General features: G+C 35.5%; 439 protein-coding genes, 1 other RNA gene, 24 pseudogenes and 1 riboswitch (2 of these 465 cut by a window edge). Of the genes and pseudogenes, 216 read left to right on the top strand and 248 right to left on the bottom strand.

Translation table 11 applies throughout. The features are described from left to right. The 4 genes in view from H5J24_RS10440 to leuB are tightly spaced (at most 31 nt apart) and all read left to right on the top strand, a layout consistent with a single transcriptional unit that may run on beyond the window. Positions 1–564, top strand: the final stretch of a protein-coding gene (locus H5J24_RS10440; RefSeq protein ID WP_082811209.1) for a 2-isopropylmalate synthase. It extends 600 nt beyond the left edge of the window; 564 of the gene's 1,164 nt are visible here — the last part of the coding sequence; its start codon lies beyond the left edge, outside the window; its stop codon occupies positions 562–564. Between the two features lie 31 nt (positions 565–595). Then, positions 596–1,984 carry a 3-isopropylmalate dehydratase large subunit gene (gene leuC / locus H5J24_RS10435; RefSeq protein WP_068943234.1) on the top strand — a complete coding sequence of 463 codons (1,389 nt, stop codon included), beginning with the start codon at positions 596–598 and terminating at the stop codon, positions 1,982–1,984. 9 nt (positions 1,985–1,993) lie between these two features. Further along, a complete protein-coding gene (gene leuD / locus H5J24_RS10430; RefSeq protein ID WP_068943235.1) occupies positions 1,994–2,602 on the top strand; it encodes a 3-isopropylmalate dehydratase small subunit in 609 nt (202 codons plus the stop codon). Then, positions 2,583–3,707 carry a 3-isopropylmalate dehydrogenase gene (gene leuB / locus H5J24_RS10425; RefSeq protein ID WP_068943236.1) on the top strand — a complete coding sequence of 375 codons (1,125 nt, stop codon included), beginning with the start codon at positions 2,583–2,585 and terminating at the stop codon, positions 3,705–3,707. Before leuD ends, leuB begins: the two co-directional genes overlap by 20 nt. Before the next feature lie 303 nt (positions 3,708–4,010). On the opposite strand, the gene H5J24_RS10420 is transcribed toward leuB, so the two are convergent. The 11 genes from H5J24_RS10420 to H5J24_RS10375 form a co-directional block, all read right to left on the bottom strand. Further along, on the bottom strand, positions 4,011–4,616 hold the full coding sequence (locus H5J24_RS10420) for a DUF4230 domain-containing protein (protein WP_068943237.1): 606 nt from the start codon (positions 4,614–4,616) through the stop codon (positions 4,011–4,013). 2 nt (positions 4,617–4,618) lie between these two features. Beyond that, a complete protein-coding gene (locus H5J24_RS25565; RefSeq protein ID WP_283250772.1) occupies positions 4,619–4,744 on the bottom strand; it encodes a hypothetical protein in 126 nt (41 codons plus the stop codon). Further along, positions 4,741–5,181 (bottom strand): thioredoxin, encoded by a 441-nt coding sequence (locus H5J24_RS10415; protein ID WP_232816286.1) that lies wholly within the window; start codon positions 5,179–5,181, stop codon positions 4,741–4,743. The genes H5J24_RS25565 and H5J24_RS10415 overlap by 4 nt, the downstream gene beginning before the upstream one ends. 3 nt (positions 5,182–5,184) lie before the next feature. After that, positions 5,185–5,652: a pyrophosphohydrolase domain-containing protein gene (locus tag H5J24_RS10410; protein WP_068943239.1), complete on the bottom strand. Its 468-nt coding sequence runs from the start codon at positions 5,650–5,652 to the stop codon at positions 5,185–5,187. Positions 5,653–5,899: 247 nt separating this feature from the next. Beyond that, the gene (locus tag H5J24_RS10405) at positions 5,900–6,319 is read right to left on the bottom strand and encodes a hypothetical protein (protein ID WP_068943240.1); all 420 of its coding nucleotides are present in this window, start codon (positions 6,317–6,319) and stop codon (positions 5,900–5,902) included. 11 nt (positions 6,320–6,330) lie between these two features. After that, positions 6,331–7,044, bottom strand: a complete 714-nt coding sequence (locus tag H5J24_RS10400) for a glycohydrolase toxin TNT-related protein (RefSeq protein WP_068943241.1) — start codon at positions 7,042–7,044, stop codon at positions 6,331–6,333. A gap of 442 nt (positions 7,045–7,486) precedes the next feature. Further along, complete coding sequence (locus tag H5J24_RS10395; RefSeq protein ID WP_068943242.1) at positions 7,487–9,718, bottom strand: reprolysin-like metallopeptidase; 2,232 nt, start codon at positions 9,716–9,718, stop codon at positions 7,487–7,489. Between the two features lie 176 nt (positions 9,719–9,894). After that, complete coding sequence (locus tag H5J24_RS10390; RefSeq protein WP_232816285.1) at positions 9,895–11,877, bottom strand: reprolysin-like metallopeptidase; 1,983 nt, start codon at positions 11,875–11,877, stop codon at positions 9,895–9,897. 443 nt (positions 11,878–12,320) lie between these two features. Further along, positions 12,321–15,254 carry a reprolysin-like metallopeptidase gene (locus tag H5J24_RS10385; protein WP_068943244.1) on the bottom strand — a complete coding sequence of 978 codons (2,934 nt, stop codon included), beginning with the start codon at positions 15,252–15,254 and terminating at the stop codon, positions 12,321–12,323. 205 nt (positions 15,255–15,459) lie between these two features. Then, a complete protein-coding gene (locus H5J24_RS10380) occupies positions 15,460–15,957 on the bottom strand; it encodes a DinB family protein (RefSeq protein WP_068943245.1) in 498 nt (165 codons plus the stop codon). A 17-nt stretch (positions 15,958–15,974) separates the two neighbouring features. Beyond that, the gene (locus H5J24_RS10375) at positions 15,975–17,114 is read right to left on the bottom strand and encodes an acyl-CoA dehydrogenase family protein (RefSeq protein ID WP_068943246.1); all 1,140 of its coding nucleotides are present in this window, start codon (positions 17,112–17,114) and stop codon (positions 15,975–15,977) included. Between the two features lie 192 nt (positions 17,115–17,306). Between H5J24_RS10375 and H5J24_RS10370 the strand changes: the two genes are divergently transcribed. The 6 genes from H5J24_RS10370 (at position 17,307) to H5J24_RS10345 (ending at position 24,473) form a co-directional block, all read left to right on the top strand. After that, on the top strand, positions 17,307–19,226 hold the full coding sequence (locus tag H5J24_RS10370) for an endonuclease (RefSeq protein WP_068943247.1): 1,920 nt from the start codon (positions 17,307–17,309) through the stop codon (positions 19,224–19,226). A 416-nt stretch (positions 19,227–19,642) separates the two neighbouring features. Further along, the gene (locus H5J24_RS10365) at positions 19,643–20,248 is read left to right on the top strand and encodes a SatD family protein (RefSeq protein WP_068943248.1); all 606 of its coding nucleotides are present in this window, start codon (positions 19,643–19,645) and stop codon (positions 20,246–20,248) included. A 2-nt stretch (positions 20,249–20,250) separates the two neighbouring features. Continuing rightward, positions 20,251–20,946, top strand: coding sequence for a DUF3307 domain-containing protein (locus H5J24_RS10360; protein ID WP_068943249.1), 696 nt, complete (start codon positions 20,251–20,253; stop codon positions 20,944–20,946). Between the two features lie 36 nt (positions 20,947–20,982). Next, a complete protein-coding gene (gene purC / locus H5J24_RS10355) occupies positions 20,983–21,705 on the top strand; it encodes a phosphoribosylaminoimidazolesuccinocarboxamide synthase (RefSeq protein ID WP_068943250.1) in 723 nt (240 codons plus the stop codon). 141 nt (positions 21,706–21,846) lie between these two features. Continuing rightward, entirely contained in the window at positions 21,847–23,346 is a 1,500-nt protein-coding gene (purF, locus tag H5J24_RS10350; RefSeq protein ID WP_068943251.1) for an amidophosphoribosyltransferase, read from the top strand. Positions 23,347–23,522: 176 nt separating this feature from the next. Further along, positions 23,523–24,473, top strand: coding sequence for a glycerophosphodiester phosphodiesterase family protein (locus H5J24_RS10345; protein ID WP_068943252.1), 951 nt, complete (start codon positions 23,523–23,525; stop codon positions 24,471–24,473). Between the two features lie 278 nt (positions 24,474–24,751). Here the strand turns inward: H5J24_RS10345 and H5J24_RS10340 are convergent, their stop codons facing one another. The 5 genes from H5J24_RS10340 to H5J24_RS10320 all read right to left on the bottom strand — a co-directional run bounded on the left by H5J24_RS10340 (position 24,752) and on the right by H5J24_RS10320 (position 29,231). Then, a complete protein-coding gene (locus H5J24_RS10340) occupies positions 24,752–25,453 on the bottom strand; it encodes a porin family protein (RefSeq protein WP_068943253.1) in 702 nt (233 codons plus the stop codon). A gap of 343 nt (positions 25,454–25,796) precedes the next feature. Next, positions 25,797–26,486 (bottom strand): porin family protein, encoded by a 690-nt coding sequence (locus H5J24_RS10335; protein WP_068943254.1) that lies wholly within the window; start codon positions 26,484–26,486, stop codon positions 25,797–25,799. A 393-nt stretch (positions 26,487–26,879) separates the two neighbouring features. Continuing rightward, positions 26,880–27,467 carry a porin family protein gene (locus tag H5J24_RS10330; RefSeq protein WP_068945090.1) on the bottom strand — a complete coding sequence of 196 codons (588 nt, stop codon included), beginning with the start codon at positions 27,465–27,467 and terminating at the stop codon, positions 26,880–26,882. 262 nt (positions 27,468–27,729) lie between these two features. Continuing rightward, positions 27,730–28,311: a porin family protein gene (locus tag H5J24_RS10325; RefSeq protein ID WP_232816372.1), complete on the bottom strand. Its 582-nt coding sequence runs from the start codon at positions 28,309–28,311 to the stop codon at positions 27,730–27,732. 290 nt (positions 28,312–28,601) lie between these two features. Further along, positions 28,602–29,231: a porin family protein gene (locus tag H5J24_RS10320; RefSeq protein ID WP_068943256.1), complete on the bottom strand. Its 630-nt coding sequence runs from the start codon at positions 29,229–29,231 to the stop codon at positions 28,602–28,604. A 481-nt stretch (positions 29,232–29,712) separates the two neighbouring features. Between H5J24_RS10320 and H5J24_RS10315 the strand changes: the two genes are divergently transcribed. Next, entirely contained in the window at positions 29,713–31,575 is a 1,863-nt protein-coding gene (locus H5J24_RS10315; protein ID WP_068943257.1) for a tail fiber domain-containing protein, read from the top strand. A 70-nt stretch (positions 31,576–31,645) separates the two neighbouring features. Here H5J24_RS10315 and aroB read toward each other — a convergent pair whose 3' ends face one another. Then, positions 31,646–32,692 carry a 3-dehydroquinate synthase gene (gene aroB / locus H5J24_RS10310; protein ID WP_068943258.1) on the bottom strand — a complete coding sequence of 349 codons (1,047 nt, stop codon included), beginning with the start codon at positions 32,690–32,692 and terminating at the stop codon, positions 31,646–31,648. A gap of 101 nt (positions 32,693–32,793) precedes the next feature. Between aroB and H5J24_RS10305 the strand changes: the two genes are divergently transcribed. The 3 genes from H5J24_RS10305 to H5J24_RS10295 all read left to right on the top strand — a co-directional run bounded on the left by H5J24_RS10305 (position 32,794) and on the right by H5J24_RS10295 (position 35,553). After that, positions 32,794–33,975 carry a pseudouridine synthase gene (locus H5J24_RS10305; RefSeq protein WP_096788298.1) on the top strand — a complete coding sequence of 394 codons (1,182 nt, stop codon included), beginning with the start codon at positions 32,794–32,796 and terminating at the stop codon, positions 33,973–33,975. Positions 33,976–34,138: 163 nt separating this feature from the next. Next, positions 34,139–34,708, top strand: coding sequence for a TetR/AcrR family transcriptional regulator (locus H5J24_RS10300; protein WP_068943259.1), 570 nt, complete (start codon positions 34,139–34,141; stop codon positions 34,706–34,708). Beyond that, positions 34,705–35,553, top strand: coding sequence for a sialate O-acetylesterase (locus tag H5J24_RS10295; protein WP_068943260.1), 849 nt, complete (start codon positions 34,705–34,707; stop codon positions 35,551–35,553). The genes H5J24_RS10300 and H5J24_RS10295 overlap by 4 nt, the downstream gene beginning before the upstream one ends. Positions 35,554–35,629: 76 nt before the next feature. Here H5J24_RS10295 and pncA read toward each other — a convergent pair whose 3' ends face one another. Next, positions 35,630–36,235 (bottom strand): bifunctional nicotinamidase/pyrazinamidase, encoded by a 606-nt coding sequence (gene pncA, locus H5J24_RS10290; RefSeq protein ID WP_068943261.1) that lies wholly within the window; start codon positions 36,233–36,235, stop codon positions 35,630–35,632. Between the two features lie 266 nt (positions 36,236–36,501). Between pncA and H5J24_RS10285 the strand changes: the two genes are divergently transcribed. The 5 genes from H5J24_RS10285 to H5J24_RS10265 all read left to right on the top strand — a co-directional run bounded on the left by H5J24_RS10285 (position 36,502) and on the right by H5J24_RS10265 (position 39,808). Then, positions 36,502–37,644 (top strand): DEAD/DEAH box helicase, encoded by a 1,143-nt coding sequence (locus H5J24_RS10285; RefSeq protein WP_068943262.1) that lies wholly within the window; start codon positions 36,502–36,504, stop codon positions 37,642–37,644. 200 nt (positions 37,645–37,844) lie between these two features. Then, positions 37,845–38,381: a YfiT family bacillithiol transferase gene (locus tag H5J24_RS10280; protein ID WP_068943263.1), complete on the top strand. Its 537-nt coding sequence runs from the start codon at positions 37,845–37,847 to the stop codon at positions 38,379–38,381. Positions 38,382–38,589: 208 nt separating this feature from the next. Continuing rightward, a complete protein-coding gene (locus H5J24_RS10275; protein WP_232816284.1) occupies positions 38,590–38,835 on the top strand; it encodes a DUF1569 domain-containing protein in 246 nt (81 codons plus the stop codon). Further along, the gene (gene ytxJ, locus H5J24_RS10270) at positions 38,832–39,212 is read left to right on the top strand and encodes a bacillithiol system redox-active protein YtxJ (protein WP_068943264.1); all 381 of its coding nucleotides are present in this window, start codon (positions 38,832–38,834) and stop codon (positions 39,210–39,212) included. The genes H5J24_RS10275 and ytxJ overlap by 4 nt, the downstream gene beginning before the upstream one ends. Beyond that, positions 39,212–39,808: a Crp/Fnr family transcriptional regulator gene (locus H5J24_RS10265; protein ID WP_066693650.1), complete on the top strand. Its 597-nt coding sequence runs from the start codon at positions 39,212–39,214 to the stop codon at positions 39,806–39,808. The genes ytxJ and H5J24_RS10265 overlap by 1 nt, the downstream gene beginning before the upstream one ends. Positions 39,809–39,962: 154 nt before the next feature. On the opposite strand, the pseudogene H5J24_RS10260 reads toward H5J24_RS10265, so the two are convergent. Further along, positions 39,963–41,377: pseudogene (locus H5J24_RS10260) on the bottom strand (aminotransferase-like domain-containing protein). Between the two features lie 94 nt (positions 41,378–41,471). Between H5J24_RS10260 and H5J24_RS10255 the strand changes: the two are divergent. The 3 genes from H5J24_RS10255 to H5J24_RS10245 all read left to right on the top strand — a co-directional run bounded on the left by H5J24_RS10255 (position 41,472) and on the right by H5J24_RS10245 (position 43,799). Continuing rightward, positions 41,472–42,356: a DMT family transporter gene (locus H5J24_RS10255; RefSeq protein WP_096788299.1), complete on the top strand. Its 885-nt coding sequence runs from the start codon at positions 41,472–41,474 to the stop codon at positions 42,354–42,356. A 425-nt stretch (positions 42,357–42,781) separates the two neighbouring features. Continuing rightward, entirely contained in the window at positions 42,782–42,937 is a 156-nt protein-coding gene (locus H5J24_RS10250) for a helix-turn-helix domain-containing protein (protein WP_082811210.1), read from the top strand. Between the two features lie 361 nt (positions 42,938–43,298). Further along, positions 43,299–43,799 carry a CinA family protein gene (locus H5J24_RS10245; protein ID WP_068943267.1) on the top strand — a complete coding sequence of 167 codons (501 nt, stop codon included), beginning with the start codon at positions 43,299–43,301 and terminating at the stop codon, positions 43,797–43,799. A 28-nt stretch (positions 43,800–43,827) separates the two neighbouring features. Here H5J24_RS10245 and H5J24_RS10240 read toward each other — a convergent pair whose 3' ends face one another. After that, complete coding sequence (locus tag H5J24_RS10240; protein ID WP_228407629.1) at positions 43,828–44,616, bottom strand: AraC family transcriptional regulator; 789 nt, start codon at positions 44,614–44,616, stop codon at positions 43,828–43,830. Between the two features lie 84 nt (positions 44,617–44,700). Here H5J24_RS10240 and H5J24_RS10235 point away from each other — a divergent pair, with 84 nt between their 5' ends. After that, positions 44,701–45,837, top strand: a complete 1,137-nt coding sequence (locus H5J24_RS10235; protein ID WP_068943269.1) for an NAD(P)H:quinone oxidoreductase — start codon at positions 44,701–44,703, stop codon at positions 45,835–45,837. 284 nt (positions 45,838–46,121) lie between these two features. Here H5J24_RS10235 and pdxR read toward each other — a convergent pair whose 3' ends face one another. Then, complete coding sequence (gene pdxR / locus H5J24_RS10230) at positions 46,122–47,552, bottom strand: MocR-like pyridoxine biosynthesis transcription factor PdxR (protein ID WP_068943270.1); 1,431 nt, start codon at positions 47,550–47,552, stop codon at positions 46,122–46,124. 101 nt (positions 47,553–47,653) lie between these two features. Here pdxR and H5J24_RS10225 point away from each other — a divergent pair, with 101 nt between their 5' ends. The 3 genes from H5J24_RS10225 to H5J24_RS10215 all read left to right on the top strand — a co-directional run bounded on the left by H5J24_RS10225 (position 47,654) and on the right by H5J24_RS10215 (position 49,394). Further along, positions 47,654–48,109 (top strand): cupin domain-containing protein, encoded by a 456-nt coding sequence (locus H5J24_RS10225; protein WP_047430598.1) that lies wholly within the window; start codon positions 47,654–47,656, stop codon positions 48,107–48,109. Positions 48,110–48,266: 157 nt separating this feature from the next. Next, on the top strand, positions 48,267–49,151 hold the full coding sequence (locus H5J24_RS10220) for a dihydrodipicolinate synthase family protein (RefSeq protein ID WP_068943271.1): 885 nt from the start codon (positions 48,267–48,269) through the stop codon (positions 49,149–49,151). 9 nt (positions 49,152–49,160) lie between these two features. Continuing rightward, positions 49,161–49,394, top strand: coding sequence for a thioredoxin (locus H5J24_RS10215; RefSeq protein ID WP_068943272.1), 234 nt, complete (start codon positions 49,161–49,163; stop codon positions 49,392–49,394). Between the two features lie 52 nt (positions 49,395–49,446). Here the strand turns inward: H5J24_RS10215 and H5J24_RS25560 are convergent. Together H5J24_RS25560 and H5J24_RS25555 are read right to left on the bottom strand one after the other, a co-directional pair. Further along, positions 49,447–49,593, bottom strand: a pseudogene (locus H5J24_RS25560) (pyridoxamine 5'-phosphate oxidase family protein); the annotation flags it as partial. A 22-nt stretch (positions 49,594–49,615) separates the two neighbouring features. Beyond that, positions 49,616–49,954, bottom strand: coding sequence for a pyridoxamine 5'-phosphate oxidase family protein (locus H5J24_RS25555; protein ID WP_283250771.1), 339 nt, complete (start codon positions 49,952–49,954; stop codon positions 49,616–49,618). Positions 49,955–50,449: 495 nt separating this feature from the next. On the opposite strand from H5J24_RS25555, the gene H5J24_RS26180 reads away from it, so the two are divergent. The 3 genes from H5J24_RS26180 to H5J24_RS10200 all read left to right on the top strand — a co-directional run bounded on the left by H5J24_RS26180 (position 50,450) and on the right by H5J24_RS10200 (position 52,265). Next, entirely contained in the window at positions 50,450–50,656 is a 207-nt protein-coding gene (locus H5J24_RS26180) for a DUF6597 domain-containing transcriptional factor (RefSeq protein ID WP_429832517.1), read from the top strand. A 124-nt stretch (positions 50,657–50,780) separates the two neighbouring features. Next, positions 50,781–51,248 (top strand): helix-turn-helix transcriptional regulator, encoded by a 468-nt coding sequence (locus tag H5J24_RS10205; RefSeq protein WP_232816283.1) that lies wholly within the window; start codon positions 50,781–50,783, stop codon positions 51,246–51,248. A gap of 63 nt (positions 51,249–51,311) precedes the next feature. Beyond that, a complete protein-coding gene (locus H5J24_RS10200) occupies positions 51,312–52,265 on the top strand; it encodes a nitrilase family protein (RefSeq protein ID WP_068943275.1) in 954 nt (317 codons plus the stop codon). 192 nt (positions 52,266–52,457) lie between these two features. On the opposite strand, the gene H5J24_RS10195 is transcribed toward H5J24_RS10200, so the two are convergent. The 6 genes and pseudogenes from H5J24_RS10195 to H5J24_RS10170 form a co-directional block, all read right to left on the bottom strand. Next, positions 52,458–52,676 (bottom strand): hypothetical protein, encoded by a 219-nt coding sequence (locus H5J24_RS10195; protein WP_068943276.1) that lies wholly within the window; start codon positions 52,674–52,676, stop codon positions 52,458–52,460. Between the two features lie 52 nt (positions 52,677–52,728). Continuing rightward, positions 52,729–53,331 (bottom strand): annotated as a pseudogene (gene pdeM / locus H5J24_RS10190) (ligase-associated DNA damage response endonuclease PdeM); the annotation flags it as partial. A 133-nt stretch (positions 53,332–53,464) separates the two neighbouring features. Then, positions 53,465–54,076 (bottom strand): 2,3-bisphosphoglycerate-dependent phosphoglycerate mutase, encoded by a 612-nt coding sequence (locus H5J24_RS10185; RefSeq protein ID WP_068943278.1) that lies wholly within the window; start codon positions 54,074–54,076, stop codon positions 53,465–53,467. 127 nt (positions 54,077–54,203) lie between these two features. Further along, on the bottom strand, positions 54,204–56,654 hold the full coding sequence (locus H5J24_RS10180) for a ligase-associated DNA damage response DEXH box helicase (protein ID WP_068943279.1): 2,451 nt from the start codon (positions 56,652–56,654) through the stop codon (positions 54,204–54,206). A 2-nt stretch (positions 56,655–56,656) separates the two neighbouring features. Further along, on the bottom strand, positions 56,657–58,237 hold the full coding sequence (locus tag H5J24_RS10175; RefSeq protein WP_068943280.1) for an ATP-dependent DNA ligase: 1,581 nt from the start codon (positions 58,235–58,237) through the stop codon (positions 56,657–56,659). Beyond that, positions 58,234–59,256, bottom strand: coding sequence for a ligase-associated DNA damage response exonuclease (locus H5J24_RS10170; RefSeq protein ID WP_068943281.1), 1,023 nt, complete (start codon positions 59,254–59,256; stop codon positions 58,234–58,236). Before H5J24_RS10170 ends, H5J24_RS10175 begins: the two co-directional genes overlap by 4 nt. A gap of 271 nt (positions 59,257–59,527) precedes the next feature. Between H5J24_RS10170 and H5J24_RS10165 the strand changes: the two genes are divergently transcribed. After that, the gene (locus tag H5J24_RS10165) at positions 59,528–61,339 is read left to right on the top strand and encodes a hypothetical protein (RefSeq protein ID WP_068943282.1); all 1,812 of its coding nucleotides are present in this window, start codon (positions 59,528–59,530) and stop codon (positions 61,337–61,339) included. 383 nt (positions 61,340–61,722) lie between these two features. After that, positions 61,723–62,667 carry an aldo/keto reductase gene (locus H5J24_RS10160; protein ID WP_068943283.1) on the top strand — a complete coding sequence of 315 codons (945 nt, stop codon included), beginning with the start codon at positions 61,723–61,725 and terminating at the stop codon, positions 62,665–62,667. A 238-nt stretch (positions 62,668–62,905) separates the two neighbouring features. Here the strand turns inward: H5J24_RS10160 and H5J24_RS10155 are convergent, their stop codons facing one another. The 6 genes and pseudogenes from H5J24_RS10155 to H5J24_RS25930 form a co-directional block, all read right to left on the bottom strand. Continuing rightward, positions 62,906–64,612 carry a chloride channel protein gene (locus tag H5J24_RS10155; protein WP_232816282.1) on the bottom strand — a complete coding sequence of 569 codons (1,707 nt, stop codon included), beginning with the start codon at positions 64,610–64,612 and terminating at the stop codon, positions 62,906–62,908. Positions 64,613–65,063: 451 nt separating this feature from the next. Then, a complete protein-coding gene (locus tag H5J24_RS10150; protein ID WP_068943285.1) occupies positions 65,064–65,387 on the bottom strand; it encodes a hypothetical protein in 324 nt (107 codons plus the stop codon). A gap of 299 nt (positions 65,388–65,686) precedes the next feature. Further along, positions 65,687–66,610, bottom strand: coding sequence for an alpha/beta hydrolase (locus H5J24_RS10145; protein WP_228407630.1), 924 nt, complete (start codon positions 66,608–66,610; stop codon positions 65,687–65,689). Positions 66,611–66,797: 187 nt separating this feature from the next. After that, positions 66,798–67,600: pseudogene (locus tag H5J24_RS10140) on the bottom strand (SDR family oxidoreductase). A 9-nt stretch (positions 67,601–67,609) separates the two neighbouring features. Next, positions 67,610–68,170: an FAD-binding protein gene (locus H5J24_RS25935; protein ID WP_346729972.1), complete on the bottom strand. Its 561-nt coding sequence runs from the start codon at positions 68,168–68,170 to the stop codon at positions 67,610–67,612. After that, complete coding sequence (locus tag H5J24_RS25930; RefSeq protein ID WP_346729971.1) at positions 68,167–69,288, bottom strand: FAD-binding dehydrogenase; 1,122 nt, start codon at positions 69,286–69,288, stop codon at positions 68,167–68,169. The genes H5J24_RS25935 and H5J24_RS25930 overlap by 4 nt, the downstream gene beginning before the upstream one ends. A gap of 160 nt (positions 69,289–69,448) precedes the next feature. Here H5J24_RS25930 and H5J24_RS10130 point away from each other — a divergent pair, with 160 nt between their 5' ends. The 12 genes from H5J24_RS10130 to H5J24_RS10075 all read left to right on the top strand — a co-directional run bounded on the left by H5J24_RS10130 (position 69,449) and on the right by H5J24_RS10075 (position 80,437). Then, positions 69,449–70,822 (top strand): aldehyde dehydrogenase family protein, encoded by a 1,374-nt coding sequence (locus H5J24_RS10130; RefSeq protein ID WP_082811211.1) that lies wholly within the window; start codon positions 69,449–69,451, stop codon positions 70,820–70,822. Positions 70,823–70,953: 131 nt separating this feature from the next. Then, positions 70,954–71,229, top strand: a complete 276-nt coding sequence (locus H5J24_RS10125) for a hypothetical protein (protein WP_068943288.1) — start codon at positions 70,954–70,956, stop codon at positions 71,227–71,229. An 83-nt stretch (positions 71,230–71,312) separates the two neighbouring features. After that, positions 71,313–71,741: a rhodanese-like domain-containing protein gene (locus tag H5J24_RS10120; protein ID WP_068943289.1), complete on the top strand. Its 429-nt coding sequence runs from the start codon at positions 71,313–71,315 to the stop codon at positions 71,739–71,741. A gap of 1 nt (position 71,742) precedes the next feature. Then, a complete protein-coding gene (locus H5J24_RS10115; protein ID WP_228407631.1) occupies positions 71,743–72,246 on the top strand; it encodes a TlpA family protein disulfide reductase in 504 nt (167 codons plus the stop codon). Between the two features lie 437 nt (positions 72,247–72,683). After that, positions 72,684–73,067 (top strand): DoxX family protein, encoded by a 384-nt coding sequence (locus H5J24_RS10110; protein WP_068943291.1) that lies wholly within the window; start codon positions 72,684–72,686, stop codon positions 73,065–73,067. A 209-nt stretch (positions 73,068–73,276) separates the two neighbouring features. Continuing rightward, positions 73,277–74,350 carry a sensor histidine kinase gene (locus H5J24_RS10105; RefSeq protein WP_068943292.1) on the top strand — a complete coding sequence of 358 codons (1,074 nt, stop codon included), beginning with the start codon at positions 73,277–73,279 and terminating at the stop codon, positions 74,348–74,350. Continuing rightward, entirely contained in the window at positions 74,331–74,609 is a 279-nt protein-coding gene (locus tag H5J24_RS10100) for a LytR/AlgR family response regulator transcription factor (protein ID WP_232816281.1), read from the top strand. The genes H5J24_RS10105 and H5J24_RS10100 overlap by 20 nt, the downstream gene beginning before the upstream one ends. A gap of 89 nt (positions 74,610–74,698) precedes the next feature. Next, positions 74,699–75,031 carry a LytR/AlgR family response regulator transcription factor gene (locus H5J24_RS10095; protein ID WP_232816280.1) on the top strand — a complete coding sequence of 111 codons (333 nt, stop codon included), beginning with the start codon at positions 74,699–74,701 and terminating at the stop codon, positions 75,029–75,031. 295 nt (positions 75,032–75,326) lie between these two features. Continuing rightward, entirely contained in the window at positions 75,327–77,960 is a 2,634-nt protein-coding gene (locus H5J24_RS10090; protein ID WP_232816279.1) for a SusC/RagA family TonB-linked outer membrane protein, read from the top strand. Positions 77,961–77,968: 8 nt separating this feature from the next. Then, complete coding sequence (locus H5J24_RS10085) at positions 77,969–78,325, top strand: hypothetical protein (RefSeq protein ID WP_232816278.1); 357 nt, start codon at positions 77,969–77,971, stop codon at positions 78,323–78,325. 11 nt (positions 78,326–78,336) lie between these two features. Further along, positions 78,337–79,773, top strand: coding sequence for a SusD/RagB family nutrient-binding outer membrane lipoprotein (locus H5J24_RS10080; protein WP_068943295.1), 1,437 nt, complete (start codon positions 78,337–78,339; stop codon positions 79,771–79,773). Between the two features lie 232 nt (positions 79,774–80,005). Further along, a complete protein-coding gene (locus H5J24_RS10075; RefSeq protein WP_068945095.1) occupies positions 80,006–80,437 on the top strand; it encodes a hypothetical protein in 432 nt (143 codons plus the stop codon). An 84-nt stretch (positions 80,438–80,521) separates the two neighbouring features. On the opposite strand, the gene H5J24_RS10070 is transcribed toward H5J24_RS10075, so the two are convergent. Next, on the bottom strand, positions 80,522–80,839 hold the full coding sequence (locus tag H5J24_RS10070) for a DMT family transporter (RefSeq protein WP_068943296.1): 318 nt from the start codon (positions 80,837–80,839) through the stop codon (positions 80,522–80,524). A gap of 259 nt (positions 80,840–81,098) precedes the next feature. Here H5J24_RS10070 and mug point away from each other — a divergent pair, with 259 nt between their 5' ends. Continuing rightward, the gene (gene mug / locus H5J24_RS10065; protein ID WP_082811213.1) at positions 81,099–81,599 is read left to right on the top strand and encodes a G/U mismatch-specific DNA glycosylase; all 501 of its coding nucleotides are present in this window, start codon (positions 81,099–81,101) and stop codon (positions 81,597–81,599) included. A 6-nt stretch (positions 81,600–81,605) separates the two neighbouring features. Here the strand turns inward: mug and H5J24_RS10060 are convergent, their stop codons facing one another. From H5J24_RS10060 to H5J24_RS10050, 3 genes and pseudogenes are all read right to left on the bottom strand, one after another. Next, the gene (locus H5J24_RS10060) at positions 81,606–82,211 is read right to left on the bottom strand and encodes a DNA-3-methyladenine glycosylase (RefSeq protein WP_068943297.1); all 606 of its coding nucleotides are present in this window, start codon (positions 82,209–82,211) and stop codon (positions 81,606–81,608) included. Between the two features lie 381 nt (positions 82,212–82,592). Then, the gene (locus H5J24_RS10055) at positions 82,593–84,764 is read right to left on the bottom strand and encodes a S9 family peptidase (protein ID WP_082811214.1); all 2,172 of its coding nucleotides are present in this window, start codon (positions 84,762–84,764) and stop codon (positions 82,593–82,595) included. Positions 84,765–84,778: 14 nt separating this feature from the next. After that, positions 84,779–86,174: pseudogene (locus H5J24_RS10050) on the bottom strand (aminopeptidase P family protein). 187 nt (positions 86,175–86,361) lie between these two features. Between H5J24_RS10050 and H5J24_RS10045 the strand changes: the two are divergent. The 9 genes from H5J24_RS10045 (at position 86,362) to H5J24_RS10005 (ending at position 95,069) form a co-directional block, all read left to right on the top strand. Further along, positions 86,362–86,994, top strand: coding sequence for a cupin domain-containing protein (locus H5J24_RS10045; RefSeq protein WP_232816277.1), 633 nt, complete (start codon positions 86,362–86,364; stop codon positions 86,992–86,994). Then, positions 86,991–87,245, top strand: a complete 255-nt coding sequence (locus H5J24_RS10040; RefSeq protein WP_232816276.1) for a helix-turn-helix domain-containing protein — start codon at positions 86,991–86,993, stop codon at positions 87,243–87,245. The genes H5J24_RS10045 and H5J24_RS10040 overlap by 4 nt, the downstream gene beginning before the upstream one ends. An 88-nt stretch (positions 87,246–87,333) precedes the next feature. Then, positions 87,334–88,239, top strand: coding sequence for a dihydrodipicolinate synthase family protein (locus H5J24_RS10035; protein ID WP_068943300.1), 906 nt, complete (start codon positions 87,334–87,336; stop codon positions 88,237–88,239). A 16-nt stretch (positions 88,240–88,255) separates the two neighbouring features. After that, positions 88,256–89,740 carry an aldehyde dehydrogenase (NADP(+)) gene (locus tag H5J24_RS10030; protein WP_068943301.1) on the top strand — a complete coding sequence of 495 codons (1,485 nt, stop codon included), beginning with the start codon at positions 88,256–88,258 and terminating at the stop codon, positions 89,738–89,740. Beyond that, entirely contained in the window at positions 89,737–90,735 is a 999-nt protein-coding gene (locus H5J24_RS10025) for a 4-hydroxyproline epimerase (protein WP_068943302.1), read from the top strand. The genes H5J24_RS10030 and H5J24_RS10025 overlap by 4 nt, the downstream gene beginning before the upstream one ends. A 15-nt stretch (positions 90,736–90,750) precedes the next feature. Further along, positions 90,751–92,016, top strand: coding sequence for an NAD(P)/FAD-dependent oxidoreductase (locus H5J24_RS10020; protein ID WP_068943303.1), 1,266 nt, complete (start codon positions 90,751–90,753; stop codon positions 92,014–92,016). A gap of 213 nt (positions 92,017–92,229) precedes the next feature. Then, positions 92,230–92,535 (top strand): hypothetical protein, encoded by a 306-nt coding sequence (locus H5J24_RS10015; RefSeq protein WP_232816275.1) that lies wholly within the window; start codon positions 92,230–92,232, stop codon positions 92,533–92,535. A gap of 1 nt (position 92,536) precedes the next feature. Next, positions 92,537–94,384, top strand: a complete 1,848-nt coding sequence (locus tag H5J24_RS10010) for a zinc-dependent metalloprotease (protein ID WP_232816274.1) — start codon at positions 92,537–92,539, stop codon at positions 94,382–94,384. A gap of 184 nt (positions 94,385–94,568) precedes the next feature. Then, positions 94,569–95,069 (top strand): GNAT family N-acetyltransferase, encoded by a 501-nt coding sequence (locus tag H5J24_RS10005; RefSeq protein ID WP_068943305.1) that lies wholly within the window; start codon positions 94,569–94,571, stop codon positions 95,067–95,069. Positions 95,070–95,129: 60 nt separating this feature from the next. Here the strand turns inward: H5J24_RS10005 and H5J24_RS10000 are convergent, their stop codons facing one another. From H5J24_RS10000 to H5J24_RS09990, 3 genes are read right to left on the bottom strand one after another with little or no spacing between them, the layout of a single operon-like run. Continuing rightward, positions 95,130–95,288: a hypothetical protein gene (locus H5J24_RS10000; RefSeq protein ID WP_232816273.1), complete on the bottom strand. Its 159-nt coding sequence runs from the start codon at positions 95,286–95,288 to the stop codon at positions 95,130–95,132. Next, complete coding sequence (locus H5J24_RS09995; protein WP_232816272.1) at positions 95,270–95,521, bottom strand: hypothetical protein; 252 nt, start codon at positions 95,519–95,521, stop codon at positions 95,270–95,272. The genes H5J24_RS10000 and H5J24_RS09995 overlap by 19 nt, the downstream gene beginning before the upstream one ends. Before the next feature lie 43 nt (positions 95,522–95,564). Then, positions 95,565–96,545, bottom strand: a complete 981-nt coding sequence (locus H5J24_RS09990; protein WP_068943307.1) for a polysaccharide deacetylase family protein — start codon at positions 96,543–96,545, stop codon at positions 95,565–95,567. A gap of 89 nt (positions 96,546–96,634) precedes the next feature. Between H5J24_RS09990 and H5J24_RS09985 the strand changes: the two genes are divergently transcribed. The 13 genes and pseudogenes from H5J24_RS09985 to H5J24_RS09930 all read left to right on the top strand — a co-directional run bounded on the left by H5J24_RS09985 (position 96,635) and on the right by H5J24_RS09930 (position 111,875). Then, the gene (locus H5J24_RS09985; protein WP_232816271.1) at positions 96,635–97,123 is read left to right on the top strand and encodes an AraC family ligand binding domain-containing protein; all 489 of its coding nucleotides are present in this window, start codon (positions 96,635–96,637) and stop codon (positions 97,121–97,123) included. Between the two features lie 171 nt (positions 97,124–97,294). After that, positions 97,295–97,498, top strand: a pseudogene (locus tag H5J24_RS26175) (helix-turn-helix domain-containing protein); the annotation flags it as partial. 109 nt (positions 97,499–97,607) lie between these two features. Next, complete coding sequence (locus H5J24_RS09980) at positions 97,608–98,024, top strand: RrF2 family transcriptional regulator (protein WP_068943309.1); 417 nt, start codon at positions 97,608–97,610, stop codon at positions 98,022–98,024. An 80-nt stretch (positions 98,025–98,104) separates the two neighbouring features. Further along, positions 98,105–98,818 carry a phosphoadenylyl-sulfate reductase gene (locus H5J24_RS09975; RefSeq protein ID WP_068945098.1) on the top strand — a complete coding sequence of 238 codons (714 nt, stop codon included), beginning with the start codon at positions 98,105–98,107 and terminating at the stop codon, positions 98,816–98,818. A 12-nt stretch (positions 98,819–98,830) separates the two neighbouring features. Next, positions 98,831–99,739: a sulfate adenylyltransferase subunit CysD gene (cysD, locus tag H5J24_RS09970; protein ID WP_068943310.1), complete on the top strand. Its 909-nt coding sequence runs from the start codon at positions 98,831–98,833 to the stop codon at positions 99,737–99,739. 95 nt (positions 99,740–99,834) lie between these two features. Next, complete coding sequence (locus H5J24_RS09965) at positions 99,835–101,073, top strand: sulfate adenylyltransferase subunit 1 (protein WP_068943311.1); 1,239 nt, start codon at positions 99,835–99,837, stop codon at positions 101,071–101,073. Positions 101,074–101,079: 6 nt separating this feature from the next. Then, positions 101,080–101,910, top strand: a complete 831-nt coding sequence (gene epsC, locus H5J24_RS09960; protein WP_082811215.1) for a serine O-acetyltransferase EpsC — start codon at positions 101,080–101,082, stop codon at positions 101,908–101,910. Between the two features lie 29 nt (positions 101,911–101,939). After that, entirely contained in the window at positions 101,940–102,851 is a 912-nt protein-coding gene (gene cysK, locus H5J24_RS09955) for a cysteine synthase A (RefSeq protein ID WP_068943312.1), read from the top strand. Positions 102,852–102,876: 25 nt separating this feature from the next. Beyond that, a pseudogene (gene cobA / locus H5J24_RS09950) lies at positions 102,877–103,723 on the top strand (uroporphyrinogen-III C-methyltransferase). Next, positions 103,713–105,422 (top strand): diflavin oxidoreductase, encoded by a 1,710-nt coding sequence (locus H5J24_RS09945; protein WP_068943314.1) that lies wholly within the window; start codon positions 103,713–103,715, stop codon positions 105,420–105,422. Before cobA ends, H5J24_RS09945 begins: the two are co-directional and overlap by 11 nt. Before the next feature lie 32 nt (positions 105,423–105,454). Then, the gene (locus H5J24_RS09940; RefSeq protein WP_068943315.1) at positions 105,455–107,128 is read left to right on the top strand and encodes an NADPH-dependent assimilatory sulfite reductase hemoprotein subunit; all 1,674 of its coding nucleotides are present in this window, start codon (positions 105,455–105,457) and stop codon (positions 107,126–107,128) included. A gap of 346 nt (positions 107,129–107,474) precedes the next feature. Next, positions 107,475–110,348, top strand: coding sequence for a TonB-dependent receptor (locus tag H5J24_RS09935; RefSeq protein WP_068943316.1), 2,874 nt, complete (start codon positions 107,475–107,477; stop codon positions 110,346–110,348). A gap of 5 nt (positions 110,349–110,353) precedes the next feature. Continuing rightward, positions 110,354–111,875: pseudogene (locus H5J24_RS09930) on the top strand (TSUP family transporter). Positions 111,876–112,077: 202 nt separating this feature from the next. Here H5J24_RS09930 and H5J24_RS09920 read toward each other — a convergent pair. Continuing rightward, positions 112,078–112,788, bottom strand: a complete 711-nt coding sequence (locus tag H5J24_RS09920; RefSeq protein ID WP_068943318.1) for a hypothetical protein — start codon at positions 112,786–112,788, stop codon at positions 112,078–112,080. 577 nt (positions 112,789–113,365) lie between these two features. Between H5J24_RS09920 and H5J24_RS09915 the strand changes: the two genes are divergently transcribed. After that, positions 113,366–113,593, top strand: coding sequence for a hypothetical protein (locus tag H5J24_RS09915; RefSeq protein WP_068943319.1), 228 nt, complete (start codon positions 113,366–113,368; stop codon positions 113,591–113,593). A gap of 367 nt (positions 113,594–113,960) precedes the next feature. Here the strand turns inward: H5J24_RS09915 and H5J24_RS09910 are convergent, their stop codons facing one another. Both H5J24_RS09910 and H5J24_RS09905 read right to left on the bottom strand, forming a co-directional pair. Continuing rightward, on the bottom strand, positions 113,961–114,464 hold the full coding sequence (locus H5J24_RS09910; RefSeq protein WP_068943320.1) for a hypothetical protein: 504 nt from the start codon (positions 114,462–114,464) through the stop codon (positions 113,961–113,963). Between the two features lie 16 nt (positions 114,465–114,480). After that, the gene (locus H5J24_RS09905; protein WP_167386997.1) at positions 114,481–114,633 is read right to left on the bottom strand and encodes a hypothetical protein; all 153 of its coding nucleotides are present in this window, start codon (positions 114,631–114,633) and stop codon (positions 114,481–114,483) included. Between H5J24_RS09905 and H5J24_RS09900 the strand changes: the two genes are divergently transcribed. After that, positions 114,618–115,121, top strand: coding sequence for a GNAT family N-acetyltransferase (locus H5J24_RS09900; protein WP_068943321.1), 504 nt, complete (start codon positions 114,618–114,620; stop codon positions 115,119–115,121). The two genes, H5J24_RS09905 and H5J24_RS09900, sit on opposite strands and share 16 nt — an antisense overlap. An 8-nt stretch (positions 115,122–115,129) precedes the next feature. Here H5J24_RS09900 and H5J24_RS09895 read toward each other — a convergent pair whose 3' ends face one another. Next, entirely contained in the window at positions 115,130–116,218 is a 1,089-nt protein-coding gene (locus H5J24_RS09895; RefSeq protein ID WP_068943322.1) for an alpha/beta fold hydrolase, read from the bottom strand. 527 nt (positions 116,219–116,745) lie between these two features. Here H5J24_RS09895 and H5J24_RS09890 point away from each other — a divergent pair. The 24 genes from H5J24_RS09890 (at position 116,746) to H5J24_RS09775 (ending at position 138,414) form a co-directional block, all read left to right on the top strand. Continuing rightward, the gene (locus H5J24_RS09890; RefSeq protein WP_232816269.1) at positions 116,746–117,675 is read left to right on the top strand and encodes a sigma-54-dependent transcriptional regulator; all 930 of its coding nucleotides are present in this window, start codon (positions 116,746–116,748) and stop codon (positions 117,673–117,675) included. Beyond that, complete coding sequence (locus H5J24_RS09885; RefSeq protein ID WP_488153962.1) at positions 117,657–118,091, top strand: AAA-type ATPase lid domain-containing protein; 435 nt, start codon at positions 117,657–117,659, stop codon at positions 118,089–118,091. Before H5J24_RS09890 ends, H5J24_RS09885 begins: the two co-directional genes overlap by 19 nt. A 42-nt stretch (positions 118,092–118,133) precedes the next feature. After that, positions 118,134–118,403: a hypothetical protein gene (locus tag H5J24_RS09880; RefSeq protein ID WP_232816267.1), complete on the top strand. Its 270-nt coding sequence runs from the start codon at positions 118,134–118,136 to the stop codon at positions 118,401–118,403. Next, positions 118,403–118,903: a GAF domain-containing protein gene (locus H5J24_RS09875; protein WP_232816266.1), complete on the top strand. Its 501-nt coding sequence runs from the start codon at positions 118,403–118,405 to the stop codon at positions 118,901–118,903. Before H5J24_RS09880 ends, H5J24_RS09875 begins: the two co-directional genes overlap by 1 nt. Next, the gene (locus H5J24_RS09870) at positions 118,873–120,870 is read left to right on the top strand and encodes a PAS domain S-box protein (RefSeq protein WP_346729994.1); all 1,998 of its coding nucleotides are present in this window, start codon (positions 118,873–118,875) and stop codon (positions 120,868–120,870) included. Before H5J24_RS09875 ends, H5J24_RS09870 begins: the two co-directional genes overlap by 31 nt. 11 nt (positions 120,871–120,881) lie before the next feature. Then, positions 120,882–121,601 carry a response regulator gene (locus H5J24_RS09865; RefSeq protein WP_232816264.1) on the top strand — a complete coding sequence of 240 codons (720 nt, stop codon included), beginning with the start codon at positions 120,882–120,884 and terminating at the stop codon, positions 121,599–121,601. 192 nt (positions 121,602–121,793) lie between these two features. Next, positions 121,794–122,231 (top strand): response regulator, encoded by a 438-nt coding sequence (locus H5J24_RS09860; protein WP_068943325.1) that lies wholly within the window; start codon positions 121,794–121,796, stop codon positions 122,229–122,231. A gap of 11 nt (positions 122,232–122,242) precedes the next feature. Beyond that, positions 122,243–122,977, top strand: coding sequence for a polysaccharide biosynthesis/export family protein (locus tag H5J24_RS09855; RefSeq protein ID WP_232816263.1), 735 nt, complete (start codon positions 122,243–122,245; stop codon positions 122,975–122,977). Positions 122,978–122,988: 11 nt separating this feature from the next. After that, on the top strand, positions 122,989–125,133 hold the full coding sequence (locus H5J24_RS09850) for a GumC family protein (protein ID WP_068943327.1): 2,145 nt from the start codon (positions 122,989–122,991) through the stop codon (positions 125,131–125,133). Further along, entirely contained in the window at positions 125,130–126,377 is a 1,248-nt protein-coding gene (locus H5J24_RS09845) for a lipopolysaccharide biosynthesis protein (RefSeq protein ID WP_068943328.1), read from the top strand. Before H5J24_RS09850 ends, H5J24_RS09845 begins: the two co-directional genes overlap by 4 nt. Then, positions 126,368–126,907: a glycosyltransferase family 4 protein gene (locus tag H5J24_RS09840; protein WP_232816262.1), complete on the top strand. Its 540-nt coding sequence runs from the start codon at positions 126,368–126,370 to the stop codon at positions 126,905–126,907. Before H5J24_RS09845 ends, H5J24_RS09840 begins: the two co-directional genes overlap by 10 nt. Further along, a complete protein-coding gene (locus H5J24_RS09835) occupies positions 126,808–127,335 on the top strand; it encodes a glycosyltransferase family 4 protein (RefSeq protein ID WP_346729993.1) in 528 nt (175 codons plus the stop codon). The genes H5J24_RS09840 and H5J24_RS09835 overlap by 100 nt, the downstream gene beginning before the upstream one ends. Positions 127,336–127,343: 8 nt before the next feature. Further along, positions 127,344–127,484: a hypothetical protein gene (locus tag H5J24_RS09830; protein WP_232816260.1), complete on the top strand. Its 141-nt coding sequence runs from the start codon at positions 127,344–127,346 to the stop codon at positions 127,482–127,484. Beyond that, on the top strand, positions 127,471–128,583 hold the full coding sequence (locus H5J24_RS09825; RefSeq protein WP_232816259.1) for an O-antigen ligase family protein: 1,113 nt from the start codon (positions 127,471–127,473) through the stop codon (positions 128,581–128,583). The genes H5J24_RS09830 and H5J24_RS09825 overlap by 14 nt, the downstream gene beginning before the upstream one ends. After that, positions 128,583–128,774 carry a hypothetical protein gene (locus H5J24_RS09820; protein WP_232816258.1) on the top strand — a complete coding sequence of 64 codons (192 nt, stop codon included), beginning with the start codon at positions 128,583–128,585 and terminating at the stop codon, positions 128,772–128,774. The genes H5J24_RS09825 and H5J24_RS09820 overlap by 1 nt, the downstream gene beginning before the upstream one ends. 121 nt (positions 128,775–128,895) lie before the next feature. Beyond that, the gene (locus H5J24_RS09815; RefSeq protein ID WP_068943331.1) at positions 128,896–131,244 is read left to right on the top strand and encodes a nucleoside/nucleotide kinase family protein; all 2,349 of its coding nucleotides are present in this window, start codon (positions 128,896–128,898) and stop codon (positions 131,242–131,244) included. Then, positions 131,241–131,981, top strand: coding sequence for an acyltransferase (locus tag H5J24_RS09810; protein ID WP_068943332.1), 741 nt, complete (start codon positions 131,241–131,243; stop codon positions 131,979–131,981). Before H5J24_RS09815 ends, H5J24_RS09810 begins: the two co-directional genes overlap by 4 nt. Continuing rightward, positions 131,932–132,456: a hypothetical protein gene (locus H5J24_RS09805; RefSeq protein ID WP_232816257.1), complete on the top strand. Its 525-nt coding sequence runs from the start codon at positions 131,932–131,934 to the stop codon at positions 132,454–132,456. Before H5J24_RS09810 ends, H5J24_RS09805 begins: the two co-directional genes overlap by 50 nt. Positions 132,457–132,464: 8 nt before the next feature. Next, entirely contained in the window at positions 132,465–133,160 is a 696-nt protein-coding gene (locus H5J24_RS09800; protein ID WP_232816256.1) for a glycosyltransferase family 4 protein, read from the top strand. Next, positions 133,157–134,233, top strand: a complete 1,077-nt coding sequence (locus H5J24_RS09795; protein WP_068943334.1) for a glycosyltransferase family 4 protein — start codon at positions 133,157–133,159, stop codon at positions 134,231–134,233. Before H5J24_RS09800 ends, H5J24_RS09795 begins: the two co-directional genes overlap by 4 nt. Before the next feature lie 110 nt (positions 134,234–134,343). Next, complete coding sequence (locus H5J24_RS09790) at positions 134,344–135,555, top strand: DUF1972 domain-containing protein (protein WP_068943335.1); 1,212 nt, start codon at positions 134,344–134,346, stop codon at positions 135,553–135,555. A gap of 4 nt (positions 135,556–135,559) precedes the next feature. Continuing rightward, entirely contained in the window at positions 135,560–136,627 is a 1,068-nt protein-coding gene (locus H5J24_RS09785; RefSeq protein ID WP_167386998.1) for a glycosyltransferase family 4 protein, read from the top strand. A gap of 65 nt (positions 136,628–136,692) precedes the next feature. Continuing rightward, positions 136,693–137,838: a hypothetical protein gene (locus H5J24_RS09780; protein ID WP_096788302.1), complete on the top strand. Its 1,146-nt coding sequence runs from the start codon at positions 136,693–136,695 to the stop codon at positions 137,836–137,838. A 93-nt stretch (positions 137,839–137,931) separates the two neighbouring features. Beyond that, the gene (locus H5J24_RS09775) at positions 137,932–138,414 is read left to right on the top strand and encodes a hypothetical protein (RefSeq protein WP_068943338.1); all 483 of its coding nucleotides are present in this window, start codon (positions 137,932–137,934) and stop codon (positions 138,412–138,414) included. 76 nt (positions 138,415–138,490) lie between these two features. Here the strand turns inward: H5J24_RS09775 and H5J24_RS09770 are convergent, their stop codons facing one another. Continuing rightward, complete coding sequence (locus tag H5J24_RS09770) at positions 138,491–139,759, bottom strand: M24 family metallopeptidase (RefSeq protein WP_068943339.1); 1,269 nt, start codon at positions 139,757–139,759, stop codon at positions 138,491–138,493. A gap of 146 nt (positions 139,760–139,905) precedes the next feature. On the opposite strand from H5J24_RS09770, the gene H5J24_RS09765 reads away from it, so the two are divergent. Beyond that, entirely contained in the window at positions 139,906–140,781 is an 876-nt protein-coding gene (locus H5J24_RS09765; protein ID WP_068943340.1) for a helix-turn-helix domain-containing protein, read from the top strand. 20 nt (positions 140,782–140,801) lie between these two features. Here the strand turns inward: H5J24_RS09765 and H5J24_RS09760 are convergent, their stop codons facing one another. Next, positions 140,802–141,194 (bottom strand): Fur family transcriptional regulator, encoded by a 393-nt coding sequence (locus tag H5J24_RS09760; protein WP_068943341.1) that lies wholly within the window; start codon positions 141,192–141,194, stop codon positions 140,802–140,804. A gap of 90 nt (positions 141,195–141,284) precedes the next feature. Between H5J24_RS09760 and H5J24_RS09755 the strand changes: the two genes are divergently transcribed. The 3 genes and pseudogenes from H5J24_RS09755 (at position 141,285) to H5J24_RS09745 (ending at position 144,300) form a co-directional block, all read left to right on the top strand. Beyond that, positions 141,285–141,623, top strand: coding sequence for a MerC domain-containing protein (locus H5J24_RS09755; protein ID WP_068943342.1), 339 nt, complete (start codon positions 141,285–141,287; stop codon positions 141,621–141,623). A gap of 6 nt (positions 141,624–141,629) precedes the next feature. Then, complete coding sequence (locus H5J24_RS09750) at positions 141,630–142,829, top strand: GTP-binding protein (RefSeq protein ID WP_068943343.1); 1,200 nt, start codon at positions 141,630–141,632, stop codon at positions 142,827–142,829. Positions 142,830–142,906: 77 nt separating this feature from the next. Continuing rightward, positions 142,907–144,300: pseudogene (locus H5J24_RS09745) on the top strand (alkaline phosphatase). A 105-nt stretch (positions 144,301–144,405) separates the two neighbouring features. Here the strand turns inward: H5J24_RS09745 and H5J24_RS09740 are convergent. Next, entirely contained in the window at positions 144,406–145,197 is a 792-nt protein-coding gene (locus tag H5J24_RS09740) for an XRE family transcriptional regulator (RefSeq protein ID WP_068943345.1), read from the bottom strand. 437 nt (positions 145,198–145,634) lie between these two features. On the opposite strand from H5J24_RS09740, the gene H5J24_RS09735 reads away from it, so the two are divergent. Further along, a complete protein-coding gene (locus H5J24_RS09735) occupies positions 145,635–145,919 on the top strand; it encodes a bacteriocin-like protein (RefSeq protein ID WP_068943346.1) in 285 nt (94 codons plus the stop codon). 125 nt (positions 145,920–146,044) lie between these two features. Here H5J24_RS09735 and H5J24_RS09730 read toward each other — a convergent pair whose 3' ends face one another. Beyond that, the gene (locus tag H5J24_RS09730) at positions 146,045–146,506 is read right to left on the bottom strand and encodes an Lrp/AsnC family transcriptional regulator (protein WP_068943347.1); all 462 of its coding nucleotides are present in this window, start codon (positions 146,504–146,506) and stop codon (positions 146,045–146,047) included. Positions 146,507–146,695: 189 nt separating this feature from the next. Then, a riboswitch (cobalamin riboswitch) is annotated at positions 146,696–146,881 on the top strand. Continuing rightward, positions 146,866–146,994 (bottom strand): hypothetical protein, encoded by a 129-nt coding sequence (locus H5J24_RS25550; protein ID WP_262495877.1) that lies wholly within the window; start codon positions 146,992–146,994, stop codon positions 146,866–146,868. (Overlaps the previous riboswitch by 16 nt.) Before the next feature lie 62 nt (positions 146,995–147,056). Between H5J24_RS25550 and metE the strand changes: the two genes are divergently transcribed. Next, the gene (metE, locus tag H5J24_RS09725) at positions 147,057–149,360 is read left to right on the top strand and encodes a 5-methyltetrahydropteroyltriglutamate--homocysteine S-methyltransferase (protein ID WP_068943348.1); all 2,304 of its coding nucleotides are present in this window, start codon (positions 147,057–147,059) and stop codon (positions 149,358–149,360) included. Between the two features lie 107 nt (positions 149,361–149,467). Here metE and H5J24_RS09720 read toward each other — a convergent pair whose 3' ends face one another. Together H5J24_RS09720 and H5J24_RS09715 are read right to left on the bottom strand one after the other, a co-directional pair. Then, complete coding sequence (locus H5J24_RS09720) at positions 149,468–150,292, bottom strand: anti-sigma factor (RefSeq protein WP_068943349.1); 825 nt, start codon at positions 150,290–150,292, stop codon at positions 149,468–149,470. Positions 150,293–150,298: 6 nt separating this feature from the next. Continuing rightward, positions 150,299–150,868 (bottom strand): RNA polymerase sigma factor, encoded by a 570-nt coding sequence (locus tag H5J24_RS09715; protein ID WP_228407632.1) that lies wholly within the window; start codon positions 150,866–150,868, stop codon positions 150,299–150,301. 90 nt (positions 150,869–150,958) lie between these two features. On the opposite strand from H5J24_RS09715, the gene msrB reads away from it, so the two are divergent. The 4 genes from msrB (at position 150,959) to H5J24_RS09695 (ending at position 153,802) form a co-directional block, all read left to right on the top strand. Further along, positions 150,959–151,474: a peptide-methionine (R)-S-oxide reductase MsrB gene (gene msrB / locus H5J24_RS09710; RefSeq protein WP_068943350.1), complete on the top strand. Its 516-nt coding sequence runs from the start codon at positions 150,959–150,961 to the stop codon at positions 151,472–151,474. Between the two features lie 120 nt (positions 151,475–151,594). Further along, positions 151,595–152,164 (top strand): fasciclin domain-containing protein, encoded by a 570-nt coding sequence (locus H5J24_RS09705; RefSeq protein WP_068943351.1) that lies wholly within the window; start codon positions 151,595–151,597, stop codon positions 152,162–152,164. An 82-nt stretch (positions 152,165–152,246) separates the two neighbouring features. After that, the gene (locus H5J24_RS09700) at positions 152,247–152,960 is read left to right on the top strand and encodes a ferritin-like domain-containing protein (RefSeq protein WP_068943352.1); all 714 of its coding nucleotides are present in this window, start codon (positions 152,247–152,249) and stop codon (positions 152,958–152,960) included. 26 nt (positions 152,961–152,986) lie between these two features. After that, positions 152,987–153,802, top strand: coding sequence for a ferritin-like domain-containing protein (locus H5J24_RS09695; protein ID WP_068943353.1), 816 nt, complete (start codon positions 152,987–152,989; stop codon positions 153,800–153,802). 75 nt (positions 153,803–153,877) lie between these two features. Here H5J24_RS09695 and H5J24_RS09690 read toward each other — a convergent pair whose 3' ends face one another. Both H5J24_RS09690 and H5J24_RS09685 read right to left on the bottom strand, forming a co-directional pair. Further along, a complete protein-coding gene (locus tag H5J24_RS09690) occupies positions 153,878–154,300 on the bottom strand; it encodes a GNAT family N-acetyltransferase (RefSeq protein ID WP_068943354.1) in 423 nt (140 codons plus the stop codon). 59 nt (positions 154,301–154,359) lie between these two features. Beyond that, positions 154,360–154,938 (bottom strand): Crp/Fnr family transcriptional regulator, encoded by a 579-nt coding sequence (locus H5J24_RS09685; protein ID WP_068943355.1) that lies wholly within the window; start codon positions 154,936–154,938, stop codon positions 154,360–154,362. A 403-nt stretch (positions 154,939–155,341) separates the two neighbouring features. Here H5J24_RS09685 and H5J24_RS09680 point away from each other — a divergent pair, with 403 nt between their 5' ends. From H5J24_RS09680 to H5J24_RS09655, 6 genes are all read left to right on the top strand, one after another. After that, complete coding sequence (locus H5J24_RS09680) at positions 155,342–156,835, top strand: BspA family leucine-rich repeat surface protein (protein ID WP_068943356.1); 1,494 nt, start codon at positions 155,342–155,344, stop codon at positions 156,833–156,835. A gap of 262 nt (positions 156,836–157,097) precedes the next feature. Continuing rightward, the gene (locus H5J24_RS09675) at positions 157,098–157,883 is read left to right on the top strand and encodes a hypothetical protein (protein ID WP_068943357.1); all 786 of its coding nucleotides are present in this window, start codon (positions 157,098–157,100) and stop codon (positions 157,881–157,883) included. A 105-nt stretch (positions 157,884–157,988) separates the two neighbouring features. Then, a complete protein-coding gene (locus H5J24_RS09670; RefSeq protein WP_068943358.1) occupies positions 157,989–158,390 on the top strand; it encodes a hypothetical protein in 402 nt (133 codons plus the stop codon). Between the two features lie 122 nt (positions 158,391–158,512). Continuing rightward, positions 158,513–159,265: a toxin-antitoxin system YwqK family antitoxin gene (locus H5J24_RS09665; protein WP_141395686.1), complete on the top strand. Its 753-nt coding sequence runs from the start codon at positions 158,513–158,515 to the stop codon at positions 159,263–159,265. A gap of 70 nt (positions 159,266–159,335) precedes the next feature. Beyond that, the gene (locus H5J24_RS09660; RefSeq protein ID WP_068943360.1) at positions 159,336–159,905 is read left to right on the top strand and encodes a 3'-5' exonuclease; all 570 of its coding nucleotides are present in this window, start codon (positions 159,336–159,338) and stop codon (positions 159,903–159,905) included. Between the two features lie 47 nt (positions 159,906–159,952). Further along, the gene (locus H5J24_RS09655; protein ID WP_068943361.1) at positions 159,953–160,249 is read left to right on the top strand and encodes a hypothetical protein; all 297 of its coding nucleotides are present in this window, start codon (positions 159,953–159,955) and stop codon (positions 160,247–160,249) included. 905 nt (positions 160,250–161,154) lie between these two features. Here the strand turns inward: H5J24_RS09655 and H5J24_RS09650 are convergent. Together H5J24_RS09650 and H5J24_RS09645 are read right to left on the bottom strand one after the other, a co-directional pair. Next, positions 161,155–161,748: a hypothetical protein gene (locus H5J24_RS09650; RefSeq protein WP_068943362.1), complete on the bottom strand. Its 594-nt coding sequence runs from the start codon at positions 161,746–161,748 to the stop codon at positions 161,155–161,157. Next, positions 161,748–162,290 (bottom strand): hypothetical protein, encoded by a 543-nt coding sequence (locus H5J24_RS09645; protein WP_068943363.1) that lies wholly within the window; start codon positions 162,288–162,290, stop codon positions 161,748–161,750. The genes H5J24_RS09650 and H5J24_RS09645 overlap by 1 nt, the downstream gene beginning before the upstream one ends. A gap of 280 nt (positions 162,291–162,570) precedes the next feature. Between H5J24_RS09645 and H5J24_RS09640 the strand changes: the two genes are divergently transcribed. Continuing rightward, positions 162,571–163,026: a VOC family protein gene (locus H5J24_RS09640; RefSeq protein WP_228407633.1), complete on the top strand. Its 456-nt coding sequence runs from the start codon at positions 162,571–162,573 to the stop codon at positions 163,024–163,026. 368 nt (positions 163,027–163,394) lie between these two features. On the opposite strand, the gene H5J24_RS09635 is transcribed toward H5J24_RS09640, so the two are convergent. Then, complete coding sequence (locus tag H5J24_RS09635) at positions 163,395–164,177, bottom strand: YdcF family protein (protein ID WP_068943364.1); 783 nt, start codon at positions 164,175–164,177, stop codon at positions 163,395–163,397. A gap of 149 nt (positions 164,178–164,326) precedes the next feature. Here H5J24_RS09635 and H5J24_RS09630 point away from each other — a divergent pair, with 149 nt between their 5' ends. After that, positions 164,327–165,139, top strand: a complete 813-nt coding sequence (locus H5J24_RS09630; RefSeq protein WP_068943365.1) for a helix-turn-helix domain-containing protein — start codon at positions 164,327–164,329, stop codon at positions 165,137–165,139. 66 nt (positions 165,140–165,205) lie between these two features. Beyond that, positions 165,206–165,679: a DUF6265 family protein gene (locus H5J24_RS09625; RefSeq protein WP_068943366.1), complete on the top strand. Its 474-nt coding sequence runs from the start codon at positions 165,206–165,208 to the stop codon at positions 165,677–165,679. Positions 165,680–166,429: 750 nt separating this feature from the next. Here H5J24_RS09625 and H5J24_RS09620 read toward each other — a convergent pair. Then, positions 166,430–166,660, bottom strand: coding sequence for a SymE family type I addiction module toxin (locus tag H5J24_RS09620; RefSeq protein WP_167387000.1), 231 nt, complete (start codon positions 166,658–166,660; stop codon positions 166,430–166,432). A 148-nt stretch (positions 166,661–166,808) separates the two neighbouring features. Between H5J24_RS09620 and H5J24_RS09615 the strand changes: the two genes are divergently transcribed. From H5J24_RS09615 to H5J24_RS09570, 10 genes are all read left to right on the top strand, one after another. After that, positions 166,809–167,222 (top strand): helix-turn-helix transcriptional regulator, encoded by a 414-nt coding sequence (locus tag H5J24_RS09615; RefSeq protein ID WP_068943368.1) that lies wholly within the window; start codon positions 166,809–166,811, stop codon positions 167,220–167,222. Between the two features lie 30 nt (positions 167,223–167,252). Beyond that, positions 167,253–167,720 carry a hypothetical protein gene (locus H5J24_RS09610; protein ID WP_068943369.1) on the top strand — a complete coding sequence of 156 codons (468 nt, stop codon included), beginning with the start codon at positions 167,253–167,255 and terminating at the stop codon, positions 167,718–167,720. A gap of 17 nt (positions 167,721–167,737) precedes the next feature. Next, complete coding sequence (locus tag H5J24_RS09605; protein WP_068943370.1) at positions 167,738–169,483, top strand: ATP-dependent nuclease; 1,746 nt, start codon at positions 167,738–167,740, stop codon at positions 169,481–169,483. A 1-nt stretch (position 169,484) separates the two neighbouring features. Then, a complete protein-coding gene (locus tag H5J24_RS09600; protein ID WP_232816255.1) occupies positions 169,485–170,387 on the top strand; it encodes a UvrD-helicase domain-containing protein in 903 nt (300 codons plus the stop codon). Then, a complete protein-coding gene (locus tag H5J24_RS09595; RefSeq protein ID WP_346729992.1) occupies positions 170,384–171,136 on the top strand; it encodes a 3'-5' exonuclease in 753 nt (250 codons plus the stop codon). Before H5J24_RS09600 ends, H5J24_RS09595 begins: the two co-directional genes overlap by 4 nt. 127 nt (positions 171,137–171,263) lie before the next feature. After that, on the top strand, positions 171,264–171,599 hold the full coding sequence (locus tag H5J24_RS09590) for an ArsR/SmtB family transcription factor (RefSeq protein WP_068943372.1): 336 nt from the start codon (positions 171,264–171,266) through the stop codon (positions 171,597–171,599). A gap of 206 nt (positions 171,600–171,805) precedes the next feature. Then, on the top strand, positions 171,806–172,270 hold the full coding sequence (locus H5J24_RS09585; protein ID WP_068943373.1) for an SRPBCC domain-containing protein: 465 nt from the start codon (positions 171,806–171,808) through the stop codon (positions 172,268–172,270). Positions 172,271–172,464: 194 nt separating this feature from the next. Next, positions 172,465–173,043 carry a YdeI/OmpD-associated family protein gene (locus tag H5J24_RS09580; protein ID WP_068943374.1) on the top strand — a complete coding sequence of 193 codons (579 nt, stop codon included), beginning with the start codon at positions 172,465–172,467 and terminating at the stop codon, positions 173,041–173,043. Positions 173,044–173,060: 17 nt separating this feature from the next. Continuing rightward, entirely contained in the window at positions 173,061–173,459 is a 399-nt protein-coding gene (locus H5J24_RS09575; RefSeq protein ID WP_068943375.1) for a DoxX family protein, read from the top strand. Between the two features lie 271 nt (positions 173,460–173,730). Then, entirely contained in the window at positions 173,731–174,288 is a 558-nt protein-coding gene (locus H5J24_RS09570; protein ID WP_068943376.1) for a DUF4256 domain-containing protein, read from the top strand. A gap of 896 nt (positions 174,289–175,184) precedes the next feature. Here the strand turns inward: H5J24_RS09570 and H5J24_RS09565 are convergent. The 10 genes and pseudogenes from H5J24_RS09565 to H5J24_RS09520 all read right to left on the bottom strand — a co-directional run bounded on the left by H5J24_RS09565 (position 175,185) and on the right by H5J24_RS09520 (position 186,642). Further along, positions 175,185–175,973, bottom strand: a complete 789-nt coding sequence (locus tag H5J24_RS09565; protein WP_068943377.1) for a hypothetical protein — start codon at positions 175,971–175,973, stop codon at positions 175,185–175,187. A 63-nt stretch (positions 175,974–176,036) separates the two neighbouring features. Then, a pseudogene (locus H5J24_RS09560) lies at positions 176,037–176,153 on the bottom strand (transposase); the annotation flags it as partial. 695 nt (positions 176,154–176,848) lie between these two features. Beyond that, positions 176,849–177,400 (bottom strand): annotated as a pseudogene (locus H5J24_RS09555) (transposase). Positions 177,401–177,554: 154 nt separating this feature from the next. Continuing rightward, positions 177,555–178,055 (bottom strand): hypothetical protein, encoded by a 501-nt coding sequence (locus tag H5J24_RS09550; protein ID WP_068943379.1) that lies wholly within the window; start codon positions 178,053–178,055, stop codon positions 177,555–177,557. A 98-nt stretch (positions 178,056–178,153) separates the two neighbouring features. Next, positions 178,154–178,705, bottom strand: a complete 552-nt coding sequence (locus H5J24_RS09545) for an REP-associated tyrosine transposase (RefSeq protein WP_068943380.1) — start codon at positions 178,703–178,705, stop codon at positions 178,154–178,156. A 400-nt stretch (positions 178,706–179,105) separates the two neighbouring features. After that, a complete protein-coding gene (locus H5J24_RS09540; RefSeq protein WP_068943381.1) occupies positions 179,106–180,257 on the bottom strand; it encodes an efflux RND transporter periplasmic adaptor subunit in 1,152 nt (383 codons plus the stop codon). Positions 180,258–180,264: 7 nt separating this feature from the next. After that, a pseudogene (locus H5J24_RS09535) lies at positions 180,265–184,601 on the bottom strand (CusA/CzcA family heavy metal efflux RND transporter). A 296-nt stretch (positions 184,602–184,897) separates the two neighbouring features. Next, positions 184,898–185,260 (bottom strand): hypothetical protein, encoded by a 363-nt coding sequence (locus H5J24_RS09530; protein ID WP_141395687.1) that lies wholly within the window; start codon positions 185,258–185,260, stop codon positions 184,898–184,900. Positions 185,261–185,366: 106 nt separating this feature from the next. Beyond that, entirely contained in the window at positions 185,367–185,936 is a 570-nt protein-coding gene (locus tag H5J24_RS09525) for a Crp/Fnr family transcriptional regulator (RefSeq protein WP_068943384.1), read from the bottom strand. 100 nt (positions 185,937–186,036) lie between these two features. Continuing rightward, positions 186,037–186,642, bottom strand: a complete 606-nt coding sequence (locus H5J24_RS09520) for a hypothetical protein (RefSeq protein WP_068943385.1) — start codon at positions 186,640–186,642, stop codon at positions 186,037–186,039. A 393-nt stretch (positions 186,643–187,035) separates the two neighbouring features. On the opposite strand from H5J24_RS09520, the pseudogene H5J24_RS09515 reads away from it, so the two are divergent. Beyond that, positions 187,036–188,386 (top strand): annotated as a pseudogene (locus H5J24_RS09515) (MATE family efflux transporter). Positions 188,387–188,660: 274 nt separating this feature from the next. On the opposite strand, the gene H5J24_RS09510 reads toward H5J24_RS09515, so the two are convergent. Then, the gene (locus H5J24_RS09510) at positions 188,661–189,083 is read right to left on the bottom strand and encodes a helix-turn-helix domain-containing protein (RefSeq protein ID WP_232816254.1); all 423 of its coding nucleotides are present in this window, start codon (positions 189,081–189,083) and stop codon (positions 188,661–188,663) included. Beyond that, positions 189,071–189,466, bottom strand: a complete 396-nt coding sequence (locus H5J24_RS09505) for an AraC family ligand binding domain-containing protein (RefSeq protein WP_232816253.1) — start codon at positions 189,464–189,466, stop codon at positions 189,071–189,073. Before H5J24_RS09505 ends, H5J24_RS09510 begins: the two co-directional genes overlap by 13 nt. 112 nt (positions 189,467–189,578) lie before the next feature. On the opposite strand from H5J24_RS09505, the gene H5J24_RS09500 reads away from it, so the two are divergent. Next, positions 189,579–190,742 carry a CynX/NimT family MFS transporter gene (locus H5J24_RS09500; protein WP_232816252.1) on the top strand — a complete coding sequence of 388 codons (1,164 nt, stop codon included), beginning with the start codon at positions 189,579–189,581 and terminating at the stop codon, positions 190,740–190,742. A gap of 169 nt (positions 190,743–190,911) precedes the next feature. On the opposite strand, the gene H5J24_RS09495 is transcribed toward H5J24_RS09500, so the two are convergent. Further along, positions 190,912–191,682, bottom strand: coding sequence for an MBL fold metallo-hydrolase (locus tag H5J24_RS09495; RefSeq protein WP_068943388.1), 771 nt, complete (start codon positions 191,680–191,682; stop codon positions 190,912–190,914). 222 nt (positions 191,683–191,904) lie between these two features. On the opposite strand from H5J24_RS09495, the gene H5J24_RS09490 reads away from it, so the two are divergent. Next, positions 191,905–192,090, top strand: coding sequence for a winged helix-turn-helix transcriptional regulator (locus H5J24_RS09490; protein ID WP_232816251.1), 186 nt, complete (start codon positions 191,905–191,907; stop codon positions 192,088–192,090). Positions 192,091–192,122: 32 nt separating this feature from the next. Here the strand turns inward: H5J24_RS09490 and bioA are convergent, their stop codons facing one another. The 5 genes from bioA to H5J24_RS09465 form a co-directional block, all read right to left on the bottom strand. Then, positions 192,123–193,412, bottom strand: a complete 1,290-nt coding sequence (gene bioA / locus H5J24_RS09485; protein WP_068943390.1) for an adenosylmethionine--8-amino-7-oxononanoate transaminase — start codon at positions 193,410–193,412, stop codon at positions 192,123–192,125. A gap of 517 nt (positions 193,413–193,929) precedes the next feature. After that, positions 193,930–194,919, bottom strand: coding sequence for a biotin synthase BioB (gene bioB, locus H5J24_RS09480; protein WP_429832473.1), 990 nt, complete (start codon positions 194,917–194,919; stop codon positions 193,930–193,932). A gap of 2 nt (positions 194,920–194,921) precedes the next feature. Next, positions 194,922–195,533 carry a dethiobiotin synthase gene (bioD, locus tag H5J24_RS09475; RefSeq protein WP_068943392.1) on the bottom strand — a complete coding sequence of 204 codons (612 nt, stop codon included), beginning with the start codon at positions 195,531–195,533 and terminating at the stop codon, positions 194,922–194,924. A gap of 34 nt (positions 195,534–195,567) precedes the next feature. Further along, a complete protein-coding gene (locus H5J24_RS09470) occupies positions 195,568–196,677 on the bottom strand; it encodes an aminotransferase class I/II-fold pyridoxal phosphate-dependent enzyme (RefSeq protein ID WP_068943393.1) in 1,110 nt (369 codons plus the stop codon). After that, entirely contained in the window at positions 196,670–197,293 is a 624-nt protein-coding gene (locus H5J24_RS09465; RefSeq protein ID WP_068943394.1) for a hypothetical protein, read from the bottom strand. Before H5J24_RS09465 ends, H5J24_RS09470 begins: the two co-directional genes overlap by 8 nt. Before the next feature lie 66 nt (positions 197,294–197,359). Between H5J24_RS09465 and H5J24_RS09460 the strand changes: the two genes are divergently transcribed. Next, positions 197,360–198,847: an aminotransferase-like domain-containing protein gene (locus tag H5J24_RS09460; protein ID WP_068943395.1), complete on the top strand. Its 1,488-nt coding sequence runs from the start codon at positions 197,360–197,362 to the stop codon at positions 198,845–198,847. 65 nt (positions 198,848–198,912) lie between these two features. On the opposite strand, the gene H5J24_RS09455 is transcribed toward H5J24_RS09460, so the two are convergent. The 9 genes from H5J24_RS09455 to H5J24_RS09415 all read right to left on the bottom strand — a co-directional run bounded on the left by H5J24_RS09455 (position 198,913) and on the right by H5J24_RS09415 (position 206,044). Beyond that, positions 198,913–199,722 (bottom strand): alpha/beta hydrolase, encoded by an 810-nt coding sequence (locus tag H5J24_RS09455; protein ID WP_068943396.1) that lies wholly within the window; start codon positions 199,720–199,722, stop codon positions 198,913–198,915. Positions 199,723–199,900: 178 nt separating this feature from the next. Next, complete coding sequence (locus H5J24_RS09450) at positions 199,901–200,875, bottom strand: 3-oxoacyl-[acyl-carrier-protein] synthase III C-terminal domain-containing protein (protein WP_068943397.1); 975 nt, start codon at positions 200,873–200,875, stop codon at positions 199,901–199,903. A 142-nt stretch (positions 200,876–201,017) separates the two neighbouring features. Further along, positions 201,018–201,602: a Crp/Fnr family transcriptional regulator gene (locus H5J24_RS09445; RefSeq protein WP_068943398.1), complete on the bottom strand. Its 585-nt coding sequence runs from the start codon at positions 201,600–201,602 to the stop codon at positions 201,018–201,020. 191 nt (positions 201,603–201,793) lie between these two features. After that, positions 201,794–202,312, bottom strand: coding sequence for a GNAT family N-acetyltransferase (locus H5J24_RS09440; RefSeq protein ID WP_068943399.1), 519 nt, complete (start codon positions 202,310–202,312; stop codon positions 201,794–201,796). Positions 202,313–202,325: 13 nt separating this feature from the next. Further along, positions 202,326–202,907 carry a 5'-methylthioadenosine/S-adenosylhomocysteine nucleosidase family protein gene (locus H5J24_RS09435; RefSeq protein WP_068943400.1) on the bottom strand — a complete coding sequence of 194 codons (582 nt, stop codon included), beginning with the start codon at positions 202,905–202,907 and terminating at the stop codon, positions 202,326–202,328. A gap of 252 nt (positions 202,908–203,159) precedes the next feature. Next, the gene (locus H5J24_RS09430; RefSeq protein WP_068943401.1) at positions 203,160–203,861 is read right to left on the bottom strand and encodes a DsbA family oxidoreductase; all 702 of its coding nucleotides are present in this window, start codon (positions 203,859–203,861) and stop codon (positions 203,160–203,162) included. Between the two features lie 78 nt (positions 203,862–203,939). Then, positions 203,940–204,476 carry an MFS transporter gene (locus H5J24_RS09425; RefSeq protein WP_232816249.1) on the bottom strand — a complete coding sequence of 179 codons (537 nt, stop codon included), beginning with the start codon at positions 204,474–204,476 and terminating at the stop codon, positions 203,940–203,942. Further along, entirely contained in the window at positions 204,473–205,105 is a 633-nt protein-coding gene (locus H5J24_RS09420) for an MFS transporter (protein ID WP_232816248.1), read from the bottom strand. The genes H5J24_RS09425 and H5J24_RS09420 overlap by 4 nt, the downstream gene beginning before the upstream one ends. An 18-nt stretch (positions 205,106–205,123) precedes the next feature. Beyond that, on the bottom strand, positions 205,124–206,044 hold the full coding sequence (locus tag H5J24_RS09415; RefSeq protein WP_068943403.1) for an alpha/beta hydrolase: 921 nt from the start codon (positions 206,042–206,044) through the stop codon (positions 205,124–205,126). Positions 206,045–206,190: 146 nt separating this feature from the next. Here H5J24_RS09415 and H5J24_RS09410 point away from each other — a divergent pair, with 146 nt between their 5' ends. Both H5J24_RS09410 and H5J24_RS26365 read left to right on the top strand, forming a co-directional pair. Beyond that, entirely contained in the window at positions 206,191–206,565 is a 375-nt protein-coding gene (locus tag H5J24_RS09410) for a winged helix-turn-helix transcriptional regulator (protein ID WP_068943404.1), read from the top strand. Beyond that, positions 206,562–206,663, top strand: a complete 102-nt coding sequence (locus H5J24_RS26365) for a zinc-finger domain-containing protein (RefSeq protein ID WP_488153961.1) — start codon at positions 206,562–206,564, stop codon at positions 206,661–206,663. Before H5J24_RS09410 ends, H5J24_RS26365 begins: the two co-directional genes overlap by 4 nt. A 130-nt stretch (positions 206,664–206,793) precedes the next feature. Here H5J24_RS26365 and H5J24_RS09405 read toward each other — a convergent pair whose 3' ends face one another. Then, a complete protein-coding gene (locus tag H5J24_RS09405; protein WP_228407635.1) occupies positions 206,794–208,065 on the bottom strand; it encodes an MFS transporter in 1,272 nt (423 codons plus the stop codon). Between the two features lie 135 nt (positions 208,066–208,200). Here H5J24_RS09405 and H5J24_RS09400 point away from each other — a divergent pair, with 135 nt between their 5' ends. Further along, on the top strand, positions 208,201–208,959 hold the full coding sequence (locus H5J24_RS09400; RefSeq protein WP_315093052.1) for an NUDIX hydrolase: 759 nt from the start codon (positions 208,201–208,203) through the stop codon (positions 208,957–208,959). Positions 208,960–209,039: 80 nt separating this feature from the next. After that, positions 209,040–209,771, top strand: coding sequence for an MBL fold metallo-hydrolase (locus H5J24_RS09395; protein WP_082811326.1), 732 nt, complete (start codon positions 209,040–209,042; stop codon positions 209,769–209,771). Positions 209,772–209,780: 9 nt separating this feature from the next. On the opposite strand, the gene H5J24_RS09390 is transcribed toward H5J24_RS09395, so the two are convergent. The 5 genes from H5J24_RS09390 to H5J24_RS09370 form a co-directional block, all read right to left on the bottom strand. Further along, entirely contained in the window at positions 209,781–210,122 is a 342-nt protein-coding gene (locus H5J24_RS09390; protein WP_068943405.1) for a helix-turn-helix transcriptional regulator, read from the bottom strand. Between the two features lie 620 nt (positions 210,123–210,742). Beyond that, entirely contained in the window at positions 210,743–212,887 is a 2,145-nt protein-coding gene (locus tag H5J24_RS09385) for a DEAD/DEAH box helicase (RefSeq protein WP_068943406.1), read from the bottom strand. Then, positions 212,884–214,200 carry an ATP-binding protein gene (locus H5J24_RS09380; RefSeq protein ID WP_068943407.1) on the bottom strand — a complete coding sequence of 439 codons (1,317 nt, stop codon included), beginning with the start codon at positions 214,198–214,200 and terminating at the stop codon, positions 212,884–212,886. Before H5J24_RS09380 ends, H5J24_RS09385 begins: the two co-directional genes overlap by 4 nt. Continuing rightward, complete coding sequence (locus tag H5J24_RS09375) at positions 214,193–215,635, bottom strand: tellurite resistance TerB C-terminal domain-containing protein (protein WP_068943408.1); 1,443 nt, start codon at positions 215,633–215,635, stop codon at positions 214,193–214,195. Before H5J24_RS09375 ends, H5J24_RS09380 begins: the two co-directional genes overlap by 8 nt. Before the next feature lie 158 nt (positions 215,636–215,793). Beyond that, positions 215,794–216,420 carry a chloramphenicol acetyltransferase gene (locus tag H5J24_RS09370; RefSeq protein ID WP_068943409.1) on the bottom strand — a complete coding sequence of 209 codons (627 nt, stop codon included), beginning with the start codon at positions 216,418–216,420 and terminating at the stop codon, positions 215,794–215,796. Between the two features lie 452 nt (positions 216,421–216,872). On the opposite strand from H5J24_RS09370, the gene H5J24_RS09365 reads away from it, so the two are divergent. Continuing rightward, positions 216,873–217,373, top strand: coding sequence for a hypothetical protein (locus H5J24_RS09365; protein ID WP_068943410.1), 501 nt, complete (start codon positions 216,873–216,875; stop codon positions 217,371–217,373). 159 nt (positions 217,374–217,532) lie between these two features. On the opposite strand, the gene H5J24_RS09360 is transcribed toward H5J24_RS09365, so the two are convergent. Then, positions 217,533–218,564, bottom strand: a complete 1,032-nt coding sequence (locus H5J24_RS09360) for a threonine aldolase family protein (RefSeq protein WP_232816247.1) — start codon at positions 218,562–218,564, stop codon at positions 217,533–217,535. An 85-nt stretch (positions 218,565–218,649) separates the two neighbouring features. On the opposite strand from H5J24_RS09360, the pseudogene H5J24_RS09355 reads away from it, so the two are divergent. Together H5J24_RS09355 and blaIND are read left to right on the top strand one after the other, a co-directional pair. Next, positions 218,650–219,302, top strand: a pseudogene (locus tag H5J24_RS09355) (metal-dependent transcriptional regulator). Between the two features lie 316 nt (positions 219,303–219,618). Further along, complete coding sequence (blaIND, locus tag H5J24_RS09350) at positions 219,619–220,338, top strand: IND family subclass B1 metallo-beta-lactamase (protein WP_068943413.1); 720 nt, start codon at positions 219,619–219,621, stop codon at positions 220,336–220,338. Between the two features lie 51 nt (positions 220,339–220,389). Here the strand turns inward: blaIND and H5J24_RS09345 are convergent. The 5 genes and pseudogenes from H5J24_RS09345 to H5J24_RS09325 all read right to left on the bottom strand — a co-directional run bounded on the left by H5J24_RS09345 (position 220,390) and on the right by H5J24_RS09325 (position 226,266). Then, positions 220,390–222,052: pseudogene (locus tag H5J24_RS09345) on the bottom strand (S41 family peptidase). Positions 222,053–222,081: 29 nt separating this feature from the next. Beyond that, positions 222,082–222,798, bottom strand: coding sequence for an outer membrane beta-barrel protein (locus H5J24_RS09340; protein WP_068943415.1), 717 nt, complete (start codon positions 222,796–222,798; stop codon positions 222,082–222,084). Between the two features lie 403 nt (positions 222,799–223,201). Then, positions 223,202–224,341, bottom strand: a complete 1,140-nt coding sequence (locus tag H5J24_RS09335) for a hypothetical protein (protein WP_068943416.1) — start codon at positions 224,339–224,341, stop codon at positions 223,202–223,204. 25 nt (positions 224,342–224,366) lie between these two features. Next, complete coding sequence (locus H5J24_RS09330) at positions 224,367–225,269, bottom strand: TssN family type VI secretion system protein (RefSeq protein ID WP_068943417.1); 903 nt, start codon at positions 225,267–225,269, stop codon at positions 224,367–224,369. Between the two features lie 55 nt (positions 225,270–225,324). Beyond that, positions 225,325–226,266 carry a type VI secretion system baseplate subunit TssG gene (locus H5J24_RS09325; RefSeq protein ID WP_068943418.1) on the bottom strand — a complete coding sequence of 314 codons (942 nt, stop codon included), beginning with the start codon at positions 226,264–226,266 and terminating at the stop codon, positions 225,325–225,327. 509 nt (positions 226,267–226,775) lie between these two features. On the opposite strand from H5J24_RS09325, the gene H5J24_RS09320 reads away from it, so the two are divergent. The 7 genes from H5J24_RS09320 to H5J24_RS09290 all read left to right on the top strand — a co-directional run bounded on the left by H5J24_RS09320 (position 226,776) and on the right by H5J24_RS09290 (position 233,038). Further along, positions 226,776–227,567, top strand: coding sequence for a S1/P1 nuclease (locus H5J24_RS09320; RefSeq protein WP_068943419.1), 792 nt, complete (start codon positions 226,776–226,778; stop codon positions 227,565–227,567). A 368-nt stretch (positions 227,568–227,935) separates the two neighbouring features. Then, the gene (locus H5J24_RS09315; RefSeq protein ID WP_002979276.1) at positions 227,936–228,802 is read left to right on the top strand and encodes a sigma-70 family RNA polymerase sigma factor; all 867 of its coding nucleotides are present in this window, start codon (positions 227,936–227,938) and stop codon (positions 228,800–228,802) included. A gap of 65 nt (positions 228,803–228,867) precedes the next feature. Further along, on the top strand, positions 228,868–229,308 hold the full coding sequence (locus tag H5J24_RS09310; protein ID WP_068943420.1) for a hypothetical protein: 441 nt from the start codon (positions 228,868–228,870) through the stop codon (positions 229,306–229,308). A 75-nt stretch (positions 229,309–229,383) separates the two neighbouring features. Continuing rightward, on the top strand, positions 229,384–229,983 hold the full coding sequence (locus H5J24_RS09305) for a hypothetical protein (RefSeq protein WP_068943421.1): 600 nt from the start codon (positions 229,384–229,386) through the stop codon (positions 229,981–229,983). Between the two features lie 9 nt (positions 229,984–229,992). Further along, complete coding sequence (locus H5J24_RS09300) at positions 229,993–230,493, top strand: GNAT family N-acetyltransferase (RefSeq protein WP_068943422.1); 501 nt, start codon at positions 229,993–229,995, stop codon at positions 230,491–230,493. A 512-nt stretch (positions 230,494–231,005) separates the two neighbouring features. Continuing rightward, positions 231,006–231,593 carry a TolB family protein gene (locus H5J24_RS09295; RefSeq protein WP_232816245.1) on the top strand — a complete coding sequence of 196 codons (588 nt, stop codon included), beginning with the start codon at positions 231,006–231,008 and terminating at the stop codon, positions 231,591–231,593. A gap of 134 nt (positions 231,594–231,727) precedes the next feature. Further along, complete coding sequence (locus tag H5J24_RS09290) at positions 231,728–233,038, top strand: alpha/beta hydrolase family protein (protein WP_232816244.1); 1,311 nt, start codon at positions 231,728–231,730, stop codon at positions 233,036–233,038. Positions 233,039–233,121: 83 nt separating this feature from the next. On the opposite strand, the gene H5J24_RS09285 is transcribed toward H5J24_RS09290, so the two are convergent. The 10 genes and pseudogenes from H5J24_RS09285 to H5J24_RS09240 all read right to left on the bottom strand — a co-directional run bounded on the left by H5J24_RS09285 (position 233,122) and on the right by H5J24_RS09240 (position 247,409). Next, a complete protein-coding gene (locus H5J24_RS09285) occupies positions 233,122–233,583 on the bottom strand; it encodes a heme-binding domain-containing protein (RefSeq protein ID WP_068943424.1) in 462 nt (153 codons plus the stop codon). A 4-nt stretch (positions 233,584–233,587) separates the two neighbouring features. Further along, a complete protein-coding gene (locus tag H5J24_RS09280; RefSeq protein WP_068943425.1) occupies positions 233,588–234,223 on the bottom strand; it encodes a DUF3347 domain-containing protein in 636 nt (211 codons plus the stop codon). Positions 234,224–234,258: 35 nt separating this feature from the next. Next, entirely contained in the window at positions 234,259–236,880 is a 2,622-nt protein-coding gene (locus H5J24_RS09275; protein WP_167387001.1) for a multicopper oxidase domain-containing protein, read from the bottom strand. 88 nt (positions 236,881–236,968) lie between these two features. After that, complete coding sequence (locus tag H5J24_RS09270) at positions 236,969–237,442, bottom strand: DUF3347 domain-containing protein (protein WP_068943426.1); 474 nt, start codon at positions 237,440–237,442, stop codon at positions 236,969–236,971. 117 nt (positions 237,443–237,559) lie between these two features. Continuing rightward, on the bottom strand, positions 237,560–237,940 hold the full coding sequence (locus tag H5J24_RS09265; protein WP_068943427.1) for an HYC_CC_PP family protein: 381 nt from the start codon (positions 237,938–237,940) through the stop codon (positions 237,560–237,562). A 154-nt stretch (positions 237,941–238,094) separates the two neighbouring features. Then, positions 238,095–240,248, bottom strand: a complete 2,154-nt coding sequence (locus tag H5J24_RS09260; RefSeq protein ID WP_232816243.1) for a TonB-dependent receptor plug domain-containing protein — start codon at positions 240,246–240,248, stop codon at positions 238,095–238,097. 129 nt (positions 240,249–240,377) lie between these two features. Continuing rightward, positions 240,378–241,187 carry a 3-deoxy-8-phosphooctulonate synthase gene (kdsA, locus tag H5J24_RS09255; RefSeq protein ID WP_068943429.1) on the bottom strand — a complete coding sequence of 270 codons (810 nt, stop codon included), beginning with the start codon at positions 241,185–241,187 and terminating at the stop codon, positions 240,378–240,380. A 533-nt stretch (positions 241,188–241,720) separates the two neighbouring features. Beyond that, positions 241,721–242,248: a DUF1697 domain-containing protein gene (locus H5J24_RS09250; RefSeq protein ID WP_068943430.1), complete on the bottom strand. Its 528-nt coding sequence runs from the start codon at positions 242,246–242,248 to the stop codon at positions 241,721–241,723. A gap of 98 nt (positions 242,249–242,346) precedes the next feature. Continuing rightward, positions 242,347–243,834 (bottom strand): hypothetical protein, encoded by a 1,488-nt coding sequence (locus tag H5J24_RS09245; protein ID WP_068943431.1) that lies wholly within the window; start codon positions 243,832–243,834, stop codon positions 242,347–242,349. Between the two features lie 90 nt (positions 243,835–243,924). Beyond that, positions 243,925–247,409, bottom strand: a pseudogene (locus tag H5J24_RS09240) (glycosyltransferase family 117 protein). Between the two features lie 222 nt (positions 247,410–247,631). On the opposite strand from H5J24_RS09240, the gene H5J24_RS09235 reads away from it, so the two are divergent. The 3 genes from H5J24_RS09235 (at position 247,632) to H5J24_RS09225 (ending at position 250,978) form a co-directional block, all read left to right on the top strand. Further along, positions 247,632–248,669, top strand: coding sequence for a PLP-dependent cysteine synthase family protein (locus H5J24_RS09235; RefSeq protein ID WP_068943433.1), 1,038 nt, complete (start codon positions 247,632–247,634; stop codon positions 248,667–248,669). Between the two features lie 82 nt (positions 248,670–248,751). Beyond that, complete coding sequence (locus H5J24_RS09230) at positions 248,752–250,023, top strand: aminotransferase class I/II-fold pyridoxal phosphate-dependent enzyme (RefSeq protein WP_185124672.1); 1,272 nt, start codon at positions 248,752–248,754, stop codon at positions 250,021–250,023. Between the two features lie 76 nt (positions 250,024–250,099). Continuing rightward, positions 250,100–250,978 carry a DMT family transporter gene (locus tag H5J24_RS09225; protein ID WP_068943435.1) on the top strand — a complete coding sequence of 293 codons (879 nt, stop codon included), beginning with the start codon at positions 250,100–250,102 and terminating at the stop codon, positions 250,976–250,978. Between the two features lie 84 nt (positions 250,979–251,062). Here the strand turns inward: H5J24_RS09225 and H5J24_RS09220 are convergent, their stop codons facing one another. The 8 genes from H5J24_RS09220 to H5J24_RS09185 all read right to left on the bottom strand — a co-directional run bounded on the left by H5J24_RS09220 (position 251,063) and on the right by H5J24_RS09185 (position 256,886). Beyond that, on the bottom strand, positions 251,063–251,557 hold the full coding sequence (locus H5J24_RS09220) for a YybH family protein (protein ID WP_082811218.1): 495 nt from the start codon (positions 251,555–251,557) through the stop codon (positions 251,063–251,065). A 10-nt stretch (positions 251,558–251,567) separates the two neighbouring features. After that, positions 251,568–251,828, bottom strand: a complete 261-nt coding sequence (locus H5J24_RS09215) for an NAD(P)-binding domain-containing protein (protein ID WP_232816242.1) — start codon at positions 251,826–251,828, stop codon at positions 251,568–251,570. After that, complete coding sequence (locus H5J24_RS09210) at positions 251,825–252,217, bottom strand: NADPH-dependent F420 reductase (protein ID WP_232816241.1); 393 nt, start codon at positions 252,215–252,217, stop codon at positions 251,825–251,827. The genes H5J24_RS09215 and H5J24_RS09210 overlap by 4 nt, the downstream gene beginning before the upstream one ends. 137 nt (positions 252,218–252,354) lie before the next feature. Beyond that, positions 252,355–252,555 carry a cyclic nucleotide-binding domain-containing protein gene (locus H5J24_RS09205; protein WP_232816240.1) on the bottom strand — a complete coding sequence of 67 codons (201 nt, stop codon included), beginning with the start codon at positions 252,553–252,555 and terminating at the stop codon, positions 252,355–252,357. Then, on the bottom strand, positions 252,552–252,941 hold the full coding sequence (locus H5J24_RS09200) for a Crp/Fnr family transcriptional regulator (RefSeq protein WP_232816239.1): 390 nt from the start codon (positions 252,939–252,941) through the stop codon (positions 252,552–252,554). The genes H5J24_RS09205 and H5J24_RS09200 overlap by 4 nt, the downstream gene beginning before the upstream one ends. Before the next feature lie 163 nt (positions 252,942–253,104). Further along, a complete protein-coding gene (locus H5J24_RS09195; RefSeq protein WP_068943438.1) occupies positions 253,105–254,793 on the bottom strand; it encodes a tetratricopeptide repeat protein in 1,689 nt (562 codons plus the stop codon). Positions 254,794–254,810: 17 nt separating this feature from the next. Continuing rightward, complete coding sequence (locus H5J24_RS09190) at positions 254,811–256,370, bottom strand: hypothetical protein (protein WP_228407636.1); 1,560 nt, start codon at positions 256,368–256,370, stop codon at positions 254,811–254,813. A gap of 54 nt (positions 256,371–256,424) precedes the next feature. After that, positions 256,425–256,886 carry a hypothetical protein gene (locus H5J24_RS09185; RefSeq protein ID WP_068943440.1) on the bottom strand — a complete coding sequence of 154 codons (462 nt, stop codon included), beginning with the start codon at positions 256,884–256,886 and terminating at the stop codon, positions 256,425–256,427. A gap of 378 nt (positions 256,887–257,264) precedes the next feature. Between H5J24_RS09185 and H5J24_RS09180 the strand changes: the two genes are divergently transcribed. The 5 genes from H5J24_RS09180 (at position 257,265) to H5J24_RS09160 (ending at position 263,685) form a co-directional block, all read left to right on the top strand. Next, complete coding sequence (locus H5J24_RS09180; RefSeq protein WP_228407637.1) at positions 257,265–259,109, top strand: sensor histidine kinase; 1,845 nt, start codon at positions 257,265–257,267, stop codon at positions 259,107–259,109. A gap of 3 nt (positions 259,110–259,112) precedes the next feature. Further along, complete coding sequence (locus H5J24_RS09175) at positions 259,113–259,850, top strand: LytR/AlgR family response regulator transcription factor (protein ID WP_068943442.1); 738 nt, start codon at positions 259,113–259,115, stop codon at positions 259,848–259,850. Positions 259,851–259,969: 119 nt separating this feature from the next. Continuing rightward, entirely contained in the window at positions 259,970–260,299 is a 330-nt protein-coding gene (locus tag H5J24_RS09170; RefSeq protein WP_068943443.1) for a DUF4870 domain-containing protein, read from the top strand. A gap of 72 nt (positions 260,300–260,371) precedes the next feature. Continuing rightward, positions 260,372–261,118 (top strand): hypothetical protein, encoded by a 747-nt coding sequence (locus H5J24_RS09165; RefSeq protein WP_068943444.1) that lies wholly within the window; start codon positions 260,372–260,374, stop codon positions 261,116–261,118. 371 nt (positions 261,119–261,489) lie between these two features. Then, entirely contained in the window at positions 261,490–263,685 is a 2,196-nt protein-coding gene (locus H5J24_RS09160; protein ID WP_068943445.1) for a B12-binding domain-containing radical SAM protein, read from the top strand. Between the two features lie 375 nt (positions 263,686–264,060). On the opposite strand, the gene H5J24_RS09155 is transcribed toward H5J24_RS09160, so the two are convergent. The 3 genes from H5J24_RS09155 to atpD form a co-directional block, all read right to left on the bottom strand. Further along, positions 264,061–264,879 carry a hypothetical protein gene (locus H5J24_RS09155; protein WP_068943446.1) on the bottom strand — a complete coding sequence of 273 codons (819 nt, stop codon included), beginning with the start codon at positions 264,877–264,879 and terminating at the stop codon, positions 264,061–264,063. A gap of 89 nt (positions 264,880–264,968) precedes the next feature. Then, positions 264,969–265,250: a FoF1 ATP synthase subunit delta/epsilon gene (locus H5J24_RS09150; RefSeq protein ID WP_068943447.1), complete on the bottom strand. Its 282-nt coding sequence runs from the start codon at positions 265,248–265,250 to the stop codon at positions 264,969–264,971. 87 nt (positions 265,251–265,337) lie between these two features. Further along, complete coding sequence (gene atpD / locus H5J24_RS09145; RefSeq protein ID WP_068945108.1) at positions 265,338–266,846, bottom strand: F0F1 ATP synthase subunit beta; 1,509 nt, start codon at positions 266,844–266,846, stop codon at positions 265,338–265,340. Between the two features lie 207 nt (positions 266,847–267,053). Between atpD and H5J24_RS09140 the strand changes: the two are divergent. Further along, positions 267,054–267,973: pseudogene (locus H5J24_RS09140) on the top strand (bifunctional riboflavin kinase/FAD synthetase). A gap of 97 nt (positions 267,974–268,070) precedes the next feature. Here the strand turns inward: H5J24_RS09140 and H5J24_RS09135 are convergent. Then, positions 268,071–268,451: a YbaY family lipoprotein gene (locus tag H5J24_RS09135; RefSeq protein ID WP_232816238.1), complete on the bottom strand. Its 381-nt coding sequence runs from the start codon at positions 268,449–268,451 to the stop codon at positions 268,071–268,073. A 524-nt stretch (positions 268,452–268,975) separates the two neighbouring features. Between H5J24_RS09135 and H5J24_RS09130 the strand changes: the two genes are divergently transcribed. Both H5J24_RS09130 and H5J24_RS09125 read left to right on the top strand, forming a co-directional pair. Beyond that, on the top strand, positions 268,976–270,025 hold the full coding sequence (locus H5J24_RS09130) for a DUF2931 family protein (RefSeq protein ID WP_232816237.1): 1,050 nt from the start codon (positions 268,976–268,978) through the stop codon (positions 270,023–270,025). Continuing rightward, positions 270,007–270,495 (top strand): hypothetical protein, encoded by a 489-nt coding sequence (locus H5J24_RS09125; protein WP_232816236.1) that lies wholly within the window; start codon positions 270,007–270,009, stop codon positions 270,493–270,495. Before H5J24_RS09130 ends, H5J24_RS09125 begins: the two co-directional genes overlap by 19 nt. Positions 270,496–270,623: 128 nt before the next feature. Here the strand turns inward: H5J24_RS09125 and H5J24_RS09120 are convergent, their stop codons facing one another. Then, positions 270,624–270,977, bottom strand: coding sequence for an MmcQ/YjbR family DNA-binding protein (locus H5J24_RS09120; RefSeq protein WP_068943449.1), 354 nt, complete (start codon positions 270,975–270,977; stop codon positions 270,624–270,626). A 253-nt stretch (positions 270,978–271,230) separates the two neighbouring features. On the opposite strand from H5J24_RS09120, the gene H5J24_RS09115 reads away from it, so the two are divergent. Then, positions 271,231–271,893 (top strand): NAD(P)H-binding protein, encoded by a 663-nt coding sequence (locus H5J24_RS09115; RefSeq protein ID WP_068945111.1) that lies wholly within the window; start codon positions 271,231–271,233, stop codon positions 271,891–271,893. 134 nt (positions 271,894–272,027) lie between these two features. On the opposite strand, the gene H5J24_RS25920 is transcribed toward H5J24_RS09115, so the two are convergent. The 23 genes from H5J24_RS25920 to H5J24_RS09010 all read right to left on the bottom strand — a co-directional run bounded on the left by H5J24_RS25920 (position 272,028) and on the right by H5J24_RS09010 (position 290,048). After that, positions 272,028–272,237 carry a VOC family protein gene (locus H5J24_RS25920; RefSeq protein ID WP_346729968.1) on the bottom strand — a complete coding sequence of 70 codons (210 nt, stop codon included), beginning with the start codon at positions 272,235–272,237 and terminating at the stop codon, positions 272,028–272,030. A 40-nt stretch (positions 272,238–272,277) separates the two neighbouring features. After that, on the bottom strand, positions 272,278–272,544 hold the full coding sequence (locus tag H5J24_RS25915) for a VOC family protein (RefSeq protein ID WP_346729967.1): 267 nt from the start codon (positions 272,542–272,544) through the stop codon (positions 272,278–272,280). A gap of 71 nt (positions 272,545–272,615) precedes the next feature. Continuing rightward, positions 272,616–273,191: a glutathione peroxidase gene (locus H5J24_RS09105; protein ID WP_068943450.1), complete on the bottom strand. Its 576-nt coding sequence runs from the start codon at positions 273,189–273,191 to the stop codon at positions 272,616–272,618. Positions 273,192–273,227: 36 nt separating this feature from the next. Beyond that, a complete protein-coding gene (locus tag H5J24_RS09100; RefSeq protein ID WP_068943451.1) occupies positions 273,228–273,893 on the bottom strand; it encodes a histidine kinase in 666 nt (221 codons plus the stop codon). Between the two features lie 232 nt (positions 273,894–274,125). Continuing rightward, positions 274,126–274,848 carry a 3-deoxy-manno-octulosonate cytidylyltransferase gene (gene kdsB / locus H5J24_RS09095; RefSeq protein WP_068943452.1) on the bottom strand — a complete coding sequence of 241 codons (723 nt, stop codon included), beginning with the start codon at positions 274,846–274,848 and terminating at the stop codon, positions 274,126–274,128. Positions 274,849–275,148: 300 nt separating this feature from the next. Next, a complete protein-coding gene (locus tag H5J24_RS09090; protein ID WP_068943453.1) occupies positions 275,149–276,135 on the bottom strand; it encodes a phosphatase PAP2 family protein in 987 nt (328 codons plus the stop codon). Positions 276,136–276,267: 132 nt separating this feature from the next. Next, positions 276,268–276,858 carry a hypothetical protein gene (locus H5J24_RS09085; RefSeq protein ID WP_068943454.1) on the bottom strand — a complete coding sequence of 197 codons (591 nt, stop codon included), beginning with the start codon at positions 276,856–276,858 and terminating at the stop codon, positions 276,268–276,270. A 104-nt stretch (positions 276,859–276,962) separates the two neighbouring features. After that, the gene (locus tag H5J24_RS09080) at positions 276,963–278,216 is read right to left on the bottom strand and encodes a pyridoxal phosphate-dependent aminotransferase (RefSeq protein WP_068943455.1); all 1,254 of its coding nucleotides are present in this window, start codon (positions 278,214–278,216) and stop codon (positions 276,963–276,965) included. A gap of 28 nt (positions 278,217–278,244) precedes the next feature. Beyond that, on the bottom strand, positions 278,245–278,889 hold the full coding sequence (locus tag H5J24_RS09075) for a hypothetical protein (protein ID WP_232816235.1): 645 nt from the start codon (positions 278,887–278,889) through the stop codon (positions 278,245–278,247). A gap of 271 nt (positions 278,890–279,160) precedes the next feature. After that, on the bottom strand, positions 279,161–280,876 hold the full coding sequence (locus H5J24_RS09070) for a phospho-sugar mutase (RefSeq protein WP_068943457.1): 1,716 nt from the start codon (positions 280,874–280,876) through the stop codon (positions 279,161–279,163). A gap of 250 nt (positions 280,877–281,126) precedes the next feature. Next, positions 281,127–281,483, bottom strand: a complete 357-nt coding sequence (locus H5J24_RS09065; RefSeq protein ID WP_068943458.1) for a four helix bundle protein — start codon at positions 281,481–281,483, stop codon at positions 281,127–281,129. Between the two features lie 167 nt (positions 281,484–281,650). Beyond that, positions 281,651–282,352: a GIN domain-containing protein gene (locus tag H5J24_RS09060; protein WP_068943459.1), complete on the bottom strand. Its 702-nt coding sequence runs from the start codon at positions 282,350–282,352 to the stop codon at positions 281,651–281,653. A 427-nt stretch (positions 282,353–282,779) separates the two neighbouring features. After that, entirely contained in the window at positions 282,780–283,685 is a 906-nt protein-coding gene (locus tag H5J24_RS09055; RefSeq protein ID WP_141395689.1) for a DUF2931 family protein, read from the bottom strand. A 3-nt stretch (positions 283,686–283,688) separates the two neighbouring features. Continuing rightward, the gene (locus tag H5J24_RS25545) at positions 283,689–283,811 is read right to left on the bottom strand and encodes a hypothetical protein (protein ID WP_262495881.1); all 123 of its coding nucleotides are present in this window, start codon (positions 283,809–283,811) and stop codon (positions 283,689–283,691) included. Positions 283,812–284,345: 534 nt separating this feature from the next. Beyond that, the gene (locus H5J24_RS09050; RefSeq protein WP_232816234.1) at positions 284,346–284,762 is read right to left on the bottom strand and encodes a hypothetical protein; all 417 of its coding nucleotides are present in this window, start codon (positions 284,760–284,762) and stop codon (positions 284,346–284,348) included. Between the two features lie 44 nt (positions 284,763–284,806). Then, positions 284,807–286,057: a phospholipase effector Tle1 domain-containing protein gene (locus tag H5J24_RS09045; RefSeq protein WP_232816233.1), complete on the bottom strand. Its 1,251-nt coding sequence runs from the start codon at positions 286,055–286,057 to the stop codon at positions 284,807–284,809. Then, the gene (locus H5J24_RS09040; protein WP_232816232.1) at positions 286,015–286,329 is read right to left on the bottom strand and encodes a hypothetical protein; all 315 of its coding nucleotides are present in this window, start codon (positions 286,327–286,329) and stop codon (positions 286,015–286,017) included. The genes H5J24_RS09045 and H5J24_RS09040 overlap by 43 nt, the downstream gene beginning before the upstream one ends. Positions 286,330–286,340: 11 nt before the next feature. Beyond that, positions 286,341–286,817 carry a DUF4280 domain-containing protein gene (locus H5J24_RS09035; RefSeq protein WP_068943464.1) on the bottom strand — a complete coding sequence of 159 codons (477 nt, stop codon included), beginning with the start codon at positions 286,815–286,817 and terminating at the stop codon, positions 286,341–286,343. Between the two features lie 180 nt (positions 286,818–286,997). After that, entirely contained in the window at positions 286,998–287,381 is a 384-nt protein-coding gene (locus H5J24_RS09030) for a hypothetical protein (protein ID WP_232816231.1), read from the bottom strand. Positions 287,382–287,422: 41 nt separating this feature from the next. Beyond that, positions 287,423–287,968 carry a hypothetical protein gene (locus H5J24_RS09025; protein ID WP_232816230.1) on the bottom strand — a complete coding sequence of 182 codons (546 nt, stop codon included), beginning with the start codon at positions 287,966–287,968 and terminating at the stop codon, positions 287,423–287,425. 108 nt (positions 287,969–288,076) lie between these two features. Continuing rightward, entirely contained in the window at positions 288,077–288,478 is a 402-nt protein-coding gene (locus H5J24_RS09020) for a rhomboid family intramembrane serine protease (protein WP_068943466.1), read from the bottom strand. Then, positions 288,478–289,428 (bottom strand): glycosyltransferase family 2 protein, encoded by a 951-nt coding sequence (locus H5J24_RS09015; protein ID WP_068943467.1) that lies wholly within the window; start codon positions 289,426–289,428, stop codon positions 288,478–288,480. The genes H5J24_RS09020 and H5J24_RS09015 overlap by 1 nt, the downstream gene beginning before the upstream one ends. A gap of 17 nt (positions 289,429–289,445) precedes the next feature. Next, on the bottom strand, positions 289,446–290,048 hold the full coding sequence (locus H5J24_RS09010) for a DUF4199 domain-containing protein (RefSeq protein ID WP_068945113.1): 603 nt from the start codon (positions 290,046–290,048) through the stop codon (positions 289,446–289,448). 131 nt (positions 290,049–290,179) lie between these two features. Between H5J24_RS09010 and ffs the strand changes: the two genes are divergently transcribed. Further along, an RNA gene (ffs, locus tag H5J24_RS09005) (signal recognition particle sRNA small type) lies at positions 290,180–290,277 on the top strand. A 116-nt stretch (positions 290,278–290,393) separates the two neighbouring features. Here ffs and H5J24_RS09000 read toward each other — a convergent pair. From H5J24_RS09000 to gyrA, 8 genes and pseudogenes are all read right to left on the bottom strand, one after another. Then, positions 290,394–291,080: a metal-dependent hydrolase gene (locus tag H5J24_RS09000; protein ID WP_068943468.1), complete on the bottom strand. Its 687-nt coding sequence runs from the start codon at positions 291,078–291,080 to the stop codon at positions 290,394–290,396. A gap of 70 nt (positions 291,081–291,150) precedes the next feature. After that, positions 291,151–291,438, bottom strand: a complete 288-nt coding sequence (locus H5J24_RS08995) for a hypothetical protein (protein ID WP_068943469.1) — start codon at positions 291,436–291,438, stop codon at positions 291,151–291,153. A 5-nt stretch (positions 291,439–291,443) separates the two neighbouring features. Then, entirely contained in the window at positions 291,444–291,710 is a 267-nt protein-coding gene (locus tag H5J24_RS08990; RefSeq protein ID WP_232816229.1) for an SRPBCC family protein, read from the bottom strand. Next, positions 291,673–291,891, bottom strand: coding sequence for an SRPBCC family protein (locus tag H5J24_RS08985; RefSeq protein ID WP_232816228.1), 219 nt, complete (start codon positions 291,889–291,891; stop codon positions 291,673–291,675). Before H5J24_RS08985 ends, H5J24_RS08990 begins: the two co-directional genes overlap by 38 nt. A gap of 17 nt (positions 291,892–291,908) precedes the next feature. After that, complete coding sequence (menA, locus tag H5J24_RS08980) at positions 291,909–292,838, bottom strand: 1,4-dihydroxy-2-naphthoate octaprenyltransferase (protein ID WP_068943471.1); 930 nt, start codon at positions 292,836–292,838, stop codon at positions 291,909–291,911. 74 nt (positions 292,839–292,912) lie between these two features. After that, entirely contained in the window at positions 292,913–293,749 is an 837-nt protein-coding gene (locus H5J24_RS08975; RefSeq protein ID WP_068943472.1) for a 1,4-dihydroxy-2-naphthoyl-CoA synthase, read from the bottom strand. A 174-nt stretch (positions 293,750–293,923) separates the two neighbouring features. Further along, on the bottom strand, positions 293,924–294,949 hold the full coding sequence (locus H5J24_RS08970; protein WP_068943473.1) for a tetratricopeptide repeat protein: 1,026 nt from the start codon (positions 294,947–294,949) through the stop codon (positions 293,924–293,926). Between the two features lie 27 nt (positions 294,950–294,976). Continuing rightward, a pseudogene (gyrA, locus tag H5J24_RS08965) lies at positions 294,977–297,585 on the bottom strand (DNA gyrase subunit A). A 147-nt stretch (positions 297,586–297,732) separates the two neighbouring features. On the opposite strand from gyrA, the gene H5J24_RS08960 reads away from it, so the two are divergent. Further along, complete coding sequence (locus H5J24_RS08960; RefSeq protein ID WP_068943475.1) at positions 297,733–298,047, top strand: DUF4286 family protein; 315 nt, start codon at positions 297,733–297,735, stop codon at positions 298,045–298,047. Positions 298,048–298,088: 41 nt separating this feature from the next. Here H5J24_RS08960 and H5J24_RS08955 read toward each other — a convergent pair whose 3' ends face one another. The 9 genes from H5J24_RS08955 to H5J24_RS08915 form a co-directional block, all read right to left on the bottom strand. Beyond that, positions 298,089–298,310, bottom strand: a complete 222-nt coding sequence (locus H5J24_RS08955; RefSeq protein WP_082811219.1) for a hypothetical protein — start codon at positions 298,308–298,310, stop codon at positions 298,089–298,091. A gap of 84 nt (positions 298,311–298,394) precedes the next feature. Next, complete coding sequence (locus H5J24_RS08950; RefSeq protein WP_082811333.1) at positions 298,395–298,577, bottom strand: quinol oxidase subunit 4; 183 nt, start codon at positions 298,575–298,577, stop codon at positions 298,395–298,397. Positions 298,578–298,727: 150 nt separating this feature from the next. Continuing rightward, positions 298,728–299,219, bottom strand: a complete 492-nt coding sequence (locus H5J24_RS08945; protein WP_068945115.1) for a GNAT family N-acetyltransferase — start codon at positions 299,217–299,219, stop codon at positions 298,728–298,730. 4 nt (positions 299,220–299,223) lie between these two features. Then, positions 299,224–299,736, bottom strand: coding sequence for a DUF421 domain-containing protein (locus H5J24_RS08940; protein WP_068945116.1), 513 nt, complete (start codon positions 299,734–299,736; stop codon positions 299,224–299,226). Between the two features lie 100 nt (positions 299,737–299,836). Then, complete coding sequence (locus tag H5J24_RS08935; protein WP_068943476.1) at positions 299,837–300,988, bottom strand: DUF2931 family protein; 1,152 nt, start codon at positions 300,986–300,988, stop codon at positions 299,837–299,839. Positions 300,989–300,998: 10 nt separating this feature from the next. Next, the gene (locus H5J24_RS08930; RefSeq protein WP_232816227.1) at positions 300,999–301,382 is read right to left on the bottom strand and encodes a hypothetical protein; all 384 of its coding nucleotides are present in this window, start codon (positions 301,380–301,382) and stop codon (positions 300,999–301,001) included. Between the two features lie 19 nt (positions 301,383–301,401). Continuing rightward, positions 301,402–301,986, bottom strand: a complete 585-nt coding sequence (locus H5J24_RS08925) for a hypothetical protein (protein ID WP_232816226.1) — start codon at positions 301,984–301,986, stop codon at positions 301,402–301,404. 16 nt (positions 301,987–302,002) lie between these two features. Beyond that, positions 302,003–302,917 (bottom strand): DUF2235 domain-containing protein, encoded by a 915-nt coding sequence (locus H5J24_RS08920; protein ID WP_232816225.1) that lies wholly within the window; start codon positions 302,915–302,917, stop codon positions 302,003–302,005. 10 nt (positions 302,918–302,927) lie between these two features. Next, positions 302,928–304,934, bottom strand: coding sequence for a type VI secretion system Vgr family protein (locus H5J24_RS08915; RefSeq protein ID WP_232816224.1), 2,007 nt, complete (start codon positions 304,932–304,934; stop codon positions 302,928–302,930). Positions 304,935–305,045: 111 nt separating this feature from the next. On the opposite strand from H5J24_RS08915, the gene H5J24_RS08910 reads away from it, so the two are divergent. Continuing rightward, entirely contained in the window at positions 305,046–305,591 is a 546-nt protein-coding gene (locus H5J24_RS08910; protein ID WP_068943479.1) for a hypothetical protein, read from the top strand. 30 nt (positions 305,592–305,621) lie between these two features. Here the strand turns inward: H5J24_RS08910 and H5J24_RS08905 are convergent, their stop codons facing one another. The 4 genes and pseudogenes from H5J24_RS08905 to uvrA all read right to left on the bottom strand — a co-directional run bounded on the left by H5J24_RS08905 (position 305,622) and on the right by uvrA (position 310,316). Continuing rightward, complete coding sequence (locus H5J24_RS08905) at positions 305,622–305,756, bottom strand: bacteriocin-like protein (RefSeq protein WP_082811220.1); 135 nt, start codon at positions 305,754–305,756, stop codon at positions 305,622–305,624. A 207-nt stretch (positions 305,757–305,963) separates the two neighbouring features. Next, complete coding sequence (locus H5J24_RS08900) at positions 305,964–306,857, bottom strand: hypothetical protein (protein ID WP_232816223.1); 894 nt, start codon at positions 306,855–306,857, stop codon at positions 305,964–305,966. A gap of 16 nt (positions 306,858–306,873) precedes the next feature. Continuing rightward, positions 306,874–307,473 carry a hypothetical protein gene (locus H5J24_RS08895; RefSeq protein WP_068943481.1) on the bottom strand — a complete coding sequence of 200 codons (600 nt, stop codon included), beginning with the start codon at positions 307,471–307,473 and terminating at the stop codon, positions 306,874–306,876. Positions 307,474–307,484: 11 nt separating this feature from the next. Then, positions 307,485–310,316, bottom strand: a pseudogene (uvrA, locus tag H5J24_RS08890) (excinuclease ABC subunit UvrA). Positions 310,317–310,485: 169 nt separating this feature from the next. Between uvrA and H5J24_RS25540 the strand changes: the two are divergent. Then, entirely contained in the window at positions 310,486–310,611 is a 126-nt protein-coding gene (locus H5J24_RS25540; RefSeq protein ID WP_262495882.1) for a hypothetical protein, read from the top strand. 146 nt (positions 310,612–310,757) lie between these two features. Here the strand turns inward: H5J24_RS25540 and bla are convergent, their stop codons facing one another. The 6 genes from bla to H5J24_RS08860 all read right to left on the bottom strand — a co-directional run bounded on the left by bla (position 310,758) and on the right by H5J24_RS08860 (position 316,654). Beyond that, complete coding sequence (gene bla / locus H5J24_RS08885) at positions 310,758–311,648, bottom strand: class A beta-lactamase, subclass A2 (protein WP_068943483.1); 891 nt, start codon at positions 311,646–311,648, stop codon at positions 310,758–310,760. A 119-nt stretch (positions 311,649–311,767) separates the two neighbouring features. Next, positions 311,768–312,697: a DUF3829 domain-containing protein gene (locus H5J24_RS08880; protein ID WP_068943484.1), complete on the bottom strand. Its 930-nt coding sequence runs from the start codon at positions 312,695–312,697 to the stop codon at positions 311,768–311,770. Positions 312,698–312,723: 26 nt separating this feature from the next. After that, positions 312,724–313,425 (bottom strand): hypothetical protein, encoded by a 702-nt coding sequence (locus tag H5J24_RS08875; protein ID WP_232816222.1) that lies wholly within the window; start codon positions 313,423–313,425, stop codon positions 312,724–312,726. A gap of 11 nt (positions 313,426–313,436) precedes the next feature. Further along, positions 313,437–314,606, bottom strand: a complete 1,170-nt coding sequence (locus tag H5J24_RS08870) for a type VI secretion system baseplate subunit TssF (protein ID WP_232816221.1) — start codon at positions 314,604–314,606, stop codon at positions 313,437–313,439. A gap of 23 nt (positions 314,607–314,629) precedes the next feature. Further along, entirely contained in the window at positions 314,630–315,070 is a 441-nt protein-coding gene (locus tag H5J24_RS08865; RefSeq protein WP_045497241.1) for a GPW/gp25 family protein, read from the bottom strand. A 174-nt stretch (positions 315,071–315,244) separates the two neighbouring features. Further along, complete coding sequence (locus H5J24_RS08860; protein ID WP_068943486.1) at positions 315,245–316,654, bottom strand: APC family permease; 1,410 nt, start codon at positions 316,652–316,654, stop codon at positions 315,245–315,247. A gap of 142 nt (positions 316,655–316,796) precedes the next feature. Here H5J24_RS08860 and H5J24_RS08855 point away from each other — a divergent pair, with 142 nt between their 5' ends. Beyond that, positions 316,797–317,312, top strand: coding sequence for a DUF4920 domain-containing protein (locus H5J24_RS08855; RefSeq protein ID WP_068943487.1), 516 nt, complete (start codon positions 316,797–316,799; stop codon positions 317,310–317,312). 204 nt (positions 317,313–317,516) lie between these two features. Here H5J24_RS08855 and H5J24_RS08850 read toward each other — a convergent pair. Continuing rightward, positions 317,517–318,625: pseudogene (locus H5J24_RS08850) on the bottom strand (M14 family zinc carboxypeptidase). 970 nt (positions 318,626–319,595) lie between these two features. Here H5J24_RS08850 and H5J24_RS08845 point away from each other — a divergent pair. Then, on the top strand, positions 319,596–320,132 hold the full coding sequence (locus tag H5J24_RS08845; protein ID WP_068943489.1) for a helix-turn-helix domain-containing protein: 537 nt from the start codon (positions 319,596–319,598) through the stop codon (positions 320,130–320,132). A gap of 864 nt (positions 320,133–320,996) precedes the next feature. Here the strand turns inward: H5J24_RS08845 and H5J24_RS08840 are convergent. The 29 genes and pseudogenes from H5J24_RS08840 to atpB all read right to left on the bottom strand — a co-directional run bounded on the left by H5J24_RS08840 (position 320,997) and on the right by atpB (position 349,878). After that, complete coding sequence (locus H5J24_RS08840) at positions 320,997–322,166, bottom strand: proline dehydrogenase family protein (protein WP_068943490.1); 1,170 nt, start codon at positions 322,164–322,166, stop codon at positions 320,997–320,999. A 64-nt stretch (positions 322,167–322,230) separates the two neighbouring features. Further along, complete coding sequence (locus tag H5J24_RS08835) at positions 322,231–323,160, bottom strand: UbiA family prenyltransferase (RefSeq protein ID WP_068943491.1); 930 nt, start codon at positions 323,158–323,160, stop codon at positions 322,231–322,233. Between the two features lie 11 nt (positions 323,161–323,171). Continuing rightward, a pseudogene (locus tag H5J24_RS08830) lies at positions 323,172–324,097 on the bottom strand (mevalonate kinase family protein). Positions 324,098–324,331: 234 nt separating this feature from the next. Then, positions 324,332–325,822, bottom strand: a complete 1,491-nt coding sequence (locus H5J24_RS08825; RefSeq protein ID WP_068943493.1) for an MFS transporter — start codon at positions 325,820–325,822, stop codon at positions 324,332–324,334. 106 nt (positions 325,823–325,928) lie between these two features. Then, positions 325,929–327,107: an acetyl-CoA C-acyltransferase gene (locus H5J24_RS08820; RefSeq protein WP_068943494.1), complete on the bottom strand. Its 1,179-nt coding sequence runs from the start codon at positions 327,105–327,107 to the stop codon at positions 325,929–325,931. A 58-nt stretch (positions 327,108–327,165) separates the two neighbouring features. Next, complete coding sequence (locus H5J24_RS08815; protein ID WP_141395690.1) at positions 327,166–327,576, bottom strand: hypothetical protein; 411 nt, start codon at positions 327,574–327,576, stop codon at positions 327,166–327,168. Position 327,577: 1 nt separating this feature from the next. Further along, positions 327,578–327,925, bottom strand: coding sequence for a hypothetical protein (locus tag H5J24_RS08810; protein WP_232816220.1), 348 nt, complete (start codon positions 327,923–327,925; stop codon positions 327,578–327,580). 356 nt (positions 327,926–328,281) lie between these two features. Next, on the bottom strand, positions 328,282–329,664 hold the full coding sequence (locus H5J24_RS08805) for a nucleoside permease (protein WP_068943497.1): 1,383 nt from the start codon (positions 329,662–329,664) through the stop codon (positions 328,282–328,284). Between the two features lie 20 nt (positions 329,665–329,684). Continuing rightward, positions 329,685–330,284, bottom strand: a complete 600-nt coding sequence (locus H5J24_RS08800) for a bifunctional nuclease family protein (protein ID WP_068943498.1) — start codon at positions 330,282–330,284, stop codon at positions 329,685–329,687. A gap of 182 nt (positions 330,285–330,466) precedes the next feature. Then, complete coding sequence (locus tag H5J24_RS08795) at positions 330,467–331,414, bottom strand: electron transfer flavoprotein subunit alpha/FixB family protein (protein WP_068943499.1); 948 nt, start codon at positions 331,412–331,414, stop codon at positions 330,467–330,469. A gap of 41 nt (positions 331,415–331,455) precedes the next feature. Then, on the bottom strand, positions 331,456–332,202 hold the full coding sequence (locus tag H5J24_RS08790; RefSeq protein WP_068943500.1) for an electron transfer flavoprotein subunit beta/FixA family protein: 747 nt from the start codon (positions 332,200–332,202) through the stop codon (positions 331,456–331,458). Positions 332,203–332,352: 150 nt separating this feature from the next. Beyond that, complete coding sequence (locus H5J24_RS08785) at positions 332,353–333,060, bottom strand: SDR family oxidoreductase (protein WP_068943501.1); 708 nt, start codon at positions 333,058–333,060, stop codon at positions 332,353–332,355. 79 nt (positions 333,061–333,139) lie between these two features. Then, entirely contained in the window at positions 333,140–334,036 is an 897-nt protein-coding gene (locus H5J24_RS08780; RefSeq protein WP_068943502.1) for a T9SS type A sorting domain-containing protein, read from the bottom strand. 379 nt (positions 334,037–334,415) lie between these two features. Next, positions 334,416–335,076: pseudogene (locus H5J24_RS08770) on the bottom strand (T9SS type A sorting domain-containing protein). 586 nt (positions 335,077–335,662) lie between these two features. After that, entirely contained in the window at positions 335,663–336,580 is a 918-nt protein-coding gene (locus H5J24_RS08765) for a T9SS type A sorting domain-containing protein (protein ID WP_068943504.1), read from the bottom strand. Positions 336,581–336,841: 261 nt separating this feature from the next. Further along, positions 336,842–338,221, bottom strand: coding sequence for a dipeptidase (locus tag H5J24_RS08760; RefSeq protein ID WP_068943505.1), 1,380 nt, complete (start codon positions 338,219–338,221; stop codon positions 336,842–336,844). A 169-nt stretch (positions 338,222–338,390) separates the two neighbouring features. Beyond that, entirely contained in the window at positions 338,391–338,663 is a 273-nt protein-coding gene (locus tag H5J24_RS08755; protein ID WP_068943506.1) for a hypothetical protein, read from the bottom strand. Positions 338,664–338,801: 138 nt separating this feature from the next. Further along, positions 338,802–339,947, bottom strand: a complete 1,146-nt coding sequence (locus H5J24_RS08750) for a class I SAM-dependent methyltransferase (RefSeq protein WP_068943507.1) — start codon at positions 339,945–339,947, stop codon at positions 338,802–338,804. A 149-nt stretch (positions 339,948–340,096) separates the two neighbouring features. Then, entirely contained in the window at positions 340,097–341,260 is a 1,164-nt protein-coding gene (locus H5J24_RS08745) for a methylmalonyl-CoA mutase family protein (RefSeq protein ID WP_068943508.1), read from the bottom strand. A gap of 110 nt (positions 341,261–341,370) precedes the next feature. Then, positions 341,371–341,727, bottom strand: a complete 357-nt coding sequence (locus H5J24_RS08740) for an FtsB family cell division protein (protein ID WP_068943509.1) — start codon at positions 341,725–341,727, stop codon at positions 341,371–341,373. Between the two features lie 5 nt (positions 341,728–341,732). Next, on the bottom strand, positions 341,733–342,347 hold the full coding sequence (udk, locus tag H5J24_RS08735; protein ID WP_045497309.1) for a uridine kinase: 615 nt from the start codon (positions 342,345–342,347) through the stop codon (positions 341,733–341,735). A 515-nt stretch (positions 342,348–342,862) separates the two neighbouring features. After that, positions 342,863–343,168: an ATP-dependent Clp protease adaptor ClpS gene (locus H5J24_RS08730; RefSeq protein WP_068943510.1), complete on the bottom strand. Its 306-nt coding sequence runs from the start codon at positions 343,166–343,168 to the stop codon at positions 342,863–342,865. Between the two features lie 11 nt (positions 343,169–343,179). Beyond that, positions 343,180–344,538, bottom strand: a complete 1,359-nt coding sequence (locus tag H5J24_RS08725) for a hemolysin family protein (RefSeq protein WP_068943511.1) — start codon at positions 344,536–344,538, stop codon at positions 343,180–343,182. A 269-nt stretch (positions 344,539–344,807) separates the two neighbouring features. Beyond that, complete coding sequence (gene atpG / locus H5J24_RS08720; protein WP_068943512.1) at positions 344,808–345,671, bottom strand: ATP synthase F1 subunit gamma; 864 nt, start codon at positions 345,669–345,671, stop codon at positions 344,808–344,810. A gap of 75 nt (positions 345,672–345,746) precedes the next feature. Continuing rightward, entirely contained in the window at positions 345,747–347,324 is a 1,578-nt protein-coding gene (atpA, locus tag H5J24_RS08715; protein WP_068943513.1) for a F0F1 ATP synthase subunit alpha, read from the bottom strand. Positions 347,325–347,340: 16 nt separating this feature from the next. Continuing rightward, positions 347,341–347,879, bottom strand: a pseudogene (gene atpH, locus H5J24_RS08710) (ATP synthase F1 subunit delta). A 2-nt stretch (positions 347,880–347,881) separates the two neighbouring features. Then, complete coding sequence (locus H5J24_RS08705) at positions 347,882–348,376, bottom strand: F0F1 ATP synthase subunit B (RefSeq protein ID WP_068943515.1); 495 nt, start codon at positions 348,374–348,376, stop codon at positions 347,882–347,884. A gap of 104 nt (positions 348,377–348,480) precedes the next feature. Next, on the bottom strand, positions 348,481–348,699 hold the full coding sequence (locus tag H5J24_RS08700; protein WP_007844726.1) for an ATP synthase F0 subunit C: 219 nt from the start codon (positions 348,697–348,699) through the stop codon (positions 348,481–348,483). Between the two features lie 51 nt (positions 348,700–348,750). Further along, positions 348,751–349,878 carry a F0F1 ATP synthase subunit A gene (gene atpB, locus H5J24_RS08695; RefSeq protein WP_045497331.1) on the bottom strand — a complete coding sequence of 376 codons (1,128 nt, stop codon included), beginning with the start codon at positions 349,876–349,878 and terminating at the stop codon, positions 348,751–348,753. A 1,041-nt stretch (positions 349,879–350,919) separates the two neighbouring features. On the opposite strand from atpB, the gene ffh reads away from it, so the two are divergent. Beyond that, the gene (gene ffh / locus H5J24_RS08690) at positions 350,920–352,281 is read left to right on the top strand and encodes a signal recognition particle protein (protein WP_068943517.1); all 1,362 of its coding nucleotides are present in this window, start codon (positions 350,920–350,922) and stop codon (positions 352,279–352,281) included. Between the two features lie 82 nt (positions 352,282–352,363). Here ffh and H5J24_RS08685 read toward each other — a convergent pair whose 3' ends face one another. The 6 genes from H5J24_RS08685 to H5J24_RS08660 all read right to left on the bottom strand — a co-directional run bounded on the left by H5J24_RS08685 (position 352,364) and on the right by H5J24_RS08660 (position 357,296). After that, the gene (locus H5J24_RS08685) at positions 352,364–353,020 is read right to left on the bottom strand and encodes an OmpW family outer membrane protein (protein ID WP_068943518.1); all 657 of its coding nucleotides are present in this window, start codon (positions 353,018–353,020) and stop codon (positions 352,364–352,366) included. Between the two features lie 15 nt (positions 353,021–353,035). Continuing rightward, positions 353,036–353,704, bottom strand: a complete 669-nt coding sequence (locus H5J24_RS08680; RefSeq protein WP_068943519.1) for a porin family protein — start codon at positions 353,702–353,704, stop codon at positions 353,036–353,038. Positions 353,705–353,786: 82 nt separating this feature from the next. Further along, positions 353,787–354,449 (bottom strand): outer membrane beta-barrel protein, encoded by a 663-nt coding sequence (locus H5J24_RS08675; RefSeq protein WP_068943520.1) that lies wholly within the window; start codon positions 354,447–354,449, stop codon positions 353,787–353,789. Positions 354,450–354,905: 456 nt separating this feature from the next. Then, on the bottom strand, positions 354,906–355,403 hold the full coding sequence (locus H5J24_RS08670; RefSeq protein WP_068943521.1) for a hypothetical protein: 498 nt from the start codon (positions 355,401–355,403) through the stop codon (positions 354,906–354,908). A gap of 138 nt (positions 355,404–355,541) precedes the next feature. Further along, on the bottom strand, positions 355,542–356,219 hold the full coding sequence (locus H5J24_RS08665) for a porin family protein (RefSeq protein WP_068943522.1): 678 nt from the start codon (positions 356,217–356,219) through the stop codon (positions 355,542–355,544). Positions 356,220–356,336: 117 nt separating this feature from the next. Then, complete coding sequence (locus H5J24_RS08660; protein WP_068943523.1) at positions 356,337–357,296, bottom strand: PhoH family protein; 960 nt, start codon at positions 357,294–357,296, stop codon at positions 356,337–356,339. Positions 357,297–357,428: 132 nt separating this feature from the next. On the opposite strand from H5J24_RS08660, the gene H5J24_RS08655 reads away from it, so the two are divergent. The 4 genes from H5J24_RS08655 to H5J24_RS08640 all read left to right on the top strand — a co-directional run bounded on the left by H5J24_RS08655 (position 357,429) and on the right by H5J24_RS08640 (position 362,760). Further along, a complete protein-coding gene (locus H5J24_RS08655; RefSeq protein ID WP_068943524.1) occupies positions 357,429–358,256 on the top strand; it encodes an SAM hydrolase/SAM-dependent halogenase family protein in 828 nt (275 codons plus the stop codon). A gap of 63 nt (positions 358,257–358,319) precedes the next feature. Then, positions 358,320–359,627: a dihydrolipoamide acetyltransferase family protein gene (locus H5J24_RS08650; RefSeq protein WP_068943525.1), complete on the top strand. Its 1,308-nt coding sequence runs from the start codon at positions 358,320–358,322 to the stop codon at positions 359,625–359,627. A 159-nt stretch (positions 359,628–359,786) separates the two neighbouring features. Beyond that, entirely contained in the window at positions 359,787–361,217 is a 1,431-nt protein-coding gene (locus H5J24_RS08645) for a serine hydrolase domain-containing protein (RefSeq protein ID WP_068943526.1), read from the top strand. A gap of 193 nt (positions 361,218–361,410) precedes the next feature. Beyond that, positions 361,411–362,760, top strand: a complete 1,350-nt coding sequence (locus H5J24_RS08640; RefSeq protein ID WP_068943527.1) for a chloride channel protein — start codon at positions 361,411–361,413, stop codon at positions 362,758–362,760. A gap of 24 nt (positions 362,761–362,784) precedes the next feature. On the opposite strand, the gene H5J24_RS08635 is transcribed toward H5J24_RS08640, so the two are convergent. Next, positions 362,785–363,387, bottom strand: coding sequence for a hypothetical protein (locus tag H5J24_RS08635; protein ID WP_068943528.1), 603 nt, complete (start codon positions 363,385–363,387; stop codon positions 362,785–362,787). Positions 363,388–363,540: 153 nt separating this feature from the next. Between H5J24_RS08635 and rpsF the strand changes: the two genes are divergently transcribed. From rpsF to rplI, 3 genes and pseudogenes are all read left to right on the top strand, one after another. Beyond that, positions 363,541–363,882, top strand: a complete 342-nt coding sequence (gene rpsF / locus H5J24_RS08630; protein WP_068943529.1) for a 30S ribosomal protein S6 — start codon at positions 363,541–363,543, stop codon at positions 363,880–363,882. A gap of 33 nt (positions 363,883–363,915) precedes the next feature. Beyond that, entirely contained in the window at positions 363,916–364,218 is a 303-nt protein-coding gene (rpsR, locus tag H5J24_RS08625) for a 30S ribosomal protein S18 (RefSeq protein ID WP_034706728.1), read from the top strand. 126 nt (positions 364,219–364,344) lie between these two features. Next, positions 364,345–364,833, top strand: a pseudogene (gene rplI / locus H5J24_RS08620) (50S ribosomal protein L9); the annotation flags it as partial. Between the two features lie 180 nt (positions 364,834–365,013). Here rplI and H5J24_RS08615 read toward each other — a convergent pair. Beyond that, entirely contained in the window at positions 365,014–365,895 is an 882-nt protein-coding gene (locus tag H5J24_RS08615; protein WP_228407640.1) for a helix-turn-helix domain-containing protein, read from the bottom strand. A gap of 136 nt (positions 365,896–366,031) precedes the next feature. Between H5J24_RS08615 and H5J24_RS08610 the strand changes: the two genes are divergently transcribed. The 4 genes from H5J24_RS08610 (at position 366,032) to H5J24_RS08595 (ending at position 372,023) form a co-directional block, all read left to right on the top strand. Further along, positions 366,032–367,288, top strand: coding sequence for a TolC family protein (locus tag H5J24_RS08610; RefSeq protein WP_068943530.1), 1,257 nt, complete (start codon positions 366,032–366,034; stop codon positions 367,286–367,288). 5 nt (positions 367,289–367,293) lie between these two features. Continuing rightward, complete coding sequence (locus tag H5J24_RS08605) at positions 367,294–368,340, top strand: HlyD family secretion protein (protein WP_068943531.1); 1,047 nt, start codon at positions 367,294–367,296, stop codon at positions 368,338–368,340. Between the two features lie 317 nt (positions 368,341–368,657). Continuing rightward, positions 368,658–370,220 (top strand): MFS transporter, encoded by a 1,563-nt coding sequence (locus tag H5J24_RS08600; protein ID WP_068943532.1) that lies wholly within the window; start codon positions 368,658–368,660, stop codon positions 370,218–370,220. A 441-nt stretch (positions 370,221–370,661) separates the two neighbouring features. Further along, positions 370,662–372,023: an aldehyde dehydrogenase gene (locus tag H5J24_RS08595; RefSeq protein WP_068943533.1), complete on the top strand. Its 1,362-nt coding sequence runs from the start codon at positions 370,662–370,664 to the stop codon at positions 372,021–372,023. A gap of 60 nt (positions 372,024–372,083) precedes the next feature. On the opposite strand, the gene H5J24_RS08590 is transcribed toward H5J24_RS08595, so the two are convergent. Then, a complete protein-coding gene (locus H5J24_RS08590) occupies positions 372,084–372,653 on the bottom strand; it encodes a thioredoxin family protein (RefSeq protein WP_068943534.1) in 570 nt (189 codons plus the stop codon). A gap of 80 nt (positions 372,654–372,733) precedes the next feature. On the opposite strand from H5J24_RS08590, the gene H5J24_RS08585 reads away from it, so the two are divergent. The 4 genes from H5J24_RS08585 to H5J24_RS08570 all read left to right on the top strand — a co-directional run bounded on the left by H5J24_RS08585 (position 372,734) and on the right by H5J24_RS08570 (position 376,006). Continuing rightward, positions 372,734–373,618 (top strand): lysophospholipid acyltransferase family protein, encoded by an 885-nt coding sequence (locus tag H5J24_RS08585; RefSeq protein WP_068943535.1) that lies wholly within the window; start codon positions 372,734–372,736, stop codon positions 373,616–373,618. 6 nt (positions 373,619–373,624) lie between these two features. Continuing rightward, entirely contained in the window at positions 373,625–374,608 is a 984-nt protein-coding gene (locus H5J24_RS08580) for a glycosyltransferase family 2 protein (protein ID WP_068945119.1), read from the top strand. Positions 374,609–374,715: 107 nt separating this feature from the next. Then, positions 374,716–375,273, top strand: coding sequence for a 3'-5' exonuclease (locus H5J24_RS08575; RefSeq protein ID WP_068943536.1), 558 nt, complete (start codon positions 374,716–374,718; stop codon positions 375,271–375,273). A gap of 16 nt (positions 375,274–375,289) precedes the next feature. Then, the gene (locus H5J24_RS08570) at positions 375,290–376,006 is read left to right on the top strand and encodes a T9SS type A sorting domain-containing protein (RefSeq protein ID WP_068943537.1); all 717 of its coding nucleotides are present in this window, start codon (positions 375,290–375,292) and stop codon (positions 376,004–376,006) included. Positions 376,007–376,011: 5 nt separating this feature from the next. Here the strand turns inward: H5J24_RS08570 and apaG are convergent, their stop codons facing one another. The 10 genes from apaG to glgB form a co-directional block, all read right to left on the bottom strand. Further along, positions 376,012–376,401, bottom strand: coding sequence for a Co2+/Mg2+ efflux protein ApaG (gene apaG / locus H5J24_RS08565; protein WP_068943538.1), 390 nt, complete (start codon positions 376,399–376,401; stop codon positions 376,012–376,014). 82 nt (positions 376,402–376,483) lie between these two features. Further along, positions 376,484–377,734: a 2-oxoglutarate dehydrogenase complex dihydrolipoyllysine-residue succinyltransferase gene (odhB, locus tag H5J24_RS08560; protein ID WP_068943539.1), complete on the bottom strand. Its 1,251-nt coding sequence runs from the start codon at positions 377,732–377,734 to the stop codon at positions 376,484–376,486. Positions 377,735–377,773: 39 nt separating this feature from the next. Beyond that, positions 377,774–380,587: a 2-oxoglutarate dehydrogenase E1 component gene (locus H5J24_RS08555; protein WP_068943540.1), complete on the bottom strand. Its 2,814-nt coding sequence runs from the start codon at positions 380,585–380,587 to the stop codon at positions 377,774–377,776. 125 nt (positions 380,588–380,712) lie between these two features. After that, complete coding sequence (locus H5J24_RS08550; RefSeq protein ID WP_232816217.1) at positions 380,713–381,552, bottom strand: polyketide cyclase; 840 nt, start codon at positions 381,550–381,552, stop codon at positions 380,713–380,715. Beyond that, positions 381,543–381,752 (bottom strand): SRPBCC family protein, encoded by a 210-nt coding sequence (locus H5J24_RS08545; RefSeq protein ID WP_232816216.1) that lies wholly within the window; start codon positions 381,750–381,752, stop codon positions 381,543–381,545. The genes H5J24_RS08550 and H5J24_RS08545 overlap by 10 nt, the downstream gene beginning before the upstream one ends. Before the next feature lie 235 nt (positions 381,753–381,987). Further along, entirely contained in the window at positions 381,988–382,563 is a 576-nt protein-coding gene (locus H5J24_RS08540; RefSeq protein ID WP_167387003.1) for an outer membrane beta-barrel protein, read from the bottom strand. 236 nt (positions 382,564–382,799) lie between these two features. After that, on the bottom strand, positions 382,800–384,068 hold the full coding sequence (locus tag H5J24_RS08535) for a glucose-1-phosphate adenylyltransferase (RefSeq protein WP_068943543.1): 1,269 nt from the start codon (positions 384,066–384,068) through the stop codon (positions 382,800–382,802). Between the two features lie 16 nt (positions 384,069–384,084). Beyond that, a complete protein-coding gene (locus H5J24_RS08530; RefSeq protein ID WP_232816215.1) occupies positions 384,085–384,621 on the bottom strand; it encodes an FEKKY domain-containing protein in 537 nt (178 codons plus the stop codon). A gap of 1 nt (position 384,622) precedes the next feature. Beyond that, complete coding sequence (locus tag H5J24_RS08525) at positions 384,623–386,029, bottom strand: glycogen synthase (protein ID WP_068943545.1); 1,407 nt, start codon at positions 386,027–386,029, stop codon at positions 384,623–384,625. Between the two features lie 3 nt (positions 386,030–386,032). Beyond that, the gene (gene glgB, locus H5J24_RS08520) at positions 386,033–387,979 is read right to left on the bottom strand and encodes a 1,4-alpha-glucan branching protein GlgB (RefSeq protein ID WP_068943546.1); all 1,947 of its coding nucleotides are present in this window, start codon (positions 387,977–387,979) and stop codon (positions 386,033–386,035) included. 197 nt (positions 387,980–388,176) lie between these two features. Here glgB and H5J24_RS08515 point away from each other — a divergent pair, with 197 nt between their 5' ends. From H5J24_RS08515 to H5J24_RS08470, 10 genes are all read left to right on the top strand, one after another. Further along, complete coding sequence (locus H5J24_RS08515) at positions 388,177–389,301, top strand: alpha/beta hydrolase-fold protein (RefSeq protein WP_228407641.1); 1,125 nt, start codon at positions 388,177–388,179, stop codon at positions 389,299–389,301. Positions 389,302–389,557: 256 nt separating this feature from the next. Further along, the gene (locus tag H5J24_RS08510; protein WP_232816214.1) at positions 389,558–390,721 is read left to right on the top strand and encodes a M17 family metallopeptidase; all 1,164 of its coding nucleotides are present in this window, start codon (positions 389,558–389,560) and stop codon (positions 390,719–390,721) included. 140 nt (positions 390,722–390,861) lie between these two features. Further along, the gene (locus H5J24_RS08505) at positions 390,862–392,076 is read left to right on the top strand and encodes an ATP-grasp domain-containing protein (protein ID WP_068943549.1); all 1,215 of its coding nucleotides are present in this window, start codon (positions 390,862–390,864) and stop codon (positions 392,074–392,076) included. A 4-nt stretch (positions 392,077–392,080) separates the two neighbouring features. Next, positions 392,081–392,359 (top strand): hypothetical protein, encoded by a 279-nt coding sequence (locus H5J24_RS08500; protein WP_068943550.1) that lies wholly within the window; start codon positions 392,081–392,083, stop codon positions 392,357–392,359. A gap of 28 nt (positions 392,360–392,387) precedes the next feature. Beyond that, positions 392,388–393,101: an alpha/beta hydrolase-fold protein gene (locus H5J24_RS08495; RefSeq protein WP_068943551.1), complete on the top strand. Its 714-nt coding sequence runs from the start codon at positions 392,388–392,390 to the stop codon at positions 393,099–393,101. A 181-nt stretch (positions 393,102–393,282) separates the two neighbouring features. Beyond that, positions 393,283–394,236, top strand: a complete 954-nt coding sequence (locus H5J24_RS08490) for an ATP-grasp domain-containing protein (RefSeq protein ID WP_068943552.1) — start codon at positions 393,283–393,285, stop codon at positions 394,234–394,236. A gap of 30 nt (positions 394,237–394,266) precedes the next feature. After that, the gene (locus H5J24_RS08485; protein ID WP_068943553.1) at positions 394,267–395,388 is read left to right on the top strand and encodes a carboxylate-amine ligase; all 1,122 of its coding nucleotides are present in this window, start codon (positions 394,267–394,269) and stop codon (positions 395,386–395,388) included. A gap of 33 nt (positions 395,389–395,421) precedes the next feature. Continuing rightward, positions 395,422–396,231 (top strand): type 1 glutamine amidotransferase, encoded by an 810-nt coding sequence (locus tag H5J24_RS08480; protein ID WP_232816213.1) that lies wholly within the window; start codon positions 395,422–395,424, stop codon positions 396,229–396,231. Between the two features lie 225 nt (positions 396,232–396,456). After that, positions 396,457–397,641, top strand: a complete 1,185-nt coding sequence (locus H5J24_RS08475) for a hypothetical protein (RefSeq protein WP_068943555.1) — start codon at positions 396,457–396,459, stop codon at positions 397,639–397,641. A gap of 124 nt (positions 397,642–397,765) precedes the next feature. Next, the gene (locus H5J24_RS08470) at positions 397,766–398,257 is read left to right on the top strand and encodes a MepB family protein (RefSeq protein WP_228407642.1); all 492 of its coding nucleotides are present in this window, start codon (positions 397,766–397,768) and stop codon (positions 398,255–398,257) included. A 228-nt stretch (positions 398,258–398,485) separates the two neighbouring features. Here H5J24_RS08470 and cphA read toward each other — a convergent pair whose 3' ends face one another. Further along, positions 398,486–401,116, bottom strand: a complete 2,631-nt coding sequence (cphA, locus tag H5J24_RS08465) for a cyanophycin synthetase (protein WP_068943557.1) — start codon at positions 401,114–401,116, stop codon at positions 398,486–398,488. A gap of 197 nt (positions 401,117–401,313) precedes the next feature. Here cphA and H5J24_RS08460 point away from each other — a divergent pair, with 197 nt between their 5' ends. From H5J24_RS08460 to H5J24_RS08445, 4 genes are all read left to right on the top strand, one after another. Beyond that, complete coding sequence (locus tag H5J24_RS08460) at positions 401,314–402,204, top strand: cyanophycinase (protein ID WP_068943558.1); 891 nt, start codon at positions 401,314–401,316, stop codon at positions 402,202–402,204. A 56-nt stretch (positions 402,205–402,260) separates the two neighbouring features. Beyond that, complete coding sequence (locus H5J24_RS08455; RefSeq protein ID WP_068943559.1) at positions 402,261–402,755, top strand: hypothetical protein; 495 nt, start codon at positions 402,261–402,263, stop codon at positions 402,753–402,755. A gap of 24 nt (positions 402,756–402,779) precedes the next feature. Then, a complete protein-coding gene (locus H5J24_RS08450; RefSeq protein ID WP_068943560.1) occupies positions 402,780–403,622 on the top strand; it encodes an isoaspartyl peptidase/L-asparaginase in 843 nt (280 codons plus the stop codon). A gap of 101 nt (positions 403,623–403,723) precedes the next feature. Next, on the top strand, positions 403,724–403,960 hold the full coding sequence (locus tag H5J24_RS08445; protein ID WP_068943561.1) for a YtxH domain-containing protein: 237 nt from the start codon (positions 403,724–403,726) through the stop codon (positions 403,958–403,960). A 92-nt stretch (positions 403,961–404,052) separates the two neighbouring features. Here the strand turns inward: H5J24_RS08445 and H5J24_RS08440 are convergent, their stop codons facing one another. The 6 genes from H5J24_RS08440 to H5J24_RS08415 form a co-directional block, all read right to left on the bottom strand. Further along, entirely contained in the window at positions 404,053–404,580 is a 528-nt protein-coding gene (locus H5J24_RS08440; protein ID WP_167387005.1) for a PH domain-containing protein, read from the bottom strand. A gap of 52 nt (positions 404,581–404,632) precedes the next feature. After that, positions 404,633–405,274, bottom strand: a complete 642-nt coding sequence (locus H5J24_RS08435; RefSeq protein WP_068943563.1) for a GNAT family N-acetyltransferase — start codon at positions 405,272–405,274, stop codon at positions 404,633–404,635. Between the two features lie 17 nt (positions 405,275–405,291). After that, positions 405,292–406,146 carry a PH domain-containing protein gene (locus H5J24_RS08430; RefSeq protein WP_082811221.1) on the bottom strand — a complete coding sequence of 285 codons (855 nt, stop codon included), beginning with the start codon at positions 406,144–406,146 and terminating at the stop codon, positions 405,292–405,294. Positions 406,147–406,156: 10 nt separating this feature from the next. Further along, positions 406,157–407,029 carry an SHOCT domain-containing protein gene (locus H5J24_RS08425; RefSeq protein WP_068943565.1) on the bottom strand — a complete coding sequence of 291 codons (873 nt, stop codon included), beginning with the start codon at positions 407,027–407,029 and terminating at the stop codon, positions 406,157–406,159. Between the two features lie 205 nt (positions 407,030–407,234). Then, positions 407,235–408,605 carry a histidine--tRNA ligase gene (gene hisS / locus H5J24_RS08420; protein WP_068943566.1) on the bottom strand — a complete coding sequence of 457 codons (1,371 nt, stop codon included), beginning with the start codon at positions 408,603–408,605 and terminating at the stop codon, positions 407,235–407,237. 203 nt (positions 408,606–408,808) lie between these two features. Further along, positions 408,809–409,147, bottom strand: coding sequence for a winged helix-turn-helix transcriptional regulator (locus H5J24_RS08415; protein WP_068943567.1), 339 nt, complete (start codon positions 409,145–409,147; stop codon positions 408,809–408,811). 112 nt (positions 409,148–409,259) lie between these two features. On the opposite strand from H5J24_RS08415, the gene H5J24_RS08410 reads away from it, so the two are divergent. Beyond that, the gene (locus H5J24_RS08410; RefSeq protein ID WP_068943568.1) at positions 409,260–409,988 is read left to right on the top strand and encodes an SDR family NAD(P)-dependent oxidoreductase; all 729 of its coding nucleotides are present in this window, start codon (positions 409,260–409,262) and stop codon (positions 409,986–409,988) included. Between the two features lie 107 nt (positions 409,989–410,095). Here H5J24_RS08410 and H5J24_RS08405 read toward each other — a convergent pair whose 3' ends face one another. Both H5J24_RS08405 and H5J24_RS08400 read right to left on the bottom strand, forming a co-directional pair. Continuing rightward, positions 410,096–410,551 (bottom strand): HRDC domain-containing protein, encoded by a 456-nt coding sequence (locus tag H5J24_RS08405; RefSeq protein ID WP_232816212.1) that lies wholly within the window; start codon positions 410,549–410,551, stop codon positions 410,096–410,098. 14 nt (positions 410,552–410,565) lie between these two features. Continuing rightward, positions 410,566–410,898, bottom strand: a complete 333-nt coding sequence (locus tag H5J24_RS08400) for a single-stranded DNA-binding protein (protein WP_068943569.1) — start codon at positions 410,896–410,898, stop codon at positions 410,566–410,568. Positions 410,899–411,256: 358 nt separating this feature from the next. On the opposite strand from H5J24_RS08400, the gene H5J24_RS08395 reads away from it, so the two are divergent. The 3 genes from H5J24_RS08395 (at position 411,257) to H5J24_RS25530 (ending at position 413,366) form a co-directional block, all read left to right on the top strand. After that, a complete protein-coding gene (locus H5J24_RS08395) occupies positions 411,257–412,132 on the top strand; it encodes an AraC family transcriptional regulator (RefSeq protein WP_068943571.1) in 876 nt (291 codons plus the stop codon). A 66-nt stretch (positions 412,133–412,198) separates the two neighbouring features. Beyond that, positions 412,199–412,774 (top strand): iron-containing alcohol dehydrogenase, encoded by a 576-nt coding sequence (locus H5J24_RS25535; protein WP_283250770.1) that lies wholly within the window; start codon positions 412,199–412,201, stop codon positions 412,772–412,774. 16 nt (positions 412,775–412,790) lie between these two features. Further along, positions 412,791–413,366 (top strand): dehydroquinate synthase/iron-containing alcohol dehydrogenase family protein, encoded by a 576-nt coding sequence (locus H5J24_RS25530; protein ID WP_283250769.1) that lies wholly within the window; start codon positions 412,791–412,793, stop codon positions 413,364–413,366. 82 nt (positions 413,367–413,448) lie between these two features. Here the strand turns inward: H5J24_RS25530 and H5J24_RS08385 are convergent, their stop codons facing one another. Beyond that, positions 413,449–414,474 (bottom strand): methyltransferase, encoded by a 1,026-nt coding sequence (locus H5J24_RS08385; RefSeq protein WP_082811223.1) that lies wholly within the window; start codon positions 414,472–414,474, stop codon positions 413,449–413,451. A 233-nt stretch (positions 414,475–414,707) separates the two neighbouring features. On the opposite strand from H5J24_RS08385, the gene H5J24_RS08380 reads away from it, so the two are divergent. The 10 genes from H5J24_RS08380 to H5J24_RS08335 all read left to right on the top strand — a co-directional run bounded on the left by H5J24_RS08380 (position 414,708) and on the right by H5J24_RS08335 (position 419,780). Further along, positions 414,708–415,310, top strand: a complete 603-nt coding sequence (locus H5J24_RS08380) for an HPP family protein (RefSeq protein ID WP_068943572.1) — start codon at positions 414,708–414,710, stop codon at positions 415,308–415,310. Between the two features lie 5 nt (positions 415,311–415,315). Then, entirely contained in the window at positions 415,316–415,660 is a 345-nt protein-coding gene (locus tag H5J24_RS08375) for a hypothetical protein (RefSeq protein ID WP_068943573.1), read from the top strand. Positions 415,661–415,685: 25 nt separating this feature from the next. Continuing rightward, positions 415,686–415,994, top strand: a complete 309-nt coding sequence (locus tag H5J24_RS08370; RefSeq protein ID WP_232816211.1) for an NAD-dependent epimerase/dehydratase family protein — start codon at positions 415,686–415,688, stop codon at positions 415,992–415,994. Then, entirely contained in the window at positions 415,960–416,604 is a 645-nt protein-coding gene (locus H5J24_RS08365; protein ID WP_232816210.1) for a TIGR01777 family oxidoreductase, read from the top strand. The genes H5J24_RS08370 and H5J24_RS08365 overlap by 35 nt, the downstream gene beginning before the upstream one ends. A 4-nt stretch (positions 416,605–416,608) precedes the next feature. Continuing rightward, a complete protein-coding gene (gene nudK / locus H5J24_RS08360) occupies positions 416,609–417,190 on the top strand; it encodes a GDP-mannose pyrophosphatase NudK (RefSeq protein WP_068943574.1) in 582 nt (193 codons plus the stop codon). A gap of 58 nt (positions 417,191–417,248) precedes the next feature. Further along, positions 417,249–417,638 carry a hypothetical protein gene (locus tag H5J24_RS08355; RefSeq protein ID WP_068943575.1) on the top strand — a complete coding sequence of 130 codons (390 nt, stop codon included), beginning with the start codon at positions 417,249–417,251 and terminating at the stop codon, positions 417,636–417,638. A 52-nt stretch (positions 417,639–417,690) separates the two neighbouring features. Beyond that, the gene (locus H5J24_RS08350) at positions 417,691–417,993 is read left to right on the top strand and encodes a DUF2750 domain-containing protein (protein ID WP_096788305.1); all 303 of its coding nucleotides are present in this window, start codon (positions 417,691–417,693) and stop codon (positions 417,991–417,993) included. A gap of 16 nt (positions 417,994–418,009) precedes the next feature. Then, positions 418,010–418,150: a hypothetical protein gene (locus H5J24_RS08345; RefSeq protein WP_167387006.1), complete on the top strand. Its 141-nt coding sequence runs from the start codon at positions 418,010–418,012 to the stop codon at positions 418,148–418,150. 4 nt (positions 418,151–418,154) lie between these two features. Continuing rightward, positions 418,155–418,799 carry a DUF2306 domain-containing protein gene (locus H5J24_RS08340; RefSeq protein WP_082811224.1) on the top strand — a complete coding sequence of 215 codons (645 nt, stop codon included), beginning with the start codon at positions 418,155–418,157 and terminating at the stop codon, positions 418,797–418,799. 600 nt (positions 418,800–419,399) lie between these two features. Beyond that, positions 419,400–419,780, top strand: a complete 381-nt coding sequence (locus tag H5J24_RS08335; protein ID WP_068943577.1) for a VOC family protein — start codon at positions 419,400–419,402, stop codon at positions 419,778–419,780. Positions 419,781–419,900: 120 nt separating this feature from the next. Here the strand turns inward: H5J24_RS08335 and H5J24_RS08330 are convergent, their stop codons facing one another. Both H5J24_RS08330 and H5J24_RS08325 read right to left on the bottom strand, forming a co-directional pair. Further along, positions 419,901–422,360 carry an SEL1-like repeat protein gene (locus tag H5J24_RS08330; RefSeq protein WP_232816209.1) on the bottom strand — a complete coding sequence of 820 codons (2,460 nt, stop codon included), beginning with the start codon at positions 422,358–422,360 and terminating at the stop codon, positions 419,901–419,903. 15 nt (positions 422,361–422,375) lie between these two features. Beyond that, the gene (locus H5J24_RS08325; protein WP_068943579.1) at positions 422,376–424,676 is read right to left on the bottom strand and encodes a tetratricopeptide repeat protein; all 2,301 of its coding nucleotides are present in this window, start codon (positions 424,674–424,676) and stop codon (positions 422,376–422,378) included. Between the two features lie 234 nt (positions 424,677–424,910). Here H5J24_RS08325 and H5J24_RS08320 point away from each other — a divergent pair, with 234 nt between their 5' ends. From H5J24_RS08320 to H5J24_RS08295, 6 genes are all read left to right on the top strand, one after another. Next, a complete protein-coding gene (locus H5J24_RS08320; RefSeq protein ID WP_232816208.1) occupies positions 424,911–425,693 on the top strand; it encodes a hypothetical protein in 783 nt (260 codons plus the stop codon). A gap of 135 nt (positions 425,694–425,828) precedes the next feature. Next, a complete protein-coding gene (locus tag H5J24_RS08315; protein ID WP_068943581.1) occupies positions 425,829–426,593 on the top strand; it encodes a hypothetical protein in 765 nt (254 codons plus the stop codon). A gap of 197 nt (positions 426,594–426,790) precedes the next feature. Next, a complete protein-coding gene (locus H5J24_RS08310) occupies positions 426,791–427,684 on the top strand; it encodes a retropepsin-like aspartic protease (RefSeq protein WP_068943582.1) in 894 nt (297 codons plus the stop codon). Positions 427,685–427,795: 111 nt separating this feature from the next. Then, positions 427,796–428,740 (top strand): WG repeat-containing protein, encoded by a 945-nt coding sequence (locus H5J24_RS08305; protein ID WP_068943583.1) that lies wholly within the window; start codon positions 427,796–427,798, stop codon positions 428,738–428,740. Positions 428,741–428,756: 16 nt separating this feature from the next. Continuing rightward, positions 428,757–429,083 carry a hypothetical protein gene (locus tag H5J24_RS08300; RefSeq protein ID WP_068943584.1) on the top strand — a complete coding sequence of 109 codons (327 nt, stop codon included), beginning with the start codon at positions 428,757–428,759 and terminating at the stop codon, positions 429,081–429,083. Between the two features lie 87 nt (positions 429,084–429,170). Next, the gene (locus H5J24_RS08295) at positions 429,171–429,617 is read left to right on the top strand and encodes a KTSC domain-containing protein (RefSeq protein ID WP_068943585.1); all 447 of its coding nucleotides are present in this window, start codon (positions 429,171–429,173) and stop codon (positions 429,615–429,617) included. 320 nt (positions 429,618–429,937) lie between these two features. Here the strand turns inward: H5J24_RS08295 and H5J24_RS08290 are convergent, their stop codons facing one another. The 5 genes from H5J24_RS08290 to H5J24_RS08270 form a co-directional block, all read right to left on the bottom strand. Continuing rightward, complete coding sequence (locus H5J24_RS08290) at positions 429,938–433,123, bottom strand: efflux RND transporter permease subunit (protein WP_068943586.1); 3,186 nt, start codon at positions 433,121–433,123, stop codon at positions 429,938–429,940. 7 nt (positions 433,124–433,130) lie between these two features. Beyond that, entirely contained in the window at positions 433,131–434,192 is a 1,062-nt protein-coding gene (locus H5J24_RS08285; RefSeq protein ID WP_068943587.1) for an efflux RND transporter periplasmic adaptor subunit, read from the bottom strand. 6 nt (positions 434,193–434,198) lie between these two features. Beyond that, positions 434,199–435,551: a TolC family protein gene (locus H5J24_RS08280; RefSeq protein ID WP_068943588.1), complete on the bottom strand. Its 1,353-nt coding sequence runs from the start codon at positions 435,549–435,551 to the stop codon at positions 434,199–434,201. A gap of 86 nt (positions 435,552–435,637) precedes the next feature. Further along, positions 435,638–436,231: a TetR/AcrR family transcriptional regulator gene (locus H5J24_RS08275; protein ID WP_068943589.1), complete on the bottom strand. Its 594-nt coding sequence runs from the start codon at positions 436,229–436,231 to the stop codon at positions 435,638–435,640. 222 nt (positions 436,232–436,453) lie between these two features. Beyond that, the gene (locus H5J24_RS08270) at positions 436,454–437,281 is read right to left on the bottom strand and encodes a CvfB family protein (RefSeq protein ID WP_068943590.1); all 828 of its coding nucleotides are present in this window, start codon (positions 437,279–437,281) and stop codon (positions 436,454–436,456) included. 129 nt (positions 437,282–437,410) lie between these two features. On the opposite strand from H5J24_RS08270, the gene H5J24_RS08265 reads away from it, so the two are divergent. Further along, positions 437,411–437,857: a hypothetical protein gene (locus H5J24_RS08265; RefSeq protein ID WP_068945125.1), complete on the top strand. Its 447-nt coding sequence runs from the start codon at positions 437,411–437,413 to the stop codon at positions 437,855–437,857. A 317-nt stretch (positions 437,858–438,174) separates the two neighbouring features. Here the strand turns inward: H5J24_RS08265 and H5J24_RS08260 are convergent, their stop codons facing one another. The 7 genes from H5J24_RS08260 to recQ form a co-directional block, all read right to left on the bottom strand. Further along, positions 438,175–439,008: a proline and serine-rich protein 1 family protein gene (locus tag H5J24_RS08260; protein WP_068945126.1), complete on the bottom strand. Its 834-nt coding sequence runs from the start codon at positions 439,006–439,008 to the stop codon at positions 438,175–438,177. 277 nt (positions 439,009–439,285) lie between these two features. Continuing rightward, a complete protein-coding gene (gene lpdA, locus H5J24_RS08255) occupies positions 439,286–440,689 on the bottom strand; it encodes a dihydrolipoyl dehydrogenase (protein WP_068943591.1) in 1,404 nt (467 codons plus the stop codon). 127 nt (positions 440,690–440,816) lie between these two features. After that, on the bottom strand, positions 440,817–441,158 hold the full coding sequence (locus tag H5J24_RS08250) for a hypothetical protein (protein ID WP_141395692.1): 342 nt from the start codon (positions 441,156–441,158) through the stop codon (positions 440,817–440,819). Positions 441,159–441,359: 201 nt separating this feature from the next. Then, positions 441,360–441,704 (bottom strand): hypothetical protein, encoded by a 345-nt coding sequence (locus H5J24_RS08245; RefSeq protein WP_068943593.1) that lies wholly within the window; start codon positions 441,702–441,704, stop codon positions 441,360–441,362. 71 nt (positions 441,705–441,775) lie between these two features. Next, on the bottom strand, positions 441,776–442,168 hold the full coding sequence (locus H5J24_RS08240; protein WP_068943594.1) for a cupin domain-containing protein: 393 nt from the start codon (positions 442,166–442,168) through the stop codon (positions 441,776–441,778). Between the two features lie 19 nt (positions 442,169–442,187). Then, positions 442,188–443,270 carry a glycosyltransferase gene (locus H5J24_RS08235; RefSeq protein WP_068943595.1) on the bottom strand — a complete coding sequence of 361 codons (1,083 nt, stop codon included), beginning with the start codon at positions 443,268–443,270 and terminating at the stop codon, positions 442,188–442,190. 396 nt (positions 443,271–443,666) lie between these two features. Next, on the bottom strand, positions 443,667–445,871 hold the full coding sequence (gene recQ, locus H5J24_RS08230; protein ID WP_068943596.1) for a DNA helicase RecQ: 2,205 nt from the start codon (positions 445,869–445,871) through the stop codon (positions 443,667–443,669). A 158-nt stretch (positions 445,872–446,029) separates the two neighbouring features. Between recQ and H5J24_RS08225 the strand changes: the two genes are divergently transcribed. The 7 genes from H5J24_RS08225 (at position 446,030) to H5J24_RS08195 (ending at position 456,432) form a co-directional block, all read left to right on the top strand. Further along, on the top strand, positions 446,030–446,989 hold the full coding sequence (locus H5J24_RS08225) for a KpsF/GutQ family sugar-phosphate isomerase (protein ID WP_068943597.1): 960 nt from the start codon (positions 446,030–446,032) through the stop codon (positions 446,987–446,989). 13 nt (positions 446,990–447,002) lie between these two features. After that, a complete protein-coding gene (locus H5J24_RS08220) occupies positions 447,003–447,563 on the top strand; it encodes a Crp/Fnr family transcriptional regulator (RefSeq protein WP_068943598.1) in 561 nt (186 codons plus the stop codon). Positions 447,564–447,663: 100 nt separating this feature from the next. Further along, the gene (locus H5J24_RS08215) at positions 447,664–448,356 is read left to right on the top strand and encodes a type 1 glutamine amidotransferase domain-containing protein (protein WP_232816207.1); all 693 of its coding nucleotides are present in this window, start codon (positions 447,664–447,666) and stop codon (positions 448,354–448,356) included. 200 nt (positions 448,357–448,556) lie between these two features. Continuing rightward, a complete protein-coding gene (tatC, locus tag H5J24_RS08210) occupies positions 448,557–449,384 on the top strand; it encodes a twin-arginine translocase subunit TatC (protein ID WP_068943600.1) in 828 nt (275 codons plus the stop codon). Positions 449,385–449,666: 282 nt separating this feature from the next. Next, a complete protein-coding gene (locus tag H5J24_RS08205; protein ID WP_068943601.1) occupies positions 449,667–452,666 on the top strand; it encodes a reprolysin-like metallopeptidase in 3,000 nt (999 codons plus the stop codon). A 144-nt stretch (positions 452,667–452,810) separates the two neighbouring features. Beyond that, positions 452,811–454,442 carry a M1 family metallopeptidase gene (locus H5J24_RS08200; RefSeq protein ID WP_068943602.1) on the top strand — a complete coding sequence of 544 codons (1,632 nt, stop codon included), beginning with the start codon at positions 452,811–452,813 and terminating at the stop codon, positions 454,440–454,442. Positions 454,443–454,575: 133 nt separating this feature from the next. Beyond that, a complete protein-coding gene (locus H5J24_RS08195; protein WP_068943603.1) occupies positions 454,576–456,432 on the top strand; it encodes a M61 family metallopeptidase in 1,857 nt (618 codons plus the stop codon). A gap of 89 nt (positions 456,433–456,521) precedes the next feature. Here the strand turns inward: H5J24_RS08195 and H5J24_RS08190 are convergent, their stop codons facing one another. The 4 genes from H5J24_RS08190 to pepE are packed head-to-tail and all read right to left on the bottom strand — an operon-like array spanning position 456,522 to position 460,675. Continuing rightward, a complete protein-coding gene (locus H5J24_RS08190; RefSeq protein ID WP_068943604.1) occupies positions 456,522–457,688 on the bottom strand; it encodes a sensor histidine kinase in 1,167 nt (388 codons plus the stop codon). A 6-nt stretch (positions 457,689–457,694) separates the two neighbouring features. Continuing rightward, the gene (dacB, locus tag H5J24_RS08185) at positions 457,695–459,068 is read right to left on the bottom strand and encodes a D-alanyl-D-alanine carboxypeptidase/D-alanyl-D-alanine endopeptidase (RefSeq protein ID WP_068943605.1); all 1,374 of its coding nucleotides are present in this window, start codon (positions 459,066–459,068) and stop codon (positions 457,695–457,697) included. 42 nt (positions 459,069–459,110) lie between these two features. Further along, positions 459,111–459,983, bottom strand: coding sequence for a hypothetical protein (locus tag H5J24_RS08180; protein WP_068943606.1), 873 nt, complete (start codon positions 459,981–459,983; stop codon positions 459,111–459,113). Continuing rightward, on the bottom strand, positions 459,983–460,675 hold the full coding sequence (pepE, locus tag H5J24_RS08175) for a dipeptidase PepE (RefSeq protein WP_068943607.1): 693 nt from the start codon (positions 460,673–460,675) through the stop codon (positions 459,983–459,985). The genes H5J24_RS08180 and pepE overlap by 1 nt, the downstream gene beginning before the upstream one ends. Positions 460,676–460,868: 193 nt before the next feature. Here pepE and H5J24_RS08170 point away from each other — a divergent pair, with 193 nt between their 5' ends. Beyond that, positions 460,869–461,373 carry the 5' portion of a tetratricopeptide repeat protein gene (locus H5J24_RS08170; protein ID WP_068943608.1) on the top strand. It continues 59 nt past the right edge of the window, so 505 of the gene's 564 nt are visible here — the first part of the coding sequence; the start codon lies at positions 460,869–460,871; its stop codon lies beyond the right edge, outside the window.

Genomic DNA, 461,373 nt, shown 5'->3' with positions numbered 1-461,373 from the left:
TCATGTCATTGTCATAATGATTTAGGTTTAGCTACAGCCAATTCCATTTCCGGTGCCATCAACGGAGCCCGACAAATTGAATGTACCATCAACGGATTGGGAGAAAGAGCAGGGAATACAGCGCTGGAAGAAGTCGTCATGATTCTGAAGCAGCATAAACATTTGAACCTGCATACCAACGTGAATTCAATAATGCTCAACGAAATGAGTACTATGGTTTCTGATCTGATGGGAATGGCAGTACAGCCGAATAAAGCAATTGTAGGAGCTAATGCTTTTGCTCACAGCTCAGGAATTCATCAGGATGGGGTCATCAAAAACAGAGAAACCTATGAGATCATTGATCCTGCTGAAGTGGGTGTAAATGCATCTTCCATCATTCTTACAGCCAGAAGCGGACGTTCAGCATTGGCTTACCGGTTCAAGCATATTGGACATGATGTAACCAAAGAAGAATTGGATTATTTGTATCAGGAATTCTTGAAAATAGCAGATCTTAAAAAAGAAATAGGCAATGATGACCTGGCTTTAATCATGGAGACCTGCAGCAGAAAAATAGGATAGGGTTTGATTTAATTCAAAGATAAAAGTAAAAATGAACAACGATAAAAAGACACTTTTTGATAAAGTTTGGGATGCTCACGTCGTAGATACGGTTCCTGACGGACCGCAAATCATCTATATTGATAAGCATCTGATCCATGAAGTAACCAGCCCGCAGGCATTTGCAGAACTTGAATCCAGAAATCTGGAAATCTTCAGACCGGAACAGATCGTAGCGACTGCTGATCATAATGTTCCAACCCTTCATCAGGAAGAACCAATCCGCGATGAATTATCAAGAAATCAGGTTCAGCAGCTGACTGAAAATTGTGAGAAAAATAATATTGAATTATTTGGATTAGGACATCAATATCAGGGAATTGTACACATTATTGCTCCTGAACTTGGGATTACACAGCCAGGAATGAGTATTGTATGCGGAGACAGTCATACTTCAACACATGGAGCATTTGGAAGTATTGCCTTTGGAATTGGAACCAGTCAGGTAGCTCAGGTTTTTGCCAGCCAGTGTCTGCTGCTTAACAAACCTAAATCGATGAGAATTACGGTGAATGGTAAGCTTAACGAAAATGTTCAGGCTAAAGATGTTATCCTTTATATTATTTCAAAAATAGGAACCGATGGTGGAACAGGGTATTTCTGTGAGTATGCCGGAAATATTTTTGAAGAAATGTCAATGGAAGGAAGAATGACGGTTTGTAATATGAGTATTGAAATGGGAGCCAGAGGAGGAATGATTGCTCCTGATGAAACCACTTTTGAATACGTAAAAGGAAGGAAATTTGCTCCGGCAGGAGAAGAATGGGAAGAAAAGCTAGCGTACTGGAATACTTTGAAAACGGATGAAGGAGCCGCTTTTGATAAAGAATTATTCTTCGATGCAGCAGATATTTATCCAATGATTACCTATGGAACCAATCCTGGTATGGGAATTTCTATTCGCGAAACCATTCCTGCTCCTCAAAATGAATCTGAGGCAAAAGCTTTACAGTATATGGGACTGGAAGCAGGGCAGAATCCATCCAGCATTACAATTAATTATGTGTTTATAGGAAGCTGCACGAATGCGCGAATTGAAGATTTCCGTTCGGCGGCCCAGTATATTAAAGGAAAAAGTAAATCTGAGGCTGTGAAAGCATTGATTGTACCTGGCTCTCAGCAGGTGGTAAAGCAGATCTACGAAGAGGGACTGGATAAAATCTTTAATGATGCAGGGTTTCAGATTCGTCAGCCTGGATGTTCGGCTTGTTTGGCGATGAATGATGATAAAATTCCTGAAGGAGAATATTGCGTTTCTACTTCGAACAGAAATTTTGAAGGAAGACAGGGACAGGGAGCAAGAACTATTCTGGCGAGCCCTCTTACAGCAGCAAAAGCAGCAATAGAAGGCAGAATTTCTGCTTTTGAAAGTTTAAATTAAAAACAACACATGCAAAAATTAGTTATCATAAAATCCACTGCAGTCCCATTGCCTGCAGAAAATATAGATACGGATCAGATTATTCCAGCAAGATTTTTAAAAAGTATAGACAGAAAAGGATTTGGAGAAAACCTGTTCAGAGACTGGAGATTTAATATTCACACTCATGAACCTAATCCTGATTTTGTATTGAATAATCCTAAATTCACTGGTGAAATCTTAGTGGCAGGAAATAATTTCGGATGTGGTAGCAGCCGTGAGCATGCTGCCTGGGCATTAACCGATTATGGTTTCAAGGTAATTGTTTCCAGCTATTTTGCTGATATTTTTAAAGGGAATGCTTTAAATAATGGTCTTCTTCCGGTAAAGGTTTCTGAAGAATTCTTAAAGGAGATTTTAGAAGGAATGAATGAAAACCCAGACAATGAAATTGCCATTGATGTAGAACTGCAATCTATTAGTTTTAAAGATACCACCGAAACATTTGAATTGGATTCTTATAAAAAAATATGCCTTCTGAACGGCTATGATGATATTGATTTTTTAATCAGCAAAAAACAGGCGATCACAGAATTTGAACTAAAAACACAGACAAAAAATGAACAACAATTATTTTAAAATCGCGGTTCTTCCCGGAGATGGGATAGGACCGGAAATTATCAGTGAAAGCATCAAAATTTTGGATGTAATTGCGGAAGTTTTTGAGTACAAATTTCAATTTGATTACGGATTGATAGGTGCTGAAGCTATTTTTAAAACAGGAGATCCGCTGCCTGAAGAAACATTAAAGATTTGTAAAGAATCGGACGCCGTGCTTTTCGGAGCAATAGGTGATCCTGCATTTGATAATAATCCTGAGGCCAAAGTAAGACCTGAACAGGGATTATTGAAACTTCGTAAGGAATTAGGGTTATTTGCCAACATTCGCCCTTTAAAAACGTATGCATCACTTATTGAAAAGAGCCCGCTTAAAAGAGAAATCATTGAAGGTGCGGATATCCAGATTTTCAGAGAATTGGTAAGCGGTATCTATTTTGGTGAGAAATTTACAGATCCTGAAGGAGCTTATGCCTATGATATATGCAAATACAGCAGAGAAGATATTCTCCCAATTGCTCACATGGCATTCCAGGAAGCACAGAAAAGAAATAAAAAATTAACACTTATTGATAAGGCAAACGTACTGGATACCTCCAGACTATGGAGAAAAATCTGCCAGGAAATTGCTTCTGAATATCCGGATGTACAACTGGATTATATGTTTGTGGATAATGCAGCGATGCAGCTGATCCTTAATCCAAAACAGTTTGATGTGATTGTAACGGAAAATATGTTCGGAGATATTATTTCTGATGAAGCCAGTGTAATCGGTGGATCTATCGGATTACTTCCTTCAGCATCAATAGGAGAGAATAATGCATTGTTTGAGCCTATTCATGGTTCATATCCCCAGGCAAAAGGAAAGGGAATTGCTAATCCTATAGCTTCCATTTTAAGTGTGGCAATGATGCTTGATCATCTTGGGTTACAGCCTGCTGCCAGTAAGCTGAGACAGTCTGTAGAACACGCTATTGAAAACAAATATGTAACAATAGATCTTAATACAAAACAATATTATTCAACCAGCGAGGTAGGAAGCTTTATTGCAGATCATATTAAATATTCTGAGAAGTCATATTATAATTTCGAGAATGTAAAAATCGGAAAATCAACCATTGTATAAGTATTTTTAGTTCACTTAGATAGATAGTTAGAAGAAAGGTTCGGTCTCAAAGAGACCGAACCTTTCGATTTTATTTTATGAAATTTTTAAACCTTTAATGGTTTATTTACTCTTTTGTATTATCCGTTTTTCCTGATTTATTTTTGGAAGATTTTTGAATATCTTCTTTATCAATGTCAGGAGGATTAACTTTTTCGATGAAGCAGGAATATTCTGGAAATCCTGATTTTGCTTTTTAGTTTCTGCTGTATTGGCAGATTCCTTTTTTTGTTATTTCCTTTTGAGTCCATTGCTGAATTATTTTTAGAGTCCAAGAATGCCGATCTTTCCGGTCTTATCTTCTATAGTATAATTCAAAGCCTTTGCCAAAACAAAAATATTGTCAAGGTTTTCCATTAATTGCTTGCGCCCTTCACTTCTCAACTGGTTTTGATCAATAGATTTAATCGCAGTTTCTTTAGCCTTTGTTGTTACGTTTTTTATATCCTTTTCAGAAATTCTATTAAAAAACGAATCATCCATAGACTGGATTTCAACACTGGGCGTAATCTTGATGTCTGCATCAGGAAGTTCCGTGATAACCAGCTTTTTATTAATAGAGTCTACTTCAATCTTCATTTTATTCAGGTCATAAGAAACCTGGGCATTGGTTTTCGTAAAAGTAATGATACTGTTACTTGAAACTTCTTTTCCCATGAATTCATACCCCATTTTGGTTTTCTGCATGGAGGAACTGTTTTGTTCTATCACCACCATCTTATTCATTTTGGAAATTTGGTTTGTCAGAATATAATATTCTGATTTTTCCGTTTTTCCACCAAGATTCAGACAGGATTTAAGTCCAAAAAACAGAAGAACCATAGCACCGGCACCGGCTACAAACGATAAAATTGTTTTATAATTTCTCAAATCTATTTAAAAATTTCTTTAATTACAGATGAGTCATTCTTTTTCAGAATTTCAGCTAAATCTCTTTCAATATATCCGCTGGTAGGCATTTCTACAATTCGGCCCAGTTCTTTTCCATATTGTTTCACAATAATGGTAGGAACTTTTTGGATATTAAAAGGGTTTCATCTCCACTGGGAGATTCTTTTTTACGGTTAACGGCAATAATCGTCATTTTTCCTTCCGGATAACCTGTTGCTTCCAATATCTTTGTGAGTCTTGGAAAATCTCTGTGACTGTCTTCACACCAGGTTCCTAAGAAAACAACAATATCATATGTTCCTATTTTTTTCTTTTTCAGTTCACTAATCGCTTTTTGATCCAGAGCATATTCGTCATGTTCCTTTACATACCAATCAGCATAAGGAGCTTTTAAAAACTGTTCTTTCAACTGATGTCCAAGAAGCATTTTGCCATCTTTTTCAGTAGTCACTTCGCGGTTAACCACTACTTTCTGAGCACTAAGCTGTTGAGTAGCTAAAAATAAACTTGAAGCGGCAACAATATTGGTAATAAATTTTTTCATATTTTATTTTTCAATAATTGATTTTAGATCAGCAGGAGAGTAGTATTTGTTTTTTAATACTTTATGATCTGCCTTTCTATACACATTGAACTTTTCACCAGATTTCTCATAAAAAGATTCTACGTCTTTTTCTTTGTAGAACTCAACGGTTTCATTAGCCTGTTCTTCATTATCACACGCCTTTGACATGTTGGAACGTTGAACTTCGTTGAATAGCTCTACAAATTTACTGCCAAGTCCGAATTCAAGTACAGCACCACTTAAAACATACTGTAAATCACAAAGAGCATCTGCAATTTCTACAATATTGTTGTCAGCTATGGCTTGTTTCAATTCATTAAGTTCTTCCTGTAGAAGTTCTACTCTAAGATTGCATCTTTCTGCAGAAGGAATTTGTGGGGTGTCTAGAATAGGGGCTTTGAAAGTAGTATGGAATTCTGCTACTTGGTTCAAACTATCAATTTTATCCATGAATTTTTTTATTTATGACAAAGATAGAAAACGATTTGCTAATTGTGAAATGTAGGAGGTAAAATAAGAATCATTAATTTTTTTAACCACACATGAATAAAGGTTTAACAGTTTTTTGTTTTAAAAAAATAGTCCATAAAGGATTTTGAAGCGTCATCATCCATATTAATCTATGGTTAAAAATAATAATACAAAAACCACAACGATGAATTGTGGTTTGGTTTTAAAATATGCTGATGATATTCAATTACTCAACTTCCTGATATTCCCATATTCCGGAGATATTTAATATTTCTAAACTTGGCTGTTTTTCTCCATAACTGAATATACAAATATAGGATGTGTTACAGGAAGTACAATTGGTTCCGAAGTATAAGGTAGGCAAATCGTTTACAGTGAGTTCTCCGTAATATTGCATTCTCTGAGAAGTCTCGGTAGTCATTTGATTCTTTAATAACTCAGATTTTGATAATACTTTATCTTCATTATAGATTTGAAAGATTGGAAACCCCGATTGATAGGGAGAAATCGTAACTGTGTTTTCCTGGCCGCATTCACAGCAGCTAAACTGGGTAACCGCAGCAGGAATAGCTTCGTCATTGATGAATCTTTCTTTTTGAATCAAAGCTTTTTTACCAATCTTTATCTTTTTTGATATTGAATACATCTGAATATGTTTTAGTTCTGAATAACGGTTCCTTCCAGACTAGGGTATTTCCCACTTGGACTTTTTTTAATAGTAATTTTTATATACCCTTCTTCTGCTAATTTATTCCAAGTTTTCGGAAATCCGGTATTAATATCGATAGGAATTTTCCACATGGTCTGTTTTCCGTTTCCAACTTGATTAAACCAAGGAATGATATCTGCTGTTTGAGATTTAAAAGGTAATGCATTCAGAACATCAATCTGGTAATAGAAATCGTATTTGTTTTCCGGCTGATTTAATGCTCTTTCAGCGAAAGTATACACATACCCGTTAATAATAGGACTGGTGAAGTTTCCACCCAGTGTTGGATTTCCGGTACCGTTATAACTTCCCACAGCACCGCTGTATCTGTCATATTTTTGTCCGGCTTGTATGGCAACATCGTCTATAATATTGTATCCGCCATTTGCTGGTGGCCAGCCGCCATTAAGTTCATTTGCCTGGAATAGTTTTTCAAGCTCTTTCCAGTTTCCTTGTTTGTACAAATCAAATGCCTGTACTCTGATGGTTTGACTTACTTTGTTCTCCGGATCATAAGTGGTGGCAAAGTCATCAGCGCTTTTGAAAAATACAATTTTTACCGGACTTGGCTTGATCACAACTTCTTCTGTGTCATCAGAACTACAAGCCACAGAAAAAGATACAATGGCTAGAAAAAAGAAATACTTAAATAAATGTTTCATATAAAAAATTTTAAATTATGTAAAATTTAAATCGGTATTATCAGGGATTCAGACCAATGACAATGCTTATATAGAATAGGTTATCTTTTATACCTGCAGGCGTGTTTCTTTATCAAAAAATATTTGATTTTAAATATAATGGCCTTTGTCTTCTCATATGAAGGAAATGGAACAAAAGAACAGAGGGATCCATCACAAGAAAAGCTATTGAAAGCCTCCCTTAAATACAAACGGATAACAGTACAATAAAAGAATAGTATTGAGTGATAAAATTAGCTAAAAATATAATTATATGTAAAATTATTTTTAATAAAACATTATTACTGAAAATAATTCAATGGTTATTAGTGATTTAAATGAAAAAATAATGAAAACGAATATGAGGTTCAAATAAAAAAGACCACTCGTAAGCAGTCTTTTCTATATATGTTTGGATGTTGTTTTACTTTTTAATGAACATCTTTGAGAATTTCTCAATCTGAATGACATAATTTCCTTTTATCAGGCTGTTTACGTTCACTGTTCCGTTCTGAAGAGCACCTTCCATGATCAGTTTCCCAGATAGATCATAGATTTTATATCTTTCTGAACTTGTATTGGAAAGGGTTAAGAGATCCTTCACCGGGTTTGGATACAGCTTAATTTCTATAGCGTCTTTCAATTGAGTTTCCGCTGTAGACAATTCATTGGTAGTTACCGAGATATTCGTATTGTTTACATCAAAGAAGATATGATTGGTTCCCTTCACCATAATTCTTCCTGAACGAGTGGCTGTATTAGGAATTACAACAGTCTCTGAACCATCATTAGGGGTTCCTGCCAATAAGGCAGTCCAGGTTTCTCCACCATCTGCAGACCAGAGAATATCCACATTGGCAGCATTAATATCATTGGCAGTTGTTCCTGCTACATCCCAGGTTACTGTTTGTAAACTTCCCCCAGGATAAGTTACCGTATTATTTTGAGAGGTAATCACGAATGGGCCTGCAAAAGCATTAACTGTGATTTTAACGTCATCAGAATTATTTCCAGCTCCTCCTAATCTATTATCCCTTACAGTAAATCTGAAATTCAGATCTCTTGAAACAGAAGATAGTGCTTCAACTCTTATTTCATCTCCGAGGGTTTCTGTATCTCCTTTTAGAATACTTTCCATTTGAGGAAAATATCTTACCGGTGAAGCTGTAGGTACCCATGATCTGAATGTAGGTCCTGCGGTTTTTGTAGGGGTAGCTACAGAATTACTTCCTGTTTGGGAGGGGGTTCCTATATCCATTTGTTCCCAGATGTAGGTAAGCGAATCTCCATCTGCATCTGTCCCAGAGCCTGTAAGTACAAATGGTGTGCTTTTAGGAATTGTATAATCTGCCCCAGCATTAGCTGTAGGAATTCTATTTCCTGTAGGGGTATTTACAGAACAGGTTGTTGCTTTAATGGTATTGGTTATTTGTTCAATACTTCGGGCATGAAAGAATGCATTTGAATTTCTTTGTACGTTATAAGGCGTAATTCCTGCATACCCCATAATGGTAGATCCGGAACCGGGTTCTACAGGCTGTAGCCCAACTTGTGTAGTATATGAAAACGTATGGTTTCCTCCAAACTGATGTCCCATTTCATGAGCTACAAAGTCAATGTCAAAAGTATCGCCAGAAGGAATGCCATTAGAAGGAGAGGTGAAGCCGCTTCCTTTATAGTTCTCAGGATAAACAGTTCCCTGATATGTATAAGTAGACATATCATCACTGCAAATACAGCCAATACAGCCAGCATTACCACCACCTCCGGTAGCGCCAAATAAATGACCTATATCAAAATTGGCATTACCAATAGTGGAACTTAAAGTATTCATAAGCTCAAGATTCCATTTGTTCATTTTATTGGAGGGTGAAAAAGGATCGGTATTGGCATCAGTATAAATGATGGAGTCGTTATTAGGAATCAGGACCATTCTTGCCGCAAAATCATTTTCAAAAATACCATTTACCCGGGTCAGTGTATTATTCATGGCTGCTAATGCATCAGCTTTGGTACCCCCGAAATAATTGGCATATTCCCCGGTACAAGACAATGCAAGCCTGTATGTTCTGAGGACAGCATCATCAGCGTTTTTGGCAGCTGTTGCGTTAGAAGTTCCTTTTTGAGCGGATTCCAGTACTTTGCATTCAAAATTATTCAGATCATTCTTTCTGTCAGAACGCTTATAAACAGCATAGGTAGAAAGGTCTTTGGTATAAGGTTCAATAAAGACAGCTGATTTATCCCCATAGATTTCCATAGAAGATAATCCCAAAGGAGAAATACTGAAATAAACGGTTGTTGTTTTATCTTCTAAACCCTGGCCGATATAAGATTTAATATCAGGATATTTAACAGCCAGTTCAGGATCAAAATTTGAATTTTCCGTTACGCTGAAACGTTCCATTTTCCCAGATGAATTGGGAAGGGAAATAATAACAGAGGATTTTTCTGTTGCCCTTTTAGGAGTTCTTGTTAATGCATTTTTCAAACCATTAATATCCAGATGAAAAATTCTTGGATCATTAATATTTTTCATATTTTCAAAAACAGAGGAAGTTCTTTCCTTATTTTTTTTTGTCCATAAGCGATCGGTTTGCGCAAAAGAAACGCCAGATAACACCAGCATCCCCATCATTAATAATTGTTTCTTCATGTTGCCGTGAATTTTTTTGAATAATTCAAAAATAATAAAAATATTCTTAAAAATTATTCTTTTTTAGAATAATTAAAAATAATAATCAATAAAAACATCCAACTTACTGAGTAAGAATAAATAAAAAAACTGCCCATTAAATGGACAGTTTCACATCGCTTAAATTATTATAGTAATTAGTTTTTAATAAATCTTTTAGAGGTTTCTCCAATTTGGATTAAATAAGTTCCATTCACTAGTTTGCTTACGTTTACCGTTCCTCTCTGAAGTGATCCTTCATGGACTAGTTTTCCAGACATATCGTAAATTCTATATTGTTCCGAATTGGCATTTGAAACAGTCAGAATGTCTTTTACTGGGTTAGGAGATAGGTTGATCTCTTTCACGGCTGTCGGTGCTATTTCTGATGTAGATTTTGCAACAGAAGATGTTACTGAGATATTAGCATTATTTACATCAAAGAAAATATGGTTGGTTCCTTTTACCATAATTCTTCCAGAAGAAGTGGACGTATTAGGAATGATGACAGCTTGTGATCCGTCATTAGGGGTTCCTGCTAATAAAGTTGTCCAGGTATTTCCATTGTCTGTTGACCAAAGGATATCTACATTGGCTGCGTTTATACCATTTGCTGTAGTTCCTGCAACATTCCATTTTACGGTTTGTGAGCTTCCTCCTGCATAAGATACGGCACTATTCTGTGTGGTGATTGTGAAAGGTCCTGCAGCAGAGCTAACAGTAATCTTTGCATCATCAGAACTATTTCCAGCACCACCAGGTCTGTTATCACGAACGGTAAATCTGAAATTTAAGGCTCTTGCAACTGAGGATAAAGCCTCTACATTAATCTCTAAACCAGCAGTAGTGGTAGCTCCTGCCAATATGGATGCCATTCTAGGGAAATATCGTATTGGAGAAGCTGTTGGTGTCCATGATCTGAAAGTAGGTCCTGCTGTTTTAGTCGCAGTAGCCGCTGAATTGGCTCCTGTCTGAGAAGATGTTCCCTGATCCATTTGTTCCCAGATATAGGTTAATGAGTCACCATTAGCATCGGTTCCAGATCCTGTTAACATAAAAGGAGTACTTTTAGGAATGGTATAATCTAGCCCGGCATTCGCTGTAGGAATTGAGTTTCCTGTAGGGGTATTTACAGAGCAGGTTTTAGCTTTAATATTATTAGTGATCTGTTCTATGCTAATCGCATGGAAAAAAGGATCTGAATTTCTCTGAACATCATAGTTTGTAATTCCTGCATACCCCATAATCGTAGATCCGGAACCTGGTTCAACCGGCTTCAAACCTGACTGTGTTGCATTAGACCAAGTGTGATTCCCTCCAAATTGGTGTCCCATTTCATGAGCTACATAATCTATATCAAAAGTATCTCCCGAGGGAACTCCATCGGCAGGGGAAGTATAACCGCTACCTTTATAATCGTTAGGGTATTTTATACCAGATTGTGTAGTATATGACATATCATTGCTGCAAATACATCCAATACATCCTGCATAACCACCTCCACCGTCTCTTCCAAATACATGGCCTATATCAAAATTTGCATTACCGATAGTTGTATCCAATGTCTGCATTAGCTCATAACTCCAATTATCTTTGCTTGATGATGGTGAATAAGGGTCTGTAGATGCATTGGTATAAATAACAGCATCATTATTAGGAATAAGCACCATTCTAGCGGAAAAATCATTTTCAAAAACACCATTGACACGCGTCATGGTATTGTTCATAGCTGCTAAAGCCTGGGCTTTGGTTCCTCCGAAATAAGAGGTGTATTCTCCAGTACAGGAAAGTGCTAATCTGAATGTTCTCAATGTGGAATCGTTAGCATTTTTAGCTGCTAGAGTAGAACTGCCTTTTTCTGCTACGTCAAGCACTTTGCATTCAAATTTATCTAAATTATCTTTTCTATCAGATTTCTTATAGACAATATAAGTAGACAAATCTTTAGTGTAAGGTTCAATAAAAATTGCCGATTTATCACCATAAATTTCCATAGAAGATAATCCCAAAGAGGAAATGCTGAAATAAACCGTTGAAGACTGATCTTCCAGTCCTTGTCCAACATAGGATTTAATATCAGGATATTTAGCGGCTAATTCGGGATCGAAATTGGAATTCTCTGTAACTCTGAAATTTTCCATTTTCCCCGTTGAGTTAGGAAAAGAAATGACAACTCCTGATTTCTCAGCTAATCTTTTAGGAGCTCTTGATAAGGTACTCCTTAATCCATCAATATCAAGATGATAAAGTCTGGGGTTTTCAATGTTTGACTTATTCTCAACAACTTCTGATAATTCTTTTTAGACTGTGAAGTCCATAAACGATCTGTCTGTGCGAAAGAGATGCCTGATATTGCAAGCATACTCATCATTAATAATTGTTTTTTCATGTAAGAAATATTTTTTATTTGTGTAATGCCAAAGCTAATAAAAAATATAATATGAAAAATACATTAATTTATAAATTTTAAAATAATATTCGCAATGAATTAAATAAAATATTGAAAATAATTAAATAAAAGTAACTAAAAAAATAAAACCACTCTATGAAGAGTGGTTTTTTCAATGGTTTAATATTAAGATTATTAATTTTTAATGAATCTTTTACTTATTTCTCCTATCTGCAACATATAGGCTCCTTTAATCAGGTTGCTTACATTTACAGATCCTCTCTGAAGTTTTCCTGAGTCAATCATTTTTCCGCCCATATCGAAGATTTTGTAATCTTCAGAAGTTGTATTGGAGATATACAGAATATCTTTTACCGGGTTAGGGTATAATTTAATATCTGTAATCAGATCCTTCGTATTAGAAAGTTCTCCTCTTCCTGAAGAAACAATGTTTAAAGTATAATCTTCAACCTGTCCATACGTATAAGCTTCACAAGATGAAGTAGGAATTGAGCTGTATTTCATCATCACTCTCATTCTTGTAGAACCTAGAGCTGCTGTTGAAGGGATAGTAATCGATCCTGTAACCGGACTTGTCGTAGAGCCGGCTTTTGACCATGCCAATTCGCCACTGTCCGTAAAGTCACCATCTCCGTTATAATCAATATAAACAGCATAAGCTTCACTATACTTCGTAGAAGTCCATACCGGAGTAATAGAAAGAGTATAAGCTGTTCCTCTTGTTACATTAGTAGAAATAGACGTAAAGTTTTCATATCCTGCCGTTCCTGTTGAAGTATTATTAATAGTTCCGAATTTTACATTACCAATTCTTTCGTCAGCGGTATTGGATGCTGAAGCTGAGCAGTAAGTAACAGGTCCTCCACCTGCAAGTGTTGTAACGTTTACGGTATTACTTGAAGATGACGCATTACCTGCAGCATCTTTTGCTTTTACAGAGAAGCTGTAAGTAGTGGAAGGAGTTAAACTAGTTACGGTAAGAGTAGTAGAAGCTGTAGAGCCAATTAATGAAGCTCCTTGATATACATCGTAACCAGTAACTCCCACATTGTCTGTAGCACCTGACCAGGAAAGATTTGTGCTTGTAGAAGTAGTTCCTGATGCAGCAAGGGTAGGTGCCGTAGGAGCAATCGTGTCAGGTGTTCCGGATCCTGCATTTACAGAAATATTAGCATTATTTACATCAAAGAAAATATGATTAGATCCTTTTACCATAAGTCTTCCTGTAGTAGTCGAAACATTAGGAATTGTTACAGCCTGTGAGCCATCATTAGGAGTTGCAGATAATAGAGTAGTCCAGGTATTTCCATTATCTGTGGACCATAGAATATCTACATTCGCTGTGTTTACACCATTTGCGGTAGTTCCTGCTACATCCCAGGTAACGGTTTGTGAACTTCCACCTGTGTAAGTAGTTGCAGAATTCTGAGAAGTAACGGCGAAAGGTCCTGCAGTGCTGTTTACTGTAATTACGGCATCGTCTGAATTATTCCCTGAACCTCCGGCCTTATTGTCACGAACGGTAAATCTGAAGTTTAATGTTCTGGCTACTGAAGAAAGGGCTTCTACTGTAATATCGGTGCCTGCAGTCGTTGTTGAACCTGCTAAAATAGAGGCCATTCTTGGGAAATATCTTGTAGGAACGGTAGTTGGAGTCCATGATCTGAAAGTAGGCCCTGAAGCTTTTGTTGCACTGGCTGCAGAGCTGGCTCCTGTTTGAGATGAGGACGCATTATCCATCTGTTCCCAGATATAAGTTAATGAATCTCCGTCTGCATCAGTTCCGCTTCCTGTCAGTACAAATGGCGTTCCTTTTGGAATGGTATAGTCTGAACCTGCGTTGGCTGTTGGGATAGAGTTTCCGGTGCTGGTATTTACTGAACAGGTTTTAGCTTTAATATTATTGGTAATTTGCTGGATACTTACCGCATGGAAAAATGAATCGGAATGAGGCTGGACGTCCTGGCTTGTAATTCCGGCATATCCCATGATGGTTGATCCTGAGCCTGGCTCCATATTCACGCCTGTGCCTTCATTTCCATGGGAAAAAGTATGATTTCCTCCAAATTGATGTCCCATTTCATGCGCTACATAATCGATGTCAAAATTATCTCCTGATGGAATTGCATCTGCGGGGGAAGTATAACCGCTTCCTTTTGAACCGTTGGTACAGATACATCCGATGCATCCCGCGTTTCCTCCGCCTCCGGAAGCACCAAACAAGTGTCCGATATCGTAATTAGCTTCTCCAATAACAGAAGTCAATGTACTTTGGAGTTGAGAATTCCAGCTGCTCATTCCTGATGCCGCAGAGTAAGGGTCTGTAGAAGCATTGGTATAAATTACAGCATCATTATTGGCGATAAGAACCATTCTTGCAGCAAAATCCTTTTCAAAAACACCGTTCACACGGGTCATTGTACTATTCATTGCTGCTAATGCCTGGGCTTTTGTGCCGCCAAAATAAGCTGTATACTCTCCAGTACATGATAATGCCAGTCTGAATGTTCTCAGTTTAGCATCGTCAGCATTTGGTCTTGCTGCAATATTGGCATTAGATACTCCTTTTTTAGCGACATCTATTACAGTACATTCAAATTTACTAAGATCATCATTTTTGTCAGATTTTTTGTAAACAACATACGTAGAAAGATCTTTAGAATAAGGTTCTATGAACACTGCTGATTTATCACCATAAATTTCCATAGATGATAATCCTAATGGGGAAACACTGAAATACACTGTTGAATTTGGATCTTCAAGTCCCTGGCCCACATAGGATTTGATGTCAGGATACTTTGCTGCTAATTCAGGGGTAAAGTTGGAGTTTTCTCTTACTTTGAAATTTTCCATTCTGCCATCAGAATTTGGAAAGGAAATAATGGTTTCGGATTTTTCGCCAGCTGCCAATCTCTTTGGAGTCTTTGCCAGAGCATTCTTTAATCCTTCGATATTCAAGCTGAATAATTTTGGATTCCGGATTCCTGTTTTGTTTTCAAAGGTTGGTGAAGATGTTCTTGAGAACTCTTGAGACCAAAGACGGTCAGTCTGTGCGAAGGAAGCTCCTGTAATTAGAAGCATCCCAAGCAGGGTTAATTGTCTTTTCATATTAAATATTTGTTTTTATTATGGTAAATCGAAATTAATAAAAAATATATTACGAAAAACAAAAATTTTTAAGAAAATTTTAGAGCATCCATTTAACGTATTATGTAATACATTGAATATCCTTAAAATGATAATGTCTCAAAATGAAAAAATGACATGCATAATTTATGCATGTCATTCATTATCAATTAAAATAATGTTAAAGTTATCTTACATCATCAGCAGTAGGACCATAAAGCCCTGGAACTTTGTTCCCGGTTGATCTTAAATACACAACCAATTCGCCTCTGTGATGGTACAAATGATTATAAAGAAAACCTCTTACTACCTGAATTCTTGGAGAAGCAGGAAAAATAGCGTTTCCGTTCATTTCCATCTTCCATTCATTGAAATAAGTGCTTTCATCAGAATTTTCCAGAACTTTCTGTGCATTAGCTACATTTTCTTCAAATTTCGCTACAATATTTTCGGCTTTGGAAATGTCACCTTTATCGTACTGATACTGGCCCATGTCAAAGACATCCTGATTAAAAGTAGGGTTGTACCAGTTATAAACTTCCGCAATATGAGAGGCCAGCTGACCGGTAGTCCAGTTTTTTTCAGATGGTTTCCAGTCTAAAGCACTGTCAGGGATTGCTTTTAAAATTTTTCTGGTGTTTTCCGCTTCATGCAGAAACTCACCTAAAAGGGCCTGTTTAATCATTTGTATGAGGGTTAAAATTATTTTGTAATATCTCTTCCGATCACCAGTCTCTGGATTTCAGAAGTTCCTTCTCCAATAGTACAAAGCTTAGAATCTCTGTAGAATTTTTCAGCAGGGAAGTCCTTTGTGTACCCATAACCTCCGAAGATCTGAACTGCGTTGTTAGCAATTCTTACACAAGCTTCAGAAGCATATAATTTTGCCATTGCTCCCTCTTTGGTCATCTTCTGCTTAGCATTTTTTAATGTTGCCGCTCTCTGAATTAGAAGCTCTGCAGCATCAATTTCTGTAGCCATATCAGCTAACATAAAATTGATCGCCTGGAATTCAGAAATTGATTTTCCAAACTGATGTCTTTCTTTAGCATATTTTAAAGCAGCTTTATAAGCTCCTCTTGCAGTTCCTAAACTTAATGCAGCGATAGAAATTCTACCTCCGTCAAGAATTTTCATTGCCTGCTTGAAACCTTCACCTACTTCTCCCAAACGGTGAGAATCCGGCACACGTACATTATCAAAAATTAATTCTGCGGTTTCAGAAGCACGCATTCCTAATTTATTTTCTTTTTTTCCTGAAGTAAAACCAGGCATTCCTTTTTCTAAAACAAAAGCGGTAGAGTTATTTTTAGCTCCCTTTTCTCCTGTTCTGGTCATTACTACTGCAATATCTCCTGAAATTGCGTGAGTAATAAAGTTTTTAGCCCCACTGATGATCCATTCATCACCATCTTTTACAGCGGTGGTAGACATACCTCCTGAATCTGAACCAGTGTTGTGCTCTGTTAGTCCCCAGGCTCCGATTACTTTTCCGGAAGCTAGTTGAGGAAGCCATTTATTTCTTTGTTCTTCATTTCCAAACTCATAAATATGATTGGTACAAAGAGAGTTGTGCGCAGCTACAGAAAGACCAATAGACGGGTCTACCTGAGAAATCTCATCCAGGATCGTAACATATTCGTGATAGCCTAAACCGGAACCTCCGTACTGCTCAGGAACTACGATTCCCATAAAGCCCATTTCTCCCAGCTGGTGGAATAAGTCTTTTGGGAAAGTCTGGCTTTCATCCCACTCCATAATGTTCGGTCGGATATTCTTCTCTGCAAATTCTCTAGCTGTCTCCGCTATCATTTTGATGTTGTCAATTGTCTCTGTATTCATATTGATAATAGTTAGTTCCCAAAGATAACCAAATTGACGGAATGCTAAAAAAAATTATCACATCCATAATATATATCATGTCAATATTTTAATTTCCAATTTTTTATGTTTTGAGAATTAATGTATTCTTAATAAAATATTCAATCTTTTACGTATTTTATTTTACTAATTTAGTCCCCCAATTTTTAAGGCATGAAAAAAATTCTACTTCCTATTATTTTGATTTCTTCTTATATTTTCGCGCAGGCTCCTGCCGGATATTATAACGGGACCGCCGGATTAAGCGGCTATGCCCTGAAATCTAAGGTACATGATATTATTTCGGAGAAAATGATAAACTGGCATTATGATGATCTTCCGAATCTTTATAACCAAACGGATCTTGATAAATATTATGATCACGATGCTTCCAATACAGAATATCTTTTGGATATCTATTCTGAAATTCCTTTGGGGACTGATGCATATGAATACAAGTCTAATCAAATGATTGCTGGTGCTGGAGCTGAAGGAATGGGCTATAACAGAGAACATATGATGCCTCAAAGTACATTTAGCACAAGCTCTAATATTAGTGATTATCCCATGTATTCAGATCTGAATTTCATTGTTCCTGTAGATGCATATATTAACCAGCGAAGAAATAATTATCCTTATGGTGTAGCAGGTACTACTAATTATTATACATTTACTAACAATTCGAAGATCTCAAAGGCTGCCATTCCTAATTATCCTTATACAGGAAGGGTGTATGAACCTATTGATGAGTTTAAAGGGGATGTTGCGAGAACATTACTTTATTTCGCTGTAAGATATGAAGGTAAATTAGGTTCGTTTAATACAGCATATAGTACATCTGCAACTATAACACCGGCTACAGATCAATGTCCGCTTGATGGGACGGAAGAAAGGGCTATTGATCTCCCTTATGTTGCTATGCTTAAGCAATGGAGTGCAATGGATCCTGTTTCACAAAGAGAAATAGATAGAAATAATGCAATATATGCCATCCAGAAAAACAGAAACCCATTTATTGATCATCCGGAATGGATTGATATGATTTGGTCTGAAAATCCAGATAGCATTGCTCCTTTAGCTCCGGGATCACTGGTTTCAACACAGCAGAATGCTTATTTTATTAATCTGAACTGGACCGCTTCTACTGATACAGATGTTTTAGGGTACAGAATTTATATGAATGGTTCTGAAACACCTGTCGCTGTTACAAAAGGAACTGCTATAACCATAGATCACTTAAGTCCGTCTACAACTTATACTTTTACAGTGAAAGCTTTTGATAAAGGATACCTGGAATCTCCATTCAGTAATACGGTTACAGTCTCAACTATTGCTTCAGATTCATTTGCTCCCGACCTTATGATCACAAAATATATATCAGGAACCAATAATACTGCAAATACTATTAAGAATAACGCTCTGGAAATCGTTAATAAAACGGGACATGAAGTCAATTTAAATAATTATAGAATTAACATCCAGCTTAAGAATAATGCTACAGGTGCTATTTATAATGCAGATACTTACGAACTGGAAGGAAAAATAGGGAATAATGAAACTTTTGTAATCCTGAATCCCAAAGCTAATTTAGCTTGCTATTCTAATGATCAGGCTAAATTTGTAACAGCATCAGATCCAATGACTTTTAAAGGAGAGAATTATGTAGAACTGGCTTATAATAAAACAATTACTGTAGACGCAATTGGTACAAAATACGTACTCAACAATAATGGTAATATTTCATTATACAGGAAAAATATAATCAACCAGCCTAATAGTACATTTACTATCGGAGAATGGGACTCTTATCCATCCAATTATTGTCAGAATCTTGGAACATTATCTACTACAGAACTTATTGCATCAAAAGATAAAAAGTTAGGAATATATCCCAATCCTGTATATGACCGCCTTTTTGTAAATGGAGAAATTGAAAAGATAAAAACAGCCCAAATCATTGATTTCTCAGGAAAAGTAATTTATACTGAGAAAGATCCGTTCAGAAACAAGAAAGATATTTCTGTTCAGGGAATTCCTACAGGAACATACATCTTAAGACTGGATGACCATACTCAACAGTTTATTAAAAAATAATAATTACTATTTTAATGATTCGCAACCTAACAGATTTCAAAAACCTGTTAGGTTTTATTTTTTAGAGATCGTAGTCTAACCTTGCCAGAGTTTCAAACTCTGGCAAGGTTAATTAGCCCTGATAGCAGCGGTAACCCCACAGCAAGCAGTGGAAAAAATAGGAGCGAGGAGTATGAGCGGATAGCAGGAAACAGCTCCACCAATAAAAAAATAATAAAAAGTTGAGTTAATATTCAACGGATTATGAACGTTTTCATATTATTTAATCTTTTTTACAATTTTTACATTTCATCTAAAGCTCTCAAAACCTTATGTTTACTATATAATCGATATAAGCAGATTTGCTAATAATCAATATCTATAAGTGTTTGTGCTTATATTTTTTATTTATAAGTAATTATGCTTATATTTGCAGTATGATAGCGGTCATTACCGGTGATATTATAAATTCACAGCATGCAGACACTGAAGTTTGGATTACCAAACTTAAAAATCTTCTCGAAACCTGGGGAAGCGCTCCCGGCACATGGGAAATCTACAGGGGAGATGAATTTCAGTTCAAGTGTAGTATTGACTCTGTTTTCTGGCATTTTCTAGCCATAAAATCACTTATTAAAAGCCAGGAGAATCTTGATGTAAGAATGGCCATAGGTATTGGTGAAGAAAGTTTTTCTTCTGAAAAGATCACCGAATCCAATGGTACCGCTTACGTAAATTCCGGACGGCTTCTGAATGACCTAAAGAATGACGGGCACACTGTTGCTATTAAAACGTCCAATGATACTGTAGACAGAGATCTTAATATCTTATTGAAATGGTCGTCTAAGGATTTTGATAACTGGACTATGGCCACTTCTGAAATCATTCACGAAATGATTATGAACCAGGATATTACCCAGGAAGATCTCGCTAAGAGATTTGCTATTTCACAGTCTTCTATCAGCCAGAGACTGAAACGAGCTAACTATGAGCTCATCGTGGAAACCAATCAGTATTTCAGAAAGAAAATCTCAGAACTATAAGCATGATCTTTATCAAACTCATATTGGCACATCTACTCGGAGATTTTATACTTCAGCCAAATGCATGGGTTGCTGATAAGGAGAACTATAAACTGAAAAGTAAATATTTATACTTTCATGTTCTGATTCACACTGTTTTAAGTTTTGTTTTTCTTTGGGATTTACAACTTTGGTGGGTAGCTGTTGCAGTGGGAATTACCCATCTCATTATTGATGCTGCTAAGCTTAGTTTCCAGACTATAAAAACGAAAAAAAGATGGTTTTTCATTGATCAGCTGCTGCATGTGTTAGTGATTGCAGGAGTATCTTTTTATTTCGGTGAATTTAATTTTGAATTTTTACAGAATCAGGAATTTTTAAAAATACTAATGGCCGCTTTGTTCCTGACAACGCCAGCTTCTATTTTTATCAAAATTCCTTTATCATCATGGACCCCAGCTCCGGATGGTGCCAACTCTATTCAAACCGAGTCTTTATCAAGTGCCGGAAAATATATCGGAATTTTAGAACGTCTGTTGGTATTTACCTTTATTATGGTAAATCACTGGGAAGGCGTAGGTTTCATGGTAGCAGCCAAATCTGTTTTCAGGTTCAGCGACCTTGCACAGGCAAAACAGAGAAAACTTACAGAATATGTATTGATTGGTACACTGCTAAGTTTTGGACTGGCTGTCTTAACAGGAATAATAATAAAATAAATCAATAAATCTAACTACAATTTAGAAAGTAAAATTATGAGTCAAAAGAAAGAAATGTTGTACGAGGGGAAAGCAAAACAAGTATTTGCAACCGATAATCCTGATGAAGTAGTAGTACGTTTCAAAGACGATGCTACAGCATTTAATGCTCAAAAGAAAGGGCAGGTTGACCTGAAAGGGGAAATGAACAACGCCATCACTACTCTTATTTTTGAATATTTAAATGAAAAAGGGATCAAAACTCATTTCATCAAACAATTGGACGAAAGAGAGCAGTTGGTAAGAAAAGTATCAATCATTCCTTTGGAAATGGTGGTAAGAAACTACTCTGCAGGAAGTATGGCACAAAGATTAGGAGTGGAAGAAGGAATTAAGTCTCCGGTAACCATTTTCGATATCTGCTATAAAAAAGACGAATTGGGAGATCCGCTTATCAATGATCACCACGCTGTTTTCTTAGGAGCTGCAACTTACGAAGAGCTTGATGAAATGTATGAATTAACTTCAGACATCAACGAGATCCTTATCGACCTGTTTGACAAAATCAATATCATCCTTGTAGATTTCAAAATCGAATTAGGAAAAACTTCAGACGGTGAAATCATTCTTGCAGACGAAATTTCTCCTGACACTTGCAGACTTTGGGATAAAGATACCATGAAGAAGCTTGACAAAGACAGATTCAGAAGAGACTTAGGAGAAGTAACTGAGGCATATGTTGAAATTTACAACCGTCTTAAAAATCTTTTAAAGAAATAAGATTTGAGATACTAGATTTCAGATATCAGATGTGGGTGCTGAAAATACTTTGTTAGTTAAAACAAAATTAAAATTTGAAGTTAGCTTTTAGTCTGAGATCTGAAATCTGACTTCTAAGATCTACAATTAGAAAAAATAGAAATGAAAAGTTTAGACATTCATAAAAGTGAATATTTAAAACAGTTTGAAAACCAGGTTTACGGAAGAAACCTTTTCAGAACTCAGGAGGAGGAAAGATTGGATGCTCCTAATGAGGAATGTGGAATCTTCGGACTGTATTCAGATGAAGATCTGGATACATTTTCTCTTTCGCAATTCGGGCTTTTTGCACTACAGCACAGAGGCCAGGAAGCTTGTGGTATTTCCGTTTTAAAGGACGGGAAAATCACCAACATGAAAGATGAGGGGCTGGTTTTAGACGTTTATAAAGACATTCAGGAACCTGAAACTTTTATGGGAAATTCTGCAATTGGGCATACCCGTTATACCACTGCAGGAGATAAAAAGAAATATAACTTCCAGCCATTTTTCGCGAAAAACGAATATGACCAAATTATACTTTCTATAGCACACAATGGTAACCTTACCAATGCGAAAGAATTAAAAGCTGAATTAGAAGCTGAAGGCGTGGTTTTCAGAGCAACTTCTGATTCTGAGGTGATCTTAAGGTTGATTCAGAAAAACCTTGATCTTGGACTTCGTGGAGCCATTAAAGCAACCATGGAGAAAATTGAAGGAGCATATTCCGTTGTAGGAATGACAAGAAATAAATTCTTTGCTTTCAGAGACTTCAACGGTATCCGTCCATTGGTTTTAGGAGCGATTAATGAAAATTCTTATGTAGTTGCTTCTGAATCTGTAGCATTAGATGCGGTAGGCGCTCAGTATGTACGTGACATTCTTCCTGGAGAAATCATTTATACTAACGAAAATGAGCCTGGAAAACTTCATTCTTATATGATGGATGAAGCCAAAGGAAAACAGAGAATCTGTTCTTTTGAATACATCTATTTTGCAAGACCTGACTCTACCTTAGAAAACATTAATGTTTATGAGATTAGAGAAAAATCCGGGGAAAAGATCTGGGATCAGGCTCCTGTAGAAGCAGACTTGGTTATCGGAGTTCCGGATTCCGGAGTTCCTGCTGCTATTGGATTCTCAAAAGCATCCGGAATACCTTTCCGTCCTGTTTTGATCAAAAACAGATACATCGGAAGAAGTTTCATTGTTCCTACGCAGGAAATGAGAGAAAGGGTAGTAAACCTGAAGCTTAACCCGATTATTTCTGAAATGAAAGACAAAAGGGTAGTAATCATTGATGATTCTATCGTTCGTGGAACAACCTCTAAAAGATTGGTTAAAATTCTGAAAGATGCAGGCGTAAAAGAAATTCACTTCAGAAGTGTTTCTCCGCCAATTATCGCTCCATGTTATCTGGGAATTGATACTCCCTCAAAAGATGATCTGATTTCAGCAAACATGACTACAGAGGAACTTAAAAACTATTTAGGAGTAGATTCCTTAGAATTCTTAAGCATAGACAACCTGAAAGATATTTTAGGGTCTTCCAATCACTGCTTTGGATGTTTTACAGAAGAATATCCAGTAGGAAAAGGAGAGGAAGTAGAATTATTTAATTAATATTTCTTACATAAACAGAGAGCCAGGCATTTATTGCCTGGTTTTTTTATGATATAAATGTCATTCCCTAGGAACCGAGGAATCTCAAAATATTATAAAACGTAGCACAATCTTAATATTCCAGTATTATACAGTACATAAGTAAATTTTAATTTTATAGAATTAAATATTGAAGAATGAAAAATGTACTTTTCACGGCCCTTTTTTTGGCATTTACCCAACTTTATACTGCTCAATCTTTCGATAACCAGGCGCATCGCGGTGGAAAATCTTTATATCCCGAGAACACAATCCCGGCTATGAAAAATGCCTTAAGAATGAATGTAACAACCCTTGAAATGGATCTGGCTATCACAAAAGATAAGAAAGTGATCTTATCTCATGATTCTTTCCTTTCACCAGAATTAGTAACAAAACCTAATGGAACCTATATCCCAAAAGACTCCGGCTTTTATTACAAGATTTATGAAATGCCTTACACAAAGATTCAGACATTTGATGTGGGTTTAAAAAAACTCGAAAACTATCCTGATCAAAAGAAAATGAAGGCTCAGAAACCTCTTTTTTCTGATGTAATAGATGCTGCTGAAAGCTATGCCCGTGAATTGAAAAGGCCTCTGCCTTATTATAATATAGAAACCAAAACACGCCCTTTCTCTGACAATATCTTTCATCCGGAACCTAAAGAATTTGTAGATTTAATGATGAAAATTATTCTTGAAAAAAGAATTCAGGATAGAGCTATTATTCAGTCTTTCGACCCCAGAACACTTGAAATTATTCATAAAGAATATCCTAAAATAATGACAGCCTTACTTGTAGAAAAAGTGGATGATCAAAAACTGGCACAACAACGAGCCCATTTCAAACACATTGCGGTTGAAAAATTTAAATTATATCCGGATCATCTGAATGGAGTAGCAGGAGATATGAAGTTTTTAAGCTTCACTCCAACTATTTATAGTCCGGATCATAGACTGGTTACTTCTCAACTCGTACAGGAATGCCACGCATTAGGCATGAAAGTGATCCCGTGGACCGTGAATACCAAAGAAAGATTACAGGAGTTAAAAAGCATGGGAATAGATGGGGTAATCAGTGATGACCCAAGAATATTTGAAAAGTGATTTGTTCTAAAGACTGAAGAAACGAAGCTATTATCACTAAAAATAATATTATTGAGATCTTTGTGCTTTGTCATTCCGACGAAGGAGGAATCTCAATCCATTTAGTAGATTCTTCATTTCACTCCGTTTCATCCAGAATGACAGCACACATATTAAAATGATACCTGAGATTACAACAGCAACCTGACCAAAATATAAATAGCCGGAAGAATTTCTTCCGGCTATTTTATGCGATACAGAAATCTGTATCTAAGTTAAAAAATTGGTTTATTTTTTTATTAGAACTTATAGTTCAGACCTAATTGGAAAACTCTGTTGTTGTTTTCAGCAGCTGGTCTGCTTTTTTCGATCTTTGTTAAGCTGTTTGTATATCTAGCACTAATTCCAATATTATTGGTAATATCATACCCTAGACCAAGACCTAAACCAAAGTTGAATCTGTTGATGTTATCCTTATTAATATCATCAGACTGAGATTGAGATGTTGTTGTTGTTACCCCTCCCGTAGTAGTAGCTATAGTAGCTTCTCCTTTAGTCTTTCCATTGATAAAATAGCTGAACTCAGGACCTGCTTCAATATAGAATTTATCCATAGGTCTCATTTGTACCATTAAAGGAACTGAAATATAGTTCATTGTTACTTTGCTTTCTCCTTTAGTTTTTACAGTAGTTGCTCCTGTAGTCGTTTCTGTTGAATAGGCTACATCTCTTGCTCCCATTTGGTTATATAAAACCTCTGGTTGTAAACTGAATTGTTTAGAGATAGGAATGTTAACAAAAGCTCCGGCATGGAAACCTAATTTCTGGCTGTTCATTCCGAATTGTTGTTCACTGAAATACGCTGAGTTTCCTCCGGCTTTAATACCAAATCTAACAGGTTGAACGTCTTTTTTAAGAGGTGATGTATTTACAGTTGTTGATTCCTGAGCAAAGGCTAATGTACCAGCAGTTAATGCCAGTCCTAAAAATAACTTCTTCATAATTTTTATTTTTTAATTTTTACTACTTGATGGTCTTTCAACCATTCGCGGTTTATTTTGCAAAATGCTTGCCAAACTCGAAAAACCTAGATTTAAAGCTGTTTTATAGGGGTTTTTCAATTAAAAAAAGAATTGTAATATTCTGATTTGTATAAAATATTTCAACATATATGGAATATTTTTGATAAATTTTATGTTAAAATCATCCTATATGGAAATATATCTTAATTAGTAATATTATATTTTTTCATCATGAGAAAATCCAATTGAAAGAACTTTATTCCTAAAAACAAAAAACCAGGTATTGAAAAATACCTGGCTTACATCGAAAAATAATAAATATCTATTTGAATTTATATGCTACACCCACCTGAAAGGCATTGTTTCTTATTTTGTAATCTGAATCACGGTTATCCAGAATATTGGTAATACCTGCTGTAAATCTTGCTGTCACCCCAAATTTTGGAGTAAAATAATATCCCGCACCAATACCAATACCCAATTGGAATCTGTTGTAAAGATCCATATCTAATTTTTCAGAAAAACTCTCATGAGTAGTTGATGTTGTATTTCCAAATCTTTGAGTAATGGTATCATCTCCCTTGAATTTTCCGCCTAGTAAAAACCCAAATTCAGGACCTGCTTCAACGTAAAGCTGTGGAAGAATGTTATACTGAACCATAACGGGTAGAACAAGGTAATTCAAATTTGCTGAATAGTCAGAATCTCTTCTGTAGTTACCATTGTTATATCTTTCTCTTTCTTCAATTTTAGAACCTAATTGACTGAAAAGAAGTTCCGGTTGAACACTGAATTTTTCCGCTACAGGAATATTAACGAAAACTCCTGCATGAAAACCTGCTTTCATTTTATTTTCATCGTCATAATAATCCCTATTGTTATTGTCAGAAAAATTAGAGAGGCTCAATCCTCCTTTAACTCCAAAAGTAACAGGAGAAGATGATTTGGTTTTTTCTTGTGCATTGATAAAAAGGCTACCTGCAAATGCCAATCCTATGAATAATTTTTTCATGATTATTAAAGTTTAAATTTCCCTCACACTGTAGCAAAAGTCCCGCCAAAAAGAGGAAAAATGATAAAAGTCACATAAAAGCGAAAAAGTCAGATTTAACAAGTAAACCTGACTTTTTCTATTGAAATCAAAATGTATTCTATGGAGCGTGGAAATACAGATCTGTATTTCCTTGATCTATTTTCAACTACACATCAATAGCAACAGTACTTTATTTATGATTCTAAAATCATAGCATAAAGCTGAAGCTTAAAGACGTTTTAAAAACAGATACAATTATTACTCTACACGCAAATTTCTTGCCAAAAAAATTAAATAAGGATTCTTACATAAAAAAACCGGATTATAATAAATAATCCGGCTATAAATTTGTTATGAAATTTATGTCTAGACTTAGAATTTATAAGCTAAACCAATTTGAAATACATCACTTTTTGTAGAGCTTGTGTATCCAGGTCTGTCTTTCCCAATATTAGTTAATCCAGCAACATATCTTACGTTGACTCCGATATTGGGAGTAAAGTAGTAGCCAGCTCCTAGACCAAGTCCGAAATCAAATGTTTTAAATATATCTTTACCATCTATTGAGCTAGATGGAAATTTAACCTTTGAGCTTACCAAGAAGTTAAATTGTGGGCCTGCTTCCAAATATAAATTAGGAAGAGCATTATATTGTAGCATTACCGGTATAGAGATATAATCTAAATTAACTTTGCTGTCTGTCGATAAATGTTTTGCTCCCATTCCACTATATAATACTTCAGGCTGTACGGAAAAATCCTTTGCTACTGGAATATTAGCAAATGCCCCTCCATAGAACCCGGTTTTTGAACTGAATTCAGAATCAGAAAGGCTAGAAATGTTAATACCTGCTTTTAGACCAAATCTAATAGGAGAAGAAGAGGCTGTATTAGTAGACGTTTTTTGTGCAAAAACAAATGTACCTGCTACAAGAGCCAGGCATGGAAAAATTTTTTTCATAAATGGATTTTTTATTTTTTTTAACATTTACTTCATATTCAAACAGCATGCCAAAAAAGATAAAATAAAAATATAATCATCTGGTAATCAGTGTTTAAGAAAAATTAAATTTCATTGTAATATAAAAAAATATTATTTATTTTTGCCATTATATTTTATTTGTGTTATATTTTTTAACAAAATTTAATATTCAATAAAAAAATCAGGTTAAATTTTTAACCTGATTTTTTTATGAACTGGAGTATGATTAATAAAACCGTTCTTAGAACTTATAAGATAAACCAACTTGGAATACTCCATTTTTGGTAGAATCTGTACCACCAGGTCTATCTTTATTAATGTCTGTTAATCCTGCAACATATCTCAAGTTAACTCCGATATTAGGAGTAAAGTAATAACCAGCTCCAAGACCTAGTCCGAAATCAAAAGTTTTCAATCCGTCTTTGATATCCATAGAGTTGGAATTATATTTTGCTTTTGCACTCATTAAGAAACTGAATTGAGGTCCTGCTTCTAAATATAGGTTAGGAAGTGCATTGTACTGAAACATTACTGGTACTGAGATATAATCTAGATTAGCTTTAAGATCACTATTTGCGCTAGATTTTGCTCCCATACCACTGTATAGTACTTCTGGCTGAACAGAGAAGTCTTGTGCTACTGGAATATTAGCAAATACTCCACCATAGAAACCAGCCTTTGATTTTGAATCACTATCAGTAAAACTAGAAACGTTAAGACCAGCTTTGATTCCAAATCTAACTGGAGAAGATGATGCTGTATTGCTTGAAGTTTTTTGTGCGAAAGAGAAAGTACCTGCTACTAATGCTAGGCCTAAAAAAATCTTTTTTCATAAGTATTTATTTAATAGTTTTTAAGTTTTGTTTAACATTTTTTATGTTATCAAATATTATGCCATAATAAAATTGTTCTTTATTGTTTTAATATTAAATAATCTTATTTTATAAAAAACATTTAATGACCTATAAAAATAATTAGTAACCATAAAATCATGTTTTTCCTTAATTTATAGATCTATTCACGTACCTTAAGATTTAAAATAAAAAAAGACCAGGCTAGAATTAACCTGATCTTTCTATTGAATATAAAATTTGTTACTGAATGTTAAGAAGCTTATCTAAATTTATAAGCTAATCCTACTTGGAATACATTGTTTCTGATCGCATCAGATCCGCTAGGTCTGTCTTTCGCAATATCCGTTAAACCTGCAACATATCTGGCAGTGATTCCAAAGTTTGGAGTAAAGTAATATCCTGCTCCTAAACCGATCCCAAAGTTGAATGTATTCAGATCATCTTTGAAATTTTCCGTTGTAGATGACTGTCCTGTAGATTCATTCTTAACTTTGTTCTTAGCGCTTACCATGAAACCGAACTCTGGTCCAGCTTCTAAATAAAGGTTAGGAAGTGCGTTATACTGGAACATTACCGGCACTGTTATATAATCTAGTTTGGTAGAGTTTGAGATGGTTGTATTTCCTAATTTATAATCAGACTTCTCTCCATACTGAGAATACAATACCTCTGGCTGAATGCTGAATGAAGAGGCTACCGGGATGTTGGCAAATACACCAGCATTGAATCCGATTTTAGATTTTTGATCATCCAGACTGTTATTTTTTGATAATGAAGAAACGTTCATTCCTCCTTTTACCCCAAATGATACCGGATTAGAAGAAGGTGTCTGTTGAGCGAATGCTAATGTTCCTGCAGTTACTGCTAATCCTAAAATTAACTTTTTCATAACTTTAAATTTTTAATTTTTACTCTTTCTTAATTTTAAATTTTACTACTTGTTCACATTTCTGTTGAACGCTGGAGATCTTTCAAATTGCTTGCCAAAAATATTTTTCATGATTAAAATCAATAATAAAAACGTAGATCTTAAATTTTAATACATTGATTTACAGTATTTTATTTTTTTAATTAAACGTTTGTTTATAAACTGTCTAAATTGACAATTTTGTTAAAAGCAACAAGAATTCAAGTTTAATTTTAATAAGATCAAGTAATATTTTTCCGTTTATTGTAAAAAAGAACAGTTTCAAAAGTTTTTTTGATGTTTAGCTGAACTTTATTATATAGCCTGATTTCTTTAAACAAGGCAACTAAACCCTGATTATCTCATTTTGCTTTATTAATTTTGTAGATCATTATAAAATGATAACCTGATACTCTTACAAAACAGATCTTTGAATTTGTAAGGATTCACTAATCTCTACCCTATGAAAAAGTGCACATTGCTGCTGTTATTTCTTTTCTTTGAAAATACTTTCCAGGCCCAGGTGGGTATTAATACCATAGACCCTAATCCTTCTTCTGTACTTGACGTTGTAGGTTCTGACAAAGGAATCCTAATCCCCCGAATCGCACTGACCGGAAGTTCAGATACCATGACAGTACCGTCTCCTGCCAATTCTCTAATGATTTACAACACCGCTTCCGTAAACGGAATCGTTCCGGGATATTATTATTGGAATACAACTGCCGGACGATGGATAAAAGTATTGGATGATTTAACACCTATTGTGATGACAGGATGGAGTCTTACCGGAAATTCCGGTATGGTAAACGGAGTTAATTATATAGGAACTTCTGATAATGTAGATGTTATTTTTAAAAGAAATAATATAGTATCCGGGGTATTAAATACAACGAACACAATATTTGGCGTAAATAGTCTGACAGCCAACACATCCGGCCTTAATAATACTGCAGTGGGCGTCAATAATTTAATTTCAAATACCATAGGAAGTATGAATACAGCCATAGGAGCGGAAGTGTTGAGCAGTAATAAATCCGGAATACAGAATACGGGTTACGGATACCGGGCTTTATATTCGAACCTGGATGGTAATAATAATGTGGCCAATGGTTATTTTTCACTTTTTTCTGCTAAAAGTACCATAAGTAATGTGGGTATTGGAGCCAGTTCGCTTAGGGAGCTGGTATCGGGTGATTACAATATAGGAATAGGAGGAGATGCTTTCCGAATGATTCCGGGAGGAAGAGGAAATACCGCAATTGGCGGATCTGCAGGATATAATTTAAATACAGCTAATAATTATAACACTTTTATTGGTTTCCGGGCTGGTGCAGGACTTGTTTCTGGAAAAGCAAATACCATTATAGGGGCCAATGTAAGCACATTGCCTGCTTCTCTTTCAAATAACGTGATCATTGCCGATGGGGATGGAAACAGAAGAATCAATATTGATCAGAACGGAAATATTGGTATTGGTACGAATGAACCGAAATTTCCGTTGGATATCCGGTTAAAGACCAGTTCATGGCCTTTGACAGTATCAAGTCTTACATATTATGGGATAAGCCCTGATTCGGGATCTCCTGACGGAATACTGACTACCTATCCGAATTATACCAATGATATTGGGGCTTTCAATACGAATACGTCTATTTATGCAGATGGAAATATTATATCGGTAGGAAAACTGAGTGTAGCACAAACCTCTCTTTTTTCAGATAAAAGAATTAAAAATATCATAGGAAAATCAGACACTGCAAAGGATTTAACGACCTTAAAAAAGTTAGTTGTTACCGATTATTTGATGAAAGATGAGGCTGTGTATGGGAGAAAAGAATTTAAAAAGGTAATTGCTCAAGAAGTGGAAGCAGTATATCCACAGGCAGTTAGTAAAAATAATGTAAAAACTTTTATTCCCAATATCTATCAGTCTGCTCAACAAAATGATGCGGTTTTTACCTTCGAGAAACCTATTGCTATTTCTAAAGAGGATAAATTTCTTAAAATTTTTGATGAAACCGGGGAAATTATATTGAGAATTAAAAATAGTACTCCTAAGAGTATTACAGTACATTTGGAAGGTAAAAAACTTAAAGGAAAGCTCTTTGTTTACGGAACTGAAGTAACAGATCTGAGAACAGTAGATTATGATGCTTTATCTATGCTGAATATTTCTGCAACTCAGGAGCTGGTAAAAAAGATAGAAGCGTTAGAAAATGAAAATAAGATGTTAAAAAAATCGAATATGGAAATGCAGCAAACACAAACCATCTTTGAAGAACGCTTAAAACGTCTGGAATCGTCATTTGCAAAACAGAGATAAATAGTAAGCCCTGCTTAAATAGCAGGGTTTACTATAATATGAGATTCAGATAATACTATATAAAAAATGTTTATGCATTATTTAGATTTCTGTAGAAAGATAGTGATTCAAGGATATTTTTTTGGCTGCACTGATGATCATAATTGCAAGCACCAATATTGGTAAGCAGAGAAAAATTAATCTTACTATCCACATTTTTTTTGTCATTTAAAAGCAAAGCCGTAATATCTTCATCCTTAAAATCACTGATATCTAAATAAGGATAATATCTCTGGATGTTTTCAATGATCACTTTTGAATCTTCTTCTGAAATAAGGTTTTCAAGATAGGCAAGATGTGCTTCACAAATCATTCCCATAGCCACAGCTTCTCCGTGCAGAATTGGATTTCCTTGTTGCAAACAAAGACTTTCCACTGCGTGTCCTATGGTATGTCCGAAATTCAGGGTTTTTCTGATATTGCTTTCATGGAAATCTTTTTCTACGACATCCTGTTTAATATCCATAGAATTTTGAATATAAGGTGTTACGGCTTCCACATCAAGCTTATGAATCTGAATCAGCTGATTCCAATGAGCTTTATCAGCAATGAGTCCGTGTTTCAGCATTTCAGCAAATCCACTTCTTAATTCTTTAAAAGGCAATGTTTCTAAAAATTTAGGATAAATAAAGATCTGCTCCGGGAAGGCGAATGTTCCCACCATATTTTTATAATGCATCAGATCAATTCCTGTTTTTCCACCAATAGAGGCATCACACATAGATAACAGGGTAGTAGGGATATTAATGAACTGAATTCCTCTTTTATAGGTAGATGCTACAAAACCTCCCATATCAGTAATCACACCACCGCCAAGGTTGATCACCAATGCTTTTCGGTCCGCCTGCATTTCTGTAAGAATTTCCCAAAGCTGATTAGCGGTCTGGATATTCTTCATTTCTTCTCCTGCTTCAATTTCCAGAATCTCAAACCCAAGATCTGTTTCCATGTTGCCTAAAAGAACCGGAAGGCAGTATTCATGTGTGTTTTCATCCACCAAAATAAAAATTTTACTGAATGTTTTCTCATGAAGAAAATCGTTGAGTTGAGAAAAATTATCGTTTAATATTGTTATCATCTTCGAAAATATGTAAGGTTAAAATGTAAACTATTCTGCAAAGTTATGATTCTTAATTTTTAACTCGTAACTAAATTACTATCTTTGCAAAAATTTTTAGAATGAGCAGAGATAATAATAATTCAGACAGATCAAAGAGACCAAGAATTTCAACCAAGAAAAGTTCTGATGATTCTCGTGCTTCCAGATCTGGAAATTCTTCAGGATCAAAACCTTTTAAAAAGCCTTTCTCTAAAGATGGAGCAAGAAAAGGTCCCGAACATTCAGGATCCAACTCAAGATTTGAAAAGAAACCATTCAAGAAAAATACCGGGAGTTTTAATAGCTCAAGTGATGATTCTGAATCAAAATCTGAAAGTAGAGCTTATATCACGAATAAAAGTGAAAGCTACGAAAGAAAATCTTTTGGAAAACCTAAAAGAGGAGGAAAAAGCTTCGATACTAGAGACAAGTATGAAAGAGGCAGCTTGAAATATGGTAGAAGACCATCTAATGGAGACGAAAAAGCTGATGATAAAACAAGATCTTTTGTACAGAAAAGAAGACTGAACAAGATTGACAAAGACATTCATAAAGACAGCATCCGTCTTAATAAGTATATTGCTAATTCCGGAATCTGCAGCAGGAGAGAGGCTGATGAGCTTATCACTCAAGGGCTTGTAGAGGTAAACGGAAAAGTAGTAACTGAAATGGGATATCAGGTACAGAAAACCGATAGAGTTGTTTTTGACGGACAAAGCATTACCCCGGAAAAACCGGTATATGTACTTCTAAACAAACCAAAAGGGTATATTTCTACTACTAAGGATGATAAAGCAAGAAAAACCGTAATGGATCTTGTTGCGAATGCTTCTCCTTATAGACTTTTCCCGGTTGGAAGATTAGATCGTTCTACTACAGGAGTTATCTTATTGACCAATGACGGACACATGACTAAAAAACTTACGCATCCATCTTTTGATGCTAAGAAGATATACCATGTAACGTTGGATAAGAAACTGACTGGTGAAGATTTACGTCTTATTGCAGAAGGAATTCGTCTTGATGAAGGAGTAGCGGTAGTAGATCAGATTTCTTACATTGAAGGTAAACCTAAGAATGAAATCGGAATTGAGATCCACATCGGATGGAACCGTGTTATCAGAAGAATTTTCCAAAGATTAGGGTACGAGGTGGAATCGTTAGATCGAGTAATGTTTGCCGGATTAACGAAGAAAAACATTAAGAGAGGACACTGGAGAATTCTTTCAGAACTGGAAGTGAACAATCTTAAAATGCTTTAATATAATTTTAAAGCATTGTACATAAAGAAGCGCGGAATTTATTTCTGCGCTTTTTTTGTGTTAATTAAATGAAATATTTCGCCTATTTAAAATTTGATCTTATTCAAAAATAAATGTCTCATATTTGAGACATTTGTCGTAATTTTGAGTCGGTAAAAAATATATGAATACTCAGCAAAAAATTATTGAAGCCGCAATATCAGTTTTAAATGATAATTTTTCAGCAACACTGGAGGATATTGCGATACACTGCGGGCTGAACAGAAGAACGCTTCACCGATATTTTAAAAGTCGAAATGAATTACTGGAAGCATGCAATAAGACTATGATGGAAGCTTGGGAGTTGGCAGCGATTAAAGCTTGTAACAGCTCAGAAGATCCCTTAGTACAACTTGAACAGCTGTTATATGCAGGAATTGACAGCGGAACAAAGTATGCTTTTCTTATTAAACTGAATGATACTAGAAAATCCTCTTCAATACTACATGAAAGTGAGCAAAGTGCAGTCTATTTTAAAACGAGAGATCAATTATTTGATGCTATTCAGAGATTACAAAAAGAACAGGTGATAGATAGCCAGTTTCCATTACCCTGGATAAGAATTCTTTTTACCAGCGTAATCACAGCAACAATTATGGCATTCAGATCCGGAGATATTGCTCAAAATGAAGTAAAGAAACTTGCCTGGACTTCATTTAGCAGAAGTATTGGTTTACAAATAAGCAAAAAATGATACATTCTTTTTTAATGATAGGGCAGTCAAATATGGCTGGACGCGGTTATGGTAAAGAAGTTCCGTCTATCTATGACGAACATATTAAAATGCAAAGAAACGGATTATGGCAAATCATGTCCGAGCCTATTAATTTTGACCGTCCTAGCGCTGGTGTAGGCCTTGCAGCTTCATTTGCTGCATCCTGGAGGCTTGATCATCAACATGAGGAAATAGGACTAATTCCATGTGCTGATGGAGGAACCAGCCTTGATGATTGGGCTGTAGGTGGTGCTTTATTTGAAAATGCTGTATCACAAGCCAGATTAGCACAACGAACCAGCCAGATTGCTGGTATTCTCTGGCACCAGGGTGAAAATGATTGCTCTCCGGAAAAAGCTGAAAAATATGGTGATAAATTCTCTGTCATAGTGGAGACATTACGCCAAGAATTAAATATACCTGAGGTTCCTCTTATTATAGGTGGTTTAGGAGATTTTTTATCCAAAGGCATTTTTGGGCAATATTTCACCGCATACCCTTTAGTTAATCAAGCATTGGAAGACTTTGCAAGGACTCATGCAAACTGTTATTTTGTTACATCAAAAGGACTTACAGCCAATGCTGACAGTATTCATTTCAATGCCTTGTCGCAAAGAATATTGGGTGTCAGATATTATAAAGTTTTTCGTACTTTAAAACCTCTTTTTGACCCACAGTATGATGAAGAAAATACATTGGCTAAAATCTATAGTCGCCCTTATACCCAATCAGAAAGGATCAAACAGGTGGAGCATGAATTTGCAATGGGAAATATTGAACCTACAGATTTTCTGTCAGAATTAGCTAAACTGAATGGAAAATAAGATGAATATTAAAAAACAGCATCCATAATGATGCTGTTTTCTTCTGATATAGCCTGGTTGGTATATTATTATTGTTTTATCCAAGTACGGTTACACCTTTTTCGATCATATCATAGATAGCATCCCTGCCATTCTCCGGCTTTACATTTACAGCTTTGGTTCCGTTGAAATGAAGACAGGTAATATACCCGTTGGCTACAGCATCCTGAGCAGTGAATTTCACACAATAATCCATAGCTAATCCTGCGATTTCTACTAACTGAATATCATGATATTTCAAGAAATCATCCAATCCTGTTTTCATGAAATGATTGTTGTCCTGGAAACCGCTATAACTATCAATTTCAATATTTTTCCCTTTTTGTACAATGTGAGTGACCTTGCTTTGGTTTAAGTCCTTATGAAACTCAGCCCCAAAGGTTCCCTGTACACAATGATCAGGCCACATGAATTGCGGAACGCCATTCAAAATAATGCTATCTCCAACATTTCTTCCATTGCTGCTTGCAAAACTTTTATGCCCTGCAGGGTGCCAGTCTTGGGTTAAGATGATTTGATCATATTCGTTTTCTTCCATCAAAAGGTTGATATATGGAATAATTTCGTTTGCTCCTGGTACTGCCAATGCTCCGCCTTCACAAAAATCGTTCTGTACATCGACTATTATTAATGCTTTTTTCATATTTAGATTTCTCGAATTTTTGATAAATTTACGAAACTAATCCGCAAAAACTTTTCCAAAACCAAATTATCGGACAAATCGGCAATAAAAAAATAAAAGATAGGAGGATGGAAGAAAGAAGAGGGAAGTTACTTTTAGTTTTATAACGACTCACTATCATTTTTAATAAGGAGTGTGTCATTATTTTTTAATGATTGTATGACTTCCTTGTTCGAGCACCTAGCTTCCAGCCTTTTAGTGTATCTTTGCAGCAAATAAATATTTTTATGTCATTTGAATCGTTAGGATTATCACACAATATTATTCGATCCGTTAAAAAACTGGGGTATCTGAAACCTTTTCCCATTCAGGAACAGGCCGTACCTGTTATCCTGCAAGGGAAAGACCTGATGGGGATTGCGCAGACTGGTTCCGGGAAAACGGCTTGTTTTGTAATGCCTATTTTAGAGAAGTTACAAAATGCAGAAGCTAAAAAAGGGCGTAATATTCAGGTATTGATATTGGTTCCTACCCGTGAATTAGCGATTCAGATTGACGAGGTTTTCAGAGCATTTACAGAAAATCTGAAGCGAGAAATCCGCACAATGGCCGTTTATGGAGGGGTGTCTATCAATCCACAGATGAAAGGAATGTTTGGAGTAGAAGTGCTTATCGCAACTCCAGGACGTTTATTGGATTTAATTGATCACAATGCATTAAGTATTTCGGAAATTCAGCATTTGGTTATTGATGAGGCAGATAAGATGTTTCAGTTAGGCTTTGGTGAAGAGATGAATAAGCTTTTTGCTTTAATGCCTGTAGTTAAACAAACCACTTTATTTTCCGCTACTTTGAATGATAAAGTTGCTGAGATGAAGGAACGCTTATCTATTCATCCAACGATTGTTGAAATTAAAAAAGAGGAAGTTGAAATTGATAATATCGAACAATTTGCTTACCATGTTTCTCCTGAAAATAAGGGTCCTTTTTTAAGATATTTAATTAAGGAGAAGAAAGTAGAAAAAGCTTTGATATTTGTTTCTTCCACACGATCTGCAGATAATCTAGTGGAGAAACTTAAAAAGAATAAAATTAAAGCAGTAGCCATCCACAGTCAGAAATCACAAGGCGCCAGAAGAAATAATTTAGAAGAGTTTAAATCTAATGGAGCCCAAATTTTGGTAGCTACAGATCTGATCGGCCGCGGAATCCATATTGATTACTTACCTTGTGTGATCAATTATGAGCTGCCAAGGTCACCTTTGGATTATATTCACCGTATTGGTAGAACAGGCCGTGCTCATGAAAAAGGAGTTGCGATCAATATTTTGACGGATGATGAATTGCAGCATTTCAGGGTTATCCAAAAGAAAATGGGAAAAAAAGTAACTTTAGAAAGAACAGAAGGGATTAACCTACATGGTTATTAGAATAAATTTAAATAAAAGGCTTCAATGATATGAAATTGGAGCCTTTTATTTTTTTATACCGTTAATCATCATCAATATAATTAACATTTTTTTCATATTTAATTTTCCTGAATTTTAATACATTTACAAAATCAGAGAAAAGTTTGTCCAAATTGAATTACCGGACAGACCGACAATAATTAAAAACAAAACCCCGAACAATGAGTAATCTTGAGAAAAAAAAATTCCCCATAGGATCATTTGAAGCACCGGAAAATATCTGCGATACAACTTTAGATACCTATATTAAAGCCATTAAAGATTTCCCGGGCAGACTTAAGAATCTTATTGAACATTTCTCAGACGAACAGCTCGATACCCCATACAGAGAAGGAGGATGGACTGTAAGGCAGCTTGTCAATCACATTGCTGACAGTCATGCCAACAGTTTTATCCGCTTTAAGCTGGCTCTTACTGAAGACAATCCCACCATAAAACCTTATGATGAAGCCAAATGGGCTGAACTTCAGGATAGTATTCACATGCCTATTAAACCGGCTATGAGAATGATAAAAGGAACTCATCAACGATGGACAATACTCCTTAAAAGTCTTACTAACAAACAGTTTGAAAGAACTTTTCATCATCCTGAACATAACAAAAATTATAACTTGCGAGACAATCTTGCTTTATATGTCTGGCATTGTAACCATCATTTTGCTCATATTGAAAATCTGAAGAAAGAAAAAGGTTGGTAAAAAAGTACCTTAATCATTCAATATATTATAAGGAGATTACAGACAGAATTTCCAGATTATCTGCAGACAGTCCGAAAAAATGGGGAAAAATGGACGTTTGTCAGATGTTAACGCATTGTGATCTAGTTCTTAAGGTTGCCTTGCGAAAAATTGAGCTCCCCACATCAATCCTCTTTTTAAAACCATAGGGATCGTTACAAAACTGGAAATGTATGTTTTCAATAACGGAATTCCCAGAAACATGCCTACTTTTCAAAAACTAATCGTTAATTTTGAGTGTGATTTTGATGAATCAAAGACCAATCTACTGAAAACGCTGGAGGAATTCCGGGAAGCCTGTAAAAACAGAAAACTGCCGGACCGCCACAGATTATTCGGAAACATGACTGAAAAAGACTGGGAATTTTTAGAATATAAACATCTAGATCATCACTTAAAACAATTTAATGTATGAGTTTTTTTGATAAAATATTCGGCGGAAATAATAATGAAACCTCTGATCAAAAATCTTTCTGGAAAAATATAAAGTCTGATGAAGACCTGGAAAAAGCCATTGAAAGTTCTTATCAGCATAAAATAGCCATTTTCAAGCATTCTACAAGCTGTTTTATCAGCAAGACTGTATTGAGGAATTTTGAAAAAGAAGTTGAAAATTCTGATCAAAAGGTTGAAATATATTACCTCGATCTATTAGCTCACCGATCTATTTCAAATAAAATTGCTGAGGATTTTGGGATAAGACATGAAAGTCCACAGCTGATTGTTATTGAAAACGGAAAGCCCTTTAACAGCGCTTCGCACCAGGACATTTCTTTAAGCCAGATCGTATAATGAAGAATATTAATAATTATTTAGCCAAAGTTTTAAATGTTCCCCTTCAAAGTGTGAACACCTGCAGCTTGCATTATGAAGTGAAAAAGATCCCTAAAAATCAGTTTCTTCTTCAGTATGGCGAAATATGCAGACACATATTCTTTGTGGAGAAAGGACTTTTAAAAATGTATTCCATTGATAAGAATGGAAAGGAACATATTATACAGTTTGCTCCTGAAAGCTGGCTGATTTCTGACCGAAGCAGCCTTTATTTCAATGAAAAATCCAATTATTATATAGAAGCGGTAGAAGATTCGGAAGTATTGTTTCTACATCCTGATTTCTTCAATAAGCTGGTAGAGCAATTCCCAAACAGCATTGAGCGTAGTGATTTTCTGCTTCAGAAACACATCAGAAGCCTTCAAAACAGAATTAATTCCTTGCTGGGAGAAACTGCAGAAGAAAGGTATATGAAATTCATTAAAATGTACCCGGATTTGCTTCTCAGGGTTCCCCAATGGATGATTGCCTCTTATCTTGGCATTACTCCTGAAAGCTTAAGCCGCGTAAGGAAAGAGCTGGCAAGAAAGAACTTCGTTCCGGATAATAAATAAAAGGTTGGAAGATGGGAGAGGGAAGCTGGAAGTTCTATTGAACTCAAAGGAATTTTCTCTGCTATTATTTAAATATATTTATCAATAAAAATTGATATAAGTTATTCTTAAAAACCACAATAACTTCCATCTTCCAGCCTCCCTCTTCCTTACTTTAAATAAATCCTTTTGGCAAGCTGCCCAACCTTTTGAGCTTTATTTGTGTATCTTCTGACCAAGGAAGCCCGATGCAAAGTCTCATACAGTTCTCAAACTGTTCCTGGAAAGTAAACATTCTCCCCGGAGCAATACTTATGTTTTCTTTGATAGAGAGATCATAAAGCTCTGTAGTGCGGATTTTCTTATCAAACTCTACCCATAAGGACAAACCGCCTTGCGGACGGCTGGTTTTAGTTCCTTCCGGGAAATATTCTGCAATGGTCTGTACATAGTTCTGATAATTACTCTGTAATGTTTTTCTAAGCTGCTGAAGATGCTTTTCATACCTTCCGGACTTCATAAAACTGGCAACAGCCTCATTCACAATGGAAATAGAGGATGTAGAATGCAAAAGTTTAAGCTTTAAGATCTTGTCTTTATATTTTCCCGGCGCAATCCAACCTACACGGTATCCCGGGGCCAATGTTTTTGAAATAGAACTGCAATACAGTACATTTCCATCCTTATCAAAAGATTTACAGCATTTTGGTCGGGTAGAGCCAAAATAAAGGTCCCCATACACATCATCCTCAATCAGAGGAATATTATTCTCTGAAAGGATCTTTACAATTTCTTTCTTATTTTCATCCGGCATACAGCTTCCCAGAGGGGAATTGAAATTAGGAATCAACAGACACAGATTAATCTTTGGGATCAGTTTTTTGAAAGCTTCAATTTCTATTCCGGTCGTAGGGTGAGTAGGTAACTCAAGAACTTTAAGTCCTAAACCGTTGGCTAATTGAAGGATTCCCGGATAGCAAGGGCTTTCAATAGCAATGGTATCTCCTGGCTTTCCTAAAGCCATCAAACAGAAAGATAATGCATTCATGCCTCCGTTTGTGGTAACCAGATCATTTTCATGCAGATTTCCGCTCCATTGTAAAGAGCGTACAGCAATCATTCTTCTCAGTTTCAGATTTCCCTGCAACTCTTCATATTCGGTTCCGCCTTCTTTTAATTCTCTTATGGCATGTACAATCTCTTTTTTCAGTTTAGCCTGAGGAAGAAGATCTCCGGATGGAATTCAATGGAAAAGAAAGTGATATCTTTTTTACCCATGTTTTCATACACCTTACTGATCAACTCATCAGGTTCATCATTATTGGCAATCAAAGAAGGGCGGCTCACTTCAGGTAATGGAAGCTTTACAGACATTAACTTGCTTACAAAATAACCCGATTGGGGCTTAGATTCAATAAGAGATAATGATTCCAGTTCAAGAAAAACACGTTTCGCAGTGTTCATACTTACCTGATGCTCACCACATAACATTCTTACTGACGGAAGCTTATCTCCAGCCTTTAATACTCCGCTTCTGATCTGAGAAGCAATACCATCTGCAATTTCTGTATATAAAAATTCTTTACTCATTGTATTAACTGTGCTCATACAAATATACAAAACTGATACTGTGTTTGTCAAAATATCCTTTTTAATTTTGCCTTACTAATTAAAACTTATCAAAATGATGACAGATACTATTTCAAAAGACCAGGCTGTAAGCGGTTGGATCAATGGTTTTATAGGCGTATTACTTTTTAGTGGTTCTATGCCGGCTACCAAACTTGCGGTGCTGGAAATGAGCCCTATATTTGCTACAATTGCCCGTGCAGTGATTGCCGGAATTCTTGCCCTTTCCGTTTTATTGATTTATAAAGAAAAACGCCCGGCAAAAAATCAGTTATTTTCTCTGGTTCTGGTTGCTATAGGTTGTGTCATAGGATTTCCTTTGCTTTCTTCATTGGCATTACAATATCTTACTTCAGCTCATTCCATTGTATTTTTAGGAATGCTGCCTCTAGCTACCGCTATTTTTGGAGTTTTCAGAGGTGGAGAAAAGCCACATCCTGTATTCTGGATCTTTTCTGTGATTGGAAGCCTTTTAGTGATTGGTTATGCTTTCTCTCAAGGAATTTCAGCTTCCCCAGTTGGCGATATTCTTATGCTTTTGGCGATCATCTTGTGTGGAATGGGATATGCAGAAGGAGCTAAACTTTCTAAAACATTAGGCGGATGGCAGGTAATTTCCTGGGCTCTTGTTATCTCTTTGCCGGTGATGCTTCCTTTATTTTTCATTTATTTCCCATCCAATATCGAAACGATAAGCTTTAAGGGTTGGTTTGGATTAGGCTATATATCGCTGTTCAGTATGTTTATTGGGTTTATATTCTGGTACAAAGGACTGGCACAGGGTGGAATTACTACGGTAGGCCAACTTCAGCTGTTACAACCATTTTTTGGGCTTGCTTTAGCGGCATATCTTCTTCATGAGCAGGTAAGTATAGGAATGTTGGGGATTACAGTTGGAGTTATTCTCTGCGTTGCCGGAACCAAGAAATTTGCGAAATAATCAAGAAATAGATTACAAAAGATAAACTCACCATTATAGATTTAAAGCCCTTTTTCATTATATATGAAGAAGGGTTTTATTTATATTAAAATATATCGATTTAATAAAAATAACAGCAATTAACACGTAAGTGATAATAAATAACACCTATTATTTAAAAATTATATAACATTTTTAACTTTATTTAACATTATAAAAAATAATTAAGGTTTTATTTTTGCATGTATTTATTTATCAATCCCTACTGAAGAATAAAAGAAAAAAACAACATTAAAAAGCTATTGTTATGGTTATTGACGAAAACATTCTATTCTCTGTAAATGAATACCTGCTTCTATCAACAGGTTTATTATAAGTTTGTGATGATGCAGAGCATGTCTTCTCAAAATCCAATATTGTGCTTAAAGGGGCTCTAAAAAGTTATTATGACGGAGACTGCTGCCATTGTTTTACAAATAGTATTTACAAGACAAGAGATTGCTAATCTTACGGGATTGCCTGTAGAAACGGTAATCCGTACTTTTAAAAAAGTAAAGAAAGAAGGAAATATCATATTCAAAGACCGGAAAATTTTATACTGATATTTTCAAATATGATTTAGGTCATAAAAAAGAGAATTATTCTGGCGTACATTTAATCTATTAATTTATAGAACAATCTTTTCGTCTTTTTTATTCAGATTGAAATCACAGACAGATTTCATGAATATGAAAGATCAATATTCTGGAGAATAATAAAGAATAATTTACTGCTTTTTTAATTTAATGGCCATAAGAACATCCTTCGCATCATATAATATCTCATTAATAAAGCAGTAATTTTTCTGTTCTTCCACGATAAAAAGACCTTTAATAAAGATAATAGGTAAGGATAGCCAATAGTATTTGATGCTATTCAAGTGTGTACAAATTATTAATTAATACTTTCCAAAATTAGAATGCTATGGAATTTCAAAAAACTCTTCTCGAATATATAAGTCATTGCCTGATGGCTGCTAATGAAACGATCTCTATTGCGGAAAGTGTAACATCTGGATGCCTGCAATTAGCTTTTTCTCAGATGCCCAACGCTTCTTTAACGTACAAAGGCGGAATAACAGCTTATACTTTACAGGAAAAAGTAAGATTATTAAAAGTGGACAAAAAAGAAGCAGAAGAATCTGATTGTGTATCGGAAAATGTTGCAAAAGAGATGGCGTTACAGGTTGCCGATCTTTTTGAGTCCGATTGGTCTATTTCTACAACAGGCTATTGCACCCCGATCCGTAATTCGTCTTATAAAATCTTTTCTTATTTCGCATTTTCATACAAAGGAGAGATTATTCTTACTAAAAAACTGGAGCTGCATCCCAAAACTCAGGCTCTGAATGCCCAACTTTACTATACAGAATTTATTTTGGGCTGCTTTAAAAGTGAACTCAACAGGCTTTTAATTTTAAAATAATATAAACTGGCCTTAATAAAGAAGTCTTTTAATGTTTATATACCTTGGGTTTTGCTTTCATCACGGCAAAATACGATGAGGTAAAGGCCGATAAACTTTGGTAACCTACTTTATAAGCTACTTCGCTTAGAGTATATTGTTTTGTATCAATCAGTTCAATACTTTTCAATATTCTGGTCAGTTGCAGGTATTTCTGTAAGGTAATTCCGGTTTCATTTTTAAAAATACGCTGAAGGCTTCGTACTGACATTTGTGCTTTGTCTGCCAGGGAATCAATATCCAGGTTATATTTAAAATTCGCATTGATGTCATTGCAGACAGGAATCAGTCTTGTATCTTTTGGAATAGGAATTTCCAAACCATTGCTTTCTTTGCAGAAGTTAGGAAGACTTTTTAAAATAGCTTTAAAAAAAATATCCTGTTCTTCGTTTTCATCCAGAGATTGATTCCATTTTGAAGCATACAGCAGCATTTCTTTCAAAACAGGAGGAACGGTAAAAACATGGACATTCTGATAAAAATCGTCTTCAAATACAGATTTAAATAAAAAGACCATCAGGTTAACTGTTTTTGCTTCAGAAGTGATTTTATGCCCTTTTCCGGAAGGAACCCAGATCACATGATGCTGTGGAACCAGATAAATTTTCTGGTCAATATGAAAATACTGATAACCATCTTCCACAAAAGTCAGTTGAGCACGGTTGTGAACATGCTCATAATCATCATGTTTCCAATCTTTTTCACACCAGACATAAGCTTCTTTTTCAATGGCATCTACAAACTGGCTTTGTGTTTTTTCAATCAATCCACATTTCATATTGTCGTTTTGTATATATTTTTTGGCAAATTTAATAAAAACGCCAATATTAATTTTGTACTATTAATTTATACCCTGTTCAGAATGAAAAAAATATGTTCTTTTTTTATTTTAATTTTACTATTTAACACCACACAAATTATGGCACAGAATAAAGCTAAAATATTGGTTCTTATCCATTCAGACAATGGCGGGACATATGAATTGGCCAAAGAAATAGCCAAAGGTATTGAGAGTGAAAACAATGCCACTTCTTATATCAAACTGGTAAAACCATCCCAGAATTCCAACCTTAAAAACATCCCTGTTGCAACGGTAGATGAACTTACCAGCTATGATGGAATTGCTTTCGGATCCCCGGTTTATTTCGGAAATATCAGTACCGGAATGAGCGAGTTTTTATCTAAAACCGTTCAGCTTTGGACTAATCATGCATTGGAAGGAGTTCCTGCAACTGTTTTTATGTCTGCAGGTAGCGGTGCAGGAAAAGAATTGGCTCTTCAGGCATTCTGGAACAGTCTTGCTGTACACGGAATGATTATGGTACCCAATGGAATTCGTGGTACTGAAGTGCTTAACAAAGCTATTCCACAAGGAAATTCAGTCCTGGGAATTACGACTATGGCTTCTCTAAAGGATGTTGAACGCCCTACAAAAGGAGAAAGAACACTGGCTGAACTTCAGGGCAGAAATTTTGCCAAAGTATCATTGGCTTTGAAAGATATCCGCCCCGAAAAAACGGTTTCCATCGTTGAAAACCACCAAAATTTTAATGAAGTTTTAAGGCAAAAAAATATCGTTCTTCCACAGGTTCCTAAACCGGCAGGAAATTATCAGCCATTTGTACGTTCTGGAAATCTTGTTTTCATCAATCAGGTTGCCTTGAAAGATGGAAAGATCTTTAATCCCGGAAAATTAGGTGTAGATGTTAATGAACAACAGGTAAAGGACGCCACCAAAGTTACGATGCTGAATGTTATTTCAGTTCTGAATGAAGCAGTTGGCGGAGATCTGGGCAGAGTAAAACAATGTGTACAGCTTACCGGAATTTTCAATACAAAAGATGATTATACCAAACATGCAGATCTGATGAACATAGCTTCCGATCTTACTGCTGAGGTTTTCGGGGAAAAAGGAAAACATGCAAGAGCTACATTTGGAGCATCTTCTATCCCTGTGAATTCTTCGGTTGAAATTCAGGCAGTTTTTGAAGTAGAGTAGTTATTTTCTGGCAGATAATTCTATACATATTGTTTTATCTGTGGGAATTTTTTTGGTCTCTCGCAGATCACACAGATTTCGCGGATGATTTTGAATAATAGCTTATAAAATGATAGCGCAAACCGATAAAGGTTTGCGCTATTTGTTTTTATGTCTCCCTGATCTTACTGGTTTTCTCCAAAAAGATTATTACGGATGAGAATACATAATGATGGGGAAATAATTATAGTTATACAGCAGGCAGAAAAATTGGCGTTATTTGCGGAATCTGCGAGAACTTTTTATTAAGAAAGCTGTTTAAAAACTTCTGCAATGATCTGTATACTTTGTTTCAATTGCTCCTCTGAAACGGAGCCATAACTTAGCCTGAAACCATTGACAGAGTTTCTACTATATTGTTTCGGGTGAATAATTTTAATGTTTTTCTCTAATAATGCAGAGGTTACCTTATCCCAATCCAATGCTGTTTTTGGAACAATCCAGAAAGCCAGTCCTCCTTCAGGTAAGGTAAAATGGGCAACCTCCTTCAGATACTTATTCAAAAGGTTATATACAAAATCCCTTTTGTGTTTATAATGGGCCGTTGCTTTTCTGATGTGCTTTTTTACCGCTCCTTCTTTGATTAACTGTAAAACAGCCTGCTCCATGATAACATCTCCATGCACATCAATAATCTTTCTTAAATTCCCGATCTTTTGTAATAAATCCTGGTTTTTAGTAGCCAGATATCCAATTCTTAATGCCGGAGCCACCACTTTACTTAATGTCCCGATATAAACATAATGATTAAGTTCAGGAAAACTGGAAATGGGTAGAATAGGGCGGTACCCAAAATGGAACTCATTATCATAATCATCTTCAATGATTGTAATATTATGTTGATTAGCGAGTTCTATTAATTTTAATCTTCGTGATAAACTTAATGTAACCATTGTTGGGTACTGCCGATGAGGGGTTACATATATTGCTTTGATATTTTTATGCTCTGCCAGAAGTTTTTCAATATGCTTTACATTGATTCCTTCTTCATCTACAGAAACAGGAAGAAGCTGAGCTCCTGCATATTCAAAAGCCTGCCAAGCTGGCTGGTAACCGGGGTCTTCTACAATAACATAATCTCCGGAAGTAAAAAGGCTTTGAGCTGTCAGAAACATAGCCATCTGACTGCCTCTTGTAATGGATATTTCCTGTTCATGAATCTGCATCCCGCGTTGATGGTTCAACATCTGAGAAATCATCCTTCGGAATTCGATATCCCCATGTTCATCTCCATATCCCATCATCTGCCATTTTGCTTTAATTCCGAAAATCTGCCGGTAGGCTCTTGCCAATTCAGTTACGGGAGCTATTTTACTGTCCGGATGACCATCATCGAAATTAATTATTATTCCCTGATTGGCCATGGGATAGATGGAAGAATCGGACTTCTTATCCATTCTTTTTTCGTGTAAGACAGACAATTGATCTGAAACAAAAATTCCTTTTCTTTCTTTAGAAATCACCCATTCTTCGTTAAGTAATACCTGATAGGCTTCAACCACTGTATTTCTGTTGATTTTCAACATCGCAGCCAGATTCCGGCTGCCGGGCAGTGCATCTCCGGCCTTTAATCTGCCTGAGCGGATATCTGCAATAAGGGTATCTGCTATTTGTAAATACACCGCTTTATCAAGCTTTTTATCAATTTCAAATTCTAATTTCCAAGGTCGAATCATCTGGACTATCTATTTATATAAAAACTGAATCAGTTAAACAGTCCAAATATAGAATAATTTTGTCATGCAATAAAGCACAAAACTTTAAAATTTAAAACATTATGGACAAGAAACAATTCAGTTCAAAAGACTTTCACGAAACATTTGCAAGACCAAAGTATGTAAAGCCAAGCCACTTAATTCATAAAAATGTAGAAAATGCAGGAGAACATAATCAGTTTTCAACAGAAAGGAAACACCCTGTTTTCTTTGTAGATCTTCCGAGTAAAAATGTAAGTATGACCATTGGAGGATTAACTCCCGGACAACAAACGAACAGACACCGTCATACTTATGAAACTGTATTATTTGTCATTGAAGGAAAAGGCTGGACAGAAGTAGAGGACGAAAGAGTATATTGGGAAGCTGGTGATGCCGTTTATATTCCATCATGGGCATGGCATAAGCACCAAAATCTGAGCGATACAGAATCAGCCAAATATATAGCCTGCGAAAATGCTCCTCAATTACAGAATCTGGGTGTAGCCCTGAGAGAAGAAGAAGGCAGGGATCTTTAATACCATGATTTAAACCATTAAGAGACCACTTCTACTGATTTTATTGATCATGGATATGATTTTCTTTTTCAAAGTGAAATTTTACTTCAAATTAAATATCTCTTAATGGTTAAAAATTTTTGCTAAAAATTATTCTAAATTTTTAAACCAACAAAACATGAAAAATGTACCATTTAAAGGGATTATATCCTATCCCATAACACCTTTTGATGAAAATGAAAAAGTAGACATCCCTCTTTTCAAGCACCTGGTAGAAAGGCTAATCACTTCTGGAAGTCATGGTATTGCTCCCTTGGGAAGTACAGGGGTAATGCCTTATCTGTCTGATGAAGAAAAGGAAGAAGTTACAGAAGCCACATTAAAACAAGTAAAGGGAAGAATCCCAACTCTTGTAGGGGTTTCCAATCTTACCACAGAGAAAACGATTCATCATGCTCAATTTGCAGAGAAAGCAGGAGCAGATGCCGTAATGATCATTCCGATGAGCTACTGGAAACTAACAGATGACGAAATTGTGTCGCATTATGATGCTGTAGCACGTAAAATTTCTATTCCAATTATGGCTTACAATAATCCGGCAACAAGTGGAGTAGATATGTCACCGTCTCTCTTAAAAAGGCTGCTTGAAATTCCTAATGTAACCATGATTAAAGAAAGTACAGGAGATATTCAGAGAATGCATTATCTGAGAAGAGAACTGGGAGAAGAAGTCGCTTTTTATAACGGCTCAAACCCTTTAGCTTTGGCTGCATTTTCTGCTGGGGCAAGAGGCTGGTGTACGGCTGCACCTAATCTTATTCCTGAACTTACTATCAGTCTTTACAATGCGGTTGAAAAAGGGAATTTAGAGAAAGCAAAAACTATTTTCTATCGACAGTTTGATCTTTTAAAATTCATTGTCAATAAAGGACTACCAAGAGCTGTGAAATCAGGGCTGAATATTCTGGGTGAAGATGGTGGAAATTTGAGAAGTCCTTTAAAACCATTGCATGAAAAAGAAACTGAAGAATTAAGAAATATTATTCAAACTCTTATTAATTAATACCATCTTATGAAAAAGTCCATTTTTTATCATGCAGGATGTCCTGTATGCATCAGTGCAGAACATGATATTATCGGCCTTATAGGGTTGCAAAATATTGAAATTATCCATCTGGGTAATGAAAAAAATAAAATTGAAGATGCTGAAAAGGCAGGGGTAAAGTCTGTACCTGCTTTAGTAACGCCTAGCGGGAATGTTCTTCATATTAACTTTGGAGCATCTATAGAGGATGTGAAAAATTAGTATTATTAATCTTGTATCAACGGCTCAATTTCTTGAGCCGTTTTTTACATTTTTAAATGATAGCATTGCCTTCAACACCGTCAGCATTATTCGTTTTATGGCCTGTTATTGCTGATGCAACAAAGCTAAAGAGACTGACTAGTTTTCCAGCTTTGGTGTCCCAATAATAAGTTTCTTTAGGCTCTACACGGATAATCGTAACATTGGGATCATCTTTTCCGTCAAACCAGGCTTTTGCAAGGGGAGACCATTTTTCTTCTTATAGTGGTCTTATCTTTATAAACAGAAGCTTTTCCATATACAGACAGATATTGAGAGTTATTATTATTCATGAAAAACAGCTGGACTCTCCGGTCTTCTTTTATTTCAAAATTTTTATTGCTGGTTCCACTGCTGATAAACCAAAGGTTTCCGCTGTCATCTGTCTCTTGTAAAGTCATAGGCCTCGAGTTGACAGGTACTGTTTCCAATTCTGTACAGAACATACATATTTTTGCATTTTCTGACAGTTCTTTGATCTTTTTGATCGCTTCGAGATGGGTAAGATTTTGTGTAGACATAATATTATATTTAAATGATTGGTTGAATCGTAATAATTCTACAGAAGCTAGAATTAATTTTATTGAAATATTCAAATACCTGACCAAATAGGTGGAAAACGTGGTACCTCGGTTTAAATTTTTATGTGATTTGTTGGAAAACGCAAGGACGCAAATGGGTTTTCCTATGATGATGCTTATTTAGGTGCAAGGATTTCATCTTCAATGAAATTGAATGCTGCTTATTTGAATCATTATGATTTTTTAAGAGAGAATAAGAATAATAAAAAACTACTGAAACTATTTATTAAAGTGTACACTTATTTTAATTACCACGAATGCACAAATAAAAAATAATTCGTGTATTCTAAGATATATGCAAATTATATTTTGTTAAATTTACAAAAGGTTGATCTCTTTTTATCACCGCAAATATTCTGTAAATAAGTTTACAGCAAACAGCATTAATTATGGAATTATGAGCTATCTGTGGGAAAAATTTATGTACATTTGACTATGCAGATTTCACCGCCAAAACATCTGGCACCCTTTATCCGGCATTATATCTTTTTGGAAAACAATGAAAAGGATATCAAGAACGTCAGATTATTTACTGATGGCAGTACCGGGTTAATTTTATCTGCTAATATGCGTTTATACTCTCATCTTTCCGGGGAGCAAATGCCTTTTTTTTTTTTTTTATGGAACTTTAAATACTTATAAAGATTTTTATTCAAAAGATACATTCTCATTTATTGCAGTTATTTTTCAGCCTTACTTTTTAAATATTCTTCTGAAGACCTCTGCAAAAGAGGCTAAAAATCAGATTGTTTCTGTTGAAGATGTATTGAAAGATGCGTTGCAGCCGTTTCATGAGAAGCTTTTTTATAAAACAGATCCTTTGGTAATCATGCATGATCTGAATCTATTTTTTACGAAATTTCTATCTGAAAAAATTGACACCGAGTACCAATTTATAGCAGCAGTTCAACAGTATATCCTTCAGAATAGAGGTACCGTACTCTCTAAGGATCTGGAAAAATTTACAGGATATTCTGAACGCCACCTGGAAAGGAAGTTTGAAAGCTATATGGGTATTTCTCCTAAAACATACAGCAATATTATCCGGCTTCATTATTTTTTAAGTCTTATGAAACAGGAGAATAAAGGTCAAAATATGACCTTGCTTTCCTATCATGCAGGTTATTCCGATCAATCTCACCTGATTCGGGAGTTCAGAAAGAATGTAGGACTTACTCCCAGACAATATGCCAACACGGAAAATAAAATGGCCGTTAACTTTATTGAGCTGTAATCCTCATGTCGGATTTATACAATTTTCCTTTAGCAGGCTGCCATAGATTTGCTGAAAAAAACAATGAATATTAAAATTTCAACGGCACAATTTGAAAATAAAAGCGGCGACAAGGAATACAATCTGGGTATTATAGAAAAACTGGCTCAAAAAGCTTCTATTGAAGGTTCTGATGTGATTGCTTTTCACGAATGTTCTATTACAGGATATACTTTTGCCAGAAACCTGTCCAAGGATCAGTTGCTGGATATTGCTGAACTTATTCCTGATGGAGAAAGCATTAAAAGACTGCAACAAATTGCTGAGCAATACAATATCGTTATTCTGGCAGGACTTTTTGAAAAGGATGAAAATAACAACCTCTTCAAAGCCTATGTATGTGTAGATCATACAGGATTGAAAGCCAAATACAGAAAATTGCATCCCTTCATCAATCCCCATCTTACTCCAGGTAATGAATATTGTGTATTTGAAATTCAAGGTTGGAAATGTGGTATTCTGATTTGCTACGACAATAATATTATTGAAAATGTAAGGGCGACCAAATTGCTTGGTGCAGATATTATTTTCATGCCTCATGTTACGATGTGTACACCTTCCACAAGACCTGGAGCAGGTTTTGTAGATCCTCAGCTTTGGGAAAACAGGCTAGAAGATCCTACTTCTTTACGACTTGAATTTAACGGAATGAAAGGAAGAGACTGGCTGATGAAATGGCTTCCTGCCAGGGCTTATGACAATGCAGCGTATATCATTTTCTCAAATCCTATTGGAATGGATGATGACCAGCTTAAAAATGGATGTTCTATGATTATAGACCCTTTTGGGGATGTTATTGCAGAATGCCAGTCATTTGAAGACAGCTTTACATCTGCTGTTATTATTTCTGAAAAGCTTACGCAGGCTGGTGGATACCGGTATTTAAAAGCAAGAAGGCCGGAACTTTACAGAGATATTATAGGGAAAGAACATTCTTCTGTACAAAAAGTGGTATGGCTGGATGAGAAAGACAATTAACCTATACTTATGCAGAGGTAATTTGTATAATAGAAGGATAATGAATGATCAAAAATATAAGGGCAGATTATGGGTCTGCCCTTGTATTTTTTAATTTGACGCAAGGTTTTATAATTATGCTGCTTTATTTTTAAGAAAGCAAAGAGAAAAAAATCAACAAGTTGATTTGACTAAGCTAATGATATGATTCTATTATCTAGGTCTGTCTGGTTTTGTTGGATCAATGGTTTCGTCTGGATTATCACCTTGGATGGGTGGCGTAATTTTAGAAGTAGATGATTCTATTTTTAGCCCTTGTTTACTGAAATTCGCATCGTTTTTTGGAGTAACATCTTCATCTCTTTCAGAAGTGCAGGAATTAAGTGTAAATACGATAGCAGCACTTGCCGCTAAAATAATTAGTTTTTTCATTGTAATTGTTTTGATTAAAGTGTAAAAATACTAATTAACAGGTGATATTCTACTATGTATTTGAGGTTTTTAATTCTAAAATAAAAACCTCAAACCTCATAAATTCCATCACTTGTAAACACAAAAACTTACTTTTCTTAGGAAGGTTTTTGGTGTCCAGACCTGTAAATTCACTAAAGGCGGGAAGTAACAACTGGTTTTCACTTAATGCAAAACAGGGAAGTCTTATGCTTTTCACCGCAGAATTTAAAACAATTCCGGGATGAATATGGCCGGTGATCTGAAAACCTGATTTCTCTTTATCAAAATCATGGATCAGCGTAAAGGCTCCCAGCTCCAATAAAAATGCTTTAAAATCAAGACAAAGCTTTTTCTCCAAAGGCTCTGAAATACGGTCGTGATTTCCCTCAATAAGATAAAACTTCAAATCAGGATATTGATTTCTCCATTGGCAAAACTCATCCACATCAGAATTGTCACCGGCATGAAGCAGATCCCCCACTACAATCAATTTTTCTGGCTGAAAATACTCAATTAATGCAGACAGCCTTTCAAGGTCACTTTTCATGATATGATTAGCGATTGCGATGCCATTTTTTCGGAAATGAGCAGTTTTTCCGATATGAAGATCAGAAAGTATTACAGCTTTTTCTTTTTCAGAAACAGTGCACGCTGGTTTGTCAGCGTAAAAACTTCATTTTGAATGGTAATTTCTTTAGTAATAATATACACAGTGAATTAGGTAAAGATTTTTGGGTAAAGTTTAAGTTTTCTTACAAAAGATTGTTTTAATAATAATTATTCTCTCTTCTGCTTACATGAAATTTTTCATCAAAAATATAAGTGACTGGAACTCCTGTTGCAATTTCTCTTTCCAGGATTTCTTCAGGAGATAAATGTTCCAGGTACATGATAAGGGCACGAAGGCTGTTTCCATGAGCCACAATCAATACATTTTCTCCTTTCTTCAACAAGGGAGTAATTTCTTTTTCAAAATACGGGATTACCCTGTTATAAGTATCTTTAAGGCTTTCTCCACCAGGTGGAACTACATCAAAAGATCTGCGCCAGGTATGAACCTGTTCTTCTCCATATTTCAGGGCAGTTTCTGCTTTATTAAGGCCTTCCAGGTTTCCATAAGAGCGCTCATTCAAGGCTTTATCCATGACAATAGGAATATTGGGTTTTCCAATTTCATCAAGAATGATGGTAAGGGTATGCTTAGCTCTTAGCAAAACTGAAGTAAAGGCAATGTCTATTTTTTCCTTTTTTAAGGCAATTCCCGCATTTTTTGCTTCTTCAATTCCTGTTTCTGTAATATCGATATCCTGCCATCCGGTAAATCTGTTTTCAAGATTCCAGAGGGACTGTCCGTGACGGACTAAAAACAATTTTGCCATTGTGTATTTTTTATTTTAGCTTCCTGGAAGCTATACTCTAAGGTACGGCGAATATTTAAACTTATCAAGAAAATTCTGTCAGAATATTAGGCTAACAATACGATTAAATTATGAGTAAATACTGATATCAAATATCTGCTACATTGGAAAGTTTCAGCATTCTTTTAATTCTTGCATCCAATCCTTCACTGGAAAGAGTCTGCCTCAAACTGTCTACCTTAATAGGAAAGCTTAAAGGCGTAAAAGACCGGGAATGTTTTAAAATAACCTTAGATTTTTCAATCCTTTTAAAAGCTTCGACGAGCCGTTGTTCCTGAAGCTGCATATTAAAGACTTCTGTATAGGCCTGTTTGATTAAAAAGTGGTGAGAATCATGATCTTCCAAAACTTTAAAAATGAGCCCGGCTGAACTTTGCAACGATTTATTGGAGCGTTGCTGACCGACATAATTTTGAATCACCATTCCGGAGATCACTGCAATATCCCTGAATTTCCGCCTTGCCATTTCTGCAGAATTGATGCTGGCAATCACATCATTCATCAGGTTATCCCGGGTTAATATCTGCTGTAAATTTTCTTCATTCAACGGAATCTCCTTATCGCTGAACAGCTCAAATCCATAGTCGTTCATTGCCATTGAAAAGGAAATAGGGGCCAGTTTTGATATCCGAAAGGCAATTAACGCGGCCATTACTTCATGTACCAGACGGCCTTCAAAAGGATACATAAATAAATGATAGCCTTCGCGGTTTTTGATCATTTCCACCAGAAATTCATTTTCCTGCGGAATGTGAGAATTCTCTTCTTGATTAATCAATAGCGGATGCAGAAATTTAAGTTCTTTTTCTGAAGCCTTTGGGCTTAAGGCATGCGAAAGTTTTTCTCTTAAAAAATGACCCAGATTGGAACTTAATGGCAATCTTCCACCAAGATAACTTGGAACCAGGGCTTTTCCCTTTGCAGCTCTTACATAGACGGTCATATCCTTAATCATAGCAACTTCCAACGTTCGACCAGCCAGAATAAATCTTTCTTCTTTTTTAAGTTTGGAAATAAAATATTCTTCAATCATTCCCACATAACCACCGGAAATAAATTTTACTTTGAGCATGGCATCGCTTACAATCACGCCCATATTCATTCGGTGAAGCATAGCAATTTTTCGGGAAGTTACTTTATACAAGCCATCTTCCATGATGACGATTTTATGAAATTCCTCATAGTTTTTTAAAACACTGCCGCCAATGGTCAAAAACTCAAGAATACTTTTCCATTCTTCATCCATGATTTCCTGAAAAGCATATACTTTTTTAATTCTTTCATAAGTTTCATCAGGATAAAAGCCATTTCCAACGGCCAGAGTCATGAGGAATTGAATCAAAACATCAAAACACAGTACTTGAGGCTCTCTTGGCTCCACTACTTTTTGCTTTACGGCTTCTTTTAAAGCAGAAACCTCTATTAATTCTAAAGAGTGGGTGGGAACACAATAAATCTTGGATGTTTCGAAAGGAGAGTGCCCACTACGGCCCGCTCTTTGAAGAAATCTAGCCACTCCTTTTGCAGAACCGATTTGAATCACTGTATCAACAGGTTTGAAATCTATTCCCAGGTCTAATGATGAAGTGGAAACAACAGCTTTTAATTTTCCGGAACTTAGATTTTCTTCAATCCAGATTCTCAGATGGGCATCAATAGAACTGTGGTGAATAGCAATTTGCCCTGCAAAATCAGGATAGGCATCTAAAAGCAGTTGATACCACATTTCACTCTGACTTCGGGTATTGGTAAAAACAATGGTAGATTTCGATTCAAGGATGATGGGAACTACTTTATCTGCAAGCTTATGGCCTAGATGGCCTGCCCAGGGTAGTATTTCCACTTCATCAGGAAATACGGGAATAATATCAATCTTTTTATGTTCTTTCGCTGTGATTTTTGTTTTCTTAATGTCATAAGGTATCAAAACATCCATGGCTTCATCCAGGTTTCCAATGGTGGCTGTAATTCCCCAAATCTGAAGTTTTGGAACGTATTTCCTAAGCTGTGATATTCCCAGTTCTACCATGACACCGCGTTTTGAACCTAACAATTCATGCCATTCATCTATCACAACACATTTCATATCCTTGAAGAAGATTTCATGATTTTTCTGAGCCAGTAAAAGATGTAAACTTTCAGGAGTTACCACCAAGATTTCAGGTATCTTTCTGACCTGTTGTTGTCTTATTTTAGGATCTGTGTCTCCGTTTCTTACCCCAACCACCCAATCAATGCCAATTTCATCCATGGCTTCCTGCATTGCCTTGGCAATATCTTTAGACAATGAACGGAGTGGGGTGACCCAGATCATTTTTAATCCTTTTTTATAGTTTTCAGGATGGTTTAAAAAGTCTGAGATCAATGCTAAAAAAACAGAAAAAGTTTTTCCGAATCCTGTAGGCGCTACTACCATACCACTATATCCGCTTCCAAATTTCTTCCATGTATCCATCTGAAATTTAAAAGGAGCAATGCCTTTATCCTTCATCCATTGCTGAATGATGGTAAATCCGTTGGTATGTTCAAAGGCTGCCATGTTTATTGTATTAATTTTTTAATTTCTTCCAGGGTATCAATCTCGTCTACTGTTTTATCTTTCCGCCATCTTACAATTCTTGGAAATCGAAGGGCAACCCCGCTTTTATGACGGTTACTGAACCCAATCCCTTCAAAGGCAATCTCAAAAACAAGCTCTGCTTTTACCGTTCGTACAGGGCCAAATTTTTCAATGGCATTTTTATTCACAAACTTGCTTACCTCCATGATTTCTTTATCTGTTAATCCTGAATAGGCTTTGGCAATGGTCACCAGCTTATCTTCATTTTTTACAGCAAATGTATAATCTGTATAGTAAGCACTTCGTCTGCCACTTCCTTTCTGAGCATAAATCAATACTGCATCAATGGTAAAAGGATTGATCTTCCATTTCCACCAGTCGCCTTTTTTTCTGCCGGAATGATAAGGGGAGTTTTGTTGTTTAAGCATCAATCCTTCGCTGTTTATAGCTCTTGAATTGTCCCGGATCTCGTTCAGTTCTTGCCATTTTTCAAAATGTATATTTTGAGAAATTTTAATGTTTTGAGGATTTTCATTTAATAATAATTCCTCCAGCATCGCTCTTCTGGCTGAAACCGGTTTTTCCCTCAAATCAGTATTCTCAAGTTCCAATAGATCATAGGCAAATACTTCTATCGGAATTTCTGTAAGCATTTTTTTAGTTAAAGTTTTTCTATTTAATCTTTTTTGTAATTCATTAAAATTTAAAACATTACCATCCTTTACCGCAAGTATTTCTCCATCTAAAACAAAATTCCCTTTCATGGCTTTTACTGCTTCTGTGATCTCAGGAAATTGTTCCGTAATGAGTTCTTCACCTCTTGACCAGATAAAAACTTCATCGTTTCTTCTGATAATCTGTCCTCGTATGCCATCCCACTTATATTCTACAAGCCATTCATCAGGCTGTCCCAATTCATCAAGATTTTTTTCCAGAGGATAGGCTAAACAGAAAGGATAGGGTTTAGAATTATCAGGATTTACATTCTCTGCAGAGATTAATTCTTCGAAGGAGACTTCATCAGGCATCCATTTCCCCATTAAACTGTGCATCAATGCACTTGCTTCCTGTCCGGAGAACTTGGTCAAGGCATTAATCAGCGTTTTAGCTGAAACTCCGATCCTAAAACTTCCGCCAATTAATTTATTGAAGATCAGTCGTTCCGTATAATCCAAACCATTCCAGGAATGGAGGACAAATGCTTTCTTTTCTGATTCTTTTTTATCTTTTAAATCAACAATATCGTTCATCCATTGGGAGAGGCTCTGTTCTATTTTCTCTTGTGGTGGCGGAAGAATTAATGACAATGTTTCGCCAAGATCTCCAACCGAAGAATAGCTTTCCTGAAAAAGCCAGTAGGGAAGTCCTGTAAGCTCCAGTGCCCATTCTTTCATCAAATTGGTATTGACATTTCGTTTAGGTCTTTTTCCTGTAAACAAAGCAATAAACCAGACTTTGTCATCATCCGGAGCACGCTCCAGATAATCCATAATAGCATCTATTTTAGCATTGGTCTTATTGGTTGTTTCCAAGGCATTGATAAGATCTGCAAAATGTCTCATGATTCCGGATTTTCGATGGTTTCTTTTTCTGATACTTCTTCATCCTCTCCAAACAGGGTTTCTATTACATCTGCCTTGATTCCGATTTCATTCAGATACTTTGAAAAGACTTCTGTCTGCCCATGAGTAACATGCACAAGTTCTGCTTCTGTTGCTTTTACAGTTTGCAATAACCCCTTCCAATCAGCATGATCGCTCATAGCAAATCCTGCATCTGCACTTCGCCATCGCCTTGCTCCCCGAACCTGCATCCATCCGGAGCATATTGCTGTGGCCGGATCAGGAATTTTTTTGATCACATTACTGTCGAGTAAAGCGGGGGGAACAATAACAATTTGATGTTCTGTCTCTTTCGGATGCTCCCTGAAATCAGCAATCGTATATTCCGGAAGATCAATTCCTACAGCTTCAAAAGCCTCATTAAGCTTTCCGATGGAGTAGTGAACATATATTTTGCTTAACCCCTCCACGGCCTTCATAATTCGCTGAGCTTTCCCAAGCGAATATCCGATAAACACAGAAGTTTTATTGTTTTCCTGATTCTTTAATACCCAATTCTGAAGTTTTTTATTAAGATCATCTACTTCCAGCCAATTATAAATGGGTAATCCAAAAGTACTTTCTGTAACAAATTCATTGCACCTTACCAATTCAAAAGGTGTACTGAGATGATCATCCTGCACTTTATAATCCCCTGAAATGACCGTTACAAATCCTTTATATTCTAATCGTATCTGGGCAGAACCAATGATATGTCCGGCAGGATGTAATGAAACCTGAACACCATTCATATTGATCTTTTCTCCATATTCTACACTCTGGCACTCAATATCCACTCCAATTCTTTGGTATAAAATAGGTTTTGTAAAATGATGACAAAGGTATTTTTTCATTCCCCAGCGGGCATGATCGGCATGTCCGTGTGTAATAATAGCCATATCCACAGGCCTCCAGGGATCAATATAGAATTTTCCCTGTGGACAATAAATTCCTTTTTTGGTAAATGTGATTAGCTTCAATGGTGTGATAGGTTTGTATAAAGTACTTCAAAAACTTAACCAATTTACAATAAACTATTAATTTTATTATAATTCAAGACTTGATTGTTGGATAATACAAAGGATCATGAATTTCTAAACCTGTTTTAATGCATCAGATGACTTTTAGCATATTTTCAATATTACAGATATTATTTAATGCATAATTAATTAAAAAAACAATACTTTTAGGCAGTGAATTAGTTGAAAGAATTTTTAGTTGCATTAAATAAAGAATTTTTATTGAAACATAATGACAACTAAACCGTTACACAATTTCCATATTCCTGTGATGGGATTGGCTTACACCATAGATAGCCCGATCCGCGTTGCACAATATGGAATTTCTTCTGTGATTTCCATCATTGATGATGAAATTCTGGAAAAAATGAAGAACTTTTATAACCAGAAGTTTAATCTGGATTATTTAAGAATTCCAACAAAGACAGAAGATTACAGAGCCAAAAGAATTACTGCTTATCTGGACATGGTAGATGATATCGTGAATGAAAAATTCGAATCTTTCAAACAGGAAATCAGTAAAAATAAAGAGGCTCTGAAAGATTTCATGGCCATATTACCCAACACTTCAGATCTGAAGAACAGTCTTCAAAACATAATCAGCCAAAAAGACAACTGGAGTGAGAGCGTCAAAAATTTTATTGAAGCCAATCTGATTCCGGGAAGTATTGATGTGAATATCATGACCAAAGTTGATAAAGACAACTATAAAAAGAATGAGCAGCTTCCTGTCATGTATAATGATGCTCACGCTTCACTCCGCGGATTTGCAAAGAGTAAGTTATCTTCTTCTATGGTTCTTTCTGCCGGAATGAATCCACGTCTATACAGTTATATGGAAGAATTTGATGACTTTTTTCCGGATGAAAACGGAACGTTGAAAAAGAAAATTATTCTTAAGGTAAGCGATTTCCGTTCTGCTATGATCCAGGGGAACTTTCTGGCTAAAAAAGGGTTGTGGGTTTCAGAATACAGAATAGAATCCGGATTGAATTGCGGCGGTCATGCGTTTGCTACAGAGGGAATGCTGCTCGGACCTATCATGGAAGAATTCAGACAGAAAAAGAATGACCTGATTCAGTCTGCTCATTCCTTAATGATAAATGCTTTAGAACAAAAAGGCAAACCGGTTGTTTCCCAGCCTTTAGAAATGAAAATTACGGTACAGGGTGGAGTAGGAACTTCTGAAGAGCATGAGTTTTTACTCTCCAATTATGATGTAGACAGTGTGGGATGGGGTTCTCCTTTTTTATTGGTTCCTGAAGCCACTTCTGTAGATACCGAAACCAGAAACCTTCTCTTACATGCCAGGGAAAAAGATTTTTACCTGAGTAGGATTTCCCCTCTTGGAGTGCCTTTCAATACCATAAAAGGAACTTCCAACGAGTTGTTAAAACTACAGAAAGAATCCAAAGGAAGATATGGAAGCTCATGTCCAAAGAAATTATTAGCATTAAGCAAAGAATATTCTCCTGAAGGAACCTGTACTGCTTCCAAAAAATATCAGGATATTAAACTTAGTGAACTTTATCTTCAAAAAGAGTTTCTCTCTGCAGAAGATTTTGATAAGAAAAAAGCTGAAATTACAGATAAAGCCTGTCTATGTGTTGGACTTGTGAATGCCGCCTATATGGAGAAGGGAATAGAGATTAAAGGAGAAAAACAGGGTGTTGTCATCTGCCCAGGCCCGAATATCGCATTTTTTGATAAGGAAGTCTCGCTTGCTGAAATGGTGAAACATATTTATGGAAATACTAATATTCTGCCTGATAATAACCGTCCCAATATGTTCATTAACGAGTTGAAAATGTATGTGGATTATCTGAAAAAGGAAATTGCAGACACTTCTGTACAAATTACCCAATCTCAAACCAAAAAATGGAATGCATTCAAAAAGAATATGCTGGAGGGAGTAGAATATTATCAAAACCTATTCAATACATCTGCATTCTTTAAACAAGGATTACAAACGATTAATCTTCAATTACAGGAATACAGACAAATTCTGATAGCACTTGAAATTCCTCAGATTGAAAAGCAATAGATTGTCTCGCCAATAGTTTGAAAAATACACCACAATGAATGGATTAATTATTTTATTTACTTGAATTAACTTGCATAACTCTATGTCTCTATTTGGTTTTAAAAATTTAACCACGTAGTCACATAGAATTAGTACGAAAAGAATACTGAAATTATCTTGTGTAAAAAAATACACAATACAGATAAAAATTGCGTCTTTACGTTCATAACAATTACAGCAGAAACAGTCTTTTATGAGACTGTTTTTATATTATTATATTCTGCAAAATAAATGAGCAATCATCGGCTTTTTCATTTATAATAACTATAGATCGTATGGCTATTTTGAATGGTTATACAGTATAATATTCGTTACCTTAGATCTCACTTAGTAAAATAATTTTTATGGAAAAAAGAAAGATCAAAAACACTGATTTAGAAGTAGCTCCTATTAATTTTGGAGGAAATGTTTTTGGGTGGACGCTGGACGAGAAACAATCCTTTGATATACTGGATCAATTTACAGAAGCTGGATTTAATTTTATAGATACAGCAGATACGTATTCATGGTGGGTAAACGGAAAAGGCGGACAGTCTGAAGAGATCATCGGAAAATGGATGAAAAACCGTAATAACCGTAAGGATATTGTTCTGGCGACCAAAGTAGGCTCTGAAACGAAAGAACATGGCTACGATATCAGTAAAAAGCATATCCTGAAATCAGTAGATGAATCGCTGCAAAGACTTCAAACGGATCATATTGATCTTTATTATACCCATTTTGACGATCAAACTACTCCGGTAGAAGAAACACTTTCTGCTTATGATGAAATCATTAAGGCTGGAAAAGTGCGTTATATCGCAGCATCTAATCTTTCCCCGGAACGTTTAAAAGCATCCTTTGAGGCTTCTGAAAAGAACAATCTGCCTAAATATGTTGCATTACAGCCTCATTATAATCTATTGGAAAGAGAAGGGTTTGAGAAAAACTATGCTCCCTTGGCAGAACAATTTGATCTGAGTGTATTTCCATATTGGTCGCTGGCAGCAGGTTTCCTCACCGGAAAATATCGTAATGAAGCAGACCTTGCCAAAAGTGCAAGAGGAGAAGGAGTAAGAAAATACTTAAACCCAAAAGGTTTGGAAGTTTTAAAAGCATTGGATCAGGTGAGTGAAAAGCATCATAGCAACCAGGGAACAGTAGCTTTAGCATGGCTGTTAGCCAATCCATTGATTACAGCACCTATTGTAAGTGCAACAAGTTCTTCGCAGCTTGAAACGTTATTCAATGCACCGAAGCTTGTGTTAGATCAGGAAGATATCGAATTGCTTACTAAAGTGAGCAACTAGTTTCTAAACTTCATTATTAGATTAAAAAATCCGTTCAGTATAATATTTGAACGGATTTTATTTTTAAACACAAAAGACACAAAAGTTTTTTAATACTTTAGTTATTTTAAGTTACTACTAACTGTTTGAAAAGTACATTTAAGATTTTGAAAAATTTTATTGAGTATCATAATTAAAGATGTGATATTTCCCTGAAGGGATGTCAAACCACAGATTTTACAGGGAGATTCAATTCTTATTAATCAGAATATTCTTTCAACAGTTGTCTATAGCTCATCAAAATAGAAGACTTGGAAATAAATCCAATAAAAACATTGTTTTCACTCACCACAGGCAGGTTCCAAACTCCAGTATCATCAAAGATCTGAAGTATTTGAAGAGGTTTATTTTCAGGACGAACTATCGCTGGTGGAGCCTTCATAATCTGATCAACTGTTTGGGCAGCATTAATTTCTTTATTAAAAAGATAAGGTCTGATATCATCCAGTGTTAAAACGCCTTTTAATGCCCTGGTTTCGTCTACGATAGCAAAAATATTTTTATCTCCATTCTTTACCAGCTCAAAAAGTTCTGTGATAGAGGCTGTTTCCTGAATCGTCTGAGAATATTTATCAATAAAATCATCCGTTCTTAAGGCAAAAAGAATGTTTTTATCATGCTTATTGGTAAATATCTTTCCTTCATCGGCAAGGGACTTCAATTCCGGAGAAATAGGAGAGAACCATTTGGCAATAAGATAAGACATAATGGCAACAATCATTAATGGAATGAAAAGATCATATCCAAAGCTGGATTCTGCAATCAGAAATATGGCCGTAAGGGGAGCATACATTACTCCGCTCATGGCTCCAGCCATTCCTACCAGTACAAGATTGGTAACCGGAACATCTGTAAACCCGATATGCTGACAAACCAATGCAAACAAATAACCCAATGTTCCGCCCGCAAAAAGAGAAGGGGCAAAATTACCTCCGTTTCCACCACTGAATATGGTAAAAGAGGTAGCAAATGCTTTTAATAATAATACCAGCACCAAAAACACAATAATCGTCCATTCACCAATTTCAAAATATCTGAAAAAGCTATTTTCGATGATTGAATGAGTATTTCCATTGGTAAATGCTTTTACGGTGTCATATCCTTCTCCAAATAAAGGAGGGAAAAGCACACAAAGTAAAGAAAGAACAGCTCCTCCAAACATTGCTTTTCGCATTTTTGAAAGCTGAAGCCCTTTTATAAAGTGTTCCACTTTTTGGGAAATGATGACAAAATATCTGGCGTATAATCCGGTTACAATACCTAAAATAAGATAATAGGGTAGATTTTTATAATTGAAAGCCTCTCTTGTATAAAACCTGAATAGCACGTCTTCCTGAAGTAAAATTCTTGATAAAAGGCTTCCGCAAACTGCAGCAACCACTAATGGAATAAAGTCTGTAAAAACCACTCCTGTCAACAGAATTTCAAAAGCAAACATGATTCCGGCAATAGGAGCATTGAATGCCGAAGCAATCCCGGCAGTGGCTCCTGCTGCCAGTAATAAAGTACGTTCTTTATAATTGAGTCTGTAGGTCTGGGCAAAATTGGATCCTATGGCCGCTCCGGTTACTGCAATGGGACTTTCCAGTCCTGCAGAACCTCCTAATCCAACAGTAACTGCACTCTGGATTACCTGGGAATACATTTTTACAGAAGCTACAATACTTGAATTTTGTGCAATTTCGTAGAGAATGGCTCCAATTCCTTTTCGGTCCTGACCTTTAAATAGTGTTAATACAATTAAAGTCGTCAGAACAATTCCTAAAAACGGAAAAACAATATAGAACAGGATCTGATATTCAAAATGAACTTTATTGGTAATGAAATAGTGGATGTTATGGACTAATGTTTTCAGGATTACTCCGGCCAATCCGGCTGTACATCCTACAAGGATTCCTGAAAGCACTAGGAACTGGTTCCGGCTCAGTCTGTTGTTCAGCCAATGCAGAATAAGCTCATAGCTGCGGGCTTTTTCCAGTCCATATTTCTGGAAATCTCTTTTAAATTTTAGAAAGCTTAGGTACTTTTTTTTTGTTGTGAATTTTCACCTGGGAAGAATTTTAATGCGGATCTCAATTTGAAACTGCTGTGTAAATTTATGAAATATCTTAGAGAAACTTACCCAAAACATGTTTTAAAAACTTCTCTAAGATCAGAAAAAGTTTCTTGTTTTCTACTCAGAATATCTTAAAATGCTCATTTAATCTATTAAAACCTGTTGTAATATTGATTTTTCACATCCCTTATTACAGCTAATTTGTATGGTATTACCGAGCTTCATTAATTTTTCTAGACATTCCTGAAAACAGAAATTTAACAGCTGCTATTCCTACAATTCCGGCGGCAATCCATATAAGTTATTTTTCAGAAATAGTGAACAGTGATTTTCCATCAATTCCCATATTTCCTTTTGATTTTTCACCTTTATTGGCCTTCTTCATTACCATTTGCATCGCTGCAGAAGAAACATACCGGACCACGCCGGGAAAGATTTTATAGATACTTTTAAAAGCCACTGGTGGCCAGTCCGGATAAGATGCTTCAGTAGGATTTTTTGCTGTTCTTACAATAGAAGCGGCCAGTTTTCTTGGGTCAAATGATAGAGGAGGAGTACTGAGTTTGATTCCTGAATAATTAGCAGCATGTTTTATTCCTGAAGATTTCTGGAAACCAAGATACAACGCACAAATATGGATCCGATACACTTCCCTCGTATGGGCTCACCGAAAGTGAAAGAAGATTATACTACAGATGCTGTAAAAAATCTATTGAAGAGAGTCTCTAAAGAACCGGATTGAGCCATATCAATATTGTTTACATCCCTCTTGGCTTTTGGTAGGAATTGAAAGCAGAAGGATTGATTTATGAAAAGGCAGAAGTTCCACATTAAATTGTAGAAATTCCACCTGTTTTTTCTAATGAGATACTATGTTCAATAATAAACACCGCCCGGGCGAACGGTGCTTTATTTTTTTGTTTATTACAAATTTTCTTTATAAAAAGGAATCAGTTTATCCAAGGCTATTTTTACAGGCTCCGGCTGGTCATACAATTCATAATGTGACCATCCTTCAGCAATCACAAGCTCTTTTTTCTCTGAACCTGCTCTTCTCATAATTTCCAGACCGTCTCTGTAGGCTCCAAAACCTCCGGGTTTATCTCCGATAACCACCATCAACGGCTGTGTCAACAGAACCTCTGCTAAGTGAAAAGCATCCCAACCTACCGCTGCACTGCTTCGGGAATACAGATAATTGGTTGCTCCATTAGGCTTTTCTCCTCGTGAAGTTTTGTAATACTCTGTGGCTTCCAGTACATCAATATCCTTGATACCTGCAGCTTTTCCAGCTTCTACAGAGGGAGGTAAGAATTGCCCAATAAGCCTTTCAGCACCTCTTACTTCTGCAGTACGCTGTTCTGCTATTTTCTCTAATGCTTCAACAGGCTTCCAGTTTCCAAATGCTTCTCTCCAAAGCCTTCCATAGTTAACTCCCGTAACGCTTCCTATAGCTTTAATGCGACGTTCTGTCATTGCTGCATTGATGGCATATCCGCCACCGCCACAGATTCCCAATACTCCAATACGTGTTTCGTTTACATAAGGAAGGGTTACCAGATAGTCGCAGGCACAACGGAAATCTTCTACTCTTAATGTAGGATCTTCAATGAAACGGATATCTCCGCCACTGGCTCCCTGGAATGAAGCATCGAATACCAATACTACAAATCCTTCATTAGCCAATGCCTGTCCATACACATTTCCTGAAGTCTGTTCTTTGCAGCTTCCTATCGGGTGGGCACTGATAACGGCTGCATATTTTTTATTCTCGTCAAAGTTAGGTGGGAAATATAAATCTGCCGCTACATCCCAGTTAAGGTTTTTAAATGTTACTGATTGAATCATAATACTTTTTTTAATGATTAATACTGTGGTTATTTTATGATACAAATGTACAGGCAGACATTTTCAAAACAGGTAGACATATTACTTTAAAACAGATACATTTTACTGATAGAGGATTGTTGGTTTTAGAATTTTAGAGTGAAAGGTAAATAAAGTCTTATTAGGGTAAATAATTTTCCTGGTTTTTCTACACTACTTTCGCCTTTCGGATTATTTTTGCAAGCAGGGCAGGGAAAAACCTTTTCAGGTAAACACCCAATACTTCTTTGCCGCCGATCGCTTTTTGATTTTTCTTTTTTCAATGGCATTCAGCATTTTTTTTGCAAAGACATCCACGGGCATGCCATTATTAGTGGCATCATCCATTGTTCCCTGTGTAGAGCCATCTCCGGTTACTGCATGAATGGAAATATTGGTCTGTATAAATCCCGGGCAGATAATAGTTATCGAAATATTTTGAGCATATAATTCTGCACGCAGGGCATCAAAGAAGCCGTGAAGAGCATGTTTTGCAGCAGCATAGCCACTACGCATCGGAGCTCCAAAAATTCCCATAAGACTTGAAACCACAGCAATTTGTCCACCTTTATTTTGAAGCATATAGGGAAGCACTGCCTTTGTTAAAGCTACTGTTCCTATAAAATCTACATCCATCAAGCGTTTATCTACTTCGATATCGGTTTCCATAGCCAGCGAACGTTGGGATAACCCTGCATTGTTAATCAGAATATCTATTTTTCCAAAGGCTGCAACGGCTTTGGCTGCGATTTCAGGCATTTCTTTATAGTTCTTAAGATCTAAAGGAATCACAGCATATTGATTCACAGTTAGTCCTGCACTTTCTGCCACTTCATAGAGCTGTTCTTCATTTCTGGAAGAAAGAATCACTTTTGCATTGCTATTCTCTACTATTTCTTTTACTAAAGCTTCACCAATTCCGGATGAGGCTCCTGTAATCCAGATTACTTTATTGTTATAATAATTATTCATTCTGTGTTTTTATCCATTTGAATTTTCCTGTTTCAATCCGGCAATATACTTTCCGGCTTTCATTCCTGAAAAAATGCATCCGCCAAGAAATGTTCCTTCCAAAGCCCTATAACCATGCATTCCGCCACCACCAAAACCTGCCACTTCACCTGCTGCATAAAGTCCTTCAATAATGCTGTCATCCTCTCTCAGCACCTGTCCGTTCAAATTGGTTTTTATGCCGCCCAATGTCTTTCTGGTCAAAATATTAAGCCGAACTGCAATCAAAGGGCCGTTTTCAGGAGATAGGATTTTATGTGGAGCAGCAACCCGCCCAAGTTTGTCTCCTAAATAGCTTCTGGTACTTCTGATATAATTAATCTGAGTATCTTTTGAAAACGTATTGTCCAGCTCTCTGTCTCTTGCTTCAATCTGGTATTTTATTTTTTCATAATTCAAAAGATGATTGCCTGCCAGCTGGTTCATTCTTTCTACCAAATCTTTCAAATTGTCTGATACAATGAAATCATTTCCATGTTCTTTGAAGGCTTCTACAGGTCCGGGAGCTTTTTTACCAAAAATTCTTTTCAAAAATAGCGCATAATCCTTATTGGTGATATCCGGATTTTGTTCTGAACCGGATAATGCAAATTCTTTTTGATAATTTTCTGTGTCAGAATAAACCAGGAATAAGAATATCCTGTGTCCTGAATGTATTTCAATGTTCCTAAAGTATCGAATCCCGGAAGGAAAGGTGCAGGAAGACGTTTCCCTTTAGCATCAAACCATAGGGAAGAAGGACCGGGAAGTATCCTGATTCCATGCTTTGGCCAGATGGGGTTCCAGTTTTGTAACCCTTCTGTATAATGCCACATCCTATCCCGGTTGATGATATTGGCTCCTGCATTTTCGGCAATGCCAATCATTTTACCGTCTACATAAGCCGGAACTCCACACACCATATTTTCCGGAGGTGTTCCCAGTCTTTCGGGCCAGTTTTTCCTTACCAGTTCATGATTAGCTCCTATACCGCCTGATGCAATAATAATATGAGGAGCAGCATATTCAAATTGAGAGATGATATTTCTATTGGTAGCAACGCCTCTTTCCTGGTCATCATTTTCCAGAATATCTCCCTTTAGACCGGTTATTCTTCCTTCTTTCACAATCAGTTCTGTAACTCTATGACGAAACTTCATCTGTAAGAGGCCTTTTTCTTTCGCTCTGTATGCTTTTTCTACGAAAGGCTTTACAACACCTGTTCCTGTTCCCCAACTTACATGAAAACGGGGGACAGAATTTCCGTGTCCGGTAGCTGATCCGTCACCACGTTCTGCCCAGCCTACCATGAACATCAACTTAATTCCCAGTTTAGAAATGTATTCATATTTTTCACCGGCAGCAAATTTCAGATAAGCTTCCGCCCATTTGCGGGGCCAATAATCTTCATCACGATCAAAACCTGCAGTGCCTTTCCAGTCCTGTAAAGCCAATTCATAGGAATCTTTAATTCCCATTCTTCGTTGCTGAGGTGAATTGATAAGGAAAAGCCCGCCAAATGACCAAAAAGCCTGGCCACCGATATTCTGTTCAGTTTCCTGATCCAGAAGCAGTACTTTTTTTCCGGCATTTGTGATTTCCATGGCAGCAGTAAGACCTGCCAATCCGGTTCCTATGATAATGACATCCGGCTGGAATGTTTCGTCCATGATAAGGTATTTTTTGATTCACAATACTTTATATAAATGTATAAAATATTTGTATTTAAACAGACAATCTATTGAATACTTCTGATAACTTCCGAAAAATACACCATACGCGGTAATGTATGCTTGTATAATTTTGTATCAACATCAAAAAACAAAAATTATGAACAAATATCAAAATCTTTTCGATACCCAACGAGAATTTTTCTTCAGTGATAATACTAAAAGCTATGAATGGCGTATGGATCAACTGAACAGAATGGAAAAATTTCTTACAGAAAATCAGGATGCATTTTGTAAAGCACTTGAAAAAGACTTTAGAAAACCTCCCTTCGAGCAATTATTTGAAATCACCGTACCGCTTGGAGTAATAAGGTACTATAAAGAAAACCTCAAACAGCTAATGACTCCGCAAACGATAGAAATCCCCAAAGGTCTGGAAGCTACAGGAAACAGTGGTGTCATCTATAAAGAGCCTTACGGAGTTACTTTGGTTATAGGGCCATTCAATGCTCCTGTATTGCTTTTGCTTGACCCAGCCATTGCTGCATTAGCTGCAGGGAATACCGTTATCTTAAAACCAGCCAATACAACACCTAGTGTCGCCCAATTATTTCAGGAGACTATTCCTCAATACTTTGAACCTGAAGCAGTAACTATTATTACCGGAGGAAGGGAAGAAATTACAGAGTTATTAAAACTTCCTTTTGATTTTATCTTCTTTACAGGAAGCTCCAATGTAGGAAAAGTAGTTATGCGTGCTGCCGCAGAAAATCTGACTCCGGTCATTCTTGAACTCGGAGGTCAAAACCCTACTTTGGTTGATGAAACGGCCAATCTTGATATTGCGGCAGACAGGATTGCCTGGGGGCATAATGCGATATCTGGACAATGGTGCATTGCTCCTGGATATGTCTATGTTCATGAAAGTATTGCTGATGTGTTTATTGAAAAACTGAAGGCATCTATCCGAAAGATGTATGGGGAAAATCCTCAGGAAAGTCCTGATCTGGCCAGAATGATCAGCGAGCATGATACAGAGCGTGTAGCTTCTTACATTATTCCTGAAAAGGTAGTTATTGGAGGGCGTTATGATGTTTCCCAAAGGTATGTGGAACCAACTGTTTTGTATCCCAGTACCTGGGACGATCCGGCATTACAGCAAGAGGTTTTTGGCCCCGTTTTACCGGTAATGGTTTATTCTGATTTGAAAGAGATCACGAATATCATTAAGCGAAAACCAAAATCTCTTGCAGCTTATATTTTTAGTAAAAATCAGAACCATATTGATTATTTTCTCAATTCTGTCTCATTTGGAGGCGGATGCGTCAACCAAACCAATTTGCATTGTTGGATAGATAGTCTGCCATTTGGAGGTGTTGGCTATTCAGGAATGGGAAAATATTATGGGAAGGCAGGGTTTGATGCATTAAGCAATACTAAGGCTATGCTCGTTGGAAATCCAGATCTGGAACTCGATGTTTTCCCTCCGTATGCAGGAAAAGATATTGCAAAAAATTTAAGTGTATTTAGCTAAACATTTTACAAATTTCTAATCCAGAATTGTGACTTTTTTACCTGAGCTTAAGTTTCTATCAAAAAATCATTATAATCTCAATACGTTATCGTGTTGGGATTTTTATATTTTTGTTTAAAAGAAATTACAAGATGAGTGAAATAAAACAATATCAAGCAGTTGCAGTTGCAAAAGACGGAACCCGCCACAGCATTGATGCCGCATTCATCATCATCCAGCTTGAGGAAGAGGAAATTGAAATATCACTAATCCCGCCACATCCTGCTTTTCAAGGAAAACTGACCTTAACAACCGGCTCTGCTATTCATGGCCGGGAGCAGGAGAGAGGTTCTGGAAGCCGGCTGATGATTGAAGCGGGAGCTGCCAATGTCATTCATATCACTCCGAAAAAGAATAAACCCCTCTGAAACACTAATGATTATAAGGAAACATCCTGCTGAAACCTTTTAAAAATCAACAAATCATTTATATATTTGTGAAAAATAGAAGCATGAAGTATTTGTTCATTATGATATGTTTTGTCTGCTCCATTTTTGGCCAGGCACAGCAAACACAAGATCCATGGAAAGAAAGTCAGCTAATGGATCCTGCATTATTAGCCTCCAGAATTGTAAAGCACAAGACCAAAGATTTATTAATCATTTCTGTAGGACCGGAAGCTATTATTAAAGGTTCTGTAGATATCGGTCCCACCCGTGAACCTGAAAATCTGGAAAAATTAAGAACTTATCTTAAAGATATTCCTAAAAACAAGGAAATTGTAATTTACTGTGGGTGCTGTCCTTTTGTAAAGTGTCCGAATATACGTCCTGCATTTAATGTATTGATGGAAATGGGCTTTAAAAATGCCCAACTTTTGAACCTTCCAAAAAATATTAAAACCGATTGGTTGGATAAAGATTATCCTACAAATGATTAATATGAAAACAAGTTGTACTCTCTTATTTTTAATCCTGTTCTCCGGATTTATATTGGCTCAAAGTAAAATTGAGGTAGGGAAGAAGGCTCCTGAAATAACAATGGCAAAACCAGATGGATCTTTATTTTCTCTTTCGAGCCAAAAAGGGAAAATAGTTCTTGTTGATTTTTGGGCCACCTGGTGTGCTCCGTGTGTAGAGGAACAACCTGAATTGAAAAAACTGTATGAAACCTATTCGGATCAGGTGAAGGGCAATAAGTTTGAAATCCTGGGAGTTTCATTGGATAAAAACAAAGAGAGCTGGAAGAAAGCAATAGACCGTTTTGGTATGAACTGGATACAGATCAGCGATTTAAAATTCTGGAAAAGCCCTGTAGCAAAAGCTTATGAAATAGATGAACTTCCTTTTAATGTAATTATCGACAGTGAAGGAACTATTATCGCCAAAAACCTTCATGAAAAAGAACTTGAAGAATTTTTAAAGAAACATTTAGTTCAAAATTAAAATCGAAAAAATAGCGATAAAAAAAGAGTGGTCATTTGCCACTCTTTCTTTGTTTTTGACAGTTACTTGTGTATTAGAATCTAGGCTGAATGTAGCTTTGGTGTCAATAAGAAAGTTATGGAGGGAAAATCATTTTTGATTGACACGTTTTTTAAGTCAGGTTTTATTTATTACTGCGTAAAAATAAGCATTAAATCAGTAAAAATCACAATAAAGGGAATAATTCAAATGTTAATTTTTGTTTTATTACAAGTAATAATTCGTTCATAAATGACTATCAACAAAGGAATATATATGTTAACAGTCAGACATAAAATAAGTTATATAGAATTAAAAATATTTATTTTTTCAAAAAACATCAAGAAATTCATAGGCTTTTAAAAGCCATTGATATACAATAAAACCAAATATTTATCCATGATCTCTATTTTCGTTTCATGAAAAAAAACTTCTACCTTAGATTTGCATTGTCAGTGATCTTACTTATGCATAGCGTTATTTCCATTTTTAGTGGTGATGTCAACAATTTTGGAAACATTTATCTGAATTCCTTAGGATATGCTCCTACAGGCCTGTATCTCGCCTGGCTCATAAAACTGATTCATCTTGTTTCAGTCCCGTTACTTTGGCTGGATAGGTACATAAAGCCAGTTGCGATCAGCAATATGATTATTTTCGTTTTTGGGATTTATTATATTCATTGGGAGAACGGATGGTTTGTAGTAGGGGGAGGAAGTAACGGAATTGAATTTAATATCCTGTTGATCTTTTGCTTCCTGAATCTCATGTATCCTGAAATTCGTTTAAAAAAGCATCTCTAAAAATATTGAATAAAATAAACCATTAAGAAAGTAAGATATCAAATAAAGTTCTCTTTACCTATGAAATATCTTTGACCTTCTTTTACTAATCTTAAAGGCTAAAAAAATTAGCTATAAGTCGTTTGTAGATAAAAGATCTGTTTTTATAGCTTTTATATTTTTATATTTGACTAAACAATGCTACTTTGTACTTTTAAATCATAGCAGGCTTGAAATCAATTAGAAACTCCAAAGTACAGATTCATTTGCTTTTTTGGATATTGTACTATCTACTGGAAGCTTATCTTGACTTTTACTGGTCCAGATATCAGTTTCCTGATTTCATGTGGCAGACAAGGCTTCAGAATACCCTTATTCTTGAATTAGGCTATTTTCTGGTTAAAATTCCTCTTGCTTATTCCTTGTTGTATGTCTATGAAAAGGTTCATATTAATAAGGTATTTAAATTTCTTCTTTATGTTCTGATTGTCATACTCGCAGTTTTAGGACATCGTTATTTCACTCATTATATTATTTATCCTTATATCTATGGGGTTACAGAGACTTTAGATGGTAAAGAACCATCGGGATTTATGAATGGATTTGTTGCTTTCAACTCCTTTATGGATCTTATTTTTATGGTTGGATTGGTTTTCGGGGTGGAAATTACAAGACAGAAAAACCTGTTGAAAGAACAGATTTCTCAATTGAAATCGGAAAAACTGGATCAGGAACTCACGATGCTAAAAGCCCAGATCAATCCTCATTTTCTGTTTAATACACTGAACAATATCTACGGAATGGCTCTTAAAAAAGCGGATGAAACCCCAGATGTGATCCTCCAGCTTTCGAAAATCATGCGGTATAATATCTATGAAGCGGCTGAAAAGAGGATTTCCATAGAAAAAGACATTGAAAATATTAAAGATTTTATCCAGATCCAAAAATTAAGACACCATCATCTTAGTGTACATTTACGAGAAAGTATTGATCATCCTTCTCAGGAAATCTCTCCGCTTATTCTGATTCAATTTGTTGAAAACGCCTTTAAACATGGTGTTTCTGAAAGCCTGGGAGATTCATTCATCAATATTGATATTGAACTGAAAGATGGAATTCTTACCTACAATATTCAAAACTCGAAGGAAGAAAGACCCCATCAGCATTCTACCAAAATAGGACTGAAAAACATCCGCCGGCAGCTTGAATTGCTTTACCCGCAACACAAGCTAATAGTAGTGGATAAAAGTGGCCAATATAGTGTACAACTTAAAATTGATTTCAATGATACCTCCAAACTCTAAAAAATACAATTGCCTGATTGTAGAAGATGAGCCGATTGGTGCTGAAATTCTGGAAACTTTTATTTCCCGGGATCCGGAACTTAATCTTATAGGTAAATGTTCTGATGCTGTTCATGCCAATACTCTTTTGAATATTCATGAGGTAGATCTGATGTTTTTAGATCTTCATCTTCCTGTAGTGAAAGGGTTTGATTTTTTAAAAAACTTAAACATCCACCGTTTGTCATCGTCACAACAGCTTATCATCAATATGCGATAGAAGGGTACGAGTTAGATATTACAGATTATCTGCTGAAACCTATTCCTTATGATCGGTTTGCCACAGCCATCGGAAAGTTTAAATATCTAGTGGAGGCAGAGGAGGCTCTACTGGAAATAGGTGAACGTGATCATATTTTTATCAGCAGTGGAAAGAAACAGGTTAAAATTATTCTACAGGATATTTTTTATATTGAAAGTTTAAGAGAATACATACATATTCACACCAAAACGGAGACTTTTACTTTTAAAATGCCAATCAGTAGAATAGAAGCAAGTTTAAATCCAAGCATGTTTGCCCGTATTCATAAATCCTATATTATTTCCAAACCGAAAATTGAGGTAAAATCAGCAACCGTTGTACAGGTTAAAGGGAAAAAGCTTCCTATTGGCAGAACTTATAAGCCGTTTATTGATTTATAGTGTTTTACCACCCCGTCAAAAATTCAAAGAATTTTTGACACCCCTCCATTGGAGGGGAATGTTCAGTCCTTCAATTCATTATTTGTGGAACCCGTAGATTTCTACCTATTTTTAAACAATTTAAAATCCATATTATAAGAAAGGATTTCCGCAACTCATTACTCATTACTCATATTTTAATAGACTCTATCCCGCCATTCATATATAGATTACATCATATTCTTCACCAATTATTGAATTTTGATCAAACAATAAGCAAAATCAATAATTATGAAATACAAATTAAAGCTTTTAAGTGCAGGGGGTCGCTTTTTTTATCGGAAGCGAAACCTATTTCAGCCAGAGGAAACAGGACACCCTTACTACCCAGAATATAGAAGGGATTGTAGTTACTGCGCTAGGAATTAAAAGAGAAAAAAAATCTTTGGGATATTCTACACAAGAGGTAAAAGGTGAGGATATTAATAAGAATCCTACGACCAATTTTTTGAATAATTTATCGGGAAAAGTAGCTGGGCTTGAGATCAGGCAGTCTACCAATTTCGGAGGTTCAATAGATGCTGTTTCTAGAGGATACAAGTCTATTTTAGGGGATAATCAGGCTCTTTTTGTAGTGGACGGTGTTCCTATTATCAACAGGAATATCAATTCCATAGTACAGCAGAACGGATTTGGAGGTTATGATTACGGAAGTCCGGTTTCGGATATCAATCCCAATGATATTGAAACTGTAAATGTATTAAAAGGAGCTGCAGCAACTGCTTTATACGGTTCCCGGGCTCAAAACGGTGCCATTATCATTACGACTAAAAAAGGAAAGAAAAATGCACAGGGTATCGGTCTGGAATACAGTGGCAGTATTTCTGTTTCTACCATTGACAAATCTACATTTCCGGAATATCAGACTCAATACGGGCAAGGGTATTTGGGGAATTTTTTCCCTGAATATCAGAATGGACCTATGGCAATTTTTTGGCATGACGCTTCTTATGGAGCTCCTTACGATCCTAACCTCATGGTATGGCAGTATGATGCTTTCATTCCTGGTTCTAAAAACTTTGGAAAGAAAACACCATGGGTAATGGCTAAAAACGGACCGATTACTTTCTTTGAAAAAGCTATCAATCAGACCAATAATATTGCTTTAAGCGGCGGGAATGAAAGGGCTATCTTCCGATTGAGTTATTCCAATACCAATGCTACTGATATTATGCCTAATTCTTCTTTAATGAAAAACAATTTTGGTGGAAATGCAACTTATAAGATCACAGATCAACTTACAGCAAGCCTTTTTGCCAATTATATCACACAAAGAACCAAAGGAAGGAATTCCACAGGATATACAGACAATATTATGACTGGATTCCGCCAGTGGTGGCCTACCAATATAGACCTCAAGTATCAGAAATATCTTTATGATACTTACCATAAAAATTATACATGGAATATAACAGGACCTGGCAATCTTTTTCCATCTTATTGGGACAATCCTTATTTTTCCCGGTATGAGAATTATCAGAATGACAGTAGAGACCGTTTTGCCGGAAACTTCAGTCTGAGCTATGATCTTTCAAAAAATATCAATATCCTGGGAAGGGTAGGTATCGACGGATATACGATGATGACCGAAGAAAGAAAAGCTGTAGGATCTATGCCGGTTTTTTTCAGTTTTAATCCTATAGAGCAGCCTTCAGGATATGCCGTTACCAATCTCCGTTTTACAGAAACCAATTATGACCTGATGGCCACCTATAAAAACAATATTACACAGGATTTAAATCTGCAGGCATTATTAGGGGGAAATGTGAATGTTCAGTCCAATTATTCTAATGCACAAACCACTACAGGAGGATTGTATATTCCGGGTCTGTATACTATCTCTAATTCGGTATCGACTCCAGCCAAACCTATTGTAATAGATAATACAAAATATATTTATGGTGCTTTTATACAAGCCTCTTTAGGTTATAAAAACACTTATTATCTGGAAGGAACTTTCAGGAGAGACCAGTCTACAGCATTACCTAAAACAAAACAGGTGTATTACTATCCATCCGTTTCTGCAAGTGTTGTATTTTCCAATCTGCTGAAACAGCAATGGTTAAATTTCGGAAAAATAAGAGCCGCCTATGCAGAAGTAGGCTCTGATACCAATGCAGATCAATTAAGAAACCGATACATTCCTCAGGCATCTATAGAGAATAATCCTGTATATTCATACAATACCTCTTTAAGGAATGCGGATCTTCTTCCACAGAAATTAAAAAACTTTGAAATAGGAACCAGTATGCAGTTTCTTAAGAATAGGATAGGTATAGACTTATCATGGTTTCACAATACTGCGTTTAACCAGATATTACCACTTCCTATTTCTTTGGCAACGGGTTCTCTGTCTAAAATTCAGAACACAGGAGAGCTTACTACAAAAGGAGTTGAGCTTACTTTAAATATTACACCTTTGAAATCTGAACATTTCACCTGGGATATGGCTATTAACTGGTCTAACCCCAAAACTAAAGTTACAGCCTTAAGGGAAGGTATAGAAAATATTACACTGGGGACATTGCAGGGTGGAGTCACTATCAACGCTCCTCTCAACGAAGAATATGGAAGCATTTGGGGTTCAGATTTTGTGTATGATCCCAATGGAAATAAAATTATAGGAAGTAATGGAGCTTATCTGCATACGGATGACAGCAATCATAATCTTGGAAGTTTTCAGTCTGATTTTGTTGCAGGGCTGAATAATTCCTTTACCTATAAAAATTTTAACCTAAGCTTTCAGATCGATTGGAAAAAAGGGGTAAAATATTTTCCCTGGATCAGTATTACGGGTATGGAACCGGACTTTATCCTGATTCTGTTGGCATTAATGATCTTGGAAATCCTATCAGAAATACACTTGAAAACGGAGGTGGTGTTATTTTAGCGGGAGTCATGCAGGATCCTAATAATCCGGGGCATTATATACCCAATACCATACGTCTTGACCGTTCAATGTCCAGCCAGACCTTGGAAACCGATCCTCCTGTAGCTGCATTTGTCTATGATGCCAGTTTTATCAAGCTGCGACAGGTATCTGTTTCTTACACTTTTAACAATCAATTCTTAAAAAAGGCAGGCATCCAGAACCTTACTCTTGGTTTGATTGGAAGTAACCTATGGATTATTCATAAGAACCTTCCCTATGCAGATCCGGAATCTGGACTTTCATCCGGAAGCATTCAGGGATATCAATCCGGAGTACTGCCTGCTACCAGAAACTTCGCCTTCAATCTGAAAGTTAATTTTTAAAAACGATTACTATGAAAAATATTATGATAAGCTCTCTTTTAGCATTGGTGCTCATGAACTGTACATCAGATGATGTGAATGATGATCCGAATGTAGCCTACAATATGGCTCCTGAGCCTCTCCTTACATACGCAGAAAAAGAACTGAGCGATTATATGACCACCCCAAGTGTTAATGAAAACAATTTCCGTCTTACGATGCAATACTGGCAGGAAGTGACTTATGTGAGTGAAAGTAATTATAATTTTACCGCAAGAAATGTCTCCAATAATGTATGGACAGACAATTACGTGAATGTCTTGAACAATCTGAATAAGGCTAAAGAGCTTATAGAGCAATATCAGCCCACCGCTTCAGAACAGATTGCATGGCCAGTAAAAAAGCAGAATCAATTAGCAATTATTGATATACTGTCAGTATATACCTTTCAAACCATTGTTGATACTTTCGGCGATATTCCTTACAGCCAGGCTCTTAATTATGAAAAATATCCTCTTCCCATCTATGATGATGATACGCAGATTTACGAAAAATTAATTACCCGTCTAAAAACAGATATTCATAACCTGGAAGAAGGAGAAGGCAGTTTCGGTTCGGGAGATATTATTTATAGAGGAGATATAGGAAAATGGAAAAAGTTTGGAAATTCATTGCTTTTAAAATTAGGAATTGCTCTATCAGATGTTAATCCATCATTGGCTCAATCTACTATTAATGAAGCTATTAATGGAGGTGTTATTACCAACGAAACAGATAATGCCAATTTCAGATATCAGGAAGAAACGCCGAACTTTAATCCATTGTTTGAAAATATTGCCAATAGCGGGCGGAATGATTTTTTTGGCGGAAAGCCTTTTATAGACTTCCTGAATACAACTTCCGATCCCAGAAGGCCTCAATATTTTAAGGATGTACATGGTGAATATATCGGGCAGGCAATTGGGGTACCTGGTGTTTTCTCAGATTTTTCCGCTCCGGGAATTTTTGCTTACATACCTATTACTCCTGGAAAAATAATGACCAGTACTGAAGTTGCTTTTTACCTTACAGAAGCTGCTGCAAGATTCGGAATTGGCGGAAGCCCTGATGCGCTTTACCAGAATGCTGTACAGGCTTCTTTTTTGGAATGGGGACTTTCTGCTCAGCAGGCACAGACTTATCTTTTAAATCATCCGTATGATGCTTCCAACTGGAAAAAATCTATCGGAGAACAGGCTTGGGTTGCCATGTATAACCACCCTGTAATATCCTGGAACTTCTATCGCAGATTAGATTATCCGATTTTACAGGCTCCGCCAACTGCTGTTGCCAATGCGGGCGGAAAAGTTCCTGTGAGACTTCAATATCCCACGTTAGAGGCTACTACCAATGGTACTAATTATGCTAAAGCTTCTGCGGCTATTGGTGGTGATAAGCTTACCACCAAAGTTTTTTGGGATGTTCAGTAGAAAGCTGGGAGAAGGAAGAGGGAAGCTGGAAGTTAGTGTTGAACACAGTATAAATTTTTCTATTTTTTCATATCAATTATTTTGTACACTCTTTAAGCCTGTATTTCTATGCAGGCTTTTTCTTTGATCCTTAAGAGCATTCATAGACAATAATTCTCCTTTTATAGATGTTTTTTTCTGGTTATCCTTCATTTCATCACCTTTGAAGAGTAAATAATAAATGATTAAAATTATGACGGTAAATGGAATTCAAAGACTGATAAGTGGTTGTATTGTAATGGTAATAATAGGAGGCTTATTTTTCAGTTGTAAGAGTAATGATGATAATGATGAACCTACACCAAGTTCCGGACAGAGTATAGATCCGGTAGTTGGAACTTTTAAAGGAACCATACGAATTGCTACTCAGGATTATTATAATGCCATTGTTGTGGTTTCAAAAGTGGATGCTTCCCATATCAAGGTTCAGCCCAAATCCGGCGAAGTGTATTCTGTAGCAACACCTAAAGTCTTAAGTGCTGTAAACCCTGTAGGCGTGGGAGTGGGAGGAAATGATCCTGAAGGAAGCGTTAACTATCTTATCTCGACAAAAGCTTTACAGATCAGTACGAAAAAAACAGCTGCCAGTGATGTGGAATTTTATTACGAAGGCACTAAACAATAATAATATAATGTGGTTGGTTTATTATTCGAATGTTGAATAATGTTTTGGCTTAATGATTAGTAATAATCTTAAGCCAATTTTCATTTAAAAAAGTTTCAGCCCAATGATTCCAACCACAATCAGTAATGCGGATAACAATCTCAAAATACTGGCAGAATCCTGGAAAAACAGAACTCCCACCAACAGAGTTCCTACCGCACCAATTCCTGTCCACACCGCATAAGCCGTTCCAATAGGAATACTTTTTTGAGCATACCAAAGAAACGCGCCGCTTACTGTCATACATGCTATTGAAAACATGATCCAGCTCCATTTATTACTTTCAGGCTGCTGAGATAATTTAAGACCCAATGGCCATCCGATTTCAAACATTCCTGCGATAATTAAGGCAATCCAGTTCATACTACTTTTTTAATGATTAGGAATGAAAATATTCTCTATTCGATATCTCACTCTTCTTATTACGACACAAAATTATCATACCCTTTTCATATTGAAATACATAAACTGAGTGATCCTGCAAAAAACACTGATAAAGTGTCCCATATTAGAAATGAACCGTTTTAAACATTTTATTATCAATAACAAAGTCTGAATATCTGAAATTTTGATACCTTTAAGCTATAAAAATAAGAATAGAAATATTTCATTTATTTCAAATATGTTAACAGATATCATTAAATCTAATCTCGATGTTATTTTTTGTGGAATTAATCCCGGTTTGAAATCATCCAATGATGGTCATCATTTTTCAGGAAGAAACAATCGCTTTTGGAAAGTCCTGCATCAATCCGGATTTACGCCTTACGAAATTGAGGCAGTGAATGATACTGTTATACTAGACTTCGGATGTGGCTTAACAACAGCTGTTGCCAGGGCAACGTCCCGTGCTGACGAACTTTCAAAAGATGAATTTGATGAAGCTCTTGAAGCTTTTACAATCAAAATAACGAAATTTCAACCTCAATATGTAGCTTTTCTGGGTAAAGCAGCCTATAAAGCATTTTCTAAAAAGAAGGAAATTCAATGGGGGCAGCAACCAGAGAAATTTTGTGGTGCTAAAATATGGGTTTTACCTAATACCAGCGGCTTGAATCGTCGATTTTCTCTGGATGATCTTGTTGGATATTATAAAGAATTTTATCAGGCTATTCATCCATAATAAGCTCTATATTTTATTCGGTTTACTTACGTATTTATTCCCATTCACAAAAAATCTCCAGGGTAACAGAGCATCTTCCTGTGCATAAGCAACACCTATACGAGGCCCTGCAGCAATAGTATCAGAAGGATACCGAATCCCATGATCTTCAATCCAGATTTCACTTCCATTCAGGTCTTTTTTATTGAAAGAACGATCAATCCCCAATGCTTTAGCAGCAGATCCGGGACCGGATGAAATGGCTGCTTTGGAAGCCGGCATATTTCTCCTGAGTTCCATAATTTCTTTTCCTATTAATGGCTCAACAGCTCTCACCAGCACAGCATGAGGGGCATTCTCTATAGAAGTCACCACATTGAAAAGGTGATGAATACCATAACATAAGTACACATAGGAAATCCCGCCCTGATTATATAAAGTCTCAGTTCTGTCTGTACGCCTGCCGCCATAAGCATGAGACGCTTTGTCTGATATTCCATTGTATGCTTCAGTCTCTACAATAATTCCGGCTGCTATTTCACCATTAATTTCTGTAAAAAGTACTTTCCCCAGAAGATCCTGAGCCAGAAAAAGAACATCTTGATTATAGTAATAGGAAAGAGGTAGTTTCAATTGGGTGGGTTTTAGTAGTTTATTACTCTAAATTAATAATAATTTGTTAAATAAAAGGCTGGAAGCTGGAAGAGGGAGGTTGGAAGTTATTATTTCGTTTATAACTTCTGAATGGCATTTTAAATTTCAGTAAGGCATTGTTGAAAAACAGTAAAGAAAGAGGGAAGCGGGGAGAGGGAGGTTGGAAGTTACTATTTCGTTGATAACTTCTGGATGATATTTTTAACTTCAGTAAAGTACTACTTAAAAACACTAAAAAAATAGAATTGCCTCCTGACTGCAAGTACTCCCATCTTCCAGCCCCCATCTTCCTTTCTCCTTTTCTTCCTTACTTCAACAAAAAAGCCCCACATTCCTGTGAGACTTTCATTAATTATGTATCTACCTTCCTCCCGGAGGACAGTGTTCTTTTAAATATTTTGTAAACATAGTGGCTAAGTGCAGCGATGTTCCTTCTCCTTCACTGATAGAGTGCGTTCTGTTAGGGTAAGACATCAGCTGAAACTGTTTATTATATTTTACAAGTTCATTAATATAAACTTCTGTATTCTGATAATGTACGTTATCATCACCTGTTCCGTGAACCAATAACAGATTTCCTTTCAGGTTTTTAGCATAAGCCAGTGGTGAACCATTAACAAAATCTTCTCTGTTTTCCTGTGGAAGTCCCATATAACGTTCCTGATAAATATTGTCGTAGAATAATTGATTGGTTACCGGTGCAATGGCAATTCCGGTCTGGTAAATATCAGGATACTGTCCTAAAAGGTTTAATGTGGAAGAACCACCACCGCTCCAGCCCCATACAGCCACTCTGGAAGTGTCCACATAAGACCATTTTGCAAATAAAGCTTTAGCGCCCATCGCCTGATCGCGAATATTAAGCTGCCCTATTTTACGGTAGATGGATTTTCTCCATTCACGGCCTTTAGGAGCTGGTGTTCCGCGGTTTTCAAGAGAAACATATAAATACCCATCTTGGGCCATATCTCCGATATATAACCCATTTTTCCCAGTATAGAAATTATCCGTTACCGTCTGTGAGCCTGGTTCGCCATAGACCATGAAAACAATGGGATATTTTTTGTTGGGATCGAAATCTTTAGGTTTTACCACCCATCCGTCTAATGTAACACCATCCTGTGTGGTGATCTGGAAAAATTCTGTTTTAGATCTTGCAGGATCAGCTTTTGACGTACTTTTGGCCGCCACAAGTTCTTTATGTTCCGGCAGTGATACCACAGCTCCGGCTGAACGTGCATTGACACTGCTGTTGTTAAACATGGCGATTTTCCCATTGGGAGAAATCATATATTGATTGGATCCTGTATAGGCTTCAGGTGTAAGTCTTTGAGCTTTTCCTCCCTGCATACTTACTTTATACAGATATTTCTGAGTGGCATTATCTGGCGAAGCTAAAAAATAAATCTGCTTATTCGGAATATCAAAAAACTCTGGCTTTATCACATCAAAGGCATCTTTGGTAAGCAAAGTTTCTTTACCGTTCATATCTATTTTATAAATATGTCTCCAGCCGTCTTTCTCAGAAAGCCATAAAAACTCTTTACCATTGTTGATCCAGTCCCAGCCGCTTGGATCATTGTCATTCCAACGGGATTTGATATCAATCCATGCTGCATCAGTCTCTGTATGGATCGTTTTGCTGCTTCCCAACTGGGCATCAGCCACCATAATTTTACTTTGATTCTGTTTCCTGTTCAGCTGCTGCAGAATAATAGATTTAGAATCCAGCACCCATTCCATTCGTGGAATATAATGCTGTACTTCATCACCTGCAATATCTGCTTTCTTAGAAGATTTTGAATCAAGATCATAGAACCAGATACTGCATCCTGAAGGGTTTTCACCCACTTTCGGGTATTCTACAGGAACCGTAAATGAGTACAAACTATCCGTATTATTAATCATCAGGAAGTTCTTGGTACCTCTTGCATCCAGCTTCCAGTAAGCAATTTTGCTTCCATCAGGAGACCATCTGAAACCATCTTGAGTACCGAATTCTTCTTCATAAGCCCAATCGAAAGTACCGTTAATCATCCGGTCTGTACCATCATTCGTAATCTTAGTAAGCTGATTATTGGAAAGGTCTTCAATATAGATGTTATGTTTAGAAACATAGGCTACCTTTTTACCATCAGGAGAGAACTTGGCAAACATTAATGATGAGGTTGGCAAGTCTTTTCCAAGCTGAGTAAGTTTTTTCGTATTTTTATCAAAGATCCAATAATCCCCACGGGTATTGTCCCGCCATACTTTTTGGGTATTAGTGAAAAGCAGCAAACTTTTGCTATCAGGAGAAACCTGAAAACTCTGTACTTCTAAAGCTGTAGAACTTCCGGAAGGAATCAATTCATTATTGCTTAAAAAAGCCTGATCTTTTCCGGGATTCAGCACATCTATAATTCCAACCCCATTTTGAGTAAACGAATAATAAGCATTCCCATCAGGAGTCCATTGTGTTTTTTGCGCAGCCAATGGCGACAGGCACAAAAAGTATAAGGCAATAGCCGTTATTTTTTTTATATTTTTCATAAATATGATCTCAATTAAGCTAAATATTCGGCTCTGTAGTTTTCAATTTCATCAACTGTAGTAATCAATCCGTTTCCAAGAAGTCTGTACCCGTCATCTGTAATCAGGAAATCATCTTCTACACGAACGCCGCCGAAGTTTCGGTATTCATTCACTTTATCATAATTAATGAATTCCGCGTTTTTATTTTCAGCCTGCCAGATATCAATCAACTCAGGAATCATATAAATACCCGGTTCTACTGTCACTACATATCCGGATTCCAAAGCTTTTCCTAAACGTAAAGATTTAAGACCGAATGTTTGGGTATCTTTTGGTTCTTCTTCTGTATAACCAATATATTGTTCTCCAAGATCCTCCATATCATGTACATCCAATCCCATCATATGCCCTAATCCGCACTGAAAAAACAGGGTATGGGCATTATTTTTTACCGCTTCTTCAGGGTTTCCTTTCATCAGTCCAAGATCTACAAGCCCTTCAACCAGATATTCGGAAGCTTTCAGATAAATGTCTTTGAATTTAACACCAGGTTTCAAAAGATGATGGGCATTATTAAATGAATTCAGAACAATTTCATACATTTCCTTTTGTTTCGTGCTGAAAGTTTTGCTTACAGGAAATGTTCTGGTTAAGTCACCTGCGTATCCCATCGCCGTTTCAGCACCGGAATCATTCAGGAAAAGATCACCTTCCTTCAGCGTATTAAGACGATAATGGTTATGAAGAATACCACCATTTATCGTCACAATTGGAGGATAAGACATCTGACATTCTTTATTAGCTGCAAGATATTGAATCGCATTGGCAATTTCATATTCTTTAACACCCGGTTTAGCCATTCTCATCGCCAGCAGATGCATTTCATTGGATACATTCACTGCTTCTTCAATCTGTACGATTTCCTGGGCTTCTTTTATAGAACGTTGCTTTACAACCGCTTTAATCATCTCTACAGAAGGTTGTAATTCTGCTATTTTAATCCCTAAAAGATCAGTCAGTAAAATTTTATTGGAAGGCTGATAAGGAGGAAGATAATGTACCTTTCTCCCGGAGGATTGTGCTTTCAGGAGATATTGGGAAAGCTCTGCATACGGTAACGTTTCGTGTACACCAGATTTCAGACTTTTTTTCTTTCAAAGTTTCCTGTCTTCCCATCCATACAATATCATCAATACTCAATTCATCTCCGAAAATAATGGTCTTATTTTCATCAATATCAATAATGGCTGCAATCTTTGGCTCCTGGATTCCGAAATAATAAAGGAAAGTACTGTCCTGACGGAAATAATAAGGATTATGCTCAAAATTTACAGGATTTTCTATATTTCCTAAAATTAATAGAATTCCATTCACCACATTGCCCTGCAATACGGCTCTTCTGTCTTGATAAGTTTGTGCTGAAAACATATATTTATGAATAGTTTTTATTTTAAAAAGTTAAAGTTACGATTTTGTACTATTTGAAGCCCTTTCTTCATTAAAATAATGAGTATGTAAAGTTTGGATTTTAATATGATAGGTTATGTTCATATTTTGTTTAAATTCGGCAATATTTTAACCTATCCATTCATTGGTCTTATAAAATATTGTTTGTATGAAGAGTCTCCAGTTTTCAGTCCCAGCCGACACTAATAAAAGCATCCGTATTCAGGAAGATATTATGCCTAATTTCTATCCTTATTTCCATCGGCATACTGAAACACAAATCATGTGGATCCTTAAAGGACATGGTACTCTTGCTATAGAACAGAACCTTTTCACTTTTGAACCCGGAGATATTTTCTATCTGGGAGCCAATCAATCACACGTTTTTAAAGGTGATTTTGCTGAAAATGAAAAACAAAAAGTTCACGCGATCTCTATTTTTTTCGATCCTGATAAAAAAATATCCGCTTTCTTTGATCTACCGGAATTTGAAGAACTTAAAAACTTCATCGAACACTCAAAAGTAGGATTTCAGGTTGCTTCAAAATTAAAATCAAGCGTAGGAGAAAGCATGTCAGCCTTGCAAAAGACGCAAGGGGTAGAACAGATCATAGATTTTATCAAGATCTTAAACCACCTGATGCAAAACAGGCATCTGCATATTCCATTATCTTCGGAAAAGAACCTCTCTAATCATATTTCCGACAATGACCAGCGAATTATAGATGCCCAATCCTATATTAAGAAGAATTTCACCCAGCATAAACTTACCCTTGATACCATTGCCAAAAAGCTTGTATGACGCCTCAGGCATTTTGCAGATCTTTTAAAAAACGGACAAGGATTACTTATATTCAATATCTTAATGAGTTACGGGTACAAAGAGCCTGCAGATTATTAACCTCCAGCAATATGTACAGCATCTCATCTGTTGCTTTTAACAGCGGATTTAATAGTTTGACCAATTTCAACCGGGTTTTTAAATCCATTATGAAATACTCTCCCAAAGAATACCTGAAGCATTATAAAGAAGCTACTTTTGACCACGAATAACTACATGTTAAAATACGGTTAGAATACATTAAAATATTAACATTTACCGTTTTAAAATTCACTTAGTTTTGAATAAATATTATTTGATATGAGTACAAAACTAAACTGGGAAGGTATTTATCCTGCTGTATTAACTCCTTTTACAAGAGAAGGAAAGATTGATTTTGAAATGTTTGCAGTCAATACAGAAGCCCAGATTAAAGCCGGAGTTCATGGGATTATTCTTGCCGGAACATTAGGAGAAGCCAGCGCGTTGGAAACTGAAGAAAAATTTGAACTTCTCCAATATGCTAAAAAGATTACACAGGGCAGAATTCCTGTTATTCTTAACCTTTCTGAAAATACAACCAAAAATGCCATAAACTTTGCTCAAAAAGCAAAAGAATCAGGAGCTGACGGATTAATGCTGCTTCCTCCAATGCGCTACAAAGCTGACAGCCGTGAAGTGGTAGAATATTTCAAAGCAGTTGCCACTGCTACAGACCTTCCCATCCTTATTTATAACAACCCTGTTGATTACGGAATCTATGTCACCCTGGAAATGTTTGGTGAACTTATAGAATATCCAACCATTCAAGCAGTTAAAGAATCCACAAGAGATCTGGCGAATGTAACCAGAATGATTAACCGTTTTGGAACCAGAATCAAAATTCTTGGCGGAGTAGATACCATCTGCCTTGAAACCCTAATGCTTGGAGCTGATGGATTGGTAGCAGGACTTGTAGATGCTTTCCCTAATGAAACAATGGCCATGTACAACTATGCTAAAACAGGTCAATATGATAAAGCCGTGTCTATTTACAGGTGGTTTATGCCATTATTAGAGTTAGATATTCATCCAAAGCTTATTCAGTATATCAAACTGGCTGCTACCGCTGAAGGAATCAGCAATCCATATGTAAGAGCACCACGCCTTGAACTTCAGGGGGAAGAAGCCCAAAAAGTCAATAAGATTATTGAAGAGGGCAGAGCGAATCGTCCAACATTAGACTAACACCAAAACAAAAGCTATGATTGAAGAAACATCAAAAGAAAACATTGAGGTAAGGATTCAGATGGCTTCCGAAGCATATCAATTCCTGAAAAATACAACCATAAAACAAAGGGCAGCATTCATGAATATTGTTGCCGATGAAATTGAAGCTTTAGGAGAAGAACTTTTAACTACTGCTCATGCTGAAACTTCATTACCTCTGGCAAGACTTACCGGTGAAAAAGCCAGAACAATAGGCCAATGGAGAAGTTATGCAAAAGCTGTAGCCTCAGGAATCTACATTGAGCCAAGGATTGATCTTGCCCAGCCTGAAAAACAGAAAGGAGATCTCAGAAAATATAATATAGGATTAGGACCTGTGGTGGTTTTCGGAGCCAGTAATTTTCCTTTTGCTTTTTCCACAGCCGGAGGTGATACAGCAAGTGCTATAGGAGCGGGCTGCCCCGTTATTGTAAAAGCGCATCCGGCACATCCTAAGACCTCTCAGATGATGGCTGATACTATAATAAATGCAGTAAAAAAAATTGGATGGCATGAAGGTATTTTCAGTCATATTACCGGAACTTCTTATGAAACAGGAGCTTATTTAACGCAACACAAAGATATACAGGCAGTAGCATTTACAGGTTCTTTCAGTGGTGGAAAAGCTTTGTTTGACATCGCCAATCGCCGTGAAAACCCTATTCCCGTATTTGCTGAAATGGGAAGCATTAATCCGGTATTTGCACTTAAAAACTTGATTGAAAATAAAGCAGAGGCTTTAGCTAAAGAATACATCGGCTCATTAACATTAGGAGTAGGACAGTTCTGTACCAATCCGGGAGTATTTATTGCTGTTAAAGGAGAATCCCTGAATCGTTTTATCACTGCAGTTAAAAAGGAAATTCAGGAAGTTACCCCTGCTAACATGCTGCACAATGGCATATATGAAAGCTTTGAAAAGCATAAAGCAAATGCAATAAAGCAGCCTGATATTGAAGTAATTGCTTCAAGAGGAACTGAAGAAGGAAAAGGAAGTGCAGTCATTATCAAAACCACTGCTCAAAATTTCCTCAATAATCCCGTGCTGAGCGAAGAAGTCTTCGGACCTTTTGGGATCATTGTCACTTGTGAAAACAAAGAAGAGCTTATACAGATTGCTCAAAACTTAAAAGGACAGTTAACCATTACTGTAGCAGCTACTTCTGATGATGTTCGTGAGAACTCTGAACTGATTCATCTTTTGAAAGATAAGTGTGGAAGACTGTTATTCAACGGAATGCCAACCGGAGTAGAAGTTGTGTATGCCATGCAGCATGGAGGGCCTTTTCCTTCAACTACAGATTCCCGCTTTACTTCCGTAGGACCAGATGCTGTTAAACGATTTGTTCGCCCTATTTCTTTTCAAAACTGGCCGGAAGAATTCTTACCGGAAGAATTAAAAAATGAAAATCCATTGCAGATCAGCAGAATCGTAGATGGAGAAGTGAATTCAGGATCATTACAATTAGAAACCGTATGAACAGAACATTTTTTTGCATAGACTCCCATACCTGTGGATGCCCTGTACGTCTTGTTGCAGGTGGTGGACCTATTTTGAATGGAAATTCTATGATGGAGCGCAGGCTTCACTTCATGAAAGAATATGACTGGATCCGAAAAGGATTAATGTTTGAACCCCGTGGCCATGATATGATGAGCGGAAGCATTCTTTATCCACCTATTGATGAAGCAAATGATATCGGAGTTTTATACATTGAAACCAGTGGCTGCCTTCCGATGTGTGGACACGGAACCATAGGAACAGTTACCATTGCCATAGAAGAAGGGCTGGTTGTTCCTAAAATTCCAGGAAAATTACGATTGGAAACACCAGCAGGACTTATTCTCATAGATTATATACAGGAAGGCAAAAAAGTAAAATCTGTAAAACTGACCAACGTAAAATCATTCCTTTATGCTGAAAACCTGGAGGTGGAATGCCCCGATCTTGGATTGATAAAGGCAGATGTGGCCTATGGAGGAAACTTCTACGCCATTATTGACCCTCAGGAAAATTTCAGAGATATTTCTGATTTCTCGGCAAGCCAGCTTATTCATTATGGGAAGATCATCAGAAAACTGCTTAATGAAAAATACCAATTCATCCACCCTGAAAATGAACATATTTCCGGATTAAGCCACATTCAATGGACGGGAAACCCTACAGATCCTAAAGCCAGTGGACGAAATGCTGTTTTAGTAGGAGAGAATGCATTAGATCGCTCTCCTTGTGGTACAGGAACTTCTGCAAGAATGGCTCAATGGTATGCAAAAGGAAAATTAAAAGAAGGGGAAGAATTCATCCATGAAAGCTATATCGGTTCCCAGTTTATTGGAAGAATTGAGGGAACAGCTACTATTGATGGTAAACCGGCTATTATTCCTTCAGTAGAAGGCTGGGCGAGAATTACCGGCTACAATCAGATTATTATTGATGATGAAGATCCTTACTGGCAAGGATTTCAGGTAATGTAAAATTTACAACGAGTTATGACACAAAATAAAGGCAAAGCACTGATTATAGGTGCCGGAATCGCAGGATTAAGCTCAGCCTATTATCTTTTACAGAAAGGCTGGCAGGTAGAAATTCTGGAACAAAATGACCTTAGTAACAATTGCTCTTATGGCAATGCAGGGATGATTGTACCCAGTCATTTTACCCCATTGGCTGCTCCTGGAGTTGTTGCACAGGGCATCCGATGGATGTTCGACAGTAAAAGTCCGTTTTATGTGAAGCCGTCGCTGAGTACTCAACTGGTATCATGGGGATTGAAATTTCTGAAACATTCCAATCAAAACCATGTAGACCGTTCTGCACAGGCAATCAGAGATCTTAATCTCGCAAGCAGCAGCCTTTACAATGAAATTGCTGGAAAAGAAGAATTTGATTTTGAATTGAATCAAAACGGAATTCTGATGCTCTATAAAACAGAAAAAGTAGCCGAGGAAGAAACAGAATTAGCCTATAAAGCCATCAATTTGGGACTCCCTGTTGATATCCTTGACAAAAAGGAAATTCAGGCACTAGAACCCAATGTTCAACTGGATGTTATAGGAGGAGTTAATTACAGATGTGATGGTCACATGAATCCCATGAAGCTGATGAAACAAATGATCTCTTACCTTAAAAATAATGGAGTCATTTTCCACACACAGCATAGGGTAACAAGCTATGAAATTGCAGGAAACACCATTAAAGCAGTAATCGCCAATGGTAAAAAGTTTTCAGCAGATCGTTTCATTATGACCGGAGGTTCATTTTTACCCGAATTGGCTCAAAAAGCAGGTATTAAAACTCAGCTGATGCCAGGGAAAGGCTATTCTTTCATGTATACCCTTGAAAATCCAGTCAACACATTGGAACATGCAGCATTATTACTGGAAGCAAGAGTAGCGGTAACCCCTATGAATGGACAGATCCGTTTTGGAGGCACTATGGAACTGGCTTCCCATCAGAATAAAATTAATATGAAGAGGGTAGAGGGAATCGTACAATCTATTCCCAAATATTTGCCGGATTTTCAGGTTAAATTACCCAAAGAATCGGAAATCTGGTTCGGCTACAGACCTTGTGCTCCGGATGGGCTTCCTTATCTGGGCCAGTCTTCCAAACTAAAAAACCTGATTATTGCTGGTGGAGGCGGAATGATGGGCTTAAGTCTCGGACCTATTTTCGGAAAAACAGTTTCAGAACTTGCCAATGACCAAAAGCCAACGGTTGAGATAAAGATATTCAACCCTGAAAGATTTAATTAGAAAACATCACATAACACACAAAATTATTATTTATGAAAACAGTAACTCTTGCAATACATTCTATTATGAAGATTGCATTTTTTAACGCGTTCTTATTTTGCTATTCCTGTGAAAGCAAAGAATTAGAACCCTTGGAGATGGTAAAGTTGTTGACAAAAGCATAGAAAAAATTGACTATTCAAATAATTTATTAACAAACAAATCCAAAAAATCATGAAAAAATTTAAATTACTACTACTTGTTTCCCTATTTCCAATAATAGGTTTTGCTCAAGAAAACAGACCTCATGAGTGTAAAGCTGATGAAATGATGAAAAAACATTTCGAACGGCACCCTGAATCTAAGGCTGAATATGAAAATTTTGAAAAATTCACCAAAGATTTTGTAAAAAAAATGGAATCAAACAAAACTCCATTGAATAAAAAGGCCAGCAATCCCACCTACATCATCCCTGTGGTTTTTCATGTGTATGGAGAATCTCAGAGTAATGTAAAAGTAAATTACCAAAAAAGTAGTTGACTTGCTGCAACAAATCAACTTAAACTTCAATGGAATTAATACCGATTCAAACACTATAGATTCTTACTTCCAGCCTATTAGAGGTACATTAAGCATTGAATTCCGCTTAGCTAAAATTGACCCAACCGGAAAAGCAACAAGCGGAGTGGTATTTCATCCTTTCAAAAGTGGATATGGCAACGGAGGCGGATATGATGCACAAATTGGCGCAGATGCATGGGATAATACAAAGTATATGAATGTGTATATACAAAATGACCTATATGCTGATAAAGATTTATATCAATCAGGAGTTGCCTGGTACCCGGATTCATACATGTCTTCAGTAAATACAGCAAGAGTTGTTTATAATGGCCGTTATATATATGATGCTGCAGGAACCGTGGCTTCAAACGAGTTTTCTGATACATTCACTCACGAATTTGGGCATTGGTTAAATCTTCAACACACGTTCAATGTTCTTTGCTCAACGGCGAATCCTGGTAATGATGGTGACGGAGTTGCCGACACCCCTGTAGAAAATAATTCTTCCGGATTAGGATGTACAACTGGAAACAATTGTCTTGGACAAAAAGTGAACGTTGAAAACTATATGGGATACAATGGTTCCGCTGGTTGTTATAAAATGTTTACCAATGGACAAGTTAACAGAATGTTAGCCGCATTAAATCACCCGTCAAGAATAAATTTATGGCAGCCTGCCAACTTAGCGGCAACAGGAGTTGCCAATACTCCGCCTAAATTAACCCTTAGCAACAGTACCTTTACAGAGAACTTAAACAATAATGGAGCGGTGTCATTAGATGGAACAGTAGCATCTGCTCCTAAATCAACCATTACGCTAAACGGAGCAACATTTGCCGTACCGAATGGAACAACTCTTATTGCAGGAACACATTTCACTTCTTCATTACCAGCAGGACTAACAGCAGCTATAGCAGTTACAAGCCCTACTACTGCTGCACTTACCATAAACGGTGCAGCAACCAGTCATCCTAAAAGTCAGGTCTTGAATTCAGCAATTACGTTCCTAAATCCTGCTATAACAGGAGGTGTAACTTCATTAGGTTCAACTACATCTTTGGCATTAACTTTTTCTTACAAAGATCCCTATAAAATAGTTACAGGAACTCCTCTGGAAAGTTATGCCAATCCAAACCCAACAACAGTAACCACCAATTCCGGAGCACCTTGGAAATACTTTATCATTAACCCGGAGCTTAGTGATGATGCAGGGTATGGCGCTTGGTACTATGGCGCCAATCAATTAAAATTGGAAACCTATTGGAAAGGATTAGTATGTGGAGTAGGGACAAGAAATATTAGTTTAATTCCATCTTGTACCACTATAAGTAATGCAAATAATATAGGTTATCCAACGGGTACTCCTGGACAACTTGACGTGTACACCCCTACATACACTACCTGGTCTGGCCAAACCGCTTATGTTGGTTTTAGAAACCAATTCGAAGGCTACAATATTAACGGCTATTTCAAACTGAATGTTGGGGCCAATGGTTCAGGTTATTCTGTAACTGAGTTTGCATATAATACACAACCATATGGCAGTATTACAACACCTTGTGCATTATCATCACCATTATCCACTTCAGACGTTGATACAACAAATTCAGAAACATCCATTTATCCGAATCCAGTTTCTGATGTATTGAATATTAAAACAAAAGGGGAAATTAAATCAATTTCTGTTTACGACATGTCTGGAAGAAAAATGAATGCTAAAGTTATTGGCGATAAGGTTGATGTTAAACACTTCCTAAGCGGAACTTATTTAATTGATATTGAGACTTCTTTAGGGAAATCTTCCCAGAAATTCATTAAAAAATAGGATAAAACATACATTTAATGAAATAATTTAGTATTGATATTTTAGTTATTCACTTGTTGAATAAAAGATGGACTTAATTTTTTAAGTCCATTTTTGTTTTATGACGAATATTATCAGGTTTTATCGGCAATTGTGAGTTTATTTACGTAATTTTATGTATCAATTTCAAACGTAAAATATTCTTATGTACTATAAAAACGATACTATCATCATCCGGGAATTCACTCCTCAGGAACTTCATTTATTTTTAGATCTATTTACAAGCGAAAATGTTACCCGTTATCTGCCTTATAAATCTCCCGAAGAATTTAAAGAAATGTTTGAAAAAGCATTATCAGATTATAAAGAAGGGCCGTTCAGCAGATGGGGAATATTTAATGCTCAGAATGATGATTTTGTAGGAATGTGTTTGGCAAGAACTTTTCATCATCATCCCGACAACACAGAAATCGGATATATCCTTGGAGAAAACTATTGGGGAAAAGGTATCGGAACCCAGATATGCCAGGCACTTGTGGACTATTGTCTATCAACAGACGAAAAAAGAGATATTGTTGCTGTAACGGATCTTGATAATATTGGTTCCCAAAAAGTACTTCTCAAATGTGGATTTAACCGAAATGAAAATCTGATAGAAGAAAACAGAGAACTGGCTTATTTTTTATATTCAAAAGAATCAGAATAGAGTAAGAAACAGAAAGAGAGAAAGTAAACTGAAAATATTGTTCAGTTTACTTTCTCTTTATTATTTACTATTTCTGTCCAGTGAGAGAGCATTATCATCCATTCTGGAAATCAGGATATAAAACAATCCTGCATAGATCATTTGAATTCCCATTGCTTCCCAATTTTCAACCGTACTGCTGCCAAAGAGCAGTAAAATAATCAGTGAAGTACCTGCCATCGCTGCAATTCTTGTTTTGAAACCAATGATAAGCATAAGCCCAATAATAAATTCCAAAAGGGTAGTGCAGTACTGAACATTTGCACAAATAACGAGGGAAGCCAGCTTTTTTCAAAGCTTTTGGTCATTCCATCAGCAAAATCCTGAAGTTTAGCTAATCTTACCAGGCCATGTCCTAAAAAATTGATTCCCATTGATAAACGAAGGAAAAAATAAGCTGTTTTTTGATTCATAAAAGTATATTTTAATGATTATTTACAATATGAGAGCAACCTGTTAGTTATTGAAGACTGCTTCACTGTTATCAACCGGAGTGTCCGGATCATTCATCACCATTTTAGCAATATCATCTTTTCTCATAAAGACCACACCTTGTTTTTCTTTTGTATATTTAATAAATTCTTCCATTGCATGTACCATTGCCGGAGTTCCGCCAATCCGGTCATGGAAACTGATGCTCATCATTCTTCTTTTTGTTCCTCCTTCCTCATAAAGCCTGTCAAATTCAAACTTCAATTGAGCAAGAAACTGATCCGGACTCCAGTGTTTCCCTTCAATATTGACAATATCATTATTACGAAGGGTGTAGGGAATTACCACAAAGTTTCTTCCTTTTACCCTGGTAATGAAAGGTTCATCGTGGCTGAGATCATCAATATGATAAAGGAAGCCCAATTCCTGCAATACTTTTAGGGTATTCGGACTCCTTCTCAGCCAGTTACAGTTGTAACCCACAGCTTTCTGTCCTGTAATTTTTGCTACGGCATCCACCCCCTGTTTTACAAACTGTAATTCTTCATCATAACTTTTATTCCACTGATTGTCCCAGGCAATTCCATGAGCTGCAATCTCATGACCACCATTAGCAATAGCTTTTGCAATTTCCGGATATTTCTCAGCAGCAGTTCCTACTACATGAGAGGTTACTTTGATATTATATTTTTTCCAAAGATCCAGCATCCGGTAAATCCCTTCATTTCCACCATAGCGATACCAGCTTTCTGCAGGAAGATCCGGATAACCTTTAGGAAGTGGAGTATTACTAAAAGGACTTTCCGCCCCTTCAGGCTGTCCACCTGTTTCAAACTGCATCGATACAGAAATGACCAATTGGGCACCATTAGGCCAATATCTTTTAGTTACAGGAAGTTTTTCTTCTTTTGGACTTCTTTTTCCAATACCATCATTAGCTTTAAATCCGGATACTAAAAACACTGTTGCAGCAAGCACCATTGCTGATTGTTTTATATATTTCATTTTACATGTATTTATACTGCAAAATTGGCTCATAAACCATTAGTTATTATTGTAAAAATTAATCTTAAATTTGTAAAAATCCATTATTCATGAAAAGAATTGTCAACTTCAATTCCTTTAACGTTTTCAGCATCGAAAAAGAGAGCTGGGACATAGAATATCACAATCATAACTTCTATGAACTGATTATCATTGAAAATGGAAAAGGTACCCATCATCTGAACGGCATTACATTTCCTTATCAAAAAGGAGATATATTTCTCCTCAGACCCAGTGATGCTCATGAATTTACCATTCAAAATAAAACCAGATTCATCTATATAAAATTTACAGAAGAATATCTCTGGGAAAACCTTTTGATGAATAAGACAAATGAACTTAAGAAAATTATTCAGCTATTGATGGAGGACCGATCTTTTGTATATGAATCAGTGATTAAAAATAAATCAGACAGAGCGCACCTTCTTCAGCTATCACGTATTCTTTTGCATGAATTCAGCCACAAAAATTTATACAATAAAGAAATTTCAATAGATCTTTTTCAACAATTTTTACCATTCTCACCAGAAATACCATGAATACTAAAAACCATCAAACATGGATTTCTAAAAATATCAATAGGATAGACCGGATATTATATTATATCAATGTCAATTTTCAAGATGCAGAGAAGATGAAAATCGAAAACATTGCCAAGGAATTTTTAATTTCACCCAATTACATCAGCATTTATGTAAAAAAAAGAGACCGGTTTTTCCATCCAGCAGCATATTATTCAGTATAAAATAAAGGCTGCTGAAAAGCTTCTGCTTCAAAGTAATTATAACATCAGTGAAATTGCAGACAGACTTGGTTTTAATGATGTTAGCCATTTCAATAAAATATTCAAAACCCATAGAAACAAATCTCCGTCTGTCTTTAAAAAAGAAAATAAAACAGCACAAAGACTGTAAAGCTCAATTGATAAATCATTCCATTACATATGTATTATTTTACAGCTGTGATTTTCATTCCGTAAAAACATTTCATTTATCAGATAAATTGTTATACCTTGCGTAAATTATGATGTCCAAACGTTGCAAATACGCGCTGAAAGCAATGGTCAGATTAGCAAGAAATTACAATCAAGGCTATCTGCCCACTTCTATTATTGCACAGGATGAGAACATTCCCAAAAAATTTCTGGAGCAAATCCTTCTTGAACTTAAAAGAGCTAAACTTGTAAACAGTAAGCAAGGGAAAATAGGAGGTTACTATCTGCTAAAATCTCCTGATGATGTATCTTTAGCGGATATCTACCGTATTTTTGACGGACCTATTGCATTGACGCCTTGCGTATCCTTAAACTTCTACGAAGCATGTGATGATTGTGTAGATGAAGCAGAATGTTACCTTAGAAATGAATTAATCATCGTTCGTGAAAAAACCAGAAATAGCATGCTGGAGGCCACTCTGACCAAGTTTATCAATAAAAAATAATTTTTTTTCATTTAAATCCTACTATTTTGATAGGAGTTATAGAATTTTATATATATTTGCATCAACAAATTGGAATGGAAATGGAAAACAGTCTGAAAAACGAGTTCGAAAAATTGAAAGAAGAAACCTCCGGGACGTCTTCTCAACAAGATATTTTACAATTATTGACAGAAAAATTTCCGGGTGGAGTAGTATTCTCAACAAGTTTCAGCTACGAAGATCAGGTGATCACTCATCTGATAAAAAATCTGAACGTAGACATTTTTACATTGGATACGGGAAGGCTTTTTGAACAGACTTATGAAACATGGGCTTCTACAAAAGCTTTCTTCAAAAAAGAAATCAAAGCCTATTACCCGGATACTGAAGAACTGAAAAAATTTGTATCAGAAAACGGACCCAATTCATTTTATCAATCCGTAGAACAAAGGAAAGCCTGCTGCACGATCAGAAAAGTGCATCCTTTGAAATCTGCTTTAAAAGGATATAAAATATGGATCACCGGTTTAAGGGCAGAACATTCCCCAAACAGGCAGAATATGCCGGCACTGGAATGGGACGAAGATAATCAGATCATTAAGTTTCACCCACTTCTTCACTGGAATACAGAGCAAGTGACAGATTACGTTAAAACCCATCAACTTCCTTACAACTATCTTCATAAAAAAGGATTTGTAAGCATTGGATGTGAGCCTTGTACAAGAGCCATCCAGGAAGGAGAAGATTTCAGAGCAGGCCGATGGTGGTGGGAAGATGCCAATAAAAAAGAATGCGGTCTCCATATTCATCAATAAAAAAGAAAAAATATGTCAACATATCATTTAGATTACCTGGATCAGTTGGAAGCTGAATCTATTTATATTTTAAGGGAAGTAGCAGGACAATTTGAACGTCCGGCACTTCTGTTCAGCGGTGGAAAGGATAGTATTGTGCTGGCTCATTTAGCCTCAAAAGCTTTCCGTTACGGAAAAATACCTTTCAAGTTTGTTCATGTAGATACAGGACACAACTTTCCTGAGGTTCTGAATTTTAGAGATCAACTTGTGAATAAATTAGAAGTTGATCTGGTAGTTCGTAAAGTAGAAGATACCATTAAAAAGAAAAGCTTAACAGAACCTAAAGGAAAATTTCCAAGCAGAAACTGGTTACAAACCTATACTTTGCTTGATACCATAGAAGAATTTGAATTTGATGCCTGCATCGGAGGAGCCCGAAGAGATGAAGAAAAAGCCCGGGCTAAAGAAAGAATCTTCTCAGTTCGTGATGAATTCGGGCAATGGGATCCTAAACTGCAACGTCCTGAATTATGGAGCATCTTCAACGGAAAAATCCATAAAGGAGAAAATGTAAGAGTTTTCCCAATCAGCAACTGGACAGAACTTGACATATGGAATTATATCCGAAGAGAAAAAATTGAACTCCCTTCCATTTACTTCTCGCATGACAGGGAAGTGGTAGACCTTAACGGACAATGGATTGCCAATTCTGACCATGCAACCTTGGAAACAGATGATGTAATTACCGTAAAAAAAATAAGATACAGAACAGTAGGAGACATGACCTGTACTGCAGCCGTAGAATCAAAAGCAACAACCATTGATGCTGTGATTGAAGAAATTGTTGCCACCAGAATTTCTGAACGCGGAGAAACCAGAATTGATGACCGTGTGACCGAAGCAGCGATGGAAGACCGTAAAAAAGGAGGCTATTTTTAGATTAGTAATCAGCAATGAGTAATAAGTAATTAGATTCACAGCTTATTACTTATGATATTCACCATTACTCATTGCCCATTTCATAAACCAAACAGATGGATATATTAAGATTTATAACAGCAGGAAGCGTAGATGACGGTAAAAGTACCCTTATCGGAAGACTGCTATACGATAGTAAAAGTATTTTACAGGACCAGTTAGAAGTACTGGAAAAACATTCTAAAAACAAAAATGATGACGGCGTAGACCTTGCTCTTCTTACAGACGGATTACGTGCTGAAAGAGAGCAGGGGATCACCATTGATGTTGCTTACAGGTATTTTTCAACCTCAAAAAGAAAATTTATCATTGCCGATGCACCCGGTCACGTACAATATACAAGAAACATGATTACCGGAGCTTCCAACTCTGATCTGATGGTCATTCTGATCGATGCTAGACAAGGCGTGATTGAACAAACAAGAAGGCATTCAATCATCGCTTCGTTATTAAAACTGAAGAAAGTAGCCGTAGCCATTAATAAAATGGACATGGTGAAATATTCACAGGAAGTATTTGAAACCATTAAAGCAGATTATGCTAAAATTGCAGAAAACCTTGGATTAAATGACGTAAGCTATTTCCCGATTTCAGCATTGAAAGGAGACAATATTGTATCCAAGTCAGCTCAAACAGATTGGTACCAGGGAACTTCACTTTTAGAATATCTGGAAAATGTTACCCTGAATGAAGAGTTAAATACCGGAAGTCGTTTTCAGGTTCAGTATGTTATTCGTCCTCAGACTGAGGAATTGCACGATTACAGAGGATATGCAGGACAGGTTTTAAGTGGAAAGTTTCAGAAAGGAGACCTAATCCACATCCTTCCGGCAGGAATTACCAGCGAAATTGCTAAAATCGAGATCAACGGAATTGAAAAAGAAGAAGCCTTTGAAGGACAACCTGTTGTGATTCATGTAACCAATGATATAGATATCAGCAGAGGAGATATTTTTGCCACCGAAGAACAGCTTCCTGTAGTTGAAAAAGATCTTGAAGTCCTGTTATGCTGGCTCGACCAAAAATCGTTGCAGCCTGGTAATAAATACCTTTTACAGCAAAACAGCAGACTGATAAGAACCGTAGTGAAAGAGATTGATTATAAGATTGATGTGAATACCCTTACCCAGGAAAAAGCAGAAGGCGATATTAAGCTGAACGAAGTGGTAAAAGTAACCCTACGAACGGCACAGCCTTTGGTCTATGATAGTTTTATCAATAACAAAAGAACAGGTTCTGCAATTTTGGTAGATGAAACATCCAATTCAACGGTTGCAGCCTGCATAATTCAGTAAAGAAAAATGTCAGTTTCAAACCAATTTATAGAAAGAATTCAACAGAGTAAAGAGCATAAAACCCATGGATTCTTCGACAGAGCAAGAGTAAAGGTTTTTGTAAAAGAATTGTATAAAGTATTGTTTCTTCCACAGCAAGTCAATACTCCCGATCAGCTGAAACAGGATTTTGCCCAACTGCAGGATCATCTTTCAATCCTGATTAACACAATAACAAGAGACCAAGATCTTACCGAAGTACAGGTGAATGCTTTTTTTGAGGCTTTGCCCCAGATCTACAGCCACCTCGTTCAGGATGCACAGTCCATCCTTGAATTTGATCCGGCAGCAGCCTCTCTAGAAGAAATATACCTTGCATACCCGGGATATTTTGCAACTTATGTTTACAGAATTTCCCATCAACTCTGGAACCAGGAAATACCGGTTTTACCTCGTGTCATTTCAGAATACGCACACAGCAAAACGGGAATTGATATTCATCCCGGAGCAGTGATTGGAGAATATTTCTTCATCGATCATGGAACCGGAATTGTCATTGGAGAAACTACTACTATTGGCGATCATGTCAAAATATACCAGGGAGTAACCCTTGGTGCCTTGAATGTCTCCAAAGAAAAAGCCAACCAGAAAAGGCATCCTAATATTGAGGACCATGTCATTATTTATTCGGGAGCAACCATTCTGGGTGGAAATACAACCATAGGCAGGGACAGTATTATTGGGGGAAATGTATGGATTACACAGGATGTACCACCCAATTCCTTGGTCTATAACAAAAGCGAAATAAGAATAAAGGATAACAATCCGTTACCGGAATCATTAACCTTTGTAATATAAAAACAGAAAAAACAAAAAATTGTATTGATATGAAATTTCAGAACGCACTAGAAACCATTGGAAATACACCAGTCGTAAAGATCAATAACTTATTCAATTCAGACCATGAAATCTGGATTAAATTGGAAAAAAGCAACCCAGGCGGAAGCATCAAGGACAGAATTGCCTTAGCCATGATTGAAGATGCGGAAGCTAAAGGATTATTAAATAAAGATAGTACCATCATTGAACCTACCAGTGGAAATACCGGAATAGGATTGGCATTGGTAGCTGCAGTAAAAGGATATAAGCTTATTCTGGTAATGCCGGAAAGCATGAGTATAGAACGTCGTAAAATCATGGAAGCCTATGGTGCTGAATTTGTGCTTACGCCAAGAGAAAAAGGAATGAAAGGAGCTATCGAAAAAGCTAATGAATTAGCAGAAGAAACTCCCAATTCATGGATTCCAAGACAGTTTGATAATCCTGCTAACGTAAAAATACACGTAGAAACTACAGCACAGGAAATTCTACAAGATTTCCCGGAAGGGTTGGATTATGTGATTACCGGAGTAGGAACCGGCGGACATATCACAGGAATTGCTAAAGCATTAAAGGAAAAATATCCTAACCTTAAAGTGATTGCAGTAGAGCCGGAATTATCTCCTGTATTAAGCGGCGGAAGTCCTGCACCACATCCATTGCAAGGTTTAGGAGCAGGTTTTGTTCCTTCCATATTAGACATTACTCTTTTAGATGGAGTGATTACAGTAGGGAAGGATGAAGCGTATGAATATGCCATCAACGCCGCTAAAAAAGAAGGGCTTTTTGTTGGAGTTTCCACAGGAGCCGCTTTAGCCGCTATCGCAAAGCATTTACCTGAAATACAGCCTGGAGCAAAAATTCTTACCATTAATTACGACACCGGAGAAAGGTATCTTTCTCTTGAGGGACTCTTCTAAAATCCTTTAACTAACACCGATTTCAATGAATCCAACTATAAAATCACCTAAGGTTTACCTTATCGGTGCAGGGCCCGGCAACCCTGATTTGATCACAGTAAAAGCCGTAAAAGCCATCGCCAAAGCAGATGTTGTTCTGGCAGACCGCCTCGTAAGTCCTGAGATTTTAGAAACTTACGTAAACAAAAACACAGAGCTTATTTATGTAGGCAAAGAATGCAGCAAAAATGCATCTACACCTCAGTCTCTTATCAATACTTTAATGGTTGATTATGCTTTGCAGAACAAAACCGTTGTAAGACTTAAAGGCGGAGATGTTTCTATTTTCTCTAATATTCTGGATGAATTACAGGCCTTGAAGGAACATCATATTCCTTTTGAGATTATTCCGGGAATTACAGCTGCTTTGGGAGCTGCTGCTTATGCGGGAATGCCTTTAACAGCCAGAGGATATTCAACATCTGTTCGTTTTCTTACGTATTATAAGTCTGAAATTCTTACCGAAGACTATTGGAAAGATCTTGCCAACACTCAGGATACCCTTGTATTCTATATGTCTAAAGGAAACCTGACTAGTCTTGTAGAAAAATTCATTGACCTGAATGTTTCAAACGAGAAAAAAAATCGCTGTGATTGAACAGGCTACCACACCTTACCAGAAAGTGTATACCTCATCTTTTGAGGATTTTACCAAAACACTGGGTGACAAATCCTTCGCCTCACCCTCATTGGTGGTGATCGGAAAAGTTGTGAATCTTCATGAAGAATTCTCTTGGCTTGAAAATGCCGAGCAGGAAGGTCTTTATTTTAAATCAGTTGAAAACGGAAGCTTAGTCCCTAAAACTCAAAATTTCTTCGAATATGCTGTCTGAAACTAAATTAAATATCCTTAAACAAATCTCCAGCGATTTTTCCAGAGACGAATCCATCTGGGCAAGCGGGTATCTTGCAGGATTGGCAGGAGCACCGCTTACCGCTGTTCAGCCACCTTTACAGGTAACTCTTCCGGAACAGAATACAGTGAAGAAAATCACCTTAGCTTATGGTACAGAAACCGGAAACAGTAAAAAATTAGCGACATCACTTGCTGGAATCATTAAGAAAAAAGGAATTCAGGTGAAATTAGCAGATCTTTCTCAGTATAAACCTAAAGATCTTTCAAAAGAAGAATTTTTCTTTGTGGTCATCAGTACTCAGGGAGAAGGAGATCCACCGGTATTGGCCAAGAAGTTCTATGATTATATTTATGAAAATGAAATCAATCTTAGCGCTTTAAAATTTGGAGTGCTTGCGTTAGGAGATACCAGTTATCCTTTATTCTGCAAAACAGGAGAAGACGTAGATTCCCGATTTGAAATTCTTGGAGCACAGCGTATCATTCCATTAAAAAAATGTGATATTGATTACGAACAGGATGCTCAAAACTGGATTGATCATGTTTTTGAAGCTGTCAATAAAACGTCTATTAGCAGTGTTAAAAATCCATCTGCTCAGAAAGCTTCAACAGGAAGAAAAAAATATCTGGGGAAAGTATCAGCCATTATTAATCTGAATGATATCACCTCTGAAAAAGAAACCTATCACATCGAAATAGAAACGGAGGAAGTTTTAAGCTATCAGCCGGGCGCTGCGCTGGGAATTATTCCTTTCAATTCAAAATCTGTAGTGGATGAAATTATTGCTGTAACAGGTATTGATCCTAAAAAACAGATCGAAACTGCAAAAATTACAGCCCCTGTAGAAGAGCTTTTACACAAACATCTTAATATTAGCTATTTACTAAAAACCGTAGTAACTCAATATGCTAAGATTACAGGACATTCTATTCCGGAAGTTCGTTTAAGCCTTTTGGATCTTTTAAGAATTTATCCTGTAAAAAATGCAGAAGAATTTGAAGAAGTAGTTCAAATATTAACCGCTCAGGCACCACGGCTGTATTCCATATCGTCTTCTCCGGAAGCCCATGGAGAAAATGAGATCCATATTACCGTTGCCAGATCGGAATTCTTTATTGACCACCAGAAACACAACGGTCTGTGCAGCGGTTACCTCAGCGAATTCTCTGAAGGCAGTGACGTTGAATTCTACATTCAGGATGCAGGACATTTCCGCTTACCGGAACCAGATAAAGATATTATCATGATTGGCCCCGGAACCGGGATTGCCCCTTTCAGGTCATTCCTTTGGGAACGTGATGCTGTTGGAGCAGAGGGAAAAAACTGGCTGTTCTTCGGAGACCGAAACTTTGTATCAGATTTCATTTACCAATCTGAGCTTCAGGATTTCCTTAAAACAGGAAGCTTAACTCATCTGGATCTTGCCTTTTCAAGAGATACTGCTGAAAAAGTATATGTACAGCACAAACTGGAGCAAAAAGCACAGGAAGTCTTTTACTGGCTTGAAAACGGAGCTTCAGTCTATGTATGTGGTACAAAAGATCCTATGAGCCGCGATGTAGAAAATACACTACTCAATATTATTCAACAACATGGAAAACGCAGCCAGGAAGAAGCCGTTCATTATCTGGAAGAGATGGAACTCAGCGGCCGATATGCTAAAGATGTTTATTAAAAAAGTACCCGCACCCTTAAAAGAAAACAATTATGAACCATAAAGATAATCTTTCCCCTGTTGAAAGAATTAAAACCCAAAGTAACGGACTCAGAGGAACCTTAAAGGAAAGTCTTGCCGATGATTTTACAGGAGCCATAAGAGAAGACGATCAGACCTTAATTAAGTTCCATGGAATGTACCAGCAGGATGATAGGGACAGAAGGGAAGAGCGTGTAGCTAAAAAATTAGAGTGGCTATATTCCTACATGATAAGACTAAGGCTTCCAGGGGGATTTTTGACTTCAGATCAATGGATCGGAGTGAATGATATTGCCAATGACCATTCCACAGGAACCATCAAAATAACAACCCGACAGACGCTTCAGCTGCATGGTATTTTAAAATCTCATTTAAGACCCACCATTCAAAGTTTCAATCTGAATCATTTGGATTCTATTGCAGCTTGTGGTGATGTAAACAGAAATGTGACCTGTACGGCAAACCCCTCAGAATCTCCACTACACCAACAGACTTATGAGCTGGCGGGTAAAATAAGTGAAATGTGTCTCCCAAAAACCAAATCTTATTACGATATCTGGATTGATGATGAATTGCTTGTAGACCGGAAAACTGAAGAAGATCTTTTATATCAGGACAGATATCTTCCCAGAAAACTGAAAATCGGAATTGCCGTTCCCCCCAATAATGATGTAGATGTATTCATTAATGATATTGCTTTGATCGCCATCATTGAAAATAATCAGATCGTAGGATATAATATTGCTGCCGGAGGCGGATTAGGAGCTACCCATGGTAATGAAGCTACGTATGCAAGATTAGCTTCTGTGCTTGGATTTGTAGATTCTGAAGAAAAAGCATTAAAAGCTGTGTATGAAATTATTACTGTACAGCGTGATTTCGGGAATAGAAGCGACAGAAAGCTTTCAAGATTAAAATATACCATTGATAAACTTGGCATCGATCAGTACAGAACCGAAGTAGAAAAAAGAACCGGATTCAGTTTTGAACCTGCCAGAGAATTTAAGTTTGAACAGAGAAAAGACCGCTATGGCTGGACTCAGAATCATGAAGGAAAATGGTTTTACACTGTATTTGTAGAACATGGAAGAGTCCTTGATATTGAAGGCTATCCGTTAAAATCCGGATTGTTAAAAATTGCTCAGAATGCACCTGTGAATTTCAGATTTACCTGTAACCAGAATCTGATTGTGGCGGATATCAATGAAGAAGATAAAGCTACAATAGAAAATCTTTTACACGAATATGGAATTTCAGAGGCTACTGAAAAAGCAAGTGCCCTACGTAAAAACTCTGTGGCCTGTGTTGCCCTGAATACTTGTTCACTGGCTTTAGCAGAAGCACAGCGCTATTTGCCGTCTTTGGTTACCAAAATAGAACCTATTCTTGAAAAATATGGTCTTTTAGAAGATGATATTACCATCAGAATGACTGGATGTCCCAATGGATGCGGAAGATCTCCCAATGCTGAAATCGGATTTGTAGGAACAGCCTATGGGAAATACAATCTTCACATTGGAGGAGACCGATTAGGAATGCGTCTGAATACGAAATACAGAGAAAACATTGGTGAAGAAGAAATTCTGACTACGCTGGATGAACTTTTCGGAGTTTATGTACAGCAAAAACATGCTGAAGAAACATTTGGAGACTTTTCATACCGTTACTTACAAACCTTAAACTGAAAATATGACCAGCCTTTTTGATAACCCGAAAAAACTAAAAAAACATCAACCATTTCTTCTAGGTGAACGAATGTGTATGTGCTGTTGATTTTCAATACGGACAACATATACAAGCTGTTTGAACTCTATTTAAACCACAAAAGTTTTAACACTTAAGTTATTCAAGTGACATACTTTGTGTATAAAAGCACACTAAAGTTTTGTAAAAACCTCTTGTTACAATTGAAGGACTTCATATTCCCCTCCGCTGGAGGGGTGGCAACAATTCAAAGAATTTTTGACGGGGTGGTTAAATAAAAACCCACATCAAACAGCTCCATTCTTACTCACCTAAAATAGAAGAACAATGAAAAACAAAAGACAGGGATATTTCTTGCCTAAAACAGGAGTTATATTATTTACATTTTTATTCTGTAATCTATCAGAAGCACAGCAGCTTATAGAATTAAGCGGAATCATTAAGAATACAGGAACCCAAAAAGGGCTTGATGCTGTAAAAGTTCAGATTGAAAATACACAGGATACCGCATCAACAGATCAACTTGGAAACTTTAAAATAAGAACAAGAGTTACCATTCCTTTCCGTCTGATTATCAATAAAGACGGCTTTTCAAGCCAAACAGTGGAAATCCTTTCGCTTTCCAACAAACTTACGATTGGACTTAATCCTCAAAATACCATTATTGATGATGTTGTTATTTCTGCTTCCCGTATTCCGGAAAAAATACTGAAATCTCCGATCGCTATTGAAAAGATTGATATTAAAACAATCCGCGAAAGCCCGGCAGCATCCTTTTATGAAACACTGGAGAATGTAAAAGGTCTCCAACTTTTAACGTCAAGTCTTACATTGAAAATCCCTAATTCCAGAGGGTTTAACTCGCCTAACAACTTCAGATTTATGCAGTTGGTAGATGGTGTAGATGTGCAGTCTGCCACCTTAGGAGTTCCCTTGGGAAATGCCATTGGTCCTACAGAATTGGATATTCAATCTATGGAAGTTACTCCGGGAGCCGCTTCCGCATTGTATGGAATGAATGCTATCAATGGTCTTGCAAGTTTACAGACCAAAGATCCGTTTACTTCTGAAGGAATAAGCGTCTATTTCCGTGGCGGCGTGAATCATGTAGATAATTACAATCATAAAATCAGTTCCTTAGGGGAAAGTGCCATCAGATTTGCCAAGGTATTCAATAAAAATTTCGCAGTTAAAGTGAACGCTTCCTATTTTACAGGAACAGACTGGATTTCAAATAATCAGACTGATCAGAATCCTAACTCATTAATCACTGCCAATCCTAATTTTTCTTTGGCCAATAATCCTGCAGAAGACCTTTGGAACAAATACGGCGATGAAAGAAACAACAGGGTAGCGGTAAAAGTAGATTATAACGGAAAACCAACCACATTTAATGTTTCCAGAACAGGGTATCTGGAAAAAGACCTGGTAAGCCCGGAAGTAAAGAATATAAAATTTGATGCCGGATTATACTACCGTTTCGGAGATCAATGGAAAGCTTCTTACGTCTATCGTTACGGATTACTTGACGGAACTTTTCAAAGAGGAAATAAAATCCGTTTACAAAATGCTACCGTACAAAATCATAAGGTTGAACTTACCAGCAAAGAACTTACTTTCAGAGCTTATGTTTCCATAGAAAATACAGGAGATTCCTATAACCTGAAGCCTTTGGCTGATAATCTTGATTTAACGAATCGTTCTAACAATAATTGGAAAAACATTTTCCAGACTACATTACAAAATACTCTCAATGCGGGCACCAATCTGAATGATGCTCTTATTCTTGCCCGTCGTGAAGCTGATAAAAATAGAGCAGTACCCGGAACAGCAGCCTTTGAACAGTTAAAAAACACCATTATCGGAATCAATAACTGGGATTCTGCCAATGCAGGAATTGCCGGAGCTCCCGCAACAGGAGGAGCAAAGCTGGAACAAAAATCCAGATTTTATCAGGGAGAACTTACTTATGACTTCAGTAGATTTGTAAAGGTTTTCAGTCTTTTGGCCGGAATAGATTATCGTTTGTACAGCATCACCCCGGATGGAAACAATTTTGTAGATTTTAACAGACCGGTTACTGAAAGAAATATACCTTTATCTGATGGTACTTTCGGTAAAGATGTTATTTATCAGAAATATGGAGCTTTTGCCCAGGTTACCAAGCTTTTCTTTGATGAAAAATTGAAGATTAATGCAGCACTCCGTATTGACAGAAACCCTGAGTTTGAAGCCAAGCTGAATCCAAGAATCAGCATTGTCTATTCTCCTGTGAAACAGCACAATTTCAGAGCCTCTTTTCAAAACGGATACCGTTTTCCCTCTTTATTTGAAGCCTTATCCTTTGTGAATAATGGGAATGTAAGAAGAGTAGGTGGATTGACAAAAGTGAATGACGGATTAGGCTATCTGGAAAACTCTTACACTTTAGCATCAATCGATAGGTTTACAGCAGCAGTAAATACTGATGTTGACGGTGGAAAAAGTCAGAACCAGGCTGCTCAGGACAATAAACAGCTTTTAGCCGTTGCCAATCTGCAAAAATTACAGCCGGAAAAGATCAATTCTTTTGAAATAGGCTATAAATCTGTGTTCTTTAATAATAAACTGGCCCTGGACTGGGACTTTTACTACAATATCTATGAAGGATTCTTAGGACAAGTGGAAGTAGCGGTTCCCAAAAACAGTCAGATAGGAAGCAATACAGCGGTTCTTGCTATGCTGGACAGAAGCAAACAGGATCGATACAGAGTGTATACCAATAGCAACAGTACTTACAAAAGCTATGGAACTTCCTTTGGAATCCGATATAATGTTGTTAAAAACTATAATGTCAACGCCAATGTATCTTATAACGATCTGGCTTCCAACAACACTTCAGATCTGTTTATTACGGCATTCAATACCCCAAAATGGATGGTGAATGTAAGTGTAGGAAACAGGGAAATTATTAAGAATATTGGATTTACAGTTGTAGCCAGATGGCAGAATGCTTTTGATTGGGAAAGTCCATTAGCTTCAGGAAAAATTCCTGCTTATTACACCATAGATGCCCAGGCAAGCTGGAAGATTCCTGAAATTCACGCGAATGTAAAAATTGGAGCCACCAACCTACTGAACAGACGTTACTTCCAGTATGCAGCAGGGCCTGAAATCGGAGGTTTATATTATCTCGCTTTTACGTATGACTTAAAACTGTAATCAAGATGAGCAATTCCTTATATCCCGTATTTTTAAAACTTGAAACATTATCGCTACTCATCATCGGAGGCGGAAAAATTGCCCTTGAAAAACTGGAATCAGTATTGGGTAATTCTCCTGAAACCTCTATAAGATTGGTAGCCAAGGAAATTAGTTCTGAAGTTAGAGCCTTACAGAGTCAGTATTCAAATATAAAATTATACGAAAGAGCCTATCATGATGATGATTTTAATGATACCGATGTGGCCATTATCGCTGTAAATGATATTGAATTAGCTGCACAGATTCGTGAAAACGCTCATCAGAAGAATGTATTGGTCAATATTGCAGACAAGCCCGAACTCTGTGATTTTTACTTAGGTTCCATTGTGAAAAAAGGAAGTCTTAAAATCGCCATTTCTACGAATGGAAAATCACCAACCATTGCCAAGAGACTCAGAGAAACCTTTACAGAAACCATTCCGGATGAAATGGACCTTGTGCTGGATAATATGCAGAGTATACGCAACCAGTTAAAAGGAGACTTCAATCATAAAGTAACCGAACTTAACAAGATTACAACTCAATATCTGTCTAATGGAAAAATAATTCCTGCAAAACAAGATTTGGAGATAGAAAAACTCATCAGTATTACTAAAATTGCTCAGAGAAAATCCAATATTTATCTTGCCATCATAGGAGTTCTGCTTCTTTTGGGAATTTTTGGACTTGTTGTTTATCAGTTTGACCTTTCTGATGATATTCAGACTTTTCTCAGTAAAGATGGTCATATTTTTTACTGGATGCTGTTTGCTGGATTTATGGCAGAAATTGTTGCAGGATCTATGGGAATGGGATATGGCGTTATCTGTACAACTATATTGCTGCTGTTAAACGTTCCGCCACCCGTTGTCAGTGCAAGTATTCACTCGGCAGAATCTTTTACAACCGCTGCCGGAGGATTTAGCCATTATAAACTGGGAAATGTCAATAAAAAAATGGTTTGGGTATTATTTCCGCTGGCTATCGTAGGATCTATCATTGGAACATTAACCCTGTCTCATTACGGAGAGCATTATGCACATATTGTAAAGCCCATCATTGCCTGTTATACTTTGTATTTAGGAGTAAATATTCTCAGAAATGCTTTTAAGGACAAAAACAAAAGCCGTATCAAAACAAAAAAAAAGAACCAATCTGAGAGTACTGGGACTTGTTGGCGGTTTTATAGATTCCTTTGCAGGAGGTGGATGGGGCCCATTAGTAACCGGAACGTTAATTAAAGAAGGAAGAATTCCCCGTTATGTTGTGGGAAGCTCCACCGTTGCCAAGTTTTTACTGACGGTAACGAGTGCCATCACTTTTATTTTCACCATTGGAATTCATCATTGGAATATTGTTCTGGGCCTTCTGTTGGGAGGTGTATTTACCGCTCCATTTTCTGCTATGCTTACCTCCAAACTTCCTACAAAGAAGATGTTTGTGGTGGTTGGGATAGTTGTTATTCTGATGAGCCTGGTAACGATTGGCAAATCTTTTCTAAAGTAAGGAAGCCTGAAGCTGGAAGAGGGAAGTTATTAAAGTCTGAAAAACACTTGATATAGGCAAAAAATAGATCGAAGTGTCTATAATCGACGCAAACGTAGAGATATTTATCTTCTGAAATTCAAATTGATTTGTTCAATTACGTACACATTGAATTGAACCCCCTAAGAGAATAAATCAAAAAGATTAAAATGCACAATGTTTTTTAGTAATAAAGATACCTATTATAAACAACCTGCTTAATGGCTCGCTCATCAACATTGTCATATATATAAACAATTGTAGGATTACTGTGTTCATCATAATTTTTTGAAACCTGTATCAGGTATCTCGTCAAGATTTCTCCATCTCTGTTTTCAGTAATCTTGCTTTTAATTTTTTGTATTTTATCGTTTTTGGAGGTGTATTCCAGCTCCTCGGTTACCTGCAATTTATCTTTATTTTTCAAAACACTTTTTATCAATAGATAATTTTTATCCAGCGTAATGCTAGTGGTGTAACCGCTGTTGTTCTGCGGTGTAATAGTACAATGGTAATTATCCGCCCAAACGTATTTATAGCTGCTTTCATCTGCGGGATTATTGTCACAAGTTAAAATATCTTTATAAGAGATACTTTTCCCTTTCCCTGAAAACAGGCCTCTATACTTGCACGACTGGATGCTTCCGCTCACGTCCATCCTAATTATTTTATTAGTCTCCAGAGCATTGCCAGCATTATCAAAAGTCTTGGTATATTTTACCATATAGCCGGTTGAATCTTTCGGAATTTTATCATCCTTTACATCGCAGAAATAGGATGTCATTTGTTTTACTTCGCCTTTCAGTCCGCATTCAGCTTTTGCAGAATAAGTTGCAGGTTTGCCACAAGAACATATTGTTTGCAAAATGATAAAGGTTACTAAAAGTTTTTTCATTGTATTTTATTTTGGTTCAATATTTTTAAAATCAATCGGATTTTCTGTACCGTTAACGTCTAATCAAATACATTTACAACGGAATCTCAAGTATAAAACTTATAACAGCAGTAAGACTTTACATACTATTGTCTAATAGCGTATTTTTATTGGAGTTGAAATACACCAAAATAAAATCCAAATGTCTCTTCGGACTTTTTAAATTCAGTTTGTGCAATAAAGATTGTATGATTAAAGAATAAATAAGAGTAAAGATAAATTTAATTTTCATAATCGTCTATTGAATTTTGTCTAATTGCTATATTATAAAACAAAAGTATTAAATACTATAAGTAAAATATATCCCCGATAACAGGGTTTTTAATCCGTGTTATTTACTTTAGATAATTTTATTTTTGCCTATTGATTTTATTCTTAATATATCATAGGTGAAAGCGTCAAAACCTTTAACACTTTCTGTAAGATTAAGTAAAACTACTGTATGGTCTTCATAAAAGGATAGTTATCTTTGATCTGTTCATACATTGAATAACATGTTTGATCCAAATTAAAACAATAACTTTTTAAAACAAAGACCATGAAAAAATTAAACAGAAATACGTTAAAGAATATTGCCGGAGAGATTGGTATTGAGATTAATTTACCTCTTCCTGTGGGAATCTGTATTGGAAATCTTATTGGTTTATGTCCACCCAATTCCCATTGCAGAGCGGATGAAAAATGTTATCCGGATATTGCAGGACCTTGTATCAATGGATTGTGCCCATTAGGATATCAATGCCATTCCGGAGAATGTGTAAGATAAAATTATTTAAATACAAAACCTTTATCCAGTATTGATAAAGGTTTTTGTATCAATTTCCATTGAATAAATGGGTACAATAATACATCCGCTTCATCCTATCGATTGAAAATCGATTACCTCTTTGCTCACTTAAAATTCAGCTACAATAAAAATAATCTTTGCGTTTAAAAAAAGATCTTATGTATTTTGAATTTGCCGCAAAGGTTTTATAAACTAAGACATTCATCTATGTATCCTTTAGTTTGTAAAAAGAAATTAAGTTTACAAACTAAAGGACACATAGCTTTTTATGTAAAAAATGGTGAAAAACCAAAACCTGGATAAGAATAACCGGATTTGTATATTGATGTTTTAAGTAATAGATAGGTTATTTTCTATCCTTTATCCCGATCAGCTTCAACGCGCTTGAAGTTAAAAAGATATCGTCAAAAACAGTCAAAGACTCCACATCATTGAAACCTGTAGGAATCAGATCATTTTTATTGAATGATAATTCTATGGAAGTATCGTAAGAAGCTACAATTCTTACTTTTGAATATCCGTTATAGTCTACTCTGAAACCTTCAAACATACACTTACGTTCTGCTTTCTGATATTCACCATATTCTTCAAAACCTGCCATATCTGTTCTTTCGTCATCACTGTCGTTATGCTCCAATGATTTCCATGAAGTATAATTTTTCGGTTCCTTTAATACATTTCCGTTGGGATCTACAGGAACAAACATTCCCAAAGTAAGGGATCGTTTTAAAAAATTAGCATAATTATTCATCAAACTCAAAGTTTGAAGATCGGCATATCCTTCGTGGGCATAATATTCAAGCACGAAGGTAGTCATCGGAATCAGCTTATGAGAAGCATCAGTCGGCATACTTGGTCTTTTCTTTTTAGCCGATAAAAATAGTATTTTTATTTACGTTTCCCAACGTTACCTGAGCAATCCAACGGTATTTATACCCATTCTGAATAACAATAAGGAAAGATTGCCATGCATTTTTCGTAACTTCGTCCCATAACGGGAATAATGATAGTGAATACATCTTTACAGGATATGGAGGCAGTCCTTGGTTTATACAAAATGGCTTCTGATTTTAAGAAAACCGTGTCTGGTATACAATGGCCGGAATTTGATCGAAATATGATTGAAACTGAAATCCGTGAAGGTCGTCATTTTAAAATTACAGTAGATGAGCAGGTGGCCTGCGTCTGGAGTATTACCTTCGATGACCATCAGGTTTGGGCAGAAAAAAATGAAGATCCTGCCATCTATATACACAGAATTGCTACCAATCCCAATTTCCGAGGACAGAAATTTGTTGAACAGATTGTAGAATGGACCAAACAATTTGCTCCACAGCACAACAAACAATATGTTAGAATGGATACTACAGCAGGAAATCAAAGATTAACAGATTACTACGTAAAATGTGGATTTACCTATCTTGGAGATAAGAAAATGACCGATACGGAAGGCCGTCCGGATCATTATCACAACGCTACCATGGGGCTTTTCCAACTGGAAGTATAATCATTCTGCTATTTACAGACCGGTTGAACATCATTCAGTAAAGTAACCAGCATTTTTCCCGGTTCTTCAAAAGGAATTAAATGGGCTGAGTTTTCAAACCATATTCCCTTTTTAAAAGGAGCTTTTACGTTTTTAAGCCATTCATCAGTAGGTGCTGATGGGGTGGTATAATCATGTCTTCCCATGAACATAAAAACCGGAATCGGGAATGTTTTCACATTTTTAAAATCTGTATCCAAAAACTCGGAAAGTACTTTTGAAAGAGTAAATAAACTTCCTTTTCCAATAGCTTCAGCATCATCATACGAATATTCCGGCGACAGCAGGGGAGCCTGAAAGAAATATCTGGAATTGTTTCTGTAAGCCGTCAAGCCACCATAATATTGAGGCCACTTCCTCGCAATAATGATTCTCTGCCGGGTAATCGGAGTATTTCCCGGATAAGGTGCTATGGAAGCTAACTCCTTTAAAGCAACATCATTTTTCAGACGGGTAGCTTCTTTTACTGCAAAATCAACACTTAACCGTTCATTATCCCTGGTATTGATAATCTGCCCGATTCCAACATAAGCATAGAACAGGTCCGGCCTCTTCAATGCAGCTTTCATAGAGATTATTGTTCCCCAGCTATGCCCTATAAGAAGGACTTTTTTCTTTTTATATTTTTCCTTAATCAATTCAGCTATTTCTATGGCATCATCTACATATTGATTGATATTAATGGTATTCTTTAAACTTAATGTATCATTGGCATTATAGGTTTTACCGGATGCTCTCTGGTCATAGTTTACCATTGTAAAATATTCTTCGATAGGCCTCTGAAACATCCACATCACCGGAGCAATAGGAGAGGCCGGACCGCCATGTACAAATAAAATCACAGGATTTTCTTTATTCTGCCCGCGAACATATACCCATTGTTTAGCACCACCAATAGTTGCTTTATACCTTTCCTGAATTCCATTAGGAGCAACTATAGAATCCAGATCTTTGATAATTTCCCGGGCTTCATGGTATTCATTACCGGGTTTTTGACCTTGTCCAAACACTATAAATGAAAATAATAAAGTAAGAACTGATATAATTGGATATCTCATAATCGTGTTATATTTTTTATTTTTAAATCATTTATATTCAAGTAATATTCACTTTAATATACAATATGTCAAACATATACACAAAAAAGTTACAATGGTCTATCATTAAACTTAAATATTAAAAGCTGTTCGTTTTCATCTTTTACTTTTATTATAATCTATTCATTTCCAGTTAATTTTAAAATATCAATCTTTACACTAACCGAACAAACAGTATTAATATATCAGTAACAACAGAAGAAACCAGAAAGGCTTAGATATCTTTATCTGAAAAGGCGCTTGTAGCCTATATCGTTCTTTCAGTAACAGAAAATATTTCAAAGATTAGAACCTTTTCAAAATATTTGACCATTTTCATAAAATCTCCATACGGAGAATTAAAAAACAAAACCAATCATCTAAAAATCAAAATACTAAAAATGATCAAAATCACTACCAGGAATAATAAAATGTATTTTTTAAAACAAAATACTATCTATAGCTAAAAAATGACATATTATTTGATAAATTTGTTTTAATAATTACTTATGAAACCAAATTACACAAAAATATTCATTGTGGAAGATGATATGTTTTTTAGTGAAATGTTAAAATATCATCTCTCCCTTAATCCTGATCATGAAATCATTGCATTTGATACAGCAAAAGATTGTTTGTCCGGCTTATATCTCAATCCGGATATTATCTGTATTGATTTTGGCCTGCCTGATATGAAAGGAGATGTTCTGTTTAAAAAACTCAAGGAAGCACAGCCCTCTGTCCCAATCATTATTATTAGCGGCCAGGACGATATTGAGACGGCAATCAATTTTCTAAAATCAGGTGCCCATGATTATATCGTGAAAAATGAACACACCAAAGAAATGTTATGGAACAGCATCCTCAAGGTGAAAGAAACGATTTCTCTGAAAAAAGAAGTAGAGGAACTGAAAGAAGAACTTGAAAAAAAATATTCTTTTGAAAAAAACATTATAGGCCAAAGTGATGCCATAAAGGAGGTTTTCAAAAAGATCAGTAAAGCTGTAAAAACCAATATCAATGTATCTATTACAGGTGAAACCGGTACTGGAAAAGAAGTAGTGGCCAAAACCATTCATTATAATTCTGACCGTAAAAATAAACCCTTTGTTGCCATCAATATGGCCGCAATTCCGAAGGAACTTATTGAGAGTGAATTTTTTGGACATGAAAAAGGAGCTTTTACAGGAGCTTTATCCAAAAGTTCCGGAAAATTTGAACAGGCAGATGGAGGGACTATTTTCCTCGATGAAATTGCAGAATTGGACATCAATCTCCAAAGCAAATTACTAAGAGCTTTACAGGAAAGAGAAGTTACAAGAATAGGCGGAACACAGAAAATAAAATTCGATGCCAGGCTTATTATTGCCACCCATAAAAACCTTGCAGAAGAAGTAAAAAAGGAAACTTTCGTGAGGATCTGTACTATAGAATCGTAGGCTTACCTATAGAATTACCTCCTCTCCGTGACAGAGATCAGGATGTTATTATTCTGGCCAGACATTTCATCAAATTATTTGCTAAAGAAAACGGAATGAATCCCTTTGCACTTAGTAGCGAAGCAATGAACAAGCTTACAAAATATCCGTTTCCCGGGAATGTCCGCGAGCTTAAATCTGTTATTGATCTGGCTTGTGTAATGGCAGATGACAATGAAATACAACCGGAAGACATTCATTTTAACCCCATAGGAAATAAAGAAGACCTTTTCATTTCTGCAGAAAAAACACTTAAACAATTTACTACAGAGATTATTCTTTATCACCTTAAGAAAAATAATAATGATGTTATGAAAACTGCACAGGTTTTAGATATTGGCAAATCAACTATTTATAATCTTTTACAGAACAAATAGATCATGATTTTCTAACAGTATAACCAATCCCCAAAAGACATCATGGAATTTCATCAATTACTTGAAAGTCAAATAAAAAAGTTTCTTACACAAGATCATCTTTCAGATCCGGATCTTACTCGGTTTATTCAGGCTGTTAATCTATCTTATCAATCTTTCGATAAGGCTAAAAAAGATATCCCGCAGGACTCTATTGAATATATTTATAAGGAAACAGAACATTTAGACAAGGAGATCAAAGCTATTACTTTACGTAACAGTTTTCAGCTTATCGATTATATTTCCCGCCAGATACAGACAAAAAAGAAATAATGGCAGCGCTGACTGAGCAGAATAAACTGAAAAAGCTGTTGATGGAGATTTCATCAGATTATATCAATATTTCTTTCGAAATGATAGATACTGCCATGAACAGGTCGCTCAAAGAAATGGCAGACTTTGTAAAAGCTGACAGAGCTTATATATTCAGTTATAATTTTGAAGCAGGAACATGTTCCAATACCTATGAATACTGTTCTTCCGGAACTATACCCCAGATGGATGATCTGCAGAATGTACCTCTTGAAGCAATTCCGGAATGGGTAGAAGCCAATAAGGCAGGGAAAAGCATTACAATACCCAGTGTAAAGAATTTAAATGATGGAAACCTTAAAGAACTTCTTTCTTCACAGGATATCAAAAGCCTTATGGTAATCCCCATGATGTCAAAAGAATCATGTACAGGATTTATTGGTTTTGACTGGGTAAGAAAACTTCATCATTTCAGTGATACCGAAACAGAATTACTTACTCTTTTTCAAAAGTTCTGGTAAATGCTCAGGAAAGGTTTATAATTAAAAGCAACCTTACCCAGACTCTGGAGCTTCTCAAAACCTTTATTTCTAATCTTCAGTATGGAATATTGATGGAAGATCCTCAGGGACGTATTCTTTTCACCAATGAGCTTTTCTGTGAAATTTTTAAAACCAATAGAATCCCTTCAGAAATTATAGGCAAAAAACTGTCTGAAATAAAAATAAATGACCACTTCAAAGAAGATGATCTTTTAGAAAAAATAATTGGAGAAAGCCAAGATCAGAAGGTCATGGGAAGACTTGCTGAAACATGGGACAGAAGGTTTTTAGAAATTGATCATTTTAATTTTGAGACTAGAAATAAACAGGATGGTCATATCTGGAAATTTGGAGATGTTACAGAAAAAATAACCAACCAAGGCCTTTTACAGCAGAGTGAACAAAGAAGCCAGCTGATTATGGATTCAGCCATTAATGCCATTATCACCATAAACTCTGTTGGTGAAATTATATTCTGGAATAAAAGCGCAGAAACCATATTTGGCTGGCAGAAAAATGAAGTCATAGGCAGAAATATCTTTGAAACCATTATTCCACAAAAAAAAGTAGAGAGCTATAAAAACTATGTAGCAGACGAAAAAAACTCGGTTCTTAACAGACAAATTCAGCTTCCGGCTATCAGAAAATCCGGCGAAGAATTTCCTATGGAAATATCCATCATTTCATTCCAACAACAAGAACAAGAGTTTTATTGTTCTTTTATTCAGGATATTTCAGAAAGAAAAAGAATAGAGCATACTATGAAACTACAGGAACAGAAATACCGGAATATGATTGCCAATATGAATCTGGGACTTCTTGAAGTAGATATGAATGAGGTTATACAATATGCCAATCAGAGCTTCTGTAATGTTTCCGGTTATGAAGTAGAGGAAATTCTGGGCAGAAACCCTGCTGATCTTTTTATACATCATGAAAAGGATGTAGAATTGGTAAAAAAACAAATCCAGCTGCGAAGAAGCGGAGTTTCCAGTGTATACCAGGTGCCCGTAAAAAATAAGGCTGGAGAACTGAGATGGTGGGCAATAAGCGGAGCTCCCAATTATGATGATAAAGGCAATCTTATAGGTTCCATAGGAATACACCTGGACATTACAGATCAGAAAAGGCTTGAAGAAGACCTCCAAAAGCAAAAAGATAAGGCTCAGGAAGCCTCAAAAGCCAAGGAAGTATTTCTTGCTACGATGAGCCATGAAATCAGAACGCCACTTAATGCCATTATCGGATTTTTACGTGAACTGGAAAGGCAAAAGTTATCTTCATCTCAGGCTGTCCTGGTAGAAAACAGTACCCAGGCTTCTAGACACCTTCTATCAATTATTAATAATATCCTGGATATTTCTAAAATTGAATCAGGTGAAATGTCCCTCGAGGTGAAAGATTTTTCTTTAAAAGACTCTATTAACAATATTATTAATATACTCAGTCCTAAAGCAAAACAAAAAAAATTAAAACTCTATTCACAATATTCACCGGATATGGCTTCTGCTTTCAAAGGAGATCCGTTAAGAATAGAACAAATCCTTTTCAACCTGGTCGGGAACTCGTTAAAGTTTACCCAGAAAGGTGAAATCAAAGTAGAATGCAGGGTATTGGAAGATCACCCGTCTACTCAGAAAATCAGTTTGATGGTTTCTGACACCGGAATTGGGATGAGCAAAGGCTTTGCCGACAAAATTTTCAAAAAATTCTATCAGGAAGATGAAAGTATTGCAAGAAGATTTGGTGGAACCGGTCTTGGAATGGCTATTACCCAGGAATTGGTAAAGCTAATGCATGGCAAGATTAACATTGAAAGTGAAAAAAATAAAGGTACGGTCATACAAATTACTTTATCTCTCTATAAAGGGTTTCTTGAGCAAAATACTGATAAAAAGAAAATTACCCTGCCACTTCTGTTGCCGGGATTAAAGTTCTGCTCGTAGAAGATAATGAGATGAACAGGGTAGTAGCCCAAAATACACTTCAGAATTTTGAATGTAATGTAACGGAAGCTGAAAACGGTAAGCAGGCAATACAGATCTTAAAGAAAGAAAAGTTTGATATTATTCTGATGGATATTCAGATGCCGGAACTTGATGGAATAGAAACTACTCAAATCCTTAGAAAAAAATACCTCTTAACCACACCCATTATTGCCCTTACAGCCAATGCGTTCAAAACAGAAATTGAAAAATGTAAATCAGCAGGCATGAATGACTATGTTACCAAACCGTTTTCGGAAGAAATACTCCTGGAAGTGCTTTATAAGTATACTAAGCTTTCAAAAGCATCGGGCTATAAAAATAAAACTACGGAAACTTCAGATTCTCATCTTTATGATCTTGGTGGCATTCGTACGTTAAGCAGAGGTGACGAGGAATTTGTAAAAAAAATGATTTCCATATTCATTAGTCAGACCGAAAGTGCCATTGTACAGATGCGTACCTGCTTTCAATCGCAAAATTATCATGAAATGGCTAAATTGATGCATAAAATAAGACCTGGTGTAGAAGCTATGGGCATTCATTCCATCGTTGAAGATATCAGAACACTCGAAATAAAAGCAAAAGAGGAGGAGCAAACCTCAGAATTACTTTTAGAAATACAACACCTTTCTGACACAATAGAAAAAACTCTTTATGAAGTAATAAAGCTCTTAAAAGCAAATGAATAATAGATTATTCCCCAAAACAGAAGCCTCGTGTAATGAAAACATGAGGCTTTTTTGTTGATTTTATTCTCCATATTTTTTTCCAAAAATCAGCTTATTTTCCATAAAATGGAAATGACAAAAGCACAAGTAATTGACAATCAAATAATTAAACCAAGGCATTGTATATGATTTTATTTTTAAAAAATATACACAATGAATCCTAATCAATTAAAATTCTTTATTGTAGACGATGATCTGTTCTGTGCAAATGCTTATGAGCAGTATCTCAAAAACCTTAATTATACTGACATTCTCTACTTCGGTACGGGAGACGAATGTCTGAATAGTCTTGATCTTAAGCCTGATATCATCTTTCTGGATCATAGTATGGATGACATGAACGGTTTTGAAACCCTTAAAAAAATTAAAAGATATAATCCTAATATTTATGTCATTATGGTTTCCGGACAAAAGGAAATCAATATTGCAGTAGACGCTTTGAAATACGGAGCTTTTGATTATCTGGTCAAAGATAACACTGTATGTCAGAAAATGCAGAGTACAATCAACAGAATTCTAAAGATACAGGAAGAAATTGATAAAGGCAACAGAAACAATGGCATCTTCCGTCTCTTTTCTATGTTTTTTTAAAAAAATAAACTATGAAAACCAGAATCAACATCCACCCGGTTATTTTACTTTTCCTGCTCTTATTGCTTTCTTCATGCAAGACACAAAACCTTTTTGAAGAAAAGAAACCTACTGAAAATAAAGCAGACTTTAAGTATCAGGATACTTACCAGTATCAGATCAGAAAAGATGATAAAATTACGCTTTCTGTCTGGGGTCAGGACGACCTGAGTGTAGGCTCTGTATATGGCATTTATAACTCCAATGAGGTATATGGAAAATGGCTTCTGGTAGATAAAAACGGAAATATAGAATTACCAAGATTAGGAACCACTTATGTTGTAGGAAAAACAATCCCTGAGCTGAAAGAGGAAATAAAGGATAAACTAAAAAGATGGCTGGTAACTCCTATTGTTGATATAAAGGTTGTGAACAAAGAAATTACAGTGCTGGGGGAGGTTAAAAGCCCTGCCGTAATACATGTAGATAAAGATCAGAACACCCTGATGGAAATTATATCTGAATCAGGCGGATTTGAATCTTATGCCAATCTGAAATCGGTAAAGATTCTCCGCCAGGAAGGAGAAAATGTAAGAGTTACCAATATAGATATGACCACTCCCGGAGACTTCAGTTATCAGAATACCCAGCTTCATCCCGGAGACTTTGTGATTGTACCTTCTAAGAAAAGTAAAGACTTTGATAAACGTATTTCTACGATTATTCCTTTTGCTACAGCCGCTACACTTCTGATAGGACTTCTTTAAAAACTAAAAAAATGAACGAGAACATTAGATTTATAAGACCACTGTATAGAGGGCTTCCCTTTATTATTCTGGCTATAGTACTGTCTATATTGGCAGCGAAAAAATATCTTGGATATGTTACTCCTATTTATGAGAGTACAGCCATGCTTAAACTTGCAGATACTCAGGAAGGAGTTCCAAGCGCCAATTTATTTAAAGATTTCGACGTTTTTGCGTCTGCCAATAAAATCAATACAGAAATTGAAGTTCTCAAATCCTCATCACTTATTGAGAAAACACTTTCAAAACTTCCGTTTTCCACAGAGATTTACAGAAAAGGAGATCTGCATTCAGCAGAATTGTTCAAAAACACTCCCTTTTTTGTAGAAGGTACCTTCAGTTCAGATAAAAATTATGATAAAAAATTCTCCCTGAAAATTCTTTCACATAACAGATTTCAACTTACTCTTCCTGGAAAAGAAACTGCTGTAGAAGGAAATTTTGGTGAACCTATTACTATTTCAGGAGGGAAATTACTCATTACTCTTAATAAAAACTTCATTCTTTCTAAACCGGGACTCAAGATGATTGATGAATATGAATTTGAATTTCTAAGTCATGAAAAACTTCTGGAGAAAACCAATAAAAATCTGGACATTGTTTCTGTAGATAAAGATGTACCGGTTATCAGAATCAATTTTAAAAGTAATGTACCTGAAAAAGCAGAATTATTTGTTAATACCCTTGCTGAAACCTACATTCAGGATTATATCGAGAGTAAATATAAAGCAGCAGATACTACCACGGTTTTCCTTAAAAATGAAATTAAAGAGGCAAGGGCTAAGCTTACCAGTACAGAAAACCAGATTCAGAATTACAGAGATCACAACAATATCATTAATATTCCTCAGGAAACAGAAACAGATCTCAGAAAAATTTCCCAGCTGAAAATTCAACAAAGCAATATAAAAATGAATCTGGATGCCGCTAATTATCTCAACAATTACATCTCTCAGGGGAAAAGTAATTATCTTGAACTGGCCCCAAACTTTGAAGCATTCAACGACTTACTTTCTACAGAAATGGTAAAGAATATGAAAAATTTACAGGCTGAGAAAAAAGAATTACTGCTTACCTATACTCCAGAACATGAAAAAGTAAAAATAATTGATGCCAAACTGAAAGATCTTACAGATTATCAGACCGAAAGCATCAAAAATACCGCTAAAAATTTACAGATCAAATATAGAGATATCAACAAAGATATCGGAGTTGCAGAACAGGCTTTTGTAGGACTGCCTGAGAAAGAAAGAATCCTCAATGTATTGAACAGGGAGTTTAATCTCTACGAAAAGAATTATAATTTCCTGAATGAGAAACGCATTGATGCGGAAATAGCAAAATCTGCAAAAATTTCCTTCCACAAAGTAATTACTCCCGGAGAAATTCCTAAAAGTCCTGTATCACCTGTACGGTCTATCATCATTATTGTAGCAGCTATTATAGGTATGATTACATCCATTGCAGCTATTTATTTGGTACATTATGCAAAAGCAAAGGTAAATGATGTGTATACCATAGAAAAAAACAGCAACATTCCTATAGCATTTACCACCCCTTACATCAAGAATGAAAGCGAAAATATTTCACGCCTTTTGCAAAATATTACTGAAATGGAGCTTAAAGGTATTCTTAAAGATCATAATACCATTACTGTGACTTCCTATGATAAAGAAAAAGATCACCTTTTTCTCATCGAAAACACGATGAAAGCTCTTGAAAAGCAACACCGAAAAGTGATTCTTATTGATATTGCAGGAAACTTTCCTTATCAGTCTGATAATATCATTGATCTTTCCGGAAATGAAATTCTTTTTCAGCCCAGAAAACAGCTTGAACACTTCATTCATGAAGCATCTCAAGGATACGAATTATGTATCATCAATAATGTTGCAGTTAAAAAAAACACACTCGCTCTTCTTTTGATGAGCCTGGCCAATCAAAATCTTTTTATTCTGGATAGCAGAAAAACTGCGGAAAAAAGAATATTGGAAGTTGAGATACTCAATGAAGAATATCAATTTCCAAAGCTATGGTTTGTACTGAATAAAGCAGGCTACACCCCAAGTATCATAAAATATCTGATAAAGTGTATCACTTCATTGAAAAACAAATGAAATCATTAGTCAACATAAGAAAATCCAGTGTCATGGTCTTTACAGATCAGGCCCTGTATAGCGGAAGCAATTTCCTGCTCACTTTTCTTCTGGCCAGAACTCTGAGTATACAGGAATTTGGAATATACTCTTATGTTTTAATAGGATCTTATTTTATTCTGAATATAGGGAACGCACTCATCATACAACCTTACCAAATCATGGTATCCAAAAGCCCGCACTGTGAATCATTAGGTTTTATCAGTAAAGTATCAGCCGGATTTTTATTGTTTCTTATTATTCTGCTGAGCCTGATTTATCTTTTCTTAAAATTTCCTCCAAAACCTTCGCTATCTATGGAAAATTTAGAATTCCTAGCAGTACATTATGGAGAAGCGGCTATTTTTATTCTTGGTTATTTTATTCAGGATTTTTTTAGAAAATCATTGCTGGCTATACAGGAACTGCCTGCCGTACTTTGTATTGATCTTCTCTTTTTATGTGTATTTCCTCTTATTATATGTACATCACTCACATTGGGAAAGGTATTATTAATTATTGGAGTGGGTAATCTATTATCTTCACTTCCAGGGATTTTGTACTTCTTAAAAAATGCAGTATTTCCTATTTCGGATAAGCCCTACCTGCAATACTATAAAAGCAATGGAAAATGGTTTTTGTATTCAGCTTTACTCCAATGGTTTTCGGGAAATTTCCTTGTACTGATTTCAGGTTTATATCTGGGGTTAGAGGCTTTAGCCGCCTTAAGACTGGCACAGTCTTTCTTTGGTATTTTTAATGTTATCCTACAGACTGTGGAAAATTTTTTCCTTCCCAAAACAGCCCGTCTTTATCATAAAGATACAAATGAAGCCAAAGAATTTTTATTCTCAATCAAACGTTATGGCTTTTTCATTTTAGGACCTGTTCTTCTTTTAATATTTATTTTTTCAGAGGAAATCATGATTCTTTTTGGGGGTACTCAATACCAGCATTTCGGATATGTAATTAAGCTAATGTCTCTGCTTTATCTGCTGATCTTTTGGGGATATCCGGTACGGATTGCTGTGAGAGTAACGGAACTCAATAAAATATTCTTCTACGGCTATATTTTTTCAACGGTATTTATTCTGACTATATTTCATTTTCTTTTAAAATATACCGCATTATACGGTGCTATTACAGGACTTATGATGAGTCAGATCATCCTCATCCTGTATTGGAAACTACAACTTCGTAAAAACAATTCTTCATTATGGAAATAATACACATCATATTGGGAAAGGCTAACCCTGAACGAATGAACGGAGTGAATAAAGTAGTATATCAGCTTGCCTCCAAACAGGCTGCTGCAGGTATAAAAGTATCCGTATGGGGTATTACAGACACCTTGGAAAGAAATTATCCTGAAAGAAATTTTGAAACATTACTCTTCAAAAAAAGCATGAATCCTTTTCACCTTAATGAGCAATTAAAAATAGAAATTCTGAAGAAAAACAGCCAAACTATCTTTCATCTTCATGGGGGCTGGCTTCCGTTGTATTCCTCATTAGGGAATTTTCTATCCGGCAACAAGAGAAAGTTTCTCATCACAGCTCATGGTGCCTACAACACAATTGCCATGCAAAAAAGCCATTATCTGAAAAAATATACTTCCATTTTTTTGAAAAAAAACTTCTTGAAAATGCAGGCAGAATTCACTGTATTGGAAACTCAGAAACTTATGGACTCCAGAATATGTATGAAAATAACAAAACGGTACTCATTCCTTACGGTTTTGATCCTGAAAACATAAATTCCCGCAAAAAAGATGATAATGCAAGAATAACATTCGGTTTTTTAGGAAGATTAGATATTTATACTAAAGGACTCGATCTGATGATCGACGCTTTTGATAATTTTCAGAAAGAAGTTCCCGATTCAGAACTCTGGATAGCTGGCAGCAGTAACCAGGCCAAACAGCTTGAAAAGACCATCAGAACTAAAAAGCTACAGAATAAAATACAACTATTAGGTCCCAAATTTGGTGCAGAAAAAAATGAAATTCTTCAGCAGATGGATATTTTCCTCCATCCCTCCCGCAACGAAGGACTTCCTGCTGCCGTACTGGAAGCAGCCAGCTTCGGAAAACCCTGTATTGTGAGTACCAATACCAATATTGGCGAACAAGTTGAAAAATATAATGCCGGAATTGTCTTTTCTCAAATGACCCCCAAAAACTAACCCTCGCCATGCATCAGATCTATAAAACATGGCTTGATAAACAACTCTTCCACGAAATGGAAAGTCAGGCCATTAAAATGGTAAAGTATGAATTTGACTGGGACATCATTTTAAACCGATTAAATACGGAACTCTATGAAAACATCTAACCTTTCTACAGAGAACAGACATCAGAAGTTTCTAAAAAACACCAACCTATTTCTTTTTATCATTCTTCTGCTGATGATTGCCGGATTCTTTACCTGGAGCGAAAATATTATCATTACCAGAATCATAAAAGTAGTAGGAAGAATGGGAGTTATGTTTTCATCGGTTTTCATTTACTACCGCATTATCAGATACGGTGCAGCATCCAGTCTTGGATATAAAAATATATTCTCTCCCGTTTTTTATCTCGGTTATCTTATATTGGGATTAGCTTCCTTTGCATGGAGTACCAATCCGGGATTTAGTGCACTGCAATGGCTGATGGTTTTTCAAAGCTTTGTCTTCGCTTATTTTTTTATCAAAAGCCTTACAACACTGGATATTTATTTTGAAGGGCATCCTATCCGGCTGTATAACCTTCTGGGAAATGTTGTATTTATTTTACAAACAGTATTTGTTGTGGGAATGTGGGTGGATCCCGAAACTTTTTTCAGACTTACCAACGGTGGTGAAGAAGCACGTCTAGGAGGAATCATTATGAATCCTAACGAATTGGGAATGCTGGCAGGAGTGGGTATTGCATGTCTGATCTTTGATTTGTACAGGAAAAAAAATAAGCTTTGGATCATCATAAAAATTGCTGTCATTTTTTATGCTCTGTTTATGACCGGCTCCCGTTCTTCGTTAATAGGTGTACTAATTATTATATTTTTTCATATCAATCAGACTAAAAGAAAAGGTCTCAAAGCCATCATTATTATGGCAGTGCTGGCAGTAGCTCCATTTGCGGTCTATCAGGTTATTTTAAAAGGTGGAGACAAAGACAGACTTGAGGAAATTATGAGCCTTACCGGAAGACTTCCTTTCTGGAAAGCTCTCATCACTGAGGGATTACCCAGAGAACCATTATTCGGATTTGGTTTTATGAGAATTGATTATGGAGAATTCTTTAAAAGCACCCACACTTATCCGGGAAAAATGACTCACAATACTTTTATGCAGGTATTAATGAATCTAGGTTTTGTAGGTCTTATGATTGTTATTGGCCAGGTATTCTTTACCATAAAGGCTATTATTGCACAAAAAAAAAACAAAAACTGATGCTGATCGGAATTCTTATCCCTGTTCTTATCAATTCTTTTACAGAATTTGGAATTTTTGGGGAAAGTAATTATGGAATTCTGTTCTTTCAAATCATTATTTTCTCTATAGCATTTGAAAACAGGAAATATCTTACCTCATTTCAAAGGATAAAACTCTACAGAAAACGGCCGGATTTATTCCAGAAATAAAATTCTTATTCCATAATCTGGAATAAAACCACAAGTAAAACGCAATTAAAATACTGAAAATCAACATATTGAAAATTAGGTTCAATTTTATCTTATACTTTGGTACAGACAACTTATTATCATGGAAAACGTATTTAAAAATTTAGGATATCAGGTTTCTCTACATCCAGATGAATACCAAAAAAAAATAACCGTATTGTCTATCAAAAATACAGATGGAACATTGCGATGGATTTGGAATGCTAAAAATGTAAATCCTGTATTCCTGAAATTTTACTCCACATCTTCTTTCTCTTCATTATTAACAGCAGCATTAATCAGACTAGTTTTCTTTATGAAATTACAGCATATTCTGTTCAAAAAAGCAAAGCTGTATTATGACGATCCTATCATTGCTCCCATTTGTAACCTTCAGGAAGAATGGGCTCTTTTTACAGGGACAGCCGGACCTAATAATAAGCTTATTTTATACTATCAAAAATATTTTTATAAAATAGCGAATTCAGAAACATCCCGTCAGCTTATTCAGCAGGAATGGGAGATATTAAAGACATTACCGGCAGGAAAGTTTTACGAGATTCCTATGGCCAGTCTTTTAAATGATAGAGTCTTAAGGACCAGTGATATCTGTAAAAAACAAAATCAGACTGCAGCTTTGGGAGTATTGCATATGAAAGCTCTTAAAGAACTGGATTCCTTTTTTTCAGGGAAAATAAAAATAGGAGAGTGGAAGCTGCTTAAGGATTTGAAAAAGCAGTTTTATGAAACTCAGGATAAAAGGTTTCCTCCGAATTTTTTCCAAAAAATCAAAGATATTTTAAATTCTTTACCTGAACAGGAAGAAATCAGCCTAAGATTCTCACACGGTGATTTTACAGCATGGAATACCAATATCGGAAATGAAAAACTTGGAATTTATGACTGGGAGCTGGCTGCTTTTAATCGCTCGCAAGGCTTTGATTATTTCCATTTTATCATTCAAAATAATATTCTGATTGGAAAGAAATGCTGGAAAGAAATCTACAGAGAAATAATGATCAAAAACAACTCTGTATTCAATTTTGAAATAGAAACCCTTCATAAATATTTAAAATTATACCTTCTCATCAACATCCTGCAACATATCAATATCTATTCGGAACAGGAAAAATGGCATCAACAGGTATACTGGCTGCTCTCCGTATGGAACGAATCTCTGAATACATTTCTGGAAGACCAATACAGCCACAGAAAGCTCATCATTTTAGACCTTTTCAGTAGAATTAATCATGAAGAGTATGCTGCATTGAAATTTCCTGATCGATCTCCTGAAAAACTTCCTGAATATTCGGATATCGATCTTATCTGCAGTAAATCTGTAGCACAGGATCTCTATTCCTACTTCAGCCATCATATATATACTCATAAAATTATTCTGGAAAAAAAATCATTCTTAACCCATATAAAAATTATTACCAAAGATTATGAAATTCTGTCTATTGACTGTATCCACCAGCTAAAATGGAAAAACATTCAGATACTTGATGCTAAAAAGCTCATTTCAAACAGCTATATCAACAACTTCGGAATCAAGAACGTTTCAGAAGAAGACACTGCCAAATACATCCTCCTGTTTTATAAACTAAACAAATCTGACGTCCCTAAAAAACACAATTCTATTATAAATATCAACTTCAATCAAACGTCAGAAAATAATGTAGACAAAGTATTGTTTGGCCCTTTATACAATGATGAAAAAGTAATAATAAAAGCTTTAAAAAAAGAAAAGTCCAATAAAGGATTAAGTTATTTCCTCAACACTATCCACTATTTTATGGATCTGTTTTCCGGAAAAGGATTTATTATTACACTAAGCGGGGTAGATGGTGCCGGGAAATCTACGGTCATCTCCGATTTATCCTTAATTATCGAGAAAAAATTGAGAAAGCCCTCGGTAATATTGCGTCATCGCCCCTCTTTTTTACCCATTCTCAGTGTATGGACAAAAGGAAAAGAAAAAGCACATAAAGAAGTTATAGAATCTTTACCCAGACAAGGAAAAAACAGAAGCTTTCTGTCTTCATTATTCAGATTTGGATATTATTATACAGATTATCTTCTGGGACAATTCATTATATATTTTAAATATATTCTGAGAGGGTATGTGGTGATCTATGATCGATATTATTTTGACTTTATTGTTGATGGCAAAAGAAGCAATATCATTCTTCCCGAAAAGCTTTTCAGAACAGGCTATTTTTTCCTTCTGAAACCCGATTATAATGTTTTCCTATATGAAGACTCTCAGGTCATTCTGCAAAGAAAAAAAGAACTTTCAAAGGATACCATAGAATTCCTCACTCAAGAATACAAAAACTTATTTGAAGGATTGGCAGAAAGAAAAAGAAAGAACATCTACACCTCATTGAAGAACAGCGATCTTCCTACCACACTCCAGACATTAACACACATGATTCTAACTACACAATGAAAAAGTTTATTTTACAAATTTTACAAAAGAGAAATCCCTCTTTCTCTTTTGATAAAGATCTAAGTTCCCGTATGATTCTGCAGTTTATTCTGATTCAGGGGATGAGCTTTTTACGGGGAATGAAAGTACTCTTCGCATTAAAAAAAAGCAAAGGATTGTTACTCGGAAGGCAGGTTCATTTTTTCTGCCTTTCAAGAATAACCTGGGGCCGGTTTCTCCGGTTGGGAGACAACGTTTATATTTCTGCAATGGGCAGAGACGGCGTTCATTTAGGTAACAATGTATCCATCGGAGCATTCAGTAGAATTATCATTTCTACCTCATTCAATCATATGGGAAAAGGGATAAAGATCGGGAATAATGTAGGTATTGGTGAATATGCCTACTTAGGAGGAGCCGGAGGACTGGAAATAGGAGATGACTGCATAACAGGTCAGTACCTGAGCTGCCATCCTGAAAATCATAATTATGAAGATCTCACTTCTCCCATAAGGCTTCAGGGTGTAAACAGAAAAGGGATAAGAATAGGAAAAAACTGTTGGATTGGCAGTAAAGTGACCATTCTGGATGGTGTTGAAATCGGCAATGGCTGCATCATTGCTGCCGGAAGTGTAGTCAACAGAAGCTTTCCTGAAAATTCTGTCATAGGAGGTGTTCCTGCAAAAATTATTAAAACAAGAGACGGCCATGAAAACAACAACCATTTTAGCAACCTGCTATGCCGTAAATCCGTATAAAGGATCGGAAGATGCTATGGGATGGAATTTTGTATGTCAGATTGCAAAGTTCCGAAAAGTAATTGCCATTACCAGAGAAAACAACCGTTCTTCCATTGAAAAATACATGAAGGAAAATCCTGATGAAATTTTTGAAAATATACAGTTTCTTTATTTTGATCTTCCTTATTGGGCAAGATTCTGGAAAAAAGGCAGCAGAGGAGCTATGGTTTATTTTTACCTGTGGCAGAGAAATATAATTGGTTTTATTAAAAGTAAACAACTTGATTTTGATATTGTCCATAATCTCAATTTCCATAACGACTGGACTCCCACATTTTTGTGGAAACTTCATAAACCTCTTGTTTGGGGTCCTGTAGGGCATCATCCTAAAATTCCTAGACAATATCTCAGATTTTATAGTTTCAGAACTCTTCTGAATGACAGGCTAAAATGGCTTGTTAAAAGATCTCCTGGAAGTTTTCGCCGGCCCTGAAAAATTCTGTGAAAAATGCAAACCATATCTGGTGCATGAATTCCAGTGTCTCAGAGTCTCTGCCATTAAACAAATCACATTATTCTATTTATCCCTCCGTAGCTACAGAAGATTTTTTCGAAGGTTTCAAACCTAAAAAGAGTTTTCAGATTCTTAGTGTGGGAAGATTTGTTCCATTAAAGGGCTTTGATCTCACGATCAATGCATTTGCTGATTTTTTAAAACATATCCCTGAGAAAAACCGTGCTTCCTGCAGATTAACACTTGTGGGAACCGGTCCGGAAAAAAAACTTTATCAACAATTGATCTCAAAGCATCACATTGAACCCTATGTGCAAATTATAGAATGGATTGACCGAAAAGAACTTATGAATACCTATAAAGAATCCTCTGCTTTTCTATTTCCCTCTCATGAAGGAGCAGGAATGGTAGTTGCAGAAGCTTTATCATTTGGACTTCCTGTAATAGCACTGAACAATGTAGGTCCTGGCGAATATATTCATTCAAAATTCGGATTTACGGTCAGTGAAAATTCTTACAATACAACTGTAGATAGCCTCTGCCATAATTTATTAAAACTATTTCTTGATCCTTCTCTGACAGAAAAAATGAGTAGAGAAGCCAGAAAATATTATGAAGAAAAGTTTTCATGGGATAAGAGAGGTGATTATCTGAATACTATTTATCAAAACTTTGAGCCATGAGAATAATAGCCGTACACTTATTAAACGATTACAGCGGAAGTCCAAAAGTACTTATGCAGCTGTTGAAAATATGGACAAAGAACGGAAAAGAAACCCATCTTTTTATCGGTGGAAAAAATAAAGGTTTTCTTTCCGATATTTCAGGTATACATTATCATGGATATGAATACCGTTTTTCCGGATATCCAATAATCAGACTTTTATTTTTTATCATCAGTCAGTTTGCATTAGCCATCCGGTTATTATTTTTTCTGAAAAAGCAGGATATTGTGTATATCAATACTGTATTGCCTTTTGGTGCTGCGGTTATTGCAAAATTAAAAGGCTGCCGGATAGTCTACCATGTGCATGAAACTTCCGTAAAACCTCAAATATTGAAAAAATTCTTATTTGGAATAGCCTCTGTAACGGCTTCTGAAGTAAAATATGTATCTCAATTTCTTGCTTTACAAGAACCAATCTGTAAAAAATCAGAAATTATTTATAATGTTCTGGAAGAAGACTTTATTGAGAAGGCAGTTCCCAAAAACCTGCAAGCCAATGAGCGTAAAATAGTTTTGATGTTATGTTCTTTAAAAAAATACAAGGGAGTAGATGAGTTTGTGACACTATCAGAGCAAAATCCTGAATTTACCTTTAAGCTTGTCCTGAATGCGTCAGTGTATGATATTCATTCCTATTTTGAAAAAAAACAGCTTCCTGAAAACCTATATATTTATCCTACCCAGCAAGACACACATCGGTTTTATAAAGAAGCGGATGTGATCCTGAATCTTTCTGATACAAAACTTTGGGTAGAAACATTTGGGCTTACCATTCTGGAAGGTATGGCTTATGGTCTGCCTGCCATTGTTCCACCGATAGGAGGTGTAACCGAATTAATAGATGATGGTAAAAACGGTTTCTGTATCAATTCTAAGGAAATTACTGTGATCTCACAGAAACTGAAATTATTACTTAATAATCCCAACCTTTACCAACAATTCAGTCTGTATGCTCAGCAAAAAAGTAAGCTTTTTTCTATCGACAACTTTGAAAAACAATCCCTTAAGATATTTTCCAAATTCCATTAATAATTCCATAATCTGGAAATAATAAAGTAAATAAAATCACATAAACAATTGAATATCAATGATTAAAAACAAAGGCACACCTGTGGATTTATCTTTAAAAAAGTAAAAAAATGAAAACAAAAATAGCCATTATCGGAACAGTAGGACTTCCTGCCAATTATGGAGGTTTTGAAACCTTAACTGAACATCTTGTAGAAGAATTATCGGATCAGTTTGATTTTACGGTATATTGCTCTTCAAAACGATATAAAAAAGAAGAAAGAAAGCCTCTTTATAAAAGAGCAAAACTGAAATACATTCCTCTAAATGCCAATGGAATACAAAGTATCCCTTATGATACGCTCAGTATTATCCATGCACTATTTTTTAGTAAAGTTTTAATTATATTGGGAGTTGCTGGATCATGGATCCTCCCTTTTGTAAGACTTTTTACCAACAGAAAAATTATCATTTCTATTGATGGAATTGAATGGAAAAGAGAAAAATGGAGCCTCCCTGCAAAACTGTATCTCTGGTGGGCTGAAAAAATTGCTGTCAAATTTTCTCATATTGATATTTCAGATAACGAAGCCATACAGGATTACACAGCATTACGATATGGAACACTGAGCAGGATTATCGAATATGGTGCTGATCATGCCACCCCGGATGGAACCATAACCCCCGAAGACCTCTATAAATATCCTTTTCTTACAAGCCCATATGCGGTAAAAGTTTGCCGAATAGAACCCGAAAATAATGTTCACAAAATATTGGAAGTGTTTCATACCGTTCAGCACAAAACTCTTGTGATTATAGGAAACTGGCAAAACAGCGAATACGGAAGAAACCTCAAGGCTCAGTATAAAGATTCCCCTAATATCTGTATTCTGGATCCTGTTTATCAACAAAGAGAAATTGATCTCATAAGAAGCAATGCCGAAATGTATATTCATGGCCATTCTGCCGGAGGAACAAACCCTTCATTAGTAGAAGCAATGTATCTGAAACTGCCTGTTTTTGCGTTTGATGTATCATATAATAGAGTCACGACAGAAAATGCCGCATTTTATTTCCGTGATACAGAGACCCTTACTTCTTTACTTCTTACTACAACTTCTTCAGAATTGAATACCTGTTCCTTGGCGCTCCGAAAAATTGCTGAAAGAAAATACATCTGGAAAAAGATTGCAGGCAGGTACAGAAACCTGATTCGGGAATCCTGTGAGGTAAATACCAAACAAGGGATATTTTCCCAGGCATCTGCACTTAAAGAAAAGGTTCTGTCAGAATATGAAGCAGTTCATCTTAAAAACAATCAGATTTTCCAATCAAAATACTAAAGCTATGAGAACCATTTTAGAATTTTTTATAGGCGGAGTACTGGCATATGTATTGTCTGTTATTGTAACTCCTTTGGTATCTAAACTTTCTGTTAAGTTACATCTGGTTGATTATCCTAATTACAGAAAGGTACATCGTAATCCTATCCCTTTAATTGGAGGAATTGTTATTGTATGCATTTCTATCCTTACAGGTTGTATCATGCAGGCTGTATTCAATAAAGAAATATTTATTATAATGACTGGAGCAGTTATCTTATTTATTCTGGGAGCTATTGATGATAAGAAAGATGTAAAAGCACAACACAAATTGTTTATCCAGCTTTGTATAAGCTTCGTAATGGCTCTGTACGGCATCAGAATCACTTCATTATTTGGTTTTTTAGGAATATATGAACTTCCGGTTTATGGGCAGTATGTGATTACTGTACTTTTAATTACCGGAGCTGTGAATTCATTTAACTTAATGGATGGAGTAGACGGGCTTGCCGGAATCATAGCATTATCAGGCTTTACTTTCTTACTACTCAGCAGCCTTTACAGTCACCATATAATGCTGGCTAAAATGAGCATCATCCTTATCGGCTGCCTTATCAGTTTTCTTAAATATAATTTTTCTGAACATCAGAAAATATTTCTGGGAGATTCCGGAAGTTTGTTCCTTGGATTTCTCCTTGTCAGTCTTGGAATTTACTGTCTCAGATACGATTTTGAGAAAGAGCAGAAAACACAACTTCTGTATTTTCTATTTGTTTTTATGCTTCCCGTTTTTGACTTTATACGGGTCTGTATCGGAAGAATGATCAAAAGAATATCACCTTTTACGGCTGACAGAACTCATCTTCATCACTATATGACAGAAATTGGATTAACCCCTAAAAAAATTGGATTTTCTATTCTTTTAATCCATCTCAGTCTTCTGGTTACAGCTTATTTATTAGTTTCCTTTAATATCAATTTAGTTTTCGTCATTTGTATTACTGCGGTTTTATCCTATTATAAGATTCTGCATATGATAAGAACTTTTAACATCTGGAAACACAAAATAAAAGAAATGGAAACTTCATTTTAACCCAGGTCTCCCAACCTGAATGAAATTGACATTCTAATCTCTCATTAACCATTAAAAATACGATCATGAAAAAAATTAGCTTACTTATCAGCATTATGTATGCTGCACTTTCATCAGCTCAAGTAGGGATAGGTACAACAACTCCTGATCTGAACTCTGATCTTACCTTAGGGTCTTCCAATAAAGGGTTGCTTTTGAACAAAGTAGCACTTACCTCCACCACAGCCAATGTATACAGTGAAGGAATGTTTCTTTATAATACTGCCACGGCCAATGATGTAACACCAGGCATCTATCTGAGTAATGGTACTTCATGGACTAAAGTAATTGATGCCCTCACTTTAAACTCAATACTATCTAGCAGTTGGAAAACAACTGGTAATAATCTTTCTGCTACAGACTTTATAGGAAGTACCAACGCACAGCCTTTCATTTTAAAAACCAATGATAATGAAAGAGTAAGAATAGATTCGGATGGAAAAGTTGGAATCGGAACCAATGCTCCACAAGGAATTGTTGATATCAATTCTGCAAATTCAACACTCATACTACCCAGAAATGCCAATCCGCCAGCCAATATAACCAATCCTGTAGCAGGCATGATTATATACGACTCTTCCAATAAAACATTACGTTATTATAACGGAACCCAATGGAGTACAATGATCTCCTCACAAACGCTTACAACAGCCAATGAAGGGGTTGTAAAAATGAACAGTGGAGCAGGAATAAAACCTTCATTTGCCTTTAGATCATCAGGAGGAGTTTCTTTAAACAATTATCAGAATATCATCTATCAGACTCCCGTTAATATTGTAACAGATTTCTCACCAACACCAGCCACAAGCTGGCCAGAGAACATTGTTTCTCCAACCGTAGCCAATATATATGACCAAAGTAATGGTAGATTTCTTGATAATTCAGTAGCAGGACAGGTTCACACCTGGAGAATCATTGCCAAATATGAAAACAAAAATAATGGTTCGGTAGCATTTGTAACGGTTAATATGTCTAATATGAATAATACATTTTCAATAGATCAGACGGCTGTTGCTCCTAACGGAGTTACTACAGGAAATCTTGTTTTCTATCTCACTACTGTAGCAGATTCCTCTTCCTTTACTAATGGATATACTATTAAAATCAAATCAGATACAGCAATGGACATCATTATTGATAATATCACAAGGGTTTCACAGGCAAAAGATTAAATAACAGATACTTCCGCAAGCACCTGATGCCTAGAAAATGTCGTTTGGATAAAAAAGACTATCTTTACAATAACCAAACAAAATATTCTTAATATGTCAGTAACAGCAGAAGGAGCCAGGAAGGCTCAGTTATCTTTATCCGAAAGGGCACCCGTTGCACACGCCGTTCTTTCAGGAGCAGAAAATATTTCAAAATACAGTAATGGGGTATGCCACGATGTGGTTGCTTATGCCCTTTACATGAGAGGAGCCAGCATCAGTCCTGATCAATTAGCAGGTTCAGCAGGTCAGAAATGGTTAGAAACCTTCAACTATACCGGAGGAAAAAAATGGGATGGATATTCTCCTATTGCTAAAGGAAAAGCTATTGGTTTCTACAGACCTATCGACAAAACATGGTTTCATTCAGCAATTACCACAGGAAACGGTAATGAAATCAGATCTGTTAACGGATTTGCCTTAGGCTCTGCATGGTCTGTTCCGGTAGATATGAAATGGGTCCTTGGGAAAATTAATTCCGATGGAACGTTCAACTATGATGGAACTAAAATAGAAGTGTATATCTCTCCTTTATAGCGGATATAAAAAAATAAAGCCTCCTTAAAACAACTTTAAGGAGGCTTTTTTATGGTCTACAAATATATTTCTATTATTAATATTCTGCCCTCATCAGATGAGTAGAGTTGGTATTGAGTTCAATCCCTCTGTCACTGCCAACAATTACAGTTCCGCCGATATTGGCAAGATGATTTCCAAAAGCACAATTGGGTTCAAAGGCAAAGCACATCCCTTCCTGTAGGACTAAATCTCTACCAGGGTTAGGCAGTCTACCAACATTTCCGTATCGGGCAGCTTGTGGCAATTTTTCAATTCCCGGAGCGGTTCCAAATCCAATTGGGCCATAAGGGTTTATACTATGTATCAAAGGATGTACATGCCATCCACCAGCTTCTAAAAGTGGTTTTTCCATGACATCAACAACTTCTCCAAATGTTTTTCCCGATTTCAAAACATCAACACCTGCTTCATAACACTCGCGGGCAACAAGAGCTGCACGTTCAAGATCCGGATGTATATTTCCAACTGCTACTGCGGCCTGATGCTGAGTTTCATACATTCCATACAGCGCAAAGATCTCAGACAAAACAATATCTCCTTCTTTAATGATTCTAGGAGGTTGTGACCGGTATTGCCAAGCCGGCGGCCCCCAGCCAATATATTCAGGTCCTGACCCCATTAATATTTCAGCCGTAAATCCGCCCATTGAAATACAGGTCGAAGTAATCACTGCAGCTACTTCAGCTTCACTTACTCCAGGCTTAATTGTCATTCGCATCGCTTCACTCATTGCTTCCCCGATGTGGGCCGCATGTCTGATTAAAGCCAGTTCTTCATCACTTTTGGGAGCAGTCAGTTTGAAAAAATCCATATATACAGGCTTTAATTCGGCGTTTGGAAAGGCTTCCATGATGCCTTTCCAAGTGCGATAGGGAAGTGCTCCGTCAAAATAGAAGGGTGGATAAGGCTCCAAACCGATGATCCCTATCCTGGGTGTATTTGAAAGTCCCATCTTTTTAAGGATATTTCCAATACCGGCTCCGGTTTTACCAACATAGATTTGCTCAGGCTCAATCCATTGCTGATCTCCACGATGGGAAGCCTGCATATGGTCGGCCACCATCATTGAAGCAAAAGTTACAACAATTGGCTTTTCTTCTTTGTGAAATATCACCACAGATCCAAGTCTGTCATTGGTAAAATAATGATCAATACAAAACGGAGCTGGTGCTGCAGATTCTCTGTCTCCATAGATAACAAGAGTGTCCAGTTCATTTTTTCTCATGATAGTGCGTGCAATATCCCAACGACGGTCACGCTCTTTTAACGATAGAGGTAATGGTATTTCCATCTTTGTTTTCATAACTCATTCTTTATTAATTATTAAAGCTGATGCAAAGTAAGCAGATCGGTGAGCGAAGGATATTATCCCAAAAGAATAATAAATGTGCAATACGTTTGTTTTGCTAAAAAATAAGTATCTTGTTTATCTTAAATTTAATTTACAGGATGAAAACCATGGAAGATGTTGAAAGTTACAGTATACCTTATGTATCTGAGAAGATAGGATTACAAAATGTAGAAGGAATTGTGGTAAACAGAGCAGAAGATTCTGTACGAAAGGGATTAACAAATTATCCACATACTGTTAATGGTTTTATCTGTGCCATCTGTATCAAAGGAAGAGCAGAACTGAAAATAAATTTTCAGAAAAGATTGTTGGAACCCCATACCCTGATGGTTGTACTTCCCGGTTCTATGATGGAGCCGATAGAAATATCAGAAGATCTGCATATAGATACTATTTTTTTCGATCCTGATTGTATTTCCAGCAATTCTCTTTCCAATAACTACATGCTTTTCCATGAAATAAGACAACTACCATGTATCAGGCTGAATAATACCGGTTTTGAAATCTTTAGCCAACATCATACAAATATTTCTATGCATTATCATAGAGAAGAAAGCAGGAGTAAGACAGATATACTTCAGTTCCTCTTATTAGCTCTTTTAGCAGAAATAAAAGATGTATATAATACGAATAATGAACAGGTTCAAAAACATACAAGGGCAGCAGAATTAACTACTATTTTTTTTGATTTATTATATCAGCATCATAAAGAAGAAAGAAGCGTTTCCTTTTATGCACAGAAAATGCATCTTACCAGTAAATATTTGACAACAATAATCCGTAAACAGACAGGGAAGTCTATCCTGATTTGGATCAATGAAGCAGTTATAGCACAATCTAAATCTTTATTGAAAACAACCAATCTTTCAGTCATGGAAATTACTGATGTACTAAATTTTGCTGAATCATCCCTCTTTTGTCGGTTTTTCAAACGATACACCGGTATGACGCCTTCTGCTTACAGAGGAAATTAAAAATGAATCTGGAAGCTTATTTATGCCTTTATCGTACATTTTGGGCACACTCCGCTAATAATAAAGTTATATTCTTCCGCAATAAAATGCTCCGGTAAGCTAATTTCAGGGATTGCATTCTCAATACATGTCACTGAATGGCATTTTTTACAGTTAAAATGCACATGATTATGAAAATGTTGTTCATGACTACATTTTCCACTGCATTTCGCAAAATTTACGACACCATCCACATTAACAATCCTGTGAATAGCTCCCTCATTTTCAAGACGTTCTAAAACCCTGTAAATCGTAACTCTATTACATAGCTCTCCTAATTTCTTCTGAATATCAGAATGACTCAATGCTACCTCAGAGCCATTAATAAGGTTTAAAATTTCAGTTTTGGCGTGGGTATTTCTAACCTGTTTCATATTTTTAATGCAACAAAGTTGCGTTATTTGATTTTTTATATATACATTTGCAACAAAGTTACAATAACAATTTTAAATCCTAATCTTTTTATGAAGTCAAAAATTCTTGATGCAGTAGGAATATCAGCCGTCGTTCTGTGCCTGGTTCATTGTATTATTTTCCCTTTGTTGCTTATTATTCCTTTAGGGATATCACATAATCCTTATATCGACCTTGCATTCCTTATTATCGGAACCTTTGTGGTATACAGGCAAACAAGACATATGACCAATAATTGGTTACGAATTTTATTCTGGGCTTCCATTGGATGCATTGCTATTTCAATATTGATTGACTTTCTGTTTGAAATTCATTTGCCCTTCATCTATGCAGGTGCAGCAGGACTGATTACAGCACATCTTATCAACTTTAAAAATCATAAACATTAAGAAGGTATGAAAAAGAAACTCCCTGTAACAGTACTCAGCGGTTTTTTAGGGGCTGGAAAAACAACTTTACTAAACCATATTCTGCATAATAAACAAGGCTTAAAAGTAGCAGTCATTGTTAATGATATGAGTGAAGTTAATATTGACGCCCGATTGGTTGAAAATCAGAATACCCTTTCAAGAACAGAAGAAAAGCTGGTTGAAATGAGCAATGGATGCATCTGCTGTACCTTAAGAGAAGATCTTATGATAGAAGTGGAACGCTTGGCGCATGAGGATCGTTTCGACTATCTTTTAATTGAAAGCACCGGCATCAGTGAACCTATTCCTGTAGCACAAACCTTCACGTATATAGATGAAGAAAGCGGAATAGACCTTTCCCGTTTCAGCTATGTAGATACTATGGTAACTGTAGTGGACAGTTTCAATTTCATGAAAGATTTCGCTTCGAATGAACGATTAATGGATCGCAGCCTTACTGATATTGACGGAGATTACCGTACCATTGTCAACCTTCTTACGGACCAGATTGAGTTTGCCAATGTCATTATTCTAAATAAAGCCGATCTGATTGATCCGGAAACGCTTGGATTTTTGAAATCTGCTATTAAAAAACTCAACCCGGAAGCCAGTATCCTGGAATCAGAATTCGGTAAAATTGATCCAAAACAGATCTTAAACACGAAACTTTTTGATTTTGATAAAGCCCAACATTCTGCAGGCTGGCAAAAAGAACTGCAATCCGAACATCATACCCCTGAAACAGAAGAATATGGAATAAGCTCTGTGGTATTCAGAAACAAACGTCCATTTCATCCGGAAAGGTTATGGGAGTATCTTAATCAGTATCCTGAAGGCATATTAAGAGCCAAAGGACTTTTCTGGCTAGCTTCCAGATCCAGCGATGCCCTTAACTTTTCTCAGGCAGGGGGTTCATTTCGTTTGGAGAAAGCAGGAGTCTGGTGGAGCAGTATGCCAATGAGCCATAGGGTACAATATCCTTCTTTTTTAGAAAATCAGGAATTTATTGAGAGCAGATGGGATAAAAACTGGGGTGACAGAATTAATGAATTGGTCTTTATCGGTCAACATCTCAACAAGGAGCAAATCTTACAGGACCTTACAGATTGCTTAATCAATGACTATGAAAAAGAATTATTCGATAGAAAAGCAAATTTTGAAGACCCTTTTCCTGAACATATCTAAAATTAACTTTCAATTAACGCAACTAAGTTTCATTAATTGAAAATATGTAATAATTTAGTGCTTTATTGATACAATATATGGATAGAAGAAAATTTTTAAAAGGTTCAGCATTGCTGTCAGGTTTATTATCCTTATCACCATCTGAAGTTTGGAGCTCCAGGAGGAATATTGAATCTCATGAAAACGGTAAAGCCAAAAACATTATATTCATGATCAGTGATGGAATGAGCCTGGGAACTCTTTCAATGGCCGATCTTTATTCAAGAAATATATTGGGGAAAGATAGCCATTGGCTCAGTTTATATCATCACAAAAAAGTTTCACGGGCATTAATGGATACAGCTTCTGCAAGCTCAATTGTTACAGACTCCGCAGCAGCCAGTTCAGCTTTTGGAGGCGGAATAAGAGTGCAGAACGGAGTATTAAATATGGGGGCTAATGGTGAAAGCCATGTTCCAATATGGCAGAAATATAAAAAAGCAGGAAAAAAGGTGGGCTGCGTTACAACTGTTACTGTTACCCACGCTACACCTGCGGGATTTTGTGTGAATTCCTCAAAAAGAAATGCTGAGCCCCAAATTGCTGAAATGTATGCAGAGCTGGGAATAGATGTTCTGATGGGAGGAGGAGATGAGTTTTTTAATCCATTAAAAAGAGAAGATCAAAAAGATCTCTATTCTGCCTATAGAAAAAGAATTATCAGATTCTTAAAGATCGATCAGATCTGAAAACAATTAAAAAGGGAGAGAAAGTTTTAGGAATCTTCACTACAGGAGCTTTGCCTTACAGTATTGACAGAGCCCATCTTCCTGAATTAAAGACTACCCCTACTTTAGCAGAGATGGCAGATGCTGCTATTGAACAGATGAAAGAACATCCGGAAGGTTTTGTTCTTCAGATAGAAGGCGGGAAAGTAGACTGGGCCGCTCATGCCAATGATATAGCCGCATTGCTTCATGATCAGCTGGCATTTGATGAAGCTGTAAAGACCGTAATGGACTTTGCTGAAAAAGATGGAAATACTTTAGTCATTATCACTACAGATCACGGAAATGCCAATCCAGGAACCATTTATGGAGCTGATGCCACTAAGAATTTCAATAGCATTTCAAACTATCAGTATACCAATGAATATATTCTGAATAAAATTCATAAAGATCATTCTGCTAAAGATATTAAAGACTGGATATTTGAAGCTAACAAGCTTGTTTTAAGTGATGATGAAGCCAAACATTTGCAAAGTTTTTACAATGGGCTTGAAAAAGAAGAAGGACTTTATAATTATAAAAAATTACCGTTCAAACTGTATTCAGAAATTCAAAAAAGTAGGAATGCTGTAGGCTGGATCAGTATGGATCACTCAGGAGATTATGCAGAAGTAGCTGCTTATGGACCTGGAAGCCAGTTGTTACAGCCTTACATTAAAAATACGGACCTGCATCACCTTATGCTGAATGCAGTTCCTTTATAAACAAAACGTGTTTTCATATCATATTTTTATTTGGTTTTAAAACAGGCTCTTCAAATCATTTGGAGAGCCTGTTTATTTTGTACCGCGAAATGTAATATCCCGTTTTTATTGTGAAGACTTTCTACGGCGTGTAGAAACCTTTTTATCCAATTCTTTGATATCCTGTCTCAACTCCCTGAACATTTCTTTGAAATTGTAACTTTCATAATCTCCCGGTTCAAAATCTTCCGGGAAAATACCTGAAGCATATTGCCAGATCTCTACAATATCCTCAAACGGAATATCATAAGGTTCATAGAAAGAATTATCCGCAGTTACACAAATCGCATTTCCTTTATTTTCTTTAAAACGCTTATAAGTAATCCCATCATTTTGGGTAATGAAAACATAAGTTTTTCCCGGTTTCAATTCATCAATTCCCTCTACATATTTTCCTACAATATAAGAACCGTTTCTGAATGGCGGCATTGAGTCTCCGTCTGCCGGAAATGCTCTGTATTTTCCATTATTCAAAAAGGGCAGGGCAATACGCTGGAGACTTTCAATATATCCAACATCACTATATCCTTCCAAATACCCCATAGAGGCTTTCTGAGGAATAATTTCTATGGTATCATTGCCAAGATCATCCACTGCTACAGGAAGAACAATTCTATTGTCCGGAAGTTTCAGCATATCTTCTGTTGAATATTTCTGAAGATCTACAGACAATAAAAGATCTATACTGACGTGAAAATACTTTGAAATTTTGATTAGAAGCTCAATAGGAGGTTCTGAAATCCCATTCTCATATTTAGAATATCTCACCCGGGATATCGTAAGGTCATCAGCTACATTTTGTTGAGAAAGTTTTCTCTTGGCTCTTAGAGAGCGTATATTATTTGAAAAAATTGACATTGATAGAAGTATGTCCACAAAAATACGAATTTTGCCTTCTCTTATCAATAATAGAAAGGCCTTTTACCATAAAATTTGGAGAATTTTATAATTTCTTAACTAAAGCGGTGAAAACGGGTTAATAACACCCTTATTTTTTCCTGTTTTATCGTTAGATTTTACTCTCTAAAACCTCATTTTAACAAATTTTAAATATTAACCATAAAAAACTTCATTTACCTTTAAAATATTAACTCCAATATTTAAAATTTGAAATATGTTTTTTAAAATTTAGTAAATCAAACAGATACAAGATAAAAACGATTTTCATATTATTATACATTTATATTAACGAAATATTAAATAATAAAAATGTTTAATTATTTTTTTGAAAACAATATGAGTTTATTATTATTTATCATATATTTGTGATGTATTAATCATATAAAATTTTAATCATGAAAAATTTCAAAAAACTAGACAGAAACGAACTAAAATCTATTTCAGGAGAAGGATTACTTGATCCAATCGGAAACTTATTAGGAGGTCTAGGTGGCGTTGTTGGTGGCGTTGTCGGAGGAGTAGGTACTATCGTTGGTGGTGTTATCGGCGGTGTAGGTTCTACAGTAGGTGGTGTTATCGGCGGTGTAGGTACCGTTGTAGGAAACGCTTTATGCCAAACACAGTGTGTAGTTAATGGTGTAATCCACATCAAATTATTAGAGTGTGGTTCTACTTGCTAATCAGCAGCTCCATTAAAAGTTAAAAAAGTATGCCGCTCTGAAAAGAGCGGCTTTTATATTTCCTGAATAAAGCATATTAAACCTAACAGATTTTTGAAACCTGATCATTTTCAATAAAAGCAGTTCTATAAAGTCAACCCATGATTATTCTTGACTTCAGCCATTACAAATGTACTGTGGGTACTGCCGATAGAATCTACAGATCCAAGCTTATTGAACACAAAGTCCTGATAATGTTTCATATCCCGAACCTGAACTTTCAGCAGGAAATCAAAATCGCCGGAAATATTGTAGCATTCTGCCACTTCCGAAATTTCCATAATTTCTTTTACAAAATCATAGCCCACAGAACGGTCATGAATCTTTAATTTAATCTGGCAGAATACCGTAAATCCACGGTTAAGCTTTTCAGCATCCAGTACTGCCGCATATCTCTTCACAAAACCTTCCTGTTCAAGCCTTTTTACTCTCTCAAAAACAGGTGAAGGAGACAGGTTAATTTCCTTAGCAAGTTCTTTAACGGTTAGTTTTGCATTATTCTGAAGCAGTTTCAGCAGTTTTATATCCTTATCATCTAGTTGTTCCACAGAATATTATTCTTTTAGGGTTTAAAATCAGTCAAATTTACAGAATTATATTCTTTAAAAAAAGAATATAAAAGCAATTTTAACCGAATAAATCCTACATAATTGATTATATATTCTGTTTTAATAATTTTACACAAAATTAAAATCTATTATTAAACTTATTATTGATAATAGATTCGTTCTTTACAATCTTCATCAAACAGGAAAGGTTTTACTTAAGGTAGATTAATAGGGAATCGTGTGAGAATCACGAGCTGTCGCGCAACTGTAAGTAACACACCAAAGGTTTCTGTCCTTGGATATCCACTGCCAAAAGCGGGAAGGATGACGGAAACCGTTACAAGTCAGGAGACCTGCCTTTACTGAATGGACGATGCTTTCGCGGTTTGAAGCTTTTGGGTCATACAGATGATATTGGCAGTACATTTTCCCTTGGGAGAATTGTACAATCTGTCTATATCAATGATTTCAAACATTTTCTTATCCATACAAAGCATTCCGAAGCATTTCAAAGAGCATTGAAAATAAGTGTAATCTAAAATTTGTAAAAATGCAAACTCACATTCTGGGCTATCCGCGTATTGGTAGCAAAAGAGAACTTAAAAAGGCCTGCGAACAGTATTGGTCAGGTAAAATCGTTTTGGAAGAACTTCTTACAGCAGGAAGAACCATCTGCAGCCAAAACTGGAATCTACAGAAAGAAGCAGGGATAGACCTTATTCCGTGTAATGATTTCTCTTATTACGATCAGGTATTGGATATGAGCCTGGTGGTAGGAGCTATTCCTACACGATATCATGAAGTAGCGCTTAAAAAGAACAATTCTGAACTGGATCTTTATTTTGCGATGGCAAGAGGCTATCAGAAAGAAGGATTGGATATCACCGCTATGGAAATGACTAAATGGTTTGATACCAATTACCATTATATTGTTCCTGAATTTTATAAAAACCAGCAATTTAAACTTACCTCAGATAAAATATTCAATGAATTTGCAGGGGCTAAGCAGGCAGGAATTAATGCAAAACCTGTAATTATTGGTCTGGTTTCTTATTTACTTTTAGGAAAGGAAAAAGAAGAAGGATTTGATAAGCTGGATCTTGCCCATCATCTTCTTCCTGTTTATATTGAGATCTTATCAAAACTACAAAACCAGGGTGCTGAATGGATTCAGTTTGATGAACCTTTCTTAGCCTTAGACCTTACTGAAAAAGCAAAAGAAGCTTATACTTTTGTCTATGCTGAACTTAGAAGATTGTTTCCAAAGCTTAAGTTTATTGTAACCACTTATTTTGAAGGCTTAAAGAACAATGCGTCTCTTGCTTCTTCACTTCCTGTAAATGTTCTGCATATTGATCTGGCAAGAAATCCTGAACAGCTTGAAGACGTTCTCAATTCTATTCCTGAGAGCCTGAGCTTATCAATAGGAGTTGTAGATGGAAGAAACATCTGGAAAAATGATTATGAAAAATCTTTGTCCTTTATTAAAAAAGCAACTGAAAAACTGGGATCTGAAAGAGTTTTCATCGCTCCGTCATGTTCTTTGCTGCACTCACCATGTGATTTAGATGTTGAAAACGGTCTTCATACCGAAATTAAAAACTGGCTTTCTTTTGCTAAACAAAAGGTAAAAGAGGTAGTAACACTTAAAGAGCTCGCTGCAGGAACTTCAGACCCAGCTATTCTACAGGATTTTGAGGATAACAAAAAAGCGGCTTCAGATAGAAGAACATCTTCGCTGATCCATAATGAAAGCGTAAAACAAAGAGCAAGCTCTGTAACAGAGAAGGACTCACAGAGGAAAAACCCATTCAGTATCCGTAAGGAAGCACAACAAAAGGCATTACAGCTTCCATTATTTCCAACAACAACCATCGGATCATTTCCACAGACTGCCGAAGTAAGAACCTGGAGAGCCAAATTCAAAAAAGGAGAACTAACTGCAGAACAATATGATACTTTATTAAAAGAGGAAACCCAGAGAACCATCCGCTGGCAGGAAGACATCGGAATTGATGTTCTGGTTCACGGAGAATACGAGCGTAATGATATGGTGGAATATTTTGGAGAGCAATTGCAAGGATTTACTTTTACTAAAAACGGCTGGGTACAAAGCTACGGAAGCCGTTGCGTAAAACCACCGATCATTTTTGGAGATGTTTCCAGGCCTGAGCCAATGACTGTATACTGGTCTCAGTATGCGCAGTCTCAAACCAATCAATGGGTAAAAGGAATGCTGACAGGGCCTGTAACTATTTTACAATGGTCATTTGTACGTGACGATCAGCCTCGTTCCGAAACCTGTAAACAAATTGCCCTGGCAATCCGTGATGAAGTTCAGGATCTTGAAAAAGCAGGGATCAGAATTATTCAGATTGATGAACCTGCTATTCGTGAAGGGCTACCATTGAGAAAAACAGACTGGCAAAATTATCTGAAATGGGCAGTAGAAGCATTTAAAATCTCAGCAAGTGGAGTAGAAGATGCTACCCAAATCCATACCCATATGTGTTATTCAGAATTTAATGATATCATTAAAAACATTGCAGATATGGATGCTGATGTGATTACAATAGAATGTTCAAGGTCTCAAATGGAACTTTTACATGCTTTCGCAGACTTCAAATATCCTAATGAGATCGGTCCGGGTGTGTATGATATTCATTCACCAAGAGTTCCTTCCAAGGAAGAAATGATTGAACTGCTGAAAAAGGCTCAGGATGTCATTCCTTCGAATCAACTTTGGGTCAATCCGGATTGTGGTTTAAAAACCAGACATTGGGAAGAAACGGAAAAGGCTTTAATTGCTATGGTTGCTGCTGCTAAAGAAGCATCTTTAGAATATGCCTCTTAAAATATTTCACCCGCATAGAAAATCAAAAAGCATCCGCCTCGGATGCTTTTATTTTTTAAAATTATTTCAAGCGTGAAAACATTCACAAATTCAATCTGTTATTACCTTTAGATTCCTCCCATTACGTACATATTTTCCATAGTAGGAACCGGGCTTCCGCCTTGTTTTTCAAGAGTAATAGCAAAAGCCTGTGCTTTTGAAATGGTAGCCAAAGCAGTCTTACTGTCTTTGTCTTCAGTATACATACCTGCATTTACCGGTTTTCCATCTTCAAGAGCCCAAAGCTGGTATTGCATTCCCGTTGGTGCTTTAGGAAGATGTTCACCATTAAGATACACTTTTTTTGTTTTTTTATCCCAGAAAACCATGGCCTTGGCATCCTGGTGCTTTTCTACTCCTTTGAGCATCACCATTTGCATATCAGGATTGGAAAACATACCCAGTTTTCTATCCATCTTTTCCATAGCAGCATCCTGAGATTGTTTTTCTGCTGCCAATTTTGTCATTTCTTGTTTTGTTGCAGACTGACTATTCATCCAAAATAGATTCCCGGCAATACTGATAAGGAATAAAGCAGATGCTGCAACGGCAAAAGCTTTCCAGTTTATTTTCCCTTGTATCTGTTCCGGATTTTTGATATCTCTGTCATCATTAGTTTCCTGAGTCTCTATAGAAATGGACGGTTTTACGTCCACAACAGGAGACTGTTCCTGTTGAATTTTATTCCAGATTTTAGATTTCAGATCACTTGGAGGTGTTACAGCCTGAGCTGTAGCAAGATGTTCCAAAGTTATTTGTGCCTCTTCAAAAGCAGCTTTTACTTCAGCATTATTCTTCATCACACACTCCAAAATCCCCGCTTCCTCAGGAGAAGCATGGCCTAGAATATAAGATTCTATAATTCCGGACGATATGTATTCTTTAGTGTTCAATTTAATTTATTGATAGTCTTTTAGCAAATCTTTTAATTTCATCAATGCATTTCGCATCTTCGTTTTTACCGTTCCCAGCGGTATCTTCAGTTTCTCGGATATTTCATGTTGGGTATATCCCTGATAATAAGCAAGATTAATAAGTTCTTGTTTGTCCACTTCCAGATTCTCAAGCACGTTGTTAAACCCAATATAGTCTGATGAGTTGTTGACCGTTGAAAGCTCTGTAGTGTTATATACGAAATCGGGAAGTGATTGGTTTTTAAGTTCGTTCTGGAATCCTTTAGATTTTAGATAATCGATAGCAGTATTGCGTGCAATATTAATCATCCAAGTATAAAACCTTCCTTTAGAGGCATCATATTGATGAATAGAATTCCATATTTTAACAAAAACATCCTGAATGACTTCTTCAGTGTATTCTTTAGACTGAACAATACGAAGAACAATACCATACAACGCACCGGAATAGTGGTCATACAGATAATGAAAACCATTTTCGTTTCTTTCTTTTAGTAAAACGATAAGTTCTTCTTCAGAATAGGTTGTTTTAATAGTAATTATTTTTCTATCCAAATGTAATAAAATAAAACAAATATCCAATAAAATCCGGAAAATCTTTTACATCGTATGTAGTTCTAAGAAAATATTTAAAAAATATTAAATATGAAGAACTTAATATCAAAAACAGTATTAATCTGTTGTATTGTCTTATCAACAGAAACTTATAAAGCGCAGACAGATCATTTTAAAATCAGAAATCCTTATTACTCTCATACTGCAGTAAACCTGTTGAAAGTAAGTAATTCTGAATGGAAAAAGATTTTAAAACCCGAACTCTATGAGGTTGCCAGAGAAGGAGCTACAGAAACAGCATTTACAGGAAAATATTATGAGCTTGATGAAAAAGGAACTTATTACTGTGCAGTATGTGGAAATCCATTGTTTCTTTCCACTTCAAAGTTTGCGACCACTTGCGGCTGGCCTTCATTTTATCAACCAATCCGTAAAAACAGTGTTATCTACAGGAAAGATACTTCTTACAATATGGTCCGAAGGGAAGTTCTATGCGGAAGATGTGGTTCTCATTTGGGACATATCTTCGAAGATGGCCCAAAACCAACAGGAAAACGATTCTGCATGAACTCGATCTGTCTTGATTTTATTCCGATTAAAAATTAATACACTGAATTACAATAAGTTAAATAAAATTTCATTTTTTTTTCAATCTAAAATACAACCAAGCTCGTAAATGACATTAAAAGCACAAATTAACTACAATTAATTTAAAAAAATATTACAATGAACACACGAACACACATCACAGTTTTAGCAATGGTAGCTTTATCATTTGCTTTCAGTGGAAAGGTAAATGCACAAATGATGAAAGAAAAAACAGTAATGGTAGGAGGAGCTCCTATGTATCCTTCCAAAAACATTATTGAAAATGCTGTAAACTCTAAAGATCACAAAACTTTAGTAGCAGCCGTAAAAGCAGCAGGATTAGTAGAAACATTAGAAGGAAAAGGCCCATTTACTGTATTGGCTCCTACTGATGCTGCATTTGCAAAACTTCCGAAAGGAACAGTAGAAACTCTTGTAAAGCCTGAAAATAAAGCGATGCTTACAAGTATATTGACCTATCATGTCTTACCAGGAAAATACAGCGCTAAAGAGATCTGGGCTGCCGTAAAAGCTGGAAATGGCAAAAGTATGATGAAAACCGTACAAGGCGAAGAACTTACTTTCTGGACAAAAGGAAAAGATCTTTATATAAAAGATGCAAAAGGGAACAGTGCCAAAGTAACTATTGCAGATGTAAATCAATCCAATGGCGTCATTCATGTCATTGATACGGTTTTAATGCCGTAGAAAACAGCAGAATCTAAAACAGCATTTTAGTGCTGTTTTTCTTCTTTTTATCATGTAATCAAACACTTTAAAGATTAATATTATGAAAAATACAATTCATGTTTCTAATCAGGGAGCGACGCTGGATACCAGCAGAAGAAATTTTTTAAAATTAGGTGGAGTGGGACTGGCAATTGCCGGCCTTACGATGATAGGATGTAATGATGATGATGATTTTCAGATGATAAATGACAGTCAGATCTTTGATTTAGGATCTGGCGATGTAGGAGTCTTAAACTATGCTTACGCTCTGGAGCAGCTGGAAGCCGATTTTTACACCAAAGTTGTAAACAATTTTTACAGCGGGATTTCCAGTATTGAAAAAGAAGTTTTTACGGATCTTTACCATCACGAAGTAATCCATCGGGACTTTTTTAAGGCAGCCATCACCGGTGCTACTCAAAATGTACTTCCGAAACTTGATTTTCAATATCCTAATGTGAATTTTAATGACAGAAACTCTGTATTAGCAACAGCTAAAGCACTGGAAGATACTGGAGTGGCAGCCTATAATGGCGCTGGAAAATATATTACTAATGCCGCTTATCTTGTTATTGCAGGAAAAATAGTTTCTGTAGAAGCCAGACATGCCTCTGCTATCAGGAATCTTATCAATCCGGGGTCTGCTGACTTTTCAGGGGACGATGTGATCGATGCTAATGGTCTCGATCTTGCTAAAGAGCCGAAAGATATTGTAGCGGCAGCAGGAGGATTTATCAAAACCCGCTTTACATGGAAAGAAAGAGGTATTAATTAAATTATTCATCTTCAAAAACTTGTATTATGAACATTCTTAGACTACTAGATAAGCTTTCTCATGATAAATTTTTCACAACGGAAGCTTCCCGATTAGAAACGATTACCAATCTATCATTATTTGGAAAAAAAGCAGCTACAGCAGCTGTTCCCCTTGGACTAGGTGCACTCATGACGGCTCCTGCAAAAGCAGAAACACCCCATGCCACAATGACAGGAACTGCCCTTAAAAGTACTTTAACGGATGCTTTACAGCTCGCTTTAGTGCTTGAATATCTTGAAAATGAATATTATGCTATAGGATTATCCACAGCAGGTTTAATTCCCAATGCAGACAGAACAGTGTTTATGCAAATTTCCAAGCATGAATCAGCCCATGTTAGTTTTCTCAAAAGTACACTTACTTCCTTAGGCTCTACGCCAGGATCTAAACCTACGTTTGATTTTACCGCTAATGGAAATTTTTCTCCATTTACCGATTACAATCAATTTCTGATTCTGGCACAGGCTTTCGAAGATACCGGGGTAAGAGCCTATAAAGGACAGGCTGGAAACGTAATGTCAAATAAGGTTGTCCTTCAAGCTGCATTACAAATTCATTCTGTGGAAGCAAGACATGCCTCGCAGGTAAGAAGAATGAGAGCCAATAAAGGCTGGATTGAGCTTGCTAACGGAGGAAATATGCCTTCAGCAACTGATCCTGTATACGCAGGAGAAGATAATGTTAATCAGGCAGGGTACAATACCGGAACTGCATTTGGAGCAGCGGCTGGGTCTGCGGCATATGATGAGACATTAAGTGGAAGTGATGCACAGGCCATTGCATCGTTATTTATTGTATAGCAATCACGAGAGGTATAAACATATCTATATTATGAAATTCAAAAGCATCCGGACGGATGCTTTTGCTATGTAAGATTATAATTCCATATGTAAAATAGGGTATTCTTTACCCTGATCATCTAATGCTGATCTATTCAGCACTTTAAATCCAATATGCTTATAAAAACCAACCCCCTGTTCATTTTGTTCATTCACGTCTACTTTGGTCACTTTTAAATGATCAATTCCATACTGAATCAGCTTCTTACCAATCCCTTTGCCACGGTGATCATTATGAATGAACAGCATTTCAAGATTTCCTTCAGCTACTCCCATAAATCCAACTAAGGTACCTTCTTCCTCAAATCCGAGTAGACTAACGTGTTCAAAATAGCCAGGAATCTCTTTTTTATAATACTTAAAATCTTCCTCTTTCAAAAAATCATGCGTATTAAGCACGGAACTTTCCCATATTTTCATTAATTGAGGGTAATCTGTTTCATGTATTTCTCTGATCATAATCGTAAATATTGAGCAGCAAAAGTCGTATTTTCTTAATGGTAAACACTGAACCTGGGTTAAAAAATCCGTTTCCGTATTCGGCTTAATGCCTGAGGAGTAATTCCCAGATACGAAGCAATATCCTTTAAAGGAATATCATTGAAAGTATTTCCATATTCAGCCATCATTTCCAGATAATATTGCTCAGGAGTATATTTTATCAGGTCTATATTCCGGTTTAAAAGTTTATTCAGCAATCTGGCGGTAAGGTCATCAAAAACAGCTTTTAAAGCAGGAATTGCTTCATACAACTGAGCTGCCTGTTCCTGATCAATTCTATAAATTTCGCATTCTGTAAGGGTTTGAACATTAAAAGTAGATTTTTCCTTTAGCGTAAAGGAGATATTGGATAAAGAAAATGAACCTTCCTTACAAAACCAAAAGGTTTGTTCTTCCCCTTTGTGATTTAAAGTCCAGCATCTGGCTATTCCATTGAAAATAAAATAACTGTATTGCTCCAATTCACCTTCTTGGATAAGAAAGGTATTTTTTTTAAACAGAATTCGTTCAAAATATTGGTCAAAAAGTGCAGAATCAGCCGAATTGAATGTATGAATATCTACATTAAATTCTTTGAATAATTTTTCTAGCAGCATAATCTATAAAATAGCATAGGAATAGGAGAGTACAATATACATTTTATCTAGAATATCTTACTTGGACTAAATGGTATGAAATATTTATAGATTTTTTAACCACAGAGAGCACAGATTTTCACAGATAATTATGCGTTGTTAGGCTTTATTTGAAAAAGTCTTTTTGATTTGAAGAGAAATTATGCAATCATACTACTCAATCGTCTTCATTTTATTGATAATCAACAATATACAATCCAGTCTTTTAAAGAAAAATATTAAAAAAATAATGCATAATAATTTTAATGCGACACGTTCTGTCGCTATGCGTCTATATCTTTGTATTAGAGATAAGATACAGAACCCCGGGAAGTTATCATCTTATTAAAACCAATTTTAACCTTAAAAATTATTATTTTAAATTATGTACAAAAAACAACTAGTAATCATTTTTCTTTTTCTTTTTTTCATTTCCTATGCACAAAACGAATTTATTACTTTATGGAAACCTAATATCAATGGAACCATAGATAATTCGATATCTTTTGGCGGTACAGGAACCAACTATACTATTAGCTGGGAAGAAGTAGGGTATCCGCAGCATCATGGAACTCTTTCTGTAACTTCTAATAGCAGTAATTTTACGACGATTTCTTTTGGTACTTCTTTACATCCTAATCCTATCCAGGCAGCCTACAGAGTAAAAGTTTCCAATGGTAATGGATTATTTTATGGATTCAGAGGCAGCCCTTATATGAATGCCAGTGGAAATCCAGAACTCTTCGAGGTAAGCCAGTGGGGAGATATTATTTGGCTTCAGCAATTTGATCAAGGCTTTTCGAACTGTCCAAACCTTGATGTAACCGCTACAGACGTTCCTAATCTGACACAAATCAATAATTTATCACAAATGTTCCTTAACTGTCCGTCTTTGATTGGTAACCCTTCATTTGCTAACTGGAATACAAGCAACATTACGAATATGAACAGTATGTTTAGCAAAGCAAAATTGTTTAATCAGCCTATTGGAACCTGGAATACGGCAAAAGTAACAGATTTTCGGGATATGTTTTCTTACGCATCTTCTTTTAATCAAAATATTTCTGCCTGGAATACCTCGTCCGGAACCAATTTCATTTCAATGTTCCAGGATGCGGTAGCGTTCAACCAGCCATTAAATTCATGGAATACAAGCAATGCGACCAACTTTCGTTATATGTTCTCCAATGCTAAATCCTTTAATCAGCCTCTTAATAATTGGAATACCAGTAAAGTAGTAAATTTTGACCAAATGTTTACCAATGCATCATCATTTAATCAGCCTATTGGAAACTGGGATGTTAGTAAAGTTGGGGGTGCTTATGGTTTTATGATGTTTAATGGGGCGTCGCTTTTTAATCAGGATATTTCTACCTGGAATATCAAGTTTCAAAATGTTCCTTCGGCCTATGTGTATTTCGGATTTAACAATTCCGGTTTATCATGCATTAATTATAATAAATTTCTAATTGCTCTCAGCAATAATCCTACATTATCAAACTTAGGATCCGCAATTGGAGTCATAGAAGCGGCAGGATTAACTTATTCTACACCGCAAGCTATTATGGCAAGAGCTCAATTGACGAACAAAGGGTTTACCATTAATGGAGACTCTTATAATCCGAGTTGCAACTCAAATTTGTCAACCGCTGAAACAACAAAACAAGTTAAAATTCCAGCTTATCCAAACCCAACAACAGGAGTAGTAACCGTTGAGTCTGCTACCAACGAAAGTGTTTATTTATATGATATCACAGGTAAGCTCATTAAAAATATGATTTTAAATAAAGGAAACAACCGTATTGACCTAACAGAATATCCATCAGGAAATTATTTGTTAAAAGGCAATACAATTTCCACTAAAATAGTTAAGAAATAAACTATTATTCTTTAATACGACGACACTAGATATCTAAATTAAGCCCCAAAGTGCCTTGCTTTGGGGCTTTTTAGACTAACGATAGTAATCACGCAATTCATTCAACAACAGGAGAGTACAGTATAAGCTTAAAAAATATATTTACTACAGATTTTTATAGTGCTTACTTACAAGTTTTCCTTACATACATTATAAAAAATATTTATATTCGTCAATAAATAAGCGATTAATAACCAAGCAAAATTGAAAATATAAAAAACCGATGAAAAAAGTTTTTATACTTCTGGCATTTTCTTTTGCTTTACAATCTTGTAAAAATGAAAAGCCGAATTCAAAAGAAGGCAAGAGCACAGAAGTTCAAAAAGTTCAGGAAAATGACATTGATATAAATAATTCTCCACAAAACATTGAAGGAAAGAAAAATCCAAGTGACTTTATTCCGGAAGGTTATGTCATCAATAAATATGAAGGGGGAGTTTCAGCCGAAGGCTGGGACGAAATAAAAGGTGACCTGAACAAAGACGGATTAGATGACATTGTACTCATCATCAAAGGAACAGACAAAAGTAAAGTTATAAAAGATGAAAATCGCGGTGAATTAGACCGAAACAGGAGAGGTATTATTGTACTATTAAATAAAGGCAATTATTATGAGCTGGCTTCTAAAAATTACAATTGCTTTTCGTCTGAAAATGAGGATGGCGGCGTATATTTTGCTCCTGAGCTAAGTGTAAGCATTGAAAAAGGAAACTTACATATTGACTATGGACATGGAAGGTATGGATCCTGGGGGTACACTTTTAGATATCAAAATGGGGATATGGAGCTCATTGGTTATGATTCCTATTCAAGCAGAGGACCAGTACCTCAATATGAAGTGAGTATTAATTTTCTTACCAAAAAGAAACTTACCAAAGATAATTTAAATAAAGAGGATGATGGGGATCATTATGAAGTTAAATACAAAAACACCTGGGAAGCAATCAAGGTCGAAAAACTTATCAAATTATCTGAAATAAAGGATTTTGATGAGCTTGAGTTTACTTAGCATGATGAATTAATATAGCTTTCTCAATTTCTATTCGTTGAACATTCCCTCACAAACCAAAGCTGAGTGATTTTTTATTAATTTCGGATCTAACCTTTTAAAAATATGGCAATAAGCAAGAAAAATAAAAGTAAAGTTCATGTTGATGGTAAAGAATATCTGTGGTGGGTATTTGATGAGTATGACCAGACAGAATTTGATGGGATACAGATTAAAGCAGTATGCTCAGACCAAACTCACTTTATAAAATATGGATTGCAGCAAGAAGAAGATCATCGAAAACTAGCTCTTATTTTAAAAGATTATACCAGATTAGTTCATTTATCATCACCTCCAAAATTTGAAGATAGTAAAGGAATAATTACCAAAAGTGGAATTATCCGGATGATAGAGTGGTGTAAGCAGGACATACATGACGTTCGATATGCATTAGATGGGAAGAACAATAATTTAAGTGAATCGGAAAAACAAGAGCTTCTTAAAGAGATACGGAAAATAATAACTTGAAAAGAAAATCAGCAATAACTTGTACAGAATAAAAATAGGAGAGTGCCCTATACATTTTATTCAGAACACATTGAATAAAAAGCTCTGAGTATAAAATTAATTCAACCTTGAAATATTCGATAATGATACAACCAATTATACAATATAACGAAACCGATTTTGAAGCAAATCTTCAGGATTATTATACTTGTATGTCTTATAAAGGAGAACCCTTTACAGGAACATTAGTCGATGGAAATATGACAACTCAATTTAAAAATGGTAATGCTCATGGGAAATCTGTAGAATATTATGACAACGGTCAATTAGCCGATGAAAGTTATTTTGATAATGGTGATTATGTAGGTTATAAAACCTGGTATCCAAACGGAAAAATAGAATCAGAACGGGCTGTTGGAAAAAATGATAGTTTTAAATATGATATAGATGGAAACATTATTCTTAAAAATGATAATTTCTTTTATAAGAATGGGAATTTCAGGAAACGTAATATTCCCTATAAAACAGAGTTTTATAATTATGAAGGAGAATTAATGGTAGTGATCCAACAAGATTTAAAAGTAAATGAGAAACCTCTTTTCCATATTAACAAAGAAAAATTTACTGAATGTTATGTAGATCTTTATTTTGAGTTATATCCTTATTTTTCAAGTTATAAAGATAATTTAGGACAAAGTATTATTGGATGGTTCTGGTATTTATTATCCCAAAATGAAGACGATAAAAAATTTGCCATAACTGCAATTAATACATTGTTGAATGATGAGAGGAATCATGACAAGTATGATTTGGAAGATTTATTACAAATGATGGACAAAGTTGACTTAGCAAACGAGTGGAGGAAATATTATACTGAAATTATTGAATTAAAATAAAAACGATAATATATGCTAATTGATTGCGCAGTAAGAATATACCTTTGAGGGATTGTTAATAAACATTGATATGAAATTCTCAAGTGATTTAGTCATTTACGATTTAGAAGGAAGTTGCAAAACTTTTGGAAAAAATGAAATACATGAAACCAATATAATAGAAATAGGAGCTGTAAAGTTAGACCGGAAAACTTTTGAAATAAAAAGCGAATTCTCAATTTTAATAAAGCCAAAACATTTTCCCATTCTACCTGAAATTACGAATATTACAAACATTACCAATGAAATGGTTGAAAGTGAAAAGTATTTCGATGAAGCAATTCTTACATTTTTGGATTGGTATGGAGAAAAAAATAAATCAACGTTAGCAGGGTGGGGATTGTACTATGATTTACCACTTTTGAGGAAAGAATTTACGGAATTTGGATTAGATTATAATCAATATTTTGTTGGCGGAGGTTTTGATATCAGAGCATTGGGTGTTTATTGGCTGGCAAAGAAAAATATTTCTACATCTGGAATCTCCCTAGAAAGAGTTTTACAAAAAATGAATATAAAAGAAGATTTTAAATTTCATAGAGCATTAGACGATGCTAAGGCAACAGCTTTAATATTACAACAGATTCTTAATGAAAAATAATTGCCTGATCTTTATTTCATACAAAGAAATAACCAATCTAAAACGTAATGAAAGAAAACTACATACAATATGCTGAAGGATATCAAAAAGACAATATTGATGAAAAGGATATAGTAAAAGCGATAAAAGACATTCAATTAATGGATAACGAGCATGGAGCTTTTTGGGTTTCTGTTATAACTAATGATGAAAAGGTAGTTGAAGTACATAAAGATCTTTCACTTTCTGTAATTTTTGAAGAAAAAGAAATTAAATATCAAGCTAAAGATTGGAAAGAAGTTGCTGAACTTTACAAGCTATTGTTGCTTGAAAAATTCGATGAAATAATCTCAAGAATAAAATAGCAATATGGAAATATGTTTTATAAATTCTATAGAATCAATTAGAATCAACGAAATGGAATTCAAAATGAGAAGAAATTGAAATCCTGGAATACATACAATTTAACATAATATAAATTATAGGAAAAATATATTATTGCAAAAAGAGTACATAACAGCCTCACTTATTGCATGATAAGACTTTCTACCGTATAATCCAAAGCTTTTTCTGCTTCAACCTGTATATCATCAGGCATTACACCATGCTGTCATGCTCTGTGGCTACAATATTAAAATCTATTGTAGTTTTCCCAGCTTCAAAAATTTGAATGCATTTGCGAAATCTGTTGCAGATGAAAAAGTCTGGCCACTTGTCAAAAGATAAACATTTCCTGTAAAGCGTTCAACTCTTATCCTTAGGCTCAATTGTATTTTTTAAATGATTTATAACGCCTAAAGTTCCGGATATTCTGCTTAAATAATTTTTTAATTCCATAGAATCGATCCCTGAGGATTTCTTCAAAAATTCTTACGGATATCCCTGTATATGACAACCGTCTTTTTCATACAGTGAAAATTTCTTGGATACCAATATTTTAAAAGCTCATCACCAAAATCAGAATTACCGCCACCATTGCCTTCAGCTTTTAATTCTGAAAACATTTGCTCTAAAAAAGGTCTGAATTTTTCTATATCAGCAAATTGCCTGAAAGTAAAAATTGTATAGTTTTTCTCTTTTAGGATCTCATAATAGCAACTTTATATTATGTTAAATTAGCAGGATGGAAGCTGGAGGCTGGAAGTTACTTTTAGTCAGATAACTGTTGGTCCCTGCAAAACTACTGCATAAAAGGTTAAAAAAGAGATATTCTTCTTCATAACACTTCAAGGGCTTCCCTCTTCCAGCATCCAGCTTCCTGCCCAAAAAACTATTCCCCTAGCTTCTCAGTCAAATATTCTCCAACGACTTCCCGGAACTCTTCTTTCGTCATAAACCAATCCAGGAATTCTTCAAGTTTACCTTTATTATCGAGCTCATCAAAATAGACTTCATGATCTGTACTGTAAACCGTTGGATTAGATTGATCCGGATCTTCCGTACAGATGAAATAATGATCAGGATATCCGTAGGAATAGAATATACAGAAGAATTCAGGTTTAGAAATCCCTACAACATTCTGCACATAATCTTCATCAATTAAATCATCGAATTCTTCATGGTCTTCAGAACCTTCTTTAAAAGGCGTAAACATCCAATCTTTCACAAAATACTGTCCATACGCTGCGTCATGAGCTGAAAAATAATGCGACATCAGATTCTCATAGAACTTTTCCTGTTGATTCTGATATAATTCCTTATTCGCTTCATAAAACTGGTCAATCCCATAAACATCCCAGTCTTTATCATACAAATAGTGAGGAAATTTAATCTGTTTCCAATTCTCTGCAAAGCTTTGATCTGCATGTACAGCATCTGTATTTCCGCCTAAAGCTTTGATTTTATTGATTATAGTAGTATTCATTATTTTTTTTTCATACGATCATTGAATCCTCCATTCCATAGTATCTCTGTGATTTCTTCCTGGCTATACTCATAGTAATTACCGTCTTTATCTTTATGAGACTGGAATAATTTAATATCATATCCTTTAAAATTCAATTTTAAAAAATCAGGAAAATAACTGCTTCCAAAATATATATAATTGTGAAATATTCCTTTAAAAGATGAATCATCCAGGTCCGGAACTTCAAAATTCTTCATTCTTCTTATGATTTCGGACAACTCATTTTTAGTAATATCCTTTACAATTTGAGGATCTGGTAAGCTGATATCAAAAGACAGATGCTCTGCTCCATCGCCTTCCCACCATTCCCAAAGATTATACCGGGACATTTCTTTTCCTGTCATAGTATGAAGCTTATCTTCCAGCTTTTTATATTCAACGGAATCTTCATCTCCGTGCTCATCACAGTAGTCTGTATATTCCAAAATAAGCTTTAAAACTTCAGGATATCGTTTTTCAGCAGTTTCAAAATCAGGCTCTATTACACTTCTTAACTTCATTATTCACTTACTTTCAAATATATTATGTTAAATCACGAAACTATAAACCTCTTAGGAAAGTCTTTTCTACTTTCAACAGTAAAGAATTTCATCAAACTTACCTACATAGTCTTCGTAGTATTGATTTAGCTGATTCAAAAAGGCTTCAAGACTATCGGTAATGATGTGTTTAAATGATTATAAAATTCCGGTCTTAATTTTTTTAATATGCAAATCTCATGTCCTAAGTATCTTTTCCATTGATTTCTTTCTGTCCATTAAAAATACAAAATCTTGCCACATGACAAGCTTTGTATTGATAAAAGGAAGTAATTTTATCCGCACCAAAAAAATAAAATATATGAAACCTAAAATGATCTGGGCCAACCTAGCTGTTGCAAACCTGGAGCGTACCCAAAAATTTTATGAAGCCATAGGATGCACTCCCAACAATCCTCACACTTCTAATGAGTTAGTAAGCTTCTTTTTCGGAGAAAATAATTTTGTTATTCATTTCTTCCTGAAAAATATATTGGAAACCAATGTAAAAGGTGTTTCCTTTGGCGATTCCCAAATTTCAAATGAAATCATATTTACCGTTTCAGCTGAGACTAACGATCAGGTTGATCAATGGGCTGCTGAAGTTAGAAATGCCGGCGGAACCATTGTTTCGGAACCTGAAAGTTTTGGAAACAATTATTATGGTTTTGTCTTTGCAGATCCTGATGGTCATAAATTTAATGTCTTTAAGATGTAAAAGTTATGAAATTTGACTAAAATTCATTTTTGCCCATAAATCCTCTTTATTTTCAAGCAGATAGCATAGGTTGAGGATGGAAAAACACGGCTTATTTGGGCTTATTTGGATTCCTATGTATTTAAGGACTTTTTCTATGATTTTGTACAAATTCTATATAAAAACAAGACTGTTTTTTGAAGAAAATAGACTGATGATTTAAATACAGCAATATAAATTCTATAGAGATGGGCTTTAGCACATCTAATAAAAACATTACAATCAATTTGGCTTTAGCCAAAACTTAATTAAAACAATTGTAAAGCAAACCGGACTCTTAAGCTAGCCTAAGAGTCCGGTTTGTTATTCTTATAATAAACTATAAAATATTATTTATTCATCCCCAAACTGTTATATAACTGCACCTGCCATATTCCCACTACTTCTTTCAGCATAACGAATGTAAATGCGGCATTATAACTATTCGGAAACCAGGTGATTTCAGTATCTATAAAGTCTGAAGCCTGCGGAATAGGTTTTAATCCAAATGTCTGAAACAGCGCAACAGATCTCTTCATATGAAAACCTGAAGTGACCAGGTATAAGTTGTAAGTTCCCATCTTCTTCAATATCTCGTTGGAAAATTTTGCATTCTGATAGGTGTTCATACTTTGATCTTCCTTAATAATGTCAGAATCCAGCACTCCCATTTTTTTAAAATTCGCACTGAATAATTCGGCTTCACTGGTATGTCCTCTTCCCTTTCCGGAAATCAATATCTTACAAGGTTGATTATTTTTCTTAAACTCATGATACAATTCATATGCGGTCACCATTCTGGAATAAGACATCGTATGTAATTTCTCTATATTGTTCATCTCAACAACACCGCCACCCAATACTACAATAATAGGATTCTGTACAGCTGTACTCTTCACCTCAGAAGTCTTGAGGTAACTTTCCTGTAAATATCCGGAAATAAGTTTCCCCAGAAAACCATTGCCTATAAGGATAACCAAGACAATTGTTGATATTAAAATTCCTATTCTCAGTTTCTTACTTTTATTTTTTCTTTTCAACAGTGCAATAACAACTACTGCAAGAAATACTAAAAAATACGGTTCTGTAAAAAGCTGGAAAACACGAAATAAAAAGTCGAGTAAAAATTTCATTGATGATAGTATTGATTAATGCAAAGAAAACTTTGAGTTTTCAAAGGTAAGGTTATTTCATGACTAGTACTTTTCTCACTGCATTGCAATGATTTATTGAAAATGATTTTATTTTTAATAATTTTAGCCGATCAGAATGATTATATACAATGGATTATCAGATATTCCAACCCCATCCGGAGCTGGCTTCGCTCATCAAGTGCTACTGGACACTGGACAGTCCCAAAGAAGACATTCCCCAAACCCAAACCATTGTTCCTGATGGCTGCATGGAAATGATCTTCCATTATGGAGACCTATACAAACAGTATATTGATAGAAAAGCCGTTGTACAGCCAAGATACTGTGTTTTCGGGCAGCTTACTGAACCTTTAAGAATTGAACCTACAGGCATTACCGGAATATTCTCTGTCCGTTTTCATCATAATGGCTTTCTGCCTTTTGCCACCATTCCCATCAAAGAAATGGATGATAAAGCAATTCCCTTAGAAGACCTATTTGGAACAGCCGGAACTGAATTGGGAGAAAAGGTCTACCAATCCAATACCATACAGGAAAAAATAGATCTTGTAGAAACCTTCCTGCGGGAAAGACTGAACACAGAAACCATTGACAAAATTGTACAATCAACAGTCGATATTTTGTTGCAGGTCAACGGGCAAATCTCTGTACATGAACTCTCCCTACAAACCAATATCAACCGAAGACAATTGGAACGCAGATTCTCTTCAGCGATTGGTATGAGTCCCAAACAACTTTCCAAAACCATAAGACTTCAGTCAACGCTCAGAAATCTTCTCAATAAGGAATATATTAATCTTACAACACTTGCTCACGACGCTGAATATTATGACCAGGCTCATTTTATCAAAGATTTTAAAGAATTTACAGGACTTACCCCCAAAGAATTTTATGGTGATAATCTTCAAATGTCTTATTTATTTTATGGTACAGATTCCTGATGTCGCATTTTTACAATTTTAAGATCATTGCTATCCTGAACTTTGCTGAGATAAAATACGACCGCAATGAAAACAAAACTCATCCCTGCCATCATCGCTATTCTGATGATGGGAAGCTGGGCTCAGCAACAAGGTGAACTCAGCAAACTGGAATGGCTTCTCGGAACCTGGGAAACCAAAACACCCAAAGGAAGCCTCTATGAAACCTGGAAAAGAAAAAGCCCTATCGAATTTCAGGGAAAAAGCTATTATCTGAAAAATAAAGACACCCTTTTATTCGAGTCTGTCCGATTGATAGAAAAGGATAAAAAGCTGCATTATATTGTTTCTGTAAAGCATCAAAACCATGAGCTTCCCGTAGACTTTGCGGCCAAAGAAATCAAAGATCCCACTTCTCTTGTATTTGAAAATCCGGCTCATGATTTCCCGCAAATGATTGCTTATAAAAAACAGGGAAAAGATTCTCTGGCTGCAGAGATTTCCGGAATAATGAACGGAAAAATGACCAGCCAGAAATTTCCGATGCGAAAGGTGAAATAGATTCATTTTTTACTGATTCCCAAGGGATAAACAGATGAATATATTTTTTCCAAACCATTAAGAGTCTTAGAGTTATCAGCATACTACCTTTCCAGGGTAGCTCCTCAAACACAGAGACATCTTTAACTTTGCATTTAATTTATAAAACTCTCGCAGATCAAGCTGATAACGCAGATTCTAATCCCCAATCATCTGCTTAATCACAGAAATCTGCGAGAGATCTCAAAAGCCTTCAAATCACAATCCACACCTTCATCAGACAAGTTCACTTGTCCAGCCTTACCTCCCTAAAAATATCCAGCCACCAGCATAAAAACTTTGCGTTTAAATAAAAAACTCTCGCAGATCAAGCAGATATCGCAGATTATAATCCCCAATCATCTGCTTAATCCCCGAAATCTGCGAGATATAAAAATAACCTTCATCTGGCAAGTTCACTTGCTCATCCTTAGCTCCCTAAAAATAACCAGCCACCAACATAAAAACTTTGCGTTAAAAAACTCACGCAGATCAAGCAGATATCGCAGATTCTAATCCTCAATCATCTGCTTAATCACCGAAATCTGCGAGAGATCTCAAAAGCCTTCGAATCACTAGCCACACCTTCACAGCCAGTTTATAAAATATATCTCCATATTCATCTGTGCCCATCTGTGTCATCTGTGGGAAAATGTAAACAGCAATGTATAGATAACCACAAAAGTCACAAAAGATTCTGAACACTTAAGTTTATACATTAAAACTATTTTCTTATCCTTCCTGATACTTCATCTCCTTTTCTAAAATAATCTGATTCCTCCGAACGGTCACCACCACATGATCTCCAGGTTCAAAACCACACTCCAGCAACCACTTCCCTGCCAGCCGGATTTCCGGGAAGAAAACTAGCCTTCTATACGCTCTTTCAAATGATTTATGGGAAACCGTAAGGTTACGAATGGAGACAACCTTATATTTGCCCCGAATAATTACTTTTCTCATATCGTTGTTTTTCAACAAAGCAAGAAATATCATGACAGCTATACCAGTTAAAAATGAATATTTTAGGCCGTAGAAAGGATATTTTAGAAGATAATTTATTTTGAACAGGGGTTTTATTTTTATCTTTTAAAGCTTTATATTTGTTATTATGATTGACACAGATATGCAAAATAAGAAAATACATCAGGGTAGAAATATAAAACGTTTCCGTGAAATGCTGGGCATCAAGCAGGAAGCTTTAGCCTTTGAATTGGGTGACGACTGGAACCAAAAGAAAGTTTCTCTTTTGGAACAAAAGGAAACCGTAGAATCTGATATTCTGGCGCAGGTAGCGAAGATTTTGAAAGTTCCGGCGGAAGCGATTGAGAATTTTGATGAGGAACAAGCTGTGAATATTATTTCGAATACTGTTAATAACAATGATAATGCTACAGGTAATTCATTGTATAGTTACCAACCTACTTTCAATCCTATTGATAAAATGGTTGAGCTTTATGAGCGTATGCTTGAGCAACAGAAAGAGATGATTGAAAAATTGGAGAGATTAATTGAAAAGAAATAATAATAATAATAATAATAATATATATCCATCATGTTTCTCACAGAAGAACAATCTGAAAGTCTCAAAAGAGTTATATCAAAATCAATTTGTCGATTATATATTGATGATATAGATTTAATCGAAAGGAAGGGCATGGAACAAAGTATAGCATTTCGCTTCACTCTTTATTTGAATGAAGCCCTACAAACTGTTAAATGGGTAAATGATTTGCAACTTGATATTGATATTGAATACAATAAAAACGGATTAGCTCCCAAAAGAACTCCTAGGCGCCCAAATGGTACAAGACCAGATGTGATTATTCATAAAAGAGGAAATAATGAGTCTAACTTATTAATAATCGAAATTAAAGGTTGGTGGAATCAAGAGTCTAGAGAAATTGATAAAATTAAACTTGAAGATTTTACACATCAAGATGGAGAATACAAATATGGACTAGGAGTATTTCTCGAATTAAACATAAATGAATGTATACCTGTTTATTTCTGTGGATATTAATTTATTAATAAAATTTTATGATACTTGCTAAAGTTAAATTAATTGGATTTAGAAATTTCAAAAATGCAACTGTACATTTTAATGAAAAATCATTAATTATAGGTTCTAATGATGTTGGGAAAACAAATTTAATATGGGCCATTAGGCTTCTTTTAGATCGCAGCTTATCTGATTATGATATTGAGCCACAAGATTCAGATTTTTATGCCTTTACAGAAACTAATAATTTCGAGATTATACTTTTCTTTACAAATGTAGTAGAAGACTGTGTAGTTTCTAAACTTAAAGGAAAAATAAGCGATGGAGATGAATTAATTATAAAATATGAAGGTTACAGAGATTCAAAAACCAAGGCTAAATCATATAAATTATTTTGTGGGGCGTCAATCGAAAAACTTGAAGAAATCGATGATAGGTACTATAGAAAAGTATTAAATCTAAAATATATTAGTAGTAGAAGGGATTTAATAAGATATATAAACAAAGAGAAAAACTATTTATTTCAAACCGCAAAAGAGAACAGAACTGCTGAAGAATCTGAATTTGATAATAAATTATATACTGAGATTCAAGAAAATTTAAAAAGTATAGATGAGCGCATTCCAAAATTAAATTTTGTAAAAGATGCAACCGCAACGATTAATGAAGAATTAGCAAAGTTATCACTACATCATTCTCAACAACAAATTGTTTTTGATTCTGCTACATCTAATTTGGATTCATTTATTAATAACGTATCAATTTCAGCAAAATCTGAAGACCAATCAGTATTAATAGGTGGGGATGGTAGGCTAAACCAAATATATTTAGCACTTTGGACCTCAAGAAATCAATTAAGAGAAGAAAACCTAAACGAAGTAACAATTTTTTGTATTGAGGAACCCGAAGCCCACTTGCATCCACATCAACAAAGAAAATTAGCTGAGTATTTAAACAATGAATTGTATGGGCAAGTAATAACAACAACACATTCTCCTCAAATTGCCTCTGAATTTAGTCCTAATTCAATAATTAGAATCTATAATAAAAATTTAAAATCAGAAGCTGCTTCAGAAGGCTGTTCTCCAATAATTAATGAAGCGTTTCAGGATTTTGGTTATAGAATGAGTATTATACCTGCTGAAGCCTTTTTTGCTAGTGTTGTTTTTCTTGTTGAAGGACCCTCAGAAGAAATTTTTTATAAAACATTAGCCAAACAACTAGATATAGATTTAGATAGACTAAACATAAGTATTTTAATGGTTGATGGAATTAGCTTTAAAACCTATGCCAAAATACTTAATGCTCTAAATATTGATTGGGTTTTAAGAACGGATAATGATATATTTAAAGTCTCTAAAAAAGATAAACATCGTTTTGCAGGAATTCATAGATGCATTTCCATTTATAAAGATTGTTTTGAAAAACATCCTGAAACTGAAGCAATTTTAGAAGAACATCTTGATAATACAACTTGGGATTCAAAAATTACTCCTCAACCTGAAAATATAAGTTCTGCATTATATATTATTGAAGAGTTAAGAAGTTATAATATGTTTTTGTCTGAAAAAGATCTGGAAAATGATTTAGTAAACAGTCCTATTTTAAAAGATTTACAGACATCTTTTAACGAAAATGAAACGAAAAATTTAGTATCAATAATGCAAAAAAAGAAGGCAATCTATATGTATAAATTTTTAAAGGAAAATAAAAATTGCTTGAAAAATCTTAAAGATGATAATATAGCTATTCCCTTATTTAGATGTGTAGATTTAATTTCTTAACATGAAGCCAACTGAACAACAAAAAATAATCATAGATTATAATGGTAATTCTGTTGTAGTTGCTGCACCTGGAAGTGGTAAGACATTTGTAATTTCTCAAAAAATAAAAAGAAATTTACATAATTTAAAAGAACATGAAGGTGTAATTGCTATTTCCTATACAAATAAAGCTAGTACAGAATTAAAAAATAGATGTCTTTCAAACGGAGAAAATCCTAAATCATCATTTTTTGGCACTATTGATAAGTTTAATCTTTCAGAAGTTTTAATACCTTTTGGAAAATTGTTGTTTGGTATTCCTTCTACCGATATAAAGATTATTAAGAAAGATTCATTAGAAAATTTTGAAAATGAAAGCTTAGATTGGATTGATAGGAATCTTCTATTAACCGACTTGGACAAAGAAAAGCTTAATATTTTAGTCAACTATTTTTTAAATGGAATAATTTTAATAGAAACCATTGGATTATTTTCAAACTATGTACTAGACCAATCTATAGCCTGTCAAAATTATATTAAGGCTAAATATAAGTTTATGTATATTGACGAATATCAGGATTCTGGGCAGCATCAACACGATATTTTTTTAAAAATTAAAAACCTAGGTGCTAATGCTATTGCCGTAGGTGATCTAAATCAGTCAATATATGCTTTTTCTGGTAAAGATGCTAAATTTCTGAAAGAACTATCAGAAAATGATACTTTTGAACAATTTATACTTGATAAGAATCATAGGTGTCATCCATCAATTATAAACTATTCCAATTATTTATTAAATGATAAAGCAGTTATGATTCCTAATGTTGAATCTAGAGTATATCATTTCGAAACAGAAGGAGATGAAAGCTCAATTGCAAATTTTTTAGATAAAAATTTAATTAGGCTAAAAAATATTTTGATATAAAGCATAATAACCAAATTGCTTTATTAGTCAGGGGAAAAAGCACTGCAAAAATCCTTGTTAATTCATTAAAAACACCAAATAGATATTTTATAAGTAATGATCTAGATAGTAATCTTAATATTTGGTCACTAATCTTTTCTAATTTATTACATTACGTTTTTAATATCAGTCATAAATTTATTGATATTATTGAAGTTTTTACCTCCTATGATAAACTCCTAAAAAGAGAGATTGAAGAACTGAAAAAAGTAAAAAAAAATATTGATTACATTATAGCATCAGGAAATATTGATATTACAAAATTAAAAGAGCAATTTATTGATATAGCTAATATTATTGCCCCCAAACTATCAAATGATGAATCTATAAACCTGTTGGATAGTGTCTTAAATAATAAAGAAGAGTTGGATTCATATAGATCTGCAGGTAGTGAGGAATTAGTAATTATGACATTACATAAATCAAAAGGGTTAGAATTTGATTTGATTATACATTTAGATTTATATGAATGGGTGCTTCCTGCTAAACGTCCAGGAAAAAATAATGATTTTGATAATCCTATATATCCTAATTATACTCAAGATTTAAATCTTCATTATGTAGGAATAACTCGAGCTATTAAAGGGTGTATATTATTTACTTCTACTCGAAGAACAAATGCAATTGGAGAAACTAGAAGTGGAAGACATTCAGAATTTCTTACATTAGAAGGTATTCAGAAATTAAGATATATTGATCCCAAAACATAATTATTTAATCTAACTACTGAATATCCTTGTATATAGAGAACTACCGTTATAAAAAATATAAATTTCTTCATTAAAAACTTGCGTAGCTAAATAACTACACATATATTTGTAGTCAAATAACTACACAATGAATTTAAGAAGAGATGTATTCCAGGCGATCGCAGACCCTACCAGAAGATCCATATTGATGCTGGTGGCTGCTCAATCCATGACTGCAGGAGCCATTGCTTCCAATTTCGATACCGCAAGACCTACCGTTTCCAAGCATCTTCAGATCCTTACAGAATGTGAGTTACTGAGATCAGAACAAAACGGCCGTGAAATTACGTACCACCTCAATCCCCATAAAATGAAAGAAATAGCCGACTTTATAGAGCCATTCCGCCAAATGTGGGATGAGAAATTCAATAAGCTGGAAAGTGTGATGAAAGCATACCAAGACTTACATAAGACAGATAGATAATAGACGAAGAGATGAGAGACAATGAGTGCAAAGTTTAAATTGTGGGTGTCAATAGTCAATTTTGCTTCGCAAGTGAATCGTCAATCATCAAGGAAAGGATACCAACCTTAAACGTTCCACTCTAATACTCTAATACTCTAATACTCTAATACTCTAATACTCTAATACTCTAATACTCTCAAACCCCAAAACACCAACCTCAAAATATGGAACTTAAAACAAAAATCCACGCAGAAGACGGAAAACAGGAAATCTTCATCATCAGAGAATTTGATCTTCCTGTAGAATTGCTTTTCAAAGCGTATACAGAAGCTGAACTTTTTGAACAATGGATGGGAACCAAAGTGACCAAGTTTGAAAATAAACAACATGGAAGTTACCGTTTCGAAACTTCTAATCCTCAGGGAGAAGTAATGTTTAGTGCTAACGGAACCATTCATGACATTGTTGAAAATGAGAAAATTATAAGAACATTCCAGATGGAAAACACACCTTTTCCAGTTCAGATTGAGTTTTTAGAATTTGAAAAATTAACGGATACCACCAGCAAAATCACAATTCAGACGATATACAAATCCGTAGACTTCAGAGACCAACATCTGAAAATGCCGTTTGCGCAGGGAATTAATAGGGCGCATAATCGTTTGCAGGAGCTGTTTAGAGACCAATAGATAATAAACGAAGAGATGAGAGATGATGATGTCAAAGTTTAACTTGTATATGTCAATAGTGAATTTTGCTTCGCAAGTGAATCGTCAATCATCAGTGAAAGGATAACAACCTTGAACTTTAATCATCAAACTTTGAACGTTATCACGCTCCTACTCTAATACTCTCAAACCCTAGAACCCTAAAACTTACCCCCATGAATCCAAAAGTTGATTTTTTCTTCGATAAAGCCACACAGTGGAAAGAAGAATTTGAAGCATTAAGAACCATTGCCCTAAGTACCGAATTGGTAGAGGATTTAAAATGGGGCTGCCCGTGTTATACCTATGAAGGTAAAAATATATTTTTAATTCACGGATTTAAAGAATATTGCGCCCTACTCTTTTTTAAAGGTGCTTTGATGAAAGATCCCGACCAGATTCTTATTCAGCAGTCTGAAAATGTACAGGCAGCAAGACAGATCCGTTTTACAGAAGTGCAACAGATCCACGATCTTAAAAAGGAACTTCGGGCGTATATGTTTGAAGCGGTTGAGATTGAAGAATCCGGAGTGAAGGTTGAAATGAAGACAACCAAAGATTTTGAAATGGTTGAAGAATTTCAAAACAGACTCGATCAGGATGCTGTATTAAAAGAAGCTTTTGAATCCTTAACACCAGGCCGGCAAAGAGCTTACCTACTCCACTTTTCCTCCGCAAAACAATCCAAAACCAGGGAAGCAAGAATCGAAAAATGCATTCCTCAGATCCTTGAAGGAAAAGGCCTTAACGACTAATCACAAAAACAATTACTATGGAAACATCAAACAAATCAGAAAAAAGAAAAAGAATCATTTATTGGATCTTTACGCTCTGGATGGCATTAGGCATGGTCTCTACCGCCATTGTTCAGCTTATGAAAAATAAGGATGAGCTTGCTAATTTTACCAATCTGGGCTATCCGGCTTATCTTATGACCATCATCGGAGTATGGAAACTATTGGGCGTTATTGCTATTCTTATCCCGAAACAATTACTATTAAAAGAATGGGCTTATGCAGGGTTTTTCTTCGTGATGTCTGGAGCTGTAATCTCACACCTTATTGTGGGAGATACCGCCGGAAGAACCTTTCCTGCTGTATTGCTTTTTGTATTGGTTATTATTTCATGGTATTTCAGACCTGCCAACAGAAAAATCTCGCTCAACAACTAACACACAATTAAAAATTTTATGCCGATAATTACATTGATTTTGTTGGAATATCGCTAAGACGCTAAGAATTAAAACCTAATGCTGTTTTTAAGGCGCAAGAAAATCTAAGATTTTCAGCAAATATGACATGAAAGTATGCAGCATTCAATTTTATCGGAGATAAAATTCTTGCCCCTTAAAAATACTTCCAGCCTCAAAAGCCTCTTGCCCCTTTGCGATTGCCAACAACATCCATCAATTAATTCAAAAGAACAAACAAACAAAATTTAACATGAAAAAGAAATCCTTAACTCCCGAACAAAGCGAAGCCCTTTTAAAAGTACTGAAAGCCCGTTTTGAAAAAAATATGCCCCGCCACAAAGACCTGAAATGGGAAAAGATTCAATCCAAATTAGAATCTAACCTTGAAAAACTATGGTCTTTAAACGAAATGGAAGAAACAGAAGGTGAACCTGATGTCGTGGATTATAACCAAAAAACAGATGAATATATCTTCTTCGATTGTTCGCCTGAAAGTCCGAAACGCAGAAGCCTTTGCTATGATTATCCTGCCTGGGAATCAAGAAAAGCCAACAAACCGGAAAGCAACGCCATTGATAAAGCTTCAGAAATGGGCATTGATATTTTAACCGAAGAACAATACCGCCACCTTCAGGAATTAGGAAAATTTGATCAGAAAACTTCCAGCTGGGTACAAACTCCTGCTTCAATCCGGGAACTCGGAGGCGCTGTTTTCTGCGACAGACGCTACAATACTGTATTCTATTATCATAACGGTGCAGATTCTTATTATGCTGCGAGAGGGTTTAGGGGGAGTTTGAGGGTTTGAGGGTCTGAGGGTTTGAAAGTATTAGAGTAAAAATGAAAAATCTTTGATTTTTCAAAACTTAAGTGAACTTCTAATACGCAAAACTTTTTAACTTAAAATAATTAAAGCCTTCCAAAACTGTTGCAGCTTTTGTGGTTAAATAAAAAAGGTTCTGTTTATTTTAGTAAACAAAACCTTTTTCTTTAAAGCATATATTGATAATGATTATTCTGCTTTATTCTTCAGCATCATCAGAAGACTGTAAGCTCCTTTCTGTACAATCTTTTTATCTTTCAAAAATCTGCTTTTACAATTTCTGTAAACTGATCGTCTGAAATTCCGGTTACCACAGGGATCATCTTATAATTTGATTTTCCCCGTTGGCGCGAGCATCTTGCTCGTGCTCATCAAATATTTTTATAAATTTACATCTATTTCCAAGATCTCCTGATAATCATCACAATAATTTCTAGCACTACTATACTTCCACTCCCATCGTTCCATAACAAAACCACTTTCAACGGGATTTTGAGGAATATATTTCATGATATATATATTTTCTGCTCATAGTATAAAATTAAAGAATTGAAGTAAATAACAAAGCTAACTCATAAATTTAGCTTTGTTTATTGTTATTTCCATTTAGGACAGGAGCTAGAAGCTCGGGCCAGCGAGGGGAAAAATACAACTCATTGAACAGTTGGAAGAGAACGAAAAAAATCTGTATTCTCAATTATTGACGGACTTGTTACAAAACAAAGATTAAAACAAACACTTTCTAATACGCTTGCTGTTTAAAACAGAAACCCCTCGCAATTTGCGAGGGGTTTGTTTATTTATCTGCTCAAAGTCGGGAGACTTTGCGCAGCGGGGTTTCTTCTTCTAAATTTCATGAGAAAAAAGAAAAGAGCCGGAAATTAGGAAGTTGACACTAACATAAAATCTTCTATTTCCCAATAATTATCATGCAATCTTAGTTTAAATATACCATTTCTACCGTAATAATCTTTTTTTATACGATGGTCAACAAAAACTAATGCTATTTTTTTAGAAGGATCAAATACAATCTCTGAAAAATAGACAACACCTATCTCACATTCATTTGTATGTTTATCATACTCTGCCAGATCTAGGACTTTTGCCGTACACAAATTAAATTGATTTGCTTTTATAGAACTTCGTGTACTTAATTTTTTAATAATATCTGTATTACTGGAAAATTCTTTTAAAAGCTCCTTCCTACTTTTTATGTCATTTATATGAGCTTCGGGATGACCTGTAATAAAGTTTTTACTACTTGTAGCAAAATATGTATTTTTACTTTTAGTAGAATCTATATACAAATTGCAAAATTTTTCAGGATGATTAAAAATTTCGTTGTGCGCTTTTGTCTTCTCTTCGATATATAAATCATCATCGTGAACTCTTAAACTATCAAAATATCTTTTTTCACCTAAATAATCTTCTCTAAAAAAATAAGGTATCAACTGATCTGTTAAATCATTATATAGTTTTACATTAGTATCGGTTGATTGACTTACACATTTTTTCATTTCCTCCTTACAATTCGTAAGTAATAAAGAGGATAATAAAATTATAAATATTTTACTCTTAAAATTCATACTATTTGGAAATTTTAGATTAATAACATCCTCTTTCAGGAATTCCCCGCTAGCGCGAGCATCTTGCTCGTGCTCGTCAAACATTCTTTTATAAATTTACATCTATTTCTATTATCTCCTGATAATCATTACAATAATTTACAGGCTACTCTTAATAACAATATCAAAATACTCCATTCTCGTAAAAACATCAATCCAGAATACCGTAGCAAAACTTATAAAGTATGCTCCCTCTTTTTCATGAAATTTATATTTTCTGCTCATAGTATAAAATTAAAGAATTGGAGTAAATAACAAAGCTAACTCATAAAGTTAGCTTTGTTTATTGTTATTTCATTTAGGACACGAGCTAGAAGCTCGCGCCAGCGAGGGATAAAATAAAAGCTTTTAAATAATAAAAACCACTGCAATTTGCAGTGGTTTTACTTTTTATCTGTGTCCAGGTGTGACGCTCGAACCAGCGAGGGTTTTATACCCTATAATCTTAAATCTAGATGTAAAAAAATCATATTTTACATTTACTTCAATACATTCTTTATTATTACTAATATATATATTCTTTTCTTGAAAAATAAAGAAGAAATCATTTCTTACTCTGATATTACTCCTTTCTATATTCATCTTTAATAATTCCATTTGAAAGTTTTGCCCTATATTTTCAATTCCTTTTCTATAAAAATTATGATTTGATCTATATTCAAGATTCCTTATATCATCTAACCGAATTTTTAAAAAAGTATCATAAAGCTTATTCTCTATATATATTTAATAAAAAAGAGGAACTTAAAATAACTAATAAAAATATTATCCCTTTTCTTTTCATACTATTTTTTATAATTAAATTATGGCATAATTACATTATTTTTTTCAGTAATTTTTATTTTTTCAGTAGAATGCATATTAAATGACCTTGCCCCCCGCTGGCGCGAGCATCTTGCTCGTGCTCATCAAGCATTCTTTTATAAATTTACATCTATTTCTAATATCTCCTGATAATCATCACAATAATTTCTAGCACTACTATACCTCCACTCCCAAGGATCAATAACAAAACCATTTTCAACAGGATTTTGATGGATATAATTGAGCTTCTGTTCAAATACTTTTAAAGACCAAACTTCTATTGGTTTATTATTCTGTTACCAAAATTGGTATTTTTTGACGTTTGAATTTCTTTTGCCTGCTTTCTCAAACATCCAAAGTAACCACTCTTTTCTACTTTCCTGAGAATTCTCTTCAATTGCCTTTAACAACACTCTTGCTGTAAATCCTTTAAAATCTCTTATCAATTCTGATGGTTCTCCTTTCTCCGATTGAAAAAGCAAATGAACATGACTTGACACGATGCAATATCCAAAAATAGACATCCCTTTATTCTTTCTACAATAATCTAATGCATTAATAACAATATCAAAATACTCCATTCTCGTAAAAACATCAATCCAGAATACCGTAGCAAAAATTATAAAATAAGCTCCTTCTTTTTCATGAAATTTATATTTTCTACTCATATTCTAAAATTAAGAGAATTGAGTTAAAAAACAAAGCTAACTTTTATGAGCTAGCTTTGTTTTTTATTATCTGCTTAAAGTTATAAGCTTTTTGCAATTGGTTTCATTCTGAGCACGAGCAAGATGCTCGCGCTAGCGAGGGGAACCAGCAGTACTAAGCCAATCTTTTTAAATATTCAAATCCCACTAAATCACCATTATATCCAGTATTTAAAAGATCATCCTTAACAATTCGAAGAAGGTTATCCCATTCATTGATAAACTTATTTTTATTTATTACAACAATATTCGAAACTTTTTCTAATTCTTCAACTGTAGTATTTTCATAGCCATAAGAAGCAATATCTACCCATTTTGCCTCAACCTTAAGAAAATCACCTTCAATAGTAAAACTCCATACTGCAGTCAAACCAGTATCTAAAAAATTTACAGAAAAATCATACTCCTCTTCAAGTTCTTCTAACATTATGATTACATCATTATAGATTTGTGAAAAACTAACTCCATCCATTGGTATTTTAAATCCATTCCAATTTATGAAAATCATAAAATCATAATCATGAGTATATATTGTGTTTAATGCCTCACTAACACTGGAATCAGTAACACTTAAATTATCTAAAGAGGCTTTTCCTTTCGTTCTTATCTCAAACATTTTTATAATTATTTTGCTGTTTTAGAATCTATTGGTTAACCATGAAATGTTCCATCCCCCGCTAGCGCGAGCATCTTGCTCGTGCTAATCAAATATTTTTATAAATTTACATCTATTTCCAAGATCTCCTGATAATCATCGCAATAATTTCTAGCACTACTATACTTCCATTCCCATGGTTCCATAACAAAACCACTTTCAACGGGATTTTGATGGATATAATTAAGCTTCTGTTCAAATACTTTTAAAGACCAAACTTCTATTGGTTTATTATTCTGTTGCCAAAATTGATATTTTTTGACGTTTGAATTTCTTTTGCCTGCTTTCTCAAACATCCAAAGTAACCACTCTTTTCTACTTTCCTGAGAATTCTCTTCAATTGCCTTTAACAACACTCTTACTGTAAATCCTTTAAAATCTCTTATCAATTCTGATGGTTCTCCTTTCTCCGATCGAAAAAGCAAATGAACATGACTTAGCATGATGCAATATCCAAAAATAGACATCCCTTTATTCTTTATACAATAATCTAATGCATTAATGACAATATCAAAATAATTCATTCTGGTAAAAACATCAATCCAGAATACCGTAGCAAAACTTATAAAATAAGCTGCTTCTTTTTCATGAAATTTATATTTTCTACTTATATTCTAAAATTAAGAGAATTGAGTAAAAAAACAAAGCTAACTTTTATGAGCTAGCTTTGTTTATTGTTATTTACATTTAGGACACGAGCTAGAAGCTCGCGCCAGCGAGGGGTTTCAATACTGCACAAAGTTTTTCTAAAAAGTTTCAGGAACGATATAAAATACCTCCGACTCATTTTCTTAAAAACCTTAATCAGAAAAATAAAGCTAGCTAAAGGATGGTAAAAATAAAGCGCATTAAATCAATTTATATCAATTATACTTAGAGTGAAGCTCACCGCTAAATATTCTTATTCTCTTAAACCATTCTTAATGGTTCTTAAGCTCAAAAAATAAAAAAGGTCTCATTTACCTTAGTAAACAAAACCTTTTCCTTTAAAAGTTATTGGTTATAAACGGATTATTCAGCTTTATTCTTCAACATCATCAGAAGGCTGTAAGCTCCCTTTTGCACAATCTTTTTATCCTTTAAAAAGTCTCCTTTTACGATTTCTGTAAACTGATCGTCTGAAATTCCTGTTACCACAGGGACCATCTTATAATTTGATTTTCCCAGATCTTCAAAAACATAATTTTTGTTTTCAAAAGAAACCACAGCATCATTAGGCAGTCCCTGAGTAGAGCGGTTACTGATATTGACTTCAGCATTGATATACATTCCTTTTACAAATTCAGAATTAACGGATGATAATTGGGCTACAGCTGTTGCAGAACCTCCGGTTTCAATGCTTGGAACTACACTTACAATTTTAGCATTAGATTTCGAATCAGGATTTTGATTGGTATATACCAGGATTTCCTGCCCGACTTTTATATCATTAACATCGTTTTCAAAAACCTTCAATTCTAAAAGGAGTCCGGCTGGATTAATCAATTCAAATAAAGTATCTGCAGGGTTGATATACTGTCCGTTATTCACCAGAATTTTGCTCACAAAACCACTGAATGGTGCATAAATATTAATTCTGCTTCTTATATTTCCTGTATTTAACCCTTTAGCATTAATCCCGATAATTCGAAGTTTTTCTTCAAGACCTCTTAACGTGGCATTCAACGTTGAATAGTCTGCCTGTGCCGTTTGCAGGGTTTTATCACTGCTTGCTTTGCTGGTGTTAAGATCTTTCTGACGGTTAAAATTCAATCTTGCAGCGTCCAGCTGTGCTTTGGTTACCAGGTAATCCTGCTGAAGCTGTATAAATTGCGGATCTTCTACCACTGCCAGCACCTGACCTTTGCTGAAATGACTTCCATTAATGATATTGATGGATTTGATATGTCCGCCCATAATGCTTGAAACTGAGCTGATATGAGAGGGTGCAATCTCCGCTTTCCCATTCAGTAGTACCAGTTTCTCCATATTTCTGTCCTGAACAGTTGTAGTGGTGATTCCTACAGACTGAATCTGCTGTTGGGTAAGATGAACGGTATTCTCTGTTCCTTTTGCAAATTTTGTGTTCTCATAAACTGTTTTTTCCTCTTCTTTCTTTCCTGAACATGATGATAAAGCGAACGTTAAAGCCAGACTGTATATTGATATTATTTTAAATTGCATGACGCTGTTATTTTGAAATTAAGAAATTAAGTTCTGCTCCGATCTGATTCAGTCTTTCCAGGCTGTCGATGTAATCTGCTTTGGTCTTTACGGCCTGATTCACCAGGATTACCCAGTTCAGATAGTCGATTTCTCCTACATCCATCTGTTTTTGAGCTGTTTTTAAGATGGTTTCAGATTTTGGAAGCTGTTTTTGCTCATAATTTTCAATGATTCTCTGTTGATTCATATAGTTTTTCAACTGTTGCCCCAATCTGTTTTTAAGCTCAATTTCTTTTCTTTGATATTGATTTTCAGAGATCGCAATTTTTGCTTCGGCTGCTTTAGCTAATGCTCTTTGACCTTTAGTAAACAGAGGAATACCTACTCCCACCTGTACAGAATTGAAGCGATTGTTGTTAATATTTTTCATACTCTGGTTAGTGTAACCGATCAGAAGTTCAGGAAGCAATCTGCTCTTCTCAAGCTGTACTTCAGCCTCTCCTACTTTGATCTGCTGCTGCAGGTATTGAAGTTCAGGATGTTGCTTTAGCATTTCCTCTGAAGCCTGAAGCCCCACATTCATAGTAAGCTTATCTGCTACAGGCTGGTAAGGAACTTCGGATTGGAGCAGTACCTGCAGCTGGAGTTTGGCAATATTCAGATCATTTTCCAGGGAATTCAGCTGTACGTTCATCTGTTCTTTTTGAATTTCAGCAGTAGATTCCTCCAAAATGTTGGCTTCTCCTTTTTGTAATCTCAACCTTGCCTTATCTGCAAAGCTGGTGTACAACTGGCCGATGTATTCCAACACTTTTTTCTTTTCCCGGAGCACTAGAATTCTGTAAAAAACATCTGTAACTTCTTTTGTCAGCTGTTTTTTTGTAAGATTCTGATTAATAACACTCGCCGTCCATTCTGCATCCAGCATCTGCTTTCTTTTTGAATACACTGTTGGAAAGCTGAACCTTTGCGAAATTCCGAATGAATTGTCAGTTTCTTCTCCTTGTATCTGTCCGAATGCTCCGGTAACTTCCAATTGGGGAATATCCAGATAGCTTGCTTTTAATTTTTCCTGATAATCAGAGATTAATTTTGAACTTTTCAGTGTTCCGTTTTGCTGATACGCTTTTTCCAAAGCCTGTTCAAAAGTGATGTTTTCCTGAGCCTGAAGACTTCCAAAAGAAACCAATAGTAAGAAAACAGACCGTTTTTTATAGTTTATTTTTTTAGAAAATTTCATTTTATCTTTATTAATATGTTCAAATAAGACATAGAGAATGGGAAGCACAAATAAGGTTAAAAGGGTTGCCAGCATCAACCCGCCTATCACTACTGTTGCCAAAGGTCTCTGCACTTCAGCCCCGGCTCCATTGCTTATGGCCATGGGAAGGAACCCTAATGAAGCTACAAAAGCGGTCATCAGAACAGGACGTAACCTGATTTTCGTTCCCATCAAAACAATCCTGCTGGTATTCGTTATTCCGTTCTTTTTTAGTCGGTTAAACTCTGATATCAAAACAATTCCGTTAAGTACGGCAACCCCAAACAAGGCAATAAATCCAACCCCTGCACTGATACTGAAAGGCATCCCTCTTAAAGCAAGGAAATAGATTCCTCCAATGGCAGATAGCGGAATGGCTGTATAAATTAATAAACTGTGTTTTACAGAGCCGAAAGCAAAGAATAACAGTAAGAAAATCATCACTAAAGAAATAGGAACAGCAATACCTAATCTTGCCTTAGCTTCATTCAGGTTTTCAAAAGTTCCTCCATAAGCAATGGTATACCCTGGTGAGAATTTCAATTTTTGTCCAACTTTTTGCTGAAGCTCTTCTACAATACTCTGAACATCCCTATCTCTTGCATTAAACCCAATAATGATTCTTCTTTTGGTATCTTCTCTCTGAATCTGGTTCGGACTTTCCTTCAGTTCTACTTTCGCCAGCTGAGATAATGGAATCTGTTCTCCTGAAGGCGTCGGAACCAAAAGATTCTGAATGCTGGTGATGTCTTTTTATAATCGTTATCCATACGCACAACAATATCAAACTTCTTTTCTCCTTCATATAACGCTCCGGCAGTTTGTCCTGCGAAAGCCATATTGATGACCCTGTTAATTTCTGCAACAGAAATATTGTACCTTGATAATTCCGAACGGTTGTAATCTATAACGACTTGTGGAGCCCCTTCAACAGGTTCTATGTAAAGATCCTGAGCCCCTTTAACCGTATTGATGATACTGCCCAACTTTTTAGCATACGTAGTAAGACTGTCAAGATCTTCCCCATAAATTTTACAGACTATATCCTGTCTTGCCCCTGTCATAAGCTCATTAAAACGCATTTGTACAGGGAACTGAAAACTCGTTGTTAATCCTGGAATGACGCTTAATGCTTTGCTCATTTTTTCTGAAAGTTCAGGGAATGATGAGGCAGAAGTCCATTCCTTTTTAGGTTTCAAAACAATAATCATATCGCCTGCATCCATCGGCATTGGTTCTGTGGGGATCTCAGCACTTCCGATCTTGACAACGATTTTCTGTACTTCCGGAAACTGTTTCAAAAGAATACCAGAGGCCTGAGTGGTTACCTTTTTGGTTTCATTGATATTACTTCCCTGAAGAATTCTCATCTCCACCGCAAAGTCCCCTTCTTCCAGGGAGGGTATAAATTCCCCACCCATTCTGGAAAGGGTGAAAACAGCACCAGCAAAAAGGATAAGAACACTCAGAATGATCGTTTTTCTATACTTTAAAGCTTTCATCAGAAACTTTTGATGGCCGGATTCCACTTTAGCCATTACCCTGTCTGAAATATTCTCTTTTTCCTTTTTCTTTCTGCTTAATACCCATGAACTCATCATAGGAATATAAGTAAGGGAAAGGATAAATGCACCAATGAGCGCAAAAGCAACCGTTTGAGCCATCGGTTTGAACATTTTCCCTTCAATTCCCTGTAAAGTAAAGATCGGAAGATATACAATAAGAATAATGATCTGTCCAAAAACAGCACTGTTGACCATTTTGGCAGCAGAATTGGAAACCTGATCATCCATTTCCTTTTTGCTCAGCATATTATCCCTGCCAAAATGTTTTTTATGAGCCAGCTGATGCAGAACAGCCTCTACAATAATAACTGCACCATCTACAATAAGACCAAAGTCTAACGCTCCAAGGCTCATCAGGTTTCCCCCGACCCCGAAAATATTCATCATGATAATAGCAAACAGCATGGCTAAAGGAATTACAGAAGCCACCAATAATCCGGCTCTGAAGTTCCCAAGGAAGACCACAAGAATGAAGACCACAATCAAAGCGCCTTCCATCAGGTTTGTTTTTACAGTACTGATGGTATTATTTACCATTTTAGCCCGGTCAAGGAAAGGTTCAATCACAACACCTTCCGGTAAAGATTCCTGGATTTTTTCAAGTCTTTGTTTAATATTGGTAATGACCTGATTGGCATTTTCTCCTTTAAGCATTAAAACAATCGCTCCGGAAACTTCTCCCGTGTCATTGTAGGTCATAGCTCCATACCTGGTAGCATATCCGATCTTTACAGAAGCTACGTCTTTGATATGAACCGGAATACCTTCTTTAGTTTCTGCTACCTGGGTGTTCCCTATATCTTCCGTAGTTCCCAGAAGCCCTTCACTTCGAATAAAAAGAACAGTTTCTTTCTTTTCAATATAAGCTCCGCCGGTATTCTGGTTATTCTTTTCCAAAGCGGTAAAAACATCATTAATATTGATATTGAAAGCCTGAAGTTTATTAGGATTAATAGCAATTTCATACTGTTTCAGCTTTCCACCGAAGCTGCTGACATCGGCTACTCCTTTGGTCCCCAATAGCTGCCTTCTGACCACCCAATCCTGGATAGTTCTTAGCTCCGTTTCATCATACACGTTTTCATAGCCTTTCTTAGCCCTTACCACATACTGGAAAATTTCGCCCAAACCTGTAGAAATAGGACCCAGTTCAGGTTTTCCAATTCCTGCAGGGATATTCTCCTGAACAAGCTGTAAACGTTCCTGAACCTGCTGACGGGCCCAATATACATCTGTTTTATCATCGAAAACAACAGTTACTAATGATAATCCAAACCTGGAGAGGCTTCGAAGCTCAGTGATACCACTGATGTTGCTGGTGGCCTGCTCGATAGGAAATGTGACAAGACGCTCGATATCCGCTGCTCCATATGAAGGGGCTGTAGTGATAATCTGTACCTGGTTATTGGTAATATCAGGCTGCGCATCAATAGGAAGTCGGGTTGTTTCATATACTCCAAAAAGAACCAAACCTATGGTGAACAGAGCAATGATGAGTTTATTCTTTACAGAAAACTCAATAATTTTGTTTAACATGAAAAATGATTAATTAGATACTCTGTACTGTTTTATAAACTGCTTGCCTTAGAGCTTTGAACCACAAATCGTAGATTCCAGGAAGTCATAAAAACTTTTAAATACTTATTTAAGTTTAAAATAAGGCCGTAAGAATTTTATAAATCTAAAAGTATTATGAAACTAAAAACACGTCGTTTAATAACTCAAACGTTTAAAATACAAACTGAAAATAATACGATACAGAATTGATTAATAAACAATAACAATATATTACTTCAAGTAAAACTTAAAGCAATATTTTTTAATTAAATCAATTAAGAATGCCGCGGAGGCTGAAAAATATTGGAAAGATAAAGGTTTGAAAAATCCTTTTCCTGATAAATGCTGTTTTTCTGAGGAATTCTGATTTCCTTAGGTTTCTTGATCTCAAAGGTATAATCAGGAAGCTGTGCATGTACGGTGAGCACAATGGGTGGATTGATAAACGGTAGTTTTTGATCCAGATCCCAGTCAGCATCTTTCTTATGATTATCATAGTGTTCCAGGACAAATTCTGAAAGATTTCCATGATATTCCATAAAATGCTCTACAAACATAGGCACTTTCATTACTTCCCCCATATTGGTGGTAGCCAGCATATACATCATTGAACATAATATGGAGAACCATTTTAACATCCCTGCAAATATAAGGCTTAAATTTTTCCTGAGAAAAGAGTAAAAGATTAATTTTTGTTTAATAATGAGGTTTCTGGCCAATTACCCTTTGAAGAGCCAAAAGAAATTAAAGCTTAGACTTCAGCCTGCTCAGGGTCTCCTGCGAAATATTAAGATAAGAAGCCACCATTTTATTGGAAAGCCTGCGGACAATAACAGGATTTTCTGCCAATAGCTGACGGTATTTTTCCAATGCATCCTGAACGAGGAAGGACATTAATCGTTTGGTATTGGTTACGTACGCAATTTCAAGATAAATTCTATAGAATTTTTCCCATTTCGGTACAATTTCCAGAAGATGATAGAAATTTTTGTGGGTAATGTAATAAACTTTGGTATCTTCTACAGCTTGAATAAATTCTTCGGAAGGCTCAGAAGTTATAAAGCTGACCAAAGCAGTGGCAAATTGGTTTTCAAAAGCAAAATAGCGGGTAGACTCCTGCCCTTCTTCATTAATGAAAAATATTCTCAGGCAGCCATTAGCCACAAAGAATGTTCTTTGGCTGGATTGTCCATTGGTAAGAAGTAATTCGTTCTTTTTTAATGTAATCGGTTTAAAATAAGACAGAATGATTGCCATCTCATCATCAGTCACCGATATTTTATCTTTAATATATGAAACTAATTGTTCTTCCATATAATTGAGTCAGTCCTCACAAATGTAGTGATAAATGCTCTATACATCCATGTTTTATATCTATTTAGTTGAAAACGGATTCGAAGCAGAGTCTTCATTTTCAGTCAAAATCTAAAAGTCCGTCAGCGAGCTTCTTCCATTGAATTTTGGCCACTCCAAGCATTCCTCCTATTGCCACTATCAGATTCCTGATAATATCAATGATAGTTGCATTATAATTAGGAGATTCATTCCGGCCGTATACAGCAGCTTTTAAATGAGTTGCACTTCTTTGAATCATAAAGGTAGAAGTCGCATTCGAGCTATAAAAATGAGCAATATGACTGCTTTTATTTTCTGGATTTCTGGAGGGCCGGCAGGTCATCGTAATACTTTCGGAAACAGTATCCTCATAATAGCAAATATCTGTGATTTCTACCCAGTCATATCCTTTAGATTCCGTTTCTCCCGGTCCGGGAATGTTGATCCTGACGAAGTCACCTTTTTGGGGATCCCGCTCCACTGGAGTTCCTTTGAGATCGCAGAGCTTAAAGGCTGCAAAGGGTTCTCCACAGTAGCTTTTCCATAGATTGACCGAGAAAAATCGCGTCTTCAAAATTTCATATTTTAATGGTAGTAATACCTTCTCAAACGCTACATAAGTTTCTGTGTCGTGGAATCCGCCTGACTTTTGTTCGGGAACTCCCTTGATTTGTTTTGGCTTCATACTCTTTTTAATCAAATTAAAAAAAATTGTTTCTCTTTCTTTATGACCAGAGTCACTTTGCTAATTGAGATTTTAAAATACTAAGATAATGAATAATACTTTTTCACTTCTGTATTATTCCTTTATACGGAGTTTTTATTCCGTTCTAAGGAGTCACTATATTGTCATTAGCTGTTAAGTTTGTAAAACTTTTAACTATTTAGAATAATTCTTAATAACTAGCAACAATGAAGCTATAGTTAAAATGAGTGTTGATTGGGAGTTGGAAGAAAGAAATTTGAAATTATCAGTTGGTTAATGAAGAGTTAGATTTAATTGATCTTGTAGAATTTATTGGTTTCATTTTCTCTATTTCAGCTTCCTTTTGCTTTCAAACAATTTACTATCATAGCAATGGAACAACAGAAACAGCTTATTTTAAACGGAAAAATGCATAAGGTCATGTGGCAGATGTCGTGGCCGGCCGTTATTGCAATGGTGCTTTATGGATTGAATAATTTTCTTGATGGAATTTTTGTAGGTCACCTGATCAGCAATACAGCACTGGCAGCGGTAGGAGTAGCTTATCCTTTAGCACAGTTTGCACAGGGATTCGGGACCTTAATAGGAACCGGTATAGGATCTGCAGTGAGTATCTGGATCGGTGCAGGAGATAAAGATAAGCTGAATAAGGCTATGGGAACAGTCAACTTCCTTACCTTGCTGTTTTCTGTTGCGATCACTATTCCATGTTATATTTTCGCTAAAGAATTAGTGTACATGATGGGCGGAAGAGATGAAATTCTGACTTTAGGAGTAGAATATTTTAGAGCAACTATTCTTGGAAGCTTTTTCTGGATTCATGGGCTGGCGCTGAACATGCTGATCCGGGCAGAAGGACGAATGAAAACTGCCGCCTGGATGATTGCTGTAGGCCTGATTGTAGATGTGGCTTTAAAACCGTTATTTATTGATTCTTTTGGCGGCGGAGTAAGCGGCGCTGCATGGGCTACCAATATTTCTATGATTATTTATACGATATTGGGAATTTGGTATTATGCTTCCGGAAAATCTTCTTTTAAAACTCATTTTTGGTCGCTGCAATATGATAAAGCGATTATTAAAGAAACAATTTCATTGGGAATGCCCGGTTTTATTATGATGGTAATGATTGTCATTCAGAATATTGTGGTCTTCAATGTGATTGCTAAATATGGAAAAGATACGGATATAACCTTTTTTACAGCAGTTAACCGATTTTATATTTTATTGAATACTCCGCTGTGGGGATTAATGCGAGCCTTACAGCCTGTATCAGGCATGAACTTTGGGGCTGAAAAATATGATAGAAGTATCAAAGCATATTGGCTCTTTTCTTTTACAGGACTTATTATTCTTATTCCTTTCTGGATTTTTGTCATGCTGTATCCGTCAGAAGTTTTGTCCGTAATGATTCCTAATGTATTTTTTTCAACCCGCTCAATTAACTGATTTCAGAATTTACATGAGCGTTTTACCTGCACTCCCATTTATTTTTATGGCCATGGTCTGGTTTCCTTCTGTGGAGAATGCCCGGCCAGCTACGGTAATAAGTATTTTAAGGCAAATAATCTTATACATCCCTGCTCTTCTCATTATTCCGATGCTGTATGGAATTCACAGTATTTACATTGTAAGTGCAATTATTGAATGGATTGTGTTTGGTGGAGTTATTTATACGATAGGATTAAATTTCAAAATGTTAAGGAAAAGCAAAATATGTTGATGAATGACTATTTTTAATTAAAATAAATAATTTTTAAAAAAAATACACATATGATGTAATGCATAATATAATTTTTGCTTATATTTGTGAATCGAAATAATTTTTTTTCATCATTTGTGTTTTTTTAAGGTCTCCTCACTGGAGGCCTTTTTTGCTTTTATAAACTCAATAACGGGCACTTTTTTAATTAAATGATAAATGACTAAAAAGGGAATTATTTATTTAATTACAATTAAAAAAGCTTTTATATAAATGGATAATTGATTTTTTCAAATTAATAAATCCCTTTTACTATATTTAAGTTAATGTTTTTCATAAAATCCGTAGGTCTGAATTGCATCACAGCCTGAAAACTTCTGGTAAATGCCTGTACACTCTTGTACCCTACTGTATACGCTGTCTCTGAAATGGTTAAATTTCCTGAACTCAAAAGTTCAAGACTCTTAATGATGCGGAGCATTTGCTGATATTTACTCAGAGTAAGACCGGTTTCTTTTTTGAATATCCTTTCTAAGCTACGTGAAGAAAGCAATGCCAATTCACCAAGGCTCTCTATTTTGATTTCTGTATTGTAGTAATGATGGAGATATTCAATGACTTTTTCCAGGCGTTTGTCTTTCGGAAGGCAGATGTGCAGCTTCAGGGAATGTTCCACAAAATGGGGCAATTCATTAAAAAGAGCTTTTAAAAATACCATTTCGCCCGGATCTTTTCCATCAGTTTAGACCATTTTTCAGCATATTTTATCATTTCCCTCAGTACAGGAGGAACGGAAAAAACATTTACCTCATCATAAAAAGAGTCTTTCCGGTCTGTATCTGCAAACATAATCATGAGTTTGATTTTCTCCGAATGGGAATTGGTTTTATGAATAGCATTGGGAGGAATCCATGCTGCATGGTTCTGAGGAAGGAGATAAATGCGCTCTTGAATGGTAATATACTGAAATCCGCTTTCTACATATACCAATTGTCCTTTTTCATGCTGATGGAGAACATTGTCATGAATCCAGTTTTCCTCAAACCAGACAAAATAAGGTTTCTGAAGCTCATCTATTTTTATACTATCGTTAGCATTCATGTCGTTTCAGGTTAAAACTTTGGCAAAATTAAACAAAATTACTATGCTAATTTTGTACAAAAGTTTTTAATATGATGAAGAGCGAAGTAAAAAAAATGCTTCTTATGTTTTAATGATTCTGAATGTGCTGGTGGTTATATTGATTTCCAGCAATCTCCGGTCACCCATTGTTGCTGTATCTCCGGTCCTTGGAGATGTAAGAGAGGCTCTGAAACTGGATAATTTCCAGGTAAGCCTTTTGACCTCTATCCCACTTTTTATGTTTGCGGTTTGTTCTGTGTTAGTGAGTAGGTTTTCCAATAAGTTCGGAATCAGTAAACTATTGATGTATTCATTGATTATTCTGAGCTTTGGATTGTTTCTGAGAATTTCAGGCTCTCTTTGGCTGTTATTTATCGGTTCAGTGTTTATTGGATTGGGAATTTGTATCGGAAATGTGGTAACTCCCGGATATGTTAAGAATAACTTTCCCAAGCAGATTGGCCTAATGACGGGAATCTTTGCTGTTTCCATGAACCTTACCGCTGCCCTGGCTTCCGGTTTCAGTGTAAGAATCGGAGAATGGACAGGATTCGGATGGCGCGGCTCTCTTGGGATCTGGCTGGTGATTGCAGCACTTGGATTTGTGGTATTAATCCTTGAAATGATTTTTAACAAGAAGAATACAGAACAGCCAAAAACCGCTTTGGGGACTTCTGATTTTAATATGTTTAAATCTTCCCAAGCCTGGAATATCAGTATTTTCATGGGGTTACAATCCTTATTTTATTACTGTATGGTTGCTTGGCTGCCTTCATTTCTTACGGATTACAATATGCCTGGTGAAAGTTCGGGATGGGTGCTTTTTGTAATTCAGATTACCATGATTCCCATCACATTCTGCTGCCCGATTATTGCCAGTAAAATGAAAGACCAAAGAATAATGATTCTTTTTATTTGTACTCTGATGTTTGGAAGCACCATGATGTTTGTCTTTCTAAAATCGCAATGGATCTATGTAAATGCTGTAATTATAGGTATTTCCAATGGATTGTCTTTCAGTCTATCCATTCTGTTTTTCTCTACAAGAACGAAAAGCAGTATCAATGCGGTGAAGATCTCCGGAATGGCACAATCTGTAGGCTATCTGATTGCTGCATTCGGGCCTCCGGTGTTTGGAAAGCTGCATGATTGGGATATTTCCTGGAATACTTCATTCTACTTCTTAAGTATTGCAGTATTGATCATGCTTTATTTTGGGTTGAAAGCAGCAAGAAATAAATGTGTAGAAGATTAATCAATTCACTTAGCTTTAATTTTAAATAAAAATGAGACTGTTTCTAGATGAAAGGTCTCATTTTTTTGATTATTATTCTGTATTCTACAAACCTATAAGGTTTAAAGGGAGTAAACAAAAAGTTACTAAAGACTTGCTCTGAAAAGAAAATTTACAAACGAGTGTATTTTTAATCAAAGGATAAATCTATTTCTTCCCCATCTTTTGGAATAAAACATTGATGACCATATCCTCTATTATCAATATTTTCCTGGATAAATTTCCTATCTTCCTTGCAGTGGCTTACAGCTTCCAGGTGAGTTACCCAAATTTTAGCTCCAGGAGCATATTCACAGACTTTGATAATATCTTCACTTGTCATAATAATAGGATCTCCCACAGAAAATGCAGCAGCTCCACCTGCTACGATAATATGCTTCGGCTGATGTTTGTCTATTTCCTTTGCAATATCATCATACCAAATGCTATCTCCCACAATATACACTGACTGGCCGTCTTTTTTGAAAACAAATCCATTGACTATTCCCATTTTATCACCAATTTCTCCTGTCCCATGTTGTCCTTTTGTGATAGAAATATCAATACTATTCCAAAGAACATGATCATTGATTGTTATAATATTCTGAAACCCCTGTTTCTCAATTTGATCTGAAATTGCAGAAGGACAGAAAATGGTTGTTGTTTTATCAATAAGTTCCATAGCTGTAGAATCCCAGTGATCAGGGTGTAAATGGGTAATGGCCACCGCATCTATCTCCTGTAGTTTTTTCACAACAACTTCCTTGCTGAAAGGAAGATCCAATAAAGGATTCAGTAACTCATTATCTGTCATCGGAAATTTACCCAAAGATCCTTTTTCGCCAAGCATTGGATCTATTAAAATAGAGGTTCCGTCCATATTCAACAGCAATGTTGCATTGCGCCATAATTGTAATTTCATTTGCTTAAGTTTGTAAAACAAATCTATTGGTTAACCTTGGTAAAACAATCGAAGGTTACCAAAAGGTGATCTATTTACATGAAAGTAACCTATGAATTTTGAAGAGTTTAAAAATTGCGGGTTGAGAAAAAGCCTGGATATTCTTTCGGGAAAATGGAAACCATTAATCCTGCATAATCTTTTGAAGAAGACCGAATACGTTTTGTAGAATTGTGGCGGAATATGCCCAGAGTATCTAAAAAGGTTCTTGCTGAACAGCTAAAACAACTGGAGGAAGATCATATTATTCGACGGATTGAAGTCTATAATTTTCCTCCAGAAGTTTATTATGAGCTTACAGAAAAAGGACACAAACTAGGGCCCATTCTTTCTCAACTTCATCTCTGGGGAAATGAGTTAAGCTCTTAGAATGTTATTTATTGTTTCGGAAATGAAGATTTTCAATCTTTAAACTGATCCAGAACCTCCAGAATATTCTGATACACAACATTCAGTTCTTCAGAAGTAATACAATATGGCGGAACCAGATAAAGAACATTTCCTAATGGGCGCATAATGATCCCCCTTTGTAAAAATTCATTATAAAGTCTTTTCCCTATTTCATTAAAATAGGAAGTGCCATGTCCGGTTTTAAAATCAAATGCCAGAATAGTTCCGATCTGGCGGGCATTTTCAACTTGCGGATGAGAAGCCAGCACTTTAATAAACGTTGAATGCTGTTGAGAAATACGTTTGATGTTCATTTGGGTATCTTCTTGAAGTAATAAATCCATACTTGCCAATCCCGCCGTACAGGCTAAAGGATTAGCTGTAAATGAATGTCCGTGAAAAAGTGTTTTGTATTTGTCATCAGACCAGAAAGCTTCATAGATCGTTTTGGAGCACGTTGTGATCCCCATCGGCATTGTTCCGCCTGTCAATCCTTTTGAAAAACACATAATATCTGGCTTTTCAGTAAGATAATGAGCCGCAAAAAGCTTTCCGGTCCTTCCAAATCCTGTAAAAACCTCATCCTGAATCATCAACACTCCCTGCTCCCGGCAGAATTTCATTAAGCTATTCAGATCTTCTGCCTTATACATCAGCATTCCTGCCGCTCCCTGAACTAAAGGTTCATAAATAAAACATGCTACCTCATCAGCAAGATCTTTAATTTGTGATTGCAGGCTTTCCATATTTTCAGCATTGGGTGTATCAATGAAAATAACCTCAAAGAGCCTGCTTTCAAAAGGTTTAGTCCAATAGCTTTTTCCACTTACAGACATCGCCCCAAACGTATCACCATGATATGCATTTTTAAAAGCAAGAATTTTCGTTTTCTCTTTTCCCTGGTTATGGGCATACTGAATACACATTTTCAGAGCTACTTCTACAGCGGTAGACCCATTATCCGAATAGAAGACTTTGTCCTGATTTTCAGGTAAAAGCTTTAACAGTCTTTCCGAAAGCTGAGTGGCCGGCTCATGAGTAAACCCTGCAAAAATAACCTGTTCCAGAGTATTGAGCTGTTCAAATATACGTTGAGCAATATAAGGATGTGAATGTCCGTGCAGGGTTACCCACCATGAAGAAACGACATCCATATATTTTTTACCTTCATTATCAAAAAGGTAAAGACCTTTCCCTTTCACAATGGGAATAATATTGTCAGCCGTTTTCATCTGGGTATAAGGATGCCAGTTAACGGCTTTATCCCTTTCCTGAAGACTGGTTGGTGTTATTGTATCCATATTTGATATAAATGTATTGATGCTTTTTTGAAAGCAGTACTATTTTCTGTTTTTAACGCAATGATCGCTAAAGTTTTATAATCATGTAGTATAATCTTTAAGATCGCAAAGGCGTTTCACTCAGCTAAGAGCCATTGATTGATATACTTTTCTCTGCTGAATGCAATGCACTTGCGAACGAAAAATAAGCAGCTTCATTATGCTTCTCTTTGCGGTCTTAGCCTTTAAATTATAATAATTAAGTGTTTCTGTTTTTAACGCAATGCTCGCTAAGGTTTTATAATCATGTAGTATAGTTTAAGAACGCAAAGGCGTTTCACTCAGCTACTAACTGTTATACTTTTCTCTGCTGAATGCAATGCCCTTGCGAACGAAAAATATGCAGCTTCATTATGCTTCTCTTTGCGGTCTTAGCGTTTAAATCTATAAAAACTAAGAATCAAGGAGTTTAATAAGTAATTCTTGAACAAAGCTCAAAATATACATAATTAAAATCCAGAAACTCATGACTCATTATTTATAATCGTTTAGCAGCAGCTTTCTTTTTCATCATCGGTTTTAATCCCAGCGTTTCCAACATTTGCATATCTTCAGACACCCCTGGATTAGGTGTAACCAAAAGCGTTTCTCTTTCTCCTGTGAAAATAGAGTTAGCTCCTGCCATAAAACACCATGCCTGTTCAGTTTCTGTCATTTCTATACGCCCGGCGCTTAATCTTACCATAGAAGCCGGCATCACAATTCTCGCAGTAGCGATCATCCTTACCATTTCCCATGGATCTACTTTCTCATTATCTTCCAATGGAGTTCCTTCTACTCTAGCTAAAGCATTGATAGGAACAGATTCCGGATGCTTAGGCATAGTAGCTAATGTTAATAGCATGGAAATTCTGTCTCTATGGGTTTCGCCAAGACCAATAATTCCACCGGAACACACTGTAATTCCTGCTTTGCGGACATTATTGATGGTATTGATTCGGTTATCAAATGTTCTGGTGGAAATAATCTCTTCATAATACTGTTCAGAAGTATCAAGATTATGATTGTAGGCATATAATCCTGCCTCCTGAAGCCTCACAGCCTGTTCTTCAGTAAGCATTCCCAAGGTACAGCATACTTCCAGTCCAAGTTCATTAACTCCTTTTACCATATCAATAACCCTGTCAAAATCACGGTTGTTACGAACTTCACGCCAGGCAGCAGCCATGCAGAAACGGGAAGAACCGCTGTCTTTTGCTTTTTGAGCGTGAGCAATTACGGTTTCAGTAGGAAGCAAGGCCTGCACTTTGATATTGGTGTGATAGCGGGCAGCCTGTCCACAGTATGAACAGTCTTCCGGACACCCTCCTGTTTTGATGGATAATAAAGTAGAGATCTGTACCTCAGAAGGATCATGCCATTCACGATGTACAGTTGCTGCCTTATAGATCAACTCCATAAGAGGCAAGTGATAAATTTCTTCTATTTCTTCTTTAGTCCAGTTGTTTCTGGTTGTAGTTCTATCCATTATCATAATTTTGTTATTTTTAATTGTTGTGCAGCCATTGCTACATGTTCTTTATCCGTACTTTTTATCTCAGGGATTTTGATAATTTTTGTTTCATTTTTAATGTAATTACAGATTACTCTTTCGGTATCTTCAGGAAATTCTCCGTTGAGAACAAGGTACTCAAGCCTTATATTTCTTTGTTGAAGCACCATAATGGAGAGTAAAGTATGATTGATGCACCCTAAATAATTTCTTACTACGAGTGCAGCAGGAAGTCTTAATCTTTCAAGCAGATCAATCATAAAAGTATCATCAGAAAGCGGGACCATAAGCCCTCCGGCGCCTTCTACGATCAGAGAGTTTTGGGTTTCCGGCAGCTGGAAATCATTAAGATGAATCTGTATGTTTTCTGCTCTTGCTGACTGATGTGGTGATGCAGCCAATTGAAGGCGGTAAATTTCGGGATGGCAAACCGTATTATCTGTCCAGGTTGCAATTTTATGACTGTCTGTATAATGAAGATCTCCTGATTGTACAGGCTTCCAGTAATCGGCTTTGAAATGTTGTACTAAAATGGCGGAACAAACGGTTTTTCCGATTTCAGTTCCTATACCTGTTATAAATAGTTTCATTGAGGTTCGTAAATCAATATTATCATAAATTCTCTTACAGAAAATCTTTGATGATTTCTGTAAGTTTAACAATCTCTTCTTCTGTATTGAAGCTGTGCAGGCATATTCTGAGTCTTTCAGCTCCTTGTTTTACAGTTGGACTGTATATAGCATAGGTTAAAAATCCTTCTTCTGATAATGTTTCCTGTAAAGCTTTCAATTTCTGGTTGTCAGGAATAACAATAGCCTGAATGGGACTCATTACCGAAGATGGTGATGCCAATCCCTGATTTTGGAATATTTTAATATTTTTCTGGAGCAGTAAAGACAATTCGTGATGGTTTTCCAAAAAATCGTATCCCGTTTTTATACTCATCCATTGAAAATCCTGTGCAGCAGTGGTATAAATAAATGGAGAGGCAAAATTGACCAGATAAGATTTTATACTATCATGACAAAGAATTGCAGCCCCGTGAGCACCTAATGCTTTACCATAAGTAACTACATTAGCTGTAATCTCATCTTTTAAGCCATATTTTTCTACCAAGCCATATCCAAAAACACCGAAAGCATGAGCTTCATCCACAATCAACTCAGCTCCGTACTGTTTTGCCAGTTCAGCAATTTCTCTGATCGGAGCAAGATCCCCTTCCATAGAATAAAGACTTTCAATGGCAATATAGCAATGCCCTTCCTGCCTTTTTAAAACATTTTCCAGATGCTCAGGATTGTTATGGTTGAATTTTAATTTCCTTGCATTTGACATTTTGCATCCATCATGTACCGAACGGTGGATCTGCTCATCCACAATCACTGTATCATGCCGGCCAGGAAGTGTTGAAAACAGAGCTAAATTAGCCTGGTAACCGGAGGGAAAAAGCAATGCAGACTGATATTGATGCTTTTCAGCAATAAAACTTTCTACAGAATCTGCAACAGTACTGTTTCCACTAATCAGCCGGGAGCCTGTACTTCCAGAAAGCAGCTGGGGGTTGGCATTGAGTTTCTTTAATAACTTATTATGAAGTTCTTCATTCCTTGCTAATCCGAGATAATCATTAGAATAGAAATCAACGCCATCAGTTTTAGGCTTTAAAGTCCTTAAGGTTCCCTCCTGTTTTCTTTTGTGGAGAGCTTCCTGACAAAAACTAATGTTTTTAAGCATAATTCAACTGTGCTACTTCTTCAGCAATTGCACTGATCCATTGGTCATGAAGCTCTTTTTCAATTTTCAGAATATGATCTGCATGCAGCTGCCAATCTTCAGAGAATTCATTAAGCTGGTTAATCATTTCTTCAAGATGTCCTTCTTCTTCCAGGATAATCGACTTTACCATAATTTTGGAAGATTCTTCTGTAAGAATTTGTTGATAAACAGGATAAAGTTCATCAGCACGAACTTCAATAGCATACGTAACAAATAGATAAGCTGCATATTTGAGATCTTCTTTGGAAAGTTCAAATACTTCCTGAAGGTATCTACAAGCCTTGATATCTAATGAATGTAAATATTGCCGGGTTGCCACAGAAGCAAGCAGCTCATTGCTTTCATAGGTTTTGCAAAATTCAGGATCTATTTTTCCAATCTGTTTTTTAAGGTAATAGGCATGTCTATGCTCTTCTGCTGCATGTTTTAACTGAATTTGAGTAACCAGCACAGGATGTTCACACTTCGATATTTTTCTTGCACCGGCATTTTCCATAAAAGACAGAGTGTTTAGCCATTTGGCATGGGTTCGGCCTTCCTGTACTATTCTTTTAAGCAGATGATGAAATTCCATAGATTTTTATTTTGATTTCAAAAGTAGTATATTGCCGGATGGTTATACAGTGCCAGTTTTCACATTATGGATAGTCCGGTTAAGATTCCTTACCAAAGTTTTATTAAAATAGATAGAAAATCAGAAACTTCTATCTATTTACAAATAGCCAATCAATTGGTGAATTCCATCCAAAGAGGTTTTTTACCTTTTGGAACCAAACTTCCGGGAACCAGAGCGTTCAGTGAAATACTGGAAGTACACCGGAATACGGCAGTAGCAGTATATGATGAACTTTCTGCACAGGGCTGGGTGGAAAGTTTTCCGAACAAAGGAACTTTTGTGATTGGGAAAGATCAGGAAAAACCTGTAAAAGTGAAGGATTTTAAAGAAAACAACCTTCAAAACTACCCTAAGGCGACCGGGTTTACTTTTAAAACCTCTAACATTTTAGATAATCCTTTTGAACATTCGGATTGTGAATATGTTTTTAATGATGGGGTTCCGGATATCAGACTTACCCAGATCGGACAGCATTCCAGGTTCTACAGCTCTATCCTTAAGCGTAAATCCAATCAGAAAGCATTTGGCCACTACAACCATGATGGAAGTGAGTTTTTTAAGGAACATTTATCACAATATCTTAATCTATCCCGCGGATTGCCTATTTCTAAAAACAACCTTCTGATCACCCGAAGTACGGAAATGAGTATATATATTGTTTCTGAAATCCTATTGTCCTTAGGAGACACGGTATTGGTCGGAGATCTAAGTTATTTTTCTGTGAATATGATTTTCCAGAAGGCTGGAGTCAATATTGTTACTCTTCCGATTGATGAAGACGGAATTATCGTAGAAAGCGTCCGGGAAGCTTGTAAAAAACAGAAAATAAGAATGCTCTACCTCACTCCACACCATCACTATCCTACAACCGTAGCTTTAAGTGCACAGAGAAGGTTGGAATTGCTGGAGTTAGCCAATGAATACGGATTTATTATTCTTGAAGATGACTACGATTATGAATTCCATTATGATAAAAGTCCAATTTTGCCACTGGCCAGTGCCGATACGAATGGAATGGTCATCTATATAGGATCTTTCGGGAAATCATTAGCGCCCGGATTCAGAACCGGATTTATAGTAGCTCCTGAAAATCTGATGGTGGAAATGAGAAAGTATCTCGGAATTATTGACCGCCAAGGAGATATTTTGATGGAAAGAACACTGGGTGAAATGATTGAAGAAGGTGAAATTAACCGTTATCTGAAAAAATCTTTAAAAGTATATCAGGAAAGACGAGATCATTTCAGTATTCTGCTTAAAGAAAATCTTGGTGACATTATCAGATTTGAAAAACCTTCCGGTGGCCTTGCCGTCTGGATGGAATGGAATATCCCCATTAATCTGATGCAATTGAGCCGGAAATGTGCCCAGGATAATCTTTTCATCCCGAAAACTTTGCTTTATCAGAATAAGAATCTTATTGCGATGCGGTTAGGTTTTGGTGATTTAAATTTTGATGAAATGGAAAAGAGTATTGAGGTTCTTTCCAAGAATACTAAGGATTTTAGATAAAAAGGTAAATCCCCTTCTAAGAATAATTTTTAGAAAGGGTTTAATAAGATTTTTAACAATGTATACTATCTAAAGTATTTGTCGAATAAGGTTAACTGCTCAGAAAGTGAACGACTCCAATACTGCGTATCATGAGCTCCTAAAGATTCTATATAAAGGTGTTGTATCCTTTGCTCAGTAAGTTTTGTATGGAACTTTCTATTTTGCCCGATCATCTGAACATCTTCCGTTCCACAATCGAAAATGTAACGTTGACCAGCTGTAGCCATTATCTTTATTTTACTATCTGTAAGGAAGTTGGAATTCATTGATTCTAAAGGCCCCAGTACTTTATTCACCATATACTTGGTATATCCTTCCCCAAACGAATTAAAGTCTAAAGCACCACAAGAACTTCCTACAATTCCGAATGTTTTATTATAAGTTACTCCAATATTAGTAGCTCCATAGCCTCCCATACTCCATCCAAGGATTCCTCTGAACTTTTTATCGGCTTTTACCGGATAATTTTTATCGATAAACTCAACGAGCTCTTTCCCGATAAAGGTTTGATATTGGGAATCTTTTACAATTGGACTGTCTACATACCATGAACTGTAATTTCCATCAGGCAGTACATAAATGGTTTTATACTCCTGGGCTTTCTTAACAATATCGGGAATATCTTCTTTGATAATCCTGTCAGGATTGCCACTGAAACCATGAAGAATATATACGGATGGATATGTTGTATTGGGCTGCAGGTTGGGAGTGATGATAATGGTTTTGATCTTTTTATTCATTTTGGGACTGAAAACTTCCTGATGAATAATTTTTTGTGCAGAAAACTGTGCAAAGGAGGTAAGAACAACAACAATGTTGATTAACTTTTTCATGCTTTAACGATATTTAATTAATAGAAGCAGATCATGAAGTACATCTCATCTAAATGTAAGAATTAAAACTTAATATATCTATGATCTTATGACAATACAAAGGTGCAATGGAAAAAACTGAAAAACCTCAACAAATGTTGAAGCTTATGTTAATTTATTTTTTATACTCTTAAAAGTATCAGTATTTCCAAAGCATTAATCCTGCCTGATAGCCTGCTCCCAGTGTCCATATCAGAATATGCTCCCCTCTTTTGAGCTTTCTTACCTTCTGCTGATATTGATGTAATGCCAGAAAAGGGCTTGAAGAGCCGGTATACCCTACTTCTCTTGAATAGAACGGAATCTTTTCCGGAGGTAAATTAAAGTGCTCACAAATAGTATTAATATTCTTTAATGAAAATTGAGAAAATAAAAACAGATCAATTTTTTCTATATTTAAATCATTATGCTCTAAAAATTCTTCCATATCATCTAATGCAAAATTGACACTGCCACTTCCGTCGAAGCTACTATCCCATAAAGTGACATCATTCGGGTTATAACATGAATATCCTTCAGGAGGAAACAAGACTGTATTGCAAACACTACTGTCCGTATGATACAGAACATCCAGTAATCCTGAAGAAGAATCATCTTTCTCTACAATAAAAGTAAAAGAAGAATCTGAAAAACAAAATGCGGTGATCGGATTTTTAGGATCTAATATTCTGGATAGCTTTTCTGAACATACAACAAGTGCTTTCTGAGCAGTGAAAGAGCCTTCAAGATATTTTGAAACCTGATCCAGAGCTACAAAGGCCCCGATACAATTGACATTGATATCATAACATAAAGTATTAGGTTTCCCTCCTAATGCCTGATGTATTTTAATAGCATCACAAGGTATAAGGTGTTCTGAAGTACTGGTTACAAATACGATAATATCAATATCCAAAATGGAAATATTACTTTCCCTGAGCACTCCTTTTGCCGCTTCAATTCCCATAGAAAGTGTTGTCTCTTCAGACTCTTCAGTTACAACAAAACGATTGTTGCGTCCCAGTGCATTCTGGATCTTCTGCATAGATACATTTTGCTGTTCAAATTGTTCGATGACGAATTGATTTGTTTCCGCATTTTCCGGATGATAGAAATAAGTGTGATGAAGTTTCATAGTTAATAGAATGTTGATTGGTTTTCTGTGATTTTTCAATTAATTCTCTATACTGAGAATTATTGTAAATTTAGTAAAATTTACACGAAAAATAAATTAATTATGAAAAACTAGAGTGCTAATAAATAATATAGAAAAAACTTTAAGATAATTTGTTGAGATCCTTTTTGATCCGGCTAAGCTGAGTGGGAGTAATCCCCAGATAAGATGCAATATGATGCTGTTTTAAACGATCATGTAAAGGTTTATGATCAAGCAATGACAAATACCTTTGTTTGGCTGTTTCAAATTTTAAGGAAACTTCGAGAGGCTCTTTCTTTACTACCCAGTTTTTTTCAAGATATCGGAGATGAAACAGGGCCAGATCATGGTGCTTTTCTAATAATTCCCGAAAAGCTTTTACCGGATATTTAATGACTGAGCAGTCTTCAAGCGCAATGATACTGAACTCACTAGGTTCATTTTTAATAATAGCAGAAGTAGAAGCCACAAAGCTGTTCTCTTCAAAAAAAATCTTGTAAATGTAGTTCCCGTCTTCATCTATTGTATAATATCCTATCAAACCGGATTTAATAAAATAGTAATACCTGGCCATATTTCCGGCTTCCAGAAGAAGTTCATTCTTTTTGTATTGTTCTTCAATACAGATATCCAATAAGGCTGTAATCGTTTCCTCTGATAACGGATAATAAGTATTGACTTGTTTTAAGAATTCTGAATTGTTCATTGTATCGATAACACTAAGATAGGCTTTTCTTTAAGGTACAGGAAAATCAAAATTTTAGTAAAAGTGGCCCTTCTTTTTTGCCACAAATGCTCTAAAAATAATTCGTGAATTAGTGGCAATTAAAAATCTGCGAAATCTCCAAAACCTGTGAGCAAATAATTCATTTCCATGAATACTTTGAGATCATTTTACTACAGAATTTTCTTCATCATCAGATCTGTCTGCTCCTCATCTCCAAGTCTGAAAATATGCTTATCAAACTCTATGAAACCATTCTTTCTGTAAAAATTTAAAGCTCTCAGATTTTCTTCCCAGACACCCAGCCACAAATATGATTTATTGAACTGATAAGCTATTTTCAAAGCCTGATCATAGAGAAGCTGCCCTACTTTTTGACCGTGATGGCTTTTCTTTACATAGATTCTTTCAATTTCAAGGCTGGTTTCATCCTGTAGTTCAGTCTGCGCTTTACCACCATTAACTTTCAAATACCCTACCGGATTATCTTCTTCCCATGCAATATAGAAATGAGAATCAGGATTATTGATTTCGGATTTCACCTTTTCTGTATTGAAACTTTCTTTCAGGTATTTCTCCATGGCTTCTTCCGTATTGTCTTTTGCAAAGGTTTCAGAAAATGTCTGAATAGCCAGTTTCTGTATACTATCTGTATCTTCAGCAGATGCTTTGTTAATGATAATAGATGCCATTTTTATATAAGTTTTATGAAAATAATATTTTTTTGAATGCTTCAGAAGCCAGATGTACCTGTACACTCCAATCCTCTGCAGCGTCACTTCCCGCATCATCTGAAATGTATTTTAGGCATAGAAACGGAATATTTTCTTTTTGTGCAATCAAGGCTAAAGGATAAGCTTCCATATCTACAATATTATAGTCAGTTTCTGAGTGATTCATTTCAAAACTGTCTCCACTCCCACAGATTCCTTCTTGTAAAGTGTCCATTTTCAAACCATATTCCAAAACGGGTGGGACTCCGGATAATGGAGTTTCATACATTTTAAATCCAAGGCCTCTTACATCCATATCCCGCTGGATGAATTTTGTGCAGCAAACCACTTCACCTTTCTGAAATCCTTTGCTTCCTGCTGAACCCAGATTGACAATTAATTTCGGTTTTCTGGTATGAATTTCTTTGGTAAGCTCAATGGCTGCATTTACCTTCCCTATTCCTGTTATTAATTTATTCTTATCATCAAATACTGTCCCTGCTTCAGAATCCAGTGCAAAAACAAATAGAGTATCTGCAATAGGATAATGATGTTCATTACTAATTTTTATCATTGAAGAATATAGATTTATACTGTATTACAAAGATACAAGAGTTTTATGGTATTTGGATTGCGTTAACAATTTCAATCAACTTTTAGAAACTTTTTAAATACTAATTTCACGGATAACGCTACAAAATAATCTTAATTTGCTGTTTGAATAAAAGATTCGGATTTGTAGTAAATACAGCTTTATAAAGATAATTAGCGAATAATTTATATATTAAAATAAAACCCCAAACTAAAATAGCCTGGGGTTAAATTATTAAATGCTGCATCCGTCAGCATCACAGGAAGCGCCGTTGCCTCCTGAGAGATCTTTGAAATGACTTACCGTCTCTTTATAAGTCTGTTGTAATGCATTTTCAAACACTTCTACAGGCTGTGCTCCTGAAACCGCATATTTCCCGTTCAGGACAAAGAAAGGAACTCCGGAAACACCGTTATTTCTTGCTTCCATAATATCCTGGTTCACTTCGTAGTCAAGCTGGTCAGAAGTTACAGCTTCTCTAGCTTCTTCTTTATCAATACCTAAGTTTTCAGCAAGGGAAATCAATACTTCTGGGTCACCCACATTTTTGCCATCAATAAAATGAGCAATAAATAAGGCTTCTTCCATTTCATTTGATTTATTATGTTTTTTAGCCAAATGAAGAAGTCTGTGAGCACTAAAAGTATTGGTGATAAGCGCTTTTTCAAAATCAAAGTCAATACCGGCTCCTTTTCCCATCTGGGTCACCTGGCTTAACATTTGGGATGCCTGAGCCTCCTGAACTCCTTTTTTCTCTCTAAAATACTGAAGAGTATTCTGAGTTTTGTCGGAATCTAAAGTCGGATCAAGCTGAAAACTCTTCCACTCTACTTCTACCTCATCTTTAAATGGTAATTTTTCTAAAGCCTTTTCAAAATTATTTTTCCCTATATAGCAAAACGGACACATCACATCCGACCATATTTCTATTTTCATTGTATTGTATTTAATTTTAATTCAAATTTAATAGATCAAAGATACGGAATTATTTTAATGTAATAAAATTTGTTACATTTATTTTAAACAACCTGAAAGAACACTTCTCCTTTTTTCCAATACACTTCTCAATATCATCATAAAGAAGGCTAAAATCCCAAAAACAAACCCTATCCATGGAGTATATTCTACTCCCTGACTCATAATAATCCAACCTCCAATAGTCGTTCCTAACGTGACTCCCAAATTGCCGAATGAGGTAGCAAGACTGTTGGCAAACTCCAACGCATCCGGTGCTGCAGAGATCATATAAGTAGATGCATTCAGGAAACTTGGAGAATATAAAAATCCCCACACTCCAATGACAATAATCGTAGCCATTGTATTCCCACCTGAAACAGATAACAATACAGGAATCAGTATCGTTCCGGAGAGGAAAAATGCCAATGTAGCCGTTATATTTTTATTAAGCATTTTACCTGCAATTCTATTGGCAATAATGCCTATAATTCCAAATAGAAATAACATATAACTTACCATAGAAGCATCCATTCCTTTAGCCTTACCCAAATAATCTGCAAAGTAGCTGTAGGTAGAAAACCAGGCTGTAATCATAAAAAGTTCGTGAGGGTACTCAAAATAAACACAGGCTGCTTTAATATCCGGATCTGGCTTCCGTAAGATTTTTTCTCTTTCACAGGCATAGGCGGAAGAAGAAAATGAATGATCATCAAAGCAATTAAGCTTATTACAGCTTGTATCATAAAGGAATATTCCCATGAATAGAGTGCCGAAATCCACGTAGCAAAAGGAACTGTAGTCACCATTGCAATAGCTACCCCACTGAAAACAATACTCATCAACTCATTTTTATGACTTCTGTCACTCCTTGATACTGCTACAGACAATGCCGTAGCTATATATACAGGCTGCAAAAATGCAGGAAGAATTCTTACCATCATCAACAGCCAGAAAGGAGGTGAAAAGGAAGAGACAATTCCCGTGAACAGAAACATAAAGATAGCAGCCGTCATTATTTTCTTTCGATCCATTCCTGAAGTCAGTAATGTCATAAAAGGTCCTGTAAGAGCAATGACCAAAGCAAAAGCACTTAAAAGATACCCGGCCTTGTCTATGCTGATTTTATAATGCTCCGCAACCTGGGGAAGAATTCCAATAATTCCAAATTCTGTGGTAATAACGGCTATAAATCCTAAACATCCAATGTATGCATACTTTTTCATGGTTTGCTAAAAATTGGTTTATTTAAAATGCTGCTGAGCAAAACCAGCCATCTCATTCACTGCCAATTGAGTGTCTTCTAGAATCTCTCCCATATGCATAAAGCCATGAACCATATCTTTATAAAAGCTTGTGGTAACAGATACTCCGGCATTTTTCATATTTACAGTAAGATTTTTCGCATCATCAGCCAAAGGATCATGCTCAGCAATGATGATTAAGGTAGAAGGAGTATTCTTAAAATCTTTAATTAAAATAGGAATGGCTAAAGGATTATTAGCTTCTTCCTTAGGAAGATACCAGTTCCAGGCATCTACTCCGCCTTGTTTATTCAGTACAGGTCCGTTTTCATAGGTTTCCCATGATTGGGTATTAAGCTGATTATCCACTGCAGGATAAATCAGAACCTGAAACTTAAAAACTTCTCCAATTTGAGTAGAAACAGCCGTTGATAAACCTCCTCCGGCACTGTCTCCTATGATTCCTATTTGATCCGGATCAATTCCTAATGACTCTGCATTTTCTCTGATCCACTGTACAGCATCCAGACAATCATTCAATCCTGCTGGGAAAGGATGTTCCGGAGCAAGACGATAATCTACAAAAATAACAACAGCCTCTGTTGTATTGGCAATCTTACGAACTACTGCATCATGAGTTTCATAACCGCCGGCAATAAACCATCCACCATGAATATAAATAATGGCTGGAGATTTTTGAACTGTTTTCCCTTTAGGGCGATAGATTCTAACCGGAATTTGATGAGTAGCCCCCGGAACCTCAAGCTCTTCAATCATAGCTACAGTTTCTTTCCTGCCATTAAGCTGTAGAGACATTGTTTCAAGATATTTTCGGGTATCGTCTAATGGATTTTGAGGATTAAAGGACTGTATTTTTTCTAAATGGTTTAAAATCTGATTGATTTTTGGTGTCAACTGCATTTTGTTTTAATTTTAGGTTAATATTGTTTTGCAGTAAACAGTAGCGCTATTGTTTTTTGTCTGCTTTTATGAGGCAAATTTAGATTTCATACCTTACATTTGCACTATACGGATATCATTGTATGGTACTAACAAATTTGTAAGTAATGGGAAGTATAAAAGAAAGTTCAACGAATAATATCAATAAACAATATATTCAGGAGTGTGATCTGAGTTATGCTGTCTGCAAGATTGGCGGAAGATGGAAACTGTTTATCCTAAGCAAATTAAAGGATGAAAAACTACGTTTCAGTGAACTTAAAAGATCCATTTCAGGAATTACGGAAAGAATGCTTACGCTCCAATTGAGAGAGCTTGAAAAGGAAGGGCTGGTAAAAAGGACTGTGTATGCAGAAGTTCCTCCAAGGGTAGATTATGAACTTACAGCAATTGCCAGAGAACTTATTCCTATTTGGGATGCTTTAAATGAATGGGGCGGAAAACACAGGAAGGTTATTGAAGAGCAAGACTGTAAAGAATAATCGATGTAAACATTGTTAATAAAACCAATAAACTTGAAAATATTTATTGCCACGAATGCACGATTAATTTTAATTACACTTATTATATATGTGGTTGAAAAAAATATAACCACATACGCACATAGATGATAAAAATATTAGCGCATTCATGGCGATTATAAATCAATTTTCTTACGCCTTAAAGCAGTATGTTATTTTAAATTCATAGCGTTTTCCAACCGATAATGATTATGATTTATTGACTTTATTACAAAACAGGACATGAGCGATCAAAGCTAACACTCCAAAAGCAGTTCCTACCGCACAAACACCTGTCCATTGGGCTTTCTGCCACGCAACGGAAGCCAGCCATGTTCCCAGTGATCCCCCGATAAAATAAGAAACCATATACACTGTATTCAGTCGGTTTACCGCATTGGATTTAATCATGAAGTAATTCGTTTGATTCATAATATGGCTGGATTGTACTCCAAGATCTACAAGAATTACCCCTACAATAAGCCCCCAATAGGTTTCGCCTGCAAAATAAGTGAATCCCCAGCTTCCTATCAGAATCAGTAATGAATAAAGTATAATACGATTGATATCTAAATATTTCTGAAGCTTTCCTACTTTAGCGGCTGCCAAAGCACCAACTGCTCCCGCCAATCCAAAACTTCCAACAACGGATGAACCTGCATTAAAAGGAGGTTTCTCCATATGAAACACCAAAGTTGTAAATAAAGCACACATAGATCCAAAAGCCATTGCTCCACGGAAAGATGCCAATTGAAGAATCGGCTGTGTTTTAGCAAGATGGGCCACAGATCGCATCAGCTCTTTGTAGGTTCCTTTGAAGTTCGGGTGTAGTTCAGGGAGCATTTTGTAAACGGCCAGCCAGACTAAAATCATTAATCCCGCAGCAATTCCGAACATTGCCCTCCAGCCCCATACTTCACCTACGATTCCACCAATAAAACGGGAAAGAAGGATTCCCAGTAAAAGTCCGGACATTACCAGCCCGATATTAGCAGATTTCTCTTTATCTGAGGAAAGTTCTGCTGCAATAGGAACAAATAGCTGAGGAATCACAGAGGTAGCTCCAATCAATAAACTCGCGGCATACAGCATCCACAACTCATTGGCAAAGGTCATCCAAAGCAGAGAACCAAAGACAAGAAACAAATCGATAAGAATTAGCTTTTTACGGAAAAATTTATCTCCAAGCGGTACTATCAGTAATAATCCCAAAGCATAACCAATCTGAGTAAGTACTGAAATCTTACTCGCTGCAGCTTCTGAAACGTTTAGATCTTCTGAGATCAATGCGAGTAAAGGTTGATTATAATAATTGTTGGCAACAACAAGTCCTGAAATAATAGCCATTAACCAGACCACTGTCCTGGAAATACCGTTGGTAGAGTTCTCCTGCATCTTAAAATTTTTATTGAAATGTAATATATCCTGATCATTGCCTATTTTGGATATATTTTTATCGGTCTCAAAGGTAGCGATTTTCATAAAAAAGACAGACGATTATCATTGATTTCACCTGTTGGTGTTATAGATTTTATCCTTTCATACTGCTTCAGCAAAGAGTTTTTTTAAGCATTATCCGATTTTATCTTTACATTTGTAATCACACATTTTATTTTTATGGATTATATGGATTCCAGGGAACAGATTTTACAGAAATCTGCCGAAGCAAAAGAACTTTTTCTTCCTCATATTTCAGTGGACCCGGTTGTTTTTGGTTTTGATCAGAATGAACTTAAGGTATTGCTGGTAAGAATGAAATACAGAAAACAATGGCTGCTCCCGGGCGGCTATGTGAGAAGAGATGAAGATCTGGATGAAGCGGTAGTAAGAGTACTGGAAGACAGAGCTGGAGTTACTGATGTCTTCCTGCAGGAATTTGGCGTTTTTGGAAGAAAAAACAGAAGCCAGCTTTATTTTGAAGAATTTGACGAAACCCTTTTCCAAAAGCAGCGGTTTATTTCCGTAGGATATTACGCACTTTATAACTCTTCTGAAATTAATCCTGTTGCTGATGATGTAAGTGAGGCATGTGAATGGGTTTATTTACGCCAGCTGTCCGAAATTGATTTTGCAATGGACCACCGGGAAATCATTGAAAAAGCTTTGCTTACCCTACGGGAAAAAATATCATCCAAACCCATCGGTTATAATCTGATGCCGGAAAAATTTACACTTCCGGAACTGCAGAAACTATATGAAGCCATATTAGGAAAACCTCTTAACCGTGGAAATTTCTATAGAAAAATTAAAAATCTGAATGTCTTAAAAAAACTTGATGAACAAAAATATGTGGGGGCTCACAGATCTCCCGATCTTTATTCTTTTGATCTAGAAAATTATGAAAAAGCATTGGAAAACGGTCTGAACAACTGGTAACAGTTTTCTATTGTTTTTACCGATGATCTATATTGATGAAAAACCTTTTGAATATTAGAAATATTCAGGAAATTTGCATCATGAAAATCATTCCGCTCAAAGAAGGCAATTTCTCAGCCAGCAAAACCAAAGATTTTACCCTTTTAACAGAAGACAATTTTGATAAAGTTGGCGGAATTAAAATGTCTGTACAACCTTTTCTTATTATTACCGAAAATGATCATATCCTTTTAGATGCCGGGATTGGCTGGAAAAATGCAACAGGAAGAACGGTGATTTCAGAAATTCTTGAAAGAGAAAATGTACGTCCGGAGCAGATTACCAAACTCCTTCTCTCCCATCTTCATAAAGACCATATTGAAGGTGCTGTAAACAATACCGATCATGGCTATGAAGCGGCTTTTCCTAATGCACAAATTTATATCCAGAAGCGTGAACTGGCTTTTGCCATGGAAAATAAAGGAAACCCTTCTTTTGATTTTGATATTCTGGAACAGTTGATACAATTGCCCAATATTACCTGGATGAATGAAGACAAAGGACAGATTACCCATGAAATATCTTATGAAGTAGTAGGCGGACACACTCCTTTTATGCAGGTGTTTTGGATCAGGGAAAATGAAGAAACGGCTTTTTATGGAGCAGATGATCTTCCACAAGCCTCCTATTTAAAATACCATCTGGCCTATAAAAGTGATTTTAACGGAAGAAAAGCAATGGAATTAAGGCTGTTATGGGAAAAAGAAGCCAAAGAGAATGATTGGCAGATACTTCTTTATCACGATCTGGATAAAGCGGTTATTAAAGTTTAAAAAAATGGTTTAAATTTCATTAAACCATTTGTAGATATCAAACTCAGAAGGAATATTCAGTTTCTTTCTGATCCTGTTTTTCCGATTTTGTATAGCTTTGGGGGTAACAAAGATACAGGTGGCTATTTCCTTTGTTGTCATATTCAGCTTAAGGTAAATACAAAAGATCAGTTCGGAATTTTTAAGACCGGGCTGTATAGCAGATAACTTTTCGAAAAAATCAGGATAGACCAGTCTGAATTTGTTTAGCAGACGGGGAGAATTTGCTTTGGCTAATGCCAAAATTTCATCTTGTACAAGAATCTTTTGATTCAAATCCTCTAAGTTCGGTTCAGTTTTTTTGTTTTTCATAATACTTTCTCATCTCTACTCGTTGCTGATATGCATCCTTTGCATACCAGTACACAATCTTGTTTCTTTTTATCAATCAATGGGTGATAATTTGCTACAGGGAAATAAAATAATTTTTATACATTCAAAATCTCTTTGTCTTTTTTAAATAATACTAAACCGCTTTCACGGTATATCTTATATTTAGTAAATGGTCAGGTTAAAAAATTCATACATATGAATTTCCTTTCATTTTATATAGAGCAAAGAAATAAAAAATGATTAAAATTCTGTTAAAATAGAGTACCACATACATACCACGTTATGTTTTTCAATACAATATCTTAACAGCTTTTATCAGACTGTTTATCGTGTATAAATGTAAGAGGTTAATTTGTTCACTTTTTATGATTCTAATCAATAGTTTACACTTTCTTTTCACACAAAAGAAACACATCGTGGTATCTGGATAGCTTCACGCATAAGACTTCGTCTAGAAAACGTGATCCGGATCTTTAAACAAATCGAAAAGAATAAAATTGTAAAATCTGAGAAAAGGAAAATTTACTATTAAAGAAGAATAAAAGCTCTCTCCTACATTTGATACTATAAACATAGGGGAAAGCCTCTATTTAATTGGATCATTGTGGTTGATTTTCTACAACCCTCAGATTTTCGAGATAAGTATAACATCCTTCAAAATCAAAATATTTTTCTTTTAACAATGCTGTCTGATAGTGAATGGGTAAGTATTTTCCCCATTTTGAAAAATCAATGATTCCCGGCATATTTTCCAATAATTCAATTAACATCTGATCAATATTCTGCTCTTTGTCAATATTTTTTAAGCTTGTTATCAGTTCACTTCCACTATGATCTGCTATTTCAAAAAGACTTTCCTTATCGTGAAGAATAGTATCAATTTTCAACGTATCCAGCATAAAGCGTAAAGTTCTGTTGATTCTTGAGCTGGTAAAAGAATAGAATTTTAGATTGTTATTACTGGTCAGTAAAGGCCTTTCATTTTTAGTATCAATGATCATAAATACAGAGAACTCTTTTCTTAATTCTTCGATTGCCTCACTACCTGTTTCATCCAAAAATTCATACTTTTCTTTTGAAATAACTATTTCCAGCATTTTTTCCCTGATGCGATAAGCTGTATCGGCAGCTTCTCCAAAGAAAGTGGGCCTTTTCCCATCTTTGGCAGGGACTACTTCTATTTTGTTTGTTTTAAAATCAACATCAATGATGCTCCATATTTTTGCAGACAAATAAATATTTTCATTTATTCTTATTTGAGGAGACAGAGGCAGCTCCCCAATTTTAATACCATTACTGGAAACTTTGAAAAAAACCGGAGTTTCAAAAAGGCTGTAAAATTCTCTGCTGTTCACCATCTCCTCTCCTTCTATTCCAATAATCAGCTCCCTTCCCAGCTTTTCTAAAAATTCAATGCTGACAAGATGATTGACAATCTCTTCTATCTCTTCTGTTTTAATAGTTGAGAAAGTAGAATTAGTGATTACTTCCTCCATCAGTTGAGATAAGGAAATTCCCGACGAACCTTTTACAATGGATAAGATCTGATGTACCAAGACATCATAAGGTTTTTTACTTACAGCGATAGGTTCTATATACTGTTCCTGATAAAGGAGCCAGCAGGCCAGAGATTGTAATAAGCTCCAGGGGTCTGTGGCATATAAAAACAGATTACTTGCTCTGCCTTCCCGTCTTCCGCTTCTTCCTACTCTTTGGATAAGAGAGGCAATACTGTGAGTAGCATCAATCTGTACTACTTCATCTACATGACCAATATCAATTCCCAATTCCAGGGTTGAAGTACAAGAGATACAAAAGTTCTGAAGAGTGGAATTTTTAGCAAAAAACTCTACATATTCGCGGACTTCTTTATCCACAGAAGAATGATGCGAAAAATAGTTTTTATGGCCGCCTACTCTTTCTGAGATTTGCTTAAGCTTTACAGCAACTTCTTCTACTCTTCCTCTTGCATTGGGGAATATAAGTACCTTACTTTCCCTTGTTCTTACATAGATATCTTTCAACAAGGATAATGGTAATTCTTCTACAGAAGCGGCAAAGTATCGGAAAACCGTATGTATTGGTTTAGGGGTTATATCCCTGATAATTTTGGTATGATCTGTATCACCAAGAAAATTTTTAAGCTCAATATATTGGTTAGCATCACTTACTGTAGCAGAAAGTCCTATGATACTGAATTTTGTAATATTGATTTTTTGAAGCCGATTCAATAAAGACTGCAAATGAGTTCCCCGATCTGATCCCAGGAATGAGTGAATTTCATCAATAACAATATAATCCAGGGTTGAAAACAAGTGCTTTACGTTGTAAGGTTTATTCACAAACATGGCTTCCAGAGATTCAGGAGTAATGAGAACAATACCCTCCGGATTTTTTAACAATCTGTCTTTAGCACCTTTTGCCGCCTCTCCGTGCCATTTTGTTACCGTTACATCCAGATACTCACAAAGACCTTCCACCCGTACAAACTGATCATTGATCAGTGCAATTAATGGAGAAATATAAAGAACTTTTACTCCCGGTTCCTTAAAATTTACTTTTGACAAAATAGGAAGGAAGGCAGCCTCAGTTTTCCCTGAAGCGGTTCTGGATATTAAAACATAATTGTGATCCGTAGCCATAATTCTTTGAATGGCAGCTTCCTGAATATTTCTCAGGCTTTCCCATTTCTTATCACGGATGTATTTTCTGATAGGCTCAGAAAGCAGGTTGAATGCTGTCATAGTTCCTCAATACTATCTAAAAGGACAAGATCATTCGGTCTTTCGTCTGAGATTTCAATGTCTCCGAAAAGTTTTCCTTTATCCACCTCAGGATTTTGCCTGATGATATTGAGAATATTCAGAAAATCTCTGATCACTTCTCTTGGAGTCAGAAATTCTGCGGCCCCCGGTTTATTGAACATTTCTTCCATAAAAGCAGAAATTTCCTCATCCGTAATATTCAGTTCTGTTTTGTAATTAAAGTCAAAGATCAGCTTTAGTTTTTTAAGCAGTACAAAGATCTCATTATGATTCAAAGGCATCAGTTTGATCACTGGCTGGGCAAAATCGCGGAGCTCAGAGGTTTCGAATTTATTAGCTTCCAGTCTTGATTTTAAAGCCTGATAACTGAAAAGGCCTCTCCTTTCATTTTCCAGAAATTCTTTTGTCCCTGCAAAATTGATGAAGAGATTAGAAACTTTTCCCTGGAAACAGTCATTATAAATCGATAAAATCTTCTCATAATTCTTCTCACGGGAAGCAGAAACCGATATTTTGTAAAGGTTGATCGCTTCATCAAGATTGATCATAAAACCACTATATCCCATGCTTACAAACAGCTTGCAGAAGTTTTTCAGCATATCATAATAATTGGAATCATTGATGATTTCCCTTATTCCAATATCCTGTCTGGCTTCTGTTTTGGTAGTATATTCTCCTTTGAGCCATTTCAGGGCATTTCGGCGCAGCAATTCATCTCCTTTGATATAACCTTCGTAATATTTTACAATAGCAGAACCGAAATCAAACCCGCCTACTTCAGTAATTTCATTGACCGTTTTCATAATAGAATTCTGGATCAGTGCCAAATACTGATCATTTCTGATTTCCAGTAAAGAAATTTGATTTTCTTCTGCCGTTTTCGAAATCACCTGCTCAATCCATTTTTCTAATAATGTCTGTAAAGCTCCACCTTCAGGTTTAGTCTGAATGGCAATATTATCCATAATGGCAGAATATAGGATAACGCTTTTTCCATCATTGGCATAAAGCCTGTTGTCCGGAGTAAAATCGGCATTAGCTACTACAAACTTCTGCTTTAATGCCACTGTATTTAAAAGATGGAGCATGAAAGATTTTCCGCTTCCGAAATCTCCGATCCAGAATTTCACAAGACTCAATCCGTTTTTAACATCTTCCAGGGAACTGATAAAGGCATTCACTTCTTCTGATCTGCCTACAGTAATATGCTGTACACCAATTTTAGGAACTACGCCGCTCACCAGAGAGTTGATAATGGAAGTTGCTTCTTTGGGTTTAATATTGTCAATCATTGTTTAAAAGTTTTTTATAGTAATTGGTGTTAATAATAAAATATTCATCTTCTTCTTCAATCAGAATATCATCTAGGGTCTCATAGCAGCTTTCATTAATAGAATCTATAGTAGACCCCATAAACAGACCTTTGGTTTTGATAAAATCTTCAACATCGGTTTGGAGGATGTTCAAGCTTTGTTTTTCAAAAAAGTCAAGAATTTCCTTTTGAACAGCTGACAAATTCAGTTCATTCAGGTATTTGTTGGCTTGGGCTTCCGAAATCTGCGGTATAATGATGGTAATATCCTGCTCAGTGAAAGTTTCTTCCGTTTTTGCAGCATCCTCTTCCTCTTCATTAAGAATTTGTCCTAAAATCCCAGCTGTTTCAGAGTCCAGGGCCTGAATATTTTTAATCGCCTCAGGATCAATCGTAATTCTTTTTCTTTTAGGAATATACAGCAAATTAGCCTTTTCAATAGCTCTTTCCAGATTTCTGTCAGCAATAAACTCGCTTAGAATTTTTTCAAAATCAGAAAGCTGTTCTTTCGTAGAGAATAAACTTTTTTGAACATTTTTATTCAGCTGTCTCTGATCAAACTTTGGGGAATTCAGATCTTTATCCAAATAATGAATATAAAGCCTTAAAGCACATGTTTTATCATATTCAGCAACAAATTTTGAAGCTTCAAAAAATAAAGCATCCACAGACGGATTTTTAATATTCACCTCACCAAGCCTGAAAATTTCCCTTTCAAAAGCCAATGGATTGGAGTAATCTTCTTTGACCTGATCAAATTTTGTTTTCCACCGGTTCGTATTATTCTCGTTAAGGATAATATTGGTCTTGTAATCTGCATCCAGAATCTGATGCTGATTTTCGATCAGGAAAACTTCCAGCTTTGAAACAATCTTCCTGTTGTACTGATGAAGAATATCCGGATGATTATAACTGAAATCAGTATTGATCTTTCTTTTGATTCCGTATACATCGCGGACATTATTTTCACATAATTTCAGAATATGATTGAATATCTCAGTCTGTACAGATTCATAAGTATAGTTATAATTAAGACTTTCTTTTCTATAATTGTAACGGAGGCATACGATGATTTCCGAAAGCTCATCAATCACTGTTGCATAAGATTTATTGACAGGAATACAGTGTTGATAAAGGTATTCAACAGCTCTTAGAAACTGTTTTAATATCTGAATTTTACAATATTCTATATCATTAAAAACATTACCGGAAAAAGCCATTTTATCCAGCATTGAGATTTGATTCTCATTCAGTGAAAGTTTACGGACATATTTTTTTCCGATCTTTCCTGAGTCAGGATCATAAATAGTAGACTGATAGTCTGGAGGAAAGGAATTGTTTCCAAAATCAATCGGAATTTCCTGGTGTCCGGAAACATCTATAATGGAATCATCAATAGTATTATCATTAAGCATGATGGCATCTTAGTAAAATTGAGTTATGGATTAATTAGTTTTCTTGATTATCAAACCAATTCTCTAATATAGCAATATATTGCCTCAAATTTACCCAAATCCGAAAAATATCCTTTACGGTTTTCCGTAATTAGAACCATTTTTATCCGGCAATATTCCTATAAGTCGAGCTGTCTCTGAAACTCTTCCAGATATTTCGCAATGTGAATTCCATCTGCCAGTCCGTGGTGGGCTTCAATAGAAACCGGCATGTATTTTCTGCCGTCACGGATATTGAATTTACCGAAAGATATTTTGGGAACAGATTCTCCATTATTAAAATCTGTAGGGTGAAGAATCGCAGTGAAAGAATTCCAGGGAATCGTTGTATGTCTGATATGATCTTTCCCTAATCTTTCATTGCTCAATCTAAGACCTGAAGAATTGTGAACTCCTTTTATTTCCTTTTGCAGCTCAACATTAAACGTTTCAAAATCTTCTGAAAAAGGGGTAAATGAAAAACCAAAAGTTCCATCAGGTCTGGCAATGGTACTTCCCGCGTGGACAATATCAAACTGAATAACCTGGCCATCAATGATTCTCAATTTCAATTCATCAACGGTATTAATGGCAACCATAGACTTGTGATAATAATAGGCAAAGAAAGAATATCCGTTTTCTTTAGCTTTTTCGTAAGCGTTTGTACAATCTACTTCGGTAGTAAAGCCAAAATATGGGCTTGCCATTTTAGAGAAAAATTCAAAATGCTCCTTTCTGTTCCATTGCTCCAGGTCTACAATCTTCATTGATTTTAATTTGCTGCAAATTTCTGTATTTTTCCTGATTTGAACTAGTAAACTGGATTAATTTTTCTTTTAAGAGCATGATTATTGCATTCTGTTTTTGCGCTCAGGAAATGTAGTGATACAGAAATTTGATTCTAATAAATCTTTTTTTGTCATTACCTTTTCCAGCACATGAATAATCAATTTATCAAATATGATCTCAGAAGTCTGTCCCATTACACAAATACCTGAAATTCAAGCAATGAAAGAAACCTCTGCCTTAATATTTTTTTATTCTTTACAGAAATTTGGCAGTTTATAAACTACAAACAAGTTTAATTATTTTTCTTAAAAATCAATATTTTTAAATTATTTTTTTCGATAAAGCCTTTTTAAGTTTATATCCTATTTTTAATATACAAATACTATTATTAATTTAGCAACTTTAAAATTTGGTTATAATAATTAAGGATATGAAAAAATTAATTTTATTAGGAGCTGTTTCAGCGTTTTTAATCAATTGTAATAAAAAAGCTGATGCTCCCGCTCCTAAAGCTGATGCTGATACCATTGCAGTAGAAGAACCTGTAGTAGATACTTTAGGACCAAAATCGTTCTGTTATGTAGGAGTAGTCGGGAAAGACAGTGTATTTGCTTCTATTGATGATAACCTGGGAACTATTACGGGAAAATTATCTTATAAAAACAGTGAAAAAGACAGTTCAAAAGGTGATGTAACAGGTTTCAAATCAGGAGATACCTTAAAGCTTACCTACGAATTCACCTCTGAAGGGCAAAAAAGCAAAAGAGATATTTATTTCCTACAGAAAGACAATACTTTAACGGAAGGTATTGGAGATCATAAAGAAGAAGGTGGCCAGTCAAAATATGCCAGCGAAAATAAGATCAGCTACAAAGAGGGTCCAAAACTAACCGCAGCTGACTGTAAAGTAGTTAACAAAGCTGTAAAATAAGGAAACTCTATTGAAATCACATAAAAATGCTGTTCTCAACATCTGAGAACAGCATTTTTTATTGCAGCTATTGTTTCTTTTGGAAAACAATTAATTTTTTAAAGTCTCCATATAGATCCACAAATAAGCTGATGTGGTCATAAGTTTTAAAACAAAAATTTACAGCTTCTCATTAATGATGTCAATGAATCTGTTTACAGCATCATCACTCGTACTCCAGGAAGTAATCAGACGAATGGCGGAAAATTCTTCATTTACTTTTTTCCAGACATAAAATTCAAAGCTTTCTGATAAAACCTGAATAAGATCGTTACTTACAATCGGGAAAATCTGATTGGTATAAGTATCAGAAAGAAACTTAACCCCTTTTTCCTGTAATGTATTTTTTATTTTCATTGCCTGTTGGTTGGCATTTCTGGCCAGATCAAAATACAGATCGTTCTTCATCAGTTCCAGAAACTGAATTCCCAAAACCCTTCCTTTTGCCAGCAATGCTCCTTTTTGCTTAATATTAAACGCAAAATCCTCCTGAAGAGAGGGATTGTTAATGACAATAGCCTCTCCTATCAAAGCTCCGTTTTTCGTTCCTCCCAGATAGAAAATATCTGTCAATTCTGCTACTTTTTCCAGAGTAAGATCACTGATTTCAGCAGTTAATCCATGCCCCAGCCTTGCTCCATCCATAAACAGATACAGTTTGTTTTGTTTACAGAACTGGGAGAGTTCTTCAAGTTCTTGGGCCAGATAAATCGTTCCCAGCTCTGTAGAATTGGATATATAAACCATTTTCGGCATCACCTGATGCGGAGCATTTTTATGGCTTTCCAACACCGGAACAATGTCTGATGGTCTTAGCTTCCCATCTTCTGTTTCAATACTTAAAACTTTATGGCCAGTGGCTTCAATTGCTCCGGTTTCATTATTCAAAATATGGCCGGTAGAGGCTGAAACAGCACATTGATAAGGTTTTAAAACAGAAGAAATTACAATTAAGTTCGCCTGTGTTCCTCCGGAAACAAAGTAAATTTCAGAATCTGTCTTATTAATTTTTGTTTTAATTAGTTCTTTGGCCTGCAAAGAATATTCATCTTCTCCATACCCTGCCTGCTGGTTGAGATTATATTGTAAAAGTGCTTGTAAAATATTCGGGTGGCATCCCTCGGAATAATCGTTTTTAAATGAAAATTTCATGGAGTAAAATTAAAAAAAGTTAAAAGAACAAGAGTGATCTTTTCATATTATTTTGTTAGATTTGTATTGAAAATCATCTAACATTTTGAAAACAACCCTAACGGAAGAAAATTACCTGAAAGCTTTGTTTCATTTAGTTGACAATGAAGGAAAGGTGACCATTAACGAGCTCAGTAAATTTTTAAATGTAAAAATGCCGAGCGTTAACAATATGATGAAGAAATTTGCAGAAAAAAATGGGTCATTTACGAGACTTATAAACCATTGATTGTTACTGCAAACGGAAAACGTGAAGCAGCCCTGGTAGTCCGCAAGCATCGGCTTACCGAAATGTTTCTGGTTAAAAAAATGAATTTCGGATGGGAAAACGTTCATGAAATTGCAGAGCAGCTGGAACACGTGCATTCTCAAATCTTCTTTGATAAAATGGACGAAATTCTGGATTATCCTAAATTTGATCCGCATGGAGAACCAATCCCTGATAAAGATGGAAATATTATTGCCCAGGATCTTCAGAAATTAAGCAGCTGTGAAGAAGGGGAAACCGTTGTATTTGCCTCTGTTACCCTCTCAGATGATGCTTTCCTAACGTATTTGAATGATAGAAAACTTCTTCTTAATACTAAAGTGAAAATTATTAAAATTGAAAGCTTTGATAAATCGATGACGCTGAAGATTGATGGAAACAAAGAAATTCTCAGTAAAAAAGCCACTGAAAAAATATTGGTAAAGAAATAATTACAATATATAAACTGCTTCAAAAATGAAGCAGTTTTTTATGCCATAAATCCTGGAATAAAATTATTGAACGTAGAGATAAAAGATTTGCACCTTATAAAAGCTATGTTTGATAAAAATTGCATCCCTTACGCTCTTCAACAATAAACATAGAGAGACTAGCTTTATAATTCTCCTTGATCACAACTGTTAAAAAACGGTTAAACTTCCTCTCCTAAAAAACTTCAAAGATAAATTTTACTAGGTTTGCACAATATTCCATTGAGATCTATCTTTCTCATAAGTACCAAAATTTTAACTATTACCTTTAAAAATTATGAAAAAAAGCATTCAGTTTTTTATTGTTTCAATGCTGTTGAGCCCTTTTGCAAATGCACAGGTAAAAGATTTTGTAATCGAACCACCGATTAAAAATAATTTACATATCTATAAAACATTTGGAGTATTCGGAGGGAGAGAATATTCTGCAAATTCAGTATATCTGGTTACTAAAAAAGGTGTTGTCCTATTTGATGTTCCATGGGAAAAAGTACAATACCAAAGCCTGATGGACACTATCAAAAAACGTCACAACTTACCTGTTATTGCTGTATTTGCTACACACTCTCATGATGACCGTGCCGGAGATCTGAGCTTTTTTAATAATAAAGGAATTAAAACTTACGCTACCTCAAAGACAAATGAGTTTTTAAAAAAAGATGGAAAAGCAACCTCTTCTGAAATCATTAAAACCGGAAAGCCTTACCATATTGGTGGCGAGGAGTTTGTAGTGGATTTCCTTGGCGAAGGACATACTGCTGATAATGTTGTGGTATGGTTCCCAAAATACAATGTTCTGGATGGCGGCTGCCTTGTAAAAAGTAATTCAGCTACTGATTTAGGATATATTAAAGAAGCCAACCTAGAAGAATGGCCAAAGACGATGAATAAACTGAAAGCAAAATATTCAAAGGCAACATTGATTCTTCCAGGACATGATGAATGGAAAGGAGGTGGACATGTAGAACACACATTAGAGCTTTTGAATAAAAAATAAAAACGATCTGAATAAAAAATACCTGGCTTCTGCCAGGTATTTTTTATGGTATTATTTTGTTGAAAGATATTTAATGGCTTCATCCATTGCCCTGTCTACAAATGTTTTAGGGTTGCTTGTCATTTGTGCAACTTCAGTATCCGAAGGAGGGGTTACATAAATATCAGGTTTCACACCAACTCCTTCAATGACTTCATTATTGAGGTTTTTAGTCGCCATCAATGGCATATAAAACTCTAAAATCCCACCAGCGATGGCATCCCGGGTACCCCCGTTAAAATCATCTGATCCTCCCAAGCCTGCAGTAGCCCCCCGCACTGTAATCTCCTATTGAGATAACATGAGATCCCTGGCTTTTGAGCATCAATGTAGACATTTCCGACATGCTCGCACTTCCTTTATCCGTTAAAACAACAACCGGAATATTCCCGGGAATTCCAAACATATGTGACTGTGCCTGTACCGGAACCCATGGAGTATAATTAAATTGTCCGTTCCCTTCTTTCGTTCTCTGATAGAATGCAACAGTATTTTTAGTAATAAACCGATCCGTGAAAAAACGAGCATCAACAATGGCTCCTCCACCGTTGCCTCTTAAATCAATAATCACTTTTTTAATATCACCATTGTGCAAAGGATTCAGGAATTTTTTGTAAAAAGGAGCATTTGCCAATATTTTATTTGCTGCACTCTGGAACTGGCTCAAATTATATCCATATTTTACATGATTATCCATCTGCTGGATAAACCATTGGATATACGGAAGCGTTTCACTGCTTAACACTGATGTATAGGTAGCTGCACTACTATATTTTACGAGATTATTAGATTTAGTAAGTAATTGCTGAGTTAAATCTAAAAACGAATCTGATAAGACTTCTGTACTTTTAAACGCTCCAATCTGGCTGTTGAAAGATTTCATTTCAGGTGAATTCGGAAATGAATTCCATTGGTTTAATATATTTATAGTGAAATTTTTAACTTCATTTCTCTTGTTAATATCACTAATTGCATTGAGCTGCGTGCTGCTTTCAATAGCAGCAGGTGTAAGAACAAGCGAATTTCCAGGATCCGGACTTAAATATTTATCGACAAGAGTAATTTTAAAATTTGTAGATAAGGAGAAACTTTTGAAGCTGAAATAGTAAATGCCCGGATTAGACTTTAGATTACCCGCTAACAAAAAATTATTACTCAACACAGCTCCATCCTGAAGTCTGTCCTTCATATATCCATATTTTGCATCAAACGGATAAATATTGGCTCTCGCTTCGTTCATCCCTCCGTAAAATGTATACGTATTGGTAATACCGGAATTTGAAAAGGGTACTTTTACTTTAACATAAAAATGTCTATCAATAATTGGATTTACGATTTCTGTAAAATATACTCTTGCTTTTTCAGCATCCGCCTGCAATTCTGCATCGCTTACACCCATTCCATTATAGGATTTTAAAGCGGCAAATTTCGGATAATATTCTTTATAGATAGCGTTCCAATCCATCCCGTCTTTTCCTTTCTGTTCATAAAAATAATTATACCGCTGATCCATTACCGTCCAGAATACTTTAAAAAGATCAGCATAGGATTTTATATCATTGCTTGTATATCTTGTTGGCTCTGTGATGGAAGAATCATTGTCCTGCATACAGGAATTGAATGTCATAGATGCTGAAAGCAGTGCTAACCCTAAATAGATGATATTTTTTTTCATTTTATATATTTTAATTGATAGAAAACTTTTTATTTAAACTTATAGGAAACACCTAAAGAAATCATATAAGATCGGATCGTTGATTTACGATCTTTATCATCATTTGCCATATTGATATCCGAAAGCCCATACTGGTAATTATAGGATGCATATACATCAAACTTCTTCAAAGAATACCCTAACTGGGCTTGGCCTACCAACCCATATCCCCATCGGTTAAGCTGGTTTTCATTCTTTTTAAAATCATATGTATCCGATACTTCTGTATAATTGAAAGTTCCGTTTTCCTGTAATTCATTAAATACCGGATAGCGTCCCTTTCTTCCCATACGAAGCCAGTAATCCGTATACATTCCTCCTGCAACTTTGATCCACACGCCGGTAGTTTCATGTGGATTATTCAAGATATAGCCCCCGACCATTAAAGGAAGGGTTAAAAAATTGTTATTATAGTCTGTATACCATCCGTCTCGATTTCCTGTTCTCTCAAACTTATAATTCTTTTGCTGGAAAGAAACTCCCGTAGAAACAAAAAGTGATTTCCAGATCATATATTCTCCAGACAGGTTGACCCCGAAACCATACCGCCCCGTGTACCTTGAATCAATAAGATTTGAAAGATCTGAATTTAGAGTACCATAAGTGTATCCTGCATCCAAACTTACCTTGATTTTATTTTGTCCCATCACTACTGTTCCGGCAGAAAAAAGACAAAGACAAAAGATTTTAGACAATTTTTTTTCCATAGATATTTTTTTGAGTTATTTCATTAATAGCAATCTTATAGTGCCAATTGTTGATGATTTGATAAATAAACCTTGTGATAAATAATATATTACCACAAAACTATAGTATAAATAAAAAACACTGTTAAAAACAACCTACTACACACATACTCAACTAAAACAACATATTAATTATCAATCAATTACAACATACCCCTTATCATCTAAGCTTCCTAAACATGACATTCAAAAAAACCTGATGTAGGATATATGATGTAGGGAAAACAATATAATATACAGAGACCCGGAAGCTTATTTAGGATGGAGATGCTAAAATTTCTATGGTAATTTTACTCTGATAAGCGGTCAATAAAAAATCCCGAATGATTGTTCATTCGGGATTTGTGTTTTATAAGGATTTGAATTAGTCTAATACGCTCCAACCTCTCTTTGGATTGGTATTCGTAGTAACTTCCTGTTCATTAACAATGATATTTTCTTTTCTTTGACCAATATAATCCAGTTCGCTCAGTTTAGAGAAAATAGTTTCCAAACTTCTCAGCATCTGCTGAATGTACAATAATGGCTCACCGCAATTATGATGATCGTAATTTGTTTCAGCTACGATAGACAATTGATTCAATAAAGTATGAGGAGCAATCTCGCTCCACTCTAAGCTATAGTTCAGCATTTCTTCCAATTCCGCAGGAACCAGAAGTTGTGTTGAATTGTATAAATGAAGGGCTAATCTTGCAAAAGACTCAATTAAAAATACTGGTGGTTGGTAAGGGGTAACATTTCTGAATTGGAAATACATATCTCCAAAAGTAGTTACCATAGTATTACAAACAAACTTAACGTTCTGTGCTAAGGCTGTGTTCTGATTCTTGTGAGATGCTTTCTGAATGATTTTAAAAGCATATTGTTGAAGATTCCCAATTGATTTTGCAAAACTACTGTAATACTCTACCAAAGCCGGGTGACTCTGAACAGAGGTACAAGGTGGAATAAAATTAGAATCTACCTGCGCAATATTAGCTTTCAAATCCACTTTCCCGATAATCAGATAATTTCCTCCAGAGTAGCTGCTGTTTAAAGAAGTTACAGGAAGTAATTCAATGTGGTGATTAGGCTGTGCATTCGGGTGGCGTGGCGGAATTTCTTCCGGATCAATATCTCCAAAAGGAACTTTATCAAACGGATTTACAGAAATCAAAATATAATATTCACCATCGGCCTGCTCCTCGTTCATTGACTTTGCCAATGATTTCACACTGATTCTTCTGTCACTTAATTCGATACGGTATCCTGCCAAAGTAACAGCACTGCATCTTTTGATCACCAACTGTACATCATTGGTAGCTGTATTGTGAACATCAAAAATAGTACGGTCTGTATACTCAGTAGAAATAGGCAAAAGCCCATAGTTATATGGAGTAATCCCAAGTGAATTGGAATCTCTGATGGTATCAATTAAGAAATTATCCTGATCATTAAGGTGTCTCTGGGAAACCTTCATCCCATCCACCCAATTGATTGCAAAATGTTTAATAGGCTGTATCATGTTTACTACTTTTTAATTTTTTGTGTTATGATTTTCTTGCGACTCCCTCCTCTTCATGCTGAATGACTCTCTTACAAATAACCACTTCATTTTCAGAAATGCTGTTGGTGGTGATGTCCTGGTCGAAATCTATATATTTTCTAAAACTGAAAAACGATTTTTTAGTATAAAAGATCCAGTAATAAGGTTCTCTTACTTCATCTGAAAGGTGAATGATGGATCCTGGATTTTTGTGGTTGTAATCATCTACCACTCTGTAAAACCAATCTCCAAAAGTAATTCCTGTAGGAAGGGTTTTTGCCTTAATTCTGAATCGGTTGGAGTCTTCAAGGTTTTTGCTTAATTCAACATTTAAAACCATCAAACGGTCAAAATCTGCCCCTTCAAAATCAGGAAGCTTTTGTTCCGGAGAATATCTCCATGTTTTATAAATATCAAAAGGAATGCTGATAAACTGAATATAGCAATAGTAAAATACCATTGGAACGACAAAGATCAACATACTTGTAGCCGCCATCACTGCATATCCTGTCCCTTTACTCATCCAGTTGAATAACAGGGTAAACAAATACCCTCCTAATACAATACACGTCAATGAAAGGATAGATTCAAACAAAATACTCATTGCCAGAGAATCAATATGCTTTTTGAAATATTTGTGTAATAAGTTAACATGAATAATCCCAAAAATAAGGTAAACAACCTGTGCAATGAGATACCAGTATGGGTTAAAAAGATTTCCGGCAAATCCAAAAAAGCCTGGAAGAGCCAGACATAAACTGCACAGAAGAACGTATACAATAATTACTTTAATTTTGATCGCAGGCTTATTTCTCCTGATAATACCCAGGATAAACATCATGATTATTGCAATTAAAGGCATTAAAATATACCTTAAAAAAATACCTTTTACTGAAGAGATTTCCATTTGTTTCTTTTCGAATTTATACTTTGTTGGTAGTTGTAAATATATATAAAATAATTTAGAGGAATGTAGAGTATCCAAGGCGGCTGGCATTTCTTTCATCATCCTCAAGACTGAACGAGTATTCCAGTTTTTCTGTAACAAAATTCTCCTCTATGTCTACTGTAACAGGGAGAAAATAATCATAAAGCGTCTGAAGTACTTTTCTGAACGGACTTCCCGGAATGTATTTTTTCATTTCTTCATAAGGAATCGGGCCAATATTCACCACCCAGTTACGCTGCCCGTCCATATGTCTCCCACTCGGAATATAGGTTACCCCCAATCTGGAGTTCCCCAACAGCATTGAATCATCATTTTTTTCAATTTCATCAATAACATTAGGAGAAAAGCTTACCTTAACCGGAACCTGAAGAAAAGCAGTCATACATCTTTCAAACCATCTTTTATCTCCGCGGATCTGGTGGAAAAACGGAAGAATATGCATAAATATATAAGCACTCTGCTTATCCAGCATATCGATTAACGGCCAAAGCTCACTTACCGTATCCAGCAACGCATCTGTATTGCTTGTAATATCAAATTCAGACTCTTTCAGAAGAGCACTGATCTCTGTGAAGAAGACCTCCAATTCAAAAGGACGGAAAAATTTTCGCGCATCATCCTCTACTCTTTTCTGTTTTCTGATCTCTCTTACAACAGTATCTACATTTTTTCTGGAAGCTCCGAGAGAAGGTGGGTGAAATAACCCTTCCGGAAGGTAATCGTAAATACCCTCTCTATAACTTTCTATCGTAAAAACTTCTTCATCAAAACCTAGATAACTGCTTGAAATGCTTTTAATATCCTTCAGATAGGCACGGTCATTCACTCCGACTCTTTCAATAAATATATTGCTTACTGTCCGGTGATATTTTAAAAGATTAACAGCTACAGCCTCTGCCTTAAAGTCGGTCTGCAGCTTATTATAGTTCATATCTACAATATTGTTCTCATGCATAGTGTTTCCTGTGATTATGACTTGTAAAGATAATATATCTCATAAGTTTGAAAAAATATTTTGCCAATAATTTTATTCTAAAAATACTAATTTATTGACATTAAAAGGAATAATTTTCATTAAATTCCGTAAAAATACGGTGGTAAGAGAATTTGTTTAAACTTTATACTTTAAATTTAAAGTCTCATTATCAGCAAGTTATCATTTTTTATTCCAAATTTAAGGTTCAAGCTTTAAGGATTCAATATAAATAAGTTCGTCAGTATAAATTGATGATAAAACTAAACAATTGTACTTCTAAAATTGAACCTTCAATCTGTATCCTTATTATATATATGAATAAAAAACCTATGCTTTGCGCTCCTTACCCCCATCCGCAAACCTAGTATAATTCCTTATTTTATTCAGATTAAATTTTATTAACACCATCCTTATGGAATAAATTCATGAGAATGTATGCTGATTCGGAAAGGGAGCGTATCTTTGCAGATTGAAAATTGTTATTTAAAATGAAAAGTATTTATTCTAAAATTCTGATTTTAGCATTCATTTCCTCTTCACTTTATTCTTATGCGTGGGGATTGACGGGGCACAGAGTAATTGCAGATATTGCAGAAAATCACCTTTCCAGAAAGGCAAGAAGAGAGATCAAGAAAATAATGGGCAAGGAACGTCTTGCATACTGGGCTAACTGGCCGGATTTCATCAAATCTGATACCACAGGGGTTTGGAAGCAGGCTTCATCATGGCATTATGTAAATATTGATCCTCAAACTGATTTTAAAGCTTTTGATCAAAACTTAAAAATGCAGGCAGGACCAAGTCTTTACACTCAGGTAAATACATTATCCAGTCAGATCAAAGATGAAAAAACATCAGCAAAGGATAGAAAAATTGCTTTGATTTTCCTTATTCATATCATGGGAGACCTTGCTCAGCCATTACATGTAGGAAGAGCTGATGATTTAGGAGGAAACAAAATCAATGTTACCTATTTTGGAGATAAAACTAATTTACACTCTGTTTGGGATGGGAAATTAGTAGATTCTCAAAAATACAGCTATACGGAATATTCTAAACTTTTAGATATTAAATCTAAGGAAGAAGTAGCACAGATTCAATCCGGGACTTTGGAAGACTGGTTATATGATTCTCATAAAATTGCCAACAAAATCTACGCACAGACTCCTGACGGTTCAAAATTATCTTATGATTACCAATATAAATTCAACGATACACTTGAAAGACAATTATTGTACGGAGGATTAAGATTGGCTAAAGTATTGAATGAGCTATTTTAGTGAAAAATAAAATTCTTATAAACAAAAAAACGGGACAAATGTCCCGTTTTTTTTGTTTAAAGTTTGATGTTGTATGAATGTTGTACTATTTTAAACCACCCCGTCAAAAATTCTTTGAATTTTTGCCATCCCTCCAGACGATGGGAATGGTGGAAGACATTCTATATAAAATTGCATTAAGGGAAAATTTTCGTTCTTTTTATCCTAGATCATCTTGTTTTCTTTCTATTTTTTAACTTCTGAATGCCTGTTTCAGGATCACCTATCCCCATTCAATTAAAATATTTAATAAAAAAGTAAAACTTGTGTAACCTTTTTATATTTCCATACGTATATTATATAGTAACTCTTTTTTGAGGATAAAATAAATGAGACAATTAAAAATCACTAAGCAGGTTACCAACAGGGAAACTGCTTCATTAGACAAGTATTTGCAGGAAATTGGTAAAGTGGAACTAATTACTGCGGACGAAGAAGTAGAATTGGCACAAAGAATACGTGCTGGCGATAGAGCCGCATTGGAAAAATTAATCAAAGCCAACCTTCGTTTCGTAGTTTCTGTATCCAAGCAATACCAAAACCAAGGTCTTTCCTTACCCGATTTGATCAATGAGGGTAACTTAGGATTAATGAAGGCGGCAAAAAGGTACGATGAAACTAGAGGTTTCAAATTTATCTCTTATGCAGTATGGTGGATCCGTCAATCAATTTTACAGGCGCTGGCTGAGCAATCAAGAATTGTAAGACTTCCGTTGAACAAAATTGGTTCCATCAATAAAATTAATAAGGCATACGCCCACCTTGAGCAGGAAAATGAAAGACCGCCTTCTCCGGAAGAATTGGCTGAAGTTCTTGACATGAGTGAGGAGGATATCAAAGAATCTATGAAAAACTCCGGTAGACACTTGTCTATGGATGCACCTCTAGTAGAAGGTGAAGATTCTAATCTTTATGATGTATTACGTTCAGGAGAATCACCAAGTCCTGATAAAGACTTAATGCTTGAATCTCTTCAGATTGAAATCGAAAGAGCATTAAATACTTTGACTCCAAGGGAGGCTGATTTAGTAAGATTATACTTTGGACTGAACGGAAAGCACCCAATGACTTTAGAAGAAATTGGTGAGACTTTCGATCTTACAAGAGAGAGAGTTCGTCAGATCAAAGAAAAAGCAATTAAGAGACTAAAACACAATACCAGAAGTAAGATCCTTAAATCTTATTTAGGTAAATAATTTTAGCACTGACAATTTTATAAGCGGAGCCTGTTTTCAGACTCCGTTTTTTTATTTTTGTAAGTATGGATACAGATTTGTCTTATTTTTTTGCCACAGCAGTTTTATCTTTTATTCTCATCAGTGCAGGTATTGCTTTGTATCTGAAACAGAGACAGAATCTCTTTTTCCGTTATATAAATAAAAGAAAACATACGTTCATTAAAAATGTTGATATCACCTTTGTCAACCCAACTACTGTTGATGTTAATCTTACCTATAAAACAGCCAACATTATTTTTTTAGAAAATGAAATTTTTATCATCCCCTTCAACAGACCCATTCTTCACTTAAATAGTAACCCGGAAATTATATTGCCAGGCACCCAAAAACACCAAATTCTGTCTAAATCCATATCCGATAATCTCATGAAAATAAAAGTAAATGATGTTACAGGAAGTATGACAGTGATCTTAAATTTAAAAAATAAAAATGTAGAATTACCGAGTATTGATAAGAATTTGTAACAATTTCTAAAAAGCCTATCAACTAATATAAATACACCTCCAAATCAAAAAATATCATTATTAAATACCATCACAATGAAAAAAATACTTTTCGCTACCATATTGGCTTTATCTGTACTTTCCTGTAGAGAAAGTCAGCCTCAAAATCCTCCCATTTTAGAAAATGCTGTTGATAATGCAGAGTCTTCTGTTTCATCCATTGTAAAGAGTGATTACTCACGCGGTGGAAACTTAGTGAACAACATTTATGATGAGCTTCTAAAAAATGACAAAACACTTCAGGATCTTGACAAAAGAATAGCAGATATCAGCAATAAAACTAATATCGTACTTAATGAATATACCAATATCATTGATAAATCAGAAAATTATTATAGGGATGCCAAAAACCTGTCCGGTTCAATCACAGATTCTATTGCAAAAAGAGAAATAGAAAATGAGATTCAAAATAGTGCAGATAAGTATAGTTTAAAAAATCAAACCATAAAAGATCTAATTAAAAAGATCAGAACAAACCAAAGTGCTCTCTATGAACAATACACCATATTCAAAATCAGAAAAACGCTTCCTGAAATTGAAAAGTATCAAAATGCCCACCCTTTAAAAACAGATAGTCTGGATCGGTTTATCAACAAACAGAATAAGTTGATTGAAGAATTAAAAAAATTAAAATAAAAACACCTCATGAATTATACTACACAATGGCTTACAGATAAAACCCGTATTAAAGAATTGGTAGACTTTTTTATCACTCATAAAACAGATTCTTACATTTCTCATGGTGAAATGATGTCTGGCAGAGCGATAGATTCCCATCATTGGAATCCGGACCTTGATGTTATTTTAACGGAGCAGCTTCTTACCGATTTCAATTCTGATGGGAGTTCTAAGCTGAATATTTTAATTGCAGAAAATGAAAACGCAGAAATTGTAGGGATGATGGTTTTCAATGTTATTAACAGTCCTTTTAAAAAGTATGCAATTCTGGAAGATATGCTTTTGGATCAGTCGGTAAGAGGACAGTCTCTTGGAAGTAAACTGCTTGAAAAAGCCATTCAGGAGTCTAAAAGCTGGAATATCAGCTTCATTCTGCTGGAAAGCGGCGTGAATAATCATGGGGCTCATCAGTTTTTTAACAGATATGGTTTTAAAAAAGTATCTGAAAGCTATATTTTAACTTTATAAAATTTAGTCTGGTTGGAAATATGCGAAGACACCAATAATCCGGAATCCGAATCTATAAAAATATTTTTAAGGTGCTAGGATTTTATCTTTGATAAAATTGAACTTCGCTTATCAAAATTGCTACTAAAAATCATTGATTTTCTTGTACCTTAAACATTATCCAACGAAACTATGAAACCCTTTTCAAAAACGAAAATACCGCAGCTTGAGAAAAAATATTATTCCTGTAATGTTGCTATTCATAGTTTCAGAAAATCAGAAGAAAAAAAGTAGATTATATTGTCAATACCAGCCGTACCATCGGAAAAATTTCTCAATGGGAACACGGGAATTCTCTGCGTAATTTCATGATGAGTCTCATTCCGGAAAGCACTAATCAAAAGATGGCAAAAAAAATCATTGAATTGGAAATATAAAACATAACCTCCACATTTTCAACCAAACAGAAATACAATTATCATTTATCTATGAAAATAAATGACTAAATTAACCTTATCAAAAATCAAAAAAATATGAAAAAAATCTTTTATGTACTCCTCCTGCTAATAGGATTCCAGAGCCTTCAGGCACAGGAGGCTCAATTACTGGATAGAAAATTGTTTTTCGGGAACCCCGAAATCACTGGCGGCCAGCTAAGTCCGGATGGAAAATGGATCTCCTTCCTAAAAGAATATGGCGGAATCATGAATATCTGGGTAAAAAAATTCGATGAACCTTTTGAAAAAGCGCATCCATTAACTGATAGCAAACGACCGTTAAATGGCTATTTCTGGTCAGAAGATGGAAAATATCTTCTGTATGTAAAGGATAAAAACGGGGATGAGAATATTAATATTTTCGCTGTAGACCCAATGGCTAAAGCAACCAATGGAGTTCCTGAATCGAGAAACTTAACACCACTTAATGAAGTAGCAGCCCAAATCTATATGGTCAGCAGAAAAAATCCTGATTTGTTAATGATTGGATTGAATAACCGCGATAAAGCATGGCATGATCTATACTCATTAAAGATCTCTACCGGTGAACTGAAAAAGAATTCGAAAATAAAGACCGTATTACAGGATATGATTTCGACTGGGATGAAAAGCTTAGGATTTTAAACAGAACAGATGATAAAGGAACAACTCAGTTTCTATATAAAGATGGAGAAAAGCTGGTCCCAATCTATGAAACATTAGTCACTGAGGAAGCTTATATTCCGAACTGGAACGAAGATAATTCAAAGTTTTATCTTGTGACGAATAAAGGTGATCTGGATAAATCTACATTATTCCTGATGGACCCAAAAACTAAGCAAACGACTAAAATAGAAAACGACCCTAAAGGAAAAGTAGATTTTGGAGGCTTATCAGCAGACAGGAATACCAGAAAAATTATTTTCACCTCTTACACCGGTGATAAAACTGAATACTACTGGAAAGATAAAGCTTGGGAAGCTAATTATAAATTCCTACAAAGCAAATTCCCGGGTAAGCAAGTTAATTTTTCAAGCTCTACAAAAGATTATTCTAAATTTTTAATCTCAGTCTGGGGTGACAACTCTGTTTCTGAGTCTTATTTTTTTGATACTAAAACAAAAGAATTAATTTTCCAGTATACTCCGAGACCTGAACTGAAAAAAGTTGAAAATAATCTCGCCTCTATGACTCCAATCAGCTACAAAAGTAGTGACGGGCTTGAAATTCCAGCTTATCTTACTTTACCTGTAGGATCTTCAGGTAAGAATTCACCTTTAGTAGTACTGGTTCATGGAGGGCCAAAAGGACCAAGAGATTATTGGGGCTATAATTCAATCGTTCAGTTTCTGGCGAACAGAGGATATGCGGTATTGCAGCCTAACTTCAGAGCTAGTGGCGGATATGGTAAAAAGTTTCAGAATGCAGGTGATCTTCAGTGGGGAAAATTGATGCAGGATGATATTACCTGGGGCGTAAAATACCTGATTGATAAAGGCATTGCTGATAAAAATAAAGTAGTGATTATGGGAGGAAGTTATGGTGGATATGCTACTCTTGCCGGATTAGCATTCACTCCTGATGTATATGCTGCAGGAGTGGACATTGTAGGACCCAGCAACCTTTTCACCCTGTTGGACTCTGTTCCTGCTTACTGGGAATCTGCACGCGCCTCTCTTTATGGTATGGTAGGTGATCCAAAAACTGAAGAAGGTAAAAAATTAATGCGTGAAGCAAGTCCATTATTCAGTGTCAATAAAATTAATAAACCTTTACTGATTATCCAGGGAGCTAATGATCCAAGGGTAAAACAGGCTGAAGCAGATCAGATTGTGATTGCCCTTCGCGATAAAGGTAAAAAAGTAAATTATATTTTAGCGGATGATGAAGGACACGGATTCAGAAAACCTGTCAACAGCATGGCTATGTACGCCGAAACCGAAAAGTTCCTTTCCGAAGTTATCGGAGGAAGATACCAGAAAGATATGCCTGAAGATGTGGCAAAACGCTTGAGAGAAATGACGGTTGATATTACAAAAGTTACTTATACTCCAACAGAAAAAGCCCAGGAAGCTAAACCTAAAAAATAAACGATATAAAATTCAAAACAAAAACCATCTCACTGCTGAGATGGTTTTTGTTTTCTACCCATAGATTTTATGTCTTTATCCTTCTACCTGTCTTGTTTATGGATGGAGTCTATCCAATTAACAACTTCTTTCATTTTTTCATCAGACAGCTTTGCATCATGATGAAGATAGAGGTATGAAGAAAGTGGCATTTTTCCTTGCTTTATCTGATTCTCGACAGCTTCTAGTTTATTGGATTGTTTCCTTTGGCTGTAAAGTCCCCATTCGCTAAAGTTGAGTTCCTTTTTTCCTTCTTTAATATGCTTTTCAATAAAATAGCTGAATGGCTGAATGTATGCATAAGCGGGATAATTCGTTCCATTACTATGGCAATCGTAGCATGAAGTTCTCAAAATAGATTGTACTTTTTTAGGGATCTGATACACTTTTGACATGTCTGATGAGGGAACCTGCCCATAATCAATATTACGAGCAGGCTGAATCACCTGAATGATTAAAAAAATAAGGATAGACCCAAAAAATACTCTTTTAATGAAGAGACTCATCTGTCTATAAAACCTTTTTTACAGATCCACAGTTGAGCATTTTTGTCCCTTCATAAGGGTTCACAATTTCTTTTGTCTCACTAATCCAGGTTCCTCCTTTTCCATTATTGTACATAGGGCAGAAATCCTGATATAATTTTAAACCACCGGTTCCTACTTCTTCAATCAAATCTGTAATATCATTACTCAGAGAGAGTAAATGTTCTCTTTGATGTCCTATATCATCAGAGTTCTCCCCAATATGTTCCGCATTTTCTGAAGCACTTTCCAGAATAACACGTAATTCTGAGTTGTTTTTTACACTAATCTTACTGATGTCTATTTTCTTTAGTATAGAAAACAGGCTTTTAGCAGCATCAGATGCTTTTTGAGAATCATCCTGAGTTAGAGCATTTTTTAAAGGCAGATATCCTTTAATCACTTGCTGTATCGGAAAAGCTGAAAGTTCAACAGTTTCTTTTTTATTTTCTTCCGGACTTTCTTTTACTTCCTGGTTTTGATGTAAAGCTACGACAGAATCGATTTTGTCTGCACTTTTAATTTCCGGCTCTGCTGCTTTATTTTCAGATCCTTTATTTTCGGGTTTAGTACATGAATATAGTACAGCACCTACTAACAATACGGTTATTATATTTTTCATTGTTTCTTACTAATTTTATTAAATGTGATTAAAAATTAATAGGTTAAGGTAACACCGGCCCCCCAGCCCATTTCATTATCATAATTTCCGGAAATAGATAGATATTTCTGAACGATATATCTTATTCCTGTTGAAAACTCTCCATCAGAATTGACACTGAAGTTTCCTCTTAATCTTCTGGAAAGTGGAATATCTTCTCTGCTCAACTCCAGCAATACTTTACCGTTCTGATCTACACTGGCATCAGCTGTAATCAACATGGGTAATACATACTGCATTCCGACCATGAAAGAATATCTGCTTTTTGAAGCTTTCTGTTGTCCAAACCAGGTTTTCTTCCCATGAAAATCCATTCCCATATCTTCCGCCATCTGACGCTCCATAATCTCATGATTTTTTTGTACTCTGAACCCTGCATAAGGCAGTGCCCATTGGAATTTCCCTAAGAATCTTCCCACTTTTGCACTTCCTTCAAAGTGATCAAAGTTCCAATTGGTATGAAACTCATTCAAGTTCGCCCATCTTGGTCCAAACATCGTCATGGTTTCGGCATGAATCTTATTGCTTGCCACATCCAGCATAGCCATAGAGCTTACCATTTTATTGTCTTTCAGGAAGTTTTTCCATGCCAGCTTTCTATTGGGAAGCTGTGGATTCGGTTTTGAATTTTCATAACTGAAGATTCTTCCCATCCCGGCCATCATGTGATACAGGATATGACAGTGGAAAAACCAGTCTCCATCCTGATTGGCTGCAAATTCAATAGTAACAGTCTCCATTGGCATGATGTCTACCACGTTTTTCAATGGTGAATACTCTCCTTTTGAATTGATCAATCTGAAATCATGCCCGTGAAGGTGCATTGGGTGGCGCATCATGGAGTTATTATACAGTTTGATTCTTAAGATCTCCCCTTTTTTAATCAGAATTTTATCTGTTTCTGTAACTGTTTTATTATCCAGTGTCCACAGATAATGGTTCATATTTCCTTCCAGCGTAAACTTCATATTACGAACGCTGTCTGTTGGAAGAATGGTCTTTTCAGGAGACTTTAGAATATTATAAGACAATCTCTTGATTGTTTTTTCTTCTTTCATATCCATTCCGCCATGTTGAGAATGATCTTCTTTCTCTTTCGTTTTTAACCCCATCATCTCGTTGATGTGTTTCGCCGTCGTTTTTCTCTGATTTTCAGGAATTTCCGGATACATCACTTCATTCATATCCATCATTTGATTTCCCATCGTCATGGTCATCGGCTTCATATTTCCGCTCATTTCCATCATCCCGTTCATCATTTTCATTCCTTCAAAAAGCATTAGTCTTGGTAAATTAGGAGCCTCAACTTTCTCACCTGATCCCAGCCAAAGCGAAGCATGTCCAATTCTGTCTTCTGAAGTGGCTCTAAACTCAAAGCTCTTATTCTCCGGAATGGTCACTTCAATATCATAGGTTTCAGAAACTCCAACAATCAATCGGTCTACTTCTACAGGAACTACATCATTTCCGTCATTCCCTACGACTTTTATTTTTCCACCGCCATAATTCAGCCAGAAATAAGTAGATGAACCGCCGTTGGCGACTCTTAGTCTTACTTTATCCCCCGGTTTCAGGTTAGAATAATTGGAACTTGGAACACCATTGATTAAAAACTTATCGTAATAGACGTCACTTACATCCATGGCTTCCATTCTTTTCCATTCATTCAGGGCTTTAGTCCCGAAATTTCCGGATTTAATGGCTTCCCAATAACTCTGCACTGCATTTTTCTTTACGGCATACCAATCTGTATTGGCCATATGAAGTCTGCGGGCAATCTGCATGGGATCATCATCACTCCAATCCCCTAATAATACAGGGATTTCAGCATTATATTCTGTTTTGGGTTCGCCTTCCCTCTTTTTAAAAACCAAAATCCCGTTCATTCCTATCTGTTCCTGTAATGCTTCATGGGAATGGTACCAATAGGTTCCGTTTTGGGAGATTTTGAACTTATACAAATGAGTCTCCCCTGGTTTTACAGGCTTTGTGGTAAGATAAGGAACTCCATCATGTTCATTAGGAAGAATCACCCCATGCCAGTGAAGTCCTGTATTCTCTTTCAGCATATTATGCAGATAAATTTCAGCCGTATCTCCTTCTGTAAAGTACAAGGTTGGAGCCTGAAGTTTACCATTGATTGCTAGAGCTCTTCTGTTTTTTCCAGTAAAATTGACAATGGTATCTTTTACATACAGATCATAACGAACTGTTTTTCCGCCAAAAGTAAGTTTTCCGTTTTCAGAATTTCTTTTTAAAACAGATTTTTCTCCTTTTGGATTTTCAACAACAGCATGTTTATGATTTTCTTTTTCCACAAGCTCCATTCCACATTTAGGGCATTTTCCTGCCTTCTCTGAAATTACTTCAGGATGCATAGGGCAAGTATAAATAGTTTGAGCCTCAGATTTTGTTTTTGTTTCTGCTTTAGGTACAGATTGTACTGCTGGTTTTACTACAACCTCTTTCTTTACCAATGTCATTTTACATTTCGGGCAGTCTCCAGGGTTTGAAGAGACTACTTCAGAATGCATAGGACAGGTATAGTATGTTTTTGTTGTTTGTGCGAAGGTAAAAACAGAGAACAAAAGCACCAGAAACATTATTAGCTTTTTCATAATATTCCGAACTTTTAGAAGTTGCAGAGCTTAAAGTTTAAAGTAAATTAAACTCCACAACTTATTGTTTTAAAGATTAATACAATACTTATTTAATTTCTGACTTTACACTTCCACAAGAAAGCATAGATTTTCCGTAGTATGGGTTCATGATTTGTTTTTCATCACTTAACCAACTCCCGTCAGCCATTGGGCAATATTGTACATAAATCGGTTTATCGGAAAGTTTGAATTCCTTCGTCAGGGCAATCATATTGTCTGATAAATTAAGAAATGTCTCTCTCTGAGCGTCCACAGTTCTCGCTTCTGAAATGGCAGAAGCATCTTTTCTAAGAATATTAAGGTTTCCTTCTGAAACTAGTTTATAATCAATAGTAGAAGCTGTTTTAATAAATTCTGTAGCCGCTTTTGAAGTCTTATCTGCATCATCTGAAGCTAAAGCAGATTTGATTGCAATATAGTTCTGATACAATTTTGAAACCTGAGCATCTTTTTTAGACTGCGCAGAAAGTGAAATAATTGAGAATAAAGATAGGACTGCTGTAATGATATACTTTTTCATTGTTTTACATTTTAGAATTAATTTTTTAAATAAAGAATAAGGGTGACGCACAGGAAATGCATCAGGATGTGTCGTCTGTAACGATGTTATGATAACACCGAAAACGACAGACGGATTCTAAATTCTAAAATTACAATGGTTGATATAGATGGGTACCGGTTGGTATTCCGGTGGCGCATTGATCTGAATCTGAGTAAATTTGGCAGCAGAAAAGGATCTGTCTACGAAAGCAAACTGATGTGTTACAGGAATCTCTGTAACCTGCCCTAAAAAGTCAACGTTAAGCAGATCAGACTTCTGAGAGTAATCAACTTTTACAACTTTGATTTCTGTTTTGCAACATCCTTTTTTATCTTTGACTCCGCATTTACCGCAAATATCATCAACTTTCTGGCTTACAGAAACAAATTCCTGCATACAATAATGAACGCTAAAAGCTGCTCCGGAAGAGAATCCGAAGTAGAAAATAGAGAATAGTATAGCAAGAATCTTTTTCATTGTTGAGACAAAGTTAAAAATATTCAGTAAGCCGTTGTTATAAAATTGTGTAATCTTGTTATAAAATTCAGGAAAAATAAAAATCCTCTGAAAAATAATTCAGAGGATTTATTGTTTTATATTCTTTCGCAGATCATGCAGATTGAACAGATTTTTATAGTTTGAATTCTAACTTCACGTTGAAGAAACGTCCTGTAAGACGTACCGGAACAGGATACATATAATTGGTATTGTAATCCGTGATCCATTGGTTAGCCACCGTATTATTGATATTAAATGCATTGAAAACCTGTACTCCCAGAGATAATTCCTGGAAATTACCCCAGAAACCAGATTTTTTATTTTTATCCTTTGGATCAATAAATACTTTTGTCAATCCAATATCTACTCTTTTATACGCCGGTAATGTTTTCTGATAGGTGTATGCTGAATTGAAATCCGGCTGCCCGTTATCATTAAACATAACAGGAGATCCTGTTGGTAATCCCATCGCATATACCAAAGTAAGGTTTACCCTCATAGAAGGGAATTGCGGCATATAATCCTGATAGAACATTGCCACTCTGAATCTTTGATCTGTAGGTCTTGGAATATCTCCTCTTCCATCAATATTTTCATACACTCTAGCATAACTTGCAGATAACCAAGAATCTACTCCAGGAACAAACTCCCCAAATAACCTGGTATCAATTCCGTATGCATATCCTTTGGCATTATTCTGTCCTGAATAGCGGATTCTTACATTATCCATATAATAAGGAATCAGATTATCCATTTTCTTGTAATAAAGCTCCGTTGTTAATTTAAACGGTCTGTCATACATATAGAATTCATAGTCATTGGAAAGGATTGCCTGAATAGATCTTTGTGACTTAATATTTGAGTTGAAGTTTCCGTCAAGATCTTTAATCTCTTTATAAAATGGAGATTGATAATAAATTCCTCCAGAAAGTTTAAATAACATGTCGGTATCCCAATCCGGTTTTATTGCAAACTGAACTCTTGGCGAAAATATTGTTTCTTTATTGAAGCTCCAGTTAGAAACTCTTACTCCGGCATTCAAAAATACTTTGCTTGCCCCCCAGTAAAATTTCTGGGAATATTGAGCATACGCAGATAATCTTGTAGGTTCAATATTATTTTTCCCGGCAATATAATAAAACATTCTCAAATCTCCTGTTGTAGTTCCTGCTCTTGGATCAATCACTTCCGGTCTTGGCAAGCTGTATCCTGCAGAATCTACCAACTTCCATTCGTTAGTAAGATCTTTAAGGTTTTCTTTTTCGTATTTGAAACCCACCTCAATGTCTGTATTTACATTAGGTGAAAACTTTGCTCTAAACTGTGTTCCGTAAGTTCTTACAAATAAATCGTTCCTGGCGTGTTCATTCTGTCCCCCAAGATCATAACTGGAAACGGGTTCCTTTGTAATGGGGTCAAATGTCTGCAGATTATATTCTGATCGGATGGTGTAATATTCCCTTTCTCTGTTCTGATAAGCAAAGGCATCCAAGGTAAGTTTCCACTTGTCAGCCGGCTTATAGTTCATGGAAAATGTACCCATCATATTTTTGTATTGGTCATTTTCTTTACCAGCATAGGAAATATTTACTGTAATAGGCTGCTGAAGACTTCCGAAAGTAACACTTTTCCCTTTAGGAATCATTTCATAATCATTCTTGGAATAATATCCGATGAATGACATGGAAAGCTTATCATTAACATGATAATTCAGATAAGACTGAAAATCCCAATATGTAGGATTAAAATCCGTATCTTCTTTTAAGGTATTAAGAACAAGATTGGTATTTCTGTATCTTCCTGAGAATAATGCTGTAAATTTCTTATTCTTAGAAGCCAAACCGGTTGTCAATCTACCTCCAATTAAGCTGGCCTCACCGGAAAGTTCAAATTTTTCAGGTTCACGGTAATAAATATTTAAAGCAGAAGACATTTTATCACCATATTTAGCTTCAAATCCTCCTGCTGAGAAGTTCACTGTAGAAACCATATCCGGATTGATGATACTCATCCCTTCCTGCTGAGAGTTTCTGATCAGGAAAGGTCTGTAAATCTCAATATCATTGATGTAGATAAGGTTTTCGTCATAGTTTCCACCACGTACCATATATTGGGAAGACAACTCAGTATTGGAATTTACGGAAGGCAGCGTTTTAATCAGTCCTTCAATGCCTCCACTGATAGAAGCTACTGCTTTCGCTTCTTTTGCAGAAATTCTTACATTGGTAAGGTCATTGGTTTTCCCTGTTGTTTTTTTCTGGAACACGACTTCCTCTATATCGGTCACTCTAGTGGTCGCCGTATCTTTTTTCTTTGTTGGGAGAAAATCAGAATAGGGACCATAAGGCTTAGCGGTAAAACTAGTTTTTTCAAAAGAAATATTTTAGAATTTCTAAAATTAATGTTTTTTTAACAATTACAAAATCGATTCTCTAATTCTTGTTAATTTTTGTAATAAATCTTCTAATAAATCTAGTCTTAACATGTTGGCACCATCAGATAATGCTGTTTCCGGAGTTGGATGAGTTTCAATGAAGATTCCGTCTGCTCCTACTGCAATTCCTGCTTTGGCAATCGTTTCAATAAGATCCGGTCTTCCTCCTGTTACTCCAGAGCTTTGATTAGGCTGCTGTAATGAATGCGTAACATCCAGAATTACAGGCGCATACTCTCTCATGGTAGGAATTCCTCTGTAATCCACAATCAGATCTGTATATCCGAAAGAATTTCCTCTTTCAATAATGGCTACTTTCGGGTTATTGGAGTCTGTCACTTTTTGTACAGCAAATTTCATTGCTTCAGGGGAAAGAAACTGCCCTTTCTTCAAAGACACACACTTTCCTGTCTTAGCCGCAGCGATCAATAAATCTGTCTGGCGTACAAGGAATGCTGGAATCTGAAGAACATCCACATATTGTGCAGCTAATGCAGCATGTTCATTCTCGTGGATATCTGTAGTGGTAGGAATATTGAAAGTTTCCCCTACTTTTTTAAGGATTTCAAGAGACTTCTCCTCTCCAATGGTTGTAAAAGAATCTACACGGCTTCTGTTTGCCTTTTTGAAACTCCCTTTGAAAATGTAAGGAATATTATATTTGTCTGTAATGTTGATTACTTTTTCAGCAATTCTCAATGCCATATCTTCTCCTTCAATAATACAAGGTCCTGCAATAAGGAAAAAGTTCTTCGAATCTTTGTGCTGAATATTATCTAAATACTGAATCATTTTGTTGTAATTAAAAACTTCAGTAAAAATACTGAGAAAGTTTCAGACTTGGAAATTATTTGAGGAGAGAGTGAGGTTTAAGGTTTAAGGTTTAAGGAAAAATAGTTACCTTATTTTGTTCAGGTATATTTTATTGATTAAGTTTTGATTACAATTTTGGACAATAGTTCAATGATAATTCTTTATACATTTTTATCCATCCATTTTGTCATTGACTACGTCGAATCTGTGATTTCTGAAAGAATCTAAACACTACATGTTAAAATCTAAGGTAAGATTCCCGATGGATTGATAACAAATACGTTATCAATTAGATACTTGGAATTTTTATTTCCCACAGATCTCGCGGATTTACATAGATTTTTATGTAGAGCGAGGATGAGATTGCTTCGCTATGCTCGCAATGACAGAATTGTGGGATTTGTATTTTAATTTTAAGTTTTGGCTAAAGCCAATGGAATTTTGATTAAAAAAGAACGGACTAAAGCCCATTCCTATTGAATATTTGTAATGTATTTTAAATAAGAAAAGATCTACTCCATCTTTTTCAAAATCTTCTCAAACGTATTGACATTTCTGCTGGTCATCTGATCTTTCAGACTCTTCTTTCCCAGAACTTTTCCAAAAGTAGAATCCAATGTATTCCCCTTTGGAACCTGCCAATAAAAAATATCATTAATAATTTCTGCTTTTTCATTGTCTGCCTTAGCGGCTTTTTCAAACTCTCCCATTAAAACATTTTCTACACCTGGTATTCCAACAAAGCCATAAATATGAAGATTGTCATTTTTTTCAAAAGGAATACTGTTCCAGAAAATAGCTGTTTCTTCATGAGATTTTATAAACAGAAAAGCGTCATAAGAAAAATAAGCTGACATTGCTTTTTCCAAGATTATTTTTAATTCATCAGCATTTTTATCTGAGGAAAATACAATATTTCCGGAAGCCAATATAGACACCACATCTTTCATGCCTGCCTCTTTGAAAACCAAACAGACATCTGCCATTTTCATATTGGTTCCTTTTACATTAACACCGCGGAGAAAAGCACAATATTTCATAGGTTATGAGGTTTTAGAGTTTTAGAGTTTTAGAGTTTTAGAGTTTTAGAGTGAAATTATTCATTACTTATCAACATACTCTTTTGATTTTCAATATTTTAATCAACTCTGATATATAAGTTATAATCTGTTCCGGAAGGTTTCAGGTTGTAAATCTTCTCCAGAATCTTATTATCACTTTTCAGGTGATCTTTTACTCTGAATTCTTTCAACAGCTTGTAATGGCTTTGATAATAATCTGCATTTTTTCCTTCGTATAAATTCTGATACGAAAGCAGGTATTTGGGTTTTCTGTTTTTTACCGTATTGATCCAATAATTCGCTTTATCTTTTTTAATCTCTTCCTGAATCTGTTTGTCTACCAACCCTACTTCATCGATGGTTTTTAATCCTGAAAAATAAGGAACATAGCCAGCAGGCTCCAGTAAGATCCACTGATTTTTGTCTTTTTCATATTGGTTAAGAAACGTACCGATGGTTCTTCTGTAGTTCCACTCCCCGTTTCCAGTTGCAATAGCATGGATGGTCTGGAAAGCCAGCATCGGAACAATATAAAACACGACAAGCAAAGACAGCCATAAGTTTCGCCTCTCTTTCTGTTCCAATACAAAAATAAGAACCGGAACAAAAAGCAAAAGCTGCGGAACCCAATAATACCAATCGAATAAACTTTTCTGAGAGATAAAAATAACCTGTTTCACCCATCCGAATACAAAGATCATCCACAAGAAATAATTTCTTTTTTCTCTTTGTCTTATCAGGTAAATAAAACAAAGCAATTCAAAAATAAGAACAATCACAGTAATTGGATTAAAGGCCCCAGGAACCTTTAGCATTCCCCAGAAATTTCCAAAACTTACCAGAAAATAGTCGAGATGTTCTCCGAAAGTAAACTGCTGTCCATAAAGTAATTTCTTTGCTGTAATTGTATTGTTGACCACTTCTCCAAAGTAGAACCAGTTGAAAGCCATTGTTGATACAACACCCAGAACTCCGCCAAAAATATAATTCCATCTGATTTTTCTATTCCAAATCGTATCAACAAGAAATGCAATCCCAAGAAATATAACGGTATCAATTCTTGTAAACATAATCAGGATTGGAAGAAGCGTAAGTACCCATTTTTTTCCTTTGTTGAAACCATAATACAACAGAGCCATTTCCAGAAAAAACAGGATTCCGTATTCCATTCCAAGAATTGAAATCTTAATAGCGGGAGGCAGGATTCCAATTAAAAAGATGAAAATAGCCTTATGCCAGGGATTTTTAAGAACCAGATGAGATAAGAATAATGTTCCTATTGTAAATAGGAAGGAATTAAAAATTAAAAGAGGTTCAATAAAATATTCTTTTCCAAAAATAAGGTTGAAAATATAGGACACAAAAACGTATAAATGTGTTGTAGAAGCAGAAATTTTAGTATCACCATTGAAACCGATTACCCCATAGTCCAGTAGATTCTGAGCTACTCTCCAGGTAATGAAAGCATCTTCCTGAATGTAATGAGTCAATAAGAAAAGAAGTTTAAAAACAACCGTAACGATTACGGCATATATCGGGAATCTGCTTTTTTGTGTTTCGGACATTCTGCATTTTTAATTTCACAAATATAATCTTAAAATTCAGGATTGCCAATAACAAAAAAACGGAACCGAAGTTCCGTTTTTAAAAGTGCTTTATTGTGTTGCTTTAATAATCGCTGAAGTGATCTGATTTTCTTTCTCTTTGGAGTAAGTTGAATCAAAAGGTTCCATTACATCAAATAAATATTGGTAGAATGGAGTGATCTTTTGAACATCTTCAGATTCTTTCATTGCTTTTTCTTTACCCATTTGCTGAAGTTCCTTCACAAATGCATTGAATTTTTTATCAATCGGCTCAATGGATTTTACCAGATAAGCATACGCTTTTTCTTTTTGTCCGATCTTAGTATAAGCATCTGTAACAGCGGCTACCACAAGAGAATATTCCATTGGTTTTGTTCTCATCTGTCTTCTCACATAGCTTTGATCTGCTTTAGAAAGGCTTAAGTAATAATCATATTCCTCAAAGATTCCTTTTTTAAGCACTTCTGCCAGTTGTAATCCTTTCTGTTCCTGTCCTGCGATAATATATCCGGTTACAATTGAGCTTAAAGAACGTGGATCATTGTATTTTTCAGCAGGAATTTCTTTTGCTGCAAGATCAAGGATCTCTATTGCTTTAGCTTTCTGTCCGCTTAATGCTAATGCTGAAGCAGCTCTGCTTGCTGACATTCTGTAGCTGATGATATTAGACGTTGCCGTTTCATCAAAGTGAGCTTTCAGATCTTTAAAGTTACCCCATCTGAAGTTTTTCACTACATTATAAAGGTTATTGGCATCTACTCTTCCCATATCGCCGTCTGCCGAAGGTAGTGTCTGTATTGGAATCAATCTGTAGCTGAAACCGTCAAACTGAAGATAATCATTCAGGTAGAAAATATTTTCACTGTCATAAATACCACCTGAAGAAAAGTTAATCGGACGTTTCCAATCGAAGTTTGCCAATAGATCCATTAAGATCAGGTTGTTTTTATATAATGTGTTTCCTTTGTAAGTAATCATAATCTGATTGGCTACATTGGGAAGATCTGCCTGGTTGATAATCCCTGCTTTTAAAGCATTCTCTTTATTTACCGGAAGGATAAATTTGTTTACCGGAAGAATGTTATACTTTTCATATTTTTCTTCTCCGAAATACATTTTCAATAACTGGTCTTTTTCAGGAGACTTGAATTTGATAAACTTGATGGCATCTTTCAGGGTTAAAGAATCCTGTGTAAGGTACTTTCTGAAGTCTTTGAATTCTGTATCCGGAACTCCTTGTTCTTTCAACATAGAGAAAACCCCTTCCCAATCTTCCTTCTTCATCATATAGATCTGGTCATTCACTCCATCTCTGTAATCTTCGTGAGTCAGTTCACTTGGAATACCCATTGCATTGTATGTTCTTCTTTTTACCTGATCAAGGTTCCAAGGTGTTGAAGCAAGAGTGAAGTTCACCACTTTCACATCATCTCTGAATCTTTCCGTTTCCTGGATTGCCCAAACCGGGTAGGTATCGTTATCACCATATACAAACAGAATATCGTTCTTCGGCAATGATTTTAGTACTGAATATGCATAATCATAAGCTGTATATCTGTTACTTCTATCGTGAACATTATAGTTCTGGAAGCCCATCATGAAAGGAACTCCTAGTAATACGACTCCTAATGCAATATTAGCACCATTGGTTTCACTTTAGATTGTACAAACCATAAAATAGCTCCTGCACCCAGCCCAATCCAGATGGCAAAGGCATAGAATGAACCTACCATTGCATAATCTCTTTCTCTCGGTTCAAAAGGTTTTACACCTGTATAGAAAATAATTCCGACACTGGTAATAATGAATAAAGATAATAGAGCATAGAATCTTCCAAAGTCTCTGTTCAATTGGAAAAAGAATCCGATTAATCCTAAAATTAATGGAAGGAAGAAAAACGCTACTGTACTTTCATTCTTAAACTTAGCAGGCATTTTATCCTGATTTCCTACATTCACGTTATCAATAAACGGAATACCGGAAATCCAGTTTCCTTTAGTACTTTCCATATTTCCTTCAAGGTCATTCTGTCTTCCCACATAGTTCCATAGCAGGTATCTTACAAAGTAATATCCGTTCTGGAAAGAAATAAAGTAGTCCATATTCTGAAGCAGTGAAGGCTTCTGAACATTGATAAGGTTATAAGGTTTTACCTTTAAATAATCTGCAGCTGTAATTGATTTATCATCATATTTAGCTCTCAGTTCGTCAAAAATCTGCTTTGCCTGAGGATTATCTGCAACGTCTTCATTGGCATAATTGAAAGTAAAATCAGGAGCTCCATACATTGAAATATAGTTAGACATTACATCTTTATCCTCATTAAACATTCTTGGCATTAAGCTCACCTGAGACTGACTGAAAATATAATTAAATCGGTCTCCGGTTTTTCTATAGGTTCCGGTTTTCTCATCTTTTTCGAAGATTTCTCCGGTCTTTTTTGTTTTAAAGCTTCCGTCTTCGTTCTTTTGAATTCCGTTAGCATCAAGGAAAGCCGTATAGTTCTGTCCATAAATCGTCGGCCAGTCACCATATTGCTCTCTGTTATAATAATCCAGCATACCAATTGCGGTATCCGGGTCATTAAGGTTCATTGGCGGATTCGCATTCGCTCTGATCGGAATCACCATCCAGCAAGAAAAACCAATCATCATAAAAACTACAGATAAAGCAGCCGTTTGATAAATATTCTTTTTTGCTTTTCTTGCATACTTAATCAGAAAATAGCAGATCGCTACCATCAGAATAAAGGCTGCAATGGTTCCGGAATGGAAAGGAAGCCCAAGACCATTTACAAAGAAAATCTCCAGTCTTCCGAACATCGTCATGATGAGTGGGAAAATAATTTTGAAGACTAAACTCAGAATTAATAATGTAATCAGGTTTGCCCAGATAAAGCTTTTCCAGGTAAACTTATAATTTCTTGCATAATATACAAGACATACCATAGGAGTCGCCAGCATACACATCATGTGTACCCCAACGGAAAGTCCTAAAACGAAGAAAATAAGGATAATCCATCTTTCATTGTCTGCTGCCTGATACTCATTTTCCCATTTCGTAATCAACCAGACCAAGAGCGCGATGAACATAGAAGCCATAGAATAAACTTCTCCTTCCACTGCCGAGAACCAGAAGGTATCTGAAAACGTGAAGCACAATGCTCCTACCGCTCCGGCAAACAGGATAGAAATTTCCTGATGTTTTGTAATTTCTTCAAAATCTTTGTTCAGGAGTCTTCTCACAAAGTGAGTGATCGTCCAAAACAAAAATAAAATAGTCAGCGCACTGCACAATGCAGACATCGCGTTGATTACGATGGAGTAATTTTCGCCTTTCCCTAATGCAAAAATGGCTGCCACGGCACCCACTATCTGGAATAAAGCAGCTCCGGGAGCGTGCGTTACTTCAAGTTTTACTGCAGAAGAAATGTACTCACCACAATCCCAAAAACTGAAATTGGGTTCTATTGTGGACAAGTACGTGAAAAACGCAATGACGAAAATCACCCATCCTAAAACGGTGTTCCATTGCCTAAAAGTCCAATTTTTCATAGTATTAAATCAATTATGCGAAAATAAGGCTTTTATATTATTTTATATTGTTTTTAACAAATTTTAAAAATTTGGCGCAAAATTTGCGATTAAACTCGTGCTAATACTGTAAACAGGAAAATAATTTTTTACGAAAGCGTGCCCTAGAAATCAAACAAAAGTTTAGTAATTATTTATTTTTTTGTATTTTTGCAGTCAGATTTTTATTGAAAATAACAAATAATGAGTAATGTTTACGATAATATTCTTGGCCTAATAGGACATACTCCTATGGTGAAGCTAAATACTGTTACAAAAGATATTCCAGCAACCGTTTATGCCAAGTTAGAATCATATAATCCTGGACATTCTACCAAAGACCGAATCGCACTTCATATTATAGAGAATGCAGAGAAAAAAGGCTTATTGAAAGAGGATTCCGTAGTAGTAGAAACTACTTCCGGAAATACTGGGTTTTCTATTGCAATGGTATGTATCATTAAGGGATATAAATGTATTCTCGCGGTAAGCGACAAAACAAAACCTGAAAAGATTGCTTATCTTAAAGCTTTGGGTGCTACTGTATATATATGTCCTGCCAATGTACCGGCGGATGATCCTAGATCTTATTATGAAGTGGCAAAAAGAATTGCTTTGGAAACTCCCAATTCGATTTACATCAATCAGTACTTTAATGAACTGAATATTGATGCCCATTACCAGACTACAGGTCCTGAGATCTGGGAACAGACAGAAGGTAAGATCACTCACCTTTTTGCTTGTACCGGAACAGGTGGTACCTTATCTGGTTCAGCAAAGTTTTTGAAGGAGAAAAACCCGGATATCAAAATTATCGGGGTGGATGCAGATGGTTCTATATTAAAAAGCTATCACGAGACAGGTGAGATTCACAAAGAAGATGTACACCCTTATCAGATTGAGGGAATGGGAAAAAATTTGATTCCTGCCGCGCTTCTTTTCGATAAGGTAGATGAGTTTGTAAGGGTTAATGATGAGATGTCAGCCTACAGAACCCGTGAAATTGCTTTAAAGGAAGCTATTATGGGAGGGTATACAACAGGAGCTGTGACGCAGGGACTTATGCAATATGCTAATTCTCATGAATTAACTGAAAATGATCTGGTTGTTTTAATATATCCTGACCACGGTTCAAGATACATCACTAAAGTATACAGTGATAAGTGGATGGCCGAACAGGGATTTGTGAACAACTGTGTCCACAATTACGACGAAGTCTTCAAGACAGAGTTTATCAAATAGGAACAAATAAAATCACGATATAATAAAGCCTTTTGCGTGTTCTACAATAAAGGCTTTTTTAATTAAAAATTACGATACAATGTTGGATATTTTTGAAAGAATAAAAGAAAATCCAGGACCTCTTGGACAATTTGCAGATTACGGAGAAGGCTATTTTATTTTCCCGAGATTAGAGGGACCTATCGGCCCGAGAATGCAGTTTCAGGGTAGAGAAGTAATTTTCTGGAGTGCCAATGATTATTTAGGATTATGTAATCATCCTGAAGTAATAGAAGCAGATGCAAAGGCGGCTGCAGAATACGGAATGTTCTATCCAATGGGAGCAAGGGCTATGTCTGGAGAAACAGATCAGCACCTTCAGTTGGAAAGAGAATTGGCAGACTTCGTACAAAAAGAATCAGCATATTTATTGAATTTCGGTTACCAGGGAATGGTTTCTACCATTGATGCTTTGGTAAGCAGAAATGACGTTATTGTTTATGATATGGATTCTCATGCCTGCATCGTGGATGGAGTAAGACTTCATTCTGGTAAAAGATTTACCTACAAGCACAACGATATGGAAAGTCTTGAGAAAAACCTTCAGAGAGCGACTAAAGTTGCAGAAGAAACAGGAGGAGGAATTCTTGTGATTACTGAAGGGGTTTTCGGAATGAGAGGCCAGCAGGGAAAAATCAAAGAAATTTGTGAGCTTAAATCAAAATATCAGTTCAGACTTTTAGTAGATGACGCTCACGGGTTCGGAACATTGGGTAAAACAGGTGCCGGAGTTGGTGAAGAACAGGATTGTAATGATCAGATTGACGTATATTTCTCTACTTTTGCAAAATCAATGGCTGGTTTCGGGGCATTCCTTGCGGGTGACAAAGAAATCATCAGATATCTGAAGTTCAACTTAAGATCACAAATTTTCGCAAAATCTCTTACAATGCCAATGGTAATCGGAGGATTAAAAAGATTGGAGCTATTGAGATCAAGACCCGAGATCAAAGCTAAACTTTGGGAAAATGTAGAAAAATTACAGAGCGGATTAAAAGAAAGAGGATTTAACATCGGAGATACCAATACTTGTGTAACTCCTGTAATGATGCAGGGAACTCCTGTAGAAGCTACTCTATTGGTAAAAGACCTTAGAGAAAATTACGGGATCTTTACTTCAGTAGTCGTCTATCCGGTAATCCCTAAGGGAATGATTCTTTTAAGACTAATTCCTACCGCTTCTCATACGGATGCTGAGATTAATGAAACTCTGGCCGCGTTTGAAGCAATTCACGATAAACTAGTAAGTGGTTACTATAAAGAGCAGGAACAAATATTACTGCAGGAACAAGGATTAAGTTTTAAACCGATTTAATCTTTAACAACATAAAAAAAACCACTGATTGATTCAGTGGTTTTTTGTTTTAAAAACTATAAACTATCAAAAGCAAATGAAACTTAGGGGTTATTTATTGGGTGTTTTGTCGGCTGTTTCATACGGATTGATTCCGATTTTTATTTTACCGATTAAGCAGGCTCATTTTTCAATGGACATTACACTGTTCTACAGGTTTTTCTTTTCGGCCTTAATGGTGGGCGGATACCTCATCTATTCTAAACAAAATTTCAGAATCAATAAAAAGGAAGCTTTAATATTAGCTATTCTGGGAATATGCTATGCTCTTTCTTCAGAATTTCTGTTTATAGGATATGATTTTCTCACCCCAGGAATTGCCTCTACGGTTCTGTTCATTTATCCGGTGATTGTTGCGTTGATTATGTTTTTCTTTTATAAAGAGAAACTCACCAAACTATCCATCGTTTCATTATTCCTTGCCTTTGCCGGAGTGATTGTTTTATGTTTAAAAGGAAATGGCTTTGAGATCAATTTTGCAGGATTAGGAATCGTGATGCTAAGTTCACTATTTTATGCCCTTTATATGGTGATCGTTAATAAATCAAAACTGAAGGTTTCCGGGTTTAAACTTACCTTCTACTCTATGCTTTTCACTTCCTTATTTTTTATGATTAAATCTGGGATCGGACATCAATCCTTTGCGATTCCTTCAACGGCGATCTTTGTTAACTTTCTTATTTTTGCATTTCTTACTACGGTTATTTCCAGCTTATGTCTGGTATATGCCATTAAGAGTATTGGCTCTACTCCGGTTGCTATTTTAGGAGCATTGGAACCTGTGGTAGCGGTGATGGTAAGTGTATTTATGTTTAATGAAAAGTTTACCACCAACTTATTAATTGGTATTACATTGATTCTTCTAGGTGTTATCTTAAATGTTATTTCAGATCGTAGGAAAGTAAGCCCTATTTAAAAGGTTATTTTTTTCACAATATCAATATTAATAAAGCCGGAACTCCTTAGTCCGGCTTTACTATTTTATCATAAAAAAGAGCAGTTATTTTTGTTTATTAAACATATATCTGGATATCTTCCATTTTGTGTCTTCTTTCTGAAGTATAAACAATTCCCTATTTTCTTCCGGTGTTGTTTTATGATCTGCATAGAGCATTTGAGTACCTTTTGAAACTGTTCGGGCTATAGCATAGTTCTCATTGATTACAGTAATCTCGTCAATTTCAAACTTCACATCCAGTGCAAGGGTTTTGAATACAAAATCATACGCTCCTTTGAGCTGCTCCTGGCCTTTTGCTGTAGGTCCTCCCTGCGGCATGAATACACCATCTCGAGTATATAAAGGAAGTACATGCGCAGTAGATGACTCATTAAGTGCATTCTGATAGACGTAAAGTACTGTTTCTATATCTTTTTTTATTGTAGTTTCCATTGTCTTCTTCTCGTTAGTGATATTCGATGGATTATTTTTTTCCTGCTTTCCCGAACAAGATAATAGTATAGCAAAAGTCTGGATCAGGATGAGAATATTTTTCATCTGTTTTATTTTAAAGTTTTGACTTTGCTTCTGTAAGATTAACTGCTTTTCCCAATGCTCCGAATTCATGTAAATCTCCAAAAACTTCGATACGAATCGACTGATCAATTCCTCCTACTTTTAAAGGCTCAAATCCTGCATTCTTAATCACTTCTTCTACATCGTGATTCACTTCCATATCATCTGATGCATAAAATAATACAGATTTCTCAGGACTGCCGTTGGATGCCCCCGCAAGAGTTTCCGCACCAAGAGTTCCGAATGCCTTCACCAGTTTAGCCCCCTTAGGAAGTATAGCTTTGTTAAGTTCTCCGGCTGATTCTCTTTCCCCAATAATTTTTTGAATCCGCCATTGCCGTCAGGAGCAATAGGATTGGACACATCTATAATGGTCTTATTCTTCAAAAGATCACCATAATCATTAAAGAAATCCTTAAAGGAACCAAACCATATTGCAGGGATAATAACATCAACAGTATTAATTGCTTCTTTAATACTCATACTTTGGGCAAGTCCTCCGGAGTGTTCAGCAAAATTACTGGCCTCTTCACTATTTCTTGAAGCAACAATTACTTCATGATTATTTTTTATCAGATCATTAGCAATTGCTTTTCCGATATTTCCTAAGCCAATTACAGCTACTTTTTTCAATGTTTCCATTTCTTTTAATTTTAATATTTATTGAAGTCAAAATTACTGGGAAAGGCTATGAAAAAGCAGCAAACTAGTTTAAGAAATCATCTTGATATTTGATAAGATCAATTCTTAAACTAGTTTCATATTGATAAGAAATACAATTAGTCCTTTATTCTTTTTTGTCGGATTTTACTAAGGAATTGTGGGGTTATTCCAAGATAGGAAGCGATTTCTACATTAGAAATACGATTGGCTAACTGAGGATATTGCCTGAGGAAAAATTCATATTTCTCTTCTCCTGTTGCACTTATATTCTGCAATACTCTATTCTGAAGCTCTATAAATTTATGTTCAATAATCACTCTAAAATTTCTGTCAAACTTCGGATAATAGGTATACAGATACCAGAGATCATTTTTTCAAGCTGCAGTACAATAGAGTTTTCCAGAGCAATAATATATAGTTTGCTGGGATTTTTATTATGAAAACTATCTATATCTACAATCCAGTCATTTTCTGATGCAAACTGAAGATTATGTTCTTCTCCATTTTGATCTATACTGTACATTTTGAAACATCCGGACACTACAAATGTATAATACTGGCATATTTCATTCTCTTGCAGAATAAATTGTTTTCGTCTGATTCTTCTTTCTGTGATGCGTTCATCCAACACTTCAATTTCTTCTTTTGAAAGAGGAATAAAACTTTTAAAATAACTGATAAGTGAAGCCGTTTCTTTTGACATTGCAAATAAGATGTATTTTTATCTGGTTTCAGATTTTGAAAAAAACTGAAAAATAGATAATACAATATATCAAAAAAAACTGAATAAGTATAATGGTAAAATCCCGATTACTATTTATCTGAACTCCCTAATCTGTTTTTATCCTTTGGGTTTACGTTATTTTTTACTTTCCAAACATCTTTCTGAAAAACCCACTTGATCCGTTACGCCTGCTCTCTGTTTCAGCTGTTTTCAGATTATCCTCAGCTATGGAAGAATGATTGTAATGTAGAGAGGTTTTCAAATTCTCCGCAGCATTTGCATACTGACCTAAATCTAATTGTGCCGTTCCTAAATGTTCATAAATTTCTGCTATAATATCTTCAGTAACTCCCTGCTGTTGTGGCAAAACCTGAAGAGCCATTAATGCAAACTCTACCGTTTTTTCATTTTCCTGGAGATGATACCCACAATGAACGGCCCAATAATAACACCAGAAATCTTCATTTCCTAAAGCTATACTCTGTTCAAAGCTTTCAAATGCCGCTGTTTCATCACGAAGTTTTGCCACCTGAATATATCCCATATTGTATAAAGCCACCTGTGCAGATCTTACTTTATTTTGTTCTGATGCAAAATGTACAGCATACTGAAGACATTCCAGCGCTTTTGCATAGTTTTCTTCCTCTAAAAAAATATTGGAACGACTAATTAATATACTGGGATTGTCCGGCATTTCTTCCAAAATATGATCGGCTTCTTTAGATGCAGAATCTGTATCCGGTTTTAAACCTGTTTGTTCTCCAATTTTCGCTTTATGGATATAAAAATTGGTAAAGCATCGTACAATTTTAGGATGGGCTGCTAAAGGACCTGCTGGATCTAACTCATGATAGCTTTCCAAGCCGGCATCAATCCATTCCAGCGCAGATTCATAATCCCTCAACTCCATATAACTGTAGCAAAGCTGATCTATACTCCTAAAATAGGTTACAGAATCCATATCATGAATAAAATCTTCTATCAGCTGTTCTCCATCTGCCACAGCTTCTTCAAAATATTCTGCTTCAAACCGGGCATTATATCTGTTTTGGAGTATGTACATAAAATAGCTGAACTTCATTCCTTCTGTAGTTACAGCAATGGCTTCATCATATTTTTCCTGAATGATAAGTTCAGCAGCTAAATTATTACAGCACATGGCAAAGGTGTGAGGATCTTCATTGTATGGATCACCACTTTTTTCAACCAATGCTTTGTGATAAAGATGATAGGCCACAGTATAACAGTCTCTTTTCAGCTGAGTAAGCCTCTCTTTTTCAAATTCAGACATCTGAGGGTTCTGGCTGAGTATTCTATTGATTTCAACACCGGCATTATAGGCTTCCATTGCTTCGGAAGTCTCAGGATTGACATCGAGTAACAGAAAATCGGGGTTCGTATTTTCCTGATTATGAATCGTGAACAGTCTTATCTGTAAAGTTGGTGAATGAACTAAGGAGGTTGCTTTTTCATAATAAGGAACAGCTTCTTTCCATTGATTCAACCAATAGAAAGCAGAGCCTGCATGGCGATGACACCAAGGATGATTCGGGCTCATACTAATGCCCTGCTTACTCCATTCTATACACTGAAGAAGGGCTTTTTCACGGTTATCCGTAAATACTTCGTAATGATCCAGAGCAATAAGTCCTAATATAGCACAAAGATCAGCATCAGGAGAAGTTTCATTTAAAGAATTAGCCCAAAGATAGATTTCTTTTAATTCTTCTTTGTCCTCCGGAAGCGAATGTCCTTTTATCCAGTTTTTAGCAGCAACAGCATAGTTTTTCTGACGGAATGCCTCAATGGCTTCATGATGTAATGTATTCACAGTATTTCTCTATAGATTTATGTATTCTTTTCTTCAAGATATTCTTCATTCATCGCTGTAAAAGCTTTTCCTATTTTAGGATACCATTCTGTGGCTTCTCTAAAGAGTTCCCAGTCATAAAGAAATACTTTAAACACTTCTCCGTCACCAGAATAACTGTCATGGGTAAGGTTCTCCTGACTTGAAGCGTAAAAAAGATTACATTTTTCTGGATTATCAAGTTCGTCCGGACGGAAACAATAGGTTCTCATGTCAAAAATCTCAGATTCTCTTTCCTTTCCAATATCAAGACTCCCCACAAGGCCTCGTTCGCCATGCCTTCGCATCAGGAAACAATATCCGCCATACCAGAAATTATTTTTATCTCCATCTCTATAATCGTTGTATTTTTCATGTACCATAGCAAGATTGAGATAACTGAGAACTTCTATAGGATTGACGGTCTCCAGAAATTTATTATAAAAGTAAGCACCATACTCTGCTCTTGTAAGAACATCATTCCATAAAATGTTTAATTGGGTGATATAATTCATGGATGCTCCCGGATGAAAAATATTCAAAAATGGGGATTCTTCATTTTCTCTGTATACTGCTGATAGTACTTTCCTACCATATTCATCTGTTACAACGCAGATAAAAAATATAAAACCTGATGAATGGGTAAACATGACATGAGCCTGCCCTGCTTCTGTGTCAGGATGTAACTGGACTTCATACTCTTGAAAAGTATAATACTGATATTCTTCTTTATGTAATTTCACAATACTAATCAGTCTATGAAAATTATTCAGCTGAAAAAGAAAAGAAGATGAATCATAAAATTGTGTATTTTCAAAATATCTTGGAATAGAAGTAAGTTCGGCGTCTTTTTGATCCTCTTTTGAAAGAAGATCAATATCTTTCTTAATAATGGAATCATTTTTTTCCAGCATTGTAATGGCTGTAGAACGGGAAAGCCAGGCATGCCAGGTAAAAAGATCCTCCTCATCTATTTCAGCTTCTGGGCACAGTATTTCTTCAGGAAAAATAGCTGCAGGAAATCTACGATCGAAAATTCCATCTTCTTCCTCTTCATCACAAAGGAAAAATTCGGCAGTGATTCGTTCTTTTTTGTAATCGTAATGGTAACCTTCTGTGGCTACAAATACTCTGGCTTTAGTATCTCCTTTTACAATAAGATCTCCATGATTATAGTCGCCCCAAAAGCAATCTTTTACGTTCAAGTTTCCGGTAATGTATAGTTCCTGTCCGCCAACAATCATATTATCTGCTTCCAGGTTTCCCAATACACATAAGCAAATAGAACCGTCTGGCTCATGATTATAGATATTTTTTGCTGTAAAGTTTCCTTCAATAAAAATAGCGAGACAGTTTTCCTGGTTGATTTCACTCTGATTTTCTGTCATCGTAAAAACCGTGAAAGGATCATCCAGATTCAGATTCTGTATTTCTACATCATGTTCAATATAAATTACCCAGCCACCATCAAATTCTCCTTCATGCTTTTCATTCCGCCAATACAGCCAGCTATCTTTTGGAAATTTATGCTTAACATCTTTGAACTGTAGATATCTCATGATAGAAATTTTAATGCATTCAATATATTATGTTTTTTTCATCATTTGTGAAATTTAATGTTCTATTTTCAGACCATCAATAGTAAGAATATTACAGCTTAGATTGATGAACATGCCTGTGTAATCTCCCATTGCCTGATCGTTCATGATATCCATTGTGGCAGATTGAAATTCAATTTTTCGGGAAGGTAATTTCCCATAAGTATCCGTTACCGTAATCTGGCCGTCCAAACCGGCTTTATTTTGGACAAATGCTCTTAAAAAAGGAATATCCTGCTTTTCAAAATCCAATGATATGTAGAATGCTTTAGTCTCCCCTGATTTATTATTTTCAGGGGTTATTAAAGTTCTATTATAAGATATTGTATAAGATTTAATCACAGAGGCAATCTGATTTTTCCCATCCTTCACAGATACTTCAATTTTCATTCGCTTTTCATCTGTCTGTTGAGAGAGCAGCATTTTAGCAGGAAAAAATAAAATAAGGAAAGTCAGAAATTTATATATAGTTTTCATGGCTATTGCATTAATATTCTATGCAAGATTAAATATTCAAATATACTTGTACCAGTATCAATTGGTATTTATACATTTTGAATTGGTATTTGGTAAAAAAATAGCTGCAACATGTCTGATTAGGCCCAAATTCCCTCTTAAAATGAGCATTTTAAAACTACTGCTATTTTGTTAATCCTTCCACAATGTATAATTTAGCCCAATCTATCAACCGACATGATCAAAAAAAACGACATAACCCAATTCCTATTCTGTTTTATATTTTGCTGGATATCCTCAGGCACCCTAAAAGCCCAGCGGATATCATCTATCGAACAGGAAGCCGGTGAGGGCTATTCTAAAAGATTTATAGATTCATCTGCAAGTCTCAAAATACAGATGGCAGCTCTTCAAAATTCTCAAAAAGCAGGAAATAAAGAAGATGAAGCCATTTGTAGTGCTTATCTCTCCTTAACCCATAAACGTCTTCTTCATCTCAAGGAATTCACAAAGTATGCAGAAAGATCCTATGATATTGCCAAATCTATAAAAAGCAGTCGTGCAGACGCTTTTGCCAATACAGCGATGGGATACCTTAAATCATATATTGATGATAAGCCACAAGCGCTCACGTATTTTCTGAAAGCTTATGCTTTATTTAATACTATGCAGAGCTATGACCAATCCGCCAAACTCGGCGCAGATATCTCCTATCTTTTCTCTCCAGACTCTCCCGAAAAAGTCAAAAAGTATGCTGATGAAGGGCTTTCATTTGCAGAAAAATCAGGGAACCCTGAAAGCATTCTCCATGCAAGATTAGCAGTAGGAAGTTATCTTTCAGATCTCATTGCTTCCGGAGAAACTAATCGCTGGCAGGAAGCCATTTTATTTTTTAAGCAAACCATCACTTTCATTGAAAAAAATGAAGCCCAAATAGACAGTAAAAGTAACATAGGAATTGCTTATATCAATCTCGCTGCTTTATATATGAATGGTCCCAAGCCAATGGATGAAAATTCATTTTTATCAGCATTGGAAAAAGCCTTAGTTATTGGAAAACAATATGGAATCAAAAGTGTATATAGAAGCTCTATGGGCCTGCGGGGACAGTTTTATGTATCAAAAGGCGAATTTAGAACCGCAGAAAATCTTTTTAAAGAAGGAATCGCCTATCAACAAACCCTTCCCTACAAAGACAATTATCTTTTGGCCGCATTCTATGAATGTCTGAAAAATATTGCTGCAGAAGAAAAAGACTACAAAGCCTATCTTGAGTATGATACATTTTTTATCAAATATAGTAAACTAAAATACGACGAATCTACTCAACAGATCCTTCAGAATGCTGATGCCAAATATGAATCTGAAAAGAAAATGGCTCGTATTCAACAGCTGGAACAGGAAAATCAACTTCAGAAAAAAAATCAGTTATTAGGATACGGAATTTCTGCTGTTTTACTGATTGGATTGGTTTTTATGTATAGATCTTATTATTTCCGACAGCGTTATCACCAGAAAAGAGAAGATTTTCTTCAGCAGCAACAGACTAATAACAAACTTAAAATGGAGCTTTTGGAAAAGGAAACCCTTGAAAATTTAGCAGAAAAGCTATCCCTGGAAAGACGTTTATTACAGTCTCAGATGGATCCTCATTTTATCTTTAATGCATTAGGAAATATCCAGGGAATGATTCTCAGAAAGGATACAGATCTTGCCATACTCTATCTTGGAAAATTTGCAAAACTTAGCCGAAGAGTTTTGGAACAATCTCGTATGGAAACCATTACGTTGGAAGAAGAAATACAAACTCTAGAAAATTATATTGAACTCCAGCAACTCCGATTAAATCAAAGTTTTGATTACCAGATACAGTGTGATGAATCAACAGATCAGCAACTTCATATTCCGCCTCTTCTAATCCAGCCTTTTGTTGAAAACGCTATTGAACATGGACTAAAACCTTTGGAAGCCTTCCAAAAAGGATTATTATTCATTAATTTTGAAGAAAACCCGGGAGAGAATCTCCTTATCTGTACCATCAGAGATAATGGAATCGGACTTACTGCTTCCAGAAAGCAAAAAACAGATGACTCCCATCGTTCTCTTTCAACTAAGATTACCGATGAGAGACTGCTTCTTATGCTTAAAGATAATTCGAGGGCGAAGCTTGAAGTAAGAGAACTCACTATTGATAAAGACGGCCAGCAAGGCTGTATGGTAACATTATATATTCCAATATTATAAAGTATGTACAAAACAATCATCATAGAAGACGAATATCATTTAAGAGAAGCCTTATCTATTATGCTGGAAATGATTGCTCCTGATACAATACAAATCATAGGCTATGCAGAAAGTGCCGATGAAGCAGCAAAACTTATTGACAGGCTTCAACCGGATCTTGTCTTCATGGATATTATGCTAAAAAACGGGACTGGTTTTGATGTATTACAAAAGATTTCTTATCGGAAATTTCATTTGATTTTTACAACGGCTTATGAAGAATATGCCATACGGGCTTTCAAGTTCAGTGCTTTAGATTATTTATTAAAGCCTATTGATGCTGAAGAACTCAAAACAGCTATTGATAGAATTTCAGGATTAAAGGATCAATTCCTCGAAGAACAACAAGTAAACGAACTCAATAATAATCTGACCAAAACGCCGCAAAGGATTATTCTTCCTACTCAGGAAGCAATGCATGTGGTAAAGATCAACCAGATTATGCATTGTGAAACATCCGGTTCCTATACTACTTTCTATCTGAACGATGGGAAAAAGATCATGATCTCAAAACCTCTTAAAAACTACGAGACCATTCTAGTTCCCCCTGATTTTTTCCGGGTACATCAATCTTATCTTATCAATACCAATTATATCGTAAGCTATTCCCGTGAAGGAATGATTGAAATGGAAAACGGTGCCAATATCCCGATATCACGGGCTAAAAAAGATGCTTTTTTCAAACTGATGAAAGAAGAATAGTACCTTAAAAATATAATTTTCTGTCAAAATCAACTGAATACCAATTCAAGGTTGCCATAAAACAATCGGCTCTTGATCAGTAAAATTCTCATTTCTATTTTTGACAGAAAATATTCAATATGAACAGCAAAACAATTTCTATTTTAAGCTATGTCACCATCATCGGATGGATTATCGCTTATGTTAAAAGTAAAGACCTCCATGGTAAAAATGAACTGGCTAATTATCATTTGGAACAAGGTTTAGGATTCTTCCTGTTAACCGTTATTATCAATGTTCTTCTTTCTATCATAGTTCCTATTATACCAGTATTATCTTTTTTGAATTATATAGGAGTAATTCTTTTGATCTTATGGATATTCGGAATTATTAATGCTGCCAATGAACAGAAAAAACCTATTCCGGTAATTGGAAAAATATTTGAGAATAAATTTGGTTTCCTGGCATAATCTAACTGATCTCCTTATATTGCATCTACCTATATTTCTGTAGAATAAGTAGATGCAATAGAGCCAATTTTTATGAAAGAATTACAACAACTCACAAAAGATCAACTATATACCCGACTTAAAAATCGCTCAGAAAATTTTTGCTCTACAGTTTCATCAACGTTAGATTTTACTTTTTTTAATGACCACTCTTCAGATGAAGAAGATCTTTCAGAATTTTTTGAAATGCTGGATAAGGAAACTGCAGAAAAAATAAAAGCAGCTTCTTTAGAATCCAATAATGATGATGATGACCTGCCTAAAATTATCCTTGCAAAAAATGAAGAATCCAACACTCTTGATTTAACTACAAAAGATGGAGAAGGATACAAAGTTATTTTATTGGAACAAGACATTGATCTTTCTGAAAATCTTTCTGTTGAGGATTATGTTGTGCTTATCGTTATTGGAAATATACAGGCAAAAAATATCGTTGTCAACGGTTCACTTTATTGTGCTGGAAACATTTCCTGCAATATTTTGTTCGGAGCATCTGGTAATGATAATGAAACGTATAGTAATGGAAATATCACCAGTTCCCTTATTGCTGAAAATGGACATTACACTGTTGCAGAAGGAAATATACATTCTCAATATTTAATAAGTCTTCATAATGAAATAGAAGGAAAGTCAGGACGGTATATTGAAAAAATAACCTTAGATGGATCCAATGAAGCAGAAGTTTTAAAACCTGAAATTTTAGATGAGAATGGCTATTTTGAGGAAGAGTCTTTTCTCAATTTTATCAAAAATAATCCATCCGATGCTATGTTTAAATAATTTTTAAAACGCAAAGTTCTAACTATTCTAATACTCTATTTTAGGGTGCAAAAAAAAGCGACTTTGTCTCTGAAGAAGCTATATGGATAATACATTCGCTTAAAAAGAATCAATGAAATTGATTCCATACTTTGCCTCCTTAAAGCACTACATATCGAAAAATAAAACTTTGCGTTTTAAAAAAGTTTATCTTCAATAATAGTCATCTCCCAATACTACAACTGCATTTTATCTGCGAAATCTGTGTGATCAGCGGGAAAAATTATACAAGAAAAAAATAGATGCAGATAACAACATTCAGACCTGTCTATAATCAGAGTAAAAAATTTTTTTCTGAAAAAACTTTAGAATAACTTTGCAAAAAATTTCTGTTGAAAGACCTGCTTCTTATTACCCCGCCTTTTACTCAACTTAACACTCCTTACCCGGCAACAGCTTATATTAAAGGATTTTTAAATACTAAGAATATTTCCAGTTATCAGATGGATTTGGGAATAGATGTTATTTTGGAGTTATTTTCAAGAGGTGGATTAGAAAAGGTTTTCAACAAAGAAATTGATCTTCAGAATACTTCTGAAAATTCTCAGAGGATTTATGCTTTAAGAGATGAATATTTAAAAACCATTGATCAGGTTATTCCTTTTTTACAAGGAAAAACTCCAACATTGGCAAGACAGATCTGCAGTATGAACTTTCTTCCGGAAGCTTCCCGTTTCAATCAATTGGACGATATGGAATTTGCCTTCGGAAACATGGGTTTACAGGATAAAGCAAAGCATTTAGCAACCTTATATCTGGAGGATATTTCAGATTATATTGTTGAAAATATTGATACAGACTTCGGTTTCAGCAGATATGCCGAGCGTCTTGGAAAAAGTGCCAATTCTTTTGATGAGTTGTACAATAAACTAATTGATAGAGAAACATTTATCGATACTTTTACCTTGACCATTCTTCGAGAAAAAATAGAAACTGTTCAACCTAAATTGGTTTGTTTTTCTATTCCTTTTCCCGGAAATTTATATGCTGCTTTCAGAAGTGCACAGTTTATAAAGAAAAATTTCCCGCAAATTAAAATTGCCATGGGCGGCGGTTTTCCCAATACAGAGTTAAGAGAGATCAAGGATCAAAGAGTATTTGAATTTTTCGATTTTATAACGTTGGATGATGGAGAGCTTCCGCTTGAACTTCTATGTGAAAATGTCTGTCATTCTGGACAAAGCGAAGAATCTCAATACAAGAGAACTTTTTTACTTGAAAATCAGAAAGTCGTTTATAAAAATAACACCAAAAGGCACGATTACAAACAGGCAGATATCGGTACTCCGGATTATACGGATTTAAAACTCGATCAATATATCTCAGTCATTGAAATTGCCAACCCTATGCACAGCTTGTGGAGCGATGGAAGATGGAATAAACTAACCATGGCCCACGGATGCTATTGGGGAAAATGTACTTTCTGCGATATCTCATTGGATTATATTAAAATCTACGAGCCTATTTCCGCTAAAATTCTGGTGGACAGAATGGAAGAACTTATCAAAACTACAGGGGAAACCGGTTTCCATTTTGTAGATGAAGCTGCACCACCAGCTTTGATGAGAGAAGTTGCCCTTGAAATTCTTCGTAGAAATCTTATTGTTACCTGGTGGACTAATATTCGTTTTGAGAAAAGCTTCACCCGCGATCTTTGTTATTTATTAAAACTATCCGGATGTGTTGCCGTTTCGGGAGGTCTTGAAGTAGCTAGTGATCGTTTGTTGAAATTAATTGATAAAGGAATTTCTGTGGAACAGGTTGCTAAAGTGACAAGAAATTTTACAGAAGCCGGAATCATGATTCATGCTTATTTGATGTATGGCTACCCAACGCAAACCATTCAGGAAACGATTGATTCTATGGAAATGGTTCGTCAGCTATTTGAAATGGGAATTTTACAAAGTGGTTTCTGGCATCAGTTTGCTATGACAGCCCATTCACCTGTTGGATTGAACCCGGAAGAATTTGGAGTTACGCCAATCAAGCAGGAAATTCTATTTGCTAATAATGATATTGATTTTACAGACAGAACCGGAATCAACCATGATCAATTTAGCTCAGGGTTAAAAAAATCCTTATTCAACTATATGCATGGAATTAATTTTGATCTTCCCCTTCAGGAGTGGTTCGATTTTAAAATTCCGAGAACAACCATCCATCCCGATTATATTCACGACAGTTTATTGGAAGAGGAAGATTTTAAGTTTAAAGGAAATTCAAAAGTTGTCTTTTTAACCAAAAACGTAATCGCTGAGAATCGCGTAAAAAATAAAAAGAAATATTCTGGTACATATACGTTGCTTACATTCCACCTAAAAACCAATATTATAAAGGTTGAGCTGGAACAAGACAAAGCAGAATGGCTGATGGATATTTTAGAAGAACATTCTATTGACAACCAGAAAAAACCTACAGTTCAGCAACTTAAGAATCAGTTTGAAGAAAATTTTGAAGATTTTGAATTGTTCTGGTTCTCAAAACCGATGCAGCAATTGAAGGAAAATGGAGTGATTTTGAGTTTATAAAATTGTTCTTATTTTTCTCAGGGATTTTCAAATTTTCTCTCGCAGATCTTGCTGATGACGCAGATTCTTTAAAACTATATGCAATCTTTGTCATTTCGTATGAATCTAAACTATAATTTCAAAGATGGCTTTGTATAGATTCCTTCAGAAATCGCAGATTCGACATAGTCAATGACAAAATACAGGACAAAAAAGCTCCCGCGGATTTCACAAATAATTATATATGTAACCAAAGAAAAATTCGTGCATTGGTGGCATATATTTTTTGCCACCAATACACGAATAAATAAGCAGGAACTTATATAAAATTATGTAGATAAAAAGAACCCTCAGAAAATAATTCTGAGGGTTTATTTTATTTACTTTTAGCCGGTTTTAATTAGGGGTATCCTTTGTAACAGGTCCTACAGTTACCTTTTCCTGAACCTTAATAAAATTGGGATCCATGATGGCCATACGTTCTGCCAGCGCTTTATAGGTTGGATATTTTAAAATAGAGGCTCTGCCAGACATCTCTTTGTAAAGAGTAAAAGACTTTCCACCAGCTGTTTTCAACTGTTTTGTAGTTGTAATATATCTACCTATGAGTTTGCTTTTTGCATCATAAATTTCAATGTCCAGAAAGCTTTTCTCCATAATTTTATCATCAGAACCAAAGCTTACCGGTAAATTGGTAAAATACCCTACAGGAACTCCATTGCTGAGGATCTCACCTACTTTATTGACTTCAAGATTCATTTTATCAATCTTCTTTCTGATGGTGTAGGCGTCTTTTGTTTTGCTGTCCAGTTTTCTTTTAGGAATATTGGAAAACAATTCATCCAGAGTCTTTACATTGATCCCTTTATTATCAATGATTTTAAAATCTTTCACGGAAGTGTAAACTGCAGACTTTTCTTCTCCAGAAAACGCAGAAGGTGAAGAATAGTCGACTTCGATGGTTTTATCTCTGTTATATACTCTATTGATTTGTATATAACTATCCCTAACAGAATCTACGATACTTTTATCAATAAACTTTATCGTATACAAAGGCGTTTCTTTTAAATCCATGAAAGTATATTCATTGGATTTATTGGAGATTTTAGCCACCGGGATTCCGTCTAAATTGATAATTCCTCTTTTGGTTTTAATATTTTGAGCATTGAGGAAAATACCCAAAATTGTAAAGAATATGATTATACTTTTCTTCATAGAATCAGATTTTTACATGACTTGACATAAAATAAAAAAGTGTAACCAAAGTTACACTTTTTTGAAAATATATTTAGCTTTTCATTTAATTATTCGCAAAGGATAATTCCTTTGTTATGATTAAATTCCACAACACCGCTCTTGATAGAATATGAAAAGATAGAATCTTTATCATTTTCTTTGGTTAGGTTTTTTGCGAAAGCTTCATCTACAGAGTTTGTAAACAGCTTTACTTTCCCACCAACTAAAGAAGAAACGATTCCTGCGTGGTTTTTCATGATGTGAAATTCACCATTCTTTCCAGGCAATAATACTGAGCTTACTTCTCCTTCAAAAACTACGTATTCTGGTGTTAAAATTTTTATATTCATTTTAATTTAGATTTGAAGATTTCAGATTTCAGATTTCAGACACTTTAAAGTCTCATGTCTAGTATCTGATATCTTTATGTCTAATTATTAAGCGTTTTCAGCTAACATTTTTTGTCCAGCTTCGATAGCTTCCTCGATAGTTCCTTTCAAGTTGAAAGCAGCTTCTGGTAAGTGATCTAATTCACCATCCATAATCATGTTGAATCCTTTGATAGTATCTTTGATATCTACTAAAGATCCTGGAATACCTGTAAACTGTTCTGCTACGTGGAAAGGCTGAGATAAGAATCTCTGAACTTTTCTTGCACGGTAAACAACTGATTTATCTTCTTCAGAAAGTTCTTCCATACCAAGAATCGCGATGATATCCTGAAGTGACTTATATCTTTGAAGAATTTCTTTTACTCTTTGAGCACAGTTGTAGTGATCGTGACCGATAACTTCTGGAGAAAGGATTCTTGAAGTAGATGCTAATGGATCTACCGCTGGGTAAATACCTAATGAAGCAATCTTTCTGTCAAGTACCGTAGTTGCATCCAAGTGAGCAAACGTAGTTGCAGGAGCCGGGTCAGTTAAGTCATCCGCAGGTACGTATACCGCCTGTACTGAAGTAATTGAACCATTTTTAGTTGAAGTAATTCTTTCCTGCATCGCACCCATTTCAGAAGCTAGCGTTGGTTGGTAACCTACTGCTGATGGCATACGACCAAGTAGTGCAGATACCTCAGAACCAGCCTGTGTAAAACGGAAGATGTTGTCTACGAAGAAAAGTACGTCTCTACCTTGTCCGCTTTCTCCACCATCTCTATAGTACTCAGCTAAAGTAAGACCAGAAAGGGCTACTCTTGCTCTTGCACCTGGTGGCTCGTTCATCTGTCCGAAAACGAATGCTGCTTTAGAATCTTTCATAGCTTCTAAGTCTACTTTAGAAAGATCCCAACCTCCATTTTCCATAGAGTGCATGAAATCATCACCATACTTGATAATACCTGATTCTAACATCTCTCTCAAAAGGTCATTTCCTTCTCTCGTTCTTTCACCTACTCCGGCGAATACAGAAAGACCTCCGTGTCCTTTTGCAATATTGTTAATCAACTCCTGAATCAATACTGTTTTACCTACACCAGCACCACCGAACAATCCAATTTTACCTCCTTTTGCGTAAGGCTCAACTAAGTCGATTACTTTAATACCTGTAAATAAAACTTCTGCTGAAGTTGATAATTGATCAAATTTTGGAGCTGGTCTGTGAATTGGAAGACCACCTTCCTTAGAAATATCTTGAAGTCCGTCGATAGCATCACCAACTACGTTGAATAGTCTTCCGTTTACAGCCTCTCCGATTGGCATAGTAATAGGATTTCCGTATCCGATTACATCTTGACCTCTCTTAAGACCATCAGTAGCGTCCATTGCAATACATCTTACTGTATCTTCGCCAATATGTTGTTCTACCTCTAAAACTACTTTTTCACCGTTTTCTTTTGTAATTTCTAACGCGTCATAGATTGCTGGAATTGCTTCCACATCATTAAAGACAACGTCGATTACCGGACCAATAATTTGAGAAATTTTACCTTTAATTTGGTTTGCCATTGCTAAATTTTTTCTTGGTGCAAATATAGTGATTCTTCGTAAACCCGCAATTGGTAAAAAAAAGATTTTTATCATACTTTTTAGAAATTGATCCATGCAGCAATTTATCATTCTGATAGCCCTATTTCCCTGAAAAAAATATTGATCCATTGTTATATTGATAGATTGTTACATTATATCTATATTTGCAGTCAAATTTTTCCCGTTTTGAAAGTTTTCAAGAATTTTAAAGATTATTCCTCTCAAAAGCCTCTAGCATTGTCTTTAGGTATGTTTGACGGGGTACATCTTGGACATAAAAGTATTATCGATGAGCTCATTAAGGTAGGAACAGAAAACAATCTGGAAACTGCTATCCTTACCTTCTGGCCACATCCGAGGTTTGTTTTTAATCCTAATGAAGATTTAAAATTACTGAATACCATAGAGGAAAAACAACAGCGTATTGAAAAATATAACATTGATACTCTGTTTCTTAAAGAATTTGATGAAGAATTCAGAAATCTTACCGGAGAAGAATTTGTACGTCAGATCCTGATTGATAAACTCAACGTAAAATACCTTATTATAGGATACGATCATTCTTTCGGGAAGAATAAAAGCGGAAATTTTGAACTTCTTCAAAAGCTTTCTAAAGAGCTTGATTTTGAGGTTGAGCAAATGGAAGCCATTAATATTCACGAGAATAACATCAGTTCTACGAAGGTTCGTAATGCTCTTTTAACAGGAAATATTAAGGAAGCCAATGAAATGTTGGGCTACTCCTACCCTGTTTCCGGAACGGTAGTTCATGGAAAAAAGATCGGAAGAACAATTGGCTATCCAACCGCTAATATTGATACGGAATCTATTAAACTTTTACCTAAAAAGGGGCTTATATTGTAGAAGTGGAAGTAAAAGGCCAACAATATAAAGGAATGCTGAGCATCGGAACCAATCCTACAGTAAATGGTGAAAAGCTAACCGTTGAAGTATATATCCTTGATTTTGACGATGATATTTATGACGAAAAGATCACCGTAAAATTCCGAGACTTCCTTCATGATGAAATCAAGTTTGAAGGATTGGAAAAGCTTATTGAAAGACTTGATGAAGATAAGCGATTAACAGAAGAATTTAATTTCTAAGATATACAAAAGGCTATTCAGTGATGAATAGCCTTTTTAATTTTTTATTTTAAAAGATAGATTCCTGTCATTCTGAGCTTGTTGAAGAATCTCTTTTTTATTTTATTTTAAAACCTTTACATAGATTTTTTTGGGTCTCACTATTTAATTTGACATTAGGAAATGCTTTATCGTGGTCAATAAAGATATCCCCTTTTTCATTAGCTTTTCCATTGCCATCAGAGTCCCATTCTGTAGCGATATAATATTTTACGCCATTTGTAGGTTTTGGATTGATCTTGCTTTCTGCATTTTCTGGTATTGGTAATTCAATAGTATAAGGAATTGTTTTTACTTCAAATTCACTTTCTGTAATTAATGTTGCCGGTGCATCCTGAAGCCCTTCACTTATTCCATATAAACTAACTTTAAGTTTTGAATTTTTGATGGTAAACTTATCTGTACCTGTAAATTCTATTTTAAGATTTTCTGACTTCACTTTCTCTGTACTGGCAGAAGTAACCGTCTGATCTTTTTCTCAGGTTTACTGCAGCTAGATAAAGCTAATGTACCTACTGCCATGAATAATAAAAGATGATTTTTCATATATTCTTATTTTAATTGATGTCTGTTTAGTATTTTAAAGATATTTGATAACAAAATCTATACCCAGATTATTCTAATTCATATTTTACATCTCCAATTTCAGAATTTTTTCCTATTTTAAATAGTCAATATAGGCTAAAATAATTATTAAAGAATATGATATAAAATGAATTAAAAACAATAATAAACTAATAAAAAAATATATTAAACAAATATTACATATATTTATCATAATTTGGCTAAGCTTTTAATTAAGTTCTATATTTAAACTAAATGATGAAACCACAGGTAAAATGATAGCTGAAATTTCTGAAATGTACAAGCTTAAAAAGATAGCCCTTGTATACAATCATTATTTCCATATTCATTAACTAATTGACTGCCTGAAAATTCAAAATAAATAGAGATTTTATAACCATGATTTTCAAATCTATTATCTCAGCTATTCTGGTTGCCATATTGAGTTTAATTGGTATGCTATGTACACAGAGCGACAATTCAAACCTTGTGTATGCAGCATTATTCTGTTTACCTTATTTTATCTTAATTACTTTTTTATATTTTCGCTTTAATGGCATTCGCAGAAAACTAAACCTATTTGATAAACCTAATATTATCGTTGAGCTTGCTTATGGTTTTGTATTTTATATTGCCTTCTGCCTGCTTTTGCCTGTGTTGTTATTTGTGACTACACTAGGTGATGATTATGAGCACAAATTGTATGCTGATTTGGGAGGCCTCATTTTAGAAATCTTTCCTGTCATTTTAACGCTGAGTATCTTTTTGACAATTTTTAGCAGCATTATACTAACCTGGGCCATTAGATCATACAAAATATTACTACCTGTTATGATCGTATATATATTTTTCATATCTATTGTATACAGTATTTCTCAAAATAATAATAAAAAACAGGAAACTACAATTAGTACTGATCATATAAAGATATCTGGGGATGGATGGCGTGGCTCAATGAGTAATCCTGAAGCCTATCCCGTGCAGTTGTACAAAGGAATTTTTCTACTTTCTAATAATGAAAAGTACGAATTTACTTTTAATGAAGGAAACACTGTAAATTACAGAGCAAAATGGGGTGAAGATGGGGGTAATACGGATAAGAAAACAATGGCACTCCCAAAAGCGCTGGATCTTACCTGGTATTCATTTGCAGAAAATATTTTTTACCGGGTAAACGGTCCTATTGATTATAATAAACTACAAATGCTCTTCAATACGCCTTATGATGAGAAAAGAGGGGATAGAAAAATTCAGGAAAATTATAACAGTATTATTATGGGTTTTGCACCAGGAGGAGTATTAGTAGTTTGGGCAGGCAGCAGTGGTTATCGCCAAATAGAAATTGGACGTTACCAGGCAGAAAAGATCAGCATTACTAAACAAGTATCTTATAATGAAAAATTAAAATATGGTGATTTGTTTAACCAGGAATGGCGCAAAAAGTATTAACAGATACCACAATTATACCTTTCAAAACACAGCAGCTTACAAAAAACAAACCTATTCCTTATGGTTATTGGGATAAACTGCGAGTACGGTACAACTGGCGCCCAACATTTATAGTATCTCCCGAAATAAAAATTTATAATGCAGATTTTGGTTTTTATAATGCTGAACGCTATGTGTTTTCTGATGAAACTTTGCAAAATAACCTATACGAGGAACGTGCTATTCCTGAATATGTATACATTAAATGGTATGATAAAAATGACAATCGATGCGCAGTAGATTTTAAGTTTAATGAAGAGAAAATCTTTAAACAATTTGATGATTTTTTTAACCAGCAAAAAAATACCAAAGCCAAAATAGAATTTAATATCAATCAAAAGAATAAAACAGCAACCGCTATGCTAATAAACGGTGAAAATAAGTTATTACTTTTAGAAACCCCAATTATAGAATATGGTGAAAATTATTAAAAGATCTAAAGTGCAAAGCTAGTTTCCCCTCAGTGAAAGGCTCCCCTTTTTCCTGTTCTGCAAAAGATCCAAATGAGAAGCAATACACAGCCAAAATCAATATCTTTTTATGTTATTAATTTCGTTTTCTAAGAATTATTTATAGTACTTTGAACTTTTTTAGTAAGAGATTTAAATACCAAGTCATAAGAATGATCTATTAGTTTTAAAATCAGTTCTCTTTTTAAACCAGCTACAGCTACAGAATTCCAATGGGTTTTATTCATATGATAAGCTCCTGTAATTTGAGGATATTGCTCACGAAGTTCTGCACTCCATTCCGGGTCTGTCTTTACATTGATAGACAAAGGTTGTCTTTCAAGTCCCATCAGGAGAAACATTTTAGTATCTACTTTTAATACAAGGGTTTCGTTATCAAAAGGAAAACTCTCTGTAGTTGCTTTTTTCGCAAGGCAATAATCTAGTATTTCGTTGGCATCCATGGTTTTTTATGAGTAATTAATAATGAGTAATGTGACTAATAATAATTTATAAATGATAGACAAGATGTTTAATGATAAGATCTTTTATCTTTTATCTTTTATCTTTTATCTTTTATCTTTTATCTTTTATCTTTTATCTTTTATCTTTTATCTTTTATCTTTTATCTTTTATCTTTTATCTTTTATCTTTTATCTTTTAATCAAATTTAGTAAATTTAAGAAAGAAAATACCATTACATCAAAACCTATTGTTATGAAAGCTTTAGTAATCGGTGCTACAGGCGCCACAGGAAAAGATCTGGTTAATCAGTTACTCAATGACAAGGCTTTTGAGGAAGTCGATATTTTTGTAAGAAAACCTGTTAATATTGAAAATAATAAGCTAAAAGTTCATGTTGTGGATTTTGAAAAGCCAGAAGAATGGAAAGGAATGGTTAAAGGAGATGTTGCATTTTCATGTCTGGGAACTACTTTGAAGGATGCCGGAAGCAAAGATGCACAGAAAAAAGTAGATTTTGATTATCAATATGAATTTGCCAAAGCAGCCAAAGAGAATGAAGTAGAAGATTATATCCTGGTTTCAGCTTATGGAGCCAATCCTAAATCTAAGATTTTTTATTCCAAGATGAAGGGCGAACTTGAAGAAGCTGTGAAACAATTACATTTCAATAAAATTACCATTTTTAAACCCGGAATGCTTGAGCGGAAAGATTCTGAAAGAACGGGTGAAGTGCTGGGCAGCCGGATTATAAAATTTGCTAATAAATTAGGACTATTGGAAAGTCAGAAGCCTTTGCCTACTGATATTTTAGCAAAGGCCATGATTAATTCTTCCAAGATAAAAAGTAATGGCTACTCCAGTATCAAGCTGGGAAATATTTTTTGTTTTGCAGACAAGGTAATTGATAGATCATAAAAATTATACTAAAAAAAACTATGTAAATCCGTGCAATCTTTGGTAATTTTTATTTAACCACTGATTTTCGCAGATTGGCACAGATGCTTTGATTTAGTTTATATTTTATTTAAAGATCCGGAACAAAATATAATTTATTTTGTGGTCTTACTCCCCATGCTTTTTCCGAGTTTTTCATATTCAATATCATTAGGTTCCCAAAGCTCTATTTTATTCCCTTCGAGATCCATTATATGGACAAACTTTCCATATTCATAACTCTCAATTTTATCAAGAATCGTTACATTTTCTTTTTTTAGCTGTTCAACAAGCTTTTCAAGATCCTGTACACGATAATTAATCATGAAATCTTTTTCAGAAGGCTGGAAATATTTTGTTTTTTCACTAAAAAGGACTCCATTGGCTGAATCCCTTCTTAGAATTATCTGCTCCCTGATACCATTCAAAAACAGATCCATATTCATTGACTTCAAGACCTAAATGCTGCTGATACCATTCTCTTGTTTTTTTGGGATCTTTAGATTTAAAAAAGATACCCCCGATTCCTGTTACTCTTTTCAGATCATCAGATTCTTTTTCTGTAACAGCCTTAAAGGCAAATCCTGATAGAAAAGCGGTTACAATACAAACGGCAAAAAATATTTTTTTCATGAGTTACTATTTATTCAAAAATAAAAAAAGTGGATGATAACATCCACTCTGTATATAAATTTATTTTTTATTTATTTCAAATGCTTTGTAATTGATTCACTTGTTGGTCTTGTAGTACTTACATAGCTATCAATAAGTTTTCCATTCTCATCAATCAGGAATTTGGTAAAGTTCCAAAGGATACTGGTATTTTTTACTCCGTTTAATTCCTGCTCTGTTAAATATTTAAAGATAGGTGCCGTATCATCTCCTTTCACAGAGACTTTCGCTGCCATTGGGAATGTCACTCCATAGTTTTTCTGGCAGAATGTTCCGATTTCAGCATTGGTTCCCGGCTCCTGTCCCCCAAAGTTATTGGCTGGGAAACCTACGATTACCAATTTATCTTTATATTCTTCATATAGCTTTTCAAGATCTGCATACTGAGGAGTAAACCCGCACTCAGAAGCTGTGTTCACGATCAGGATCTTTTTTCCTTTGAAGTCTGCAAAGTTGATTTCCTTACCATCAAGGCTTTCTACTTTAAAGTCATATATTGTTTTTCCCATAAGTTCTTTGGTTTTTGCTTGAGAAATTTCACTTTTTTGATTGGTGCAGCTTTGCAGAATTGTGATAAAAGAAAGCAGCATTAAAAAAATATTTTTCATTTCTTATAAATTTAAGCAGCCGGAGCTGCAGATGAATTAAAACTTAAAGATATTCGCAGGAAACACCTTATTAATGTCTACTCTATTAAGCAACATCACATAATCGCCATCTTTTTTAGGACTTGAAGATTCTATTCTGAAAGGCATCGTAAGGTTTCCTACCTTTTTATAATCGGAATATACCACCGTTTCATCTTTTTTAATTTCCTTCAAAAGCATATAAGTCGTTGTATCAAAATAATACATATTCTTATTCACATTTTTGGTGAGTTCCACTTTATGACAATAGATATCCCCTACTTTTTCTTTTCCAAGATATTTGGCATCAAATCCTTTATTTTCCCAGTCAATAAAATCATTATCAAAACTTTCCGGAACATACTCAGGGTATACCTGAAGTTTATTGGCCGCATAATTCATTGCGTACCCTTTGTTTCCATCAAAACCTTCAATTGCCGTTTCTTTTCCACCGATTACAATGATTGTTTTGGTAAGATTCGGACGCTGCTGATAAATTTTTATAGGATATTCATCTTTGATTCCTAATACTACTTTTCCCTGCAACAATACGGAGTTTAAGAGTTTCCAGTTGGTTAATCCTCCGGATAATTCAATATTTTTATCTATAATTTCCTTTGCAGTTTGGCCATAATACAATGAACTTGTAACAGTAAAAAGGACTAAATATATTATTTTTTTCATTTAATTTTATTAAAATAGTTATTTAAAGAAGTTTGAAACTTAAGTCTAGCTTACTTTTCTATTTTTGAGAATCCAGATTTCCTTTTGCCTATTTAAAAATCAGCTCTCAGTCTTCTTTAAAACTTATTTATCAATTCAAATATAAGAGGAATTGGGATAAAAAGCAAAAAGACAAAAAAAGTAAAAATGAAATTATTCTATTTTCAAATTATCTCATTTTTAAATTTTCAAATTAAATTAACTTCCTAGCTTTTTCCAGGTCTTCCGGTGTATCAATGCCTACTCCAACGAAATTGGTTTCTATCATTTTAATCTTCATTCCGTATTCCAGATAACGGATGCATTCGATCTTTTCAGATATTTCCAATGGTTTCATTTCAAGTTTTGAAAACTGCAGTAAAGCCTCTTTTCTAAAGGCATATACTCCGATATGTTTAAAGTAACTTACCTCATAGGAGACTTCCCTGTGGAACGGAATTGCAGAACGGCTGAAATATAAAGCAAAACCATTATTATCAGTGATTACTTTTACATTATTTGGATTTTCTATTTCTTCTTTTTCAGACAGTTTTATTTTTAAGGAAGCCAGAGAAATCTCCTGTTGGACATCCTGTTTAAAAACTTCGATGAGCTGTTTCAAAGGTTCCAGTTTAAGAAAGGGTTCGTCTCCCTGAACATTAATCACGATATCACAATCTATGTTCTGTACGGCTTCGGCAATACGGTCGCTTCCTGTTTCATGTTGTCCTGTCATGACAGCTTTTCCACCATTTTTAGTGATTTCATCCAAGATGATTTCAGAATCCGTTGCTACAAATACTTCATCAAACAGCCCGGTTTCCACCACATTCTGATAAGTCGTGGTAATAACTGTTTTTTCACCCAGAATCTGCATCAGTTTTCCCGGAAAACGGCTGGCTTCATAACGTGCAGGGATGACAGCGATTATTTTCATTCAGTACAATATTATAATTAAGTTTTCAAGCCTATCTCCTCCAAAAAATGAATGATGTGGCTTATTCAGACCAAAAATAGTGAAAACTATTTTAGTTTGTTCTATAAAATGTGGTATTCTGCCTATTTTCCTCATTACATTCTATGATTTCTATCTTTTGTAAAAAACAAAATTCCCACATCTTCCATAAAGATGCGGGAATCGGATATAGATTTTTATTTAAATGAGTCAATAATTAGAAGAGGTTCAAAAGTAAAATAAAACAACCAAGTACCTCCTTCCTTGGAATGATAAGCATATTTAAAAAGAAAGCTTTACTCCTACCATATTGTATTCCCATTGGCGGGATGCCATAAGGTCAAATTTGTATTTTGTCTTTCCTATTGTTCCTTCTGATGAAGTATATCTGCTTTTTGAGATGGTTTTTCCAATAAAATATCCCATTAATAAAGCTAGTGGGTAGTCTGATGCCCAGTGAACTTTACTTTGCATCATTTGGAAACATAAAGCTCCGGCTAATGTATACCCTACAGGTTTAATCCATCTTGCATCAGGATAATTGTCTGCAATAACGGTAATCCCAGCCATAAACGTCGTTAAGTGTCCGGATGGCATTGCATCATAGTTTGAGGTATATTTACCGAATGCTGAAAAACTTGGAAATGGATTCCAGTCACCTCCTTTATTTCCATTTGCTTCTGCAATAAACGGGCTTTCTCTTCCGGTAATTCTTTTGATGGTTTGGGTGAAAACTCCGGAAAGGATTAAACTTTCCATTAATCCACTGGCTGTAGCCTGTGCCCTGTAGTCATTTTTAATTAAGCCATAGGTTCCAAATCCAATTCCAAGCAATACCAAGGTAGAACCATTTCCTATAAGATACAATGTAGATCCAATATCTTTAGGGATTTTGAAAACACCACCCAATTTAGTATAATTGTTATCTTTATCCATTCCCCATCTTTCTCCCAGCTCTCTTGAATTGTCAATTAATTTTTGGTCAAAAGGAAGAAGAATCAATGTTGAGGCAATAGCACCACCTAAATAGTAAGCATGATCTTTTGCTACAAAATCTTTATTGGTATTGATGAAGTTTCTGGGAAGTTTGGTTACAAAATCCAGCAGTTTAGGTTTGGGATATGTTCGTACAGAACCGTCTTTTAGTGTATAAGTTTGTACTTTGGGTAAATCCGGTGCTGGCGATAATTCTTTTACCTGCAGTGTATCTACCTCTTGCGAACATACCAGTATAGACATTGGCAGCAGCAAAAATCTCAATTTTTTCATCGTTGTTGTTTTCAACCCTGTTTATTCTTAGCTTATAAAGGGCTCAAAGATAATTCCTTGTTGACTTTATTACAAAATGTTTGATTGTTTTTTAATATTTATTTAATTTTTTCAGAAAATGGATACCCTGATTCAGTTTATATAATTGATCAGAAAAATGATTCCGTAAATCCAGAAAACATATAGAAATGAATAGAAAATCCCAAACCCAAGGCTTTTTATAATATTTCCTTTGCATTTACCCGAGTTTTTAAATACTAATCTGATTGCTCTGAAAAAAATCCAATATAACATAGCAGCCAAAACTAATAAAGCAGACCAAAAGAAAAGTCCTAAAAAATAAGAAAGAAATATAAGCACAATGGAAAATAGAATCCATACAATAACTGAAAGTATAGCACCACCTATTCCGTCTCCTACTACAGGAGGATCAAAGTCAAAACTACTAATCTCCGGTGCTTTATCAGCATATTTTCTTATTCTTTCTCTGTTTACAATATTTCCCACATTATCTTTTAGTTTCAGACCATAATACAATCCTAAGGTGATGAACAGGAAGAATACGCCTGCCAGAATAGAGGTTGATACAATAGAGTTTTGAAATAATGAACGATGATCTCCTTTTCCGGAAAGCCAAACACTGATGATTACTATTGTAATGACAGCCAGTGTGGAATAAAACAAATATTTTGTTTCAATTAAGGATTCTCTGGGAGGTTTCATGGTTTATAAAGGTATAAAAACGCTTCGACTCCGCTCAGCGTGACATTGTTTGTATGTTTAACAATCTCTTGCCGGGCGAAGTCGAAGTATATGTTTGTTTAAAATTATTTCAGATTATTCAAAGCAGCTTCTAGCTTCGGAAGCATTACTTTGATCTCATCTACAGCTAATCCACCAACGGAAGCGCGGAACCAAGGTTCAGATTTGTCTTCCCCAAATGCAGAGAATGGTACTAAAGCCACTCCTGCTTCATTGATTAAGTAGAAAACAAGGTCTGAAGAGTTTTCAATAACTGCTCCGTCAGGTTTTGTTTTCCCGATATAATCTAATTTAATCGTAAGGTAAAGAGCTCCCATAGGTTCGATACTGTCAACAGCTAAACCTTTTCCTTTCAGATCCTGAACTCCGCCGTGAAGAACTTTTAAACTTTCTTCCAATTTAGCTTTGAAATCTTCTACGAATACGTTTACGTTTTCAGGATTTTCATAGAATTTTGCAGTAGCTTCCTGTTCTGGTTTTGGAGCCCACGCTCCTACGTGTGTAAGAAGAGCTTTCATTTTATCAATGATGTGCGCAGGACCGAATCCCCATCCTACACGTACTCCTGTAGCTGCCAAACATTTTGAAATTCCATCAATATAGACCGTGTATTCTTTCATTTCTGGGAAAAGAGATACCGGATCTACGTGTTCAGCACCAAAAGTAAGGTTAGAATAGATTTGGTCGTACATTAAGTATAACGGTTTCTCATCTGCTCCTCTTTTTTTGTTTTCAGCAATTACCAATTCGCAGATTTCAGAAAGCTGTTCTCTTGTGAACATGGTTCCTGTTGGGTTCAATGGTGAGCAAAGCGCCAATAAGACTGCTCCGTCCAAATGAGGTCTTAAATCATCTGCTGTTGGAAGGAAATTGGTTTCAGGCTTTGTTTTTACTTCTACGGCATTCGCTGAAGTAAGGTAAGCATAGTGGTTGTTGTTCCAAGATGGTGTAGGATATACTACTTTATCTCCTTCATCTACAATTGTTTTGTATACTGCATAGATCAAAGGTCTTGATCCTGCTGTGATCAAAATATCGTTTGGAGAATAATCCAGGTTCCATCTGTTTTTTAAATCTTTGGAAACTTCTTTTCTTAAAGATAAAAGTCCGTTGGCAGGTGGATAGTTTGTCAGGTTATTCTGATAGGCTTTCTGAATCTCTTCCTTTAGCAATGCCGGAATAGGATAGATATTAGAATTCAGGTCACCAATAGTAAGATTGGCAATTTCTGCTCCTTTTGCTTTTAGATCATTTACTTCGTTACCAATTTTTACAATTTCAGAACCAATCAGGTTCGCTGCTAATTTTGAGACTTTCACTTTATTTCTTATTTAAAATTTACTAATATTATCTTCTCAGATTAATTTTTTTTTCTATTTGATCCACAGGTAAGTGAGCATCATAAGCGGTTATTAATTCTTTAGTTTTTTTTGCGACAGCAGAGTTTGGATATTTTTTGATGAGCGTATTATAAGCTTCTCTTTTATCATCATAAATTTTTCCTTCCTCATTGTTATAAATACGATCGCTATCCATTCCCAAAAGATAATCCAGCAAATAATTGTGATAATTATCCTTTGCTTTCTTTATCAATTGACTTTTGGGATATTTATTGATGAAATTCTCCCATTCTATCAATCGGTCTCCCAATTCTTCCCAGGTAATCAAAAGTCCCCCATCCACAGCATAATTTTCTTTATTGTCTTTTGCCAGCTGTGAGATATAAGCTCCATAATCAGGAGTTACTTTATTTTTAAAGATAGATTCATAATATCCTGACAGCGAATGAATTTCCGTAAGCCCTTCTCCCATTTCACGGAATTCAAGACCTACTTTATCCAGTTCAGCAGCGATTTTCTTTATATTCTCTGGCAAATGTTCAGTTCCTGGTTCGCTTGTATGATAATCAATATATTTATCAAGTATCTCCGTTTGTGAAACATTTAAACAATCAGTGTATTTATCTCTGATTTTCACATAATCTTCGTACACTTTGTTGTTCTGCTCCGGACTGTTTCCTGCGATCTCCTTGTCTATTTTAGTACGATACCATTGTAAAGCTGTAATATAGTCTTCCGTTTTATTGCTGGCAGAGCAAGCTGTATCAATAGGTTTGTACTGATTCTCTTTGGTTTCGTTTTTAACTATTGAGTCGTTTGCAGATTTCCTATCCGGAACTGCAGCCTCCTTTTACAGGAAGCTACAGCTACAGACAGTATGCAAACTGCTATTATTTTTTTAATCATATTGCTTTATCAGATGATTAATCCAGTTTTAAATCTGTTTTAACCGCCTGAATTTTAGCTTCCAGTGATTTTAATTTATCTTTAAAATCTGCTTCAGAAGAGATGGCGTCTTTTACTGAAACATAGAATTTAATTTTTGGTTCTGTTCCTGATGGTCTTACACAAACTTTAGTTCCATCCTGAGTATAATAAATCAATACATTAGACTGTGGAATTTCGTTCATCACTTTTTTCTCTCCTGATGAAATGGTAAGACTTGTCTGTTCCTTGAAGTCTTTCACTTCTTCCACTAACGAACCTGCCAATTCTTTTGGAGGGTTTTCGCGGAAGTTTTTCATCATATTCTGAATTTCTTCAGCACCTTCTTTTCCTTTTCTTACGATGTTTACCAATCCTTCATAATACATTCCAAGGTCTTCATAGATCTCAATCATGTACTGATACATGGTTTTGCCATTAGCTTTACACCAAGCTGCAATTTCGCATGCTACAAGGATACTTCCACAAGAATCCTTATCACGAACAAAGTCTCCGGTCATGAAACCGAAACTTTCTTCTCCACCACATACAAATTTCTGAGTTCCTTCTGCTTCACGGATCATTTTTCCAATCCATTTGAATCCTGTAAGACCCACTTTACACTCAACTCCGAATTTCTGTGCAATATCATAGAAAATATCTGAAGTTACGATGGTAGAACCAATGAATTCTTTTCCAGTAATTCTTCCTTGTTTTCTCCATTCATTCAGGATATAATAGGTAAGAATGGTATTGGTTTGGTTACCATTCAACAACTGCATTTCGCCATCCAGGTTTCTTACGGCAATTCCTAATCTGTCACCATCCGGGTCTGTTCCGATCACGATATCAGCATTGGTAATTTTTGCAAGATCCATTGCCATTTCCAATGCTGCAGGCTCTTCCGGGTTTGGAGAGTCTACGGTTGGGAAATTTCCACTCGGGATCATTTGCTCTTTTACCAGATCTACTTTTTTGAAACCTGCTTTTGCTAAAGCTTTAGGAATTGTAGTATAAGTTGTCCCGTGAATAGAAGTGAAAACAATATTTAAGTTTTCTTTTCCTTCATTCTGGTATGTAGAGTTTTCAATACATGCATCAATATACACATCATCCTGCTCCTCTCCGATCCATTCGATCAGATCATCATTTCCGTTGAATTTAATTTCTTCGAATTTTACAGAATAAACTTCTTTGATAATCGCTTCATCGTTTGGCGGAACGATCTGTGCTCCGTCATTCCAGTATACTTTGTACCCGTTATATTCAGGTGGGTTGTGAGAGGCCGTTAATACAATTCCTCCGTTACATTTTTTATCGCGAACCGTGAAAGAAAGTTCTGGAGTGGGTCTGTGATCTTTGAAAAGCAATACTTTAATTCCGTTTGCTGTTAAAACATCTGCTACCAGTTTCCCGAATTCTTTCGAATTGTGACGAACGTCATAGGCAATGGCTACTTTAATTTCTTCTCCTTTGAACTGCTCCAGCATATAGTTTGCTAATCCCTGAGTTGCCTGTCCTAATGTATATTTATTTAAGCGGTTCGTTCCTACTCCCATAATCCCACGCATTCCTCCTGTTCCGAATTCCAGTTCTCTGTAGAAAGAATCCTCTAAATCAGGAGAATTACTATCGATTAATGCCTGTACAGCATTTCTCGTTTCTGCATCGAATGTATCACTTAACCAAAGTTTCGCTTTTTCTAATGTATTCATATTTAGTTTAGTTTGGAAGCTGGAGGCTGGAAGAGGGATGTTATTTTTGTCCCGGATTCAACCTTTCAGCTTTTTGATTTATTATTTTGTCTTTAATTAGGCTGGAAGTGAGAAGCTGGGAGATGGAAGATATTACATTCCCTGATTCAGACCTCTGCCTTTTATTGATTTTTAAATTTAATTAAAAAAACGGAAAAGAAGTTCTGCCAACTAGAATTATCTCCAGCTTCCGGCTCCCATCTTCCAGCCATTAATCTTTTATCTGATTTCTAAAAGCTATAATTTGATTCATTAAATTATAACTTTCATTATAAAATTGATTAAACTCTATTTCTGTAATATACTTTCTATTTTTTGCTTTATATAAGCAGGTTACTGTTTCTGCCAAAGAGCGGATCGAGTATCCTAAAAATTTTTTAAATTCTAATTTTGACTGTAAAATACTTCCTTCAGAAATATTCAACGCTATAGAATCTACGGCTCTCCTTATTTGTGAAGTAAGATTAAATGCTTCATCTTTTGGAAAACCTTGAGACAAATTGAAAATCTCCTCTCCGAAATCCATTGATTTCTGCCAGATTACCAATTTTTCAAATTTGAAGCTCATGTGTTTATTTTATTAGGCTGGAAGTGAGAAGCTGGGAGATGGAAGATATTGCATTCCCTGATTCAGACTTCTGCCTTTTATTGATTTTTAAATTTAATTAAAAAAACGGAAAAGAAGTTCTGCCAACTAGAATTACCTCCAGCTTCCGGCTCCCATCTTCCAGCCTTTTACTCTAATTTCTTATTCTCAACTTTCGTTGTTTTCTCTACTTTAAATGCTCTGATCGGGTCATTATAGTAAATAAATTTTGCTGTATTCTGAATATTTCCTTTTAAAGAGTCTTTTACATTCACCTCCGCATAGTTTCCATTTTTGGAGTCGATATTCAGATTGGTAATTTTCCAATACGGTGCAATTAAACTTGCAGTATCAGAAATCTTTATCACTGCATCCTTTGTTAATCCTAAAAAGTTAGCACGGCTTCTGTTATGCATTTCCACTTCTGCCCTTCTTGTATTGACAGATCCCATGAAACTTGCATTGTTCTTCATATTCAGTCTGAAATTATCTGTTTTAATTTCGCTTGAAATATTCACTTCCACAGAGTCGGAAACGGCTACTTTTTCAAGATTATATTTTGAATAGATCGTTACATTGTAGAAGTCTACACCTTTGGTTCCTCTTTTTTCTTTGATAGAAAGGGTTTTATCCTTTACATCTACGTCAAGGTTATTGGCAACATTGGGATAGGTTTCTATTTCCACAAAGTTTTTGGGACCTTTGGCATAAAATACACGGAATTTACCGTTCAGATCCAGATTAACAAATTCCGGAACATCCACATCCTTCTTTTCAATATTTCCTTTTGGAGAAACTTTCCCGCAGGAAACCACTGCAACCAGCATCAATGTGTATAGTACTTTTTTCATATTTAATTTCAAATATTCTACTGATGATCATGATGATCTATTTTATTGAAAGTTTTCCGGGCTTTCAATAATATGTTTTAACAAAAATAGGATTAAAATTTCTAAAAATCTTTGTCTTTTGACAATAAAATACCTGATAATTTTCAATTTTTAGTTTCCATATGGTGGCCATTTTTTATAGACAGCAATAAAAAAACACCCAATAAATGGATGTTCTTCTTTTATATTCTGATTTTACCTAATCTTTTTTAAGCTTTCCAAAAGATATTATTTAATCCTTATATCACCTTAATAATATTTTCAATATAAATATACTTTCTAACCACTCCAAATCTTAGCTATTTTTGTTTATCCAGTTTAATCTTTTTACCTCTAAAAAATTGCAAAACAATCAATAATGAGAGTAATATTGGGAATAGCTTATTGATCATTGATCAAATGTCATATCGAAAATATCTACTTGTACTTTTGGGATTTTCTGCTCTAAATTACCTTTCTTAAGATATACTTTACCGGTTTTAAAATCTGGTGAAAGTTTTAAATGGATCTCAAAATCTTTCTTCCCTATTTTTGCATAAAAATCTTTAAATAATTTTACAAGCTCCTGCTCACGACCTCTTTGTATCTCGTATGTCTGCTTTTGAGGCTCTTGTCCATTTACATTACCAGGATAGATGCGAATGGTAAATTTCCTTCCGGCAGAAGTTTCAAATTCTCCATCGATCTCCAATGGGATTGCTTTGGGAGAGGCCTTCGTTAAGTAATCTATTTCAGAGATACATCGTGCATTCTCTCCATTGATATAGTTGACTATTATATCTTTTTCTTTTAAATCAAAGGAATTATTAAAATCTGCTACCTTAAAAGTATAGCTCCATGGATAATGGAGGTTAATATCTTTCCAAATCTGGGTATTGATTCTTTTTTCTGAAATTTCCTGCTGCGTTTGGAGAGGCATTTTACTTTGATAATATTTTACATCATCTTTTCTTTCTGCATTTGTATGATTTCCTAAATCAGTCCATTGCAACGAATGGCTTTCTTTCGCTAAAAAATCACCAACTAAGAGAGAATTCCCTCCTAATAAATAAAGAAATACCTGCCCACCAGGAGCAAGGGCTATTTTAAAATATTTATAATTAGAACTTTCTTTACAGTTTAATCCTTCTTTAAAAAGTCCAGACAATTTTTCATAATCCAATTTAAAATCGCCTTCATAAAACTTGTCTTCCGCATAAGAAAACCATTTGATTTTCATACCGAAAGGAATGGGTCTATATTGCTCTCCTACAATCATAACTCCGGAATCTCCATTCCACCATTGAGATTGCAAAACCTACCTGCTAGGAATTCCAGCGATACCTTCTCCCTTATTATCATAAAAGGATCCATCTACAATTTCCATATTATATCCCATATCGGCAGTTGTCAAAATCAGCCATTCGTACTTATTGTTCATATTATTTATTTTTTCGCAGCCACTACAAAAGAAAGCAATCAAAATTGATATAATTATATTTTTCATAGTATTAAACATCAAAACAAAAACAGGTTAGTAAAACATAGAAAATAAGATAAATATTTATTAAAAATAATCGATGCCTCTTTTTTCTATAAAAAATTATTGTTTCAAGGACAATATATCCAAAAACACCTAAACAAAAGATACTACTCAATATAAAAAATAAATAGCCTGAATTAAAATCAATCAAATAATTATTAGCCAAAATAAATGTAAGTATTATAGGAACTAAACTTAAAAATAATATACCTATCCTTTTCATAAAAAATAAAACTAAAAACTTATTATAAAATCTTTTATTATCTATTACTCTTGAAATGAGTGGAATAACAAGCTGGATTAACAATATAAGTAGAGTTATTGCAGTTAAAATAGCAATAATCTGTCTATAATCTAAAAAATAATATTGATCTTTTAACAAGGTTAAAATCAATATTATCCCTAATGTAAATAAAAAATTCACTTTCATATTTAACCTTTTAAAATATCTCTTTCTGGTTTTCCGTCTACATAACGTCCATCCATAGTGAGTGTCTCATCATCTTTATTTGAGCGATGAAGGTATTTATTTCTCACCCACATTAACTGCTCTTTAGATAATGTTACTGCAAGAGAATTAATACCATCATTGGCAATTGCATAATCATACAATTGTTTTTTTATTGGCTGTAATCTATCGTCTACATTATATTTTTTACCTACTGTTTCGATATACCGTTTATCATACTTCATATTACTATACTTTTCGGAAAGTTTTAGCATTATTGATAAAGGAATATATTGATAAGTATTAGACAACCCTTTCCTTACCCCATATAATGTATATAAATGACTGTAAGAAAGGGTATCCAGTTTAGAAAAATTGGTTTTAAGCTCTTTTGTAATCATAAACTGCTCCGGCTGATACCATCCTTCTTCAATATAACGTTTTTTTATTTTTTCCAGTTCTTTTTCGCTGTACTCTCATTATCTCCATATAGCATGTATTCTCCTAAGTATCTTTTTTCGTCGCTTATTTCACCGTACCCACCGCCAATATCTGAATGCACTCCCGGCATCGTAAGCTGGTAACCTACTCCCGCTTTTACAGAACTATCAATATTAGTCAATTTAAAATTATTCCTGTATTCATCAGCAGCGGCCAACTGTACGATCTTTTTTGCTCTCCCTTTTAATTTCAACTGAAGCTCAATAACATCATTTAAATGGAGAACACCATAGGATGCAACGGTGTCAAACAACCCAATAAAGTTAAAGGTAATTTCTTTAGAACTTTTTAAATTCAGATAAATCGCGATCAATGAGTCCTGGGACAAAAAATATCTTGCCGCGGCTGCACCACGGCTGAAACCAAATACATTGATCGTTACTTTGCCAAGAGATATTTTATTAGCAAAATATTTTTCATTAACCAGATCCTTCATTTGCTGTACTCCCCGCTGTACTTTATCTTTAATACCTCTCATATAAATAGCGATGCCTGTCCCCAATGCTCCTCCTGGAAAAGCCTGATCCTTTCTTTTATCTTCAGTACCTATCCCTTCTGTATAAATTTTAATAATATCTTCATTTTTTTTAACCTCATTATTCATATACAATAAAGCCACATTGGAGTAGAAATTGATATAACTATCATCTTCCTTATTGCTTTTCCTGTTATAAACATCTGTTCTTTTAATCCTTTCCGTAGTATTGGTCATATTATTCATCGTTCCATCAAAGAACATATTGAAAACTACGTCACTCTTAGATTTATTATCCTGTTTAGGTTTGTTGTCAGGGGCACTAACTACCACTGGCTTATTCGTCTGTTGTGGTTTATCAACATGTTGTGCCAGCTCATTTTGTACAACAAGCTGTATCTTTTCTTCAGTACGGCTGATGTAATTTTCATATTCTGCCTTAATGTAATATTCATGTTCACCTTCATCAATCCAGTCCATTTTATTCAGTTTAGCCTGATATAAACTAAGTTGGTTAAAATACAGATAGGCAAATCCTTTATCATCTACGCCGCTGGTAGTAAAAGTTCCCATTGAACGGTCTCCGGTGGTATCATCCTCATAAACGGATATTTTCAGGATATCACCTTTGGAAATATTGATGGTTTTAATCGCTAATTGTATTTTATCCAGATAGCCTACCTTCTTTTTCCTATAGGTTTTCCTCTGAAATCCTGCCATTCTATGGAGAGGATCTTTGGATTTCCCAAAAGAATAAATAAATCAATAGAATGCTCAGTATTTTTACCATTCTGAGCCACTACAGCAATAAGTCGTACTTTCTTTCCTGCCAGGTTAGGGTGGAATTTAAAAGTTCCCGCAGCATTCGTTGACAATATCTGACCATTATATTCTATTTTCCATTCTTTTACTTTAGGACTTCCTGTAATGGCCAGCAGGCTGTAACTGTATGATTTATAAGTAAGGGGTCTTGTTTCTCCTATAATTTTCATCAATATGTTTTTTAAAGTTTAACGATATCCTCTTCCTCCTCTACAACTTCATCTTTCTTTAAATCAGCAAACAGAAATACTTCTGCAAGCACTTCAGGGCGTGCATGATCTATGTTTTGTTGAGAAATTTCCGCTGTTTGTCCGTGGTTGATAATGGTAATACAGTCCGGGCTTCCTATCGGACAGGTCGCTTTACTGTCTTCCAACAGCGCTTTTCCGCTATTATCTTCCAGCGTGATGTTCTGATAGTAACCGCTCCATTGGGTGATGGTAACCTGGCAGGGATTGTTATTCATCTTGGCGCAACTTCCAAAAGTGTTTTTTTCGAAAGTTTTACCAATATCTGTATGAGTAGCCATCAGCTTACTGCTGCCTTCCTTATCATTAATGTATCGTTTGCTTTGGGTTTTCACCAGCAATTTATCCGGAGCTGTGCCGAACTGGCACTTACAGACAGCTCCCTGGCATACTAAATGTTTTTCGCTCATTGTGTTTTGTGTTTTTACAATTTAATTTTGTTCTGAAGCTTCCATGAAATATCTAAAAGATAGATCATTCTCTCCGGAAACTTATTATTCCGGTAACAAAATAGGTCGAAATTTAAGTATGCCCTGTTTTTTTAAGGGTCATAATATATTTCATACTATTAATTTTAATGATTGGGTATATCAAATATAAGATTTTTGCTCATATATTTCAATAGCAATATCAATTTCCTTGTTTTGATGAAAAGCTGATAATTTCCCCACTATCGAAGAAATGCTTTTTGTCTCTCGATCAAGTTGATAAAGAAGGTCAAGAGTGCCTTTGTTTAAATCTGTTGCAATGGGAGTATTTATTTGTTCTCCTTTTATATGGATCAGAATTTTATCATGATCCGTCAGTGTTTTTTGCAGTGAAAAGATGGTTGTATAAGTAATTATCTCATCCAGAGAGGGAAAATAGAAGGTAAGTATTTCTTCTTTCTGATAATCAGGATATAGCATGTATAACGGCATAAAGTAAATTGCATAAAACAGATTCTGATGCAATACTTCTGTACTCCCACTCATGTTTTCGTAAAACCGGTTTAACTTCTCTATCATTTCATCTGCTACCTCGCCTTCATAATATTGATGTAGTTTGGGATAATATTCTCTCTCCCAACGATTTTTGATCTCATTTCTGTTGAGTATCGCCTCTGGCCGCCCATCTTTTTTAAAGAAATTTGCAATGGATAAAGAGCCTCACCAGCAGTTTCTATTAGTTTTTCAACCATAAGTTCTATTTCCTGATCATTGATGTATATCTTTTTTCTGACAACAGACACCGCCATTTTTTCTTTTCTTTGGATATCAACAAGGTAGTGTATTCTTGTTTCCTGTAAAGCAGTTGTAATCAGTATACCATAGGTAGATTCTTCAGGGGTATCGGGAAGTGCTATTTGTGAAATGAGGAGACTTTTCTCTTTCCGTTTGCTTTCCTTATCGGCAGGGATATAAATATATTTAAGGTATTTCGGTAGATTTCCGGGAATAATTTCGTGCAGGGCACAATGTTGATTGTGAAAGGCAATCAGCTCTTCTTTAGAAAGATCATATTCTCTGGAAAGGGAATCCAGATTGGTAATATCTTTAATTTCAATTCTAATACTTTCCATTTGTGTTTTTTCATCTTACACTAAGATCGGAAAATAAACTAAAAGATCAAAAAAAATACCTCGAAAAGCTTATCACTTTCCGAGGTATTTTGTAATATATCAATAAAATCAGTAACCCTGATTATTTTCGATTGAAGCTGAATATATAGTTAATGCAACAATAATAACCACAATAATAATTCCAATAATTAAAGGTTTCCATATTGCTTTCTTTGGATATTGTTCTTCATTAGGAAAATATTTTGGAACAAAATAATTGGATAATAATGCTCCTCCTGCAAACCCACAAATATAAGCAAGTGCACTCATGGGTTTTTCGGGAATATTAACAATAATAGCTGTAAGTATTGTTATTACAATAGAAATACCCAACACCGTATAGGCTTCTTTTTTCTTGTTGACATCCATCAGGTTTTGAAACAAAAGCACGCCCCCGAAAAGAGTAGACAGAAAAATAGAAAATCCTAAAATGGCCTTTTTAGAATAAATTTTGGGTAATTTATCTTCCATTATATCACATCATCAATATTATAATTCTTATGCTCGCGGTTCGTTCTGATAATCATTTCTCCCAGGAATCCTGCTACAAATAGCAATGTTCCCATAATCATCATGGTTAAAGCAATGTAGAACCACGGATTATTAGTGATTAAATGACCATAGATTCCTCTGGCTACATCAATCAGTTTGGATACTCCTAACCAGAGTGCTGAAAGGAAACCAAAGATGAACATAAGGGTTCCTACTGCTCCGAAGAAATGCATCGGTCTTCCTCCAAATCGGCTTACAAACCAAAGCGTTACCAGATCCAAAAATCCTCTTACAAATCTTTCTGTTCCGAATTTTGAAGTTCCATAAGGTCTTGCCTGGTGCTTAACCTCTTTTTCTGTAATTCTTCTGAAACCTGCATTGGCAGCCAGTACCGGAATATAACGGTGCATATCTCCGTATACATCTACAGATTTTACTACCTGCTTTTTGTAAGCTTTCAAACCGCAATTGAAATCGTGAAGATAAACTCCGGAAACCTTTCTTGCTGCTGCATTAAAGAGTTTTGACGGAATATTTTTCGTCATGACATTATCAAAACGCTTCTTCTTCCAACCGGAAACAATATCATAATTGTCATGTATGACCATATTGTACAATTCTGGAATTTCTTCCGGAAAGTCCTGAAGGTCTGCATCCATGGTAATCACCACATCTCCGTTTGTTCTTTCAAAAGCCGCATGAAGCGCCTGAGATTTCCCGTAATTTCGGGAAAATTTAATAGCGTGGATCTGAGGATGCTGTACTTTTAAGTTCTCAATAATACTCCACGATAAATCCGTACTTCCATCATCTACAAACCAGATTTCGTAAGATAAATTACTGGTTTGGCAGACTTTATCAATTCTTGAAAAAAGCTCTTCCAGAGAGTCTTCTTCGTTCAGTAACGGAATAACTATAGATAAGTTCATTTAATTTTTAATAAAAATTAGTCTTGATTTGTTTCTTCGGGCTGATAGATACTTCTTGTTCTGAAAAATGCTCCGAAAAACACCGACAAAACTACGTAAAATATAAGAATTGCTGCAAAATATCCTGAAAAATGACTTGCAGTAAGCATATCTTTTCCTTTTACAGCGTCTGGAGCAAAGCTCTGCACTCTCTCTTTATACTTCTGATCAAGCTCGTCAATATCTTTCTGATGCTTTAAAATTTTTCTCGCGGAAGTATATTCAGTATCCAATTCCGACTTCTGTCTTTGAACATATTGGTAGTTCAAAAGTTTTTTTGCATCGGTATCTGCAAAGTTTAAAAAAGCATAAATACTGAAAATCGAAAGAATTCCTCCAATGAACATTGGAATGAATGCTCTTTTGAAGGCTTCTTTAAAAGTTACCACCCTATGGCTGTTCCAATAGCTTTTTACGGATAAGAATGCTGCTCCAGCATAAAGAATAGGCAACACGAAAGCATTGGCTTTCAGTGAAATATCAAAATAATTGATTCCTGAGAAAAAAGTATATACTACAAAAAAAACGATCATTGTAGCTATAAAAAGTATAATTCCTAGTGTTGATGGACTTTTCGTCATGTTAAATTTTTTAAAAAAAAGTTGAAAAATTATTCCCCTAAATGTCAGCCGTTTAGCTCTACTACTGCATTTTTTCAACAAATTTTCTTTGATAAAGTTTTGAAGTTTACAAATATTTCCTACCTTTGCAACGGCAAGTCCTAAACAACCAGCTCCTGAGAATCCTCCAGGGTGGGAACGCAGCAAAGGTAATCGGTCGTAGCGGTGTGATTTAGGTAGCTTGCCATTTTTTTTTGGTTTAAAGTGAAGAGAGAGGTAATTTGATAATTATCTTTTTTTGTTTTTAATACCTTACGCATCATATTCATTTTTCTAATTTTCAGATTACCTCTTTCTAATTATCGATTAAAACTCGAACGTCTCCCCTAATTTTGGTAAAACAAGTTCCACATTTTTATCTGCAAAATGTTTTAATGCACTTTCATGATTGATCTCTATAGCAGGGAACGTATCAAAGTGGCATCCGATTACCTTCGGGGTCTTCAATAATTCTGCTGCTGCAAAAGACGCTTTTCTAGGACACATCGTGTAGTGACTCCCGATAGGAAGGATAGAAAGGTCAATATTCCCATATAACCTCGGAAATAGCTCCATATCTGCCATTACTCCTGTATCTCCAGCCAAATACACATTCTTACCTTCAGGAAGTCTGAAAATATATCCTACAGGAACGCCTCCATAGCTTCCATCCGGGAAAGAACTTGTGTGGTGAGCCGGAACCATGGAAATTTTAAGATCGTCGATTTTTGCCGATCCTCCTAAGTTCACATCATCTTTATTTTTAGCCTGTGTAAAGTATCCGCATACTTCCGGCACTCCAATTACGGTTGCTTCCGGATAATGCTGCAATACTTCCGCTACATCAGCAATATGATCTCCATGGGCATGGGTCAACAGGATGTAATCAATTTTCTGAGCGGTAATATCAAAACCTGATTCCGCTTTTTTGTAATTGTAAAAAGGGTCACTTAAAATTGTTTTGTCCTTGTACGTGAACAGAAAACAATTTTGCCCTAAGAATTGTATTTTCATTTTAAATTTAATTTTTAAATTTTTAAAAAAGATGATTCATCACTCTCAGTGAAAGAACCATCTTTTTAATTTAAGAACATCCCATTGGTGGTTTTAAAACAAACTCATAAAGCAACAGGCATGTTGGTATTATTATTAAAATCTGAAGAACCAGTAACGGTTTCATTACTTGTAATTTCCCAATTAATATATAAAAGCCTAAAACAGCATTGGAAATAATAATCAGAGTAATTAAAGCAGGAATAAAGTCAATTTCAAAAATTGACATCCCATTGCTTAGCTCTTCGATCAAATAATAAACAAGCAATAAAGCTAAAACAATAGACAGACAAGAAGTTAACTTTAAAGCAGTCTTCATGATATCTATTTTTGTGGGAATTTATCTTCAATAAGTCTCAGATTGATCCCATGTTCCAGATATGCCTTACAACCGTCTAAAACCGTCGTAAAACCGCCTGTATTGTCATTAACCTGTCTTAGCATCTCTTCACCTGTTTGAGTGAATCCATAGCTCTTAATGATCACAAGAGTTCCGTTCTCCATAGTTTTAAACTCATAGTCTACATTTACTGAAGGTTCTCCCCATACTGTTTTAATCAGCTGGTTCGGAATAATCTGATGAACGTTCACTACATTTTTCACGCCGTACATCTCCCATTCCCAGGTTACTTTTTTCCCCTTCTTCTAATTTTCCGGTAGATTTTGTAAACCAGAAATTAGTGGTTACTTCAGGATTGATGAATGCTTCAAAAACATCTTCAATCGGTTTCCTGATAAGCATTTGCGCTTCAACATAGACAGTAGAACTCATGATATTATATTTTAGATTTAGTTAAATAAATTAAGTCCGGCTGCCGTAAGAATAGCCATTACAAACGTCATGATCCCTACCTGCTTTAAATACTGGTCTAATTCTTTTGGTTCTTTTACCGACATAATGCTTCTTCTCAGTTTTGTCAAAGGAAACATTAAGATCATCACAATAAAAGCATAATAGTTTTGTTGCTCAAAGAATCCATTAATCCCCAGAAAAGCCAAGATCAATATCAATGGAAGATTTAACAGGATCATTTCGTAGATCATTGCATTTTTGAATCCGATTCTTAATGCAAAACTGTTTTTTCCTGATAGTTTATCACTTTCAATATCTCTCATATTGTTCAGGTTCAAAACAGCCATACTCATCATTCCTACTGCAGTTCCCGGCAACAGCATATCCCAGCTGAATGTTTTTGTAAACAGGAAATAACTTCCACATACAGAAACCAATCCGAAGAAGATAAACACAAAGATATCTCCCAATCCCATATAACCATAAGGCTTCTTCCCTACTGTATACCCGATTGCAGCTAAAATACTTGCTACTCCCAACCCTATAAAAATGTAGAATTCGTTCATATAATCCGGAATGAAAGCAACATATAACAACGCAATTGTAGCAACGAAAGATAATGCTGAGAAAAGAATAACCGCATTTTTCATCTGCTTGGCTGTAATTTTCCCTGATGCGACTGCTCTTGCCTCCGCTTCATTGATTCTTTTTGCATCTGTTCCTTTTACCCCATCACCATAATCATTGGCATAGTTTGATAAGATCTGATACAAAAGGGTTACCAAAAGCGCCAATGCAAAAATCTTCCAGTCCCATGTTCCGCCCTCTCTGTAAAGTCTCCATTTTGCAATGAAAGCTCCCATAATAATTCCGCTTAATGACAGCGGTAAAGTTCTGAGCCTTGCGGCTTTTATCCAATCAGTCATAAATTTATAAGTAATGAGCAATGGGTAATAGGTAATGAAAAATATTGCTCATTACTTATTACTCATCACTAATGTTATGATATCCATTGATCCTCCCCGAAGTTTGGTTTTCTTTTTTCAAGGAATGCATTTCTTCCTTCTTTAGCTTCTTCGGTCATATAGGCTAAACGGGTTGCTTCCCCTGCAAATACCTGCTGGCCAACCATTCCGTCATCAGTAAGATTCATTGCAAACTTCAGCATTCTGATAGACATTGGGGATTTTCCTAAGATTTCCTGAGCCCATTCGTAAGCGGTATCTTCTAATTCTGCATGTGGAACTACTTTGTTTACCATTCCCATTTCGAAAGCTTCCTGAGCAGAATAGTTTCTTCCTAAAAAGAAGATTTCACGGGCTTTTTTCTGTCCTACCATTTTTGCCAGGTAAGCAGATCCATACCCCCCGTCAAAACTGGTCACATCAGCATCAGTCTGCTTGAAAATAGCATGCTCCTCACTTGCTAAAGTTAAGTCACATACTACGTGAAGTGAATGTCCGCCACCTACAGCCCATCCCGGAACTACTGCAATAACTACTTTCGGCATGAAACGGATCAGACGCTGAACTTCCAGAATATTTAAACGGTGTCTTCCATCTTCTCCTACATATCCTTGCTCACCTCTTGCTTTTTGGTCTCCACCACTGCAGAAAGCCCAGCCTCCGTCTTTAGAGCTTGGCCCTTCTCCTGAAAGTAAAACAACGCCTATTGAAGGGTCTTCAGAGGCATCATAAAAAGCATCATATAATTCTGAAGTAGTCTTTGGTCTGAAAGCATTACGCACTTCCGGTCTGTTGAAAGCGATTCTTGCTACACCATTGCATTTTTTATAGGTAATATCTTCGTATTCCTTAGCGGTTTTCCACTCGATCATTTTGGTAAAATTTTTCTCAAAGATACGGAATTACAGAGAATTTTCAGGGATGAAATTTAGTCAAAACGATGATCAACGATGAGCGATGAGTAATCAATAATAATGGTACATTAATAAAAAAATAAGAGCCGAAACACGGGTGTTTCGGCTCTTTATCATTGAGTTATAAAATGATTACTTTGCTGCTGCGCTTAGCTCAGCTTCTTTAGCTTTCATTTCTTTAACTTTATCCATATTTTTAGTAACTACATAAATTTCTTTTAATGTACTCACTGCATCAATATTCTTAGGATCTACTTTATACCAGCTTTCTGCAAATGGTAGAGCTTTTGCAAATCTTTCTCTTCTTGCATCAATTAATTTAGTAGCTTCATCCGGCTTATCTTTTCTCATAGCATTGATATCAGCTACAATTTTAGAGTCATCTCCAATGGTAGTGTATACAAGGTTCTGATAAGCATTGGCAAAATCAGGTTTAAGCTCAATGGCTTTTTTGAATGATTCTAAAGCATCATTAACTGTAGTGGGAGTTTTTGCCTGCATTACTCCAAGGTTATACCAGTTGGTTGCATCATTAGGATTTTTTGCTAACTGCTCTTTCAAACCAGCAACGAATTTATCCATATTTCCTGAAGCAAGATAAGCACTAGTCTGGTTTTCTTTCAGCTTAGCATTGTTTGGAAATTTAGCTAATCCTTTTTCAATGATTACCAGTGCTTCGTTTGGTTTCTTAGCATTAAGAAGCAATAAAGATAACGTTTCATATAAATCTACTTCTACTCCTGCAGACTGCTCTGTTTTGAAATCTGAATATTCAGAATTCTTTTTCATAAGTTCCCAAGTAGCTTTATCTAAATTCACTACCTGTCCGCTCTTTTTTTCTTTAGCAGTATAAGTAGTTTCTACTCCTGTAAATCCGGAATTCACAAGATCTGTATATATTTTAATAGCCGGATCACTATTGTTGGCTAATGCGTGACTAAGCCCTGCATAATACATGTATATCTTGTTATCCTGACCATTAGCTTTCAATAAGTCGTAAACTTCTACAAACTTAGGTGCTGCAGCTGCATAGTTTTTTGCGTTATATGCATCCATCGCTGCTTTGTTGGCAGCCTGAAGCTGAGCATTTACATCTCCTTTCTGTCCAAAAACAAAAGCAGATGCTACGATAGCCATACCTAAAATTAGTTTCTTCATAATAACTATTTTATATTAATTGTACATTTATTCTTCAGAATCAGAATTCTCATTTTCCTCAGCCTGAGATGTTGTATCATCGTTCTCAAGGTCACCAAACAGGGATTCCATTCCTTCCTGAACTTCGCCTTCAGTTTCTTCAGCTCCTTCAAGGCCCTCTATCTCTTCAGAATCTTCTTCTACATCTTTATCCATTTCTACTTTTGCAATGGCTGCAATTTCGTCATTCTTCTTAAGATTGATTAGTTTTACCCCTTGTGTATTTCTACCCATCACTCTCATTTCATCCATTCCCATTCTGATGGCAACACCGGATTTATTGATAATCATCAATCCATCTTCGTCAGTTACATTTTGAATAGCAATCAGATTTCCTGTTTTCTCGGTAATGTTTAGAGTGATAACTCCTTTTCCTCCTCTGTTTGTAATTCTATAATCTTCTACTGCAGTTCTCTTACCATATCCTTTCTCAGATACTACAAGAACCGTTTCGTTCTCTACGTCATTCACAACAATCATACCAATAGCTTCATCATTGTCTTCCATAGCAATACCACGAACCCCAATAGAACCTCTACCTACTTCTCTTACTTTTTCTTCAGGGAAACGGATACATTTACCATTTTTAGTAGCGATCATGATCTGAGAAGTACCATTTGTAAGGTAAGCTCCTAATAGTTGGTCATTATCTCTAATTTCAATAGCATTTACCCCATTTACCCTTGGTCTTGAATAGGCTTCCAATGATGTTTTCTTGATGGTACCGTTTTTAGTTACCATTACTACACTCATCTGGTTTACATACTCGGAATCCTTAAGGTTATTGGTTCTGATATATGCTTTGATCTTATCATCTGGTTCAATGTTGATAAGGTTTTGTACTGCTCTTCCTTTTGCGGTTTTTGAGCCTTCAGGAATTTCAAATACTCTTAACCAGTAACATCTTCCTTTTTCTGTAAAGAACAACATGTATTGGTGATTGGTTGCAGATACAATATATTCAAGGAAGTCAGAATCCCTTGTTGTAGCGGCTTTGTTACCTACACCACCTCTACTTTGAATTTTGTATTCAGAAAGTGAAGTTCTCTTAATATATCCTGCGTGAGAGATTGTAAGAACTACAGATTCATTTGGAATAATATCTTCAATAGACATTTCTCCTCCTGAATAATCAATTTCAGTTCTTCTTTCGTCACCGTATTTTTCTTTGATTTCGATTAATTCATCTTTGATAATCTGGAATCTTCTTGGCTCATTAGCTAAAATATCTTCCAAATTAGCAATCTCCTTCATAATAGCATCATATTCATCACGGATCTTATCAAGCTCCATTCCTGTAAGACGAGCTAATCTAAGATCAAGAATTGCCTGAGCCTGGATTTCTGAAAGTTCAAATGCTTCAATTAAGCCTTCTTTCGCCGCCTGAGGGTTAGCACTATGACGGATGATTGAAATTGCTCTATCTAAAGAATCCTGAGTTCCAATAACCTTCATGAAACCTTCAAGAATATGCGCTCTTTCTTTCGCTTTCTTAAGCTCAAACTGAGTTCTTCTTATAATTACTTCATGTCTGTGCTCAACAAAGTGATGAATGATATCTTTAAGATTCAACTGCTCTGGTCTTCCGTGTACCAACGCAATATTATTAACGCTGAAAGAAGTCTGAAGGGCTGTATATTTATATAAAAGGTTCAGAACTACATTTGGAATCGCATCGTTTTTCAATTCATAAACAACACGAAGTCCGTTTCTATCTGATTCATCTCTGATTTCGTGGATACCCGGAATTTTCTCATCTTTAACAAGCTCCGCAGTTCTGGCGATCATTTCCGCCTTGTTTACCTGATAAGGAACTTCTGTTACGATAATAGCATTTCTGTTTCCGATTTCTTCGAAGTTAACTTTCGCTCTCAGAACGACTCTACCTCTTCCAGTATGGAAAGCATCTCTTACTCCGTCGTATCCATAAATAATACCTCCTGTAGGGAAATCCGGAGCAATAATATGCTGCATCAGCTCATCGATCGTAATTTCTCTATTATCAATATAAGCACAGATAGCATTTATAGCTTCAGACAGGTTGTGTGGCGCCATGTTTGTAGCCATCCCTACTGCAATCCCTGAAGCACCGTTTACTAAAAGGTTAGGAACCTTAGTAGGCATTACGGTTGGCTCCTGCAAGCTGTCATCGAAGTTATTTTGGAAATCAACGGTTTCTTTGTCAAGATCAGAAAGAACCTCATCAGAGATTTTTTCAGTCTTGCCTCGGTATAACGCATTGCTGCCGGCGGGTCACCATCCATAGAACCGAAGTTACCCTGCCCGTCTACCTGAGGGTAACGTAAGCTCCATTCCTGAGCCATTCTTACCATCGCGTCATATACAGAGGAGTCTCCGTGCGGGTGATATTTACCCAAAACATCCCCAACAATTCTCGCAGATTTTAAATATTTTCTATTCGAAAAAACCCCTAGTCCATACATACCGTAAAGTACTCTTCTATGAACGGGTTTCAAGCCATCTCTTACATCCGGAAGCGCTCTTGAAACGATAACGGACATCGAATAATCGATATAAGACGACTTCATTTCATCAACAATGTTGATAGGAATTAGTCTTTCTCCTTCTTTTTGCATAAACAAATTTATTATAATGATAGTCAGACCCTTAGCTGGAAGTCTGAAAATTATTTATTTCCAATTTTTATTAACGGGCTAATTTACGAAAAAAATGCCGATTTTTGCGCTAGAATTTATCCACAAAATCTTAAAAATTCTTAAAATATGAGCGTATTAAGTATAACTTTCCACTGCACGAAAAATAATCTGGAAGAATGGGAAAATTATATTGATGAAACCCTGATTTTAATGACTGAAAATCTGATGGATGTCAACCAGTACATCTTATCTGAAGTTCACAGCGATTATATTGATGAAGGAAAAAACTATAATCTTCTTCTGATTTTTGATAATGATGAACTGAGAAATGATTTTCTTGAAAGTGAATTGAAAAATATAGCAGAACGAATTGAAACTCAATTCGGGCAAGAGGTACTGATCTTCGATACCCTTCTGAATCCGAAAAAATCCAGACTATAATAGAAAAGCAAAAGCACTGAAAAATTCAGTGCTTTTTATTTTTACCTATGATGTCCATGACCATGTCCACGACCTCTGTGGTGGTGACCACGATCTTCATAGATATATACTCTTTTAGCGTGCCCTGGTGCGTAATATCTTGCACTTCCGCCATACCCTCTTTTTGCATGACCAGGCGGCATTCCTCTTCTCTCATGAACAACACAAGATGACAACACAATTGCTATCACACCTCCTGCTGCAATTTTCAACATACTTTTCATTATTTCACTTTTTCAAACTTAGAAGCGAAATATATCAAGGTTAGTGCCAAAAAAGGTTATCTAATTTCTAATATTACCCTCTTTTTAATACCCTCCTCTCTTTTTTACCTGTCCTGGAGCATAATCTTTTGCACTTCCACCGTATATTTTTTTAGCTTGCCCAGGTGGAATCTTTTTAGCCTGATACCCTCCATTATCATAGGCCACACAGGATGTAAACATGGCCATTACCATCAGAACTCCTGTGATTTTAATTATAGTTTTCATTATTTCTACTTTTTCTAACTTAATGAAAGACTTATTACAAGGTTCAGGCCAAAGCATTTAAAGTTCAAGGTTTAGAGTTAATTTTATTCAATGAACTACTTTTCTAACCTCATTACTCATTACTCATTACTCATTACTCATTACTCATTACTAAATGACCTCACTTCGCTTCTCCATCAGGACAAGATCTTTCCATTCCCCATTTAGCTTTCCTAATTTTTTACGAACCCCTACTACTCTGAAACCATTTTTCTGATGAGATTTGATGGCCATTTCATTTTCGGAAAAGAGATTGGTCTGCAATGTCCAGAATCCGTGGTCCTCGCTATCCAAAATGATCTTTTTAAGCAATATTGAACCCAATCCTCTTCCCTGGTATTCATTATCGAAATAGATGCCTACTTCTGCTACTCCTTTAAAAGCTTCTCTTTTGCTTACCGGTTTTAAAGCACACCACCCTACTACTTCATTATTTTCATTTTCTAACACCCAACGGCAGTCATTGAAATATTCCATGCTCCAGGCTTCTGCCGTAGGAACTTCTGTTTCCAAAGTAGCAATACCGCTTTCTATGCCCTGTCTGAAAATTTCCAACACTCTCGCTTCGTCACTGGGAAGCATTTCTCGTAATTCGTAATTCATAGGATTAATGATATTTTCTTTTGTATTTTCTTTTGATTCTTGCGTAATGGGTTTGCTTGCTTTTCTCATCCTGAGAGACCACACTGATATTCCCATCTACCTCTAATACGGATAATTTGACATCTTTAATGTTTTCGATGCCATGTTCTCTTATTGCTTCTTCCAGTTCATTTTCAGTAATTTTTACCCGATTTAATGCTGTTTGATCTGCAATTCCATCTCTTATCAAAATAACAGGTTCGTCCTGCATAAAGGCTTCAAAGGAGCGATTGGAAAACATGAGCCTTTTCAGAATGAAGTTAGCGGCAAATAAAACCAAAGCGGCCACAATACCGCCCTGCAGCGAAGTATCCGGTCCTACCATTGCATTCTGAACGGCATTCGAGATCAGCAACAACAGAACAACATCTCCTGCATTAAGCTGAGATAACTGGTTTTTACCAAACAAACGGATCGCGATTACCATAAAAAGGTAGACGCAAAGGGAACGAACCGCAACATTGAGAATAGGATCCATCATTTTTTTATCTATTCAAATGTATTGATTTTTTGGTATTGGTGGGGAAAGTATTTCCTTATGCTGCTACCAGCAAAAGTCATATTTTGAAAATACTACCTTATTCTTCCTGCCAATATTCTAAATCTGTTGGCTTTTGAAGAGGAATTCTGCCTTCCCATTTCGGAACGATAAATCCTTTGGGAAGAGTGTATTTAGGTGACAGCAGCTTTTTCTGTTCATCATCAAATCTTCCTAAACGAAAACGCATTACCTGATCCTGCTTCTGTTTGTTTACAAAATAGATAACCCCTTCAACAAAATCACCTCCTGTATCTTTAGGGATTGTCACAATCATTCGATCATAATGGCCTTTTTCAAATGTTGCCTGAAGGTTTTGTGGTAAAGCTACACTCCCTTCAAACCAACGTGATTCTTTATCATAAGAATGCCAGATCAAATCCATCTGTACAGGGAGTTTTAGCAGATGTCCTGGATCAGGATTTTTTGGATAACTAATAAAACGATTTGACCATTTTAAAAAATAAGGTGTAGAATCTAAAAAATAGACACTTCCATCTTTTGAGTAATAAGTGATTGAATATTTATAATCTTCTTCACTGCTAAAGCCTATATCATATTTGTATGTTTTTTCTCCTTTTTCCCAAACTGAATAGGGAATACCATGAAGATAGGTATATTTTAAAATATCTTTTGCTTCACTTCCTGTTGATGTCCAAAGAGTTATTGAGTTAGGATCATCTTTATTAGTCTCTCCTACACGTTTTGCTCTTATTTTAGTAATTTCTTCATTTCCAAATGAACCAGAGAGCCAGACTGTTATATTACCTCCAGGAGCCATACCTGTAACGATTTGACTATAATTCTCTTTTTCTCCTTTAATCTCTTTTCCTTTTTTAAATAGTTCCAACATTTTTTCCCTTGGAAGTTTTGCCCCAACTTTATATTCAATCAAATCAAGGCCACAGCGCCAGCTAACAGAAATACTATCAGGAACAGGTTTAAATATTTCACCTCCTGTATAGCCACCACTTGTCATTCCCCAACCAGGATTTATTCCTACATTGGCAGATGTACCCGCTACCCCCTTTCCTTGATAAAAATATTCCACAAACGGGCCTCCTGATATATAATTTTTTGGAGCAGAAATTCCCGCATTCCATTCAAATTTATCTTTAGGTCCACAGCTTAATATTAATAATAAGTTTGGTAACAATAATGTTATACTTTTAATTTTATTTTTTGTTATCATACGCTCTTATCTAGGGATACCATTTTTCTCTTTCATAATAAATATTACCATCTTTATCGACTCCAGGTGCTACTGGTTGGTTAACAAAACCTACACTTTCCAGAATATGATGATCTCCTGTTTTTACACCTAACGCAGCCAGTCCTCCAAAGTTAGCGGAAAGATGAATATAATGGTTAGAGATATGCTGATATATTTCTGAAGGTATTGTATAATTTCCAACCCCTTCTTTTTTACTTTCTTCCAACATCAGATCCATATATTGCTTCAAAACTTTATATTTATCCGTATCTGGAATTTCATATTCAAATTTTTTCTTTACATCTGGTGATTTATTATAATCATCATAAAAAGGAACTTTGTTATCAATTGCTTTTTGCAGCATCATATTCATTGCTACTAAACTGTATTTATTAGAAATATACCGGGAATCTTCCAGAATATAATGGTCTGATTCTTTGGTTTGGAATATTCGAAAATATGGACTTGTGGATACAGTTTTTTTCTTTATCCGGGAAATCCGGCTCTGCTTTGATCTCCCGTGTTCCCACTCCTGCACTCGTTACTGTTGTTTCTTTTACATGATCATATGTATTTCTAAATACAATTTCTTTTTCTGTAGAGATGCGCTGGTTGATATAAAACTGTCTTATTTTTTCTTTTTCCTTAAGGATTTTATCGTCCCCTACTTTCACATCAAAATAATCCAAAACAGCAGTATATTTATCCAGATGGGCATAGCCGCCTCCTATATCCGAATGGGCGCCCAGCATTGATATTGTATACCCTTCTTCTGTGGGAGTTAACGCAAAATTTTTCCGCCATTCATTATGGGCGGTAATATGGAAGATCTTTTTGATCCCCAATCCTGATACTTTTGTTTTGATATCCTGAAGTGAAGCCTGTCCCAGAAAAGCAGCAATACTATAAGGAACAGTTAAAGGATTTGTAATCAAAGCACCCGCAACTTTATAGCCAATATTTTCTTTCACCACCATATCAGAAATTACGGTATCAAATACCCCCCAGAAAACGGATTTCTATGGAAAAAGTGTCTCCAACAGGCTTATATCCCGCCTTTGCCAATCTTTTCCCAAAAAGGCCACCTGCATGTACAGAGACATAAGATATCTTAGGACGTCCCATTTTGATATCCATTTCATCCCGCATTACAGTATCATATTTTACCGATTTTTTTACTTCATTACAGAAATGCCTTGCCGCAGCTGCTCCCCTGCTGAATCCGAAAACATCAAATACAATCTTATTGATCTTCTTATCTTTAGGAATATTAGTAAATTCATTGGCTATAACATTTTTAATTCCTTCCTCTACTCTGCCAATCACACCCCAGTCTCCTCTTCCTGCACAGGAACCTGCAATATCGTCTTCCTTATCCTGTTTCGTTCCTATGCCTTCTACATATTGTTTTAAAATAGAATAGTTTCCATACTCTGGATGAGCGTCTTCACTTCCTTTTGCATCTTCACTTGGATTCTTTTTCTCTTTATAAAGATCAAACAGTTTGGCAACGTTGGAATACGGATTCCAGTAACTGTCACGGTCTGAGATTTTAATCTTTTTCTGCTTTCCGGTTTGGGGATCTTTAATGGTTTCATAATATTCCTGGGGAACGGTATCATTTTTATAATAGGTTTCCCCGGAGTTGATCTTACTGTAATAGGTTTTATCAGAATTATACCTGTTATTGCCGGTGCCATCAAAAAACATCCCGATAAAAACATTTACAGAATCTTTAGGCTGATACGCCGGAGCTTTTTCCACCACGGAGCCGTGATTAATATCTTTATCGGCATTCAGATTATTCAAACCTAATGCATTGATATTGGTATTTCCTCCAGAGTACAGGTTATACCCTTTTTCGGTTACCTTGGTGTATTTCCCGTTGACAATTCTTGTTCTGCTCATAGGAAAAGTATTAGTGATTATGACCTTTTTCGCCGCTATTCATAAAGATCGAACTTTTTGTATGGCTTGTAAAATTTTCTTCTGTACTGAAATTCATTTCTTTTCTTGAAATTTCATTACGTTCCTGTTTTACTTCGCTGTGTACGTCTCCTTCTATAAATTCAGTGAGTTTTCCTGTGATGAAAACCTGGGAATCTCCTATCACTGAAGAGGTTTTTATCATCCCCACACTTTCACTATGATTCATCGTTACCGTATCTGTTTTATTCATTCCAACACTGGTAGACATATTTTGTCCAACATTGATATTGAGATTTCCTCCTGCATTGAAGTTGATATCATTAGGTGCAGATACTGTGATGTTTCCTTTGCCATCCATGAAATAGTTGTTTCCGCTTGGGTCTACAATATTTACGCTTCCTTCAGCATCATTCATCAGAATGCGGATACCGCTTCTGGTCTGAATAGATTTTAAATGGTTATTCACACCACCGCCAAGGGCAACCCCGCCATGAAACATTCCACCCATCACGAAAGGACGGTCCGGATGGTTGTGTACAAATCCTACCATTACCTGGTCTCCCACTTCCGGAATAGCTACATAGCCTCTGTTTTGGGTAATCTGATCTGTTCCTCCTGCATCCGGGCTCATTACCCTGATAAAGTCTGTTGTTTCATTAAGCTGCCACAGGAATTTTACTTTTACACGGCCCTGTCCCAAAGGATCATCGTTGGAAATTACTACAGCTGGCTGTGTTTCTGCAAAAGGGGTTGTAAATTCTGGTTTCGGGATGAATCCTGTATCAGAAGCAATGGCTTCAAAGCTTCCTTTATAATGTCCTAAGGTATCAATCTCATGGGTAACCTCTGTCATCATCAATTTTGTGAAATATCCTGTTTTGCTGGAATCAGGTTTTCTCAGATAAAGATCTGCGGTACATCCGGGATATAGAAATGGCATTGTGGTATCACCGGATACTACAAATACATCTACTCCTTTACTTCCCCATGCTCCCGTTTGGGAATTCACCACATCCATATCGGTAGCTGCTCTGATGGGCGCCGGCTGAAGTGAAGGAGTTTTAAAAATATCTTCATTATTTGAATAAGCAGTTTGAGCAAGACTTCCTATATGCTTTAAAGGAGTTTCTCCTGAAGTCAGCATGGTGTTTTTACTGCTGTTGTATCCATAATAGCCAGGTTGGGTATGGATTGCTCTAAGTTCGGTATGAATATTTGAGGCGTTACTTCCGCTTATCAGCTCAAGAGGAGCAGCCGGAGCCGGCATATTTCCGAAATGCAGCACTTCTCCATCATAGAAAAACTGTTCCCCATAGGCTTCCGCCAATCTGCATAAGTAATTGTAATGGGTTTCGTTATACTGGGAACTGTAGACAATTTGTGATGAAGCTTTGGCATTGACTCTGAAATCATACCAAAACGGATCTATTCCCTGTTTAATAACCTCATCAGCTATAATTCCCGTATTCACAGGCTGTGATCCTCCAAAACTCTGGGTATGCGGAGATCCGTCTAAAAGAATGGTAGGGCTGAACCCTTTTAAAACAATATTTCCCAAACTATGAGCTTCCTGGCTGAATCCTACCTTGGTAATGATTCCTACGAAAACTCTTTCAGGACTGTTTTGGGTCTCGAAATCTTTGTAAGCAATTTTGATGGTAAGACGTTTTCCTAAAAATGCATTGGCCTGTTCCAGCTGATGGCCTTGTTTTTCGGATAAGGCATCATGAGCCAGCGTTAACTCAAATTCGTGATGGGTTACAGCGCTTTGCTTTAGTTTGAAATGTTTAAAACTGGAAATAATTTCGCCATTGATTACTGCAGAAAGCTTGACGATCCGGTTGATTCCTGCCGTATTATTCTCTTTCACTGCCTGAGCGTTATCAGGAGCACGGTATCCATCAGTAAAGGATACACGTTCTGAAACTGTATTTTTTTCATGCCTTATATTTGTGTTATTCTGATATAATAATGACAAATATAGAAAATATCTCATATTAAATCAACATTAAGAGATATATAATATTATTTTAAGATACTACAAATGTTCTTCAGGCACTCATGACTTGGTACATCTTTTGAATTTTAAAAAAATATTCTTTACTATATGATACGATCACTTCTTCTCTCTGTAAGTTTCATCCTCTGCTTTATTGCATGTGGTAAAACAACACCAGCTAATGAAAAACAACAGATTACCGAAAAAGTAAATCAGCTTTACAGCCAATATGGAAAATCTAATGAAGCTGTTTATAATAAACCCATCGCTAATGATTTATTTTCTCCGGAATTGAAAAAAACATTGGAAGATGCCATCAATGCTTCAAAAGCAGATATTGAAAAAGTAAAAAACAGCGATCATCCGGATGAGAAACCTTTGGTCTTTGAAGGGGCCCTCTTTTCAAGTTTATATGAAGGATATAACGGCTATTCCATCAAAAATATTAATCTACATGATAAAACAGCAGAAGTACTTGTACAGTTTGAATATAATATGGTTTCCCCCAAAGTATTATGGACTGATAAGATCTATTTTATAAATATCGACAATACAGGCTGGAGAATAGATAATATCACTTTCGATAAAAAACTCTCCAATTCAAAAGATCTTAAATCAAGTTTAACAGATTTTACCCAATATTCAAAGCAATAGAAAAGCCGCTTAAAAAAGCGGCTTGATTTTTTATGGGCACTGAACAATTGGAATTTCACTGCAGAATACTTTGTTTGCCCATTCGCAATATGTACAATATTGTTTTGGCTGTCCTCCGTACACTGACTTCAAATCTCCTTTAGTCAGCTTCTTTAAATTTTTCATATAGCTTTAATTTTATGGTTTTGTAAAAATAAAACGAATATAATTATACATTATTACAATTTAACGCTTATAATTTTCATTATTCACACTTTACCAACTGAAAATTTAGTCTATACCTATTATATTTTATGAATTTTAAGGGATACATCTATTGACATTCAAAGCTTTACCATCTTCACCCTTTAAAAAGTTTCAAAAACCTCATCATTAAAGGCATGGCAAACCTAGAAGATCCATTTCGGAACTCCAAAGCAGCTTAACTTTTCCTTTGTTATTCAATTCAAAAATGGCTCTTTCAGGAAACTGGCAATTAGAGCCTGATTTTTTATCATGCCATTTGAAATCATCATAGTAGGTAAAATACATATTTTTATAGTTTCCGTAAACAATGGGATTGTAATTTCCTAAACCATAGTTGTTTTCTGTACTTTCTTTAGCTGCGTATTTTTTGATGGACTTATTAATTTCTGAATAGCTATTCCCATATTTCAGCGGAATCTCTTTTTCCGAAGCAATAACTGGGTTACCGATCAAATTTTTATCAACATTCAGGATATAAGCGATATAATCGTTTCCACATTCTGTAGACTGGAAAACCACCTTTTTAACTGTACTTTGCTGGAAAGATTTGGTTCCATAGACAAAATAAGAGTCTTTCATTTCTTTTTTAAAGGTATCTTCAAACCTTTTGTTGTAGTACAGCGGACCTACAGATAGAGTATCGTAATATTTATAGTCCTTCATATCCCTGCCATACATCCAGGGAATAGAATCTTTAACAAGGAAGTTTTCATATTTTTTTGATAACAGATCATCAGAATCACCAAACTGAACGGGAATACAGATCGCTATATCTTTGTTGGTAAGCTGATATACTCCGAAAACAGTTTTTTTATCTAATGTATATTCCTGTTCAACTGCTATAAGACTATCTTTTTCTGAACATTTATTCCTGTAGTGGCCACTTCTTTCTCTTTTTTGCAGGATAAGAGAAATGGAAATATTGAAAGGATGATATATTTTTTCATGATTGAATAGCTTGGATTTGAGGGATAAAAATAAAAAAGAATCTGCTTTCGCAAATTCTTTTGTATAATTCATTATATATCGAGATATGTTAGACTCCTCTGATGATTCTTTGGGTTTCAAGTTCGTCAAGTATAAACTGAGCATCACTTTCTGTAATATATTTACTTTCATAAAGCCAATGAATCCTTGCTATTTGTGTCTGGATAGGAATCAAATTATCTACTCTATAATATTCTTTTAGATAATAATCTTTCTTATTCTTCTTGATTTCAGCAATAAAGGCATCAACCTCCTCTTTTTCTTTTTTTGAATAGGAAAAATTAATTGGTTTTGCTGCTGCAAGGCTTTTGGAACTCTCTGCTCTAAATTCATTATTACACAGCCCACCAACAATAAGAGTTGGACACATTGCAAGAATAAAAACAATCATTCCTGATGATCCCGAAAGATGATAAGATTGATTGATAACAATCGTAAGCAATATTGAATTAAATGTCATAGATACGGCAATCAATACCAATACCCAATCTTTTTTCTTTCTAAAAACAGTTTCATCATCATAAATATCTGCGAAATGTACTTTATATTCATGTAACTCTTTGATAAAACCATTTTTTATCAAGACTCCATCTTCCTGAATTTCAAAATTGCTTTTATTTCTTCCATTCTTTTGTGTCAATGTTTTCATATAAAAACTTCTTATTCCAACTCCCTCTTCAGGAACTTCCCAGTCAAACTTTTCTTAGACTTCACAATTTCTTCAGGAGTTCCCTGTGCTACAATCTGCCCACCATATTTTCCTCCTTCCGGACCTACATCAATGATATGGTCTGCCAGTTTAATCACATCCATATTATGTTCAATAATAATGAATGAATTTCCTAATTCTACCAATTGATTGATAGCATCCATTAGAATTTTTACATCTTCAAAATGCAATCCTGTTGTAGGTTCATCAAGGATATACAGGGTATTTCCGGTCTGTCTTTTTGCCAGTTCGGTCGCCAGCTTAATACGCTGTGCTTCTCCTCCTGAAAGGGTTGTAGACTGCTGTCCTAATGTAATGTATCCTAATCCCACATCCTGCAATGTTTTTACTTTCGCAAAGATCTTTGGAATCGGCTGGAAGAAATCTACGGCTTCATCAATGGTCATATCCAATACATCGGAAATGGATTTTCCTTTGTAACGAACTTCCAGCGTTTCTCTGTTGAAGCGTTTTCCGTTGCAGGTTTCACAATGAACGTATACATCCGGAAGGAAGTTCATTTCGATTACTTTTAGCCCACCACCCTGGCAGGTTTCGCATCTTCCGCCTTTTACGTTGAAAGAAAATCTTCCCGGTTTATATCCACGGATCTTACTTTCCGGTAATTCTGCAAAAAGGTTTCGGATATCTGTAAACATTCCGGTATACGTTGCCGGATTTGAACGTGGTGTTCTTCCGATCGGCGTCTGATCTACATCTACAATTTTATCAATATTATCAAGGCCTTCTATCTTTTTATAAGGTAAAGGTTCCTGAACGGCTCTGTAGAAGTGTTTATTAAGGATCGGATATAATGTTCCGTTAATCAAAGAAGATTTTCCGCTTCCTGAAATTCCGGTTACCACTACCAGCTTGCCAAGAGGAACATCCAGTGTTACATTTTTAAGGTTGTTTCCTGTGGCTCCTTTCAGAACAATATTTTTTCCGCTTCCTGCTCTTCTTTCAGCTGGAATTTCAATTTTTCTTTTTCCGTTGATATACTGAGCGGTGATGGTATCTGCTTTTAGAAGATCTTTTGGTTTTCCCTGCCAAAGGATTTCACCACCGAATTTCCCGGCTCTTGGACCAATATCCAATACCTCATCAGCTTCCAGGATCATATCCTTATCATGCTCCACCACTAAAACAGAGTTTCCGATATCTCTAAGGTTCTTTAAGGAATGAATCAGTCTTTCGTTATCTCTCTGGTGAAGCCCGATACTTGGTTCATCTAAAATATATAAAACGTTCACAAGCTGGGAACCAATTTGTGTTGCCAGACGAATCCTCTGTGACTCTCCTCCTGAAAGGGTTTTTGAACTTCTGCTTAAGCTTAGATAATCCAATCCAACATCCAACAGGAACTGAAGACGGGTTTCAATTTCCTTTAAGATCTCATGAGCAATGATTTTATTTTTCTCAGAGAATTTATCTTTTACATCTGCCAGCCATTCTTTTAAATCTGCTAAGCTTAATCCGTTTACCTCAGCAATATTCTTTCCATCAATTTTAAAACTTAAGCTTGATGGCTGAAGACGGGTTCCGCCGCATTCCGGGCATGTTTCTTCAGTCGTGAAGTGTCTTTCCAATAAAATAGCTTCATAAGATTCTCTTTCATCTATAATCTCTTCCATGAAAGCAATCAAGCCATCAAAACTGATTTTGATCTTCTTGGTAATGCCCGCATATTTCAGATCTTTATTGAATTCCTTATGACATCCGTTATAGATATAATCCAAAGCTTCTTCCGGGATATCCTGTAATGGAGTTGTCATTCCCAATCCAAAAATTTCAAGAATGTTCTTGATCTGGGCCAGAATCCATTTATTGGATTTAATATCTTCCAGTGGTAATAAACCTCCCTGGTTAATCGATAGTTTTGGATTATCAATGAAATAATCTGTATTGATCTTTTTGATCGTTCCTAATCCTTTACAAGCCGGGCAGCTTCCTTTTGGAGAGTTAAATGAGAAGGTATTCGGTTCCGGTAATGCCAGGGAATGCCCTGTTTCAGCATCCATCAGGTTTTTAGAGAAATATTCAATATCTGTGCTTCCCAGTTTCTGAATTCCGATGATTCCCTCGCCCATTTCCATTGCGGTACGAAGCGATTTCTCCATTCTGCCTTCTGAAGCGCTTTCACCAATGATCCAACGATCGATCACAATATCAATATCGTGGGTTTTATAACGGTCTAGTTTTAAATCGTATTCAATATCCTGTAATTCACCGTCAATTCTGGCCTGCCCATACCCTTTTTAGCCATCTGTACGAAAAGCTCGTGATAATGTCCTTTTCTGGAACGTACCACAGGAGCCAGTAACATAATCTTTTCTCCTTTATAGTTTTCTTTAATGGTATCAAGGATCTGATCTTCAGTATAACTTACCAGTTTCTGCCCTGTAGACAATGAGTAAGCATCTGAAACCCTCGCATACAAAAGACGAAGAAAGTCATATAGTTCTGTAACGGTTCCTACAGTAGAACGCGGATTTTTATTGGTTGTTTTCTGCTCAATGGCAATAACGGGCGAAAGTCCTTCAATCTTATCTACATCAGGACGCTCCAATCCACCAAGAAACTGACGGGCATAAGCAGAGAATGTTTCTATATAGCGACGCTGGCCTTCTGCAAAAATAGTATCAAAAGCCAGTGAAGATTTTCCACTCCCCGGAAAGCCCGGTAATCACTACCAGTTCATTGCGCGGGATCTTAACATTAATATTCTTTAGGTTGTGTTCACGTGCTCCGTAAACTTCTATATATTCTGTTGATTTGCTCATAATTTGGAGTGACTTTGCCTGAAAATCACAACGTGCAAAATTACGGAATTTTATGGAATTTTTTTTATAATGAAAGGGTTAAAATTTTTATAATGGTAGTTTATTTCTGCTTAATCTTATCTCAATATTTGTATAAATGCTGTTTATAGGTTTTGTCTAAAGCCTATGGATGGGCTATTATTTAAAAAACGGACTGAAGTCCGTTTCTATTGAATTTATTTACCCACAGATTGCACTGATTTTCACAGATGATTGTGGAGGTCATGATCATGCTGATTATTATGTACTGCTTTAGTCATTATTTTTCTGAAGGAACACGAGCTTTGTGTCTTATTTAGATTCTTTATTTCACTTCGTTCCTTTCAGAATGACATTGTACAATAAATAGACAGAAAGATCAGTTGAAAAATTATTTATACTTTTGATCTTCTTCTAAAGTCTTTATGGTTTGTTTATATAATATTCCCAGACAGCAGTTCCGATATCTGCAATGATTTTTTCTGTGTCTTTCATTTCTTCATTGATATTTTTAAGGTATACGGATAAGATGAAATGTTTTCCGTTGGGAAGCTTTATAATTCCTACATCGTTCATCGCAGCTCTTATATTCTGTTCATTTCTTCCTGAGATTCCTGTGCGATGAGCTAATTCTGTTCCTGCCGGCAAACCTGCCTTCATCCAGGTAAGTCCTCTTGAAGTTTCTACCATGATCTGATATAAATATTTTGTAGTCTCTTTTTTTAATACTTTCCCTTTATAGAATCTTTCTAAAAGGTTGGTTGTAGCTAAAGGGGTTGATGTATTTACAAAATAGGATTCAAAGGTGTTCATTTGCTGTTCATTCAATCGGATAGTAAAATCTTTGATACCCTGTTGGTTGATAAATTTCTGAACAACCGGAGCGCCCCCTACTATCTTCAGCAGAATATCACAACCATTATTATCACTGTGAGAAACCGTGTATCTTAATAGCTGATCTAATGTCAAAGACATATTTCCTTCCGGATATTCTTCTCTTATCGGGCTCCATGTTTCAGGTAATAATTCTTCTTTTTTAATAAAGAATTTCTGATTCAGTTTTAATTTCCCTTGATCTACCTGACTTAAAACAGCTAATGCAATATGGAATTTAAAAACACTCAGCATGGGCATTGTTTTATTTCCATTGATGCTTAAGGTATCTTTATCCTCAATTCCTTTTAAAGAGATTCCAACGGTTGCATTTTTTGTTGATATGATAGTACTAATTTTACTTTTCAAATCCTGAATCGTTTGGCTCTTTAGCTGAATACTTAAAAGACAAATAGATATAAAAAGGGATACTTTTTTCATTTAAATAGTTTAATTTTTAAAGCATTACTATTTTGTACAGTAGATATAAAAAATGCCGTATTTCCTACGACATTTTTTATTTTCAAATTGACTGTTGATATTACAACCAATCAAAAATATTATTTCACAAAAGAGTTGTAGGCGCCCAATACGCTTTCATAGGAAGAATCGATCTGTTGGATATCATTATCCTGAATCTTTCCCTTTTCTTTAGCGTCTCTAATAAGTTTTCTATACAAATCTAAAAAGTTAGACGCATTTTTATTGAAGCTTTCAAACTGAGATTTTTTATAAGAATACTGCGGATCCTTCACATCAAAGTTTAATTTAGTGTTGGCTTCTACCACTTTGGCATATTCATCATACTTTTTCTGAGCTTCTGCTTCATTGAATTGTCCAGAGTATTGTTTTCCTAAAAGATCAATTACAGAATCCAGTGAATTCATCACATTTTTAGAAGAAATAATATATTCTTTCATAGGATGATCCTTTAAAATAACTTCTTCTGCAGCATCTGTAGCAGGTTTGATTCTGGTCATAATATTTTCTCCGGCTGCATAAAAAGCATTTACATCGCCCTCAATTTCTTTTGTGATCGCTTCTGCTTTTGCTCCTTTATCATCTTTATAGTCTTCCGAAGTCATATAAGACTTAAGTTCCTCCATTTTTTTGTCTATGTTTTCTTTTTTAGCCTTATAAACATTGAATTCTTTTTCAATAGCTTCTTTTTCCTTATCAAATCCTGACGGAATTTCTTTAATTTTTGAAAATGAGTAATCCATTGAGCTTAATGTAACAGGCATAATCAGTACATTTTCTCCTTTTGATTTGGCAACTGCTGCATCTGCATATTTTAAGATCCTATCAATATGTTTGGATGTATTTTTATAAGAATCTATAAAATTGTTATTAAAATCAATAATAGCATTTGCATCTGTTTCGCTTCCCATGTTCAAAACCGAGTCAGCCAATTTTCCTGCACCTTTTTTACAGCTTACTACTGTAGCAGTTAACGAAAGGGCCATTGCGAATACAATAATCTTCTTCATATTTTTTTGTTTTAATTGTCTGATTTTTACATATCCTGGAATTCAACGTCCTCATTGGTTACCTTCACCAGATATTCAATGCCGTCAATTGCTTTGGCAATGATCTGATTTCTGGTAATGTTGGCCATATTTTCCCAATAGGCTCTTCCATAGAAAGAATAATTCTGTGGAACAATTTCAACCTCAACGGTTCTTACGAAACCTTCTTTAGGTTTGTTACTGATCATAGTTCCTCTTCTTACTCTTACTTCTCTCAATTCATCTTTCAGAATCATTCGGCAATAGTTTTTAACATCTTCAAGAGAAATGATTTTATCTCTTGTAGTCAAAGCATATTTATAAGCCTGGATACTGTCAGTACCTTTTTGCTCTTCAGCACCACCCAATGTTTCGGTAAGCAAAACAACGGTTTGGGATTTCAATTGGTTGGAAAGCTCAGTTCCAGGGCGCATATGGTTAGCTAATGTACAATGTGTGATCCAGAAAGAAGCATATGTGTGGTCTGTTTTTTCTACAGGTTCCATAATTACATAATTCAGTTCCTGTCTGATATTTCTCTTGGCATTATTCACTTTCTGAACCATCGATTTCATCTTGTCTGACATCTCGCTCAGAACGCCTTTTACATTATCCCTGTTTAAAAGAGAGAATGCTGCAATTTCATCTCTTGTCAGCTCCAGAACATTAGCAATCATATCCACTGCATTTCTGCTGGTGAAACGCTCCATTCCTCCTTTTCTTACTGTATATAATCCTTTTTAAGATCATCTGCAGGAGTAAATGGTATTTCTGTATATTTTCTTCCGTCGCCGTCCTGTACCTCATCTACATATAAGAAATGTTCTCCTTCATCTGTTACCAAAGGAATGTTGTTTCCCATAATATCAAGACTGTATTCTGTTTTTTTCCAGCCTCTGTTATAGATTGGGAAAGCATTCAATACAAATGAGAAATTATCCAGAATTTCTGCTGAGAACTGTGGTGGGAATTCAAAAGTAAGCCATAAATAACGCTTATTATCCAGGTATTTTACAATCTCTTCTTTTCCGGCAAGGAAATCCAGGTTTTGTGGAAGTTGCCCGGGTTCTGAGAATAAGCTGCTGGATAATCCGGTAATCTCTATGAATTTATGACGGTAGATACTTTTAATATCTTCAATGACCTTGCTTCTGATGGACTGCTCTTTAAACATCTGTTCATAACCATCAGTGGCGCTTTCTGTAAGGTAGCTTAATCCTTCTCTTACGAACAAAGGATTTCCATTACTTGAAACAGTAATATAAGGTAATAGTTTATACACAAAATCAAGATGTTCGAAAGCCGGATTAGAGCAGAATATGCTCATATATTTAGGGAAGTATTCGCTCACATATTTACTTACATCAACTCCTACGGTGACCTTTCTGTAGTCTTCAGGTCTTCCGTTAAATCTTGAAATCGGAATTTTATTGAATCTGTCATCGATACTGTAGCAGGTATTCCCTACAAACATTACTGAGGTGTGAACTTTATTGATTCTTACATTCCCAACCGGAGTAAAAGGAATATTAAGTTGTTTATCCGATTCCGATTTCACCGTAGAAGTCATTTGTTTACGGAAGAAAAACTCCGTGTGCTCTAATAAAACTTCCGTAGAATCATAAGGCTGCGTGAAAGCAACTGCATGGGACGGAATAGGATGAGTATAAATGGATGGAGTTAACAGTTTTGCCAGTTTTTCAAGAATTCGGGCATTGACTGTTTGTATTTCATTATTCGCTTTAAAAACTTCTGTACTGAATGCGTCAATTAATAATTTTACAAATGGATCTAAAGACTGTGGACTTTTCAATCCCCATACTTTAGTAGCATTCTGAAGCATTCTTGCTTTTACAGATTCTTTGGAATAAATATTTTGATCTAGGTTCATAATTTTTTTTGTAGTTAAAAATTTTAATCAATAGACATTGGGCTCAGGAACAGCTCTGTTGAAAAACTGAAACGTTCTCCTGTTTCCTCCATTTTGGCATTGATGGCAATTCTTACTTTCTTTTTGATTTCGGTGTGTTCTTTGGTATCGTAACTGTGTTCTACAAATTGAATATTGGCATCGATCTGAGGCTGCACAATTCTTGGTTCATATTCCTGGATCTGCCTTCTCAGACTTTTGACAAAAACATTTTCCCAGATGGCACTGGTTACTCCGTTATCGAATTCCAGGTTCCAAACATCATTTCCATAGTTTTCATCGTATCTGTTCTCCCCTTTTTTGGTGGTGATCAGCAGCATAATGTTGTGGGCAATACTCTCCCCCATATCGCAGGTATCGATACTTCCCCCTTCTGTCATTAATGTTGACGGTACAAAGGGCATTCTGTAATTTGGTGTATCCATAACTTCTTGTTTTTTACTTCATGGTTCCGTTCACTTAAAAACGAAATACCAAAATACACATTTTCACTAAATAATTGTTATAATAAATTAAAATATTATTCAAAAGTTAGGGCCTTCAAACTGAATTGAAAGCCCTGAAACCATTATCTATATTGTATTCATTATGTTAATCTATTAATCTGCTTTTCTCCTATTGATGAAATAGTATACCGGAAGTCCTAATAATACCAGTACAAATCCCGGCCATGTATATTGCTGTTTATATATTAATAATAGGATGCAAAAAACAGTTCCTATAATAAGATATATAATGGGGGTTACCGGGTACAACCATGTTTTATAAGGTCTTTCCAAAGCAGGTTGTTTAACTCTTAAATAAATTACTCCGAAAACTGTAATCATATAGAACAGAACGATGACAAATGAAATCATATCCAAAAGGTTTCCGTACTGCCCGCTCAGACATAATAAAGAAGCCCATATCCCCTGCATCCATAATGCATTTTCCGGTACCTCATTTCTATTATTTTTTTCTGCGGATTTAAAGAACATTCCATCTTTCGCCATTGTCTGAAAAACTCTTGCTCCTGCTAAAATCAATCCGTTATCACAACCGAAAGTTGAAATCATTACCAACACAGCAATAATAACAGTTCCGGCACTTCCAAAAATATTCTGAGAAGCGGCAACAGCAACTCTATCATTGGCTGCAAAGGCAATACTGTCTCTATCCAATGCATTTAAATACACAAAATTAACAGCGATATACAAAATCATTACAGCAGTCGTCCCATAAATCATTGATTTCACAACATTTTTCTTAGGATTCTCAATTTCCCCCGAAACAAACGTTACGCTTTCCCATGCTACAGAACTAAAAACGGAACCTACCATCGCCGCCGCAATCCCTCCCATTAAAGTCATTCCCCCAATAGGTTCCCAGCCTTCTTTCAGGAAATTACCACTCAAATCTTTTTTCAGATTATGAAAAGAATCCATTCCCAGACTGAAATTTTCAGATAAATGAGAAAAATCAACCAGAATAAATCCAGCTGCAATTAGCCCTAGCAATGCGATGATTTTAGATCCTGTAAATATATTCTGTAAAAATTTACCACTTTCTACTCCTCTTGTATTGATATAGGTAAGCAGAAGAATAACAGCAATAGCTAAAATTTGTATCCACGTAATCTTGAATTCCCCACTTTGAAAAATAGGGGCAGCATCATTAAGTGAAGGGATCAGATAAGCTGTAAATTTTCCGAAAGCCATTGCCACGGCAGCTATAGTTCCGGTTTGTATCACCGTAAACAAACCCCAGCCATAAAGAAATCCCATCCTTTTACCAAAGATCTCTTTCAGATAAGTATATTGGCCGCCAGCCTTTGGAAACAGAGCAGAAAGCTCTCCGTAGCTTATTGCCGCAGCTACAGTCATTATCCCCGTGATGATCCAGACCACAATCAGCCAGTACCCGGAGCCCAGATTCCGCATCATATCGGCGCTTACAATAAAGATCCCGCTTCCAATCATAGATCCCATCACAAGCATGATGGCATCCCATAGTTTCAGTTTTTTCTGCATAGTCAAGTATAGGTGTCAAATATAAACAAATCTGTCTTTCATTTTGGATTTTATTAAAATTTCACACAAGTATCAATTTATTATTAATTTTTATCGATTTATGATTCAATATTAATTAGTATTTTTGGAAAAAATATTAAACATGAAATTTAAAGCTCTTCTATTTGCTGTCGCTGTAAGTGCTTCTACATTAGCATTTGCTCAAGAAACATCACAAAAGAAGTTTTCACCACCTGCTGGAAGTGCCTTAGTAGGTGATACCTATGGAGCAGCTGTTGCTTCCAATACAGAATCTAAAGCAATTACAGTAGATAAACTGGGAAAGAAACTTAAAAAAGAAAATAAAAAACTGGAAAATGTCGCTATCAAAGGAAAGGTAACCGATGTATGTGAGAAAAAAGGATGCTGGTTAACCATTCAGACAGATGATAACTCGCAGTTTTTTGTAAAAATGAAAGATTACGCCTTCTTTGTACCTACAGCTTTAAAAGGTAAGAATGTCGTTTTAGAAGGAAATGCTGAAAGAAAAGTAATTTCTGTGGATGAACAGAAACACTATGCTGAAGATGCTAAGAAACCTCAATCTGAAATTGACGCTATTACTCAGCCTAAGGAAGAAATAAGATTCCTTGCAAGCGGAATTAAAGTGGTAAACTAAGGATTTTCTTCTATTGAAGAAAATATCAGAATCTCCTACAGATTTTACAGATTACGTAAATTTTAAAAATTGAGGAAAAGATAATCTGTAATTTATCAATTGTAGAGATTTAAACCAGAATTCTACACTCATAGTATGATCCAGTTTTCTGTTTTAGAAAAGTATAAAAATAAATTTCGGCAACCCTTTGGGTTGCCGAAATTTTTAATCTTCTATCGTAAAATCCACAACAGCGTCCAGCTTCGGATATTTATTGGCAGAAATAAATTTCTTTCCTGTACAGTCTATCTCTAACCAGCCTTTTCTTTTTTAACATCTCCCGCTTCCATCACAAAAGGAATAAAAGAAATTTCATCTTTCCCATCCTCTTTCACTTCTTTATATTGAACAGCGATATCCAAAATACATTCATGTTCAGTATTGAGTTTTACATTTCGGTAGATAATATCATAATGAGTTTCTTTGTTCTCAGGAATATCAAGATAAGTTTCCCAACCTGTAGTATCTGAGTTCAAATCACTAATTGCTTTCAGTGCATAGTATAAAGCAATCGTATAATATTTTCTGGTCCCTTTTCTGGTGTAGTCATCTACAAAATGTCCGCCTTCAAATAAAATAGTAGGCATGCCTGCTTTTATAAAATTGTCACCGGTTGAAGTTGGATAAAATTCATCAGAGTATCTTCCAATTTGATTAGGAATTATTTCCTTTAAATGAGTATAGACATTTCCAATAACAGCCATACATTTTTTTCTATTCTCTGTAATGGTACGTTCTACATTTTCAGAAGGAGCAAGAAAGGAAAGAGTAGCTGGATGAATACCATCTGTTGTGAAAATGGTTCTCTGCTCATGAAGATTTAATGCATAGTCATATTTCTTTGAAGCAGCTGCTTTTTTCAGAAACTTAATCTCCTTACTCGCCTCGTTATGGAAATCGCGGTTAAGGTCAATATCAACGGCATTGAGTCTTGTCCATCTTTCAGATCCATCAGGATTAAGCATAAATATAAAATCCAGTCTGATTTTACTGAATAGGTCATCCTTCATTTCAGGAGCTTTATCAAGACTTGTCAAAAGATCAAGCATGGCGTGTGTGGCATTGGATTCATTTCCGTGCATTTGTGACCAGGCTAATACTTGGATGTTTCCGGTTCCGATGCTTAACTGATAAATCGGCTTCTCTAAATATGACGTTCCGATCTCCTGAATATAATCGCTGAGATTCGTCTGTAGGTAAGAAAATAATTTTTCAGGGGAAATATAGCGATTTGAAAAATCGGGGTTCAAAGAATAAATAAGTTCAAAGTTCATTGCTGGAAAATAATTTACTGGAATCAAATTTAGCCATTTTAAGGCATACTATAATCATTAACATTTGTAAATAGACAGAAAACAGAAAAATTTCAGCGAATTTTTGTAAACAAAATTGAATTGACAAAAGTTAAATAGTGAATTTTATCTGCAACTAATGGATTAACATAAGTAACATTGTTAAACAGTCATTATTGACAAAATGTCTGTTGATAAAATTGTGGATTGCGAATAATTTAAAAACATATATTTAAAGCATTTAATTTCAGATAGTTATGAAATTCAACTCAATGATATTTATAAGAATACTTTAACTCTGTAAATACCTATTTTAGGCCAAATGGGCATATTTTTTTCAAACAGATAAAATATAGAAAACTATACTATTTATACATATATACAAATGTAAAATGTTTAAAATTATAAAAATCACTTAGAAATTTAGCTCTTAAATATTTTATTGATAGATTTAAGCTTAAGCAAAAAATAATTTTACTCAGTGAAGGGAATTTACTGCAGAAATAAGGCAAAGAATTACGCTAAAAGGAGATTTACTCATGTAATTTACCAATGTATATGTCTTAAAACCTCTATTATATGCAATTTATCTGCGATTTTAGCCATTTAGTAGCTTATTCTCAGATCCCTATTGATTATTATTGTAAACAACTGAAAACTAAAAAATAATCACTGAAAATTGGTCATTTAATGGTCATAATTTACATTTCTAATTCACTTTTAAAGGTCATTAATCAGAAATTATATGCTTAATTTTCATCTCTCAATCTTATTCAATTGAATGAATATACTATGAGAGTACATTTGTAATACGCATACAAAATACTATATAACAATACATTATGCTTAGGTTACAATTGTATATTGAAGATTATTTTATTTATTTACATTTGTATTTTGCTTTTGTAAATTTTATGAGTTACATTTGTAAAATAATTAAAGGCTTATTTTTATGAGTTTAAACGAAAGAATTTCAAAAGTTATAGAGTATTCCCGACTTACTCCCTCTGAATTTGCAGATGAGATTGATGTACAGCGTTCCTCAATTTCACATATTACATCCGGAAGAAATAAACCGTCACTGGAGTTTATCATAAAAATAAAATCTCGTTTCCCTGAACTCCTTTGGGATTGGCTAGTGACCGGTGAAGGTGAAATGTTAAAATCAGAAGTACCGGAAATAAAGATTTCGGAAGAGCAGCCCGACGAGGATCAAGTAAGAACAACTCCACTACCCGATCTTTTCACCATGATTAATGAAGATGATAAATTTGGAACAGATGAAATAGAATCAGAACTTCCTCAGGTCTCTTCTGGAGAATCGGTTATACCGGCCCAAGATAAAGCTCCTGAGAAAATATCGGATTCTCAGCGATTAGAAAATTCACCTGAAGAAATACTAAGTCAAGCTATTGGAAATCAAACAAATAAAATAAAACGTATTGTTTTGTTCTATGAAAACGGAAAATTCGAGAGTTTCGAGCCTTAGATTTTACATGCTACTGCTAAATAGCTATATTTTGATGTCTACTCATGCATAAATGAATTTTGTCCGTGTATTTGTGGCTAAAAATAATTGGGTAACTGGGTTAAGAGCCTATGACCTTATTGTTCCTTAGCTAATCTCAAATTATGACAATTCATACTTATAATATCTCTTAATCTCCGGAAAAATATGACGGGAATTTTTGTGATAAATTGAACTTTTATCCGTCAGGTTCTATCTATAATAAAGTTAAATTTTAATAGCAATCAGTAGACCAATTTATTTTTGATTCGTGCGTTCGCTGCAAAAATAATTGGGTAATCAGGCATAAAGATTTTATATATTTTCCATGAATAAAGGAAGAATTAATTTATTATTTTTTCTAAGTGGATATGCCATATCCATAAAAAACCTGACCAAGGAAAATGGTCAGGCTAAAAAATATTTGAAGAAGAAAACTAAAGCTATTTGCTTTATTTATTTTTAAATTTTAGAGCATTCCTGAGGTGTATTTAATCTTTTTAAGATAATACATACTGGAATAGTGACGAATCTGTTAGGGGATACAATCTCTTCCGAAGTAAGAAAATTCTGTCACACCATAGGAGAATCCTGGCAGATGTTTTTTTCATGCACTGGTTTTTTATAGCTTAATCAAATATAGAAATTTAAAACTAAATTTGCAATAAAAACTAAATTATTTTAATAAATAATTAACATTAAATAGAATTATATCTTTAATTACTAATTTTTAAAATTTCATTAAAATTATAAGATCAACAATAAATAAGATCTTTTTATTAAAATAAATCAAATAAAAAACCCGCATATTCTGCGGGTTTTCTTTGTTTGGATAACAATATATTATTACTGTTGTTTTCTTCTTTCCAATTCTTTTTTGATCAGGCCTAATTCCCTTCCGGTTTGTCCGGCTACAGAGGTGTTTTCCTGAGCTCTTCTCGTAAGATATGGCACAACATCCTTTACAGGTCCATATGGGAGATATTTAGCCACATTATAGCCCTTATCAGATAAATAGAATGAAATATTATCACTCATTCCGTAAAGCTGCCCAAAATAAACATGTGGATTTCCGTTTTCTAAAGATTTAGACTTCATTTTATCCATAATCAATTCCGAAGAGATCTCATTGTGAGTACCAAAGAATGCAGATACTTTATCCAAGTGGTTCATTACAAAGTCAATTCCTGCATTGTAGTTCTTATCCGAAGCATCTTTGGTAGGCTGAATCGGATCTGGATATCCTTTTTCTGCTGCTCTGGCTCTTTCCTTCTCCATATAAGCTCCACGAACGATCTTATACCCAATAAAATAGTTCTTTTCTCTTGCTCTCTGAAGATTCGCTTCCATATATTCCAATCTTCCTGTTCTGTACATCTGGATGGTGTTCCAAACGATAGGCTTTTCCTGGTTATATTTTTCCATCATTTCTTCACAAAGCTGGTCTGCAGAATCCTGCATCCAGGTTTCTTCTGCATCTATCATTACTTTTTTGTCATTTTCATGACAAAGAGCGCATACTTCATCAAATCTTCTTACCACTCTCTCCCATTCTTCTTTCTGACTGGTTGTAAGTTCTGCTCCTTTTCCAACAGCTTCATACAGATCAATTCTTCCAAATGCTGTAGGCTTGAATACGATAAAAGGAATGGCCGGATTTCCTACTGAAAATCTTACAATATCTTTGATCTCCTTGCATACTGCATCAAAAGTTTCTTCATCTTCTTTCCCTTCAATGGAATAATCGAAAATACTTCCAACTCTTCTCTTGAAAAGCTGTTTTACAACCTTCATACTTTCCTCACGGGTTTCTCCACCGCAAAACTGTGCAAACAAAGTGCTTTTTACAATTCCGGTAACGAATGGAAAGTTGTTGTGTACTGTAAAATTAAGAACGGATGTTCCAAGGCTGGTAAGAGCGGGCTGTTCAATCATTTTAAACATCCAGTAAGCCTTTCTCAACTGTGCATCTGTCTTGTCTGCAAATGCAACTTTAGTATCATTAAAAATGGGCATTCCTATTTATTAAATTTAGTTACGCAAAGGTAATAATAACCTTAGTTTATTTAAAGAATTTTTATTATAATTTATGTTCAATTCCGTTTAAAAGCATGGATATAATTCCTACAAACACCCATAATCGTAATATGCTAAGCGTGAGGAAGTTGCTTTTCCTGGTTGAATTTAGAAAAAGGTAGATACAAAGAATCATCACAAATAAGCCTGCTACAAAGTAGTAAGCCATAAATCCTGAAACTCCGGTTTTGGTAATGATTTTCATAGAAACGGCCATTGTTATCAAGAGTAAAGATATAAGAATAATCTTCGTATTCCGGCTTTTAAAATAATTGGGAATGGTGGTATATCCAAATGTTTTGTCTACACTTCTGGTAAGGGTATCTTTTACAATATCGATGCATAGAAGAATCAAAAAAAGAAAAACAGCCATCAGAAAGACCTTCTTGGAGAAAGTTTCGTAATACACCATCATCCCAAAGAATGGATATAAAGTAAGACTTACAAAAGTGAGATTATTCAGGATGAGTATACGGCTTAATTTGTGACTGTAAAGCCACATAAAAAACTGATACACCACAAAAAAGATAAAGACATTATGAGAAATCATCCAAGCTACCCCTAATGAAATAGCACTTAATCCCAAATAAGCGTATAAAAAATACTTCTGTTTGATGAAGCTTTGAATCCTAGTTCTGAAAGGTTTTACAATATGGTCTTTTTCCAAATCGTAAAACTGGTTGATAATTCCGCCTGCTAAAATTGTCAAAACAGTACAGAAAATAATACCGTGTACTTTGAAATCAAAGACAAAATTTCTGAAGGATTCTTCTTGATTGAACAGAAAAAATGTGGAAACATACAGAGCAAATGTCAGCAGAGCTGCCACAAAAAAACGTGCTCCGAGTAAAAAGCCCACGAATTGTGAAAATCTGTAATATAGAGATTTTGAGATATATTGTTTGGATTGGAAAGTTTCTTTTTCAGAATTCATTTCCAACCTGTTTAAAATCTGTAAATCACTTCTTTTTGGAAGCCATCAAGCATTTTTTCTGCTTTTTCATAGTCCTTGGTAAAGCCTAGAATATAACCGCCACCGCCACTTCCGCAGAGTTTTAAGTAATAAGCATTAGAATCCAGACCTTTTTCCAGATATTAAAGATGCTTTCAGGAATCATTGGCCGAAAATGCTCATACGCCCAGTGAGAAAGCTTTTTAAGATTTCTGAAGAAAGGATTCATATCTTTTTTAAGAAAAGCTTCTATACAAGCATTATTGTAACGAATAAATTCTTCTTTAAGTGTTTTACGGAATCCCTCTGTTTTCATTTTTTCAAAGAAAATCTGAATCATAGGGCCTGTTTCCCCAGTCATTCCGGAATCGATAAGGAAAATAGCTCCTTTCCCTTCTTGTCCTTCAGGGATGGATACTCTGTCAAGATTTTCTTTATTTTCGATAAGAATAGGCAGGTTCATGTAGCAGATCAATGGATCCATTCCAGAACTTTTTCCATGGAAATAGCTTTCCATTTCACCAAAGACAGCCTTTAATTTTTTAAGATTGTCTTTAGATATATTCTCCGGGTTCAGTTTGCTGATCGAATATTTTTCAAAAATAGCAGCAACCAAAGCACCAGAACTTCCTACTCCATATCCTTGTGGAATATTAGAATCGAAGAAAAGTCCGTCAGCGATATCTTTTTTAAAGCTCTCAATATCCAATGTAAAATCATCAGAAAGATCAAGCGTTGTAAGAAAGTCTGAATATTTCTGCAGATGTCTGTTTGAATTAAGCTCAAATTCTGAAGCTAAATCTGAAAATTTCAGAGTTCCTTTATAGAAGCTGTAAGGTACTACAAGCCCCTGGGAATCCTCAATCATTCCATATTCTCCAAACAGGATTATTTTTGCATAAAATAAAGGGTTGGTCATCTTGACAATAAATCTTTTTTGCAAAGTTAAAAATTATTCCGCTGAATATAAGCAAAACCCGGACCGAATTATCATTTTTTTGGTTCTGCTTTACTCACACTCTACATAAATATACAAAAAAAGCTCCAGATCCTGAAAATTCCTGTATTAATTTATCATAATCCTTATTTTCAACCACAATTAATTTTGAGTTAAAAAATAAAAAAAGACGTTAAAAATAACGTCTTTTAGTTTTTATAGTGTTTCTCTATCTTTTCTCATTTTAACCTTCAGGAATCGGATTAATATTAACCCTGCACCGAAGAATAATGTCATGGATAGAGCGGCAATTCGCATATTATTAAAATGCTCAATTAATGTTGCAAAGATAAATGTACCGATAATGATCGCTATTTTTTCCAATACATCATAGAAACTGAAATAAGTGGTGTTTTCCATAGAGTTTTCAGGAAGTAATTTTGAGTACGTAGATCTGGACATTGCCTGAAGCCCTCCCATTACTAATCCTACTACTGCAGCCACTCCATAAAACTGATATTCTACGGTTGGATTTTCTTTGTTTAAGAAGTAAGCCCATAAACAAGCTACAATCCATAGGAAAATAGCAATTGAAATAACGTTTTTGTTTCCTATTCTTTTGGATAATCTTGAGAAAATCACAGCTCCGATAATAGCTTCAATCTGAATAACCAAAAGTGTTCCGATAAGTTTATCCTGAGCTAGATTGATCTCACTTTTTCCAAATAAGGTCGCCATAAGGAAAATTGTCTGCATTCCTACACTGTAAAAGAAGAAGCTTGAGAGGAAAAACTTCAGGTTTCTATCTTTGAACAGCTCTCCTCCCACTTTAAACAATTCATGGAAGCTTTCTTTAGCAATATCTTTATAAAAGCTCATGTTATCTTTTAGCACTTCAAAGAATCCGCCTTGCTCTTCATGTTTTTTGAAGATGTTTTTATAGTTTAATAACACAAGATCTTTAGGAAGTTTATCTTTTACATCTCCAAATTGAGGAAGGTGCTTGAAGGTGTATTGAGAAAATCCAAACCACCATGCTCCTGTCAACAGAAAGCTGATTCTTGTAAATAAAAGCTGCTGTGCTGCTCCTTTGGCAAAAACCTGAATCAGGACTAAACACAATACCACTAAAACTACAGAGCCAAGATATCCATAGACATATCCTTTTGCAGAAAGTGCATCCTGCCTGTCCGGCGTTGCAATATCCGGAAGAAAGGAATTATAAAACACCAAACTGCCCCAAAACCCTACACTGGCTGTAATACTGAACAAAAGTCCCAAAAATACATTATGCATTCCTGTGAACATTGCTAATCCCATACAGGATGTTGCTCCCAGATAACAGAAAAACTGCAGGAAGGATTTCTTATTTCCAATGGTATCTGCCAACGAAGATAAAAAGGGAGATAATAATACTACGATAAAGAACGATATGGTTAATGAATATCCATATACTGCGTCCGGCTGGTATTCTTTGCCAAAAATTTTGATCATATGTCTCACTGGGACATCGATCCATTTTTTTGTTTCCGTTACAAATTCTTTCTTCTCATAAGCTGTGGTAAGAATAGAATAATAAATGGGGAAAATAGTGGACGTAATAACCAGGGAATACACAGAGTTGGCCCAGTCATATACAGCCCAGGCTTTCATAATCTTCGGATTATTCTTTATATTGTTGGGTTGTCGATTCTCAGTTTCAGACATTTCAAATAAATATTAGTAGCACAAAAATAGAAAAACCATTAAGAAATGGATAAGATTTTAAAAAAATTATCGATTCCTTAATGGTAATATGTTCTAAAACAGAATATTAGATATTTTCAATCACGATAGCAGAAGCTCCACCACCACCGTTGCAGATTGCTGCGGCACCGTATTTGGCATTATTTTGCTTCAATACGTTGATTAATGTAACGATGATTCTTGAACCTGAACTTCCCAGTGGGTGTCCTAAAGCTACCGCTCCACCGTTTACGTTCACTTTAGAAGCATCTAAACCTAAGATTTTGTTATTAGCTAATCCCACTACTGAGAAAGCTTCATTAAATTCAAAGAAGTCAATATCTGATACCTCTAATCCTGCTTTTTTAAGGGCAATAGGTAAAGCTTTAGCAGGAGCTGTTGTAAAGTTTTCAGGCTCCTGAGCTGCATCAGCATAGGAAACGATTTTTGCTAATGGTTTTAAGCCTAATTCTTCCATTTTTTCTTTAGAAACAAGGATTAATGCAGATGCTCCGTCATTCAATGTAGACGCATTAGCAGCTGTAACTGTTCCTTCTTCTTTTTTGAAAACTGTAGGAAGTGTTGTAATTCTGTCGAAGTTTACTGCTTTATATTCTTCGTCTTCAGCAAAGATTACAGGGTCTCCTTTTCTCTGAGGAATAGAAACTGGCACGATTTCGTCGTTGAACTTTCCTTCACTCCAAGCTTTTGCAGATCTTTTATAAGATTCTATCGCAAAGTTATCCTGATCTTCTCTTGTAATACTATAATCAACTGCACATTTCTCTGCACATACCCCCATGTGTACTTTGTTGTATACGTCTGTAAGACCGTCCAACACCATACCATCAAGCATTTTGATATCTCCTAGCTTTGTAGCTACTCTTGCGTTATAATAGTGAGGAACCAAAGACATATTTTCCATCCCTCCTGCAACAATTACTTCTGCATCACCAGCTTTGATTGCCTGTGCAGCCATTGTTACAGCCTTCATTCCTGAAGCACATACTTTATTTACGGTTGTAGAAGGGGTATTGATAGAAAGTCCTGCTCCTAAAGCTACCTGGCGAGCCGGCGCCTGTCCTTCTCCTGCCTGCAGCACATTTCCCATATAGATCTCCTGAACGTTAGCAGGATCTAAACCAATTTTATCTAATGCTCCTTTCACAGCAGTAGCTCCTAATTTAGTAGCCGGAACTGTTGACAAACTTCCCATAAAACTCCCCATAGGTGTTCTTACTGCGGAAACAATGAATACTTCTTTCATGTATATAATTTTTATTTTTAGCTTAAATGAAAACTTTGTTTCATTTTTATAATTAAATTTATTTTACTTTCATGTACACTACATCAAATTGAGTTCCTTCAATCTTTGTATTGACTTTCACCAGATTATCCTGGGTTGCTACAACTTTATTATTGAAGACATCACCAATCTGTATGCGGTTACTATTCTCTGATTTTTCCATAACAATAGACTTATAATTACAGTCATCTACAAAAACAAGTGTTGATTTTATAAAATCCTTTCCATTATTTGTATATTCTGTCTGGATATTGTCTTTAATGGTCATGTACCATAAAGATTCAGGATAATTGATTCGTAAAAATTTCCCTTCTTTGATATTGATACATTTAGTTGGATTATCAGGTTTTTTCTGTTCTTTTTGCTGAGATTTAACCTGTGAGGCCGTCAATAATAATATCCCAGCTAAAAATGCTTTTAAAAGGTTCATATTATATTTGAGTTCGTTGATTAACTTTTTTACTATTTCCTGCAAAAACCATTAAAAAGGCTCCTAAAAACTCTACAATCCATCCCCACTTTAACTTCACAATTCCTGCGAAAGTTTCTCTCCAGGATTTAAAAGGCAGAAAGCTAAAGTAATCTAAAGACTGCAGCTTTACAGCCACCAGAGTGAATGCAAATAAAATAATAAGCAGAACACCAAGAAATCTTACGATTTTTGCACTATTATTGACAATTCCAAAAACGGCACATGCAGCAAAGATCCAGCATGCAATAGCCAAATAATGGTCTAGTTTCCAATAATTCCAGCTTCCAATGATAGGTACATGTACCAAAGGCAGAAAACTCCCCTATCACCACTAATAATAATCCTAATAATTGAATATTTTTCATATTTACTAAAGTGCCAAAATACGAAAAAAAAACACATTTTCAAATCATCTGTTATCAAACATCCATTTCCGCTCCCTAACAGTCATTAGTTACAATAAAAAACTTTTAATTTTAAATATTCATCAACAATATACATATTGTATTGAAAAATTATAAATGTCATATTCCCGTTGCCATAATTTCCAAATCACATTTTATGCTTATCAACAGTTGAGCATATTAATGAATTGATTTAAAATAAAAAAATTGCACTTTCTTACGGAAAGTGCAATTTTATATTGTTTTATTATTATTTGAATTAGTGGCTCACAGAAGAAACATCTTCAGGCTTGTGTTTATGCTTGAATAATACAGCAAAAAATATAGCAAGAACCAATGAATAGATGGCAAATGATAACCATATCTGCTGCCAGTCTTTTACCATCACCACAGAAGAAAGACTCCCGTCAGAGTTTACAGCTGAATTGAAACTATTTTTCAAAATCTCCAGGAAAGTAGGGTTATCAGGGGTAGTCTCCAGATAAGTAGACAATTCTGTCGCTGTTGTAAACTTATGAGTAAAGAATTTGTCTATAGCCCATCCTGCAATATAGCTTCCAAAAACAGCTCCAAAACCATTGGTCATCATCATAAATAACCCTTGAGCAGAAGAACGGATATTTTTATCTGTTGTAGTCTCTACGAATAGAGATCCCGAAATATTAAAGAAGTCAAAAGCCATTCCGTATACAATACATGAAAGGATAATCAAAGATAAACCGAAACCATCTGGTACTCCATACGCAAAGAAACCGAATCTTAATACCCATGCCAGCATAGACATTAACATTACTTTTTTAATACCAAATTTCTTTAGGAAGAAAGGAATTGCCAGGATAAATAGGGTTTCTGAAACCTGTGAAATCGACATAATGATGGTAGATCTCTGTACTACAAATGAATCAGCATATTTTGGAAAATGAGCAAACTCACTTAAAAATACGTCTCCATAAGCATTTGTCAACTGAAGTGCAGCTCCTAAAAGCATTGAAAATAAGAAGAACAATGCCATTTTATAGTTTCCGAAAAGCTTGAAGGCATTTAAACCTAATTGTTCTGATAAAGGTGAGCTTTTATCAATCAGCTTTTGTGGCGGGCATTTTGGTAAGGTAAGGGCATAGATTCCTAAGAATATGGCTACTGCTCCACCAATATAAAACTGTCCTTCCGTTGCTTTATTTCCACTAAGGTTGGTGATCCACATGGCTACAATGAAGCCAATAGTACCCCATACACGGATTGGTGGGAAATCTTTCACAACATCCATATTATTATTCTTTAGGATGGTGTATGAAATTGAATTTGCTAAAGCAATAGTAGGCATATAGAAACACATTGCAACCAGCATTACCGAAAAGAAGGAATTAGGATCTGCAGAATGTGGCAATATGAAAAGCATAGCCCCGTAAAGAATATGTAATACTGAAAAGATACGCTCGGCATTCACCCAACGGTCAGCAATAATTCCAGTAATGGTTGGCATAAAAATAGAAGCAATTCCCATTGTTCCGAAAACAGCTCCAAACTGTGTTCCTTCCCAATGTTTAGTGCCAAACCAGAAGTTCGCCATCGTAATCAGCCATGCTCCCCAAACAAAAAACTGGAGAAAACTGAGGATGGTCAGTCGTAATTTTAAATTCATTTTTATATAAAGTATCTCTTTTAGTCAATTTTCTTTTTCCTCCTCTTGATTTCTTCCTGAATTTCAAGGGCGGTATCATAGTCTTCTTCTTTAACGGCATCATCCAATAGTTTCTGAAGCTCTTCCATAGAAAGGGATTTTAAGTTGTCTTCAGTGGCTACTGTTTCTGAAAAAGTTTGCTCTTCTCTTGATACATCTTCCAGCTCCAATAAGATTCCGGCTTCGTTCAATACCTGCTGTGTGGTAAAGATAGGTGCATCAAATCTTACAGCCATGGCAACAGCATCAGAAGTTCTTGCATCAAGAATCAGTTCTTCTTCCGTCGCTTTATTTTTAAAGTTGATATTTGAAAAGAATACCCCATCTACAATCTGATAAATGATTACAGAAACCAACTCATAATTGGCCGAAATGATAAATTTTGAGAATAAGTCGTGGGTAAGTGGGCGCGGTGGATGGATATCTTTTTCCAGTCCAAGAGAGATAGATTGAGCTTCGAAATTTCCTATAACAACAGGTAATTTTATGTGTGTTTCCTCATGCTCCAGTAACAATGCGTACGCCCCCGATTGGGTCTGGCTGTACGATATTCCGCGAATAATTAGCTGCTTATAATCCATAGCTACAAATATAGATTAATTTTTTATTGTGATTTCACTTTTTTACACAAAAATAAAAGCCCGGAAAGCCGAGCTTTTACTGTATTGTTATGTGATTGTCAATGAGTCAATAATGAGTTTTGCTTGGCAAGTAAATCATTAAAAATTGACAAGCGAAGCGAATTGACTATTCACATTGAATTTTATCCTTTAATTGCTTTAATTTTCTCTGTTAATGCAGGAATAATCTGGAAAGCATCTCCTACTACTCCATAATCAGCAGACTTGAAGAAAGGAGCTTCAGGATCGCTATTGATTACTACGATTGTTTTTGAAGAGTTTACTCCAGCTAAGTGCTGAATGGCTCCTGAAATTCCTATTGCAATATACAGATTAGGTGCGATTGCTTTACCTGTTTGTCCAACGTGTTCTGTGTGAGGTCTCCATCCGATATCAGAAACCGGTTTAGAACATGCTGTAGCAGCTCCTAAAACATTGGCTAAATCTTCAACCATACCCCAGTTTTCAGGACCTTTCATCCCTCTACCTGCAGAAACAACTACTTCAGCTTCTTTAAGGTCTAATTTTCCTGAACTTTGCTCATGAGAAATTACTTTAGTATCCTCATTAGCTACTGATAAGTTTTTCACTTCTTCTGAACCAGATACTGCATTTTCTTTCACACCGAAAGCATTTTGAGAAACTGTAACAATTACTCCGTTTCCTTCAGCTTTTGCATGCATAAATCCTTTTCCTGAGAAAGCTCTTCTCTTTACCTGGAATGGAGAAAGGCTTTCAGGAGCTTCTAATGCATTAGTAATTAAAGAATAATTCTTCATTACTGCTAACATTGGTGCTATTGAAGAAGCATCTGTAGTGTGAGGAAAAACGATAATATTTCCGTCAACTACTTCACTTACAGCCTGTGCAAATGCTTTTGCTGAGAAATTTTTAAGACCCTCGTCTTTAATATTGATAACATTTGATGCTCCATATTTGTATAATAAATCTGAAGAATCAGTGGGGTTTACAGAGATCGCTGTAACGGTATCTCCTGCTTTATCTGCAATAGCTTTAGCATAAGAAACTGCTTCAAAAGCTGCTTTTTTGTAAACTCCGTTTATATTTTCTGCGTATACGAATACTGCCATTTTTTTAAATTTAAAAATTAAAAGATTGAAAAATTTAAAGATTAGATCACTTTAGCTTCTTCGTGAAGTAATCTTACCAATTCGTCCAGATTGTCAGGAGAAACCATTTTCACAGCAGCTCTTGGTGGAACACTGTCATAAGACACTCCCTGAACTTTAACTTCTGAAGAAGTAGGCTCTACTACCTGTAAAGGTTTTGTTCTTGCAGACATAATTCCTCTCATGTTTGGAATGATAAGGTCTTTTTCATCTACTAATCCTTTCTGACCTGCGATAATTGCCGGTAATTTAACCGAAATAGTTTCTTTTCCACCTTCGATTTCTCTTACAGCAGTAGCTTCGCTTCCGTTTACATCTAATCCTACAGATGCATTTACGAAAGGCTGATTTAATAACTGAGCTACCATTCCTGGTACAGATCCACCATTATAATCGATAGATTCTTTACCACAAAGGATCAAATCGTATCCTCCACTTTGAGCTACAGCAGCAATTTCTTTTGCTGTAGAATAGCTGTCTTTTGGATCAAGATTTACTCTTACTGCATCGTTAGCACCAATTGCTAATGCTTTTCTGATTACAGGTTCTGTAGCAGCATCTCCTACGTTGATTACTGTTACTGTTGCTCCCTGAGATTCCTGAAGTTTAACCGCTTTTGTCAACGCAAATTCATCTAGCGGATTGATTACCCACTGAATTCCGTTTTTGTCGAAAGCAGATTTATCTGCTGTAAAGTTAATTTTGGAAGTAGTATCCGGAACACTACTAATACAAACTAATATTTTCATGTGTACTATTTTATTTTTTTCTCTTTCAGGCATAAAATCATGACACTTTATGCAGAGATTTTGTTTGAATTAATTTTTGCTAATATAAATAAAAAATATATTATGCATGCATAATACTTATTAAATTATTATTCAATACATTAGATGTACTTATTTACCTGGCTGTGTTGCTCTAAACTCTATTTTACTGGGCAAAACCCTAGGATTCATCTTTAAAATATCCAATATCAGATTCCCCATATCTTCGGGCTGAATCTTCCAACTATCTTTTTCTGAGGGTATATTTCCATTAAAATAAGTAGCTACCGAACCTGGCATAATTACCGTAGATTTGATATTATATTTTCTCAAATCAATCATAGCTGCCTGCGTAAAACCTACGACTCCGAATTTTGAAGCATTATATCCTGTTCCATTTTCGAAGAAATTAGCTCCTGCCAGACTTGAAATGGTAATATAATATCCTTCTGTCTTTTTAAGCTCTTCAACGGAAGCTTTTAAGGTATAAAAAACACCGGTAAGATTGGTTTCAATCATATCATTCCATTCTTCTGCAGACAATTCATCTACAGGTTTAAATATGCCTAATCCAGCATTTGCTATCACATAATCCAGTCTTCCAAATTTTTCGATAGTATATTTTACAGCTTCGGCTTCGCTTTCAAGGTTTCTCACATCAGAAACAATCCCCAAGACATTAGGTGAATATTGCTTAAGGTCCTGTTCAGCTTTCATGACATCCTCTCTTTTTCTTCCTGAAAATGCTACTGAAATCCCGTTTTCAAGCAAAATTTTAGCAATTCCCAAACCTATTCCTTTGGTTCCTCCTGTTATATATGCTGTTTTATGTTTTAACATCCTGTCTAAAATTTATTTCTCTAAAATAACAAAAACGCTCCAATTGGAGCGTTTTACTGATACTAAGATTTATCAGGTCTTATTTTTTAACAAATTTTTCAGTAAAGTTTCTGCCTTCTGTTTCTACATTAAGCAAATACATTCCAGGAAGTAAATTTCTGATATCAATTTTATCATTCATTATATTGACATTGATTTGTTTTCCAAAACCGCTTAAAATCACAACATTTTTTATTTTGTTTGGAGATAGAATCGTAATAAAATCTGATGATGGATTAGGATAAATACTTATTTTTTGTTGTACGGGAGCTGTATCTGATGATTCATTGTTAATTTTAATATTATCAATATAGGCATATTCTCCAAAATTATCATGAACAAAACGCAGTTGATCAATATTTGAAGAATTGGCACGAGCCCCTTTATAAATCAAAATATTATCCAGATAGTACTTGATCTCTGTAGCTGATCCTACTGCTTTAAATCTTTTCCATGATGCTATTGGCCAAACCCCGGCTGTATCCAGTAAATCTGTTGTACCGGAAGATGGATTGGTTACATCTGAAATTTTAATAGCTCCTGAATTAGTAAATTGAGCTCTTACCACAGTCTTATTTTCCTTACTATTTACTGCCTGAAATTCATAATTTGAGGTATAACGGAAACGTAAATAAATATCAAACGAAACTGTAAAATTATCAGACATTAGTGGCGATGGCAGATTATAAAAGGCTCCCATTACAGCTTCTCCTTGCTGGCAATAAAAATTATTTTTTTTAAGCTTTAAAGAATTGGTTCCGACGGATGCTTTTTCCGCATTAACCGTCTGTTCTTCCGCGCCGTTGGGGGTAACCCATCCTTTTTGTCCGTTTATATTTCCTGCTGTATATCCTTCAGAAGCTTCAAAGGAAATTGTTTGTTGAGAGAATGCTGTTCCAGAAGAAAGCATAAGCAATCCAATTAATATTTTTTTCATAACCTTATATGTTTTTCACAATATTAAATGAATTAAAAACAATTTAAAAACAAAAACGACAAATTATAATGAAAATGGCAAAAACCCGTATTTTCTGACTTTTGTTATTAAAAAAAATAAAACAAAAATTAAAATAGAATAATATTTTAAATCCTTTTCTTATCAGAAAACCTCTCACCACCTTACTTTTACCTCATAATTTTAACCATTAGAGAACTTCTCCGACCAGAAAAACTTATTTATGATTTTGGCAACACCTAAATCTATTCCTTTGGACCTTCTTTATTATATATGTCTGGCCTATTATTAAAATTTATTGTTTCAAATAACAAAAACGCTCCAAATGGAGCGTTTTACTGATATTAAGATGTATCAGGTCTTATTTTTTGATGAATTTCTCGGTAGTTTTACCTTCTTTTGTTTCGATGTTGATGATATAGCCTCCTGTATTCAGATTTCTTACATCAATTCTGTTTCCGTCAAGGGTAGCATCCATTTTTTCTTCCGTTCATATCAAAAATCTCAACAGCCTTAATTTTTTCTGTGGAATTTACATTTAAATAATCAGTTGTTGGATTAGGAGAAATTGTTGTTTTTTTAACGTTGCTGAATATTTCTTGCGTTCCTAATGTTGCATTTTGACCTTCAATACTAAATGCAAGACCATCAAATGCAGGCTCATCTGTAAGGAATGATATACTTGTCCAAGTTGTAGCCCCTGCACCAAAGGCATCCAACGGATCTATAAGTTTTGCAGGATTACCGTTGATTTGCCCTGAAAACCAATTAAATCCACCTGCTCCATAAGCAGTCAGATTTGTTTTGGCAGCAAACACTAACCAATAAGTCGTATTAGCAGATAAAATAACAGGAGTACTTAATGCAGCTGCTACGTCAATTTCAAAAGTATATCCGGTTAAACCTTTTATTAAAGAATATCCAGCAGCTCCTTTAGCCACATTTATAGCAGCAATTGGAGTTCCTGCACCATTAGGGACCCCTGCAGGAGATCCAGCAGCATCTGCATAAATATAGAGCATTGCTCCTGTGGCCACTAAAGTTTCTAAAGTTTCCTCATTTTGAAAACCTAATATCTTTATTTTTGTAATCTTGTTTTGACTCGTAAGCTTAAAGTCATCCGCAGATGCAACAAAGTTTCCATTTGATAAAGCATTAGCAACAATTCCATTTTGGCTTGTAACTGTTTGATTAAAAATTGTTGTTTGAGCATTTAAAGAGGTTAGCCCTAAAAATGCACTCAATAGTAGAATTCTTCTCATGATAAATTATTTTTCTTAAAAGTACTAAATATCATTAGAAACCAACAATTAATTAATAAAAAAAACAATAAACAAACAAATAGTTAATAATTTTCCGATAAAAATAATACAATAATTAACACTTTAAATTATTCAATTTTAACTAAAAACAAAAAAAACATTATACAAATGACATTTGTAATTATAAATTATATCATTTTTATAAATTTTATTTTTTTACTATAAATATCTCAATACATACCATAAAAACACATAAAATCAATAATTTAATTTGAAAACCACCCTGCTACCCTAACAAAAAAACGTCCCAATGAGGACGTTTTACCAACTTAAGTTTGATTGAGAGTTATTTTTTAATGAATTTCTCGGTAAAGTTTCTTGCTTCTGTCTCTATATTTAGCCAATAAACTCCAGGGGATAAGTTTCTCACATCTACTTTTTCTCCGTCTAATTTTATGTTTATTTTTTTTCCCATAAGGTCATACACTTCAACATGCTGGATCTGGTTAGAAGTATTTATTTTTAGAAAATCTGCTACCGGATTAGGATACAGCGTTAATGTTTTATGTTTTAAATTTGTTTCTTTAGCAGACAAGATCAATTCATCATTAATCTTAATATTATCAAAGTAAGCTATTCCTACACCATTATTATGAACAAATCTCAATTGGTCCATAGTAAGAGAAGCAATGGCAGAATCAGTATAAATTAAAGCATCATTAAGATAATATCTCATATCTATCGCTGTACCTACCACCTTGAATCTATACCACACATTTGGAGACCATGCTCCTTGTGTGGAAACCATGTTTTGGATATTTGATTCTTTATGTAAGATATTTATTATCCCCGTTTTATCAAAATCTACCCTTAATATGGTATTTTCATTGATATTATCCACCCCCTGAAATCCAAACACGGATCCGTTAAGCTGTGACATATTAATATCAAATGAAACAGAAAAATGAGTACAGGCAAGCGGAGCCGTCAGATTGTAAAAGCCGCCAATAATAGGCTCTGATTGAACTCCATACAGAGATTCCCTGACAATTTTCAGAGCATTGCTTCCCTCTGTAGCAGCATCAGTACTGATCGTCTGATGGATAACATTCTCAGGATTACCTCCTGTGGGAGTACTGATCCACGCGCCTTGTCCGTGAATATTTCCGGTTATAAACCCTTCATTGTCTTCAAAAGACATACCCTGCTGGGCAAAGCAAAGCATTGCTAATAAAAAGCAAGCGATTGAGTAGATTTTTTTCATTAGTTTTCAAGTTTGTAATAAAAATATAAACTTTCCTTGAATGGTGAAATAACAATCTACAAATAAAAACTAAATCATTAATTATCAATTTATTTAACTTACAATAGGCTGTATTTTATTATTATTCTAATTAAATTAAAAAATAACTATTTTTCATAAAAATCTTATTTACAACGAATTATAATACATCTTCACTAACAGCTTAAAAGATATAAGGCACTTCTAAGAAGCGCCTTATCCTAATAGTATATGGTGTAATACTTATTTTGAATAATTTTCAAAAAATAATGGAATACTTTCAATTCCTTTATAGAAATTAAATAATCCGTAGTGCTCGTTTGGAGAGTGAATTGCATCAGAATCCAATCCGAAGCCCATCAATACTGATTTAGCTCCTAAAACTTTCTCAAACATAGACGTAATTGGAATACTTCCCCCGCTTCTGTACGGCAATACTTCTTTACCAAATGCTGTTTCCATCGCTTTTTTAGCAGCTAAGAATTCTTTGGTATCGCTTTGTAATACGTAAGGCATTCCTCCGTGGTGAGGGGTTACTTTCACTTTTACAGTATCCGGTGCAATTTTTTCGAAATACTTCGTGAATTTTTCTATAATTTCTTCAGGAGTCTGATAAGGAACCAAACGCATTGAAATTTTAGCAAAAGCTTTGGAAGGAATTACTGTTTTAGCTCCTTCTCCTGTATATCCACCCCAAATACCATTACAGTCTAAAGTAGGACGAATAGAAGCTCTTTCCAGGGTTGTATATCCTTTTTCTCCTTCAATATTGCTCAATCCGATTGACTTTTTGAATTCTTCAGGATTATCCTTCAGTTTATTCATTTCTGTTCTGTCTGCATCAGATACGATCTCAACATTATCGTAGAACCCATCAATAGTGATATGTCCATCTTCATCAATAAGGTTAGCAATCATTCTTGACAATACGTGGATTGGGTTTGGTACCGCTCCTCCGTAAAGCCCTGAGTGAAGATCTCTGTTTGGCCCCTCCACTTCTACTTCTACATAGCTTAATCCTCTTAAACCTGTTGTTACAGTCGGTTGTTCATTACTATAGATGTGTGTATCTGAAATTAAAATACAATCGCAAGATAGTTTTTCTTTGTTTTCATTCACAAAGTCTCCTAAGCTTACGGATCCTACTTCCTCTTCTCCTTCCAGGATAAATTTAACGTTACAAGGAAGTGTATTGGTTCTCATCATTGCTTCAAACGCTTTCAGGTGCATGAAGAACTGTCCTTTGTCGTCTGCGGATCCTCTTGCAAAGATGGCTCCTTCCGGATGAAGCTCAGTTTTCTCAATATAAGGCTCGAAAGGCGGCTTTCTCCATAATTCCAATGGATCTGCCGGCTGTACGTCATAGTGACCATAAACTAATACCGTTGGTAGGTTTGTATCAATGATTTTTTCTCCGAAAACAATAGGGTACCCCTTAGTCTGGCAAATTTCAACATGATCAGCTCCTGCATTCTTAAGGTGTTCTGCACATACATCTGCACACTTCAATACATCATCTTTATACGCCGGATCTGCAGAAATAGAAGGGATTCTCAATAACTCAAATAATTCATCCACGAAACGCTGTTTGTTTTCGTTGATGTAATTTAATGTCTCTTGCATTGTAAAATTTTATTTTGTTAAAATTAAAAAAAATGCACCGCTGGGCCAAGTAAAAACACAGGATTTTCTAAAGAAAAAGATTATTTCCTGACGATTGTTCCATCAGTCATTTTTAAAATAAAAAATGCCCTGTTTTGTACAGAGCATTTTTATATTGTATACTAATTAATTAGTGTCCAGCTTTTGGAGCCTCTTCTTTTGTTTCAGCAGGCTTTGCAGCAGCAGTACTATCTGTTTTAGGAGCTACAGCTTCTGGTTTAGCAGCTTCTTCCTTGTGTTCAGCAGCACCGTGTGCAGCATGAGCTTCTCCACCCTGAGGATCGTCAGAATATCTTTCTACTCCTTCTTCAAGTTTTAAAACAGCTTTACTTCCACCTTGAGGAACTTTTTTACAGCTTACAGCTACTGTTGCAATCGCTAAACATATAACTAATTTTTTCATATGTAAAATTTATTTTTTAAAATATCATATGGAATCGCACTTCTTTACTGTATTCAGATTAGCTAAACAGCGAACGATTTCCTGCTCAAATTTTTGATTGCCCAAAATTAAGAAATCCTGTTTCTTTTGGCAACATTTTTATACTGATTTTAAAATAATTTTCCCTTTTTTGGACTGTGTAAAAATAAGGTAATCATTTCCACCATCTTTTAATCCATATTTCTTCTTGATTTCTTCGGGTTTTAAAGGATAGTTTTTTGAAATAATATTGAACTGCTCTTTCTTTTTAATCTTTTTAGAATCAACAATTTCCATTTCAAAAATCCTTCCCGGAAAATCAATTATCTTTTCAGAAGATGTATACAAATGAGTATTAGGGTGTAATTTTTTAACTCCAAATTTTTCAGAAATTAAATTAAAAACGCCTGCCTTTAAAATCGTATTATTAGGAATACAAATGAATTTTTCAGGCTCGGAATACTCAGATTGAGCATTTTCTTCTTCTCCAAATGTGAAACTAAAGTCGGATTCTTCACTTTCAAGGTTCACACAATTGCAAATAATCTCTTTTTTATTTTCCCCGGATAAAAAGGCTACCACCTCTTTTACGTCATTTTTAAGAGCAATAATATCAAGTCTGAAAATATTCGGTAGAACTGAAATAAGATACTTCAGATCAATTAACGGGGAGAGTTTAATGACCACCTGATCTGATATTGACAATAATTTTTCCTGGATTTCAAGAATATTTGGGGAAAGATCTTCTAAAAGAAAGACTTTATTTTTATTCTGATCTCTTCGAGCCGGATCCAGATAAATGGTGTCAAAGCTTTCCTGATTTTCATTTAAAAAATCCTCTAATTTCTGATTGACAAACCTCGCTTTCTTCCCAAGTACATTCCAATTGTGTTCAACGATCTCTAAAAGCTCCGTATTTTGTTCTATTAAAGTAATATCATTAAAATTGTGAGATAAATAATAGGCATCAATTCCAAAACCACTGGTCAAGTCTATAAACTTTTTCCCTTTTAGAATTTCAGATTTATAAAGAGCGGTCTTTTCAGAGGACGACTGTTCCATATTAAGCTGCGGAGGGAAAATAATACCATCCTTCAACAGGAAAGGAAACTTTTTCTCTGCTACTTGTTTCCCTTTGATTTGCTGAACAATTTCCTGCATGGAAACCTCTGGAAAGGGAGATTTTTTTAATAATAATGGGTGCAGATCTGTTTTTAGATTTGCATTGATATAATTTTGAACTTCTTTATTTAATAGTTTAACCACAGATTTTTGCTAATTTATATTCATTTGGTTAAAATGCTTCGACTCCGCTCAGCATGACAATTCTAGTACTAACTGCTTTATTTAACGGTTAATTTGTAGCACTGTCATGCTGAGCGGAGCCGAAGCATCTCAGTTTATTTTAAGATATTCTATTCAAACATTTCTGCCCAACGAACTGCTTTTATTTCTTTTTCGTTATAAAGATCCGTGATGGACTTTTTAACGTCTAATTTGGGGTATAAATTAACTCCGATCAGCTTAATTTTTCCTTCTTCAATCCATTGCTGTTCTTCCACCGCATGATCGTAGATTTTTTTCTGAATAACGCCTTGCTTTAAAAGTTCAATATAACCACCTGCTTCTTCTATTTCAACAAATAATGCCCAAGATTTATCCGCAATCTGCTGCGTGATATCTTCTACATAATAGCTTCCATTAGCTGCATCCTCAAATACGTTAATGATACTTTCATAAGCTAATACAATCTGTTGTTTGAAAGAAATTTCTTCAGAGTTATCTGTACTTCTAGCTACAAGATAATTGTTGGTAAAAACAGCATCTGCCCCGCCAATCATTGCTGAAGCCAGTTCTAATGTAGAACGGATCAGGTTATTTTCGTTGTCAGAAACCGCTTTATTTCTAAAGGAAGTTTCTGCAAAGATGTAAGGAACTTCATCCAGGCCATACTCCTTAGAAAGCTGATTGAAAACCATCTTAAACGCTCTCAATTTTGCCATTTCAAAGAAGTAGTTCGCACCTACTGCAATTCTGAAGATTAATGTATTCAAAATTTCTGCTCCATATCCTTCTACTAGTTCCTTTGTTTTGGCTAAAGCAATTCCTAACTGCTGATAAATAGCTGCTCCGGCATTCTGATGCAGTGAAATATCAATACAGATACTTCTTTTGAATCCTTTTGCCAATAATTCTTTCGCCAATTGATCATCAATAACTGCTTCCTTTTCATTAAAAACATCAATCAAAGAAAAATATTGGTCTTCTTCCTGAGGGCTGATATGTCCTGCAAGGTCTTTATCATTAACAAAAACAGTCTTCTCTGTAAGATTTTCTACATTCTGATCGAGTAAAAATGCAAATACTTCATCTTCCAGACTTTCGTGATATCTGGCCACCAAATGGGTACTTTCTTCAACTCTTGGCAGGTTTACCAAAGGCTTTTTAACCTCTGTATAGAAAGGTCTTACTTCTATTCCTTCCAGGTTTTCCTTTTCCAGAATAGGATAAATATCTTCTGTTTTAAGTTGTTTTTTTACTAAATTTTCCCAATTTGGAAGTGTAGCTGTATTTGACATTAGTTTTGTTTAAATTGTGAATTGTCTATGGTGAGTTGTGCTTTACAAGCGAATAGTATCCATCAAACAAACCCAATCGACCATTCACTATTGACACTTTTACCATGTTCTTATTTCTTAGCGACTTTTGTACTGTCTACCACCAAAATGAAGATTTCTTCATTCGGTTTCTTCATAAAATAATTTTCTCGCGCGTATTTTTCTTTTTCCGACTTGTTATTCATCAGTTTTTTATAGAAAGCATCATTCTTTTCGTATTCTTTTTTGTAATACTCCAGCTGATCTTCATATTTATGAATCTCACCATTCAATTCATTAATTACGAGAAATGAGGTTTTGTCGAAGAAAATCATCCATACCAAAAACAGACAGATCGTAATGGTATACTTATTCAACACATATTTCTGGATAAGTTTGAATGTTTCAGATTTCGGCTGAATGTCTTTGATAAGGTTATTTTCTTCCATTTTTTTTAATGTTTTTTCAACGAGTTTTTAATAACAGTAGTTAAAAAATCAATGGCTACAGAATTCTGCTTCATATTCGGGATAATAAGATCGGCATCATTTTTAGATGGCTCAATGAATTCCTGGTGCATTGGTTTTAAAGTAGTCTGATAACGATGTAATACTTCGCTAAGATCTCTTCCTCTTTCCTGAGTGTCTCTCCTGATCCTCCTGATCAGCCTTTCATCAGAATCTGCGTGAACGAAAACCTTCAGGTCAAATTCTTTCAATAATTCTTTATTGGTAAGAACCAAAATTCCCTCTACTACCAATACATTCTTAGGTTCTACAGTTACGTGATCTCCTGTTCTGGAATGCGTCACAAAGCTATAAATCGGCTGTTCTATTGGCTCGTTATTCTTTAAAGCTTTTACGTGTTTTATCAATAGTTCAAAATCTATTGACTTCGGATGGTCATAATTTAAAGCCTCTCTTTCCGTCAATGTAAGACCTTGGTTGTCGTGATAATAATTATCCTGAGAGAGGATATTCATTCCTTCGATATCAAGCTGCTGAAGTATCTTATCAACAACTGTAGTTTTGCCAGATCCTGTTCCACCGGCAATTCCTATTACAAGCATTGTTTTTTGTTTCTTTATAGTTGGTACAAATATACTATTTTAGATAAAATGTGGCAATGCAGAGAGCGAAATTGAGTAATTCGGAAATTCTTATATCCTGAAGTTAAAGTAATTAGTCTCAAAAATAGTTGAGATACTAAAAATTGGTTGATTTGGTGAGAAAAAACTGCTTTTGTCTTTAAAAACTACTGTCTTTTTTTAACGCTAGGAATACGCAAAGGGTCTATAATATGATATGGATATTTTTTGTTCGCAAGGGCATTTCATTCAGCAATAGGCTCAATAAAGGATCTTGGCTGAGTGTTAACGCCTCTGCGAACGGAATTCTTCATTCTTTTGATTAAAAACCTTGCGGACGCTGCGTTAAAATAATTTACAGGAACAATAAAACCGGGGGGCAGATTTAGAATATTTAAATAAAGAGATTCCTCCTTCATCGGAATGACAACACTTATCGTTAAAGGTTCATGAAAGGTTTCATAAAAAAACCGGCCTTGTATTGGCCGGTTTTTATTTTATACGATTTCACTTGTTAATTCACGTGAAAGTAATTTTTCGTGCATAGGCTTCAAAATATCCAATGAGCCTGTTTTTACGGTACATTTGCCTTTATAGTGGACAAGTATCGTACATTGCTCTGCCTGTTCTAATGTATGTTTGCATATTTCTATCAGACTGTCAATAACATAATCGAAAGTATGAACATCATCATTATGCAACACTAATTTGTAGACTTCATCTGTATCATCCAGTACCAGAACCTCTTCTTCATACTGCCGTTTCGGATCTTCATAGTCTTTTATTGTATTATAAAAACTCATTATCAGCTGTTTTAAACTTCACCAATTTTTTCTGCTAAACTATCAATGGCATTGGGTTCCTGATATACCAACTCAACAAGCTCTACACTCTTATTGTTCATTTTCAAAATCTTGAAATGATAATCATCCAGATCAAATTCCTGGTTTTCTTCAGGAATTTCTTCCAGCTCATAAAGAATAAACCCAGCCAGCGAGTTGTATTCGCTTTCTTCTGAAAGAGGTAACTTCTTAGGTAAAAATTCATTGATCTCATCCAAAGGTTGAGTCGCCTGCACCCAATAGGTATTATCCGCTATTTTATCAACAATTTTTTCTTCATCATCTTCTTCATCCTGAATTTCTCCTACAAGCTCTTCAAGGATATCTTCCAAAGTAATAATCCCTTCAGTTCCTCCAAATTCGTCAATAACAATAGCGATATGCTGCTTTTTCAATTGGAAGGTTTTCAATAAGTCTGAAACTTTCTTACTTTCCACCACAAAAAATGCATCACGCATTAAGTCTTTAAGATCTTCATGATCCAGGTCTCCTTTTCTTTTAACAAATTCTCTTATAATTTCTTTGGTGTAGAAAATTCCAATCACATTGTCAATAGAATCAATATATACAGGAATACGGGAATACCCGCTATCCATAATCTTATTAATAATATCATTCACATCTTCTTCAAAGTCGATGGAAGTAATATTCTGTCTTGGAACCATGATCTGTTTCGCAGAGTGATCTGTAAAATCAAATGCATTTTTAATGATCTCATAGTTCTCTTCTTCAATCTCCCCACTGTCTGCACTTTGTTTTACCAAAAGCTGAAGCTCTTCTGTAGAGTGAATTTCCTGCTCAGAAGCCGGATGAATTTTTACCAATCTTAGGAATCCATTGGACATGGAGTTCATTAACCAGATAAATGGTTTAAATATCGTATAAAAGACTCTCAGCGGAACAGCTGTAGCCATTGTTGTAGATTCTGATTTTCTGATCGCTATTGATTTAGGGATAAGCTCTCCAAATACAATGTGCATAATGGTGATCAAGACAAAACTGGTTACCACCGAAACGGTAGTAATCGTCGTTTGGGTTAAATTAACATTTAAAGAGTGAAAAATATTTTCAACGATATGGTGTAAGGCACTCTCTCCTACCCAACCTAAGGCAAGGGATGCTAATGTAATTCCTAATTGTGTAGCGGAAAGATATTCATCAAGGTGTTTGATGATATGTTCTGCCTGCTTAGCCATAGAGTCACCTTCTGCGGCTTTTAACTGAATTTGAGAGTAACGAACTTTAACAATTGAAAATTCTGCGGCTACGAAGAAGCCATTTAGTAAAACAAGAAATAAGGCCAGCAAAAGCCTGACTATGTCCGAGTCCATTTAGAAGTTGTATAAATTTTATTAGGTACAAAGATATGCAAAATAAAAATAACCTGAATCTTGGATAGATTATTTCAATAGAGGAATTTTTAAGAAAAAAAACAGCTTCATAAAACCTATCTATTTTGAAATAAAAAAAATAATCGGATACTTAGATTGTTTTTACAGAATAAGATGATTTTTGAGAGCTTAATAAGTGTTTTTAACCTTTATAAACGAAAAAAGCACCGATGAGATCGATGCTTTTAGTTGTATGTTAAAATAATTCTTTATGAATTTTTTAAAGCTTCTGCTCCGGAAACAATTTCCAAGATTTCGTTGGTAATTGCAGCCTGTCTTGCTTTGTTGTAGAAAATTTTAAGATCATTTCTCAAAGCTTCTGCGTTATCTGTAGCTTTGTGCATTGCAGTCATTCTTGCTCCGTGCTCAGAGGCTACTGAATCTAAGATTGCTTTGAAAACCTGAGTTTTAATAGACTTAGGAATCAAGTTATCTAAGATCTCTGCTCTGTTTGGTTCGAAGATATAATCTGTTTCAACCTGTGGCTCTGTAGTTTCAGGCATTGAGATTGGAAGAAGTTGTTCTGTAGTTACTTCCTGAGTAGCAGCATTAACGAATTTGTTATAAATAACATAAACTTCGTCAAATTTACCTTCTTTGAAGCTTGTCATTACCCCTTCAGTGATATGAGCAACTGCATCAAAATTCAGGTTATCATACACAGAACTTCCATTAGCATATACTGAACGATTTCTTCTTACTGCATCATATACTTTTTTACCTACAGGAAGAACTTCAATCTCATACTGAGAGTTATTCTGGAACTGAAGGTTAAGCTCTTTTACAATCGAAGAGTTAAAAGCTCCTGCAAGACCTCTGTTTGAAGTAACAGCGATGAAAAGTATTCTTTTAACCTCTCTTTTCTGAGCATATACAGAAACCTGGTCAGGATCAGAGCTAGAATTTACATTCTGGATAAGTTCCTGTAATTTTTCAGAATAAGGTCTTAACATTACGATTGCGTCTTGTGCTTTTTTAAGTTTCGCTGCGGAAACCATCTTCATAGCACGTGTAATCTGCATCGTAGATGAAATTGACGTAATTCTGCCTCGTATTTCTTTTAAGTTTGCCATTAATTTGGGTTCAAAGTTTAAGGTCTAAAGTTTAAGGCTTAAAACTTACATTTTAAACCTTAAACATTGAATTTTTTAGTTGTATTTAGAAGCTAAATCGTTAGCTGCCTGCTTAAGAACGCTAGTAATATCGTTATCAATTTTCCCAGACTTGATCGCAGCCATAGTATCAGGGTGCTTAGATCTTAGGAACTCGATATACTCGTGTTGGAATTCTTTAATCTTGTTCAATGGAACGTTTCTCATTAAGTTTTCTGTTCCAGCATATACGATCGCTACCTGACTGTCAACAGGAAGTGGTGCATTTACCGGCTGCTTAAGGATTTCTACGTTTCTTTCTCCTTTAGAGATTACTGCTAAAGTAGAAGCATCAAGGTCAGAACCGAATTTAGCAAACGCTTCAAGTTCTTTATATTGAGCCTGGTCTAATTTTAGCGTACCAGAAACTTTTTTCATTGATTTGATCTGAGCGTTACCACCTACTCTCGATACAGAGATCCCTACGTTGATTGCAGGACGAACCCCTGAGTTGAATAGATCAGACTCCAAGAAGATCTGTCCATCTGTAATAGAGATTACGTTAGTTGGGATATACGCAGAAACGTCACCTGCCTGAGTTTCGATGATTGGAAGAGCAGTTAATGAACCACCACCTTTCACGATTGGCTTAAGAGACTCTGGTAAGTCGTTCATTTGCTTAGCAATGTTATCATCAGCGATTACTTTTGCCGCTCTTTCCAATAGTCTTGAGTGAAGATAGAAAACGTCTCCAGGGTAAGCTTCACGGCCCGGTGGTCTTCTTAATAGTAGAGAAAGCTCACGGTAAGCAACAGCTTGTTTAGATAAATCATCATAAACGATAAGCGCTGGTCTACCAGTGTCTCTGAAGAACTCACCGATAGAAGCTCCTGCCATTGCAGAATATACCTGCATTGGAACTGGATCTGATGCGTTAGCTGCAACGATTACCGTATAAGCTAAAGCTCCTTTATCAGAAAGTGTTTTAACGATTTGTGCTACAGTAGAAGCTTTCTGACCGATAGCAACATATATACAATATACTGGTTTACCAGCATCAAAGAATTCTTTTTGGTTGATGATCGTATCGATCGCAACAGTAGTTTTACCCGTTTGTCTGTCACCAATGATAAGCTCTCTCTGACCTCTTCCTACAGGGATCATCGCGTCAATTGCAACGATACCAGACTGTAAAGGCTCAGTTACTGGTTGTCTGAAGATAACTCCAGGAGCTTTTCTTTCTAATGGCATTTCGTATAAATCTCCTGTGATAGGACCTTTACCATCGATAGGGTTACCAAGAGTATCTACTACTCTTCCTAACATTCCTTCTCCTACTTTGATAGAAGAGATTCTGTTTGTTCTTCTTACTGTATCCCCTTCTTTTACTAATTTACTTTCACCAAGTAGAGCAACACCTACGTTGTCTTCTTCAAGGTTAAGTACAATACCTTCTACATCACTAGAAAATTTCACCAACTCTCCGTATTGTACGTTTTCTAACCCGTATACACGAGCAATACCATCACCGATGGTTAAAACTGTACCTACTTCCTCAACGTTTGATTGAGTATCGAAGTTGGCCAATTGCTGTTTTAAGATCGCAGATACTTCTGCCGGATTTATTTCTGCCATTGTATGGTTGTTTTTCTTAATTTAATTGGAAATCTTTTTTAACTTGGTTCAATTTGGTCTTCACAGACGCGTCTACCTGCTGGTCTCCTACTCTTAGGATATATCCACCTAAAATATCTTGGTTGATGTTTACTTTCAAATCGAAATTTGAATTAGCGTTCACCAAGTTGGTAGATCTTAGAATCTGATCAATATTCTCTTTAGAAAGCTGAGTCGCTGTGGTAAGCGTTACTCTCTGTACTCCGTTGATATCTTCAACTTTGTTGATGAATTCCTGAGCGATATTTTTTAATTGGTTTTCACGTCCGTGCTTAATCACCAATTTAATCAAATTCTGGGAAGATGCTGATAAACCTTTGAAAATTTCGTTTGCTACCTCTATTTTCTTTTTGCATCAATGTAAGGTGTAAGGAAGAACTTGTTTAAATCTTTAGATTCAATCATAATCTTCACTACATCTTTCATTTCAGAAAACACGGCAGCTGTCTGACCTGATTCATTAGTGAAATCAAGTAAACCCTGTGCGTATCTTTTCGCTACTTTAGATGTAAGCATTCTTAGTTAAGGTTAGATTTGTTGATATAATTTTGAACTAATTCGTTTTGAGCTTCTGTGTTATCTAACTTTTGTTTCAAGATAGATTCTGCAATGTTTACAGATAAAGCACCGATCTGAGTTCTGATGTCTGCCATTGCAGCATTTTTCTCAGCGTTGATAGTTTGCTTGGCAGCTTCGATAAGTTTGTCTCCTTCCGCTTTAGCAACATCTTTAGCTTCACCTACGATTCTGTCTTTAATTTCTCTAGCTTCTTTAAGGATAGCGTCTCTTTCAATTTTAGCTTCACGAATAATTCTTTCGTTGTCAGCTTTAAGATCTTCCATCTCTTTTTTAGCCAATTTAGCTTGGTTCAATGCATCAACGATAGAAGTTTCTCTTTCATTAACAGCATTTACAATTGGTTTCCAAGCGAATTTAGCTAGAAGAAACAATAGGATAACAAAAGTAAGGGTCATCCAAAACAAAAGTCCAATTCCAGGTTCAATAATTCCCATATCTGTAAATTCTTTTTTTTAAATGTTATTTTATGGATTGTTTTTTTAAAAATTCTTAGCAGCAGCCAACCGCTTTACTGCTAAGAATGTTTTTTGAGGATAGATTACTTGATGAAAGCACCAAAGATGATCGCGATAAGACCAGCACCTTCAATAAGACCAGCAGCGATAAGCATTGCTCCTTGAATCTTACCAGCTTGCTCTGGTTGTCTAGCGATAGCGTCCATTGCGTGACCACCGATTTTACCGATACCTAGACCTACACCTAGTACTGCTAAACCGATACCTACGTAAATTAATCCTGCTCCTGTTGATAAATCCATAATAAATAAATTATATTAGTTAAAAAATTATTTTTAAATTCTTTCTTTTAATTAGTGAGCGTGTTCTTCGTGACCGTGCTCATGTTCGTGCTCTGCAACTGCGATTCCGATAAATAGTGCGGATAATACAGTGAAGATATATGCTTGCAATGCTGCTACCAATAATTCCAGTACTGAAACGAATAATGCTAATGGTACAGATGCAAATCCTAATAATGGAGTTTTGAAAATGAAGATCAATGAAACGATCGCCAAGATCATAATGTGTCCCGCTGTAACGTTAGCAAAAAGTCGCATCATTAAAGCGAAAGGCTTTGTGAAGATTCCGATAATCTCGATTGGAACCATAATTGGGTACAACAAGATTGGAACCGGCGGCATAAAGATGTGTTTCCAGTAATCTTTATTCGCACTGAATAATGTAATTAATAAGGTAATAATCGCTAATACTGCTGTGATCGCAATGTTACCTGTAAGGTTAGCTCCGAAAGGGAAGAAAGGAATTAATCCAAATAAGTTGTTGATCCAGATAAAGAAAAATGCTGTTAATAAATAAGGCATATATCTTTTATATTTAACAGACCCGATGTTTGGAATAGCCACCTCGTCTCTGATAAATACAATCACTGGCTCCATGAATTTTCCAATACCTTTTGGAAGTTGTGATTTTTTATAGTTTCTTGCCATTCCTATGAACACTACTGCCATAAAAAGAACTGACAAGAACATTGAAGCTGCGTTTTTTGTTACTGAAAGATCAAAAAACACTTCGTTTGATTTTTGCTTCCCACTGATGATTGAAAATAATGTAGCTTTCTCAACACCTTTAGTAGATACTACCTGTCCGTGCTCTAAAGTATACCCATCATGTTCGTGTCCGTGAGCAATACTGCTAGAAAGAAAAGTATGCCATCCTTCATTATCTTTAATGATAACAGGCAAAGGGATAGAAACGTGATGTTCTTCACCACTGTCATCTTTTGTAGTCCATAAATGCCATTCATTAGAATCACCAATGTGTTCCATGATCATTGTGGTCGCATTGAAGCCGTCTTTCACTTCTTTGTTCTCTACTTTTTCCGCTGATTTCTCTCCTTCCGATTCGTGCTGAGCAGAAGCTAAACTGCTTATAAACACAAATAAAAATGCGAAAAATAATGAAGAAATTTTTCTGTTCATATCTCTTTTTTAATCGTGTGCAAATATATCGATTTTATTAAACTTTACCAATACTAAAAATTGATTTTTATCATCAAAAAAATCAAGACTTATTAATGAGTTTTATTATGGGTAAATAAATAAGGAATGATGCGATGAGAAAACAGATCACTATAAAGAGAAAATTAGCTTTAGTCTTCTCTATTATTACTAAAGAAGCGATCAACCAAATCAGGTCCTTAGACAGATTAATGACAAGAAATTTCATTCCCGCATCCTGTTTACCGTACAAATACCTTTTAAATATTATATATACTATTATATTAAGCAGTGCTATTAATAATACAATAATAAAACTATCCAGAAAATTCATGCTGCAAAAATAGGATTATAATTTCTGAAACAAAAGAATTCTTCTATATCTATATAAGGAAGGAAGCTGGAAGAGGGATGATGGAAGTTACTATTGTGTTATAATAGTAGATTTCATTCTTTTCATAAAGACATCCTGTAACTTTTGGATAGCTATACAAACATTTCATCTGCTAAGCGTCCTGCTCAGAACTCCTCTGTTCCCATCTTCATCAAACCCATTAAAAAAATACAGCTCATTTTATAAACTAATAAAACTCCCCTTCTTCCTGCCTCCAGCTTCCAACTATTATAAAAACCCTTAGCAACTTTCTAAAAACAATACTTAAAACAAACACATTTCATTTTATCGGCTAACAAAACCTCCCTTCTTCCCGCCTCCAGCTTCCAACTATTATAAAAACCCTTAGCAACTTTCTAAAAACAATACTTAAAACAAACACATTTCATTTTATCGGCTAACAAAACCTCCCTTCTTCCTGCCTCCAGCTTCCAACTATTATAAAAAACCTTAGAAACTTTCTAAAAACAATACTTAAAACAAACACATTTCATTTTATCGGCTAACAAAACCTCCCTTCTTCCCGCCTCCAGCTTCCAACTTTAACCAAATCCTTATAATATTAAGTCTATCATACTCAGGTTTCTTAAAAATTCCTTATTTTTGCAAACCTATAATTTACAATAAATATGTTTAATAGTTTACAGGATAAATTAGACAAGGCATTACATAATATTTCCGGACGTGGAAAAATTACCGAAATCAATGTGGCGGAAACCGTAAAGGAAATCCGTAGAGCATTGGTAGATGCCGACGTTAACTATAAAGTTGCAAAGGATCTTACCAAAAGAGTTCAGGATAAAGCTTTAGGCGAAAATGTTCTTACTTCCCTTACTCCGGGGCAGTTGATGACTAAAATTGTTCATGACGAGCTTGTGGATTTAATGGGAGGTTCTCAGGAGGGAATTAATCTTTCGGGAAAACCATCTGTAATCCTTATTGCAGGTCTTCAGGGTTCTGGTAAGACTACTTTCTCTGGAAAACTTGCTAATTATTTACAGACAAAAAGAAATAAAAAACCATTATTGGTAGCCTGTGACGTTTACCGTCCTGCTGCGATCGATCAGCTAAAAGTATTAGGAGGACAAATTAATGTTCCCGTTTATACTGAAGAAGGAGCTACAAACCCTTCTACTATCGCTGAAAATGCCATCAATTTTGCAAAGGCCAACAATCACGATGTAGTAATCGTGGATACGGCAGGTCGTTTAGCGATTGATGAGCAGATGATGAACGAGATCAAGTCTGTACATTACTTCATCAAGCCACAGGAAACCCTTTTCGTAGTGGATTCCATGACTGGTCAGGATGCTGTGAATACTGCTAAAGCATTCAACGATGCGTTGAACTTTGACGGGGTTGTTTTAACCAAGTTAGATGGTGATACAAGAGGGGGTGCTGCTTTAACGATCCGTTCTGTAGTTGAAAAACCAATCAAATTCATCTCTACAGGAGAGAAAATGGAAGCTTTAGACCTTTTCTACCCGGAAAGGATGGCAGACAGAATCTTAGGAATGGGAGATGTTGTTTCCTTAGTAGAAAGAGCTCAGGAGCAGTTTGATGAAGAAGAAGCTAAAAAACTTCACAAGAAAATCGCTAAAAATGAATTTGGTTTTGATGATTTCTTAAAGCAGATCAACCAGATTAAGAAGATGGGTAACATGAAAGACCTTATGGGAATGATTCCTGGGGTTGGAAAAGCCATCAAAGATGTAGAGATCAGTGATGATGCATTTAAACACATTGAAGCGATTATCTACTCTATGACACCTGAGGAAAGAAGAAGACCTTCTATTATCAATACTCAGAGAAAAAACAGAATTGCAAGAGGTGCCGGAAGAAAGATTGAAGATGTAAATCAATTGATGAAACAATTCGATCAGATGGGTAAAATGATGAAGATGATGCAGGGACCTCAAGGAAAGCAAATGATGCAGATGATGAGCAAAATGCCGAATATGCCTGGAATGGGTGGAATGTTTGGAAAATAATCCAGAAACAATCTCATCAAAATATAAAATCCGACTCAAAACTGAGTCGGATTTTTTTGTTTTTTATCTTTAAACAGCCTGATTATTTATCAGATTTCTGTCCTTTTCCTTTGATGAAATAAGAAAAACCAACATTCACACCGAAAGTATTAATGTTTGTCTTAACCTCTGTATTCATAACTGTTGCTTTACTTGAAAACTGATCATAAGAGATCCCCAGATTAATCCCTAAAGAAGAAGTTGCCATATAAGTTACTCCTCCTTTTACTTTCCATGCTAAACCATCTGTAGTGGTCTCTGTATCGTGCATAAGAATTGGATCATAAATTCCATTGCGCCCCCCGGAAAAAGAAGTCTTTTCCTTATTTGATCCATAACCTATCCCTGCTCCCAGGAATGGAACCAGTTTGCTGGAGTTAGTAAAATAATAAGTTGCTGTAGGCATTACAGAAAATGTAGAGTTTGTAAACTTAACATCATCATATTTTGTGGTTCTATTTACATATCCTAAATCAATCCCCACTGCTAATTTATCAATAACGAAATACCCCACAGAAGGTGTGATTGAGAATGTGTTTACTGTTGGACTGTCGGTAGACTTACCTCCTGCTTTTACTGTAGTTGTAACGTTATTAAAGCCCATTCCAGTGTTTCCACTGATTACCCAGTCACCTTTAGTCATTTGAGCATTAGAAAGCCCGAAAAGTGCTACTGCACCTGCTAATAATAGTTTTTTCATGATTATTAATTGAATTTATTTAAACTTATACCCTACCCCAAGCTGGAAGAAATTCATCTTTACTTTCTCGTCACCGACAGGATTCTTAACCATATTGGTCAACCCAAAACTATAACGTGCATCTACAAATAAACCTTTGTATACGGTATAATCAGCCCCGAAAAACAATCCGAAATCAGTAGACTTCAGGTTGTCATTAAACTGTTTCTCTACAATTTGTTCTCCTTCTCTAACTGCGGTTGGATTCACAGAAGCACCGGCAGGCAGACCTGTTACATCAAACTTCACATTAGTATCTGTTTTGAAACTGACATATGGGCCAGCATAAATACCTAATTCAGGCGTTGCATAATATCTTGCAGAAACAGGAATTACAATTCTGTTAAGGTTTATTTTTTCAGTTACTTTAATCCCGTATGGTAAAGCAACCTCCGCTTTTCCGCCTAAGTTGGCATACTCTACTTCTCCCTGAATCGCAAATTTACTATTGAACTTATGTTCTACCAAAGCTCCAACATAAAATCCGGACTTTGATTTCATCGTTCCTTTAGCTCCATCAAGCTCAATGCTGTTTTCATTAAAGTTTAATTTAGACAAAGCGTATCCTCCTTTTACACCCAATGTTGTCTGCGCATTAAGCCCTGCAAATAAAGCAATTGCAGATGCTAATAAGATTTTTTTCATGATTATTATATATTTAATAGTAGTAAGATAAAAAAGCCCTAAGATAATAATCCTAGGGCTCTATTATTATATGCTTTGTTTATTATTTTGCAAATACATATTTAACTCCGAAAGTTACAGAAGATAAATTCAATCCGAATTTATAATCGTTTACTCTCTTAGCTCCGTCTACATCTAATTTGTTTGTGTTGTAACCAAACTCACCGAAAGTAGCTTCGATAGACCAGTTCTTGTTTAAGAAATAATCTAAACCTGGCTTAACGTTTACACCGATTGAAGTATAGTTAGCTTTGTCAGAAGTAGAGTTTCTAGTTACTGTAGAACCTGTTGTTAAAGTAGACTCGCTTTCTTGCTTGTACTGACCGAATTCCATAGGAACTTCTAACTGACCGAAGATGTATAATTTATCAGCTAAAGTCCAGTATTTTCTTACGAATGGAGCTACTACGAATGCAGAAGTTGTATTTTTCTTTTCAGCAACCAAAGTTCCACCTCCTACAGTAGTTTCAGTAGTTACTTTAGTGTTATCGTTTTTGTAACCTACACCTAAACCTACTGCTAGGTTAGTGTTTACGAAATAACCTACAGTTGGAAGAACTTTGAAGCTCTCGATTTTAGTATCTGTATTGTTATTTTCATTCTGAGAATACCCTAATTGTCCTGAAACATATGTAGTACCTTTAGCAATCTGAGCATTTGATAAACCGAAAAGTGCAACAGCACCCGCTAATAATATTTTTTTCATTTTAAAAAATTTTAATACTTTCTGGAGGCAAATTTACAGTCGTCCCCACTAATATTAAAATTTGTTAATGTGATTAATATCATTGTTAAAATTTAAGGTTTTATAAAAATAAATCATATCAATGGGAGCTTTTTAGGTTTTTCACAATATTATGAATAAAAAAACTACAATTCCTCAACCACAGCCCAATATGTTTAGTTTTAAAAATTTTTGAATTTTAATAAAATCATTATAATTTAGCTAAACACCTCGAAATAACCCTTGTTAAAATGTTAATTTTTAAGGAATTAAGTCTTAAAAATTAAACAAATGTTTATAACTCAAGAGTCATTTTACAATCCCAAAGTGATATGATAGAGCCACATACATAAAAACGCTCTGCTATCAGGCCCTACCTATCAAATAAAAAAACTCCGGATTTCACCAGAGTTTCTTATATCTATTTTAACAGGCTTCTTATTTAATAAAGAAGTTATATCCTAGATTAACAGCTCCAGCAGTCCAGCTATATCTTCCCCAGCCTACTTTTTCACTGTTGCTTACAGATTGATATCCTATGTATAGTTCTCCTTTAGACATCTGATATCCAAACTTAGGCTGCGCATAGAAACCTCCATCAATACCACTTTTTGTAGAAATACCATACCCTAAGTCTAATCCTACGAAGATAGGAGCTCCTTTAAATTTATATTTACCTGCAACTGCCACAGGGATAAATCCGAAATCATCAAAGTGATCTTTTCCGAAGAAATGAGAATATCCTGTTGCTACCCCAAGGTCAAATCCTTTAGCAATATTCCACATATAAGCTCCATCAACTCCTAGTGTAAATGAAGATACATTGCTTGCATCAGATACAGGAACACCAATGTGGCCACCTAATTTTAAACCTTCCTGCGCCTGAGCAGCTCCTCCTAAAAGTGCAAAAGCACCTACTAATAATAGCTTTTTCATTTTTTAAGTTTAAATTTTACGCCCCAAAAATACTAATTATTTTCATCACAGGAAGACAATCTATGTACTCTATTCATTAAAATAAAAAAACAGGACAAAATTGTCCTGTTTCCTTTTATTTTTCTAGAATCTTTAAGATTAGTTTCCTCCGAATTTAAAACCAACACCTACTTGGATAAAGCTGTTTTTCAAAGTTCCGTTTTCTCCATCCTCCTTTTTAGCAAGGTTAGAAACTCCTAAGTTATATCTCGCATCAAAAAACAATCCGTTCTCAAGCGTATATTCAGCACCAACAAAAGGAGCTAAGTTCAGTTTATTCATGTGATCCTTCACATCTGTAGTAGTAGTTTCTGATTCAGAAAATGATTCTCCTAAAGCTGACCCTGATAATTCTAATGTTGATTTCACTTTTGCAGAAAAAATAACACCTACGTTAAGACCTACTCCGAAAGCTAAATTCTCAGTAGCATAATATTTAGCACTGATAGGAATTTGTACAGTTCCCAGTTTCCAGTCTGTTTTTTCAGTCCCCGTTACATTTACACCCGCTTCAGTAAAAGCAACAGCTTCTTCCTGCTTACCTCCGATTGGAGAGTATAAAACCTCACCCTGTACGGCAAATTTATCGTTAAACTTATATTCTGCCATTGCCCCAGCATAGAAAGTAGATTTTGAATCAAATTTATAGGTAGTTCCTTCACCAGTTGCCTTAAGCATTGATAAAGAGTAACCTGCTTTAGGTCCAAATTTAAATTCCTGCGCGTTTGCATTAATTCCCAATACAGCTACAGCTGCAATAAGTAAATTTTTTTTCATTGTTAATTAGTTATACATTTAAGGACTGCAAAACTAATTATTTTTTTCAAATTAACAAATTTTAAGAAAAAAAAATAAGGTTAACAAAAGGTTAATGGAACTTTTATCTACATAGAATCAATCATTTCTCAATCGCTTTTCTTCATCATTGTAAGCAAGAATAATCTTCCTTACCACTGGGTGCCTTACCACATCTTCCTCTGTAAGATATACAAAACCTATCTCCTTCACTCCATTCAAAATCCTCATCGCTTCTTTCAATCCGGATTGCTGGTTCTTTGGAAGGTCAATCTGACTTGGATCACCTGTAATGATAAATTTTGCATTCATCCCCATTCTCGTCAGGAACATTTTCATCTGAGCATGGGTAGTATTTTGAGCTTCATCAAGAATGACAAAAGCATCATCAAGGGTACGCCCTCTCATGAAAGCTAATGGTGCTACCTCAATAACTTTCTTTTCCATAAAGCCTTCCAACTTCTCATGAGGAATCATATCACGAAGTGCATCGTATAAAGGCTGTAAATAGGGATCTAATTTTTCTTTAAGATCTCCTGGAAGGAATCCAAGACTCTCCCCTGCTTCCACAGCAGGTCTTGTAAGAATAATTCTTTTTACTTCCTTATCCTTCAAAGCTTTTGCCGCCAATGCTACACTCGTATACGTTTTTCCGGTTCCGGCAGGTCCAATCGCAAAAACCATATCTTTTTTCTCTGTTTCTTTTACCAGTTTTTTAAGATTGGTTGTCTTTGCTTTGATTACCTTCCCGTTTACTCCTTTTACAATGATGTCCTGATCAAAGATGAGCTGCTTTTCATTTTCATCTTTAATATTCAGGATGTTTTCGACGTCTTTAAGGCCGATTGAGTTGTTTTTTGAGATAAATTTTACAATATCATCCAGTTTTTGCTTCAATATGTCCAAAGCTTCCTGATTTCCCATTGCAAAAATATAATGGTCTCTTCCAGTAATTTTAATGGTCGGAAAGCTTGATTTTATTAAGTTGAAATATTGGTTATTAACTCCATAGAAGATTTTCGCATCGATTTCTTCCAGATCATAGGTCAATTCAAACATGCAGTATTTTTATTTTTAGATTTTAAAATTAAAGCTTTTTTTCAATTTATATCAAATTCTTTTCAACAATCTTTCGGGCTTTCCTTTTATTTTAAATAACTTTGCATGACTACACTATTCTATAAATTGCTCATGTCAATTATTACCCTTACTTCGGATTTCGGAAATTTAGATTACAGAGTCGCCGCTGTGAAGGGCAAGATTCTGTCTCTAAACCCTGAGGTTAATATTATTGATATAACCCACGATATCCAGGCATTCAACCTTATACAAACTTCTTATATTGTAAGAAACGCATATAAATACTTTCCGAAAGGCAGTATTCACATCCTTTCTGTAGACAGTTTTTACCACAAATCCAGAAAAAATATTCTTTACAAAGCGGACGGGTCTTACTTTCTGGCAGCAGATAATGGTCTTTTAAGTCTTATCTTTTTTGATATTAAGCCGGAAGCCATTTACGAGATCACATTGAACAACCGTTTTGATGATATTATTAATTTCACTTCTACAGATATTTTTGTTCCGGCAGCAGTACATCTTGCCAACGGCGGCCTTCCTGAAGTGATCGGAAGAAAAATAGATACAGCCAAGCAACTGATGTTCCCAAGAGCGGTTTATAATGAGTCTGAAGGTATGATTATTGGTGAAGTTACCTATATTGATAATTTCGGAAATATAATCTCAAATATCAATCAGGATTTCTTTGAAAATATCAGCAAAGGATACAAAGGATTTACCATAAAATTCAGAAACCTGAGTCTCTCCAGGATCTTTTCCAGCCATACTGAAGTAGTTTCAGACTGGGAAAGGGAGACGGAATTCCACGGGCAGTCGGCTGCTATCTTCAATGACAGCCAGTTATTGGAGCTCACCATCTATAAAGGCAGTAAGAAAAACGGAGCTAAAAGCCTGTTTGGATTGAATGTAGGAGAAAATATCTACATTGAATTCATGTAAAATTATATATTTCATAAAAAAACCGATTTTTTTTATATATTTGTCAAAATCTAAAAATCAAAAATGGCAGAATACAAATTATTGCTTCCTTCCATGGGAGAAGGGGTTATGGAAGCGACAATTATCACTTGGTTATTCAATGAAGGTGATAACGTAAAAGAGGATGACTCTGTAGTAGAAATTGCAACAGATAAAGTAGATTCAGACGTTCCGACACCAGTTTCGGGAAAAATCGTAAAAATTTTAAAGCAAAAAGATGAAGTTGCAAAAGTAGGTGAGGCCATTGCTATTTTAGAAATTGAAGGAGAAGGTTCTGCTTCTGAGGAAGTAACCACTGAAACACCGGCAGCTACTCCAGACACTGAAACTTTAAAAACTATTGAGCAGCCTTTACAAACTGTGGCTGCATCCAATGTAGAATTCTCTGGAGATCTTTATTTATCTCCACTTGTAAAATCAATTGCACAACAGGAAAATATTTCTGAAACTGAACTGAAATCTATTAAAGGAAGCGGTTTAGAAGGAAGAATTACCAAAGAAGATATTTTAGCTTATGTTGCCAACAGAGGAAAACAACCTGCTCAGCAGGCTGCTCCGGTTCAACAGACAGCTTCTGCTCCAGCCCCTGTTTCAGCACCAGCTGCAACGATTACTACTGCTGCAGGTGACGAGATCATTCCAATGGACAGAATGAGAAAGATCATCGCTGAAAACATGGTGAAAGCAAAACAAATTGCTCCACACGTTACTTCATTCATTGAAACAGATGTTACCAATGTTGTAAAATGGAGAGCTAAACATAAAACAGCCTTCGAAAAACGTGAAGGTGAAAAGCTTACTTTCATGCCTATTTTTGTGAAAGCTGTAGTAAAAGCAATCCAGGATTTCCCAATGATCAATGTTTCTGTAAATGGTGAGAACATCATCAAAAAGAAAAACATCAACATCGGTATGGCCACTGCTCTACCAGACGGAAACCTTATTGTTCCTGTTATTAAAAATGCTGATCAATTATCCCTTTCAGGTCTTGCCAAAGCAATCAATGACTTAGCTTACAGAGCAAGAAACAAGAAGTTAAGACCAGAAGATACTCAAGGGGCAACTTATACAATTTCTAACGTAGGAAGCTTTGGAAACCTTATGGGAACTCCAATTATTCCTCAGCCACAGGTGGCGATTCTTGCTATTGGAGCGATCGTTAAGAAGCCTGCAGTTCTAGAAACGGCTGACGGTGATGTAATCGCTATCAGAAATCTAATGTTCATGTCCCACTCTTATGACCACAGAGTAGTAGACGGTTCTCTTGGTGGAATGATGCTGAAGCATGTTCACGATTACCTTGAAAACTGGGATCTGAACACGGAAATATAAGTAATGAGTAATTAGCAATAAGTAATTTTCTTAACGCTGATTATACAATAAATATAAAACCTTCGATTTTTATCGGAGGTTTTTTTGTGTGTACCTTTGGATTAGGGAGTAATATAACCGGAGTTTGAATTGTCTTTTATAAAACAAAACAAGTTCCCTATGAAACAGTTCCTTTTGACCACATTGGCTTTAAGTATTTGCGTGATGGCCTACCCGCAGAAAACTGATCGATCAGCATTAATTGATCAGTATGTGAAAGAAGTGATTAAAATCAATCAGATTCCCGGCTTGGCTCTTGGAATTATAAAAGATGACCGGATTATTTTTCAAAAGTATTATGGCACAGAAACGCTGGAAAGTGATAAAAAGGTAGATTCAAATTCAATGTTCAGGATATATTCTACCTCAAAACTGATGACAAATATTGGTGTTTTTCAACTGATTGAAAAAGGACAATTATCTTTAGAAGACAAAATCTCCAAATACCTTGACAATTTACCCGCAGAATGGCAGGATATAAAAGTAAAAAACCTGATTACCCATTCTTCGGGACTTCCTAACCTTATTGCTTTTAATGATATTTTAGTTGATGATTCTAACGCCAAGGTTATTGAGCGGTTAAGCAGCGAAAAAATGGAATTTCAAACAGGAAATCAATTCAGCTATAACCAGACAAATTATTTCCTTCTTATCATGATCATAGAAAAAATCACAGGGCAGTCATTTGAAAACTTCATCCTGGACAACCAATTTGCAGATTCTAAAAATCAGGTCATTTTCTCTTCAAACGCTCTCGAAAAGATTCCTAACCGCGTGGTAAAATACAATTACAATCCTATAAAAAAGCAATACGAAAAATCTACGGACGTTAGCGGAACAAGAGCCCATTCTGCCAACGGAGTAGCCATCACACTTCCTGCGTTTTTGAAATGGAGCAGTCATCTTAGTAAAAATGATCTGTTATCTCAACAAACAAAAGAAATGATGTGGCAGCCCTTTGAGTTTGGTAATAAAAAAGATGTTTTCGCTTATGGATGGGACATCACCAAAGTAAACAATATAGTTTCTTATAATTTTTCTGGCGGAAATGTAAGCGCTTATAAGATGTATCCGAACAATAATATGGCCATTGTGATGATGTCTAACGGATACTCTTTATTCCCTGTTCAATATCGGATCATTAATCACATTGCTGCTATGATTGATAAAAACTTAACAGACGACTATTCATTAGCGGAAGAAACCATCATCTCTGAATTTTCTAAAAAAAATAATCCTGATGCTGAAAAAATCTATCATTCTCTTAAGGCAAAAAATCTAAAATGGAATTTTGAAAACACGCTGAATGACATAGGTTATATCTTGCTGAGAAATTCAAGAATTGTGGAAGCTATCAAAGTGTTTTCTTTAAACGTGAAAGAAAATCCACAGTCGGCAAATGCTTTTGACAGCTTGGGTGAAGGGTATTTCTATGCGAAAAATTATGCTTTGGCTTTAGAGCATTATAAAAAATCATTAGCGTTAAATCCGGAAAATACGAATGCTGTAAAAATGATTCAGAAGATAGAGGACTTAATGAAAAAGAAGTAATTAAATATTAAACTTGAAAAAACCTGATATCTAATCAGGTTTTTTCTATTTTCCCAAAATTCATTCTAAATGAGAAATCTTATTAAAAATCATGTATTTTTATATTCCAGATCATATTTTCATCGTCTCAAAATTTTTAGAAGAAATATAATTTTCAAAATTTTACCGTAATTTCATCCTTCAAAACTTACAAATGCTGAAAATTCTCATCCTTATTCGTAAATCCATAAAGAAATCGTTTGACAACATCCGGAATGAACAGCTGAAACACAATCTTTTGCAAGCTATTCCCTTTTGGATCGGATCTGTGATTACCGGTTTTTTTGCAGTCTTATATGCACAAATATTCGCCTGGGGTGAAAACCTTATGAATTTTATCTTTAACTGGCACGCATGGATGATTTTCATCATTGCCCCGATTGGATTTGTACTTTCCTGGTGGCTGGTCAAAGAATTTGCGCCCAACGCTAAAGGAAGTGGTATTCCTCAGGTGATGGCAGCCGTAGAACTCGCTAATCCAAAAGAACATAAAAAGATAAGAAGCCTTCTAAGCCTTAAAATCATTATTTTCAAAATCATTTCTTCTGTAGTTCTGGTCATTGGAGGTGGTGCTGTAGGTCGTGAAGGCCCTACTATCCAGATTGCAGGTTCTGTTTTTAGAAAAGTGAATGAATATCTTCCTGACTGGTGGCCAAAAATCTCAAAAAAGAATATGATTATGACGGGTGCAGCAGCCGGACTTGCAGCAGCCTTTAACACTCCTCTTGGCGGAATTGTATTTGCGGTAGAAGAATTATCAAAAACCCATATCAACTATTTTAAAACAGCTTTATTTACCGCTGTTATTATTGCAGGTCTTACTGCACAGACTTTGGCAGGATCTTATTTATATTTAGGATATCCAAAAACGAACGATGTTTCTCTGATGGTGATGTTTCCCATTATGCTTGTTGCTGCTACAGCTGGAATCCTTGCAAGCCAGCTTTCGGTAATTATGCTTAAGATCAATGGATGGAAAAAGAAAACATTGAAAACCGACAAAGCGAATGTTATATTTCTGATTGTATGTGCCCTAATTATTGCTTCTATCGCCTATTTCATCAATCGTGAAATTTTAGGGTCAGGAAAGGAGATTATGGAACGAGTACTTTTTACGAAGGATAAGCATGAAGACTGGTATGTTCCTATTTTAAGAATGCTAGGCCCTGCCCTGTCTTTTACTTCAGGAGGTGCCGGTGGTATTTTTGCGCCTGCTCTATCTGCCGGAGCAAGTATTGGATCTGTTATTTCAGGGATTATCCATTTAACACCTAATGAAACCAATGTAGTTGTTCTGGGCGGAATGGTTGCTTTTCTTACCGGTATTACGCGTGCTCCGTTTACATCAGCCATCATTGTGCTGGAAATGACAGATAGGCATTCATTGATTTTTCACCTGATGCTTGCCGGTATGGTTTCATCTATTGCATCCATCTTAGTAAGCAGACATTCTTTGTATGATGTATTGAAAGTGAATTTTTTAACAGAGATTAGAAAAGAATAAATTTATTCATAAAAAAAGACCTATTTACAGGTCTTTTTTTAGCATGATATTTAAATCTTTGAAGGCTTCTGATAATTCTTCAGCAACTCCGTAATTGATGACTCTAATCACCAACTTATCCAGTTTTTCACTTGATCTTTTTACTTTATAGGTGACGATATTTAAAAACGCATCCCCATTTTTCCTTTTTGACACCTTATGAAAGTCCACTACATTACTCAGATTCCACCAATCTCCTTCGTAATAGAGCTTTCCATTTTTATCTACTGAGTTTATTCTGATATTATTTCCATCAAATTCTGCGGCAAGTCTCAGCATTCCGTTATCACGATCTGCTCCAAATTCTCTGATTTTATCAGCAATAAAGGTTTTCACTTCATCAACATTATGATATTTACCCAGAAGATCTTCCTTTCCGTTAGCATAAGTGATTTTATAAATTTCTGATTTGTTTAATGAATGGCTCGGCCCATCCAGATAATCCAGTTCTTTGTAAGTAATATTTGAAGCCCCAACTTCGATAATCTTAGCCTCAAAAGAGGTTCCGTTCTTCTTGGAAATTTTATCCTGTGAGTAACAGATAATTCCCATCAACAATAATGGCAGTGTGTAAAATTTAGTTTTCATGAAATAAAAAATTCGTGTGGCAAAGGTACAAAAACACCATCAACACTCAAACTCTTACCATGAATACTCCATTATTTCATAAATACTCTTGCATATTAAAAATATAATTTCTAATTTTGCACCTCGAAATAATTAACAAATTCATTTAACATTATGAACAATTACGAAACTGTTTTCATTTTAACTCCCGTTCTATCTGAGTCACAGGTAGAGGAAGCAGTGAACAAGTATGTAGATCTTATCAAAGAAAAGAACTGCGAAATCGTTGCTAAAGAAAACTGGGGATTAAAAAAATTAGCTTACCCAATCCAATTGAAAAAGAATGGGTTCTATACTTTAATCGAATTTAAAGGAGAAGGTTCTGTAGTAGCTGACTTAGAATTAGCATTCAAACGTGACGAGAGAGTTATCCGTTACCTTACTACAAAACTTGACAAGCATGCTATTGAGTACGCTGTAACAAGAAGAGCTAAAGTAAAAGCAGCTAAAGCTTAATTAATTAACCCTATTTTTTAAAAAAGACAAGACATGGCAATAGATGAAATGGCTAAACAAGCCTCAGCTGGAGGAGAATCAGAAGTAAAATTCCTTACTCCGCTTGATATCAATACAAAATCTGAAAAGAAATATTGTAGATTCAAAAAATACGGAATTAAGCACGTTGATTACAAAGATGCTGACTTCTTATTACAATTTGTAAACGAGCAAGGTAAAATCTTACCAAGAAGATACACTGGAACTTCTTTAAAATACCAAAGAAAAGTTTCTGCTGCTATCAAAAGAGCAAGACACCTTTCTTTACTACCTTACGTAGCTGACTTATTAAAATAAGACAAAAAATAAATAAAAGAAGAGAGCAATCTCTTCTTTTGTTGCTGAATACATCATTAATTCTAACTTGATTTTAGATTATAAAACTAAAATCTTAAAAAGGACAACAACAATGGAAATTATCCTAAAAAAGACGTAGAAAACTTAGGACTTGAGTTTGATACCGTAAACGTAAAGCCAGGTTATGCTAGAAACTTCTTAATTCCTCAAGGAATTGCTCTTTTAGCTACCCCAAAAAACAAAGCTGCTTTAGAAGCTACATTAGAGGCTAGAAAAGAAGAAGAAGCTAAATTAATCGCTGCTGCTAACGCTGTAGTTGAGCAATTGAAGAAAACTTCTATCACTATTCCTGCAAAAGTAGGTACTGGTGATAAATTATTCGGATCTATCAACAATGCTGATCTATCTGCTGCTTTAGAAAAAGCTGGTGTTTCTGTAGAGAAAAAATATATCAAAATTCCTGGTAACACTATCAAGAGAACTGGTAAATTTGCTGCTCTTATCAGACTTCACAGAAATGTTGAGTACAACTACGAATTCGACATCGTTTCTGATGCTCCAGTTGTAGCTGCTCCTGCTGCTAAGAAGGAAGAGGCTAAATCTGAAGAAGCTTAATAAGCGACTGAGAATTTCTCACCATACAAAGACCACTTCAATTATTTGAGGTGGTTTTTTTGTGCAGTAAGATTGGTAGAACAAGGAACAAAGAGCCAAGAATCAAGATATATGTGATTCAGCGTACTCAATTCATTCTATCATTCTCTTATCCTAAAAACTCTCAAACACTCCCACTCACTACCTATTTCCTCTCAATTTCTGTTGATATTCTGTAGGCGCTACTCCGATTACCTTTTTAAAGATATTACTGAAAGAAGACAGGCTATTGTAGCCTACCATCATCGCAATCTCGTACATATTATACTTTCCTTCCAGCATTAACTCTAAAGAACGGGTAATTCTTAAAGCTCTCAGGAAACGAACGTAGTTCATACCCAAAATTTCTTTAAACTTTCTGGAAAGGGTTCTTGTACTCATTCCGAACTCTTTGGCTGTAGATTCAATCGTTAGAGGCTTCTCAAGATTAGCATGAATATATCTAGCAATCTTCAGTAAGGTTTCATCTTTGGGAAATGGATGCTGTATCGGAAATGCCAGATGCTTGTGTTTTTTTTCTTGTAAAACACCTTTAAGAGCTTTAAGGAAATAATATTTTGAACTATCTTTTTTTGTGATTTTCCCATTCCAATCTTTGGTATATAAAATCATTTCCCGAAGCAATTCATTCACAGAATAAATATTAATTTCATCAAAGAAGCCATTCTCTCCTTCTTCTTTTTTAATATAAAAATTATATAAATCAACTTTGGGACTGGTAGAAAATAGATAGTGTGGTGTACCAGCAGGAATCCACATAAAACATCTCGCCGGAAGATACCAGTGCTTCAGATCTGTAAAAACATGTACAATACCCCCTTCTGCATAGACTAATTGGGCAGAACTGTGATAATGAATATCTGTTGTGATATTCCCGGTAAGAACATGATACACATAAAATTCAGCATCCTCTTCCTCTACGGCTTTAAAATGACTATCATTCATGAAATAAAGATAGGTATAATTTTCAAAATGGCGTAAATGAACAAATCTTTTTCTGCTTTCACAAATAGGGTCAGTCATCTCACATCGTAAATTTGCAGTATCAAAATCTTTTTAGCAAAAATCCTTTAATTAATTTATGAATATGATATTTAACGCATGCCGATATCAGTGCATAGCGTTGTGCTTATTATTGAGCAACCTTTTACACTCACAAATGATAGATTACCAACATCTTGGTCTGCAACAGGCTATAGAAATTGGGTTAAAAAACAACAAAAGCATCCAGATTAGTCATCTAAAACAGAAAATATCTGCCACTAAAGAGAAAGACCTTAAAATGGAAAAACTTCCGGATGTTGAATTTCATACCAGCTACAACCAGGTTACCAATCTTTTCCAGTATCAGGATGGCGTATTTAATACACCAACAAAATATGATGCGATCAACGGAATGTATGATTTTACTTTATCTGCTTCTATCCCTGTTTATATGGGTGGAAAAATAAAAAATACAGAGAAAAAAGCAGCGATTGATACTGAAGTTTCAGCTTTAAGAACCCATCTGGATGAAAGACAGCTTACCATGGAAGTCATTACCGCTTTTCTGCAAATTCATCACTTAAAAGAACAGCAGTCCCTTATTAACGATAAAATGAAAGAGGATTCTGTGAATATTAGACAGGTAAAAGCTTTAAAAGCTAATGGTGTAGTTACGGTGAACGAAGTGCTGAGAACTTCACTACAACTTTCTAATCACAAAATGAGCTGGACAGAACTGGATAATGACATACAGATTGCTGAGCATAAACTGAAAACCATCCTTTCTCTTCCTGAACAACAGGAAATGCATATAGACACAGAGGATCTGATCTCCGACAAAGCAGCCATCCCCTATATTGATGAGTTAACAGAAACTGCTTTACATAAGAATGAATCAGTTGGAATTACCCATAAAAACCTTTCATTAAGAGAGCTGGATCAGAAAATTACTAAAGCAAATTATCTCCCAAAAATAACAGCGGGCGGAGAATATTTTCTGAAATACCCCAATATGATGTTCTTTCCTCCTGAACCTTATGCCTATCGTTTGGGAATGATCGGACTGAACCTTACCTATCCTATCGAAAACCTATACAAAAACAAATATAAAATGCAGGAAGCAAGAGAAAATATAGATCTTGCCAAACTTCAGATTGAGGAAAACGAAGAAAAGATAAGACATAATGTATATGAGGCCTACAAAAAGTTTGAAGAAACCAATCAAAAGGTAAAAATTGCTGAAGAAGCCATTGACCAAGCTAAGGAAAACTACCGTATTGTAAGAACAAAATACGCGAATAAACTGAGTCTTATCACTGAACTGATTGATGCAGATAATACCTATCTGGAAGCTGAATCTAACCTTATTTCCGTAAAAATTAACCGACAACTAAAATACTATCAACTTCAATATACGATTGGAAACTTATAAAAACTATGGCACAGAAACAACTGACACAAAAGGAAAAAAGAATCAACAAAACCATTACTTTATTAGCATGGATCCTTATCATAAGCGGAGTTACAGGAATGGTGAGCTTCTATCTTTTTTCGAGGAAAAATGTGACAACCAATGATGCACAGATCGAACAATATATCACTCCTGTTTCCAGCAAGGTTTCAGGGTTCATCAAAACCATAAAGTTTAACGAAAACCAGTTTGTACACCAGGGAGACACCCTGATTGTCATTGATAACAGGGAATTTGTGAATCAGGTGCATATGGCTGAAGCGAATCTTAATACAACTACTGAAAATATCACCACAATTGAAAGTTCAGTACATACCAAAGCAAGTGATACGAAAATCATTGATGCTAAAATTGCTTCTGCCAAAATTGATATCTGGAGAACAGAACAGGATTACAAAAGGTATAAAAACCTGTTAGCTGAAGATGCCGCCACAGAACAGGATTTTGAAAACGTAAAAGCCTCCTATGAACAATCAAAAGCTAATCTTTTAGCCCTGGAACAGCAGAAAAATGCAGTGAGAGCAGGTGCCAATGAACAACAGACTAAAGTGGCTCCGGCAAAGAGCCAGATTCAGCAAAGTTCGGCCAATCTGAATAATGCAAAATTATTCCTTTCATACACTGTAATTAAAGCCCCTTATGACGGCTGGGTAGGAAAAAAAACGATCCAGGAAGGACAACTGATTAAAGAAGGGCAAGCATTGGTACAAATCGTAAGCAAAGAAAAATGGATTATTGCCAATTATAAGGAAACCCAACTCGGGCAGATCGATCAGACCAAAGAAGTCATCATCACCGCAGATGCTTACCCTGATGTTGAATTCAAAGGAAAAATTCTTTCTGTTTCTCCTGCATCAGGCTCTCAATTTTCTTTGATAAAACCAGATAATGCTACAGGAAACTTTGTAAAAATAGAGCAGAGATTTCCAGTAAAAATTATATTAGATCATAACAAAGACAATGAAAAGCTGCTTTCCGGAATGAATGTTCTGGTGAGTGCAAAGAAGATTTAGTTTGAGAGTATAGAGTATTAGAGTATTAGAGTATTAGAGTATTAGAGTATTAGAGTATTAGAGTATTAGAGTATTAGAGTATTAGAGTATTAGAGTATAAAAATACCTGGTTTTATAATCATTTTCAAATCTTTAAATTAAAATTATTTTTCTGCGAAAAGGCAAGACCGCAACGTACAGATCTGTTAATTTTTTCTTTAAGCATATTTGTCATTTTACCTTTTACTTTACCCCTTTGCCTTTTTGTCTTTTCGCATTTTATTACCATAAACAGCTAAACAGTAAACTCAAGGTTTTCATTAGCTTTCCAAACAATTATGCAACACAATACAGTTTATCATAAATGGTTACCGCAATGGTTGAAATTGCCTCTTCTCATCCTGGCCTTATTTCCACACATTATGCTGTTGTCATTATTGCATTCCAATAGTGCTTTTACCTCTTCTTTTATGGATGTGGACTCAGATGACATCCAATATTTAATGATGCTGATGTATGGAACTTTTGTAGTCACACTTTTGGTTTTACAGAGGTTCATGTCTTATTTTAGTGTGAAGTATTATGTACTGCTGATGTCTTCCGTTTCTGTAATTCTTCTTTATATTTTATCTGTCACCAATGATTATCATGTGATCCTGGTGATCCGTTTTTTAGAGGGATTCTTTGGATTACTGGAAGGTGCTATTTTTTTGCCATTAATTATAGCTGAATTAAAAACAAAACATGCTAAAGTGATTGCCTACCTTTTTATGTATGCACTTATGCTGACAGGAGGAACCGTGACAACAACTTTACTTAAATCAAGCATTCAGGATTATGATTACCGGCATATGATTTTAATGATGGCTTATTTCCACGTTTTTGTCTTGATTTTGGGCTTTGTCATTTTCAATAAAAATCGTTTCTTTCCTAAAAAACCATTATACCAAATGGATATTCCAAGTTGGTTTTTGCTTTGGGTTTGTCTTCAATCGGGAGCCTATGCTATCGTGTATGGAAAAAGACTTATGTGGTTTGAGTCTGATTCTATTATTCTTTGTTTGTTTATATTTCTCATTTCAGGAGGTTTATTTATGCTGAAACAAAGGAATTCAAAACGGCCTTTATTCCATTTTGAAATTTTCAGTTCTAAAAATGTGATGGTGGGAATGATCCTCTTTTTCATCTTCTATCTTATCCGCTCAGGGCTAAATAATGTATACAGTATAATGGCAACGGTATGGAAATGGCCATGGGATTATATTGTCAACATTCAATATTGGAATGTGGCCGGGACACTTATCGGAGTCTTTTTATCTGGAGTTTGTCTGGTTCGTGGTGTTTCTTCCAGGATTATCTTTTTTGCAGGCTTTCTTTTACTGGCCATAGACAGTGCATGGTTTACCTATACTTTTTATCCGGATACTACACTTACCACCATCTGCCCGCCTCTCTTTCTTCAGGGAGTGGCTCAGGGTTTATTATTTACTCCTTTAGTATTCTTTCTCATTTCAGGAATGCCGGAACAATATGTGGCTAATGCCAGTGCCATGGGAACCACTACCCGTTTCTGGGCCACTGCCATTGGATATGCCTTAATGCAAAACGGAATGTTGTTTTTAACGTTAAAGCATTCGGATGTCTTAAGCTTCAATCTTACCGATACCAATCCGGTCTTCTACAGTCAGTGGAATCAGATTTTCGGAGCCAATATCTCAAAACTTCCGGTTAATGAGTCTTTATCTATGACTGCAGGAGCCTTTAAAGCAAAGATAACTGCTCAATCTATTCTGCTTTCCAATATGGAAATATTCACAGGTTTATTCTGGCTGGCTTTTATCACCGCTCTCCTATTACTACTTTATCATCCAGTGAGAATAGCAGTGAGAAATATTATGTGAGGAAGCTGGAGGTGGGAAGAAAGGAAAGGGAGCAGGATGCTAGAAGATGGAAGTTCTTGAAGACTTCAATACCTCTGTGAGTTTAGGAAATTAATTTCTTTATTCTTAACACATTTTTCGCAAAGACTTAAAATGAAATAGACTATAAACGTACGCAAAGGCGTTTCACTCAGCAAAGGTTGTAATCCACAGCCCTAGCTGAACGAAGTGCCTTTGCGAACGGAAAGATAAGCAGCATTAAAGTTATCTTAGCGATCATAGCGTTTGAAAATCTAAGGTTGGATTAAAATAATCTTTAAATAACCAACATCTTCTAAGCCTCAAAAATTCCTTCAACTTTCCATTTCCAATTCCCATCCCCCCAACTTTGGCCGGTTTATTGTTGCGTTTTTTTCATTATAATATCAAATCAGCACTTACGTTTAACTGAAAAGCCATCACATGGAAATCGAAGAAATTTTACAGAGTCAGAGAGACTTTTTCAAAACACAGCAAACCAAAAGCCTTGCCTTCAGAAAAATGTATATTGAAAAGCTCCGAAACCTTATCATCTCCAACGAAAACATGCTCTACGAAGCTATTTACAAAGATTTTGGCAAATCTAAATTTGATACCTTCACTACAGAGATCTCTTTTATTCTGAATGATATTGACTATTATCTGAAAAATCTAAAATCACTAGCAAAACCCCAAAAAGTAAGCACAAATCTGGTGAATCAGCTTGGAAAGAGTAAGATTCATTCCGAACCATTGGGTAATATTCTGGTGATTGGAGCATGGAATTACCCTTATCAATTATCCCTATCTCCTATTATTGCCGCTATGGCTGCCGGAAACTGCTGTATTCTGAAACCAAGTGAAATTGCAGAAAATACCATGAAAGCAATGTCAACCATCATCAATAAGAACTTTCCTCCTGAATATTTGTATGTATACGAAGGTGGAATTGATGAAACAACAGCGCTTCTGAAATTGAAATTTGATAAAATATTCTTTACAGGAAGTACCAAAGTTGGGAAAATCATCTATAAAGCAGCAGCCGAGCATTTAACACCCGTTGTTCTTGAATTGGGAGGAAAGTCTCCTGCCATTGTTACTAAAAATGCCAATCTTGAGATTGCTGCCAAAAGAATTGTGTGGGGAAAATTCCTGAACGCCGGGCAGACCTGTGTTGCTCCTGATTATTTATTGGTAGATGAAAGCATACAGGAACAGTTTCTGGAAATGTTGAGAAAATATAGTAGAGAATTCAAATACAGTGCGGATTCTGAACAATATACCCGGATCATCAATCAACGAAATTTTCAGCGCTTGATCCATCTTATTGATCAAGAAAAAATATACTTTGGTGGAAATTTTGATGAAGAAAATCGATATATAGAACCTACTATTCTTCACAATATAGACTGGAAAGATCCAATCATGGAAGAAGAAATCTTTGGACCTCTCTTACCTGTTATCAGCTTTAGCAACTACAATATAGCTCTGAATGCTGTATTGGAGCTGGAAAAACCTCTGGCAGCTTATCTTTTCACCAATAATGCTGAAGAAAAGGAAAACTTTACACAAAGATTATCTTTTGGAGGCGGGTGTATTAACGATGTTGTAATGCATTTGAGCAATGACAATCTGCCATTTGGAGGCGTAGGAAATTCAGGAATAGGAAATTATCATGGAAAATTCGGTTTTGCAGCCTTCTCTCACCAGAAAGCAATTCTGGAAAAAGCGACCTGGGGTGAACCTAATATTAAATACCCACCGTATTCTGAGAAAAAATTAAGCTGGATTAAAAAATTGCTCTGAAAATTTGTAACAAGGATATTAATAAAAAAGGTTGCTTCCAGTAGAAACAACCTTATGTTTTTATGCTTTAGGTTTCCAAGCGTTGAAAAATTCTTTTACCTTGTCTTTACTGTACCCTTTTCCTTCTTCAAGTACATCACTCTGCTGAACTTTAATCATTTTACCATTCTTATCCAAAACGATAAACACAGGATATCCAAACTTTTCACCTGGATTATCATACTGAACAAAAACTTTTTCATTTTTATTATCCGGAGAATAATTCAGGTGATAATATAAATAGTTTTTATCTACTAATTCTTTCAATTCAGGAGTTTGCTGTACGAAGTTATTAAATCGAAGACACCAGATACACCAGTTTCCACCAGCCTGGATCATAATATTTTTCCCTTCTTTTTTAGCCTGCGCTACTAATTTATTAATATCTGCCTGAGCATCAGCTTTTGGATTATATGGTTTCGGAAGTTTTGCCTTTTCTTCTGCAGCTTTCTTCTTCGCATCCAATTCTGCATGATCAGTTTTTACCAAAAGCGCATTATCTCGTACTCTTTCTTCTTTTGGTAGATTGGTATTCTGTGAAAAGCTTAATACACCTAATCCCAGAAAAGCTAAAATTGTTAATTTTTTCATAACATAAAAATAAAAAAATATTACTTATCTCCCTACAAAAATAGAACCATAATTTTTTTATCACTAAATTTGCCTGTTTTATGAGCTTTTTAATCAAAATATTATTTTTCATCTCAAAACTTCCGCTTAGAATATTGTATGTTTTTTCGGACGTTATGTTCTTCCTAAATTACTATTTGGTAGGGTATAGGAAAAAAGTGATTACCCAAAATCTTAGAAATTCCTTTCCTGAAAAATCAGAGGATGAGATTCAGAAAATCCGAAAAAAATTCTATCACAACTTTTCCGATTACCTGGTAGAAACCATCAAATCATTCAGTATTTCTGAAACAGAAGCAAGAGTGCGGATGCAGCATATCAATCAGGATCTGTTTCACGAAGTGAAAGCAGAAGGTAAAAATATTATTTTACTTGCAGGGCATGTCTTTAATTGGGAATGGATTAATGCTTTAGCAAAAATTGTCCCCCAAAAGCACTGCCATCCGGTGTACAGAAAAGTAAACAGTAATTTTTGGGAAAACCAGATGAAAAAAGTTCGAAATAAGTTCGGAAATGAAGCCCTGGAAGCCAATGAAGTTATTAGAAACATATTTAAATCGCCTAATAATGGTGATTCTATCTATATGTTTGTGGCAGATCAAACTCCACATTTCTCTCATGTTACGTATGGTTTAGAGTTTTTGAATCAACGAACGCCTGCTTTCATCGGTTATGATAAATTAGCTACCCGAATGGATCTCGCTTTTATTTATTGTGAAATGAAAAAAGTGAAACGTGGTTACTATCAAGTGAATTACTACAGAATCTACCCGGATAATGAAAAATTTACAGAGCATGAGGTGGTAAGAAAATTTCACAAGATGCTTGAAAACACCTTACACAAGCATCCGGATAATTATCTTTGGTCTCACAGAAAGTGGAAGTATCAGGACTCTATTAAAATCTTTGATACTGAAAAAAATTAGATGTACATGCAGAACAAACTGGCGGTTGCCATCTTAAACTGGAATGGGAAAAACTGGCTGGAAAAATTTCTTCCGAGTGTAGTTCAGTTTTCTCAAGATGCAGATATTTATGTTATTGATAATCTTTCTACAGATGATTCTATAACATTTTTAAATACCCATTTTCCTTCTGTAAAAATCATTAGAAATGATAAAAACTATGGGTTTGCAGGAGGCTATAATGAAGGATTGAAGAAGATTAACAATGAATATTACTGTCTTCTTAATTCGGATGTAGAAGTTACAGAAAACTGGATAGAACCAGTATTGAGTTTATTTCAAAAGAATTCAACAATTTCAGCTATTCAACCTAAAATATTATCTTATCATAATAAAAAATCCTTTGAATTTGCAGGTGCTGGAGGTGGTTTAATAGACAATTTAAGCTATCCTTACTGCAGAGGACGTGTATTTGATGATCTAGAGGAAGACAAAGGACAATATAATGATGAAACAGAAATTTTCTGGGCATCAGGATGCTGCTTTTTTATCCGTTCCAAAGATTTTTGGGAACAGAAAGGTTTTGATGAACGTTTTTTTGCCCATCAGGAAGAAATTGATCTTTGCTGGAGACTCATTAATTCAGGAAAGAAGATCTTTTATACGGGAAAATCTACAGTATACCATGTAGGCGGTGGAACTCTGAACAAGCAGAGTGCTCAGAAAACGTATCTAAATATTAGGAATAATCTGTCTATGATGCTTAAGAACCTTCCATTTCCTAAACTGATCTGGCTGATCTTTTTCAGGCTTTGTCTGGATGGAGTCGCTGGAATTTATTTTGGATTAAAGTATGGATTTCCACACCTTTGGGCTGTTTTAAGGGCCCATTTTGGTTTCTACACACAACTTCCCGGAACCTGGAAACTTCGTCAGAACCATCAGAAAGATCAATTCTATCAGTCAAAATGGCTAATCTTTAAACATTTTTTAGGTGGAAACAAGAAATAAATTAAAAGCAGCAGATAGTGTTACATTGTATCCAACCTGGAATGTTGATCTTTAGAACATTAAATAAAAATCTGTTAAAACAATAACAATTAATCAATATTATATCAATGGATTTCTGTGCAATAGATTTTGAAACAGCCACTCATGAGAAAAGCTCTGCTTGTGAGATGGGAATCTGTGTGGTACAGGACTCCAAGATTGTTGAGACGAAAACATGGTTAATAAAACCTCCCAGTTTCCCCTATTTTAGTAAATTCAATATTGCAGTACACGGCATACAGCCGGAAGATGTACAGGATGCTCCTACCTTTGATGAGATTTGGTATGAGGCAGAAGAATTAATGTATGGATCACTGATGATTGCCCATAATGCAGGGTTTGATGCTTCAGTTTTAAGAGGCTGTTTTGAACATTATGGAATATTCCCTCCTAAAATGAATTACTTGTGCAGCATACAGCTTGCCAAAAAATCATGGAACTATCTTCCAAAATATGGTCTGAAACCTTTGGCAGAATACCATCAGATTCAATTCAACCACCACAGAGCGGGTGCTGATGCAGAGGTTTGTGCAAAAATATCCCTGTTGGCATTTGAAAAGCTTTTTATTACAAGAAATGAGGAAATAAATGAATCTGTTTTAAAGAACTATATTAAAAAACTGTAACTTTAAAACAAAAACCATGAAAAAAATTTTACTATCTCTTACCGCAATCGCCGGTACTTTTATCCATGCCCAAACAGCACTTCATGGTGCAGACTGGCATTTAAAGAAAATCGTAAAAAGTAACGTTACCTATACTCTTCCTCAAAACAGTGAAATAGCTAGCCCTGTTTTAACATTTTCATCTGGACCTAACGCTACGACAGACATGAACGCTCCTATATGCGGAGCTAATATTTGGGCCAAGCTATATAATATTGAAATAACTGCCAATAGCTTTAATTCCTGGGCTATGGGAGTTGGAAATACAAATACCTGTACACTTCCTGAAAATATAGCTTTTTATACTCAGTATTATGAATATTTTAGCTTAAGCGCTAATAATTATAACTATCAGATTACTTATAACGGTGGAACGAGAGATCTTGTTATCACCAACAGCTATGGAGATCAGGCTTTTTATCACTCAGGACTTTTGGGAACCAAGGAGAACCAGTCTAAACAATCCTACAAAACAGTAAGCATTTACCCTAATCCTGTAAAGGAAGGTGTTATTCATCTTAAAAATACTGAACGTGTGGAATGGATAAAAGTCTATAATCCGGAAGGAAAATTAATCCTTCAAAGTCATTCTTCCGATACTGAAATTAATGTCTCTAACCTGCTGAAAGGGGGCTACTTTATGGAAGTAAAATCTCAAAGTGGTATTAGCAGACATCAATTGATTAAAGAATAATTCTTTTAATTACTTAAAACTTCCGAGAGCAGATTAAATTTCGGGATATCGATCTCTAAAGTTTCCTGTGTTTCCAGGTTTTTAATCAGGTATTTTCCGCTCATATTGCCTACTCCGGAACGAAGCATTACATTGGAAAAATAAGCGAAATTTTCGCCGGTTCCTATTTCTGGAGTCAGGCCGATGACGCCGTCACCGATAATCTCTGTATATCCGAATCCTACATCAAAGATGAGCCATTTTCTTTTCAGTACTTTTATAGGAAAGCTTCCGTCATTTTCTATGGTGATATTGTACTTGAAAACATAACGGTTTTCGGAAGGATAACTGTTTTTACTATCATATTCAGGTATTACTGAAACTTTGATATTGGAAGTCATTTTTGAAAACATCATTGTAGTATTTTTCTTAATAGATACAAAAATCTCGCCTTTTTTAAGGCGAGATTATATATTTACATTATAATTTTATTAAAAACTATAATCCAAGGCCTTTTCTTTCGTCACCTCCCATTAATACTTCAACAGGATTGTCGATACCTTCTTTTACTGCTACCAGGAATCCTACAGATTCTTTTCCATCAATAATTCTGTGGTCATAAGACATTGCAACATACATCATTGGTCTGATTACTACCTGTCCGTCAACAGCTACTGGTCTCTGGATGATGTTGTGCATTCCTAAGATTGCAGATTGCGGCGGGTTGATGATTGGTGTAGATAACATAGATCCGAAAGTACCACCGTTTGTAATCGTGAAAGTACCACCAGTCATTTCATCAACAGTAATTTTACCATCTCTTACTTTTGTAGCAAGATCTTTGATGTTTGCTTCAACAGCGCTGAAAGACATGTTTTCTGCATTTCTCAATACAGGAACCATTAATCCTTTAGGACCTGAAACCGCAATTGAAATATCGCAGAAATCATAGTTTACTTTGAAGTCTCCATCAATTGATGCATTCACATCAGGATACATTTCTAATGCTCTTGTAACCGCTTTTGTGAAGAAAGACATGAAACCAAGTCCTACTCCGTGTTTTTGAGCAAATTCTTCTTTATATAGTTTTCTTAATCTGAAGATTTCAGACATGTCAACTTCATTGAAAGTTGTTAACATCGCTGTTTCATTCTTCACAGAAACTAATCTCTGAGCGATTTTTCTTCTTAAAACTGAAAGTTTAGTTGTAGTAGTAGATCTAGAACCTGTAGCTGTAAGAGGGCTTCCTCCTAATGCAGGAACTGCTGCCAATTCAGCATCAGTTTTAGTGATTCTTCCGTCTCTTCCTGTTCCTGAAACCTGTGCAGCATCCATTCCTTTTTCGTCAAGGATTTTCTTAGCAGCCGGAGATGGAGCTCCTGTAGCATAAGTTGTTGGAGCAGCAGCTGGAGCAGCAGGTTTCGGAGCTTCTTGTTTAGCAGGTTCAGCAGCTTTTACTTCTTCCTGTTTTGGAGCTTCAGCAGCAGGTGCACCACCAGCTGGTTTTGCAGCATCCATATCAATTAAACAAACTACCTGACCTACTTGTACCACCTCACCTTCTTCTGCTTTTAAAGTGATAACACCACTTTGTTCTGCTGGCAATTCAAGAGTTGCTTTGTCTGAATCTACTTCAGCGATAGGTTGATCTTTTTCTACATAATCACCATCTTTTACAAGCCAAGTTGCAATTTCAACTTCTGTGATTGATTCGCCCGGTGAAGGAACTTTCATTTCTAAAACTGACATATCGAGTATTTTTTATTTTTTAATTGGATATTATTTTAATTAAGCTGTAACAGGTCTTTTTGCAGGAGCATCGTCTCTGTCGAACACTCTATTGATTACTGCATTTTGGTTTTTCTCAAACATTTTGTGGCTACCTGGAGCAGGAGCACCGCTTGGTACCGGAGATACTACCTGGATTCCTGTATCTCTGAAGTTTCTCAGGATATAAGACCAAGCCCCCATGTTTTCAGGTTCTTCCTGAGCCCACACTAATTGTTTTCTGTTTTCGTATTTGTTGAAGATTGCTTCAATAGCATCAGTCTGAAGCGGATATAACTGCTCGAATCTTACTAATGCAATATTTTCACAATTCAATTCTTCTTTCTTCGCTAATAATTCGAAGTATAGTTTACCTGAACAAAGAACTAATTTTTCTACTTTTTTAGGATCTGCAGTTGGATCATCTAAAATTGGCTGGAATGAACCTGTTGCGAAATCTTCAAGCGGAGAAACCACTTTAGGATGTCTCAATAAAGATTTAGGGCTCATTATTACCAATGGTTTTCTGAATGCCCATTTCAACTGTCTTCTTAATAAGTGGAAGTAGTTGGCTGGTGAAGTAATGTTTGCTACTACCATGTTTTCGTTAGCACAAAGTGTTAAGAATCTCTCTAATCTTGCTGAAGAGTGTTCTGCACCTTGTCCTTCTGAACCGTGTGGCAATAACATCACCAATCCGTCCTGGATTTTCCATTTTTCTTCTGCAGCAGCTAAGTACTGGTCAACAATAATCTGTGCACCGTTCACGAAATCTCCAAACTGAGCTTCCCAGATCGTTAATGTATTTGGAGAAGCCATTGCATATCCGTAGTCGAAACCTAGAACACCATATTCTGAAAGGTGAGAGTTGAATACATCAAATCTGCTTTCTGAAACGTGTTTTAATGGGATATATTCTTCTTCGGTATCTTCTGTTTTTACGACAGCGTGTCTGTGAGAGAATGTACCTCTTTCTACATCTTCCCCGGAAATTCTCACATTGTGACCTTCTACAAGAAGTGTAGCATATGCTAACCACTCTCCTAGTGCCCAATCTAATGAGTTTCCTTCAATCGCTTTAACACGGTTATCGAAAAGTCTTGTAATTTTATTGATAAATTTCTTATCCGCTGGAAGTGTTGACATTTTAATCGCCAATTCTTTCAACTTAGCTAAGTCATATTTTGTATCAACCGGTAACTGAACTGCTCCTCTTTTTCCGATTGGATAGTTTACCCAATCTTCAGCCATGAACACGTCCATTACGTTTTTCTCAATTTCTTTAGAAGCATCAAAGTCTTTATCTAGAAGAGCTTTGAATTCCGTTTCCATTTTAGCAATTACATCGTTAGAAGTAACACTGTCTTTAAGTAATTTATCTTTATAAATTTCTCTTGGATTCGGGTGTTTTGAAATTGTTTTATATAAGTTAGGCTGGGTAAATCTTGGCTCATCACCTTCATTATGCCCATATTTTCTATATCCTAAAAGGTCGATATAAACATCTTTTCCGAATTTCGCTCTGAAATCAGCAGCAAAATGGATCGCGTGAACCACAGCTTCAGCATCGTCAGCATTTACGTGCATTACAGGAGATTCTGTAACTTTTGCAATGTCTGTACAGTATGTTGAAGATCTAGCGTCCATGTAATTTGTTGTAAATGAAACCTGGTTATTGACAACGATATGAACTGTACCTCCTGTTCTATAACCTTCTAAAGTCATCATCTGAGCTACTTCATAAGCAATACCTTGTCCTGCAATAGCACCGTCACCATGAATGATGATTGGTAATACTTTAGAGTAATCTTTGTACTTATCATCTACTTTTGCACGGCAGATTCCTTCTACCAAAGCCGCTACCGTTTCAAGGTGAGATGGGTTTGGAGTCAGGTTGATACAAACTTCTTCTCCAGAAGCAGTTTTGATCTTTTTAGATGATCCTAAGTGATATTTAACGTCACCTGAGAACACATCTTCTTCGAATTCTTTTCCTTCAAATTCTGAGAATATCTGCTTGTAAGATTTACCGAAAATGTTGGTTAAAACATTGAGTCTTCCTCTGTGTGCCATTCCTAATACCACTTCATCTACTCCTAATTGAGAAGATCTTGAGATCAGCTGATCTAAAGCAGGGATTAATGTTTCTCCACCTTCCAGTGAGAATCTTTTCTGACCTACAAATTTTGTGTGAAGATAATTTTCAAAGGCTACTGCCTGATTTAATTTTAATAAAATTTCTGTTTTTTCATTCGCAGAAAGGCTTGGATGGTTTTCGTTTACCTGAAGCCATTTTTTGATGAAATCTTTTTCTTCAACATTGTTGATGTATGTATATTCTACCCCGATAGAGTCACAGTAGATATTTTCAAGGTGCTTGATTAAATCTGCCAAAGTAGCAGGTTCTTTCATCCCTGTTTCAACGGCACAGTTGAATTTTGTGTTTAAGTCTGCTGCAGAAAGACCAAAGTTCTCGATATCTAAAGTAGGAGTATAGTGTCTTCTTTCTCTAACCGGGTTTGTTTTTGTAAACAAATGCCCTCTTGTTCTATAAGCCTCAATAAGGTTTACGACCTTAAATTCTTTCTTGATGTGTTCAGGAACTTCTCCGCTTGATACTGCCTGAGAAATTTGTTGTACTGCTGGAGCAGCGTTGGCCGGAGCCTGAATAAATTGAATGTTATCGTCATCTCCGTAGTTCTCCAAAGCAAAATCGAAGCCTTGAAAGAAAGCTTTCCATGATGGTTCTAAAGAATCTGGGAATTTTAAGTACTGTTGGTATAAATCCTCAATTAACTGAGAATGAGCTGCGTTTAGGAATGAAAATCTGTCCATTATTACAGTTTATCTATTTATTAAAATTTATTTGTAGAATTAATCTTCAAATTTAATAAAAAAAACCGAGTTAGAACAGTCTAAAACCGTTAAAAAAACTTAAGAAAAAAATAATTAAAAAAAAATCATTTATACACTGATAATGAGAGCTTAACGTTCACCTCCTGACCTTCCATCGGACGTTCAATAAAGGTCTGACGGATATCTCCGAAGCGCATCTCGTCTTTTTTGGCTTTCTGAATCAGCTGCTGAATAGCCTTAATTCGGCCTTCATAGCTCCCTTTGTAGTACATTACATAGTTTTGAGACGGGTTTACAGATCTAAAATTAAAGTTATTGTCGGACACTCCAATTTTCTTAGAAAGTGGAATTCCGAGGAAGTAGGAAACTTCTTTATCTTTGTAATTGTCTGCATCAGTCATCAGAACCGGATACCCGAATTCATCGTCTCTTTTACCAAGGTCCATCGTTACAAAATTATAGACTTTATTATAATTCATCACGATATTTTTGTACAGCGCATCCTTTTTATTGGCGGTGCTTACATTGATTCCCAACAACAATTGATCTTCTTCATTTTCCACCATCAGGCTGTCATATTTAATCGCCGCCATCTGATTATCTTTTTCAACCTTATTTCCCAGTGAATTTTTAAGATTAGCCATACTTTTGCTGATGTTTTCAGCAAAGCGGTCTTCTGTCCAAAAGTTTTCTACTCTTCTCCAAACAGATAGTTTCGGTGTATGTACATACCACGTTATTCTGGTCTTTTCAGCAGAAACAGGCTTAAATTTAACGTCAACCAATGTCGGATTTTCATTTTCATCCTCAAAAAGCTGATATTTTAAAGTTTTATTAAGGTTCTCATAACGGATGAACATTTCACCATCAGTATCATTTTGTTTGTCTACATAGCTAATGGCACTTCCCTGTCCTTCATACGGCGTATAATAATCTATGTCCATAGACTGTGAACTGGTAAAAAGTTATTCCATCGCGTAAAATTCTGAAGATTATTAAACTGTGCAAAAACTTTATCTACCGGATAATCAATCTCTTTCTCCACAGTAAAATTCTTACTTTCATCCACAAAATAATACATGGAAGCAGCATAAGCACCTCCTAAAAGAATAATAAGAACTGTTAGATATTTAAAAATACGCATCGCACAAAAGTAATACAAATAAAAAAAGTGACCAATATGCTGATCACTCTTGTTTTATGTTTAACAATAATTAACCTAGTGAAAGGTAGGAAGCGGGATGATGGAAGCTGGAAGTTCCCGTTACTCCAATGGTTAATAAAAGTTTGTTCATTGAAGTCCTTCTTCCTTGATTCTATATCAACAAAAAAGCCGGAAAATTCCAGCTCATTTTTTAAAATTTTTATTTCAATAGGAATTATTTCAGTCCAAAATTCTTTGATATTCCAACACCTATTTCTTTACCAAAAGAGAAATTGAATCTGTTATTCGTAACATCAGCTCCACTTTCTTTCAAATAGCCATATCGGATACCTCCAATATTGAAATTTAAGCCAAAGCTGTTCTTAAAGTTGATAAACAATGCTGGTGTAAAATTGGCATAGAATCCATTCATTTTTCTGTCGCTAGAAGTAGTAGCAACGGTGTAGGTATCTTTCATATTCTGATATCCTGCTCCTAAATCCCCATACACAGCAAAAGTTTGACTTAATGGAACTGCGTAACGTACAAATGGTCCAATAGCAAAACTATTTTCTTTTAATTCCCCTATTTCATCAGGCTTTTTTCCTGAAGTAATAGTAGAGTTGATTCCTATTGTCCAGTGATCGTTAAACTGATATCCTACGGTTGGGGTAAAACTAAAGGACTCCACTTCGCTTTTTTTGCCGGAAACACTGGTATTATCACTACTATAACCGATATTGCCTCCTAATAGTAAAGTATTTTTCTGAGCGCTCATCATTCCGAAAGCAGCAATAGCTACAATGATCATTTTTTTTCATAATTCAATTGTTTTTTCGGTTTAAATATATACATAAATAATTAATCCCATAAAAGTGATTATTATTTCATATAACATCTCAAAATTCATGTATGAATGGATGTAAAAACAATAAAAAAGCATTTCAATATGAAATGCTTTTTTAAATATTTAGTAAAATATTCTCAGCTCATCTGATCTGAAAAAGTTTTTTTTCCACCCAAATGTGCATTTATTTATCAATTCTCCTATCCAATGTGGGTCCCCGGAGCGAGAACAGCTCCTTTCTTCACCACTACAATTCCATCCTGTACCGAATAGGTTCCATAGTCTCCGTCCGGAAGGTGTTTCCCACCAATAATCTTTACATTATCTCCTATATAACAGTTTTTGTCAAGAATAGCTTTTTCAATATAACAGTATTTTCCGATCCCCATATTCGGACGTCCTGCTCTGTCATTCAGAACAATTTCTGTAGTATTTTGATAAAAATCGGCTCCCATAACATAAGAATTGACGATGGTACTGCCTTTATCTATTCGTGTTCTGTTTCCAATCACGGAGTTTTCAATTTTATCCGCCATAATGATGCATCCATCTCCGAAAACAGCCTTACTTACATAAGAACCATTGATTTTTGATGGTGGAAGCATTCTTGCTCTTGTATAAATTGGAGAAGAGGAAAACAGGTTGAATTGTGGAAGATCCAAACAAAGATCCAGGTTGGCTTCATAGAACGATTCTATAGTTCCGATATCTGTCCAATAGCCTTCATATTGATAACTTAATGTATTATATTTACCAATAGAATTGGGAATAATATCTTTTCCAAAGTCGTCACCAGCCCCTTCATCAAACATCTTTTTTAAGATTGTTTTTGTAAAGATATAGATCCCCATAGAGGCCAGAAACTCTTTTCCTTTATGTTTATTCTCTTCCGAAACCTCAGATTTCAGACCTTCCAGCATTTCATAATCCGGTTTTTCATAGAAAGAGGTAATATTTCCGTCATCATCAGATTTTAATATTCCAAAACCAGTGGCATCTTTAGCATTAACAGGAATAGTGGCAATGGTCAGGTCACCACCATTTTCAATGTGAAAATCGAGCATTTCTCTGAAATCCATCTGATACAATTGATCTCCTGAAAGGATTAAGATGTAGTCATAATCATATTTTTCAAGATGTTTCATCGACTGGCGTACGGCATCTGCAGTTCCCTGATACCAACTATCATTTTCCACATTCTGTTCTGCAGCCAGAATATCTACAAAGCCCTTGCTGAAGATATCAAAATGATAAGAATTCTTAATATGCGAGTTCAGGGACGCTGAATTAAATTGGGTCAGTACCAGAATTTTATTTAATCCTGAGTTCAGACAGTTTGAAATAGGAATATCCACCAGTCTGTATTTCCCAGCGATAGGAACTGCCGGTTTTGATCTGGTATACGTTAACGGGAATAATCTTGTTCCTCTGCCTCCGCCCAATACAATAGAGATTACATTTGGGTTCATAAATATATTGCGTTTTTTATTTTATTAAGTTTACTGTTCTTTTTTTGGTGTCTACATTAACTCTGAAACATATCTTATTTTCATATTCCAGTTTCTGGTTAATTACAGCTACTTCATATTGCCCTTTATCATTCAGTTCTTTTACTTCTTTATCTACATCATCAATAGGAATATTATGATCTCTAAGCTTGCTTCTGAAGAGTTTGTTTACAATGAGTACATCCATTACATCCACCCGCTTCATCATAAAGTCCTCCACATCTTTATCATATTTTACATCCCAACCTTTGCCATATTTATTTTCAATAGCTGCCTGAGTTTTTTTATTAGCGTTAGTTATCTTTTTGAGTGTTTCATAATCAATCGTACAATCTCCGGCATCTACCCATTTTATTTTCCATTTTTCGGAGATACCATTAGTTGCTTCTTCTTCATATATATCTTTAAGACCTGCTCCATATAACCAAAAATAGCCATTACGAAGTCCGTCATCTTCCTTTTTACAGGAAGACAATAGTATTATGATTGATAAAAAAGAAAAGATTCGTGCCATATCAGCTATTATATAAAGCTATATATTTTTCTGCAGATTTCTCCCATGCAAAATCAAAATTCATATTGGCATGAATAAGTTCTTCCATGATACCTTTCTGATGATAGATTCCAAGCGCTCTGTTCATCGCATGTACAATATCATCCACGCTTGGATAGGTAAAGTTTAAGCCTGCTCCGCCTGTTGAAATATCTTCTACAGTATCTCTCAATCCACCTGTATATCTTACTATAGGCACCGTTCCGTATCTCATGGAATACATTTGATTTAAACCACACGGTTCTACTCTTGATGGCATCAACAGGAAATCTGCTGAGGCATAGATCTTATGAGAAAGATGTTCTTTATAGCCTAAATCCAGCGCAAAATTGGTATAAGTATAATCATATTCTTTAAGCTTATTTTCAATATAGCTGTTTCCTGAACCCAGGATCATGATATTTAAAGCACCATAACTTTGTTTGATGCTTTTCCATACAACATCCGGTAAAAAATCTGCTCCTTTTTCAGTTGCAAATCTTCCGATGAATGCAAATAAAGGAAGCTCAGGTTTTAAACCATATTCTTTACAAAGCTTCTCTTTATTCTTTTTCTTTTGCGCTACTGCATTTTTGATGTTAAAATTAAAATCCAGCATCGGATCAGTCTCCGGATTCCAGACTTCAGTATCAATTCCGTTAATGATTCCATAGGCTTTTCCGAATTCCTGACGAACCAGGCTTTCCAATCCTCGGAAGCTGATGAAAAGCTCTTCCAGATAACCTTCAGAAACCGTAGTAAAGGCATCCGAACATTTGATCATACTAGCCAATGGGTTCATCAGTCCGTTCCAATCCATTAATCCCCATTTATAGGCATCAAAAGAAGGCATATAATTCGCCATATTCCAGCTCATCATTCCCTGATATTCTCCATTATGAATCGTTCCTATGGTTTTTACCCCCTTTAAAAAGCTAAATTCAGAACAGTGCTCTACCATAAAAGGAACCAAGCCGGTATGATAATCATGGCAGTGCAGGACATCAGGTCTGATTTCCATAGCACATAACCAATGCAGAACTCCATGCTGGAAAGCCAGAAACTGAAAACTTTCATCCTGATAACCATAAGGATTATCTCTATCCAACAGCCCGGGAATTCTCACCATATAAAGTTCAAAACCCAGCGCATTTGTTTTTTCCTTCATGACCTGAACCTGCAGCATATTATCTCCCTGATGAATGAATCCATCAAACACCACATCAAATTCATGCTCATGAACAAAGGGTTTATTATACCATGGCATTACTACCTTAGCCTCTATTCCTTTTATTTTATTCTGATATTTCGGAAGTGCGCCAACAACGTCTGCCAGCCCTCCTACTTTGGCTACAGGATAACATTCTGTGCTTAAATGATAAATAACCATTCTTTATCTTTTGTGTTTAATTCTGTGTAATTTATACTTTTTATCTTTATGTTGTCTCAAAATAATCCCCGCCAAAGGAGGTAACTTGATAGTCATAAATTTTTGACGCTCCGTTCCATCTTCATATTTCTCTTCCAACACCTCAGATACGACTCCGCTTCCACTGTATTCTTCATCATCAGAATTAAAAATAATATCCCAATGAGTTCCGTTTGGAATCTTTATACTGTAATCCAATACTTTTGGAGCCAGATTTAATATAGTCATCAAAATATCATCTCTTCTTTTTCCTTTTCTGAGATAAACGTACACTGAGTTTTCCAGATCATCCGCCTCTATCCATTCAAAACCATTTTTATCAAACTGATTTTCATAGAGTGCAGATTCTGATCGGTATAAATGATTAAGATGCTTTACTAAATCCTGCAATCCTTTATGAACAGGATATTTCAGCAGATGCCAATCCAGGCTTCGGGTAAAGTTCCATTCGCTGGTTTGCCCAAATTCATCACCCATAAAAAGCAGCTTGGCTCCCGGATGGGTATACATATAAACATACAAGGTACGAAGATTGGCAAATTTCTGCCACTCATCACCTTTCATTTTATAGATCAGACTTGCTTTTCCATGTACCACTTCATCGTGTGACAAAGGCATCATATAATTTTCATTATACATATACATGGAAGCAAACGTAAGTTTATGATGATGAAACTTCCTGTTGACAAAGTCTTCTTTGAAATAGTCCAATGTATCATGCATCCAGCCCATCATCCATTTCATTCCAAAGCCTACGCCGCCATCATGAACGGGTTTGGTAAGCATTGGGAAATCTGAACTTTCTTCAGCAATGGTCATAATACTATTCCCGAATTCTTTGTAAACAGCAGTATTAAACTCCTGCAGAAAAGCTTTGGCTTCAAGATTTACATTTCCACCATATATATTAGGTTCCCATTCCCCTTCATTTCTTGAATAATCCAGATGAAGCATTGACGTTACCGCATCTACACGAAGTCCATCTGCATGATAACGATCCAGCCAAAACATCGCATTGGAAATCAGGAAAGACTTCACTTCATTTTTTCCATAATTGAAAATATGTGATTTCCAGTCCGGGTGAAAACCCCTTCTTTCGTCCTCATGTTCATATAAATGGGAACCATCAAAACGATAAAGCCCATTGGCATCTCCCGGAAAATGCGAAGGCACCCAATCCAGGATAACACCTATATTATTCTGATGCAGTTCATCAATCAGAAACATCAGATCCTGTGGTGACCCGAAACGTGACGTCGCCGCATAAAATCCTGTGATCTGATATCCCCAGCTTGGATCATAGGGGTATTCCATAACAGGCATAAATTCTACGTGGGTGAACTCCATTTCTTTTATATAAGGAACCAGCTTTTCAGCGATATCACGGTAGTTCAAAAATCGGTCAGGACTATCGCCTTCTCTTACCCATGAGCCTAAATGTAATTCATAAACAGATATTGGTGCATCCAGGTTGTTTTTTTCCCAGCGTCCATCCATCCAGTCTTTATCATTCCATTCATACCAGGTTGTGGAGACTAATGAAGCTGCCTGAATATTTTGTTCCCAGCTTAAAGCATAAGGATCACTTTTTTCCAGGATCTCTCCTCCTGCTGTTTCAACAGCATATTTATACAAAGTACCCCAAGGCAATTCTTCGACAAATCCTTCCCAGATACCGGATTCATCCCATCTTGGAAACAAAATATGATCCTTATGATTCCAATTATTAAAATCTCCTATCACAGATACTTTCTTTGCATTAGGGGCCCAAACTGAGAAATAAACCCCTTTTATACCATCCTTCTCTACAGAATGTGCTCCAAATTTACCATACAGCTTATAATGTCTACCTTCTTTGAAAAGATACACATCATGATCGGTGAAAAGCGTATAGGTTTTAACAGAATTCATCAAGATCAGTTTGTATTTATATTTTGCCTGAAACTACGAAAAATACTGACATTAGCGGTTAATTATTCGTCAAATAATTATCAAGTTAGCTTTCTTCTTTCGTTTCCTATCAAATATATCATTTTTTAATTCACTTTTTTATGATTCTAAAACAATCTTTTTTATAAATTTAGCAAACTAATATTAATTAAACACTTATGATGAGGTTTGAACTTTATACTGATGAAAAAGATGACAGGCCGGTATTTATCACCGGGAATTTCAACAATTGGAATCCAAAAGATTATAATTATCAGCTCAAACAATTAGATTCGCGGCATTATTTCATAGAAATTGAAAATGACAAACTTGCCGATGAGATTGAGTACAAATTCACCAAAGGAGGCTGGGAAAATGTAGAACTGGATAAATATGGAAATATCACTCCTAACCGAAAAATAAAAAAATTACTACAGAAAGCATCTGATACTATAGAAAAATGGAGGTTAAACTGGGGACCCTTCAAAGAAGAGTTCTTCCCTACTGCTGAGGTAATTTCTGAAAAATTCTACATTCCACAACTGGATCGTTACCGTAAAATATGGGCAGTACTTCCTTATGACTACCATACTTCAGATAAAAGCTATCCTGTTTTATATCTTCAGGATGCTCAAAATCTTTTTAACGAAGGAAGCGGTTTCGGAAACTGGGAAATTGATAAAAAGCTCTCCATCCTTGCAGAATACGGACGTGGTGACGTTATCATCATTGCCATAGAACATGGAAGCGAAGACCGGATCAAAGAATATATCTTTGATAACGACAATGTAGCCAATGGCTCTGAAGGAAAAAAATACATTCGCTTTATCACCGATACTTTAAAACCTTATGTAGATGAAAATTATCGCACAAAAAAAGACCGAGACAACACAGGAATCGGAGGCAGTTCGCTGGGTGCATTGATCAGTATCTACAGTGGCTTTCTTTATCCTGAAGTCTATTCCAAATTATTGATCTTCTCACCCTCTCTGTGGGTAGAACCGAACAATAACTTTCCGATGATGAACTTCCGGGTTCCATTTAAAACAAAAATATATTTATATGGTGGCGGGCAGGAAGGCTCCAAAATGGTAAAAAGAATTCATATTTTCGAAGAATACCTGAAAAGATGGGAAAAAAAGAATCTTTTCGACTTTGAATTCAGAACCAGCATCAATCCTGACGGGACTCACAGCGAATTTTACTGGTCACAGGAATTCCCAAGAGCTATTGAATGGCTATTCTATGACAATACCGAAAACCCTGTAGAAGTTAAACCACAACAACAAAGCGTTAAGAACTAAATTTTATGAAACTAATCAACAAAAAAATAAAAATTACACCCAAATATTCCATTTATTCACTGAAGAGGAATGGACGAAAACAAGTAAAAACTTCAATAAAAACATTGCTACATTCTTCACAGGAAAGAAGCATGAAGTATTCATCAATGCCCATGAAGAAGGAATAACTTATTTTATCGGACTCGGAACATCTGGCTTACAGAATTTCGAACTCCAGCAGGTTGCCGTAAAATTTTCTCAAACCCAAAAGGAAAAATTGCAGCCGGTTTCTACTTTGCTATTAGCCGACTTCCTTAATGAAAAGCAGTTTGAAGAGTTTGTAAAAGGACTGCTCATAGGAACCTACAATTATCCTTTCGAAAAAAATCATCCTTTCTGGAGTGCCAGATTTGAGCTTCATTTTGAGAATTTAAGCCAGAAAAAATTAGACCATATTGAACTGAAAGCCGAAGCATTAAGTAACGGACAGATTGCCTGCCAGGAATGGATGAATAAACCGGCTAACTTAAAAAAGACTGAAACGTTCAGTCTATACCTTAAAAATCTGGCCAAAAAATACGAATTAAAATACACGGTGTTCAATCGTAAAAAATGTGAAGAACTTGGTCTTGGAGCCTACCTTGCCGTCAACCAAGCAAGCGCTCATGATGCCGCCTTCACCATTTTAGAATACAAAACCACAGTTAAAAATGCCAAAACATTCGGATTGGTTGGAAAATGTGTGTTATTTGATACAGGAGGAATTTCATTGAAGCCTTTTACCAATATGCATTATATGAAATCTGATATGGGTGGGGCAACAGCTGTTTTAGGAACTTTAATCTATGCGGCAGAAATGGAACTGCCAGTGAATATCATCGCAGTGCTTCCAATTACCGACAATGCCATTTCTGAAAAAGCGCTGCTTCCTAGTGATGTCATTACAGCGTACAATGGTAAAACTATTGAAGTTATGGATACGGATGCAGAAGGCAGACTCATCCTTGCCGACGGACTTTCTTATTTGGCTAAAAACTACAAAACAGATTTCCTTATTGACCTGGCTACTTTAACGGGAAGCTCTGTAAGAATGTTTGGGGATACTTGTGGGGCTTTATTTTCCAATAATGAAGAGTTAAAAAACCTTTTGATAAAAACAGGAGATCACACCAATCAAAGACTATGGAATTTACCTTTATGGGATATATGGAAAGATGATATACAATCTGATGTAGCCGACTTAAAAAACATGTCCCTAAAGCCTGTTGGAGATTGTATTATCGCTGCTAAATTTCTAGAGCAATTTACTGAAAACCACCCTAAATGGGCACATTTGGACATTGCTGGCGTAGCCTTCGGAAGTGTGGGATATGCTAAAGAAAAAGCGGCGACCGGGTATGGGGTTCAATTGCTCACGGATTTAATCGAAAATTATCACTAAAAATTAGTTTATTACAAAAATTCTCTGTATACTTGATTAGTGATTCAGAAAAGCGCATCATATTTTTATTTTTGATATTAATCAAATAATAAAGAATTGCTTTTATTTTTGAAAATTCACTAAAACTTAAAAAACATTATATGGAGGAGAAAATTATAGTATGTATTTCGTGCTATTACAAGGGCTATGACTTCATGGATGAAATGAAGAGGCTCGGTAATAAAATCATCTTAGTAACATCAGAGAATCTTAAAGAAAAAAACTGGCCCTGGCATGCCATTGATGAGGTATTTTACATGCCTGAAATCAAACCGTCTGTATGGAACCTGGAACATCTGATCCAGGGATTTTCACACCTGATGAAAACCAGGAAAGTAGACGCTGTAGTTGCTCTTGATGACTACGACGTGGAAAAGGCTGCCCTGATCCGGGAAACTTTCCGTATTCCGGGAATGGGACAGACTACCCACCGTTATTTCAGAGATAAATTAGCCATGCGCCAGAAGGCAAAAGATTCAGGTATTAGTGTTCCTGAATTTACAGCTGTTTTCAATGATGATACAGTGAATGAATTTGTAGACAAAGTTCCTGCTCCCTGGGTACTGAAACCCCGTTCAGAGGCTTCAGCATCAGGAATCAAAAAGATCACTACCAAAGAACAGCTTCACGAAGCCTTGGACATATTGGGTGAGGAACGCCATCTTTTCCTTCTGGAAAGCTTTAAACCGGGAAATGTCTATCATGTAGACAGCCTAACCTTTAATAAGGAAATTGTATTTACTTCTGCATCAAAATATCTCGCCCCACCTATGCAGGTTTCCCATGAAGGAGGTGTTTTCAGATCTAAAACTTTAGGAAGATACTCTGATGAATTCAAAGCATTGGAAGAAATCAATTCCAGGGTACTTTCCAACTTTGGGCTTGTTAATGGAGCTACTCATACCGAGTTTATCCGTGGAAAGGAAGATGGAAAATGGTATTTCCTGGAAACCTCTTCAAGAGTGGGCGGCGCTCACATTCCCGATTTAGTAGAAGCTTCAAGCAATATCAATATCTGGAGAGAATGGGCTAAAATTGAAGACGCTCTTTTAAGAGATAAAAATTATAACATTTCTCCTCCTACAGGGTATTATGCAGGACTTATTGTTGCCCTTATCAAGGATAAAGAACCGGATTACAGCAAATTTGAATGTGAGGAAGTGGTAAAATTCCTTCCTATCGATTATCATGTTGGCATTGTTTACAAATCCAGTGAAGCATCTGTTATAGAAGAAAGGCTGGACAGTGCTACAGAAAAGATTAATGCAGAAATGCTTAATATCCTTCCGCCAAAAAGCAGTAAGCTAATGTCATAAAGTAATGAGAAGAGAAAGTGATATTCAAAGCAGTCTTGATTTTATAAAGCTAAATCTATCGGAAAGACCTTTTTTAATCAACAACTTAGAAAAGATCAGTACCGGAAAATGGGAAAGTAAAGCTTATTATAAATTTGTTGATTCCACGAATGCGAATAAGCCCGGATCTTCATGGAAGTTTAAAGAAAATATTATCCTAGAGCATCCTGAATTAGGAACTTTGATACTGGATATCCTAGAGCATGATGAACTTGGAGGAATTGAATTTCTCGAACGATTATAATTACTATGTTAAACCCAAATAAGAAAAAATGCCTCATATAGAACATACAGATTATTATTCCAACATATTGGGAACAAGCCTTAAGGTAGAAGTGACCGGACATTATGGCCATCCTATCATTATGTTTCCCACCTCCCAAGGACAATATACCCAAAACCATGATTTTCATCTTAACGGAAGCATCAATTGGTTTGTAGAACAGGGAAAAGTAAAGCTTTATAATATTCAGACTATTGACGCCTGGAGTTTTTATGATGAAAAAATATCTCCACAGCAAAGAATCAAAAACTATGAACGCTATGTGCAGTTTTTGATTCTGGAATTTGTTCCGTATATCCAAAAACTTCATAAAACTCATCGTGTAGCAGTGGCCGGAGCCAGTTTCGGAGGGTATCATGCAGCCAACTTTGCCTTCAGGTTTCCAGATGTAGTTTCTCATTTATTTTGTCTCTCGGGAGCCTTCAGCATAAGAAACTTCATGAATGGCTACTCAGACGACCTTGTATATTTCAACTGTCCAAGGGAATTTGTAAGAAATGATGACTCCTGGAAATACCAACATATGCATATTGTCTTGAGTACTTCCGACCAGGATATCTGTAAAGACAAGAATATTGAAATGGCTGAAATTTTAAGGATAAAAGGAATTGATTTCTGGTATGATGAAAGAAAATGGATTGGCCATGACTGGCCATTGTGGAGAATGGTTTTTCCAACTTTTATAGGAGCTTATTTTTCTTAAAAGCATTCCAATAAAAATAGTTTATAAAATAGCATAATATAACTTACTTAAGTGTTTTAATAAAGATTTTTAAATTGAAAAGAGAATCAATGTTTAAGCGCTTAAGTTTTAAAAATATGAAGAATCGCAGATTCTTTAAGAAGTAATATAGAATATACACCCTCATTTAAAAACAAAAATTATGACAAAAAAAGTAGGAATTCTATTCGGTATGGAAGATACATTTCCTTGGGCATTTATAGACAAAGTCAATGAACTGGGAGGAGGAGATATTATAGCTGAACCTGTTACCATTGATAAGCTTGAACAAGGTGCCGATTATGAATATGCAGTAATCATCGACAGAATTTCGCAGGATGTTCCCTTTTACAGAGCGTATCTTAAAAATGCGGCACTTAACGGCACTTATGTAATCAATAACCCTTTTTGGTGGAGCGCTGATGAAAAGTTTTTCAACAATGCTCTGATGAGTAAGCTTGGGATTCCGTTACCGAAAACAGTATTGCTTCCGTCCCATGAAAGACCAAACGACACTTCGGAAACTTCGTTCAGAAACCTTAAATTTCCACACGATTGGGAATATATCTTCAATTATGTAGGATTCCCTGCATATATGAAACCTCATGATGGTGGCGGCTGGAAGAATGTATACCGAGTAGAAAATCCGGATGATCTATGGAACAAACTTGGAGAAACAGGACAATTGGTAATGATGGTTCAGGAAGAAATTATCTTTGACGACTACTACAGAGTATATTGCCTCGGAAGAAAATATGTTCATATCATGCCTTACGAGCCTAGAAACCCACATCATCTGAGATATGCAACAACTCACCAGACAGAAGGTAAAGAGCTTGAAAAATTATTGAAAACCATTCATGATTACACGATCAAAATGAATGAAGCACTAGGATATGATTTCAATACTGTAGAATTTGCGGTTAGAGACGGAATTCCTTATGCGATTGATTTCTGTAACCCGGCTCCGGATGCAGACAGAAATTCTGTAGGCGAAGAGAATTTTGCATGGATCATAGAACACGCAGCTAAACTGGCTATTGAAAAGGCCAAGGAATACGTTCCGGGAAAACCTAATATCACTTGGGGAACCTTCGTGAAAGATTCCATAAAATAATATTGAAAAACAATAAAAAAACACAAGACAATGCATCATCAGTTTACTATTGGAATCGAAGAAGAATATCAGATCATTGATGTGGAAAGCAGAGATCTGATCTCTCACGTTTCAAAAATCATTGAAGGCGGAAAAGCAGTATTGAGTGAAAATCTAAAGCACGAAATGCACGAATCCATGATTGAAATGGAAACCGGAATCTGCCAGAATATCCAGGAAGCAAGAGCAGAATTAACCAATTTAAGAAGACATCTCATCAATACGGCTCATGAACAAGGGCTGCGTGTTTCCGGAGGTGGGACACACCCTTTTTCGCACTGGTCAGACAACAGCATCACCCAAGGAGAAAGATACATCAAAATTGTTGATGATATGGGAGATGTTGCCCGTGAGAACCTTATTTTCGGACTTCACGTACATATTGGAATTCCTAATCGTGAAGAAGGGGTAAGAATTCAGAATGTAATGCGTTATTTTCTGCCTCACGTCTATGCCCTTTCTACCAATTCTCCTTTCTGGATTGGAAGGTATACAGGTTTTAAATCTTACAGACAGGAAATTTTCGTTAAATTTCCCAGAACCGGTATTCCCAGCTACTTCAATTCATTAGCAGAATTTGACAGCTATGTTGACCTTCTGGTAAAAACAGGAACCATCGACAATGCCAAGAAAATATGGTGGGATTTAAGGGTTCATCCTTTTTACCCTACTATTGAATTCAGGATCTGCGATATGCCATTAAGAATTGATGAAACCGTATGTCTTGCAGCTATTATGCAGAGTTTAGTGGCCAAAATTTATAAACTCCATCAGCAGAACCTTAGCTTTAGAAGCTATAGAAGACTGCTATTGAATGAAAATAAATGGCGTGCTTCCAAAAGCGGTATTGAGGCTCATCTGATCGATTTCGGAAAAGAAGAATCTGTTCCTTACCCTCTTTTACTAAAAGAACTTTTAGAATTTATTGATGATGTGGTAGACGATTTAGGATGCAGGAATGAGGTTGAATATGCCTGGAAAATTCTTGAAAACGGAACAGGTGCTGATCGGCAGCTTCAAATCTTTAAAGAAACGGGCGATCTTACCAAGGTGGTGGATTATATGATTTCGGAAACCGAGTATGGTATCACACATGGTGAAGCCGCTTCATAATATTTTTGGTAACTTTACAAAAAATATGATGTAATGAAAGATATTCGAATTGCTCTGCTGGACATGAACAACAACCATGTCAATCAAGGCTTTAGAAACATTAAAGAAATTTCTGAAACATTTCAGCAGAACTCTGAAGAAAATGTAATCATCAAAACATTTGATGTAAGATTTAAAGATGAAATGCCTGAAATCGGAGACTTTGATATTTTCATTTCTTCGGGCGGCCCGGGTACTCCACACCGTGAAGGTTTAGAGTGGGAAAACAGGTTTGCTCATTTTTTAGATTCCGTTTTTGAACACAATAAATACAACGAAGATAAAAAGTACCTTTTCCTTATTTGTCATTCTTTTCAATGGGCAAGCATTCACTGGAAATTAGGAAATATCTGTAAAAGAAAATCCTATTCTTTTGGAGTAATGCCTGTTCATAAAACAAAGGAAGGTAGAGAAGAGTTTTTATTCAAGAATCTTCAGGATCCTTTCTATGCCGTAGATTCCAGAGCGTATCAGTTCATTGAACCGGATCATGACCGCTTTGAAGAACTCGGAATGACGGTTATGGCTATTGAAAAGTTTCGTCCACACATCAACCTGGAAAGAGCTGTAATGGCGGTTCGTTTTTCTGATGAAATATTTGGAACCCAATTTCATCCGGAAGCAAGTCCCGAAGCTTTAATAGAAAATCTTAAAGACAATAAAAACAGAGAAGCGATGATTGAAAACTTCGGAATGGAAAAATATCTTGAAACCATGGATAGAATAGATGATGAAGATAAAATCATTCTGACTAGAAACCAGATTCTTCCGAGATTTCTTCAGTTCGCAAAAAAAACATTTTGAAAGAAGCTGAATCTTTGGCTTAATAAGTCAGGAAGTAGGAAGAGGGAGGCTGGAAGTTATCAGTAGTCATTAAACTTTTGGTCAACTTTTGATTTTAATCAGGTATAAAAACACCTTAATTTAAAATATAGACTTCAAATACTTCCCTCTTCCAGCATCCAACTTCTATCCAATAAAATATCGGGCATTTATTGCTCGATTTTTTACCATCACAAAAGAAAAAATATGATCCCAAAATACAGAAAACAGTTCAATCAGGAGTTTTCAGATGAAAAATATAAAAAACTGAAAGAAATTTTACAACAAAAAGGTGGCTTAGAACCGGGTTTCAGAATTTCAGAAAGTCCGATTTTCCTTACCAAAGAATTTGAAAGCAAATTGCTTGATGCCAGCGAAAGTATCATCAGTCAGATTAAAGCGCTTCCGGCAGAAACTCTTCAAAAAGCAATTCCTGAGAACTGCAAGGTTCCCAATGATACAAACCAACCCCACTTTTTCACTATCGATTTTGGAGTCTGTAAAAGTGAAAACGGAGATATTGAGCCACAACTGATCGAGCTCCAGGCTTTCCCATCATTGTATGCCTTTCAAAAGATTTATGAAGATACATTTTGCGAAGTTTATCCTTTCCTTTCAGAGATTCGTAACCCCATGCCTCAGGAGAATTTTAAAAAGTATTTAAAAGATCTCATTATAGGTGATGAACATCCGGAGAATGTCATTCTTCTGGAAATTTTTCCTGAAAAACAGAAAACAGCTATTGATTTTGCTTTAACCGAAAGATTATTGGGAATTAAAACTGTGTGCCTAACAAAGGTAAAGAAAGAAGGTAAAAAACTTTATTATGAACATGAGGGTAAGCTTGTTGAGATCAAGAGAATCTACAACCGTGTTATATTTGATGAACTGGACAGAATTCCGGATCTTAAAACTGAGTTTGATTTCCGTGAAGACGTGGATGTAAAATGGATTACTCATCCAAACTGGTTCTTTAAAATCTCTAAGTTTCTTTTACCATTATTAAAACATCAATTCGTTCCTAAAAGTTATTTCTTACATGAATTTCCTGAAAATGAAAATCTTGAGAATTTTGTATTAAAACCATTATTTTCATTTGCAGGAAGCGGAGTTAATCTGAACCCAACCCAAGAAATCACTGATGCTATTGAAGATAAAGAAAATTATATTTTACAAAGAAAGGTAACTTATGAGCCACTCTTTGAAGATATTAATGGGGAGTTTTCAAAAGCAGAGATCCGTCTATTATACATCTGGAAAGAAAATGATGAACGTCCTATTTTACTGGAAAACCTGGGAAGAATGACCAAAGCAGCCATGGTCAATGTGGATTTCAATAAAAAAGATGCCATTTGGATTGGAAGTTCTAATGCTTTTTTTGGGGAAGAATAAATGTGGGGAAATTTTAACCACTCCTCCAGCGAAGGGGAATATAGCTACATACATTAAATAGTTAGTTATCCTGACAAACTACTATGTATTTGGTAGCCAACTTTAAACTTTAAACATTGAACTCTTGAATTTAGAAACCATTGAAGAACAGCTGTTTCATCCGCTTGGGTTAAGCTGTTCAAATATTGAAGAAGATTTAGAATGCAGGGAATATTCAGGTTTTAATTTTAATTTAAATGAACAGAATATCAAATTCAGAATTTCTAAAATAACACCCACCAAAACCGGTCAATTTGTAACGATCTGGAAAAGGAATGAAAAAGGGGAAACAGCTCCTTTTGATCTCACAGACAACATTGATTTTTATCTTATTGCTTCTTTTAAAGACAGTCTTTCAGGGATATTTATCTTCCCTAAGCAGATTTTATTAGAAAAAGCAATTCTGTCGGATGGGAAAAAGATAGGAAAACGGGGAATAAGAGTGTATCCAACCTGGGATAAAACAGAAAGCAAACAGGCTCAAAAAACTCAGGATTGGCAAACTCGATACTTTCTTAAGTTTTCTAAATATCGAGATGAAATGCTTCAACAGGCAAAGCTGTTACTGAATGTTTAAGTGATCTGAAATACCTTATTGAAATAAAGCTCCACAAATATAGTTCATATCAAAAAAATATTGACTCTCGCAGATTTTTCGGATTAAGCAGATTAACAAATTATATAATAAGAATTTGCGCTATCTGCAAAATCTGCGAGAGATTATACATAAAAAATCATTAGAATTTACAAAAATGGCTGTACTTCAAAAGCACAGCCATTTTCTTTATTTTAAATCTTCGATTTTCTACAAATTTTTGTCATCTTCCAGCAGCTCTCTTGCCTGATATTCCTGAACAAGATCAATCGCATTGGAAATTACATCACTTAAAGCGGTAATGAAGGTTCCGTCTTCAGCCATGCCCATGGCATGCTTCAACGCTTCAATTTCTTTAGGAATAATCTCGTAGCTGACATCTTTTCCTGAAGACTGCATTCCTTCTATAATCAATCCATTAATCTCTTCTTCTGTTCTTCCACGAAGATGTTTTTCATTTCGGATAATGATATGATCAAACATTCTTCCTGCAATCTTTCCGCATTCTCTGATGTCACTATCTCTTCTGTCTCCAACACCGGAAATAATTCCTATTTTCTTTGTTGCCTCGACATTCTTAAGATAATCTTCAATCGCTTCATATCCGGATGGATTGTGGGCAAAATCGATCAGCACTTTAAAGCTCTTAAACTTAAAGACATTCAATCTTCCTGGAGTAAGCTGTGCACTTGGAATAAAGGTTCTTAACGAATTGGAAATATCTTCAATCCCAAATCCATGAAGATAACTTGCCAAACTAGCCGCTAATACATTTTCTATCATGAATCTGGCTTTACCTTCCATTGTAATTGGGAAATCTTTTGCTTTACCGATTCTGATCTTCCAGTCTCCTTTTTTAATGGTTACAAATCCTTCTTCATAAACGCAGGTAATTCTTCCTTCTTTGGCAAATTTTACAATATGGGGATTATTCTCATCCATACTGAAAATCGCAACGTTACAATCAAGATTGTTAACAATTTTCATAGAGTATTCATTGTCTGCATTCAATACGCTCCAGCCGGTTTTCTTTACGCTGTCTAATACAACCCGTTTCACTTTGGTAAGATCTTTCAGGCTGTGAATATCGTTCATTCCCAAATGATCTTCTTCAATATTAGTCAGAACCCCGATATCACATTGTGAAAACCCTAGTCCTGAACGAAGAATACCGCCTCTTGCCGTTTCAAGAACAGCAAATTCCACAGTAGGATCTTTTAAAATAAATTCTGCTGACAATGGTCCTGTAGTATCCCCTTTTGAAAGCATCGTATTTTGAATATAAATCCCATCTGAAGTAGTAAATCCTACTCTAAATCCGTTGCTTTTTACAATATGGGAAATTAATCTGGTTGTAGTGGTTTTTCCGTTGGTCCCCGTCACTGCAATAATTGGAATAGTAAAAGGCTTCCCTTGTGGATACAACATATCTACAACAGGAGCGGCAACGTTTCTTGGTAACCCTTCGCTTGGAGCAAGGTGCATTCTAAATCCTGGAGCCGCATTCACTTCTATGATAGCCCCGCCACTTTCTTTTAAAGGCTGGGTAAGGTTTTCTGCCATAATATCAATACCACAGACATCCAAACCAATGATTTTAGAAATTCTCTCTGCCATTGTGATATTTTCCGGATGCACCATATCAGTAACATCTATTGACGTACCACCTGTAGAAAGATTGGCTGTTGACTTCAAGTAAACCACTTCCCCTTTTTGTGGAATGGTTTCCAATGTATACTGAAGCTTCTCAAGCAATTCCATAGTATCTTTATCCACTTCAATTTCGGTAAGAACATTCTCGTGCCCATACCCTCTTCGCGGATCTTTATTTTCTTTATCAATAAGCTGCTGAATACTTAACTCACCGTCTCCAACAATATGGGCAGGAACTCTCCTTGCTGCAGCCACCATTTTATTATCAATGACCAGGACTCTGAAATCGTAGCCTGTAATGTATTTTTCAACAATTACTTTTCGGGAGTATTTCTGAGCATGTTCCAATCCTATTTTAGCAGCCTCCCAATCATTGACATTGATGGAAGAACCCTTTCCATGATTTCCATCCAAAGGTTTTAAAACAATGGGGTATCCTATTTTTTTGATGACATTATTCAAATCTTCCTCATCCACTACCAAATCTCCTATTGGTACCGGAATAGCTGCATCGTGGAGCATTCTTTTGGTTAATTCTTTATTGCAGGCAATATCTACCGCAATAGAACTTGTTTTCCCTGTAATGGTAGCCTGGAAACGCTGTTGATTAACTCCATATCCAAGCTGTACCAAAGAGTTTGTTCCTAATCGGATCCATGGTATTTTTCTGGAAGCAGCTTCTTCTACAATACTTCCTGTAGAGGGTCCGAGACGAACACGTTCTCTAATCTCTTTCAACTTCTGAATGCAGGTGTTCAGGTTGTATTCCTTCCCTTCAATTAAAGCTTCTGCAATCTTTACCGCTTCTTCGGCTGCATAAATTCCTACATTTTCTTCCAGATAGTTAAATACTACATTATACACCCCAGGAGTCTTTGTTTCGCGGGTTCTTCCGAAACCAACATCCATTCCCGCCAGGGTTTGTATTTCCAAGGCGATATGCTCAATGACATGCCCCATCCAGGTTCCTGTTTCTACTCTATGGAAAAAACCACCTTCCACTCCTTCTGAACATCTGTGTGTAATCAGTGATGGGATTAATTTTTCAATTCTTTCCCTGAATCCATCTATTTTATTGGTAGGATAATTCTCCATTTCCTCTAGGTCCAACCTCATCTGTATCAGCTTCTTTCTTCTGATACTCCAGATATTAGGACCGCGTAGTGCCTGAATCTTTTCGATTTTCATAGTCTATTGGCATTTTAACAGTTAATAATAACTTATTTTATAACCAAATATAATATAAAACCCTAAACGAAACTATACCACACTTGAAGATTTATCAAAAAAGAATTAATTTTTATTCACATTTCTAAAACATTAAAAATCAACTAAAAATGGCACGAATTTCGCCAAAGATGTTAATTATTTTTTAATTTTGTACCATGAGTAAACCTGTAGGAAAATTAATTGTTATCGGAGGTGCTGTAAATAAGGGAAGCTTTGCAGAAACCGATTACGATCAGAATATTGAAAAGAACCTTAACTTTTTTGAGCGTGGAATTTTGCGAAAGATCATCAACGAATCAAAAAATAAGGAAAATTCTGTGATTGAAGTGGTAACAACAGCTTCTCAAATTCCTCAGATTGTAGGTGCTGAATATAAAAAGGCATTTGAATTCCTGGGTGCTAAAAATGTAAATATTCTGGATATTCATAATCGTGAAGAGGCAAATTCTGACGCCATGGTAGCAAGAGCGAATGCTGCAGACGTCATGATGTTTACGGGTGGAGATCAGTTGAGACTGACTTCTATTCTAGGCGGAACAAGATTTCACGATACCATTCTATTAAAATACCAGGAACAAGATTTCATTTATTCGGGGACTTCTGCAGGAGCGGCAGCTGCCTCTGAAAACATGATTTATCAGGGAAGCAGTTCTGAAGCTCTGTTAAAGGGAGAAATTAAAACAACACAAGGTTTAGGATTAATCGATAATGTGATCATTGATACCCATTTTGTACAACGAGGCAGAATCGGACGTCTTTTTCAGGCGGTAGTCAACAATCCAAGAACTTTGGGCATCGGGCTTGGAGAAGATACTGGCCTTTTCATTCATAATGACGTGATGACTGCTGTAGGTTCAGGACTTGTGATTCTGGTAGACGGAAGGTTTATTAAGGACACCAATCTGACGAATATCAATCTTGGAGAACCAATTTCTATTGATAATTTAACGGTTCATGTGATGTCTATGAATGATCATTATGATCTTACGACGAAAACTCTTACGATTGAAAATTCACAATTCAACCCGATCCCGCAGGACAAATAGTTTTAAAAGTTCAATTCGAAAGTTATTCTTATTTTAGTCTTTAAATAAACAGCTAAATGGCAGAAGAAAAAATTGAACAATTTATAAATCTTCTTCTGGAAGGTTATGATGTCAGCAATAAAGAAGAAATTATTTCAAACTGTTCTTTTTGCTATACCAATCCTGATCAATATATAGCCAATAATGAAGCAGAATGGGTAATTGAAGGCGACGAGGATGAAGCATTTGAGTTTTCTGTAACCAATGAACTTTTTAATTTTCTGATCCGTGGAGATAAAATAGATGAAGTTCATGAACTCATTGATGAAAGTTTGAATAATATGCTAGGAGACTTTCCGGCAGGAATAAGATATGCACCGGATTATTTTACATGGTTACAGCCTAAGCTTAATCAGGAAGAACCACCATTGGAAATTATTGAGCTTGCAGATAGCTATTCCGATGAACTACAGCTTATGATTATTGAAAAGCATAATCTGGAAAGTATTTCAAAGCTCTGTCAGGAATTAAGGGTTCATTTCAGAAGAACAACACCTTTCCAGGACAAATAATAATTTAAAAACTAAACTTTATTTATGAAACTCATCATCCACGGCGGTTTTTTCTCGGAAAGTGACCAGAGCCATGAAATAAAAACAGCGAAACAAAACTCTTTAAAAGAAATTGCTGAAAAGGCATTTCATTATCTTCAGACTCATTCCGCTTTTGATTCGGCAGCTTATGCCGTTTCTCTGCTGGAAGATGATCCTTTATACAATGCTGGAATAGGCTCTCAAATTCAAAGTGATGGTGTGATTCGTATGAGTGCCGCTATTATGAATGGTGAAACCCAGAAATTGAGTGGTGTGATCAATATTCAGGATGTAAAAAATCCCATTTTTGTAGCTAAAGACCTGATTGGAGAAGATGACCGAGTATTAGGCGGACAAGGAGCAAAAAGATATGCTGCAGAACATGGGTTTGAAAACTTCTCAACGGAAATCCCCCAAAGAAGAAAAGAATATGAAGCTAAGCTCAGTAATGGCGGTAAAGGTACGGTAGGCTGTGTAGCCATTGATAAGGATGGAAAACTAGCTGTTGCCACTTCTACAGGTGGAAAGGGCTTTGAGATACCCGGAAGAATTTCTGACTCTGCCACTGTGGCAGGAAATTATGCCAATGCTTTCTGTGCAGTAAGCTGTACAGGGGTGGGAGAAGATATTGTAAGTAATGCCACTGCCACAAAAATTGTTACGCGTGTAACCGACGGAATGAGCCTTGAAACAGCCTTCACCAAAACTTTTGACGAACTTAAAGCAATTGATGGCTTTGCAGGAGCCATTGCTATTGATAAAGATGGAAATATCTATCACCAAGACTCTTACCCTACTATGGTTTTTGCTAGTTTTGATGGAGAAAATTTTGATATCTTCTCTTAATTTTAACATTTTTTTATAATTCTGCTTAATTTTTTGGCACGTATTTTACATATGTATTAATAACAAATTTTAATATTAATATCATTTAAAAAATAGAAATCATGGGAAACAAAACAAAAGGTTTATTAGCTTTACTAGGACTAGGTGCTTTAGCTTATTGGAAATATAAAAATTCAAGTCCTGAAGATCAGCAAGCCGTAAAAGATAAACTTAATACAGCAAAGGATAATCTTAACAAATGGGGAAATGACCTTAAAACTAAAGCCAATGATGTTGCTTCCCAGGTTCAGAATAAAGTAGACGAGGTGAAAACAAAAGCCGAAGATTCTTTAAACTAAAAAACAGACAGTAGTTTTTTTAACATTCATATATAGAAAAAGTCATCGTTGTAGTTTGCGATGACTTTTTGTTTTTTAGAAATACTTTAAATTCAGAGCTTATTTAAAAGATTTTTCTTTTGTTCATTGAATTCTTCTTCACTCAAAATTCCGCATTCTTTTAATCTTCCCAATTGTTCCAACTGATCTAAAGCACTAGGTTCCGGCTTATGGAAATTTTCTTTAGGACCGGACATGAAGTCTCTTACTTTTTCGCAGAAAAGCTTTGCATCATATTTTCCTACGCCATCAATTTCAACCAGATCATCTGAAACCTGAATATCTATAGAGGCCAACATTACGGCAGTCTCATATTGTATAGAGCTTATTTTAGAATAAGAATAATCTTCTACCGTTAACCCATACATAAATTCCTTATCTACAAAGATCAGTCTTCTGTCTGTGGCAACTAAAATAATATGATGCTGTGTTATTTTATTTCTGCCCTCAATAAGATAAACAATTCTTTCATTTGCTGAAAGAATCTCTGGCAGTGCACGAATCTCTTTTCTGGCAAAAATGGTAGGGTTGATATCCAGTTTTTCGAGTTCTTCTTTTATTTCATCAAGTCTTGATCCCATAGTATTAGTTGATAAGTCTAAATTATTATTCCTTTTTAATTCAATAAAAATATTAATCTTTAGATGGAATGACAATAGAGGAATGCAAAGCATACACTTTCCAGCCTAAATTTTCATATAATAGCTTCCCTTCTTCTGTTGCTACCAAAAGATTATTAGAAAACCCTTTCGATAGGGCTATTTTTTCAAGCTCTTTCAATAAAAAAGAGGCCAGGCCTTTCCTTTGATGATTTACTTCGGTAATAATTCTGTCATAAACAGCAACATCATCTATCAAAGAAACACGTCCTATTGAGGCCTGTTCTCCATTTTCGGCTACAATTCTGACAACAAATGTTGTATTGTATTCTGAAAATTCTAAATGATATCCGTCTGCCAAACTGATTTCGGGGAAAATCATCGGATGAAAACAGGTCATCAAATATCCTTGTGCCTGGAGTTGCCATTTTTCAGGAATGTTCTTTATAAACTGATCAGGAGGAGTACTTACTTTCAGGTAAACCCAGGGCTCATCAATAGACTGGACAAGCTGAAAAAAGTCTTCAGTAAGGTCAGGAAACACATATCGTTCTTTTTGTTTCTCATCTCCTACGAATACATGAAATCCAGATTTATATTGAACAGGAAAGGGTACTTCTCTTGATAAGCACCATCCTTTCAGCCAGCTTTTTACGATTTCTGTTTTATCTTTCATAATCAGGCACTAAAAATTTATAATTGTCCTAACAACTTTCTTTTTTGTTCTGTAAATTCAGTATCAGTAAGAATACCACTTTCTCTTAATTTTCCAAGCTTTTCTAACTGTTCAAGAATTTCAAGAGATAGTGTTGTATTTACAGTGCCTGTATTATTATTTACAGGATTTACTTCCTGTTGAGCTTGGTTTATCGGATTGTTATAAATGGGGCTTATAATATCATAGAACTTTTCTGCATCTTCTTTATCCATAAAACATTCAAACGCGACCTCTCTTTCTTCAAGGTGGAGCTTAATAATGGGAGATCTCGGATTAGTTACAAAACTTACAGACCTAATCGTTTCATTAAGATAATCATTAATTATAGCTGCCCCAAACATTGCTTTTGAAACAGAAATCATTCTTTTAGAGGTAGCCACCAGTATACCGGCAGCTAAAGTATTGACAAACTGAGCATCTGTAATACCCATGATCTTCTCATCTTCGGAAATCAGGTAAGGAAGTTCTTTGATCTCACCTTTGGTAAATACAGAAAGGTTGGCATTCAGTTTTTCCAACTCAATTTTTATTTTCTGTTTTCTCCTTTTGTATACTTCTTTAGAAATATTTTGTGGTTCTTCATCTATTGCCATAGGAAGACTACCTTGTATTACAGCAGGTGCATCCTGTTCTGTATTTTTATTTTGAATAATTCGGTGAATATCAGCAATACTGAACTGATTCAGGTTGTAAAGTACTTCCTGATTGATGTAACTTATTTTATCTAAACATTTATTGCATAACACCCCGCCATCTGAAAGATTATTCTCTCCCAGAAGTTTATCCATAGAAGTTAATTCTGTATTGCACAACGAACAATTATTACTCATTTTTTACTTTTTATAATTTATCCAACAGTTTTTTCTTCTGCTCTGCAAATTCTTCTTCACTTAGAACCCCCATCTGTCTTAGTTTCCCTAGCTTTTCCAATTGCTCGAAAATATCTTCCGAAGATCCTTTTGAGGTATTTACCACATTGGTTGAGTTTTGGGGTACCGGATTTTGAACATTCTGGAAAAGTGATTGTGGCTGTACAGGTTGTTGGGATGATGGTCTTTCCGCTCCTCGGATATATCCGTTGACGATATCACAGAACGATCTTCCATCACTTTTATTATGCAGTTTAAACTCAACAGTACCTCCTCTTGTATTGACTCTTAAAACCGAATATAAAAGATTTTCAACCTGATCCATAGAGATAATATCTTTATGGGTATATTCGTTTTTCACAACTCCACCCAGGAATTTTTTATCCATGAAAATAACTCTCCATTGGGTTGAAAAAATAATTCCTTCCCTGTTATTACGGAGATTGATACATTCTGCAATAGCGATCAATCGTTCATTCGGATCTAAAACTTTATCCAATTCATTTACTTCTTCATTGGCTAAAACGCTCAACCGGGCTTTCAGGGCTACAATCTGGTCTTTTATTTCATCTAGTCTTGTAGGAGCATCATATTCATAGTTTCCCAGTCCCAAAGATGAAGAACTTGCCGGATTCTGGCTTGCATCAATTTTACTTTTAAGGAACATTCCTGTTATTTCAGCGAAATAAAACTGGTCTAGATTATTGATAAGCTCTCTGTTGATCGTAATTGCTTTATTAAAACATCCGGTACACAAATAACCGCCATCTGCAAGTTTATTTTTCCCAACAAGCATATCTGTAGATGTCAACGGAGTTCCGCACAATGCACAAATTGTATTCATTTGGTTTTTATGTTTAAAAGTTTTATAAAAATAGATAATTGATCTACTTTGTTTAATTAATTGACCCAAATTACAAATTCTAAACTGATTCTGGGGAGCAAAGTATTCAAAACTTATGATTAATTAAACAAATCAACCACAAAATGACTTTTGTGGTTGATATTATATTTGAGATTCTATAGTATTGAATCACTCATCTTCTTATTTACGATCCTAAAAACTCATCTAAAGAAACCGTTTTCTGTACTCCAGCTGCAAGATCTTTAAAAGTTACTGTCCCATTTTTAAGCTCTTCTTCCCCTAAGAAAACAAGGTTTTTAATTCCTTTTTTCTCAGCATAAGTAAACTGCTTATTGATCTTTGCGCTTTCAGGATACAGTTCTGCTGAAATCCCTTTTGTTCTCAATTGCATGATTAGTTTCAAAGCCTCAGTCGTTTCTTCACCTCCAAAATTGGCAAACAGATATTCTATTTTAGAAGAAGCTTCTTCAGGGAAAAGGTTTAGTTCTTCCATTACCAGATAAATTCTGTCTAATCCGAAAGAAATACCAATTCCAGGGATATTTTTAACGCCAAATACTTCTGTGAGGTTGTCATATCTACCACCACCACCGATAGAGCCCATTGCTACTTCATCTGCTTTCACTTCGAAAATAGCTCCGGTATAATAATCAAGACCTCTTGCCAACGTAATATTGAATACAAGATTCTGCATATCAACACCAAGGTTCAGAGATTGTGTAAGAACAAATTCCAGCTCTTCTACTCCTTTTAATCCAATCTCGTTACCTACGAATTTTTCTTTTAACTGAAGAAGGTTTTCCAACGCATCATCCGACTGGCTGAACAAGAAGTCTAATTTATCAATAGATTCCTGAGAGATTTCTCTTTCTAATAATTCCTTAACTACTCCATCTTTTCCGATTTTATCCAGCTTATCTAAAGCCACTGTAAAATCGATCAGTTTATCAGTAATTCCTGCATATTCAGCTAATCCGGAAAGAATCTTTCTGTTGTTCATATGAATTGTCACAGGTACTTTCAGATCAGCGAATGATTTCAAATATAACTGAACTAAATCTACCTCTTGTAATAAGCTTTCACTTCCTACTACATCTGCATCACATTGATAAAATTCTCTGTATCTTCCTTTTTGAGGTCTGTCTGCTCTCCATACCGGCTGTATCTGGAAACGCTTGAATGGAAACGTTAATTTCCCATGATTCATTGCTACAAATCTTGCAAAAGGTACAGTAAGGTCATAACGAAGGGCTTTATCTGTTAAACTTTCTGAGCTGAAAGGTTTCTCCAATGCTCTCTGAAAGTCATGAAGCATCTGATCTTTTTTATCATCTTTTGCTTCATTTATGCTTGAATTAAGAATTTTAAAAATCAAGCGGTCTCCTTCTTCTCCGTACTTTCCTGTTAAGGTAGAAAGATTTTCAAAGCTTGGCGTTTCCAATGGCTGAAATCCAAATAATTCAAAATTATTCTGTAGAATATTAATGATATATTTTCTTCTGGAAACTTCCTGTGCTGTAAAATCTCTTGTTCCTTTTGCTAAACTTGGCTTCATTTATTGTATGTCGTTTTGATAGGACAAAAGTACGGAATTGCAAGGACTTTTACACAGTATTAAGAGCTGAAGAAATCATCTTTATCCTTTTCGTAGTGATAACATGGGTTTATTTTGAAAAATTACAGGTAATTTATGCAGAGTTGATACATTTCAGAAATAGAAGCTTATCACCCATCAAATTAATGGGATCAGACTCTACATCAATCCTTGATTTCTTCTCTATGCTGATAGCCCCAACTGATCATTATATTAATCAAATCTCTCAAACTTTCGGCATAAGGAGTAACAGAATATTCAGTCATTATAGGTTTTGTATGAATAACCTCCCGGGTAATAAGTTTATTAAGTTCTAGTTCTCGTAACTCTTTTGATAAAATTCTAGGGCTAATATTAATCATTTTGGTTAATTCTCCAAATCTTTTACTACCGGTTGTCACTAAAGCTCCCAGAATGACAAGCTTCCATTTTCCTCCAATAACATAAAGTGTATCCTGGATAGCTAAATAAGCATTATCACAAGGTTTTTTCTCAATATTCATATGTACACTTACATTTTTGTAACCACTATCATAGAGGTAACTTATAACAAAAATACAAATTTAGCCTCATAATTTTGTTCCTGTATTAAATAACAATATTATGAGTTTAACAATGAACAAGACAATAGTGATTATAGGAGCTGGGCCAGGGGTTGGACTAGAAACAGCCAGATATTTTGGTCATCATGGATATACAGTAGGCTTGATGAGTAGAAATCAGGAAAAACTGGAGTACCTAAAAACAGAACTTGAGATTGAGGGAATATCAGTCTTCCACCAAACAATTGATGCTAATACTCCTGAAACTATATCCAGCTCTATAAAAAAGTTAACAGAAAAATTAGGAAATCGTCTAGATGTTGTTTTGTATAATGTTCCTGGGCCTCTGGGAGTAGAGTCTTATGTTCCCATCACGGATTTATCTCTTGATTTATTAAAAACTTATTTGAATACAAGGGTTTTAAGTGCATTGGAAACTGCTAAAGCAACCACTCCTTATCTTTTACAAACCAGCGGAGCTTTATTATTTACAAGTGGACAATCAGATAGAATGGCCTATCCTTTTACCTCTGCTATGGGAGTTTCTCAGGCAGCTTTAAGAATGCTTACCACCCATCTGCATAATGAACTTGCTGAAAGAAATATTTTTGTGGGCTATATTCCAATTGACAACCCTCCTTTATATTCTGATTCTGAAAAAGAAAGCAGCAGAACAGATCTTCCATTAGGCTTTGAATTGGAAAACCGCACCGAAGCAACACATATAGCCAGAGAACTATTTAATCTATCTACGAAAAGAGATAATTTAGAATTAAGAATTGAACCAACTTCTTTTGGTTAAGAAAATTCTTTGACAAAAATTAAAAAAACTGGGGAATTTCAATAACAAAAGCTGGGGAAGGTTACTTCTACAGCTTTTGTTATTATGTTATCAATTATTCCGAAAAATCAGACACTTTCAAGGATTTCCAGTATTTCTTCACCATAATTTTCAATCTTATGCTTTCCGAATCCTTTGATCTCCAAGAGTTCTTCTTTTTTAGCAGGTTTATACTTGGCTACAGACATCAGCTCTTTGTTGCTTGCAATGAAGTAAGTAGGTAGATTTTGTTCTCTCGCTTTCTCCGATCTCCAAAGTTTCAGGGCATTGAGAATTTGTTCTTCATCGGAATTCAGAAAGTCATTATCCACAGTGTATTTAGCAACCTTTGGTTCTTTCACTGTATTTTTGACCAATTTTGGCTCATCAAAATACAAGATCACAGACCAATAGCATTCATCATTTACAAAAGCGGTTTCCACTTTTATAATCTCGTTTCTTTCCAGAAAATCATCAAGCATTTTCTGATCTTTGTAGAGCAGTTCCTCGGGAAGCCTGATCTTAAAAACTTTTACTTTCATCATTTGAGTTTTTAGGGTTATTTACCTCCCAACAATAGGATTTCATCTACACGAATTTCCGTAACGTAACGCTTTACCCCATCCTTATCGTCATAAGATCTGTACGTAAGCTTACCTTCAATAGCAATCTCTTTTCCTTTGGGAACATACTTTTCCATAATTTCTGCTACTTTCCCGAAAGCAATCAGATTGTGCCATTGCGTCTCTTCTACCTTTTCACCTTTAGCGTTGGTGTAATGATCGCTCGTAGCTAAAGATACACTTGCTTTTACATTTCCGTTTTCGAAGTTTACCATTTCAACTTCTTTACCTGTGTAACCAATTAATGTTACTTTGTTTCTTAGTGACATAACTTTTAGATTTTAATGATTAATATTTCAGATAAGAGACGTTCACTGTTTTCTCAAATCTCTGTTGCAAAGTTTGCGATATCCCCAGAAGTCAGTCGGTTATAAACTATTTAAATTCGTTTGTAATCGTTTGTGGTCGGATAAATAAAATAAAAAAATCCTGATAAAAATTGTTTTTTAAAGTAAAAAATGATGATCTTATTAAAAAAACAAAACTTATAAAGGAATTAGCCACTAATTCACGAATCTTTTTTATTACTGTATTAGTGGCGATTTTATTTAGATTTAAATTATTTTTGTATTCTTTTCCATACAAAATAGATACAACGGGAGTTTTTTGAAGACAAATAATGAATAAATGAAGAAGCTGGAGATTAAAAAGAATATTCAAAAGGAAGAGGATAAAAATCTTTCTTTTCGGGTTTTTGATTTAACAAATGACTATTTGAAAGACTATGCTAAGCCGCATAAAAACGATCATTTTTTCATTATCGTTATTGAAGACGGAACTTTGCTCCTGCATATTGAGGATAAGATTCATTTTTTGAAACCTGGGAAAATCTCTGTAGTATTTCCGGAGCAGGTACATTTCATTTCTGATATAAGCAATAACCTGAAAGGGAAAATTATTTTATTTGAAGAGATATTATTCTGTTCAGACATTTTGAAAAATGAACTGAGTACTTATAATGTAAATCTTTCCACACAGCTTCATTGTACCGTTTTGTCTTCAGAAGACTTTCAGCAAAGTTTACATACAATCTCTGTCATCAAAGGAATTTATCAGCATCCAAGCCTTATCAAAAAGGAGCAGGCGAGGTTTCTTATCAAAATTTTCCTGTTAGGCTTAATTGAATCTGTTCATGGGCTTCATCCTATTTTACATAAAGAAACACCTGATAAACCCATTTATGTCCGTTTTAAAAAATTGTTGAATGAACAGTACAAACAATACAGAACGGTTCAATACTATGCGGATGAGCTGGCTATAACTGCCAAAAAATTAAATTCAATTACTAAAAAGCATTGTGGAGAAACAGCCATTCAAGCCATCCATAACCGAATTTTAATAGAGATTAAAAGACAATTGATGTTTTCAGACCTTTCCCATAAGGAAATCGCCTTTGATCTCGGTTTTAACTCTCCTTCTGCTCTCAACAAATTTGTAAAAGCAAAACTGAAGGAAACTCCTACTGCTCTTCAACAGGAATTGGCGCAAATGTATAACACATAATCTTGTTTGTATAACATGGTCCGTTTGGGCTTCTCTAATTTTGTCTCATTAAAATCAAACAAAAAAATGAGCAGATTATTCATTGCAGGAGAGGTTTTCCATGGTGCCGGAAGTCTTTCAGAATTAGCAAATATTAAAGGTAAAAAGGCGGTAATCGTAACAGGAGGAAGCTCTATGAGAAAAAGCGGAACTCTTGATAAAGCTATTACTTATCTTACAGAAGCTGGAATAGAAACACAAATTTTCGAAGGTGTAGAAGAAGATCCGTCATCAGCCACTTGTATGAAAGGAGCTGAAATCATGAAAACATTTGAGCCTGATTGGGTGATTGGTTTAGGAGGTTGTTCTGCCATTGACGCTGCCAAAATCATGTGGGTATTCTATGAATATCCTGATGCTGATTTTGATGCGATGATAAAACCTTTCATGGTTCCGGTTTTAAGAAATAAAGCTAAATTTATTGCTATTCCATCTACAAGCGGTACAGGAACTGAAACAACGGGTCTTGCTGTGATTACAGACCGAGAAAAAGGTGTAAAATATCCGATCGTTTCTTATGAATTAACACCGGATATTGCTATTGTGGATGGAGAAATTTGTGCTTCAATGCCTGCCCATGTGACTTCCCAATACAGGTCTTGATGCATTGACTCACTGTGTGGAAGCTTTTGTTTCCAATATTGACAATAATATTGCCGATGCACTTTCAAAGGGTGGTCTTGAAATTGTTTTTAACAATTTAAAAGAAGCCGTAGAAAATCCAAACAATATTTCAGCCCGTCAGAATATGCATGACGCTTCATTTATGGCAGGTTTAGCATTCAACAACGCTTGGTTGGGAATTGTTCACTCTTTATCTCACCAGGTTGGAGCATTGTACGGAATTCCTCATGGTGCTTCTAATGCCATTTTCCTTCCGAACGTTATTCGTTATAATGCTCAGGCTACCAAGCGTTATCCTGATTTAGCCAGAGTAATTGGTAAAGAAACAGCTGAAGATCTTGCTCAGGCTATTGAGACATTACGTACAGAAGTTAATAATCAATCGGCAATTAAAGAATTCGGGATTTCAAGAGAAGACTGGGATAAAAACATTGATTATATCACTGCTAATGCTCTTGCAGACCCATGTACAGGATTCAATCCAAGAATTCCTTCTTTAGATGAATTAAAAGCTATCTATAATGCTTGTTATGAAGGCCTTGTATATACTGAGGAATTGGTATTAGGATAATATTAAATTTTAGCATAAAAAACAGGAACCTAATTTGGGTTCCTGCTTTTTTATTCGTTGGGGTTCTTTATCTAAGTCGTTTTTAAATTTTCTCACATTCAATGATGCTTTTCGCTTCTGTACCAATCTGAATAAGCCTGTTGAATTGTAACCCTGATTTTTCCAAAAGAACTTTAAATTCACTTAAAGTCCTTTCTCTTCCGGTAAGACAGGCTAACATGACAATATCCAAAAGTTTGGCAATATGAGGTCGATTCAAGGAGTGATCAGGAATAACTGCGTCTATAATTAGTAATTTTGCTCCTTTCGGCATTGCATCATAGCAAACTTTTAAAATCTGAACACATTCATCATCGCTCCAATCATGGATAATCCATTTCATTGTATATAAATCTGCCCCTTCCGGAACTTTTTCAAAAAAGCTACCAATGGCAACAGAACACCTTTCTTTTAAATCTAGGGGGATAAGTTCTTTGGTTTTTTCAATCACATTCTCTTCATCAAAGATAATTCCCAAACTACCGGGTGACTCATTGAGAATTGTATACATCATTACTCCATTTCCCCCACCTATATCGACTATTTTTTTATAAGGATTGAAATCATAGTTTTCCATAATTCCTTTTAATTCTATTCCTGACATTCCTGTCATCCCTTTTCCGAAATTCTCTCCTATTTCCGGATATTGTTTATAGTAATCCCAAAGAGGCATTCCGTGGATGTAATCAAAAGGAATCTTACCTGTCTGAACACCGTAAGTAAGTTCTCCATAAGTAGGAAAATGTTCGTTCATAATAGTAAGTACAAAATTCTTGGCTGTTCCGGGAACATCAGTCTGCAAAGCTGCCCCAAAATCATTTAAGGCAAATATTTGACCTTCCAATTCTTCAAAAATACCAACGCTACTTAATGCTCTCATAACTCGATACAATGCTTTTTCATTGGATTGAGTTTCTCTTGCTAATGAAGGGATTGTTTTGGGCCCCTCTGCAAGATAATCTGCAATGTTTAATTCTGCAGCGGTCTTTACACAGCCAGCAAGCCACACACCTCCTAATACTTCAAACATTTTTAAAGTAAATTCCGGTTTTACAGGTTGTTTTTTCATAGTAATAGTTTTTGAATTAATATTGATTATGTTTATAAAATTCAATAAATTACATGAAAATAACACTTTAATAAATAATATACTCAATAATCAATGAATTATTTAACTCAATGGCATTTATTTACTAGTATTATTCATTTCAACTTAAAAAGGCATGAGAACCTCAACACTATCCATTTACAAACGGATAATTCTGTATCTTTGTTCTAACATTAAAAAGAAGACCCAACTCAATGAAGAAGACAATAAAAAGAACGTTCAGAGTCTCAAAATATGTAATCTATAAAGAAACCTTGGTTGATTACAAGGAGCATTTCTGGTCATTCTTGGGTGCTTTTTTTGGAATTGGCCTGATTGCATTTATCCAATCCCATTCCCTAGCTGAAACGGAAAATATATTCCTAATCGGTTCTTTCGGGGCATCCAGTGTTTTGATTTATGGAGCTATCCAAAGTCCACTGGCTCAACCTAGAAATTTAGTAGGCGGACATGTTCTTTCTGCATTAGTTGGTGTTACAGTTTATCAGTTTGTTCCTGATATTATCTGGCTTTCGGCTCCATTGGCTGTGGCTTTTTCAATTGTACTGATGCAGTACACAAAAACCCTGCATCCGCCAGGTGGAGCAACGGCTCTTATTGCGGTAAGTTCTACCGGAAAAATTCCGGAATTAGGATATTGGTATGTTATCTCCCCGGTTCTTTCGGGGTGTATTATCCTGTTGCTTGTGGCTTTATTTTTCAATAATATAACGCCCAATAGAAGTTATCCTTCACACAGCAGGTTAATGAGATTGCTAAGGAAGAAACACGCTCATGGACACAAAGTGAAAAAATAAATAATATGAATTGCCTGGAATGCGGCGAAAAAATCATCGGGAGGTCTGATAAAAAGTTCTGCAATGATGCCTGCCGAAATGCCTACAATAATAAGCAGAACAAAGATTCTACAAATCTGATGCGGAATGTCAATAATAAACTCCGCAAAAACTATAGGATTCTTGTAGAAACAAATATAGACGGGAAAACAAAAATTGCTAAATCCAAATTGGAAAGTCTGGGTTTTGATTTTGACTATTTCACCAACCTGAAGGTCTATAAAAACGGTTCTGAGTACAAGTTTATTTACGATTATGGCTATAAACTTTTAGAAGAAGATTTTGTTTTGATTGTTAAAAATCAGGCATAACCACACCCTCACAAAATATATCAGTATGAAAGAAATTGTTTTGATTACCGGAGCAAATGGTTTGATTGCAAAAGAGCTGGCAAAAAAAATCGGGAATGAATATGAAGTAAGATTCCTTACCCGAAAAAAAAGACAAGCCAATGAATATGAATGGGATCTCAAAAAGAAAACCATTGATGAGACAGCTTTCAATAATGTATCTCACATCATTCATCTTGCCGGTGCCAATATTTCAGAAAATCGCTGGACAGCAGAAAGAAAAAAAAGAACTTATTGCCAGCAGAGTAGATTCTGCAGCATTGCTGCGAAATACTTTAAGAAAAAAAGAAATTAAACTCAAGTCTTTTATTTCAGCTTCAGGAATCAACTTTTACGGAACAAAGACTACAGAAAAAATATTTTCAGAAAATGATCCGCCTGGACATGATTTCCTCAGTGAGGTGGTTGTTTTATGGGAAAGAGCTGCTGACCATTTTAAAGAACAAAATCTAGCTGATAGAATTGTTAAAATCCGAACAGCTGTTGTTCTTTCTGAAAAGGAAGGCGCTTTAAAGAAGATGCTTCCGCCTATAGAATATGGAATTGGATCTGCTTTGGGAAGCGGTAAACAGTATATGCCCTGGATTCATATTGAAGATATTTGCTCTATATATGAGTTCGCTCTGAAACACCCCAATCTCCACGGTGCTTACAATGCTGTTTCCCCTCAGCATGCTACCAATGCTGGTCTGACAAAAAAGATCGCTGAGGTTCTTCATAAGCCATTGTTTATGCCCAACGTTCCCACTTTTGTTTTAAAAATGTTATTTGGTGAACTGGCCAATGCAATTTTGGAAGGTTCCAGAGCTTCGTCACAAAAAATTCAAGATGCAGGTTTTCAATTCAAATTCCCGGATCTTAAAGATGCTTTAAGAGATTTATTAAATTCCAATACCCCTCAATAATACTATGCAAAATCCTAATATTACTATTTTAAAAACAGATATTTTATCTGACAACTGGTACACTTTAAATAAAGTTACTTTTAACGTTCGCAAAAAAGACGGAACTACAGAAACCCAAAGCAGAGAAGCTTACGATCGTGGAAATGGAGCCGTTATTTTACTTTATAACAAAGTATCCAACACTGTTATTCTGACAAGACAGTTCAGATTACCTACTTACATTAACGGAAATGCTACCGGAATGCTTATTGAAGCTTGTGCTGGTCTTTTAGATGATGATAATCCTGAAGATTGTATCAAAAGAGAAACCGAAGAGGAAACAGGATATAAAATTTCTAAAGTTGAAAAGGTATTTGAAGCCTATATGTCCCCTGGTTCCGTAACCGAAATCCTTCACTTTTTCATTGCTGAATATTCTAATGAAATGAAGGTTACCGATGGCGGCGGCCTTGAAGAAGAAGGAGAAAACATTGAAGTACTGGAAATGTCTTTTGAGAAAGCTCTTACTATGATTGATACTGGAGAAATTAAAGATGCAAAGACCATTATGCTGTTGCAGCATTTGAGAATGAAGGGATTTTTATAACGCTTTTTGCAGATAGATTTCAACATATATGTAATTTCTTAATAACTATATTTAAACCATGAATAACTTATCAACTCTTGAACACGTAAAGCTTGCTATCAATCCTAGATTTCAGGATTGGGTATTGTTTAAAAATGATACCTATATTATTTTTGATGATATTACTATTGTAAAAAATGTACGGGAGGAAGCGATCAAACTCATGAACGAATTCGGCCCTGTATTTGCAGGAGGTCCTGCCGGAGATTTCGATGTTATTCATTTGAATTCTACTGAGGGCTGGCTTGTTTCCGGACATGGATATGGTATGTATACCTATGTACATCCATCAGAACTGGATAATGAAACCCCAAATGATTTGGAAATAGGGCTATTGGGGAGATCAAAAAGAAATTCCGATGGTGAAAATCCTGAGATTGTACATATTAATAGAAGGAATAAGGCATAGTCAGGATTGTCAAGATCAAGAATCTAACAACTTTAATTCATAATTTCTAATCATGCTTCAAGATCATATTGCCCTAAAGAACCGATATAAAGATTTTATCCAAAAAGTAAGTGAAACAGAAACCGTGTATGGTTTAAAAGACGATAAAGGATATGCTACCTCCTATTCCAATGATCAGGAATATGAAGATGGTGAACCGGTTCAACTCATTTGCTTCTGGTCAGATGCTGCAAGAGCTAAATCATGTGTAGATAAAGAATGGAATCATTATGAAGCCTCTCCTATTTCACTTCATGAATTTCTGGAAAACTGGTGTCTGGGAATGAACAGTGACGGTTTACTTGTAGGGGGTTAACTTTGACAGCAACCTTTTGGGCTACGAAGCTGAGCCTTTAGAACTTGTTCTCGACATCATTGAGGAGCTTAAAAATAACAAAAAATCGTTGATCCTAAGGAAATTTGACCATCTTGAAGATATGGAAAATCAGATCAGAGAGGTATTAAAAGACTAAATTCATGGTAAAATCATTGGGAATAAAGGCTGCTAAAATTATAGCAGTACTCTCGGTATTTATTTTCAGTATCCTGATGCTGAAAACAATTTCCCAATATACGACACTTGATAAAACAGTTGGATTTCTTGCCTTTAAACAGCAAGTAGTCAATAATCCTTATTGGATGGGCTTTTTTTACATCCATATTTTTTCAATAACTCTGTGTCTTTTGGCTGGATTAACTCAATTTTCAACTCAATTCCTGAGAGAAAACAGAAGTTTGCATAAAATCATTGGAAAGATGTATGTCTACAACATCCTTATTATCAATGTTCCAGCTTGTTTTGTATTGGGATTATTTTCGAATGGCGGATTGATAGGAATTACAGGATTTCTGATCCAGGATATGCTTTGGGCCTATTTTACGGTAGTTGCTGTAGCTTCTATTAGAAAAGGGAATATCATCAGGCATAAAAACTATATGATCTTAAGCTATGCTGTTACTACCACTGCCATCACCTTCAGAATTATTAAGAATCTATTTTATAATGAGGAACGGCATGATTATGAGCTGTTCTACGGTGTTAATGTATGGCTTGCTCTTATGATCAATCTGCTTATTGCTTATTACTTTGTTAGAGGAAATTTCCGCTATCGCCCCAAATAGACATTCGTAAAGAAAATGTAAAGGCTGATACATGATATAAGAACAAATGACCCAATAAAGATTAAAGTATTAAAAAGAACTTCATATTTGTACTTTCGGGTCCATCGATTACAAAAACGTACGATCACCTTAGAAATTGCTGCAAAAATAACAATGACAAAGATTAAAAACAGAATAACAATCAGGTAAATCCAATCAAAATACATAGAGCAATATTTATATAAAAATGGTTATTTAAAGTTCAATTATTATCTGGATAAATCAAGATTTGCAATGAAAACATAAAGGCTAAGAAATGATATCAGAAGAAATGATCCTATAAAAATCAAAGTATTAAAAACAACTTCATATTGATTTTTTCTGGTCCATTGATTACAGAAACGCATGATCAGATAAGAAATTCCACCAAATAGGGCAATAAGAAAAATAAGAAAAAGGTAGATCATAGGTGTACTATTAATTCTTGTAAATCTATTATTTTAAAATTAAAAAAAGGATAGGAAACCCAAATATCCCCAATTTCAGCTATAAAATAGCATACATTAACAGCCTGAAAATTCTGATATTTGTATCACTACTAATGTTCAAAAGCAAAAAATCATGAGAATTAACCATATAGACCACATTGTATTAACTGTAGCAGATATCAATAAAACGATACAATTTTATACTCAGATCATGGGTTTTGAAGTAATAACATTTGGTGATAACCGGAAAGCACTTGCTTTTGGAAATCAAAAGATCAATCTCCATCAAAAGGGCCATGAGTTTGAGCCTAAAGCCGAAAAACCTACCCCGGGTTCTGCAGATCTTTGTTTCATTGCCCAAACAGATATTCATGATATACTGGAAGAACTGAAACAAAAAAATATTGAGATTATTGAGGGAATTGTAGATAGAACGGGTGCTGTAGGAAAAATAAAATCTGTTTATTTTCGTGATCCGGACCAAAATCTCATTGAAGTAAGCAACTACTCTTAGGTTAATAACCGCGAATACTACAATAAAATGATTCTACGTTAGACTATATGCCTATGTTTCTATGCGGTTCACTCTTTTTTACCCCATAGAAACATAGGTAATGATTGTTAAAACTTAAGATCATATTTCCATTTCGTTGTCCTCTCCAAACTTTTTCCAATACTGGTACTTTTCTGAGTCTGCAAAGTCAGGATCTTCTTTATAAAAGTATAAGAGTCTTATCAAAGCTGTAGTGTAATATCCGTATTCCAAAGACTTCTCATAGTATTTAATTGCTTTTTTTACACTTGCTTTTACGCCTAAGCCTTCATCATACATTATTCCGTAGTAAATATTGGAATAAGTACCCTCTGTATCTTTTTTTAAGTAACGCTGAAGATTGGCAAAATCACTTTTCTGATAATAGATTTCGGACAATTTCTCATCATTATAATAGAATTTCTTTTCAGCCTGCTTATAGTAGTCTAATGCAAGATCATAATCCTGTACTACATATTCACCATAAAAATACAGCAAACCAAGGTTCTGCATTGCCAGACCGTCTCCTAATTCGGCAGACTTTTTAAAACATTGTAAAGCTTTTTTAATATCCTGAGGATAACCTACTCCACTCTGATAATGATATCCCAGATTATTCCAGGCAATAGCATGATCCTTTGAAGCGGCTTTTTCATAGAGAGCAAGTCCTTTGTCCAAATCATAATATTCAGGATACTCGTCATGAACATAAATATACCCGAGTTCCACCATCATATCTGTATTTCCACGTCGTATTCCTATTTCATATAGTCTTACAGCATTTTCAATTTTCCCTTCTTCAATGTATTTTTCAGCCATCGACATCAGGGTTGCATTATCAAAATGTTCCTCGTAGCCTGAACCCTTTCTTTCAGTCCATGCTTTATAAAAATCAAGGAAATACTTTTGATCTTTTCCGCGGAGATTGTATCTTTTTTCGTACAAAGCTCCTAATTGATGATCGGAGACCAGATGAAGTTTTCTTTCGGTATTAAGGATAAACATATCATTTCCTTTATAAAGGCAAAGCATCTGTTCATTATAATCTATACCCTCACCAATATAGTCGTAAATGCCGCTTTGGGTACCTGTTTTCTCATCAAAATAAAACATACCGTCTAAAGTTGTCACTCGGAAAATCTCCTCTCTACACGATTCTATTTTTTTATATTCTTTAGCGGAAGGCAATAACCAATGATCTTCAGCAGCGTTATACAAGCCCCAGCCCTTTTCATTTGAAAGTAAGAATATATTTTTCATAAACTGGGTATACCAATCTCTGTGAATATTTTCAATGATATGTTCTTTTAACCTGTATTCACCGGATTTCATATCATAAATATACCATTGCTTAGCTTTTTTGTAGGCAAAAGAAGTATAATAATCAAGAATCATCATGGTGTCTACTTCAGTATCCAGAAGCGTTCCATCAGCTTTTATAATGCTTATTTTTTTCTGAAATTTATTAGGTTTAGCCCAATAATATCCTTCTCCAATTTCATTCAATACCTCTTCAGGATGTTCGCCTAGAAAAACGCCATCAAATGTATAAAAAGCTTTTTTGGATGTCCCTTTCAGTGAACGATAAATCAATTCGGAATAATTAAACTCAAAAGGTTCATCAAAACTTTCTTCAATGATGGATGTATTGGATGCGTCAATGAGACGATACTTCCCTTCTTTTTTAGCATTAAAAAGACAGGCATGTCTTAACATTTCAAGCTCTTCATATTCACAAGGGATCACAATTTCATCGGTAATAATATTGATGAGTCCGCATAGATGATCAATTTCTATAATCCCATAATGATTATTGTCAATAAAAAACGAATCAAAAGCATCATCATAAATGCTTTCCACAAGTACTTTACCATCGTTTCTAAGATATCCGCACTTTCCATTTTTCTGTGCTACTGCAATCCCCTCTTCACTAAAGGCAAATATTTCTTCGTAAACAGGCAGCGCTATAATATTTCCCTTTTTGTCTTTCAATCCCCAAAGACCATTCTCTTCAAACGTTTCTGAAATATCTTTATACAAATCTTCATTCCAATAGCCAAGACCATAATCAATCCAATCGGTTTCCAGCATTTCTAAAAAGGACCCATATCCACTTCTGGCTACAATTTCTTTTTCCAGCCATCCCAGATTTTGTTTAGCCATTGCTTTATCATACAGTCTGCTCCTTTCCTTGATTTCATGTACCCAATTTTTGGCCTGATCAGAATGTTTTTCTTCACTCATATTGAAAACATCCCATCCATTGATCATAAAGGAATCATAAGGAAGGTCATTTAACATCTCAACCATTTTGTTGACAGGTTCATAATAAGCCTTTTTGTAAAGCAACTGGTAGTGTTCTCCCAACAACTGATAAAATGACTTCAGTCTTTCTACTCCATTGATTTTATCAAAATACAGAAGTTTTCCTTTTGCCTTTGGATCACAGGAGAATAGAGGAAAAAGCAATTCCGGAATTTCGTAATTCCACTCCCCCAGATAGTACGGGTATTGCTCTCCTGTTTTTGAATCTACATTATATACGTAAAGCCGGTGTGCCATTTTTTTCTTTAATATTTAGAATCCGAATTTAGAAAACAGCCCTGGTTTTTTCCATGAAGTTTTATATTCATCAGCAATAGGATCATAATCTGCAACGGAACGTACCTGATCTAAAATAGCATGTGCTTCTTTTATATTTCCAGCCTGATACAAAACAACAGCTTTTGCTAGCTCAACGCTTTCTACAAGGTCGTCATAGCCCCATTCTTCAGCATTATAAATGACAGTAAACCTCTCGGCAAGAGCTAATATTTGAGTTTTATTATTCAGCTTTTCATAAACCCTGATTCCATAGCTTAGCCAAAGTACATATTCTTCAGGATCCATAGCGTCTTCACATTCAGCATCATACTCGCTGAAAATGGTTGATGCTTCCTGGTAATTTCCCTGAAGAAAATCACTTTTAACAATCATATAAATGGTTTTCGCTTTATCAAAAGCATCTAAAACGAATTCTTTTTTATTTTCAAGATATCTTTTCGCGGCTAAGGCTACTTTTCCATAGTTTTCTTCCTCGTTATAAATCTGCATCAGGGCAAACTGAGGGTTAGCTTCCTGTGGAAAACGTTCTGCGACTTGTTCGTAGTATAATTTTCTGGTATTTAAATCCTGATTATCCAGATGTTGAAATAAAATTCCTTCCAATATATTTTTACCCGCTTCCAGGTCTCTGTAATTGTCATCTTCAAGTTCCGGATTCTCTATAGTGTACTGATAAATACAGGTAAGAATTTCTTCTGCTTCTCTTTGAACCTCACTCGCCCCTATCGCTTCATGAAGCTGAATCTGTCTTGCTCTATAGTACAATGTTTTAGAACAATAATCGTCTGATCCGCCATAAAGACTGAAATAGTTATTCAATGCTTCTTCAGCCCGTTCATAATCCTCTCCATCCATCAAAGCATCAATCAAGGTCATGTGAAGTTCCATAAATTCTGAATAGGTAAGCCCTTCAGACGCTGTTGCAGCAGCTGCCTGATAATCTCCCAATACCAAATATTTAATGGCTAAATTATTGCAACACATTGCTCTGGTATGCAGATCGTTGTAATAGTCACTTTCAAACCGATCTTCTTCAAAATATTTTCTGAATGCTTCATAGGCCTGCTCATAGACAATACGGCCCACTTCATGCCATTTCAGTTTATCGCTTTCATCTTCTAATGCCTCTATACACTCGTTCAGATAAACGCCTTCGTTGTAAATGTCTGCAGGGTAATCAGAAAATTCAGGAACTTCGGATAATACCGTTCCGTTCAAAAGATATATGGAGTCTGCTTTTCTTCTCCAGGCCGTAGCATTGGATGATAATTGTACTGCTTTTTCCAATAAAGGAATCGCTTCAGCATAGCGCTCATTTTCATATAGGAATGTCCCTGCAAAATGATATCCTGAGAACAGTTCCGGGTAGGAATTGATAACTTCAAGCGCATGATGGTAATAAAAATCCGTAGAAACGTTTAGAAGGTCATTATAATTTCGTTCAATAATCAACTGATAATAGAAAACATCAGGATTATTAAAGCCATTTCCAATGAGTTCTGCAAAGCGCTGATGCCATTCTACTAGTTTTTCATGAATGTGAAGTGCTGAATTTTCTCCTTTGATCGCCTTCATCATCATTTTCAGTGAAAGATCCGGTGCGTTATTTTCATAGGCTATATCAGCAAGATTGATAAAATCGTATTCATTTTGGCTTACAAAAAAAGCATGTTCTTTATCGATAAGCGTGGTAAGCTCTTCTGCTGAAACCATTTTTGTACGGTCTAACAAATAGATCTTTTTGATCCAATAAAGCGAGGTGTTTTTGTCCCGGATTTCCCGGTTATCAGCATCTGCTTTTTTAGAATAATACATTGCGGCTTCAAGACTGTTCAAAAGCGCTTTATTTTCTTCCAGGGATTCATATATTTTAACCAAGAAATCATAACCATACCTTACATAGTCCGGATCCTCCAGCATTCTTTCCGCATAGCCTATAAACTCCGTTTTATTTTCCTGTGTGATATGCTTTTTCGTTCTGGCGATCTGCATCAGGGTATATTCATTTCCTAAAGGGTAATCCAGAATATTGTATAGTGCTTTCTGACTATTGGGGTTAATCTGCAAGATTCTGCGTAAGTAAGGAATAACATAATCGCTTATGGCATCATACACGGCTTCATGTCCTTCGTAATAGACAATGTCATGATAAGCTACTGCCATTAAAAATAATACTTCTTCATCCTCGGGATGAGATAACAAGTATTGTTCTCCTTCTATGATACACTGGTCCAGATCTCCTCTGTAAAACAGTTGTTCTAAATTGTCGTACATTATTAATATTTTGTTCTATAATTGAATCATTATATTCCCTTTCTGTCTCAGCAGAGATCAGAATTCATAATATAAGGGGTGCAAAATATAAAAAACAAGATGAAAAACAAATGACAGGCCCTATAAATCCCGGAAACCAGTGAGTAAATAATTTTAGTTTATAACAGAAGTTGAAGTTTTAAGTTTTAATTTTAGACCGAAATTCAAAAAGTATAAATTTTTCAATATTAAAACATGAAAAAATTATTTACAGGACTGTCTTTGGCTTTATCTGTGGTAATAGCTGCTCAAAAAGCTCCTGCAAAAAAGAGTTCGCGGGCTCTTTACAGTTATCAAACCTTTGGATGTGATGTTAAAGGATATTTTGATCCTTCAAAATACAAAAAAGAAGAAATAGATGGTACTTATAAGCTTTTGCAACCTTTGACCTGGTCCCCGTTTACTTCTCTTATTGTATTTAATCCCGTTAAATTTGATTTGGTTCGAAGTAACAACCCACAACTTTTGCAACAAACTGAAAAAGAATACCTGGAGCGAAAGAAAGAACTGGATGAACTCAAAATCATCAATCTTCCAATATGGAAAAACCAGCATGAAGAGGCTTTTACTCTGTTGGAAAACGAATATCAGCTCAATAAAGCACTTATTATGGGGTATAATGATCCTCAGTCTCTTCAGAACAGTAAATTTTACAATACCTGTAAAGAATATGCAGATGCCATGACCACCAAGGATAAAGAAAAAATGTATTCGGTATGGAAAGGGCTATTTGAGCCTAAAAAGGGGGAAGAGCCATATTCCGGGACACAGCAAGCCTTTGCTGCTAAATGGAATGATCCGAGAAAAGATGATTATGCCCTTATTGATCTTATGAACGCTTTCAGCAATTGCGCAAACCATAGTTTCAGAACTAAGGCTGATGAGGATAACACTTTATTTAAAACGTTTGAAAAGGTTTTCGTTACAGTAAAAGGGATTGCGACGAACCTTAAAAATTTCAGAAAACAGCCTGTTTAAAGCAAAAAATTAAAATTCTCATTAAATAATAAAAATAACTGTATAAAATTGGTTAAATTCTTTAGTTTTCAAATTTAAAGCCTTAATTTTGCATAGAAATTTTAGAAAATTCGGATTCTTTCTACAACTATGCGCATGGAAAAAATGATAGTCGGGCTCTCCCTGACTTTATCTGTTATTGTTTGGGGTCAAAAAGGCCCGGCAAAAGCCAATAATCTGACACCGTACAGCTATCAGACCTTCAATTGTGACAACAAAGGATATTTTGATGCTTCCAAATATGAAAAAGAGGAAATAGACGGGGTTAATAAACTTTTATATAAATTCAATGGGGTTCATTTTGATACGAATCCTATTTTTAAACTTTCCAGCCTGGAAGAAGTCCGCAAGAATAAAGATCAGCATCTTGAGAACCTGGAAAAACAATACCAGGAGAAAAAACAGGAACTTTACAATCTCAAAGTCATCAATCTGCCCGTTTGGAAAAAACTCCATGAAAATGCCATCCAAACGTTTGAAAACGAATATGAGCTGAACAAGGAAGAAATTATCGCTTTCTCCGATCCTACCACGCTTAAAAACAGTAAATTTTATGAAACCTGCAGGGAACCTATTGATGCCATATCTTCTCCCGATCGAGAGAAAATGTTTGCTTCATGGAAGGCTTACACAGAGTTGAAAAGTAAAAACAATGCAGATCCACAAGGGGTGATGAACCGCTTCAATGCCAAGTTAAATGATCCCCAAAGCGAAGATTATGCATTGATTGATATGATTGGACTTAGCTTTCACAATTGTGCCAACAGCAGTTTCAGACAAAAAATTGATGAAGAAAGAAATATGTACAGGGATTTCGACAAAATCTTTACAAAACTAAAGAAGAATTGCGATGAACCTTAATATGAATTGAAAAATTCAAAATCATCATAGCAGTACTCATTTTTGAGTACTGTTTTTTATTTACATGATATACACTTAATTTTATAAAAGTAACTGAGCATAGAGAACGGTTAAAGGAAGGTTAATGGAAGCTCTTTTCTTTGTAAAGATCATCAATAGATTTATTTTCGCTGCAATAACCTTTAGAATTTCTCTTTATGCATTTTAAGTCCCTTTTCTTAGCTTCATGCATCAGTATAACGGCATCAGCTCAAAAATCCCCAACGCTTATCCCCTTTTCTCTGGAAAACAATTCTGTGTATCTGAATGGCAAAGTAAATACAACTGAAAACATCAAATTTTTGTTTGATACCGGAGCAGATGGATCTGTCATCAATATCAACTCAAAGAAAAAAGTAGAACTGAAAATCGACGGAACATCTCAAAACAAAGGATCGAATGGAGTAAATACCGTTGATTACAGCAGTCATAATACCGTTCAGTTTGGAGATATCCAGAAAACCGATGTTTCATTTACACTGATTCCTTACGGGGAGGTTAATTTTGACGGTGTTTTCGGAACAGACTTAATGAAGGGAAAGATCATCGAAATTGATTACCATAAAAATGTGATCAGGTTTTATGATGAAAATGATTCATTCATTGATTTCTCAGGATATGAAAAAATGAAACTTCATCTCATAGATAACTATCCAGCCGTAGAAAGCTCAATCACGGTGAATGACAAAGAGTATTCCGGATATTTTGGACTTGACAGCGGTGCCGATGATGCCCTTACCATTGCTTCTCCTTACACCAGAAAGAATTCTTTAGCGAATACGATGAAAACAATAGGAAAAGCTACCGCACAAGGTTCAGATGGTTCTGTTTATGAAATGCCTGTAGTGCTTTGTCCATCTATTACTTTTGCCCATAAGTTCCTTTACAATGTTCCGATTACACTTTCAAACTCCACAGAAGGGATTGATGCTTCAGAAAAAATGGCTGGCTTTTTTGGGAATGCATTCTTAAAAAGATTCAATACCATTATCGATTTTAAAAATCAGTTTATTTATTTTAAACTGAATAAAAATTTGTATTCTGAGTTCTGATAGGATTTTTGTGTATCATCAATGGCTGGTTGTCTTGAATTTTTAAGCATTATAAATAAATTTCTTTGCAGATCAACTGAATTTATTATTTTTATCAGCTAACTGATAACTATGAAAAAAGGACTGTATTGTTTGTGTATTTTTGGGGCTGCACTCTCTGTAAAGGCTCAAATTGATATTCCATTTAACCTCGTTACTCTGGTAAAACACACACACTCTCAAATTCCTAAGGACAGCATCCTTCCTAGCTACCAAAATGGAGGCTTTGTTTATATTAATCTGAAAGACGGGCAGCCTGTTTTTAATAAAAGATTCAGAGAAGCCTACCCTTTTAACGGAAAATATGCCTTGGTGTTTGACACAGAAACAAAATCATATAATTTGATTGACCGTACAGGGTCCTTTATTATAGATAAGGGAATTTATACAAAGATCAATCACCGAACAACATGTGGTACAAATTTCATCAGCTTTTTAATGAATGAAAATAGTACCGAATACAATTTCAATAGGCTCAATGGAAAATTTGAACTCTGTTCAGGGACTTCCTGTGGTTATCCGGTATTATTAAAATTCCCTTTCAGAAAAAATGAAGGAGGACAATATACTATGAATACCAACAGTTTTGAAGTTGAAAATGCAACGCCATTGGATGACAATTATTTCATGGTCTTAAAAGAGGGAAAAATAGGCATTATCGACAGGCCCGGAAAAATTCTGGTTCCCATTGAATACGAAGAATCATCAATCAATTTTATCCCAAACCGGATCAATGTCATTAATATCCTTCCTCTGAAAAAAGATAATGTATGGTATTATTATAATACTAAAGGAGAATTGATTACCAAAAGCCCATGGCTGTGTCAAACACTGTTATATGGACAAACTAAACTGGGAATTTATCAAAACGGACAAAAATATGGCTTGCTTTATACTGACGGAACTACATTACAGAAAGAATACGACTGGATTTCCGAAGATGGTCTTTTAGCCAGAACAGGAAATGATTTCTATTTTATTCTGGATAAAAGAATTGTTCCTTATTATGTAAAATAATTTAAAACATCTATTAATGACAACCGAAGAGTTTGTAAAAAATTTCTATCTCGAAAAACAGAATATTCTTCACTCAGCGTTTGAAAATGAATCAGAACATAAAACTCTTGTTTCAACGAAAATTGAAGAATTAAATCTGGATGAAATTCAGACAGAAAAACTGAAGAGTATCATTTCCAATCTTTTGACAGACACTTTTTATACGCTCCTTCTTGGGCTAGATGGTTCAGCAAGTATCGGAAATTCACAAGAAAGTTTCAAAATTTATGATGAAGAAGATCATCTAATTTCAGAGTGTGGAGATTTAGAAGGTTATGCTTATAAATATTTTCACGGAGAATAAATTAGCAAAATAAATTAATAATGAATAAGTTACAATTTTTCCAATTAATTTCCTTAATTTTGCACCCCGAAAATAAGAATTCAAAATATGAAACGAATAGGTGAGCACAGAACCCTTCTTGGAGTTGATAAAAATGTAACTTTAAAAGAGTTGAAGACCATTTACAGAAATGTGATGAAAGATACACATCCTGATAAATTTATCAATGACGAGGCAGGAAAACTGGAAGCAGAAGCAAAAAGCAAGTCTGTGATTGAAGCCTATCATTTCCTGGTAAGCATTAACCCTGAAACTCAGGAAAAATATAAAGAAGAATATACAGAAACCATTACCCAATCTAATATTCAGGATTTTTATCTTGAAAAATCGATTTTAACGGTTCTACATTTAAATGGAAAAACCTATGAATACATGGGTGTTCCAAGAAATACCTATATCAAAATGGTGAATGCTGATTCACCAAGCCGTTTTGCAAGAAGACACATCTACGGAAACTTTGTCTTCAGAAAAGCTGGAGAAGCTATGGCTGACTAATTTTTTCATTTACAATATAGGAAGGCTTTCGGTATAAACCGAAAGCCTTTTTTATTGCCTTACATAGCCATTAATACACGAAATAATCTGATGCATATCTACAATCTATACCCCCGAAATTTCGAGCTATATAGCAACATAGAGTAAAGCATCATATACAAATTTCCGAAAGGGTTTAGATCTTAATAGGCAGAAAAGCTTATCCTATAAAGTATTTTATATAATCTCTATAATAAAAAGAAATTCGTGAATCCGTGGCAAAACAAAAAAGCGCCTCAGAAAATCTGAGGCGCTTTCGATTAATTAAAGGTATATGATATTTATTTGTCTAAATGCTTAGGGGTAAATCCGTCTTCATTTAATTCTCTGTGTACATATTCAGCCTTCATTTCAGCTTCGTAGTCTACTTTGGTATCTTTACCCATTCTTCTTAGAATAGAGTCAAATAGAGAGTATACTACCGGTACAATAATCAAGGTAAGGAATAGAGACGATGTTAAACCACCGATTACTACCCATGCAAGACCTTTGTTCATTTCTGCTCCGGCACCTGTTGCCAATGCGATCGGCAACATACCGAAGATCATTGCGATGGTTGTCATTAGGATCGGACGAAGACGGGCATGGTTAGCCTGGATCAATGCATCATGAGTGGTTGCTCCGGCTGCTTTTCTCGCATTCGTAAAGTCAACAATCATAATCGCATTCTTCGCGACAAGACCAATCAACATAATCATCCCCAGCATCGTAAAGATGTTCAATGAGTTAGCAGTCAAGGCAAGGATTACCATTACCCCGATCATCGCTAACGGAATAGAGAACAATACTACGAAAGGATATACGAAACTATCATACAATGATACCATTACAAGATATACCAGTACGATCGCTGCTAATAAAGCAATTCCTAAAGTACCAAAACCTTCCTGCTGGTTTTCCATATCTCCACTCCAGATATAATCTACTCCAATAGGTTTTTTATCATTCATGAACTTAGCAGCCCACTCGTTCGCTACGTCTCCTACTGGTCTACCTACTGCTTTAGCTCTTACTTTTACAGAAGGAGATTTATCTCTACGTTCAAGCAAACTTGGTCCTGAGCCCATTTTCACTTCAGCGAACTGGCTTAGACGAATCTGCTGACCCTGAGGGTTTGTAAACATTAGGTTTTTAACATCATCGATAGATTGTCTGTTCACATCTCCAAAACGGATGTTAATGTCATATTCATACTCTCCAGCTCTGAATTTTCCATCTGTATTACCGTTGAATGCTGTTTGCATTGTTTGTCCGACACTTGAAAGGTTTAAGCCCAGAGAAGCCATTTTATCTCTGTCAATAGATACCTGTACTTCCGGATTTCCAGAATCTGTTGATAATTCTGCATCTACTGCTCCGGGAACTTTTTTCAATAGCTCAAGGATTCTTGTTGCTTCTTTTACTGCTGTTGCGTTATCCGGAGCGGTTACTACCATTTCAATAGGAGCATTTTCTGCACCCATGATCCCGATTGGAGCTGTTTTGAACTCAACACCAGTGAATTTCTCCTCCAGTTCTCTTTTTATTTTTGCAGCTTTGATGTTCGTACTTTCAGAACGTTCAGATTTATCGGTAAGGTTAACCTGAACCTCAGATTGGTAAGTCGTTGCCTGAGCACCACCGAAACCTGTTGACTGCTGCCCCACCGTTGTAATCAAGTCTACAACATCTTTATCATTTCTTAAAAACTTCTCAACATCTAATGTTAATTGGTTCGTTTTTTCAACAGTTGCATCTTTAGAAAGCTCCATTTGTACCAAGAACTGACCACGGTCAATTGGTGGGAAGAATTCTCCTCCAATGAATCCAAAGATGACCAGTGAGAATGAACTGATTAGAATAATAAATGTAATAACAACTGTAGAAATTCTTCTTAAAGTTGTTTTCAGACACCACTCAAGAATATCAGTAATCCAATGGGTGAATCTGTCGATCAACCCTTCAAACCAAAGGATAAACTTTTCGAACCAGTTTTTACCTGTTAAGTGCTCGAGTTTACCAAATCTTGATGATAACCAAGGAATGATGGTAAATGATGCCAGCAATGACAAGAGGGTTGCAATAACGACCGTGACACAGAACTGAGCAAGAATATTTGCTACAAGACCTGAACTCATTGCAATCGGTAAGAATACCACCACAATTACCAATGTAATTGCTGCTACGGTAAACCCAATTTCTGATGCTCCGTCATATGCCGCTCTGATCTTGCTTTTACCCATCTCCATGTGACGATAGATGTTTTCCAGTACTACAATCGCGTCATCCACCAGGATCCCTACCACCAGCGATAGTCCTAATAAACTCATTAAGTTCAATGTATAGCCCATCAAGTTCATTCCGATGAACGCTGCTACCAATGAAGCCGGAATAGATACCATTACGATGAATGCGTTTCTGATACTGTGAAGGAACAATAGCATTACAATTGCCACAAGGATAATCGCTAAGAATAAGTCGAAAATTACGTGGTTGGCAGACTCAAGGGTAAATTCTGTAGTATCATTTACGATTTTTACTTTTACGCCCTGAACTTTATATGCTTCTTCTACCGTTTTGATTGTTTTCTGAATGCTTTCAGATACAGCAACCGCATTCGCATCAGATTGTTTTTTTACTTGCATTAAGATCGTTGGAAACTGATTGAATCGGGCTACTTTTTCAACATCTTTCTGAGAGTCGAAAACCGTTGCAATATCAGATAAACGAACCTGTGCTCCATTTTTATTGGACACCACAAGGTTGTTCATTTCTTCAATTGATTTATATTTTCCTGATAATCTAATGGTAGATTTTGTACTTCTTGTTTTCAAACTTCCTGTAGGGAAATCAAGGTTTGATGAAAGAATTGCCTGTTGTACATCGCCTATTGAAAGTCCGTACCCCTGCAATTTTTTCTCATCAAGATTTACCTGGATTTCTCTTTCCTGCCCACCCACAAGATCAACCTGTGCCACACCGTTTACACGCGAGAAAATAGGTTCTATTTTTTTATCCAATAAATCGTAAAGATCCTTACTGTTGAGTTTATCTGATGAAATACTCATCGTAATGATCGGAAGATCATCTAAAGAGAATTTATTCAGTGACGGTGCCTTTACGTCATCAGGAAGGTCTGCCAGAATAGCGTTTACCTTTCTCTGTGCATCATTCAGGGCATAGTCTACATCAGCTCCATCGTTCAGCTGAACCATGATAACAGATAAACTTTCGTATGAAGAAGATTCTACTTTTTTTACGTTTTCCAAAGAACCTACGGCATCCTCAATCTTTCGGGTGACGGACGTTTCCACCTCTGCAGGTGAAGCTCCAGGATACACCGTGGAAATGGTTACCATGTTGGTTTCAAACTTCGGAATCAATTCGTATCCCATGAGCGTATAACTCAGGATACCTCCCAGCGTCAGAATTGTAAATAATACAATTACCAGCGAGGGTCTTTTAATCGATATTTCTGCTAACTTCATAGATCATCTACTTTATAATGTTCACTTTAGATCCGTTGTCCAGGTTGATCTGTCCGCTGGTTACCACTTGCTCACCACCATTCAGCCCGCTCAATACCTGTACTTTGTCTCCGTAAACTTTTCCAATGGTTACTTTGATCAACTTGGCAACTCCATTCTGAACAACGAATAATTGTCCTGAACTTACCCCGTTTACGAATGCTTCAGCAGGAACAGTCAGCATATTCTGAGTTTCAGCTCCGTTGTTTGTGCTAAATTTAGCGGTTGCATACATACCGGCTTTTAGATTTCCTCTGTTCTGAACTTCAATTTCAACAGGGAAATTCAAAGAAGCATCACTTTTAGGAGCGATAAATGTAATTCTACCTACGAAAGAATCTTCAGGTAAAACGTTAACTTTAATGGGAACTTCCTGGCCTAATTGAATTTTTCCAATCTGGCTTTCATCCACTAAAACAGAAAGCTTTAAGCTGTTGATATTAACGATCTCAAACATTGCAGTTCCTGGAGAAACTACAGTTCCCGGCTCTACCATTTTTTTGTTGATGGTTCCACTGATTCCCGCACGGATGCTTGTATCGTTCACTTTAACACCCTGAGCTTTTACTGCAGCCTGCATATTTTTCAGCTGTAATCTTGAGTTATCAAGCTGTTGTTTGGTAACACCACCTGTTTTATATGCATTTTCATAACGTTGGTTATCAATAATTGCATTCTGTAAATTATTCTGAGCTTGAGTAACATCAACTTCGATAGCATCTCTTTTAATTGTTGCTAATACCTGACCAGCTCCAACTCTTGAACCTTCTTTTACCAAAACACTCACAATACGTCCTGAAATCTCAGAAGACTGGTTCATTTCCTGTTTAGGGATGAAGGTTCCGTTTGCAGAATAATCTGTATCTATATTTTCTCTAGCAACGGTTACGATATTAACGTTGATTTTATCTACCTGCTTGGCAACCTCCTTTACTTCCTGAGTCTGTTTTTCTTTGTTACCGGCAATCTTGTAAGCTGCTAACCCTACGAGTACAGCTGCTACGATGATATATATTAAAGTTTTTTTCATTGTTTATTATGGGTTTTGTAATGTGTTTAACTCTCCTTTTGCTTTCATTAACTGAATTTCAGCCTGCTTGTAATCCAATAAGGCATTAGCGTAGTTTTGTTTTGCCTCAGTTAATGAATTATCTGTATCCAGTAGATCTGTAAGTGTTGCCAAACCGTATTGATAGTTGGATTGTGTATTAGCCTGTACTTTTTCTGCCAATGCTACATTATCCTTCATGCTCTGAATATTGATCAGAGCGTTTTCCATATTGGTTGTTGCGTTCTTATAATCTAAATTCAAGCTCAACTGTGTATTTTCAATATCCTGATTTAAGTCCTGAATATCGATCTCAGCCTGTTGAATCTTAGATTTTGTAGCCCCACCTGTAAAGATCGGAATATTTACATTTAATCCAACGGATGCTGCATCACTCCAGTTTACACCATTACTGATTCCGTTGAACCAAGGGAATTTTGTTCCCATTCCGTACCATCCGTAGTTAGCCTGTAGACTTACTGTAGGGTAAAGGAATGCTTCAGTCGCTTTTTTGTTAAACTGTAAAAGCTCCATTTGCTTTTTAAGCACTTTAACTTCAGATCTGTTGTCTAAGTTTATTTGTCCAGCGATAAGCTCAGGTCTTGGCTCTATACTTTTTTCTTCCAGCTCAATCTGAGAATCTATTGGAACTCCCATATAGAACTTCAGAGCATTTTTAGACAACTCTACACCGTTGATAAGCTTTTGTTTATTGGAAGCGATATTGGTAAGCTGAACATTGGTTCTATCAAGATCAATTGGTTTTGCCAATCCATTGTCCACTAAGCTTTTAATAACATTTCTTACTTTTTCAGTATTAGAATAGCTTGTTTCTAAGGTTTTAAGATTTTCTTCCTGTACAAACACATTGTAATATGCTGTTGCTACATTTACAATGATCTGTTCATTAGTAAGCTGAGAGTTCAGTACATAGAATTCTCTGGTAGATTTTGCTGCCTTTAGACCGATGAAAACTCTCTGATCAAACAGAGCCTGGTTCAATGAAGCAGAAATATTGGAGTTCCAAGGCTGACCCATTTTAAAAATGTTTCGCTGGCCCATGATTTCCACTACTGTTTCCTGGATAATAGGATTATAAGAAACACCCCCGGCTACACTAATCTGTGGTAGAGCTCCGGCTTTAGCCTCATCAATCTTATATTCGGCTTTTTTAACCTGTAAGGCTGCTTTTTTAGCTTCAGCCTTATTCTGGAGTGCCTGTTTTATTGCTTCCTGCAGAGAAACCTGCTGCTGGGCAGACACTGATGAAAAACCGAAAATCATAAATGCTGCAGCTATCCCAATCTTTAGCTTTTGAGCAGTTATACGTTTTCTTTTCATAATTTTTATACTTCGTTTATTTTTTTAAGTTCTCTCCTATTTTTATTTCTAACTGACGAATCATTTTAAGAAATACTTTAGATTTTTTAATTTTTAAATAACATATTGAGAATGATCCCCTTTCTCACGGAAATAATCTCATCATATTCTTCATCACTAATTAATAAATTCTCCATGAATAATGGTCTTACGGCACTTGGGAAAACTAATAATGAAACCATATTCAGGATAAACTGAACCGGAGCCATTTTCTCAATATTACCTAGCTCCATTTCCTGTTTAATATTCTCGTACATTTTTTCCAGGATATCTTCTTCAATCTCCCTGTGGTGGCAGGTTCCTTTATTGATCTGTGAAACGATATAAGTTTCCAGATAAGGATACTGAAGACTTGTAGAAAGGCTGCTTTCTATAAACTGGCTGATCTTTTCTTTGAATGGAAGCTCCGAATTCTGAATGATCTTTGATTTTTCCTGCTCTACTTTCTGAGCTTCATCAAAGATGATCTGAATAAGTTTGTCTCTTGATCTGAAATAATAATTAATAAGGGTTCTATTCACTCCTGCTTCATCTGCAATCTCCTGCGTAGTAGCATCAAATTTCCCTTTCACAAAGAATAATTTCTTCGCTGTCTCCTTGATCAATTCCTGTGTTTGGTCTTTTTTTGCTTGATTTGACATTTTTGTTAAACAAATTTGTGCAAATTTAAATCGAATTTTATTTTTGACAAAATTGTTAAACAAAAAAATTAAACAAAATTATTATGATATGCATCATGTTTTTAAAATACAGTCTGAAATGATAAGAATGAAAAGTAAGATGAGAAATATTGTGAAAACCTTAATATAAAGAGATTGGAAATAGATAGGCACAAAAAAAGAGCAGAAAACTCTGCTCTTAATCTATAATAATTTAATTTTGTCGTCCGAGATATCGATAATCTTATCTTTATACAATCCTCCGATGGCTTTCTTAAAATTCTTTTTACTCATCTGAAGCTCTTCCTTGATCTCTTCAGGAGAAGATTTATCTGACACATACAGCAGTCCGTAATTTTCTTCTAGTTTATCTAAAATCTTTTGTTTGAATTCATCAATGTTTTCAAATCCTTCCGGCTGTAAGGAAACATCAATTTTCCCATCTTCACGAATCGCTTTGATATACCCTTTTTCTTCTGATAATGGATATAACTTTTTGAAGACATCAGAAGTGTATATCAAACCAATATATTGCTTATTAATGACAACATTCCAGCCCAATTCACTTTCATTCATCATGATAAGATCTACCTTATCTCCCTTTTTGAATGGAAGATCTTCATATTGTGGATTTCTCTTAAATTTCGTAGTTCCTGTAATCAGCTCCATATCCTCATCTACATAAAGATAAACAAGGTATCTTTTGCCTTCAACAATTTTGGTTTTCTGCTGTTTATAAGGAATAAACAAATCTTTAATGATTCCCCAATCCATAAAAGCACCACTTGGCAGACTTTGTACACAGCTCATTACTGCAAATTCTCCCACTTCTGCCAATGGAATTTCAGTAGTCGCTTTTAATTTATCATCGTCCTGGTATACAAAAACCTCAACATATTCTCCTACTTCCTGCTCTTCACGAATGAAGATTTTGGGAAGAAAAGCTTTTTCACCGGATTCTTCATCTATTAAGATCCATCCTGAATTGAGTTTTTCTGAAATTTGTAAAGTTTGAGTTTTTCCGAGTTGCATTGATGATAAAATTAGCTGACAAAGGTACGGAAATTTGAAGATTATAACCTAGTGAATGCTTTTAAGAATTATTTTATCTTTAGAACAGTATTTAAAACCTGTACATTTGAACAGAAAAAACTGAAAAACATGAAAAGATATTTTGCTGCAGCATTTCTCGTATCAATCATGATGATAAATGCTCAAATATTAGATAAAGCAGCTGTTAATTTGGCCTACCGCTATATGGGAAGAAATGTTTTGCAGGCTGGCCTGGAATTCAGATTGGGTAAATCTAGCTATAAATCTTTGATTATAGGACCTTCGATACTTTATACACGTTTTAATGGAAACAATAAATTTATTCCGGAGGCCAATATGTATTATATCAATAATGGTTTATTATATGGTACATCCATCAACCCATACGCAATAGAACCCAGAATTGGAATCTCATTATTTAATGCTTTATTTCTCAATACCGGCTATGCTTTTCCCATACATACAGAAAAATATTTTAAAGGAATCACCTTCGGAATACAATTTAATATTGCTCCCAAAAATTCGAAATTTTATGATAAAATGAAAGTAATGTAGATGAATGAGTGGTTTACTTGATGTTATTTTCACCTAAAATCTTTCTATTTCTCGTAACTTTCTCATTTTGTTAGTAGACACTAAGGCACAAAAGAGTTATAACACTAACTGCTTTAAGACGCAAGAGAATCAAAAGCTCTCAGCAAATAAAATACTTATTCATAGCCATAAATCTGCGTAATCAGCAAGATCTGCGAGAGCATTTATCCACATTCAATTTTTATCTCAGATAGAATCCCTGCCCCTTATATTTCTATTTAAAATGGTTTTCATTTTTAGCAAAAAAAGAGAGAAGTCAAAAAACTTCTCTCTGTGTATTATTTGGAAATATAATCCCTTAGCTCTCTTTTACTATTTTCAAAATCAAAGGCATCATATACTACAAAATACTTATTCTTATCTACACAGTTCGAATACATAGACTTTGCCAGTGCTAACTTATTTTTATCAAAACTTAATGACTTTACCAAATCTCTTATCTGCACTGCAGTAAACATAGAATTTCTCATCTGTTGATTAATCATAGCTAATTTTCCATCATCAAACTTTTCATTTTTCTGCAGCATTTCAAAAAACTGGCGGAAAGTAGCATTATCCATCACATTCCCAGGATTATTCCAATTTCCGGACTGGTTCCCGTATGGATTGTTCCAGAGATCATTCCAGTCATTAAATCCATATTGCCCTTGCACAGGATATGAGTCTAGCAGATACAAACCTTCATTGGTGAAGAAATCTAACACCATTCTGCTATTATTTCGAAGCATCAGAGAGGTTCTGTAAATTAAAAACCCATTTTCATAGATCGATATGGGTATTCTTCCGGATTGAAGATCAAAAAAACGATATTTTCCAGAGCCATTGGCAATCATCTGATCACCAACTTCAACGGTAAAAAAGCCTTGTTCGGGAATTCTTAAAAAAACCTCAGCATATCTATAGTTATTATTCCATTGGTAATTTGGATTTTTTATCCTGCCGCTTTCATTTTCTTGATTACGATCAAAGGTTTTGCTTTTTGTATCAAATTTGGGTATTCTCATTTCTGTGGCAGATGCTTCATTTCTCAGTAATTCACCAGCCTTCCCAGCCTGTTGAGCGAAAGAGCTGACACCCATCACAAGCATTAAACCTATAAAAATTTTCTTCATATTTATTTTTTCAAAATCAGTCTCCATTTCTATGCCAAAAAAACTTATCCCACCATTAAAGCTGAAATTCTAAACATCGACTATGTCTGATGTATGAATAAATCCTTCATGTACTTCTATTAAAAGTATATTCTACTATAACAATGAATAAAGTGGTTGGATAAATGCTAGGCCGCAAAGAGTTCAAATAGGATAATGTTTCTAAAGCGCAAGAAAAAACAAAAAGAGGAGCAACTGCTCCTCTTTTATTATTTAAATGATTAATTTTAATCAAATATTACATGTGGATAGATCTCTTCGCTGTAGCATCCAATGCAGCTTCTTTAATAGCTTCTGCATACGTTGGGTGAGCGTGAGAACTTCTTGCGATGTCTTCAGCACTTGCACGGAATTCCATAGCAATTACTCCTTCAGCAATAAGGTCTGCTGCTCTTGCTCCAATGATATGCATTCCTAAAACCTCGTCGGTTTTTTCGTCTGCAATAATTTTCACAAGACCATCGGTATCACCACTTGCCCGGCTTCTTCCTAATGCTCTCATTGGGAAAGATCCTACTTTGTAAGCTACTCCTTCTGCTTTCAATTGTTCTTCAGTTTTACCTACTCCTGCAACTTCCGGCCAGGTATATACAACTCCTGGAATCAGGTTATAGTTGATGTGTGGTTTTTGACCAGCTAATATTTCAGCAACAAGAACACCTTCTTCTTCAGCTTTGTGAGCAAGCATTGCTCCTTTGATAACGTCTCCGATAGCGTAGATGTTAGCCACGTTAGTCTGAAGGTGGTCGTTTGTTTTCACTCTTCCTCTTTCGTCTAGTTCTACTCCTGCTTTCTCAAGACCAAGACCATCTGTATAAGGTCTTCTTCCTACAGAAACTAAACAATAATCTCCTTCTACAACTACTTCTTCTCCTTTTTTATCTTTAGCAGTAATTTTTACAGTATCTCCGTTTCTTTCCACTGCAGAAACTGCTGTAGAAAGCATAAACTTCATTCCTTGTTTTTTAAGAACTTTAGTTAATTCCTTACTTAAAGCTCCATCCATTCCAGGAATGATTTTATCCATGAACTCAACTACAGTTACCTGAGCTCCTAATCTTAGGTATACAGATCCTAATTCAAGACCAATTACTCCACCACCGATTACAACTAAGTGTTTAGGAACCTCCTTAAGGTTTAACGCTTCAGTAGAAGTAATCACTCTTTCTTTATCAAGAGTGATAAAAGGAAGTGAAGACGGTTTAGAACCCGTTGCAATAATTGTATATTTAGATTCGATCGTTTCAGAAGAACCGTCTTTTTTAGTGATTTTAATCTGAGTAGCAGATTCAAAGCTTCCCAATCCTTCAAAAACAGTGATCTTGTTTTTGTCCATCAAAAAGTTGATCCCTTTAGTCGTTTGATCTACCACTTCGTTTTTACGCTCGATCATTCTTGCGATATCCGCTTGCGGCTCGTTGATGATGATCCCGTGACCTGCAAAATTATGTTTTGCATTCTCGAAATGCTCTGAGCTGTCTAGAAGCGCTTTTGACGGAATACATCCAACGTTAAGACAAGTTCCGCCTAAAGTTGAATATTTTTCAATAATTGCTGTTTTGAAACCTAATTGTGCTGCACGGATCGCAGCTACATAACCACCAGGACCAGAACCTATTACGGTAACATCGAATTGACTCATGTTATTTTATGAATTTGTTTATTATTATCTATCTTAAGTCTCACAAATTTACATATAAATTACCAAGCACCAAAGTGAGTTTTATCAATTTTGAGATCAAAAAATTTTGAATACCTTAACGCGGTGATCAATCCAGCTGTAGTCTGCCATTTCCGATCGTTCCGGCACTTTCAAAAAAAGAACCTCCATACACATACCATTCAAGACTTTCAAGATACTCCACGGCATTTTCCGGAGTGATCTGCGGGCGATCTTTTTTCGAAACAATTCCTTTATACCATCTTCCTGATTTGGAATAATGTTCATATTCAACAAAATAATGAATCCATATTCTCTGGCATAACTTACATTGCTGGATACTTACTTCTCCATATCTTCCGTTTGTATGATCTATTCCTAGTTCAGAACTTCTAAATTCGGTATAATTGTGGTCTGGTTTTTCACAAGCGCATCCTATTTTAGGAATCATTTTCATTATATTTCTTATTTGAAATACAAAAATACTAAAAACCCATCAACCTGAAATTAAGATCAACCGCATACTTCAGGGAAAAGGTGCTTTCTATAAAAAACTTTTATTCACTCAGTCTGATATTTTGTTTTTCAATCGGATATAAATTTTAATATTAAAAAAGATCATCATCAATGTCATGAACAAAGACGGAAGAATCTAACTATAGGGTTTATAGTCCGGTAAAAGAGTTCCTACAAATGCTGATAAAAGGACTCCCATCGTACTGATCATTTTACTGGAATGTTCATAACGCCACAAATTACCATATCGTGATCTGGGAATACAATACCGAAAAACATCATAGGAAATCACCAACAAAAGATATCCTACTCCTGAATAGATCACCACCGGATTCCAAAGAAAGCCAATGAATTTGAGATAATACATAAATACCAGAGCAATTGCCAAAGCTCCCAACATCGCCACAATATCTTTTATATAAAAACGGTTTGACTTTTCTTTTAAGATTCTAAAATCTGAATACGTATTGTAGGCAGCCAAAATGGTAATTAATAGGAGAACAGAAAAGCAATGCTTTCCAATATCATAGATCTACCAACATTATTTTCATCTTATTTATTTAAAAACTGTATGTTTTCTTCATGTCCTTCTTTCAAATACATTGCCGTAAAAACCAATGGCTTTTCTTTCGAGGCATTATCAAAATGAAGAATAGTAACATTTTTAGGCTCATAGAAGGCATCTCCTTCATGAAGAACCATACTCTCCTGTCCTTCTATCTGAAAAACAGCTTCACCAGACTTTATAATTCCTATTACCGGACATGGATGCAAGTGTTTGGGAGCAGCCTGCCCTCCAGCCATTGTTATCTCCTGAACTTCAGCAGTAGTGATTTTTTGGTTCATTGAAGCTTTCAGCAATTCTTTTCTGGCTATCTGGCTTTTTTGAGCCGTCGCTGTTATAGATATCAGCATGAAAGCAATAAGTAGGATTGTTTTCGTCATTAAACCTTAGAGATATGAATTATTTATGGATCAGGTCTAATAATACTTTTTCGTATTTATCTAAAATAATATTTTTTGAAAACCTGGATTTAATGGAGTTCTTTATAGCATCACGATTATAATTTTGATGCATTACTTTCATAATATGCTGTGCAAAATCTTCATAGTTTTCAATATTGGCAATTTCTCCATTCACATTATGCTGAATGATCTCGTTAATTCCTCCCGGACAATTATTGGCCAGCGAATACGTTCCGCAAGCGCCCGCTTCCAAAAGCACATTGGGAAACCCTTCATATCTTGAAGAAAGGATAAACAGATCCGCATACTTTAAAAACTGATAGGGATTCTCCTGTCTTCCATGGAAAATAACATTTTTCAACCCTAAAAACTCTTTCATCTGAAGCAAAACATCTTTGTCTTTTCCATCCCCCAGAATATGAAGCATTATATTTTCATTTTTGAGTCTAGAAAACACTTTCAGCAGGTTATCAAATCCTTTTCTAGCCGATAAATTACCAATAGCAACTACATTCTTATAGTTGTATTTATATGCTTCAGGTTTTAAGGCAATTTTCAATTTCTCATCAATAAAATCAAAGTCTACCGGATTATTAATCTTAACAATCTTTTTCTTTTTGATATTAAAATTATCAACGAGATCCTTCATCATATCATCACTCTGAGCAATGATTTTCTGATAGTTATTATAAAAATTATAGAAAAATTTGATCTCTTTTCTTGTCACATGCTGAGTCACTACGTTCGTTTCTCTTGCAATAAACTTCGTTCTGGGAAAAAGCTTGATAAATAAGGATAAATAAGCATTCACTTCTCCAAAACCGGAAAATACAATATCGGGTTTTCTTCTGTAAATTTCTCCTAAAATAGGTTTTAAAGAATGTCGGATTCTTTCTGTATTGATATCGATGATTTCAACATCTTTTTTCAGAAAATCAAGATATCCGCCTTGTTTACGCAATAGCAAAATCTTAGGCTCAAAACGATCCCTGGAAAGATGATTTGCAATGGTAGTAACTATCCTTTCTGCGCCTCCGGTTTCTAAATCCGGCAGAATAAATATGACAGATATTTTTTTCATCAGTTAAAGTTACTAAAAAGTTTAATTACAAATCAAATATTCCTTTTACCATTGCTGGCAAAACAAAATAATCTAACTCTTAAATATGTGTTTATTAGAAAATTGCAAAACCGTTTTTTTAATATTTACCGCTATAAGACACAAAGATTTTATCTAGGATAAAATTGTATATTACTGCAATCGGTCTTAGTTGTTATGAATAAATTGATTTGTAAAAATCTATGTCGCTATGTGGTTTAAAAAATGTTGAACTACATAGCGACATAGAATATTATAACGTTACATATAAGATTTCAAAAAATGAGTTAGAAAATAGAGCAATCTTATTTATATTTTCTAAAACACAAAAAAGTTCTTCCGAAGAAGAACTTTTATATTTTTTCATATTTCATTTCCTTAGTTGGCAACATCACTGATGAATTTAATTCTCAGCATTCTTACCTCTTCATCAGACAATTCGTCTCCGAATTCATCCAATAAAATCTTCATACTGTCACTTTCAGATTCATTCATAAACTCCATAAAACCATCTACAATATCTTCATCAAAATTATCTTCAATATAATAATCGATGTTTAATTTGGTTCCCTGGTACACGATTCTTTCCATTTCTTTTAAAAGTTCATCCATGGAAAGATTCTTGGCTCTTGCAATGTCTTCAAGATCAATCTTTTTATCAGTACTCTGGATAATGAAAACCTTATGGCTGGATTTATTGGCCACCTGTTTCAATACCATATCCTGAGTACGTTCTATATTATTGTCTTCAACATAAGTTTTAATGTAATCAGCAAATTCTTTACCATATTTCTTGGCTTTCCCTTCTCCTACACCATAAATTTTGTTGATTTCATCTATTGTAATCGGATATTGAACCGTCATATCCTCCAAACTTGGATCCATAAATACCGTATAAGGCGGGATTCCATGTTTTTTGGCTACTTTTTTCCTTAGTTCCTTTAATAGGGTAAACAGTTTTTGATCTAAACCTCCGCCTGCCTGTTGTTGCAGCTGGTCACTATCTGCCTTAGCTTGTGTAAGATCAAATTCTCTGTCTTCAGCGATTAAGAAAACATCTTTAGATTTACCAGCCAATACATTCCTTCCTTTTTCTTCGATCTTTAAAACACCATAGGTTTCAATATCTTTCTGTAAGAAATTCTGAACGGTTGCCTGTCTCAAAATGGTTTTCCAATAGTTGTCTTTTTCTTCTTTTCCAAAACCGAAATGAGGATTCTGCTCAAGTTTATAAGATTTGGTAACAGCCGTTTCTTTTCCAACAATAACAGAGATCAGATCTTTTGCTTTGAATTTTTCTCCCGTATCATTAATCAGCTCAAGAACCTTCGCTAAATCAGAAGTAGCATCTTTCAGTTTCGGAGGATTGGATGAGTTGTCACACATTTTAGCTCCATCACCTTTCACAGGATCAAAGCTTTCTCCAAAATAATAAAGAATATATTGTCTCCTGCTCATTGAAGTTTCAGCATAACCTACTACTTCATTGAGGAGCTGTAATCCGATTTCTCTTTCAGATACAGGCTTTTGAGCCAGGAATTTTTCCAGTTTTTCAATATCTTTAGGATCATAAAAAGCCAGGCAATGCCCTTCTCCACCATCTCTTCCTGCTCTTCCCGTTTCCTGATAGTAGCTTTCCAATGATTTCGGGAAATCATAGTGAATCACAAAACGTACATCTGGTTTATCAATTCCCATCCCGAAAGCGATGGTTGCTACAATAACATCTACCTCTTCCATCAGAAATTTATCCTGATTGGCTACTCTCACCTTCTGATCAAGTCCGGCATGGTAAGGCAGTGCATTAATTCCATTGACCTGCAAAAGCTGGGCAAATTCTTCCACCTTTCTTCTGCTCAGACAATAGACAATCCCTGATTTTCCTTTATGCTGATTGATAAATTTAACGATCTCTTTATCTATATTAATTTTAGGAGTTACCTCATAATATAAGTTCGGACGGTTAAAACTTTCCTTAAAGACCAAAGCATTGGTCATCCCCAGTGTTTTCTGAATATCATCCTGCACCTTCGGCGTAGCTGTAGCCGTAAGAGCGATCACCGGTACATTGGCGATCTTATCAATAATTTGTTTAAGATTCCTGTATTCCGGTCTGAAATCATGTCCCCACTCTGAAATACAGTGTGCCTCATCAATAGCAAAGAAAGAAATCTTAACTTCTTTCAAAAAGTCCAGATAATCATCTTTAATTAATGATTCAGGAGCTACATACAAAAGTTTGGTCTTGCCGCTTTTGATATCGTCAAAAACCTGCTTTGTCTGTGTCTTGTTTAATGATGAATTTAATACATGCGCTACTCCGTCATCAGAAGAAAGCCCGTTAACGGCATCCACCTGATTCTTCATTAACGCTATTAAAGGTGAAACAACGATTGCCGTTCCCTCCGAAATAAGTGCCGGAAGCTGATAACATAATGATTTACCACCACCTGTAGGCATCAAAACAAATATATCTTTCCCATTCAGTAGGTTTTCTATGATCTGTTCCTGTTGTCCCTTAAATGTAGAAAACCCAAAATACTTTTTCAATTCGCCTGATAAATTGGCTTTTTTTGCGCTCATCTAATTTTCTATTGCTAAATTTGCATCTAACCCAAAGTTATAAAAATTCTGCTTAAAATAAAAGCGAACGAATTTATAAAAAATAAAATTTATATTAAATATTGTTTTTAAAATATAACGTTTTTTAGAAACTTTTTTGTATACCTTATTGTCATAAAATGGATAGAACCAGCATTATATCAATTGCTAAAAGCACTCTAGAAATTGAAATTTCAGAATTAGAAAAATTAAAAAACAGAATTGGTGACCCATTTGCCCAGGCTGTAGAAATTATTCACTCTGCCAAAGGGAAATTAATTGTTGTAGGAATCGGAAAATCAGCTCACGTGGGTAATAAAATTGTTGCTACTCTGAATTCTACGGGTACCCCATCTCAATTTTTGCATGCTTCAGAAGCCATTCACGGAGATCTGGGAGTGATACAGAAACAGGATGTAGTGCTTTGTATCTCCAATTCCGGAAACTCTCCCGAAATAGCAAACCTTGTCCCTTATTTAAAGGATTATTCTTCCGCATTGATCGGAATGACAGGAAACAGAAGCAGTAAACTGGCTGAATTTTCAGAAATTATTCTGGATACCCATGTTGATGTAGAAGCTTGCCCTAATAAACTGGCTCCTACAAGTTCTACTACCATTCAAATGGCACTGGGAGATGCTCTTGCAGTTGCTTTAATGGAGCTGAACGATTTCAAGGCGAATGATTTTGCCAAATTCCATCCTGGAGGAAGCTTAGGAAAAAACCTGACTTCTAAGGTTGAACAGTTTCTTTCTTCACAAAAACCTCAGGTATCTGAAGAGGCTACCATTAGAGATGTTATTATTTCCATCAGTGCATCAAGCCACGGAATTACTGTTGTTACCAATGAAGATCAGATCGTAGGAGTAATTACAGACGGGGATTTAAGAAGAATGCTGATGAAAGGAGAAGATATTACTAAAGTTCTTGCAAAAAATATAATGTCTGCCAACCCAAGAACGATTGAAAAGGGCGCTCTTGCCAAAGAAGCAATGAAGGTTTTAAAAGAAAATAATATCGGTCAGCTTGTAGTGACTGAGAACGGAAAGTATTTTGGGATCATTGATCTGCATAAATTGCTTGATGAGGGTATCAACTAGACTTTAAATTAAGATGCACCATTTTCTAAAAGAACATATTCAGGAAATTATCACCCTTTCGGATGATGAATTTGAGATCGTTCAAAATCTTTTTGTAAAAAAGAGATTCCGGAAAAGACAGTTCCTCGTACAGGAACATCAGCCTGTACATGAAATTTTTCTGATAGAGAAAGGCATCCTTAAAAGCAGCTTTATAGATCATACAGGAAAAGAACATATTCTTCAATTCGCAGCATCTAACTGGTGGATTTCAGATTTTGCAGGATTTTTCAAACAGGAAACCTCATCACTTGCAGTGGATTGCATTGAAGATACAGAAGTGTTTGCAATATCTTATGAAAATCTGAATATCCTTTGCTCAACAGTGCCGGCCATAGAACATTTCTTCAGGGTAAAGTCTAATTTCGGGTATGTAGCTTTACAACAAAGAATTCTATCTTTAATGAGTAAATCTGCCAAAGAACGCTATGAAGACTTTATAAAACAATATCCCGGTTTTATAGATCACATTCCGAAACAGCTTATTGCAAGCTATCTAGGAGTCTCAAGAGAAACATTAAGTAGATTATATTAATAGAGATGTGACCTGTGTCACATCTTTTTTTGAGGTATGTCCTTATTATTGTTTTGTAAAAATTTCAATCTTTGTTCTATTATTTTAAACAACAATACCAATGAATAAGAAAGCATTAATCGTAGTGACAAGTGTGGAAAAATATCCTAATATGGAAAGAGCAACAGGCTTATGGCTGGGTGAAGCTGTTCATTTTTATGAAAAACTGGCAGAAAAAGGCTATGAAATTGATTTTGTAAGTCCGAAAGGAGGGTATACCCCACTCGATCCTATTTCTCTCCAGATGTTTGTACAGCCTGTAGACTGGAAATATTATGCTGATGAGACCTTCAGAAATAAATTAGGTAATACTTTACAACCAAAAGATATTAATTCTGATGATTATAATGTCATTTATTATGCAGGCGGGCACGGTGTAGTTTGGGACTTTCCGGACAATATAGAATTACAGGAAATAGCCCGCAGTATTTATGAAAATGGAGGTATTGTATCTTCAGTATGTCATGGAGCTGTAGGACTTTTTAATATTAAACTTTCGAACGGAGAACTCCTTATTGAAGGAAAAACAGTAACCGGCTTCTCCAATGCAGAAGAAATTGCCGCTGAACTGGCTGATCATATGCCTTATCTCACAGAAGATGTACTGAAAAGCAAAGGAGCACACTATGTAAAAGCAGATCAGGATTTTGTCCCTTTTGCAGTGGCTGACGGAAATCTGGTGACAGGGCAAAATCCTCAATCCGGAGCAGCAGTAGCAGAAAAAGTATTGGAGATTCTAAAAAATAATCTTTAACACAGAAATAAAACCTAGCAGACAGCCTTTTAAGCTGTCTGCTATTATATATGAACAGGTTTTAAAAAATAGGTCAACAATCTACAACATCAATCTACACAAATTCATGGCTAATAATTCTAAATACTGATTATTATTTCATAATTTCGCAGACTTAAACTGCTTACCTTTTTGGTGTGTATTTTGACAGATTCTATTATATGGACAATAACAAAGACATGTCCTTTTTGGGACATATTGGAGAATTAAGAGGACATTTGGTCCGTTCGATTATTGCTATCATCGTTGCAGCCTTAGTGGTTGGTTTCAATATCAACTGGATCATGGACCATATCTTTTTCGGCCCCACAAGAAATGATTTCCCTACTTTCAAAATTGTTAATCATTTTTCAAGGATGATTTTAGGAGAAGACAGCATCCATCTTCCGAAGGATTTTCCTGTACGTGTACAAAGATTATATCAGCAGTTCAATGTGATGATGGCTGTTTCCGTTTTTGGTGGAATGGTGGCTGCATTTCCTTATATCGTTTGGGAGCTATGGAGATTTATCAGCCCAGCCTTACACCCGAATGAGAGAAAAAACTCAGTTTATATCATTAATGCGGTATGGATGCTTTTTATGACCGGAGTTTTATGCGGGTATTTTTTGATTCTTCCTTTTGCGGTTAACTTTGGAGTACTCTTTAAAATTTCGGACATTATTGTTCCTCTCTATGATCTGAGTGATTATACTACATTATTTTTACAAGTAGTACTAGGTATGGGAGTTATTTTTCTATTTCCTATTCTGATCTATTTCCTTACCAGCATCGGAATTCTTACTCCTATGTTCATGAAAACTTACCGTCGTCATGCCATTGTACTAATTATGGTAGTTGCCGCAATTATTACACCGGCAGATGTATTAAGTATGCTGATGGCAGCTTTCCCATTACTGATCTTATATGAATTCAGTATCATGATGTGTACCTTCACTTATAAAAAAGTACAGAAAAACAATGGAACCCTTCCTGCGGTACAGAAGTAATCAGATAAAAAGGCAATAGCTTTTCATTAATAAAGATTTAAACAAAATCCGATCTACCATGGTAGATCGGATTTTATATTTTACTATATTGTCATCCTATTTCTATTTTTTTTCAATAATTTATTATCAAATCATAAGTTAAAATTATATTCAATAATAATACAAAACCAATCCAGATTCAATTATAAACAATTAAAATTAATTTTATTTAACACAATATCCTAAATATACCAAAACATTTATTAAATTTACACCCGTTAATTAAATTTACTAAAAAGTTATATGAAAAAGAAAATTATTCTTGTTTGCACTCTAGCTTTAAGCTTGACAGGTTTACAGGCACAACGCTGGATGCCAGTGTCTGAAAAAGTAACTCCTATAAGGAAAGAAGTCAAAATTGAATATGCTTATAAGTTTGATCTTGCTTCCTTGAGAGAAACTTTAAAAAATGCTCCGGAAGCAGGAACGGGAGGAGCTCCAATAGTTGTTTCCTTACCTATGGCTAATGGAAAAATCGAAAGATTTTCTGTTTACAGTTCTCCAACAGTTGCTAAAACAATGGCAGAGAGATATGAATTGGGAGCTTATTCCGGAGTAGGAATAGACAATCCTAATAAGCAGATCAGATTTACTACAGCTCCTAATGATTTCCAATCGATGTTGTTTGATTCTAACACAGGGAAATATGAATTCATAGAGCCAATGAACAAAGAAAAGGATATCTATGGGGTATTCTATAAGTCAGACAGATCCAGTGAAGATCCTTTTGAATGTAAAGTTTCTGAACCTGAAGCCTTAAAAAAGCAAATGAATAAGCTGGCGAGTACAAAAAATGTTCTGAACGGCTTCAAAAATCCTAATAAAAATAACGAACAAAAATATAGAACTTACAGAATTGCAATCTCTGTAAACGGTGAATATACTCAACTTGCAGGAGGTGTTCCTCAGGCAGCAGCTCGTATCAATGCTACAATGCACAGAGTAAATGGAGTATTTGAGAAAGATTTTGGTATTCACATGATTGTTCAGGATTTCCCTCAAATAATATTTACAGATCCAGCTACAGATCCTTATTCTAATGTTATTGCAACTACAAACCCAACTACTGGAGCAATATCATACAGCGCTCCTGGAGCATGGAATTTACAGGTTCAACAGACTCTTAGCAATACGGTAGGTGTAGGAAATGATGCCTATGACATTGGACACTTCTTTGGCCACAGAGGTGGTGGTGGTAGTGCCGGTGATGTAGGTAACGTCTGCAGAAATCCAGAAGACAATGATGATGACACATCAAAAGGAGCAGGGATTACTTCTCCTAACATCGTAGATCAGCCTTTTGGAGATACTTATGATATTGACTTTGTTGCTCATGAAATAGGACACCAGTTTGGGGCAGCTCACACTATGTCTATTGCTCTTCACGGAGCTCACATGGAACCAGGTTCAGGTTCTACCATTATGGGGTATGCAGGGATCACGAACTATAATGTTCAAATGAATTCTGATGCTTACTTCCATACGAAGAATATTGAAGAGGTAGCTGAATATACTAATTTTGTAACTTGTGGTACGATCACTCCTGTTGCCAATACACCACCTGTAATACAGCCAATGGCGAGCAGAATGATTCCAAAAGGTACCCCTTTTCTTTTAACTGCTTCTGCAACAGATGCACAAAACGATCCTATAACCTATACATGGGAACAGTATGATCTTACAGCAAGTGCATTTGGACCTGTAAATGCCTCCAGAAATAACGGGGCTAATTTCAGATCAATCATGCCTACTACTTCCCCTACACGTTATTTCCCTAAGTTATCAAATGTTCTTAACAATACTCCAAGCAGCACATCTTGGGAAACGGTATCCAATGTACCGAGAACGTTAAACTTCAAAGTAACAGCAAGAGATAATAATCCTAATTTCGATCAGCAACAGACACAAAGCAGCCTGATGAAAGTAGATGTAGGAAACGAAGGTCCTTTTAGAGTAACTTCAACTACAGTTTATAAAAATACTCCGGCGGCGATCACTTGGGATGTAGTGAATACCAATAATGCACCATACAACGTACAGAATGTTAAAATAGATTATACTATTGACAATGGTGCTACATGGACTGTTATTACTCCTTCCACTCCAAATGACGGGGCTGAACCTTTTGCATTTAATTCATTAGCAACCGGAACTTCTGTAAAGATCAGAGTAAGTGCTATTGATCATATATTCTATGCTCTAGGTACTGCCACAGTTGCTGATGCTTCAGCAGCTTGTAGTACAGCAGCTCCAACAGGAATTACAGTAACAGGGATTACAAGAAACTCTGCAAGTGTAAAATGGAATGCATTACAAGATGCTACATACTCTTTACAATACAGACCAACAGGAACAGCAACATGGACTACAGTTCCTGTAACAACAAACTCTTATAATATATCTAACCTGACTGAGGCCACTCAATATGAAGTACAAATAGCGACTAAGTGTGGTGTAGTACCTGGAGATTTCTCAGCATCTTCAGTATTTACAACAGCTTCTCTTACTAAGTGTACTCCTACAGTAGCTGGAAATAATGGAGCAGGTGGAAACTTTAACCTTGCCGGATTCATTTCCAATGTTACAGTAACCGGTGCAGGAATGAACCCTGTTTCAAATACTTCTGCTGCGTCTATATATACTGATTATACTACAGATCCTTCCAAGTTGATTACCCTTAAAGCAGGAACTGCTGGAAACTCAATCAGCATCACTAAATCATGGCCTACAGCTAGTCAATATTATAGTGGAGTAACGGCATGGATTGATTTCAACAGAGATGGATTCTTCTCTTCTACTGAAATGATCTATTCTAGTGAAGCTAATTCGCTTCCTCTTGCATCCGGAACATTCCCAGTACCAGCAGATGCTTATACCGGAGGAAATGTAATGATGAGAGTTGCCTATTCATATGCTCAAGCGCCTAGCAGTGCATGTAGCAATGTTCAGTATGGTGAATTTGAAGATTACCCTGTAAATATTCAGGCACAGCTTTCTACAAACGATGTAGTAAAAGACAAAGCTTCTATCCAGATCTATCCTAACCCGGTAACTGATGTATTGAATGTAACTCAGATTTCTTCTAAAGCTACATTTAGCATTACGAATATGGTAGGTCAGAAAGTAATGAGCGGCCAGATCTCAGATAATAAGATCTCCGTTTCAAGACTGAGCACTGGAGCTTATATTATTTCAATTGAAGATAAGGGAACCACTTCAAATCTGAAATTCGTTAAAAAATAAAACGTCCCACATTTATATTACAGCCCGGCCAATGCCGGGCTTTTTTATACAGTTCAGGATAATTTCGTCAGTATTTTCATACCATCATCATCCCGCTGTTAATTTAATTTTATACTTTTGAAAAGATTATTAATTTAATTTTACATGAAAAAACTGTCATACACGCTTTTACTGGTTTCCGGACTTGCTTTTGGGCAATTCTTTGAAAGAGATAAAGTGTATACTAAACAAGATACATTAAAAGGTTCCAATACTCCATTCAGAGATTTTTGGGATGTTAAAAAATATGATTTCTCAGTAGAACCTGATTTTGAACAGAAAAGCATTAAAGGCACCAATAAAATAAGCCTGGAAATCATAAAAGATGTTACCAATCCTGTTTTCCAGATTGATCTTCAACAACCGATGAAAGCCGGGAAAATTACGGCAAGTTTTCCTATTGCGAGTTCTAAACAAGATGGAGATTTCATATTCATCACCACCAAGAAAAAATTCAAAAAAGGTGAAAAATATACCATTGACGTTGACTATTCCGGAAATCCTCAGATTGCAAAGAATGCTCCCTGGGACGGTGGATGGGTTTTCACCAAAGATAAAAACGGGAATCCATGGATGAGTCCGGCAGTTCAGGGAATAGGATCTTCTATCTGGCTTCCGACTAAAGATATCTGGAGCGATGAACCAGACAACGGAATCATTATGAAAATTATTACTCCCAACGATCTTGTAGGAGTAGGAAACGGAAGATTAATCGATAAAAAGACCAACGGAAATAAGACTACATATATATGGGAAGTAAAAAATCCTATCAATGACTACTCTATCATCCCTAACATTGGTAAATATGTCAATTTTAAAGATACTTATGATGGTGAAAAAGGGAAATTGGATCTGGATTACTGGGTACTTGACTATAACTTAGAAAAAGCAAAAAAGCAGTTTGAGCAGGTAAAGCCAATGCTTTCTGCATTTGAGCATTGGTTTGGTCCTTATCCTTTCTATGAAGACTCTTACAAATTGGTAGATTCCCCTTATTTGGGAATGGAACACCAAAGTAACGTAGCCTATGGAAATGATTATCAAAACGGTTATCGTGGAAAAGACCTTTCAGGAACAGGCATTGGCCTCAAATGGGATTATATCATCATTCATGAAAGCGGACACGAATGGTTTGCCAATAATATTACGGCAAAGGATGAAGCAGATATGTGGATCCATGAAAGTTTCACCATGTATTCGGAAGTCCTTTTTACAGAAAGCTATCTTGATAAAAAATCCGCTGACATTTACATGATAGGTCTTAGAAGAAAGATCGAAAATGATGTTCCTATTATTGGACAGTATGGCGTAAGAAATGAAGGCAGTGGTGATATGTACCCGAAAGGAGCCAATATGATTCACACCATAAGACAAGTCATTAATAATGATGAAAAATTCAGACAGATTTTAAGAGGATTAGGTAAAGAGTTCTATCATCAGACTGTTACTACAAAACAGGTTGAAGACTATATATCATCAAAAGCAGGCATTGACTTCTCTACTGTATTTGATCAGTATCTCAGAACCATTAAGATCCCTACTCTTGAATATAATCAAAAGGGAGACAGTTTGAAATTCAGATATACGAATGTCGTAAAAGGCCTGAAACTTCCGATCATAATTAACGGAGATCAAACAATTAATCCCACTGAAGAATGGCAGACAGTCAAGCTAAAGAAGAGCACTCCAGTAGAATTAAACAATAATTATTATATTAATTATCTGAGCGTTCAGTAAACAAAAAAGCAAATTTGTACATCCGCAAGTTTGCTTTTTTTATTATTATTTAAAATTTTTAAGAAAAGTTTAATACTTGATCCGGTAACAAAATGGGAAAATAAACAACTATTTAACTATAAATTTAAACCTAATGAGAAAAACAGCACTTAGCTTAGGCCTTTTTGCCGCTTTTTTAGCGAATGCCCAGTCTATAAAAACTACCATTGACCTCGTTAATGTAAAAGATGATAAAGTAGCCATTACCATGGAATTTCCAAAAATGAAATCGGGAGATATCAAATTCCATTTTCCGAAAACAGTTCCGGGAACCTACTCTGTGGATGATTATGGAAGATTTGTGGAGGGCATCAAGTTTTATGACAATAAAGGAAAAGAACTGGCCTTCACAAAAGTTAATGACAATAGCTATTCATTAAAAAACGCTCAAAATCTGAGCAAAATCTCCTACCTTGTAAATGATAGTTTCGATGAGGAAATGGACACGTCAAAACATAAAGCCGTATTTTCTCCTTCAGGAACCGATATTGAAGCAGGAAAAGTCTATATGATCAATACCCATGGCTTTATTGGATATATTGAAAATATGCAGGACGTCCCTTATCAACTTGTTATTCAAAAGCCAACTGATTTCTACGGAACAACAGCATTGGTAGATCAGGATAAATCTGAATCTACAGACACCTATACTCTTGCCAATTATGCAAAGGTGACAGATTCTCCGCTTATGTACACCAAACCGGATTATATTACCTTCAATGCAGGAGGAATGGATCTTGTGTTGGGAGTTTACTCTCCTACCGGAAAATACAAAGCAGCAGATTTCAAGGATAATCTTGAAAAAATGGTAGTAGCCCAAAAGAAATTCCTCGGGGATATGAATACCAATAAGAAGTACGCCATTATGCTTTATCTGTCTGGTGGTGATGGTCCTATGGTAAAAGGTTTTGGAGCATTGGAGCATCATGAATCTACCAGTGTAGTACTTCCTGAAGCAATGCCTAAGGACGCTATTGATCAAACGATTACTGATGTGGTTTCCCACGAATTCTTCCATACGGTGAATCCTTTGAAAACACATTCTGAAGAAATCCATTATTTTAATTATGCTGATCCGAAAATGTCTCAGCATCTATGGATGTATGAGGGCGGAACTGAATATTTTGCCAATTTATTCCAAATTCAGGAAGGGCTTATCAACAAGGACGAGTTTCTTAAAAGAATCGGTGAAAAGATTACCAATTCTAAAAACTACAATGATACTATGCCGTTTACGGTAATGAGTAAAAATGTACTGCAGGATGCCTACAAAGACCAGTACAGAAATGTGTATGAAAAAGGAGCTCTTTTAGCCATGTGCATGGATATTGAACTGAGAAAATTGTCCAATGGAGAAATGGGTTACCGTGATATGATCAGAAAACTGTCTCAAAGATTCGGGGAAAACAAACCATTCAAGGATGATAAGCTGATAGATGAGCTGGTAACCGTAACAGGATATCCTCAGATAAAGGATTTTTATAATAAATATATTGCCGGAAGCCAGCCTACGCCTTATGCAGAATATCTGAAAATGGTAGGTGTGGATGTTCACAAACAGGAAACCGCTCCTATTTTCTGGCTTATTAAAGATCCGAATCAGACAGGATATGATGATAAAAATAAAGCCCTTGCTTTCGATGAAAATTCTACCTTATCTCCATTTGCCAAAAGCATAGGATTTAAAATCACCGATCAGGTACTTGCATTGGATGGAAAGACCATTGATATTCAAAAAATCCAGGACTTTATCGGATATACCAAAACGATCAAAGATGGACAGGAAGTTACGCTAACTATTTTAAGAGATAATGCTGGTAAAAAAGAAAAAATGACTCTTAAAGGGAAAGCGATCCTGGATAAATTAAGTGTGGAAACACTTCAGTTTAAAGCTGATCCAAGCCCGGAAGAACTGAAACTACAAACGCAGTGGCTTACAGGTAAAAAATAAATGTAAAAGCGAGGATCATTTTCCTCGCTTTTGTTTTTTATCAGCAGCTATCTTAAAAAAGTTCTAATCCTATGATTTAGAATTCCCATTTACCCCTTTTTAATCGTAATTCTGAAAGTCGTTCCTTTTCCAACTTCTGTCTGAGAAATCTTAATATCTCCGTTATGATATTCATGAATAACCCTCTGAGCCAATGATAATCCTAGTCCCCAGCCTCTTTTCTTGGTAGAATATCCAGGTTTAAAAGCATTCCTGGCCTGCTGGTTTGTCATCCCGCTGCCGCTGTCTTTTACTTCAATCAGTATGTTTTTATTTCTTTCAAAAACTGACATCACAATCACTCCTTCTCCTTTCATTGCATCCACCGCATTTTTCACAAGGTTTTCAATCACCCAGCTCATCAGGATTTTATTGTGTGGAACCAAAACCTTATAAGCAGGGAGGTGAAGGGTAAAATCAACTTTTCTTGAAATTCTTGTTTTTAAATAATCATAATTCTCCTGGATCGTTTCATTGAAATTCATATCATTCAGTTCAGGAACTGAGCCTATTTTTGAGAAACGTTCAGAAATAGTTCTTAGCCTTTCTATATCCTTTTCAATCTCTTTTACCCCTTCAGAATCCGGATTTTCCAACTTCATGATTTCCATCCAGCCAATCATAGAAGATAACGGAGTTCCAATCTGATGGGCAGTTTCCTTAGCCAATCCAGCCCAAAGATAACCCTCATCCGTTTTTTTAATGGTCTTAAAAAACCAGAAAGTAAACCCGAAATATAAAAGGATAAACAATCCTAAAATATAAGGCGAATACCGAAGATTGTTCAGCAATCGTGAATTGTCATAGTATACAAACTGGTTGTTTCCATCCGGTACTTTAATTTCAATCGGATTATAGTTTTTCTCCATATTCATAATCAGATTATGAAGCTTTTCCGGATTTTTGATGGTACTTTCAGGAATATTTCTATAATACCCAAGATCAAGAATAGGATTTTTATATTTATCCGTCACAATGAACGGAATGGTATTATTGATATTCAGAATCTCTGGCAGCAGATCCAGAACATCCGTGTCTGGACTTTTTACTTCCTGCTGGATTCTGATGGCTTTGGAAAGGAGATTTATCCTTTTAATTTCCTCTTTTCTCAGGAAATTAATCAATATAGTAGAAGATACTACAATGGAAATTACCAAAGTAGTCATGACCACAAAAATGATCCAGTTATTCAGTCTGGTTAATATAGATTTCCTCAAGGTTATTTATTTTAAAACAGTAAGAATCTTCTGCAACTCTGCACTTCCACTTCCCTGATAATTATTGATGATGATTGAAAACACATACTTTTTTCCATCTTTTGCGGTGTGATAACCTGCAAAAGACTTGGTATCCCTCATCGTTCCGCTTTTCATTTTCATCCCATTCTCCTGAACCGGAAATCCATCATAGTAAGCATCAAACCAGGATTGTTTTTTTGCATATAAAAGTGCCTGTACTTCAGCTTTTGCCGCAACATAATTCTGAGGAGAAAGACCGCTTCCATCAGCGAAATTAATCATATTCGTATTGATTCCTTTTGATTTCCAGAAATCCTTTAAGTAAGCAACTCCGGTTTTAAAACTAGGATTTCCTTTTTTCTCTTTTCCTAAAGTTTTAATCAGCGTTTCTCCATAAAGGTTGACACTTTTTCTCAAAAACCAATACACGATTTTATCCAATGTTGGAGATTGGTATGTTAGGATGATATTATTTTTAGGAGCTTCCAATACCTGTTTGCCTTCCAACTCTAGCTGCGAATTGGTAACTGCTTTTCCGGTAATTTCAATACCGGATTCTTTCAACCATTGTTTCACTTCTGATGCCAGCTGTAGAGGCGGATTAGGAGTAGAACCGGAAACAGTTACGGTTTTCCCTCCCGGAAGCATTCCATTGATTAACGCTACATTAGAATGAGGTGCTGTAAAAATCAAACTTTGATCGGAACTTCCCCCTGCTTTCAGGTCATTCAGCCATTTTACATTTTCCAGAGGATAAGAAAAGCTTTTAAAATCTGTCCCATTAATATTGATATCAAACTGATTTTCTCTCCAGTTGATTCCCCAGACTCCTGCTCCATAATAGTTCCCAAGATCATCCCAGGGCCATCCACCCGGAATGGTCTGATGATCAAAATAAGAGTCATCAATCACCAGATCACCTGAAATTTTTGTAATTCCGGAATTCTTAATGGCGTCCATCAGTTTCTTTTTAAAACTTTCGGGTTTATAAGCTTCATATCTCCAGCTCCCTAAGGTTGGATCACCATTGGAGCTGATGAAAAGATTTCCATTCAGAGTGCCACCGGATATATTTCCGGAATAACTTGAAGTTGTGGTATAGGTATAATTTTTTCCTAATATCTCTAATGCAGCTCCTGCTGTAAATATTTTTTGGGTAGAGGCCGTAGAAAGACCTTTACTCCCTTGATATTCGTAAATAAAATTGCCATTTTCATCAGACACATAGAATGATAAACTGGAAGCCACTGCTCCCGAAGAATCCATAAGGTCTTTGGTTGCTTTATCTAATTTCTGAGCCATATTCTGGGCTGAAACCATCTGTATAGAAAGTGAGAGAACTGCAAGTGTTTTTTTCATTGCATTGTTGTTTTATGCTAAACGTTTACTGGTGATTCTAAATCAAATATAGTTAAAATAAAAGCTTTTATATTCTTCAAGATCATCGGGAGTGAAAAGAATCTGATGATCAGGAACTTTCTCAAACGAACGGTCATATTTAAAATATTCCTCATAGCCATCTTCATCTATAAAAATATCCATTTGATATTCTTTTATATATTCTGACTTTCCTTCATACTCTTTTTCATGATATTCACTGGTCCCCCAAGGCTCATTATGGCAGCGTAAACAGGATTTATGAGACACAGCGATATGTCCGCATATCTCGCAGTCCTGGAGATTTTGGAACAGATCTGAAATTCTGCTCTGCAGATCTACCGGAAATAAGTGCTTTGGAATAGTCTTTAAAAGCAGATAATAATTCGGTTCATAGCAGGAAAAAGAGACACATTCATCAATATTAATATGCTTTTTTGTGTAAAGTTTCAATTTTTTCAAATCGAATTCCACTTCAGCTTCTGTAATATCCATCACATTCAGAATAAATGTCTTCTTATAAGTAATATTCTGTTTTTCATCAATTTCCATGATGGGTTTCTGATCAAGATAATGATTAAGGCATAATGTAGTTTCCCATGAATCAATCATTCTCATTTTCCCTTCATTGCCACAAATCTCACAGACCTTTTGAGACAGCTGAGAATATTTATTAGTAATTTTTCTCAGATTGGTATTCAATTCCTCATTTTCAGAATACATATAGCATCGCAGCGCTCCAAATTTTTCTTTTCCAAAAACATCATGTTCCATATTCCATCCTGCAATAACCAACTCAGACAGCATTTCTCCGATCAGATCATTCCAGCCGGTACTGTTCACTGAAAAATTCTTCAGATTGCGTTCTATAAAACAATTGATGTCTTCCTGATTCATTATAATATGCTTCCCGATTCTATTTCGTAAGGTTCTTTTCCTTTTTCAAAGATTCTGGTCAGTTCATTCCCTTCTACAGTAATTTTATCATTGATTCTTCTGATCCAGTTTCCTTCTCTGAGGCCTACTACTTTAAGATCATTTTGAGTAAGGAATTCCATAATTCGGGTTTCCCTTGTTTCTCCGTTATGTTTTAAGTCCGGATTCGGATCAAGATAATGTGGATTAAGATTGAACGGGACCAATCCCATACAATCAAAACTTGGTGGATAAACGATCGGCATATCGTTCGTTGTTTTCATATTTTGTCCTCCAATATTGCTTCCCGCACTGCATCCAAGATAGGGTTTACCACTAGTTACATTTTCTTTTAAAACAGACATCAATCCTTCCTCATGCAGTGTTTTCACCAATAAAAATGTATTTCCACCTCCTGTAAAAAATCCTTTTGCCTGATTTAAAGCTTCAACTTTATTTTCGAATTCGTGGAGACCTTTTACTTTGATATTAATCGTTTCAAAAAATGAGCGGGCCTTTGCTGTATAATCTTCGTGGGAAATACCTCCCGGTCTTGCAAAAGGAACAAAAATGATCTCGTCAATTCCTGTATATAACTGAATTAATTCTTCTCTTAAATATTCCAGATATTCTCCACCGAACAGTGTGGATGTGGAAGCTAATATGATATTCATGCGATATTTATGATTACTTTGATTATAAAAATAGACTTACAAAGATAGGTTCAAACATCAACGAATCAAAAATTAAACTAAAAAAAACATGAATCCCGTTAATATTTTCTAAAAAAACTTAAAGCCTCTAAAAATTGAGCTTTTATGGAATTATTCTTGAATTTTAGTTTTAAGAATTATAAAATATAAGATTATGAAAATACCGAAAATGAACATCAAAAACCTATTTGCAGGTTTAATTCTTGTAGGAAGCGCTGGTTTTGTAAGTGCTCAAACGACTCAAACAGATAGTGCCAGTACTACAGCCAACCAAACTGCTGTGGTCACACAATCCACTAACCCTACTATAGACGGTCTTAAAAAGCAAATTGAAGCTAACCCTAAAGATACGGAAGCCTTAGCAAAACTGGCTACTGCTTACCAGGAAGCATCAGATTGGACCAATGCAATTGATACCTGGAAAAAAATCTCTGTTTTATTACCTGATTGGGCTCCTTCTTATTACAGCCAGGCTTATGCTTATCAAGCTGCCAAAGATGATGCTAATGCAAAAGCTGCCTATGAAAAGTATATTGCAGCTGTAAAGCCGGAAGAAGTGGAACAAAATAAAAAGAATCTGGCTTATGCCTACTTTTATATTGCTTTTGCAGAACAGCAAAGTGATCCCAATAAAGCAAAAGAACACATTGCAAAATCCC

It is taken from the genome of Chryseobacterium capnotolerans (assembly GCF_021278965.1).
GTDB classification, from domain to species: Bacteria; Bacteroidota; Bacteroidia; order Flavobacteriales; family Weeksellaceae; genus Chryseobacterium; species Chryseobacterium capnotolerans.
Note: the sequence above shows the minus strand (reverse complement) of the source record. Positions and strands in the feature narration are given on the sequence as shown.

Coding starts and splice junctions, on each gene's coding strand:
- H5J24_RS08800 (WP_068943498.1), bottom strand. CDS start 330,284: ATGGATTATAAGCAGCTAATTATTCGCGGAATATCGTACAGCCAGACC.
- H5J24_RS10370 (WP_068943247.1), top strand. CDS start 17,307: ATGAAAAAAATTCTACTTCCTATTATTTTGATTTCTTCTTATATTTTC.
- H5J24_RS10380 (WP_068943245.1), bottom strand. CDS start 15,957: ATGATTAAACAGGCCCTTTTAGGTGAGTTTCTGCATGAAGCGGAAAAC.
- H5J24_RS09315 (WP_002979276.1), top strand. CDS start 227,936: ATGAGACAATTAAAAATCACTAAGCAGGTTACCAACAGGGAAACTGCT.
- H5J24_RS09685 (WP_068943355.1), bottom strand. CDS start 154,938: ATGCTGCTAGAAAAATTATTCAAAGAATTTAATGTAGATATTCATACA.
- H5J24_RS08860 (WP_068943486.1), bottom strand. CDS start 316,654: ATGCAGAAAAAACTGAAACTATGGGATGCCATCATGCTTGTGATGGGA.
- H5J24_RS08525 (WP_068943545.1), bottom strand. CDS start 386,029: ATGGTTATTTATCATTTAAGCACAGAATGTTATCCTGTAGCCAAAGTA.
- H5J24_RS08250 (WP_141395692.1), bottom strand. CDS start 441,158: ATGATTCCTAAAATAGGATGCGCTTGTGAAAAACCAGACCACAATTAT.
- H5J24_RS08295 (WP_068943585.1), top strand. CDS start 429,171: ATGAAACGAATAGGTGAGCACAGAACCCTTCTTGGAGTTGATAAAAAT.
- H5J24_RS09070 (WP_068943457.1), bottom strand. CDS start 280,876: ATGAATACATTAGAAAAAGCGAAACTTTGGTTAAGTGATACATTCGAT.
- H5J24_RS08385 (WP_082811223.1), bottom strand. CDS start 414,474: ATGAAAAAACAACCTGTAAAACCGGAATTTACTTTAAAAATGTTTGAA.
- H5J24_RS09370 (WP_068943409.1), bottom strand. CDS start 216,420: ATGAAGATTGTAGACCTGGAGCAATGGAACAGAAAGGAGCATTTTGAA.
- H5J24_RS09210 (WP_232816241.1), bottom strand. CDS start 252,217: ATGGAAACATTGAAAAAAGTAGCTGTAATTGGCTTAGGAAATATCGGA.
- kdsB (WP_068943452.1), bottom strand. CDS start 274,848: ATGAAAATAATCGCTGTCATCCCTGCACGTTATGAAGCCAGCCGTTTT.
- H5J24_RS25915 (WP_346729967.1), bottom strand. CDS start 272,544: ATGAAAAAAATATTTTTTGCCGTTTGTATTGTAACCGCTTTTCTATCA.
- H5J24_RS08215 (WP_232816207.1), top strand. CDS start 447,664: ATGAATAAGAAAGCATTAATCGTAGTGACAAGTGTGGAAAAATATCCT.
- H5J24_RS08200 (WP_068943602.1), top strand. CDS start 452,811: ATGAAAAAACTGTCATACACGCTTTTACTGGTTTCCGGACTTGCTTTT.
- H5J24_RS09185 (WP_068943440.1), bottom strand. CDS start 256,886: ATGAAAACTATATATAAATTTCTGACTTTCCTTATTTTATTTTTTCCT.
- H5J24_RS09045 (WP_232816233.1), bottom strand. CDS start 286,057: ATGGCAGGATTTCAGAGGAAAACCTATAGGAAAAAGAAGGTAGGCTAT.
- cysD (WP_068943310.1), top strand. CDS start 98,831: ATGTCAACATATCATTTAGATTACCTGGATCAGTTGGAAGCTGAATCT.
- H5J24_RS08725 (WP_068943511.1), bottom strand. CDS start 344,538: ATGGACTCGGACATAGTCAGGCTTTTGCTGGCCTTATTTCTTGTTTTA.
- H5J24_RS08405 (WP_232816212.1), bottom strand. CDS start 410,551: ATGATGAAAGTAAAAGTTTTTAAGATCAGGCTTCCCGAGGAACTGCTC.
- H5J24_RS09310 (WP_068943420.1), top strand. CDS start 228,868: ATGGATACAGATTTGTCTTATTTTTTTGCCACAGCAGTTTTATCTTTT.
- H5J24_RS09155 (WP_068943446.1), bottom strand. CDS start 264,879: ATGAAGAAAAGTATAATCATATTCTTTACAATTTTGGGTATTTTCCTC.
- H5J24_RS09470 (WP_068943393.1), bottom strand. CDS start 196,677: ATGCTTAAAAACATTAGTTTTTGTCAGGAAGCTCTCCACAAAAGAAAA.
- H5J24_RS25555 (WP_283250771.1), bottom strand. CDS start 49,954: ATGTCTACACAAAATCTTACCCATCTCGAAGCGATCAAAAAGATCAAA.
- H5J24_RS08765 (WP_068943504.1), bottom strand. CDS start 336,580: ATGAAAAAAATCTACTCAATCGCTTGCTTTTTATTAGCAATGCTTTGC.
- H5J24_RS08995 (WP_068943469.1), bottom strand. CDS start 291,438: ATGAAGACTGCTTTAAAGTTAACTTCTTGTCTGTCTATTGTTTTAGCT.
- H5J24_RS08550 (WP_232816217.1), bottom strand. CDS start 381,552: ATGGACATAGATTATTATACGCCGTATGAAGGACAGGGAAGTGCCATT.
- H5J24_RS10035 (WP_068943300.1), top strand. CDS start 87,334: ATGAGTACAAAACTAAACTGGGAAGGTATTTATCCTGCTGTATTAACT.
- H5J24_RS09365 (WP_068943410.1), top strand. CDS start 216,873: ATGAAAAAATTAATTTTATTAGGAGCTGTTTCAGCGTTTTTAATCAAT.
- H5J24_RS08650 (WP_068943525.1), top strand. CDS start 358,320: ATGGCAGAATACAAATTATTGCTTCCTTCCATGGGAGAAGGGGTTATG.
- pdxR (WP_068943270.1), bottom strand. CDS start 47,552: ATGATTCGACCTTGGAAATTAGAATTTGAAATTGATAAAAAGCTTGAT.
- H5J24_RS09235 (WP_068943433.1), top strand. CDS start 247,632: ATGAGTAATGTTTACGATAATATTCTTGGCCTAATAGGACATACTCCT.
- H5J24_RS10005 (WP_068943305.1), top strand. CDS start 94,569: ATGTACTATAAAAACGATACTATCATCATCCGGGAATTCACTCCTCAG.
- udk (WP_045497309.1), bottom strand. CDS start 342,347: ATGCTTGTAATAGGAATTGCCGGTGGAACAGGATCTGGCAAAACTACA.
- H5J24_RS10240 (WP_228407629.1), bottom strand. CDS start 44,616: ATGAAATGTGGATTGATTGAAAAAACACAAAGCCAGTTTGTAGATGCC.
- H5J24_RS08380 (WP_068943572.1), top strand. CDS start 414,708: ATGAAGAAGACAATAAAAAGAACGTTCAGAGTCTCAAAATATGTAATC.
- H5J24_RS10195 (WP_068943276.1), bottom strand. CDS start 52,676: ATGAAAAAACTAATTATTTTAGCGGCAAGTGCTGCTATCGTATTTACA.
- H5J24_RS08975 (WP_068943472.1), bottom strand. CDS start 293,749: ATGATCGAGTGGAAAACCGCTAAGGAATACGAAGATATTACCTATAAA.
- H5J24_RS08585 (WP_068943535.1), top strand. CDS start 372,734: ATGAGCTTTTTAATCAAAATATTATTTTTCATCTCAAAACTTCCGCTT.
- bla (WP_068943483.1), bottom strand. CDS start 311,648: ATGAAAAAAGTATCCCTTTTTATATCTATTTGTCTTTTAAGTATTCAG.
- leuC (WP_068943234.1), top strand. CDS start 596: ATGAACAACGATAAAAAGACACTTTTTGATAAAGTTTGGGATGCTCAC.
- H5J24_RS10020 (WP_068943303.1), top strand. CDS start 90,751: ATGACACAAAATAAAGGCAAAGCACTGATTATAGGTGCCGGAATCGCA.
- H5J24_RS09610 (WP_068943369.1), top strand. CDS start 167,253: ATGTTTCTCACAGAAGAACAATCTGAAAGTCTCAAAAGAGTTATATCA.
- H5J24_RS08315 (WP_068943581.1), top strand. CDS start 425,829: ATGGAAAAAATGATAGTCGGGCTCTCCCTGACTTTATCTGTTATTGTT.
- H5J24_RS08540 (WP_167387003.1), bottom strand. CDS start 382,563: ATGATCATTGTAGCTATTGCTGCTTTCGGAATGATGAGCGCTCAGAAA.
- H5J24_RS09665 (WP_141395686.1), top strand. CDS start 158,513: ATGATACAACCAATTATACAATATAACGAAACCGATTTTGAAGCAAAT.
- H5J24_RS08635 (WP_068943528.1), bottom strand. CDS start 363,387: ATGAAAACTAAATTTTACACACTGCCATTATTGTTGATGGGAATTATC.
- H5J24_RS08490 (WP_068943552.1), top strand. CDS start 393,283: ATGACAAAAAAAGTAGGAATTCTATTCGGTATGGAAGATACATTTCCT.
- H5J24_RS10330 (WP_068945090.1), bottom strand. CDS start 27,467: ATGAAAAAAATTTTTCCATGCCTGGCTCTTGTAGCAGGTACATTTGTT.
- H5J24_RS10165 (WP_068943282.1), top strand. CDS start 59,528: ATGACAACTAAACCGTTACACAATTTCCATATTCCTGTGATGGGATTG.
- epsC (WP_082811215.1), top strand. CDS start 101,080: ATGTCAGTTTCAAACCAATTTATAGAAAGAATTCAACAGAGTAAAGAG.
- H5J24_RS10390 (WP_232816285.1), bottom strand. CDS start 11,877: ATGGAAAATTTCAGAGTTACAGAGAATTCCAATTTCGATCCCGAATTA.
- H5J24_RS08555 (WP_068943540.1), bottom strand. CDS start 380,587: ATGGACAGATTTTCATTCCTAAACGCAGCTCATTCTCAGTTAATTGAG.
- H5J24_RS09085 (WP_068943454.1), bottom strand. CDS start 276,858: ATGAAACCTCCCAGAGAATCCTTAATTGAAACAAAATATTTGTTTTAT.
- H5J24_RS09455 (WP_068943396.1), bottom strand. CDS start 199,722: ATGAAAAAGTTAATCAACATTGTTGTTGTTCTTACCTCCTTTGCACAG.
- H5J24_RS08310 (WP_068943582.1), top strand. CDS start 426,791: ATGCATTTTAAGTCCCTTTTCTTAGCTTCATGCATCAGTATAACGGCA.
- H5J24_RS09175 (WP_068943442.1), top strand. CDS start 259,113: ATGTACAAAACAATCATCATAGAAGACGAATATCATTTAAGAGAAGCC.
- H5J24_RS09190 (WP_228407636.1), bottom strand. CDS start 256,370: ATGAGATATCTACAGTTCAAAGATGTTAAGCATAAATTTCCAAAAGAT.
- H5J24_RS08985 (WP_232816228.1), bottom strand. CDS start 291,891: ATGAGTTCTACTGTCTATGTTGAAGCGCAAATGCTTATCAGGAAACCG.
- H5J24_RS08195 (WP_068943603.1), top strand. CDS start 454,576: ATGAGAAAAACAGCACTTAGCTTAGGCCTTTTTGCCGCTTTTTTAGCG.
- H5J24_RS09405 (WP_228407635.1), bottom strand. CDS start 208,065: ATGAAAATCGCTACCTTTGAGACCGATAAAAATATATCCAAAATAGGC.
- H5J24_RS09695 (WP_068943353.1), top strand. CDS start 152,987: ATGAACATTCTTAGACTACTAGATAAGCTTTCTCATGATAAATTTTTC.
- H5J24_RS08355 (WP_068943575.1), top strand. CDS start 417,249: ATGAATAACTTATCAACTCTTGAACACGTAAAGCTTGCTATCAATCCT.
- H5J24_RS26180 (WP_429832517.1), top strand. CDS start 50,450: ATGCAGATTTCACCGCCAAAACATCTGGCACCCTTTATCCGGCATTAT.
- H5J24_RS09615 (WP_068943368.1), top strand. CDS start 166,809: ATGATTGACACAGATATGCAAAATAAGAAAATACATCAGGGTAGAAAT.
- H5J24_RS08645 (WP_068943526.1), top strand. CDS start 359,787: ATGAAACAGTTCCTTTTGACCACATTGGCTTTAAGTATTTGCGTGATG.
- purC (WP_068943250.1), top strand. CDS start 20,983: ATGAGTCAAAAGAAAGAAATGTTGTACGAGGGGAAAGCAAAACAAGTA.
- H5J24_RS09940 (WP_068943315.1), top strand. CDS start 105,455: ATGAACCATAAAGATAATCTTTCCCCTGTTGAAAGAATTAAAACCCAA.
- H5J24_RS08875 (WP_232816222.1), bottom strand. CDS start 313,425: ATGGAGCGTTTCACCAGCAGAAATGCAGTGGATATGATTGCTAATGTT.
- H5J24_RS08590 (WP_068943534.1), bottom strand. CDS start 372,653: ATGAAAAAATTAACAATTTTAGCTTTTCTGGGATTAGGTGTATTAAGC.
- H5J24_RS08530 (WP_232816215.1), bottom strand. CDS start 384,621: ATGGCACGAATCTTTTCTTTTTTATCAATCATAATACTATTGTCTTCC.
- H5J24_RS09180 (WP_228407637.1), top strand. CDS start 257,265: ATGGCAGCTCTTCAAAATTCTCAAAAAGCAGGAAATAAAGAAGATGAA.
- H5J24_RS09125 (WP_232816236.1), top strand. CDS start 270,007: ATGGCGCAAAAAGTATTAACAGATACCACAATTATACCTTTCAAAACA.
- H5J24_RS08205 (WP_068943601.1), top strand. CDS start 449,667: ATGAAAAAGAAAATTATTCTTGTTTGCACTCTAGCTTTAAGCTTGACA.
- H5J24_RS08495 (WP_068943551.1), top strand. CDS start 392,388: ATGCCTCATATAGAACATACAGATTATTATTCCAACATATTGGGAACA.
- H5J24_RS08835 (WP_068943491.1), bottom strand. CDS start 323,160: ATGAATTCTGAAAAAGAAACTTTCCAATCCAAACAATATATCTCAAAA.
- apaG (WP_068943538.1), bottom strand. CDS start 376,401: ATGATGTTTTCAAAAATGACTTCCAATATCAAAGTTTCAGTAATACCT.
- H5J24_RS08920 (WP_232816225.1), bottom strand. CDS start 302,917: ATGAGCAGAACAAGAATTGTCAACGGGAAATACACCAAGGTAACCGAA.
- H5J24_RS09505 (WP_232816253.1), bottom strand. CDS start 189,466: ATGAATGCTAACGATAGTATAAAAATAGATGAGCTTCAGAAACCTTAT.
- H5J24_RS08445 (WP_068943561.1), top strand. CDS start 403,724: ATGGGAAACAAAACAAAAGGTTTATTAGCTTTACTAGGACTAGGTGCT.
- H5J24_RS09420 (WP_232816248.1), bottom strand. CDS start 205,105: ATGAAAAAGTATGCATACATTGGATGTTTAGGATTTATAGCCGTTATT.
- H5J24_RS08320 (WP_232816208.1), top strand. CDS start 424,911: ATGAAAAAATTATTTACAGGACTGTCTTTGGCTTTATCTGTGGTAATA.
- H5J24_RS09655 (WP_068943361.1), top strand. CDS start 159,953: ATGAAAGAAAACTACATACAATATGCTGAAGGATATCAAAAAGACAAT.
- H5J24_RS08505 (WP_068943549.1), top strand. CDS start 390,862: ATGGAGGAGAAAATTATAGTATGTATTTCGTGCTATTACAAGGGCTAT.
- H5J24_RS08670 (WP_068943521.1), bottom strand. CDS start 355,403: ATGAAAAAGCTATTATTAGTAGGTGCTTTTGCACTTTTAGGAGGAGCT.
- H5J24_RS09840 (WP_232816262.1), top strand. CDS start 126,368: ATGGAAATAATACACATCATATTGGGAAAGGCTAACCCTGAACGAATG.
- H5J24_RS10055 (WP_082811214.1), bottom strand. CDS start 84,764: ATGAAAAATATAAAAAAAATAACGGCTATTGCCTTATACTTTTTGTGC.
- H5J24_RS10125 (WP_068943288.1), top strand. CDS start 70,954: ATGAGTGAAATAAAACAATATCAAGCAGTTGCAGTTGCAAAAGACGGA.
- H5J24_RS09900 (WP_068943321.1), top strand. CDS start 114,618: ATGATAGTGAATACATCTTTACAGGATATGGAGGCAGTCCTTGGTTTA.
- bioB (WP_429832473.1), bottom strand. CDS start 194,919: ATGGATAGAACTACAACCAGAAACAACTGGACTAAAGAAGAAATAGAA.
- mug (WP_082811213.1), top strand. CDS start 81,099: ATGTTAACAGATATCATTAAATCTAATCTCGATGTTATTTTTTGTGGA.
- H5J24_RS09895 (WP_068943322.1), bottom strand. CDS start 116,218: ATGAGATATCCAATTATATCAGTTCTTACTTTATTATTTTCATTTATA.
- H5J24_RS09130 (WP_232816237.1), top strand. CDS start 268,976: ATGATTTTCAAATCTATTATCTCAGCTATTCTGGTTGCCATATTGAGT.
- purF (WP_068943251.1), top strand. CDS start 21,847: ATGAAAAGTTTAGACATTCATAAAAGTGAATATTTAAAACAGTTTGAA.
- H5J24_RS08640 (WP_068943527.1), top strand. CDS start 361,411: ATGCTGAAAATTCTCATCCTTATTCGTAAATCCATAAAGAAATCGTTT.
- H5J24_RS25545 (WP_262495881.1), bottom strand. CDS start 283,811: ATGAACAATAAGTACGAATGGCTGATTTTGACAACTGCCGATATGGGA.
- H5J24_RS10320 (WP_068943256.1), bottom strand. CDS start 29,231: ATGAAAAAGTTAATTTTAGGATTAGCAGTAACTGCAGGAACATTAGCA.
- H5J24_RS08740 (WP_068943509.1), bottom strand. CDS start 341,727: ATGGAAGAAAATAACCTTATCAAAGACATTCAGCCGAAATCTGAAACA.
- H5J24_RS09530 (WP_141395687.1), bottom strand. CDS start 185,260: ATGTTAAAATGGTTCTCCATATTATGTTCAATGATGTATATGCTGGCT.
- aroB (WP_068943258.1), bottom strand. CDS start 32,692: ATGATAACAATATTAAACGATAATTTTTCTCAACTCAACGATTTTCTT.
- H5J24_RS09040 (WP_232816232.1), bottom strand. CDS start 286,329: ATGAAAATTATAGGAGAAACAAGACCCCTTACTTATAAATCATACAGT.
- H5J24_RS09645 (WP_068943363.1), bottom strand. CDS start 162,290: ATGAAGTTAAGAAGTGTAATAGAGCCTGATTTTGAAACTGCTGAAAAA.
- H5J24_RS10360 (WP_068943249.1), top strand. CDS start 20,251: ATGATCTTTATCAAACTCATATTGGCACATCTACTCGGAGATTTTATA.
- H5J24_RS09325 (WP_068943418.1), bottom strand. CDS start 226,266: ATGCATGAGAACAATATTGTAGATATGAACTATAATAAGCTGCAGACC.
- H5J24_RS09435 (WP_068943400.1), bottom strand. CDS start 202,907: ATGATAAAAATTAGTAATGAACATCATTATCCTATTGCAGATACTCTA.
- H5J24_RS09980 (WP_068943309.1), top strand. CDS start 97,608: ATGATGTCCAAACGTTGCAAATACGCGCTGAAAGCAATGGTCAGATTA.
- H5J24_RS08930 (WP_232816227.1), bottom strand. CDS start 301,382: ATGAATATGATGCTGCAAAAAGCAATTGATAACAAAGTTCCTTTTTAT.
- H5J24_RS08430 (WP_082811221.1), bottom strand. CDS start 406,146: ATGAGTAATAATTGTTCGTTGTGCAATACAGAATTAACTTCTATGGAT.
- H5J24_RS08400 (WP_068943569.1), bottom strand. CDS start 410,898: ATGTCACTAAGAAACAAAGTAACATTAATTGGTTACACAGGTAAAGAA.
- H5J24_RS08745 (WP_068943508.1), bottom strand. CDS start 341,260: ATGTCAAATACAGCTACACTTCCAAATTGGGAAAATTTAGTAAAAAAA.
- H5J24_RS10000 (WP_232816273.1), bottom strand. CDS start 95,288: ATGGCAGGTACTTCACTGATTATTTTACTGCTCTTTGGCAGCAGTACG.
- blaIND (WP_068943413.1), top strand. CDS start 219,619: ATGAAAAAAAGCATTCAGTTTTTTATTGTTTCAATGCTGTTGAGCCCT.
- H5J24_RS10030 (WP_068943301.1), top strand. CDS start 88,256: ATGATTGAAGAAACATCAAAAGAAAACATTGAGGTAAGGATTCAGATG.
- H5J24_RS10400 (WP_068943241.1), bottom strand. CDS start 7,044: ATGAAACATTTATTTAAGTATTTCTTTTTTCTAGCCATTGTATCTTTT.
- H5J24_RS10015 (WP_232816275.1), top strand. CDS start 92,230: ATGAAAAAATTTAAATTACTACTACTTGTTTCCCTATTTCCAATAATA.
- H5J24_RS08820 (WP_068943494.1), bottom strand. CDS start 327,107: ATGAAAGAAGTATTCATTGTTTCCGCAGTAAGAACACCTATGGGGAGT.
- H5J24_RS09525 (WP_068943384.1), bottom strand. CDS start 185,936: ATGGAAGAACAATTAGTTTCATATATTAAAGATAAAATATCGGTGACT.
- H5J24_RS08415 (WP_068943567.1), bottom strand. CDS start 409,147: ATGAATATTGAGAAAAAACCTTGTGATAATGCTTATTTAGCTATCCAG.
- H5J24_RS10315 (WP_068943257.1), top strand. CDS start 29,713: ATGAAAAAGTGCACATTGCTGCTGTTATTTCTTTTCTTTGAAAATACT.
- H5J24_RS08705 (WP_068943515.1), bottom strand. CDS start 348,376: ATGGGAATTATTGAACCTGGAATTGGACTTTTGTTTTGGATGACCCTT.
- H5J24_RS10215 (WP_068943272.1), top strand. CDS start 49,161: ATGAAAAAGTCCATTTTTTATCATGCAGGATGTCCTGTATGCATCAGT.
- H5J24_RS09815 (WP_068943331.1), top strand. CDS start 128,896: ATGGAAAACGTATTTAAAAATTTAGGATATCAGGTTTCTCTACATCCA.
- atpG (WP_068943512.1), bottom strand. CDS start 345,671: ATGGCAAACTTAAAAGAAATACGAGGCAGAATTACGTCAATTTCATCT.
- hisS (WP_068943566.1), bottom strand. CDS start 408,605: ATGAAGCCAAGTTTAGCAAAAGGAACAAGAGATTTTACAGCACAGGAA.
- H5J24_RS09415 (WP_068943403.1), bottom strand. CDS start 206,044: ATGCAGTTGACACCAAAAATCAATCAGATTTTAAACCATTTAGAAAAA.
- H5J24_RS09705 (WP_068943351.1), top strand. CDS start 151,595: ATGAACACACGAACACACATCACAGTTTTAGCAATGGTAGCTTTATCA.
- H5J24_RS10130 (WP_082811211.1), top strand. CDS start 69,449: ATGAACAAATATCAAAATCTTTTCGATACCCAACGAGAATTTTTCTTC.
- H5J24_RS10100 (WP_232816281.1), top strand. CDS start 74,331: ATGATACCTCCAAACTCTAAAAAATACAATTGCCTGATTGTAGAAGAT.
- H5J24_RS10080 (WP_068943295.1), top strand. CDS start 78,337: ATGAAAAATATTATGATAAGCTCTCTTTTAGCATTGGTGCTCATGAAC.
- H5J24_RS09520 (WP_068943385.1), bottom strand. CDS start 186,642: ATGAAGCCAAAACAAATCAAGGGAGTTCCCGAACAAAAGTCAGGCGGA.
- H5J24_RS08280 (WP_068943588.1), bottom strand. CDS start 435,551: ATGAAAAGAAAACGTATAACTGCTCAAAAGCTAAAGATTGGGATAGCT.
- H5J24_RS08305 (WP_068943583.1), top strand. CDS start 427,796: ATGAAAAAAGGACTGTATTGTTTGTGTATTTTTGGGGCTGCACTCTCT.
- rpsF (WP_068943529.1), top strand. CDS start 363,541: ATGAACAATTACGAAACTGTTTTCATTTTAACTCCCGTTCTATCTGAG.
- H5J24_RS10180 (WP_068943279.1), bottom strand. CDS start 56,654: ATGGCAGCCTTTGAACATACCAACGGATTTACCATCATTCAGCAATGG.
- H5J24_RS08480 (WP_232816213.1), top strand. CDS start 395,422: ATGAAAGATATTCGAATTGCTCTGCTGGACATGAACAACAACCATGTC.
- H5J24_RS09680 (WP_068943356.1), top strand. CDS start 155,342: ATGTACAAAAAACAACTAGTAATCATTTTTCTTTTTCTTTTTTTCATT.
- H5J24_RS09065 (WP_068943458.1), bottom strand. CDS start 281,483: ATGAGCTTCAAATTTGAAAAATTGGTAATCTGGCAGAAATCAATGGAT.
- glgB (WP_068943546.1), bottom strand. CDS start 387,979: ATGAATTCTGTTAAAACCTATACGCTTTTCACCGATCATGATGTGTAT.
- H5J24_RS08785 (WP_068943501.1), bottom strand. CDS start 333,060: ATGTTAAAACATAAAACAGCATATATAACAGGAGGAACCAAAGGAATA.
- H5J24_RS10160 (WP_068943283.1), top strand. CDS start 61,723: ATGGAAAAAAGAAAGATCAAAAACACTGATTTAGAAGTAGCTCCTATT.
- H5J24_RS09590 (WP_068943372.1), top strand. CDS start 171,264: ATGAATTTAAGAAGAGATGTATTCCAGGCGATCGCAGACCCTACCAGA.
- H5J24_RS10285 (WP_068943262.1), top strand. CDS start 36,502: ATGTCATTTGAATCGTTAGGATTATCACACAATATTATTCGATCCGTT.
- H5J24_RS09165 (WP_068943444.1), top strand. CDS start 260,372: ATGAAAGAATTACAACAACTCACAAAAGATCAACTATATACCCGACTT.
- odhB (WP_068943539.1), bottom strand. CDS start 377,734: ATGTCAGTTTTAGAAATGAAAGTTCCTTCACCGGGCGAATCAATCACA.
- H5J24_RS08605 (WP_068943531.1), top strand. CDS start 367,294: ATGGCACAGAAACAACTGACACAAAAGGAAAAAAGAATCAACAAAACC.
- H5J24_RS09775 (WP_068943338.1), top strand. CDS start 137,932: ATGTCAGTAACAGCAGAAGGAGCCAGGAAGGCTCAGTTATCTTTATCC.
- H5J24_RS08260 (WP_068945126.1), bottom strand. CDS start 439,008: ATGAAGAAAATTTTTATAGGTTTAATGCTTGTGATGGGTGTCAGCTCT.
- H5J24_RS09570 (WP_068943376.1), top strand. CDS start 173,731: ATGAAAAAGAAATCCTTAACTCCCGAACAAAGCGAAGCCCTTTTAAAA.
- H5J24_RS08615 (WP_228407640.1), bottom strand. CDS start 365,895: ATGACTGACCCTATTTGTGAAAGCAGAAAAAGATTTGTTCATTTACGC.
- H5J24_RS09430 (WP_068943401.1), bottom strand. CDS start 203,861: ATGAAAATAGAAATATGGTCGGATGTGATGTGTCCGTTTTGCTATATA.
- kdsA (WP_068943429.1), bottom strand. CDS start 241,187: ATGATTCAGTATTTAGATAATATTCAGCACAAAGATTCGAAGAACTTT.
- ffh (WP_068943517.1), top strand. CDS start 350,920: ATGTTTAATAGTTTACAGGATAAATTAGACAAGGCATTACATAATATT.
- H5J24_RS09050 (WP_232816234.1), bottom strand. CDS start 284,762: ATGATTACAAAAGAGCTTAAAACCAATTTTTCTAAACTGGATACCCTT.
- H5J24_RS08815 (WP_141395690.1), bottom strand. CDS start 327,576: ATGAACCTTTTAAAAGCATTTTTAGCTGGGATATTATTATTGACGGCC.
- H5J24_RS08665 (WP_068943522.1), bottom strand. CDS start 356,219: ATGAAAAAAAATTTACTTATTGCAGCTGTAGCTGTATTGGGAATTAAT.
- H5J24_RS09630 (WP_068943365.1), top strand. CDS start 164,327: ATGGATTATCAGATATTCCAACCCCATCCGGAGCTGGCTTCGCTCATC.
- H5J24_RS09170 (WP_068943443.1), top strand. CDS start 259,970: ATGAACAGCAAAACAATTTCTATTTTAAGCTATGTCACCATCATCGGA.
- H5J24_RS08700 (WP_007844726.1), bottom strand. CDS start 348,699: ATGGATTTATCAACAGGAGCAGGATTAATTTACGTAGGTATCGGTTTA.
- metE (WP_068943348.1), top strand. CDS start 147,057: ATGCAAACTCACATTCTGGGCTATCCGCGTATTGGTAGCAAAAGAGAA.
- H5J24_RS08570 (WP_068943537.1), top strand. CDS start 375,290: ATGAAAAAAATTTTACTATCTCTTACCGCAATCGCCGGTACTTTTATC.
- H5J24_RS08790 (WP_068943500.1), bottom strand. CDS start 332,202: ATGAAAATATTAGTTTGTATTAGTAGTGTTCCGGATACTACTTCCAAA.
- leuB (WP_068943236.1), top strand. CDS start 2,583: ATGAACAACAATTATTTTAAAATCGCGGTTCTTCCCGGAGATGGGATA.
- H5J24_RS08375 (WP_068943573.1), top strand. CDS start 415,316: ATGAATTGCCTGGAATGCGGCGAAAAAATCATCGGGAGGTCTGATAAA.
- H5J24_RS08395 (WP_068943571.1), top strand. CDS start 411,257: ATGAAGAAGCTGGAGATTAAAAAGAATATTCAAAAGGAAGAGGATAAA.
- nudK (WP_068943574.1), top strand. CDS start 416,609: ATGCAAAATCCTAATATTACTATTTTAAAAACAGATATTTTATCTGAC.
- H5J24_RS09425 (WP_232816249.1), bottom strand. CDS start 204,476: ATGATTACAGCCTGGTTTTCTACCTACAGCTACTTTGCAGATTATTTG.
- H5J24_RS09020 (WP_068943466.1), bottom strand. CDS start 288,478: ATGGAAGATAAATTACCCAAAATTTATTCTAAAAAGGCCATTTTAGGA.
- H5J24_RS25930 (WP_346729971.1), bottom strand. CDS start 69,288: ATGGACGAAACATTCCAGCCGGATGTCATTATCATAGGAACCGGATTG.
- menA (WP_068943471.1), bottom strand. CDS start 292,838: ATGACTGATTGGATAAAAGCCGCAAGGCTCAGAACTTTACCGCTGTCA.
- bioA (WP_068943390.1), bottom strand. CDS start 193,412: ATGGATACAATAACACCAACCAGTCTTCAGGAAAGGGATAAAGCCGTT.
- H5J24_RS09000 (WP_068943468.1), bottom strand. CDS start 291,080: ATGAAAATACAATTCTTAGGGCAAAATTGTTTTCTGTTCACGTACAAG.
- H5J24_RS08950 (WP_082811333.1), bottom strand. CDS start 298,577: ATGAAAACTATAATTAAAATCACAGGAGTTCTGATGGTAATGGCCATG.
- H5J24_RS09440 (WP_068943399.1), bottom strand. CDS start 202,312: ATGGCATCTATTATCATTAACAAAGCATCTGCTGAAGATACAGATAGT.
- H5J24_RS09360 (WP_232816247.1), bottom strand. CDS start 218,564: ATGAAATTTTCATTTAAAAACGATTATTCCGAGGGATGCCACCCGAAT.
- H5J24_RS08225 (WP_068943597.1), top strand. CDS start 446,030: ATGGATAGAACCAGCATTATATCAATTGCTAAAAGCACTCTAGAAATT.
- H5J24_RS08870 (WP_232816221.1), bottom strand. CDS start 314,606: ATGAACCTAGATCAAAATATTTATTCCAAAGAATCTGTAAAAGCAAGA.
- H5J24_RS08460 (WP_068943558.1), top strand. CDS start 401,314: ATGAGTAAACCTGTAGGAAAATTAATTGTTATCGGAGGTGCTGTAAAT.
- H5J24_RS09795 (WP_068943334.1), top strand. CDS start 133,157: ATGAGAATAATAGCCGTACACTTATTAAACGATTACAGCGGAAGTCCA.
- H5J24_RS10375 (WP_068943246.1), bottom strand. CDS start 17,114: ATGAATACAGAGACAATTGACAACATCAAAATGATAGCGGAGACAGCT.
- H5J24_RS09910 (WP_068943320.1), bottom strand. CDS start 114,464: ATGCCGACTGATGCTTCTCATAAGCTGATTCCGATGACTACCTTCGTG.
- H5J24_RS10265 (WP_066693650.1), top strand. CDS start 39,212: ATGAAGAATATTAATAATTATTTAGCCAAAGTTTTAAATGTTCCCCTT.
- H5J24_RS09335 (WP_068943416.1), bottom strand. CDS start 224,341: ATGATACAGCCTATTAAACATTTTGCAATCAATTGGGTGGATGGGATG.
- cysK (WP_068943312.1), top strand. CDS start 101,940: ATGAAATTTCAGAACGCACTAGAAACCATTGGAAATACACCAGTCGTA.
- H5J24_RS10395 (WP_068943242.1), bottom strand. CDS start 9,718: ATGAAGAAACAATTATTAATGATGGGGATGCTGGTGTTATCTGGCGTT.
- H5J24_RS09150 (WP_068943447.1), bottom strand. CDS start 265,250: ATGAATATAAAAATTTTAACACCAGAATACGTAGTTTTTGAAGGAGAA.
- H5J24_RS10245 (WP_068943267.1), top strand. CDS start 43,299: ATGGAATTTCAAAAAACTCTTCTCGAATATATAAGTCATTGCCTGATG.
- H5J24_RS09380 (WP_068943407.1), bottom strand. CDS start 214,200: ATGATTGACAATATTAAACCCAAAGAAGCAACTTCCATTATCAACTCT.
- H5J24_RS10200 (WP_068943275.1), top strand. CDS start 51,312: ATGAATATTAAAATTTCAACGGCACAATTTGAAAATAAAAGCGGCGAC.
- H5J24_RS10300 (WP_068943259.1), top strand. CDS start 34,139: ATGAATACTCAGCAAAAAATTATTGAAGCCGCAATATCAGTTTTAAAT.
- H5J24_RS09015 (WP_068943467.1), bottom strand. CDS start 289,428: ATGAACTTATCTATAGTTATTCCGTTACTGAACGAAGAAGACTCTCTG.
- H5J24_RS09510 (WP_232816254.1), bottom strand. CDS start 189,083: ATGGTATTTTTAAAAGCTCTTTTTAATGAATTGCCCCATTTTGTGGAA.
- rpsR (WP_034706728.1), top strand. CDS start 363,916: ATGGCAATAGATGAAATGGCTAAACAAGCCTCAGCTGGAGGAGAATCA.
- H5J24_RS09245 (WP_068943431.1), bottom strand. CDS start 243,834: ATGTCCGAAACACAAAAAAGCAGATTCCCGATATATGCCGTAATCGTT.
- H5J24_RS09225 (WP_068943435.1), top strand. CDS start 250,100: ATGAAACTTAGGGGTTATTTATTGGGTGTTTTGTCGGCTGTTTCATAC.
- H5J24_RS09010 (WP_068945113.1), bottom strand. CDS start 290,048: ATGACGAAAAGTCCATCAACACTAGGAATTATACTTTTTATAGCTACA.
- H5J24_RS25535 (WP_283250770.1), top strand. CDS start 412,199: ATGAGCAGATTATTCATTGCAGGAGAGGTTTTCCATGGTGCCGGAAGT.
- H5J24_RS09875 (WP_232816266.1), top strand. CDS start 118,403: ATGGCAGCGCTGACTGAGCAGAATAAACTGAAAAAGCTGTTGATGGAG.
- H5J24_RS10225 (WP_047430598.1), top strand. CDS start 47,654: ATGGACAAGAAACAATTCAGTTCAAAAGACTTTCACGAAACATTTGCA.
- H5J24_RS09880 (WP_232816267.1), top strand. CDS start 118,134: ATGGAATTTCATCAATTACTTGAAAGTCAAATAAAAAAGTTTCTTACA.
- H5J24_RS08265 (WP_068945125.1), top strand. CDS start 437,411: ATGAAAAGATATTTTGCTGCAGCATTTCTCGTATCAATCATGATGATA.
- H5J24_RS09905 (WP_167386997.1), bottom strand. CDS start 114,633: ATGTATTCACTATCATTATTCCCGTTATGGGACGAAGTTACGAAAAAT.
- H5J24_RS09445 (WP_068943398.1), bottom strand. CDS start 201,602: ATGAACAATTCAGAATTCTTAAAACAAGTCAATACTTATTATCCGTTA.
- H5J24_RS08600 (WP_068943532.1), top strand. CDS start 368,658: ATGCAACACAATACAGTTTATCATAAATGGTTACCGCAATGGTTGAAA.
- H5J24_RS09115 (WP_068945111.1), top strand. CDS start 271,231: ATGAAAGCTTTAGTAATCGGTGCTACAGGCGCCACAGGAAAAGATCTG.
- H5J24_RS08825 (WP_068943493.1), bottom strand. CDS start 325,822: ATGTCTGAAACTGAGAATCGACAACCCAACAATATAAAGAATAATCCG.
- H5J24_RS09770 (WP_068943339.1), bottom strand. CDS start 139,759: ATGAAAACAAAGATGGAAATACCATTACCTCTATCGTTAAAAGAGCGT.
- H5J24_RS09915 (WP_068943319.1), top strand. CDS start 113,366: ATGAAAAAATTAAACAGAAATACGTTAAAGAATATTGCCGGAGAGATT.
- H5J24_RS08325 (WP_068943579.1), bottom strand. CDS start 424,676: ATGTACGACAATTTAGAACAACTGTTTTACAGAGGAGATCTGGACCAG.
- H5J24_RS10115 (WP_228407631.1), top strand. CDS start 71,743: ATGAAAACAAGTTGTACTCTCTTATTTTTAATCCTGTTCTCCGGATTT.
- H5J24_RS08440 (WP_167387005.1), bottom strand. CDS start 404,580: ATGGGATCAAGACTTGATGAAATAAAAGAAGAACTCGAAAAACTGGAT.
- H5J24_RS10275 (WP_232816284.1), top strand. CDS start 38,590: ATGTATGTTTTCAATAACGGAATTCCCAGAAACATGCCTACTTTTCAA.
- H5J24_RS09500 (WP_232816252.1), top strand. CDS start 189,579: ATGATTCTGAATGTGCTGGTGGTTATATTGATTTCCAGCAATCTCCGG.
- H5J24_RS08235 (WP_068943595.1), bottom strand. CDS start 443,270: ATGAAAAAAATATCTGTCATATTTATTCTGCCGGATTTAGAAACCGGA.
- H5J24_RS08760 (WP_068943505.1), bottom strand. CDS start 338,221: ATGCAAGAGACATTAAATTACATCAACGAAAACAAACAGCGTTTCGTG.
- H5J24_RS08335 (WP_068943577.1), top strand. CDS start 419,400: ATGAGAATTAACCATATAGACCACATTGTATTAACTGTAGCAGATATC.
- H5J24_RS08660 (WP_068943523.1), bottom strand. CDS start 357,296: ATGTTTGAATTGACCTATGATCTGGAAGAAATCGATGCGAAAATCTTC.
- tatC (WP_068943600.1), top strand. CDS start 448,557: ATGGACAATAACAAAGACATGTCCTTTTTGGGACATATTGGAGAATTA.
- H5J24_RS09585 (WP_068943373.1), top strand. CDS start 171,806: ATGGAACTTAAAACAAAAATCCACGCAGAAGACGGAAAACAGGAAATC.
- H5J24_RS09640 (WP_228407633.1), top strand. CDS start 162,571: ATGACAAGCTTTGTATTGATAAAAGGAAGTAATTTTATCCGCACCAAA.
- H5J24_RS09860 (WP_068943325.1), top strand. CDS start 121,794: ATGAATCCTAATCAATTAAAATTCTTTATTGTAGACGATGATCTGTTC.
- H5J24_RS08435 (WP_068943563.1), bottom strand. CDS start 405,274: ATGAAAGATAAAACAGAAATCGTAAAAAGCTGGCTGAAAGGATGGTGC.
- H5J24_RS09305 (WP_068943421.1), top strand. CDS start 229,384: ATGAAAAAAATACTTTTCGCTACCATATTGGCTTTATCTGTACTTTCC.
- H5J24_RS09935 (WP_068943316.1), top strand. CDS start 107,475: ATGAAAAACAAAAGACAGGGATATTTCTTGCCTAAAACAGGAGTTATA.
- H5J24_RS08895 (WP_068943481.1), bottom strand. CDS start 307,473: ATGAAAACATTGACACAAAAGAATGGAAGAAATAAAAGCAATTTTGAA.
- H5J24_RS09965 (WP_068943311.1), top strand. CDS start 99,835: ATGGATATATTAAGATTTATAACAGCAGGAAGCGTAGATGACGGTAAA.
- H5J24_RS10335 (WP_068943254.1), bottom strand. CDS start 26,486: ATGAAAAAATTATTCATAGGATTGGCATTTGCAGGTAGCCTTTTTATC.
- H5J24_RS09975 (WP_068945098.1), top strand. CDS start 98,105: ATGGAAAACAGTCTGAAAAACGAGTTCGAAAAATTGAAAGAAGAAACC.
- H5J24_RS09920 (WP_068943318.1), bottom strand. CDS start 112,788: ATGAAAAAACTTTTAGTAACCTTTATCATTTTGCAAACAATATGTTCT.
- H5J24_RS08475 (WP_068943555.1), top strand. CDS start 396,457: ATGATCCCAAAATACAGAAAACAGTTCAATCAGGAGTTTTCAGATGAA.
- H5J24_RS09495 (WP_068943388.1), bottom strand. CDS start 191,682: ATGAAATTACAATTATGGCGCAATGCAACATTGCTGTTGAATATGGAC.
- H5J24_RS09060 (WP_068943459.1), bottom strand. CDS start 282,352: ATGAAAAAAGTACTATACACATTGATGCTGGTTGCAGTGGTTTCCTGC.
- H5J24_RS08910 (WP_068943479.1), top strand. CDS start 305,046: ATGATACGATCACTTCTTCTCTCTGTAAGTTTCATCCTCTGCTTTATT.
- H5J24_RS08300 (WP_068943584.1), top strand. CDS start 428,757: ATGACAACCGAAGAGTTTGTAAAAAATTTCTATCTCGAAAAACAGAAT.
- H5J24_RS08805 (WP_068943497.1), bottom strand. CDS start 329,664: ATGAATTTAAAATTACGACTGACCATCCTCAGTTTTCTCCAGTTTTTT.
- H5J24_RS09250 (WP_068943430.1), bottom strand. CDS start 242,248: ATGAAATATTGTGCTTTTCTCCGCGGTGTTAATGTAAAAGGAACCAAT.
- H5J24_RS09765 (WP_068943340.1), top strand. CDS start 139,906: ATGAAAACCATGGAAGATGTTGAAAGTTACAGTATACCTTATGTATCT.
- H5J24_RS10040 (WP_232816276.1), top strand. CDS start 86,991: ATGACGCCTCAGGCATTTTGCAGATCTTTTAAAAAACGGACAAGGATT.
- H5J24_RS09340 (WP_068943415.1), bottom strand. CDS start 222,798: ATGGAAAAAAAATTGTCTAAAATCTTTTGTCTTTGTCTTTTTTCTGCC.
- H5J24_RS08455 (WP_068943559.1), top strand. CDS start 402,261: ATGGCAGAAGAAAAAATTGAACAATTTATAAATCTTCTTCTGGAAGGT.
- H5J24_RS09700 (WP_068943352.1), top strand. CDS start 152,247: ATGAAAAATACAATTCATGTTTCTAATCAGGGAGCGACGCTGGATACC.
- H5J24_RS10075 (WP_068945095.1), top strand. CDS start 80,006: ATGACGGTAAATGGAATTCAAAGACTGATAAGTGGTTGTATTGTAATG.
- H5J24_RS09265 (WP_068943427.1), bottom strand. CDS start 237,940: ATGAAAAAGATTCTTGCTATACTATTCTCTATTTTCTACTTCGGATTC.
- H5J24_RS09320 (WP_068943419.1), top strand. CDS start 226,776: ATGAAAAGTATTTATTCTAAAATTCTGATTTTAGCATTCATTTCCTCT.
- H5J24_RS08450 (WP_068943560.1), top strand. CDS start 402,780: ATGAAACTCATCATCCACGGCGGTTTTTTCTCGGAAAGTGACCAGAGC.
- H5J24_RS09985 (WP_232816271.1), top strand. CDS start 96,635: ATGAAAAGAATTGTCAACTTCAATTCCTTTAACGTTTTCAGCATCGAA.
- H5J24_RS10365 (WP_068943248.1), top strand. CDS start 19,643: ATGATAGCGGTCATTACCGGTGATATTATAAATTCACAGCATGCAGAC.
- bioD (WP_068943392.1), bottom strand. CDS start 195,533: ATGAAACTATTTATAACAGGTATAGGAACTGAAATCGGAAAAACCGTT.
- H5J24_RS08955 (WP_082811219.1), bottom strand. CDS start 298,310: ATGAAAAGTATGTTGAAAATTGCAGCAGGAGGTGTGATAGCAATTGTG.
- H5J24_RS08180 (WP_068943606.1), bottom strand. CDS start 459,983: ATGAATCAGGAAGACATCAATTGTTTTATAGAACGCAATCTGAAGAAT.
- H5J24_RS10045 (WP_232816277.1), top strand. CDS start 86,362: ATGAAGAGTCTCCAGTTTTCAGTCCCAGCCGACACTAATAAAAGCATC.
- H5J24_RS09580 (WP_068943374.1), top strand. CDS start 172,465: ATGAATCCAAAAGTTGATTTTTTCTTCGATAAAGCCACACAGTGGAAA.
- H5J24_RS09780 (WP_096788302.1), top strand. CDS start 136,693: ATGAAAAAAATTAGCTTACTTATCAGCATTATGTATGCTGCACTTTCA.
- H5J24_RS09025 (WP_232816230.1), bottom strand. CDS start 287,968: ATGGAAAGTATTAGAATTGAAATTAAAGATATTACCAATCTGGATTCC.
- ytxJ (WP_068943264.1), top strand. CDS start 38,832: ATGAGTTTTTTTGATAAAATATTCGGCGGAAATAATAATGAAACCTCT.
- H5J24_RS08755 (WP_068943506.1), bottom strand. CDS start 338,663: ATGAAAAAATTAGTTATATGTTTAGCGATTGCAACAGTAGCTGTAAGC.
- H5J24_RS09740 (WP_068943345.1), bottom strand. CDS start 145,197: ATGTCAATTTTTTCAAATAATATACGCTCTCTAAGAGCCAAGAGAAAA.
- H5J24_RS08970 (WP_068943473.1), bottom strand. CDS start 294,949: ATGAAGAAACTAATTTTAGGTATGGCTATCGTAGCATCTGCTTTTGTT.
- H5J24_RS08855 (WP_068943487.1), top strand. CDS start 316,797: ATGAAATTTAAAGCTCTTCTATTTGCTGTCGCTGTAAGTGCTTCTACA.
- H5J24_RS09995 (WP_232816272.1), bottom strand. CDS start 95,521: ATGAATCAAAAAACAGCTTATTTTTTCCTTCGTTTATCAATGGGAATC.
- H5J24_RS09200 (WP_232816239.1), bottom strand. CDS start 252,941: ATGTCAAAAGAAACGGCTTCACTTATCAGTTATTTTAAAAGTTTTATT.
- H5J24_RS08865 (WP_045497241.1), bottom strand. CDS start 315,070: ATGGATACACCAAATTACAGAATGCCCTTTGTACCGTCAACATTAATG.
- H5J24_RS10175 (WP_068943280.1), bottom strand. CDS start 58,237: ATGAGACATTTTGCAGATCTTATCAATGCCTTGGAAACAACCAATAAG.
- H5J24_RS08575 (WP_068943536.1), top strand. CDS start 374,716: ATGGATTTCTGTGCAATAGATTTTGAAACAGCCACTCATGAGAAAAGC.
- H5J24_RS08410 (WP_068943568.1), top strand. CDS start 409,260: ATGAACAAGACAATAGTGATTATAGGAGCTGGGCCAGGGGTTGGACTA.
- H5J24_RS10250 (WP_082811210.1), top strand. CDS start 42,782: ATGACGGAGACTGCTGCCATTGTTTTACAAATAGTATTTACAAGACAA.
- H5J24_RS10385 (WP_068943244.1), bottom strand. CDS start 15,254: ATGAAAAGACAATTAACCCTGCTTGGGATGCTTCTAATTACAGGAGCT.
- H5J24_RS10085 (WP_232816278.1), top strand. CDS start 77,969: ATGCAGGATCCTAATAATCCGGGGCATTATATACCCAATACCATACGT.
- H5J24_RS08290 (WP_068943586.1), bottom strand. CDS start 433,123: ATGAAGTTAGCAGAAATATCGATTAAAAGACCCTCGCTGGTAATTGTA.
- H5J24_RS09675 (WP_068943357.1), top strand. CDS start 157,098: ATGAAAAAAGTTTTTATACTTCTGGCATTTTCTTTTGCTTTACAATCT.
- H5J24_RS10120 (WP_068943289.1), top strand. CDS start 71,313: ATGAAGTATTTGTTCATTATGATATGTTTTGTCTGCTCCATTTTTGGC.
- H5J24_RS08925 (WP_232816226.1), bottom strand. CDS start 301,986: ATGGTGGTGAAAGAAAATATTGGCTATAAAGTTGCGGGTGCTTTGATT.
- H5J24_RS09540 (WP_068943381.1), bottom strand. CDS start 180,257: ATGCAATTTAAAATAATATCAATATACAGTCTGGCTTTAACGTTCGCT.
- H5J24_RS08940 (WP_068945116.1), bottom strand. CDS start 299,736: ATGGATCCTATTCTCAATGTTGCGGTTCGTTCCCTTTGCGTCTACCTT.
- H5J24_RS09100 (WP_068943451.1), bottom strand. CDS start 273,893: ATGAAAAAAATAATATATTTAGTCCTTTTTACTGTTACAAGTTCATTG.
- H5J24_RS08545 (WP_232816216.1), bottom strand. CDS start 381,752: ATGCGTATTTTTAAATATCTAACAGTTCTTATTATTCTTTTAGGAGGT.
- H5J24_RS08780 (WP_068943502.1), bottom strand. CDS start 334,036: ATGAAAAAAATATTAATTGGATTGCTTATGCTTTCTTCTGGAACAGCA.
- H5J24_RS09845 (WP_068943328.1), top strand. CDS start 125,130: ATGAAATCATTAGTCAACATAAGAAAATCCAGTGTCATGGTCTTTACA.
- H5J24_RS10220 (WP_068943271.1), top strand. CDS start 48,267: ATGAAAAATGTACCATTTAAAGGGATTATATCCTATCCCATAACACCT.
- H5J24_RS09635 (WP_068943364.1), bottom strand. CDS start 164,177: ATGAAATTTTTACTCGACTTTTTATTTCGTGTTTTCCAGCTTTTTACA.
- H5J24_RS10410 (WP_068943239.1), bottom strand. CDS start 5,652: ATGGATAAAATTGATAGTTTGAACCAAGTAGCAGAATTCCATACTACT.
- H5J24_RS09450 (WP_068943397.1), bottom strand. CDS start 200,875: ATGAAACTTCATCACACTTATTTCTATCATCCGGAAAATGCGGAAACA.
- H5J24_RS10110 (WP_068943291.1), top strand. CDS start 72,684: ATGAAAAAAAACTTCTACCTTAGATTTGCATTGTCAGTGATCTTACTT.
- H5J24_RS09460 (WP_068943395.1), top strand. CDS start 197,360: ATGGATAGTCCGGTTAAGATTCCTTACCAAAGTTTTATTAAAATAGAT.
- atpA (WP_068943513.1), bottom strand. CDS start 347,324: ATGGCAGAAATAAATCCGGCAGAAGTATCTGCGATCTTAAAACAGCAA.
- H5J24_RS08680 (WP_068943519.1), bottom strand. CDS start 353,704: ATGAAAAAAATCTTATTAGCATCTGCAATTGCTTTATTTGCAGGGCTT.
- H5J24_RS09105 (WP_068943450.1), bottom strand. CDS start 273,191: ATGAAAAATATTTTTTTAATGCTGCTTTCTTTTATCACAATTCTGCAA.
- H5J24_RS09600 (WP_232816255.1), top strand. CDS start 169,485: ATGAAGCCAACTGAACAACAAAAAATAATCATAGATTATAATGGTAAT.
- atpD (WP_068945108.1), bottom strand. CDS start 266,846: ATGGCAAACCAAATTAAAGGTAAAATTTCTCAAATTATTGGTCCGGTA.
- H5J24_RS08675 (WP_068943520.1), bottom strand. CDS start 354,449: ATGAAAAAAATATTATTAGCGGGTGCTGTTGCACTTTTCGGTTTATCA.
- H5J24_RS08270 (WP_068943590.1), bottom strand. CDS start 437,281: ATGCAACTCGGAAAAACTCAAACTTTACAAATTTCAGAAAAACTCAAT.
- H5J24_RS08220 (WP_068943598.1), top strand. CDS start 447,003: ATGCACCATTTTCTAAAAGAACATATTCAGGAAATTATCACCCTTTCG.
- recQ (WP_068943596.1), bottom strand. CDS start 445,871: ATGAGCGCAAAAAAAGCCAATTTATCAGGCGAATTGAAAAAGTATTTT.
- cphA (WP_068943557.1), bottom strand. CDS start 401,116: ATGAAAATCGAAAAGATTCAGGCACTACGCGGTCCTAATATCTGGAGT.
- H5J24_RS09670 (WP_068943358.1), top strand. CDS start 157,989: ATGGCAATAAGCAAGAAAAATAAAAGTAAAGTTCATGTTGATGGTAAA.
- H5J24_RS09575 (WP_068943375.1), top strand. CDS start 173,061: ATGGAAACATCAAACAAATCAGAAAAAAGAAAAAGAATCATTTATTGG.
- H5J24_RS10145 (WP_228407630.1), bottom strand. CDS start 66,610: ATGATTCAATCAGTAACATTTAAAAACCTTAACTGGGATGTAGCGGCA.
- H5J24_RS09865 (WP_232816264.1), top strand. CDS start 120,882: ATGAACAGGGTAGTAGCCCAAAATACACTTCAGAATTTTGAATGTAAT.
- H5J24_RS08655 (WP_068943524.1), top strand. CDS start 357,429: ATGTCAATTATTACCCTTACTTCGGATTTCGGAAATTTAGATTACAGA.
- H5J24_RS09990 (WP_068943307.1), bottom strand. CDS start 96,545: ATGAAATATATAAAACAATCAGCAATGGTGCTTGCTGCAACAGTGTTT.
- H5J24_RS09650 (WP_068943362.1), bottom strand. CDS start 161,748: ATGAATACTACTATAATCAATAAAATCAAAGCTTTAGGCGGAAATACA.
- msrB (WP_068943350.1), top strand. CDS start 150,959: ATGAAGAACTTAATATCAAAAACAGTATTAATCTGTTGTATTGTCTTA.
- H5J24_RS09390 (WP_068943405.1), bottom strand. CDS start 210,122: ATGAAAAACAAAAAAACTGAACCGAACTTAGAGGATTTGAATCAAAAG.
- H5J24_RS08880 (WP_068943484.1), bottom strand. CDS start 312,697: ATGAAGAAGATTATTGTATTCGCAATGGCCCTTTCGTTAACTGCTACA.
- H5J24_RS10405 (WP_068943240.1), bottom strand. CDS start 6,319: ATGTATTCAATATCAAAAAAGATAAAGATTGGTAAAAAAGCTTTGATT.
- H5J24_RS09605 (WP_068943370.1), top strand. CDS start 167,738: ATGATACTTGCTAAAGTTAAATTAATTGGATTTAGAAATTTCAAAAAT.
- H5J24_RS09660 (WP_068943360.1), top strand. CDS start 159,336: ATGAAATTCTCAAGTGATTTAGTCATTTACGATTTAGAAGGAAGTTGC.
- H5J24_RS09735 (WP_068943346.1), top strand. CDS start 145,635: ATGAAAAATTTCAAAAAACTAGACAGAAACGAACTAAAATCTATTTCA.
- H5J24_RS09620 (WP_167387000.1), bottom strand. CDS start 166,660: ATGAGAAAAGTAATTATTCGGGGCAAATATAAGGTTGTCTCCATTCGT.
- H5J24_RS09410 (WP_068943404.1), top strand. CDS start 206,191: ATGGGAAGTATAAAAGAAAGTTCAACGAATAATATCAATAAACAATAT.
- H5J24_RS08370 (WP_232816211.1), top strand. CDS start 415,686: ATGAAAGAAATTGTTTTGATTACCGGAGCAAATGGTTTGATTGCAAAA.
- H5J24_RS10345 (WP_068943252.1), top strand. CDS start 23,523: ATGAAAAATGTACTTTTCACGGCCCTTTTTTTGGCATTTACCCAACTT.
- H5J24_RS09790 (WP_068943335.1), top strand. CDS start 134,344: ATGAAAACAAAAATAGCCATTATCGGAACAGTAGGACTTCCTGCCAAT.
- H5J24_RS08845 (WP_068943489.1), top strand. CDS start 319,596: ATGAGTTTAAACGAAAGAATTTCAAAAGTTATAGAGTATTCCCGACTT.
- H5J24_RS08730 (WP_068943510.1), bottom strand. CDS start 343,168: ATGAGTTTTTATAATACAATAAAAGACTATGAAGATCCGAAACGGCAG.
- dacB (WP_068943605.1), bottom strand. CDS start 459,068: ATGAAAAAAACACTTGCAGTTCTCTCACTTTCTATACAGATGGTTTCA.
- H5J24_RS09760 (WP_068943341.1), bottom strand. CDS start 141,194: ATGAAACAGGTTAGAAATACCCACGCCAAAACTGAAATTTTAAACCTT.
- H5J24_RS10255 (WP_096788299.1), top strand. CDS start 41,472: ATGATGACAGATACTATTTCAAAAGACCAGGCTGTAAGCGGTTGGATC.
- H5J24_RS09785 (WP_167386998.1), top strand. CDS start 135,560: ATGAGAACCATTTTAGAATTTTTTATAGGCGGAGTACTGGCATATGTA.
- H5J24_RS08330 (WP_232816209.1), bottom strand. CDS start 422,360: ATGGCACACCGGCTTTACGTATATAATGTAGATTCAAAAACAGGAGAG.
- H5J24_RS08685 (WP_068943518.1), bottom strand. CDS start 353,020: ATGAAAAAACTATTATTAGCAGGTGCAGTAGCACTTTTCGGGCTTTCT.
- H5J24_RS09750 (WP_068943343.1), top strand. CDS start 141,630: ATGAAAAAGAAACTCCCTGTAACAGTACTCAGCGGTTTTTTAGGGGCT.
- H5J24_RS08595 (WP_068943533.1), top strand. CDS start 370,662: ATGGAAATCGAAGAAATTTTACAGAGTCAGAGAGACTTTTTCAAAACA.
- H5J24_RS08340 (WP_082811224.1), top strand. CDS start 418,155: ATGGTAAAATCATTGGGAATAAAGGCTGCTAAAATTATAGCAGTACTC.
- H5J24_RS08960 (WP_068943475.1), top strand. CDS start 297,733: ATGAGCGTATTAAGTATAACTTTCCACTGCACGAAAAATAATCTGGAA.
- H5J24_RS10235 (WP_068943269.1), top strand. CDS start 44,701: ATGAAAAAAATATGTTCTTTTTTTATTTTAATTTTACTATTTAACACC.
- pepE (WP_068943607.1), bottom strand. CDS start 460,675: ATGAATATCATATTAGCTTCCACATCCACACTGTTCGGTGGAGAATAT.
- H5J24_RS08610 (WP_068943530.1), top strand. CDS start 366,032: ATGATAGATTACCAACATCTTGGTCTGCAACAGGCTATAGAAATTGGG.
- H5J24_RS09945 (WP_068943314.1), top strand. CDS start 103,713: ATGCTGTCTGAAACTAAATTAAATATCCTTAAACAAATCTCCAGCGAT.
- H5J24_RS08535 (WP_068943543.1), bottom strand. CDS start 384,068: ATGAACCCAAATGTAATCTCTATTGTATTGGGCGGAGGCAGAGGAACA.
- H5J24_RS08840 (WP_068943490.1), bottom strand. CDS start 322,166: ATGCCCATTTTTAATGATACTAAAGTTGCATTTGCAGACAAGACAGAT.
- H5J24_RS09030 (WP_232816231.1), bottom strand. CDS start 287,381: ATGAGTGGGAGTACAGAAGTATTGCATCAGAATCTGTTTTATGCAATT.
- H5J24_RS08515 (WP_228407641.1), top strand. CDS start 388,177: ATGATGAGGTTTGAACTTTATACTGATGAAAAAGATGACAGGCCGGTA.
- H5J24_RS09280 (WP_068943425.1), bottom strand. CDS start 234,223: ATGAAAAATATAATAACCGTATTGTTAGTAGGTGCTGTACTATATTCA.
- H5J24_RS09465 (WP_068943394.1), bottom strand. CDS start 197,293: ATGGAATTTCATCATCTGCTTAAAAGAATAGTACAGGAAGGCCGAACC.
- H5J24_RS10185 (WP_068943278.1), bottom strand. CDS start 54,076: ATGGCAAAATTGTTTTTAGTCCGTCACGGACAGTCCCTCTGGAATCTT.
- H5J24_RS09400 (WP_315093052.1), top strand. CDS start 208,201: ATGGATTATATGGATTCCAGGGAACAGATTTTACAGAAATCTGCCGAA.
- H5J24_RS09090 (WP_068943453.1), bottom strand. CDS start 276,135: ATGAAAAAATTGAGATTTTTGCTGCTGCCAATGTCTATACTGGTATGT.
- H5J24_RS10295 (WP_068943260.1), top strand. CDS start 34,705: ATGATACATTCTTTTTTAATGATAGGGCAGTCAAATATGGCTGGACGC.
- H5J24_RS09385 (WP_068943406.1), bottom strand. CDS start 212,887: ATGACAGCATTCAACCTGCTTTCTGAGCCTATCAGAAAATACATCCGT.
- H5J24_RS08425 (WP_068943565.1), bottom strand. CDS start 407,029: ATGAATACAATTTGTGCATTGTGCGGAACTCCGTTGACATCTACAGAT.
- H5J24_RS09120 (WP_068943449.1), bottom strand. CDS start 270,977: ATGGATGCCAACGAAATACTAGATTATTGCCTTGCGAAAAAAGCAACT.
- H5J24_RS09270 (WP_068943426.1), bottom strand. CDS start 237,442: ATGAAAAAGTATATCATTACAGCAGTCCTATCTTTATTCTCAATTATT.
- H5J24_RS08275 (WP_068943589.1), bottom strand. CDS start 436,231: ATGTCAAATCAAGCAAAAAAAGACCAAACACAGGAATTGATCAAGGAG.
- H5J24_RS10340 (WP_068943253.1), bottom strand. CDS start 25,453: ATGAAGAAGTTATTTTTAGGACTGGCATTAACTGCTGGTACATTAGCC.
- atpB (WP_045497331.1), bottom strand. CDS start 349,878: ATGAACAGAAAAATTTCTTCATTATTTTTCGCATTTTTATTTGTGTTT.
- H5J24_RS09805 (WP_232816257.1), top strand. CDS start 131,932: ATGAAAACAACAACCATTTTAGCAACCTGCTATGCCGTAAATCCGTAT.
- H5J24_RS10070 (WP_068943296.1), bottom strand. CDS start 80,839: ATGAACTGGATTGCCTTAATTATCGCAGGAATGTTTGAAATCGGATGG.
- H5J24_RS10415 (WP_232816286.1), bottom strand. CDS start 5,181: ATGAAAAAATTTATTACCAATATTGTTGCCGCTTCAAGTTTATTTTTA.
- H5J24_RS08485 (WP_068943553.1), top strand. CDS start 394,267: ATGCATCATCAGTTTACTATTGGAATCGAAGAAGAATATCAGATCATT.
- H5J24_RS09625 (WP_068943366.1), top strand. CDS start 165,206: ATGAAAACAAAACTCATCCCTGCCATCATCGCTATTCTGATGATGGGA.
- H5J24_RS08935 (WP_068943476.1), bottom strand. CDS start 300,988: ATGATAACAAAAAATAAAATTAAAAGTATAACATTATTGTTACCAAAC.
- H5J24_RS08900 (WP_232816223.1), bottom strand. CDS start 306,857: ATGAATTATACAAAAGAATTTGCGAAAGCAGATTCTTTTTTATTTTTA.
- H5J24_RS09690 (WP_068943354.1), bottom strand. CDS start 154,300: ATGATCAGAGAAATACATGAAACAGATTACCCTCAATTAATGAAAATA.
- H5J24_RS09330 (WP_068943417.1), bottom strand. CDS start 225,269: ATGGAAATCTCTTCAGTAAAAGGTATTTTTTTAAGGTATATTTTAATG.
- H5J24_RS08945 (WP_068945115.1), bottom strand. CDS start 299,219: ATGAATTACGAATTACGAGAAATGCTTCCCAGTGACGAAGCGAGAGTG.
- H5J24_RS10305 (WP_096788298.1), top strand. CDS start 32,794: ATGAGCAGAGATAATAATAATTCAGACAGATCAAAGAGACCAAGAATT.
- H5J24_RS25540 (WP_262495882.1), top strand. CDS start 310,486: ATGGGCTATTATTTAAAAAACGGACTGAAGTCCGTTTCTATTGAATTT.
- H5J24_RS08580 (WP_068945119.1), top strand. CDS start 373,625: ATGCAGAACAAACTGGCGGTTGCCATCTTAAACTGGAATGGGAAAAAC.
- H5J24_RS09220 (WP_082811218.1), bottom strand. CDS start 251,557: ATGAAAAATATTCTCATCCTGATCCAGACTTTTGCTATACTATTATCT.
- H5J24_RS09275 (WP_167387001.1), bottom strand. CDS start 236,880: ATGAAAAAGCTAATAATGTTTCTGGTGCTTTTGTTCTCTGTTTTTACC.
- H5J24_RS09755 (WP_068943342.1), top strand. CDS start 141,285: ATGAAGTCAAAAATTCTTGATGCAGTAGGAATATCAGCCGTCGTTCTG.
- H5J24_RS09490 (WP_232816251.1), top strand. CDS start 191,905: ATGCCCAGAGTATCTAAAAAGGTTCTTGCTGAACAGCTAAAACAACTG.
- pncA (WP_068943261.1), bottom strand. CDS start 36,235: ATGAAAAAAGCATTAATAATAGTCGATGTACAGAACGATTTTTGTGAA.
- H5J24_RS25920 (WP_346729968.1), bottom strand. CDS start 272,237: ATGATTAATTATCGTGTACAGGATCTTGAAAAGCTTGTTGAACAGCTA.
- H5J24_RS08915 (WP_232816224.1), bottom strand. CDS start 304,934: ATGAGATATTTTCTATATTTGTCATTATTATATCAGAATAACACAAAT.
- H5J24_RS25550 (WP_262495877.1), bottom strand. CDS start 146,994: ATGGATAAGAAAATGTTTGAAATCATTGATATAGACAGATTGTACAAT.
- H5J24_RS09550 (WP_068943379.1), bottom strand. CDS start 178,055: ATGTTTGAGATAAGAACGAAAGGAAAAGCCTCTTTAGATAATTTAAGT.
- H5J24_RS08500 (WP_068943550.1), top strand. CDS start 392,081: ATGAGAAGAGAAAGTGATATTCAAAGCAGTCTTGATTTTATAAAGCTA.
- H5J24_RS09035 (WP_068943464.1), bottom strand. CDS start 286,817: ATGAGCGAAAAACATTTAGTATGCCAGGGAGCTGTCTGTAAGTGCCAG.
- H5J24_RS09300 (WP_068943422.1), top strand. CDS start 229,993: ATGAATTATACTACACAATGGCTTACAGATAAAACCCGTATTAAAGAA.
- H5J24_RS09285 (WP_068943424.1), bottom strand. CDS start 233,583: ATGAGTCTCTTCATTAAAAGAGTATTTTTTGGGTCTATCCTTATTTTT.
- H5J24_RS08795 (WP_068943499.1), bottom strand. CDS start 331,414: ATGGCAGTATTCGTATACGCAGAAAATATAAACGGAGTTTACAAAAAA.
- H5J24_RS09395 (WP_082811326.1), top strand. CDS start 209,040: ATGAAAATCATTCCGCTCAAAGAAGGCAATTTCTCAGCCAGCAAAACC.
- H5J24_RS08240 (WP_068943594.1), bottom strand. CDS start 442,168: ATGACGAAAACAATCCTACTTATTGCTTTCATGCTGATATCTATAACA.
- H5J24_RS09565 (WP_068943377.1), bottom strand. CDS start 175,973: ATGTTTGACGAGCACGAGCAAGATGCTCGCGCTAGCGGGGAATTCCTG.
- H5J24_RS08350 (WP_096788305.1), top strand. CDS start 417,691: ATGCTTCAAGATCATATTGCCCTAAAGAACCGATATAAAGATTTTATC.
- H5J24_RS09295 (WP_232816245.1), top strand. CDS start 231,006: ATGAAAAAAATCTTTTATGTACTCCTCCTGCTAATAGGATTCCAGAGC.
- H5J24_RS09855 (WP_232816263.1), top strand. CDS start 122,243: ATGAAAACCAGAATCAACATCCACCCGGTTATTTTACTTTTCCTGCTC.
- H5J24_RS09825 (WP_232816259.1), top strand. CDS start 127,471: ATGAAAACATCTAACCTTTCTACAGAGAACAGACATCAGAAGTTTCTA.
- leuD (WP_068943235.1), top strand. CDS start 1,994: ATGCAAAAATTAGTTATCATAAAATCCACTGCAGTCCCATTGCCTGCA.
- H5J24_RS09375 (WP_068943408.1), bottom strand. CDS start 215,635: ATGCTTAATGATAATACTATTGATGATTCCATTATAGATGTTTCCGGA.
- H5J24_RS10280 (WP_068943263.1), top strand. CDS start 37,845: ATGAGTAATCTTGAGAAAAAAAAATTCCCCATAGGATCATTTGAAGCA.
- H5J24_RS09810 (WP_068943332.1), top strand. CDS start 131,241: ATGAAAAAGTTTATTTTACAAATTTTACAAAAGAGAAATCCCTCTTTC.
- H5J24_RS09830 (WP_232816260.1), top strand. CDS start 127,344: ATGCATCAGATCTATAAAACATGGCTTGATAAACAACTCTTCCACGAA.
- H5J24_RS08905 (WP_082811220.1), bottom strand. CDS start 305,756: ATGAAAAATTTAAAGAAGCTGACTAAAGGAGATTTGAAGTCAGTGTAC.
- H5J24_RS09820 (WP_232816258.1), top strand. CDS start 128,583: ATGCTGATCGGAATTCTTATCCCTGTTCTTATCAATTCTTTTACAGAA.
- lpdA (WP_068943591.1), bottom strand. CDS start 440,689: ATGAGTCAATTCGATGTTACCGTAATAGGTTCTGGTCCTGGTGGTTAT.
- H5J24_RS09850 (WP_068943327.1), top strand. CDS start 122,989: ATGAACGAGAACATTAGATTTATAAGACCACTGTATAGAGGGCTTCCC.
- H5J24_RS09890 (WP_232816269.1), top strand. CDS start 116,746: ATGAAACCAAATTACACAAAAATATTCATTGTGGAAGATGATATGTTT.
- H5J24_RS08285 (WP_068943587.1), bottom strand. CDS start 434,192: ATGAAAAAAACTTTAATATATATCATCGTAGCAGCTGTACTCGTAGGG.
- H5J24_RS10025 (WP_068943302.1), top strand. CDS start 89,737: ATGAACAGAACATTTTTTTGCATAGACTCCCATACCTGTGGATGCCCT.